This window comes from Proteus sp. STS61-E, from assembly GCF_040932335.1.
GTDB lineage: Bacteria > Pseudomonadota > Gammaproteobacteria > Enterobacterales > Enterobacteriaceae > Proteus > Proteus mirabilis_B.
In genome coordinates, this window is record NZ_JBFQGE010000001.1 from 749,730 (window position 1) to 1,188,714 (window position 438,985).

The 438,985-nt window shown below is 36.6% G+C and carries 422 protein-coding genes, 3 tRNA genes, 4 pseudogenes and 1 other annotated feature (1 of these 430 running past the window's edge); of the genes and pseudogenes, 218 read left to right on the top strand and 211 right to left on the bottom strand.

Translation table 11 applies throughout. The features are described 5' to 3' along the window. From AB4J89_RS03545 to AB4J89_RS03605, 13 genes are all read left to right on the top strand, one after another. Positions 1 to 235 carry the end of a baseplate J/gp47 family protein gene (locus AB4J89_RS03545; protein ID WP_368468094.1) on the top strand. 674 nt of this gene lie to the left of the window's left edge, so 235 of the gene's 909 nt are visible here — the last part of the coding sequence; the start codon falls outside the window, past its left edge; it ends in the stop codon at positions 233 to 235. After that, complete coding sequence (locus AB4J89_RS03550; protein ID WP_368468096.1) at positions 228 to 839, top strand: phage tail protein I; 612 nt, start codon at positions 228 to 230, stop codon at positions 837 to 839. Before AB4J89_RS03545 ends, AB4J89_RS03550 begins: the two co-directional genes overlap by 8 nt. Then, positions 829 to 2,481, top strand: a complete 1,653-nt coding sequence (locus AB4J89_RS03555; RefSeq protein WP_368468098.1) for a phage tail protein — start codon at positions 829 to 831, stop codon at positions 2,479 to 2,481. Before AB4J89_RS03550 ends, AB4J89_RS03555 begins: the two co-directional genes overlap by 11 nt. 95 nt (positions 2,482 to 2,576) lie before the next feature. Continuing rightward, positions 2,577 to 3,749: a phage tail sheath protein gene (locus AB4J89_RS03560; RefSeq protein WP_368468099.1), complete on the top strand. Its 1,173-nt coding sequence runs from the start codon at positions 2,577 to 2,579 to the stop codon at positions 3,747 to 3,749. Between the two features lie 3 nt (positions 3,750 to 3,752). Beyond that, positions 3,753 to 4,268, top strand: coding sequence for a phage major tail tube protein (locus AB4J89_RS03565; protein WP_150024439.1), 516 nt, complete (start codon positions 3,753 to 3,755; stop codon positions 4,266 to 4,268). A gap of 19 nt (positions 4,269 to 4,287) precedes the next feature. Beyond that, positions 4,288 to 4,635 carry a phage tail assembly protein gene (locus AB4J89_RS03570; protein WP_368468102.1) on the top strand — a complete coding sequence of 116 codons (348 nt, stop codon included), beginning with the start codon at positions 4,288 to 4,290 and terminating at the stop codon, positions 4,633 to 4,635. A 65-nt stretch (positions 4,636 to 4,700) separates the two neighbouring features. Next, on the top strand, positions 4,701 to 4,769 hold the full coding sequence (locus AB4J89_RS03575) for a GpE family phage tail protein (RefSeq protein WP_244212977.1): 69 nt from the start codon (positions 4,701 to 4,703) through the stop codon (positions 4,767 to 4,769). Next, complete coding sequence (locus AB4J89_RS03580; RefSeq protein WP_368468104.1) at positions 4,762 to 7,623, top strand: phage tail tape measure protein; 2,862 nt, start codon at positions 4,762 to 4,764, stop codon at positions 7,621 to 7,623. Before AB4J89_RS03575 ends, AB4J89_RS03580 begins: the two co-directional genes overlap by 8 nt. Beyond that, positions 7,623 to 8,087, top strand: a complete 465-nt coding sequence (locus AB4J89_RS03585; RefSeq protein ID WP_368468106.1) for a phage tail protein — start codon at positions 7,623 to 7,625, stop codon at positions 8,085 to 8,087. Before AB4J89_RS03580 ends, AB4J89_RS03585 begins: the two co-directional genes overlap by 1 nt. Continuing rightward, the gene (locus AB4J89_RS03590; RefSeq protein WP_368468108.1) at positions 8,087 to 9,184 is read left to right on the top strand and encodes a phage late control D family protein; all 1,098 of its coding nucleotides are present in this window, start codon (positions 8,087 to 8,089) and stop codon (positions 9,182 to 9,184) included. Before AB4J89_RS03585 ends, AB4J89_RS03590 begins: the two co-directional genes overlap by 1 nt. A gap of 52 nt (positions 9,185 to 9,236) precedes the next feature. Continuing rightward, on the top strand, positions 9,237 to 9,455 hold the full coding sequence (locus AB4J89_RS03595) for an ogr/Delta-like zinc finger family protein (protein ID WP_109849531.1): 219 nt from the start codon (positions 9,237 to 9,239) through the stop codon (positions 9,453 to 9,455). Between the two features lie 155 nt (positions 9,456 to 9,610). Beyond that, complete coding sequence (locus AB4J89_RS03600) at positions 9,611 to 10,087, top strand: hypothetical protein (protein WP_368468110.1); 477 nt, start codon at positions 9,611 to 9,613, stop codon at positions 10,085 to 10,087. Between the two features lie 333 nt (positions 10,088 to 10,420). Beyond that, the gene (locus tag AB4J89_RS03605; protein ID WP_088495513.1) at positions 10,421 to 11,413 is read left to right on the top strand and encodes a S9 family peptidase; all 993 of its coding nucleotides are present in this window, start codon (positions 10,421 to 10,423) and stop codon (positions 11,411 to 11,413) included. Between the two features lie 91 nt (positions 11,414 to 11,504). On the opposite strand, the gene catA is transcribed toward AB4J89_RS03605, so the two are convergent. Next, entirely contained in the window at positions 11,505 to 12,146 is a 642-nt protein-coding gene (catA, locus tag AB4J89_RS03610; protein WP_088495514.1) for a type A chloramphenicol O-acetyltransferase, read from the bottom strand. A 276-nt stretch (positions 12,147 to 12,422) separates the two neighbouring features. On the opposite strand from catA, the gene AB4J89_RS03615 reads away from it, so the two are divergent. Next, positions 12,423 to 12,914, top strand: coding sequence for a hypothetical protein (locus AB4J89_RS03615; protein WP_102949504.1), 492 nt, complete (start codon positions 12,423 to 12,425; stop codon positions 12,912 to 12,914). Positions 12,915 to 12,989: 75 nt separating this feature from the next. Here the strand turns inward: AB4J89_RS03615 and AB4J89_RS03620 are convergent, their stop codons facing one another. From AB4J89_RS03620 to AB4J89_RS03630, 3 genes are read right to left on the bottom strand one after another with little or no spacing between them, the layout of a single operon-like run. Continuing rightward, positions 12,990 to 15,503: a PEP/pyruvate-binding domain-containing protein gene (locus AB4J89_RS03620; RefSeq protein ID WP_088495516.1), complete on the bottom strand. Its 2,514-nt coding sequence runs from the start codon at positions 15,501 to 15,503 to the stop codon at positions 12,990 to 12,992. Next, positions 15,487 to 16,368 carry a phosphatase PAP2 family protein gene (locus tag AB4J89_RS03625; protein ID WP_102949505.1) on the bottom strand — a complete coding sequence of 294 codons (882 nt, stop codon included), beginning with the start codon at positions 16,366 to 16,368 and terminating at the stop codon, positions 15,487 to 15,489. Before AB4J89_RS03625 ends, AB4J89_RS03620 begins: the two co-directional genes overlap by 17 nt. After that, positions 16,362 to 17,471: a 1-acyl-sn-glycerol-3-phosphate acyltransferase gene (locus AB4J89_RS03630; RefSeq protein WP_368468114.1), complete on the bottom strand. Its 1,110-nt coding sequence runs from the start codon at positions 17,469 to 17,471 to the stop codon at positions 16,362 to 16,364. Before AB4J89_RS03630 ends, AB4J89_RS03625 begins: the two co-directional genes overlap by 7 nt. 143 nt (positions 17,472 to 17,614) lie before the next feature. Between AB4J89_RS03630 and AB4J89_RS03635 the strand changes: the two genes are divergently transcribed. The 4 genes from AB4J89_RS03635 to AB4J89_RS03650 all read left to right on the top strand — a co-directional run bounded on the left by AB4J89_RS03635 (position 17,615) and on the right by AB4J89_RS03650 (position 22,140). Then, positions 17,615 to 18,100 (top strand): GNAT family N-acetyltransferase, encoded by a 486-nt coding sequence (locus tag AB4J89_RS03635; protein ID WP_088496034.1) that lies wholly within the window; start codon positions 17,615 to 17,617, stop codon positions 18,098 to 18,100. Positions 18,101 to 18,291: 191 nt separating this feature from the next. After that, the gene (locus tag AB4J89_RS03640; RefSeq protein WP_368468116.1) at positions 18,292 to 19,200 is read left to right on the top strand and encodes an AEC family transporter; all 909 of its coding nucleotides are present in this window, start codon (positions 18,292 to 18,294) and stop codon (positions 19,198 to 19,200) included. Between the two features lie 114 nt (positions 19,201 to 19,314). Next, a complete protein-coding gene (locus AB4J89_RS03645) occupies positions 19,315 to 20,622 on the top strand; it encodes a hypothetical protein (protein WP_368468118.1) in 1,308 nt (435 codons plus the stop codon). 66 nt (positions 20,623 to 20,688) lie between these two features. Beyond that, a complete protein-coding gene (locus tag AB4J89_RS03650; RefSeq protein ID WP_088495520.1) occupies positions 20,689 to 22,140 on the top strand; it encodes an AMP nucleosidase in 1,452 nt (483 codons plus the stop codon). Positions 22,141 to 22,234: 94 nt separating this feature from the next. Here AB4J89_RS03650 and AB4J89_RS03655 read toward each other — a convergent pair whose 3' ends face one another. From AB4J89_RS03655 to AB4J89_RS03665, 3 genes are all read right to left on the bottom strand, one after another. Next, a complete protein-coding gene (locus AB4J89_RS03655; protein WP_311754852.1) occupies positions 22,235 to 22,813 on the bottom strand; it encodes a DJ-1/PfpI family protein in 579 nt (192 codons plus the stop codon). 59 nt (positions 22,814 to 22,872) lie between these two features. Next, complete coding sequence (locus AB4J89_RS03660) at positions 22,873 to 23,865, bottom strand: tyrosine-type recombinase/integrase (RefSeq protein ID WP_368468120.1); 993 nt, start codon at positions 23,863 to 23,865, stop codon at positions 22,873 to 22,875. Positions 23,866 to 24,206: 341 nt separating this feature from the next. Continuing rightward, positions 24,207 to 25,241 (bottom strand): isoaspartyl peptidase/L-asparaginase family protein, encoded by a 1,035-nt coding sequence (locus tag AB4J89_RS03665; protein ID WP_088495523.1) that lies wholly within the window; start codon positions 25,239 to 25,241, stop codon positions 24,207 to 24,209. Positions 25,242 to 26,100: 859 nt separating this feature from the next. Here AB4J89_RS03665 and AB4J89_RS03670 point away from each other — a divergent pair. From AB4J89_RS03670 to AB4J89_RS03690, 5 genes are all read left to right on the top strand, one after another. Continuing rightward, complete coding sequence (locus tag AB4J89_RS03670; RefSeq protein ID WP_088495524.1) at positions 26,101 to 27,174, top strand: HlyD family secretion protein; 1,074 nt, start codon at positions 26,101 to 26,103, stop codon at positions 27,172 to 27,174. Between the two features lie 8 nt (positions 27,175 to 27,182). After that, positions 27,183 to 29,939, top strand: a complete 2,757-nt coding sequence (rbbA, locus tag AB4J89_RS03675; RefSeq protein WP_368468428.1) for a ribosome-associated ATPase/putative transporter RbbA — start codon at positions 27,183 to 27,185, stop codon at positions 29,937 to 29,939. Further along, a complete protein-coding gene (locus AB4J89_RS03680) occupies positions 29,940 to 31,067 on the top strand; it encodes an ABC transporter permease (RefSeq protein WP_088495525.1) in 1,128 nt (375 codons plus the stop codon). Positions 31,068 to 31,337: 270 nt separating this feature from the next. Beyond that, positions 31,338 to 31,727 carry a hypothetical protein gene (locus tag AB4J89_RS03685; RefSeq protein ID WP_088495526.1) on the top strand — a complete coding sequence of 130 codons (390 nt, stop codon included), beginning with the start codon at positions 31,338 to 31,340 and terminating at the stop codon, positions 31,725 to 31,727. Further along, the gene (locus tag AB4J89_RS03690) at positions 31,714 to 34,461 is read left to right on the top strand and encodes a phage tail protein (protein WP_368468123.1); all 2,748 of its coding nucleotides are present in this window, start codon (positions 31,714 to 31,716) and stop codon (positions 34,459 to 34,461) included. The genes AB4J89_RS03685 and AB4J89_RS03690 overlap by 14 nt, the downstream gene beginning before the upstream one ends. 43 nt (positions 34,462 to 34,504) lie before the next feature. On the opposite strand, the gene kdpE is transcribed toward AB4J89_RS03690, so the two are convergent. The 6 genes from kdpE to AB4J89_RS03720 are packed head-to-tail and all read right to left on the bottom strand — an operon-like array spanning position 34,505 to position 42,372. Continuing rightward, on the bottom strand, positions 34,505 to 35,188 hold the full coding sequence (gene kdpE, locus AB4J89_RS03695; protein WP_368468125.1) for a two-component system response regulator KdpE: 684 nt from the start codon (positions 35,186 to 35,188) through the stop codon (positions 34,505 to 34,507). Continuing rightward, on the bottom strand, positions 35,185 to 37,905 hold the full coding sequence (kdpD, locus tag AB4J89_RS03700) for a two-component system sensor histidine kinase KdpD (RefSeq protein ID WP_368468127.1): 2,721 nt from the start codon (positions 37,903 to 37,905) through the stop codon (positions 35,185 to 35,187). The genes kdpE and kdpD overlap by 4 nt, the downstream gene beginning before the upstream one ends. A gap of 1 nt (position 37,906) precedes the next feature. Further along, positions 37,907 to 38,503, bottom strand: a complete 597-nt coding sequence (gene kdpC, locus AB4J89_RS03705; protein WP_349474205.1) for a potassium-transporting ATPase subunit KdpC — start codon at positions 38,501 to 38,503, stop codon at positions 37,907 to 37,909. A 10-nt stretch (positions 38,504 to 38,513) separates the two neighbouring features. Beyond that, entirely contained in the window at positions 38,514 to 40,571 is a 2,058-nt protein-coding gene (kdpB, locus tag AB4J89_RS03710; protein ID WP_088495531.1) for a potassium-transporting ATPase subunit KdpB, read from the bottom strand. Between the two features lie 11 nt (positions 40,572 to 40,582). After that, on the bottom strand, positions 40,583 to 42,286 hold the full coding sequence (gene kdpA / locus AB4J89_RS03715) for a potassium-transporting ATPase subunit KdpA (protein WP_088495532.1): 1,704 nt from the start codon (positions 42,284 to 42,286) through the stop codon (positions 40,583 to 40,585). Positions 42,287 to 42,288: 2 nt separating this feature from the next. Next, positions 42,289 to 42,372, bottom strand: a complete 84-nt coding sequence (locus AB4J89_RS03720; protein WP_100158289.1) for a potassium-transporting ATPase subunit F — start codon at positions 42,370 to 42,372, stop codon at positions 42,289 to 42,291. 227 nt (positions 42,373 to 42,599) lie between these two features. On the opposite strand from AB4J89_RS03720, the gene AB4J89_RS03725 reads away from it, so the two are divergent. Then, positions 42,600 to 43,286: an ankyrin repeat domain-containing protein gene (locus AB4J89_RS03725; protein ID WP_088495533.1), complete on the top strand. Its 687-nt coding sequence runs from the start codon at positions 42,600 to 42,602 to the stop codon at positions 43,284 to 43,286. Further along, entirely contained in the window at positions 43,286 to 43,747 is a 462-nt protein-coding gene (locus AB4J89_RS03730) for a nucleoside deaminase (protein ID WP_088495534.1), read from the top strand. The genes AB4J89_RS03725 and AB4J89_RS03730 overlap by 1 nt, the downstream gene beginning before the upstream one ends. Before the next feature lie 104 nt (positions 43,748 to 43,851). Here AB4J89_RS03730 and dmsD read toward each other — a convergent pair whose 3' ends face one another. From dmsD to dmsA, 4 genes are all read right to left on the bottom strand, one after another. Continuing rightward, positions 43,852 to 44,463 carry a Tat proofreading chaperone DmsD gene (gene dmsD / locus AB4J89_RS03735; RefSeq protein WP_088495535.1) on the bottom strand — a complete coding sequence of 204 codons (612 nt, stop codon included), beginning with the start codon at positions 44,461 to 44,463 and terminating at the stop codon, positions 43,852 to 43,854. A gap of 175 nt (positions 44,464 to 44,638) precedes the next feature. Continuing rightward, positions 44,639 to 45,496, bottom strand: coding sequence for a DmsC/YnfH family molybdoenzyme membrane anchor subunit (locus AB4J89_RS03740; RefSeq protein ID WP_368468131.1), 858 nt, complete (start codon positions 45,494 to 45,496; stop codon positions 44,639 to 44,641). 1 nt (position 45,497) lies between these two features. Continuing rightward, on the bottom strand, positions 45,498 to 46,115 hold the full coding sequence (locus AB4J89_RS03745; RefSeq protein ID WP_023582154.1) for a DMSO/selenate family reductase complex B subunit: 618 nt from the start codon (positions 46,113 to 46,115) through the stop codon (positions 45,498 to 45,500). Between the two features lie 11 nt (positions 46,116 to 46,126). Then, positions 46,127 to 48,565 carry a dimethylsulfoxide reductase subunit A gene (dmsA, locus tag AB4J89_RS03750; RefSeq protein WP_270753242.1) on the bottom strand — a complete coding sequence of 813 codons (2,439 nt, stop codon included), beginning with the start codon at positions 48,563 to 48,565 and terminating at the stop codon, positions 46,127 to 46,129. A 680-nt stretch (positions 48,566 to 49,245) separates the two neighbouring features. On the opposite strand from dmsA, the gene AB4J89_RS03755 reads away from it, so the two are divergent. The 13 genes from AB4J89_RS03755 (at position 49,246) to AB4J89_RS03815 (ending at position 62,348) form a co-directional block, all read left to right on the top strand. Further along, positions 49,246 to 50,616 carry a sucrose-specific PTS transporter subunit IIBC gene (locus tag AB4J89_RS03755; RefSeq protein WP_088495538.1) on the top strand — a complete coding sequence of 457 codons (1,371 nt, stop codon included), beginning with the start codon at positions 49,246 to 49,248 and terminating at the stop codon, positions 50,614 to 50,616. Continuing rightward, positions 50,617 to 52,023 (top strand): sucrose-6-phosphate hydrolase, encoded by a 1,407-nt coding sequence (locus AB4J89_RS03760; RefSeq protein WP_368468134.1) that lies wholly within the window; start codon positions 50,617 to 50,619, stop codon positions 52,021 to 52,023. Positions 52,024 to 52,086: 63 nt separating this feature from the next. Then, positions 52,087 to 53,097, top strand: coding sequence for a LacI family DNA-binding transcriptional regulator (locus AB4J89_RS03765; RefSeq protein WP_368468136.1), 1,011 nt, complete (start codon positions 52,087 to 52,089; stop codon positions 53,095 to 53,097). 82 nt (positions 53,098 to 53,179) lie between these two features. Continuing rightward, the gene (locus tag AB4J89_RS03770; RefSeq protein ID WP_088495541.1) at positions 53,180 to 54,034 is read left to right on the top strand and encodes an AraC family transcriptional regulator; all 855 of its coding nucleotides are present in this window, start codon (positions 53,180 to 53,182) and stop codon (positions 54,032 to 54,034) included. A 130-nt stretch (positions 54,035 to 54,164) separates the two neighbouring features. Continuing rightward, positions 54,165 to 54,878, top strand: a complete 714-nt coding sequence (locus AB4J89_RS03775; RefSeq protein ID WP_228766764.1) for an AzlC family ABC transporter permease — start codon at positions 54,165 to 54,167, stop codon at positions 54,876 to 54,878. Continuing rightward, entirely contained in the window at positions 54,875 to 55,189 is a 315-nt protein-coding gene (locus AB4J89_RS03780) for an AzlD domain-containing protein (protein WP_075673103.1), read from the top strand. Before AB4J89_RS03775 ends, AB4J89_RS03780 begins: the two co-directional genes overlap by 4 nt. A 313-nt stretch (positions 55,190 to 55,502) precedes the next feature. Then, positions 55,503 to 56,747, top strand: a complete 1,245-nt coding sequence (locus tag AB4J89_RS03785) for a PfkB family carbohydrate kinase (protein ID WP_088495542.1) — start codon at positions 55,503 to 55,505, stop codon at positions 56,745 to 56,747. After that, complete coding sequence (locus AB4J89_RS03790) at positions 56,747 to 57,691, top strand: tripartite tricarboxylate transporter substrate binding protein (protein ID WP_368468139.1); 945 nt, start codon at positions 56,747 to 56,749, stop codon at positions 57,689 to 57,691. Before AB4J89_RS03785 ends, AB4J89_RS03790 begins: the two co-directional genes overlap by 1 nt. 31 nt (positions 57,692 to 57,722) lie before the next feature. Beyond that, positions 57,723 to 58,160 (top strand): tripartite tricarboxylate transporter TctB family protein, encoded by a 438-nt coding sequence (locus AB4J89_RS03795; RefSeq protein WP_165123626.1) that lies wholly within the window; start codon positions 57,723 to 57,725, stop codon positions 58,158 to 58,160. 15 nt (positions 58,161 to 58,175) lie between these two features. Beyond that, a complete protein-coding gene (locus AB4J89_RS03800) occupies positions 58,176 to 59,666 on the top strand; it encodes a tripartite tricarboxylate transporter permease (RefSeq protein WP_088495545.1) in 1,491 nt (496 codons plus the stop codon). Between the two features lie 148 nt (positions 59,667 to 59,814). Beyond that, a complete protein-coding gene (locus tag AB4J89_RS03805; protein WP_368468142.1) occupies positions 59,815 to 60,810 on the top strand; it encodes a dihydroxyacetone kinase subunit DhaK in 996 nt (331 codons plus the stop codon). A gap of 2 nt (positions 60,811 to 60,812) precedes the next feature. After that, positions 60,813 to 61,418, top strand: coding sequence for a dihydroxyacetone kinase subunit L (locus tag AB4J89_RS03810; RefSeq protein ID WP_368468144.1), 606 nt, complete (start codon positions 60,813 to 60,815; stop codon positions 61,416 to 61,418). Positions 61,419 to 61,436: 18 nt separating this feature from the next. Continuing rightward, complete coding sequence (locus tag AB4J89_RS03815; protein WP_311754841.1) at positions 61,437 to 62,348, top strand: dihydrodipicolinate synthase family protein; 912 nt, start codon at positions 61,437 to 61,439, stop codon at positions 62,346 to 62,348. A gap of 122 nt (positions 62,349 to 62,470) precedes the next feature. Here AB4J89_RS03815 and AB4J89_RS03820 read toward each other — a convergent pair whose 3' ends face one another. The 4 genes from AB4J89_RS03820 to AB4J89_RS03835 form a co-directional block, all read right to left on the bottom strand. Beyond that, entirely contained in the window at positions 62,471 to 63,439 is a 969-nt protein-coding gene (locus tag AB4J89_RS03820; protein WP_368468146.1) for a threo-3-hydroxy-L-aspartate ammonia-lyase, read from the bottom strand. After that, entirely contained in the window at positions 63,432 to 63,833 is a 402-nt protein-coding gene (locus AB4J89_RS03825; protein ID WP_088495549.1) for a RidA family protein, read from the bottom strand. The genes AB4J89_RS03820 and AB4J89_RS03825 overlap by 8 nt, the downstream gene beginning before the upstream one ends. 76 nt (positions 63,834 to 63,909) lie before the next feature. Then, positions 63,910 to 64,677, bottom strand: coding sequence for a hypothetical protein (locus AB4J89_RS03830; protein ID WP_368468148.1), 768 nt, complete (start codon positions 64,675 to 64,677; stop codon positions 63,910 to 63,912). Positions 64,678 to 64,816: 139 nt separating this feature from the next. After that, the gene (locus AB4J89_RS03835) at positions 64,817 to 66,232 is read right to left on the bottom strand and encodes an MFS transporter (protein ID WP_368468150.1); all 1,416 of its coding nucleotides are present in this window, start codon (positions 66,230 to 66,232) and stop codon (positions 64,817 to 64,819) included. Between the two features lie 93 nt (positions 66,233 to 66,325). Between AB4J89_RS03835 and AB4J89_RS03840 the strand changes: the two genes are divergently transcribed. Further along, positions 66,326 to 66,976, top strand: a complete 651-nt coding sequence (locus AB4J89_RS03840) for a metalloregulator ArsR/SmtB family transcription factor (protein ID WP_088495552.1) — start codon at positions 66,326 to 66,328, stop codon at positions 66,974 to 66,976. Positions 66,977 to 67,060: 84 nt separating this feature from the next. Here the strand turns inward: AB4J89_RS03840 and glgP are convergent, their stop codons facing one another. The 6 genes from glgP to AB4J89_RS03870 all read right to left on the bottom strand — a co-directional run bounded on the left by glgP (position 67,061) and on the right by AB4J89_RS03870 (position 77,859). Continuing rightward, positions 67,061 to 69,511 (bottom strand): glycogen/starch/alpha-glucan family phosphorylase, encoded by a 2,451-nt coding sequence (gene glgP, locus AB4J89_RS03845; RefSeq protein WP_088495553.1) that lies wholly within the window; start codon positions 69,509 to 69,511, stop codon positions 67,061 to 67,063. A 45-nt stretch (positions 69,512 to 69,556) separates the two neighbouring features. Next, on the bottom strand, positions 69,557 to 70,990 hold the full coding sequence (gene glgA / locus AB4J89_RS03850; protein WP_088495554.1) for a glycogen synthase GlgA: 1,434 nt from the start codon (positions 70,988 to 70,990) through the stop codon (positions 69,557 to 69,559). Beyond that, on the bottom strand, positions 70,987 to 72,336 hold the full coding sequence (glgC, locus tag AB4J89_RS03855; protein ID WP_088495555.1) for a glucose-1-phosphate adenylyltransferase: 1,350 nt from the start codon (positions 72,334 to 72,336) through the stop codon (positions 70,987 to 70,989). The genes glgA and glgC overlap by 4 nt, the downstream gene beginning before the upstream one ends. A gap of 21 nt (positions 72,337 to 72,357) precedes the next feature. Further along, positions 72,358 to 74,427, bottom strand: coding sequence for a glycogen debranching protein GlgX (gene glgX / locus AB4J89_RS03860; protein WP_102949507.1), 2,070 nt, complete (start codon positions 74,425 to 74,427; stop codon positions 72,358 to 72,360). Position 74,428: 1 nt separating this feature from the next. Beyond that, on the bottom strand, positions 74,429 to 76,612 hold the full coding sequence (glgB, locus tag AB4J89_RS03865) for a 1,4-alpha-glucan branching protein GlgB (RefSeq protein ID WP_088495557.1): 2,184 nt from the start codon (positions 76,610 to 76,612) through the stop codon (positions 74,429 to 74,431). 365 nt (positions 76,613 to 76,977) lie between these two features. Further along, positions 76,978 to 77,859: a LysR substrate-binding domain-containing protein gene (locus tag AB4J89_RS03870; RefSeq protein ID WP_088495558.1), complete on the bottom strand. Its 882-nt coding sequence runs from the start codon at positions 77,857 to 77,859 to the stop codon at positions 76,978 to 76,980. Between the two features lie 144 nt (positions 77,860 to 78,003). On the opposite strand from AB4J89_RS03870, the gene AB4J89_RS03875 reads away from it, so the two are divergent. Then, positions 78,004 to 78,729: a sulfite exporter TauE/SafE family protein gene (locus tag AB4J89_RS03875; protein WP_193775161.1), complete on the top strand. Its 726-nt coding sequence runs from the start codon at positions 78,004 to 78,006 to the stop codon at positions 78,727 to 78,729. Between the two features lie 29 nt (positions 78,730 to 78,758). On the opposite strand, the gene AB4J89_RS03880 is transcribed toward AB4J89_RS03875, so the two are convergent. After that, the gene (locus tag AB4J89_RS03880) at positions 78,759 to 79,376 is read right to left on the bottom strand and encodes a TetR/AcrR family transcriptional regulator (protein ID WP_088495560.1); all 618 of its coding nucleotides are present in this window, start codon (positions 79,374 to 79,376) and stop codon (positions 78,759 to 78,761) included. 85 nt (positions 79,377 to 79,461) lie between these two features. Between AB4J89_RS03880 and AB4J89_RS03885 the strand changes: the two genes are divergently transcribed. Both AB4J89_RS03885 and AB4J89_RS03890 read left to right on the top strand, forming a co-directional pair. After that, positions 79,462 to 80,220 carry a DJ-1/PfpI family protein gene (locus tag AB4J89_RS03885; protein WP_368468155.1) on the top strand — a complete coding sequence of 253 codons (759 nt, stop codon included), beginning with the start codon at positions 79,462 to 79,464 and terminating at the stop codon, positions 80,218 to 80,220. Between the two features lie 81 nt (positions 80,221 to 80,301). After that, entirely contained in the window at positions 80,302 to 80,901 is a 600-nt protein-coding gene (locus AB4J89_RS03890) for a sugar O-acetyltransferase (protein ID WP_368468157.1), read from the top strand. A gap of 52 nt (positions 80,902 to 80,953) precedes the next feature. Here AB4J89_RS03890 and AB4J89_RS03895 read toward each other — a convergent pair whose 3' ends face one another. Then, positions 80,954 to 81,721 carry a GNAT family N-acetyltransferase gene (locus tag AB4J89_RS03895; protein WP_311754832.1) on the bottom strand — a complete coding sequence of 256 codons (768 nt, stop codon included), beginning with the start codon at positions 81,719 to 81,721 and terminating at the stop codon, positions 80,954 to 80,956. A gap of 9 nt (positions 81,722 to 81,730) precedes the next feature. Further along, entirely contained in the window at positions 81,731 to 82,843 is a 1,113-nt protein-coding gene (locus AB4J89_RS03900) for an FAD-dependent oxidoreductase (RefSeq protein ID WP_349474228.1), read from the bottom strand. Positions 82,844 to 83,391: 548 nt separating this feature from the next. On the opposite strand from AB4J89_RS03900, the gene leuE (AB4J89_RS03905) reads away from it, so the two are divergent. After that, a complete protein-coding gene (gene leuE / locus AB4J89_RS03905; RefSeq protein ID WP_088495565.1) occupies positions 83,392 to 84,039 on the top strand; it encodes a leucine efflux protein LeuE in 648 nt (215 codons plus the stop codon). Between the two features lie 101 nt (positions 84,040 to 84,140). Here the strand turns inward: leuE (AB4J89_RS03905) and AB4J89_RS03910 are convergent, their stop codons facing one another. Continuing rightward, positions 84,141 to 85,163, bottom strand: a complete 1,023-nt coding sequence (locus tag AB4J89_RS03910) for a methyltransferase (RefSeq protein ID WP_368468160.1) — start codon at positions 85,161 to 85,163, stop codon at positions 84,141 to 84,143. Positions 85,164 to 85,474: 311 nt separating this feature from the next. Between AB4J89_RS03910 and AB4J89_RS03915 the strand changes: the two genes are divergently transcribed. The 3 genes from AB4J89_RS03915 to yqfB all read left to right on the top strand — a co-directional run bounded on the left by AB4J89_RS03915 (position 85,475) and on the right by yqfB (position 87,391). Beyond that, positions 85,475 to 86,083, top strand: a complete 609-nt coding sequence (locus tag AB4J89_RS03915; RefSeq protein ID WP_088495566.1) for a DNA-3-methyladenine glycosylase — start codon at positions 85,475 to 85,477, stop codon at positions 86,081 to 86,083. Positions 86,084 to 86,160: 77 nt separating this feature from the next. After that, on the top strand, positions 86,161 to 87,009 hold the full coding sequence (gene ada / locus AB4J89_RS03920) for a bifunctional DNA-binding transcriptional regulator/O6-methylguanine-DNA methyltransferase Ada (protein WP_088495567.1): 849 nt from the start codon (positions 86,161 to 86,163) through the stop codon (positions 87,007 to 87,009). A gap of 61 nt (positions 87,010 to 87,070) precedes the next feature. Further along, positions 87,071 to 87,391, top strand: a complete 321-nt coding sequence (yqfB, locus tag AB4J89_RS03925; RefSeq protein ID WP_088495568.1) for a N(4)-acetylcytidine aminohydrolase — start codon at positions 87,071 to 87,073, stop codon at positions 87,389 to 87,391. A 57-nt stretch (positions 87,392 to 87,448) separates the two neighbouring features. Here yqfB and AB4J89_RS03930 read toward each other — a convergent pair whose 3' ends face one another. From AB4J89_RS03930 to AB4J89_RS03940, 3 genes are all read right to left on the bottom strand, one after another. Beyond that, positions 87,449 to 89,197: an ABC-F family ATP-binding cassette domain-containing protein gene (locus tag AB4J89_RS03930; protein ID WP_368468163.1), complete on the bottom strand. Its 1,749-nt coding sequence runs from the start codon at positions 89,195 to 89,197 to the stop codon at positions 87,449 to 87,451. A gap of 372 nt (positions 89,198 to 89,569) precedes the next feature. Beyond that, positions 89,570 to 90,745 carry an MFS transporter gene (locus tag AB4J89_RS03935; protein ID WP_088495570.1) on the bottom strand — a complete coding sequence of 392 codons (1,176 nt, stop codon included), beginning with the start codon at positions 90,743 to 90,745 and terminating at the stop codon, positions 89,570 to 89,572. Between the two features lie 137 nt (positions 90,746 to 90,882). Further along, positions 90,883 to 91,308: a helix-turn-helix domain-containing protein gene (locus AB4J89_RS03940; protein WP_088495571.1), complete on the bottom strand. Its 426-nt coding sequence runs from the start codon at positions 91,306 to 91,308 to the stop codon at positions 90,883 to 90,885. A 202-nt stretch (positions 91,309 to 91,510) separates the two neighbouring features. Here AB4J89_RS03940 and ddlA point away from each other — a divergent pair, with 202 nt between their 5' ends. Further along, positions 91,511 to 92,611 carry a D-alanine--D-alanine ligase gene (gene ddlA / locus AB4J89_RS03945; RefSeq protein WP_088495572.1) on the top strand — a complete coding sequence of 367 codons (1,101 nt, stop codon included), beginning with the start codon at positions 91,511 to 91,513 and terminating at the stop codon, positions 92,609 to 92,611. Between the two features lie 66 nt (positions 92,612 to 92,677). On the opposite strand, the gene AB4J89_RS03950 is transcribed toward ddlA, so the two are convergent. Continuing rightward, positions 92,678 to 93,553 carry a DMT family transporter gene (locus tag AB4J89_RS03950; protein ID WP_201161578.1) on the bottom strand — a complete coding sequence of 292 codons (876 nt, stop codon included), beginning with the start codon at positions 93,551 to 93,553 and terminating at the stop codon, positions 92,678 to 92,680. Positions 93,554 to 93,719: 166 nt separating this feature from the next. Here AB4J89_RS03950 and AB4J89_RS03955 point away from each other — a divergent pair, with 166 nt between their 5' ends. Beyond that, positions 93,720 to 95,069, top strand: coding sequence for a PLP-dependent aminotransferase family protein (locus AB4J89_RS03955; protein WP_368468166.1), 1,350 nt, complete (start codon positions 93,720 to 93,722; stop codon positions 95,067 to 95,069). 67 nt (positions 95,070 to 95,136) lie between these two features. Here AB4J89_RS03955 and AB4J89_RS03960 read toward each other — a convergent pair whose 3' ends face one another. Beyond that, complete coding sequence (locus AB4J89_RS03960) at positions 95,137 to 96,225, bottom strand: S9 family peptidase (protein WP_088495575.1); 1,089 nt, start codon at positions 96,223 to 96,225, stop codon at positions 95,137 to 95,139. A gap of 550 nt (positions 96,226 to 96,775) precedes the next feature. Here AB4J89_RS03960 and AB4J89_RS03965 point away from each other — a divergent pair. The 4 genes from AB4J89_RS03965 (at position 96,776) to AB4J89_RS03980 (ending at position 100,473) form a co-directional block, all read left to right on the top strand. Next, a complete protein-coding gene (locus AB4J89_RS03965; protein WP_227719009.1) occupies positions 96,776 to 97,153 on the top strand; it encodes a lysozyme inhibitor LprI family protein in 378 nt (125 codons plus the stop codon). A gap of 206 nt (positions 97,154 to 97,359) precedes the next feature. Further along, a complete protein-coding gene (locus AB4J89_RS03970; RefSeq protein WP_088495577.1) occupies positions 97,360 to 97,893 on the top strand; it encodes a hypothetical protein in 534 nt (177 codons plus the stop codon). A gap of 217 nt (positions 97,894 to 98,110) precedes the next feature. Further along, positions 98,111 to 98,911, top strand: a complete 801-nt coding sequence (locus tag AB4J89_RS03975) for a MetQ/NlpA family lipoprotein (RefSeq protein WP_088495578.1) — start codon at positions 98,111 to 98,113, stop codon at positions 98,909 to 98,911. Positions 98,912 to 99,189: 278 nt separating this feature from the next. Then, positions 99,190 to 100,473 (top strand): cystathionine gamma-synthase family protein, encoded by a 1,284-nt coding sequence (locus tag AB4J89_RS03980; protein WP_088495579.1) that lies wholly within the window; start codon positions 99,190 to 99,192, stop codon positions 100,471 to 100,473. 66 nt (positions 100,474 to 100,539) lie between these two features. On the opposite strand, the gene AB4J89_RS03985 is transcribed toward AB4J89_RS03980, so the two are convergent. Further along, a complete protein-coding gene (locus tag AB4J89_RS03985) occupies positions 100,540 to 101,097 on the bottom strand; it encodes a GNAT family N-acetyltransferase (protein ID WP_368468170.1) in 558 nt (185 codons plus the stop codon). A gap of 285 nt (positions 101,098 to 101,382) precedes the next feature. Here AB4J89_RS03985 and AB4J89_RS03990 point away from each other — a divergent pair, with 285 nt between their 5' ends. Both AB4J89_RS03990 and AB4J89_RS03995 read left to right on the top strand, forming a co-directional pair. Next, positions 101,383 to 102,162, top strand: coding sequence for a helix-turn-helix domain-containing protein (locus tag AB4J89_RS03990; RefSeq protein WP_368468173.1), 780 nt, complete (start codon positions 101,383 to 101,385; stop codon positions 102,160 to 102,162). Between the two features lie 132 nt (positions 102,163 to 102,294). Continuing rightward, complete coding sequence (locus AB4J89_RS03995) at positions 102,295 to 102,831, top strand: metallophosphoesterase (RefSeq protein ID WP_088495582.1); 537 nt, start codon at positions 102,295 to 102,297, stop codon at positions 102,829 to 102,831. Positions 102,832 to 102,938: 107 nt separating this feature from the next. On the opposite strand, the gene ydeE is transcribed toward AB4J89_RS03995, so the two are convergent. Further along, positions 102,939 to 104,132, bottom strand: a complete 1,194-nt coding sequence (ydeE, locus tag AB4J89_RS04000) for an efflux MFS transporter YdeE (RefSeq protein WP_368468176.1) — start codon at positions 104,130 to 104,132, stop codon at positions 102,939 to 102,941. Positions 104,133 to 104,434: 302 nt separating this feature from the next. Here ydeE and accA point away from each other — a divergent pair, with 302 nt between their 5' ends. Both accA and AB4J89_RS04010 read left to right on the top strand, forming a co-directional pair. Beyond that, positions 104,435 to 105,397, top strand: coding sequence for an acetyl-CoA carboxylase carboxyl transferase subunit alpha (gene accA / locus AB4J89_RS04005; RefSeq protein WP_088495584.1), 963 nt, complete (start codon positions 104,435 to 104,437; stop codon positions 105,395 to 105,397). Positions 105,398 to 105,475: 78 nt separating this feature from the next. Further along, positions 105,476 to 106,363 (top strand): LysR family transcriptional regulator, encoded by an 888-nt coding sequence (locus tag AB4J89_RS04010; protein ID WP_311755078.1) that lies wholly within the window; start codon positions 105,476 to 105,478, stop codon positions 106,361 to 106,363. A gap of 3 nt (positions 106,364 to 106,366) precedes the next feature. On the opposite strand, the gene AB4J89_RS04015 is transcribed toward AB4J89_RS04010, so the two are convergent. After that, positions 106,367 to 107,869, bottom strand: a complete 1,503-nt coding sequence (locus AB4J89_RS04015; RefSeq protein ID WP_368468178.1) for an MFS transporter — start codon at positions 107,867 to 107,869, stop codon at positions 106,367 to 106,369. 152 nt (positions 107,870 to 108,021) lie between these two features. Between AB4J89_RS04015 and AB4J89_RS04020 the strand changes: the two genes are divergently transcribed. After that, positions 108,022 to 108,618 carry a TetR/AcrR family transcriptional regulator gene (locus AB4J89_RS04020; protein WP_102949508.1) on the top strand — a complete coding sequence of 199 codons (597 nt, stop codon included), beginning with the start codon at positions 108,022 to 108,024 and terminating at the stop codon, positions 108,616 to 108,618. Positions 108,619 to 108,713: 95 nt separating this feature from the next. On the opposite strand, the gene AB4J89_RS04025 is transcribed toward AB4J89_RS04020, so the two are convergent. Further along, entirely contained in the window at positions 108,714 to 109,907 is a 1,194-nt protein-coding gene (locus tag AB4J89_RS04025) for an MFS transporter (protein ID WP_368468181.1), read from the bottom strand. Between the two features lie 120 nt (positions 109,908 to 110,027). Here AB4J89_RS04025 and AB4J89_RS04030 point away from each other — a divergent pair, with 120 nt between their 5' ends. Beyond that, positions 110,028 to 110,939, top strand: coding sequence for a LysR family transcriptional regulator (locus AB4J89_RS04030; RefSeq protein ID WP_368468431.1), 912 nt, complete (start codon positions 110,028 to 110,030; stop codon positions 110,937 to 110,939). A gap of 83 nt (positions 110,940 to 111,022) precedes the next feature. Here AB4J89_RS04030 and AB4J89_RS04035 read toward each other — a convergent pair whose 3' ends face one another. Further along, entirely contained in the window at positions 111,023 to 111,343 is a 321-nt protein-coding gene (locus tag AB4J89_RS04035; RefSeq protein ID WP_368468183.1) for a hypothetical protein, read from the bottom strand. Between AB4J89_RS04035 and AB4J89_RS04040 the strand changes: the two genes are divergently transcribed. Continuing rightward, positions 111,240 to 111,698, top strand: coding sequence for an MFS transporter (locus tag AB4J89_RS04040; RefSeq protein ID WP_311754821.1), 459 nt, complete (start codon positions 111,240 to 111,242; stop codon positions 111,696 to 111,698). The two genes, AB4J89_RS04035 and AB4J89_RS04040, sit on opposite strands and share 104 nt — an antisense overlap. Before the next feature lie 64 nt (positions 111,699 to 111,762). Here AB4J89_RS04040 and fhuB read toward each other — a convergent pair whose 3' ends face one another. The 7 genes from fhuB to AB4J89_RS04075 all read right to left on the bottom strand — a co-directional run bounded on the left by fhuB (position 111,763) and on the right by AB4J89_RS04075 (position 122,200). Continuing rightward, positions 111,763 to 113,730 (bottom strand): Fe(3+)-hydroxamate ABC transporter permease FhuB, encoded by a 1,968-nt coding sequence (fhuB, locus tag AB4J89_RS04045; RefSeq protein WP_368468185.1) that lies wholly within the window; start codon positions 113,728 to 113,730, stop codon positions 111,763 to 111,765. After that, positions 113,720 to 114,628 carry an iron-siderophore ABC transporter substrate-binding protein gene (locus AB4J89_RS04050; protein WP_088495587.1) on the bottom strand — a complete coding sequence of 303 codons (909 nt, stop codon included), beginning with the start codon at positions 114,626 to 114,628 and terminating at the stop codon, positions 113,720 to 113,722. The genes fhuB and AB4J89_RS04050 overlap by 11 nt, the downstream gene beginning before the upstream one ends. After that, positions 114,619 to 115,401 carry an ABC transporter ATP-binding protein gene (locus tag AB4J89_RS04055; RefSeq protein WP_368468188.1) on the bottom strand — a complete coding sequence of 261 codons (783 nt, stop codon included), beginning with the start codon at positions 115,399 to 115,401 and terminating at the stop codon, positions 114,619 to 114,621. Before AB4J89_RS04055 ends, AB4J89_RS04050 begins: the two co-directional genes overlap by 10 nt. A gap of 74 nt (positions 115,402 to 115,475) precedes the next feature. After that, entirely contained in the window at positions 115,476 to 117,560 is a 2,085-nt protein-coding gene (locus AB4J89_RS04060; RefSeq protein ID WP_088495589.1) for a TonB-dependent siderophore receptor, read from the bottom strand. Between the two features lie 111 nt (positions 117,561 to 117,671). Next, a complete protein-coding gene (locus AB4J89_RS04065) occupies positions 117,672 to 118,793 on the bottom strand; it encodes a hypothetical protein (RefSeq protein ID WP_368468192.1) in 1,122 nt (373 codons plus the stop codon). A gap of 2 nt (positions 118,794 to 118,795) precedes the next feature. Next, entirely contained in the window at positions 118,796 to 119,950 is a 1,155-nt protein-coding gene (locus tag AB4J89_RS04070) for an ABC transporter substrate-binding protein (protein ID WP_311754818.1), read from the bottom strand. A gap of 9 nt (positions 119,951 to 119,959) precedes the next feature. Then, on the bottom strand, positions 119,960 to 122,200 hold the full coding sequence (locus tag AB4J89_RS04075) for a TonB-dependent siderophore receptor (protein WP_368468194.1): 2,241 nt from the start codon (positions 122,198 to 122,200) through the stop codon (positions 119,960 to 119,962). Positions 122,201 to 122,363: 163 nt separating this feature from the next. On the opposite strand from AB4J89_RS04075, the gene AB4J89_RS04080 reads away from it, so the two are divergent. Then, on the top strand, positions 122,364 to 123,566 hold the full coding sequence (locus AB4J89_RS04080) for a hypothetical protein (RefSeq protein WP_368468196.1): 1,203 nt from the start codon (positions 122,364 to 122,366) through the stop codon (positions 123,564 to 123,566). Continuing rightward, the gene (locus tag AB4J89_RS04085) at positions 123,556 to 124,704 is read left to right on the top strand and encodes a hypothetical protein (RefSeq protein WP_368468198.1); all 1,149 of its coding nucleotides are present in this window, start codon (positions 123,556 to 123,558) and stop codon (positions 124,702 to 124,704) included. The genes AB4J89_RS04080 and AB4J89_RS04085 overlap by 11 nt, the downstream gene beginning before the upstream one ends. A 137-nt stretch (positions 124,705 to 124,841) precedes the next feature. Here the strand turns inward: AB4J89_RS04085 and AB4J89_RS04090 are convergent, their stop codons facing one another. The 7 genes from AB4J89_RS04090 to AB4J89_RS04120 form a co-directional block, all read right to left on the bottom strand. Beyond that, positions 124,842 to 126,440, bottom strand: a complete 1,599-nt coding sequence (locus AB4J89_RS04090) for an ABC-F family ATPase (RefSeq protein WP_088495593.1) — start codon at positions 126,438 to 126,440, stop codon at positions 124,842 to 124,844. 261 nt (positions 126,441 to 126,701) lie between these two features. Beyond that, positions 126,702 to 127,328 (bottom strand): NAD(P)H-binding protein, encoded by a 627-nt coding sequence (locus AB4J89_RS04095; RefSeq protein WP_088495594.1) that lies wholly within the window; start codon positions 127,326 to 127,328, stop codon positions 126,702 to 126,704. Positions 127,329 to 127,334: 6 nt separating this feature from the next. After that, on the bottom strand, positions 127,335 to 127,826 hold the full coding sequence (gene hutX / locus AB4J89_RS04100; RefSeq protein ID WP_088495595.1) for a heme utilization cystosolic carrier protein HutX: 492 nt from the start codon (positions 127,824 to 127,826) through the stop codon (positions 127,335 to 127,337). Between the two features lie 39 nt (positions 127,827 to 127,865). Then, positions 127,866 to 129,212, bottom strand: coding sequence for a heme anaerobic degradation radical SAM methyltransferase ChuW/HutW (hutW, locus tag AB4J89_RS04105; RefSeq protein WP_088495596.1), 1,347 nt, complete (start codon positions 129,210 to 129,212; stop codon positions 127,866 to 127,868). Between the two features lie 17 nt (positions 129,213 to 129,229). Continuing rightward, a complete protein-coding gene (locus tag AB4J89_RS04110; RefSeq protein ID WP_227719012.1) occupies positions 129,230 to 130,105 on the bottom strand; it encodes an ABC transporter substrate-binding protein in 876 nt (291 codons plus the stop codon). 2 nt (positions 130,106 to 130,107) lie between these two features. Further along, the gene (locus AB4J89_RS04115; RefSeq protein WP_088495598.1) at positions 130,108 to 132,246 is read right to left on the bottom strand and encodes a TonB-dependent siderophore receptor; all 2,139 of its coding nucleotides are present in this window, start codon (positions 132,244 to 132,246) and stop codon (positions 130,108 to 130,110) included. A gap of 283 nt (positions 132,247 to 132,529) precedes the next feature. Continuing rightward, a complete protein-coding gene (locus tag AB4J89_RS04120; RefSeq protein ID WP_088495599.1) occupies positions 132,530 to 133,012 on the bottom strand; it encodes a MarR family winged helix-turn-helix transcriptional regulator in 483 nt (160 codons plus the stop codon). A gap of 99 nt (positions 133,013 to 133,111) precedes the next feature. On the opposite strand from AB4J89_RS04120, the gene AB4J89_RS04125 reads away from it, so the two are divergent. Next, positions 133,112 to 133,987: an EamA family transporter gene (locus tag AB4J89_RS04125; protein ID WP_088495600.1), complete on the top strand. Its 876-nt coding sequence runs from the start codon at positions 133,112 to 133,114 to the stop codon at positions 133,985 to 133,987. 83 nt (positions 133,988 to 134,070) lie between these two features. Further along, complete coding sequence (locus AB4J89_RS04130) at positions 134,071 to 134,526, top strand: YaiI/YqxD family protein (RefSeq protein ID WP_088495601.1); 456 nt, start codon at positions 134,071 to 134,073, stop codon at positions 134,524 to 134,526. Positions 134,527 to 134,627: 101 nt separating this feature from the next. Here AB4J89_RS04130 and AB4J89_RS04135 read toward each other — a convergent pair whose 3' ends face one another. Next, on the bottom strand, positions 134,628 to 135,866 hold the full coding sequence (locus AB4J89_RS04135; protein ID WP_088495602.1) for a TerD family protein: 1,239 nt from the start codon (positions 135,864 to 135,866) through the stop codon (positions 134,628 to 134,630). A 172-nt stretch (positions 135,867 to 136,038) separates the two neighbouring features. Between AB4J89_RS04135 and AB4J89_RS04140 the strand changes: the two genes are divergently transcribed. Then, entirely contained in the window at positions 136,039 to 137,439 is a 1,401-nt protein-coding gene (locus AB4J89_RS04140; protein WP_088495603.1) for an amidohydrolase, read from the top strand. Between the two features lie 354 nt (positions 137,440 to 137,793). Further along, a complete protein-coding gene (locus AB4J89_RS04145; protein ID WP_193775164.1) occupies positions 137,794 to 139,452 on the top strand; it encodes a DUF4139 domain-containing protein in 1,659 nt (552 codons plus the stop codon). Between the two features lie 102 nt (positions 139,453 to 139,554). Here the strand turns inward: AB4J89_RS04145 and AB4J89_RS04150 are convergent, their stop codons facing one another. The 4 genes and pseudogenes from AB4J89_RS04150 to AB4J89_RS04165 all read right to left on the bottom strand — a co-directional run bounded on the left by AB4J89_RS04150 (position 139,555) and on the right by AB4J89_RS04165 (position 143,177). Next, positions 139,555 to 140,589, bottom strand: a complete 1,035-nt coding sequence (locus tag AB4J89_RS04150) for a serine hydrolase domain-containing protein (protein WP_368468203.1) — start codon at positions 140,587 to 140,589, stop codon at positions 139,555 to 139,557. Then, positions 140,589 to 141,029: a GNAT family N-acetyltransferase gene (locus AB4J89_RS04155; RefSeq protein ID WP_368468205.1), complete on the bottom strand. Its 441-nt coding sequence runs from the start codon at positions 141,027 to 141,029 to the stop codon at positions 140,589 to 140,591. Before AB4J89_RS04155 ends, AB4J89_RS04150 begins: the two co-directional genes overlap by 1 nt. Before the next feature lie 167 nt (positions 141,030 to 141,196). After that, positions 141,197 to 141,652, bottom strand: a pseudogene (locus tag AB4J89_RS04160) (MFS transporter); the annotation flags it as partial. A 148-nt stretch (positions 141,653 to 141,800) separates the two neighbouring features. Continuing rightward, on the bottom strand, positions 141,801 to 143,177 hold the full coding sequence (locus AB4J89_RS04165) for a hypothetical protein (RefSeq protein ID WP_368468207.1): 1,377 nt from the start codon (positions 143,175 to 143,177) through the stop codon (positions 141,801 to 141,803). A 169-nt stretch (positions 143,178 to 143,346) separates the two neighbouring features. On the opposite strand from AB4J89_RS04165, the gene AB4J89_RS04170 reads away from it, so the two are divergent. Both AB4J89_RS04170 and AB4J89_RS04175 read left to right on the top strand, forming a co-directional pair. Then, entirely contained in the window at positions 143,347 to 144,906 is a 1,560-nt protein-coding gene (locus AB4J89_RS04170; protein ID WP_088495607.1) for a bifunctional UDP-sugar hydrolase/5'-nucleotidase, read from the top strand. 189 nt (positions 144,907 to 145,095) lie between these two features. Continuing rightward, positions 145,096 to 145,848, top strand: coding sequence for a DUF4184 family protein (locus AB4J89_RS04175; RefSeq protein ID WP_088495608.1), 753 nt, complete (start codon positions 145,096 to 145,098; stop codon positions 145,846 to 145,848). Between the two features lie 85 nt (positions 145,849 to 145,933). Here AB4J89_RS04175 and mnmH read toward each other — a convergent pair whose 3' ends face one another. The 4 genes from mnmH to AB4J89_RS04195 form a co-directional block, all read right to left on the bottom strand. Then, positions 145,934 to 147,019, bottom strand: a complete 1,086-nt coding sequence (gene mnmH, locus AB4J89_RS04180) for a tRNA 2-selenouridine(34) synthase MnmH (protein ID WP_088495609.1) — start codon at positions 147,017 to 147,019, stop codon at positions 145,934 to 145,936. Between the two features lie 197 nt (positions 147,020 to 147,216). Continuing rightward, positions 147,217 to 150,300 (bottom strand): efflux RND transporter permease subunit, encoded by a 3,084-nt coding sequence (locus AB4J89_RS04185; RefSeq protein ID WP_368468210.1) that lies wholly within the window; start codon positions 150,298 to 150,300, stop codon positions 147,217 to 147,219. After that, positions 150,297 to 151,403 (bottom strand): efflux RND transporter periplasmic adaptor subunit, encoded by a 1,107-nt coding sequence (locus AB4J89_RS04190; RefSeq protein ID WP_088495611.1) that lies wholly within the window; start codon positions 151,401 to 151,403, stop codon positions 150,297 to 150,299. The genes AB4J89_RS04185 and AB4J89_RS04190 overlap by 4 nt, the downstream gene beginning before the upstream one ends. A gap of 138 nt (positions 151,404 to 151,541) precedes the next feature. Beyond that, positions 151,542 to 152,225 carry a DUF6304 family protein gene (locus AB4J89_RS04195; protein ID WP_088495612.1) on the bottom strand — a complete coding sequence of 228 codons (684 nt, stop codon included), beginning with the start codon at positions 152,223 to 152,225 and terminating at the stop codon, positions 151,542 to 151,544. A 144-nt stretch (positions 152,226 to 152,369) separates the two neighbouring features. Here AB4J89_RS04195 and AB4J89_RS04200 point away from each other — a divergent pair. From AB4J89_RS04200 to AB4J89_RS04210, 3 genes are all read left to right on the top strand, one after another. Continuing rightward, positions 152,370 to 152,441, top strand: a tRNA-Arg gene (locus AB4J89_RS04200). Positions 152,442 to 152,528: 87 nt separating this feature from the next. Next, on the top strand, positions 152,529 to 154,841 hold the full coding sequence (locus AB4J89_RS04205; protein WP_368468213.1) for a hypothetical protein: 2,313 nt from the start codon (positions 152,529 to 152,531) through the stop codon (positions 154,839 to 154,841). 68 nt (positions 154,842 to 154,909) lie between these two features. Then, positions 154,910 to 155,323: a DUF6122 family protein gene (locus AB4J89_RS04210; protein WP_311754804.1), complete on the top strand. Its 414-nt coding sequence runs from the start codon at positions 154,910 to 154,912 to the stop codon at positions 155,321 to 155,323. Between the two features lie 28 nt (positions 155,324 to 155,351). Here AB4J89_RS04210 and AB4J89_RS04215 read toward each other — a convergent pair whose 3' ends face one another. Continuing rightward, positions 155,352 to 155,783 carry a DMT family transporter gene (locus AB4J89_RS04215; RefSeq protein ID WP_088495615.1) on the bottom strand — a complete coding sequence of 144 codons (432 nt, stop codon included), beginning with the start codon at positions 155,781 to 155,783 and terminating at the stop codon, positions 155,352 to 155,354. A gap of 3 nt (positions 155,784 to 155,786) precedes the next feature. Continuing rightward, the gene (locus AB4J89_RS04220) at positions 155,787 to 156,242 is read right to left on the bottom strand and encodes a DMT family transporter (RefSeq protein ID WP_311754803.1); all 456 of its coding nucleotides are present in this window, start codon (positions 156,240 to 156,242) and stop codon (positions 155,787 to 155,789) included. Between the two features lie 98 nt (positions 156,243 to 156,340). On the opposite strand from AB4J89_RS04220, the gene AB4J89_RS04225 reads away from it, so the two are divergent. Next, on the top strand, positions 156,341 to 157,264 hold the full coding sequence (locus AB4J89_RS04225; RefSeq protein ID WP_349474546.1) for a LysR family transcriptional regulator: 924 nt from the start codon (positions 156,341 to 156,343) through the stop codon (positions 157,262 to 157,264). Here the strand turns inward: AB4J89_RS04225 and AB4J89_RS04230 are convergent, their stop codons facing one another. Further along, positions 157,265 to 157,741 (bottom strand): hypothetical protein, encoded by a 477-nt coding sequence (locus tag AB4J89_RS04230; protein ID WP_368468216.1) that lies wholly within the window; start codon positions 157,739 to 157,741, stop codon positions 157,265 to 157,267. It abuts the gene before it with no gap. A gap of 236 nt (positions 157,742 to 157,977) precedes the next feature. Here AB4J89_RS04230 and yegD point away from each other — a divergent pair, with 236 nt between their 5' ends. From yegD to AB4J89_RS04245, 3 genes are all read left to right on the top strand, one after another. After that, positions 157,978 to 159,330: a molecular chaperone gene (gene yegD / locus AB4J89_RS04235; protein ID WP_368468218.1), complete on the top strand. Its 1,353-nt coding sequence runs from the start codon at positions 157,978 to 157,980 to the stop codon at positions 159,328 to 159,330. Positions 159,331 to 159,470: 140 nt separating this feature from the next. After that, positions 159,471 to 160,496 carry a low specificity L-threonine aldolase gene (locus tag AB4J89_RS04240; protein ID WP_368468220.1) on the top strand — a complete coding sequence of 342 codons (1,026 nt, stop codon included), beginning with the start codon at positions 159,471 to 159,473 and terminating at the stop codon, positions 160,494 to 160,496. Between the two features lie 172 nt (positions 160,497 to 160,668). After that, complete coding sequence (locus AB4J89_RS04245) at positions 160,669 to 160,932, top strand: DUF3811 domain-containing protein (RefSeq protein WP_088495620.1); 264 nt, start codon at positions 160,669 to 160,671, stop codon at positions 160,930 to 160,932. A gap of 44 nt (positions 160,933 to 160,976) precedes the next feature. Here AB4J89_RS04245 and AB4J89_RS04250 read toward each other — a convergent pair whose 3' ends face one another. The 5 genes from AB4J89_RS04250 to AB4J89_RS04270 all read right to left on the bottom strand — a co-directional run bounded on the left by AB4J89_RS04250 (position 160,977) and on the right by AB4J89_RS04270 (position 167,376). Further along, the gene (locus tag AB4J89_RS04250) at positions 160,977 to 161,735 is read right to left on the bottom strand and encodes a hypothetical protein (RefSeq protein ID WP_311754800.1); all 759 of its coding nucleotides are present in this window, start codon (positions 161,733 to 161,735) and stop codon (positions 160,977 to 160,979) included. Between the two features lie 134 nt (positions 161,736 to 161,869). Continuing rightward, positions 161,870 to 163,324, bottom strand: coding sequence for a xylulokinase (gene xylB, locus AB4J89_RS04255; protein WP_368468222.1), 1,455 nt, complete (start codon positions 163,322 to 163,324; stop codon positions 161,870 to 161,872). 73 nt (positions 163,325 to 163,397) lie between these two features. After that, positions 163,398 to 164,714, bottom strand: a complete 1,317-nt coding sequence (xylA, locus tag AB4J89_RS04260) for a xylose isomerase (RefSeq protein WP_311754798.1) — start codon at positions 164,712 to 164,714, stop codon at positions 163,398 to 163,400. A 10-nt stretch (positions 164,715 to 164,724) separates the two neighbouring features. Continuing rightward, positions 164,725 to 166,200: a Na+/H+ antiporter NhaC gene (nhaC, locus tag AB4J89_RS04265; protein ID WP_088495624.1), complete on the bottom strand. Its 1,476-nt coding sequence runs from the start codon at positions 166,198 to 166,200 to the stop codon at positions 164,725 to 164,727. A gap of 6 nt (positions 166,201 to 166,206) precedes the next feature. After that, complete coding sequence (locus AB4J89_RS04270; protein WP_368468225.1) at positions 166,207 to 167,376, bottom strand: MalY/PatB family protein; 1,170 nt, start codon at positions 167,374 to 167,376, stop codon at positions 166,207 to 166,209. Between the two features lie 188 nt (positions 167,377 to 167,564). Here AB4J89_RS04270 and AB4J89_RS04275 point away from each other — a divergent pair, with 188 nt between their 5' ends. Beyond that, the gene (locus tag AB4J89_RS04275; RefSeq protein ID WP_088495626.1) at positions 167,565 to 168,731 is read left to right on the top strand and encodes a XylR family transcriptional regulator; all 1,167 of its coding nucleotides are present in this window, start codon (positions 167,565 to 167,567) and stop codon (positions 168,729 to 168,731) included. Between the two features lie 41 nt (positions 168,732 to 168,772). Here AB4J89_RS04275 and AB4J89_RS04280 read toward each other — a convergent pair whose 3' ends face one another. The 5 genes from AB4J89_RS04280 to AB4J89_RS04300 form a co-directional block, all read right to left on the bottom strand. Further along, positions 168,773 to 169,063 carry a VF530 family DNA-binding protein gene (locus tag AB4J89_RS04280; RefSeq protein WP_088495627.1) on the bottom strand — a complete coding sequence of 97 codons (291 nt, stop codon included), beginning with the start codon at positions 169,061 to 169,063 and terminating at the stop codon, positions 168,773 to 168,775. A 102-nt stretch (positions 169,064 to 169,165) separates the two neighbouring features. Next, positions 169,166 to 169,381: a hypothetical protein gene (locus tag AB4J89_RS04285; RefSeq protein ID WP_368468228.1), complete on the bottom strand. Its 216-nt coding sequence runs from the start codon at positions 169,379 to 169,381 to the stop codon at positions 169,166 to 169,168. Between the two features lie 305 nt (positions 169,382 to 169,686). After that, on the bottom strand, positions 169,687 to 171,285 hold the full coding sequence (locus AB4J89_RS04290) for an MFS transporter (protein ID WP_368468230.1): 1,599 nt from the start codon (positions 171,283 to 171,285) through the stop codon (positions 169,687 to 169,689). Positions 171,286 to 171,348: 63 nt separating this feature from the next. Next, positions 171,349 to 173,217 (bottom strand): amidohydrolase, encoded by a 1,869-nt coding sequence (locus tag AB4J89_RS04295; RefSeq protein ID WP_368468232.1) that lies wholly within the window; start codon positions 173,215 to 173,217, stop codon positions 171,349 to 171,351. Positions 173,218 to 173,491: 274 nt separating this feature from the next. Then, on the bottom strand, positions 173,492 to 174,172 hold the full coding sequence (locus AB4J89_RS04300) for a Crp/Fnr family transcriptional regulator (RefSeq protein ID WP_088495632.1): 681 nt from the start codon (positions 174,170 to 174,172) through the stop codon (positions 173,492 to 173,494). Between the two features lie 136 nt (positions 174,173 to 174,308). On the opposite strand from AB4J89_RS04300, the gene add (AB4J89_RS04305) reads away from it, so the two are divergent. The 13 genes from add (AB4J89_RS04305) to AB4J89_RS04365 all read left to right on the top strand — a co-directional run bounded on the left by add (AB4J89_RS04305) (position 174,309) and on the right by AB4J89_RS04365 (position 191,021). Then, the gene (gene add, locus AB4J89_RS04305; RefSeq protein ID WP_368468234.1) at positions 174,309 to 175,304 is read left to right on the top strand and encodes an adenosine deaminase; all 996 of its coding nucleotides are present in this window, start codon (positions 174,309 to 174,311) and stop codon (positions 175,302 to 175,304) included. 242 nt (positions 175,305 to 175,546) lie between these two features. After that, on the top strand, positions 175,547 to 176,587 hold the full coding sequence (locus AB4J89_RS04310; RefSeq protein ID WP_368468236.1) for a hypothetical protein: 1,041 nt from the start codon (positions 175,547 to 175,549) through the stop codon (positions 176,585 to 176,587). Further along, the gene (locus AB4J89_RS04315; RefSeq protein ID WP_368468238.1) at positions 176,584 to 177,663 is read left to right on the top strand and encodes an acyl-CoA reductase; all 1,080 of its coding nucleotides are present in this window, start codon (positions 176,584 to 176,586) and stop codon (positions 177,661 to 177,663) included. The genes AB4J89_RS04310 and AB4J89_RS04315 overlap by 4 nt, the downstream gene beginning before the upstream one ends. Before the next feature lie 5 nt (positions 177,664 to 177,668). Further along, complete coding sequence (locus AB4J89_RS04320; protein WP_368468240.1) at positions 177,669 to 178,691, top strand: NAD-dependent epimerase/dehydratase family protein; 1,023 nt, start codon at positions 177,669 to 177,671, stop codon at positions 178,689 to 178,691. After that, a complete protein-coding gene (locus AB4J89_RS04325; protein WP_088495637.1) occupies positions 178,688 to 180,937 on the top strand; it encodes a penicillin acylase family protein in 2,250 nt (749 codons plus the stop codon). Before AB4J89_RS04320 ends, AB4J89_RS04325 begins: the two co-directional genes overlap by 4 nt. Positions 180,938 to 180,940: 3 nt before the next feature. Next, on the top strand, positions 180,941 to 182,359 hold the full coding sequence (gene amrS / locus AB4J89_RS04330; protein ID WP_368468242.1) for an AmmeMemoRadiSam system radical SAM enzyme: 1,419 nt from the start codon (positions 180,941 to 180,943) through the stop codon (positions 182,357 to 182,359). Positions 182,360 to 182,363: 4 nt separating this feature from the next. Then, on the top strand, positions 182,364 to 183,602 hold the full coding sequence (locus tag AB4J89_RS04335; RefSeq protein ID WP_368468244.1) for a hypothetical protein: 1,239 nt from the start codon (positions 182,364 to 182,366) through the stop codon (positions 183,600 to 183,602). A gap of 101 nt (positions 183,603 to 183,703) precedes the next feature. Continuing rightward, positions 183,704 to 184,822: an AAA family ATPase gene (locus AB4J89_RS04340; protein WP_368468246.1), complete on the top strand. Its 1,119-nt coding sequence runs from the start codon at positions 183,704 to 183,706 to the stop codon at positions 184,820 to 184,822. Beyond that, the gene (locus AB4J89_RS04345; RefSeq protein ID WP_088495641.1) at positions 184,819 to 185,247 is read left to right on the top strand and encodes a hypothetical protein; all 429 of its coding nucleotides are present in this window, start codon (positions 184,819 to 184,821) and stop codon (positions 185,245 to 185,247) included. Before AB4J89_RS04340 ends, AB4J89_RS04345 begins: the two co-directional genes overlap by 4 nt. Before the next feature lie 33 nt (positions 185,248 to 185,280). Beyond that, positions 185,281 to 187,194 carry a hypothetical protein gene (locus tag AB4J89_RS04350; RefSeq protein ID WP_368468248.1) on the top strand — a complete coding sequence of 638 codons (1,914 nt, stop codon included), beginning with the start codon at positions 185,281 to 185,283 and terminating at the stop codon, positions 187,192 to 187,194. Beyond that, a complete protein-coding gene (locus AB4J89_RS04355) occupies positions 187,187 to 189,838 on the top strand; it encodes a bpX6 domain-containing protein (protein WP_368468250.1) in 2,652 nt (883 codons plus the stop codon). Before AB4J89_RS04350 ends, AB4J89_RS04355 begins: the two co-directional genes overlap by 8 nt. An 86-nt stretch (positions 189,839 to 189,924) precedes the next feature. After that, complete coding sequence (locus AB4J89_RS04360) at positions 189,925 to 190,239, top strand: antibiotic biosynthesis monooxygenase (protein WP_368468252.1); 315 nt, start codon at positions 189,925 to 189,927, stop codon at positions 190,237 to 190,239. 77 nt (positions 190,240 to 190,316) lie between these two features. After that, a complete protein-coding gene (locus AB4J89_RS04365; protein WP_368468254.1) occupies positions 190,317 to 191,021 on the top strand; it encodes an ArsR/SmtB family transcription factor in 705 nt (234 codons plus the stop codon). A gap of 67 nt (positions 191,022 to 191,088) precedes the next feature. Here the strand turns inward: AB4J89_RS04365 and AB4J89_RS04370 are convergent, their stop codons facing one another. From AB4J89_RS04370 to AB4J89_RS04380, 3 genes are all read right to left on the bottom strand, one after another. Further along, positions 191,089 to 191,634 carry a hypothetical protein gene (locus AB4J89_RS04370; RefSeq protein WP_193775165.1) on the bottom strand — a complete coding sequence of 182 codons (546 nt, stop codon included), beginning with the start codon at positions 191,632 to 191,634 and terminating at the stop codon, positions 191,089 to 191,091. Between the two features lie 455 nt (positions 191,635 to 192,089). Continuing rightward, positions 192,090 to 192,491, bottom strand: coding sequence for a hypothetical protein (locus AB4J89_RS04375; protein ID WP_311754775.1), 402 nt, complete (start codon positions 192,489 to 192,491; stop codon positions 192,090 to 192,092). An 86-nt stretch (positions 192,492 to 192,577) separates the two neighbouring features. Further along, positions 192,578 to 193,063, bottom strand: coding sequence for a hypothetical protein (locus tag AB4J89_RS04380; protein WP_311754774.1), 486 nt, complete (start codon positions 193,061 to 193,063; stop codon positions 192,578 to 192,580). Positions 193,064 to 193,462: 399 nt separating this feature from the next. On the opposite strand from AB4J89_RS04380, the gene AB4J89_RS04385 reads away from it, so the two are divergent. The 4 genes from AB4J89_RS04385 (at position 193,463) to AB4J89_RS04400 (ending at position 197,250) form a co-directional block, all read left to right on the top strand. Beyond that, positions 193,463 to 194,584, top strand: coding sequence for a cupin domain-containing protein (locus AB4J89_RS04385; protein ID WP_088495649.1), 1,122 nt, complete (start codon positions 193,463 to 193,465; stop codon positions 194,582 to 194,584). A gap of 353 nt (positions 194,585 to 194,937) precedes the next feature. Then, on the top strand, positions 194,938 to 196,101 hold the full coding sequence (gene dhaT, locus AB4J89_RS04390; protein WP_088495650.1) for a 1,3-propanediol dehydrogenase: 1,164 nt from the start codon (positions 194,938 to 194,940) through the stop codon (positions 196,099 to 196,101). A gap of 175 nt (positions 196,102 to 196,276) precedes the next feature. Further along, positions 196,277 to 196,699, top strand: coding sequence for a hypothetical protein (locus AB4J89_RS04395; protein WP_227719015.1), 423 nt, complete (start codon positions 196,277 to 196,279; stop codon positions 196,697 to 196,699). A gap of 113 nt (positions 196,700 to 196,812) precedes the next feature. Beyond that, positions 196,813 to 197,250: a MarR family winged helix-turn-helix transcriptional regulator gene (locus tag AB4J89_RS04400; protein WP_088495651.1), complete on the top strand. Its 438-nt coding sequence runs from the start codon at positions 196,813 to 196,815 to the stop codon at positions 197,248 to 197,250. A gap of 99 nt (positions 197,251 to 197,349) precedes the next feature. Here AB4J89_RS04400 and AB4J89_RS04405 read toward each other — a convergent pair whose 3' ends face one another. Both AB4J89_RS04405 and AB4J89_RS04410 read right to left on the bottom strand, forming a co-directional pair. Continuing rightward, complete coding sequence (locus tag AB4J89_RS04405; protein ID WP_368468258.1) at positions 197,350 to 197,604, bottom strand: hypothetical protein; 255 nt, start codon at positions 197,602 to 197,604, stop codon at positions 197,350 to 197,352. 97 nt (positions 197,605 to 197,701) lie between these two features. Next, complete coding sequence (locus AB4J89_RS04410; RefSeq protein ID WP_368468260.1) at positions 197,702 to 198,004, bottom strand: hypothetical protein; 303 nt, start codon at positions 198,002 to 198,004, stop codon at positions 197,702 to 197,704. Positions 198,005 to 198,080: 76 nt separating this feature from the next. On the opposite strand from AB4J89_RS04410, the gene AB4J89_RS04415 reads away from it, so the two are divergent. Then, a complete protein-coding gene (locus tag AB4J89_RS04415) occupies positions 198,081 to 198,569 on the top strand; it encodes an AAA family ATPase (RefSeq protein ID WP_368468262.1) in 489 nt (162 codons plus the stop codon). 152 nt (positions 198,570 to 198,721) lie between these two features. Continuing rightward, positions 198,722 to 199,015: a hypothetical protein gene (locus tag AB4J89_RS04420; protein ID WP_088495655.1), complete on the top strand. Its 294-nt coding sequence runs from the start codon at positions 198,722 to 198,724 to the stop codon at positions 199,013 to 199,015. Positions 199,016 to 199,118: 103 nt separating this feature from the next. Here AB4J89_RS04420 and tehA read toward each other — a convergent pair whose 3' ends face one another. Beyond that, positions 199,119 to 200,105: a dicarboxylate transporter/tellurite-resistance protein TehA gene (gene tehA, locus AB4J89_RS04425; RefSeq protein WP_088495656.1), complete on the bottom strand. Its 987-nt coding sequence runs from the start codon at positions 200,103 to 200,105 to the stop codon at positions 199,119 to 199,121. 229 nt (positions 200,106 to 200,334) lie between these two features. Between tehA and osmB the strand changes: the two genes are divergently transcribed. The 5 genes from osmB (at position 200,335) to AB4J89_RS04450 (ending at position 202,583) form a co-directional block, all read left to right on the top strand. Then, entirely contained in the window at positions 200,335 to 200,556 is a 222-nt protein-coding gene (gene osmB / locus AB4J89_RS04430) for an osmotically-inducible lipoprotein OsmB (RefSeq protein WP_088495657.1), read from the top strand. 98 nt (positions 200,557 to 200,654) lie between these two features. Further along, on the top strand, positions 200,655 to 200,855 hold the full coding sequence (locus tag AB4J89_RS04435) for a hypothetical protein (RefSeq protein WP_088495658.1): 201 nt from the start codon (positions 200,655 to 200,657) through the stop codon (positions 200,853 to 200,855). Positions 200,856 to 201,086: 231 nt separating this feature from the next. After that, entirely contained in the window at positions 201,087 to 201,836 is a 750-nt protein-coding gene (gene ydfG / locus AB4J89_RS04440; protein ID WP_088495659.1) for a bifunctional NADP-dependent 3-hydroxy acid dehydrogenase/3-hydroxypropionate dehydrogenase YdfG, read from the top strand. 100 nt (positions 201,837 to 201,936) lie between these two features. After that, a complete protein-coding gene (locus AB4J89_RS04445; protein ID WP_088495660.1) occupies positions 201,937 to 202,293 on the top strand; it encodes a DUF1283 family protein in 357 nt (118 codons plus the stop codon). Positions 202,294 to 202,346: 53 nt separating this feature from the next. After that, the gene (locus AB4J89_RS04450) at positions 202,347 to 202,583 is read left to right on the top strand and encodes a DUF1161 domain-containing protein (protein ID WP_088495661.1); all 237 of its coding nucleotides are present in this window, start codon (positions 202,347 to 202,349) and stop codon (positions 202,581 to 202,583) included. A gap of 291 nt (positions 202,584 to 202,874) precedes the next feature. Here the strand turns inward: AB4J89_RS04450 and bioD are convergent, their stop codons facing one another. The 3 genes from bioD to AB4J89_RS04465 all read right to left on the bottom strand — a co-directional run bounded on the left by bioD (position 202,875) and on the right by AB4J89_RS04465 (position 205,996). Then, positions 202,875 to 203,546, bottom strand: coding sequence for a dethiobiotin synthase (gene bioD / locus AB4J89_RS04455; protein WP_088495662.1), 672 nt, complete (start codon positions 203,544 to 203,546; stop codon positions 202,875 to 202,877). A gap of 195 nt (positions 203,547 to 203,741) precedes the next feature. After that, the gene (locus AB4J89_RS04460) at positions 203,742 to 204,962 is read right to left on the bottom strand and encodes an ROK family protein (RefSeq protein ID WP_368468266.1); all 1,221 of its coding nucleotides are present in this window, start codon (positions 204,960 to 204,962) and stop codon (positions 203,742 to 203,744) included. Positions 204,963 to 205,081: 119 nt separating this feature from the next. After that, positions 205,082 to 205,996 (bottom strand): LysR family transcriptional regulator, encoded by a 915-nt coding sequence (locus AB4J89_RS04465; protein WP_088495664.1) that lies wholly within the window; start codon positions 205,994 to 205,996, stop codon positions 205,082 to 205,084. Positions 205,997 to 206,121: 125 nt separating this feature from the next. Here AB4J89_RS04465 and AB4J89_RS04470 point away from each other — a divergent pair, with 125 nt between their 5' ends. The 3 genes from AB4J89_RS04470 to tus all read left to right on the top strand — a co-directional run bounded on the left by AB4J89_RS04470 (position 206,122) and on the right by tus (position 208,792). Further along, positions 206,122 to 207,405 carry an MFS transporter gene (locus tag AB4J89_RS04470; protein ID WP_311754768.1) on the top strand — a complete coding sequence of 428 codons (1,284 nt, stop codon included), beginning with the start codon at positions 206,122 to 206,124 and terminating at the stop codon, positions 207,403 to 207,405. Between the two features lie 110 nt (positions 207,406 to 207,515). Beyond that, positions 207,516 to 207,686: a hypothetical protein gene (locus AB4J89_RS04475; RefSeq protein ID WP_311754767.1), complete on the top strand. Its 171-nt coding sequence runs from the start codon at positions 207,516 to 207,518 to the stop codon at positions 207,684 to 207,686. Between the two features lie 176 nt (positions 207,687 to 207,862). Beyond that, on the top strand, positions 207,863 to 208,792 hold the full coding sequence (gene tus, locus AB4J89_RS04480; RefSeq protein WP_368468268.1) for a DNA replication terminus site-binding protein: 930 nt from the start codon (positions 207,863 to 207,865) through the stop codon (positions 208,790 to 208,792). An 8-nt stretch (positions 208,793 to 208,800) separates the two neighbouring features. Here the strand turns inward: tus and AB4J89_RS04485 are convergent, their stop codons facing one another. Both AB4J89_RS04485 and fumC read right to left on the bottom strand, forming a co-directional pair. Next, on the bottom strand, positions 208,801 to 209,160 hold the full coding sequence (locus AB4J89_RS04485) for a hypothetical protein (protein ID WP_088495668.1): 360 nt from the start codon (positions 209,158 to 209,160) through the stop codon (positions 208,801 to 208,803). Positions 209,161 to 209,235: 75 nt separating this feature from the next. After that, positions 209,236 to 210,633 carry a class II fumarate hydratase gene (gene fumC / locus AB4J89_RS04490; RefSeq protein WP_075673810.1) on the bottom strand — a complete coding sequence of 466 codons (1,398 nt, stop codon included), beginning with the start codon at positions 210,631 to 210,633 and terminating at the stop codon, positions 209,236 to 209,238. A 582-nt stretch (positions 210,634 to 211,215) separates the two neighbouring features. Between fumC and AB4J89_RS04495 the strand changes: the two genes are divergently transcribed. Beyond that, positions 211,216 to 212,904 carry a YdgA family protein gene (locus AB4J89_RS04495; protein ID WP_368468271.1) on the top strand — a complete coding sequence of 563 codons (1,689 nt, stop codon included), beginning with the start codon at positions 211,216 to 211,218 and terminating at the stop codon, positions 212,902 to 212,904. An 85-nt stretch (positions 212,905 to 212,989) separates the two neighbouring features. On the opposite strand, the gene AB4J89_RS04500 is transcribed toward AB4J89_RS04495, so the two are convergent. Then, complete coding sequence (locus AB4J89_RS04500; RefSeq protein ID WP_311754764.1) at positions 212,990 to 213,958, bottom strand: VWA domain-containing protein; 969 nt, start codon at positions 213,956 to 213,958, stop codon at positions 212,990 to 212,992. 674 nt (positions 213,959 to 214,632) lie between these two features. Here AB4J89_RS04500 and add (AB4J89_RS04505) point away from each other — a divergent pair. Together add (AB4J89_RS04505) and AB4J89_RS04510 are read left to right on the top strand one after the other, a co-directional pair. After that, positions 214,633 to 215,634: an adenosine deaminase gene (gene add / locus AB4J89_RS04505; protein WP_088495671.1), complete on the top strand. Its 1,002-nt coding sequence runs from the start codon at positions 214,633 to 214,635 to the stop codon at positions 215,632 to 215,634. A 135-nt stretch (positions 215,635 to 215,769) separates the two neighbouring features. Continuing rightward, positions 215,770 to 216,222, top strand: coding sequence for a hypothetical protein (locus AB4J89_RS04510; protein ID WP_193775168.1), 453 nt, complete (start codon positions 215,770 to 215,772; stop codon positions 216,220 to 216,222). Between the two features lie 97 nt (positions 216,223 to 216,319). On the opposite strand, the gene AB4J89_RS04515 is transcribed toward AB4J89_RS04510, so the two are convergent. Both AB4J89_RS04515 and AB4J89_RS04520 read right to left on the bottom strand, forming a co-directional pair. Next, entirely contained in the window at positions 216,320 to 217,300 is a 981-nt protein-coding gene (locus tag AB4J89_RS04515) for a bile acid:sodium symporter family protein (RefSeq protein WP_088495672.1), read from the bottom strand. Between the two features lie 22 nt (positions 217,301 to 217,322). Beyond that, a complete protein-coding gene (locus AB4J89_RS04520) occupies positions 217,323 to 218,366 on the bottom strand; it encodes an oxidoreductase (protein ID WP_088495673.1) in 1,044 nt (347 codons plus the stop codon). A 131-nt stretch (positions 218,367 to 218,497) separates the two neighbouring features. On the opposite strand from AB4J89_RS04520, the gene AB4J89_RS04525 reads away from it, so the two are divergent. From AB4J89_RS04525 to AB4J89_RS04570, 10 genes are all read left to right on the top strand, one after another. Then, a complete protein-coding gene (locus AB4J89_RS04525) occupies positions 218,498 to 218,965 on the top strand; it encodes a DUF2569 domain-containing protein (RefSeq protein ID WP_088495674.1) in 468 nt (155 codons plus the stop codon). 94 nt (positions 218,966 to 219,059) lie between these two features. Then, positions 219,060 to 219,641 carry an electron transport complex subunit RsxA gene (gene rsxA, locus AB4J89_RS04530; protein ID WP_088495675.1) on the top strand — a complete coding sequence of 194 codons (582 nt, stop codon included), beginning with the start codon at positions 219,060 to 219,062 and terminating at the stop codon, positions 219,639 to 219,641. Beyond that, positions 219,641 to 220,267: an electron transport complex subunit RsxB gene (rsxB, locus tag AB4J89_RS04535; RefSeq protein ID WP_006536931.1), complete on the top strand. Its 627-nt coding sequence runs from the start codon at positions 219,641 to 219,643 to the stop codon at positions 220,265 to 220,267. Before rsxA ends, rsxB begins: the two co-directional genes overlap by 1 nt. Beyond that, positions 220,260 to 222,551, top strand: a complete 2,292-nt coding sequence (gene rsxC / locus AB4J89_RS04540; protein WP_368468276.1) for an electron transport complex subunit RsxC — start codon at positions 220,260 to 220,262, stop codon at positions 222,549 to 222,551. Before rsxB ends, rsxC begins: the two co-directional genes overlap by 8 nt. 6 nt (positions 222,552 to 222,557) lie before the next feature. After that, positions 222,558 to 223,634, top strand: coding sequence for an electron transport complex subunit RsxD (gene rsxD / locus AB4J89_RS04545; RefSeq protein ID WP_165124009.1), 1,077 nt, complete (start codon positions 222,558 to 222,560; stop codon positions 223,632 to 223,634). Positions 223,635 to 223,650: 16 nt separating this feature from the next. After that, complete coding sequence (gene rsxG / locus AB4J89_RS04550; RefSeq protein ID WP_368468279.1) at positions 223,651 to 224,277, top strand: electron transport complex subunit RsxG; 627 nt, start codon at positions 223,651 to 223,653, stop codon at positions 224,275 to 224,277. Position 224,278: 1 nt separating this feature from the next. Beyond that, positions 224,279 to 224,983: an electron transport complex subunit E gene (locus AB4J89_RS04555; protein ID WP_368468280.1), complete on the top strand. Its 705-nt coding sequence runs from the start codon at positions 224,279 to 224,281 to the stop codon at positions 224,981 to 224,983. Positions 224,984 to 224,995: 12 nt separating this feature from the next. Continuing rightward, a complete protein-coding gene (nth, locus tag AB4J89_RS04560; protein WP_088495679.1) occupies positions 224,996 to 225,634 on the top strand; it encodes an endonuclease III in 639 nt (212 codons plus the stop codon). 114 nt (positions 225,635 to 225,748) lie between these two features. Next, positions 225,749 to 227,695, top strand: coding sequence for an exoribonuclease II (locus AB4J89_RS04565; protein WP_194952412.1), 1,947 nt, complete (start codon positions 225,749 to 225,751; stop codon positions 227,693 to 227,695). 185 nt (positions 227,696 to 227,880) lie between these two features. Beyond that, positions 227,881 to 228,429 (top strand): RNA 2'-phosphotransferase, encoded by a 549-nt coding sequence (locus AB4J89_RS04570; protein WP_088495681.1) that lies wholly within the window; start codon positions 227,881 to 227,883, stop codon positions 228,427 to 228,429. 79 nt (positions 228,430 to 228,508) lie between these two features. On the opposite strand, the gene AB4J89_RS04575 is transcribed toward AB4J89_RS04570, so the two are convergent. The 6 genes from AB4J89_RS04575 to pgpB form a co-directional block, all read right to left on the bottom strand. Beyond that, entirely contained in the window at positions 228,509 to 228,931 is a 423-nt protein-coding gene (locus tag AB4J89_RS04575) for a hypothetical protein (RefSeq protein ID WP_088495682.1), read from the bottom strand. 121 nt (positions 228,932 to 229,052) lie between these two features. Beyond that, positions 229,053 to 229,376 carry a stress response translation initiation inhibitor YciH gene (yciH, locus tag AB4J89_RS04580; RefSeq protein ID WP_088495683.1) on the bottom strand — a complete coding sequence of 108 codons (324 nt, stop codon included), beginning with the start codon at positions 229,374 to 229,376 and terminating at the stop codon, positions 229,053 to 229,055. Between the two features lie 6 nt (positions 229,377 to 229,382). Beyond that, on the bottom strand, positions 229,383 to 230,117 hold the full coding sequence (pyrF, locus tag AB4J89_RS04585) for an orotidine-5'-phosphate decarboxylase (protein WP_088495684.1): 735 nt from the start codon (positions 230,115 to 230,117) through the stop codon (positions 229,383 to 229,385). 45 nt (positions 230,118 to 230,162) lie between these two features. Then, positions 230,163 to 231,332, bottom strand: a complete 1,170-nt coding sequence (gene lapB / locus AB4J89_RS04590) for a lipopolysaccharide assembly protein LapB (RefSeq protein ID WP_088495685.1) — start codon at positions 231,330 to 231,332, stop codon at positions 230,163 to 230,165. Between the two features lie 12 nt (positions 231,333 to 231,344). Then, a complete protein-coding gene (locus tag AB4J89_RS04595; protein ID WP_088495686.1) occupies positions 231,345 to 231,662 on the bottom strand; it encodes a LapA family protein in 318 nt (105 codons plus the stop codon). Between the two features lie 159 nt (positions 231,663 to 231,821). Next, positions 231,822 to 232,541 (bottom strand): phosphatidylglycerophosphatase B, encoded by a 720-nt coding sequence (gene pgpB, locus AB4J89_RS04600; protein ID WP_368468285.1) that lies wholly within the window; start codon positions 232,539 to 232,541, stop codon positions 231,822 to 231,824. Between the two features lie 266 nt (positions 232,542 to 232,807). On the opposite strand from pgpB, the gene ribA reads away from it, so the two are divergent. The 3 genes from ribA to AB4J89_RS04615 all read left to right on the top strand — a co-directional run bounded on the left by ribA (position 232,808) and on the right by AB4J89_RS04615 (position 235,453). Then, the gene (gene ribA / locus AB4J89_RS04605) at positions 232,808 to 233,407 is read left to right on the top strand and encodes a GTP cyclohydrolase II (protein ID WP_088495688.1); all 600 of its coding nucleotides are present in this window, start codon (positions 232,808 to 232,810) and stop codon (positions 233,405 to 233,407) included. A 249-nt stretch (positions 233,408 to 233,656) separates the two neighbouring features. Next, positions 233,657 to 234,472 (top strand): MetQ/NlpA family lipoprotein, encoded by an 816-nt coding sequence (locus AB4J89_RS04610; protein ID WP_088495689.1) that lies wholly within the window; start codon positions 233,657 to 233,659, stop codon positions 234,470 to 234,472. A gap of 177 nt (positions 234,473 to 234,649) precedes the next feature. Next, positions 234,650 to 235,453, top strand: coding sequence for a sce7726 family protein (locus tag AB4J89_RS04615; RefSeq protein WP_311754759.1), 804 nt, complete (start codon positions 234,650 to 234,652; stop codon positions 235,451 to 235,453). Between the two features lie 11 nt (positions 235,454 to 235,464). On the opposite strand, the gene AB4J89_RS04620 is transcribed toward AB4J89_RS04615, so the two are convergent. The 3 genes from AB4J89_RS04620 to acnA all read right to left on the bottom strand — a co-directional run bounded on the left by AB4J89_RS04620 (position 235,465) and on the right by acnA (position 239,797). Beyond that, positions 235,465 to 236,532 (bottom strand): beta family protein, encoded by a 1,068-nt coding sequence (locus tag AB4J89_RS04620; protein ID WP_311754758.1) that lies wholly within the window; start codon positions 236,530 to 236,532, stop codon positions 235,465 to 235,467. A gap of 21 nt (positions 236,533 to 236,553) precedes the next feature. Then, the gene (locus tag AB4J89_RS04625) at positions 236,554 to 236,889 is read right to left on the bottom strand and encodes a hypothetical protein (protein WP_127913597.1); all 336 of its coding nucleotides are present in this window, start codon (positions 236,887 to 236,889) and stop codon (positions 236,554 to 236,556) included. 235 nt (positions 236,890 to 237,124) lie between these two features. After that, a complete protein-coding gene (gene acnA, locus AB4J89_RS04630; RefSeq protein WP_311754757.1) occupies positions 237,125 to 239,797 on the bottom strand; it encodes an aconitate hydratase AcnA in 2,673 nt (890 codons plus the stop codon). A gap of 219 nt (positions 239,798 to 240,016) precedes the next feature. Between acnA and AB4J89_RS04635 the strand changes: the two genes are divergently transcribed. Further along, positions 240,017 to 240,847, top strand: a complete 831-nt coding sequence (locus AB4J89_RS04635; protein WP_088495694.1) for a hypothetical protein — start codon at positions 240,017 to 240,019, stop codon at positions 240,845 to 240,847. A gap of 61 nt (positions 240,848 to 240,908) precedes the next feature. Here AB4J89_RS04635 and cysB read toward each other — a convergent pair whose 3' ends face one another. The 3 genes from cysB to topA all read right to left on the bottom strand — a co-directional run bounded on the left by cysB (position 240,909) and on the right by topA (position 245,398). Continuing rightward, the gene (cysB, locus tag AB4J89_RS04640; RefSeq protein WP_075672088.1) at positions 240,909 to 241,883 is read right to left on the bottom strand and encodes an HTH-type transcriptional regulator CysB; all 975 of its coding nucleotides are present in this window, start codon (positions 241,881 to 241,883) and stop codon (positions 240,909 to 240,911) included. Between the two features lie 237 nt (positions 241,884 to 242,120). Continuing rightward, positions 242,121 to 242,645 carry a superoxide dismutase family protein gene (sodC, locus tag AB4J89_RS04645; RefSeq protein WP_088495695.1) on the bottom strand — a complete coding sequence of 175 codons (525 nt, stop codon included), beginning with the start codon at positions 242,643 to 242,645 and terminating at the stop codon, positions 242,121 to 242,123. 155 nt (positions 242,646 to 242,800) lie between these two features. After that, complete coding sequence (gene topA, locus AB4J89_RS04650; RefSeq protein WP_368468289.1) at positions 242,801 to 245,398, bottom strand: type I DNA topoisomerase; 2,598 nt, start codon at positions 245,396 to 245,398, stop codon at positions 242,801 to 242,803. Positions 245,399 to 245,705: 307 nt separating this feature from the next. Here topA and AB4J89_RS04655 point away from each other — a divergent pair, with 307 nt between their 5' ends. Further along, positions 245,706 to 245,954 (top strand): YciN family protein, encoded by a 249-nt coding sequence (locus AB4J89_RS04655; protein WP_088495697.1) that lies wholly within the window; start codon positions 245,706 to 245,708, stop codon positions 245,952 to 245,954. Between the two features lie 491 nt (positions 245,955 to 246,445). Here AB4J89_RS04655 and sohB read toward each other — a convergent pair whose 3' ends face one another. Continuing rightward, positions 246,446 to 247,492: a protease SohB gene (gene sohB, locus AB4J89_RS04660; RefSeq protein WP_368468291.1), complete on the bottom strand. Its 1,047-nt coding sequence runs from the start codon at positions 247,490 to 247,492 to the stop codon at positions 246,446 to 246,448. Positions 247,493 to 247,705: 213 nt separating this feature from the next. On the opposite strand from sohB, the gene AB4J89_RS04665 reads away from it, so the two are divergent. Continuing rightward, positions 247,706 to 248,467 carry a YciK family oxidoreductase gene (locus AB4J89_RS04665; RefSeq protein ID WP_171455364.1) on the top strand — a complete coding sequence of 254 codons (762 nt, stop codon included), beginning with the start codon at positions 247,706 to 247,708 and terminating at the stop codon, positions 248,465 to 248,467. Positions 248,468 to 248,492: 25 nt separating this feature from the next. After that, positions 248,493 to 249,083: a cob(I)yrinic acid a,c-diamide adenosyltransferase gene (gene cobO / locus AB4J89_RS04670; protein ID WP_098943002.1), complete on the top strand. Its 591-nt coding sequence runs from the start codon at positions 248,493 to 248,495 to the stop codon at positions 249,081 to 249,083. Between the two features lie 44 nt (positions 249,084 to 249,127). On the opposite strand, the gene AB4J89_RS04675 is transcribed toward cobO, so the two are convergent. The 4 genes from AB4J89_RS04675 to AB4J89_RS04690 all read right to left on the bottom strand — a co-directional run bounded on the left by AB4J89_RS04675 (position 249,128) and on the right by AB4J89_RS04690 (position 253,125). Further along, a complete protein-coding gene (locus tag AB4J89_RS04675) occupies positions 249,128 to 250,075 on the bottom strand; it encodes a hypothetical protein (RefSeq protein ID WP_349473395.1) in 948 nt (315 codons plus the stop codon). Positions 250,076 to 250,275: 200 nt separating this feature from the next. Then, positions 250,276 to 251,199 carry a 23S rRNA pseudouridine(2605) synthase RluB gene (gene rluB, locus AB4J89_RS04680; protein WP_088495702.1) on the bottom strand — a complete coding sequence of 308 codons (924 nt, stop codon included), beginning with the start codon at positions 251,197 to 251,199 and terminating at the stop codon, positions 250,276 to 250,278. A 420-nt stretch (positions 251,200 to 251,619) separates the two neighbouring features. After that, a complete protein-coding gene (locus AB4J89_RS04685; RefSeq protein ID WP_023582284.1) occupies positions 251,620 to 252,240 on the bottom strand; it encodes an L-threonylcarbamoyladenylate synthase in 621 nt (206 codons plus the stop codon). 24 nt (positions 252,241 to 252,264) lie between these two features. Then, positions 252,265 to 253,125 (bottom strand): PHP domain-containing protein, encoded by an 861-nt coding sequence (locus AB4J89_RS04690; protein ID WP_311754755.1) that lies wholly within the window; start codon positions 253,123 to 253,125, stop codon positions 252,265 to 252,267. 306 nt (positions 253,126 to 253,431) lie between these two features. On the opposite strand from AB4J89_RS04690, the gene AB4J89_RS04695 reads away from it, so the two are divergent. The 7 genes from AB4J89_RS04695 to AB4J89_RS04725 all read left to right on the top strand — a co-directional run bounded on the left by AB4J89_RS04695 (position 253,432) and on the right by AB4J89_RS04725 (position 260,589). Continuing rightward, positions 253,432 to 255,009, top strand: a complete 1,578-nt coding sequence (locus tag AB4J89_RS04695; protein ID WP_368468295.1) for an anthranilate synthase component 1 — start codon at positions 253,432 to 253,434, stop codon at positions 255,007 to 255,009. After that, complete coding sequence (locus AB4J89_RS04700; RefSeq protein ID WP_109402903.1) at positions 255,009 to 255,602, top strand: aminodeoxychorismate/anthranilate synthase component II; 594 nt, start codon at positions 255,009 to 255,011, stop codon at positions 255,600 to 255,602. The genes AB4J89_RS04695 and AB4J89_RS04700 overlap by 1 nt, the downstream gene beginning before the upstream one ends. A gap of 1 nt (position 255,603) precedes the next feature. Then, a complete protein-coding gene (gene trpD, locus AB4J89_RS04705) occupies positions 255,604 to 256,602 on the top strand; it encodes an anthranilate phosphoribosyltransferase (protein WP_088495706.1) in 999 nt (332 codons plus the stop codon). 4 nt (positions 256,603 to 256,606) lie between these two features. Then, the gene (gene trpCF / locus AB4J89_RS04710) at positions 256,607 to 257,962 is read left to right on the top strand and encodes a bifunctional indole-3-glycerol-phosphate synthase TrpC/phosphoribosylanthranilate isomerase TrpF (RefSeq protein WP_368468298.1); all 1,356 of its coding nucleotides are present in this window, start codon (positions 256,607 to 256,609) and stop codon (positions 257,960 to 257,962) included. A 39-nt stretch (positions 257,963 to 258,001) separates the two neighbouring features. Next, positions 258,002 to 259,192, top strand: a complete 1,191-nt coding sequence (gene trpB, locus AB4J89_RS04715) for a tryptophan synthase subunit beta (protein WP_036937130.1) — start codon at positions 258,002 to 258,004, stop codon at positions 259,190 to 259,192. Further along, positions 259,192 to 259,998, top strand: coding sequence for a tryptophan synthase subunit alpha (trpA, locus tag AB4J89_RS04720; RefSeq protein WP_088495708.1), 807 nt, complete (start codon positions 259,192 to 259,194; stop codon positions 259,996 to 259,998). Before trpB ends, trpA begins: the two co-directional genes overlap by 1 nt. Before the next feature lie 276 nt (positions 259,999 to 260,274). Next, a complete protein-coding gene (locus tag AB4J89_RS04725) occupies positions 260,275 to 260,589 on the top strand; it encodes a BON domain-containing protein (protein WP_088495709.1) in 315 nt (104 codons plus the stop codon). Positions 260,590 to 261,265: 676 nt separating this feature from the next. Here AB4J89_RS04725 and ompW read toward each other — a convergent pair. Next, positions 261,266 to 261,913, bottom strand: a complete 648-nt coding sequence (ompW, locus tag AB4J89_RS04730) for an outer membrane protein OmpW (RefSeq protein ID WP_088495710.1) — start codon at positions 261,911 to 261,913, stop codon at positions 261,266 to 261,268. A gap of 433 nt (positions 261,914 to 262,346) precedes the next feature. Between ompW and AB4J89_RS04735 the strand changes: the two genes are divergently transcribed. Beyond that, complete coding sequence (locus tag AB4J89_RS04735) at positions 262,347 to 263,120, top strand: YciC family protein (RefSeq protein ID WP_088495711.1); 774 nt, start codon at positions 262,347 to 262,349, stop codon at positions 263,118 to 263,120. 121 nt (positions 263,121 to 263,241) lie between these two features. Here the strand turns inward: AB4J89_RS04735 and AB4J89_RS04740 are convergent, their stop codons facing one another. Then, positions 263,242 to 265,062, bottom strand: coding sequence for a SulP family inorganic anion transporter (locus AB4J89_RS04740; RefSeq protein ID WP_088495712.1), 1,821 nt, complete (start codon positions 265,060 to 265,062; stop codon positions 263,242 to 263,244). Between the two features lie 309 nt (positions 265,063 to 265,371). Between AB4J89_RS04740 and AB4J89_RS04745 the strand changes: the two genes are divergently transcribed. Then, positions 265,372 to 266,025, top strand: coding sequence for a septation protein A (locus AB4J89_RS04745; protein ID WP_088495713.1), 654 nt, complete (start codon positions 265,372 to 265,374; stop codon positions 266,023 to 266,025). Between the two features lie 552 nt (positions 266,026 to 266,577). Next, positions 266,578 to 267,009 carry an acyl-CoA thioester hydrolase YciA gene (gene yciA / locus AB4J89_RS04750; protein WP_006536988.1) on the top strand — a complete coding sequence of 144 codons (432 nt, stop codon included), beginning with the start codon at positions 266,578 to 266,580 and terminating at the stop codon, positions 267,007 to 267,009. Between the two features lie 143 nt (positions 267,010 to 267,152). Here the strand turns inward: yciA and tonB are convergent, their stop codons facing one another. Continuing rightward, entirely contained in the window at positions 267,153 to 267,866 is a 714-nt protein-coding gene (gene tonB / locus AB4J89_RS04755) for a TonB system transport protein TonB (protein WP_088495714.1), read from the bottom strand. Positions 267,867 to 267,978: 112 nt separating this feature from the next. Then, the gene (locus tag AB4J89_RS04760; RefSeq protein WP_036913581.1) at positions 267,979 to 268,161 is read right to left on the bottom strand and encodes a YciY family protein; all 183 of its coding nucleotides are present in this window, start codon (positions 268,159 to 268,161) and stop codon (positions 267,979 to 267,981) included. Positions 268,162 to 268,466: 305 nt separating this feature from the next. On the opposite strand from AB4J89_RS04760, the gene cls reads away from it, so the two are divergent. From cls to AB4J89_RS04775, 3 genes are all read left to right on the top strand, one after another. Then, positions 268,467 to 269,927, top strand: coding sequence for a cardiolipin synthase (gene cls / locus AB4J89_RS04765; protein WP_088495715.1), 1,461 nt, complete (start codon positions 268,467 to 268,469; stop codon positions 269,925 to 269,927). Positions 269,928 to 270,042: 115 nt separating this feature from the next. Next, on the top strand, positions 270,043 to 270,366 hold the full coding sequence (locus tag AB4J89_RS04770) for an HI1450 family dsDNA-mimic protein (protein ID WP_088495716.1): 324 nt from the start codon (positions 270,043 to 270,045) through the stop codon (positions 270,364 to 270,366). A gap of 62 nt (positions 270,367 to 270,428) precedes the next feature. Continuing rightward, a complete protein-coding gene (locus AB4J89_RS04775; protein WP_088495717.1) occupies positions 270,429 to 270,626 on the top strand; it encodes a hypothetical protein in 198 nt (65 codons plus the stop codon). Between the two features lie 89 nt (positions 270,627 to 270,715). Here AB4J89_RS04775 and AB4J89_RS04780 read toward each other — a convergent pair whose 3' ends face one another. The 7 genes from AB4J89_RS04780 to AB4J89_RS04810 all read right to left on the bottom strand — a co-directional run bounded on the left by AB4J89_RS04780 (position 270,716) and on the right by AB4J89_RS04810 (position 274,798). Next, a complete protein-coding gene (locus AB4J89_RS04780) occupies positions 270,716 to 271,147 on the bottom strand; it encodes a carboxymuconolactone decarboxylase family protein (RefSeq protein WP_311754750.1) in 432 nt (143 codons plus the stop codon). Positions 271,148 to 271,344: 197 nt separating this feature from the next. Continuing rightward, the gene (locus tag AB4J89_RS04785) at positions 271,345 to 271,638 is read right to left on the bottom strand and encodes a hypothetical protein (protein WP_088495719.1); all 294 of its coding nucleotides are present in this window, start codon (positions 271,636 to 271,638) and stop codon (positions 271,345 to 271,347) included. A 171-nt stretch (positions 271,639 to 271,809) separates the two neighbouring features. Continuing rightward, positions 271,810 to 272,265: a GNAT family N-acetyltransferase gene (locus AB4J89_RS04790; RefSeq protein WP_088495720.1), complete on the bottom strand. Its 456-nt coding sequence runs from the start codon at positions 272,263 to 272,265 to the stop codon at positions 271,810 to 271,812. A gap of 201 nt (positions 272,266 to 272,466) precedes the next feature. Then, positions 272,467 to 273,003: an Ail/Lom family outer membrane beta-barrel protein gene (locus AB4J89_RS04795; protein ID WP_311754749.1), complete on the bottom strand. Its 537-nt coding sequence runs from the start codon at positions 273,001 to 273,003 to the stop codon at positions 272,467 to 272,469. A gap of 442 nt (positions 273,004 to 273,445) precedes the next feature. Continuing rightward, the gene (locus AB4J89_RS04800) at positions 273,446 to 274,045 is read right to left on the bottom strand and encodes a pentapeptide repeat-containing protein (protein WP_311754748.1); all 600 of its coding nucleotides are present in this window, start codon (positions 274,043 to 274,045) and stop codon (positions 273,446 to 273,448) included. Positions 274,046 to 274,114: 69 nt separating this feature from the next. Then, entirely contained in the window at positions 274,115 to 274,432 is a 318-nt protein-coding gene (locus tag AB4J89_RS04805; RefSeq protein ID WP_368468306.1) for a hypothetical protein, read from the bottom strand. A gap of 63 nt (positions 274,433 to 274,495) precedes the next feature. Next, positions 274,496 to 274,798: a putative quinol monooxygenase gene (locus AB4J89_RS04810; protein ID WP_088495723.1), complete on the bottom strand. Its 303-nt coding sequence runs from the start codon at positions 274,796 to 274,798 to the stop codon at positions 274,496 to 274,498. Positions 274,799 to 275,160: 362 nt separating this feature from the next. Between AB4J89_RS04810 and leuE (AB4J89_RS04815) the strand changes: the two genes are divergently transcribed. From leuE (AB4J89_RS04815) to ttcA, 3 genes are all read left to right on the top strand, one after another. Beyond that, the gene (gene leuE / locus AB4J89_RS04815; RefSeq protein WP_083629078.1) at positions 275,161 to 275,802 is read left to right on the top strand and encodes a leucine efflux protein LeuE; all 642 of its coding nucleotides are present in this window, start codon (positions 275,161 to 275,163) and stop codon (positions 275,800 to 275,802) included. A gap of 271 nt (positions 275,803 to 276,073) precedes the next feature. Further along, complete coding sequence (locus AB4J89_RS04820; protein WP_368468309.1) at positions 276,074 to 276,622, top strand: 4Fe-4S dicluster domain-containing protein; 549 nt, start codon at positions 276,074 to 276,076, stop codon at positions 276,620 to 276,622. Between the two features lie 324 nt (positions 276,623 to 276,946). Beyond that, the gene (ttcA, locus tag AB4J89_RS04825; protein ID WP_368468311.1) at positions 276,947 to 277,870 is read left to right on the top strand and encodes a tRNA 2-thiocytidine(32) synthetase TtcA; all 924 of its coding nucleotides are present in this window, start codon (positions 276,947 to 276,949) and stop codon (positions 277,868 to 277,870) included. A gap of 307 nt (positions 277,871 to 278,177) precedes the next feature. On the opposite strand, the gene zntB is transcribed toward ttcA, so the two are convergent. Beyond that, complete coding sequence (zntB, locus tag AB4J89_RS04830) at positions 278,178 to 279,161, bottom strand: zinc transporter ZntB (protein WP_088495726.1); 984 nt, start codon at positions 279,159 to 279,161, stop codon at positions 278,178 to 278,180. A gap of 378 nt (positions 279,162 to 279,539) precedes the next feature. On the opposite strand from zntB, the gene AB4J89_RS04835 reads away from it, so the two are divergent. Continuing rightward, positions 279,540 to 279,881: a DUF4377 domain-containing protein gene (locus AB4J89_RS04835; RefSeq protein WP_088495727.1), complete on the top strand. Its 342-nt coding sequence runs from the start codon at positions 279,540 to 279,542 to the stop codon at positions 279,879 to 279,881. Between the two features lie 300 nt (positions 279,882 to 280,181). After that, on the top strand, positions 280,182 to 280,742 hold the full coding sequence (locus tag AB4J89_RS04840) for an Ail/Lom family outer membrane beta-barrel protein (RefSeq protein ID WP_368468313.1): 561 nt from the start codon (positions 280,182 to 280,184) through the stop codon (positions 280,740 to 280,742). A gap of 594 nt (positions 280,743 to 281,336) precedes the next feature. On the opposite strand, the gene AB4J89_RS04845 is transcribed toward AB4J89_RS04840, so the two are convergent. After that, positions 281,337 to 282,956: an ABC transporter substrate-binding protein gene (locus AB4J89_RS04845; protein WP_088495729.1), complete on the bottom strand. Its 1,620-nt coding sequence runs from the start codon at positions 282,954 to 282,956 to the stop codon at positions 281,337 to 281,339. Positions 282,957 to 283,179: 223 nt separating this feature from the next. On the opposite strand from AB4J89_RS04845, the gene tpx reads away from it, so the two are divergent. Next, positions 283,180 to 283,683 carry a thiol peroxidase gene (gene tpx, locus AB4J89_RS04850; RefSeq protein ID WP_311754745.1) on the top strand — a complete coding sequence of 168 codons (504 nt, stop codon included), beginning with the start codon at positions 283,180 to 283,182 and terminating at the stop codon, positions 283,681 to 283,683. A gap of 92 nt (positions 283,684 to 283,775) precedes the next feature. Here the strand turns inward: tpx and tyrR are convergent, their stop codons facing one another. The 8 genes from tyrR to pspA form a co-directional block, all read right to left on the bottom strand. Continuing rightward, on the bottom strand, positions 283,776 to 285,341 hold the full coding sequence (gene tyrR, locus AB4J89_RS04855; protein WP_088495731.1) for a transcriptional regulator TyrR: 1,566 nt from the start codon (positions 285,339 to 285,341) through the stop codon (positions 283,776 to 283,778). Positions 285,342 to 285,494: 153 nt separating this feature from the next. Further along, positions 285,495 to 285,914, bottom strand: coding sequence for a hypothetical protein (locus AB4J89_RS04860; protein ID WP_227719016.1), 420 nt, complete (start codon positions 285,912 to 285,914; stop codon positions 285,495 to 285,497). Between the two features lie 536 nt (positions 285,915 to 286,450). Then, entirely contained in the window at positions 286,451 to 287,494 is a 1,044-nt protein-coding gene (locus AB4J89_RS04865; protein WP_311754744.1) for a YcjF family protein, read from the bottom strand. Next, a complete protein-coding gene (locus AB4J89_RS04870; RefSeq protein WP_088495733.1) occupies positions 287,491 to 288,885 on the bottom strand; it encodes a YcjX family protein in 1,395 nt (464 codons plus the stop codon). The genes AB4J89_RS04865 and AB4J89_RS04870 overlap by 4 nt, the downstream gene beginning before the upstream one ends. Beyond that, positions 288,866 to 289,120 (bottom strand): peptide permease, encoded by a 255-nt coding sequence (locus tag AB4J89_RS04875; RefSeq protein ID WP_227719017.1) that lies wholly within the window; start codon positions 289,118 to 289,120, stop codon positions 288,866 to 288,868. The genes AB4J89_RS04870 and AB4J89_RS04875 overlap by 20 nt, the downstream gene beginning before the upstream one ends. Positions 289,121 to 289,238: 118 nt before the next feature. Further along, positions 289,239 to 289,595, bottom strand: coding sequence for an envelope stress response membrane protein PspC (pspC, locus tag AB4J89_RS04880; protein ID WP_088495734.1), 357 nt, complete (start codon positions 289,593 to 289,595; stop codon positions 289,239 to 289,241). Then, positions 289,595 to 289,825: an envelope stress response membrane protein PspB gene (gene pspB, locus AB4J89_RS04885; protein WP_069369279.1), complete on the bottom strand. Its 231-nt coding sequence runs from the start codon at positions 289,823 to 289,825 to the stop codon at positions 289,595 to 289,597. Before pspB ends, pspC begins: the two co-directional genes overlap by 1 nt. 36 nt (positions 289,826 to 289,861) lie before the next feature. Further along, positions 289,862 to 290,530, bottom strand: coding sequence for a phage shock protein PspA (gene pspA, locus AB4J89_RS04890; protein ID WP_072062534.1), 669 nt, complete (start codon positions 290,528 to 290,530; stop codon positions 289,862 to 289,864). 214 nt (positions 290,531 to 290,744) lie between these two features. Here pspA and pspF point away from each other — a divergent pair, with 214 nt between their 5' ends. From pspF to AB4J89_RS04940, 10 genes are all read left to right on the top strand, one after another. Next, positions 290,745 to 291,740 (top strand): phage shock protein operon transcriptional activator, encoded by a 996-nt coding sequence (pspF, locus tag AB4J89_RS04895; RefSeq protein WP_088495735.1) that lies wholly within the window; start codon positions 290,745 to 290,747, stop codon positions 291,738 to 291,740. A gap of 292 nt (positions 291,741 to 292,032) precedes the next feature. Beyond that, on the top strand, positions 292,033 to 293,718 hold the full coding sequence (sapA, locus tag AB4J89_RS04900) for an ABC transporter substrate-binding protein SapA (protein WP_368468319.1): 1,686 nt from the start codon (positions 292,033 to 292,035) through the stop codon (positions 293,716 to 293,718). 3 nt (positions 293,719 to 293,721) lie between these two features. After that, the gene (gene sapB / locus AB4J89_RS04905; RefSeq protein WP_088496042.1) at positions 293,722 to 294,687 is read left to right on the top strand and encodes a putrescine export ABC transporter permease SapB; all 966 of its coding nucleotides are present in this window, start codon (positions 293,722 to 293,724) and stop codon (positions 294,685 to 294,687) included. Then, positions 294,674 to 295,567 (top strand): putrescine export ABC transporter permease SapC, encoded by an 894-nt coding sequence (sapC, locus tag AB4J89_RS04910; protein ID WP_088495737.1) that lies wholly within the window; start codon positions 294,674 to 294,676, stop codon positions 295,565 to 295,567. Before sapB ends, sapC begins: the two co-directional genes overlap by 14 nt. Continuing rightward, on the top strand, positions 295,567 to 296,568 hold the full coding sequence (gene sapD, locus AB4J89_RS04915; protein WP_088495738.1) for a putrescine export ABC transporter ATP-binding protein SapD: 1,002 nt from the start codon (positions 295,567 to 295,569) through the stop codon (positions 296,566 to 296,568). Before sapC ends, sapD begins: the two co-directional genes overlap by 1 nt. After that, on the top strand, positions 296,558 to 297,367 hold the full coding sequence (gene sapF, locus AB4J89_RS04920) for a putrescine export ABC transporter ATP-binding protein SapF (protein WP_023582326.1): 810 nt from the start codon (positions 296,558 to 296,560) through the stop codon (positions 297,365 to 297,367). Before sapD ends, sapF begins: the two co-directional genes overlap by 11 nt. Positions 297,368 to 297,574: 207 nt before the next feature. Further along, positions 297,575 to 298,363 carry an enoyl-ACP reductase FabI gene (gene fabI / locus AB4J89_RS04925; protein WP_088495739.1) on the top strand — a complete coding sequence of 263 codons (789 nt, stop codon included), beginning with the start codon at positions 297,575 to 297,577 and terminating at the stop codon, positions 298,361 to 298,363. Between the two features lie 244 nt (positions 298,364 to 298,607). Further along, complete coding sequence (locus tag AB4J89_RS04930; protein ID WP_311754742.1) at positions 298,608 to 299,312, top strand: DUF3592 domain-containing protein; 705 nt, start codon at positions 298,608 to 298,610, stop codon at positions 299,310 to 299,312. A gap of 212 nt (positions 299,313 to 299,524) precedes the next feature. Continuing rightward, entirely contained in the window at positions 299,525 to 300,136 is a 612-nt protein-coding gene (gene gstA / locus AB4J89_RS04935; RefSeq protein WP_368468323.1) for a glutathione transferase GstA, read from the top strand. Between the two features lie 165 nt (positions 300,137 to 300,301). Then, positions 300,302 to 300,763: a hypothetical protein gene (locus AB4J89_RS04940; RefSeq protein WP_368468325.1), complete on the top strand. Its 462-nt coding sequence runs from the start codon at positions 300,302 to 300,304 to the stop codon at positions 300,761 to 300,763. Between the two features lie 39 nt (positions 300,764 to 300,802). On the opposite strand, the gene pdxY is transcribed toward AB4J89_RS04940, so the two are convergent. From pdxY to anmK, 4 genes are all read right to left on the bottom strand, one after another. Then, a complete protein-coding gene (gene pdxY, locus AB4J89_RS04945) occupies positions 300,803 to 301,672 on the bottom strand; it encodes a pyridoxal kinase PdxY (protein ID WP_088495743.1) in 870 nt (289 codons plus the stop codon). A gap of 122 nt (positions 301,673 to 301,794) precedes the next feature. Then, positions 301,795 to 303,069: a tyrosine--tRNA ligase gene (gene tyrS / locus AB4J89_RS04950; protein WP_036913193.1), complete on the bottom strand. Its 1,275-nt coding sequence runs from the start codon at positions 303,067 to 303,069 to the stop codon at positions 301,795 to 301,797. A 132-nt stretch (positions 303,070 to 303,201) separates the two neighbouring features. Next, positions 303,202 to 303,855 carry a pyridoxamine 5'-phosphate oxidase gene (pdxH, locus tag AB4J89_RS04955; protein ID WP_069369294.1) on the bottom strand — a complete coding sequence of 218 codons (654 nt, stop codon included), beginning with the start codon at positions 303,853 to 303,855 and terminating at the stop codon, positions 303,202 to 303,204. Positions 303,856 to 303,898: 43 nt separating this feature from the next. Further along, positions 303,899 to 305,011, bottom strand: coding sequence for an anhydro-N-acetylmuramic acid kinase (gene anmK, locus AB4J89_RS04960; protein ID WP_088495744.1), 1,113 nt, complete (start codon positions 305,009 to 305,011; stop codon positions 303,899 to 303,901). A 221-nt stretch (positions 305,012 to 305,232) separates the two neighbouring features. On the opposite strand from anmK, the gene AB4J89_RS04965 reads away from it, so the two are divergent. Next, on the top strand, positions 305,233 to 305,700 hold the full coding sequence (locus tag AB4J89_RS04965; protein ID WP_075672187.1) for a glycine zipper 2TM domain-containing protein: 468 nt from the start codon (positions 305,233 to 305,235) through the stop codon (positions 305,698 to 305,700). Between the two features lie 318 nt (positions 305,701 to 306,018). On the opposite strand, the gene slyA is transcribed toward AB4J89_RS04965, so the two are convergent. Together slyA and AB4J89_RS04975 are read right to left on the bottom strand one after the other, a co-directional pair. After that, positions 306,019 to 306,447: a transcriptional regulator SlyA gene (gene slyA, locus AB4J89_RS04970; protein WP_075674400.1), complete on the bottom strand. Its 429-nt coding sequence runs from the start codon at positions 306,445 to 306,447 to the stop codon at positions 306,019 to 306,021. 451 nt (positions 306,448 to 306,898) lie between these two features. Then, a complete protein-coding gene (locus AB4J89_RS04975; protein ID WP_102949513.1) occupies positions 306,899 to 307,138 on the bottom strand; it encodes a DUF1289 domain-containing protein in 240 nt (79 codons plus the stop codon). Between the two features lie 185 nt (positions 307,139 to 307,323). On the opposite strand from AB4J89_RS04975, the gene gloA reads away from it, so the two are divergent. Beyond that, positions 307,324 to 307,731: a lactoylglutathione lyase gene (gene gloA, locus AB4J89_RS04980; protein ID WP_036937247.1), complete on the top strand. Its 408-nt coding sequence runs from the start codon at positions 307,324 to 307,326 to the stop codon at positions 307,729 to 307,731. A gap of 95 nt (positions 307,732 to 307,826) precedes the next feature. Further along, positions 307,827 to 308,465 (top strand): ribonuclease T, encoded by a 639-nt coding sequence (gene rnt / locus AB4J89_RS04985; RefSeq protein WP_075673239.1) that lies wholly within the window; start codon positions 307,827 to 307,829, stop codon positions 308,463 to 308,465. 123 nt (positions 308,466 to 308,588) lie between these two features. On the opposite strand, the gene AB4J89_RS04990 is transcribed toward rnt, so the two are convergent. Together AB4J89_RS04990 and AB4J89_RS04995 are read right to left on the bottom strand one after the other, a co-directional pair. After that, positions 308,589 to 308,930 (bottom strand): Grx4 family monothiol glutaredoxin, encoded by a 342-nt coding sequence (locus AB4J89_RS04990; RefSeq protein ID WP_006537039.1) that lies wholly within the window; start codon positions 308,928 to 308,930, stop codon positions 308,589 to 308,591. 355 nt (positions 308,931 to 309,285) lie between these two features. After that, positions 309,286 to 309,750, bottom strand: coding sequence for a hypothetical protein (locus AB4J89_RS04995; RefSeq protein ID WP_088495746.1), 465 nt, complete (start codon positions 309,748 to 309,750; stop codon positions 309,286 to 309,288). Between the two features lie 547 nt (positions 309,751 to 310,297). Here AB4J89_RS04995 and AB4J89_RS05000 point away from each other — a divergent pair. After that, complete coding sequence (locus AB4J89_RS05000; RefSeq protein WP_311754739.1) at positions 310,298 to 311,113, top strand: sulfite exporter TauE/SafE family protein; 816 nt, start codon at positions 310,298 to 310,300, stop codon at positions 311,111 to 311,113. A 183-nt stretch (positions 311,114 to 311,296) separates the two neighbouring features. Here AB4J89_RS05000 and AB4J89_RS05005 read toward each other — a convergent pair whose 3' ends face one another. The 3 genes from AB4J89_RS05005 to AB4J89_RS05015 all read right to left on the bottom strand — a co-directional run bounded on the left by AB4J89_RS05005 (position 311,297) and on the right by AB4J89_RS05015 (position 312,794). Next, positions 311,297 to 311,767, bottom strand: coding sequence for a hypothetical protein (locus AB4J89_RS05005; RefSeq protein WP_368468331.1), 471 nt, complete (start codon positions 311,765 to 311,767; stop codon positions 311,297 to 311,299). A 113-nt stretch (positions 311,768 to 311,880) separates the two neighbouring features. Next, positions 311,881 to 312,240, bottom strand: coding sequence for a hypothetical protein (locus AB4J89_RS05010; RefSeq protein ID WP_368468333.1), 360 nt, complete (start codon positions 312,238 to 312,240; stop codon positions 311,881 to 311,883). 29 nt (positions 312,241 to 312,269) lie between these two features. Then, a complete protein-coding gene (locus tag AB4J89_RS05015; protein ID WP_088495750.1) occupies positions 312,270 to 312,794 on the bottom strand; it encodes a hypothetical protein in 525 nt (174 codons plus the stop codon). Positions 312,795 to 313,179: 385 nt separating this feature from the next. On the opposite strand from AB4J89_RS05015, the gene sodB reads away from it, so the two are divergent. After that, positions 313,180 to 313,758, top strand: a complete 579-nt coding sequence (sodB, locus tag AB4J89_RS05020; protein ID WP_072062546.1) for a superoxide dismutase [Fe] — start codon at positions 313,180 to 313,182, stop codon at positions 313,756 to 313,758. 137 nt (positions 313,759 to 313,895) lie between these two features. Here sodB and AB4J89_RS05025 read toward each other — a convergent pair whose 3' ends face one another. After that, positions 313,896 to 313,979: a YnhF family membrane protein gene (locus AB4J89_RS05025; protein ID WP_102949514.1), complete on the bottom strand. Its 84-nt coding sequence runs from the start codon at positions 313,977 to 313,979 to the stop codon at positions 313,896 to 313,898. Between the two features lie 268 nt (positions 313,980 to 314,247). On the opposite strand from AB4J89_RS05025, the gene purR reads away from it, so the two are divergent. Beyond that, positions 314,248 to 315,273, top strand: a complete 1,026-nt coding sequence (gene purR, locus AB4J89_RS05030) for an HTH-type transcriptional repressor PurR (RefSeq protein ID WP_023582340.1) — start codon at positions 314,248 to 314,250, stop codon at positions 315,271 to 315,273. Positions 315,274 to 315,299: 26 nt separating this feature from the next. Here purR and punR read toward each other — a convergent pair whose 3' ends face one another. Further along, positions 315,300 to 316,202, bottom strand: a complete 903-nt coding sequence (gene punR / locus AB4J89_RS05035) for a DNA-binding transcriptional activator PunR (protein WP_088495752.1) — start codon at positions 316,200 to 316,202, stop codon at positions 315,300 to 315,302. Positions 316,203 to 316,320: 118 nt separating this feature from the next. Here punR and punC point away from each other — a divergent pair, with 118 nt between their 5' ends. Further along, positions 316,321 to 317,538 (top strand): purine nucleoside transporter PunC, encoded by a 1,218-nt coding sequence (gene punC / locus AB4J89_RS05040; protein WP_088495753.1) that lies wholly within the window; start codon positions 316,321 to 316,323, stop codon positions 317,536 to 317,538. 305 nt (positions 317,539 to 317,843) lie between these two features. Next, positions 317,844 to 318,998: a cyclopropane fatty acyl phospholipid synthase gene (cfa, locus tag AB4J89_RS05045; protein ID WP_088495754.1), complete on the top strand. Its 1,155-nt coding sequence runs from the start codon at positions 317,844 to 317,846 to the stop codon at positions 318,996 to 318,998. An 88-nt stretch (positions 318,999 to 319,086) separates the two neighbouring features. Here the strand turns inward: cfa and AB4J89_RS05050 are convergent, their stop codons facing one another. Next, the gene (locus AB4J89_RS05050; protein WP_194952370.1) at positions 319,087 to 319,758 is read right to left on the bottom strand and encodes a riboflavin synthase subunit alpha; all 672 of its coding nucleotides are present in this window, start codon (positions 319,756 to 319,758) and stop codon (positions 319,087 to 319,089) included. A gap of 313 nt (positions 319,759 to 320,071) precedes the next feature. Here AB4J89_RS05050 and AB4J89_RS05055 point away from each other — a divergent pair, with 313 nt between their 5' ends. The 5 genes from AB4J89_RS05055 to AB4J89_RS05075 all read left to right on the top strand — a co-directional run bounded on the left by AB4J89_RS05055 (position 320,072) and on the right by AB4J89_RS05075 (position 324,342). Continuing rightward, positions 320,072 to 321,445: an MATE family efflux transporter gene (locus AB4J89_RS05055; RefSeq protein ID WP_102949515.1), complete on the top strand. Its 1,374-nt coding sequence runs from the start codon at positions 320,072 to 320,074 to the stop codon at positions 321,443 to 321,445. 148 nt (positions 321,446 to 321,593) lie between these two features. Then, a tRNA-Val gene (locus tag AB4J89_RS05060) sits at positions 321,594 to 321,670 on the top strand. A gap of 29 nt (positions 321,671 to 321,699) precedes the next feature. Continuing rightward, positions 321,700 to 321,776, top strand: a tRNA-Val gene (locus tag AB4J89_RS05065). A 467-nt stretch (positions 321,777 to 322,243) separates the two neighbouring features. Further along, the gene (pykF, locus tag AB4J89_RS05070; protein WP_194952369.1) at positions 322,244 to 323,656 is read left to right on the top strand and encodes a pyruvate kinase PykF; all 1,413 of its coding nucleotides are present in this window, start codon (positions 322,244 to 322,246) and stop codon (positions 323,654 to 323,656) included. Between the two features lie 446 nt (positions 323,657 to 324,102). Continuing rightward, on the top strand, positions 324,103 to 324,342 hold the full coding sequence (locus AB4J89_RS05075; RefSeq protein WP_036913221.1) for an Lpp/OprI family alanine-zipper lipoprotein: 240 nt from the start codon (positions 324,103 to 324,105) through the stop codon (positions 324,340 to 324,342). Between the two features lie 103 nt (positions 324,343 to 324,445). Here the strand turns inward: AB4J89_RS05075 and AB4J89_RS05080 are convergent, their stop codons facing one another. The 10 genes from AB4J89_RS05080 to AB4J89_RS05125 form a co-directional block, all read right to left on the bottom strand. Then, positions 324,446 to 325,363 (bottom strand): L,D-transpeptidase family protein, encoded by a 918-nt coding sequence (locus AB4J89_RS05080; protein ID WP_088495757.1) that lies wholly within the window; start codon positions 325,361 to 325,363, stop codon positions 324,446 to 324,448. A 116-nt stretch (positions 325,364 to 325,479) separates the two neighbouring features. After that, the gene (gene sufE, locus AB4J89_RS05085; protein ID WP_088495758.1) at positions 325,480 to 325,908 is read right to left on the bottom strand and encodes a cysteine desulfuration protein SufE; all 429 of its coding nucleotides are present in this window, start codon (positions 325,906 to 325,908) and stop codon (positions 325,480 to 325,482) included. A gap of 23 nt (positions 325,909 to 325,931) precedes the next feature. Beyond that, positions 325,932 to 327,170, bottom strand: coding sequence for a cysteine desulfurase SufS (gene sufS, locus AB4J89_RS05090; RefSeq protein ID WP_193775169.1), 1,239 nt, complete (start codon positions 327,168 to 327,170; stop codon positions 325,932 to 325,934). A gap of 11 nt (positions 327,171 to 327,181) precedes the next feature. Continuing rightward, on the bottom strand, positions 327,182 to 328,489 hold the full coding sequence (gene sufD, locus AB4J89_RS05095; RefSeq protein ID WP_088495760.1) for a Fe-S cluster assembly protein SufD: 1,308 nt from the start codon (positions 328,487 to 328,489) through the stop codon (positions 327,182 to 327,184). Beyond that, positions 328,464 to 329,210, bottom strand: a complete 747-nt coding sequence (gene sufC, locus AB4J89_RS05100) for a Fe-S cluster assembly ATPase SufC (RefSeq protein ID WP_368468339.1) — start codon at positions 329,208 to 329,210, stop codon at positions 328,464 to 328,466. The genes sufD and sufC overlap by 26 nt, the downstream gene beginning before the upstream one ends. A 44-nt stretch (positions 329,211 to 329,254) precedes the next feature. After that, positions 329,255 to 330,757 (bottom strand): Fe-S cluster assembly protein SufB, encoded by a 1,503-nt coding sequence (gene sufB, locus AB4J89_RS05105; RefSeq protein WP_075673222.1) that lies wholly within the window; start codon positions 330,755 to 330,757, stop codon positions 329,255 to 329,257. Between the two features lie 17 nt (positions 330,758 to 330,774). Further along, positions 330,775 to 331,143, bottom strand: coding sequence for a Fe-S cluster assembly scaffold SufA (sufA, locus tag AB4J89_RS05110; protein ID WP_036913225.1), 369 nt, complete (start codon positions 331,141 to 331,143; stop codon positions 330,775 to 330,777). Between the two features lie 417 nt (positions 331,144 to 331,560). Further along, complete coding sequence (locus tag AB4J89_RS05115) at positions 331,561 to 332,181, bottom strand: hypothetical protein (RefSeq protein ID WP_088495762.1); 621 nt, start codon at positions 332,179 to 332,181, stop codon at positions 331,561 to 331,563. A 172-nt stretch (positions 332,182 to 332,353) separates the two neighbouring features. Then, positions 332,354 to 332,767 (bottom strand): 1,4-dihydroxy-2-naphthoyl-CoA hydrolase, encoded by a 414-nt coding sequence (gene menI, locus AB4J89_RS05120; protein WP_088495763.1) that lies wholly within the window; start codon positions 332,765 to 332,767, stop codon positions 332,354 to 332,356. After that, positions 332,764 to 335,820 (bottom strand): FAD-binding and (Fe-S)-binding domain-containing protein, encoded by a 3,057-nt coding sequence (locus AB4J89_RS05125; protein ID WP_368468342.1) that lies wholly within the window; start codon positions 335,818 to 335,820, stop codon positions 332,764 to 332,766. Before AB4J89_RS05125 ends, menI begins: the two co-directional genes overlap by 4 nt. Before the next feature lie 216 nt (positions 335,821 to 336,036). Between AB4J89_RS05125 and ydiK the strand changes: the two genes are divergently transcribed. After that, a complete protein-coding gene (gene ydiK / locus AB4J89_RS05130) occupies positions 336,037 to 337,149 on the top strand; it encodes an AI-2E family transporter YdiK (RefSeq protein WP_088495765.1) in 1,113 nt (370 codons plus the stop codon). A gap of 454 nt (positions 337,150 to 337,603) precedes the next feature. On the opposite strand, the gene ppsA is transcribed toward ydiK, so the two are convergent. After that, complete coding sequence (gene ppsA / locus AB4J89_RS05135) at positions 337,604 to 339,976, bottom strand: phosphoenolpyruvate synthase (RefSeq protein ID WP_088495766.1); 2,373 nt, start codon at positions 339,974 to 339,976, stop codon at positions 337,604 to 337,606. Between the two features lie 218 nt (positions 339,977 to 340,194). Here ppsA and AB4J89_RS05140 point away from each other — a divergent pair, with 218 nt between their 5' ends. The 10 genes from AB4J89_RS05140 (at position 340,195) to AB4J89_RS05185 (ending at position 351,639) form a co-directional block, all read left to right on the top strand. Next, positions 340,195 to 341,061 carry a pyruvate, water dikinase regulatory protein gene (locus AB4J89_RS05140; protein ID WP_088495767.1) on the top strand — a complete coding sequence of 289 codons (867 nt, stop codon included), beginning with the start codon at positions 340,195 to 340,197 and terminating at the stop codon, positions 341,059 to 341,061. A gap of 121 nt (positions 341,062 to 341,182) precedes the next feature. Then, positions 341,183 to 342,232, top strand: coding sequence for a 3-deoxy-7-phosphoheptulonate synthase (locus tag AB4J89_RS05145; protein WP_368468345.1), 1,050 nt, complete (start codon positions 341,183 to 341,185; stop codon positions 342,230 to 342,232). Between the two features lie 255 nt (positions 342,233 to 342,487). Continuing rightward, positions 342,488 to 342,670: a hemin uptake protein HemP gene (hemP, locus tag AB4J89_RS05150; RefSeq protein ID WP_088495769.1), complete on the top strand. Its 183-nt coding sequence runs from the start codon at positions 342,488 to 342,490 to the stop codon at positions 342,668 to 342,670. Positions 342,671 to 342,751: 81 nt separating this feature from the next. Next, on the top strand, positions 342,752 to 344,938 hold the full coding sequence (locus AB4J89_RS05155; RefSeq protein ID WP_368468347.1) for a TonB-dependent receptor: 2,187 nt from the start codon (positions 342,752 to 342,754) through the stop codon (positions 344,936 to 344,938). Between the two features lie 68 nt (positions 344,939 to 345,006). Beyond that, positions 345,007 to 347,034, top strand: a complete 2,028-nt coding sequence (locus tag AB4J89_RS05160; RefSeq protein WP_088495771.1) for a TonB-dependent hemoglobin/transferrin/lactoferrin family receptor — start codon at positions 345,007 to 345,009, stop codon at positions 347,032 to 347,034. A gap of 35 nt (positions 347,035 to 347,069) precedes the next feature. Continuing rightward, the gene (locus AB4J89_RS05165; protein ID WP_311754735.1) at positions 347,070 to 348,119 is read left to right on the top strand and encodes a ChuX/HutX family heme-like substrate-binding protein; all 1,050 of its coding nucleotides are present in this window, start codon (positions 347,070 to 347,072) and stop codon (positions 348,117 to 348,119) included. A 15-nt stretch (positions 348,120 to 348,134) separates the two neighbouring features. After that, on the top strand, positions 348,135 to 348,950 hold the full coding sequence (locus AB4J89_RS05170; protein WP_088495773.1) for a hemin ABC transporter substrate-binding protein: 816 nt from the start codon (positions 348,135 to 348,137) through the stop codon (positions 348,948 to 348,950). Beyond that, positions 348,950 to 349,954: an iron ABC transporter permease gene (locus AB4J89_RS05175; RefSeq protein WP_088495774.1), complete on the top strand. Its 1,005-nt coding sequence runs from the start codon at positions 348,950 to 348,952 to the stop codon at positions 349,952 to 349,954. The genes AB4J89_RS05170 and AB4J89_RS05175 overlap by 1 nt, the downstream gene beginning before the upstream one ends. Continuing rightward, positions 349,951 to 350,745 (top strand): heme ABC transporter ATP-binding protein, encoded by a 795-nt coding sequence (locus AB4J89_RS05180; protein WP_088495775.1) that lies wholly within the window; start codon positions 349,951 to 349,953, stop codon positions 350,743 to 350,745. Before AB4J89_RS05175 ends, AB4J89_RS05180 begins: the two co-directional genes overlap by 4 nt. A gap of 525 nt (positions 350,746 to 351,270) precedes the next feature. Beyond that, positions 351,271 to 351,639 (top strand): helix-turn-helix domain-containing protein, encoded by a 369-nt coding sequence (locus tag AB4J89_RS05185; protein WP_069369334.1) that lies wholly within the window; start codon positions 351,271 to 351,273, stop codon positions 351,637 to 351,639. Positions 351,640 to 351,727: 88 nt separating this feature from the next. On the opposite strand, the gene AB4J89_RS05190 is transcribed toward AB4J89_RS05185, so the two are convergent. The 20 genes from AB4J89_RS05190 to AB4J89_RS05285 form a co-directional block, all read right to left on the bottom strand. Further along, positions 351,728 to 352,747 carry a lipoate--protein ligase A gene (locus AB4J89_RS05190; RefSeq protein ID WP_088495776.1) on the bottom strand — a complete coding sequence of 340 codons (1,020 nt, stop codon included), beginning with the start codon at positions 352,745 to 352,747 and terminating at the stop codon, positions 351,728 to 351,730. Between the two features lie 77 nt (positions 352,748 to 352,824). Then, complete coding sequence (locus AB4J89_RS05195) at positions 352,825 to 353,316, bottom strand: C40 family peptidase (protein WP_036937364.1); 492 nt, start codon at positions 353,314 to 353,316, stop codon at positions 352,825 to 352,827. Positions 353,317 to 353,465: 149 nt separating this feature from the next. Next, on the bottom strand, positions 353,466 to 353,864 hold the full coding sequence (gene arnF / locus AB4J89_RS05200) for a 4-amino-4-deoxy-L-arabinose-phosphoundecaprenol flippase subunit ArnF (protein WP_270753044.1): 399 nt from the start codon (positions 353,862 to 353,864) through the stop codon (positions 353,466 to 353,468). After that, on the bottom strand, positions 353,861 to 354,202 hold the full coding sequence (gene arnE, locus AB4J89_RS05205) for a 4-amino-4-deoxy-L-arabinose-phosphoundecaprenol flippase subunit ArnE (protein ID WP_088495778.1): 342 nt from the start codon (positions 354,200 to 354,202) through the stop codon (positions 353,861 to 353,863). The genes arnF and arnE overlap by 4 nt, the downstream gene beginning before the upstream one ends. Then, a complete protein-coding gene (gene arnT, locus AB4J89_RS05210; protein WP_088495779.1) occupies positions 354,202 to 355,866 on the bottom strand; it encodes a lipid IV(A) 4-amino-4-deoxy-L-arabinosyltransferase in 1,665 nt (554 codons plus the stop codon). Before arnT ends, arnE begins: the two co-directional genes overlap by 1 nt. 7 nt (positions 355,867 to 355,873) lie before the next feature. Further along, complete coding sequence (arnD, locus tag AB4J89_RS05215) at positions 355,874 to 356,767, bottom strand: 4-deoxy-4-formamido-L-arabinose-phosphoundecaprenol deformylase (protein WP_088495780.1); 894 nt, start codon at positions 356,765 to 356,767, stop codon at positions 355,874 to 355,876. Positions 356,768 to 356,776: 9 nt separating this feature from the next. Further along, complete coding sequence (arnA, locus tag AB4J89_RS05220; RefSeq protein WP_088495781.1) at positions 356,777 to 358,759, bottom strand: bifunctional UDP-4-amino-4-deoxy-L-arabinose formyltransferase/UDP-glucuronic acid oxidase ArnA; 1,983 nt, start codon at positions 358,757 to 358,759, stop codon at positions 356,777 to 356,779. Further along, on the bottom strand, positions 358,759 to 359,739 hold the full coding sequence (gene arnC / locus AB4J89_RS05225) for an undecaprenyl-phosphate 4-deoxy-4-formamido-L-arabinose transferase (RefSeq protein ID WP_088495782.1): 981 nt from the start codon (positions 359,737 to 359,739) through the stop codon (positions 358,759 to 358,761). Before arnC ends, arnA begins: the two co-directional genes overlap by 1 nt. Beyond that, positions 359,740 to 360,885 carry a UDP-4-amino-4-deoxy-L-arabinose aminotransferase gene (arnB, locus tag AB4J89_RS05230; RefSeq protein ID WP_088495783.1) on the bottom strand — a complete coding sequence of 382 codons (1,146 nt, stop codon included), beginning with the start codon at positions 360,883 to 360,885 and terminating at the stop codon, positions 359,740 to 359,742. A gap of 133 nt (positions 360,886 to 361,018) precedes the next feature. Further along, positions 361,019 to 361,768, bottom strand: a complete 750-nt coding sequence (locus AB4J89_RS05235; RefSeq protein WP_088495784.1) for an ATP-binding cassette domain-containing protein — start codon at positions 361,766 to 361,768, stop codon at positions 361,019 to 361,021. A 1-nt stretch (position 361,769) separates the two neighbouring features. Continuing rightward, complete coding sequence (gene btuC, locus AB4J89_RS05240) at positions 361,770 to 362,780, bottom strand: vitamin B12 ABC transporter permease BtuC (protein WP_088495785.1); 1,011 nt, start codon at positions 362,778 to 362,780, stop codon at positions 361,770 to 361,772. Between the two features lie 381 nt (positions 362,781 to 363,161). After that, complete coding sequence (gene ihfA, locus AB4J89_RS05245; protein WP_023582381.1) at positions 363,162 to 363,458, bottom strand: integration host factor subunit alpha; 297 nt, start codon at positions 363,456 to 363,458, stop codon at positions 363,162 to 363,164. A 4-nt stretch (positions 363,459 to 363,462) separates the two neighbouring features. Then, the gene (gene pheT / locus AB4J89_RS05250) at positions 363,463 to 365,850 is read right to left on the bottom strand and encodes a phenylalanine--tRNA ligase subunit beta (protein ID WP_088495786.1); all 2,388 of its coding nucleotides are present in this window, start codon (positions 365,848 to 365,850) and stop codon (positions 363,463 to 363,465) included. Between the two features lie 14 nt (positions 365,851 to 365,864). Further along, entirely contained in the window at positions 365,865 to 366,848 is a 984-nt protein-coding gene (pheS, locus tag AB4J89_RS05255) for a phenylalanine--tRNA ligase subunit alpha (protein ID WP_023582383.1), read from the bottom strand. Between the two features lie 100 nt (positions 366,849 to 366,948). Continuing rightward, positions 366,949 to 367,072, bottom strand: a sequence feature (Phe leader region). Next, positions 367,024 to 367,071, bottom strand: coding sequence for a pheST operon leader peptide PheM (gene pheM / locus AB4J89_RS05260; RefSeq protein WP_120655563.1), 48 nt, complete (start codon positions 367,069 to 367,071; stop codon positions 367,024 to 367,026). It overlaps the preceding feature by 48 nt. A 107-nt stretch (positions 367,073 to 367,179) precedes the next feature. Continuing rightward, positions 367,180 to 367,536: a 50S ribosomal protein L20 gene (rplT, locus tag AB4J89_RS05265; protein WP_006537111.1), complete on the bottom strand. Its 357-nt coding sequence runs from the start codon at positions 367,534 to 367,536 to the stop codon at positions 367,180 to 367,182. A gap of 42 nt (positions 367,537 to 367,578) precedes the next feature. Next, positions 367,579 to 367,776, bottom strand: a complete 198-nt coding sequence (gene rpmI, locus AB4J89_RS05270; RefSeq protein ID WP_006118955.1) for a 50S ribosomal protein L35 — start codon at positions 367,774 to 367,776, stop codon at positions 367,579 to 367,581. Between the two features lie 94 nt (positions 367,777 to 367,870). Further along, entirely contained in the window at positions 367,871 to 368,410 is a 540-nt protein-coding gene (gene infC, locus AB4J89_RS05275) for a translation initiation factor IF-3 (RefSeq protein ID WP_036937410.1), read from the bottom strand. 3 nt (positions 368,411 to 368,413) lie between these two features. Then, complete coding sequence (gene thrS / locus AB4J89_RS05280; RefSeq protein ID WP_023582384.1) at positions 368,414 to 370,342, bottom strand: threonine--tRNA ligase; 1,929 nt, start codon at positions 370,340 to 370,342, stop codon at positions 368,414 to 368,416. A gap of 268 nt (positions 370,343 to 370,610) precedes the next feature. Next, a complete protein-coding gene (locus AB4J89_RS05285) occupies positions 370,611 to 371,951 on the bottom strand; it encodes a hypothetical protein (RefSeq protein ID WP_088495787.1) in 1,341 nt (446 codons plus the stop codon). A 319-nt stretch (positions 371,952 to 372,270) separates the two neighbouring features. On the opposite strand from AB4J89_RS05285, the gene AB4J89_RS05290 reads away from it, so the two are divergent. Continuing rightward, on the top strand, positions 372,271 to 372,711 hold the full coding sequence (locus AB4J89_RS05290) for a PACE efflux transporter (RefSeq protein ID WP_088495788.1): 441 nt from the start codon (positions 372,271 to 372,273) through the stop codon (positions 372,709 to 372,711). A 4-nt stretch (positions 372,712 to 372,715) separates the two neighbouring features. On the opposite strand, the gene AB4J89_RS05295 is transcribed toward AB4J89_RS05290, so the two are convergent. After that, positions 372,716 to 373,405: an AraC family transcriptional regulator gene (locus tag AB4J89_RS05295; protein ID WP_088495789.1), complete on the bottom strand. Its 690-nt coding sequence runs from the start codon at positions 373,403 to 373,405 to the stop codon at positions 372,716 to 372,718. A 96-nt stretch (positions 373,406 to 373,501) separates the two neighbouring features. Further along, on the bottom strand, positions 373,502 to 373,840 hold the full coding sequence (locus AB4J89_RS05300) for a tRNA-binding protein (protein ID WP_088495790.1): 339 nt from the start codon (positions 373,838 to 373,840) through the stop codon (positions 373,502 to 373,504). A gap of 264 nt (positions 373,841 to 374,104) precedes the next feature. Here AB4J89_RS05300 and AB4J89_RS05305 point away from each other — a divergent pair, with 264 nt between their 5' ends. After that, positions 374,105 to 374,698 carry a GNAT family N-acetyltransferase gene (locus AB4J89_RS05305; RefSeq protein ID WP_088495791.1) on the top strand — a complete coding sequence of 198 codons (594 nt, stop codon included), beginning with the start codon at positions 374,105 to 374,107 and terminating at the stop codon, positions 374,696 to 374,698. Between the two features lie 99 nt (positions 374,699 to 374,797). Beyond that, on the top strand, positions 374,798 to 375,511 hold the full coding sequence (locus AB4J89_RS05310; RefSeq protein WP_088495792.1) for a MarC family NAAT transporter: 714 nt from the start codon (positions 374,798 to 374,800) through the stop codon (positions 375,509 to 375,511). Here the strand turns inward: AB4J89_RS05310 and AB4J89_RS05315 are convergent. Continuing rightward, positions 375,508 to 376,179 (bottom strand): transglycosylase SLT domain-containing protein, encoded by a 672-nt coding sequence (locus AB4J89_RS05315; RefSeq protein WP_088495793.1) that lies wholly within the window; start codon positions 376,177 to 376,179, stop codon positions 375,508 to 375,510. The two genes, AB4J89_RS05310 and AB4J89_RS05315, sit on opposite strands and share 4 nt — an antisense overlap. 615 nt (positions 376,180 to 376,794) lie before the next feature. Here AB4J89_RS05315 and AB4J89_RS05320 point away from each other — a divergent pair. From AB4J89_RS05320 to AB4J89_RS05340, 5 genes are all read left to right on the top strand, one after another. Next, positions 376,795 to 377,652 carry a metal ABC transporter substrate-binding protein gene (locus AB4J89_RS05320; RefSeq protein ID WP_223672508.1) on the top strand — a complete coding sequence of 286 codons (858 nt, stop codon included), beginning with the start codon at positions 376,795 to 376,797 and terminating at the stop codon, positions 377,650 to 377,652. Beyond that, positions 377,649 to 378,536, top strand: a complete 888-nt coding sequence (locus AB4J89_RS05325; RefSeq protein ID WP_088495795.1) for a manganese/iron ABC transporter ATP-binding protein — start codon at positions 377,649 to 377,651, stop codon at positions 378,534 to 378,536. The genes AB4J89_RS05320 and AB4J89_RS05325 overlap by 4 nt, the downstream gene beginning before the upstream one ends. A 2-nt stretch (positions 378,537 to 378,538) precedes the next feature. Then, a complete protein-coding gene (locus AB4J89_RS05330; protein WP_088495796.1) occupies positions 378,539 to 379,450 on the top strand; it encodes a metal ABC transporter permease in 912 nt (303 codons plus the stop codon). Then, on the top strand, positions 379,447 to 380,304 hold the full coding sequence (locus tag AB4J89_RS05335; RefSeq protein WP_088495797.1) for a metal ABC transporter permease: 858 nt from the start codon (positions 379,447 to 379,449) through the stop codon (positions 380,302 to 380,304). Before AB4J89_RS05330 ends, AB4J89_RS05335 begins: the two co-directional genes overlap by 4 nt. Before the next feature lie 154 nt (positions 380,305 to 380,458). After that, positions 380,459 to 381,331: a fructosamine kinase family protein gene (locus AB4J89_RS05340; protein WP_088495798.1), complete on the top strand. Its 873-nt coding sequence runs from the start codon at positions 380,459 to 380,461 to the stop codon at positions 381,329 to 381,331. 134 nt (positions 381,332 to 381,465) lie between these two features. Here AB4J89_RS05340 and AB4J89_RS05345 read toward each other — a convergent pair whose 3' ends face one another. Beyond that, complete coding sequence (locus AB4J89_RS05345; RefSeq protein WP_088495799.1) at positions 381,466 to 382,005, bottom strand: YniB family protein; 540 nt, start codon at positions 382,003 to 382,005, stop codon at positions 381,466 to 381,468. 199 nt (positions 382,006 to 382,204) lie between these two features. On the opposite strand from AB4J89_RS05345, the gene hxpB reads away from it, so the two are divergent. The 4 genes from hxpB (at position 382,205) to AB4J89_RS05365 (ending at position 386,386) form a co-directional block, all read left to right on the top strand. Continuing rightward, a complete protein-coding gene (gene hxpB, locus AB4J89_RS05350; RefSeq protein WP_349473349.1) occupies positions 382,205 to 382,873 on the top strand; it encodes a hexitol phosphatase HxpB in 669 nt (222 codons plus the stop codon). Positions 382,874 to 383,182: 309 nt separating this feature from the next. Further along, positions 383,183 to 383,749, top strand: a complete 567-nt coding sequence (locus tag AB4J89_RS05355; RefSeq protein ID WP_088495801.1) for a metal-dependent hydrolase — start codon at positions 383,183 to 383,185, stop codon at positions 383,747 to 383,749. 243 nt (positions 383,750 to 383,992) lie between these two features. Then, positions 383,993 to 385,384, top strand: a complete 1,392-nt coding sequence (locus AB4J89_RS05360; RefSeq protein ID WP_023582401.1) for an L-cystine transporter — start codon at positions 383,993 to 383,995, stop codon at positions 385,382 to 385,384. 138 nt (positions 385,385 to 385,522) lie between these two features. Further along, positions 385,523 to 386,386: a hypothetical protein gene (locus tag AB4J89_RS05365; RefSeq protein ID WP_368468364.1), complete on the top strand. Its 864-nt coding sequence runs from the start codon at positions 385,523 to 385,525 to the stop codon at positions 386,384 to 386,386. 85 nt (positions 386,387 to 386,471) lie between these two features. Here AB4J89_RS05365 and htpX read toward each other — a convergent pair whose 3' ends face one another. The 5 genes from htpX to AB4J89_RS05390 form a co-directional block, all read right to left on the bottom strand. Beyond that, positions 386,472 to 387,350: a protease HtpX gene (gene htpX, locus AB4J89_RS05370; RefSeq protein WP_088495802.1), complete on the bottom strand. Its 879-nt coding sequence runs from the start codon at positions 387,348 to 387,350 to the stop codon at positions 386,472 to 386,474. A 415-nt stretch (positions 387,351 to 387,765) separates the two neighbouring features. After that, on the bottom strand, positions 387,766 to 389,118 hold the full coding sequence (locus AB4J89_RS05375) for an OprD family outer membrane porin (protein WP_088495803.1): 1,353 nt from the start codon (positions 389,116 to 389,118) through the stop codon (positions 387,766 to 387,768). Positions 389,119 to 390,028: 910 nt separating this feature from the next. Further along, a complete protein-coding gene (gene prc / locus AB4J89_RS05380; protein WP_088495804.1) occupies positions 390,029 to 392,089 on the bottom strand; it encodes a carboxy terminal-processing peptidase in 2,061 nt (686 codons plus the stop codon). A gap of 19 nt (positions 392,090 to 392,108) precedes the next feature. Further along, a complete protein-coding gene (gene proQ, locus AB4J89_RS05385; protein ID WP_088495805.1) occupies positions 392,109 to 392,804 on the bottom strand; it encodes an RNA chaperone ProQ in 696 nt (231 codons plus the stop codon). Positions 392,805 to 392,899: 95 nt separating this feature from the next. Next, complete coding sequence (locus tag AB4J89_RS05390) at positions 392,900 to 393,397, bottom strand: GAF domain-containing protein (RefSeq protein ID WP_088495806.1); 498 nt, start codon at positions 393,395 to 393,397, stop codon at positions 392,900 to 392,902. A gap of 278 nt (positions 393,398 to 393,675) precedes the next feature. Between AB4J89_RS05390 and yebS the strand changes: the two genes are divergently transcribed. From yebS to AB4J89_RS05405, 3 genes are all read left to right on the top strand, one after another. Then, positions 393,676 to 394,932, top strand: coding sequence for a membrane integrity lipid transport subunit YebS (gene yebS, locus AB4J89_RS05395; protein ID WP_088495807.1), 1,257 nt, complete (start codon positions 393,676 to 393,678; stop codon positions 394,930 to 394,932). Continuing rightward, positions 394,874 to 397,192 (top strand): MlaD family protein, encoded by a 2,319-nt coding sequence (locus tag AB4J89_RS05400; protein ID WP_368468368.1) that lies wholly within the window; start codon positions 394,874 to 394,876, stop codon positions 397,190 to 397,192. Before yebS ends, AB4J89_RS05400 begins: the two co-directional genes overlap by 59 nt. Before the next feature lie 211 nt (positions 397,193 to 397,403). Continuing rightward, positions 397,404 to 397,646 carry a DUF1480 family protein gene (locus tag AB4J89_RS05405; RefSeq protein WP_023582410.1) on the top strand — a complete coding sequence of 81 codons (243 nt, stop codon included), beginning with the start codon at positions 397,404 to 397,406 and terminating at the stop codon, positions 397,644 to 397,646. A 303-nt stretch (positions 397,647 to 397,949) separates the two neighbouring features. Here the strand turns inward: AB4J89_RS05405 and AB4J89_RS05410 are convergent, their stop codons facing one another. The 4 genes from AB4J89_RS05410 to ftnA form a co-directional block, all read right to left on the bottom strand. Then, positions 397,950 to 398,294, bottom strand: coding sequence for a YebY family protein (locus AB4J89_RS05410; protein WP_088495809.1), 345 nt, complete (start codon positions 398,292 to 398,294; stop codon positions 397,950 to 397,952). Positions 398,295 to 398,341: 47 nt separating this feature from the next. Then, entirely contained in the window at positions 398,342 to 399,238 is an 897-nt protein-coding gene (gene copD, locus AB4J89_RS05415) for a copper homeostasis membrane protein CopD (protein ID WP_088495810.1), read from the bottom strand. Further along, the gene (gene copC / locus AB4J89_RS05420; RefSeq protein WP_088495811.1) at positions 399,238 to 399,630 is read right to left on the bottom strand and encodes a copper homeostasis periplasmic binding protein CopC; all 393 of its coding nucleotides are present in this window, start codon (positions 399,628 to 399,630) and stop codon (positions 399,238 to 399,240) included. Before copC ends, copD begins: the two co-directional genes overlap by 1 nt. A 435-nt stretch (positions 399,631 to 400,065) precedes the next feature. Further along, the gene (ftnA, locus tag AB4J89_RS05425; RefSeq protein ID WP_075673382.1) at positions 400,066 to 400,569 is read right to left on the bottom strand and encodes a non-heme ferritin; all 504 of its coding nucleotides are present in this window, start codon (positions 400,567 to 400,569) and stop codon (positions 400,066 to 400,068) included. A 701-nt stretch (positions 400,570 to 401,270) separates the two neighbouring features. Between ftnA and AB4J89_RS05430 the strand changes: the two genes are divergently transcribed. From AB4J89_RS05430 to AB4J89_RS05450, 5 genes are all read left to right on the top strand, one after another. Next, a complete protein-coding gene (locus AB4J89_RS05430; RefSeq protein ID WP_072062602.1) occupies positions 401,271 to 401,705 on the top strand; it encodes a universal stress protein in 435 nt (144 codons plus the stop codon). 309 nt (positions 401,706 to 402,014) lie between these two features. Continuing rightward, the gene (locus AB4J89_RS05435) at positions 402,015 to 402,395 is read left to right on the top strand and encodes a DUF2628 domain-containing protein (RefSeq protein WP_194952330.1); all 381 of its coding nucleotides are present in this window, start codon (positions 402,015 to 402,017) and stop codon (positions 402,393 to 402,395) included. A gap of 241 nt (positions 402,396 to 402,636) precedes the next feature. After that, the gene (locus tag AB4J89_RS05440; RefSeq protein ID WP_311754726.1) at positions 402,637 to 403,188 is read left to right on the top strand and encodes a class IV adenylate cyclase; all 552 of its coding nucleotides are present in this window, start codon (positions 402,637 to 402,639) and stop codon (positions 403,186 to 403,188) included. A 337-nt stretch (positions 403,189 to 403,525) separates the two neighbouring features. Next, positions 403,526 to 404,125 carry an NADH:ubiquinone reductase (Na(+)-transporting) subunit E gene (gene nqrE / locus AB4J89_RS05445; protein ID WP_100158071.1) on the top strand — a complete coding sequence of 200 codons (600 nt, stop codon included), beginning with the start codon at positions 403,526 to 403,528 and terminating at the stop codon, positions 404,123 to 404,125. A gap of 700 nt (positions 404,126 to 404,825) precedes the next feature. Next, positions 404,826 to 406,424 (top strand): methyl-accepting chemotaxis protein, encoded by a 1,599-nt coding sequence (locus AB4J89_RS05450; protein ID WP_368468373.1) that lies wholly within the window; start codon positions 404,826 to 404,828, stop codon positions 406,422 to 406,424. A gap of 73 nt (positions 406,425 to 406,497) precedes the next feature. On the opposite strand, the gene AB4J89_RS05455 is transcribed toward AB4J89_RS05450, so the two are convergent. Then, a complete protein-coding gene (locus tag AB4J89_RS05455) occupies positions 406,498 to 407,235 on the bottom strand; it encodes a phosphatase (protein WP_088495815.1) in 738 nt (245 codons plus the stop codon). Positions 407,236 to 407,478: 243 nt separating this feature from the next. On the opposite strand from AB4J89_RS05455, the gene AB4J89_RS05460 reads away from it, so the two are divergent. After that, positions 407,479 to 407,919, top strand: coding sequence for a hypothetical protein (locus AB4J89_RS05460; protein ID WP_194952326.1), 441 nt, complete (start codon positions 407,479 to 407,481; stop codon positions 407,917 to 407,919). A gap of 73 nt (positions 407,920 to 407,992) precedes the next feature. Here AB4J89_RS05460 and AB4J89_RS05465 read toward each other — a convergent pair whose 3' ends face one another. The 4 genes from AB4J89_RS05465 to AB4J89_RS05480 all read right to left on the bottom strand — a co-directional run bounded on the left by AB4J89_RS05465 (position 407,993) and on the right by AB4J89_RS05480 (position 410,698). Continuing rightward, a complete protein-coding gene (locus AB4J89_RS05465; RefSeq protein ID WP_088495817.1) occupies positions 407,993 to 408,856 on the bottom strand; it encodes a triacylglycerol lipase in 864 nt (287 codons plus the stop codon). Between the two features lie 221 nt (positions 408,857 to 409,077). Continuing rightward, a complete protein-coding gene (locus tag AB4J89_RS05470; RefSeq protein WP_088495818.1) occupies positions 409,078 to 409,422 on the bottom strand; it encodes an antiterminator Q family protein in 345 nt (114 codons plus the stop codon). A 289-nt stretch (positions 409,423 to 409,711) separates the two neighbouring features. Continuing rightward, positions 409,712 to 410,488, bottom strand: a complete 777-nt coding sequence (gene map, locus AB4J89_RS05475; protein WP_311754725.1) for a type I methionyl aminopeptidase — start codon at positions 410,486 to 410,488, stop codon at positions 409,712 to 409,714. Positions 410,489 to 410,500: 12 nt separating this feature from the next. After that, positions 410,501 to 410,698 carry a ParD-like family protein gene (locus tag AB4J89_RS05480; protein WP_088495820.1) on the bottom strand — a complete coding sequence of 66 codons (198 nt, stop codon included), beginning with the start codon at positions 410,696 to 410,698 and terminating at the stop codon, positions 410,501 to 410,503. 354 nt (positions 410,699 to 411,052) lie between these two features. Here AB4J89_RS05480 and AB4J89_RS05485 point away from each other — a divergent pair, with 354 nt between their 5' ends. After that, entirely contained in the window at positions 411,053 to 411,808 is a 756-nt protein-coding gene (locus tag AB4J89_RS05485) for a hypothetical protein (protein WP_194952322.1), read from the top strand. A gap of 239 nt (positions 411,809 to 412,047) precedes the next feature. Continuing rightward, positions 412,048 to 412,587, top strand: a complete 540-nt coding sequence (locus AB4J89_RS05490) for an AAA family ATPase (protein ID WP_311754724.1) — start codon at positions 412,048 to 412,050, stop codon at positions 412,585 to 412,587. Positions 412,588 to 412,639: 52 nt separating this feature from the next. On the opposite strand, the gene AB4J89_RS05495 is transcribed toward AB4J89_RS05490, so the two are convergent. After that, complete coding sequence (locus tag AB4J89_RS05495) at positions 412,640 to 412,885, bottom strand: hypothetical protein (protein ID WP_088495823.1); 246 nt, start codon at positions 412,883 to 412,885, stop codon at positions 412,640 to 412,642. Between the two features lie 43 nt (positions 412,886 to 412,928). Next, the gene (locus AB4J89_RS05500; protein ID WP_368468378.1) at positions 412,929 to 413,345 is read right to left on the bottom strand and encodes a hypothetical protein; all 417 of its coding nucleotides are present in this window, start codon (positions 413,343 to 413,345) and stop codon (positions 412,929 to 412,931) included. 30 nt (positions 413,346 to 413,375) lie between these two features. Here AB4J89_RS05500 and AB4J89_RS05505 point away from each other — a divergent pair, with 30 nt between their 5' ends. Beyond that, a complete protein-coding gene (locus AB4J89_RS05505) occupies positions 413,376 to 413,561 on the top strand; it encodes a hypothetical protein (RefSeq protein ID WP_088495825.1) in 186 nt (61 codons plus the stop codon). Between the two features lie 119 nt (positions 413,562 to 413,680). Here AB4J89_RS05505 and AB4J89_RS05510 read toward each other — a convergent pair whose 3' ends face one another. Together AB4J89_RS05510 and AB4J89_RS05515 are read right to left on the bottom strand one after the other, a co-directional pair. Beyond that, positions 413,681 to 414,214 carry a dihydrofolate reductase family protein gene (locus AB4J89_RS05510; RefSeq protein ID WP_311754722.1) on the bottom strand — a complete coding sequence of 178 codons (534 nt, stop codon included), beginning with the start codon at positions 414,212 to 414,214 and terminating at the stop codon, positions 413,681 to 413,683. A 222-nt stretch (positions 414,215 to 414,436) separates the two neighbouring features. Then, positions 414,437 to 414,718 carry a DUF5339 domain-containing protein gene (locus AB4J89_RS05515; RefSeq protein ID WP_023582428.1) on the bottom strand — a complete coding sequence of 94 codons (282 nt, stop codon included), beginning with the start codon at positions 414,716 to 414,718 and terminating at the stop codon, positions 414,437 to 414,439. 335 nt (positions 414,719 to 415,053) lie between these two features. Between AB4J89_RS05515 and AB4J89_RS05520 the strand changes: the two genes are divergently transcribed. From AB4J89_RS05520 to AB4J89_RS05530, 3 genes are all read left to right on the top strand, one after another. Continuing rightward, positions 415,054 to 415,485: a hypothetical protein gene (locus AB4J89_RS05520; protein ID WP_088495827.1), complete on the top strand. Its 432-nt coding sequence runs from the start codon at positions 415,054 to 415,056 to the stop codon at positions 415,483 to 415,485. A gap of 239 nt (positions 415,486 to 415,724) precedes the next feature. Beyond that, entirely contained in the window at positions 415,725 to 416,810 is a 1,086-nt protein-coding gene (gene yedE, locus AB4J89_RS05525) for a YedE family putative selenium transporter (protein ID WP_368468381.1), read from the top strand. Beyond that, positions 416,785 to 417,051: a putative Se/S carrier-like protein gene (locus tag AB4J89_RS05530; protein ID WP_088495829.1), complete on the top strand. Its 267-nt coding sequence runs from the start codon at positions 416,785 to 416,787 to the stop codon at positions 417,049 to 417,051. Before yedE ends, AB4J89_RS05530 begins: the two co-directional genes overlap by 26 nt. A 209-nt stretch (positions 417,052 to 417,260) precedes the next feature. On the opposite strand, the gene AB4J89_RS05535 is transcribed toward AB4J89_RS05530, so the two are convergent. The 4 genes from AB4J89_RS05535 to AB4J89_RS05550 form a co-directional block, all read right to left on the bottom strand. After that, positions 417,261 to 417,482: a DUF465 domain-containing protein gene (locus AB4J89_RS05535; protein WP_075672624.1), complete on the bottom strand. Its 222-nt coding sequence runs from the start codon at positions 417,480 to 417,482 to the stop codon at positions 417,261 to 417,263. Between the two features lie 247 nt (positions 417,483 to 417,729). Further along, positions 417,730 to 418,077 (bottom strand): hypothetical protein, encoded by a 348-nt coding sequence (locus AB4J89_RS05540; RefSeq protein ID WP_088495830.1) that lies wholly within the window; start codon positions 418,075 to 418,077, stop codon positions 417,730 to 417,732. Between the two features lie 547 nt (positions 418,078 to 418,624). After that, positions 418,625 to 418,966 (bottom strand): hypothetical protein, encoded by a 342-nt coding sequence (locus AB4J89_RS05545; RefSeq protein WP_368468384.1) that lies wholly within the window; start codon positions 418,964 to 418,966, stop codon positions 418,625 to 418,627. 122 nt (positions 418,967 to 419,088) lie between these two features. Further along, a complete protein-coding gene (locus AB4J89_RS05550) occupies positions 419,089 to 419,244 on the bottom strand; it encodes a hypothetical protein (protein WP_193775172.1) in 156 nt (51 codons plus the stop codon). A 201-nt stretch (positions 419,245 to 419,445) separates the two neighbouring features. Here AB4J89_RS05550 and AB4J89_RS05555 point away from each other — a divergent pair, with 201 nt between their 5' ends. Beyond that, on the top strand, positions 419,446 to 420,093 hold the full coding sequence (locus AB4J89_RS05555) for a hypothetical protein (protein WP_368468386.1): 648 nt from the start codon (positions 419,446 to 419,448) through the stop codon (positions 420,091 to 420,093). A 269-nt stretch (positions 420,094 to 420,362) separates the two neighbouring features. Beyond that, positions 420,363 to 422,492 carry an autotransporter outer membrane beta-barrel domain-containing protein gene (locus tag AB4J89_RS05560; RefSeq protein WP_368468388.1) on the top strand — a complete coding sequence of 710 codons (2,130 nt, stop codon included), beginning with the start codon at positions 420,363 to 420,365 and terminating at the stop codon, positions 422,490 to 422,492. 76 nt (positions 422,493 to 422,568) lie between these two features. On the opposite strand, the gene AB4J89_RS05565 is transcribed toward AB4J89_RS05560, so the two are convergent. Next, positions 422,569 to 423,072, bottom strand: a complete 504-nt coding sequence (locus AB4J89_RS05565; RefSeq protein WP_368468390.1) for a hypothetical protein — start codon at positions 423,070 to 423,072, stop codon at positions 422,569 to 422,571. A 254-nt stretch (positions 423,073 to 423,326) separates the two neighbouring features. Between AB4J89_RS05565 and AB4J89_RS05570 the strand changes: the two genes are divergently transcribed. Together AB4J89_RS05570 and AB4J89_RS05575 are read left to right on the top strand one after the other, a co-directional pair. Continuing rightward, complete coding sequence (locus AB4J89_RS05570) at positions 423,327 to 423,779, top strand: hypothetical protein (protein WP_368468392.1); 453 nt, start codon at positions 423,327 to 423,329, stop codon at positions 423,777 to 423,779. Continuing rightward, the gene (locus AB4J89_RS05575) at positions 423,763 to 424,335 is read left to right on the top strand and encodes a hypothetical protein (protein WP_227719019.1); all 573 of its coding nucleotides are present in this window, start codon (positions 423,763 to 423,765) and stop codon (positions 424,333 to 424,335) included. The genes AB4J89_RS05570 and AB4J89_RS05575 overlap by 17 nt, the downstream gene beginning before the upstream one ends. Before the next feature lie 214 nt (positions 424,336 to 424,549). Here AB4J89_RS05575 and AB4J89_RS05580 read toward each other — a convergent pair whose 3' ends face one another. Both AB4J89_RS05580 and AB4J89_RS05585 read right to left on the bottom strand, forming a co-directional pair. Then, positions 424,550 to 424,924, bottom strand: coding sequence for a hypothetical protein (locus AB4J89_RS05580; protein ID WP_368468436.1), 375 nt, complete (start codon positions 424,922 to 424,924; stop codon positions 424,550 to 424,552). 197 nt (positions 424,925 to 425,121) lie between these two features. After that, positions 425,122 to 425,361: a hypothetical protein gene (locus AB4J89_RS05585; RefSeq protein ID WP_368468394.1), complete on the bottom strand. Its 240-nt coding sequence runs from the start codon at positions 425,359 to 425,361 to the stop codon at positions 425,122 to 425,124. Between the two features lie 129 nt (positions 425,362 to 425,490). On the opposite strand from AB4J89_RS05585, the gene AB4J89_RS05590 reads away from it, so the two are divergent. Then, positions 425,491 to 425,682, top strand: a complete 192-nt coding sequence (locus tag AB4J89_RS05590; RefSeq protein WP_004242485.1) for a YqaE/Pmp3 family membrane protein — start codon at positions 425,491 to 425,493, stop codon at positions 425,680 to 425,682. Between the two features lie 109 nt (positions 425,683 to 425,791). Here AB4J89_RS05590 and AB4J89_RS05595 read toward each other — a convergent pair whose 3' ends face one another. Then, positions 425,792 to 426,073, bottom strand: a complete 282-nt coding sequence (locus AB4J89_RS05595; RefSeq protein WP_227719020.1) for a hypothetical protein — start codon at positions 426,071 to 426,073, stop codon at positions 425,792 to 425,794. A 497-nt stretch (positions 426,074 to 426,570) separates the two neighbouring features. Continuing rightward, a complete protein-coding gene (locus tag AB4J89_RS05600) occupies positions 426,571 to 427,512 on the bottom strand; it encodes a LysR family transcriptional regulator (protein WP_088495838.1) in 942 nt (313 codons plus the stop codon). Between the two features lie 101 nt (positions 427,513 to 427,613). Between AB4J89_RS05600 and AB4J89_RS05605 the strand changes: the two genes are divergently transcribed. From AB4J89_RS05605 to AB4J89_RS05615, 3 genes are read left to right on the top strand one after another with little or no spacing between them, the layout of a single operon-like run. Beyond that, positions 427,614 to 428,360 (top strand): SDR family NAD(P)-dependent oxidoreductase, encoded by a 747-nt coding sequence (locus AB4J89_RS05605; RefSeq protein WP_368468398.1) that lies wholly within the window; start codon positions 427,614 to 427,616, stop codon positions 428,358 to 428,360. A gap of 25 nt (positions 428,361 to 428,385) precedes the next feature. Then, complete coding sequence (locus tag AB4J89_RS05610) at positions 428,386 to 428,946, top strand: NAD(P)H-dependent oxidoreductase (protein WP_088495840.1); 561 nt, start codon at positions 428,386 to 428,388, stop codon at positions 428,944 to 428,946. 44 nt (positions 428,947 to 428,990) lie between these two features. Then, positions 428,991 to 429,287 carry a YciI family protein gene (locus AB4J89_RS05615; RefSeq protein WP_088495841.1) on the top strand — a complete coding sequence of 99 codons (297 nt, stop codon included), beginning with the start codon at positions 428,991 to 428,993 and terminating at the stop codon, positions 429,285 to 429,287. A gap of 408 nt (positions 429,288 to 429,695) precedes the next feature. Here AB4J89_RS05615 and AB4J89_RS05620 read toward each other — a convergent pair whose 3' ends face one another. The 5 genes and pseudogenes from AB4J89_RS05620 to AB4J89_RS05640 form a co-directional block, all read right to left on the bottom strand. Continuing rightward, a complete protein-coding gene (locus AB4J89_RS05620) occupies positions 429,696 to 430,154 on the bottom strand; it encodes an Hsp20 family protein (protein ID WP_109397218.1) in 459 nt (152 codons plus the stop codon). 201 nt (positions 430,155 to 430,355) lie between these two features. Further along, positions 430,356 to 430,478, bottom strand: a pseudogene (locus AB4J89_RS05625) (cold-shock protein); the annotation flags it as partial. Positions 430,479 to 430,485: 7 nt separating this feature from the next. Next, the gene (gene cspA, locus AB4J89_RS05630; RefSeq protein ID WP_004244726.1) at positions 430,486 to 430,698 is read right to left on the bottom strand and encodes an RNA chaperone/antiterminator CspA; all 213 of its coding nucleotides are present in this window, start codon (positions 430,696 to 430,698) and stop codon (positions 430,486 to 430,488) included. 340 nt (positions 430,699 to 431,038) lie between these two features. Next, on the bottom strand, positions 431,039 to 431,437 hold the full coding sequence (locus AB4J89_RS05635) for an antiterminator Q family protein (RefSeq protein ID WP_049219743.1): 399 nt from the start codon (positions 431,435 to 431,437) through the stop codon (positions 431,039 to 431,041). Between the two features lie 27 nt (positions 431,438 to 431,464). Next, entirely contained in the window at positions 431,465 to 431,827 is a 363-nt protein-coding gene (locus AB4J89_RS05640) for a DUF968 domain-containing protein (RefSeq protein ID WP_368468438.1), read from the bottom strand. Between the two features lie 197 nt (positions 431,828 to 432,024). Between AB4J89_RS05640 and AB4J89_RS05645 the strand changes: the two are divergent. Beyond that, a pseudogene (locus tag AB4J89_RS05645) lies at positions 432,025 to 432,258 on the top strand (tyrosine-type recombinase/integrase); the annotation flags it as partial. 109 nt (positions 432,259 to 432,367) lie between these two features. Here the strand turns inward: AB4J89_RS05645 and AB4J89_RS05650 are convergent. Next, positions 432,368 to 432,535, bottom strand: a pseudogene (locus tag AB4J89_RS05650) (NADP-dependent isocitrate dehydrogenase); the annotation flags it as partial. Positions 432,536 to 432,696: 161 nt separating this feature from the next. On the opposite strand from AB4J89_RS05650, the gene AB4J89_RS05655 reads away from it, so the two are divergent. From AB4J89_RS05655 to AB4J89_RS05685, 7 genes are all read left to right on the top strand, one after another. After that, the gene (locus AB4J89_RS05655) at positions 432,697 to 432,912 is read left to right on the top strand and encodes a hypothetical protein (RefSeq protein ID WP_368468402.1); all 216 of its coding nucleotides are present in this window, start codon (positions 432,697 to 432,699) and stop codon (positions 432,910 to 432,912) included. 710 nt (positions 432,913 to 433,622) lie between these two features. Beyond that, positions 433,623 to 434,066 carry a TIR domain-containing protein gene (locus AB4J89_RS05660; RefSeq protein ID WP_368468404.1) on the top strand — a complete coding sequence of 148 codons (444 nt, stop codon included), beginning with the start codon at positions 433,623 to 433,625 and terminating at the stop codon, positions 434,064 to 434,066. A 376-nt stretch (positions 434,067 to 434,442) separates the two neighbouring features. Beyond that, positions 434,443 to 434,658, top strand: coding sequence for a hypothetical protein (locus tag AB4J89_RS05665; protein ID WP_368468406.1), 216 nt, complete (start codon positions 434,443 to 434,445; stop codon positions 434,656 to 434,658). Next, positions 434,639 to 434,908, top strand: coding sequence for a hypothetical protein (locus AB4J89_RS05670; RefSeq protein ID WP_368468408.1), 270 nt, complete (start codon positions 434,639 to 434,641; stop codon positions 434,906 to 434,908). Before AB4J89_RS05665 ends, AB4J89_RS05670 begins: the two co-directional genes overlap by 20 nt. A gap of 248 nt (positions 434,909 to 435,156) precedes the next feature. Next, positions 435,157 to 435,972: an aminoglycoside phosphotransferase family protein gene (locus AB4J89_RS05675; protein ID WP_368468410.1), complete on the top strand. Its 816-nt coding sequence runs from the start codon at positions 435,157 to 435,159 to the stop codon at positions 435,970 to 435,972. A gap of 392 nt (positions 435,973 to 436,364) precedes the next feature. Continuing rightward, positions 436,365 to 437,012, top strand: a complete 648-nt coding sequence (locus tag AB4J89_RS05680; protein WP_368468412.1) for an SLATT domain-containing protein — start codon at positions 436,365 to 436,367, stop codon at positions 437,010 to 437,012. A 4-nt stretch (positions 437,013 to 437,016) separates the two neighbouring features. Beyond that, positions 437,017 to 438,348, top strand: coding sequence for a reverse transcriptase domain-containing protein (locus AB4J89_RS05685; RefSeq protein WP_088495923.1), 1,332 nt, complete (start codon positions 437,017 to 437,019; stop codon positions 438,346 to 438,348). Positions 438,349 to 438,985 lie beyond the last annotated feature (637 nt).

The following is a 438,985-nucleotide window of genomic DNA, read 5'->3' on the forward strand; positions in this document are numbered from 1 at the left end:
GGGGCCAGAGTCGGAGCCGATACGCAAAGAAGCCAATCAACGTCTTAAGCAATACATCACAGAGCAACACCGCTTAGGGCGTGATATTCGCCTGTCAGCAATTTATGCCGCGTTGCATGTAGAAGGTGTGCAACGTGTGGAATTAAAACAGCCCACCAAAGATGTGGTGCTGGATAAAACGCAAGCCTCGTATTGCACAAAGAGCACCTTAACTATTGGTGGCTCGGATGAATAGCTTATTACCGTCAGGCAGTAGCCAATTAGAAAAGGCGGCCGCCATTGCTTGCCAATCCTTGCAAACCTTGTCCGTGCCATTGCGCCAATTATGGAACGCCAGCACATGCCCCATTGATTTACTGCCGTATCTTGCATGGGCCTGGTCGGTTGATCGATGGGATGAAAACTGGTCGGAGCCTGTTAAGCGTCAAGTAGTACGGGATTCGATGTTTATTCACCGACACAAGGGCACCATTGGCGCACTTAAGCGTGTGGTTGAGCCATTAGGTTACATCATCAAAGTCACCGAATGGTGGCAAACTGACGACCCACCGGGCACATTTCGCCTTGATGTGGGTGTGCAGGAAAACGGTATTACCCAAGAAATTTATGACGAATTAGAACGTTTGATTGCCGATGCGCGCCCTGTTAGTCGGCATCTCTTAGGGTTATCTATCAACCTTGATTCACAAGGTGAGTTTTATCTCTCTGCTGCAACGTTTAGCGGTGATGAGTTGACCGTTTACCCGTATTTTGCAGAAGAAATTACCGTGTCTGGTGCGCCATTAACGGCGGTCGGAGTACACATTATTGATAAAGTTGAGGTCGCACATGAGCGCTAAATTTTTCGCCTTATTAACGGTGATTGGTGCCAATAAATTGGCAAAAGCCACGGCATTAGGCACCACCTTAAAAATTACTCAAATGGCCGTGGGTGACGGTGGCGGAACGTTACCAACACCTGATACACAACAAACTAAACTCGTGGGTGAGAAACGCTGGGCGGGATTAAACACCTTATTTGTTGATCCAAAAAACGACAGCCAGATTATTGCTGAACAAGTGATCCCTGAAAATGAGGGCGGTTACTGGATACGTGAGATTGGTTTATTTGATGATGAAGGCAGTTTAATTGCTGTAGGTAATTGCCCCGAAACCTATAAACCCCAATTGCAAGAGGGAAGCGGGCGAACACAGACTATTCGCATGATATTAACCGTTAGTCATACCGAGTCAGTCGAGTTAAAGGTTGACCCCTCGGTGATATTGGCGACCCGTGAATTTGTCAATGATGCCATTGAAAGTGCCTCAAAACAGACATTGGAGGAAGTGGCTAAGCTTTATGCCACCAAAGCCGAATTAAGTACGGGTTTAAATAAAGTACAAAAATCAGCGGATGACGCTAACACGAACGCCAATAGTCGCGTACCTAACACTCGCAAAGTAAACAATAAACCATTGAGTACCGATATTACCTTAACGGCAGGTGATGTGGGCGCAGCAACACCGGCGCAAGTGAACGAAGCCAAGACCGCCGCATCCAATGCACAGGCCACAGCAAACAGCGGTGTGAGCAAAGCGGATGCCGCACAGAAAACCGCTAACGATGCTGTAAACAAAGCCAACGCAGCACAAACAGCCGCAAATAATGCTAACACTAATGCCAATGGGCGAGTACCTAATACCCGTAAGGTGAACAACAAACCATTAAGTGCTGATATTACGTTAACGGCGGGTGATGTGGGTGCAGCAACGCCGGCACAAGTCAACGAAGCCAAAACCGCCGCATCCAATGCACAAGCCACAGCAAACAGTGGTGTGAGCAAAGCGGATGCCGCACAGAAAACCGCTAACGATGCAGTAAGCAAAGCCAATGCAGCACAAACCACCGCAAATAATGCCAACACTAACGCTAATGGGCGAGTGCCTAACACTCGCAAAGTGAACAATAAGCCACTGAGTGCAGACATTACATTAACGGCGGGTGATGTGGGTGCCGCGACACCGGCACAGGTGAATGAGGCAAAGACTGCTGCATCTAATGCACAAACTGCTGCTAATAATGCTAACAATAATGCCAATGGACGGGTGCCTAATACACGTAAAGTAAATGGTAAGCCATTGAGCGGAGATATTAATTTAACTGCGAGTGATGTGGGGGCTTTAACACAAGCACAGGGTGATGCACGATATCAAAAGAAAGGAACGGGGCAGAATTTTAGAAAAATTTGGTCTGGGAATAGCTGGTCAAAAGGCGGCACAATTACTGTTTCAGAAGATGTTAGAGGAAAAACGATTTATATTAAAGGTAATCAAAATAGTTATCTTGGGGGCGGAATACAAGTTCCAAATCAAATTAATGTTGGTATTGTCATTAATTGGTATAAAGAGTTTCATCTTTTTGTCGTGACATCTTCAGATGGAAAAACTTTACGTTGTGACGATACATCATGGGGAATAATTGAAGTCTGGGTTCAAGATTAACTTTATTTGTACCAACCCTCAAACAATCCCGCTTTCGTGCAATTTTCTCACTAATTTTTCATGCTACACGGACACAGTTATAGGAGTCCGTGAGCATGGCACAAGATTATCATCACGGTGTGCGCGTTATTGAAATTAACGAAGGCACCCGCCCCATTCGCACTATCAGCACCGCTATTGTTGGCGTGGTTTGCACCGCTGATGATGCGGACGAAAAAACCTTTCCTTTAAACAAACCCGTCTTGCTGACCGATGTATCACAAGCTATCGGTAAAGCAGGGAAAACTGGCACCTTAGCCAGTACCTTAAAAGCCATTTCCGATCAGGCTAAACCCATCACCGTTGTGGTGCGTGTAGAACAAGGCGAAAGCGAAGCGGAAACCACCACCAATATTATCGGTGGCACCACCGAAGAAGGGCTAAAAACAGGATTACAAGCGCTGTTAGCCTCTCAATCTCAACACGGTATTAAGCCTCGCATTATTGGCGCGCCAGGTCACGACACATTAGCCGTTGCCAATGAGATTGCGGTCATTTGTCAAAAACTCCGCGCCTTTGGTTATGTTTCGGCTTACGACTGTAAAAATATCAGCGAAGCAATCAAGTACCGTGACAACTTTGGTCAGCGTGAATTAATGGTTATTTTCCCTGATTTCACCTCATGGGATAGCACCACCAATAGCGAATCAACCGCTTATGCCACGGCGCGTGCGTTAGGTCTGCGTGCCAAGTTAGACAATGATATTGGCTGGCATAAAACACTATCCAATATCACCGTTAATGGCGTGACCGGTATTTCTAAAGATATCTATTGGGATTTGCAAGACCCCGCCACTGATGCCGGTTTACTGAATGAAAAAGGCGTCACTACACTTATCCGCCGTGATGGTTTTCGTTTTTGGGGGTCGCGTACCTGTTCGGATGATCCGCTGTTTGCCTTTGAGTCTTACACCCGTAGCGCGCAAGTCCTCGCTGACACCATGGCAGAAGGGCAAATGTGGGCGATTGATAAACCGTTAATGCCATCTTTAGTGCGAGATATTGTTGAAACCATCAATGCAAAATTACGTTCACTGGTCAGTCAGGGCTATTTGTTAGGCGGTGAATGTTGGTATGACCCGACATCAAATAGCAAAGAAGAACTCAAAGACGGCAAGCTCACACTGGATTATGACTATACGCCAGTGCCACCAATGGAAAATCTGATGTTACGTCAGCGTATTACCGATAAATACCTGATGGATTTCGGTAACAAAATCAAGGGGTAAATCATGGCGTTACCACGCAAGCTAAAGAATTTTAATTTATTTATGAATGGCACCAATTATGTGGGCGTTGCAGAAGAACTCACATTACCCAAAATCACCCGCAAGTTAGAAGCCTATCGCGGGGGCGGTATGAATGGTTCGGTGCAAATTGATATGGGCCTTGATGATGGTGCGCTTGATAGTGAGTTTACCCTCGGCGGTGCTGATATTGACGTTTACCGCCAATGGGGCGCATCCACTATTGATGCGGTGCAATTGCGTTTTTGTGGTGCTTATCAACGTGATGATACAGGGGAAACATTAGCCGTTGAAGTAGTTCTCCGTGGTCGTTATAGCGAAATCGATCCGGGTAACTGGAAGTCGGGCGATAACACACAAACCAAAGTCACTGTAAAACCCACTTACTACAAGTTAGTGATGGACGGTCAAGAAATCATTGAGATTGATATCGTCAATATGGTGGAAAAAGTGGACGGTAAAGACCTATTACAAGCACAGCGTGACGCGCTGGGACTTTAATTAAATGCGGAAAGAGAACATGAAAGAGCCAATCGAAGAACAAAACCAAGAGCAAATTGAATGGGTTGTTGTCAATGGTGACCAAGCCACGGTGACCTTAGAACAACCGATTATGCGTGGTGAAACCAAAATCGACAAAGTGACCGTGCTTAAACCCAATTCAGGGGCATTGCGCGGTGTGCGTTTACAGCCTTTAATGGATATGGATGTTGATAGCATGATGCAAGTCTTACCGCGCATTACTATGCCAACGCTAACCAAAAACGATGTGCTGTCTTTAGCCGCGGGCGACTTGGTAAACCTGAGTGTGCAGGTGGTCAATTTTTTATTACCGAAGTCGGTTATGCCCGATTCCCAAGCGAATTAACCACCGATGAACTGGCGGCAGATATTGCCGTCATTTTTCATTGGTCACCGGCAGACACCGGCAAAATGAGCCTTTCAGAATTATTGTCATGGCGCTATCAAGCGGCTAAACGTAGCGGACAACAGGATGAGTAATAACTTAAAATTACAAGTTGTACTGAGTGCGGTTGATAAATTAACCGCACCGTTTCGCAGTGCGCAAGAAAGCAATAAACGACTGGCGTCCGCTGTACGCCAGTCGCGTGACTCGTTAAAAACACTTAATCAGCAAGCCTCACAAATTGACGGCTTTCGCAAGATTAAACAGCAGTTAACCTCCACACAGCAAGCGTACCAATCCGCCACACAACGTGTTGCCACTCTCGCCAAAGAAATTGCCAATAGTGAAAATCCGACAAAAAAACAGTTAGAGGCGTTTAAAAAAGCGCAACGGGAAGCGGGGCAACTCAAAACCAAGTATGAGCAGTTACAGCAGTCGGCACAGCGACAGCGCTCGGCATTACAAGCCAATGGCATTTCGACTAATCAACTCGGTCAAGCACAACGGCGACTGAATGGTGATATTGAACGAACTACGCAACAGCTCCGTCGGCAAGAAAACCAATTAAGGCGCAGTGCCGAACAAGAACGGCGCATGGCGGCGGCTAAATCGCAGTATCAAAAGACGCTTGATGTGCGAAATAAAATGGCGGGTGCCGGTGCCACCATGACGGCAACCGGTGCCGGTATGTTGTATTCCGCGAAACAAACCTTAATGCCGGGGTACGAGTTTAATGTTGGTATGTCAAAGGTGCAGGCATTAACGCGCTTAGATAAAAACTCCGATGAATTTAAGATGTTGCGTGAACAAGCGCGAGAGCTAGGCGCAACCACGGCATTTACCGCCAACCAAGTGGCACAAGGTCAGGCATTCTATGCAATGGCAGGCTTTAAGCCTGAGCAAATTAAAAATGCCATGCCCGGAACGCTGGCCATGTCATTGGCAGGTGATATTGATTTAGGTACTACGGCAGATATCGGCTCCAATATTTTAACCGGTTTTAAACTCGACTCTGACCAAATGGGGCGAGTGAGTGATGTGTTAGTCGGCGCTTTTACCCGTTCAAACACCAGTTTGACCATGCTTGGCGACACCATGAAATATGTCGCACCGGTGGCGTCAGGGTTAGGGGTTGATTTAGAAACCGCAGCAGCTGCAACGGGTAAATTGGGTGATGCAGGTATTCAAGGCTCAATGGCGGGTACTTCATTACGTGCGATTTTAGGGCGTCTTGCTGAACCGCCGAAAATGGCCGCTAAAGCACTAGAAGAACTTGGCATTAAAACCCGTGATGCAAAAGGAAACTTGCGCGACTTTCCTGAGTTATTAGCAGAGCTGGATAAAAAAACCGCCAATATGGGTAACGCGCAACGGGCAGGGTTCTTTAAACACATTGCCGGTGAAGAAGCTTTCTCTGCGTTATCGGTACTCGCAGAACAAGCAGGCAAAGGGGAGTTGCAAAACCTTGTTGCCGACTTAAAGAAAGCCAAAGGTGAAGCGCAAAAAGTCGCGGGTACCATGACGGACAACTTAAGCGGGGATATGAAAAACCTGCAATCTGCATGGGAAGATTTAGGCATTCAGATTTTTGACGGCATTGATAGCCCATTGCGCCAGATATCACAAAGCATCACCAGTGTGATTTCTAATGTGGGTGTTTGGATGAAAGAAAACCCTGAGCTGGCTAAAACACTAACGATGGTAGGTTTAGCCATTGCGGGCATTATTACCACCCTCGGTGTTCTCTCGTTATCCATTGCTGCAATGTTAGGGCCATTGGCTGCTGCGAAATTAAGCCTGTCAATTTTAGGCATTAAAGGCAGTGGCGCGTTAACACTGTTATTAAAACCAATTAAATTATTAGGAAGTGCATTTTTATGGTTGGGTAAAGCCATGTTAGCTAACCCTATTTTATTAGCTATTGCCGCGATTGCCGGTGCATTTTATCTGATTTATAAAAACTGGGATAAGATTGAGCCGTATGTCACCAAAGTGTGGGAGTCTGTTAAACAGCGCACCGCTATCGCATGGCAAGCATTGAAAGGCACCATTTTAATGGCATGGGAAGCCATTAAATATATCTTCTTTAACTGGACGATACCGGGCTTAATTGCAAAACATTGGGATAGTATTGTTGGTTATACCAAAACCGCATGGGCGTCTGTTAAATCTGTAATTTCAGGTATCTGGGAAGGCATTAAAACCTTTTTCATGACACAAACGTTACCGGGGATTATTTATAGCAATTGGGATCAAATCGTTAAATACACACAAGAAAAATGGGAATTCCTTAAAACAACAATATCGACTAAATGGGATGAGATTGTTGAAGATACCAAAGCGTTACCGGCTAAATTTTTGCAGTTCGGTAGCGACCTGATTGATTCCATTATTCAAGGAATAAAAAATAAATGGACAGATTTTAAAAATAGCATTGGGGAACTGGCAACCGCCGCTAAAGAAGCGCTCACACCGGAGTTTGCTAAAACTTCCGATCCGAAAGTGCAGTCTGCGTTAGATTCTTACAATAGCAACTTTGCTGGTATGTATGATACAGGCGGTTATATCCCGCGTGGTCAATTTGGTATTGCTGGCGAAAATGGCCCTGAAATTGTCGAAGGCCCTGCAAATATCACCAGTCGTAAACATACTGCGATGTTAGCGACAGCTGCATTATCGCTAGGCAGTGCCTTTTCATTACAGGCACAAAATGCCCCATTGCACCCGCACAGTTTGCCGGTTGAAAACTATCGCCCGGCACCGGCTAATGTGAGTATTCAGCAACAGCGTTATCAAGGTGCGCCGGCACATTATGAAATTAATATTCATCCTCAACCAAACCAATCCGCGCAAGATATTGCACAACTTGTTATCGCGGAAATAGAACGCCGTGAGCGTGACAAGCAAGCACGATTAAATAGCCGTTATCAAGATAATGAGGTGTGGTAATGATGGCAGCACTTGGGGTATTTGTGTTTGAGTTACGCACCATACCTTATCAATCGCTACAAAAACAACAAACATGGCGACATGGTTTTACTCAACGTGTCGCACGCCGACCGGCACAACAATTTATTGGCCCTGATACCGATGTGATCACCTTATCGGGTGCGCTTTATCCCTCATTAACGGGCGGTAAAGTGTCATTGTTAGCATTGGAGTTAATGGCGGATAGCGGTAAAGCGTGGTCGTTTATTGATGGTACGGGCACCATTCACGGCATGTTTGTGATCACCGATTTACAACGTACCCACACCGAATTTTTCCAAGACGGTGCCGCCAGAAAAATTGATTTCTCGCTGACATTAAAACGAGTGGATGACTCTATCAGTCAGATGTTGGGGGATTTAAGCGACCAATTAGGCATGATGGCGAACGGTACCGGTGAAGCGATGAAAGGAGTTTTATCATAATGTTGCCAGAAATGATCACCGGTAAAAGTAGCACACCGGCTTTTGTGTTAATCGCAGGTGATGAAGATATCAGCGCCAAAATTCAAGGACGATTAATATCGCTTTCATTAACGGACAATCGGGGCTTTGAAGCTGACCGGCTTGATATTGAGTTAGATGATTCTGACGGTGCATTAATGATGCCAAAACGGGGTGAAGCGCTGACATTACATCTCGGTTGGCAGGGTGAAAGCCTTATTCATAAAGGCTCTTTTACGGTTGATGAGATAGAGCATTCAGGTGTACCGGATAAAATGACATTACGTGCTCGTAGTGCGGATTTTAGGGCAACGCTGAATGTGCGCCGTGAAATGTCTTACCATCAAAAAACATTAGGGGATATCGTCAGAACCATTGCAGGACGTAATAATGTCACGGCGGTGGTTGATCCTGGTCTTGATACGGTAAAGATTGAACATATCGACCAAACCAATGAGTCAGACGGCAGTTTTTTAACGCGCTTAGGGCAATTAAACGGCGCTACCGCCTGTGTTAAAAACGGCAATTTGCTGTTTATGGTGCAAGGGAGCAACACCACTGCCAGTGGTCAAGCCTTACCTTTAGTGCAAATTACCCGGAGTGTGGGAGATGGACACCGTTTTTCATTGGTGGATAGAGGCGCTTATACCGGCGTGACTGCAAATTATTTAAATACCCGTAAACCGCAAGAGAAAACACAATCCCAAATTCGTCGTAGAAAACCCACTACTGATAAACCGAAAAAAGAAGAAGAGAAACAAGGGGAGTACCTTGTTGGTGAAGAAGGTAACGTGATGGTGTTGTCTCACACTTATGCAAGTAAAACCAATGCCGAACGTGCCGCGAAAGCCGCGTGGGAAAAAATACAACGAGGCGTTGCTTCATTTAGTATTACCCTTGCGAAAGGGCGTGCGGATCTCTTTCCTGAATTACCAGTACAAGTGAGCGGTTTTAAACCTGAGATTGATGAAGCCTATTGGACGCTGGTTACGGTGAGTCATTCCCTGAACAATAGCGGGTTTACCACCTCGTTAGAATTAGAAGTGAAAAGCAGTGAGATAGATATGGATAAGGAATAGTGCCTGTGTATAATTACAGGTAATTCCCACATCATAAAGAGGTAACCCGTTTATGATGATTTGTCCTGTTTGTGGTCATGCCGCGCATACTCGTAGTAGTCAGCAAATATCTTCCGATACCAAAGAACGTTATAACCAGTGCCAGAATATCAATTGTGGCGCGACGTTCGTCAGCCATGAAACCGTAACGCGGTTTATTTCAAAGCCTCAATTGATTGAACGGGTAGAGCCTCATATTGATAAGTATTGCCAACAGGCATTAGCGATTTGATGATGATGTATGAAAGATACTAAGTATGACGGTATTTTTTCTTCTCATATTAATTATTGTAATTTTTTCATATTCATCTAATTTTGAGGTATCTATTGAAAAGATTCTTTTAATAAGAACATATTCTATATTTATCTCGGTTTATGGAGTGTTTTATGTACAAAAAACATATTTTAGCGTTATCTGGCTCTAGCAACACAGGAAAGACAACAACGATAAAAGTAATACACAAAAAATTACTTAAATATTTTGAAGGTCATTGCGAAGAAACAGATTTCTTAAGTAAAAGAGCAACAACTGAAATCTTGCGTATCATTCAAATAGATGAATTTAAGATTGGTATAGTAAGTAAGGGTGACCCTATGAATATATTAGATCCTGCATGCCTTAAAAATAGCTTAGCCTTGCTTATGGAAAAAGGATGCCACCTAATTATTTGTGCATGCAGAACTAGCGGAAAAACGGCAGGTTACATTACGGATTGTAAACCAGAATATACACCTATCTTCTATGAAAAAGAAAAAGAACCTACCGAGTTGATGAAAGATAAATGGGAAAAAGTTGCTACTGAATTATTTGATAAAACGATTTCTTTTTATAAAGAATTTGTTGAAGAGAATAATAAGAATTAATTTAATAAATAGTTTTTTACAAAAAGCCTCTCTTTCAAGAGGCTTTCCGAAATGTGGTCAACATGTGGACATTGACGCTGATTAAATCCTTTTATATCAGTCTGTTAAGTTAGTATAAAAAGCCTCATTAAGCGCCTTTGATTACTTGATTCGCACAAGTGCAAAATAAGTAAACCAAAATTAAAAATTTGCTATTAACATTGCATGGAAAGCATCTCAATTGAGATGCTTTTTTCTGCTTCATATTTTTACTTGTCGAAAAATCTCCACTCATAAACCCCAAACAACCTATGCTATTATCACGCCAAATTAATAATCTATAGGGAAGTTGATATGAATATAAATAAAGAGTGCCTTAGACAAGTAGTTCCTGCGCTACTTCTCTCCTTGTTATGCGTTAGCTCATTCTCTGCTCATGCAGATATTGAAGTTCGTGATGAAACTTTATATGAAGCGCATCAACGCTTTAAAACCGAAATTATAACCGATAGTTTTGATAATATTGACCCGCCTTGGGAAGCGCCATCAGAAATATTTAATGTGATTAAATATCCGGCAAAGCCGGGAGATATGTATGCCTATTTAACTCCGCCTCCAGCAAATAAAAAAGCTAAGTTACCTGCTGTGATCTGGTTAAATGGAGGTTACGGCGGAATTGGTGGCGATGATTATTTTTGGCAAAAGAAACCGATTGATAATGACCAAACAGGGGCAACTTTCCGTGACCCTAATATGGTACTGATGATCCCATCTTTTCGTGGTGAAAATACTAATCCAGGTCGCTATGAAATGTTTTATGGTGAATTAGAAGACTTAGAATCAGCGAGAGAATATTTAGCATCATTGCCTTATATTGACTCTAAACGTATCTATGTCGTCGGGCATAGTACGGGGGGAACTCGAGCATTATTAGCAAGTGAATATAGTGATAAATTTAGAGCTGTTTTCTCCTTGGGTGGAATACCTGATCTTAAATTAAGAGCTGAAGGAGATATGATAGTTGAATTGCCTTTTGATAGAAATAAAGAAGAAGAATTCAACGTTCGCTCTGTATATCGTTATATTAAATCGATAAAAACACCGACTTTTTATTTTGAGGGACGTGGTTATTTTTGGGACGAATTTAATGAATTGCGAAGTGTTGCAATGGTGCATGATATCCCATTAAAAATATACAACATCAAAAATGGTGATCATTTCAATATCATTGTACCTGTCAGTAAATTAATAAAAGATAAAATCTTGTTAGATACTGATACAACTAAAGAAAGTAATATTAGATTCACTAATGAAGAAATAAAATGGATCAATAAACAAGTTAGATGATTATTGGTTTTCAAGTGAGTTGCTTTAATAATAATCCGCTCTTTTATTAATAGATAAAAGAGCGGTATTTTTTATTTAAAAATCAATATAGTTAGCCCGAAAAACCATCACATAACTCTTGAAGTTTATTGATCATTCTAGCTATATGAAAACCATCACATGTAGCATGATGCACTTGAATGGATATCGGTAATAAAAAATTGTCACTTTGTTGAGTATATTTTCCCATAGTAAAAATAGGAGGAAAATAATCCTTTACATTAGCTACATTTAAATTAAACCCGTCAAAACTTATCCATGGGATCATCGAAATACAAAAATGATTTTCGGGAAAATTACTTTTTGCGGATAGACTTAGATTATCTTTATATTTTTGATAATCTTGATTATATCCTTCTAGAAAAGAATGCCAATCCTCAACGTATTCGCTCCATAACTCTGAAAAAGTCTCAGTCTCTGGATGAAAAATCGTGTATACAGGGTTGATATAATCCCAAATAACTAATTCATCATCTTTGATTGCCATTCTAGACTCAGAGTAGCTATTAACTGTTTTCGCAATTAAATAGATCATTGCAGGATAAAGCTTAAGATTATTTTTAGCTAATACTGTCTTCAAGACAGTAATATCTATTTTAGTTGTTAAGCTAAAACCACACTGTAGGTTATGTCGATAATGTAAGAAATGTTCTTTTCTATTCCATTGTTCTAAGTTGATTTTTTCATAATTCATTTTTAAAGCCCTTCTTGTTAAGTAATAAAATTGTTTTTAACGAAGAAGGGCAAAACGGGTTGTCTGAATAGGTAGCATAGTAGCTCCTTATATATTTAATATTTTAGTTAGATCAAAAAACGCAAAATAATAATAGCAAATTTTTACACTAAATATCAAAATTTGAAGGTATTTTCGTGCTTTTATCAGATTATCACATCATTATTTTGGAGATAAATATTAAGTGTATTATGATAAAAAAGATAGAGATATACTTTAAAAATGAAGGGATTTATTATGCAAGCTAAACTTGCTTATCAATGGAAACAACAAAGACGTGGAAGACTCTCTTTTTTAGGTCTAGAAATTGCTTGGACAATTTTCTTTTCTATTGCAGAGAACTTAGCAGATAGATGGTTTATATCACTTTATCCCGAAAAAATAGAGTTGGTTACTGAAAATTATTTTTACTACCAATTCTCTTTTACATCATATGGTCTAATAGAATTAGCGTTTTTAATAGTACAAGTTTACATATTTACACTTATATTATCTCAACGAATAAGAGATATAGGTATAGGTTATCCTGTTGTTATTTCAGTTATTTTAACGGTTAGCCCTATCTTATTAACACCATATTTACTATTTAATGCACCATCTATGTTAGCAGTATTATATGCTATTTTATTAATAACTGGGCTTGTCGCTTTACTTGCACCACCTGCTCGTAAAATTGATATTAACAAAACCTCAAAAGAGAAAGAAAACAGCAGTAAAATGGATAGTTAAAAAATCATTAAAATAAAAAAAGAAAAGCATCGTTTAGATGCTTTTCCTGATCTGGCTGTAATACTTTTCAAGTCATTAGGACAAAATCTCAATTATGCCTTTTTGTCCGTCAACTTTTACTTTTTGCCCATTTTTTAAAATATTTAAGATATTGCGAACCCCCATTACTGCAGGTAGTCCCAATTCTCTAGCAGTAACTGCACCATGAGATAATGGTCCACCACTTTCTGTAATAATGCCAGATGCGCGATAAAAGAGAGCGGTCCATGCAGGGTTAGTTGTTCTTGCAACTAAAATGGCATTCTGTGGAAATTCGGCAAAATTTTCTGGACCATAAACAAGATAAACTTCGCCTTCAATAATACCCGCACTACCAGCTAGCCCCTTTAATTGATGCTCATTGGTATTTAATTCATTACAACTATCTTCACCATAGATCCATTGTGGTGTGACTGATTTTGCTTTTAGATATCCCGCTTTATTTTGGTATATATGATGACGTAACTGATTCCACTCAGTAGGATTATCTGCAAGAATTGCATTGGCTAAAGGTTGTTCATTGGCAAAATAAATGTCCATTGGGCAATCTAAAACACTACGAATAACCAACCGTTCTCCTAATGCTTTTAATCCGCGACGCATAGGTAAGGCTAAACGAGTTGTTTGATAATGCTCTAAGTCATCAAGTGCAGTATAAACACGAGCTAATCGAATAATTTCTTGTAAGAAAAATCGTAACTCTTCAGGGGCATCAGAGATAATTGAAAATTCTGTTTCTGACTGCAGGATCTTTTTGCCTAATGGATCATCTGTTTGTTTATCATCTGTTAAATCTGCCATTGCTTTAATTTGAGTTAATACAATATGAGGAGCATCTAACCAAGTAGGATGATATGCATCAAAATCTAGTTCTCTATGACCATGATTAGTTAAGAATAAGGTAAATTGCTGGTGGAAATGAGGATCACATTCCTCAATTTCTCGCATAATACTTTCAGGAACAATGGATGTTATAAGTTTGAGAAGTTGAGGGTGCTGGCGAACATAACGAGAAAGCGCCCAAAGTTCCGCATTCACTTGTCCTGTTTTAGTTTCAGACATAGCAATTAAATTATCGAATGCGGTGTGTGCATATTTTTCTTCTTTAAAGAAGAGTTTTAGCAATGCCATCAATGCAGAATAGAGTGAGCGTTGAGTCAAGGATATGGCAATGTTAGGTAAAAAGTAATCAGCACCTAACTTATTAATTCTTTGCACATAATCCCATAATTGAGGCAAACTTTTATCCTGCAATGGTTCATTCATCAATGCACCAATAGAGATTAAATATTTATCTAAATCACGCATCCAAGTGATAGGTAATTCCTGTACCCAACTGAATTTTTGTGCAATTTCAGGCAAAGATTTTAATAGGGTAGGTAAATCATTCATCATCGATGTAGGGAGACGATTACTATATAAGGAAACCGCATTTTGGTTGCCGTAAATATAATAATCCTGCATCCCGAACCATTTACCATTAAATGAAGGAAGCCCCATAAGATTAAGGCTAAAGTTTAATGATGAGTGAAAACCTGCTTCGCACATATCCCATGTTAATGGCGTGATAGGATTAGGGAATCTTTCTGCTGATTCTTCTCTTGTCCAAATTGGGGCAATTTGTGTCACATTACGTGATTGTAAAAGCCATAATTTTCCATCATGAAATGCCCACTCTATATCTTGTGGGAAATCAAAATATTTTTCTGCTGAGATAGCAAGTTCAGCTACTTGTTTACACTGGTCTGCTGTCAGCGAGGACATGGATTGTTGAGCAGATTTAAGAGGTAAGATTTTAGTACCATTATCAACCATAACAATGGCATTTATTTTTTGAGCAATCGTTTCTTGTTTTAATGTGAAACTCTCTCTATCAATAAGAAATTCATCGACAGGATCTTCACCAGCAACAACAGTTTCACCTAATCCAAATGCGGCATTAATTAATACAGTAGAAAGAGAGCCTTGAACTGGATCAACAGAAAAAGCCACACCCGCAGCTTCATTCTCTTGGACGTTAATCATTCTTTGTAGCACAACCGCCATTGATGCTTGAGTATGGGGTAAATTTAAATGTTGGCGATAGAGCATAACGTGTGTGTGCCATAAAGATGCATAACATTGACGAATTGCGTCCAGTAAATTAGGCAAAGTTTTAACACCTAATACTGTATCGTGTTGTCCTGCAAAGGCGGCTCCAGGCATATCTTCTAATGTACCGGAAGATCTTACGGCTAAAGCGGTATTATTTAATTGGAGTTCATTTAATCTTGAACTTAAAGAATGAATTAAACTCTCTGGCATGGAGGCTTGTAAAATTAAATGGCGAATATTTTTACTAACGGCTTCAATTTCTTGCTTTTTTTCCGATAATAAGCGATTAATTTCAGGTAGCAAGGGCGTGATAAATAACTGATAAGCTTGACAAGAGAGGATCAAACCATCAGGAACAGGCAGTGACTGAATTGTTTTTGCTAAACTCGCGCCTTTACCCCCACTAATAGATACTTCAGAAGCAATAGACTCGTTAATTTTATAAATGAGTTCCATATTCGACCTTATTATTTTTACAAGTGATGTAAAGCACCAATGATGCAAGCAAAGCACCGACAATGACATCAACGCCGTAGTGATAATGTAAATAGACAGTTGCTAAAACAAGTCCTATTAAGATAGGAGTTAAGCAATACGCTGTTTTTCGATAACCCGAAAAATAGAGAAAGCCAACAATATAAAGAGTGATCCCTGTATGCAATGAAGGAAAAACATCCATGCCTGTAATTCCTTTATCAACAAGATCAGTCAGAAATAATGTCATGGCACCAGAGTAAACTGGATAGTTAAAATCAGAAGGAAAAGCAGAATAGGGGCCGGCTGCGGGGAGAGAGAAGTAACCAATAAAGCCGAAAAAATACATTAGCATTAAGCCGAAAAAATAGTTTTTAGTCAGTAAATTATTTCGGCTAAAAAAGAAGAAAAGGGCACTGCCAATAATCAAGAAGTAGAAACTAAAATAGCAAAAAGAAAGAAATTCACTTAGCCAACCAGACTGTAATGAGATAGTCCATTCTGGCAAGCTTTTTCCAACCCATAGGAATTTATCTAAGTTATATAAAATATCATCAAAACTCCATTGGTATAAACCATAGCGAATCGATTTAAACAAAGGAAAAATAGTCCAACAAGCAATCAGTTGTAATAAACCAAACCAATAGAATCGAGAGTAAGAGGTTGCTTGTTGTGTCTTGTATCCAACAAAAACGAGTAATACCCATGAAAAGAAGCCTAAAAATATGGGGAACAACATTTCTGTCGCATTCGTTAACCAACTTCCATAAGTTCCTAATGCCCAAATAATAAACAATTGTAGAGAAAATAAGTGGTTAAAAAGCATCCTGGCTTTCATGGTTAACATATTTGAGCGCCTTTCTTCCTTATTAAGATAAAACCGAATAGTGCACTGGCTAAACTTATACCAATAAATACAGGGAAAAAGAATAGGAGCATGACTAAGATGGGGAGCCAAATTGCAGTCGCTATTGCACCTCCTAATATTTTAAAAAAGCTAATGGTATTACGGGCGTCAGCAAAATGAGACGCAATAAATGACGATAAAAATATTGGAAATAAGATATACATAAATAAATATGAAATATAACGCCAGATTAATATAGAAAATTGAGAATTTTTTTCTATATTTTGATTGTCATTATTTGATTCATATAGATTGTTTTGATAGTCAATAAAGGATTCAGCATAAGAATTACCGTCCTTATTTTTATTAAAAGCATAGGCTGATGCTTTCTCAAAAATATCAATATTTGGACAATTAACGGAGATTTTATTTAGTGATTCAGAAACTTCCGTATGAATATTTTGTTCCCATTCTCTGATTGATAAATTATCTTTTTGTGAATTTATAAGAATATTTTCACCAATATAAACTTCAACTTTTGAACTGAATTTATCAGGGGCTATATAAAACAAGCCCATAGGAATAATATCAAAAACTACTCCCTCACTGATCAATGTTCTAATAATTCTTGCCGCCCCTCGTTGATAAGGCAATGGCTGGAAACCCCACTCGCTACTGCCTTCCGGGAATAAGAGTAAATTACCGCCTGCTTTTATATGTGCAATTGCAGCATCTGAAGGACTTGAAAATAGATTTGCATTTACACCCAAACGTTGTCTATCCTTTTTCCTAACTACGGGAATGCCCGTAAAAAAAGCTCTCATTAAAGGACTATTTAATAATTGAATTGAAGCTAAAGCTTGAGTGTTAGAAAATGCTTTTAATGCAATGTAACCATCAAAAGCACTGTTCCGATGACTACATAGAATTAACTTTGGATGTGTATTTTCAGTTTGATATCTATTATGGTAAATAAGTGAAATTTTGGAAAAGTAGATTTCTCTAATTGCACTTGAGATGCATTGATAATAAAAAGGTAGCGGAGAACCCGCAACAAAAGAGGAGGTTTTTTTTATTGGCGAAGGCAATATTGGATTAGGCATAAGATTTCCTTACATTATTCCTTCTGCAAAAACATACCACGCTCTTAAAAAAAGTAACACTAAAAAATTAAAATTTAAAAGGCAATATTAGAATAAATTATTTCACTGATTTGAGGCTCTTAATTCTAATGAATAAGATGGAAATGAGTATGATTCAACTTAGACTCGCTGAACCACAGGAAGCAAAAAGGCTGTGGTATTTACGAAATCAAGCATTGCGATTTGGTTGTGAAAATGTTTATCCATCAGAGATTTTAGCCGCTTGGACTCCTGATGAGATGCCTGAAGGATATCGGCAGGCTATTATTGATAATCCATTTTATGTGATTGATTATCAAGAATACAATATTCCTGTTGCTTCAGGCTTTTTAGATGTTAAAACTGGTTTTGCTGAAGCCATTTTTACATTGCCTGAATACATGGGAAAAGGATTTGCAGGACTCATTTTAAAGCAACTGAAACATGAAGCAATTAAGAGAGGGCAATCCAAGTTGTTTTTAGATGCAACGCCTAATGCAGTATTATTTTATTTAAAACAGGGTTTTAGAGCATTAGAAGAGCGTGATTATTATTCTGATTTAGCGAAAGCAAATTTACATTGTTACCGCATGTACATTGATTTAGATTAGTTGATTGTATTTTAATCATCTTTAAAAGATGGTTTTTATAATGGACTAATAATAAAAAAGCTATTCTTAAAATGCGGTATATATTTATTTTTATCATTTTTTGAATTAGCTTTTATATTAATAACATAAAATAGCAATCCTCATGATGTTGCGATATTGTAAAGTATCACAGTATATCTAGGATAAATATTATGCAAAATGTGTTATTAACGTTATGGCCGTTATTTGCGTTAATTGCGCTAGGTGCGATTTTAAGAAGAAATAAAACGTTTGAACCAGCATTTTGGGTAGGGGCTGAAAAACTTAACTATTTTTTACTTTTTCCTACCTTATTGATAAATAGCTTGGCAAATGCACCTTTATCTGATCCTCAATTACCCCACCTTGCTGGGGCTATTTTTTCTGTTGTCATAATTGTCACTATGTTGTGCGTTATTTTGAAAAAAATAACAGGCTGGTCTGCTGGTCGCTTTGGTGCGATTGTTCAAGGCAATATTCGATTTAACACTTATTTAGGCTTAGCAATTGTTGCTGATTTATTTGGAGTTGAAGGCTTGGGAATAGCCGCCTTGATATTAGCAACATTGGTTCCTCTATCAAATGTGACTTCCGTGCTTTGCTTAACAGCAGGGCAAGATGTGACTTTTCGTCAACTAATATTACCTATCATAAAAAACCCTTTAATTATCTCTTGTGTTATTGGCATCATTATAAATTTGTCAGGGATTGGGCTTCCTTTCGGTAGCGATCAATTCCTGAAGTTGTTAGCAGCAACCAGTTTACCTTTGGGGCTTATTTGTATTGGTGCAGCATTGCATCTATCAACTCTAAAAGCAGAAAGCAAAATGATTGGTATTAACACAGTTACTCGTTTGCTTATTGTGCCGATAATTGCATATAGCGTTGCTTATTTTCTAGGTCTATCTTCATTAGTTATGATGCTTTTAGTTATTTTCTTTTCTATTCCAACAGCGCCAACTTCTTACATTTTAACTCGTCAATTAGGCGGTGACTCTGAACTCATGGCAGGAATTATTACTTCTCAGACAATGTTTGCTGTAATTACACTTCCGATTATTTTAAGTTTATTAGCAATTTAAAAAAATCGGGTTAAAAACGTCATAACTATTGAAAGTTAATGGCGTTTTTTTATATAAATATCATCCTTTATATTTTACCTTTATTTATCATTTATTATATTTAGAGTGTAAATTATGGATTCAATTAAATTCTTAAATACAAATATCGATCGAGAAAAGATAGTAAAACTAGGTGATACTCAAAAACCTTCTAGTGTAGTGAGCTTATGGGAGAGACTAAAAAGCTTATTTGGTTTAAGTAATGAAGAAAAGGTGCTCACTTTAATTAATACTATCTATTTTGATCAAAATGCGTCTGTTTCAGAAAAAAACAGTGCTTTTTTTAAGTTAAAAAAGATTGCCGGTGCGGAATATAAAAATAATTTAGACTACGTCTTAAATAATGATAAAATCAGTTATATTATTAGATTTAAAGAAAGTCGTTTTATATCTGTAAATGATATAAATCCATTCTTTGAAACTATAAAAAATGAATTATCTATTGACTTAAATTGTTTTTCTTCAAGTGATGTAAAAGCATTTATTAATAATTACTCTAAATTATCTGCAATAGAAAATGATGAAAATGATAAAAATTATGAAGAAAAAATTACTGCTTTTAGAGCTATTTTAACTGAATGGCTAGATAACAAAAAATTTAATTGTCAATCTGATCCGTTTGAAATAAGTGATTTTGATAAAATTAAATCTTTCAAGGATAAAAGGAAATATATTGAAGATCATACTAATAGCTATACATCTTATATTTCACCTGATAAATTGATAGATGAAATATATCAAGCTATGGAGGATGATAGCTATGAAAAATTAAGGTTACAAGTAGAAAAAGATATACCAAGATGGGGATTGAAATACAATAATACAGAAATATTGAACATTTCGTCTTTAGATGAGAAATTAAAAGAATTAAATGAGCAAGATATCATAATTATTTTTGAATTGCTAAATCAAGGACTTTTTCCACTAATAAAAAACTCTTTTGCAAAACAAGATGCTATTACATCAAAATATTCATTTTTTACAGGAAGAACTACTATTAATATAGATGAAAATAAAGGTAGCTACTTTATAAATATTAATAATAAGAAAGAGGTTGCTGAATCAGATGTTAATAATTTAAATGTGATATCAAATAATATTCTAACAAACTTTGATCATGATTCTATGAATCTCTATATTAAATATTTTCTAGATAATAATATATCAATTGATGATTTACCTAATAAATTAGCTCAATACCAGCATTATGTAGATAAAAGAGACTTCGATTCTATTGGTGATAAATTTAACTATGAGCAAAAAAGACTTCTCTTATTAGAGGAAAATATAAATGTCAAATTTGAATTTAACCCTCATTCATTAAAAAAATTAACAATTGTTCCAGAAGAAAGTAAAATAGAGTATCGTTTATTTAACTCTTGATCTTGGGCTAATCAAAGCTTCTTGCTATTATAAATATAAATTAATAATAAGTAAGAGGCTCTTTTTATGTTGCAACCCCATCACCTTGAAATTCAAACAGTTATTACTAAACTAAAGCAACAGTATCAAAATGCTGTTGATGCGTTACGTAATGCAATTATTGATTACGCACAAGATGGAAAATTACCCGATGTAAAAGAAAGAGCTGAAGGGTTATTTGCTTACCCTCAATTAACAGTATATTGGACTGGTGAAACAAAAACAGAAGATAAAACGAGAGCTTACGGGCGTTTATCTCGCTCAGGAACTTATTCTACCACTATTACTAATCCCGCTTTATTTGAAAACTATCTATCAGAACAATTGCAGCTTATTGCTGATGCCTACTATACAACTTTTGAAGTCAGTGCCTCAAAGCAAGAGATCCCTTATCCTTTTGTTATTGATGGAACAGGCGTTGGTTTTGATAGAAAAATGAGTGCTTCTTTAGCTAAATATTTTCCGACAACCGATTTGTCGAAAATTGGTGATGAAATTACTGATGGGTTAATTTGTGATAGGGAAGTTTTACCACTTTCTCATTTTGATGCTTTGCGTACAGACTTTTCATTGGCACGTTTAAAACATTACACAGGTACATTACCTGAAGATGTTCAACCTTATATTTTATTCACTAACTATAACCGCTATGTTGATGAATTCGTGCGTTGGGCTTGTGAACAAGTCGCAGATAAAAATAGTCCATATTGCGCACTTTCTTGTGCTGGCTTTCAACAAATTACGGCTGAAACTGTTGATCCTGAAAAGTTAATATCCGATTTAACTTGGAAAAAATATCAAATGCCAGCCTATCATTTAATTGCAAAAGAAGGCCCCGGAATAACATTAGTTAATATTGGTGTAGGGCCTTCAAATGCGAAAACAATTTGTGATCATTTAGCGGTTTTACGTCCTCATGTTTGGTTAATGATTGGTCATTGTGGTGGTTTACGTGAAAGCCAACAACTTGGTGATTATGTATTAGCGCATGCATATTTACGAGATGATCATATTTTAGATGATGTCTTACCACCAGATATTCCAATTCCTAATATTGCAGAAGTACAGCGTGCGCTTTATGACGCAACAAAAATAATCAGTGGCAAACCGGGTCATGAAATAAAACAAAGATTAAGAACAGGAACTGTTGTGACCACAGACGATCGTAACTGGGAATTACGTTTTTCTGTTTCAGCTAGACGATTTAACTTAAGTCGCGCTGTTGCTGTTGATATGGAAAGTGCAACAATCGCTGCGCAAGGTTATCGTTTTCGAGTTCCTTACGGCACATTATTATGTGTATCTGATAAACCGTTGCATGGCGAAATTAAATTACCCGGTCAGGCTAACCATTTTTATGAAGGTGCAGTATCAGAGCATTTACAGATTGGTATTGAATCTATTGAGTTGCTTAAACAAGCAGAGAGCAGCTTACATTCTCGTAAATTGAGAACTTTTAATGAACCACCGTTCAGATAAACTTTAGTAATAAGCCCCCAATTTTAAACAACTCATAATTTGAAGTTAGTTTATAGTTGGGGGGATCTATTGGATGTTAAGAAAAAATAGAGAATTATTGTATCCAGAACGGATCGTTATTTTTATCTTGATGCCACTGATATTCAATTTGCCATGCTAGTTTTTTAGCAACTTCATGACTATACCTATCGGCAATAAATCCTAGAGCCATATCTGTGCCAGCAGAAACGCCCGATGAAGTGTAATATTTACCATCGATGCACCAACGAGCTTCTTTTTTCCATAATACTTTGTCAGATTGAGAAATAACCCAATCCCATGCTCTTTTATTAGATGTTGCTATTTTATTATCTAATAATCTTGTTTTAGCTAAGAGGGCAGATCCAGTACATACTGTTAAACACCATTGTGAATTTTCAGCTAATGATTTTATTGTGTTTATCATAAGATCATTATTAACTAGGTTGCGAGTTCCCTGACCACCCGGAATAAGAATAACATCAGAATATGCGATAGGTTGAGTTGAAATTTCAATACCTTGACTACTTTTAATTAAACCACCGTTTAATGAAATACATTGCATTTCAATATCATCGATACGCCCAAATATTTCGATAGGACCAAAAGCATCTAACGTTTCAAAATTATCAAAAAGTAAGATATTTATTTTCATTATTTTTCCTTGTTGTGTTTGTAGGATATTAATCTTAACAAGTTATCTGAAAACAAAACTTAAAAACGTAAATGTCTAGCTGCTTTTCTTAAACGATCATCTCCACGTCTATCATAACGCTGAGTCGTCATAATACTGGCATGTCCCATTGCATCTTTTACAGTGACAATATCTTCACCGTTATCAAGCATTGCAGAGGCAAATGTTCTTCGTAGATCATGAGGAGCAAACTTATCAATACCACTTTCTTGTTGTCGAGTTTCTAAAATATAGTAAATGGCTTGATCGGTGATCCGCTCATCGGTGACATCATCAAATCGGCGAATACGAGTGAAAAGAGGGCCATCTTGTGTGCCTCTTATTTCATCAATCCATAATTGAACGCGATCCCAAGTATCATCAGGCATATAAGACATGCGTTCTTTATTACCTTTACCTCTAACAAGAAAAGCTTGATCACGAAATTGAATGTGCTCGTAATTAATAGAGACTATTTCTGAGCGACGTAATCCGCAACCTAATAACACACTTAATATTGCGGCATCTCTTAAACCTTTCGATGAACTGTCTTTTTCACAACTTCTGAATAAAGCACGAATTTCACTGCTAGTTAAAGCTCGGCCTTTGGGTAATCGACTTCCTCTTACCGATTTAACTTGGCGGATATGCTGATAACTTTCAGTATCCATTTGTTTCATTGCCCAAGCTTCTAACGCGACGCCTTTTAATGCAGCAAGATAAGTATTGATAGTAGCGGGAGCTTTATTGGCATCAGATAACATATCAATAATGGCTTGAATATGATGTCGACGAAGTGCTCCCCATTGGCAATTTTTAAGAGAAGAAAAACCAATCATCTTAGCAACAATAGTTAAAAACGATCCCATTGTTTGACGACTACGTTTTGACCCCAAACTCATTAAATATGCCATTGCAGGATTGGTATGAGCGGGCGAGGTGAATGTTGCATTCAGATCCAATAATGCTTGTTTTTCAGACAAGACTAGTGATGTTTCAGGTGTTAACTCCTGATCGTCGTGGTGAAATTCCACTGTGATTTCCTTATTAAATCAACATAACCATGATGAATATTCTAACAGATCCAAAAAAGAAAAAAGCTACTTTTTCAAAGGATCATTTTAATAAGTAGAAACGATCTTGTTTGTTTTGCCACCAATTTGATTGTTTGATGAGCTTTTTTAGGGCGAATAGTCTTCAAGTTGAGTTAAGGGAAAAAACGGTAATAAATAACGTTAGGAAAAAGAGTAGAGAATAATAAGAGAAAAAGGGTGATTACGCTGTTTTCGCACCCAAAACTTTCACTTTTTATCGACGTGAAAATAATGAAGATTGCAGTAAAAATTGGGTGCGAAAGAATCAATGGCTATTTAAATTACTCTTTGTAAATTGCGACAACGGGTTTTCCATCATTACCAATTGTGCCACGATACATACCTTCAGAGTTAAAACTCATTGTGTAGTTACCTGTTTTATCTAATACGATAACACCACCACTACCATTAATAGCTTTAACTTCATCAAGTGCATTTTGAGCAGCTTCTTCTAAAGGTAAATTTTTATATTTAACTTGGGCTGCGATATTGAAGGCAGTTAATGTTCTGATAAACATTTCACCAGATCCTGTTGCGGATACAGCAACGGTTTCATTATCAGCATAGTTTCCTGCACCAATAATTGGGGAATCACCAACTCGACCATAACGCTTGTTTGTCATTCCTCCCGTAGAAGTTCCCGCCGCTAAGTTGCCATGTTGATCAAGAGCGACTGCACCTACGGTGCCATATTTATAATCGTACATCATAGGATCAACAAAAAGGGCGGCTGTTTTACCATCATGGTCTAAAACAACTTGTTCTTTTTCTATCGCTTTTTGAAGTTGTTGCCAACGATGTTCAGTTCTAAAATAGGAAGGATCTACAATAGTAAGTCCTTGTTCTTTGGCAAAAAGATCAGCACCATTTGATACCATCATAACGTGCGGGCTTTTTTCCATCACGGCAATAGCGGCGTTGATTGGATTTTTAACTGTAGTAACACCAGCAACAGCGCCAGCTTTACGGGTTTGACCATCCATAATAGAGGCGTCAAGTTCATTACGACCATCGTGGGTAAAAACGGCACCTTTTCCGGCATTAAATAATGGTGAATCTTCCATAACATTAATGGATTTTTGAACGGCTTCTATACTAGTGCCTCCACTATTTAAAACAGCATATCCAGCATTTAATGCTTCGGTTAGTTTTTCTTTGTATTCTTTTTCTTGTTCTGGCGTGATGGTGTCTTTAGTGATTGTTCCTGCTCCACCATGAATAACAAGGCGGATCGGCGTGTCGGTATTTGCAAAAACAGAGGTTGCAAACAGAGTGCAAAGTGTCATTGTAGCGAGTTTATACTTAATATTATTCATATAACCCTTCTTTTTTTTAATTAAAATTGATTTGATATCATCATATGGATTTTACGATCTTGATCTTAAATTCTAATTAATTGCATCAACGTACTTTGATAACTAACTGCAATAATCACTATATAAAAAGTTTAAGACATAAGTGGTCTGAACACCCAACTTTCTTTTTAATTTATCGATCTTCATCATGTAATAGTTTGTTTTTATTGTTTTATTATTTTTAAATAAAAAAAATCAATATGTTGTGTGTTTTTAATGTTTTTTGCTTAATGAAGGAAATAAATATAAATCGTAGCTAATAATATTTTTTTAAAAACAAAAATAATAATGTCATTTTTACTTTTTGTTTTTATTTTATATGATGAAATTTAAAATATAAAATTTACTAAATTATATAATAAATACAATTTTTGATAGTTTTAAATTAAATAGCAACTCAATTTAAAATTGAATTTTTATGAAAAAATTAAGTGACATTTTAATATTAATGAGCACTTGATAACGTTTTGTTACTATTTCATTTGTATTTGAATGTAACGAAAATGGATTTTCTATATACAATTTGTGTGTTTCCTCGAATAATCAAAAATAGATGGTGGATTATGTGATAAAAGTACTACATTAATTTGAGTTAAGGCTCTATTATAATGACATAACATTTATAATTCATAAGGTTAGCATTTAAAATTTTATTTTTTTATAGTGAGTGCGTTCGCTTTATCAATACAAATGAACTATTTTTAAATAGATATAAAATAAAAAATTTAATACGTCTCATTATTTAACTATTTTCTTACATACAGCAGATAAACATATTTTTGGTATTCTTTTATGGCTAAAGGAAGGTTAAATAATTTATATGAAAAATCAAAAAAAGAGTCGTTTTTTTGTTTATAGCATCATTCTCGTCGCAGTTGTTGCTGCGGGAGTTTTTTGGTGGAAATCTCAAGCACCAACACTTCCTTCAGGATTTGCTCAAAGTAATGGGAGAATAGAAGCAACAGAAATTGATATTTCAACGAAAAGTCCGGGAAGAATAGACTCTATTTTAGTTCAAGAAGGTGATTTTGTTAAAGCGGGTGAAGTGTTAGCAAACATGGATACTCGAACACTTAAAGAACAACTTCATGAAGTTCAAGCTCAATTAAACCAAGCCAAAAGCAGTGTTGTCACTGCGCAATCTGCATTATCACAACGTAAAAGTGAACAACTTGCAGCCCAAGCCGTCGTTCGCCAACGTATTGCAGAGCTTGATGCTGCACAAAAAAGACTTAACCGCTCTCGTGCATTAGTAAAAACGAATGCCATTTCTATTCAACAATTGGATGATGATATTGCAAGAACAGAAGGTGCAAGAGCGGCGGTTGAAGCCGCTAAAGCTCAAGAAACCGCAACTATTGCTGCAATAGAATCGGCTAAAGCGGGGATCATTCAAGCCAATACAAAAGTGGATGCAGCTACGGCAACCGAAAGACGTATTTTGGCGGAATTGGATGACAGCATTTTAAAAGCACCGCGTAATGGTCGTGTTCAGTATCGCGTCGCAGAGCCTGGTGAAGTTTTAGGTGCTGGCGGTCGTGTATTAAATATGGTCGATCTAAGTGATGTTTATATGACTTTCTTTTTACCAACAGAAGCCGCGGGTAAAGCTGCATTAGGAAGTGAAGTTCACATTATTTTAGATGCCGCACCACATATCGTTATTCCTGCTAAAACAACCTATGTTGCTAGTGTCGCTCAATTTACACCCAAAACCGTTGAAACGGATAATGAGCGATTAAAATTAATGTTCCGTGTAAGAGCTCGCATTGCACCTGAATTACTTGAAAAACATCTTGAATATGTGAAAACAGGTTTACCGGGTCGTGCTTATATTCGCTTAGATAACAACCAATCTTGGCCAACTGATTTAGAGGTGAAATTACCACAATGAGTCAAACAATGAGAACGCAAAGTCATTCTCATATCATTGAATTGACTCATGTATCCCAACATTATGGCGATACCAAAGCGCTTGATGATGTGACATTGGCTATTCCTGCTGGAAAAATGGTCGGATTAATTGGCCCTGATGGTGTAGGGAAATCGAGTTTGATCTCTCTTATTTCTGGTGCGAGAGAAATTCAAACAGGACAAGTAATTGTTTTAAAAGGTGATATGAATGATGTTGAACACCGAAGAGCCGTTTGTCCTCGCATTGCTTATATGCCTCAAGGATTAGGTAAAAACCTTTATCACACACTTTCTGTTTTTGAAAACGTTGATTTCTTTGGCCGTTTATTTGGTCAATCAAAACAAGAGCGGGCTGAACGTATTAATGACTTACTTGAAAGTACCGGTTTAGCGCCGTTCCGCGATAGACCTGCGGGTAAACTTTCTGGGGGAATGAAACAAAAACTAGGCTTATGTTGTGCGCTTATTCATGATCCAGAATTACTGATCCTTGATGAACCTACTACTGGGGTTGACCCTTTATCACGAGCACAATTTTGGGAATTAATTAATCGTATACGTAAGCGTCAAAAAAATATGAGTGTATTAGTTGCGACCGCTTATATGGAAGAAGCTGAACGTTTTGATTGGCTGGTTGCTATGGATGCAGGAAAAATATTAGCAACAGGTCACGCTGATGAATTAAAAGCCCAAACTCATACTGATGAACTAGAAGCTGCTTTTATCGAATTACTACCAGAAGAGAAAAAGAAAGATCACCAAAAAGTTATTATCCCGCCAAGAGATAAAAGTGACGATGATACTATCGCCATTGAAGCACAAGATTTAACCATGCGTTTTGGTCAATTTGTTGCCGTAGACCATGTCAGCTTTCGTATCCCTAAAGGAGAAATTTTTGGTTTCTTAGGATCGAATGGTTGTGGTAAATCAACCACCATGAAAATGCTAACTGGTTTACTTGAAGCAAGTGAAGGGCGAGCATGGTTATTTGGTCAAGAAGTTGATCCTAAAGATATTGAAACTCGCCGTCGTGTTGGTTATATGTCACAAGCATTTTCACTTTATAGTGAATTAACTGTGCGACAAAATCTTGAGTTACATGCCAAGCTTTTTCATATTCCAGAAGAGGAAATACCTCAGCGTGTTAAGGAAATGAGTGAGCGTTTTAATTTAACTGACGTCGAAGAAATAATGCCCGATGGTTTGCCATTAGGTATTCGTCAGCGTTTGTCACTTGCTGTCGCTGTTATCCATAAACCTGAAATGTTGATCCTTGATGAACCCACTTCAGGGGTTGACCCCATTGCGCGAGATATGTTTTGGAACTTGATGGTTGATTTATCTAGACGTGACGGTGTCACTATTTTTATTTCAACTCACTTTATGAATGAAGCGGCGCGTTGTGACCGAATGTCATTGATGCATGCTGGTAAAGTATTAGTGACAGATACACCTGCGAATTTAGTTAAAAATAGCCAATTTGATACCCTTGAGGAAGTCTTTATTGATTACCTTAAAAAAGCATCTGGTGAGCAAGAAGCACCTGAACTTGATGAAAAAAGCCTACAACTTCCTGTATCTAGTCATGAAAGTGCTGAAAAAGCATTAAAACAGCGATTTAGTTTACGACGTTTATTTAGTTACAGTATTCGTGAAGGTATGGAGTTACGCCGAGATCCGGTGCGTCTTACTTTAGCGTTATTAGGTACGGTGATCCTGATGTTTATTATGGGTTACGGTATTAGTTTGGACGTTGAAAACTTGCGTTTTGGTATTATGGATAGAGATAAAACAGGGCTAAGTCAGGCATATAGCCAAAACCTTTCAGGCTCTCGTTATTTTATTGAAAAAGCACCAATCACAGATTATGACCAACTGGAAAAGCGATTGCGTAGTGGTGATATTACTGTTGCGATTGAAATTCCACCTAACTTTGCACGCGATGTTGCTAAAGGTCATACCGTAAAAATAGGTGTTTGGATTGATGGTGCAATGCCTAATCGGGCTGAAACTGTTCGTGGTTATATTCAGGCAATGCATTCAACATGGATGCTTGATATGGCTATGCGTCAACCCACTAATGTAGTTGATAAGTTGGCACCTATTAATATAGAAACTCGCTATCGCTATAATCCTGATGTAAAAAGTTTACCCGCAATTGTACCCGCAGTTATCCCACTTTTATTAATGATGATCCCTGCAATGTTAAGTGCGTTAAGCGTCGTTCGTGAAAAAGAGCTTGGTTCTATTATTAATCTTTATGTTACCCCCATCACCAAAGCAGAGTTTTTATTAGGTAAACAATTTCCTTATATCTTATTGGGTATGTTTAACTTTTTTATGCTCTGTGCGCTTTCGGTCTTTGTATTTGGGGTGAGTTTTAAAGGGAGTATGTTAACGCTTTCTTTAGGGGCATTACTGTATATCACTATTGCCACAGGAATGGGATTACTTATTTCATGTTTTATGAAAAGCCAGATTGCTGCTATTTTTGGTACTTCCATTATTACATTAATTCCAGCAACACAATTTTCGGGAATGATTGATCCTGTTTCGTCACTGGAAGGTATCGGTAAATGGATAGGGCATATTTATCCTACATCTCACTTTTTAACTATCTCAAGAGGGACATTCTCTAAAGGATTAAACCTTTTTGATTTACCTTGGTCTTTTATTCCTTTGCTTATCACTATCCCAATTGTTATTGGGTTGAGTGTCTTTTTCTTGAAAAAGCAGGAGGCTTAAATGTGGCGCACAATCCAAAATGTGTTTAATTTAGGCGTAAAAGAGCTACGCAGTCTCTCTCGTGATAAAGCGATGCTGGCATTAATTGTGTTTGCTTTCACTGTATCAATTTATTCATCAGCGACTGTTACTCCTGGCTCATTACATCACGCTCCAATTGCCGTTGCTGATCAAGATAAATCACAGTTATCTGCACGTATTGTAAATAGCTTTTATATGCCTTATTTCTTACCTCCAGCTGATATTACTCCTGAGCAAATTGATGGTTTGTTAGATAGAGGGGCTTATACCTTTGCGCTCGATATTCCGCCTAATTTTCAGCGTGATCTTTTAGCCGGTCGTAAACCTGAAATACAAGTTAATATTGATGCAACGAGAATGAGCCAAGCTTTCTTAGGTAATAGCTATATTCAAAACATTGTCATGGGTGAAGCAAAAACATTTTTAGCGAAAAATAGAACCAACGATCCACTACCTGTTGATTTGGAAGTTAGAATGAGTTTTAACCCAAACCTAACACAATCTTGGTTTGGCTCTGTTATGGCAATTATCAATAATATCACGATGTTATCGATAGTATTAACGGGGGCTGCATTAATAAGAGAGCGAGAACACGGCACCATTGAGCACTTGCTGGTTATGCCTGTAACTCCTTTTGAAATTATGCTTTCTAAGATATGGTCAATGGGATTGGTTGTATTATTGGCATCAGTGATGTCACTGGTATTAGTCGTGAAATCGCTACTTCATGTTCCTATTGAAGGTTCTGTTTTATTGTTTATGTGTGGTGTTGCTTTAAGCTTATTTGCGACAACCTCAATAGGCATTTTTTTAGGAACAATGGCACGCTCAATGCCTCAATTTGGTTTATTAATGATTATGGTATTGTTGCCATTAAACATGTTATCAGGAGGGATGACATCACGAGAAAGTATGCCTCAGTTTGTACAGGATGTAATGCAAACAATGCCAACCACACACTTTGTTAGCTTAGCTCAGGCTATTTTATATCGTGGTGCTGACTTCTCTATTGTATGGCCACAATTTATTATCTTAATTGTTATTGGTTCGGTGTTTTTCTCATTAGCATTATTACGTTTTAGAAAAACCATTTCGGCGATGGCCTAATAAATTTAAATATTAATCGATAAATTAACCTATTTTCTTCTATTATTAAATATAGAAGGAAATGGGTTTTTTATTAATCTAATTATTTCAATTTGGTGTTTTTACTTAATAATGAACTTTCAATAAATAATATTCACTAAGGTAAATAATACATTTAAGATAAGATATTAAGTAAAATCCATTAATAAACAACCTTATCCATCGTTAGAGTAATGAGATTAATATATTTTTATTGATTACTTTAAATGTATTTTAAATAAGGCTAATTTTATGAAAATAATAAGAATATTAAAAACAGTAATAAGAGAAAGAAAAGTTAATAAAGAAGAACAAATTGGTATAGATATAATGGATATTAAACCAATTAGAGATAAATTATATTTACCTTATTCTATAAATGCTTGGTATACCACAACGCTTAATGAACCGATAACGTTTATTCAACTTCCTACAGCTATATCTGGCTCTCAGATTTTACTTCATATGACGCAAGGTTCAGGCGCAAATCAAGTCGTTTTTATTGATGAAGTATTATGGCCTTTAGGTCGTAAACCTCTCTTATCATGGAATAAAGATGCTATTGATATGATTCAATTTATTGCCCTTAACGGAACGTGGTTAGGGCGATTTATTGGTGGAGGTATGCATGTATCAGAATGATAATTTAATGTCTGTCTATAATTTGTTATTTGGGCATCAACGTTTTCTAGATAATAATACCGGTTTAACAACAGATAGAAGTAAACAGCATTTTGTTTTTAATCCTGATGGTGTTTTATCAAATAATAGACATACAATCGGATATACACGTTTAGAGTCACAACCTAATGGAGATGCAACAACTGAAGGTCAATCTTTACAAATATTAGGTTATCTCTATGTATATAAAGCAACAAAAGATAAGTATTGGCTAGATAGGGCAATCTGGTGTTTTGATGCCTATATAAAATATTTCTATCAAGAGCAAGAAATACCCGATCCACCCCATGATAGATGGTTAAGCCAATGGATTATTAATGGCAAAGAGCCTACTTTATCTAATTGGCCAATTAACTTTAATGAACCTACTAATTCAGGATTTATTGATACTGGAATCATGTTTGTTGATGGAATATGTCAAATACCACACGGCGCTCCTTATTGGGGAGAATATCTTGATATCGTGACACAAGCTTATCGTGGCGTATTATCTTATCCCAATATAAATGCCCGAGTTGTCGAACTGAATAATGATGGAAGTATTAATTGGAGCCAAAAGGGTGAGTCTGTTGAATTAGCATGGTTGATTGATTTATATGGACGAAAAATTGATAACCAAGGTCATATTTTAGAAGAAAGAGCTATTGAACCTAAAGGCTATGTAAAAATGGCATCGCCAATTAATGGATTATGGAAATTGTGTCATGCCAATATTCAACCTGTTGAACAAGGCGGCTTTCTGATAACACGAAATATGGCATGGCATAATCGACCACTCAATATTCCTATTATCGATAAACGAAATTATGGTAATGCCGCTGATGCTGAAGAATGGTTTTTAGAGGCAAGTTATACATTATGGAAAATAACGAAAGAACGCCGTTATTGGTTAGCTTGGCGAAACAGTGCATTAATGTGTATGCGATATGCGAATATTGATTCTAACGATAAGTTTTTCAGACAATCTACCACTGAATTAAGTCCATTCACTGATGGGATTTCCTACGAGTATCACTACCCCAAGAGCCGTCATATCTCTCTTGATAGAAATAAACAAGGTTTTATTCGAATAGAGACAGATGGAAATGCAGTAGTGACTTTAGAACAACAAAGTATTTCAAAGAAAATTGATCAGAACTCTAAAATAACTATTAATGTAGGGGGAATCGATAAAAATAAAGTACCATTAAAAGTCAGAATTAATATGGATACTATTTCACAAAGAAATAGTGATGTTGTGAAAAATTGGTTTTTACACCTTCCTCATACCGCCATTAATAATGACGTTATAAAGTATGAATTCAATGTAAGTTCATTTATTCAAAAAAATGAAGATATTGAATATCTTACAGTTAGTGATGTGGGGTATATTAAACTCGACGAAGATATCGAAACTTCATTTGAGTTCGAAGATAATATTATTGATGGTCGTTCAGCCGTTGTACAACATGTGCGACTCAAAGAGAACAGTAAATTTATGGTGGGCTTTTGGTTAACAACTGAAGGAAAGGCGATACCAACATCATTTACGTATAAATTGGATAGAGATAAATGGAAAATTATTATTTACGATTCTGATCGTTGGCGTTGGTATTGGATATTACCGATGACAGAAGGCCAGTGGTCTACTCTTCAATTAACGCCTGAAACACTTATATTAATGGATTATCAGCCTTATTATTCAAGCAATGAAATTAAACCCACACATCCGAATTTAGAAGCAGTCTCTAGTATCACTCTTGCTATTTATGAACTTGAAGAAGACGATAGTTCAGAAATCACTTGGTATTGCTTTAACGATATACCAACTCATTTTAATGATCTTGATGGTTGGACACATAAGTTTTCAATCACTCTATCTGGTAATGATAGTTTTGAAGGGCTGATTGGTGATTGTGACATTAGCTATAATGACCTCAATAAGCTCGCATATACACCCGGCGTTATTCCTTTCTCCAATAATTCTACAAAAGATTCATCTCAATTTGATTCATGGCGTGGATTACCTTATCCCGGTTATCAACATCCATTTATTTATATTTATGAAGAAAATGCGCAGATACATTTAGAAAATATGTGTCAGTTTCTGTTTGATGCTCAGAAAGCTTATGAAGATAAATTTAAGATAAAAGGACCCGTCGCGATGGCATATGTGTGGAACCGATGGGATAACATTGAGTATGGTGAGGCAGATACCTTTATTTTTAATCATTGGGGTAGTGATGCATGGGCAGGCTATCAACCTCGTGCATTCGCTTCTGCTGCCAGAGCGTGGTATGAATTAGTTTTATGTCAGAAAAGCATTCCTGAAAATCTTATTCAATTTACAAATAATTGGGTTGATTATCTTATTCATTTCTTTGAAAAAGTCGGCGGGTTTCCTTGTGAATTTCCTGCTGACTCACCACCGCCAGAAAATCGAAATTTTGTTGGCCATATGACAGGATTATGGCTGTGTGGCCTCTGTTTTGCTTCTTTGTCTGGATGCAAAAATAACAAGCTAGATTGGATCATTGAAAAGTCTGTTACTGAACTTATTGAACACTATCACGTGGTGTCTCCGACAAGCCCAATGAATGGGAGTTGGTCTCCTGCGGTAAGAAAAGGAAGTGATAATGGGATGTTTTATGGTTTCTGGTCAGGTGAGATCTTACGGGGATTAGGTATGTATATATTGTATAAACAAGAAAGCTGATTAATGAATAAATTAACCTTGCTTATTTTCCTATTACCCTCAGTTACGGCATAAATCGATAGCCGATCCCTGTTTCTGTAATTAAATGCACAGGACATGTGGGATCGGTTTCTAGTTTTTGGCGTAAATGACCCATATAAATGCGCAAATAGTGGCTATGTTCAACGAAATTAGGCCCCCAAACATGTTGCATTAAATGCCGTTGAGTAAGCACTTTTCCGCTGTTATTAACCAATTCACTTAGTAAACGAAATTCAGTCGGCGTTAAATGAACGGGTTCACTTTGACGAGTGACAATACGATTAACCCAATCAATCGTAATATCACCAAAAGTAAATTGTGTATTCTCGCTTTCCTGTTTAACAAAACGGCGTAGTGACGCTCTGACTCTGGCTAATAACTCACTAATACCAAAGGGTTTAGTTAGATAGTCGTCCGCTCCTGCATCAAGCGCTTTTACTTTGTCTTGTTCCGAATCCCGAGCTGAAAGGACGATAACGGGTGTACTACTCCATTGGCGAAAGTCTTGAATAAAACAGAGCCCATCTTTATCAGGCAAGCCAAGATCAAGAATAACTAAATCAGGCTTTCTTGATGCGGCTTCAATTAACCCTCGTTGGCATTCACTGGCTTCATAAACACGAAATCCTTCGTTCTCTAAAGCAAGTCGAACAAAGCGTAAGATCTCTTTTTCATCTTCAATAATTAAAATGTTATATGGAGTCACTGTTTTATTTCTATCTCATCAATATCAGGGAGTGATTTTAAAGGTAAAACAAAGTGGAAACTTGCTCCAGCTTTTTTATGGTTTTCAGATAAATTATGGTTTTCAGCCCAGATTTCACCTTCATGTAAGCGAATAATCGCGCTACATATTGCTAAACCTAACCCAACACCAGGAATTGCGGATTCTTTTACTGCACGTGAAAATTTATTAAAAATAAGTTGCAGTTGGTCAGTTGGGAGCCCATGACCTTCATCCCACACTTCAACATGAATTTTAGACGTTTCAATATAGGCTCTTACGCCTATTTTTGTGTTTGATGTCGTATATTTCACTGCATTTTCAAGTAAGTTTGTGATAACTCGCTCAATTAAATTACCATCACAATACAACAATAAATCAGCAGGAATATCAATTTCTAATGGATGTTTATCAAGTAAATAAGAGAGAGAACGAATAGCGCTTCCTGTAATTTCTTGCAGCGAATTCCATTGTAAATTTACTTGAATACCACCAGATTGAATACGTGCCATATCAAGTAAATTATTGACTAAACGCGAGGTTGTAAGGATTTGCTGTCGAATTTGATTAACTTGTTCTGTATGCGATGAACCTTCAGCACTTAAATCGAGAAGCAAAATCTCTGATTGCCCAAAAAGCACTGTAAGCGGTGTTTTTAAATCATGAGAAAGTGCCGCTAATAATGCATTTCTTAATTGTTCTCGTTCGATATTAATTCGAGATTGTTCTGCAATTTCAGCTTGTTGCAATCGTTCGAGTGCATTAGCAATTAAACCATTAAACGTTTGCAATAGCTGCTGTTGTTCCGGAATAAGCAATTGGCGAAGATTATTCGGCTCAATGGCTAAAATGGCTAAAACTTGTTGAGAAGCCGTGATCGGATGTAATTGGTAGGGAACACTGGGTAACGTATCTGTACCTGCACCTGCAATTTGGTCTTTATCACAACACCAGCGTGCAATGGCATTATCAATAGGTAAATTCCCCATACCTTCAGCATGAAAAGGCGTTAATTCACCTTGTTTGTTGGGGAGCAATAAGCAAACTTTGGCATCAAATGCACTAGATAAAAAATGGTAACTAGTACGAACAACGTCTTGTAACGTTACGGCTCGCCCCAGCTCTCTTGTCATTTCAAATAAATGACGAGTGCGTTGTTCTCTATAACGAGCAACACGTGTTTGATAACGCATACCCGCAGTTAAATTACCGACCACCAATCCTACAATAAGCATGACTGTAAAAGTGATCAAATATTGCATATCGAGTACAGCAAGCGAAAAGTGAGGCTGTACAAAGAACAAGTCAAAACTAATAACGTTGATTAATGCTGCAAAAATAGAAGGGCGACGGCCAAAAAAGAGTGCGATTAATACAACACCCAATAAATAGAGTGTCACTAAATTGGCTTTATCAAGTGCTAATAGAAATGTGCGAGAGAATAAGGTGATCGCTAAACATATTCCTATCGCTGTAAGATAACCTTTTATCTCTTGTCGCCATTTCTCATTTTGTAGTGGTGCTGTTTTGGTTTTATAACGGATCTCCTCGTCGTTAAGAGCAACACTGATAACATGGAGGTCGGGTGCATAGCGTGCTAGTTTTTCTGCAAACCGCATCCGTATCCAGCGTTTTAACCATTGCCATTTTTGATAAGCACGTTGGCCAATAATTACTTTTCCAAGATTATGTTCTCTGGCGTAACGGATCACGGCTTTTTCAGCTTGGTTATCAGAAAGGATCGCGGTTCTTGCACCTAGATGTTGTGCCAGTTTTAAAGAGTGCAAAATTGCCCGGCGTTTATGCTCACCAATTTGATGAAGTTTAGGGGTTTCAACATAAATAGCATGCCATTGGCAACCAAAGGCGGCAGCATAACGGGCTGCCGTGCGAACTAATTTGTCGTTACCGCCATGAGCACCGAGACATACCATCAAACTATCTGTGGTGTGCCAAACAGGGGATGCTCCTTGGCTATCTCGAAACTCTTTAACTTGTGTATCAACTCTATCTGCCATACGACGTAAAGCTAATTCTCGTAGTGCGATTAAATTACCTTTACGGAAAAAATGTTCGATGGCACGTTCTGCTTGTCCGGCTAAATAGACTTTGCCTTCATGTAAACGTTGTTGCAGATCATCTGGCGGTAAATCCACCATAACAACTTCATCGGCACTATCAAAAATATAGTCAGGGATCGTCTCTTGAACACGAATTCCTGTAATGCTTCCCACAATATCATTAAGACTTTCAATATGTTGCACGTTTATTGTGGCAAGTACATCAATACCCGCATCCAACAATTCTTCCACATCTTGCCAGCGTTTAGGATGTCGGCATTTATGTGGATTACTAAATGCCAGTTCATCCATTAAAATCACCGCTGGATGTCTGGCTAATGCGGCATCTAAATCAAACGCTACAAGCTTTCTACCATGATGATGAATACGTTGTGGTGGTAATAAAGGTAATCCATGAAGTAACGCAGCCGTTTCTTGTCGTTGGTGCGTTTCAACAACACCAGCAAGCACATCAATACCTTGCTGGTAGAGGCGTTGGGCTTCTTGTAGCATGGCGTAAGTTTTTCCTACACCAGCACAAGCGCCAAAAAATATTTTTAGCCGCCCACGAGTTGTTGTTCGCGTTGAAGCGAGTAAATCATCGGGTGAGGGGCGTTGCCACTGCTTTTCGAGTTCCATTTTATTGAGTACTCACTTTCTGCTGTTTTTCTGCACTTAATTTATCTAGTGACTGATTTAGCATAAATACATTCACAACGGGTTCACCCATAAACGACATTAGTGGTGATGTTGTATTGTCTTTTATTAATTGCTCAATTTCATTTTTAGTGAGTTGGCGAGAATATGCAATATTCTCAATTTGATAATAGGCTGCTTGTAATGAAATATGAGGATCAAGCCCACTTCCTGATGCTGTGACTAAATCAACAGGGACAGCATGTTGATTATGCGTTGTTTTTTTCCATGTTTGGATGCGTTTGGTTATCTCATTAAGAAGTAATGGATTTGATGTTGCTAGTTGGCTAGCACCTGATGCCATGCTGTTATAGGGCATTTCTGACGTCATTGATGGGCGACTTTTAAAATAATCATCCCGCGTAAATTGCTGCCCAATCAATTCAGAGCCAATAAGTTTATTATCTTGATAAACGAGTGAGCCGTTTGCTTGCCACGGAAAAATAAGGTTGGCTAATCCGGTAACAAGTAAAGGATAGGCTAACCCAGTTATTAGTGTGAGTAATAATAACATCACCAAAGATGAACGAAATAGATGCATATAGAACTCCTTAAAACCCAATAAACGCTAAGATCATATCGATGATTTTAATGCCAATAAAAGGGACTAATAACCCGCTGATCCCGTATAAAGAGAGGTTACGACGCAATAATGAGTGCGCAGAAACAGGGCGGTAATGAACACCTTTAAGGGCAAGAGGGATCAAAAAGACAATAATTAAGGCATTGAAAATAACGGCAGATAGCATTGCAGATGCGGGTGAATGTAGATTCATGACATTAAGCATATTGAGCTGAGGATAAGTGACTGCAAAAGCCGCAGGAATAATGGCAAAGTATTTGGCAATATCGTTAGAAATACTAAATGTGGTTAAGGCTCCTCGTGTCATTAGCATTTGTTTACCAATATGCACCACTTCGATTAATTTTGTTGGATTAGAATCTAAATCAACCATATTTCCCGCTTCTTTGGCGGCTTGAGTACCTGAGTTCATCGCAACAGCGACATCCGCTTGTGCCAATGCGGGAGCATCATTAGTGCCATCACCGGTCATTGCGACTAATCGACCTTCTGATTGATACTGACGAATTAATGCTAATTTTGCCTCAGGTGTTGCTTCAGCCAGAAAATCATCAACCCCTGATTCTGCTGCGATAGCCGCCGCCGTAAGATGATTATCGCCAGTGATCATGACCGTTTTTATACCCATTTGGCGAAGTTGAGCAAAACGCTCTTTAATTCCACCTTTCACAATATCTTTAAGTTCAACAACACCTAAGATTTTCTGATTTTCAACCACCACCAGCGGTGTTCCACCGGTTCTTGCTACTTGCTCGACTATTGTGGTGACTTCATCAGGAAAATGACCGTGACTGACTTCAATATGGCGACGAATAGCATCAACAGAACCTTTACGGATCAAGCGTTCACCTAAATTGACGCCACTCATTCTTGTCATTGCAGAGAAGGGAATAAAAGAAGCGCCAATTGACGCTAAATCGCGTTCGCGCAAATTAAAACGCTGTTTAGCGAGGATCACAATGCTTCTGCCTTCAGGCGTTTCATCTGCAAGCGAACTTAGCTGCGCTGCATCCGCAAGCTGTTTTTCGCTAATACCTGAAAGAGGAATAAAACGAGATGCTTGGCGATTACCCAGTGTAATGGTGCCTGTTTTATCAAGAAGTAAGACATCAACATCACCTGCGGCTTCCACAGCGCGCCCACTGGTTGCAATTACATTGGCATCAAGCATTCGGCTCATACCTGCTACACCAATTGATGAAAGTAAGCCACCGATCGTGGTAGGAATAAGACACACTAATAAAGCAATCAAGGTTACTACTGAAATAACAGCGCCATGCCCTTGAAATTCGACAGCAAAAACACTGAAAGGGTAAAGAGTGATACATGCCAATAAGAAAATCAGTGTGAGAGCGGTTAGCAAGATAGTTAAAGCCACCTCATTTGGCGTTTTTCTACGTTTAGCGCCTTCCACCATTCCAATCATGCGATCGAGAAATGAATTTCCAGCTTCAGCAGTGCAACGAATGATCAGCCAATCTGACAATACTCGAGTTCCGCCGGTTACAGAAGAAAAGTCACCACCTGATTCACGGATCACTGGTGCTGATTCCCCTGTAATCGCGCTCTCATCAACAGAAGCGCCACCTTCAATCACTTCACCATCACAAGGAATAACTTCACCAGCATTGACTAAAACGATATCACCTTTATGCAGTGAGAAAGAGTCCACGGTTTCTTTCGAGGCATTAATGTCTGCGTGATGTAAACGTATCGCTTTGGATTGTTGTTTTGCGCCACGTAAGCTCGCTGCTTGCGCTTTGCTCCGACTTTCTGCTAATGACTCAGCGAAGTTGGCAAATAGCAATGTCACCCATAACCAAATCATCACTTGTGATGTAAAGTGATTATCATTAGGGAGATAACCTAACAGCGAAGCAATCCAAATTCCGGTAGTTAAAAGCGCGCCAACATAAACAATAAACATAACGGGGTTACGCCATTGTGCTTGAGGTGTGCATTTTTTTATTGCATCAAAGAAAGCCGACATCACGGTTTTTCTATCAAAAAGTTGCGTTGTTTTCATGATACGTTTCCTTATTTAGCCCAAAACAGCTGTAAGTGTTCTGCAATAGGGCCAAGTGCTAATGCCGGAACAAAGGTCAGAGCGCCGATCATTAATACAGTGAGGATCAATAACAAAATAAATAGCGGTGAAGTGGTAGAGAGTGTTGCTAAGCTTTCTGGCTGACGTTTTTTTACGGCTAAACTACCTGCGATAGCCAAAACAGGTAACATGACACCAAAGCGACCAATCAACATGGCAAGACCTAATAATAGGTTGTAAAAAGGTGAGCTGGCGTTAAGCCCAGCAAAGGCACTGCCGTTATTATTCGCAGCAGAAGTAAAGGCATATAACACTTCACTAAAGCCATGAGGGCCTGGATTTAAAATGGCTTCGCGACCAACATCAGTAAATAAAGCGAGGGTTGTACCTAATAAAACAACAGCAGGAGAGATTAAAATAGCAACAGCTACCCATTTCATTTCAGCAACACCAATCTTTTTACCAAGGTATTCAGGTGCTCGTCCAACCATTAATCCAGCGATAAATACAGCTAATAATACATAGAGGATCATGCCATAAAATCCTGATCCCACACCGCCAAAGACCACTTCTCCGGTTTGCATTAACCACATTGGTACCATGCCACCTAAAGCCGTTAATGAATCATGCATGGCATTGACTGCACCACAAGATGCCGCTGTTGTGACAGCAACAAAAATCGCGCTACCAATTATGCCAAAGCGTGTTTCTTTGCCTTCCATATTCAGCGAGCTATCTGTACCCGCAAAGATAAACTCTGGATTTCCTTGCCATTCAGCCCAAGTGATCACAGCAACAGCAACAATAAAAATTAACGTCATAGCCCAAAGCAAGGTATAGCCTTGGCGTTGTATCCCACTTAAACGACCAAAAGCAAAACACAAGGCGGTAGGAATAAGAAATATGGCAAGTATCTGCAAGAAGTTACTTAATGACGTTGGGTTTTCGTAAGGATGGGCTGAGTTTGCCGCAAAATAGCCACCACCATTTGTACCCAATAGTTTAATTGCTTCTTGAGATGCGACTGGACCCATTGGTAACCATTGTTGGTGTCCATCAAGACCTTGGCTTAATACCGCAGGATGAAAGTTTTGTATAACGCCTTGGCTGACAAATAACAGCGACCAAATAACGGCTAAAGGCAATAAAACATATAACGTAATACGTCCAATATCGATCCAAGCATTCCCTAATGAAGTACAAGAAGATTGTGTTAATGCTCTAATTAAAACGAAGGCAACAGCAATACCGGTTGTTGCAGATAAAAAGTTTTGTACTGCAAGCCCCGTCATTTGGCTTAAATAACTGACAGCCGTTTCACCACTGTAAGCTTGCCAATTAGTATTTGTGATAAAGCTAATTGTGGTATTCAACGCTAAATCCCAATTCATATTAGGGGCAAATTGAGGATTTAAAGGTAAATAGCCTTGGTTAAGTAATATGACAAATAATAGAATTGCGCCCATTAAATTAAAAATAAGTAGGGCAAACATATAGTGATACCAGCTCATCGGCTGGATTGTTTTTCCTGCGGGTTTAAAACCACAACAACGCCAAATAACATGTTCGGTTTGAGTTACCCAATGAGGTAAGTCACCTTCAATAAGGCGAGCTAAATAATGTCCAAGCATTTTCCCCATCACCAATAAGGTGATCAGAAAAACAGCAAGATATATCCACATCGTTGTTGCCATTTTTAAAATGCCTCTGCGTTAAATAACACATAGATAAGATAAGCAGTGAGCAAAACAACTAATGTCACAGCACCGAATATCAGCATCAGAACAATCCTTTTACTATTTAGATTGAGTGAGCGTACTTAATGGACTGTAAAGATGTTGATAAAAGAGATAGGTGAAGTGTAAAAAAAGTATAAAAATGGCTGATAGGTGATCCATTGACTCCTTGATTGGTTGAAATAATGTCATGCCTTTGTTAGATCTAAGCTAGGTTCAAATAATATGCTAATTAAGTGAATAGAAATTAGCACTCTCTAGGGGATATTGAATGAATACTCTCTATCTAAAGGCCAAATGGTTTTTATACTTCTTAAGCTTATTAATAATTTCATCTATCTTCATAGTTAAAGCGATGGCAAATTCTGATAAAGCATACCTAGTTACACTGGCACAAGAGGGAAATTTATCTGAATTAAAACGTCAGATAGAACAAGGTGCAGATATTGAACAACGTGATCTAAAGTTACGCACACCGCTAATGGCGGCCACACATACCAACCAAATTGAGGTTGCAAAATATCTGATTGAGCATGGCGCAGATGTTAATGCTCGTGATGCTATTCATGATTCACCATATCTTTATTCAGGCGCTAGAGGTTTACAGGAGATCTTAGAATTAACGTTATCGCATGGTGCCTCGCTTAAAAGTGTTAATCGTTATGGTGGAACAGCATTAATTCCTGCTTCAGAGCGAGGTCATGTAAAAACAGTAAAAACATTGATTGATGCTGGTGTGGATGTTGATCATATTAATCGTTTAGGTTGGACGGCTTTAATCGAAGCTATTATTTTAGGTGATGGTAGCCAAAAATATGAAGAGATTGTGACTTTACTTATTGAAGGCGGAGCTAACGTTAACCTCGCTGATGGCTCTGGCCAAACACCATTAACCTTAGCTAAAGATAAAGGCTATACAAACATCGTTAATATACTTGAAAAAGCGGGAGCAAAATAATGTCAGATAATCAATTTATACAACAAGCTATATCGCTTGCAATGGATAATGTGAAAGTGGGGGGAAGGCCATTTGGTGCGGTCATTGTGAATAATGATCAAGTGATTGCAAGTGCTGTTAATCAAATAGTAACGACAAATGATCCCACTGCCCATGCAGAATTATTAGCATTACGAGAAGCAGGTAAAGTATTAGGGCGAACAAAATTAGATGACTGTATTGTTTATGCCAGTGGACAACCTTGCCCAATGTGTCTTGCCGCAATGCGTATGGCGGGGATCTCTAAAATTTTTTATGCTTATTCTAATGAGGATGCAGAGCCTTACGGACTATCGACAGCCCGTATTGCTAAAGCATTAAGAAAGGTACCAGAGCAACAAGAAGGCCTTCAATTTGTACAGATAAAAGCTGAGAATGAAATGCAACCTGAGCTTTATCAGTATTGGTCACAGCAATCTTAAAGATGCTAATTTTTCTATAAATAAAAGTCCTAAAAGCGAGAATTGAAGTAACAGCATAAGATCAGATACTTTTAGGACTTTTTATTTTTACTATTGATGACTAATCAACAAAATAGTTGTTTTTCAGCAGGGGTGACATTTAACTGCGATTGCCAACTTTTGAGCGTTAATGTTGCCAACATGGCTAAACCTTCGTAATAAGGGAATGCGCCTTGCAGAGATAATTTCTCTAAATAACGATAAGCCCACGGCAGAAGATGTTCAGCTAATAGCTCATTTAATTTTTCAGGGCGAGTTTCTGCAATCCATGCCACCATCATCACCATTAAACCAAAGTGATCTTCTGGCTCATTTTGAGTTAACGCAATATCAATGCCGTTTTCTAGCATCCATTCGCGCAAATCTAATGTTGAGTTACCGAATAATACATTTTCATGATCAAGGTAAACAGAGCCCCAAGGTGGCGCAGGTAGTGCGTAAGGACCGACAAATAAACGTTGATATGCCTGCGCTAAAGTTTCTTCCGCTAATGTGGTTTGTGAAAGAAGGTTAGCAATGCGTTGCTTTTCTTCATCACTGCCATAAGGCCATTCTTCAACCCACTTTTGACTAGACAGCAGCTCGACAATGTCACTTTTCTCTGTAGGTGCGTAATAAAACGCAGCGCCTAAAATACGGGCAGTGAGAGAAATATCAGTAATAAGTTGTTGTTCCATAATATTTTTATAATCCGCTTAGATTTATTGTCTTTACTATATGCGATTTTCTATCTAAACATAATGACGAAGATTAAAAAAGAGCGATACCGTAATATAAAAGGAAAACCGCCATAACAGATAAAAAGAGTGTGCTTTTTAACTATTACAGCGGTTTAAAGGGGTGAGGAATTAATTAACCAACCACCGCCATACCGACAGTCATATGTAAACCATAGAACACACCGCGTCCTATAAACTCACCGGCAAACACTAAAATAAAGCCCAATGCTAACAAAGCAACAGATGGGTTATTTTTACGTAACAGTGGAGCAATCCAGCAACTTAAGCCTAAGACTAAAGCCACTAATTTAATTCCCATTAAAGCACCATAGTTAGGGACTAAATCTACCGCTTTTTGTACAGAGGTTTGAATAGAACCTAATTCAAAACCTTGTGATGTTGCCACAATGGCACTCACAACAATTGCGATAACACTTAATAATGGCAATGCACTGACGCAGTTTAGATTAAAGCCTGCAATCCGCATTAAAAGTGCCGCTAAAATAGGGCCACCGATAAAGGCTGTCAGCACAAAATTAAATGTGGAGTAGCTGTTATACCACGTTGGAACGGTATCAATTTGGTATACACGAGAGATAGCCGTAATAAATAATGCGGCTAATACCATAACCAGCACGACCCATAATTTACCTAATGCAGCCGGCATTTTATTAAGTACAGCCAGTAACCAATAAATACCACCCAGTGCAAAGAAAATTGAACCGCTGGCAATTTCATTACTTAATGATGAGTGACCAAGACGAAGCAATGAGTTAAATGCACGTAATGGTGTTCCCATATGCATCATGGAGAGCAAGAAACCAATACCCATTAATGCCCAAAGACCAAACATGCTGTAATGCACTTTTCGGTTCATTTCTGCTGAAAGCTTACCCGAAAGAATAGCGCATCCCATAATAATAAAAGCGCCAGCAACACTTTGACCGATAACGGTAAAAAACATTAGTGGCCATTCATGCAATCCCACCATCTTACACCTCCTCTGGGTTTGCCAGATGACCAGTGGTATCACCCACAGGACGGCTATTGGCATTTAATTTAAGGACAATATTTGGCTTGGTGTATTTTGCTGAAGGAAGCGGGGCGATTTCAGCTAAATCACCATATTTAGCGCGTAACTCTTCAATCGGTGCCATATCTAATGCACGTAGTGGGCAAGATTCGACACAAATTGGTTTTTTGCCTTCCGCCACACGTTCATAGCAACCATCACATTTAGTCATATGACCTTTGACTTCATCAAATTGTGGTGCGCCGTAAGGGCAAGCCATATGACAATAGCGACAACCGATACAAATATCTTCATTAACGACAACAAAGCCATCTTCACGTTTATGCATCGCACCACTTGGGCAAACTTTGGCACAAGCGGGATCGTCACAGTGGTTACACGAAATAGATAAGTAATAAGCAAAAACGTTTTGTGTATAAACACCATCTTGCTCTGTCCAATCACCACCTGCATATTCATAGATACGGCGGAAATTAACTTCTGGAGATAAATTTTTAAAATCCTTGCACGCCAGTTCACAGGTTTTGCAGCCAGTGCAACGACTTGAATCAATATAAAAACCATATTGCGTTGACATAACCAGACTCCTTACGCCTTGACGACTTCAACAAGATTACTGTGAGAAGGATTACCCTTAGCGAGAGGTGAAGGGCGTTGTGTCGTTAACACGTTAATGCTACCTGCGTGGTCGATACGGTTACTATCTGGGTTATACCAAGCCCCCTCACTTAAACCGACAACGCCCGGTAAAATACGAGGTGTGACTTTTGCATTGATTCGAACTTCACCACGATCGTTATAAATACGCACTAAATCACCGTGTTTGATACCGCGTTTAGAGGCATCAACAGGGTTGATCCACATTTCTTGAGGGCAAGCTGCTTTTAAGACATCAACGTTGCCATAAGTTGAGTGAGTGCGTGATTTATAGTGGAATCCGGTCATTTGTAATGGATATTTTTCCATTGCCGGATCGCCATAACTTTCAAAGCCAGCGGAATAGACAGGCAGTGGATCAATCACATCGTCAGACGCCAGTTCCCATGTCGCTTTAATGTTGGCAAGTTGAGAAGAATAAATCTCAATTTTGCCTGATGGTGTGGTTAATGGGTTATTTTCAGGATCTTCACGGAATTTGCGATAGGCAACGTGATGACCTTCAGGATCGCGTTTTTTGAAGATACCTTGAGCACGGAATTCTTCAAAAGTCGGCAGTTCAGGTAAGTTTTGACGAGATTGCTCGTAAAGATGACGTAACCACTCTTCTTGAGTACGATTTTCAGTGAATTTTTCACCCACCCCCATACGTTTTGCAATTTCGCTTGTCATTTCATAGATATTACGGCTTTCAAAGCGAGGTTTGATTGCCTGATCAGCGAAAATAACATAAGCCATATTACCCGCTGAAGCATCCATACAGAAATCCATCTGTTCTGATGCGGTGCAATCAGGAAGTAGAATGTCGGCATATTTAGCAGATGCTGTCATGTGGTTATCGATCACCACAATCATTTCGCATTTTTTATCGTCTTGCAAAATATCATGAGTACGATTGATTTCAGAATGTTGGTTAACTAAGCAGTTACCCGCGTAGTTCCATACCATTTTGATAGGCACATCAAGTTTATCTTTACCACGAACACCATCACGGGTCGCAGTCATTTCAGGGCCACGTAAAATAGCATCCGTCCACATAAACATGGAAATGCTGGTGGTGACAGGGTTAGTTAAAGTCGGCATACGAACAAAAGGAATACTGTAAGAGCCTTCACGAGCACCAGTATTACCGCCGTTAATTCCCACATTACCCGTTAAAATAGAGAGCATCGCAATAGCGCGAGAAGCAAGCTCACCGTTAGAACGGCGTTGAGGTCCCCAGCCTTGTGTAATATAAGCTGGTTTCGCTGTTGCGATTTCACGTGCTAATTTAACAATTCGTGAAGCAGGAATACCGGTGATCTGCGCTGCCCATTCTGGGGTTTTTGGCTGACCATCTGCACCGTCACCTAAAATATAGGCCTTATAGTGACCATTTTTTGGCGCACCTTCTGGCATAGTGGTTTCATCGTAACCAACACAATATTTATCTAAGAAAGGCTTATCAACTAAGTCTTCTTTGATCATGACATAAGCTAGAGCATTGACTAATGCAGCATCTGTTCCCGGACGAATAGGTATCCATTCATCTTCACGGCCTGCACCTGTATCGGTATAGCGTGGATCGATGATAATCATTCGAGCATCAGATTTTTCACGTGCTTGCTCAACGTAATAGGTAACACCGCCACCACTCATACGTGTTTCACCCGGATTATTACCGAACATCACGACAAGTTTGGTGTTTTCAATATCTGAAGGGCTATTACCATCTGCCCAACCACCATAGGTATAGTTTAAGCCAGCCGCGATTTGCGCCGTACTATAGTCACCATAGTGATTAAGATAACCACCGCAACAATTCATTAAACGTGCAATTAATGTTGCACCTGGTGGCCAAGACTTCGTCATGGTGCCACCTAAAGTACCCGTGCCGTAGTTTAGATAAATAGATTCATTACCATAATCTTTAATTAAACGTTTCATGGTATTTGAAATAGTATCAAACGCTTCATCCCATGAAATACGTTCAAACTTACCTTCACCGCGTTTACCTACACGTTTCATCGGGTAACGTAAACGGTCTGGATTATAAACGCGACGACGCATAGAACGGCCACGTAAACAGGCACGAACTTGGTGTAATTCTTCGTAGACATCATTGCCAGTGTTGTCAGTTTCGACGTACTTAATTTCACCATCAACCACATGCATACGTAATGGACAACGGCTACCGCAGTTTACAGTACAGGCGCTCCACACGACTTTTTCGCTGTTGGTTGCTGGTTTTGTTTCTGAGGCAACGGCTTGATTAAAGGGGAGTGATAATCCACCTGCGGTTATTGCTAAACCACCCGCTGCACCCGTTTTGACAAAACGACGGCGAGATAAAGGAGTGGAAAGTAACGCCATCTCTTTGATGTTTTTCATACATTACTCACTTGATTATTTACATTTTAAGAAAAAATAGAAGCTAACAAGCTTATAAAGAAATAATTATTGTTATTGTTGTTAAGAAATAAGCACTTTAACGTAGGCAATAAAACCCAACTGTTAATGTGGATACTACGTATTTTCTAAAAGTTGTAGTTGCTTTACATCAAAGAAAAGTGATTTATTACAAGTGTTACCAGTTTTTAAGGTCATCTTAAGCTTTTGTATTAGTTATATTTAATCATTTGATTAATAGCTTTATATAAATAAATATATAACGATTAATTAAGTGTTTTGATGTTATCAGTAACATTTGTTGAGTGTATTTTCTTGTTTCTATCTATATGATTTTCTTAGCCCAATAGTCATTTTTATTAATCCTTAGCTATCATTTTTAGAAGCTATAATTATCTAACAACCAATTAACCTATTTAGCTAAACAAAAATTAAAATTTGTTTAGCTTGCCGATATTGTTAATTACTTTTAGAAGTCTTAATTTGATTAATAAACACGCTTTTTTGTAGTTTAGATCACAATTAAATACCCTTTATCTGAGTTTTTATTGCTATCTTGAATTGATTTTTATTTAATCTAGCTGTTAGCTAAACCGATTTAGTTTTTTTTGTGATTAAACTAATACTCGCTACATAAATAAAAAAGAATGACAGAGGCTATGATGAATATTGAAAAAGTTGCTCACCAGCTTGTGCCTTTATTAGGTGGTGCTGAAAACATCGCAAGTGCAGCACATTGCGCTACGCGCTTAAGGCTTGTTCTTGTTGATGACTCAAAAGCAGATAAAGAAGCAATAAATAAATTAGAGGGTGTGAAAGGGTGTTTTAGTAATGCAGGACAAATTCAGGTTATCTTTGGCACAGGTCTCGTTAATAAAGTACATGCTGCATTTATTGCGGCTGCGGGTATTGGTGAATCAAGTAAATCCGAAGCTGCCAATATTGCGGCTAAAAAACTCAATCCATTTCAACGAATAGCAAGACTGCTTTCTAATATATTTGTACCCATTATTCCCGCCATTGTAGCGTCAGGTTTATTAATGGGATTATTGGGATTAATGAAAACTAACCAATGGGTAAGTCCTGATAATGCACTCTATATCATGCTTGATATGTGTAGCTCTGCGGCATTTATTATTTTACCTATTTTAATTGGTTTCACAGCCGCAAAAGAGTTTGGCGGAAACCCTTATCTTGGTGCGACACTCGGCGGAATTTTAACGCATCCCGCATTAACTAATGCGTGGGGTGTTGCTGCGGGTTTTAACACCATGAATTTCTTTGGATTAGAAGTCGCCATGATTGGTTATCAAGGCACTGTTTTCCCAGTATTACTTGCCGTTTGGTTTATGAGTGTATTGGAAAAACAATTACGTAAAGTTGTTCCTAACGCCCTAGACTTAATTATCACTCCATTTTTAACCGTTATTATTTCGGGGTTTGTCGCGTTATTAGTCATTGGTCCAGTCGGTCGTCTTTTAGGCGATGGTATTTCATTAATTTTAAGTACCTTGATTACACAAGCCGGCTGGATTGCGGGGCTGATTTTTGGTGGACTCTACTCTGTGATTGTTATCACAGGTATCCATCATAGTTTTCATGCGGTTGAAGCTGGTTTACTAGGCAATCCTAATATTGGGGTTAATTTCTTATTACCTATTTGGGCAATGGCGAATATTGCTCAAGGTGGTGCTTGTATTGCCGTTTGGTTTAAAACCAATGATGCAAAAATTAAAGCAATCACAATCCCATCAGGTTTTTCCGCTATGTTAGGTATCACTGAAGCGGCAATTTTTGGGATTAATTTACGTTATGGAAAACCTTTTATTGCTGCGTTAATTGGCGGTGCTGCTGGAGGCGCTTGGGTTGTAGGTTCTCATGTTTATATGACCGCGGTTGGTCTTACTGCTATTCCGGGTATCGCGATTGTACAAGCAGGTTCAATTATGAATTATGTTATTGGTTTAGTGATTGCATTCTTAACAGCCTTTGTTCTTTCTCTTTTACTGAAATATAAAGTGGAGTCTGCATAAATGATAAAAAGCGAAGGGTTATCTGCGATTTTACAAGCGGTTATGCGTAATAGTACTAAAGCTGTAAAAGATAAATACTATCCTCATTGGCATTTAGCACCAGTAACGGGATTATTAAATGATCCCAATGGATTTTGCTTTGATGGTGAATACTATCATCTGTTTTATCAGTGGAACCCTTTGTCTTGTGAGCATAAAAATAAATGTTGGGGGCACTGGCGTTCAAAGGATCTTATTACTTGGCAACATCAACCCATTGCGTTATTGCCTGATGAATTTTATGACAAAGATGGCTGTTATTCTGGTAGTGCGGTGATCCATCAAGGGCAATTAACTCTTTGTTATACCGGTAATGTAAAATTTGAAGATGGCTCACGCACAGCTTGGCAATGTTTAGCCGTAGAAAATAAACAAGGAGGTTTTGATAAGTTAGGGCCAGTCTTAGGGCTACCAGAAGGTTATAGTGGCCATGTTCGTGATCCTAAAATTTGGCGATATAACAATGTATGGTACATGGTATTAGGCGCACAAACGTTAGATAAACAAGGTAAAGTTTTACTTTATCGTGCATCTCACTTATATCAATGGCAATTAGTCGGCGAGTTAGCCGGAAGTCATTTAGGTGGTTTAAATGACGTGGGTTATATGTGGGAATGCCCAGATCTCTTTGAGCTTGATGGACACTTTATTTTATTAGCTTGTCCTCAGGGAATAAAAAAAGAGCAACATCGATTTTTAAATTCTCACCCTAGCGCCTATTTAATAGGAGATTTTGATTATTCAACCCTGCAATTCCAATATGGTGATTTAATTGAGCTAGATGCTGGTTTTGAATTTTATGCACCTCAAACAACACTAGCTAATGGTAGACGTCTATTATTTGGTTGGATGGGGGTTCCTGATGGAGAAGAAATGTATCAACCGACTATTGCTAATGGTTGGATACATCAAATGACATGCCCGCGTGAATTATATATAAAAGAAAATAAGCTTTATCAACAACCCGTAAAAGAGTTACAGCAACTCAGACAAAAGCCAGCATATTGGCAAGGTTTGGCTGATAATGCGCCAGACATTAATGGATTTTCGTTTGAACTTGAAGTAGAACTATTCGGCTCTCTCGCTATTCATTTTTCTGATACTCTTGTTTTAACTATTAAAAACAACCAAGCCGTGTTAAAACGCCGTAGTGTCAAAAACGGAGAGTGGCAATCACGTTTCTGGTCTGGTGATATAAAACATCTTCAAATATTATGTGATAATTCTAGTGTGGAAATTTTCTTTAATGGTGGAGCTGGCGTGATGAGTAGCCGTTTTTTTCCTTCAGAAAAACAGACTATCTGTTTCTTGGGGAAAGACACAATAAACCTCACAACTTGGCAACTAAAGAATGCATTATTTAGTTAAATACGACTATATAAACGATAAAACAGTTTAAGTTCAGCGGACGTGACATTAAGTAGAATAACAGTGAAAAAACAAAAACGTATCACGATCACCGATATTGCAAAATTAGCGGGTGTTTCAAAAACAACGGCAAGTTTAGTGTTAAATGGCCGAGGTAAAGAGATGCGTGTTTCTGATGATACCATTGCGCGTATTACGACCATTGCGGAACAATATCAGTATCAACCTAATATTCACGCTCGCTCTTTACGTGATAATCGTAGTTATGCGTTGGGATTAGTTATTCCTGATATTACTAACTATGGTTTTGCTTCCGTGGCTTATGAGCTAGAAATATTATGTAGAGAAGCGGGTATTCAATTACTTATTTCTTGTACTGATGAAAATGCGGCTCAAGAAACGCTGGCAATAGAACATCTATTATCACGACAAATCGATGGTTTGATTGTGGCTTCTTGTTTACAAAGTGATATTGAATATCAACGTTTAAGTAAACAAATACCTGTTGTGTTATTTGACCGTTATTTTGAAGGAACAACACTGCCTTTTGTTGTCACCGATTCAATTACGGCAACACAACAACTTATTGCAGAAATTGCTTCGACAAAAGGCATTGATGAGTTTTACTTTTTAGGTGGACAATCAACGCTTTCACCGACTAAAGATCGTCTTTTAGGTTTTACGCAAGGGCTTTCACAAGCAAATATTAATCTGAAATCAGAGTGGATCATTCATGGGCATTATCACCCAAGTTCAGGTTATGAAATGTTTGGCTCTTTGTGTGCATCGCTAGGGCGATCGCCTAAGTTTGTTTTTACTTCTGCTTGTGGCTTATTAGATGGCGTGTTGCGCTATCTAAGTCAAAATAAAATTATGCAAAATGAAGTCTATTTAGCAGGTTTTGATGATCACTATTTGTATGATTCATTATCAATACCAATAGATACTGTTGCACAAAATAATCCTGAATTAGCGTCACACTGTTTCCGACTGGTTATGGGATTAATTAACCAGACAAATTTAGAAGTTCATCAAATTTTTGTTCCAGCAAAAATTCATCAACGGCATGAGTAAGATTGAGCAATTTTATGCAATCATCAGTATAGTGTTTATGATACAAGCTGATGATTTTTACTGTTGATGGAGTCAATATTCAATGCGACAAGAGCAGGCTAAACTTATTCACCTTCCTGAGCTTAATAGCCTTGCTTATCTGCAAGCTGAATATCTACATCAAACTTTCTCGCGCCATACTCATGAAGGCTTTTGTATCGGAGTTATTGACGATGGCGCACAACAGTTTTATCGAACAGGAAGCGAACATATCGCACCTAAAGGCGATATCATTATTGTCAATGCAGATGAAATCCACACAGGCTCATCTGCGGTTGAATCTGGCTGGGCGTATCAAGCTATTTATCCCACACCAGAATATCTGCAAACATTAACTCAAGACTTACAACAAGAGCGTGGCACAATCCCATGGTTTCCAGATGCCGTTATTCACGATCCGGGTTTAAGCCAGCAGCTTTTATTGCTTTTTTCATTATTAGAACAACCTAATAATTTTCTACTTAAAGAGTCGCTGTTACTTTCAACAATGGCAATGTTGATATTGCGTTATAGCAAAACACGAATTCAAGAAAAGCCGTTGAGTGCAATAGGGCAACGGTTGCAATGGGTAAGTGAATTAATGAATGACGCACCCGAAAATGAATTTTCACTTAATACCTTAGCGGAGATGGTAAATTTAAGCCCTTGGCATTTTCTACGTCAATTTAAAAAAGAGATTGGTATGACGCCTCACGCTTGGCTTATTCAAGCGCGAATTCGCAAAGCAAGACAGTTACTTTCTTTAGGTCATACGCTTTCTGATGTCACACAACTTTGTGGCTTTTCGGATCAAAGCCATTTCCATCGCCATTTTAAAAATGCCATTGGTGTCACGCCGGGTAATTATTTAAAAGGGCTTCGATTGTCATCCTCTTTAAAATCCCCTTTATTATCGTAAAAATAAATGACAGTAAAAAAGTACAGCGTAATAAAAAAAACAAAATAGCAATTTTATACAATCCCATTTATCTTTACTGACTGATAATCATTCTCCATAGAATTAATGTATTAGAAGTGAAGACAGGTAAATGGAAAAAATCAAAAATAATAATGAAGATGGGCAAGTAATGCGTGCTTTCGGCCTTGGTGCTTTGCATGTTTTGCCTTTATGCCTTGCAGTTATTCCTTGGGGAATATTAGCGGGATCAATGGCGGTTGATGCAGGGTTAACCTTTGCACAAAGTGTCGGAATGTCTGCAATTATATTTGCAGGAGCAGCACAACTAGTCACACTAGGATTAGTGGTTTCTGGTGCGGGAATGCTGACTATTATTGTTTCTGTTTTTTTTATTACAGCACAACATCTTTTATACGGGTTGACCTTACGTCCACATGTTGCCCATTTAAAATGGTACCAACGTATTACGATAGGCTTTTTATTAACGGATGAGCTTTTTGCAGTTTCAGCACAACCTAAAGTAAAACTAACACCTGCTTATATGATAGGGGCGGGATTATGTTTTTATTTAGCGTGGGTAGCTGTCAGTATTGTCGGCATTATTATGGCAAGCCAAGTTTCTGACTTATCTCGTTATCACCTTGATTTTTCTATTGTTGCTACTTTATTGGCGATTGTTATTCCGTTAATAAAAACATTTAGTACATTAGTTGGCGTTATTGTCTCTTTTTGTCTCTCGATTATTTTCAGTTGGTTGAATATAGAAGGTGGCGTAGTTATTGGTGGATTAACAGGCATGTTTATTGCCGTTTGTGTAGCTAGAGCAAGAGGAGAACAAAAATGACATGGTCGTTATTATTAATTTTGGCACTGGTCATTTTCATGTTGCGTTATTTCTTTCTTGAACCGGCGATCCCCGTCAAATTACCGTCAGTGATCAGACAAGCATTAGGATATTCTGCGCCTTGTTTATTAACCGCAATTTGTGCGCCAATCGTGCTGTTAGAGAAGGGCGAATTTAAAGGTATCTTAGATAATCCTTATCTTTGGGGAACCTTATTATGTGTAGGATTAGCACTTAAAATACGTAATACCTTAGTGGTGGTGTTACTCACATTAGTGGGTTTTTATCTGCTTAATGCCTTGTTAAACTAAATATCAAGGTGATTTTATTTAACATGATATTCACATTTTAAAATTATCATTTCTGTAATAATATAAGTTGTTATTTTATCAGCCGTCTTTGAACGGCTGATTCTACCTCTCTTTTCTTAATCACCATTCTTTATTCGACTCGTTTCACCTCTCACTTTTAACGTATACCAATTGATGTTGTGTTAAAAAAATGTGATCTAAATTGCTTCGATTTGGTTTTGCTTTTGCTTTTGGTTTTTTGTTTTGAATACCATCGCAGAATCACTGACCTGATCTCCTTATTCTCGTTATCAATGATACGGAGGCACTTTATATGTTTTCAGAAGAGCGGCGACAGGAAATTTACACCATCATCAGGGAACAAAAGAAAGTTAAAGTGGCTCAGCTTGCGGAGAAATTCAGTGTCACATTGGAAACTATTCGCAGTGATTTGAAATACCTTGAAGGAGAAGGGTTGATCAAACGTTGTCATGGTGGCGCCATACTAGGGAAACAAGAAATTAAAAAAATAAGTAAATTTAGTGATAGTTTTGATATTTCATGTTTATTGCACGATTTATTAATCGTGAGAGAACGTAAAGATAGAAAGCCTGAAGGCAAAGTCTGTGTACTGGGATCGTTTGTGGTAGATATTATTGCCAATGTCGATTCTTTTCCAAAAGTTGGTGAGTTAATTAACTCTAAAAGTAACTCGATAGGTCCCGGAGGCAAAGGAACAAATCAGGCAATGGCTGCCAGTTTTTCTGATGCGAAAGTACACTTAATAACGAAAGTGGGTGAAGATCATTTTAGTAAATACGCTTATAAATATTTACAAGAAAGCGGAATTGATTCTTTTACTATTTTTCAAACAGAAATAGAACCAACGGGTAGTTCAATTAGTTATTTGGCAGATAAAACACAAAACAATATTACAGCAACTTATTTAGGGGCGAACAATACATTCTCAGATCAAGAGATTGATATTTCTTTACCTTATGTAAGTGAAGCGGATGTGTTATTGCTCCAAGGTGAAATTAATATAGAAGCCAATATTAAAGCCGCACTGTTTGCAAAATCTGTTAATAAAACAGTCGTACTTAATGTTGCGCCTTATAACGATAATCTAAAGCAACTTTATTCAAATCTTGATTTTATTACCTTAAATGCAAACCAAGCATCACATTGGGCTGACATTGAAATAAACGACATTAATGATGCTAAACAGGCTATTGGCGTTATCTCAGGTGATGAAAACAAGAAAGTCATTATCTATATGGATGAGCTTGGCGTGGTCTATTTTGATGGACGATCCACATTTCATATACCCCCTATGCCATCGTTGCGAGTGGATACGATGGCAGCCACGGATGCTTTTAACGGCGCATTTGCTTCAAAAATAGCGGCAGGAGGCACAATGCATGAGAGTGTATTATTTGCCAGTGCTTTCCTCTCTGCATTTATAGAACAAAAAGGCGTAACAGCAATGCCTGTGCTTTCTCAAGTTCAGGCTCGCCTTAAATCAAGGCTCGAAGATATTCGACCACAAATAATCTGCAATGAGAAAAGGTGCATATAATGAAAAAAACACTTCTGGCATTTACCCTATGCAGTTCCATTTTTACACTTCCGGCTTTTGCTCAATACCCTGAAAAGCCGATTACTATTGTTGTTCCTTGGGCTGCTGGAGGCAATACTGATACCGTTGCACGCTTAGCAGCTAAAGGGCTACAAGAAGAATTGGGTGTGACCGTTAACGTGGTAAATAAAACCGGCGGTAGTGGTGTTGTAGGTCACGATGCGATTAAAAATGCAAAACCTGATGGCTACACGCTGGGGATTGCAACGGTTGAAATTACCATGATGCATCATCAGGGAATGACGAATTTAACTTATCAAGATTACACACCGATCACACGTCTTGCTGTTATTTATGGTGGATTACAAGTTGGAAAATCTTCGCCATTTAAAAATGCACAGGAAATTATTGATTATGCGAAAGCAAACCCAGGCAAATTAAAAGCATCGGGTAGTGGCTTAAATTCAATCTGGCATCTCAATACGATTGGTATGTTACGTGCCGCAGGATTGCCTGATAACGCCATTCGCTTTATTCCATCTCAAGGTGCAAGTGCTGCATTACAAGAGCTTGCTTCCGGTGGTGTTGATATTGTGACGTCTTCATTAGGTGAAGCGGACAGTATGGTAAAAGCAGGATTAGTGAAACATATGGCAATTATGTCAAATCAGAAGTCTGCTTTTTATCCTGATGTACCGTTATTCAAAGAAGCCACTCCTTATAACTGGGATCTGCAAGCGTGGAATATGCTAGTTGCACCAAAAGGGCTAGATAAAGAAGTACAAGATAAACTCACTGCTGCAATGAAAAAAGTGTATGCCTCTGGTGAACTAGCCGAGTTTGCAAATAAACAAGGTTTTGAAGTTATTGAATTATATGGCGATGATGCCACTCAATTTATGGCCAATGAAGATAAAAAGTTTGGCGAAATTATAAAGAAATAACTGAGGAAACGGCTGAATAACAGCCGTTTTTATGCCTATGCTAAATCGTCATATTCTATCACTAATATTCTGTTGCTTTGGTTTATTTCTTATTGTTTATAGTGCGTATTCATTAGGTGATTTTAGTGAATATGGTGCCGCATTTATGCCCTCTATTATTGGCGGTGGCATGATTATATTTTCATTAATTGATATATTTTCACGTGATCAAGAAAGTGATATTCCATTAGTTTCATGGCATGAAATAAAATTTGTCTTATTAATTATTGGCATTATTCTTTTTTATGTTTTTGCATCAGATTATCTAGGTTTTATTTTAACGGGTCTAATTATTACAGCACCGTTAATGATGAAATATGCAACAACAAAACCTATATATAGTTTTATTATTTCAGCCAGTGTGGTGTTAGGTGTGTATTACTTATTTACCGCTGTACTGTTAGTACCGCTACCTCAGCTATTTTCATAAATAGAGAACAACAGTATGGATATATTAATTAGCGCACTTGCTTATATTGATTACACAACAATACTTGTCGTTATTGGTGCTTGTTTATTTGGCTTATTTGTTGGTGCAATTCCCGGATTGACATCAACAATGGCAATCGCATTAATGGTACCATTTACTTTTTTTCTTGATCCCATTCCTGCATTAGCCTTAATGATTTCTGTCGGAGCCTCTTCTATATTCGCGGGTGATATTCCTGGTGCCTTATTAAATATTCCGGGTACACCTGCATCGGCGGCTTATACCAATGATGCACACTCCTTAGTTAAAGAAGGTAAAACAAACCGTGTATTAGGTATGTCGTTAACAAGCTCTGTCATTGGTGGCGTTATCGGTACGATTATATTAGCGTCCACAGCCCCAATTTTAGCTGAGTTTGCTTTAAAATTTAGCTCTTATGAATATATGTGGCTCTCTTTAATAGGGCTTAGTTGTGCAACTATTGTTTCAGGCTCACATATTCGAAAAAGCTTATTAGCACTGTTTTTTGGTATTGCATTAGCGACTATTGGTTACGATGAATTTACCGGGCAAGCACGCTTTACTTTTGGTGAAGTCTCTTTAATGCAAGGAGTAAGCTTTATTCCAGCAATGATAGGATTATTTGCCATTTCAGGTGCAATTAAATATTACGTTGAACGCTGGAAAGAAAAGCAAATCACACTAAGTGAAGTGAATGCTGAAAATAACTCTTACAATATTTTTAAAGGGATTGGTGGCGTTGTTCGCCAGCGTAAAGGCGGTATTTTCCGTAGCGGAATAATAGGAACATTAATTGGTGCTTTACCCGGTGCTGGTGCCGATATTGCAGCATGGATCTCTTATGCAGTTTCAAAAAAGCTTTCCAAAAAACCAGAGAAATATGGCCATGGCTCTGAGGAAGGTATTGTTGATGCTTCTGCGAGTAATAATGCAAGCTTAGCAGGGAGTTGGATACCATCTTTAGTCTTTGGTATTCCGGGCGATTCTGCGGCTGCAATTATTATCGGTGTATTGTATATGAAAGATATGCAACCGGGGCCAACACTGTTTTTATTCAACCCTGATAAGTTGTATGCCGTTTTTATTATCTTCTTTATCGCTAACCTTATTTTATTACCAATTGCTTTTATTGTTGTCAATTTATTGAAAAAGATTGTTGCTATTGATAATGCGATTATTTATCCAGCAATTATCTTATTTAGTCTTGTCGGCTCTTACGCAATCACAAATACAATGTCTTCTATTGTTGTCATGTTGGTAATGGGTGTTATCGGTTATTTCCTTCAAGAACGAAAATTTCCAATATCACCGATTATTTTGGGCATGATCTTAGGGCCAATGTTAGAAAAGAATTTACTCTCATCGTTAATGAAATCTGATGGTGACTTAATTAATTTCGTTAACAGACCTATTTCGATGGTATTAGCAAGTGTATTTCTACTCATTGTCGTGATGCAAATTAGAGGTGCATTTAAAGCCAAATAAATAACCTATTTAATACTCAATATTTATTACTAAACGTTTAATTATAGAGAGATACTTTTTTAAGTATCAGGGAAAACTCATCTTAAATAAAATCAGTTTATTTAAGATGTCAGAAATCAGCAGATAAATAAAAATATCGGGTGATCACATGAAAAAAATATTAAATAAGCCAGAAAATTATGTCGATGAAACATTAGCGGGTTTATGCCTAGCTCATAGTGATATTTATCACCAACCACAGCCAAGATTGATTACTCGTTCTAAAAAAACAGATAAGCCCAAAGTGGGTATTGTAACTGGTGGAGGTTCAGGTCACTTACCTGTATTTACAGGATATGTCGGTGATGGCTTATTAGATGCCGCCGCCGTAGGTGATGTTTTTGCTTCGCCTTCTGCCGATTTAATGGCAGATGCTATTCGTGAGGCGAACAACGGATTAGGCGTATTGCTACTTTATGGTAATTACGGTGGCGATATCATGAATTTTGATATGGCAACAGAAACGGTTGATTTTGAAGATGATATTCGTTGTACAACCGTTCTAGCCGCTGACGATGTAGCTTCAGCAAAACCAGAAGAAGCACACAAACGCCGTGGTGTTGCTGGGATGATCTATGGTTTTAAAATGGCAGGTGCCAAAGCAGAAGAAGGTGCAACGCTTGATGAAGTCACGCGTATTGCTCAAAAAACCATGGAAAATACCCGAACTATTGGCTGTGCGTTGACATCTTGCACCTTACCCGCAGTAGGACATCCTACTTTTGAAATTGGTGAAGATGAGATGGAAATGGGGATGGGCATTCACGGAGAGCCGGGAATTTGGCGTGATAAATTACGCAGTGCGGATGATATTGCACAAGAAATGTTTGAGCGTCTACAAGCAGAATTATCATTAAAAACAGGGGATAAAGTCTCTGTATTAGTGAACTCTTTAGGCGCAACGCCATTAGAAGAACTTTATATTCTGTACAACAAAATTGCACAACTGATTAATAAAACAGGTGCGACTATTGTGCATCCATTGGTCGGTCGTTATGCCACATCTATGGAAATGACAGGGGCAAGCTTAACATTGTGTAAGTTAGATGATGAGCTAGAAGCCTTGATGAGTGCGCCAGCTCATTGTGCATTCTGGAGAGTATAACGATGAATATTACACTTGAAATGCTCAAACAAGCGGTTTTGCGTATCGCTATCGCCTGTGAGCAATCTCAACCAATGCTGTGTGAAGCAGATAGCCGCCTAGGTGATGGGGATCTAGGGATCACCATGCAAAAAGGCTGGCGACAAATTGCCGATGATTCACAAGATTGGCCAGATGATCTCAGCAAAGCACTTTTTCAATGCAGTAAATCATTACAAAAAGCCTGTGCTTCTTCTTTTGGTACATTGCAAGCAACGGCTTTTATGGCAATGGCAAAATATTGCAAGGAAAACCAGCTTCAAGAAATATCATCTTCCGACATTTCGCCATTATTAACGGTCGCATATCAAAGCATGATGGCGAGAGGAAAAGGGGAATTAGGGCAAAAATCTGTACTCGATATTCTTTACCATTTATCTGAAGCGCTAAACCCCATTTTAGCTATCGATAATCTAAAAGCAGCGGCATTACAAAGTGTTGAGAGTACGCTTAATGAATTTCGCCAAAAACCTAATTTATTAGGTCGAGCTCGTATGTTCCCAGAAAAATCGATTGGTTTAGATGATCCGGGCATGTTGGCAATTAAAGTTATTGTTGAAGCAATCTGATTTAATAAAGGTCTTTATATGAAAAAATTATTTGGCGTTACAGTGGCAATGGTTACTCCGTTTGATTTGAACGATCAAGTGGATATTAAAGCGTTATCTGCATTGACTGAAATGTTAGTAACCAAGGGTGTCGATTGTCTTTATCCTTGTGGTACAACGGGCGAGATGTTGCGTTTATCCGCATTAGAACGTAAAAATGTTGCAAAAACCGTTGTCGAAACAGCGAATAAACGTTTACCTGTTTTTATTCATGTTGGTGCAATGACATTAAATGAAACCATTGAGTTAGCCAAACACGCAGTTGAAATTGGTGCTGATGGTATTGGTGTGGTAACGCCACAATTTTTTGGTGCGACAGACAGAGAATTAGAAAACTATTTTGTGACAGTGGCAAACAGCGTACCGGATAATTTCCCTATTTACCTGTATAACATTCCACAATGTGCCGCAAATAATATAAAGCCTGAATTAGCGGCAAGAGTACAACAACAGTGTAAAAATGTAATTGGTATTAAATACAGTTTTGCTGATAACAATACAACATTAAGTTACCTTGCTGTTGCAGAGGGTTTTTCAGTTCTTCACGGTTACGACAAATTATTCTTAGGATTATTAGATGCAGGTTGTGATGGTACAGTTTCAGGTTGTGCTTGCGTATTCCCTGAGCCATTTGTGAATATGTATAAAGCCTATATCGCAGGTCATTATCAAGAAGCGAAACACTGGCAACAATTTTGTGTGAAATTTAGTGATGCACTTAAGTCTGGTGCGAATATGGCAATATTTAAATCAGCATTAACTATGCGTGGTTTAGATGGTGGTCATATGCGTTTGCCACAACTTGATTTATTGTCTGAAGAAAATCAACAATTAAAAGAAAATCTAACTCAATTATGTAAACAAGCAGGTATCACTTTCTCACTTAATTAAAATAGTGGTCAAATAAACGTCCCCGTTATTTTAGCTAATTGGTTGTATGTTGATCCTTTTAAGCAGTATAGGCTTTTCTATACTGCTTTTTTAATATCAAGATATACATAATGTGCTATGGTTTATTGTGCTAAAAAGTGACCATATTGCGCGATATCGACATTACCGCCGCTGATAATAATACCAATTTTCTTACCTTTTAATTTATCACCGAATTGACGAGCTGCCGCTAAACTTAAACAACCCGTTGGCTCTACAATCATTTTCATTCGCTGAGCGTAAAACTGCATAGCCGAAATTAACTCTTCATCTGTTGCAGTTAAAATATCATCCACATTGTTACGAATGATCTCAAAAGTATAATTGCCTAGATGCTGAGTTTGTGCGCCGTCTGCAATTGTTTTCGGAGTATCAATATGAATGATTTCGCCTTTGCGTAATGATTGTTGTCCGTCATTTCCGGCTAAAGGTTCAACGCCAAATATTTTACAATCTGGTGAGAGGGCTTTGGTTGATAATAAAGAGCCAGAAAGTAATCCACCGCCACCTAATGGAACAAATAGCATATCTAATTCACCAACTTCATCAAACAGCTCTTTGGTAGCAGTACCTTGTCCCGCAATAATATGAGGGTGATCGTAAGGTGGAATTAATGTTAGACCTTCTTTTTGTGCTAATTGTTGCCCAATTTTTTCACGATCTTCAGTATAACGATTATAAGTGATCACACGACCACCATAGCCTTTTGTTGCGTCCATTTTTGCCTTTGGTGCATCTTCAGGCATGATAATTGTTGCAGGAATACCTAATAACTTCGCCGATAAGGCAATTGCCTGAGCATGATTACCTGATGAGAAAGTCACAACACCATTTTTACGTTGTTGATCATTAAATCGAGATAATGCATTCATCGCACCACGAAATTTAAACGCACCCATTCGTTGAAAGTTTTCACATTTAAAATAAAATTGCGCCCCTGTTAGCTCATTTATAGTACGAGAGGTCAAAACAGGTGTTTTATTAAGATAAGGCAGAATACGTTGATGAGCTTGTGCAACATCTTTATAGGTAGGAGTAGGCAACTTATTCATGAGATTGCTCCTTGATCACCACGGCTTCAATTTCAATTTTGCTTCCAAAGTGCAGTTCTTTTACACCTGCGACTAATCTTGCTGGTCTGTGTTCACCAATCCATTTTGCATATAGCTCATTAACAATAGGCCACTCGTTAATATCTGTCACATAGACTTTAACTTGAGCAATATCGGTTTTCTTTGCATTAATTCCGAGAAGACAAGCATTTAAGTTTTCAAGCACTTGTGTGATTTGGACTTCAACGGGCTTGTCTGCCAATGGATTACCTTGTTTATCTAAGGGCAATAACCCAGAAACAAACGACATATTATTTGCAGTAACAACATGAGAGTAATGCCCACCAGGAGATGAGAGAGCATCAATATTTTGTAGTGTAAGATGTGAGGTCATTGCGGTTTCCTATTTCACTTAAGTTAGATAAAATGTATACTTATTTATACACAATGTCTAACTTTAGATCAATAGTTTACTTTTCACAAAATGCCAGAGTATATCCCGAATAAAACAGAGGATGAGTTAATCCATTTTTAGATGTAGCAAATTTTCTTTGTGCTATTTCTTTAATCGCTTCTTTTATTTTAGAAAAATCAACTTTGTTTTCATTACCGGATAAAAAATTGTAGATATTTCCAGCCAATAAACAATAAATCTCGTATTTTAAATATGAATTATCAGAAATTCCCAAATCATCTATTGCTTTTACGACTTCAGGGATATTTTGTAAATGCTGGATCATTGTACTTTGAGCTGCATTTTTATCTAAGTCCAACTTAAATTGGTTAGAGATTAAAAAAAATAAAATTTGTTTCGCCTCCTTATTCACAATAATTTTGTTATCGTGATATAAATTGTCAATTGCCCGATGAATTATTGAAGAAGGGAGAATTTTCTTTTCATTTCTCCACCAACCTAAAATATCGCTATCTACCTTCTTATAAGCTTTATTTAGTAATTCCATTGATTTTACTTGATTTTTTATATCAACCCTATAAGAAGATATTTCTTCTGGTGTATAAAAATCTCGTATTTTTGATATTAACTCTTTACTGATTTTTGCAATATCGACGGTAATCTCTTTCCTTTTATCACAATTAGCTATGGAGATGTCTAAATAGGTATTTTTAATATTTTTGATATTATTTAAAAAATTTCCATAAGTATTTAATGGTTCTTTATCATTAACTTTATTCTGTTTTTTATTTACAATTACAAATTTCGCTGAAATATTTTTCATAAAAATTCCTTTTGTCATTAAAAGGAATTTTGACAGAATAAAAAATAAGTTCTTTCATAAATAAAACCGATGAATTTAATAAAAAAGAGGTGAAAATGTATCACCTCTTTTGTTTCTTATATGACATCAAAAATAAGGTTTAATAAGAACAACGCGTTATTTTCCACGCTGTATAAATGGCTATTAAGGGCGCTAGTGCTAAAAATAAGAATAGAGCAGATGCAGAAGAAGAGAGTCCTTCAGGAGTACCACTATTAAAGCCATTTAAATTGACTATCATACCTGCAAATGCAGAGCCTAGAGCGGTTGCAAACAGTTGTACGGTTGTAATAGAGGCACCAGCAATATCTTTATCTTGTGTGGAAGCTGCTTGTAATATACGTGTTAATAGGTGAGGCCAACCAAAACCAATGCCATAGCCCACTAAGAACAAAGCAAATAAAATAATAAAAAGACTAACCGCGTTTTCTGATCTCAGTAGTGGGTTTGGAATAACAAAAGCCAACACAAGTAAACCGATAAAAACAATAATAGGACCGCTCAAAATACTAAAACGCATTTTAGCGCCTTGCCAACTTGCACTAATTACTTCAGCAACTGTCCAGCCTAATGCCATTAATGCACTCATATAACCTGAAGCTAAAGGCGTTTGCATATGTAAACTTTGTAGGTAATAAGGGACAAAGATCTCACAAGTCATGCCAATCGCTAATAATGAAATAGTTAAATACAAAAGTGCATGTAAAGAGAGACCTTTAAACGTATTAGTGGGTAGCAACCGAACGCTAAGGCGTTTCTCACAAAAAATAAGCACACCAATTAAACCAAACACCACCACGATACTCAGCAAATTAATGGTAAGTGAGGAAGAAAGGCTACCAGATGAAATAAGCAGAACTGCGGCTGTTAAAATGATTAGCTGAAGATAAGGCAAGCTTTGTGATGTTGATTTTGGAGCGTCATTATCATTCTTGGGCAAGATAAACCACAGATAAATACCATAAAAAAGCATGATAGGTAACATAATACCAAAGGCATAACGCCAAGCATCTAATTGAGCAAAAATACCACCAATAGCAGGACCAATTAGTGTAGCAACACCCCACATACCTGAAATTAATGCCATAGCTCTTGGCCATAATGCTTGATCGTAAACGATATTCACCATGGCGTAAGAAAGGGCAAATAAAAGCCCACCGCCAAGGCCTTGAACAAATCGACCAATAAGCATGACTTCCATTTTAGGAGCAATCGCACATAACAAACTACCAATAAAAAATAATACCGTACCGGCTAAATATGCACCTTTAGCACCTAATAAATTGAGTAAGCGAGCAGACAATACTGAGCCAATAATTGAAGCAGCTACAAATAGCGTAGTATTCCATGCATATAATCCCATTCCACCAATATCTGTTACAACAGAAGGCAAAATAGTGGTTGCCATTAGAATATTAATCGCGTGGATCACGACACCAAAAGAGAGGGCAAAGGAGATTGCACCATTCCGCCCTGAAAAGAGATCACGCCATTGGCTATTATTATTTGGGTGCATTAGAAAAAATATCCTTCTTTTATTGCTATTACGACATAGCTTCGTTAAATTACCAAGATAAAACTTGGATAAATAAATACTGAGACGCTTAATATGTCAAGAAAAAACTTGGAATATAATTATCCTGCGCAACGTACTGTTGGCGATAAAATTTTATTTTTAATTAAAAAACATGGACCTATGCAAGCAAATGAAATTGGGCAACGTCTTGGTACAAGTAGTGAAGCAGCAAGACAACAATTTGTAAAACTTGCTAATGCAGGATTTGTTGAAGCGATTACCGAGCCAAAAGGTGTTGGAAGACCTATTCAATATTGGCATTTAACCGAATTAGGGCAGAAACAATTTCCTGATACCCATGCTGAATTAACCGCTCAGATTTTACTAACTATTCGTGAAGAATTGGGTGAAAGTGCTATCGAAAAAATTATTTTAGCACGAAAGAAACAGAGTTATCAGCGCTACACACAAGCAATAAAAGATGCGGATGAACTCACAGAACGTTTAGATATATTAGCCACACTGCGTAGCCAAGAGGGTTATATGGCACATTGGGAGCAAGTAAAGGATAACGAATATCTTTTTATTGAAGATCATTGCCCAATTTGTGCAGCAGCTAAAGTATGCCAAGGTTTTTGTAATACGGAAAAAGAGCTATTTTCTGAAACACTAGGGGTAGAACTACAACGTGTTGAATATATTTTAGAAGGCGCAAGACGTTGTGCCTACCGTATTAAAATCTAATTTTATTAAGACTTAAACAATAAAAGCAAAAACCGCGCAATAAAGCGCGGTTACTGTTCTGTCCTTAGAAATTTAGCTTAGTTTTTACAATGTAATCGCAGAAGCTTTCCAAATTCTTTGCATATATTCTGTTACTGCACGATCCGCAGAGAAATAGCCCATTTGGCAAATATTTAACGCGGATTTTTTCAACCAAGCCTCTTCATCTTGATAAAGCACATCAACACTATCTTGCGTATCAACATAGCTACGATAATCGGCTAATACCTGATAATGATCGCCAAACTCAATTAAGCTATCGAAAATTGATTTGTATTTATCAGGATAAGTTGGATTAAAGAAGCCATTAGCGATTTGGTTAAGCGCAGTGTGTAATTCGATATCTTCATCATAATAACGACGAGGGGAATAACGCTGTCTTAACTCTGCCACTTCTTGCGCATTGTGACCAAAGATAAACATATTATCAAAACCAACATGCTCACCAATTTCAATATTAGCACCGTCAAGTGTACCGATAGTTAATGCGCCATTTAGGGCAAATTTCATATTCCCTGTACCAGAAGCTTCTGTTCCTGCTAATGATATTTGCTCAGATAAATCTGCTGCGGGGATAATGTGTTGCGCTAAACTTACGCCGTAGTTAGGAATAAAGATCACTTTTAGTTTATCTTTAATACGCTCGTCATTATTAATCTTACAGGCAATATCATTAATAAGATTGATAATTTTTTTCGCATTATAATAAGCTGATGCAGCTTTACCTCCAAAAATAAATACGCGAGGCACCCAGTTTTTCTCTGGATTTTCTAAAATGCGATTATAACGAGTGATAATGCCTAACACATTGAGAAGTTGGCGTTTATATTCATGAATACGCTTGATTTGCACATCAAACAGCGCATCAGGATTAATATCAATATTTAAATCTTCCTTAATGATCTGCGCAAGATTTTGTTTATTGATACGTTTTGAATCTTTTAATTGGTGCAAGAAATTTTTATCTTTCACCAATGGCATTAATTCACCTAATTGCTCTAAATTGGTTCGCCAATTTGTACCAATATGGCTATCAATTGCATTAGAGAGAGAAGGGTTTGCTAATGCCAACCAACGGCGTGGTGTGATCCCATTGGTGATATTGCAGAATTTCTTAGGATAGATCATCGCAAAATCAGCAAATAAAGATTGCACCATTAATTGGCTATGAAGTTCAGAAACACCATTAACTTGATGACTAATAATAACCGCTAACCATGCCATACGAACATTACGGCCATTCTCTTCATCAATAATAGAAACACGACGTAATAAGTCGTTATCATTAGGGAACTGGGCTCTAACTTGTTTCAAGAATTTATCATTGATTTGGAAAATGATTTGTAAATGGCGAGGAAGTGAACGACCAAGCATATCAACAGGCCAAGTCTCTAATGCTTCACCCATTAATGTATGGTTGGTGTATGAGAATATATGAATGGTTTGTTCCCATGCTTCATCCCAGCTAAATCCATGATTATCAATTAGCTGACGCATTAACTCAGGAATGGCAAGAACAGGGTGAGTATCATTAAGATGAATTGCAATAAAATCTTTTAGATTATCAAAGCGTTGATGCAGATGATAATGACGTTGCAAAATATCTTGAACAGAAGCACTTACTAAGAAATATTCTTGTTGTAAACGCAACATTTTACCTGATGTTGTTGAATCATCAGGGTAGAGAATACGAGAGATATTTTCAGAGCGATCTTTTGCTTCTGTTGCCTCTAGGTATTCACCTTTATTAAATTTACCTAAGTTAAACGCCACATTTGATTTAGCTGACCATAAACGAATGGTATCTGTCGCTTGTGTGTTATAACCCGGAACAATAGAATCATAAGGTTGTGCCATCACATTGAAGGTATCAACCCAATAATTTTTCTCGCCTTCTTGTTGTAAACGCCCGCCAAAATCTACTTCAAATTGCAAATCATGACGAGGGAATTCCCAAGGATTACCTTTTTCAAGCCAGTTATCCGCAACTTCATGTTGTTCGCCATTTTGAATTTGTTGGCGGAACATTCCATATTCATAACGGATACCATAACCTGTAACGGGATAACCTAATGTAGCACAAGAATCAAGGAAGCAAGCAGCCAAACGGCCTAAACCACCATTACCTAAACCAGGATCTGGCTCAAGTTCGATTTGTTTTTCAAGATCAAGACCTAACTCTTTTAATGCCTCTTTAACTTCGTGATAAACACCTAAAGAGAGCATGGCATTGGTTAAAAAACGCCCCATGAGAAATTCCATCGAAATGTAATAAACCTGTTTTACTTTCGGTGAAAGCTCCGCTTTGGTTGATTTTAACCAGCGTTCAACTAAACGGTCTCTAATGGCGTAAGAGGTTGCATTTAACCAATCTGTTGGTGTTGCATATTTTGGCGACGTACCAACGATAAACATTAGTTTATAAACAATAGAACGCTTTAATGATTCAATATCCTTATCAGGTGATAAATAATCAAATTCACATAAGTTTTTCATTATAAATCTCTTTTTGTTATTCACTGGCTCAAATAGACCTCATGTCTATAAATGTTGATACAGTGTCGCATACGTTTTTGCAGCGGTTTCCCAACTAAAAATAGTTTGATTCATGCCATCAGTTTGAGCTTGTTGCCACTGTTTAGGCATACTCCATAAGGTAAAGGCACGATTAATAGCCTGACGCAAAGAGTCTGGTGTCGCTTCATAGAAAACAAAACCCGTAGCTTGGTGATGTGCTAAATTTTCTAATGAACAATCATTAACCGTATCGGCTAATCCGCCTGTGTGTCTCACTAAAGGTAGAGCGCCATATTTCAAGCCATATAACTGAGTTAATCCACAAGGTTCAAAACGACTAGGCACCATAATCACATCAGCACCTGCGACAACTTGGTGTGAAAAACTTTCGTCATAACCAATATGAACGGCTACATTTTGCGGATATTGTTGTTGTGCGTGTAAAAATGCCGCTTCAAGGTGACTATCGCCAGTACCTAATAAAACAAACTGGCCACCTTGTTCAACGATATCAGGAAGCGTTTCAATGACTAAATCGAGCCCTTTTTGCGAAGTTAAACGACTGACAGCTGCAAAAAGAGGAGCAGTATTGTTGACAGGTAAACCACATTTTTTCTGTAATGCGGTTTTATTTTCTAAACGTTTATTCAGGTTTTTAACATCATAACGACGTGTAATTAAGCTATCTGTTGCAGGGTCCCAAACTGCCTCATCAACGCCATTTAAAATGCCACTTAATCGCTGTTCATAAGCACGTTGACGTAATAATCCCTCTAAACCGTAACCAAACTCTTGAGTGGTTATCTCTTTGGCATAAGTTGGGCTGACTGTCGTAATGTGGTTAGCATAAAAAAGACCTGCTTTTAGGAATGAAATTTGTCCGTAATATTCCAGTCCATTAATTGAAAAACTGTAATCAGGTAATTCAAGTTGATGCAGATGATAAGGTGAGAACTCACCTTTATAAGCCAGATTATGAACAGTAAAAACAGATTTTGCTGAATAATGTTTAACTGCTAAATAAGCACAAGCAAGTCCAGCATGCCAGTCATGGGCGTGAACAACATCAGCTCGCCATAAAGGATCTAACCCCGCTGATAATTCGCTTGCTACCCAACCTAATAAGGCAAAACGAAAAACATTATCACCATAAGGATGCTGATGTTGATCGTGATAAGGGCTACCAGTACGTTGATAAAGATGAGGTGCATCAATAAGATAAATATCAACACCTTGGTATTGTCCATAAAGCAGAGAAACATTACCGGCAAAGGTGTCGATATTAGTCACTAATTTGAGATCAGGAATATTATCTTTGATAGCAGGAAACGCGGGTATAACAACCCGCGCATCTAAACCTATCTTTTTCTGAGCTAAAGGCAAAGAGCCCATAACATCAGCTAATCCCCCTGTTTTTAGCAGAGGGAATAATTCAGAACAACAGTGAAGGACATTCACGAAAAAGCCTCCTCATTTTGAGGTTTTTGTTCTGCATTTGTTTCAGTCGGATTTTCTTTTTCATTACGTGCGAGTTGCTCAAGCATTTCTCTTGTTACAAGCACGATACCTTCTTCAGTACGGTGGAAACGTGCAGCATCTTCTTCTGCATTCATCCCAATAACAGTACCTTCTGGGATAGTACAACTGCGCTCAATAATGCAGCGTTTTAAGTAGCAATGATGGCTCACTGTCACATCAGGTAAAATCACGGAATCTTCGATATGACAGAAAGATTCAACGCGAACTAATGGGAATAAAATAGATGAATAGAGCGTTGATCCATTGATAATACAACCGTCAGCAATTAACGAGTTCATCATCTGCCCATGTTCACCATGATTATCTTGGACAAATTTAGCTGGCGGTAACGGTGTCATAAAGGTGCGTATTGGCCAATCTTTTGCATACATATCAAGCTCTGGTGTTACAGAGGCTAAGTCGAGGTTAGCAGACCAATATGCTTCAATGGTTCCTACATCACGCCAGTATGGTGGTACTGAAGGATCTGAACTGACACAAGAGAGTTCAAATGGGTGAGCAAGAACATCACCACGCTCAGTGATTTTAGGAATGATATCTTGACCAAAGTCGTGGTGTGAATTTGGGTCACGGCTATCTTCTTCTAATAAATCAAAGAGATAATCTCTATCAACCACATAAATACCCATGCTTGCTAATGAATGATCAGGATCATCAGGAATACAAGGTGGGTTTGATGGTTTTTCTAAGAAATTGAGCACTCGACGATTTTCATCGATATCCATAATACCGAATTGGAATGCATCTTCTTTAGGAACACGAATACAAGCTACGGTGAATTTTGATTTGTTTTCAACGTGATCAAGTAATAAACGGGCATAGTTCATTTTATAAATATGGTCGCCAGCTAAAATAACGACATATTTTGCTTTGTAGCTACGAAGAATATCGAGGTTTTGATAGATAGCGTCAGCTGTACCCATATACCAATGTTCGGTATTACGACGTTGCTGAGCAGGTAATAAATCAACAAACTCATTCATATCTTCGTTGAAGAATGACCAACCACGCTGAATATGTTGAACTAAAGAGTGCGATTGATATTGGGTAATTACACCAATACGACGTATCCCTGAGTTAAGACAGTTTGATAGCGTAAAGTCGATAATTCGAAATTTCCCACCAAAGAAAACCGCCGGTTTTGCACGTTTTGAAGTCAATGCTTTTAAGCGTGTACCACGACCTCCCGCTAAAACGAGTGCAATTGCCTCTTTAGGAAGTTGTTGTGCCAACATTAATTTTTGGCCTTGTTCTGTTGTCATCATAGTTATAGCACTCCAATCAAATTACTTAACTTGGGAGGAAATAATGGGTAATTTTTCAGTAGAAGACTGAGTATAAAAAACGCTATTTCGCCAAAGGGTGATACTGTTAGGTTGTATTTCACAATGCTCAGATTGTGTTGGGTGACAATCAGGCCAGCTAGCCGTATCAAGCAAGCAAGACCAAGACCCTTCAGGTAAAGAAAAAACAGCGCTGTTTCTTAATGGGTTAAACATTAAGATCCATTGTTGCGCTAAAAGAAGTTGTAATGGTGAAGGTGGAAGTTGTTGCCAATCTTCATTACTCATAGGTTGAGCATTCTGATTTAACCAAATGACATTTTGGCTATCTTCTTCCCACCATTTAAGCGAACTTAAAGGTGTAATTTGGTGACGTAATTCAATAAGGTGGCGAATGTAATCAGTTAAGTTGTAAGGCTGTTGAAACCATTTGATCCAACTGACTTTATTATCCTGACAATAAGCGTTGTTATTACCATATTGCGTATTACCCACTTCATCACCGGCGAGTAAATGAGGTGTTCCTCTAGAAAGCAGTAGCGTTGCCAGCATGTTCCTTGTTGCAAGCAATCTGTATTGACTTATTTTTTCGTTAACTATCAAACCTTCTTCACCAAAATTCACACTGTAATTGGTGTTATGTCCATCTAGGTTTGATTCTCCATTCTCCTCGTTATGTTTATTCTGATAACTCACTAAATCCCGCAGTGTAAAGCCGTCGTGGCTAGTTATCATATTGACGCTAGAATAGGGAGGTCTGCCATTTTTGTGGTATAGCTTTGCAGAGCCTGTAATATTGTCTGCAAATGTCGCGATTGAGACATCTCGCCATAACCAAAAACGACGAATAACATCGCGATAACCATCATTCCACTCTGTAAATGGAACAGGAAAATTACCGACTTGATAACCATCAGAGCCTAAGTCCCAAGGCTCTGCGATAAGTTTAATGCGTGACAATAGCGGATCTTGTCGAATAGCCGTCAATAGAGGCGATTGAGTATCAAAATAGGGAACTCGACCAAGGCTTGTCGCCAAATCAAAACGAAAACCATCAATATGAAATTCAGTCACCCAATAACGCAGGCAATCCATAACCCACTGCACCGTTTCAGGGCGACTTAAATTGAGTGTATTACCACAACCCGTCCAATTTTGAGCTTTATTTTCGTCGTTTAGCCAATAATAGCTTTGGTTATCAATACCACGTTGCGAAACAATATAACCTTCGAATTGATCACTTAGTTCCGCAGTATGGTTAAACACCACATCTAAAATCACTTCAATATTGGCTTTATGTAGGCTTCTTACGGCTTCTCGAAATTCATCAATAATATTGCGACCTGAATTAGAATAATATTGAGTCGATAAAGCGAAAGGCGCTAATACGTTATAACCCCAATAGTTTTTTAAACCGATTTTATGAAGATGTGGCTCTGTTAAATGATATTGAACAGGCAATAACTCTAATGCCGTAATGCCTAATTTTTTTAGATGTGAAATAAAAGCAGGGTGCCCTAATGCTGCATAAGTGCCCCGCAATTTTTCGGGTATTTCAAGATGCAGTTTTGTCAGTCCTTTTACATGTCCTTCGTAAATAATGGTTTCTGACCACGGTGTATTTAAACGCTGATAAGTGCCTTTTTCTTTATAAGAATGGCAAAAACATCCGCTATCATCGGTGATAACTGCTTTAGGTGTAATCGCACTATCATCATGCTCTAATGCATTAAAAACAGGGGAGGTGTAAGGTAATGTATTATCAACAATACCCGTCACCTGTTTTGCATAAGGATCTAATAATAGTTGCTGAGGTTGATAGAACAATCCTTGCTCTGGAACCCATTCACCTTCTACACGATAACCATAATGTAAACCGGGCCCTGCACCGGGCAAGTACCCATGCCAAATGGAGCCGGTTTTACCCGGTAATGGGTAGCGGATCTCTTTGCCTGCTTTATCAAACAGGCAAAGAATGACTTTAGTGGCATTTTCACTAAAGAGTGTAAAATTTACTCCATAGCCATCATAATGACTGCCCATAGGAAAAGGGCGACCATAGTCTAAAGACATATTAATCCTTCAATCTTAAATACAGCGTTGCAAGTGGGGGTAATGACAATGACAAGGAATGAGGCTTGCCATTAAATGCACTTGCGGTTGTCTCTATTTCACCTAAATTTCCTACATTACTGCCGTTATAAAATTCAGAATCACTGTTGAGAATTTCTTGATAAGCACCAGCTTTATTTACACCGACAACGTAATTGTGATGAACAACAGGCGTGAAATTACTGATAACAATAATTTCATTGCCGTGTGCATCTTTACGGCAAAAAGCAAAGACGGAGTTATCGTGATCATCAACGGTAAGCCACTCAAAGCCTTCGCGTTCAAAATCACATTCATAAAGCGGAGCATTAGCTCGATAGGAAAGATTCAAATCTCGTACAAAGTGTTGAACACCTTGGTGTGGACTATTAGGCTCTTCAAGAAGGTGCCAATCTAAGCTACTGTCATGGTTCCATTCACGCCACTGTGCAAATTCACATCCCATAAATAGCAGTTTTTTGCCGGGATAAGCCCACATAAAGCCAAGATATGCACGTAAATTGGCAAATTTTTGCCAATCATCACCTACCATGCGACCGATCAACGAACCTTTACCATGCACAAATTCATCATGAGAAAGAGGCAAAACAAAGTTTTCGTTATAGGCATAGAGCATGCCAAAGGTCATTTGATTATGATGATATTTACGATAAATAGGATCACGCTGCATATAAGCTAACGTGTCATGCATCCAACCCATATTCCATTTGTAATTAAAACCTAAACCACCATCATCAGGCGGTAAGGTAACTCCCGGAAAATCGGTAGATTCTTCTGCAATTGTGATTGTACCAGGGCAAGTTGTACCTAGTAATTTGTTGGTGTGACGAATAAAATCAATGGCTTCTAGATTTTCACGTCCACCATGTTTATTTGGGACCCATTCGCCTTCTTTTCGGCTGTAATCACGATAAAGCATTGAGGCAACAGCATCGAAACGGAAACCATCAAGCGCAAAATGTTCATGCCAATACAATAAATTACCGGAAAGGTAATTCAGCACTTCATTACGCCCATAGTTATAAATCAAGGTATTCCAATCAGGATGAAAGCCTTCACGTCTATCTGCATATTCATAGAGTGATGTGCCATCAAAATTACGTAAACCGTAATCATCTTCGGGGAAATGACCGGGAACCCAATCTAAAATGACTTTAATTTCAGCTTGATGTGCCGCTTCAATAAAGTCACGGAAGTCCATAGGAGAGCCAAAGCGACGAGTTGGTGAATATAACCCTAACGGTTGATATCCCCATGAACCATCAAAAGGATGTTCATTAATAGGGAGCAACTCAATATGAGTAAAACCCATCTCTTTAACGTATGGAATTAACTGTTCAGCTAATTCGCGATAACTTAACCAGCTTTGATCATCAGTATGTCTACGCCATGAACCTAGATGAACTTCATAAATAGATATAGGTGCATTGCGTTGATTCGCTTGCTGACGCGATAGTGGCATCGGTTTGATTGGTGGTAATGTATTGATAATTGATGCAGTTTCAGGGCGTATCTGTGTTTCAAAAGCATAAGGATCAGCTTTTAATCGACGTTCACCATTCGCATCAAGAATAGAATATTTATAGCAATCACCAAGATGAGCCTGTGGAAGGAAAAGCTCCCATATTCCACTTTCACGACGTAATCGCATTGGAAAACGTCTTTCATCCCAGAATGAGAAATCGCCTACAACACTTACGCTTTTTGCGTTGGGTGCCCATACAGCAAAAGTAATACCATCAATATCACCCAGTTTTGCAGGGTGTGCGCCTAAACATTGGTAAGGGCGCGAGTGATGACCTTGAGCTAAAAACCAAATATCCATTTCTTGCAATAAAATGCCAAATTGATAGGGATCATCAACGATACCTTGTGCATTTTCCCACGTTACATCTAAACAGTAACTAAAACGACGTTTACGTCGAGGGATAACGCCACAGAAAAAACCACTAGGATGCTTACGCTCTAGTGTTGCTACATTTCGACCGTTTTTTCTATCGATGACACTGACTGCAACTGCATCTGGTAAAAAAGCACGAACCTCTAAACCTGCCGATGTTTCATGCATACCAAGAAGTGCAAAAGGATCAGACTCATACCCATTAATTAGTTTTTCTATTGCTTTTTTTGTCACAGCTACAGACATCTTATCGTCCTTCGTTGCCAGCAAATAAATTAATAAATTTTATATATAAATATCAGCATAGAACGTTAATTTAAGTTAAACAATAAGTGTTTATAACAGATTATTTAAAATCAAAATAATTTACATAGGTTAATGTACTTATTTATTAATTTTAATGGATTGAATTTAAATAAATTAAATAGATTGAATAGAGGAAGATCGCGAATTATAAAAACAGCACGATTAGCGTTTTTACCTATTCATAAAAAGAAGACTATCATTAGATATTTTTAATTAAACAGCTAGCAACTAGTTTTAAAAAGTGTAATTAATAAGATTGGAATCGCTATTTTTATGAAAAATAATCGCTTATTTCATTAGTAAAATTAACTTTTTTGCTGGGTAAGCCATTGTTCAAAATCAAGATGTGTTTTGGTTTTTTGTACACCTAATGGCGTTAAAGCGTAATAACTTATCGGTGCAATTTGGATATTTGGAAATAACACTTTTAAAGTACCGTTATTTATTTCATTCGATAAAATCGAAACAGGACCAATGCCAAGACCTAATCCTTCAATAATAGCTTGCAGCGAAATATGAAAATGATCAAAGCGATAGTGACGCGAGAATGACAACTGCGTATTGAGATGAGTCGCGTTTAACCATTGTTGCCAATGCCCGGGACGAGTAAGCGTATCGATAACAGGGCAGTCAAAAACATCTTCAAATTTAGTGACACTGTAACGTTTTAAGAATTTTTCAGAAGCAATTAAACAATGTTTATCCTCTAAAAAAACAACAGATGAATACTCTTGTTGCTGAGGTTGAGGACGAATAATCAGATCATCATGGCTAATCAAATGAAATCGCTCGCTATTTGCAGACGCAATTTGGATATTTGCATTAGGATATTGAAGATAAAAATCCTCCATTCGCGGAATAAGCCATTTTAAACAAAGTGTTGTAGGAACACTGATGTTTAAAATATCGTTTCTTCCACCATTACCATAGCGAAAACCAATATCATTTAATTTATCAAAAACTTCACTTAATTCTTGCGCCAAAGTCAATGCGTAGGGGGTGGGAACTCGACGTAAACCTTGTTTATTAAATAAAGTGACGCCAAACCATTTTTCTATAACTTGGATATGACGACTAATTGCACCATGAGTGACACATAATGTTTGTGCGGCTTCGGTATAACTTTGACTATGACAAGCGACTAAGAAAGCACGTAATGAAGGCAATGGAGGAAGATTTCTCATCATAATTTTCTCGCTATAGTTTACGCATCATAAATAAAACGGGCTTTCTGATTAAAACTCACAATACCGTGACATTTTATCACAGGTAAAAATAAAGAAGGCGGGTATGATACAGCGTCTTTAACTTATTGAACTTAAAGGATGATAATGAGTTTTATCGCGGTTATTTTATTGGCAGTATTTTCTGGTGTGATCAGTGGCGTTGTAGGAACGGGCTCTTCTATCTTATTAATCCCAGCGCTGACCTATGTTTTTGGCGCAAAGGAAGCTGTACCTATTATGGCGTTAGCTTCAGTGATGGGGAATTTATCGCGTATTTATTTATGGCGTCACAGTATTCGCTTTAAACCACTATTTTATTATCTGTTACCCGGTATTCCTGCCGTTGTTCTTGGCGCCAATACATTATGGATAATGCCAGAAAAATGGCTAAATATTGGTATGGGAATGTTCTTCATATTGATGATCCCCGTGATCCACTTATTACGCAAACATCAAATTAAAATGAAAACTTACCAAGTTATTATTGCTGGTGCAGTTATCGGTTATTTAACGGGGATTGTATTTTCCACAGGACCATTAACTATTCCTATATTTTCTGCATATGGTCTGACATTAGGCCCATTACTTGCGACGGAAGCTGCTGCTTCATTTGTTATTTATCTCACTAAAGCCTTAACTTTTAGCCAACTAGGTGCGGTTAATAGCTTTATCTTAATTAGCGGGGCATTAGTGGGTTGTGGTTTAACAGCAGGAAATTACCTTGGTAAAAAACTGGTATTAAAACTGACACCAAAACTTTTTCAATGGTTGTTAGATGCTATGCTGATTTTTGCTGGTGGCTCACTGCTTTTTAATGGCATTTATTCTTAATGAAAATGGCTGTATTAACAGCCTTTAATCTAATTATTGTCTGATAAGTAAGGTATTAATAAAGTTTGTGAAATATCAGCAAATGGCAGTAACTCATTAACGGAGGCTCCCGCTCTTGCTCTCAAAGAAATTGAATGTAAAAGAGCAACTACACCCAATGCAATGGTGTGTACATCCGTTCCTTTTTTTAATTCACCTGTCTCTAATGCTGCTTGTAAGGCATCTTCAACTTGCTGAGTTTGTGCGTTAATGACTTGATTTAACATCATTCTTATCGCTGGATCTTCAACTTCAGTCACCGCCGTTGAAAGCACCATACAGCCGGTTAATCCTTCGCTATCAGTATAAAAATGGATAGCTGAAATCAGATAACGCTTTACTCTTTCGGTCACTTTATCTTGATCAGATTGTTTCTCAAGTTCATGACGATAACGCGTGGAAGCAATATGATTAAAGCGCTCGATCGCTTTTTCATACAATGCCGCTTTATTACCAAATGCAGCATACAGGCTAGGCTTATTCATTTGCGTTTCAATGACTAAGTCATCCATAGATGTTGCTGTAAATCCTTTACGCCAAAATAATGCCATTATTTTTTCAAGTGCAGCATCACTATCATAGCGGCGAGGACGACCTTTCTTTTGCATTTTGTACCATTTAGTAAGAAATATATTTACTCAGTATAAAACAAATGTCATTATTTTACTAACCAGTACAAAATAGGAAAATAAAATGAATCATAATGAAATGCTGTATGGAAAGAATATGCCTTCAATCATTAAGCTTGTTGAAGAAGGGCGTAAGCAACAAGCCAAACCTCTCAAAGTCGGTATCTTTGTTTGCCCCGGTTTTATGCCTATGGATATTAATGGTGCTCAATCGGTATTTACTATTGCAAGCGCAGAAATCTATTTTATTTGGAAAAAGAAAGAGTTAGTCGAAGGCTATATTGGCTGGCCAACAATGCCAACTATGACTTTTGATGAGTGTCCGAATGATCTTGATGTATTAGTGGTTGGGATGGTGCCACCAGAGATTGTCGAGGATGAAGAGACATTGGCATTCTTCACCAAAATGGGGAATAAAACCCGTTATGTTATTGGTACATGTTATGGCTCTTTAGTTTTGGGTGCGGCTGGATTATTAAAAGGTAAAAGAGCAACCAGTAATTCTAATGTCGTTCCGATGTTACCTGATATGGGTGCCATAGCGGTAGAAGGAAGTGATGTTGTTATTGATGGCAATATTTATACCTCAGGGCCAGCAACTGGCTCATTCGACGCTTCATTATTAGTATTAGAACAATTGTTAGGCACACCTTTTGCTCAATTAGTTGAATTAGCAATTGAGTATGATCCTTGTCCTCCTTTCGGTACAGGTTCACCTACTTTAGCAGGACCTGAAATGACCGCTATTTCACAAAGCTTAACCGCTAATTTAAATGCTCAATTTCATCAAGCCGCACTTAATGGACTTAAAAAACACCGCTAATTTAAGTTAATTAACGTTAGAATAAGGAAATAAATATTGATATTTACCTAAACTGTTTTATTTCAATTTCGGAGTATTACAATGACAGAATACGAAAAAATGGTATCAGGCAATCTTTATCATGCAAGTAAAGATGATAGTTTAGAACCACTTAGAGTAAAAGCGCGTGAAATTATTTATGATTTTAATATGACGCGTCCTTCTGACGTTGAAAAGAGAAAGGCATATTTAAAACAGCTGTTAGGAAAAACAGGCAATAATTTCACTATTGAGCCACCATTTCATTGTGACTATGGCCAGTTAATTGAAATTGGCGAAGCGTTTTACGCTAATTTTAATTTAACGATATTAGATTGTGCATCTGTAAAAATTGGACACAATGTGATGTGTGCGCCTAATGTCAGCATTTTAACTGCAACTCATCCGATTGATCCTGAAATACGCAACAGTGAACTTGAATATGCATTACCTATTACTATCGGCAATTCGGTATGGTTAGGTGCCGGATGTATTATTTTACCTGGTGTAACTATTGGTGATAATTGCGTTATCGGTGCGGGAAGTGTAGTAACAAAATCTATTCCGGCTAATTGCGTTGCTGTTGGCAATCCTTGTCGTGTGTTAAGACAAATTAGCGATAAAGATAAACAAGATGCTGAGAAAAGGCTTAGCCTTTATTAATATAAAAAAATAGGCTCAACAAACATGATTGAGCCTATTCATATAGCTGCTTTTATTCTTTAATAAAGCTGAGATAGTTAAAGAGCGATTTAAAACCAAATTTACGGTATAGCGCTAAACCATCAGCTGATGCATCTAAGAAGCAACGTTCAACGCCTTGTTCACGGCAAAACTCCAAAACGTGCTTAATTAAATGTGTCGCATAACCATTACCTTGATAGGCAATATCTGTCCCAATATCATCAAAACGCGCTAATTTATCGTGTAATGTTAACGTTAATGAAGAAACCGGCTGACCATCAACTAATAACGCGTAATGGAAGATAGCAGCGCCATTATCTAACGCTTTCTGGTGATAACGAATATACTCATTAACAATCGTATCATCACTATCATCTCCCACTGGGAATGCCGTTTTTAATGGATGAGCCCACTGTTCAAGGTTGTGATTGGTTAAAATAATATCGCAAGGATTATTTTTATAAGAAGGGAATACCGCTTCTGATAATGTTAAATACATTGCGGTTGTCATACCATCACCAGTATAACCTGCATTTTTTATTATCACTTCAAATTCAGGTAGTAATGATTCTGGTAATACCAAAATATGATCTTTTTTCTGCGATGTAAAAAGGGTACTGGCTTGCTGGAATGAGCTTTCTGTTGCGCCTTGGCGTAAATAAATAAAGTTAAAAATGGCAGCATCCATTGGTGTCATAAAGCAGTGAGTATGATCACCAATACGAATATTATTTTCACAAATTTCTGACCAAAAGGCTTTTTCTACTATTTTAAATTCTTTATACAGTTGTGCATCCATAATGGTTCTCTAGCTGAATCGTGATACGCGGTAAGGCGTTAATAGAGGTTCCGCTTTTTTGTAAATAAGTTCTTGTGCAACTAATTCACATAATAAAGGTGACAACGTCACGGCAGCGTGCATAGTAACAAGATATAATCCCTGATAAGGAGATATTTCTCCAATAATTGGCATTTCATCTTTAGGCATAGGTCTTTCACCAACAGCGACCTGTTTTATTGTTAGTTTACCTGTTTGTGTAAAATTATCATAAAAAGTCGCTTGTGCATGGCATGCAATACGCTCAGGGTGATGTTCATCACTATTATCAATGTAATCTTCAGCTGCAATAATCTCATTTTGAGCAAAGTGGCGTAACTCCATCTCTGGTGTGGAGATAATGCAAGGTAAAAAAGGGCGTTCTGCATCCGTCATTAATTTGAGTAAAATACTTGGCGATGAATATAACGGTAAATCAATACCTTTTTCAGATAACAACGCTAAAGCACCAACACCCGCTGTTAAAATAACATGGTCAGCATGCATTTTAGCTTTCGTTGTTTCTACGCCGATAATGCGATCTCCATCTTCTAATAAGTGAATAACTTCGGTATTAGCGTAGTATTTCACACCCATCTCTTGAGCTTGTTGTAATAACACTTTAATGACGAGAAGAGGATCAACAGCACCTTCATCACTCGCAAATGCAGCTAATTCAGGTGCTTGAGATAATTGAGGTACTTTATGAAGTAATTGTTCTTTATTTAATGCTTGAACATTAAAACCCGCTTGATGATGTGATTGAATAAATTGAGCAGTTTCTTTATCAGATGACATCCAACTTATAGCACCAGACCAATCAATATTCAGTTGTCCTTGTGTCTTTTTATCCAACTCTCGCCAACAATGAATAGCCTTAGCCCGTAATTGCTGATAAGCATCAGGACGACCGTAAGAGACATTTAGCCAAGCAAACGAGGCACTTGTTGCTCCTAGCCCAGCATTCGCTTTATCTAATAAGATAATCTGCATGTTACTCATTTTCGCAAGATACCAAGCTTGCATGACACCAACAATACCAGCACCAACAATAATAATTTTCTGTTGCGATTTTTGAGGTAACGATGAGGTATTTAAATCCATTTTATTCTCTTAAACTGTAATCAGGAGTAAGGGTGCTTCTTATGCTAAAAATAAAAAACAATATAGAATAATGGTTTTAGTAAATATAATCTTTTTTATCCTCTCGCTTTTCGTGCTAATTAACTTACTAAATATGAATAAAAAGACTTATTTTTCATGAAATTAATAAATGAGACTGTTTTAATTTTAAAAGTAACATATCGCTCAAGATCACAAAAAGAATAATGAGCCATAACACAAAACAAACAATAGGCTATTACATCTGAATTTAAACTATAATGCAGTTTATAATTCTATAAACAATGGCTTTAAGTAGACGTTAAGTCTGTGTAATTTTTAATTTCAGCATCATACTATAACGCACGTTTAAACTGGTTTTTTAATCCAAAATACAACACAAAAAAAGACTTACAAACTGCTTTTATCACCCAAAAGCAGAATAATTAACTTATCTTTTGCTAGTATAAAGATTATTGTTTTACAAAAAAATTATTGTGGATATGATAGCTCACATATTCAGCATGTTATTTTTTTAAAAAAGGCGTCGTATGTTAGAAAGTATCGGTATTTCAAATATTTGGACATACCTTTTAGGCGTTATTTTTATTACTTTAGTACCAGGTCCAAACTCGATTTTCGTCCTTACTTCCAGTGCGAAGCATGGCGTAAAAGGGGGGTATAAAGCCGCTCTTGGTGTTTTTACGGGTGATGCATTATTAATCTTTTTGGCATTTTTGGGGGTTGCTTCATTAGTCAAGACTTCACCCGTCTTCTTTATTGTCATTAAATATGCTGGTGCTCTTTATTTAACCTATTTAGGGCTGAAAACGTTATATACAACGTTCCAAAAGAAAAAAGAGACTCCAGAGCAAGTATCTGAAGTAACAATAAAAGCAAAAGATGGTCTTTATGTTAAGGCGTTATTTTTGAGTATGCTTAACCCAAAAATGATCATTTTTTATGTTTCTTTCTTCATTCAGTTTATCGATCCTAAATATGAAAATGCAGGTGTTCCATTCTTTGTATTAGGTGCGATTTTAGAAACATGCAGTATGCTTTATTTATCAGTTCTTATTTTTGGCGGTGTTGCTATTACCAATAAAGTAAAACATAACAAACGATTAGCTTCATTATCAAATAGTTGTATTGGTGCAGTGTTCTTACTTTTTGGTGCTAAACTGGCATTAACTGCATAATTTTTATCTAAACTAAAAAGCCACTTTTGTGAACCGGGGTCAGTTCATTGAAAGTGGCTTTTTTTTTGCGACAAATAAATGGCTATCTCTATCCCAATAGATTATTTAATAACAATTTCTAATATTGAGTTGTAGGTTTCTGTTTTAATCACTTTATTAATTTTTAAATCCGCTTGATCTAATAATTTAATAAACTCTTCTTCAGTACGCTCCCCTGATTCAGGGAATGCACACATACAGAGGAGATCCATATATTTAGCCATATCAGGTACATTCTTTTTAAAAATAACCGGCTCAATAACAAGTATTTTTGAATTAGGTTTCATTGCGTTGCGGAAGTTTTTAAAAATTTTAATAACACTTTCATCATCCCAATCATGGATAATATATTTAATCAAATAAATATCAGATTCGGGATACTCTCCAAATAAATCTCCTGATACTAAATTCCAGCGACTGTTATCATTTAATTCAGTCAACAACGTTCTTTCCAACACATGAGGCCTATCGAATAATTGTCCCTTTAAAGTCGGATTTTCTTTTAATACATTTAATAATAATCCACCTAATCCACCGGCAATATCTGTAATAGTTACATTTTCAGGGAATTCATAATGTTTAATAATAAAATAATTTTCTATCCTTGAAAGTGAGCTCATACCTGATTGAAAATCATGATCTTTTCTTACATTATCTTGCCAGTATTGATAAAAACTTATGCCATAAAGATTTTCAAAGGCAGGATTTCCTCGCACAGATTCAGTGATATCACCGACAGGTCCCCACAGTGTCTCATTTGTCAGCATTAAAATGGCATCACGTAAGCTATATTCGTGATCACTTAATAAAAAAGCGCCCATAGGAGTAAGTGAATAACTTTGATTTTCTAATTCATAAAATATTTTCTCAGAGGCTAACATTCTTAATATTCTATTTAATGCAGATGGTGACGAATTTGTTTTTTCTGCTAATTCATCAATACTTTTAGAGCCATTTTTTAATAAATCCGCGATATTTAATTTGACTGTAACTCTTAATGCGGCTGGAATAGTAAAGCTCATTGCTTTCTTCATTACTGCCAGCGCGTCAGCTTTATTTTGTAAATTAAGTGTATAATTTTTCATATTAAATCCTGTAATTACAGAATAACTAAGAATTGACCTAAGTAAAAAATCAAATAAAGTATAGGTGGTAATTTCAATTTAGTATTTTTATATTTCGATAACATTTATTATTAAATATAAAATTATAATTTTTAAATGTGATGATGTTTTTAATTGACTAATTTTTGCTAAAAAAATTAATTAATCTTTTTTGCTAAATATTACCTATGATAAAAAATAGAAAGTTCAGAAAAAAGCAAGAAATGGAGTGCATAGTACGCTTATTTTCACGTTATACTGACATAAATATTCTATTTAAATTAAGTTAACTTATGCACTTTCAGTATGGCGAAACAGAGATAAACACATTAAAGAAACGCGATAAGCGCTTAGCTGAACTTATTGAAAGAATGGGAGAAATCAAACGCCCATTAACACCCGATCTATTTACAGCATTAGTTAAAAACATTATTGAGCAACAAATTTCGGTTTCTGCTGCCATAACCGTTAATCAACGGTTGCTCAAATTATGTGAAGGTATTTACACACCAGAACGCATTGCAAAACTATCAGAGCAAGAGATACAGCAGTGTGGTATGACAATGCGTAAAGCCGGTTATATTATCGGTATTGCTGAAGCCGTCATTTCAGGAAAATTAAATTTAAATAAAATCCCTGATATGACAGATAAAGAGGTTATTGATACTTTAATTCAATTAAAAGGTATTGGGGTTTGGACTGCCGAAATGTTATTAATTTCTTCGCTTAATCGCCCAGATATTTTAAGTTGGGGAGATTTGGCTATTCAACGCGGGATTATGCGTCTTTATCGTCATAAAACATTAGATAAAGCACGCTTTGATCGTTACCGCAAACGCTATTCACCCTATGGTTCTACGGCATCGCTTTATTTATGGGCATTATCTAAAGAGCCAGAATAATTGAGCAATAAACGGAGTTCTTTGTTCATTATGTCTGCCGATAATAGCCATAATCCCGCATTTAAAGGACTACCATAATGGAAAATAAACATAATCAACTTATTGAGCAAGCCTGCCGTTTTATTGAAAAAAATAACGGTGACGTGTCGCTTACCTGCATTGCAGAGCATGTTATGGCAAGTCCATATCATTTCCATCGTTTATTTAAATCAACGATGGGGATCACGCCAAAAGATTACGCTAATGCTTATCGCCAAAAATTAATAAAAAAAGCATTGGTTCAAGATGGCAGTATTACAGATGCGATTTATCAATCAGGCTTCAATGCTAATAGCCGTTTCTATGAAAATGCAACAGCAATATTAGGAATGACACCAACAAATTGGCGTACAGGTGGTAAGAATATTGCTATCTTTTTTGCTATTGCTCAGTGCTCCTTGGGAAGTATTCTTGTGGCGCAAAGTGAAAAGGGGATTTGCGCCATTATGTTAGGGGATGATGCTGAGCTGTTATTAGAAGATTTGCAAAAACAATTTCCTCTGGCTGAATTAATTGGCGCAAATGAAGAATTTGAGCAAGTCATAGCACAAGTCATCGGCTTTATTGAATTACCCAAACAACCCTTATCTTTACCTCTTGATATCCAAGGTACCGTATTTCAACAAAAAGTTTGGCAGGCATTATTAGATATTCCTTTTGGAAGTACAATGACTTACCAAGAGATTGCCGATAAAATTGGAGCCCCCAAGGCATATCGGGCCGTTGCTAATGCCTGTGCAGCTAATAAGCTTGCAGTTGCTATTCCATGCCATCGTGTTATTAGACAAAATGGTGAATTATCAGGTTATCGTTGGGGGATTGAACGTAAGGCTAGATTGCTTCAGACTGAGGCATTAAATAACTCACCAACGGACAAAAAAGAATAAAATATAGTTATTGCATGATAAGATAATCAGCAAGTTATCAATAAATTTATGAGTCAATATTATGTCAGCAATACCAACAGAAATTACTTTTTTTGAACGTTTAATTCCTTCTATTCTTGAAGAAAAAAAAGTGATTACTATCCGTGATGAAAGTGAAAGTGATTACAAACCGGGAAGCATTGTTGAATTATTTGCTAATGAACATCGTACTCATTATGGAAAATTGAAAATTATAGCAGTATCGCCTTTACGTTATGACGATATCAATGAGTATCATGCACAGCAAGAAGGTATGACACTCCCCGTTCTGAAAGCACTAATCAGAGAGATTTACCCGACAACGCAATCTTTATATCTGATTGAATATCAGTTGGTAAAATAAGAACAAATAAAAAGGATCACATTGTGATCCTTTTACTTAAACAAAATCTTATCTATCTTAAATTAACTTAAGTGATTGCTTTAGCTGGTTAATCTCTAATTTCCATTGAGCCTGTAAAGCAGGTTTTTGATGATGAGTTTTACGCGCCAAATCAGCTTCTAATTTCTCTTCTAGTTCAATTAGCTTAAAGAGTTTTTCATCATCATCATGATGTAAAATCAATGGAGCTGATGGGATATCATGCAACTGATTAAGTTTATCCATTAGCAAAGCTTCTGGCATTTCTTCTTCTGAAATAAGCTGGTAAATGGCTTCAATATCATGATGTTCTGTTAAAACACCGTTATGAATATACCAAAAACGATTACAGCTATTTTCAATCAACTCCCTATCATGGCTAACTAATAAAACACCACCAGGAAATTGGCTAATCTGCTCAGCTAATGCCTTTTTACCTTCCATATCAATATGGTTTGTAGGTTCATCCAACATTAATAAAGAATAGTTTGCTAAACTCAAACCAACGAATAATAAACGCGCCCGTTCACCACCGCTTAAAGTACTCACTTTCTGTCCATGACGTGTATAAACAAAGCCAGCACTAATAAGTGCCATTTTTCTCTGTTCATCCGTTAATGGTGCAAACGGTTTTAATGCATCAGAAAGGGTATCATTATCAATTAATTGTGCAATTTTTTGATCGTAATAACCCAATTCAACTCGAGGGTGTAGCTTTATTGCATTTTGTTCACTTATTTCAGCTAAACTTAGTGACCAAATCATCTTTAATAATGATGATTTGCCTGTTCCATTAGCACCAATTATTGCTACTCGATCACCACTTTTTATACGCTGATTTTCAACGGTGTATAAAACAGGTGCATTTTCAGCAGGAATAACAGCGAGTTGATTTAATTCGCAGAGTCTATCAGCTCGTAATGTTGTGCCAGAAAACTGCAATACCCATTGATTTCCAGCCGTCACTTCAGTTTGTTCATCTTTTAAACGAACGATATGTTTTTCCATTTGTTTGGCTTTACGAGATAAATTCTCGTTATCATAAACATGCCCCCATATTGCGAGTTGTTTCGCACTTTGGGCTATTCTATCTATCTCTTTTTGTTGCGCATCATGACGATGTTGTGCACTGATATCTTGCTCTTCTTGTGCGACTCGAGCTTGAGAGCAGGGTAACCGAAAGATAGATAGCGATTTATCACGAATGATCCATGTACAATTCGTCACGTTGTCTAATAACGTATTATCATGTGAAACCAGAATGAAGCTACCTCGCCACTGTTTTAAAAATGTTTCCAACCATAAAATAGTAGGCAAATCGAGGTGGTTACTTGGTTCATCAAGTAATAATAAATCAGGTTCAATAATTAACGCTCTCGCTAATAATAAACGAGTGTGTTGACCACCGCTTAATTGCGAAACAAGTAGATCTTTTTCGTGAAGTTTAAATCCCATTTCACTTAGCAATAACTCGGCTCGCCAACCTTCAGATAATCTGTATTCTTCAGGTAATTTATGAAGTACAGCATCCATTAAAGTCATTGACTGTAATTCAGTAGGTAAGTGCTGTTCTATATATGCCATAACCGTTTGATTAGCGACAGAAATAGCACCTGAACTTGGTGATAACTGATGTGACAGTAATTTTAATAATGTACTTTTTCCACAACCGTTATAACCAATTAAACCAATCTTCTCACCTTTAATCAGTGCTAAAGAAATATCGTTTAATAATAAACCGTGATTATTATGGAAAGATAGATTTTGTGTAGATAATAATGTGCTCATAGCTTACTCATTTTTAGGCATAACAACGCCTTGGGTAATATCAAGCGATAACCCTGTAAGCTGAGGAGAGGTAATAGTTAACGTCGCTCAGGCAGGTTAACGCAGTAAAATACTGTGAGAGCCTGAGCTGTGGCGATTACCAAAGAAGTGTGAGTATTCAATAAGATCACACAAAAACATAATTAGCCTCCTTCATCTAAGTTTAAAAGTTAATCGGTAATGTAATTCTATCAAGATAGATTTCCGATATGCAATCCTGTAAGAAAAACAAAAGGTGTCATTTTGTGTGAAAGCCCGCTATTTAAGTGGGCTTAAGATAATTATGACCAAATAAAGAACACATTTCATTTGTCATCAATCTATAAGATTGCTCTATTGTGCCGAAACAGGTAAATGCTTCCGGAGTTTAATTGCTGTCAACAACACCCCCGTTGCAACAGCAATGCCAACAATATTAGTGCTTTGCCAACCGATTAAATAGAAAGCAATACCACCTGTAATACTTCCTAATGCCCCTAAGAAGAAAATCAAAAAGTCATTCGTACCTTGTACTTTTGCTCGCTCATGAGATAAATATGTTTTAGATAGCAAATGTGTAGAGCTAATTAAATTCAAATTCCATGAAATACCAATTAAAACAAAGCTAATAAGATAATGATAAAAGCTGTTACCTTGTAAATTAATACTTAATGCAATGATTAATAAGAGTATTGCTGTGAAAAAGAAGATTTTAATTCCAAAACGATGAATAAGTTGCCCAGTAATAAAAGAGGGTACGAACATACCCAAAATATGACATTGGAATACAAAAGCAATTGTGGCAAATTCAAAACCATTTTGCTTCATAGAAAGTGGAATGGCACCAACCATATACACAACAACTCCATAGCCTAATGCGCTAACAATAGTCACTAAAAACAATAATGGTTGGCTATATAATTGATGATAACTTCTTGGTTTTTCATCAAGTTCAGTTTTTGCTTTTACACTCTTTTTCAGTGGGATTTTTAACAGTAATCCAAACGCTAAAATATAAATAACACTCAGTGCTGTAAATGGCCCAATAAACGGATAATCTGTAAAAAATTGGCGGGTTGCAACGGCTAGAGTTGGTCCGATAATAGCCGCGACAATACCACCACTCATAACTAAGCCAATAGCTTTTGCATGCATATTAACAGGGGTTTCTTCAAGCGCAGCAAAACGATATTGTTGTGCTGTACCAATAGCAATTCCCGTAAAATAAGTACCAAAAGAAAACAGCACTAAATTATGATAATAGATACCTGCAATAGATAATAATGCTCCAATTAACCCACCGATATTACCAATAATAAAACCAGCTTTACGTGAGTATTTCATCATAAAGTGAGCCATTGGAATGGTTGCTGAAATTATTCCAATATATTGGCTTAATAAGGGAACTGTTGAATAAATAGGATCTTTGGCTAATTGTTCACCGACAAGAACAGCAACAGAAAGTACTAATGCATTTCCTGTTGTGAAAAGAGCCAAAGAAAATGCCAGCCACCATACTGATTTAGGCATAGAGATCTCCACTGATGCGATAACTAGATTAAAGAGATACGCATCTTACAACTTGAAGTTAACTTCAAGTCAAGAGAGAAATAAAGGTAATGCAACTGATTAATATTTAATAAGTTATTATAGAAGAGGAATGATTATTATTTTTTATTTGTTCTTTTTTTCAAGCTTAAGGCTAAGATCTTTTGGAAGCGACTGCATTGAAAGTGATTCTCTTCGGGGCATACTTGAATATGTTCTAACCCCTTTTTAAGACGTTTAAGTTCATTGATTTTATTATCAATTTCTTCAATTTTCAGATGAACAATATTTCTATCTATTGTTGGTATCCTTTGGTTGGCGCTAAGTTGGGCTATTTCATCTAAAGAAAAGTGGGCTTGTTGTGCTAAAGAAATTAATGCCAAACGACTCAGAACATCGCGATGATATACACGCTTAATTCCTTTACGTCCTATCGAATTAATAAGTCCTTTTTTCTCATAATAACGGATTGCAGAAGAGGCAATACCTGTTGCTTTTACGACCTCAGTAATATCCATTTCAATCGGTTGTTTTACATCAGTCATGGTGTCTACCTTATACCAATAGAATTGTTGTCGTAATTGAGTCGTTATATCTTGAAATAGTGACGTTTTAACACTCTAAATCATAGAATTTCATCATTTTATCGTAATTTTTCGCAGATAAGAACTATCTACCTACATTGGGGGTTTTTATCATGATATATTGCTACCTATTCGCTATAGCTGTCCTATAAAAGGTTAGAAAATGAGTAAATTAAGAGTCGCTATTATTTTTGGTGGTAAATCCACAGAACATCAAGTTTCATTACAGTCAGCAAAAAACATTATTAATGAATTAGATCGAACGAAATTCGACCTTTGCTTAATCGGTATTAATGAACAGGGTCAGTGGCATGAATATTCAGAAACTGACTATTTACTAAATAGCGATAATCCTAAAACTATTTCATTAAGCAAACCTTTAAGAGCGGTTGCTATTATTCCTGGTAGTGTAAAAGGCCAATTTATTTCACTTGAAGATGGCCAAGCATTACCTCAAATCGATGTTGTATTCCCAATTGTTCATGGTGCGTACGGTGAAGATGGTACACTCCAAGGCTTATTACACATGATTGATATGCCTTATGTAGGGCCAAATATCATGAGTTCAGCAGCTTGTATGGACAAAGATATTACTAAACGTCTACTTGATGGTGCAGGGTTAGCTATTGCGCCATTTATTACTATTATGGCGCATCAAATTAACGACATTCCTTATAACGAAATGGTTCGTCAATTAGGACTTCCTTTATTTATTAAGCCAGCAAACTTAGGTTCTTCTGTAGGAATTAGCAAAGTTAATAATGAAGAAGAATTTAACGCGGCATTAGAAATGGCATTTGAATACGATCTTAAAGTGATTGTTGAAAGTGCGATTGTAGGTCGTGAAATAGAGTGCGCTGTTTTAGGTAATGAGGCTCCAGAAGTTAGCCCTTGTGGTGAAATCGTATTAAACGATGCTTTCTATGCCTATAACACAAAATATATTGATGAAGATGGTGCCAAAGTCATTGTTCCAGCAGTAATGGATGAAAACACGAGTCTACATATTCGCCAAGTTGCTTTAAAAGCATACCGTGTTCTTAATTGCTTAGGTATGGCTCGCGTAGATGTGTTCTTAACACAAGACAATCGTGTTGTGATTAATGAAATAAACACACTACCTGGTTTTACCAATATCAGTATGTATCCAAAATTATGGCAAAGTGCAGGTTTAGGCTATCAATCATTAATTACTAAATTAATTGAGTTAGCGCTAGATCACCATAGAAAAACAGCAGTTTTAAAAACGAAGTGTGAGCTTTAATTAAAATAAAAACACGCTAAATATGGTTATTTAGCGTGTTTTTTAGTTTTAACTGTTTGATTTTAATTAGGCATATTTTCGTGAACCAGCAACACAAAAAATAACGCCAATGGTTACTAACAACATCAATAAATTGACTGATTCATGAAGTAATACAGCAGCCAAACCTAATCCAAAGAAGGGTTGTAATAATTGGAGTTGTCCCACTGCTGCGATCCCACCTTGTGATAATCCTTTGTACCAAAATATAAAGCCAATCAACATACTAAAAATCGAAACATAACCTAGGCCCACCCATGCTGATACACTAATTGTCGTAAGCTCTTCAGGCATAAGAATAAAGCTAAGAATAAGCATTGGAGGTAAAGATACAATTAATGCCCAACAAATAACCTGCCAGCCGCCTAATGCTTTTGTTAATGTCGCACCTTCGGCATAACCTAAGCCACAAACAATCACTGACGCTATCATTAATAAATCTGCGCTGATTGATGATGCTCCACCTTGAGAAATGGCATAACCCATCACCAATAAACTACCAATAATAGAAAAAAGCCAGAAAATAAGGCGAGGCTTTTCACCACCACGTATTACTGCAAAAATTGCCGTAGATAACGGTAATAAAGCTAAAAAAACAAGGGAGTGTGCTGAAGTTATTTCTTGTAGTGCAATAGCTGTTAATAATGGAAAGCCAACGACAACACCTAATGAGACAACGGTTAATGAAACCCACTGTCTAAATGTAGGTAGTTTTTCTTTATATAGCAGTAACATTGCTAAAGATAATAATCCTGCAATCGTTGCTCTCGCCGCAGTTAAAAATAAAGGATCAAAACCTAATACAGCTGCTTTTGTTGCGGGTAAAGATCCACTAAAAATCAACATACCTATAAATCCATTTACCCAGCCATTTGTTCGCTCTTTTTGATTAATTTGCTGCATACGATTTTCCATTTTTATTATGATAAATTTTAATAAAAAACAATTAATTACAGTTTTCGCAATAGCAACAGATATATAAAAACCTATTTATATAAAACTTGTATCTACGATGTAACTTGCCGAGCTCCATCTTATGGAACACAATTATGACAATCAAATAATTGTCATGGATACAATCTCAATGGTTCAACCTCGTTATAAATCTTTAGTTGATAAATTGGCGAACGAGATCCGTATAGGAAAATTACTACCGGGTACACGTTTACCAACACATCGACATTTAGCCACAGAGCATAAAATGTCTCTCGCAACGGCAAGTCGTGTATACGCTGAGTTAGAAAGTATGGGTTTGATCATTGGTGAAACGGGAAGAGGGACTTTTGTTCGTGAGTTGTCGCTTCCGATAAATCATGGAATAGAAAATCCTACGGCAGCAGATATGTTGGATCTTAATTTCAATTATCCCTCATTGCCTATTCAAGCTGAATTATTGCGTACCGAGCTAAAAAGATTAGCAACATCAGGTGAAATTGAATCATTACTTCGCTATCAGCCACACAGTGGCAAATTACACGATAAAATAGTGATTTCTCAATATCTTAAAAATAAAGAAATCACGGTTGAACCTGAAAATATTATTATTACTAACGGCGCACAACAAGGTATTGCGATTACATTATTAAGTACTTTTAAACCGGGGGATGTTGTTGCAGTAGATGCATTAAGTTATCCCGGATTTAAATTAGCAGCACTCGCTCATCATTTGGAAATATTACCTATTCCCATAACACCGTCGGGAACAGATTTAGATAAACTGGAAGATCTATGTAAAAAAAGGGCAATACGCGCACTTTATTGCATTCCTACACTTCATAATCCAATGGGATGGGTATTAACACTAAAACAGCGACAACAATTAATTGCTTTGGCGAGAAAATACCATTTTATGATAATTGAAGACGCGACCTATGCTTTTTTAGTTAAAAAAGCACCACCTGCAATTGTTGCCTTAGCACCAGATATTACATTTTACATTTCAGGATTTTCTAAAAATATAGCATCCGGGTTAAGAGTCGGTTTTATTGTTGCTCCAACAAATACTATTTCATCTTTAGAGAGATCAATGAGAGTGACGACATGGAATACACCTGCATTGATGACTTCAATTGTCTGCCAATGGGTGAAAGAGGGAGTTGTTGATAAGCTAGAATGTTTATTACGTAAAGATGCACAGCAACGACAAAAAATAGTGAGTGAAATATTTGAAGGGCTTTCTTATATTCATCATCCAACTTCCTATTTTTTATGGATCTCTTTACCTGAAGATGTTAGAGCGGATAAAATCGTAGCTTCATTACATCAATTACAAATATCTGTTGCGACCGCTGAGCCTTATGCCACAACAACCAATATTCCTCATGCAATTCGTATTGCATTAGCTTCAATTGATATTAACTTATTGCGTGATGCATTAAAGAAAATTCGAGAGATTATTGAATATCAAATTGATTTATAATGCAATTTTCAAATTTCTCACACTTTAACGCCTAAAGAGTTGTTCTCATTTAGGCATTATCTACATTTCATTTTAAATTTGTATCGATACTTTCACATTTAAAATCAACATAATGAGAAGATATTATCCCATCTTCAGTGATCCACGATGTTAAGTAATTTAAAGCATCTGAGGAATAGCTATCTCGCCCTTGATAAATAAAAAGCATCTGTTTCCACCAAGGCCATTGATTCTCTAATTGATAGTTAAAAAAAGGTGCTTTTAATAAGCCATGAGAGGCATTAGGGAATAGGGTGACTGTTTTATCTACATGATTTCCTAATAAGGTTTTATATAAACATGCATTTTTTGGTGCATCTACATTAAGATCTAACTCACCAAACATAGCCAGTACTCGTCCATTCATATCAGGTAAATCTTTAGATGAATCACTTAAATAGTTTTGAATAACAAAATAGAAGCGATCATCAGACATATCTTCCTGCGTTGAAATATCATGACTACCATTAACACCAAATACACGATCATCTTGTTGTAGTTGCTCTGATACTCTTCGAGTAATTTCCTTATCACCAATATTGTCGGCTTTTAAACGTACTTGGTGATAATAAGCACCTTGAGCTCGCCAATTTACAGCGCCACCGATAATAACGGAAAAATCAGGTTTAGAATGCGTAGCTGCAATAGGGATAACCCATCCAGCCTGTGAAAATCCTAAATAACCAATTTTAATATCTGTATTTATAAATTTGTCTTGAATAACCTGTAAGGCTATTTGTGCTTCATCTGCTCTATCTTGCATAGATTGAAGCAACCAATTTCCTTGGCTTTCGCCCACACCAGCTTTATCCCATGTATACACACCAATACCAGCATCCAACAAGCTATTAATTAATGGCAAATATCCACTGTTAGAAAAGCGATCTTGAGCGCCATCGCCATGAACAAAAATAGCGACAGCTTTTATGTTGTTCTGATCCGGTAAAATTAAGGTTCCAGATAAAGTATCTGTTTTAGAAACAAAATTAATCGGTGTTATCACTGATGCATGATCATCCAATTCAAAATCAGAATACTGACCACAACTAATGATAATCACAAAAATAAGTGTAATAAGCCCTGAATAAAACCAAATTGATTTGAAACCTTTTTTCATAGCTTGAAAAATCCACGATGGGTACAGACCCGTGAGTATTATAAATAAACCATTTATGACCACATTTATATAATATGTACTAATTAGACTATTTAGTCTAATTAATTTAAGTGATTTTATTAAAATTCACTTAAATAGAAACTGGTAAGATGAGTTGCTTATTAAAGTAAAATTAATTAGATATTTTTAATAATACTGTTTCAGTACGAAAAAAATAAACAAGAGAATTTGACTATTATTTTGCTTAATTTTTTTGTAAATGGCATTTATTGTTAAAGAAAAAAGATATTGAGTTATCATTTTTTTAAATTTGTATTAAATAAATATTTTCTTTAAATGAAATATCAGTACAATTACTCAAGGTTAAATGTTGTTATCTAAATTTAATTATCTAAAATAGAATGCTTTTGTGTTGTTTTCACGTAATTGTCATATAAGAAATATTGCTAAACTGATAAAGAAATTACTTTGTTTTTATCTTTTAAATTAAGTGGTAAAGGAATGAAGTAAATATCTTTAGCGATATTTTTAATCAAAAATGGACGGTGTGATGAAAAAACTTATCTTATTCGGTGCGATATCTGGCGGTATACTATTTTGGTCTATACATTTACAAGCAGATAATTTTGATTGTCGAAATGCGGCGACTCAAACTGAAATTAATCAATGTGTATATCAAGATTTTCAGCAAAAAGATGAAGAACTTAACCGTATTTATCAGCAATATTATGCCAAATTAGATGGTGGTCGAAAAGATCAACTTAAGCAAGCACAGTTGGTTTGGATTAATTTTAGAGATCTCTCTTGCCAATATGAAGCAGACTATTATCAAGGTGGTAGTTTGGCACCAATGGTATATAGCAGTTGCTTAAAAGATAAAACAAAAGAAAGAATTAGCGATCTTAAAAATTATATTGCTCTATATTAAAGCTAAATATTAAATCTAAAAAATATAAATATTAAAAATATATTCTTTTTATAATAATCAAATAAGTATAGTTATTAGCATGAAAATAATTTATAGATGATACAATTGTAAATTTTGTATTATTTTGAAACATAAAATGCCTTGACTAATCAATGCTACAAAGTAGTCTGATGCACAAGTAATAAGCAAAAAAAGAAATGAATACAATGAATAAGATATTAAAAATTGGGCTAGGATTACTTTTTTTATCGCTACCATTTGCTTCAGCATCAGCAGATATTAAACTCGAATATGGAGTAAATCTTATCGATTTTAATGGTGATGGTGTTCCTGATGTCGTTGTTAAGTCTATACGACCATTAAACGATTCAACATCTGTTGATATGACAACTGTTTATATCAAAGGAAGTGATCAAAAGGTTTATATTGTTCCGTCCATATATGCTAACGCTTTGAGTCTTTATAACAATAAGATTAAAGGTACAGATATCACCATCTCTGATTTCAAATTCATTGAGAGAAAAGACCACGTTGTTTTGTTAAGTGCAGAAAAAGTAGGAAACAACTTACAAAAACTCACACCAATTCGTTTCTCCAGTTATTCTATTTTAGAAAATAAGAGAGGTGATGAAATTCAGTTTAAATGGCAATTTAATAACTATTGTGTAACTGAATCATCCTACCTTAGCGTTGAAGATGCGTATTCTGATAATTGCATAAACACAATTGTTAATGAATAAATCTACAATTAAATAACAAACACATCATAATATGATGTGTCATTTTTTTGTTTTATAAAACAATGTATTGTAAAAATATAAACAATATTCTTTTCTTTATATGCATTGGGTACTTGTATCATTTCTTGTTCCTTGTTATTAATCTACTGTTAGGATATTTCTTAATCAAAATGATTTTTATGGCGCTGTTTTATCGAAGTCTGTTTAAGAGGGAGATATGAAGGAAATTATTACAGGTTTACTTCTAGCCTCAATATCACTATTTACTGTATCTTGCTCACAAGAAGATACACATAGAGTAAAAGTGGCAATTAATACAGGGCCTGATCAAGTGATTTGGGATGAAGTTATTCGTTTAGCGAAATTAACTGAAGGGTTAGATGTTGAGATTGTTGCTTTCAATGATTATGTTCAGCCTAATAAGGCATTGAACGATAAAGAAGTTGATGCGAATGCGTTTCAATCCATTCCTTATCTTCAATCTCAAATGAAAGAGCATGGCTACCAATTTCATATTGCCAGTAAAACGTATATCTTTCCTTTAGCCGCATACTCTAAAAAAATTAGCGATATAAATGAATTAAAGCCTGGTGATGTCGTTGCAATTTCAAATGAAGTTAGTATGAAAGGGCGTGCACTTTTATTACTAGCAGAAAATCATCTTATTACTCTTAGCGATAATGTTGGTTTCACACCAACAGTAGACGATATTATCTATAATCCAAAAGAAATTACTTTTGTTGAAGTCGATACACCTAAGCTCACTGAAGCATTAAATGATCCAAGTGTCACAATGGCTATAATCAACAATAACTTTTCATCTCAAGTGGGACTAATTGCGACTCGTGACGGGTTGATCTTAGAAAATAAAAACTCACCTTATGCTAATGTTATCGTTACGCGTGAAGATAACAAAAATGATGAAAATATAAAAAAGCTGATTTCAGTTCTGCATTCAAGACAAATAGAGTTAAAATTCAAAGAAATGTATAAAGGTGATGCAGTCAGAGCTTGGTAATATTCCTTAACTTAAAGGTAAAAAGAGACATTTATTCTTTTTATCTTTAAGTTCATCCTGTTTTTTCCTTTTTTAACTAGAATAATCAACTTTTATTTAGTCAAATTACCTTGATTAAATACTGCTCAATTAATAGAACTTTTTATTTAAAGTTATTTTTATACTTGAATTCATTATGTTTATATAACTACTGGTTTTTATTCTATATAAAACATTCTAACAACATGAATTTTTTTCAGTATGATAAAGATCCTTCATTAAACATAAGAAATAAAAAAATGACTGACTCTCAACTGAAAAAACAATATATCGGCGAGCATAAACTATCCCCAGAAACACTAATGATGAGTTATGGCTATGATCCATTACTCTCTGAAGGTTCAGTTAAACCACCTGTATTTTTAACATCTACCTTTATTTTTAAAAGCGCTGAAGAGGGTAAAGCCTTTTTTGATACCGTAAGTGGTAGAAAACCTTTGCCTGAAGGCGAAAAAGCAGGTTTGGTTTATTCTCGCTTTAATCAGCCTAATAGTGAAATTGTTGAAGACAGACTAGCTGTTTATGAAAATACACAATCTTGCGTATTATTTTCGTCAGGAATGTCCGCAATCACAACAACATTAATGGCATTAACACAGCCTGGTGATGTTATTTTGCACTCACAGCCACTTTATGGCGGAACCGAGACTTTAATAGCCAAAACACTGGCTAAATTTGGTATTCAAGCAACACCATTTACTGATGGACTTAACCTTTCACTTATTCAAGAACAAGCAGATAACGCCCGTCAAAAAGGGCGTGTGTCCGTTATTTTTGCAGAAACTCCTGCAAACCCAACTAATTCCTTAGTAGATATTGAAGCATTAAAAAACGTTGCTGATCAATTAGAAAAAACACAAGGCTATCGTCCTATTATCGTTTGTGATAACACATTGCTTGGTCCTGTATATCAGCATCCAATAGAACAAGGCGCTGATATTTCAGTTTACTCTTTAACTAAATATGTGGGTGGACATTCAGATTTAGTTGCAGGTGCTGCAATGGGCTCTCGTGAACTTATTAATCAAATCAGATTATTAAGAGGAGCAATAGGGACACAACTTGATCCACATTCTTGCTGGATGCTAGGTCGCTCTTTAGAAACGTTACAAATTAGAATGGAAAAAGCCAATCAGAATGCGTTATTAGTTGCAGAATTTCTGCGTGACCATGAAAAAGTAAAAGCAATTCACTATTTACCTTTTGCGGATAAAAATTCTGTTGAAGCTCAGGTTTTTGCCAAACAATGCACAGGTGCAGGCTCCACTTTTTCTTTTGATATTGTGGGCGGAGAAAGTGAAGCTTTCCGTTTTCTTAATGCAATGAAAATTTTTAAACTTGCAGTAAGTCTGGGGGGAACAGAATCTCTAGCTTGCCATCCGGGTTCAACAACGCATTCAGGTGTACCAATGACATTACGACATAGCATTGGTATTCAAGACACGACAATTCGTTTATCTATTGGTATCGAAAATCCACAAGATTTAATTGCTGATTTATCCCAAGCATTAGCAAGTGCTTAATTAAATAGTCGTATTAATATTAAAAAACACCAGATAATGTGAATTTCACAGTCTGGTGTTTTTGTTTTAATAGGTCTGTTTTTGGATCTCAACCCATTCATCTTTAGTTAAGCGGCAAATATTTTCAACTTTCACTTCATCTAAAAATTCTGCGTATTGCTCTTCAATAACGTGATGAAATTTAAATCCACATTTTTCTTGTGCTTTTTGAGATTTCTCATTATCAGCGAAGTAACCACACCATAAATTATCTAATTCCAGTGTTTCAAAACTATGCCGACTAATTTCTTTTACAGCTTCAGGTATTAAACCTTTACCCCAAAATGGAACACCAATCCAATAAGAGACTTCAGCATCATTATCTCCAATTGGGAAATTACTCTCATTTGCGAAAGATAATCCAACCAAACCAATAGCTTGATCATCATTAATTAGCGTAACGGCGTAAACTTCGTCGCGCATAAATATAGTACGAATAATTTCGGCACTTTCTTCAACACTTTTATGTACAGGCCAACCTGCAATTGGACCAACACGTTCATCTTTTGCATATTGATACAAACTTGACGCATCAGAACGTTTCCAAGGGCGCAATACAAGTCTTTCTGTTTTTAATGTTTTCATTTCAATAACTTCTCTTAATTTTTAAATATTCTGCAATTTATCTTATGTCTTTAAGATGTGTGTATTTTAAAGAAAAGAAATAAAGAACCGAATGTCATAAAAGAGGTAAAATCGGTACTTTTGACAACTAAACAAAAGGAAATGGTTGTTATTAAGTTCAATATCGTCAAATATAAAAACAGAAAAATACTAGAGAATAATTAAAAGGGGTATTTGATTATGTTGAGTCAAGTGTTGTCACAACTTAATGCGTCATCACAACATGCCATGATAGGTGAAAGTAATATGACGAATGAAACCGGTTACCCTCTACCACTCTCCTATATTGTGGTTATGATTTGTTTAGAAGGCAGAGCAATAATTAATATAGGTTTTCAAAAGCAAGCGTTAAAAGCGAATGATATTCTTATATTAGGCGATGATATGATGACAGTTTTGAGTCAGAAATCGGCAAACTTTCGCTTATTTTATTGTTTTCTCGATAAATCTTTTGCCTCAGAAATTGCTTATTCTCTTTCTAATACTTTATTTGCTTTTCTCCATGAAAATCCTGTTTGCCACCCAGAAAAAGAGCAATATGAAGCCTTAAATAGATGGACTCAACAACTAAAATATATAGATAACAGTTATTCTGAACACAGAAAATTGATGTTAAAAAATCACTTACAAAATCTCTTTTTTGCTATTACTGAATCAATACCCACACATTTTTCTATCGCAAAAAAAGAATTCAGCCGTAAAGAAAAGCTTTGTTGGCAATTTTGGGAATTGATTGGAAAACATTGTTTAGAGCATAGAGAGGTGGCTTTTTATGCAAATAAGCTTAATATCACACCGTTTTATTTATCACAAATAACAAAGCAATTTTTTAATGATGCACCTAAGACCTTGATTAATCGTCAAGTTACCCTTGAAATAAAAGCATTATTAATGCACACTTCGCTTTCGGTAAATGAGTTATCAATAAAACTTCATTTTGATGATCCCTCTTATTTATGCCGATACTTTAAAAGAGAAACAGGTAATTCTTTATCTGGTTACCGCAAACAACATCAACGACAATAAAACAGATGATATTGTGCTTATTGTTTAATATTTAACTAAAGGAGGAAATTATTTTGAAAAAATATCACTATACAGACCGAGGGAAAATATTTTCTTAAGGTTAAGGTTTTTATTACTTATTAAGAATTTACTATGATTTATTTTACTTCTGATACACATTTTTGCCATTCAAACATCCTCAATCTTTGTGATCGTCCATTCAATAGTGTTAGCCATATGAATGATACTTTAATTCATAATTGGAATGCTTACGTCTCTGATAATGACGAAATCTACATTTTAGGTGATTTTCTTTATCGAGGAACAGGGCGAGATGCTAATCAAATCTTGCGCCGATTAAGGGGTAAAAAGTACCTTATCCGCGGAAATCACGACAAATTTCTAGACGATCCTGAATTTGATGCATCTGTTTTTGAATGGGTAAAAGATTATTTTGAGTTGGATTATAAAAAAAGAAAAATTGTGATGTTTCATTACCCTATATTGGAATGGGCAGGTTTTTTCCGTGATTCTATTCATTTATATGGCCATGTTCATAATTCACAAAAAGATCCCTCTCAACGTAAACGTTTAGATGTTTTAGGAAAAAACGCAATTAATGTCGGTGTCGATGTGAATGACTTTTTCCCCATTAGCATTGAAACCATACTAAAAAGAACATCTAAATAACCTTATTAATTAGCAGTAGCGAACTACTCGCAAAAGAATTCCATATAAAAAAGACATCCATTGGATGTCTTTTTTGTTTATGTTAATTAGTCACCAAAATTACAGTGCTATATTACAGTGCTACGGCTCTTTTTTTGACTTACATTCATTCCTTGGATCATACAAAACCAAGCAAGACCGCAAATTACCATTAAAATCGCAAATAAAGAAATAGGAGGGAATGAAGTCAGAATAAAACCACTGGCTAATGGGTTAAGTGCTGCACCTAACCAACCTAATGACTGAGCCGAAAAATAACTTGCTTTCATCCCTAACGGTGCAATGTTATCAATCATCATATACTCACCAGGTGCATAAATTAATTCACCCAAGGTAAATACAGCGATAGCTAATGCCCAAAAGATTAAATTGTTGCCTGCAAACATAAAACCAAGTAAGCCCATCATAAAAAATAGCGTACCAAGCGTCATTAATTTACGTAGTCTTTCGGCTGTAACATGTTTACCGACAATATATTGTAGAGAGACGACAATGGCAGCGTTTACAGGTAATACAACCGCAATAACCGACTCTGCTAATTTTGCATCGTAAACCACTAAAATATATTGCGAAATACATGACGCAAAAGAGCCAAATGTTAATGTACCGAAAAAAGTCGAGAGCACAAACCAACTTAATGCTCTGTCTTTTAGCATTATTTTCGGTTCCCATTTCACACTATTTTCTTCACCAACATTTATTGCTTTAGAACGCTGAACAAATAACTGGATCATAAAAAGTGGGATACTGGCAGAAATAGCAGCAAGCCAGAAGGGTAATTGAGTTCCGTACATTAATAATAAGGTGCCAATAGGCGGACCAACCGTCCACCCCATATTAATAAAGGTATAGTTTAGAGAGAATATTTTAGGTTTCGCTGAAACCGATAAAGTTTCAGAAAAATAGGCCTTTAACACAGTTGAAAATACTAAATAAGAGCAGTTAATCACCGAGAAAAAGATAACCACTAAAACAGTGCTATGAACCATTGGTATTGCGGCAAAACCAAAGATAAACGTTATAATAGATAGTAGCATATAACGTTTTTTCTCAAATTTATCAGCAAGCATCCCAAAGCCCAGGCTGAAAAAAATACCCGTCGTTAATGCAATAGACATAGCAATGCCAATATCATCAACCGGTAATTGATACTCCCGCGATAAATAGATCGCCATAAACGGTAATGTTGCACCTCTTCCTATCGTAAGAAGAAGTGATGAAAATAGCAGTGCAGTTGTTGATCGTGTTTTTTTTGAGAACATATTATTTTTTTCTAATTATTTGTATTTTATGGAGTGTTTTATTATTCGCGCGATTTTTACGGGTGAAAAAAGAACAAATTCGCACTGTATATTAATACATGACTTAGTAATTTCTGTATAGCTTAAAGTCAGAGAAAAAGCTCTTTTTGAGCTTGTATTTTTTCTTACTGATCTCGTTGTAATGTTTAATTATCCCATTTTTGATAATAGTATTTATCAAATTTATCTCTATCACCACCTTCTTATTTTTTCTAGACTGAATCAATAACTGTTTTATTTACTGCACTAAATCTGAGGTCGTTATGTCTTTTATTCATCTTGAATTTGAAAAACCTATTGTTGAATTAGACGAAAAAATAGATGCATTGCTTACCTTTAAGCAATCTCAAGATGAACCAACAGGTATTAATTTAGATGAAGAGATTGCACGTTTAAGGCAGAAAAGCCTTTCGCTGACAAAATCTATTTTTACTGATTTAGGTGCTTGGGAAATTGTGCAACTCGCTCGTCATCCTATGCGCCCATATACCCTTGACTATCTTAAAGCGATTTTTACTGATTTTCAGGAATTGGCGGGTGATAGAGCTTATGCTGATGATAAAGCGATTGTTGCAGGTTTAGCGCGTTTAGACAAAATGCCAGTCATGGTGATCGGGCAACAAAAAGGTCGTGATACAAAAGAGAAAATTCTTCGCAATTTTGGTATGCCATCACCAGAAGGTTACAGAAAAGCATTACGTTTAATGAAAATGGCAGAGCGCTTTCATCTACCTGTCATTATTTTTATTGATTCTGCGGGCGCTTATCCTGGTGTCGGTGCTGAAGAGCGCGGACAAGCAGAAGCTATTGCTCGTAACATTCTTGAAATGTCGCGATTAAAAACACCGATTATTTGCACTATTACGGGTGAAGGATTCTCTGGCGGTGCGTTAGCAATTGGTGTTGGTGATAAAGTTAATATGTTGCAATACAGTACTTATGCGGCAATTTCACCAGAAGGGTGTGCTTCTATTTTATGGAAAAGTTCTGATAAAGCGCCAATTGCGGCAGAAACTATGGGAATGACCGCACCTAAATTACAAGCATTAGGTATTATCGATGCCATTATTCCCGAACCATTAGGTGGAGCCCATCGTGATCACCAACAAGCTGCAGAATTTCTTAAGCAACAGTTATTAACTGATTTAGCATTATTAAAAAGCTACTCAACCGAAGAACTTTTAGATAAACGTTATCAAAAACTCATGTCTCATGGTTACTGTTAATTATTAACGAGAGAAAAGAGAATGAATGATACACTGCCTATCTTGAATAATAGAAATGCAGTAGGCAGTGAATTATTTATGCAAATTGATCTTAATTTATTACGTATTTTTTCTGCTGTAGCAGAGCAAGGGCAATTTGCAGCCGCGGCTCGGCTATTATCTATGCCTACCTCAAATATCAGTCGAGCAATTAAACAGCTTGAACAGCAGCTCAACTGTAAACTTATTGACAGAACAACTCGAAAGATGCGCCTTACTGAACAAGGCAAAACACTCTATCAGCAAGGAAATAAAACCTTAATCGAGTTGGATAATGTTGTAAGCAATATCACCAGTAATGGGCCATTAACGGGCACTTTTCGTTTAACTATTCCGAGTGAATATGGTAGTGAACTACTTGGTGATATTTTGGCTGATTTTGCTGTACTTCATCCTAATTTACTTATTCAATGTGATACCCAATTAATGCCAAGAAATATCATCGATGATGATATTGATTTGCTATTAACTTTTCATCGTGGAAATTTAGCGGACAGTAGTTATCACTCTCGCTTAATTAAATCATGGCGCAGTATTGTCGTGGCATCTAATGAATTATTAGAAAAAACAGGAATACCCACACATATTGAACAATTAAGTAAATTGCCTTGTATTTCTAGTTTAAGCGCACTAGAAGGGCAACCTTGGATATTTATGGATGAAAATAAAAAACCAATCAGAATAACCATTAATAGCAATTACCGAGTAAACAGCGCCATATTGGCAAAATCTGCGGTATTAAAAGGATTGGGATTTGCTATTTTAGCTGAACATTGCTGTCTTGATATGATTGAAGCGGGAAAATTACGGGCTATTGAATTTCCTCAACAACCCGCAACAATTAATTTAGTGGCAATATATGCAACTCGTAGCTCGCTTTCACGCAATATTGAGTCTTTTCTTGAGTTTCTAGCTCAGCGTTTATAAATATTAATCTGTGATCTGTTGAGTAAGTGCATTATGTTTTGCTTTAACAGGAAAGAGCACAATAAATAGTGTCACAAAACATGAGATCCCCGCGGTTGCAATCGCATAAGCAAATCCCGAATTAAATGCCTCAGGTAACAAAGTGACAAATCCTTTGTCTAAATTATTTGTCGTATTTTCAGTCACTAAACTGACAATATCGATATAGTTTACAGATATTCCCAATACCTGACTTTGAATAACCATATAATGGATTGCTTGTTGCACCATCAATGTACCTAATAAAGCAATTCCCATTGTCATGCCAGTTTGTCTTAATGCATTCATCGTGGCTGACGCCATACCAGAGCGAGATGATGGTACGCTTTTCATCACTAAAGCACCTATTGCTGGCGTTGATAACCCCATTCCGGCACCTAATACAAAGAGGTAGCTTCCAGTTATTCCATAGTGGCTATTGGTTGCTAATGTCGCTAATAAACAAGAAGAAATCGCGATAAATAAGAAACCACAGATCATCAATTTTCTAACTGAGAAATAAGAAGAGAGTCGTCCAAAAGACATGGAAAATAGTGCCATTGCAATAAATTCTGGTGCCATTCTCCAACCTGTTTCTAATGCACTCCATCCTTGTGCTTTTTGCAGAAAGAAAGCGATAAAAAAGACATTACTATATGTGGCAAAACCCAAGGTAAAAGAAGAGAGATTATATTGAAAGAACGTGCGATCTTTAAATAAAGCCAGTGGTAATAATGGACGTTCAACACGTTTTTCTATCATTAAGAAAAGGGTAAGAAATATAACACCCGCAATCAGTGTTGATACTGTTCTATAATGTGTCCACCCCACAGAGCCAGCTTCAATTAAGCCATAAGTCAGCAATCCTAATCCCAACATACTGGTTAATTGACCGAAGGGATCTAAAGCAACATTTTCAGGATCGGCACTTTCACTTAATCCATACCAACCTAATAAAACAGTAATAATCCCAATAGGAATATTAATAAGAAATATACTCGCCCAACCACTCGCATGAACTAAAACCCCGCCTAAAATAGGACCAATAATGAGTGATAATGCACTAACGGAAGACCAAATTCCGATGATACGAACTCGTTCAATATCAATAGGAAAAGCATGAGTAATTAAAGACAATGCACCCGGAATAAGTGCAGCAGCGGCAATACCCTGAATAATACGTCCAAGAATTAATATTTCATGTTGCTGTGCAATCGCACAAATTACTGAACCTAACGTAAAAATAATCACGCCCCATAGCCACACTTTTTTTCGTCCAAAGCGATCACTTAAAGGCCCTGATGACAAAATACAGGCTGATAGACAAAGAGCATAAGCATCAACAATCCACTGCAATGTTGCCATATCAGCATGAATATCATTTTGAATGGTTGGTAGAGCCACATTGACGATACTAATATCAAGAGTTGCCATAAAAGTGCCTAAACAAATGGCACAGATAAGTGACAGTCGTTTTAAATAAGTCATAAGCTTTATTGCCTTAATGATGAATAATACTGGCATAATAATACTCGACCGACCGTCGGTCAATTGTTATTGATAATGAGTTTCATTTATCATCATTGTGAGTCGCTTTAATATAGAGTACTCTTTACACGCGACTTTGAGGGAGATAAGCAATGTCATTAGAAGAACAAACAACAGATAAGCCGAGAACAAAACCCGCAGAGGTTCGTTTAGAAGAGTTAATGAATGCAGCAGAAACGTTATTTCTCGATAAAGGTTTTGATGCCACAACCGTTAGCGATATTGTAAAAAAAGCAGGGGTAGCGAAAGGGACGTATTATCACTATTTTTCTGCCAAAACAGATGTTCTTGATGCGCTTAGAACACGTTATATGGATTGGTATTTAAATAAAATAGATAACGCAATGAATGCCTGCTCACAACAAGATCATCGTGAAAAATTAAAACAATGGTGTGAAATCAGCGTTATTGCTTATGTTGAAAAACAAGAGTTACACGATATGCTTTTTCATCAAGTTTTTCATCAAAGCAGTAATATTCATGAAAATAGAGCATTACAGCAAATTCAATCACTGTTAATTTCAGGTACGGAAAATAAAACCTGGCACGTTACACAACCAGAATTAACCAGTACATTGATTTATCATGGTATGCATGCCGCTGTTGATAATTTAGGTCATAGCGATGAATATACTGCAAAAACATTAGGTAATATGCTATATCAGCAATTTACTCAGTTACTAAAATAGACTAAAGCTTATCGTGACAGTGTCACATTGTTGTGTATCTAAAAGAGAAAAGGGTAATAATTATTACCCTTTTATTTATGGCAAACTTGAGTTTGTTATTTAGCTGAACACTTCGCATATCTTGATGAAAAAACACACAATAAAGCGGATGCAATAAACAATACAGCAATAAGTAATACTGAGTTTAATCCATAATTATCAACGCTTAAGCCGCCTAAATAAGCACCTAACGCAATGGCTAAATTAAAAATTGCAATATAAGCAGAACTTCCTAGTTCAATTCCTTTAGGAGCTGCTGTCATGATCCATGTCATTAGTGCGACTGAAACGCCGCCATACATTAATCCCCAAATTAACATAACCGTAATCGCCATTATTGGAGATGATACCCAAAATAAAAAACCTAAAAAGACGCTTAATATGCCAATGATAATAACTGAAACTGCAATGTTGAGTCTTTTTGCTGATTGAATACCAAAGATAAAATTACCGATGATCCCGCTAATGCCATATGCAAATAAAAGTAATGCCAATGTGTTGTTTGACAGCGTAGTTGTGGTTTGGAGTAATGGGCGAACATAAGTAAACACCATAAAATGAGCACACACGAGAAAGAGTGTGACTAATAATCCTAAAACTAGCTGTGTATTTTTAAACTGTGCAAAGAAGGCTTTAGAGAGAGAAGATGTTGAACCGGGTAATGAAGGTAAACAAATAAACATTAATACTAATACTGTGAATGAAAATAACCCCATAACAATAAAAGCACCACGCCAACCTAGATATTCACCAATAAAAACGCCCATAGGAATACCTAATACCGATGCCGCAGCTACACCACCAAAAATAAGCGAAGTCGCCAAAGCAACGGATTTTTCTGGTACTAATCTTAATGCTAAACCACCGGCAAAAGCCCAAATTCCCCCAATACAAAAACCAACAATAGCTCTGGCAATTAATAACTGAACGATGGTCGTTGAATAAGCTGAAATAATATTGGCGATAACTAAAAGCAGAGCTAAAAATAAAAGTATCTTTTTACGATCTCGTTTACCGGCACCAATAACAACAATGGGTGAAAAAAAGGCGGCAATAATGGCGGGAATAACAATCATAAAACCAGATATTCCCGTAGATATACTAAAACTATCCCTAATGGGATTTAATAAACCCACTGGCAACATTTCTGTGGTAACTACAGAGAAAGTGGCAAGACTTAATGCAATAACAGCCCACCAATGACGATGACTGCTATTTGTTTTCTGTGATACTGACGCGATATTATCCATTGAGGCTCCATTTACTCACTTTTTATTTATCGCGTTTTAGTCTATCTGTCGCTATATTGGAGATAAACACCGTTAAAGTCACAACATTGGGGAATAAAAGTGGCAAATAATAAACTCACAATGCCTTTTGATAATATTTCTGATCTTACTATTTTTATTCGAGTGGCAGATTTATTGAGTTTTACCCTTGCAGCAGAAAATTTAGAGATGTCTCGCTCAGCGGTAGGAAAATGCATTGCGCGTTTAGAAGAGCGACTCAGTTTGCGTTTGTTCCATCGAACTACACGCAGTATTAGTCTAACAGCTGAAGGTGAATTATTTTATCAACATGCACAACTTATCTTAAATGAAATTGAAGAAGCGGGTGCTGCTCTTGATAAACTTAATGAAAATCCGAGAGGGTGTTTACGCATTGATTTACCTATCGCCTTTGGGCGGCGCTATATTTTACCGTTATTACAAACTTATTTAACGCAATGGCGAGAGTTAGATGCTGAAATTACTTTTTCGGATGAATACACTGATTTAGTTAAAAACGGCATTGATTTAGCTATTCGCATTGGTGGTAATGATGACAGTCGACTTATGCGTAAAGTATTAGCACCTCATCGTTTAGTAACCTGCGCATCTCCTAATTATTTTGAACGAAATGATACACCTCAATCTCCTAATGCATTATTACAACATCAATTAATTACTTTTTCTCACCAAGGAACAACAGTGCCTTGGAAATATCAAACTCATCAAAAAGAATTTACGCTTCCCGTTAAAGGAAAATTACGCTTAGATAATACAGAAGCCATTTTAGATATGGCATTATCGGGTTATGGAATATGTCAACTTGGTGAGTTTTTAGTGGGTGAATCTATTAAATCCGGCAAATTAGTGCCTATTTTATTAGAGCATACAATTAGTCTTGCGCCGATTTGTGCCGTTTATCCGTCTAAGCGCCATTTATCCCCTAAAGTACGCTATTTTCTTGATTTTATTGAAAAACAATGGCAAGGAAAAGCGATATGGCAAATAACATAATCTCTGATTTGAATAAAATTTAATAAGTAAAAAATGAAATAGGTACAAGCGAGGACTTCTTAATGATCCTCGCTATATTTTATTTATTTTACCGAAATACGTAGGCTATTTAATAAAGTATCTAATGTTGATTTAGCTTGTTCTAGTTGAGCCTTACCATCAAGACTATTTGCTATCCATAAAGCAGTGGCTTCTAAACTGCCATATATAAATAGGGCCAACATTTTTGGGTCCGTCTCTACAAGTATTTTATTCTCGATAAGTTCATCAATCATATTACTCATAGATATTACACAATGAGTGGGTAATTCCGTCAGCTTATCACTTAATACAGCGCGTGAATCTCGCATAATAATACGTTGGATCTCAGGCTCTAAAGCCATTTCTATATACCTAGGTGGCATCGCAACATTCCTCACTATTTTACCTCTTGTTTTTGTAAGCTCTATTTATAGCTTAAGTTTAGTCGTATTAATTTCAGGGATCTTCTTTGCGCCTATGATAATCGTGACAATGTCACTTATTGAAAAGAGTGTACCCGAAAATCAGCTTACAGAGGGAATGACATGGTTACTTGCAGGATTAAATGTAGGTACAGCAATTGGTGCAACATTAACAGGACAACTTGTTGATTATTCTGGTGTTCAATCTGGCGTATGGATTGCGATTGGAGCGAGTGCTTTAGTGATGTTAATTGCATTTTTAGGTTTTCAACGTATTAATCATAAAAGCAATAAAAACAGTAAAAACTATGCGTAATTAATAACGTTCAAAGCCTAAGAATATCAGCAAAAATTAGTGCCGATATCTTAGGCTTTTCAAATCAGCGACTGCGATTTAACAGCATTAAGCAAAGGAAATAGCTACCGCCTAAAATCGCCACTAAAGTTCCTGCCGCAATTTGTGCAGGATAAATAAATATTTGTCCAAGCCAATCAGCCCAAACCATTAAGGTTCCACCAATTAACCCTGAAACAATTAATTGCGATTTGATTTTTTGAGCGCCAAGTAATACCGCCATATGAGGAGCGACTAAGCCAATAAAGGCAATAGGGCCGACGGTTGAAGTTACTAAGGCACATAACAACGATACAATGATTAATAAAATAATACTGGCACGCTCTGTATGTAATCCACGAGCTGAAGCAAAACCTCGACCAATTGATATTAAAGCAAGCCAGCGCGTTAATAAAAAAACACTTCCCACAATCAATGTGACCGCGAATGCAAAATAGAGAGCCTGTTCACTGTTAACCCGATAAGTCGAACCAGATAACCACAACAGTATTTTATAGCTACTTAAAGAGCCTTTAGCTAAGAAAAATTGAATAAAGGCTTCTAAACTCGCGGTTAATGCAATACCCGTTAATATTAAGCTAGCGGGTGCATATTGGTGCTTTCTACCTAAGATTAATAAAGTAATCATAACAACGCAGCTGCCTAATAGAGCAACTCCCCACTGTGATGTTTGTAATACACTCCCTAAAATTAAGCTTGAAAAAACCAATGCGAAAGTAGCACCTGATGAAACACCTAAAATATCTGGGCTAGCTAATGGGTTATAAATTAAACGTTGTAAAATAACACCAGCAATCGCTAGCGCGACACCTGCAAATAATGCAGCCAATAAACGTGGCGATCGTAATGCCCATTGATAAACAGAAGGCATTTCCCAGAACCATTGTTGTTCATTAATATGAATGAACAGAGTAAGGGCTAATCCGAGTATTAATAATACAAATATTCCTATCACGGTATATTTTGATACTGTTTTAGCCTGAGAATTAATTGAAATCGAAAGTTGATCTTGAGCTAACATTTTCTTGCGACTAAACCAAATTAATGCAGGTGCGCCAATTGCAGCCGCGGTAACACCACTTGGAATAACGGTATTAAGCCACTGACCAATCCATATCGCCAAGCTATCCGTAAGAAGCAATAAACATATTCCCATTAGGCCACTTGCAATAAGTTCTTGGCGAGCAGTTCTTGCGCCTAAGGTTCTAACAATATTAGGTGCAAGTAATCCGATAAAACTAATAACCCCAACAACGGTAATAGAGACAGAAACTAACCAAGTACTTAATATGATAAAAAAGGCAAATGCAGGTAAAACAGACAGCCCTCGAGCCGTTGCGCCTTCATGACCTAAACGTAATAGTGTGAGAATACGAGGTGCAAAAATAAAAATGAGTAAAATAGGTGCAATTCGAGGTAATAACCAAAAAAAAGTATCCCAACCATCTTGAGCTAAATCTCCGGCTCCCCACATAAATATATTTTGAGCGAATTGAGAATTTAACGTCACTAATGCGGTTGCAATAGCACCTAATAATATATTCACCACCATACCGGAAACAACAAGAGGTAATCCGGTCATATTGCGAATACCAGCAATAATAATCACAAGACCAAACGCAAATAAAGCGCCCATTGTCGCAGCTAATGCACTGTGATCCGCAACCCAATCGGTGAACCAGATATTAACAATAACTAAAGCTAACCAAGCGCCTGATGAAGTTCCTAATGTTAAGGGCGATGTCAGGTTATTTTGCGTTAATTGCTGCATTAAACTACCAACAACCCCGAAGATCCCCCCAATAAGCAGAGTCATTGCTAAACGTGGTAATTGTGCATGAATAAAAAAAACATCAGCAAATGGAGCGTGTATTTCTGAATTTCCCAATAAATACCATTGGCGAGATAATGAAAGAGAATTATCAATTTGTAAGCTGATAATGCTTAATAAGATGATCGCCAAAAAATAGAAAGTATATTGCTTAATTTTCATTATTCGGTGCCATATCTAATAAACTTTCGGTAATTGCTTCTGCCATTAACGTTAACGATGTTACTCCTCCATAATTCCATACAGGTTTCACTGAATGAAAGTGCCCATTCTGAACAAACGGCATTGCTTGCCATAACACAGATTTTTGCAGTTTACTTTCATCCGGGAATGGCAACATATAAAGAACATAGCCTTGTTTAATCTGCTGTAATACATTCATTCTTCGCTGATCAATTCCCCAAGGTTGAGGAGGTAATGATATTGTCGATTTCAATCCCAGCTTATTAACGACATATTCAGTTGTTGAGTTTTCTGTGTATAAAAAGACGGACGTTAATGTAGAAAAACGGATCACTTCTACTTCTGGCAACGTAATAAATGCCTGTTGTAGTTTTTCTTTTAATTGTGCAAAAGTACTTTCCATCTCAGCTAATTTTTGTTGGGCAAGCGTTTCTTTTCCCAAAAGGGAGGCTAGGGTATTAAAATGCGCTAAAGCAACGGGAGCTGCATTATCTTGGCGAGAAAAATTAGGTAAATATACAACAGGAGCAATGGTTTGTAATACAGGCAATAAATCTTGTTGTGAGCTAGACGCTAAAATAAGATCTGGCTTTAACGATGCCATTTTCTCTAAATTAGGCTCTGCCCGCATACCCACTTCTTCAATAGAATTTGAGGCTATAGGATGAGCTACCCATTGGTTATACCCAGCAATTTCAGTCGCACCTACGGGAATAACATCCAGCGTTAATATTTGTTCCAATAAATCCCAATCTAAAACAATAATCCGTTGCGGTATTTTGTTGTTATTTGGCGCAGCATTAACAATGGGAGTAATAAATAAAATAGTCAGACAAAAAAATAGTGATTTAACTACTTTTTGTAATATTACACGCATACCACCGCTACCTTATGTTGTTGTGAACCTTGATTATCAGGGTGCTCAATCAGCTTTATTGGTGTTTCATAAAGTGCAGAAAGTCGCTCATCATCAAAAAGTAATGATGCTTCACCTTCAAATGCAATTTCACCTTTTTTAAGCGCGATAATATGAGTGGCATAACGCAAGGCGAGGTTAATATCATGCAAAATAACGATAATACCAACATGCTGAGTTTGGTTTAACTCACTCAACAATTCCATTAGTTGATATTGATGATGTATATCTAGTGCTGATGTTGGTTCATCTAAAATTAAAATAGGTGATTGCTGAGCGAGTAACATTGCAACCCAAGCTCGTTGGCGTTCGCCACCCGATAAATCATCAGCAAGTGTGTCTGCAAAGGGCAAAACTCCTGCTTTTTCCATCGCTATGGTGATAATTTCGTCATCTTTTTTATTCCAACGGCCTAATGTTCCACGCCAAGGAAAGCGTCCTAAACGCACTAATTCTCTGACAGTTAATCCCGCAGAAGCAGGAAGTTTTTGGGGGAGAAAGGCTATCTGTTTAGCCAGATCACGGGGCTTATAATGTGAGATATTGCTGTTATTTAGTGTAATAGATCCACTATCTGGCGCTTGCTGACCGGATAACAAATTGACTAAAGTCGATTTACCTGAGCCATTATGACCAAGCACAATGGTTAATCCTAGATCTGAAATACGCAGTGAGGGAATTGATAGAATAGTACGTCCACCGCGATCCATTTGAATATTTGAGAGTTCAAACATGGTCACTCATTTATAAAATGATATTCCGCCTTTTATTGTATGGTTAACAACAAAAGGCGGAATAATAAAGAAAATTACCAACGATATTTAGCATTCAATAAAACAGAACGAGATTGCCCGTAATAACAGTAATAATCACAACCAGAGAGATATTCTTTATCAAGAATATTGTTGATATTTAACTGTAATTGCCACTGTTTATTGAAATTATAGATTGCAGCCATATCCCATAATGTTGCACTAGGTACGGTTAAATCACTGCTCTTAGGATTATCTTTAGATTTACCTAAATAACGCACACCTGTTCCTAACGTTAAATCTTGGGTTCCCGTAATTGGAATAGTGTAACTACCCCAAGCTGATGCCGTATGTTTAGGAATTAAACCCGCTTGTTGTTTACCTTTATTACCGGTGTCATCAGTTTGCATATCGGTATAGGTGTAATTGGCTTTTAACGCTAAACGTTCCGTTAATTGCATTTCACTTGTTACTTCAACACCCTTTGATGTCACTTTACCAGTTTGTGTTGAAACAAAAGTCGTTGGGTTTGCAACAAGCGCATTCTTCTGTGTGATATCAAACCAAGCAATATTAAAGTAACCATCCATAAAATCAGGTGTATATTTTATTCCTGCTTCAATTTGGTCACCTTTTAATGGTTTATATAGATCTTTAGTTGCAGGATCGATAGTACTCATCACCTCAAAGGACTCGGAATAGCTCACATAAGGAGATAGACCGTTATCTGCTAGGTACATTAATCCTGCATTAAGGCTAAATTCACTATCAGTGCGTGATTTATCCTCATTTTTTACTTGTGCCTTATTTTCTGTTTTCACCCAATCTTGACGTACACCCGCCATTGCGACCCAGCGGCTATCAAATTTGGTTTGATACTGTGAGTAAAGGCTATATTGAGTTTTATCAATGGTACGATTGATGTTATCAGCAGGATTAAGCGGGGTATACTTGCCATAAATAGGGTTCCACGGATTAATCGTACCAAAGCTGTAATTATCTTGCTCATCACCTTTGGTTTGGTGATATTGCAATTCAGCACCCGCTAATAAGGTATGTTCGAAATTATCCGTATCCCATTCACCGACAACGTTATTATCAAAAGAGATACTTTGGTTTTTACCATCACGGAAAACAATACCACGACTAATTTCTGTTGCCGTAATATCTGAATTAGGGAATGCATAGACACTACGCAATAACAGATCGTTATAGCCATAGTTTAAACGTTGAGAAAAACGCCAAACATCGTTGATGTTACTTTCTAATAAATAACCCGCTGAAATTTGAGTACGTTTATATTTATCGTATCCTGGTTCACCTAAGTTAGTTGACGGTTTAATTTTACCAAAAGGAGATGAAATTAACGTACCGGCAGCAGGGAAGAAAGGATTAGTCGGTGTACCGTCATCATGCAGGTAGGTCGCCATAAAGGTCAGTGATGTATCGTCAGTTAGATTAATCGCTACACTTGGTGCAAGATAAATCCGCTCACTATCCGTGTGAGATAATTCCCCATCTGATTTTTTCATTAAGCCAACAAGACGATAACGCACTCGTTTATCATCAGTTGTACTTGAAACATCAAAGCCTAAACCACGCTGATCATTATTTCCGACCTCAAGAAATACTTCATTTTGAGGTTTAAAGCTGGGTTTCTTTTGTACGACGTTAACCGCACCACCGGGTGTAGATTCACCAAATAATACAGCTGATGCACCTTTTACCACTTCAATCTGTTCAAAACCATAAGGCTCAAGTAGCCATGTGTAATAACCATCACGGAAAAGGCGACTGTTATCTAAATAAGTTGCCGCTTCAAAACCTCGCACACGAAGCCAATCAGTATCGTTATCGGCACCAAAGGGCTGAGAAACAACACCAGAGGTATAACGTAAAGCTTCATCAAGTTTTTGAGGAGCATGTGTTTCGAGATCTTTTTGGGAAATGACAGAAACGGATTTAGGCGTTTCTTGCAAACTGGTATTTACTTTTAGCGCTTGAGCACTAACGACAAGCTTCTCGACTTGTTCCGTTTTTGCTTTTTCTTCTGCAAAAGCCTGTGTAGTCAAAATAAAAGGAAGGGTGGCAGAACAGAGTAATGCCACCGGTTTCAATTTAAATGCATAAAAATTAATCACAATGAGTCACCGAATAATAATGATTACTATTAACGCTATTATTCACATAATGTATACTAAGGTAAATTAATTTATGCAAAAATGTCTATAAATGATAACTTTTTGGGTTAATTAACTGCTTATGTCAATCCAAGATAGGCGTCCACCGACAGAAGTGCTGCGATGTAGTGCATTATGACTTAAACATAAAGTCCGCATTCCTGCTACTTGTTGTGAATACCAAGCTCCACCTCGCATTAAAGAGCGTTGACCATAATTTCGTAAATAAACCTGATCGTGATCTCGCTGGTTTATTGCTGGATATAATCCTAATGCTTTAAATAACGTAGGTACTTCAAGATTATCAACCGTCGTTATTGCGTTAAAATCACCATCCATTAATCCTGCGGGATAACTATTATCTGCTGGCGCACCGTTATAGTGTTTTATTGACGTAGATAAAATAGGCGTGCCTGCATTTCCCTCACAATAATCAGAGGGTGCATCGTATTTTGCGCTATTAATATGATTGATAGGCAATAACTTACCTGTTAATAATGCTATTGAATGCCATTGTTCAGTTATTATTGGATCACCACAAAATACAGCGTCATTATCTTTAATTATCTGTATTTCTCCGGCATTTAATTGCATTCCACTTTGCCATTCCCAGAGATTTCCACATAAATCACTAATACCAAATAAGCTATTATCATGATACCAATTCGGCCACTGTGGTGATGTTATTGTAGTTGGATCACCAGTAATAAAATCGGTGTCGCCAGCATCTTTGCCATCCACTCGATTAGCACATTGCTCTGGATGTAGAAAACTACGTCCATAGTCTGTATTCCCATCTTCAACCATATTGTGATGACGACACCACAACATCAGCGCTGCCCATTCAGCATGAGTACTTAAATGAAATCCTTTTCCTGTCTGTTGAGCACACTGTTGAAAGCTTAACAAATCTAACTGACTGGCTGGTTTTTGATTGGGTAAACTTAATAATTCACTTTGATGTAATGAAGCGGGATAACACGCATAGAAAAAAGCATCCTTAATTTTTCCATTTACAATAAAAGCAGGGTGAATAGTATTATCAAGATAATCCAATACCTCGTTTAATCGAAAACGGGGCATTACATACATATAATTCGGCTGACCTTTTGCAGAATACAAAATAGTTCTTTTTCCTGCCGATTGTGTCTCAACTTTTATCCGTAAAGGGTCGGGTGAATAGATATCAAACATGATTATTCCTTATCTTCATCAAGTAATGTCACCCAATAACCGGTTTCCCATTTTACTGGCAAAAATTGGGTATGGTATTCATGGAAAATAGCGTCTGCATCAAGGTGAGAAAAACGTTCGGGATGTAGCCATTTCGCCATTTGCAAAATAGCAATAAAACCAAAAGGGCTGTCATAAAAAGAGTGCCAAATGGCGTACACTTGTTTGTTTTTAACCGCATCAAGTGTTTTATAAGCAAGGCGTTGCATTAAATTTGCAAGTTGCTGTTTTGCTAACTCTAAATTTGCACCAGGTCCTAAATTAATCCAATCACCAGAAGGGTTATAACCACTCCAATCCGCGCCTGTTAAAAAGATTTTATCGGGTTTAGAGTAAATCACCGTTTCTTGATTCAGAAGGCCATAAGTACTTTTTATATATTCCGATCCTAAATTTTCACCCCCCGCATTTTGTAGCATTTGTCCCATACTGCCATTGCCATATGAAAGACAACACTCTGGTGTAAAGCCTGCGGCTCGTTCAAATAACACTGTGGGGCGTTTAAATGTTTTTTTTCCTAATTGCTGAGAAATATAACTGAGTTGTTTTTCACGAAATTGGTTCATTGCTTGGCTCTGTTGGATATTACCAAGCATATTTCCCATAATAGATGTACTAATTGGAGTGTTATTAAGTGGATCGATGCTTAAATCAAACACGACGACAGAAATATTTGCTTTCGTTAATAAATCCAGCACACCATTAACACTGATCGCGCGATAAGTACCAACCGCAACAATAATGACATCAGGTTTCAACGCGATAAGCTTTTCACTATTAAAGTGTCCACTCGACATAGCGGTAAATTCAGGTAATGCCAATAATTGAGGAAATGCTCGAGTGTATTGATGATATAAACTTAAATCTGCGGTACGAAAAGCAGAAGGCATAGCGATAAGACGCTCATAAAGAGCGCCTTCATTTAATGAAGCATAAAGTAAAAATAACCCACTATCTGCCACATAAATACGTGTTAATTCTTGGGGTAATACAATTTCTCTTCCCAAAATATCAACGATTTCTCTCTGTCTGGATCTTGCATAAACAGGAAAATGGCTCGCTAGTAATAAAGAGAATGCACTGGCACCTTTTAGTAATGAACGTCGATAATTATCCATGTTCATTTCCTAAAAATAGTAATTTAATACACCAAGAACCACGCGATCTGTACCAATACTACAATAAGTTGAGCTGGTACAACTCGCAACATAGGATTTATTTGTGATATTACTGACAGTTAATCCTAACTCTAATCCCTGTAATTCACGGTTAATTGACGATAATTGGTAGCGGAAGCTCATATCACCTAACCATACTGCGGGTACTTTAAACGTATTTGTATTATCACCGTAAGTTGAACCTAAATAGCGAACACCAGCACCTAATAATGCGCCTTCTAAATAAGGCTGCTGAAAACGGTAATCTATCCATGCAGAACCCGTATGAGTAGGTACTTGAACAGGGTGTTTATTTAACGTTGTCGGATCACTAGTCGATGTCACAATATTATGCAGATAAGCATAATTGAGCATCATATTCACTTGTGGTGTTAACGCTAATTTACTTTCGAACTCGAGCCCACGAGAACGAATTTCCCCAGATTGTTGATAATAATCGGGATTTCTCGGATTATGTGTTGTGACATTTTCTTGAGTTAATTGATAAACAGCAACACTAACGAGTTGTGTTAATTCAGGATTTTGATACTTGATGCCGGCTTCATACTGTTTTGATTTCATTGGAATAAACGCTTTTCCATCTGCATCTGTACCCAATACAGGATCAAAGCTATCTGATGTACTTATCCAAGGTGAGAATCCATTATTAAATTGGTAACTTAAACCAACACGATGACTCCATGCCGTGTTATGGCTTGAATTTGTCACACCTGAAATTTGATTATGTGTATCTAAATCAGCTGAATCATAACGTCCACTCAGCAGTAAATTCCATTGCTGCCAGCGCAAGTGATCTTGCAAATAGTATCCATAGCGATCAAATTGTTGTTTTGTTGAAGTGCGTGAAACTGGATAAGGCTCAAAATCAGGTTTATGATGCGATGCCCAAGGATCAAAGCTGACTGTTTGAGAGCCCCACCAATCTTTTGTCATATAGCCATGTTGATAATCAAAACCTGTCATAACCGTATGATTGATATCCCATGTTGCTATTTTCCCTATCAATTGAGTATCTGTTACCCACGTTTCTGATTTACTCGGTGCTTCTTGATAAACCGCCGTTAATAGACGATCACCGGGTAAAAATCCGCGGGTATAATCACGACTAATTTCAGTATCAACCTTCATAAAGCGGGTATTTTGTTTAAATTGCCACTGAGGTGTCAGTTCATATTCAAATAATGAAGTTAACGACTGTTGTTTGCGATGTGAGTTATCGTGGCTTTGATTATTATAATTTCGATTAGGATCAACTTTACCATTAGGATTCGGTAACAAACCTAAAGCTTGAGCAGGTAACGTATTGTAATAACCCAGACGAGGCTCTTTTTGATATTGACCCAATAGTGTCCAACTCAGTGCATCATTCGGTTTCCATGTAATAGCTGGTGAGATAAGAAAACGTGTTTGACGAGAAGAGGGGATTTGAGACTCTTGTTCAAGCGCTAACCCTGAAACACGATATAACCATGTTTCATCCTCATTGATTGCTGATGTAGTATCAAATTTAATACCATGGTTTTTATTATTGCCAGCTTGCAGTTGCACTTGATGTTGCGTTTGGGCTGAAGGGCGACGTGATGTCATATTAATCACACCACCTGCGCCACCTTGTCCATATAAAGCAGACGCAGGACCATGTACAGCCTCTAAATTTTCTAAACTCCAACTATCAACTTGTGGTGCCCAAATACCACTATTACCGAGCATTCTCAAACCATCTAAATAGTAATCTGCATCAAATCCTCGCATTTTCGAATAATCAATCCCACTACCAAAAGCACCAAACTTTTCACTCACAACACCTGAGCTATAACGCAATGCCTGACTAATAGATTCAGAGGGTAAGTTATCTAATTGAGCACGATTAACAACAGAAACCATTTGTGGTGTTTCTAATAAAGTGGCATCACTTTTAGTGGCTATTGTCTGTTTTTTCGCAATATAGCCATAAGGTTGTGCATCAGACTGAGAGTTTTGCGCTGAAGTGACAATTATTTTTTCAATATTTTCTGAAGCAAAAGAGGGCGATATCACACTTAATGAAATTAATGTAGGTAAAACAAAAGAGTAGCCACATTTCCAATAATTTTTTAATTGCTTATTTGGATAATGTGTCGATTGAGGTAGTAGCAACATAATGATCCCAAAAATGAAAATAAACCATGATTGACTCGTGGTCAGTAACATACACCAATGACCGACTGTCAGTCAATATAAATGATAATCATTTTTATTTAGAGTATATAAATTTTATATTAATTCTGAGGGAAAATAATGTGTGTATTTTTATATAAGTTTTCATGGCATGAGAATAATTTATGCATAATATACACTGCTATAAGAGATAAAAATGATAAATATACCGATAGCTGGAGCCAATATAAGCGATAAAAGAATGAATAAACTTTCTAGTGATAAAAGCCCACAGGATATAATGTCATTAAAAAATAAAATTACAGATTTTTTTAGAAAGGGTGAAATAAATAATGCATTAATATTAATACATAATGTTTTTTATAAAGAAGACAGCATTATTTTAAATAGGCTTACTGCTTTTAGCAAATTAATTGAAATGACAGGGGAGAATTACAAATTTTATTTTAATGTCAATTTTGAAAATGATAGTATCTTGTTCTCTATTGAGAACGAAGTTAAGTTGAAATTTAACTTAGGAGATCTTATTTTTGAGATTATTAATAACATAGATAATAAAGAAATAACAGATAAAAATATACCTTTAGAAAAAAATAATGCGTTGATTAATAGCGTTATAGAAAATATAAATAAAAATAACATTTTAAATAATAACGAAGACATCATGTCTATTATTGAAAAAATAAAGCAAGAGTGTCTATTTACCATTTTTGGAGATTTAAATAAGAATAAGCCTACAACTATAAATGATTCTGAATCACTCAATTTTTTATTTAAAGAAAATAGTGATGTTAATATTAAAAAATTAATAAATAATATTTTTTCAGAAGACAAGAAAAACCGAAAATCTATTGCAGAAAAAATACAGGACTTCTACTTATTTAAAAAAATAATAAAAGAAAGTTATAATCAATATATTTCATTGGAAATTAAAGATGACACAGTAGAATTGAAATTAGCCAACATTATAAAAAAATATAGTTTAATTAACCTTATAAAAGAGCAATTACCACCAGTAATTTTTAATGAAAATAAAGAACTATTAGATCAAACTGAACGATATGAAAAGTCAAAGGAAATTAAAAACCATTTAATTGAAAAATTAAAACATCAAAAAAATATTAGTATTTTAGATTTAATAAAAAATGAAACCAGAGAGACATTATTAAGTTCTGGTATAAAAGAGGATTTTTCAAATCTGGATTTTAAACCAAAAAATATCAATGAATTAATTAAGTTGATCGATAACCTTACATATATAATACCTTCTGAAATAGGTATAACCTTCAATAATAACTCAATAAAATTATTTACTGAAAATAAATATGGAAAAAAAATAAAAATAACCGAATTAAAAACAAGCACAAATCCAACGTTTTTAAATAAAATTGCCCAATGATAATTATTATAAGTTAATTATTTTTTCTGAAATAGAGAAAGAATCAAGCCGAGAAAAATTACCTATACATTCAGACTTAATAAAAAAATATTTATATCACAACATTAATTATAAAGACACTAATAATATTGATAACATCAATGCTAATATATATATAAAATACTATGATGAGTTAATTAAAAACTTTAATTTTATATATAATAATATACGTGATAATTGCAGTGAAAATCGGCGAGATCAATATATATTAAAAATGCTTCTTAATAAGAAGGCTGTCGATAGTAAAGATAAAATGGATTTAAGATATCTATATTCCATTGTGAATGATAAAAACAATAAACATTATAATGAACTAATTAATTTAAATGAAGCACTTACATTCTTGAAAAAAAACATGCCTGGAAGAAAAGTGGATGAACATTTTTTTGATTTGTTTTTAAATAAGGAAAATACACTTTTAAAGAAAATGTCAATATTTAGAGAATTTAAACATTGCTTAAAAATTGATGCTAAAAACCCTAATAACCCATTGGATTTTTCAGTAAAAAATAATGAAATAGAATTCTATTTAATCGATAAATCAGGTAAGAAAAAAATATCAACAAAACATAATCTCAATAATGATATCTATCATAAGATATCTGAATTGGATAAAGAAACACAAACTTGGCTATTAGAAATATCGTTAATGAATAAGGTTAATATTGATTTGGTTATTGATACTTTTAAAAATATTAAACTAACATTACTTGGTAATAAATTTAGTCACGATATAGATTATAATAGCTATATGTTTAATTTAATATTAAAAGACTTAGATAAATTAAAATCAAATGATTACTATGTAGGTGAAATAAGAAAATTTATTAATGAACAATTGCTGGCTATTAATTTAACGGCTCAAAATAGGATGCCAAGTTTAATAGATAATTTATCTACTTTCAATCCAGATAAAAAAGAAGCGTTAATATCCTCTATAACTAAAATTGCAACGAGTAAGAATGCTAACAATAGAGTTTTATTGTGTGAAAAAATAGAAAAAAGCTATAAAAATGATGGTATCTCTTTATTTTCGGATCAAAATAAAACATTCATTATCTTTAAACATAAAGTTATCTATGAATATATGAATATATGAATATATGAATATATGAATAATAAAAAATCAGAATTAGCTCAGTAGATGGGTAGATATCTAGAAAATGCAATAAAAAAGGCTTGATAAATAATATCGAGCCTTTAACTATTTATTACTCTAATTTTGTTATAACGAAATTAAAGTGTGACACCTTTCTTCGCAAGGAACTCATCATAAGTTCCTTGGAAATTAGTCACTTTTTCAGGTGTTATTTCAATAATACGGTTTGCTAATGAACTAACGAATTCACGGTCATGAGAAACAAAAATCAAAGTACCTTGATAAAGTTCTAATGCCATATTCAGTGATTCGATAGATTCCATATCTAAGTGGTTAGTTGGTTCATCCATAATCAGAATGTTTGGTTTTTGCATCATTAGCTTACCAAATAACATTCTACCTTTTTCACCACCCGATAAAACTTGAACTGATTTTTTCAAATCATCTTGAGAGAACAGTAAACGACCTAATACGCTACGTACAGATTGCTCGTCGTCTTCTGGTTTCATCCATAAGCTCATCCAATCAAACACCGTCATATTGACTTCAAAATCAGTTGCATGATCTTGTGCATAATAGCCAATGTTTGAGTTTTCAGACCATTTTAAACGACCAGTATCAGGTGTTAATTCACCGACTAATGTTTTGATCATTGTCGATTTACCCACGCCGTTGTTACCTAAAATGGCAACTTTTTCGCCCACTTCAAGCATCATATTGACATCTTTAAACAGCGGGGCATTATCATCATAGCCTTTAGAGATATTTTCCACTTCAAGCGCATTACGGAATAATTTTTTCTCTTGTTCAAAGCGAATGAATGGGTTTTGGCGACTAGATGCTTTAACTTCAGCTAATTGAATTTTCTCAATTTGCTTAGCACGAGAGGTTGCTTGGCGTGATTTAGAGGCATTAGCACTAAAGCGACTTACGAAAGATTGTAATTCACTAATCTGTGCTTTTTTCTTCGCATTATCCGCTAATAAACGTTCACGCGCTTGAGTTGCAGCAAACATATATTCATCATAGTTACCGGGATGAACCGCAAGCGCACCATAGTCTAAGTCAGCCATGTGCGTACATACCATATTTAGGAAGTGACGGTCATGGGAAATAATGATCATGGTACTGTTACGTTCATTTAGCGTTTGCTCAAGCCAACGAATGGTATCAATATCCAAGTTGTTCGTCGGTTCATCCAGTAACAGAATATCTGGATCAGCGAACAGGGCTTGTGCAAGTAACACACGTAATTTCCAACCCGGAGCCACTTCACTCATAGGGCCATTATGTTGTTCTAATGGAATACCTACGTTTAGCAATAATTCGCCAGCACGGGATTCAACGGTGTAACCGTCCATTTCACCAAATTTCACTTCAAGATCGGCAACACGTAAACCATCTTCTTCGCTCATTTCAGGTAAGCTATAGATGCGTTCACGCTCTTGCTTCACTTCCCAAAGTTCAGTGTGACCCATAATCACGGTATCAAGCACAGTAAACTCTTCATAAGCGAACTGGTCTTGTTTTAGTTTACCAAGACGTTCATTAGGATCGAGGAATACGTTGCCGCTACTTGGCACTAAATCGCCACCTAAAATTTTCATAAAGGTTGATTTACCGCTACCGTTGGCACCGATTAAACCATAGCGATTTCCGCCACCGAATTTGACAGAAATGTTTTCAAACAGTGGCTTTGAGCCAAACTGCATAGTGATATTATTGCTGATTAACAAGACGAATACTCATTATTAGTGAATGACAAAAGGTAATGGGGCGGCATTATGCCACAAGTTACCCCTATTAAGACAGTAAAGTGACGAATGACTGTTAAGGAATTTTAGCTGTAAGATAAAAACTCATCATATTGTGAGTTTTTGCCCATAACTAAAGTAAGAAAAAAGAGATAACGTCAATTCGCTATCTCTTAGTTGTAAGCTTAACTTGAAACGTAATATATTCACTGCGCACGCAACGACTTGGTAACCACTTAGTAATTACTTGGAAGGTACTAAACCTGGTTCAACCACAGCATAAACTTGGTCATCTAGAAGATCAGCCTCAAGAAGCTGAGTCACTAAACGTGCAACATCTCGACGATTAACTAAACCATGCGTCTCTTCATATTGATAAAGCTGAGCCTTGCCCGTTTCTTCACCATTAAGTAATCCACCCGGTCTTACTATTGCATAATCAAAACGGCTAGTTTGCAACCACACTTCGGCCAATGATTTTTCTCTTACGGCTTGACCAAATGCCGCTTTTGCCCTGTCTGATAAAGCAACCCAACTATCACCACATCCTAAAGAAGAGACCATTAACATACGTTGAAAACCCATTTTCTCCGCAGTATCAATGACAGTTCGATGAGCGAGATAATCATTTTCACCCCCCATTGTGGAAACAATATCGGCTTCTTTTCCTGCTAATGTTAAAACAGCTTCAACAGCTTTAGCATCAATCGCATCACCAATAACAGTTTTGATCCCTTTTTCTTCTAAACGGCTAGCCGCTTCTTCGGAACGAACTAAAGCCACAATAGGGCGTTGTTGTGTAACACCAATATCTGCAATATGTGCGCCAACACCTTTACCGCCAGCGCCAAAAATAACCCATGTTTTCACGAGCAATTATTCCTTATTTAATTGTTGTGCTAATTGACGGAAGGCTGATAATTGCTCTGGCAATAATTGACGATGCTCATCTCTGCCAAGGAAAATCTTAAACATTGCAACACCTTCTTGATTGAAAAATAAGATAGAGGCGGTATCCATACCCATAAATTTACGCTCGATCATCGCAATATATTGGCAATTTTCGGCTTTAATATGGCCTGTCATTCCTTTTTTACCACGTAAGTTAAAATAGCCATGGCGATGAAAACCACTCGGTAATTCGCCGCTAAATTCTAAGATAACATCTTGAGTATGCACAAGTGTGGTGACATTACCCCATTTCATCACGTTATCCCACACTGTATCGAATTGCTCACCACTCATTAATGAGCGTGATGGCAAATGTCTCACAACTTCTAACAAGGTTGTATCAAATTGCGTAGCGATAGTTTCTAGCGTTCCATCAGGCTCGGTCATTAAAAATTGTTGTAGCTCTATATTCATGATGTTATTTCCATCTTTTAATTAATATTTAGGGTAATAAAATTAGCGAGGTGTATTTAATTGCAAAATTAATTGTTGTAAGGATGTCAGCAAATTACTTGCCCAAAACCGACCTTCATTGGTGAGTTTCATACAAAGAAAATCATCTTCAACAAGGCCTGCTTGATACCATTGATTTAATAAAGGGGAGAGCAGAGTCGCTTGCGGACTTAATTTAGCTAAATCAACACGCCCGCACTCAATGCCAGCTTGTAATTCATGACGCCAACGAAAACCACTGTCAGTTGTACGACTCATCATCATTAAAGGTTTTTGGTTATCTGTGATTTTTTGATAATAGCTATCCAGTGAACGCTCAATCATCCATGAATAACCATTAACCGAACCACCAGCACCAGAGCCAAAGGCAAGGCAATCCGCACCTTGTTTAATTAATAAATTATAGAGATTACGTTCGCGGGTTGTTCTAGCCCAATGGCTATTGCTGATCTGACGCCAACCTACATTCTCCATAAAATCACAGCCTTGAAGATATAGCGCACGCCGTTCTATCGGCGTTGGCACAGTGATCCGCTGATTTTCAACCGCTTTACCTAATGGTGTATTAGGAAGTAAATTCAATGCATACAGATCGACACCATCTAAACCAATATCGTGGGCAATAGTGAGATCTTCTTGCCAATTCATCGCATTTTGTCCCGGCAATCCGAATAACAGATCACACACCACAGCAGCTCTATCACGTAAGCAGAGTCCTTTCATAAAATTAGCGGCTTCTTCACCCGTTGATGTTCTTGCCATTCGTTTACGAATTTTGCTATTAAAGGTTTGAATACCAATAGAAAAACGGTTTGCACCTGCATCTAAACAAGCATCAATTCGATTATCATCAAAATTTAAAACGCGACCTTCAATCGTAATTTCACAATCGGGTGCTAAAGGAAGTGATTGGCGTAAATGTGTGATCACACGATAGAGATCTTTTGCTGATAATGCAGAAGGGGTTCCACCACCAAAATAAACGGCATGAATTGGTGCAGACTGATAAAGTAAGCTATCTGATTCAGCCGATATCTCACGCAATAATGCGTCGGTATAGCGTGTACAGGCTTCTTCGTGGTAGTTATTTTGATAAAAACCACAAAATGTACAATGAGTTGCACAAAAAGGAATGTGGATATACAACAAACGTTTACATGCAGGTGTTTTACTTTCTAATAAAGCTTGCCATGTTGATTGTTGCTCTTCTTTTGCAATAGGTACAGAGCCTCTCCACGGCATGGTGGCATGTCTATCGCGAAAAGGGCTATCACCCTCAAGTGCAAAATGGGGAGTAAGATCGATTTCAGTTGAAGATTGCGTGCTATGTGTTGCGACTGATTCTTTCATTATTAAATCATTCCTACTTATTTATCATTAACAGGATCAGCGGGATAAAACTGCTGATGCAATAACTCCACGGCATCCACAATACGAGGTCCCATTCCCAAAATAAGGGATTGATCAATTTCAATAATACGTTGGGTTTTCCATGCTTGAGTCATTGAAACACCGGGCACAGAAGCAAGCCCTTCAGAGGCTCTTAATCCACCGGTTTGGTTTTTCTGACTCTGCGTTGTAATAACAATTAATTCTGGATTGGCAGCAATAATCGCCTCTGCACTATAAATACGATAGTTCTCATGCGTAGCAATATTCTCGCCGCCGGCTAAATGAAGAATGGCATCCGCAACACTGGTTTTTCCCGCAACTTGAGGAATTCCACCACCAGGTGAAAGAAAGAACATCACTTTCACTTTTTGCTTAATTTGACTATTTTTAGCGTTGATCACGGCTAAACGAGATTGAAGAGAACCAATTAATGCTTCTGCTTCCTTTTGTTTATCTAATGAAATCGCTAAGGTACGAATATTTTTAAGCATTAATTCAAATGTGGCGGGTGTTCTTGGTAAGGAAATCACCTTTACATTATGCTGTGCCAGCTGGCGCAGTACCATTTTAGGTTCAGCATCATCCCAAGTTACAAAAGTAGAAGGGCGTAAAGACAAAATGCCTTCTGTACTTAGCTGCTTCCAGTATCCGATATGAGGTAATGTTTGCGTTTGTTCAGGATAAGACGTCGTTTCATCAACACCAACAACCTTATTACCAGCACCTATGGCATAAACTAATTCTGTAATAGAGCCACCGGCAATAACCCAACGCTCACTATCTTCGTTATCTTTTGCCATTAAGTTAAAAGGTAACAATAACAAGCTGAGTACGATCGCTATTTTTTTCATAATTAAAATGCCCATGTCAGACCAACTGCAGCATTAATACCCGTAGCAGGGATAGATTCATGGGCCGTTTGATAACGCTTATTCAAAATATTATTTAAATCAAAGTTGATACGATATTGATCGTTATTGCCAAATTCTGTACTCAGTGAAAGGTTAACCGTTGTCCAACCAGCATAGTGCTGTTTATTTTCTGGGTTGCTATGATCTTTCGCTTTTGTTGCTGCTCTTAAATACAAATCTGACATTAAATTCATATTATTGAGCAATAATAAATGTTTAGCACCAAAACGAGTCGTTAATGTAGGTTCGCCGGTATCCCATGTTTTCAATGTTGAACCAATAAATTGGCGGCGCATCACATTGGCAGAAACATAAGGCGTAATTGACCAGCCTTGGTATTGAGCCATCACTTCCATACCATAGGTTTTAGCGCGATCGATATTGTCATAATAGAAATAATCTGCTCGTCCTGTTTTGCTATTTCCTTCGCAAATCGATTCGCCAGCACAGGCAATAGATGTGATGTAATCTTTGGCTTCAGAATAATAAATCGCGCTGTCGATATACCAGTTATTTCCTTTATAACGCGCACCAAATTCCACATTATTAGAGTGTTCAGCTTCAAGATCTCGATTACCGTAAGTCACCGCACCGCCAGCAGTCGTGTTCATAAATTGCTGAACCAGCGTTGGGAAAACATAACCTTGTGCAAACGCGAGACGTAATTCTGTATCTTTAAATCCAGAATAACGCACATTAGATGACACAATAAAAGCGTTATCTCTTACAGGATCAGAGCCTAATGTCTTATAACTTGTTCCTGTCTTATTATGATGAACAGTTTCATCACCATCTTGTAATTCTGATTTCAACCAATATTGTCTGGCACCCATTGTCCATGACCAATCCTCTGCTATTTTCCAATCATTTTGGGCAAAAACAGACACATTAGTTTGCTGACTACGATTATGTAACAGAGATTGTTTTTCGTAATTTACGGCAGGAGGGAAGCCTGTTGTACTATTTGAAGATGTTTGACCAACAGAGGTTTGTTTTACTTTATCTTGTTGATATTGCGCACCTAAAATTAACTCATTATTTGCAGGTAACGTAAAGTTTGCCTGCATAGTCATACCATAAGTATTCTGCGTATCTTCTGATTGGGTTCTGTTTTTAACCGTCAAATTACCAATCATTGGACTGCCTGTTGGTGTAACAACACCCACGCGGTTTTCAAATTTTCGCTCTATACGCTGTGTGTAAGCATCAATATGAAGTTTTTTGAAATAATCTGCATCAATCTCATAGTCATAAAATAAACCGACTTTTTCACGCTCAAGTTTAGGCACTTTAACGCTAAACTCTTGATACTTTCCTTCATCCGCGTAATAAGATTGCGTCGATAAATTATAGCGATCAAGTGAAAGGCCAAATTTATGTTTATCCACTTTATAGCCTAACCATGCACCTTGACCGTTATTTCTAAAATGCGTATTAGGTAAACGCCCATCAGGCGTATATCTGTCGCCATGATCGGCATAACTTCCATTAAGGCGATATTCAAAATCACCGACAGTACCTGAAATTAACGCAGACTCTCGCCAGCCCATCGTGGCTGAGTCATAAACGACTTTGACATTTCCCCCAAAAGGCTTATCGCCACCTTTTTGAGTAATTAAATTCACTACACCGCCAATAGCTTGTGAGCCATAAAGTACAGAATAGGGGCCTTTAACCACTTCAATGCGCTCTAATGCAGATTCATCTATTAAAATACCAGCACCAAAGTTTTGACCACCTCGTTGATAGGTTACTTCTTGTCCATCAACTAACAAAAGTACGCGTGATGATGCTTCTCCACGAATGCGGATCTGTTTACGGCCAGCAAGGCTATTATCCGTGACTTCAACACCGGGGATATCACGTAATTGGTCTGCAATAGAAGAAGATGTTGACTGAGTTAATGTTTCTTTATCGATAACTTGAATGGTAGCAGGGCTATTCCATAACGAAGATGCGCTACGTGTTGTAGTAACAACCAGTGTTTCTTCTTTAGGCGAAACATTATCAGCAATAGCATATTGAGAGAGTGAGAGTGTTAAAGCAGATAATACGAAGCAAGACTTAAATTGAATACACATAATGCGAATCCTAATGAGATCAATAATTATTATCATTCGCTTTATAATTTAAGTTTTGGCATTCATCAACCACAAAATGGTAAATAGAATGCATCTTTGATTTAAATCAAAGTAAAAGTGTGATTTCATGCATATTAGCTGCTTAAGTAAACAGAAATAACACAAATAGAAGGGTTTTTAAGCAAGTAGTGAAAAAAGGTAAGTAAAGACACTCGGTTTATATTCTTACCTTCATTATCGAGAGAGTTAGGTTAAATGGAAGAAAATAAAAGCGGATAAAATACTATTCTAATGTGTTAAGAAAAACTTTAAGCAATTGGTTTAATGCTTGTTGTTCTTGTTGTGATAAACCTGAGACTAAACGTTTTTGATTTTCAACGTGTGCTTCTATTACTTGGTTGATTAATTCCAGACCTTCAGGTGTTAGCGAGACTAAAAAACCACGCCCATCTTCTGGATTAACTTTACGAATAACCCAACCTGCTTTTTCTAATTGATCAATACGATTTGTCATCGTGCCTGATGTAACCATCAGTGTTGATAACATCTCACCAGGAGAGAGGGTATAAGGATCTCCTGCACGTCGTAGTGTAGCAAGAACATCAAAACTTGACGTATTTAAGCCAAATTGAGAGAAAACTTTCTCCATTTCGCGCGAAAGATGCAAAGTTATATTCCCCAATCGACCGATTAATCCCATCGGACTAATATCAAGATCAGGGCGCTCACGCTGCCATTGTTTAGTAATTTTATCTATTCTGTCCATGCATTCATAATGTCAATTATTTATCTTGACGTCAAGGTATTATCAATTTATCTTGACCTCAAGATAAATTAGTATGGTAACAACTAAACGAGTGATTTTATGAATCGATACACAACATTACTACTAACGGCATTAGCTCCTATTGTATGGGGGAGCACTTATATTGTGACAACGGAAATGTTGCCCGCTAATGTTCCCATGACGTTAGCTGCATTACGAGCATTACCCGCAGGAATTTTATTACTAATTATCATGAGACAACTGCCACAAGGTATATGGTGGTTGCGTGTCATTATTTTGGGGATTTTAAATTTCTCTCTGTTCTGGTGGCTATTATTTATTTCAGCCTATCGTTTACCTGGTGGTGTCGCTGCAACAGTGGGTGCCGTTCAGCCTTTAATTGTCTTATTTTTATCTCGATGGTTATTACAAACTCGGTTGTCATGGTTGTCTATTTCAGCCGCATTAGGCGGTATTTTTGGTGTGGCAATACTGATATTGACACCGAATGCAGCGCTTGATCCTATAGGAATAATTGCAGGATTAGGCGGTGCATTTTCTATGGCGACAGGTACTGTATTAAGTCGTCGTTGGCAACCGCCTGTTACACCTTTAACGTTTACAGCTTGGCAATTAACCGCTGGTGGCGCTGTATTATTACCTTTTGCGTTATTTTTTGAACCCGCATTACCTTCATTTACAGGAATTAATCTTTTAGGCTTGGCTTATTTAACCTTAATCGGTGGAGCATTAACCTATATTTTCTGGTTTAGAGGATTAGCATTATTGGGACCAAGCTCTGTGGCTTCATTAGGCTTTTTAAGCCCACTAAGCGCGGTTATTTTAGGTTGGGCATTGTTAGGACAACAATTAACGAGTTTACAAATTCTAGGCATGATCGTGATATTAATTAGTATCTGGGCTAATCAACAGTCAGAAAAACGAGAAAGAGCAAAGCTTCAGTCACTTAGTTAGGATTAATGTGTTATTTTAAACGCCACAAATACAGACCATTTAATACCGACTGTTTAATACCGAATAATCAAGAGAGTGTTGTTATGCCTATATGGGTTGATGCTGATGCATGTCCAAAAGTAATCAAAGAAGTGTTATATCGTGCAGCAGATAGAGAAAAAGTGATTATTACTTTTGTTGCTAATCAACGATTAATCGTGCCCGCATCGCCTTTTTTACGTACATTACAAGTTTCTGCTGGGTTTGACGTTGCTGATAACGAAATTGTTCGCCGTACTAATAAAGATGACTTGGTTATTACCGCTGATATTCCATTAGCAGCCGAAGTCATAGAAAAGGGTGCAGTCGCTCTAAATCCAAGAGGCGAACGTTATACTGAAGCAACTATTCGGGAACGTCTAAATATACGTGATTTTATGGATACAATGAGAGCAAGCGGTATTCAAACTGGAGGTCCTGCAAGTTTAAGCCAACGCGACCGTCAACTTTTTGCCAATGAATTAGATAAGTGGTTTTTACAACAAAAAAAGCGCGCTTAATTTAATCAGCAATAAATGCTTTTAATAAATAAACGGGCATAGATATTATTGCCCGTTTTTCTTTAAGATAAACTTTAGATTATTTCTTTTTTATAATGAGATCAGACATAACGTTTAGTGCCTAAAATACTGGGTTTCTTCCCTTTAAAAACATGGGGGCCATCCATTGTTAATTTAAGCTCATTACCATTACGTGTTAACCAAGGTGTCGCTTCACTACCTGCTCTTGATGTTACACCTGATGGTTTTAATGTAATGCTATCTTGATCAATTTCAATAATACCAATCACATAGGTATAAATCATATTATTGAAAAAGCCTTTCTTATACTCGCAAGAACATTCAACTACTTGATTGCCATATTCCATACGCATTGTTGGTTTTAATGAGGCAACAGAAACACAACCGTTACTAATCGCAGAGTAAACACTACAAACTAACGCGACTTTACCGCCCATTAATTGGGAAATAGCGGGATTAATCTCAATGGTTTCGCAACCGGGTTGTTCTTGACTCACACTCACCACATCACCGGTATGGAAAACAAAAGGATCAGAATTAAAAGCACCGCTTTTATCTGGCGCTTGAATAATCGACATTTGACCATTCGGGCGTAAAATTCCCACACGAAGATCTAAATCATCATTATCTTTTCCATCTCCATTATCTATCCATGTTGCACTGACTAAAATACGCTTAGGCGCATCATTACCTTTTAGCAATGAAACACGATGACTACTATCTGGTTTAGTCAGTTTCACTACGCTTTTTTGTATATTTACGGGAGCAGGTGGTGGTGTAACAACAGGAGCAGGCTCTTCAACTTCAACACCGTAAAGGTTACATAAGCCCGCAAGTCCAGAAGCAAAACCTTGCCACACAGAACGGACTTTATTCTGACCATTTCGAACATAAAGCTCTAAAACGATGATACCTGTTTCTTGTGAAAACTGGCTAGGCGCTAACTCAATAACTTCATGATTTATCAGCACTTGTGCTTTTAATTGATTAACAACAGCGAAACCGCCAGCACTGCCATCTTGCGTTAATGTAATTGCTATTTTGGTAATATTTGCGGGCAAACGAGAAAAATCAAAGTCAATACTATGAATAACTGTTGAGCCTTGAGTTATCGGTGAAATAAACGAAGCTGCACCAGAAGCATGATGAGGAGCATTAAAGAAAACCATATCATCATCATTAACGACTTTTCCTGAATCTGTTACTAAAAACGCAGTCAGATTAATATCAAGATTATCGCCTACTGCATGAGAGACTTTAACTTGTCCTTTATTTTCGTTGAGTGATGTATTTTCACCCGGTTGTAACGTTTTACTCATTAAACCGCTCCTTGATTGATAAGACTAACTGCAAGAAATTTAGACCGCGAATGCGATAATAACTTCGATTAATTATTTATTCGGTGATCTCATTCACTTTTGGTTGATATCAAAAGCCGATGAATTTACTTATAATCTTAGGGAAATTTTCCCATCAAGACGAGAGGTAATGATGTCATTTTCTAAATCTATGCTTGCTTTGGCTGTTATGGCGGTCTCCTTTTCTAGTTACGCGGCAAAACAGGCTGATTTGATGATAGTTGACGGTACTGTTCTAACTATGGATCAGCAAAATAAAATCATTGAACAGGGTACTGTTGTCGTAAAAGAAAATAAAATTATTGCCGTTGGTGGTCCTGAGCTTTCAAAAGAATATCAAGCCAACAAAGTGTTAGATGTTGAGGGTGATATTGTGATGCCGGGTTTAATTAATACCCATACGCATGGTTCGATGACGGTATTTCGTTCATTAGCCGATGATGTACCAGACAGACTTCATCGCTATATTTTCCCACTCGAAAGCAAAATGGTTTCTCGCGAAATGGTCAGAGTAGGTGCCGAACTTGCAAATATCGAAATGGTAAAGGGTGGCGTAACAACTTACGTTGATATGTATTACTTCGAAGATGAAGTCGCTAAAACTGTCGATAAAATGGGTAATCGCGCAGTATTAGGAGAATCTGTTATTAATTTCCCAGTTGCAGATGCGAAAACACCAGAAGAAGGTATCCAATACGCAGTAAACTTTATTAAAGAATATAAAGATCACCCTCGTATTATCCCAGCATTTGCACCACATGCTCCTTACACAAATACCACAGAAAACCTTCAGAAGATTGCTAAATTATCAATAGAACTTGATGTTCCTGTTATGATCCATTTGGCTGAAACTGACCGTGAACAAGAAGAAATCGCTAAACGTACTGGTGGTAAAAGTCCAGTTCAATATATGGCAGATATCGGAGCGCTAAATAATAAAGTTATCGCAGCTCACGCAATTATGGTTGATGATAAAGATATTGATTTACTGAAAAAATATGATGTTGGTGTTGCTCATAATATCAGTGCAAATACTAAATCAGCAAAAGGTGTAGCGCCTGTCGTCGCGATGTTAGAAAAGGGTGTTCGTGTGGGCTTAGGGACTGATGGTCCAATGTCGAGTAATACGCTAACGACCATGAATGAGCTAAATCTTGTAGGTAAAATCCATAAATTAGAGAACAAAGATCGTGCTGCTATGCCACCATTAACCGTTGTAGAACTGGCAACAATGGGTTCGGCTAAAGTATTACATATGGAAGATAAACTGGGATCTTTAGAATCAGGCAAACTTGCTGATATTATCGTTGTTGATACTAAATCGCCTAATATGGTGCCAATGTATAGCCCTTATGCAGCATTAGTGTATGGCGCAAATGGCAGTAATGTTCGCCACACCATTGTTGATGGAAAGATCTTAATGGAAGATCGCCAACTATTAACCGTTGATGAAAAAGCCATTATTAAAGAAGCACAAGATTTCTCAGATAAAGTACGTAAAACCGTTATCGACAGCGGTGAAATTGTTAAATAAGATTCGATAAAAATATCTTTATCCTAGGCAGTTTATTTTTAAACTGCCTTTTTTATTGCTAGAGTATATTAATCTTTTCTGCTTATTTTTATCTAAACAAGACGATATAAAGCTAATAAAAGCTAAATATTGCACCATCATTAAGATAATCCTTATTATTTAAATATTCATTTAATTAAAAATGCTAACACACTGTTTTATCTGTTTTTTCCACTTCGTAACTATCAGATTTTAAGTTTATTCTGTTATCAAATTTATTAGAGATGCAATACTATCTAAATATACTTGTGCAACAGTGCATCTCTATTTTGCAGTTCTCACCAATACTGCTCATCAACTACGGATAGAATAAAAATGATGATTAAACCCAATAAATTAACGCTATCGCTTATTACATTATCTATTATTAGTGCAACTAGTGTTTTTGCTAATGAAATCAATTCAGTAGAACCTACTAAACCGCTTAATTATGATATAAAACTCAACCAAGCAACGATTTTTTTACGGGGTGCTGAACTTGAAAATAACGTCACTCTCAACTTACCTGCGGGGCAGAGTGAAATTGTTTTATCTAATGTTGCAAACAATATTGATCCTAGAAGCCTATCAATTAGCATTGATAATGAAGATGTGATTATTAATACTATTAACGTTAAAAAAATTCCTATTGCTCCTAGTTACCCTTCTAACATTGCAGTATTGATGGAAAAACAGAAAGACATTAATAAGCGAATTGAAGTATTAAACATCAATATTAATGTGGGTGATGAACAAATTACTTTATTAAAAGACCAATCATTTTTTGGTTATGGTGAAACTCAGTCATTAGAACACTCATCACAAAAATTTGATTTTATTAGCCAAAAAATGACATCTATTCTAAATCAGCAAAAAATGGCGCGTGAAGAAATTGCTGAATTAACAGAACAATTAGAAGAGTTAAACCGACAATTAGAAATTGATATGCCAATTATTGCGCAAGAGAAAACACAAATTGTTTTATCTTTAGGCACGTCAAAAAATCTAACCAGCAAAATGCGTATTTCTTATATAACGCCAGATGCTGGATGGTCACCTGCTTATGATATCCGAAGCCAAGGAATGGATAAGCCAATATTACTCACCTATAAAGCGGATGTTATTCAAAATACAGGCTTAAATTGGGATAAAGTAAAACTGGTTTTAACATCTACTAATCCATCACTTAATATCACTGCACCAACATTATCACCTTGGTATTTATCTCTTTATAATAACACTTCGAAATTTAAACAATCCAATATGGACATGAGGATGGCTATGCCAGCTCCAGTGTTAGAAGAAATGAGTGAAAGGGAAAGCATGGCACCAAGAGAGCGACTAAGTAAAGGCGTGACTCGTTACGTAACAACCAATAATAATGGTATCAATTTAAGCCATGCTATCGCGTTACCTTACACCTTAAAAAATAGCACAGAGCCTAATACATTAGTGATTAATCAAAAAGAAGTTGTTGCGGATTATCGCTATTTAACAACGCCTAAATTAGTTGAAGAAGTTTATTTACAAGCTGAAGTTAAAGATTGGGAAAACTTAAATTTACTTAATGGTCGTGCGAATATCTACTATATGAATAGCTTTGTTGGTAATAGTTATATTAATACCAACGAATTAACAGAGTTACTTAGCATTCCATTTGGAATAGATAAAAATATTCAAATTAGCCGTATTAACAATGAGAAAATAAGAAAAGAGCCTATTTTTATTGGTACAACGATTGAACAAAAAGAGAGTTATACCATTAAAGTAAGAAATACTTATAACTCTCCTGTAAAAGTCACTATTTACGATCAACTACCACTTAGCCAAGAAAACAATATCAATGTAGCTGATGCCGTTTATAAAGATGGTGTACTTGATAAAGATACTGGCGAAATTAAATGGGATATCACATTAGGTGCCAAAGAGGAAAAATCATTACCATTAAATTATACTCTTTCTTATCCTAAGAATAGACAAATTATGGGATTATAATTTCTCTTATCTACATTTAAAAAACAAAATAGAAGAGGGTGCAATTGCACCTTTTTCTATTTTAAATAAGAGCTATTTTTTCATTTTCTCTATTTTTACCAACTAATTAAGCAAAATTTTTGCGGCTTTAGCTGCAAGTAAATCAATATCATAGTTTTCACGATTAGATAGAACGGTGATAGTGAGTTTAGATTGCGGGAAACGCATAAAATAGGTTGAAGTTCCCATCCAGCCCCCCGAATGTTCAAAACTTATTTCACCCAGAGTATGATTAATAAAAAGGCCAAATCCATAAGCTTCATAATCAATTATCGGCTTACCTTCACACGTAGAATTAGGAAAAGGTTGTGTCATTTTCGCAATAAGCTCAGCACCGCCCACTTTTGCAGTACTAAAGTTTTCACCCCATTTCATTAAATCGTTCACACTTGAATGTACTGCACCATCTCCAGTATGTGTCCAAGGACTTTCTGATAACTCATAGTTTCCTTGCTCATTTTCCGCATATCCAGACACAATAGGATTTATTGTAGGATATTCTTCAACAATAAACGTATCGTTCATTTGTAATGGCGCAAAGATACGCTCTTGAGCAAAAACTGAAAATGGTTGTTGAGTTACTCGCTCAATGATCTGAGAAAGTAAAAAATATCCAGTATTGTTATATTCAAATTTACTGCCAATAGGGTAGTAAGTCTCTGTTTGCTTTACAATATCAGCAAAACTTTCTTCTGGCGTAAGTTGCGTTGTGTAAGAAACACCTCGCTCAAACGCTAATTCCATATAATCAATTAATCCACTGGTATGGGAAACTAAATCGTTAATTGTGATCGCTTTGGCATAGTCACCTAACTCCGGCAAATAAATAAGAATTGAATCATCAAGTGATAACTTTCCATCTTTAGCCAGAAGTAATATAGAAAAAGCGGTAAACTGCTTTGAAACAGAAGCCAAATTAAAGACACTATTTTCATCAATTAATTGATTTTTAGATATATTCGCAAGACCTTTTTGAGCTTGATATATAACACCATCATCAAAACGAGCCTGTATAATAATGCCCGGCGTATTCTCTGAAATAGGGCTCAATAACTGTTCTATCTGTTCTTGCTTGCTATTATTTTTTATATTTTTCATTATGTTACTCTTATTACTGCTAACATATCATCCCCATTTTTATCCATACCTATCTCTTCAAAACCAAAAGAGGCATAGAATGTTTTAGCCACTGGATTTAATGGGTTATAACAGATCTCAATTTCATTGATTTCTTTATCTTGTTTAATTTCATTTAAAGCAAGCTGAAGGGCATTTCTGCCTAATCCTTTATTTTGGTGTGCTTTATCTATCATAAAACGCCAGATAGCAATTTTATGCGAGTTTTCTTTTACCCACATAAAAAAGCCAACTGGTTTATCTGATAAATAAATACCTCTGACGACATAGTTTTCGTTATAAGCCGCCTCAACTAAAGACCACATATTAGAAGCAATATAGTCTTCTTGATATTCTTCCACTTCAAGCAAGCTAATTTCTTCATAATTATCTGAAGTGATACGTTTTAAACTGATATCCATCATATTCTCTTTTTAAATCACTAAATCGCATTTTAATAAAAACTCATTGTTTATTATCTGCGATAAAATTAAAGAAAGATTAAGAGAAGATTTAGATAGCACAATAAGACACATTATTTATAAAAGGGAAAATATAAAAATATTTTATTTACGTTAGAAATAGGGTGGTATACGATAGCGATATAAAAAACAGGCGCTAATACTGGAATAATACAAGTAATGCCATTTATCATAGAAAGAACTTTAGCGCGTTGTTTTTCAGCTAATGTATCTCGTAATATCGCAAAAGTAACAACATAACAAAATCCAGCCCCAATACCTTGGAAGAAGCGTGCGATCAAAAAGTTATTTTCCGTTACCGAAACTCCAGCACCAAATGATGCCAATAAGAAAATAACGGTTCCAAGCAATACAACAGGTTTACGCCCTAAATTATCACTACACCATCCTGCAATTAACATGGATGAAACCATGCCCATTAAATAAATTGAGAAAGCTTGATGTAATGTCACTTCTGACGCGTTTAAATCATTTGCAATTGCTGTTAAACCCGTTAAATGTAAGTCCACACCAAGAGGATAAATCAACACTAAACAAAAGCTAAAAAGGATATATTTTGTCATCCAGCCACCTCAATTATTCTGATGAAGAGGCATTCTAGTCGTCAAAGAAACTGAAACCTAATGACAAAAAAGCAATCTTTAATTTCCATTTTGGAAATATCCGATTATACTTTTCGAGATCAAACGGTAATGATAAGGTATTTTTATTTTAATTAAACAGTGATTTTATCGTTATCTTTTCTTTTATTAGTTCCATTCTTTGTGCTGGCGTTCCACTTTCATTGGTAAGGCAATAATTATAGTAAAAACTATAAATAGATAATAATAACTTTACTGTACTAGGCGATAAGGTTTTCAAAAATACATCAGGAAATTTTTCTTTAAATGATTGAATAAATAGATGGCTGTAATCAAGAGAAGGGGATATTTTAGTATAAAAACTAACATCATCTGTTTTATTTAACCCTAAATTACATAGATAGAATAACTCTTGATTATCTTGAGATACAAACTCATACCATTTGTTATTCCACCAGCCCAGTGTATAACTTCCTTTATAATTAAAATCTGATGTTAGGCGTGATCCTTTTGAAACCACATAATAAAGGTTAGACATTTTTTGTTTTATTTCTTTACCGTAGGCAACCATACACCCACCACGGATAAAGCTATCATGATAAATAAAATGATGTTTAATACTTATTGGTAAAATAAACTTTAGTTTAAGAAAGTGAAAATGAGATAAAACTACAGGCTCAATAATATGTTCAGAACAAATCTTTTCCGTGTATTGAATTTGACCAAAACTTTTTCTACTGTTTATTTGCTCATATCGCATGATAATATTATCGAGTAATACACCTTGAGTATTATCTAATGTCTCTTTTTTAGTATTATTATGATATTGACTGTCAGGGCTAACTAATATTTCACTCCAATTAACACTTGGAAGAAAAATATAGCCTGTTTTAGAACAACAGGTTACCATTCCAAAAAGTTCATTTGAAAAGCCTTTTTTTGTGTTGTTACGACAACTCAACGTAAATACGTTTGTTTGCAAATCATAAGTTTTATTTTTATCTAATAACTTTTCATATTGCCTTGCTTTTATTTCCATTATCTTTTCGATAGCAGATAGTTTTCTATAAAATAGTGCAGGGGTAATGTTTAAATTCTTAATAATATAAGTAGGCGTTTGCGATTGTAAAATAAGAAGTTCTATTATTTGATTATTAAGAGACTTTAAATCTATGTTGTTTTTAAGAGAAAAAACCGTATTACACTGTTTACATTGATAGCGTACCGTTCCTTTCCCCGTTTTTCCATAAAGTATTTTTGCTGATGAATCACAATTTGGGCATTGCTCATTAATATTTAAATTAAAAAAATCAATATAAGGATTTAATAATGCCTTTATATCTTCATTATTAATTAATACGCTACTACCGCCACAACAATTGCAATAAACGGCAGGAAAACCTAATTTAAAAGACGGGATCACATAGGCATTTTCTACAACTTCAGAGAAATGCTCACAACCCTCTGTTTTACATACATTAACATTAATTTCTTTTACTGTTTTCATCAGTTCTTATCACAAAAAACCAACACAAAATGATAATAACATAATTCAACTACGTGTAATGCTAACGCAATGTGATAATCATCATACTTTTAACAAGTCAGGTGATATTAACTAAATACCGAATATCAACCAGGTTATTTCAGTATTTTTATTATTACAGGATATTATTATGAATAAGCCCGTTCTTATATTACCTCTGTTAATTGGCGCTTTATTAGGAAGCTCTTCCGTATTCGCTCAAGAAATTACTATTTATCATACTAACGATTTACACGCGAATGCTGTTCCTTTTAAAGCACCTTATGTTAGTAAGGATAGATTAGTTGGTGGGTTTGCAAATATTGCAACCATTGTTAAAGATGCTAAAAAAAATAACCCGGGTGTTTTATTTCTTGATGCCGGAGATTATTTTACAGGACCTTATTTAAGTACTTTGACCCAAGGTGAGGCCATCATCGATATCATGAACGAGATGTCTTTTGATGCAGCTTCCGTAGGTAATCATGAATTCGACCACGGTGTAGAAAACATGGTGACTCAACTAAAAAAAGCAACATTCCCTGTACTTTTAGGCAATGTTTTCTATGAAGATAACGGCAAAGCTGTCTGGGATAAACCGTATATTATAGTAGAAAAAGAAGGCGTAAAGTTTGGTGTAATTGGACTGCATGGTAAATTTGCTTTCTATGACACGGTTAATAAAGATAAACGAGAGGGTGTTGAAGCAAGAGATGAAGTTGAATACCTTAATAAATATCTTAATGAACTGAAAGGGAAAGTTGATATAACCGTATTACTCGTTCATGAAGGCGTTCCAGCAAGACAATCCAGTTTCGGCTCGGCAGATGTCGCTCGTATGCTACAAAAAGATATTGAATTAGCACAACAAGTAAAAGGGCTAGATATTTTAATTACTGGCCATGCTCATGTGGGTACTCCAGAACCTATTAAAGTAAACGACACGTTGATTGTTTCTACGGATGCTTATGGCATTAACGTTGGAAAATTGGTGTTAGATATAAACGACAAAACTAAAAAAATTGATAACTATAAAGGCGAGTTAGTTAATATCTTTGCTGATGAGCACAAGCCTGATCCGGATACACAGAAAAAAATAGAAACATGGACTAAAAAATTAGATGAAATTGCACAACAAAAAATTGGCAATACTCAGAATGAACTAACGCGTTCTTATGGTGAGTCTTCTGAAATTGGTAATTTAATTACTGATGCTTTTTTAGTTACAGATAATCGGGCACAAGTTGCTTTTGTTAATAGTGGTGGTATTCGTAACGAGATCCATAAAGGAGATATTACGATTGGGGATATTATTAGTATGTTCCCATTCCCAGATGATTTAACTTACATGGAATTGAGCGGTAAAGACTTACGGGATTTAATGAACCACTCTGCAAATTTAACTAATGGTGTATTGCAGGCATCTAGTGGTTTTGAAATGAAATATGACAGTACTAAACCTGTAAACGAACGTGTTGTCTCAGTTTCTATCAATGGAAAACGTGTTGAAGATAATACTTACTATCCAATTATTGCTAATTCATTCTTAGCGAGAGGCGGAGATGGTTTTGCAGCCTTCACTCAGGGTAGAAATGCTAAAGATATTCCTAATACCAGCGCAGCTACGGCAGTAATTGAATATATTAAGCAAAAAGTTACTATCAACATGCCGAAAGAAGAACGAATTGTTGATATCTCTGCAAAAAAATAGTGTGTAAAAATCAATAACCCCCATCATCTAACGCCATTAATGTTCTCACCATTAGTGGCATTTTTGTATTAATGACAATGAGCTAATTTAATCTTAATAATCGTTGTGATATCAGATAAAGCCTAGCTAATCTACTGATATACTCATACTAATTTTTGTTATTCATCTTCATATTATAGAGATATTCCTATGCCGTGGACTTTTTCACATCCTTCTATTGTTTTCCCCATAAAGCAGTCCCGAATAGGAAAAAGCCTTAGTTTACCTGCATTAATTGTAGGAAGTACTTCACCTGATTTACTCTATTCTTTTGGCCTATATCAATCAGCGACAACGGCACATGATTTATTGGGCTGGTTTTATACTGCATTTCCTTTTTGCCTACTGGTTTTTATTCTAAATTATTTACTACGGGAGCCATTAAAGTGCGTATCGCCGATCCCCTTATATGAACCAATAAAACCCAATATTCGAGCATTAAGCTTATTTGTTTTATCCTTGTATATTGGCGCGGTAACTCATATTGTATGGGATTCTTTTACTCACGAAACAGGAACCGCCGTCAGATTTTTTTCTGTACTACAAGCACAATTACTACAAGGAATGACCGATAGCCAAGAGATTGCTATCTATAAATTATTACAACATTTAGGCTCTGTATTAGGGTTGCTTTATTTATGTTGGAAATATATTCAATACCAGCGCAAACAAGACGCGCCAACACAAAAAGAGAACCGTATTAAGTTATATCGCTTAATTGGGATTGGCTTTCTGTCTGGATTATGTGCTTTACCTTTAGCTTTACAATTCTCAAATAAAGGGCAGGGAATTAACATTAATCGGTTTATTTTCCTTGAACTCTCTTTAGCGGTGCCTTTTTTCTTTGGTTTAATGATAATCTTAGGAGTCTGGTTATATCGAACTAAAATTTGGGTCCAGTAAACAAAGAAAAGCCCCGTAATATATAAACTTACGGGGCTTTTCTTTGTTATACGTTGTATTTAATACAGAAAATCTGAGCTATTTATTAGTTTTTAAACCACTGCATGACTTCTTCATAATTTCCTTGGTAAATAATCTTATCTTCCTTTTTGCTTAATTGATAACGATACATAGGATCGTAATATTCTTTAAGTAAAGGGGTTAACCAAGAAAAATGTGCTTCTGTGTTAGACTCTTTTTTCTGAATTTCTAGGGCATTATCTAGCAACTGGGTTAATTCCATTGCTCTTTGAGAGCCCAATCGACGGCGGATAGCAAATAAACCATGATGCAAGTAATCACTGTAAGCTTGCCAACCTTTTTCTTCGCCATACGCTTCCAGATAATCGTGCGTCATACGATCAAAATACTCTGCTTTCAAACGTTCTATGCGTCGCTCTAAGGGATCATCCACAACAACTATTGAAGCATCAACCATTTTTGCTCGCAAACATTCAGGTAATCCATTCGCTCCAATAGCACGACCTTCATCCTCAAGCACCCATCGCGTATATTTCGATGATTTTTTCAACATTTCAACACCAAGATGGTTTTCAAATGTCGCTTGAGGAAATTGAGCTTCTACTGTACGACCAAAAGATGAACCTCGATGGTGCGCAATACCTTCAAGATCAATACCCTCTGGTAATGAACGCACTAAAGTCGTTTTTCCATTACCGGTACATCCACCAATTAAGATAATAGGGCGTTGAACTAATTCATTGGTCATTTCAATAACAGTCTGTCTTAGCGCCTTATATCCACCTTCAATTAATGGATAATCTATACCGATCTCTTTAAGCCATTGCTGAACGATATGAGAACGCATTCCTCCACGAGCACAGCAAATATAACCATTTGGAAATTGCTCACAAGCTTCTCGCCAAGCTGCGATACGGTTATCACGAATTTCACCACTAACCAATTGATGCCCTAAATCAACCGCTTTTTGTGAGCCTTGTTGTTTATAACAAGTTCCCACAGCAGCACGCTCTTCATCATTCATTAAAGGTAAATTAATCGCATTAGGGATTGAGCCTTGATTAAATTCAATAGGCGCACGCACATCAATAATAGGTGTGTTATTAGCAAGAATATGTCGAATATTTTGAGCAGAAAACGCTGATTCCATAATAAAAATTGTTATATCTAGTCTAGCTGAAAGATTGACTACTATACTCTTAAGAACATATTATGACACGCTCTGATCGTATATTTTTATTAAATTATAGTGTGTTATTTCTAACAGAATGATTTTTTCTAGAACAAAAAAATATACCACAGCGAGTATTTTCTGTGGCGTATTTTTAATTTGTCACAATGGCATGGTTACCACTGCTTAATATTTCTATCTTCCTGTGTCACCGACGTTAATTTGGCTAATACCGGTAATAATTTGTGCTTAAAATCATCCATAAAGGTGTAGATAACAGGTACAAATAATAGGCTTAATAATGTTGAACTGATTAATCCGCCAATAACCGCGATCGCCATAGGTCCTCTGAAACCCGCATCTGCACCTGTCGTTAGAACAAGAGGGATCATTCCTGCAATCATTGCAAACGTGGTCATAATAATCGGTCTAACACGCTCTTGACCTGCCTCTAAAATTGCTTTTTCACGACTTAGCCCAGCTCGCTCTTTTTCAAGAATAAATTCAACTAATAATATCGAATTTTTAGTGACAATCCCCATAAGCATAAGAATACCAATAATCACAGGTAGATCAATCATCGTACCATATAAGACTAAAGCAATAATAGCGCCACCAATAGAAAAGGGTAATGCGACCAAAATAGTTACTGGTTGCATAAAATCTTTAAACAATACAATTAATATCGCGAGAACAAGCAGTATGCTAAAAACCATTGTTGAACCAAAACGCATCAGCATATCGTGCATATATTCTGTGTCACCGTATTCAACTTGTGACACGGTATGTGGTAATTGTTGATATTCAGGTAGCGCCATTACTGTTTCGATTGCTTCACCCAAACTAATGCCATCAAGATTACCTTCAATCGCTATTTTTCTTTGACGGTTAATTCGCTCAATTTGCGAAGGACCATCTCCTGAGTCTATTTTAGCCATTGTTTTAATCGGAACGGGTTGTTGTCCAGCACTATTTACATAGAGATTATTGAGTAGCTCAATATTATCTTGTTGATATTCAGGCAAAATAACTTGAACAGCTAACTGTCTATCGGGTAGGTTAAATTTAGCACTACGAGAATTTGCCTCTCCCATTGTGGCAATCCGTAATGTATTCGCAATCTCTTCGACATTTATTCCAGTACGACCTAAATTATCTAGCTTCGGTGTAACAATAAGCTCTTTACGCAGTAATGGCTTAACAACTTGGATATTATTAAATCCTGGAAGTTTTGCTATTTTATCGGTTAATTTTTGTATTTCTCTATCCAGTTCTTCAGCATCATTTCCACTAAAAACGAGTGAAAACTCTTTATTACCACTGCTGTTACTAAATGAAAACTTAATATCTGCGCGCTGATTAAAGAGCGTTGTCACTTCTTGCTCAAACTCTTTTTGTGATAAAACACGCTCATTAGGCTCAGATAAAGTAAGAATTATTTCGCCTTTATGTTGAGCGATACCATCAGAGTCATCAGCAATACCGGCAATAGTATAAACAGACTTAATCTCCGTTCTTTCTTTTAATAAACGAGTTAACTGATTAATCTCTTTTTGTGTCTGCTCCACTGGAGAACCAGGTGGTAATTCAACACTAATTTGGCTAATACTAATATCACCTTCAGGCATAAAACCGACGGGTAATAAACGAATGGCTGCCATTGATCCAATTAAAAAACTGAGTGCAATGGATAAAGCGAGTTTTCGGTGTTTTAAGGTTAGTGATAGAAAATAAGTATATTTACCAATCCAACGAGGTATTTTGTGTTCTTTGCTTTTTGTCTTAGGCAGCAGAATATAAGCAGCCATTAGCGGAGTTACTAGGCGAGCAACCAGCAAAGAAGACAACACTGCCGCAGATACCGTGATACCAAAAGGAATAAAATATTTACCGACAAATCCTCCCATAAAACTAACAGGAAGAAATACAGCCACAATTGTTAAGGTAATAGCCACTATCGCAAACCCAATAGCATCAGATGCTTTTAATGCAGAAATATAGGGCCTTTCACCACGTTCAATATACTTTTGAATATTTTCAATTTCGACAATAGCATCATCCACTAAAATACCTATAACAAGTGTTAATGCTAATAACGTAATACTGTTTAAACTATAGTCAAAAAACAGCAAAACAAGGAATGTGGGTAATATGGACAAAGGGAGTGCAATTGCGGCAATTAATGTTGCTCTCCAGCTTTTTAAGAAAAATAAAACGATAATAACAGTTAAGAAAGCCCCTTCAATTAACGTTTTAATCGTTAAATGATAGCTCGATTCGGTGTATTTTACTGTTGATGAAATGAGCTCAATATTAATATCTGGGTTAGTTGCTCTTAGTTGTGCCAATACTTTTTCGACATTGTCAGCAACGACCGTATCACTAGAACCTTTTGTTCTATATATCGCAAATCCGACACCGTCATTGCCGTTAAGTTGAGAAATAGATTTAGTTGATTTTTGCCCATCATAAATATTGGCGACTTCACCTAATTTGATCCATTGCCCATTATCAGTAGGCAATAGAATATTTTTAATTTCCTCAACACTCTGTTTTTCACCTAAAACACGGATGGTATGTTGCAGTGTATTATATTTGGTACTTCCTCCCGCTGAATTCTGGTGAACACCTCGTAAAAGTTCATTAATAGTTGTAATAGGGAGCTGTAATGCTGCTAATTTTTGTGCATCAGGTTCAACACGAATAACGCGCTCAACATCACCTAAGCGCCTTATTTTTTGTACTCCCGAAACCATTACGAGTTGTTTACTAATTGTATCATCGACATACCATGATAAATCAGTCAGCGACATCGTTGAGGAAGAAACCATATAACGTAAAATGGCACCACCTTCAATATCTACACGACTAATTAAAGGCTCATCAATAGTTTGAGGTAGCTCACCTCTAATTTGCACAATTTGTTCACGGACATCGTTCGTTGCTATATAAGCATCAATATTTAAGTCAAACTCAATAACCGTTGAAGAAGTACCTTCACTAATTGAAGAAGTAATATGACGAATACCCGGAATACCAGAAACAGCTCGTTCAACACGCTTTGTTACTGCATTTTCCAATTCAGTGGGCGATGAGCCATCCTGTGTAATTGTGACGGTCACAATAGGGAATGTAATAACCGGATTTGCCGTAACAGGTAATTGAACAAATGAAAAAATACCCGCAATAGTCAGTACCAAAAAGATAACAATGGTTGGAATTGGTTTGGTTATCGCCCATGAAGATAATTGTAATTTCATTGAATATCCTTCATTGGAACTACAAGATCACCTTGAGATAAAAAAGCTTGAGCATAAGCCACAACCTTAATATCAGTAGATAATGGGCTTAATATTTCTACTCGCCCATTATAAACGCCACCAATATCAACAGATTGAATTTCAATTCTTCTATCATGATTAACAATAAAGATATTCCGAATGCCATTAGCTTCGGTTCTGATTGCACTATACGGAAGTGTCATTCTTTGTTGTGGCTGTTGGGTATAAACCATGACACCCATTTCACCAATACGATGATTATGTTTATCTGTTAATGAAACTCTAATTTTTCCTAGCTGAGAATAGGTGTCTATTTTTGAAGAAATAAAGCGGATCACACCAGATAGTTCTTTATTTGTGTAATCTTTGACTTTTACATCTGATGAATGATTAATTTGTGATAGCTCAGATAAATGCGCATTAGCTTCAAACTCTATTTCATTATTTTCAATAATTTTAAATAACAAAGCATTGTCAGAAAGTGTGCCATTCATTGCATGACGTTCGCTAATAACACCGGCGACTGGGGCAATAATTTTAGATTTATCTTCTTGGCTTTGTTCCCTTGCTAGTTGCGCATTTAATTGGCGTAATTCTGCACGAATGGCTTCTAATTCTGCTTTTTTAGCCAATGTTTCTGATTTAGCTTTTTCAAAATCATTGGCAGAAATAACCCCTTTATTAGCCAAAGCGCTTAAACGAGTTAATTCTTTTTGTGCCTGTTCCGCTAACACTTTTTGCTGTTGTATATAAGCCGTGGCTTTTTCGGTTTCTGCTTTTAACTGCATCACTGCGGCTGTTTGAAGAGGTGATTCTAATGTTGCTAGTAGCTGATTTTTTTCTACCCATTGTCCTTCTTCAACAAAGACCGCTGTCACCATCTGTTGTTGTAATGGTGAACCAATAGAAATTTCATTTTTAGCAACAAAAATACCCGGTATATTAAGAACCTCTACATAACGATCAATTTTAGGCTCTGTTACACTTAGTTTAATGATATTTTCATTTTCTTCGGCATGAATAACCGATGTCAGAAAACAACTGAAGAAAACAAATGTTATCTTCAATAGAAGTTTTTTCATAAATCTTTATTTCCCTAAAAATAATAGGGAACAATGTAATGCTGAGGTAATATCCATTCCTTAAATTCAGGTTAAGATAGGATATTTATTTTAATAAGACTTTAATCTAGCGAAGAACACAACAATATTTATATAAGATTAATAGCACTTATATAACCAATCTTCTTCACTACAATGAATGAATTCAGAACAAATAAACGTTTCTTGTACCTGAGAAAGTTGATTTTCTTGATATATATTATCCCATACATCTAATAATGAGCATTTATCCTTAACGAATGAAAGCGCATTTTTGGCATATTTAAAACATGTTAAATCACCAAAATCATTATTACCTACGGGGTGGTAGCTTGAATATTTGCAAGATAAACAACAATTAATTTGGCAACGATTAGGTAATCGCTGTCGTAAATCAATAAGTGCATTTTCAACAAAAGAAAACAACCCCTCAGATTTATAGCTAACACCATGATAATTAAATAAATAAGAGATATCATTTTTATCGTTTGTATAATCAAATTGCAAAATAATAGGTGCAATTTTCTCTAATCCTGCTTCCACGATCGTTATTGGATATTCGAGACTAAAAACACCTTGTACAGAGTCAAATTCATCTATATCAAATAATCCCATCACTTTTTCTTTCTTAATTTCAGGAAATAAAAGTAAGTTAAATGAAGTCCCACTAAATAGAACATCCCTTAAGATAAACTTTAATAAATGTCCATCTGTCATTAATGTTCCAGCTTCAGAACCTTTACAATCAGAAAAATAAAATGGCAACGAAAGCCATGATAAATTTGATTGTGCGAGTGGTTTCATTTTTAATCCTTTATAAAACCGTTATATATTCAACAGATACTATCATCATATTGTTTTATTTAGGTGCGTATTTTTCACTTTTTTAATCATTGTGAAGACAATTTAGATGATATTTTTTGTTTATCACTTATAATCACAACGTATTCCAGAATAGCTCAGTGGTAGAGCATTTGGCTTCGGACCGAAAGGGCGCAGGTTCAACTCCTGCTTCTGGATCCCTCATTAATCATAATTTCTATTGCTTGTCTTCTTTCAAAGCAATCAAAAACCATCTCGAATACCTCTCTTTATTTGGTGAATATCATGGCTGATAAACAAAACCTATTACCTGTTGGACTTTCTTACGCACAATCGCAATTGGCTAAAACGCTAAGCCAACCCGAGATAAATAACAACAAAGTTCAACAATGGGAAGCCGTCTTACACCAAATACTGCAAGGACAAGCCAATTATGGCAGCCGAACACCATTCGAAAATACACCAGCATGGATCACGCTTGAAGTTATAAAAGGTGGATTCGCGACAGGTAATTGGTTAGCGGGTGGAGAAATAACACCTGAAGAGCAGCACCTATTAGATAAACTGCAAATAAAAACCTCGCCTGAAAATCAGCGATTAGCGTTAAATAGCTACTATTTAACTGATGAAGGAATGAATGTTCTTAATAAATGTTTAGATAATGAAAACTATCTTATTACCGTTCCTGAAGAGAGCGTTTTGCTCACTGTTGCATGGTTGATCAGAAATAAAGCTCAAGTTTATGCAAGAGACTTGCTTGATATTATTTCACCTTGGTTTTCAGTATTAAGATTTTACCCTCATATTGTCGAACAGCCTGTAATTTCTAGCAGTACAGTAAGAGTGCAAGAGCTTGCTATGACAATTTACGATCTTAAAAGAATAAAACCCAATAAACGAGTATTAGCTCAAAAAGAAGCCGTGACTATTTGGCATCCTTTTAAAGTGAAAATGGTAGCGTTACTTTCAGAGATTGTTGATAAGTCATCAAGTTATATAATTACACCTTTATGGAGACAATCGGCAAAAGATCTTCTTGCTGAGTATTTCCAACTACGTAAACAATATTTCCTTTGCAATAAACCTATAAAAAATAAAGGCGACTTTGCAAAATTGCGTATTGCTATTGAGCAATTATCGCTTGAGAAAAATGAATTAGACCTTCATCAAGCACAGGGTATTCGTGTTTTATTACAACGTCATATCGAGAAATATGGCGAGCCAAATTCAGAAAAAAGCGATAAAAAACAAAAAATAAAACAAGATGATGTTCAGGCACCATTACATTACACATTAAGTCGAGTCGTTTTAAACCGACTTGATAGCTTAGATATTAATAATGGTTTTGATGATAAAGAAATTGCCACAGAAGCTATTTCTGAAAGTGAAGCAAAACAATTTAGCTTAACGGAAGATTATCCCATACCAAGTATAATTACGTATAAAACAATGCGTAGTTTTAATACCACAGCCAGCCAACTTATTGAGCAAAAGTTAATCACATCTTCAGAAGCTCTAAGCAATATTATTCCTCAAATTACAGCGGGTTTACGTGCTAATAGTCTGTTAGATATTCCATTACGCCATCTTTACGAAAAAAACTATCGAGCATTTAAACAACGCCGCTCTTTATTACTATTAGATTTACAACATCAAGTACAATTAGAAGAGCTCCCGTGGGTTGCCATTATTGATAAGTTTCGTACAAAACAGATTTCCAACAAAACTATCTTTACGGAAGTATTAAATGAGTTTCTGTTATTAAATTTTCGTTATTTTCCACATACGCAGCTACCTAATCCTTTATTACAAGAATTAAACTCACTGACTTCTCAAATAGATCCAAGTATTAAATGGAGTGAAGAACTTGCTGCAGACATTTTTATGGGAATGTTTAGTAAGAAAATCGCTAATATATTGGTAAAAAATGCTGATTCCGTTTTACCTTACAGTCTGTATTCACAATATTATAGAATTGATTATTTACTATTAAAACACGAGTTGCTCACGGCTTTATCGTCTGCAAATACACAAGGGGGAGACCCTTATGCAACATCCCGAGTGATCTTAAAATGGTGCGAAGATAGAACAAATGAGAAATTTGGCTCTTATTCTCCTGCAATAAATGGGGGAATACTTGAACAGTCCTACATATTAACAACCCATAATCTTAGTACTATTTTTAATAGTATTGGTCTTGCTGACAAATTAAAGCCATTCTTGCTTGATATGTGTAAACAATGCCTACAAGTTATCAATCGCTATTTACAGGCTCCTTATCGTGGTTATCACGCATCACTAATCACAATAAAAAATGCGGCTTACGCATGGCGACAATGTATTTTTTACCTTTCTTATTTATCACAAGAAGAATTGCAACAATTTATCTTATGGGCAGAAAATTATATTGATACCCAATCTCAATATTTTAAAACACTATTTATGCCAATTTGGAATGGGCTAATGACCGTAATAAATACACCAAATGACTATAATTATGATGATAAAGCATCACATCTTATTTTTTATGGATGGTCTGAAAAACATTGGATGATGAAGCTTATTCTAAAAGCCAATGGCGAAGAAATTCGTGAATAAAACTCAAAAAAGCAGGATACTATTTTTAAAAATATAACATTAAAAGTAGCTATTATTGAGAGGCTTAAGTGATATTCGAGATTTTTAGAACGCTTTTACATTACAGTTTACACTTTTTAGCACCTATTTTATTAGGCTATCTTTTCTGGGGTAAGAATTGGAAGATAGCCTCACTTCTTATGATAGGAACAATGGCCATTGATATTGACCATTTGTTAGCAACACCTATTTTTGATCCCAACCGTTGTAGCGTAGGTTTTCATCCATTACATACTGTTTGGGCTGCTTTGGTTTACTTAGGTATATGGTTTTTACCCTCTTGGAAATTAAAAGCCATTGCAGTAGGGTGTTTATTTCATTTATTTACCGATTCAGTTGACTGCTATTTAGGCGGATTAAAACCCGATCTAACAATAACGATGAGTTGTGATAAAAATTACTTTATGTCTGCTCTCAATAATGAATTTATTGCCAAAAAATAGAAGGGGGTTTTAAATCTCCCTTTATTTTTTATTTAGATTGCTTAGTGAATTTTATTAACACACCACCAATAATCAGCAAAACACCTATTATTTGAAATAGTAGGTTATTACTTTCAATACCACCGAGTATATCAATAACTAGACTTGAGATCATTTGTCCGCAAATAGCTAAAACAGACGTTAACATAACGCCCAATAGCGGTAAAACATAACTATTAATGACAACGAATAATGCGCCAATAATACCACCAGCAAAGGCAATTAAAGGGATCGTTGATAGTTCAATAGAGTGGTAATCTTTTATCCATAAAACAAAGATAGTTAAAAATATGAAACCGACTAAGTGATTGATTAAAGAGCTATAAAAAGCATTACTATTTTGTGCTAACTTACCATTTAAAGTACGGCTTGTTACAATACAAACCCCATTAAATAATGCAATTAAAATAAAAATACTCATTAGTTATCTACCTATAATTAATAATGCGCTACCAGAAATAAGTAAAAAGCACATAAATAAATCGCGTAGGGTGATTTTTCTTTTTTCAATCCCAAACCATCCCATAGCATCAACAATAACGCTAAAAAGAATTTGCCCTGTTATCATTAAAATAATACTACCAGAGAGCGATAATGGACTATTTACTGTAATTGCAGCTAATAACACTGTAAATGCCCCGGGGATGCCCCCCAAATACCATAGGATTTTTATTTTGTTATTGTTTTTCTTAGTAAGTTGATTCTTTCTTAAATATAAAATGTATATAATTAAAGAGAAAAAAGTCCCTATACCGTGTGTTATCCATGATGCGGTTAATGGCGTTGTAAAACTGGCTAAGTAACTATTACTCATAATCATTAATGAAAGTAAAATGCCAGAAAAAACCGCAACAAGAGAGAGAATATACTTGTTATTCATAATATTAAGTCTATATAAATCATTTTTTGTGTGGACTTAAAATATTCCTTTTCAACAATACAGGCAAGAAAACACACTGTTTACTTTAGGTTGACAATATGAATGATATGAACGTTTTTCCCATTCTAATTGCAGTGGCTGAGTATTTGAGTATTACCAAAGCTGCCAAAACATTGAATATAACAAAATCAGCAGTCAGCAAAGCTATTCAAGGTGTTGAAGAGAAGCTAGGTATACGCCTATTTCATAGAACAACAAGAAGTGTCAGTTTAACTGAAGAAGGCATTGTTTATATTAACTATATTCGAGAGTCTTATAAGTTAGCGGTAATGGCAGAAGAGGCGGTTTCACAATTTAGCGATAAAGCCAAAGGTAGGATTAAAATTTCAGCGCCCATGTCATTTGGTACGTTACATCTTGCTAAAGTAATGCCTTTATTTATGCAGAAGTATCCAGAGCTTGATGTACAACTTTTATTTGATGACAAAGTCACAGATTTAGTAGCAGAAGGGTACGATCTTGCAATTAGAATTGGTGAATTACCCGATTCCTCATTAATAGCGCGTCAAATATCACCTTGTTATAGCCAGCTTTACGCTTCTTCAGAATATCTTGATAAATATGGTGAACCCATGCAAGTTTCTGAGCTAAAAGATCACAATTGCTTATCGTATTCATTATATCAAGCTGGTATGGAGTGGATTTTTTATCAAAGAGGTAAAAAATATAGCCATATTCCTAAAGGTAGTTATCGTGCCAATAATAGTGAAGCATTATTACAAGCGGTTTTACAGGGAATAGGTATTGCTTTACTCCCTCATTTTATTACTCAAACAGCCTTATCAAATACAGATAAAAAACTTATCCCTATATTGACGCACTTCGATTTGCCTGAGCACTTTATTTATGCAGTTTATCCTGACAAAAAAAATCTTCCGCGCAAAATAACGCTATTTGTTGATTTCTTAAAAGAGCAATTCGGTGCCAATAGTGACTATCAACGCAATATCGAAAGAAAATAATTACAATAAACGCTTATCATCGCCGAAAAAGTCATCTGCTAGCCACTGCGTTACGGTTTTAGCATTAATTTGATTGGCTTGTAGCTTCTCAATTGCAAAATATTCAGGGAATGAGGCATCAGATTCATCATACTCTTTTTCGAGTTGTTCTAATTTAACGAGCGCATTTTCATAGTTATCAAAAATCGCTTCAATATCACGATAGATCTGACCAAACCTCTCACTAAAACGTGAAACTAGGTAATAAAAATCTGAAAGGGGAATATCACAGCTAAAACTGTCTAATTTCACATCTTCGACTTCTATCCATCGATCTTGTTCAGCGAGTACTTTAACTTGGTTGTCATCGCTTTGATTCTCTCTAATAAATGTCGTTTTTGCTTTTTCAGCAATATCTTCATTGTCAAAAGCACCTAAAATAAAATCTGGCCCTTCATAACCTGAAATTCCTACTATGCATAAGTGAATTGTGTTCATTTATTTCTCCATAAAAAATATCTAATAAATTGGCTTAGTTATCTTACCTATTTTCCCTTTGCATATTGAATTTAATAGGGAACAAATGTGCTAAAAAACAGCGATTAATCCAACAATTTTTATTACGGCTTTAAGGGATTGTTCTCTCTTTTAAACCTCATAATCTGGTGGTAATTGCAAAAAGCTTGATGTAGAGTGCTCAGTCTTTTTTTAATGAAGTCTATTGGGGAGGCTGAATGTTTATTGGCTTTGACTATGGAACATCGAACTGTTCTGTTGCAATTATGAAAGAGGGGAAACCCACTCTTTTGCCTTTAGAAGGTAATGATGTGTATATTCCATCAACCCTTTGTGCGCCAACCCGTGAATCTGTTTCTGAGCATTTATTTCGCCATTTAAATATTAAACCATCCAGTGAAGTTGGCGAACAATTACTAAGAAAGTCGATTGCGTTTAATCGAGAAGAAGATATTGAATTAGTTCCTGAAGATATTCTTTTCGGACAATCTGCACTAAGTTTATATCTACGTGATCCTCGCGATGTCTATTACGTTAAATCACCTAAATCCTTTTTAGGTGCTTCTGGTCTACATGATATACAAATTAGCTTCTTTGAAGATTTAGTTTGCGCCATGATGGCAAATATTAAGCACCAGGCAGAAAAAAGTACACGAGAAGCGATTACTGATACCGTTATTGGCAAACCGATTAACTTTAATGGGTTAGGTGGCGATGCTTCAAATAGACAAGCTGAAAGTATTCTTATTCGTGCCGCTAAAAGAGCGGGCTTTAAGAATATTATGTTTGAATTTGAACCTGTTGCTGCGGGGCTTGAATATGAGTCAACGTTAACTAAAGACCAAACCGTATTAGTCGTTGATATTGGTGGTGGTACTACTGACTGCTCATTAATTCAAATGGGTCCAAGTTATAAAGGCAAAACTGATCGTTCAAATACATTACTTGCCCATAGTGGACAACGTGTTGGTGGTAACGATCTTGATATTTACCTTGCTTTTAAACAGCTTATGCCCTTATTTGGCATGACCGGATTAACGTCTTCAGGTATTAAATTACCTCTGAAACAGTTCTGGGACCCTATTGCGATTAATAATGTTGAAGCACAAAAAGATTTTTATTCTCGTCAAAACCTTGCTGTATTAAATCAGCTAAGACGGGATGCAAAAGAGCCTGAAAAAATAACGCGTCTTATTGAAGTCTACAATGAAACATTAGGCTATAGCATTGTTAGGCGTGCTGAAGAAGCTAAAATCGCTTTATCAGACTCTCCTGAATATATTGCTAATATCGCTTTATTAAGTGAAACCTTAGAATTAACTATCGAACGCGATCAGATGGTTGAATCTATTGAATCACCAAAAAGCAAAATGATTGAATTAGTTAATGATGTGGTTCAGCAAGGGGGAATAAAACCCGATGCGGTCTTTATGACAGGTGGCTCTGCGCGTTCACCTATCCTATGCCAAGCCATTGAACAACAATTGCCTAATATTCCAATTGTTAAAGGTAATGACTTTGGATCGGTTACTGCTGGTTTGGCGCGTTGGGGCGAGGTCTGCTTTAAATAATGAGCATTAAATAATCGGTTTTAAATAGCTGATTTTTTCAATATATTAAAGCGCTTTACATCCAATCTTTGTATTGATTAGATGTAGAGCGTTTTGCTTTATAAAACACGATAAAAACACAACTTTCGACAGGAGAACACATGTACCGCTTCCAAAATGATTATAATGAAATTGCACATCCTGCGGTCATGAAGGCAATCACTGATACAGTGGGGCAACGCTATGATGGATATGGCATGGATAAGCTTTGTCATCAAGCTGCTCAATCAATAAAACAGCGAATTCAACAACCAGATGCGGATATTCACTTTTTTAATGGTGGTACTATCACTAATTTAACCGCTATTTCTCATTTTTTACGTCCACACCAAGCTGTTATTTCTGTCAGTACTGGACATATTGCTACACATGAAACAGGCGCAATTGAAGCAACAGGGCATAAAGTCATCACAACATTTTCCGCTGATGGAAAATTAACACCCGAGTTATTAAAACCTATTCTTGCTGAGCATAATGATGAACATTGGGTTCAACCTAAACTTGTTTATATAACGAATGCCACAGAAATTGGTACAGTTTATCGCAAATCAGAATTGCAAGCGCTACGTCACTTCTGTAACGAACATAATTTATGGTTATACCTTGATGGTGCTCGTTTAGCGGCAGGATTAATGTCTGCACAAAGTGATCTGACTATTGAAGATATCGCCAGCTTAACTGATGCATTTTATATTGGTGGCACTAAAATCGGTGCAATGTCAGCTGAAACGCTAGTGATTTGTCATCCCGCACTAAAATCTGATTTTCGTTTTAGCTTAAAACAAAAGGGTGGATTACAAGCGAAAGGTTGGTTATTAGGTGCGCAGTTTGAAGCTTTATTTAAAGATGATCTCTATTTTAAATTAGGCAAACATCTTAATGAAATGGCATCACAATTAACCGAATTCTTTACTGCGCAAGGTTTTGAATTTTTAGCGCCACCTGAATCTAACCAAGTTTTTGTTATTTTACCAAACACGATTGCGGAAAAATTAACACAACAGTTTGTTTTTCATCGTGTATTACTTGAAGATCCTAACTTGAGTTGCTTACGTCTTTGTACTTCTTGGGCAACAACACAACAAGATATCGATGGGTTTAAAACAGCATTTCTTCAATTAGTTTAAATTTTCTGTTTAAACTTATCTCTTAATTTTATGCATTACACGCTTATTACGTGTGTAATGCATTTTCAATATAATCAGAATTTAATTACCTTAAATCTAAATATAATGCTGGAGAGGCGCATTAATAATGTTATATTGATTACTCCTCTCTCAACATAGGTAGGGTAAAAGAATGAAGAAATTGACACTCCAAGAGATGACAGATGCCCAACAAATGCGAGTAAAAACCAGGATAGGTCAAGAGAGAAAGAAATTAGGGCGTGAATTAACCAATGCCGAAATGAATAAAGTCAAAGACTCCATTATTACCGAAATCTCCCTCGAAGTTGAAAAAGCCGCCAAAAAAGCACAAGCCCTCAAGAAAAAACAAAAACTAGCTCCTAGTGATGAAACCTATAGTTGGTCAGCTAAAAACCATCGTAGCGGATATCGTTAATTTTTTAATTAGCCCTGATATATTTATTTATCCGGGCTAAGCAATTAATTCCCTGCACTCTGAACAACAACACCCAATAAAGCGCCTAATGGAGCCAATAATACATCACCAATAATAAATACCGGTGTACCTATTGTATTACCTACTAAATTTCCGACATTCGTTTTTGGTGTGCCTTTTAAATCATAAAGAGCAATATTAATCGGTTTCGGTAACACTTTTTCTACGATAACCACATATCTCGTTTGGTTACGTTCGAAAACATTGGCATTGATCCAAAAATCAATACACCACTGCAAGCTACCATCTTGTGCTTTGCACTCTTTTTTAAAATGAGCCTGTTCGAGCTCTTTTATTTCACTTTCCAGTAGCTTTACTTCAGGATTGATTAAAAATAAGAAAACACCTTGAATATCAGAAGCTAAAACACTGTCGCCTTTATTAACGTGTCTATTTTGAATTTCAAAAGGAACGGCACCTTGAGATGCTATTTTGGCGCTAAATTTCATTTTTGGCATATATTTATAGATAACTTTTAATGGGTAATCACCATAAGAGATATTATAAATTCGGGTTTTACTCGCTAGTGACATCCCTCTAAGTGAAATAGCGCTACCATCTCGTATAACTAATGGCTCTTTATCTTCTTTTAATTCCAATTTAACGACTTCAGTAATTACATCTTTATATTCTTCTTCATAATGATAAGTAAAATCTGAAACAGGGTTATTGTTCCATAGAGATTTAGTCATACAACCCGTTAGCAATGATACTCCGATGATAACTAAACCTAATTTTTTCATTTTGCCTTCTTATCTATTATGTTTTCAATATAGAGAGATCACATAGTGCATCTTATCTTACAACCGTAAGTAAAAAATAAAACCACCCTTAATTGAGTGGTTTTAAATAATACCCTGATATTGACGCAATATAGTTATATTTCCATCGTATCAATTAATGAATATAACTTTTTAAAGGCATGATATTTTTTTTCGTATGTTTTATGTTTTTCTAAATTTGGTGTATGGCGTTTTTCAAGCTTAGGCTGAGAAAGAACAACTCGTGATGAATGAGCAGGGTTTACTGCTAATTGTGCCAGCCTTGCTGCGCCAAGTGCAGGGCCAACATCACCACCTTGGCGATAATCGAGAGTCTTTCCTGTAATATCTGCAAGCAGTTGTCGCCAATATTCACTTCTTGCACCACCACCAATTAACGTAATGTTATTAGCTAATTGACCTGCATTTTCAGCAACTTCAATCCCTTGTCGTAACGCAAAACTCACGCCTTCAAGAACAGCTAGGCATAAATCAGCACGTTGATGTTCATGGGTTAACCCCCAAAAGACACCTTTCGCATTAGGGTTGTTATAAGGCGTCCGTTCGCCTGATAGATAAGGTAAAAATAGGAGGGGGCTATCAGCAAAAGTGGCGTGCTCAATCTCTTCAAACATCGCACTCACACTCTCAATTCCTGTCAATTGACACACCCAATCAAGGCACGATGCTGCACTGAGCATCACAGACATTAAATGCCAAGTATTAGGTAATGCATGACAAAAACTGTGGACTGCATTGTCACTATTTTGGAGAAATTTTTCGCTAACAACAAAATAAACACCTGAAGTACCTAAAGAGAGCATCGCTTGACCCGGCTGATAAACGCCGACACCAATTGCACCCGCTGCATTATCGCCACCACCCGCAATAATAGGCACTTGTTTCATCTGCCATTTTTTAGCGATATCTGCCAATAGATAGCCCGTTATTTGATTGCCTTCAAACAACGTAGGCATTTGACGACGCGTTAACCCTGTGGCATTTAAAAGCTCATCACTCCAATCTCGCTTTTGCATATCTAACCAAAGCGTACCCGCTGAATCTGACATATCACTGGCGAAATTACCGCTCATCTTCCAACGTAAAAAATCTTTAGGTAATAAAACATGCGCAATACGTTGAAAAATTTCAGGCTCATTTTCAGCAACCCATTGTAGTTTTGGCGCAGTAAAGCCGGGCATTACTAAGTTACCCGTAATTTTTTTAAACTGGGGATATTGCGCCTCAAGTGCCTGACACTGCTTAAAACTACGGCCATCGTTCCATAAGATTGCAGGGCGTAGCACAGCTTGGTGAGCATCAAGCAAAACGGCACCATGCATTTGTCCGCTTAACCCAATCGCCTCAATTTGATCCATTGGATAACTGCATCCAAGTTGAAGAATGGCTTCTTCCGTTGCTTGCCACCATTGCAGGGGATCTTGTTCTGACCATTGAGGGTGAGGGCGTGATATTGCTAAAGAAACAGAATGACTGGCGATAACGTCGCCTTGCTCATTCATGATGATCGCTTTAACGCTTGAAGTGCCTAAATCTAGCCCTAAATACATAAAGTTACCCCATGACCTGTATCTAATTAATAAACACAGCGGAAAACCCGCTGTGTTTATTACGTTTATGCAATTAGCCAAAAATATAGCGATTCACTAAACTTTCTAGCATTTCTTGGCGTCCACTTTGTAATTGTGGCGCTAAGGTATTGCTTTGGGCATATTTTGCCACCTCTTCAAGGCTTAATTTACCTTGTAAGATATTTTGACCTAACTCTGCACTCCAGCCTGAATAACGTTGCGCCGTAAATTTATCAAGACCACCATCTTGGATCATTCTCGCTGCAATGCGTAATGCCATTGCCATTGTATCCATTCCTGAAATATGCCCGTAGAAAAGGTCATATTTATCATTGCTTTGACGACGAACTTTAGCATCAAAGTTTAAACCGCCTGTTGTAAATCCACCTGATTTAAGAATTTCATACATTACTAGCGCATTTTCTTCTACGCTATTTGGGAATTGGTCTGTATCCCAACCTAATTGTGGATCGCCACGGTTAGCATCAACAGAGCCTAAAATGCCTAACGCAATGGCTGTCGCAATTTCATGATGGAAACTATGTCCCGCTAATGTTGCGTGGTTGGCTTCAATGTTTACTTTGACTTCTTTTTCAAGACCAAACTGTTTTAAGAAACCATAAACAGTCGCAGTATCGTAATCGTATTGATGTTTTGTCGGCTCTTGTGGTTTTGGTTCAATCAGTAATGTGCCTTGGAAACCAATTTTATGTTTGTGCTCAACAACCATCTGCATAAAGCGACCAATTTGCTCTCTTTCTTGGCGTAAGTCTGTATTTAGCAGGGTTTCATAGCCTTCGCGCCCACCCCATAATACATAGTTTTCGCCACCCAGCGCTTTTGTCGCTTTCATCGCTTCACAAACTTGTGTCGCTGCCCATGCAAAAACATCAGGATCAGGGTTAGTTGCTGCACCTGCACCATAACGAGGATTGGTAAAACAGTTTGCGGTTCCCCATAATAGCTTAACGTTGGTTTCTTCTTGTTTTTTCGCTAATACATCGGTGATCGCCGCCATATTAGAGATATATTCATTAATGTTATTGCCTTCAGAAATAACATCGACATCATGAAAACAGTAGAAAGGAACATTGAGCTTATGAAAGAATTCAAAGGCAACATCTGCTTTGCGTTTTGCTTGCTCTAATGCTTCGCCTGGTGTTTGCCACGGTCTATCAAAAGTACCGATACCGAACATATCAGAACCATTCCAGCAAAAGTTATGCCAATAGCAAGCGGCAAATCTTAGGTGATCTTCCATCCGTTTACCTAAAATAATCTCATCTGGATTATAGTAACGAAACGCTAATGGGTTATCGCTCGTTGTGCCTTCATATTGAATTTGTTGAATTTTATCAAAGTAAGACATGGAACCGTCCTTATTTAGTATCAAGTTGTAATTCTGAATGTGATTCAAGCTCAGCAGTCATCTCTTCCTGCTCTTCTGGTGTTAATTTGGCAATGCCAAAGCCCGTGAAACCCCACAGCATGGCAAAGAAGATGCCACTCCAGCACAATACAGCCCAAGGTAAGTAACTTAAGGTTGCAACACCTAACGTACCTGCCATATAAGCGCCTGCGGCTGTCCACGGTAAAATGGGTTCAAAGATAGTGGCGGAGTCTTCTACGGTACGGGCTAGATTTTTAGGGTGTAAGCCTCGTTCGATATAGGCACCGCGTAACATTTCGATAGGAATAAGGATTGAGATTTGTCCATTACAGGTCACGCCAATCATAGTTAGCCCGCAAGCAATTGTGGCTAAGATCATTGAACCGGTTGAGTGAACCATTTTTAACAATGCATGGACAATCACTTCTAATGCGCCACTTAACGATAAAGTACCCGCAAAAGAAAGGGCGCAGAAACAGATAAGCAGGGTGCTCATCATTGAGTTCATACCACCACGATTTAATAAGTTACCTAATAACTCAGGAACTTCTTTTCCTTGGATCATTGAGACATTAAAGCCATCAACAGCACTTTTTACGATGTCATGTAATCCAAAACCTTGAATAAGATAAGCATTAAACATCGCAATGGCGGCAGAGGCTAACATCACTGGGATAGTCGGTTTTTTCGTGACTGAACCATATAAAATCACTAATACAGGAATGAGAAGGATTAGATTAAAGTTATAAACACTCTCAAGACCATTGGTAATTAATGTCACTTTTTCTGGCACACCTTGTCCTGCTAAATCACCGTTCATGCCATAAACCGTCATCACAATCGCGGTTAAAATCAGCGAAGGCAGTGTGGTGTAAAGTAAGTGCCAAATATGTTGATAGAGGTCTATCCTTGCAGCCATTGCGGCAAGGTTAGTATCACCTGATAGCGGTGAAAGTTTGTCACCAAAATAGGCACCTGCAACTACGGCACCGGCTGTTGCAGCAAGGTTTGCATCCATACCAACCGCAACACCCATAAAGGCAACACCGATAGTTCCTGCCGAACCCCATGAAGTTCCTGTACAGACCGACACTAATGATGTAACCAATAATGCCGTAACATAAAGCATTTCTGGGCTGATCATTTTTAAGCCGTAATAGATCATCAATGGAATAGTGCCACCAATCATCCATGTGCCGATTAACAAGCCTACACTGATTAAAATCAGCAATGCTGGCATGGTTTTAGCAATTTTTTGTGAGATTGCCGTTAAGATCTCGTCATAGCGATAACCTAATCGCTTTACTAATAGCGCAGCTACAACCGTAGACAGCACCATCAAAGGCTCTGGTGGTAAATCAAAAGCGGCGTAGCCTCCTCCTAATAGCACCACCATGGTGAATATTGGAAAGAGTGATTCGAGTAATGTCGGTGTTCTCGGGCTGTTTATCGTTTGCGTTTTCATTGTAATTTATTCCAAACTGGCGTGAGGTAAGGTACGAATAAGCCGAGTGAAAACGGTTTCTAATATTGAACGAGGTGTCGCGATATTAATGCGGAAAAAACCATCCCCAACCGCACCAAAACCACGCCCCCAACTCATTTCCACTTCAGCTAATGAAACAAACCAATGTTTTAGTTGTTCTTCAGATAACTGCATTTTTTGGTAGTTAATCCATAGCATGTAGGTGCCATGACTTTGAGTGATAACCCAATCAGGAAAGTAACGTTCACATTGTTCTTTTACCCAACGTCGGTTATCAGCAAGGTACGTTTTTAATTCACCAACCCATTGTTGGCCTTGTAAGGTGTAAGCTTGCAAAAAAGCGGGAACTGAGAAATAACCAGGATTATGAATACCCGCAGCAATTAAGCATTGTTTGAATTTTTCACGATATTCAGGATTGGCAATAACGATATTAGCGACTTCGAGTCCGGCTAAATTGAATGTTTTAGCTGGAGAAGTACAAATAAAAGAGTGTTGTTTTACATAACTATTTACTGATGAAATAGGGTGATACGTTGCTCCATCAAAAACAAAATCTGCATGTACATCATCAGAAATAATAAAAACCTGATATTTCTGTGCAAGTTCCGCTATTTTTAATAGATCACTTTTTTGCCATACCGTACCTGTTGGGTTATGTGGCGATAGTAAAATAAAGCAGACAGACTGTTTAAACTTACTTTCTAAGTCATCAAAATCAATTTCATAATAGCCGTCACGATAAATCAGCGGGCTTTCTAATAGTTCACGTTGATTGACACAAACTGCATTACTAATAGGATGATAAGCCGGTGATAAGGTTGTGACTTTATCACCAACACGTGTGAAGTTTTGAATATAAAGCGAGACTGCTTGAATAATACGAGGGCAAAAAACAATAGATTCAGGCTCAACAACCCACTGATATTGCGTTTTAAACCAATTTACAGCAACGTTATTCCAATCATGGCTAAGGTCGGTATAGCCATAAATTCCTTTGAGATTAAATTGAGTCAATGCATTAATAATAAAATCAGGCGCAGGAATATCCATATCTGCAACAGATAACGGGATAACATTGGCGTTACTATTACACCATTTTGCGCTATAGGTATTTTGCCTAGAAATTAATTTATTAAAGTTATTCTGATACATGAAAAATCTCCTCGGCAACCGTGTTTAAAAACAAAATACTCGTTGTTATTAACATTGGTTATTCCTATTTTTTACTTTGCTATTACGAAATTTGGCTTGTGTGATAGTAATCACATAGCGATGAAAGCAAGTTCTAGCAAAATTAAAGCTGTGGTTTAATGCCTAGCTGGGTAATTAGGTAGAGTAAAATGAAAAAAGATAAATACTTTCGTATTGTGCTGTTATTCAACGCTAATAAAGTCTATGACCGACAAGTGGTTGAGGGTGTTGGAGAATATCTTCAGGCATCACAGTGCCATTGGGATGTATTTATTGAAGAAGATTTCCGTACTCGGCTTGATAATATAAACCATTGGGTTTGTGATGGTATCATTGCTGATTTTGATGATCCGATTATTGCTAAGCATTTAAGCCAATCACCATTAACCGTTATTGGTGTCGGCGGCTCTTATCATCGAGAAGAAAATTATCCCCCCGTTCCTTATATCGCCACTGATAATTATGAGTTAGTTCAACAAGCCTTTTTGCATTTAAAACAAAAAGGGCTTAAACACTTTGCTTTTTATGGCTTACCAGCAAAAGATCATCCTCATTGGTCTAATGAACGAGAGTATGCATTCCGACAATTAGTTACCAGCGAAAAGTATCCGGGTATTGTCTATAACGGTATGGATATTACGCAAGAGAATTGGCAGCACGCACAAAATCGTTTATCTGATTGGATACAAACTTTACCACCTCAAACTGGGATTATTGCGGTCACCGATGCAAGGGCACGGCATTTACTGCAAGTTTGCGATAATTTAAATATTAATGTGCCTGAAGAAATAAGCATTATTGGTATTGATGATGAAGATATGACACGTTATTTATCTCGTATTGCATTATCTTCTGTTGTGCAAGGTTCACGACAAATGGGATATTTAGCCGCAAAGTTATTACATCAAACCCTAGAAGGGCATGTAACAGATAAACAGCAAAGAATATTAGTTCCCCCTGTTAAAATAGTCGAACGTCGCTCAACGGATTTTCACTCATTTAACGATCCTACCGTTGTGCAGGCTATGCATTATATTTATTACAATGCCTGTAAAGGGATAAAAACAGAGCAAGTTTTAGATGCGGTTAATATGTCGCGTTCTAATTTAGAGCAACGGTTTAAAAAGGAGATCGGTAAGACAATTCATACCGTTATTTATGAAGAGAAACTCAAGCGCGCTCAAAATTTATTAGCCACGACAACCCTTGCAATCCAAGAAATATCAGTGATGTGTGGCTATCCGTCATTGCAATATTTTTACTCTATCTTTAAAAAAGAATTTGGTATGACGCCAAAAGAGTTTAGGGATGAGTGAATACCAATATATTCCACATCATATTTATAATTAATTGAATTTTACTTTCTACGGCTATTCGCCCAAGGATCACAATCTGGGTGGTCGATAACTTCAATCACATCATCAATATCAGCTTCAAGAGAATCAAGATAGAGCGCTTCCACTTCAGCGCGTGCCCAAGGGGTTCTGCGCAAAAATTTTAAACTTGATTTCACGCTAGGATCGCTTCTAAAGCAGTTAATCTTGATAAGTTGACCTAATTTAGCCCAGCCATATTTAGCCACCAGCGCATTTATTTGCATTTCGAGAGTAACGCCATGCAAAGGATCTTTAGAAACGTGTCCGGTCATTACTATTTTTACCTACAATGAAATAGAAGAAGCGATGCAGAGTACAAGAAAGCCGTAAGAGTGGCAATAAAATGGGCTGAATAAAATAGAGATGATGCGTTGTTATCCCGCATGGCTCGTAATATAAAAGATTTCCCATTTGTCATCGTCAGTATGCCTTAGCGTGATCCGAAGATCAGTAGGGCCTTTAAATTCGATGTTCACATCCTGCATTTCCACTTCCGTGCCATTAAACCAGCGACGTAGACGATTCCCATTTGTTTGTTTTGGAAAACTATAAGCAAATTGATATCCAGAAGCAGGGATTTCTCTCATCACTTTAGCTTTAAACTCTTCTAATGTTTTCCCTGTATAAAAGGTGTCGGTGTTGAAACACAGTACAGCGTTAATGGCAGTAATTGGACGACATTAGAATTAAATAAACGTAATACTGTTGTTAGTGCTACAAAAAATGAGGGTGAAGTGACTTTGAATTTTAGAGGTTATTATAAGCAAATGGAGAAGGACGTTTTCCCCGGAATAGCAAATGCCACATTAGATCTTGAAATTGTTTATCAATAAAACGTTTATGAAGCCAAGCCATTAAATTAAGTTAATAAGTTTAATGGCTTGGTTAATATTAATTACTTCTTACGCGAAAAAGCGGAAAAAGAGTGTATCACTTTTTTATTGATAATTATTTTATCTAATTGTTGTTGCAACTGTTTATCATCCATTGTCGCACGATTATGTTGACGAAGATGCTCAGCCCACGAAGCCACCATAAACGTTTCCATATAAGTTTGAACGTTGTTTTCCGTAATGGCATCAGATGAAACAAAAAGCCCCCATGAATAACCTCCATCTCTTAAACGAACAGTTTTAAACTGTTCCATCAAACGCAGAAATTGCTCACGATAGATTGCCTCAATTTGATAATTTACGGTAATTAACACAGGGCCTTTATCCGCTGTGATTTCAATAAACCCATCATCAAGAATAAAGTGCTCTGAATGCTGTAAGTTGATGTTGTCATGTTCCAATTTGACACGCAAAACACATAACCAAACTAAAATAATCCCAACCGTTGCGCACAGCAAAGCTATCGTCACTGAAGTATGTGAAGCAATTTGTCCCCAAACAAGAGAGCCTAACGCCATTGAACCAGAAAATACGGTTAAATAGAGTGCCAAACCTCTCGCACGAACCCAATTAGGCAATGCTGTTTGTGCTGAAACCATTAATGTGGAAAGAGTGATTATCCAGCTAAATCCAGCGAGCATGCTGGCGAAAATAGCTAAATATTTTGAAGTCGCACTCGCGAAAATAAATAGCACCAATGCAGTACCTATCGTGCCAATAGCGATCAGCGTACTGGTACTCAATTTTTCACGTAATGTTGATAAACTAAATGCACCAACCACTGCACCAATACCAATACTAGTCGTTAATAAACCATATAATGTCGCATCACCGTGCAGTGAGACACGAGCGACTAGCGGTAACATAGCCCAATAAGCACTCGCAAAAATAAAAAAGCTGGCTGCTCTTATAATCGTTTTTATTAATGCCGGACTATAACGTGCATAGCGTAAACCTGAGATCATCGCGGCTACAACCGATTCGGCAGGTAGTTTTTCCTCTTCTTTTTTCTCGCCTTCCCACCACCAGACAGCAAGAATAATGGCGATAAAGCTCAAAGCATTAAGTAAAAACGGTAAATAAAGACCGACTTGAGAAATCAAAATACCTGCTAGTGCGGGGCCTATCGCTCGGCTGATATTAATTCCCATACTGTTTAAGGCAATGCCTGATTTTAATTCATGAGGCTCGACAATACTTGGCACAATAGCCTGCCATGCAGGGCCTAAAAACGCTGCGCCAGAGCCTAAAACAAAGGTAATTAATAATAACCAGCCAATGCTAATAACATCAAAATAAACCAAAACAGCTAATAATGAGGCAGCACAGAGCATTAAAATATTGACGAAAATAAGCAGTTTTCGTTTATCGAAAATATCAGCAATTGCTCCTGCTGGGAGTGCTAATAAGAAAACAGGTAATGTGGTCATGGCTTGAATAGCTGCAATCATAACAGGATCAGGGCTTAGGTTAGTCATCAACCAACCAGCACCCACATCATTCATCCAAGTACCAATATTAGAAAATAGCGTTGCCATCCATAATACGAAAAAAATACGATTACGTAAGGGCGACCACGCAGAAGCATGTTGCGTTGCCATAGTCTTATCTCTCTTTGTTTGAGATGGTCGGTAAATAATTACCGACCATCGTTATCATAAAAATTAGAATGCAAAGCAAGAACAGCCTAAAGCGCCCCAAAATGCATTATCATCTGAAATAGGAATGGATGATTGGCGAGCAATATCATGTTGATGCCCATGAACATGGCAAGCACCACAGCATTGATGTAGCTGATTTAATACCGCTGTTTTTGTCTCTTGTTGCAAGTAGGAGTAATGACCCGGTACTTTAATGACAGGCGACCAATCGGGTAATACAGGAATAGAAGGCGGTGTTAACGATGAAAAATCACCATTTGCATACACTATCTTGCCATCCACAACGGTTAAACGTGATTCAATCGTTTTGATCTCATTTTCAGGTACTCGAAAATAATCAGCAGAAAGGGCGACAAAATCGGCAAGTTGACCTGCTTTAATTTGACCTTTTTTGCCTTGTTCATTGGAGAACCATGAACTTCCCATCGTCCACAGCATAAGCGCTGTATCTCTGTCTAAACAATTATCGCCGTCATACATTTGCAGACCACCCACAGTACGCCCCGAAACTAACCAATAAAGTGCAGTCCACGGATTGTAACTAGCAACACGAGTTGCATCTGTACCTAATCCAACAGGTACTTGTGCACTTAGCATTTTGGCGACGGGCGGTGTTTGTTTCAGTGCCTTTGTACCATAACGTTGTGCAAAATATTCACCTTGAAACGCCATACGATGTTGAATAGCTAATCCACCACCAAGCGCTTTTACGCGTTCAATATTTTTCTCACTAATGGTTTCAGCATGATCAAAAAACCAATGTAATCCATTGAAAGGAATATCTTTATTTACTTTTTCAAAGACATCTAACATACGGCTAATAGATTCGTTATAAGTGGCATGTAAACGAAATGGCCAGCGATGTTCGACTAAATGGCGGATCACTTTTTCTAATTCAGCTTCCATATTTTCGGGAAGATCAGGCCTTGGCTGTAAGAAGTCCTCAAAATCAGCCGCAGAAAAAACCAACATTTCACCTGCACCGTTATGACGATAAAAATCACTGCCATCACCGGGTGATACCATTGATGTCCATTGTTGGAAATCTTCAAACTCTTGTTTAGGTCTTTGGGTAAACAAATTATATGCAATGCGTATGGTTAATTGGTTATTCTTGGCGAGCTCATCAACGACTTGATAATCTTCAGGATAATTTTGAAAACCGCCTCCCGCATCAATAGCACTCGTTACACCAAGACGATTCAACTCTTTCATAAATTGACGGGTTGAATTCACTTGATACTCAAGGGGTAATTTAGGACCTTTTGCTAATGCAGAATAGAGCAACATGGCGTTGGGTTTTGCTATCAATAATCCAGTAGGATTGCCATGTTCATCACGTTGAATTTTACCACCCGGTGGATTTGGAGTCTCTTTGGTATAACCAATCGCACGCAGAGCTGCTTTGTTTAGCAATGCGCTGTCATAAAGGTGTAATACAAAAACGGGAGTATCTGGTGAGACCGCATTAATCTCGTCTAGCGTTGGCATACGGCGCTCGGCAAATTGAAACTCGCTCCAACCACCAACAACACGCACCCATTGCGGTGATGGCGTTACTTGGGCTTGTGCCTTTAACATATCAAGGGCAATAGAAAGAGAGGGTACGCCTTCCCAACGTAATTCAAGGTTATAATTTAATCCACCACGGATCAGATGAAGATGTGAGTCATTAAGACCAGGAATAATAATGTGATTTTTTAGATCAATGATTTTTGTTTCTGCATTTTGGAACTGCATCGCTTCATCATTGGAGCCAATAAAAAGAAATTTACCTTGATAGACAGCTATCGCTTGGGCGATAGGATTTTCTTTATCAAGAGTATGGATCTCACCATTGATAAATATTTCAGTCGCGAAAGTTTTATTCATGATTTTTGATTTCCTATTTGAAAGGAATTACCCCTTTATTAAATAAAAGGCGTGAGCGTACCGCGCTTTATTAGCAATACAGATAACTATTTCTTTTTAAAAAAATTAAAAATAAGAAGGTAAGTTTTTATATTTATTTCAGCAGGTTTTTTAAATTGTAGCTTAAGTTTATTTCATTACTATTTAAAACATTTGCTTTAAGGGAACAAAAAAAATGAACAAGATAAGGGTGATGTAATTTATTGATTTAATTTAAATATCACTCATCTACAATTTATTCGATAGAGTTATCAATACGAGACAAACATTCACAGTCCAACACCGTTATCGATTTACTCTTTAGTTTAATCGCCTTAATACTGACTAAATGCGCTAAAGCGCGGTTTAATTGTCTGGTTGAGATCCCAAGCATTGCCGCTAATGAGTCTCTTTTTTCTAATTGAAAAGAGAGTCCTTCTTGTTGTGCTTTAAAAAATAAATATCGACGTAATTTAAATTCTGAAGAATAGGGTGATTGAGCGTGTTTTAATGACGTTTGATAAAGTTTTTGGCTTAATTGCTGGCAAATAAAGGTGAGAAAATTAGTATCTTGCAATGCTTTTTGTCTGACAATGGAAAGAGGTAACGCTAATAAATAGGAAGGAACTAAGGCTTGTACGGTGCTAAACACCATTTCATCTTTAGCTGAAAACAGTTCTAAATCACCAATAACACAGAAAGCTTGTTCAAAAGAAAAAACCACATGCTCACCGTTTATTTCATAGCGTTCAATCTGTAATTTTCCTTCCACTAGACAGTATAAATGTGTTGCTTGGCTATTTTGCGTTATTAAATATTCTCCCGTTTTCACTTCCATTAATCGCATAGAAGACAACAATACATCAGATAAATAAGTATCAAGTTGATGCATTAAAATAAAAGCGTTACGTTTTTTTTCGTCATTAACTATTTTCACTTTTATTTTCCTTTCGCAATTAAGCTTCAATTTATTATCGAAAATAGCATACTTTTCAAAAAAGGACATATGTCCTTTTTTAGGCTGGTGGAGGTGATTACTATCATGATATTCCTAATATTTAGAGACTATATTAATGACATTCAATCCCAGCTTATTACCTAAAGTCGAGCTTCATGTGCATTTAGATACCTGCTTAAGCTATTTTTATATTAAACAGCTAGATCCAACAATAAGCTTTGATAAGTTTAATCAGCAATTTGTTGCTCATAAACCCTGTTTTGATTTGGGCGATTTTTTAAGTAAAGTCACGCCACAAATTGATATTTTGCAGACTAAATCCGCAATTACACTGGCCGTTGACGATCTATTTTATCAGTTGAAAGCAGACAATGTTATTTATGCTGAAATCCGATTTGCCCCGTTATTACACACAAAACAGGGCTTAACAGATAAAGACGTTGTTGAAGTTGTTATTTCAGCTATGAATGAAGCATCTCAAAAATATGATATTAAAGCAGGATTGATCTTATGCACATTGCGTCATTTTAGTGCGTTAGAGAGTCTACAAACCGCCAAATTAGTTGTCGAATATCTGAATAAAGGTGTTGTTGCACTTGATTTAGCGGCTGATGAAGCGCGTTTTTCTTTAGATAATCATATTGCTGCTTTTGATTATGTTAAAAAATCAGGAGGGAATTTAATTGCTCATGCAGGGGAAGCAAAAGGCGCTGAAAGCGTTACTGAAACATTGGATAAACTGCATGTTACTCGAATTGGTCATGGTGTTAGAAGTATTGAAGATAATAAAGTCGTTAACAGGCTTAAATCTCAAAATATATTATTAGAGGTTTGCCCAAGTTGTAATATTATCTGCAATATCTATGAGCAAATAGACCAACACCCCGTTAATCAGCTAAAAAAGCAGGGCGTTAAATTAAATATTAATACTGATGCACGAACAGTTGCCAATACTTCGTTAAATAAAGAGTATCAGTTATTACATGATACTTTTGGTTGGAGCGAAAAAGATTTTCAGCAATGCAATATCGATGCTCTTAATGCCAGTTTTATTGCAAATGACGTTCGTAAAAAGCTAATGGATAAGCTCTGCTACGTTCACGCAAAATAGTGAACTACACATAATAACCATCAAAGAGAACACCTTTATTTTTAAGGTGTTTTCTTTATTTTTAAGCAGAAACACTTATTTGTCAGATTGCGATTATTCAATCTAGATAAAACAATGTGATATAAAACATAAGAATGGTGAAATCTAATCACATCCTTCCTGTTTTAAGAATAATTACATTCAATAAGTAAGAATAATTGATGACTATGTTGATATAGCCCTTATCAATGTAAGGATACAACATGTCTGAAGAACAGCGTTATGAGATGGATAATTTAGTTAATCTTGCCCAACCTTATGCTGTTGATAGTTTTGATGATGCACTTTTTACTGCATCTATGAATGAAGCTGATAACTGGCATCGCCAAAATAATGCTAACTATCAATCATTATGGCAAAAAATGCCTCAACCAGTTATTCCTGTTAATTTATTTAAAACTATGGATTTAGCCACACCCACACATCGTAACGGTATTTGGCTAAACAGTTCAGGAACAGGACAACAAGGAAAGACACAAGTTTTCTTTGATGATGTCAGCCTAAAGCGCATTGAAACTGCAATGACGCAGATTTTCTATCACAACGGTTTAATATCAACCACTCCCGCTCGTTTTCTAATGTTGTCTCCTGATCCTCAATCTGGCGATCATGCTGGTTTTGCGACAGCTTTCTTAAAATTCACCCAATGTGCTCCCATTAAAGAGCTGGTTTTTACTGTGTCAGAACACGGTCAGTTTGATACAAAATTAGCATGGTCTACATTGCAACGTTGGGCGAATGATCCTGCGCCTATCTACATTCTTGGGCTAACCCTTTTCTTTGAACATTTATGCTTAAGTCGTCCTGATGCATTCACTCTGTTATCACCGATTAAAGGGTTAACAGGTGGTGGATGGAAAGGGATGACAAAACAACTTGAACGCCCAGATATTATTCAAGGATTAAAAGAAACCTTACATGCTCCCAATGTCGATATTCGTGATATTTATGGCATGACAGAGCATCCTTTACACTACATTAGTTGCAGTGAAGGTCATTTCCACATTCCTGCTTACTCTCGTTTTGCCATTTTTGATGAAACAGGTGATCGAGCACCAGAAAGGAAAGTAGGCTTTATCCAACTTGAAAATCCTTTTTTTGATTCATTAGCTTCTCAGCGCCTATTAACCCAAGACTTAGGTTTATGGGGCACACAATGCGCTTGTGGTCATCCATTACCCTATATTCACTATATCGGCAGAGCGACTTCACCAGAGGGCACTTGTGCGGCGCAGGTAAAATGACAGAAGCAATACACGTTCGTTTAGCAAACATTAAACAGTGTTTAATACACTGCCTTAATGAGAATTGGCTATTCTCTGATGATCCCTTGACGCAAGCATTCTGCCTTAGCCGTTTAACACAGTGGGCTTATAGCGACATATTAGAGCAAAAAGTGGCTAATGAATTGGGGGGCAAATGCTGGCGAGCACCGAATAAACTATTAATTGTGGTATCAGAAAAAGATCCCCTAGGTACATTAGAAGCACTACTTGCGGGCTATTTAATTGGTAGTCCTATCCGAATAAAAGCGCGATTATCCACTCAATGGCTTTATCTTTTACGTGCTTATTTAGGTTTAAATGAAAATGAGTGTGAAATTCTTGATTGGTCGAGTGAAAATCAAAATGATGAGCTTGTTCTTAACGGAGTTGAAGCTATTTTATTGGCGGGGAGTGATGCGCTTATTCAGCATTATCGCAAGGTAGTGCCAGCACAAATTAAATTAATTGAGTTAGGGCCAAAAATAAGTGCAATGGCTATTTTAGGTCATTCATTGCCTGATATTTCCCTTATTTTAAAAGATGTTTGTTTATTTAGACAGCAAGTTTGTAGCTCACCCCGTTTTATCTTATTAGAGAATGAAAACTGCGCCCAACAGCTTTATCAGCAACTTTCTATTGCATTACCTTCATTATCTCCATTGCCAGAAACAGTAAAGCTTCAACAAATGGCACAAGTACACGAATATTCATTGTCTCGTGACTTACTCAATAATGAAAAACCCACACTTTATGATGCAAATTCAGGCTGGGGGATCACTTACCACACTCAATTTGCACCTCAATATTGGCTTAATATTGGTTTTCAATTGATCGTCGGTTCCGTAGCGCATCATTTGCAGTTAGCTCAAAAGCAGTGGTTTGCACGCTTACAAACATTGGGCTATCACGGCTCACTTTCGTCAATTTCACCACAACAATATAACTTCACTCGCTATTGTCCAATTGGCTCGATGCATTCTCGCCCAATGACTGCAACGCATGATGGCTTTTTTATGTTAGCCACACTGGTGTTTTTTATTAATCAGGAAGGGTAATCACATTGAATAAACGGAAAATATTTATCACTGGTGCGAATGGATTTATAGGCTCTTATTTATTACCTAAGCTTGCAGAGCTTGGCGATGAATTAACGGTATTGTGTCGTGATCCCCATAAAATTTATCCTAATCGCCCTGTATTGCCAGCGGATGTAAAAGTGATAAAAGGGGATTTACTCCAACCTGATACATATCGTGAAGCACTTATTGGGCAAGATATTATTATTCATTTAGCTGCTGATTATCGAGTGGGAGTTGCACCTAGTCGTTCTGAACATCAAAAGATGTATCAAACCAATGTCACTGGCACATTGAATTTGCTAAATGAAGCCAAAAGAGCGCAAATTCCTCAGATTTTATATACCAGTACCACCGCTGCATTAGGCGAAACGCAAGGGGTATTGCTTGATGAAACTCATCGCCATAATGGCTATTTTCGCAGTTATTATGAAGAAACAAAGCAAGTTGCCCACGTATTAGTCGAACGCCACCAGCAACAAGGAATGCCGATTAAAATTGCAATTTGTGGTGGTGTATTTGGTCAAGGTGACAATAGCGTTTTGGCACAAACGTTATCTGCTTTTTTCAATAAAAAAATTCCGTTTCAAGTCAGTACAAACAGTACTTTTCAACTCTGCCATGTAGAGAAATTATGTGATGGCTTATTACGCTTACTTGCCTTAGATAAATCTCAAGAAACAGTGCTGTTTACTGGTGATGTTTTCTCTATGCCTGAAATTTTCACACTACTCAGCGAAATACAAAAAACTGCGCCATTACCGATAAAAAATCGCAGTAGTTTAAGACCTTTAGCATGGTTGATGGATAAGCTCGCCTTGCTCGGTTTCTCCATGCCACTTTCTTGTGAAGCACTACGTATTATGGATGGAAGCACTTATACCTATTCATCTTCTAAAGCAGAACAGCTATTAGGATGGACAGCAGGTGAACCATTAAATGACTTTAAGGATTATGCCCAAAGTATTGCTAACCAATACACATTGATGAATAAGGAGCCCAAATGAAGCCAAGGACGCTCACTTCGCAATGGGGAAACGTGACATTGTCACTAGAAACAGAGCAACTGCTAAGTATCAAAGGTGATACAGATAATGCGGTTTTTTATGGGCAAGGTTATGGCGCAGCCTATTTACGTTTGTGGCAACTTGATTTATCACGTCGAGTCGCGAGCGGTCGCTTAAGTGAAGTGATGGGAAACGGTGCGCTTAGAACAGATATTTTCCAACGTCGGCTAGGCTTGGTTGAACTCGCAAAAATGGCAGAGCTTGACGATAAAAATGCATCGCCAGATAGCTGGCAAGCGACTCAATTTCAACATATTACCGCGTATATTGCAGGTATTAACCAAGCTATAAAAGATCTAAAAATTCGCCCAATAGAGTGTTTATTACTACGTTACAAGCCTGAATTATTTACCACAACAGACAGCTATCTGTTAGGGCAACTGAAATATTTTATTAATTCAGCATGGCAATATGAATTATTTCACACTCGTTTAGCTAATCGACTGACACCATCTCAACATCAGCAACTTTTATCTACCTTTAGCCTTGAGGGAGAGCAAATCCCACCATTTCCTTTAGATGAACAGGGTGAATATTATCCAGAGGTCATTGCAGCGTTTAAAGAGGGATTAAAAGGCTTACAACACTTAGGTTTAGCATCGCCAGATACCGGCTCTAACGTAATTGCTGTCAATGGTTCGCTTACTGCATCTGGCAAACCGATGTTAGCTGCCGATCCCCATATGGGGCATGTTAACCCAAGTTTTAATCTGTTATGCCGTTTAGAGAGTAAAGAAGGCTTAAGTGTGATGGGGTCACATTTTCCCGGTTCACCGGGCATTATTGTGGGACGCAATACTCATGCAGCTTGGGGAATGGTCGGCATTATGGCGGATAACCAAGATTTATATTGGGGACGCATTGATTTAGAAAACGAAAAGGTCGAAACCACACAAGGATGGGAGCCATTAACAAAAAGGACTCACACCATTGGCTTAACCTCAAAACGTCAACATACTTTTGTGACTTATGATTATTCACAAGGTCGATTAATGTCTGAAAAAGCCGGCTATGGTTTATTTTTACGCTGGCCGGCATTAGATAATCCAAGTGGCGATATTACTTTTTATCAGCTCGCAAAATGCCATAACTGGACATCATTTAGAGAAGCCTTAAGACATGTGAAAAATTCCCCAATGATGGTGGGATATGCAGATATTCACGGCGATATTGGCTTACAAAGTATGGGATATATTCCTAAGCGCCATAGCGAATTAGGCAGCTTAGTGCTCAGTTTGACGGAGCCATTACATCAGTGGCAAGGTTATGTTCCTTTCGATGATTTACCCGCCGAATATAATCCTGAGCGCGGGTATGTCCTTTACGCTAATCAATACAGTACCTCGCTCTTTGATGGGAAACCGGCGTTATCTAATCGTTGGCATCCACCAACAAGGGCTTTACGTATTGAGCAACTTATTCAGCAAACTCAAAAGCATACTTTTGAAACTTTTCGTCAGATGCAAGATGATAAAAAAGATCTGTTTGCTCAAAAAGCGCTCGCTTTTTTATTACCTTATATACCTGAAGATAAAATGCTTTCTCAATGGGATTGTGATACTCAACAACTCAATGCATCACGGCTTTTTGATGTATGGATACAGCATCTTACAGATAGAGTCTTAGGAAAGGTGCTAAAAAGAGGATCACGCGCACTGTATACGGATTTCTGGCCAAGTTGTCGCTGGAGCATTCTCAATATTCTGCAACACCATCTTCAAGATTGGCAGTTTGAACAAGATGCGATTTCTACATTAATTCGTGAAACCTATGCCAGCGCATTAATTGCCAGTCAGAAAATGGAACGTCCTTACGTTGAATTTCAGCATAGTATCAAAAAACCATTGTGGCTTAATCGTCTATTAACTGGTCGTTATCCTTATCAAGGCGGTAATCGAGAAACCATTCATGCCACAAGGCAGAATGCTGATTTCTTAACGCAATCCCAGATAGGTAATAGCGACACCATTAAAACTAAGCCTTATACCTTTGGTCCCGGTTTTAAATTGATCGCCCATTTAACCCCGCAAGGCGAATGCCACTATTTAATCAACACCCCAGCAAAGGGAAATCCTTTTTACTGGAAACTGCGTCATGTATTGGAATATTGGCAAACAGGAACCCGACAAAAAACCGTTTTGCCTCTTTGTGAAAATAACCATCATTGTAATGATAAAAAGGAATGACACATGGCAAGAATGAAGCTATGGCAACAAACAGGGCATCCTGCACGCCTATGGCATCCTATTTCAAACGATCGCATTCAGTGTGAGCTTTGCCCGCGAGCATGTAAAATTAACTTAGGTCGTACAGGTACTTGTAAGTTAAGACGCAATGAAAATGGCAGTTTAGTGACGCTAAACTACGGTAAATCGGTGCCTATGACACAAGAATCGATAGAAACCGAAGCGGTTTACCATTATGCACCCGGTGAACGTATTTTATCGTTAGGTAATATTGGCTGTATGTTACGTTGTGATTTTTGCCAAAATTGGAGTACAAGCCAAGCTCGTTATGTGCAAGATAGTAACGTCGCTTATTACAGTCCTGAAGATGTGGTCAATTATGCGTTAAAACATAATATCCGTGTTTTATCGTGGACTTATAACGATCCGATTGTTTGGCATGAATTTGTTATGGATACGGCGAAACTCGCCCGTGAACATGGCTTAAAAAATCTCTATAAAAGTGCGTTTTATATCAGCGAAAAAGGGATTGATGAATTACTAGGTGTAATGGATATCTTTAGTATTTCATTAAAATCAATGCAAGATAGTTTTTATCGTAAACATACAGGAGGGCGATTACAGCCTGTTCTTGATGGTATTAAACAAGTTTATGATGCGCGTAAATCGACAAATAGCCCGCACCTTGAAGTCTCTAACTTATGTGTGACAGGACGTAATGACTCACTGGAAGAAGCGAAGAAAGTCACGGATTGGATGCTTAAGTATCTCGATGCAGATATTCCGTTGCACTATGTTCGTTTCCATCCTGATTACCAATATCGCCACGTTGAACGTACATCGATTCCTTTTCTTGAACAAGCTCGTCAGCAAGCCTTAAATGAAGGTATGCGCTATGTTTATGTGGGGAATGTGTTTGATACAGACAGCGCAAACTCTTATTGCCCAGAGTGTCACACCTTGTTAGTGAAACGCAGTGGGTTAATTGCACAATCTCACTTAGAAAATGGGCAGTGTCCTCGCTGTCATTTTCAGCCTTCCATTATTTTACCTTGGGCTGGATCTAACACCGACAAATTATCAGAACATATCCCTGATGATTTTATCTGTATTACACATCCTTTCCGTGGTCCTGTTCAGGCATGTCATATTGAACAAAAAAATGACTCGCCAATTTATTATCAATTTATCACTCGACAGGGAGAGCCTGTTGGTCCAATAAGCACCAATAGTTGTCATCGCTTTATGTTGTCGAAAAGTAGCCCTAAAGCAGAGGGTATTCGTCTTTATCATCACCAAAATGAACCTTGCCAGCTGTTTGAGGTTTACGATCGCGCTCATTTTCCTGTTACTGAAGCCGAAAAAACGCATCTTGGTAGCGAAAATGTGCCGATCACGCTTATTCCATTAAAAGGACGCTAAAAATATGCCACTTAATAGAGGATGGTCATTAATACGTGCTCAGCTTATTGCGGCTCAAATTCGTAAAGCGAAACTAGATGATAAAATACCGAATCTTCCTATTATTTATTTACCAGGAATTTTAGGAACTAAGCTTTTTGATAGACAAAAACAGGCCTTTATTTGGGGTGATCATCGTAGTGTTTTTACAAAAAGTGATTATGAATATGAACATCCCAACGCTCAGCATTCACCTCGCGTATTAGCCACCGAGCAATTGCACGCATTTTCGATTGTTCCTTATTTAGTGAGCACACTTGTCACTCAAGAGCTTAAAGATGTGCTTGAAACAGCATTAGGTTATCGCGAAGGGCAAGATCTGTTTTTCCTTGCCCATGACTGGCGAGCTGATCATCGATTGCTGGTGGATGCTATTGATAGAGAAGTTAATCGGCTGAAAACTATTTTTGGTGAGAACCAGCCTTTTATTTTTATTGCACAATCTGCATCTAATCTCGCAATACGCTATTGGTTACGCCATACCACGCCAGAAAATAGAGCATTAGTGGCTAAATGGTACGCTTTTGGTCCACCTTGGCACGGTACATTTCAAGCATTATCCATGATGGAAACGGGTTATTACGCAGGAAGCCGCTATCTTTATGGGTTTTCCTCTGATGATGTTTGTGGCTGTCCTTTTGTATACCAATTATTGCCACCTGATCCTGTGGTAATAGATAGCTACGGCAGAGCGTTAAGTGATTTTGATATCTATGATGAAGCATGTTGGGAGCACTATCGCTTAGGCCCTTATAAAACCTCAATCAGTTCAGCACAGAATCTGCGAGTAAGGGAGGCATTAGCACAGAACCTACAATGCGCTAAACGCTTTACTGATGCGGTTTCAGGAATTAACGCAGATGAACAAACTGTGCCACAAGTATGGTATTTGAGTGATAACAATATCACGTTAAAAGCCGCCATTTATGGTAGAGATCGCTGGTATTTACAAGCCAAAGATATTAAACGTGAGTTTCCGCAATTAGCGGCTCAAACATTAACAGTCGGTGACGACCACCTTCCTTTAGAGGGGTTATTACAATATTGGCGTGCGCCTATTGTACGTGATCGCTATCAACATCCTTGGGGCGAAAGCTTTGCCTTTATTAGCCAAGCATCAACACATCGCGCATTAATAAATCATTCACCTAATTTAAGAAGTTTGGCATTTGATATTGCAACAGAAAGAAGAAAAGAGCGTTAATAAAATTAATACTTTCCATTAATTGAGGAGTTGAGTCAGAAAATAAAAACTTACATAATGCAGGTATCTCGCCGTTAAACTCTTAATTTGTGCGTAAACATATGACATCAAATATAAATGGAATTATCGATAATATTCGCAAAGCAATACAACACTCAACACAAGGTATGATTGGACGCGAGCAGCTTGCTGAACTGGTTGTTTTAGCCGCAGTTGCTCATGAACATTTGCTTGTTATCGGCCCTCCAGGTACAGCGAAAAGTGCCGTTGTCCGCAGAATTTCTCAAACATTGGGCGGGCGTTATTTTGAATACCTTTTGGGGCGTTTTACCGAACCTTCAGAGTTATTTGGTGCCGTTGATCTCAAAAAACTAAAAGAAGGTAAAGTCGAAACCGATATCACAGGAATGTTACCTGAAGCGGATATTGTTTTTCTTGATGAGGTTTTTCTGGGTTCGACTGCAATTTTAAATACCTTATTGGGTATTTTAAATGAGCGTCGATTTAAACGTGGTCATACCGATATTATTAGCCCATTAAAAGTGTGTATTGGTGCTGCTAATAGCTTGCCTGATGATCCTAACCTTGCTGCATTCTCTGATCGCTTTCTTATTCATCTTTTTATTGATCCTGTACCCGATCACCAATTAGAAGCTATGCTCGAAGGCGGATGGGCTTCAAGCCTGACTCAACTTTCAGCTCAGCTCGATATTGCTCAATTGGATGAATTACACCTTGCGGTTAAAAATGTCGATTTAACACAAGTTAGACCGTTACTTGCTAATGCCGTGCGCTCATTAAGAAATGCAGGGATCACGCTTTCAGATAGACGTATTGTTCGTGTTCAGCGTCTTATTGCTGCTGCGACTGTTCTTAATAATCGAGAGATTGCGACAGAGCAAGATCTCTGGCCTTTACTGTATGTACTGCCTACTGAAGATACTCAGCAACAAGGACGCGAAATCTTACGACAAGAACTCTCACTTTCAATGAATTCTCGACTATTCAGTTCCGTAGAAGAGGCGACATTACAACCTCAATCTCGTATGAATCGCTTAATTGAAAGAGCAACAGATGTTCTAAATGCAGAGCCTGTATCTAAAGCGGATATTGAACTGACGTTACGAGAAATAGATGCTAACTTCTCGACAGAGATGTTAAGTGAAGAGCTTGCTATATTACGCACACAGTTAGCGATACAGTTTAGTCACTTATTATGAGCCTAACATTCCCACTGACTTGGCAACCTAATGCAACGCCCCCTAAACCACAAGGGGTATTTGCAACAGGTATAACGGCTAAACAGCTTATTGAGCGCATTATTCATTTGCCTGATGTTCAGCAACAACGGTTAAAGGTGATCACTAGTCAACATCGGCTTATTGTGTTAGGGAAAAAGGCTGATTTACCTTGGGCTGAAAATATAACGCTGATTGCACCATCTACTCAAACAGCAAAATTATGGCTCCCTATACATCAACAGCTTTTATTACCTAATGGGCTGGTGGAGCAAGCCTTAGTGCAGCATTTTAAGCGCCAACCACTATTACTTTTACCATCACCTCAAACGGTGATCCCTTTAGATAATCAGTGGACGTTAACACCAAGGCTACGGGATACACTCACCCAATTGTGTTTTGAGTGAAATATAATGTGATACAAGGATCGGTTTATCATCATGTCATTACCCACAACACAATCCACCTCGTTACCCGAAGCGCTACAACCTTGGCAAACTTGGCTTAGCTGGTTAGATCCCGAATTAATTCCTGCCTTTTCTGATCTATTACAACGTCTGAGTCGTGTATTAGGTCCTGTACAGGGAAAACAACTCGGTGGTTTACCTGAACAAGATGGTATAGGGCAAATACAGCGTAAAGGAAATTATCAAAACCTGTTACTTAGTGAATGGTTAATGGCTGATGAAGTACCTGATGAATTTATGAGGCGTGCCATTAATGCAGAACATCTCTTTTTGGCACCAAACTATAAATCTCAACAATCTTTAAATCAGATCACTGTGCTTTTTGATACCGGTATTTCGCAACTGGGTGAATGTCGCTTAGTGCATATTGCAATGCTTATTATATTGGCGCAACGGGCAGAAAAAGCGGGTTGCACATTAATGTGGGGAACGTTGCAATCAATCATTCCATTAATGCCGTTAAACACCATAAATGATCTACGCGAATTATTGACACGACGAACTTATTCGCCTGTTTTAAAAGAAAATATCGCGCATTGGCAAAACGTTATTGCAGAAGATCTTGATGTGCAAAACGGTGAGATTTGGTTAGTTACAGGCGCTCATCAACAACCTATATTGAAACAACTTATATTGAAACAGATTGCATCAAGCCATCATATCGAATTAACGGCAGATGATTGTTTCAATAAAACGATTGATGTCAAAATTCGCACGCCTCATTTTCAACGCCATATCGTCTTGCCAACACCGCCTAGAGCACTAAGTTCACAAATATTAAAAGGGCAATTAAGACCGTCGTCAGCGCAAAATACGCATCAACATGAACACAAAATATCACTGATGTTTTCACCCGTTATCTCATTTCATGGTAGCGCGGTGGGGGTCACTTTATTAGGTAAACCTGGGTTAGTGGTTATTAAAATTCCACCGCTCAATAGATCGAATCAAGACAGCCTGCTTAAAAAGCCGTTTGTATACCAAATATATCCTGATGGTTATGCTATTTTAGCGTTACAGTGTCACGGAAAAAAGGTAGGCGCATTACTTTCCAATAACAATGGCCTCTACTTTTGGCAATTACCCAAACTCTCTTATATACCTCGACCTTCTGATGAAGAGTTTTCAGCAGGTATTGGACGGGGTAATACTCTTGCCAGTGCTTATTTATCGAATAAGGAATATTCCAGCTTATTTGTTCATGATAGAGCAAGACGGCTAGTCGCTTTCTCATCCAATGTTTATGCTGAAGAAAAAAACGGCTTTAAAATCGTTGAAGAGAAAGTCCTTGGCATAGAGAAAATAGCAGACAACTTACTTGTGTATATTTATCTCAATGACAGTAGTGAATTGGTCCAAATGGTCACGGGTGCAAACTTTTCTCAAAAGAAATACCAACATCGACTCTATTTTACTCAATTTATTTCCTATCAAAGAGCTGTATTATTTGCCTATCACCATAAATATACCAATGGCTCTAAATCAATCTCTTGTGCCATTTCATTAGGCGCAAATAGACAAAATTGGCATGTTTATAATATGGAAATTGATGAGGTTTATGGCTATCAAATAGATTTACCTCAAGGATGGCAAGGAATAGGGCTTTTTTATCCAACACTCGATGGCTCTATAGAAAAAGATTTAACCACCTTAAATATTTTGATGATCAGCCCTAACAAACGAAACATTGCCAGTTATTCAAAAGGCGAGATAGAAATCTTATATCGTGCAGATAATCCGTTTACGCGTTACTCATTTAGCCCATCTAAAGGCCTATTTGCTGCATTAACGGATCACGCTCAAGTCGTTGTTTATGATGTATACCAAAAACAATTACGCCTAAATCTGTATACCATTGAACAAGAAGGTGACACCCAAAATGCATAACGATTATATTCGTCATCCAATGTTATTGGGATATCGTCAAATTGAAGGTTTATGGCTACCGAATGACTGGTTTAACGAGACTCAACGGCTGACTTATTTAATAAAATATTGGCAAGCTAATTGTCGTATTTATCGATTCGAACAAGGGGATGTTCTCTGTTTTACTGAAAATAAAACGGTGAATTGCTCATCTATTGAGGGATGGCCTTTAATTCGTTACGGTCGCCTTTATAGCACAGCACCTCTAGATAATGATGAGATAAAAAAACTGCCTTATGCAGATTTTGCTTTAGTTCGTAGTGGTGTTGTAACAACGCTTCTATTTTCACAAGCTGAACCTCTATCACTTGCTGATTATCTTGATATTAAAGAAATTCATTTTGAAGAAACTGATAACTACGCCAGTCTATATGAGATAAAACCTCAAGCATTGTCAGAAGAGAAAAATATTAGAACAATTATTGGTGACAATATTCCACCGGCGGCAGATCAACAAAAGCAATTTATAAAAACTGTATTTGAAAACGCTTCGTCGTCATCTCAAACACAAGCACCTCATGCAAAAGCGTCATTATCACTGACTCAGAAAATCATTAATAAATTTCTGACGCCCCAAAATCGTGAAACTATACACTCTTCATCTAAAACGATATCTCAATTATCACCGTGGCAGCATTGGCTAAATAAGCTTTCAATTAAAAGCGGATTAGCCTCTATGATGAGTAAGCAACAAGCGGATTATATTAATAAAATGATGAAAATGTTTGAAGATGGTAATGTCGATCAAGCGTTGCGTCATGGTATTCCGCTTAGTCAATATCAAGAAAACCAAGAAACAACGCCTTCACCTTATTTAGGGAGATTAAAAGGGCGAAATAAACTGGAAATATCAGCCGATCAACAAGGGCATAAAAGTCTTTATCTTGGGGATGAACTGCAAAATTATTTAAAACAACTTTATCGCCAACAATTTATAAAGCTAGATAAAGCTGGTTGTAATGAAGAAGCACTGTTTGTTCTCGCTGAATTGTTACAAGAAAAAGAAGAAGCACTGAGTTATTTAGAAAGCTTTCAACGCTATCAACACGCAGCAGAACTGGCACGTATGTGGGGAATGCGACCTGATCGTATTATTCGTTTATATTGCTTAGCGGGCGATATTGATTCTGCTGTTATTTATGCTCGCCTACACAATGCTTTTTCCTACGTCGTATTACAGTTACAAGAAAAACATCCTGATATTGCAGATAAAATGCGTGAAGAGTGGGCTGAATATCTGGTTGACTGTGAAGATTATTTACAAGCTATCGATATTATCTGGCAATTAAACAATGAAATAAGTCGTAATAAAGCCAAACATTGGTTAGAAATTGCCTATCAAGCTGGTGGAGAATTAAGCCTACGTAGTCTTGTAAAATCAATATTTTTATTACCTGACACTTTTCATTTATATCAAGATGATATTAAAAAAGTATGTAACGATCCACTTGCAACTATTCAACGCGCCATTTTAGTAAGAGAGCTATTAGCACTACCTAAGCAGACTAAATTCACAGAACAACTAATTAATCAACTTATTCGACCCATTATTGTTGATCAATATAGTGCGAATTCTGTGCTAGAAAAAAAAGAAATTAGCCAACTTATTCATAAAAGTACCAATAAACTATTAAAAACAGATATGCCTTATAGTGATATTCCAGAGGCTAAGCGTTATGCCTTAGATGCACAAAATCACTTTATTTCGGCAGCTATTCCAGAACAAGGGCTTTACGCTATTTATGATGTGGTTGCCTTAAATGATCACCGATATCTTATCGCGCTGGGTGAATCTGGGGTGTTATTAACCGATAAAGCCGGGAAAAAACTTTGGCATAATTTAACGCCAACTTATCATATTGTTATCGCAGAAAATCACCAAAGCGCTTTATTATTAGCACCAAGAGGCGATTATTTCCAAATTAATTCATTAGCAATTACAACGCAGTCCATTCAAGAACTTGGTACATTGAAATGCACTGTTTTTACTCGTATTTTTGATGGTATTTTTTGGACTATTGCCATTAATAATACGGTACAGGTTGTTGATACTAAAAGTGACTTTAAAATTGTTTGGAATGTAGATGCCTTGAATGGCGATGTTATCGAGATCCTTCGCCACAATGACGATGAACATTGGCTAATTAATAGTGAACCGAAAGAGCGCTGGTCATATGTTTTACCTGAACGTCGGTTAACTCAACGAGAAAGCCTACCTCATCATTTAAATGAGGAATTAAAATATGATCTTATGTCTAACTCATACTATGGCGTAAAGCATGATAAGTGCGTGTTAACCTCCGCTAACGCTCACTATACGCAACGCTTACAACTACCTAATACTCAATCTATTGAAGAACAACATTCACTTCATTTAATAAAAAGAACAGCCACGTTAATTTATTGGCAAGAAGATGAGCTAACGGTGTTTCGTTTATATAACAATCAAAATCACTGCACCTTTGAACTTAAATGGCCAACAAACTTAGCGCCTCAATACCGAAGTGAATTTAATCAATGGTATTTTTTCGATAAAACAGGGCGTTTAGTGCATTTTGATTGGAATAATGGGCGAATAAATACACTAAGTTTGCTTTTAAAATAGATAATTGCGCTCATTTCAATGATTATCGAAGTGTTTTACCTTTTTTATTAATACACTCACTATCACCCAATTAAAGGAGAGCACTAATGATTGCCGTGATATTTGAAGTCAAAATTAAATCAGGAAAACAGGATCGTTATTTATCTTTAGCAGCTGATTTAAAGCCATTACTAACAGATGTTGAGGGATTTATTTCAATAGAGCGGTTTCAAAGTTTATCAACCGAAGGAAAATTATTATCACTTTCTTGGTGGGAAAATGAAGAAGCTGTTTTGCAATGGAAGAAAAATATTTTACATAAAAGTGCGCAACAAGAAGGTCGAGAGTCTATTTTCGATTTTTACAAAATTAGCATTGCTTCTTTGGCGCGTGAATATTCATTTGATGCAGAAAGTCTGTAATTAAATAAGCTCGATAACTTGCTACAATAACGTTATTTCCCCATTAATGACATGCTATCAAAGGGCTTAATTTTTAAATGGCTAAATCAGAGATGAAATCGGAATATCAACATACTGTAGAGTCAGCAATAGCTGCTGTGGGTGCAGCAATATCTGATATTTCCAGAGTCAAAATACTCTGTGCATTAATGGATGGAAGGGCGTGGACAGCCACTGAGCTGGGTATTGTGGCTGATATTTCTGCCTCTACCGCAAGTAGCCATTTATCAAAGCTACTCAGTAGTCGCCTTATTTCTGTCATATCCCAAGGTAAATACCGTTATTTCCGATTAGCTAACGATGAAATTGCCAACGTGATTGAAAATTTAATGAGCTTTTCAACCGACCATATTTCGCAAGCTAAAATCACAACACCCAAAAACTTAAGGAAGGCACGAACTTGTTATAATCATTTAGCAGGTGAGGTTGCTGTTGATATTTACCATTCACTTTGTCAGCAAAAATGGATAACTGAGGACGGTCGTGCGATTACAGCGCTAGGTCTTGAGCGATTTAAAAATATGGGAATTGAATTTCAAGCAAAGCATCCTCGTAATATTTGCTGCCCATGTTTAGATTGGAGTGAACGTCGTTTTCATTTAGGCGGACAAATTGGTGCTGTTTTTCTTAATTACGCAGAAACGCAAGCGTGGTTAACACGACATCAAGGATATAGAGAAGTGACTATCAGCGAGAAAGGTTATAAAGCGTTGGCTCAATACTTTAATATAGAAAAGAGATAAAACGTATTTGAAAAATAAAATAAAAACCGGCTTTCATAAATAACAAAAGCCGGTAATTCACATCAGGTTATTTTAAGATTTTAACCTTACCATCTAACACTTGACCTTTATTAATAACTTTTCCGTTTTCATCATATTGAGTTATGACACCAATAAGTGCGCCATTCTCTATATGTCCCTGCAAATTAACATTATTTTTAGGTGTATTATGATAATATCTGAAGGCACCATACGGTAAGCCATTACGCATAGCTATTTCACTGTATATATTACCATTAGTCTGATAACTTTTCACCACACCGTTAACTTCACAATTCTTCAGTGGTATGATCATTTGTAGCTTACCATTTTCATAATAAGCATTAACGTAACGATCATAACAGCCTTTAGTTACCCATGACTTATATTTAATTTGTCCCCCAGGATAATAACGTAAATATTCACCATCTTTTGTTCCTGGTGGTATAGCTGGCACTCGCAGTTTTGTTGTATTTTCCATCAATTTAATATTACTCAGTGTCATTTCTGGATTGCTGCCTAGGCTAAAAAGGAAGGCAGAACAACCAGAGAGCAAGAGTACTGAACTCAATATTAAAGAAAGTACAATTCTCATATTCATCCTCGCATAGTATAAATAAAAATACTTAATTTCCGTTTACAAATATTTATTTTCACATTAAATATAATGTTAGCGTAAAGCAGGGTAATTAGAGCGAATATAGGAAAGAACTGACACTGGCGTGATTTTTGCAGTTTTTAGAGCATTTATAATAGAATTAAACGAATCCGACTAGTAAGGTGATAACACGATCACACTTAAATAAATATTCTTTATTTCGGCATTTATAATACATACTTGAAACTTATTCTTTTAATGATAGCTCATTATCGAGAGTTAATGAGTATTAATAGGGCTGCTACATACTAGGAAAAGGCTCCGTATTATCAAGTTGTTGGTTATATACTTCATTTAACATAATATACATTATGCGAACCTTGGTATCTAAATACGGATAGGCACTGAAATCTCTGTTTTAGGCTGGTTGATTATGTTGATACATTCTTAACTTAAGGCTTATTCGCCAATGCTTTTTCTAGGTCTTGAATATAGGTTTTTTGTCTTTTCTTCAGATACCACTTTACTAAAGGTTTTAAGAATATCTTTTTGGATATCACGACTTCTGTAAAGTCGATTTCAGTAATTCCATTATCAGAAGTAAAAACACCCATCCAATGGCCTTTGATGTTTTCATTTTCCATATCAAACTCCCATCGTTGATATGGTACTTTAGCTGTTACCGTAAAGATGGTCGAATAACCATCTTTGGTGTGTTCAATAAATTTATGATCATTTATCACTTCAATACTGCGTAAATCACTTCGCCATTGATAATTTTCTGTCGATGTAATCACTCGCCATAATGTTTCAATATCACACTGAAAAGTCGCTTTTATATTTAGCGTTGCCATAAATTACCTCCGAGCCACCTTTTCTTCTTGTCTGGTATCCGTACTTACTCTTTATGTTCAGAAATTAAAAATACTTTACTTTAATATTAACAACCAAAAAACTCAGAGTTTGATGCGAATTTTTCAAATAATTTCGCTACTTGATCTGGATATTTATCTTCTAGTTGTTGCCAAAGTAATTTCGGTAATGGCATAAAAACAAGTGTATCGCTACCGTTAGATTCAACACAAAAACGGATCTCATAATCAGGCTGTAAAATCTCATTTAGCGCTAATAATGTGGTATCACGATCAGCACCATCGCCTTGATAAGGTACAATCAGCGATTTATCTTTATAATAAATCGTTAAAGTAAATCCTTGTTTATTATCACAATCATCTAATTCTACAGATAAGCTTTTTGTATTTATTATTTGCTCACAATAGCTAATGATGTCTTCATCCATCTCTCTCCAATCAACGACCATAATAATGTCGTAACGATCCGAAAATGTGTCATAGAAGTTATTATCGGATGGATCTTTAATGTAACTTTCGATTAGTTCTATTTTTTCTTCTAAGTATAAAGACATATTATGGCTAGCGCTCCGTAGAAATATCGATTAAATATGGCAAGAGTTAATAAGAAATAAACTAGACTCTATTAACTTTATAATAAATAAGAAAAAGAAGAAAATCACAAAATTAAAAATAACGAGCCTTGTTTTAATACTTTTAAATCAATTGGTTATATCTTCTTATTTTTATAAGCGTTTTCTCTAAGTATTGAAGCTAGATAAGCATTAAAATCTCTGTGAGAGAAGTAAAATCCCCTCCCCAATCTCCCTTTATATTGCCATTTTCCATATCAAACTCCCATCGTAGATATTATTCCTATCCATGTTATTGACTGGCATTTGACGCCAAACAAAAATATTGCCGTGTATTACTTCTATAATTACCCACTTATTTATTTACACAGATGTGGTCACATGGTTAACAAATTGAATCTTAACTGGCCTGAATTTTTAGAAAAATACTGGCAAAAAAAACCTGTTGTATTGAAAAATGCATTTCCTAATTTTGTCGATCCTATCACACCAGATGAACTGGCTGGTTTGGCGATGGAGCCGGAAATCGACAGCCGTCTTGTCAGCTTAACTGACAACAAATGGCAGGCAAGTCATGGTCCGTTTGAAGACTATAGCGGATTAGGCGAAGAAGGATGGTCACTACTGGTACAGGCTGTCAACCATTGGCATATGCCGTCAGCTGAGTTAGTGAAACCGTTCCGTGTATTACCTGAATGGCGCCTTGATGATCTGATGATCTCCTATTCAGTACCCGGAGGCGGTGTTGGGCCACATATTGATAACTATGATGTTTTTATCATTCAAGGAATGGGACGTCGTCGCTGGCGTGTCGGTGATGCCCTGCCAATGCGCCAGTTCTGCCCGCACCCAGCATTACTGCATGTTGATCCATTTGAGCCAATTATTGATGTGGAAATGGCGCCGGGAGATATTCTGTATATTCCGCCGGGATTCCCACACGATGGCTTCACCTTCGAAGATACCATGAACTATTCTGTCGGCTTTCGCGGACCTAATGGCCGTGATTTGCTGAGTAGTTTTGCAGACTACGCACTGGAGCAAGATCTGGGCGGGATAAATTATAGCGATCCTAACCTGACTGTACGCGACAATGCAGGAAGAATGGAAGCTCATGAAGTTGAACGCCTGCGTGCCATGATGATTGAAATGATCAACAAGCCCGATGATTTTGAACAATGGTTAGGTCGTTTTGCAACTACGCCACGTCATGAGTTGGATATCGCTCCCGCTGAACCGCCATATCAGCCAGAAGAAGTATTGAATGCACTGAATGATGGTGAAAAATTGATCCGATTGAGCGGACTGCGAGTCCTACGCATTGAAGATAATTTCTTTGTGAATACAGAGGCTTGGACTACCAAAGAAACGAAGGGAGCAAATGCACTGTGCCAATTTACGGAAGTTGGAGCAGATGAACTTGGTGAAGCTCTGATGAACTCAGCCTTTGTTGCAGAATTAACAGAATTTATCAATCAAGGATATTGGTACTTCGACGAATAAATCGTAGCTACCTGACATTACATGGTAAAACACCTGCTTGCGGGTGTTTTATTTTATCGTTTCCCCCTCCTTTTACTTTCTACCTCGAATCACTTTGTAATAGCTTAAAATTCCCAATATTGCGTCCTATATTCCTTTTTTTGCTAATATATCGAAGATCTCCAATAAAGATTGGCTCAACCTTTCGCCCTTTAAAGAAAGCATATCCCATTGACTTATATCAAATGAACCAAAGTTAAATGAATCGATTCACCTTATTGATTGGTTACTACCTTGACTTAATAACCAATGGGGTGAGAATGCTCTAATACTTTAATTTATCTGAATAATAATCTGATATTGGAAGGTTTATCATGAGCTATCGTATGTTTGATTACTTGGTACCGAATGTTAACTTTTTTGGTCCAGGTGCTATCTCTGTTGTTGGCGAACGTTGCAAATTATTGGGTGGTAAAAAAGCCCTGCTGGTAACGGATAAAGGTCTACGAGCAATAAAAGATGGCGCTGTAGATAAAACTATTGGTTATCTAAAAGAAGCGGGTATTGATGTTGTCGTATTTGACGGTACTGAACCTAATCCAAAAGACACGAATGTGCTTGAAGGTCTTGCAATGTTCCGCAAAGAACAGTGCGACATGATAATTACAGTAGGTGGCGGTAGCCCACATGACTGTGGTAAAGGTATCGGTATTGCAGCAACTCATGAAGGCGATCTTTATAATTATGCAGGTATTGAAACACTAACAAATCCACTTCCACCAATTATTGCAGTGAATACAACTGCGGGTACAGCCAGTGAAGTCACTCGCCACTGTGTTCTGACCAATACCAAAACTAAAGTTAAATTTGTTATTGTAAGCTGGCGTAACCTCCCTTCTGTTTCTATTAACGACCCACTGTTAATGATTGGCAAACCAGCAGGACTGACTGCTGCAACCGGTATGGATGCATTAACTCACGCAGTTGAAGCTTATATTTCTAAAGATGCTAACCCCGTCACTGATGCTTCAGCTATTCAAGCAATCCGTTTAATTTCTCGTAACTTGCGTCAAGCCGTAGCTTTGGGGACAAATCTGAAAGCCCGTGAAAATATGGCTTATGCTTCACTTTTAGCAGGAATGGCATTTAATAACGCTAACCTTGGTTACGTTCATGCAATGGCTCACCAATTAGGTGGTTTATATGATATGCCTCATGGCGTAGCTAATGCGGTGCTATTACCACATGTACTGCGTTATAACCTGATTGCTAATCCAGAAAAATTTGCAGATATTGCTGAATTTATGGGTGAAAATATCACAGGATTATCAGTGATGGATGCAGCAGAGCGCGCTATTGCTGCTATCGCTCGCCTATCTGCGGATATTGGTATTCCGCAACATTTGGGTGAATTAGGTGTGAAAGAGTCTGATTTCCCATATATGGCAGAAATGGCGCTTAAAGACGGTAATGCATTCTCTAATCCTCGTAAAGGTAATGAAAAAGAGATCATTGAAATTTTCCGTCAAGCATTCTAATTTTCTGAAAAATACCCGTCAGCTATGTTTTCTGTTGGCGGGTTTTTTAATGATGTTTTATCTGTTTCTACTAGCCTATATATTTAACTCATTAATATATAAAAATATATGTACATTATGTTTATAATAAGAGATAAATTAACGACTGTTTTATTTTCTTTTACAGGGAAATTCAATGAGTAGAAGTGGTAAAAATTATACCAAAGAAAAAATAACACGCCATAACATATTGATAAAAAGAAAAAATCACCCTATTCGTCTTTTTGTTAAAAGTTGGGATTTTTTAGGAAAGCTACTACTTAGCCTCTTTATTTTTATCCCTTTAATTTATGTATTAAGTGATCATGGAGATAAATTTATTTTAATTATTGTTTACGCTTGCCTTTGTGCTCCGTTATTTCCATTTGCTAAAAGATGCAGTGATAATATATTGCTCCACTATTTTTCAAAATATACCTTTAATGAATATATTAATAGTCCAGGAGCTAGAGGTGGGATAATATTTTACATTATCCTAATTATTCCATTTATTATTCCACTGGCAATAGGCTATTTTATTTATCAGATCAAAAAATATAATTCAAAACATCACATCTAATTATAGCAACTCATACATTTACTAAAATTATGACAACCATAACCATGGAAAAATAACGCCATCCTTTTATAATTGCAATTGCAAATAATTCCCTTAATTGGAAAAACAATAAGATGAACAACAAACAACCTGATCTCTGGTTTTCTTTTGTTAAAGCTCATAAGCTTATTATTAGAAAGATTGAGGCAAAATTAGCTGAAGCCAAATTACCTGTTTATGCATGGTATGACATTCTTTGGGGTTTAGAAAGCGGCGTCAATGGAACTCGACGTATGCATGAGCTTGCAGATGTTGTCGTTATTGAGCGTTATAATTTAACGCGAATGATCGATAGATTGGAAAAGGAACAACTCGTGATACGCACTCGTTCTGATGATGATCGCCGTGCAGCATTTGCAACCATCACAGAAAAAGGTAAAGCATTAAGAAAAGAGATGTGGATCATCTATCAAGGCGTCATTAAAGACTACTTTATTAGCCAATTTAGCGAAGATGAAATCACACGTTTCACGCAAGCTCTCAATGCGGCTTCCGATAAAGTTAGAGAATAAAAAAATGACTCAGCCTTATCAAAATTAAGAATATTTAATGCATTTTCGAGGATAGAAGCGGGAATTTTTTGAAAATCTACCAGTAATTTTTTTCAGTTTTCAGGGATATATTTTCCAATCTAAGGAACAAAAACCTTCGACAAAATCGAGTAAGTCTAAAATAGTGTCTTCATCCTCAATAGCTCGTAATTGGTTTAAACAATCTCGCATTATATCTTGAGTCATTCCATTGTATTTATAGGATAAAAGTAATTCCCTTAATACTGGTAAACCTCGCTTTAAAGCAATGCCCTTTTGTATGTCATCAACGAAAGCTTGCTGTTGCTGGTGGTATTGCTGTTTTATTTTATCCATATTTAACCAAAACTTATTTTTTCACCCTTTTATTTTTTAAGCCATTAATAATAAACAATAAATTAGATTTATTCTGACTCTGCTGGCTTTTTAAATTTCAAAATGCTTTCCATTGATCTTGGTATTCTAATGGCACGAATTCTTTGTTAAAAACTCTCTCGTGATAAATAACACGTCCATCAACTCGTAGTTGAGGTACTGTTGCAACACCAGTATCAAAAGTGGCATGGCTCCAATCTTCTTTGATTAAACCACGCCGCCATAAGCGGTAATATCGATTTGCTTGTGACTCTAATTCATTTTCTTTTAAAAGAACCGATAGTGGTGCAAATAGTTGTTGTGAAAGATGATATTTTTCCATCAGCCAACGTTTATTTCTTTTAATTAACTTTCTTTTCATCGTTATTAGCTCTATTTCCTTTTATACTATTCTTATCTTAAAGCAACTTATTGAAAAAGAAATGAAGATTTGTATTATGGGCCCTTCTGGAGCAGGAAAAACGACATTATCTAAGCAACTTGCAACTACGTTGTCTTTACCTGTATATCCGTTTGATGCCATTTATTGGGATATGACTGGGGATGAATTCCATAAAAATAGTGAGGATTTTATAACATCTCAGGTTAATGCTATTAAAGAAACAGATAAATGGATCGTTGAAGGTGCTTATGACAAACGTTTATTACCCTTTCTTAATGACTGTACGGTTATTTTTAGGATAGATATTCCTTATTGGAAACGTGTTAATTACTTAATAAAACGCCTATTTATAAATAGAATTAAACGTCAATTACCTAAAGAAACATTAGTGAATACGTGGGAACTTCTTCGCTTTTCAAAGCAATATGATAAACGTTTAGATGCTTTTTTTAATAACCATCGTGAATTATCTTCAAAAGTGATTGTTATTAACGATATTTCTTTATGTGTGGATATATGTAATAAGAAATTTAAAAATAAATAGATAATTAATAATATCGCATTCTTTAAATATTAATGTCGTCATTTACCTATATGTGTATTTATCTATTTTAATTTATCGCTATAATTTAAAAGCTTATCTTTATAAAAAAACCATAACTCATTGTGTGCTTAATTTGACAAGGAAAACAAATAATGAAAAATAATATGATGTCTTTTACTTCGGCGTTATGTTGGCTAAGTTTTTGGTTTGGTGCAGTTCTTGTTGGTGGATCATGGTTATATGCAAAATTACAAGAAAAGGTATTTTTAACCGGATTAGATAAAGGTTTTTTAGAATTAACATCACCAGATCCCACTGTGGCATTGATGTTATCTATTGGTGTTATGATGATTGCACTTGGTTTGATTTATGTTCCTTTATATTACTCAGCCATGTTTATTGGTAATACGGTGGCTATTTTAAGCAGAAAGCCAATTAGAATTTAATTCTCACCTATTGCAGTATTTTGATATTTTATTAAATTATCTTTCGACTTAAAGTAAAGAGAGCCTAAATAATTTTGTTTAGGCTCTCTTTTTTCTATGTTCATTAGAGTGCTTTAGATGGGCAACATAATTGTTTTAGTCCTTTAAAAACCCATAATAATGAATGCCAAATCAGTAATAAGATAATTAAATTAGCGAAGATAAATAGTGCTGTTGAGAGTAACTGCATAAAATGACTATTAGATGTCATACTCATATTTAATGAGGCTTTTGCTAACGCAGATACACCAAAAGAGAAACTCCAAAAAGGTAATGAAAACGGCTGTTTAACAAACCAAGGAATTAATCTCACCATAAATAGAAGTTGTAAAAGCCCATAGCCTAATAACATTTTAGCGAAGAAATCGATGTGATTGTCATTGATTGCCAAATAAGCACTACAAGCAACTAAAGCGGGTGCTAATTGAATACCAAATGATAGCCGTGATTTCTCATCCATTAATCCCTCACTACGTATTCTTTTTAAAATAGCGGGTTCTAGACTTAACCAAGAAAATACGCCAGCGCCAAAAAATAAAACCCCCAGATCATTAAAACCCAATGCACCACATGCCATGGTACAAATAAAGTTGTTCGCAACTGTGGGTAAATATAAGACCGGTGTCGTCGCCATTTTTGGATATTCGCCCTTCCATTGATAACCAATCAACCAACTGGAATACCCAAGTTGAGCAATTGCTCCAATACTAAACAGTATCAGAGAAAATAACGGTAAATATGGGCTTAGCCCTATCGAGACTAAGACTGTCGTTGCCGGAAATAAACTAGTAAATCCACTGGCAACCGGATGTTTAATTTCATCAAGAATGGCTTGTCGATGAAATAGCCATTTACTCAGTAAAAATAGCGTAAGTGTTAACCAAACCAAGCAACCTACACCAATAAATATTTCACCGATATAAGGCGGATAGTTATGCTCTTTTGCTGCATAGCGCCATGCCATTCCCGTACCAATCATCCCTAATACAACACCAAAATAACCCGATGCAAATTGTGAAGAGAGTGTTTTTAGTTTATTTATCAATATCATATTGTTACGTTAACTCATATAAATGACATAATACATTGATGCTTTTCTTCTGAGCATCAAATAATAATATAGATAATAAAATTTATTTTGATTAAATGCATTTAAAATGTATGTTATGAGCAATCACTCATTTTAAGAGTTTTCTCCCCGTTGTTCCCGAATATTCCGATCCTAGTATAAATTCGATAGGTTTATTTTTACATTGTCCTTTATATTGGAGTTTATAAAAATGAATATCACGTTAAAAAAGATTGGAACAATGTGTGTCGCTTCTGTTCTGCTTTTTTCACTTGCCGGCTGTTCTAGCATGACAAAACGCGACCGTAATACAGCAATTGGAGCCGGTGCAGGTGCTATCGGTGGCGCTATTTTAACTGATGGTAGCGCATTAGGCACCATTGGTGGCGGTGTCTTAGGTGGCGTTATTGGTCATCAAGTTGGTAAAAAATAACCGCTCTTTTCTTATTCTGCTAGACTGAGTTTATATTTTTTTTGACTCAGTCTAGCAACGAGTCGCAATAAGATAATCTGCATTTATTTTGGTGTGACATGAACAAATCGTTTCTCTCTCAATTAAAAAAAACCATCGTGGTTTTATATAAGTCATTTAGCGATTTAATTCATATCGTTGTGACCTTTATTTTGTGTTACTTCTGTTTTCTTTTATCACCCACACTGGCGATTGCTGTAATTGGTAGCATCATTGTTATTATCACTATGTTCTTACTGAGTTTATTTGTTTTACCGTGATACTAAGCTTGATTTTTACCTTCCTTGTTTTTAATAGAAAACAACGAAATAACTACCTCTTGTTCTATCAGTTAAAAACAAAAATACAGGTTACGATTAAAGATAAAAATCTTTCATATAGGAAAAGCATCTGTTTTTTAGCCTGATTTATCACAAAGCCAATTTTTAAACTTGACTCTTTTTAGTGATAGCCTTTTACTTTCAATTATTATAACTATCGAGGGTAATTAAATGATTATTTTTATCACGGGTGCTTCCGCTGGCTTTGGTGAAGCCATTGCTCGTCATTTTATCAGCCATGGACACAAAGTTATTGGTACAGCTCGTCGTTTGGATAAACTTAATAACTTACATAAAGAGCTGGGTGAACAATTTTATCCGTTACAGTTAGATGTTACAGATAAAAAAGCAGTCAGTGAGATTTACACTCAACTACCTGAAAAATGGCGTGAAATTGATGTGTTAGTCAATAATGCAGGCTTAGCCTTAGGTTTAAATACCGCCGATAAAGCTAACCTTGATGACTGGGATACGATGATCGAGACAAATAATAAAGGTCTGGTTCATGTTACCCGCGCTATTCTTCCTTTTATGGTTGAAAGAAATAAAGGTCATGTTATTAATATCAGTTCAACAGCCGCCTCTTGGCCTTATATGGGCGGTAATGTTTATGGTGCCACTAAAGCGTTTGTTAAACAATTTAGTTTAGGATTACGTGCTGATCTCCAAGGTAAAAAAGTCCGTGTAACCGATATTGAACCGGGTCTTGTTGGGGGTACAGAGTTCTCATTAGTTCGTTTTAAAGGTGATAGTGATAAAGTTGAACAAACCTATGCCAATGCAAATGCATTAACGCCTGAAGATGTAGCAGAAGCGGTATATTGGACAGCAACCTTACCTGCTCATGTGAATATCAATACATTAGAAATGATGCCGGTGAGTCAGTCATTTGCAGGATTAAGTGTTCATCGTCAAAACTAAACACACTGAAAACGCATTTTTTATTAAGGTATCAGCTATAATTATTAAGATATAATAGTCATTGAGAGCAATAGCTACATAACTTTAGAGGATAGCAACCATGATAAACACACTAACTAAGAAACAAGTCATCAGAACCATGGTGTTCTCCTTATTTCTTGGTTTATCAGTGTCTTCTTTTTCTTCTGTTGCCGCTTCAACTAATGTAACCATTAATGGCGATGGCTATGACAATGTCTTAGATAAAGAACAAGCTCGACAAATGAAAGAAGACTGGGATCAAAAGCGCGAGCTTCGTACCCAAGTTAATCAGCGAGAAAAAATTGAATTTAATAAAGTAGATAAAGCCATTGATGAGCGAGATGCTTGTCTGAAAAGTGCGAATGTCTACGCATATTGGGAGCCTGAAACGCGTCGTTGTTTAGACAGTAATACTGGCCGCCCTGTTAATCCGTAAGAAAGTCGTGTAAAACAGTGATGTTTTACTCCATAAAACAAGGAGAGAATGATATGAAAAAATATGTATTTGCAGTAATGGCCACTCTGGTTGCGTTTGCACCTTTAGCCGCGAATGCGGGATGTGATGAAGTCGTTGAATCTATTCAACAAAAAATCGTTAATAATGGTGTGCCAGCCGCTAACTTTACTTTAACTGTGGTTGAAAACGACCAAGTTGCACAAGCAGATGGTAAAGTTGTCGGAACTTGCGAAAATGACAGTAAGAAAATCATCTATACTCGTCATTAATCTGTAGTTGATAAAATCTAGTGATTAAAAAAGGGCGCAATATTAGCGCCCTTTTTCTTTGCCACTGTTTATCAATGACTATTCTTCTGATTTATCTGCATTTTATCTGGTTTGTTCTATCTTATTTAGCTTCAATTTTGTGTGTTATTTTTATCATTAGTTATACTTGACGCGAAATCAGAAAAAACAGAAACACCCAATGAGTTTACTCATCAGGCGTTTAAAAGTAACAAGTTTGGTATCGTTTAAAAACAGATAGCAATCCACTTCGTTACTTATTTATATTCTCTCTTAAGCAGGTACAGCGATTTCCAACTGACTTAAATCGAGGTAACAAGAGAGATCACGTTCTTCAGGACGTAATAAATACGGGATTTCACCAATCAGCGGTGCAGGAATATGCTGAGACAGCCTTTCCACAATTTTCGCGTAATAAGGTAATCCTGGATTTATTCTGTTCGCAACCCAACCTACTAGTTTTACACCATCGTTGATAATAGATTGTGCTGTTAATATTGAGTGATTAACACAGCCTGGTTGAATACCGACAACCAAAACAACTGGAATTTGTTCTTTTACCACCCAATCAGAATAAAAGGTATTATCATCGAGCAGATAACGCCAACCGCCATTACCCTCAATAACAACACACTCTGCTTTTTTACTTAAATTATCTAGCTCATTTGAAATCTTATTAAAATCAATTTCATTTTCGCTAACATAACAATTATCAAGCAAAATAGGATTAATTTCGTCGTAGCGAACTTCAACTGGCGATGAATTATGAATAATCATAGCGTCACGATTACGCTCACCATCAGCCGTTTCATGTAATTCTGTTGCAATAGGCTTATAACCCACTGCCGTTGACCCGCCACGATTTAATGACTGAAGAAGTGCTCGGGTTACAACAGTTTTACCCACGTTGGTATCTGTCCCCGTAACAAAAAAGCGTGTTAACATATAATTTACTTCCGTTATGACAGATAAATCAGGTTCATAAAAAATGACAGAGATTAGAGTTTAGGGTAACACTGTTTCTGGTGGCTTGAGATAGCTCAATTTTTTAGTTAATTGGTCGAAAATAGAGAATTCGTTAATGATCAATTGACAGATTTACGCTTGAAAAACACTTTTGTTACGATTTTTTCACTTAATCTAGCCTTGCATCAACTCAATTAACAAAGAGCCATTGTAGAGAGCTTCTTTTACAAGCGAAGCCGCAGGCAATGTTCCTTTGTTTCTTAACTCTGTTTCTTCAATAATTAAAGACTGCGCATAACGTGGCATAACGTGATGTTGAACTTGGTTCAAGATCAAAGGAAAAAGAATAGATTTGGCTCGACAAAGCGGTGAGCCAATTAATATTTTTTGTGGATTAAAGATATTAATCATGACAGCCAAAATAAAACCTAATCGCTGAGCAACTAAATTAACAATTTCAAGCGCTGCTTTATCACCAACTAATATTGCATCACACAATGTTTCAACAGTAATAGGATATTTGTTCAGCAACGAAGTGGGATCTTCTTGAGCTAATAATTGGGCTTTCTTAATTAATTGAGGAATAGCAATTTCTGTTTCTAAACACCCTTTCGCCCCGCAATAACAACTATTTTGAGAGTCGATAACTTTAGTATGTCCAATTTCAACAGCGCTATGACTGTTAGAGTGTAATGTTTTTCCATTACTTATCACGCCAGCACCAACAATATCATCGATAACAATTTGCAGAACGTCTGAATTGCTTTTTGCTGCACCATATAAAGATTCTGCCATTGTCCATGCTGTTACGCTATGTTGTAGAAATACAGAAACACCTGCTTTTTCATGGATTTTATCGGCAAGTGGAATGTCTTTAATATCATAATAAGGTGAGCTGTAAATAACGCCACTAATGGGATCAACAATGGCATTCATTGTAATGCTAATTGCCGTTAATCTTTCAACATGAGATTGATAACGCTCGAAAAATTTATCAATTGCAACTAAAAAGTGATTAAGAAAATCATCACTGTATTCTTTGGGGAAATCGAACGTATCTTCAGTAACCAGTTTGCTATCTAATTCTCTTAAACTAAAAAGCAAGCTACCTTTATTGACGCGGATACAGAGAAATTGCCAGCCTTGGCTTTCTAATTTTAATCCGACCGCAGGTCTGCCACGAAATCCCACATCTGGGAACTCTGTTTCATGAATAAGGTGTGCTTCAACTAATTCTCGGGTGATCTTAGTAATACTTGCTGGCGCAAGCTCTGCCTTTTTTGACAGTGAAATACGAGAAATGGGACCATGTTCATCAATCAAGCGAAAGACTGTGCCAAGATTAAATTGTTTTACGTGATCGATGTGGCTAGGTTGGTTCCCCATTGAATGCATCCTTAATTAAGGAGCCATAATTAATTCGAGGCTCCAAATAATTCATTACCGATTATGTCGTCAATTTGTGATAATTGTACAATACTTACATAAAAAGCGTGATCAAAAACACAGATAAATCAAGATTTTTGGTGATCTAAGATATTTTTTAATAGTAATTGCGTTAATCGATTCGCTGCCGCTGGAATAGCTCGCTTATTATGAGAAACTAACCAAACTTCAGAGAACGCCTGAGAATTTGCAAAATGCAGATAATGCACCCCATCGACTTTCATTCGCGTAAATGATTTTGTCACAATGGAAATACCAAGCCCTGCTGCAACTAGCCCTAAAATCGTCATAGCTTCGCCCGCTTCTTGTGCAATAGTTGGCGTAATTCCTGACAAACTAAGCAGTTGAATAATCTCATCATAAAGTGCCGTACCGACATCTCTTTCAAAGAAAACAAAAGGATATTGTCCAATATCTTGAATATTGACGCCCGTTTCTTTGTAAGCAAGTAAAGGATGCCCTTCATAAACCGCTAAGATAAATGGCTCACGAAACAATAGCTGGTGGTGCAAATTTTCGGGTAGCGTCGTGTTTCGCATGATCCCCAGATCAATACGTCCTGTCAGTAACGGTGATATCTGTTGTTTTGTATTCATTTGATGCATATGAATACCGACTTCAGGGTAATTTTCTCTAAACTGTCGCAAACTCAAGGTGACTAAATGCATAAAAGGTGTCGTTGAGGTAAAACCAATTGAAATTTCACCTAATTCACCTTTTTCCATTCTAGCGGCACGCGTTGCGGCTGCGTTGACCTGCGCCATAATTTGGTAGGACTCTTTTAAAAACATTTGTCCTGCGGGTGTTAACGAAACTGAACGGTTAGTTCGTTCTAATAGCCTAGCGCCTATTTCACCTTCAAGCGCTTGTATTTGTTGGCTTAAAGGAGGCTGAGAAATATTTAATCTTTCTGCTGCTTTACCAAAGTGAAGCTCTTCTGCTACAGCAATAAAGTAACGTAAATGCCTAAGTTCAATATTCATATTTCTCTCATATCGTCATTGATACTTTAAAAGTCTTATTTCTAATGATTAATATATTAGACAAAAAAATCAAATATTTCTAACATTGACATAAATCAAATTTAAGTAATGGAAGTTTAATCAATATGGATACTCACGAAATAGACAGTAAAAGTATGAGCTTAGGCACTGATATTTCAGACAATACATCAAGTATAGAAAAGCCTGCTCATCACCAATCTAACCCTAAGCACTATATTCAGCGTGATGATGCACTGTATATAAAAGTGACAGTGTCATTTTTCATGGTCGGTTTAGCGACATTTGCCTTACTCTATTTTGTGCAACCCATATTACCCGTGTTATCTAACGAGTTTTCTGTCAGCCCTGCAACCAGTAGTCTAGCGCTCTCGCTTTCAACTGCTTTAATGGCGTGTGGATTATTAATTACAGGCCCGCTGTCAGACGCTTTTGGTCGTAAAAATGTCATGGTTATTGCGCTGTTTTGTGCTGCATTTTTTACATTATTAAGTGCAACTATGAATAGCTGGACAGGTATTCTAATTACACGGGCTTTAGTTGGACTTTCATTAAGTGGCGTAGCCGCAGTGGCAATGACGTATTTAAGTGAAGAGATTCATCCTGCTTACCTTGCGTTATCAATGGGTTTATATATTAGTGGTAACTCTATTGGAGGAATGAGCGGGCGCGTTATTACTGGGGTATTAAGTGATTATTATTCTTGGCGTTTATCCGTTGTTATTCTCGGTATTTTTGCCCTTTTTGCTGCGATTACTTTCTGGAAGATATTACCTGCTTCACAGCACTTTAGACCAACAGCATTAAAACCGCGTAATCTTCTTATTACCACTAAATTGCATTTTAGAGATAAAGGACTGCCTTTGTTATTTATTGAAGGTGGTTTATTGATGGGCGGGTTTGTCACTTTGTTTAACTATATTGGCTATCGTTTATTAGATGCACCCTATTCATTAAGTCAAACTACTGTGGGACTGATTTCTATCGTCTATTTAAGTGGTACTTATAGCGCATCCAAAGCGGGCTTATTAACGACTAAATATGGATTAGGTAAAGTCTTTATTGCTGGAATTTCAATGATGTTAATCGGTATATTGATTACTTTGATTGAATCTTTGCCCGTTATATTTATTGGGATGCTTATATTAACGACAGGTTTCTTTGCTGCACATGCTGTTGCAAGTAGCTGGGTTGGTCGTCGCGCTAAACGAGGACGTGCTCAAGCCTCTTCACTTTATCTCTTTACTTACTATGCTGGCTCTAGCCTTGCAGGTACAGTGGGTGGTCTGTTCTGGGTGAGTTTTGGCTGGCTTGGTGTAGGACTATTTATTGCCCTTTTAATGTTAGCAGCCTTATTGATAGCCCTGCATTTAAACAAAGTTGCCCAGTAAATTTATTGATAATTGATAAAGTGCAAAAGCGGATTAACACGGTTTAATATTGTCGATTTTGCACTCCTTTCTTAAGGTATAGGCTTATTCTTTAAGAAGGAACAACGATTATGCCTATCATAAAATTATCTATTACCCTGCTGTTTCTCTTTTTTACCTCTCTCTCAAGTGCATTCACAGAATCCTGCCCACCAACAAAACCAGATTGTGATGTTATTCATAAACCGTTAATACAATCGAGTGAAAAACAGGCTGCTATTGATTTAAAAGCCATCAAATAACTCTCTTTTAGGAAAAACATCATCAAAATATGCCCTTTTTACGGTATACTGTATAAATAAACAGTATACCGTGTTTTTGGCATTTTTCTCTGTTAAGCGATGTACTTTCCACTGAAGCTAATGTATTGTTTTAAACAAAGGCTAGTTGTATGTTGTAACTAAATAAGGATATTAAGATGAGTCGATATGATTTAATTGAGCAATTCAATCTCTGCTTCCAACAATTAGAAAACGAAATTAAAACGCTAACTGATGTGTTGAGAAATCTAGTGTTATTGCCATCAGCAGTATTTGAATTGCCTGAAGTTAGCAAAGAAGAAGAACATGATGAGGTTGTTCACGTTACAGTGTCACCCTATTATGATGAGGAAGCCAGAGATCTCGCTTTAAAGCTAATGGCGAATCTCTTTATTTATGACAATGCCCCACACATCAGTAGTAAACGCGCTATTCGTTTACCCGGTGTACTCTGCTTTAGTACAGATAATCAAACTTTTAAGTCTGTAAAAGAACATGTTGAGAAAATTAATTTATTAAAAAAACAGCTTTCCAATATTGTCACTAAAGAGTCTGGCATATCGAAGGAAGAGCGTTTTGATTTTGTCCATAATCAGCTAAAAGGTTTAATTACGCTGAATGCTTATCGTACCCTCACCCTTTTGTCTGATCCGGATACTGTGCGTTTTGGTTGGGCGAATAAGAATATTATTAAGAATTTAACGCGTAACGATGTTTTGGCTCAATTAGAAAAAAGTCGCGAAGCCAATCGCGCAGTGCCACCTTATACTAGTGAACAATGGGCAGAGCGTATTGATAAAGAGATCATTACCCTTTCACAATTACCTGAAAATGCAAAACTAAAAATAAAGCGTCCTGTCAAAGTGCAACCTATTGCTCGTGTTTGGTATTCAGAACTTCAAAAACAAGTGCAATATGCGTGTCCCTTGCCTTTATTAGCTTTCTATATTGATAAAGAGAGCGACTTTAAACCTATTATTGGCGAACTTCCTAATTATGATGCCGATAATATTCAAATTCGTCATCGCCCTAAAGCTAAAAAGCTGCAATTAATTATTCCAAGAATGCATTTGTATATTGAAAAATAGATAATGTCTTATTTTTCAATAAGTTTAATTGAGCTTCCTTGAAGGATTTGTAGAAGATAATCATTGAGCTGAACAAAGTGATTGTCTTCAATATCTAAATGGATTGTTATTACCACATTGTTTTTTAATGCAAGAACAATATTTTTTCGATCAAGCGTGATTTTTTCGAGCGTATTAATGGCTTCAACATCAGATAAATGAGTCATTAAACCAATCGAATTATCGATATCTTCATCTTCTTCATCAAATCTTGAAAGAATAATGAAATGATCAGGAGAAACGGCATCATCCCCTATTCCAATAATGGTGACATCATCTTCCACATAGCAATTAACTTCTGTCGCGGTAAAGGTAATTTCTTCAGTCATTATTTTTCCTATATGATCTAAAAATCCCGCTATAATAGCGGGATTTAATATCGGTTAAATAAGTGTATTTAACACTTATTTTTTCATGCTACCAACCATATCTTCTGGACGCACCCAGCTATCGAACTCTTCCGATGTTAGGTAGTTCAGTTTCAATGCGGATTCTTTTAGCGTTAAACCTTCTTTATGCGCTTTTTTCGCGATTTCAGCGGCTTTATCGTAACCGATATGAGTATTTAACGCAGTAACTAGCATTAATGATTCATGCAGTAGTTTATTGATACGCTCACGGTTTGGCTCAATACCAATTGCACAATGCTCATTGAAACTACGCATACCATCAGCCAGTAAACGGACTGATTGTAAGAAGTTATCGATGATCATTGGACGATAAACGTTCAGTTCAAAGTTACCTGATGCGCCACCAATATTAATAGCAACATCATTACCCATTACTTGAGCACATAACATCGTTAATGCTTCACATTGTGTTGGGTTAACTTTACCTGGCATGATTGAACTACCTGGTTCGTTTTCTGGGATAGCGATTTCGCCAATACCACAACGAGGGCCAGAAGCTAACCAACGCACATCGTTAGCAATCTTCATTAATGAAGCAGCTAAACCTTTTAATGCACCATGTGAATGAACTAATGCATCACAAGTTGCTAATGCTTCAAATTTATTAGGAGCCGTTACAAAAGGCTGACCTGATAATTCAGCAATACGTTTAGCAACACGAACAGCATATTCTGGATGGGTATTTAACCCCGTACCCACGGCTGTACCACCTAGCGCTAATTCACAAACATGAGGAACTGAATCATCGATATGTTTGATGCTGTGCTCAAGCATAGCAGCCCAACCGGAGATTTCTTGACCTAATGTCAGTGGTGTCGCATCTTGCAGGTGAGTACGACCAATTTTAACGATGTCATGGAAAGCTTCTGCTTTCTCTTTGAATACTTTCAGCAGTGATTTTAATTCTGGCAGTAAATCCTGACGTAATGCAATAACAGCAGCGACATGCATGGCAGTTGGGAACACATCATTTGAACTCTGACTTTTGTTAACATCATCATTCGGATGGATTTTGCGTTCCATGCCACGGATACCACCAAGTATCTCACTACCACGGTTAGCTAACACTTCATTCATATTCATGTTTGATTGAGTGCCAGAACCGGTCTGCCAGATTGCTAATGGGAATTCAGTTGGGTGTTTACCTGCAAGCACTTCATCTGCAGCTGCGATAATTGCATCAGCACGCTCTTTTGGTAATAAACCTAAATCCATGTTAACACCAGCGGCTGCTTTCTTCGTGATAGCAAGCGCATGGATAAGTGCAACAGGCATTTTTTCAACTGAAATACGGAAGTGTTCAAGAGAACGCTGCGTTTGAGCTCCCCATAACTGGTCAGCAGGTACTTCGATTTGCCCCATTGAGTCTTTTTCAATGCGAGTGGCTGCCATTTCAATCTCCTTAAGTACACAGAATAATTGATTAATTCCGAATCACTTTCTAGTAAATAACTCGGATACCAGTATCATGCCATAAACAGAATAATAAATATGAGAGCTAAAGCGAGCTTATGAAATTTATAACAGAATGAAATCTGTTGATTTTTTTGGGAAAGTACGGTTAGCAATCTTATTTTATTGCCAATCTTATTATTTAAGCTTTCATATTTATATCCACACTTATTATGAGCCTTTATTATTCATCATAAATAGAATCACATCACAATTAAATATTGTCTAAATCTAAAAATGAGTAAGAAAAAAGACGTTTTTGGTGCTTATTTAATTTATCTTATAAATCATATTCATTTTGCTTTAAACTCATTATGTTAGCGAGTAAATAAGTAAGTTCTGATTGCGATTTTATTCCACTAAATCTATATTTACAGTTAATATAGGTGGCGATGTATATATGTGGATTATCTATATTTAAATTTAGTAAAATTTATCACCAATTTATCGGGTTGTTTAAGGGTTACAAAACAGCCTTTATAACGTACATCGCCAGATGTACACAGAGGATGGACTAGAATTATGAAGAAATCGCTTGTCGCTGTTGGTGTTATCGTCGCATTGGGTGTTGTTTGGACTGGTGCGTCGTGGTACATGGGCAGCAAAATTGAAAGTCGCTTACAGGAAGAAACGAAACTAGCTAATGTCCAGTTAGCGCAACTTGCTAAAAATGCACAATTTGGCGCTGATATTAAACTTGAAATTCGTGACTATAAAAAAGGGGTATTCACCTCTAATGCAGACTTTGCTGTCGTGATTTCAAAAGATGCTAGTGAAGTCGTTGAAGACCAGGATAAAAAAGTAGAAGAAATTATCTTTACTACTGATATCGATCACGGTCCATTCCCTCTTTCTGATCTGGCTAAATTTAATTTAGCACCAAAATTAGCAGCGATGAATAATACATTGGTCAACAATGATACAACTAAAGAATTATTCAAGCTGACTAAAGATAAATCTCTTTTTGATATGCATACATCTTTGGCTTTTGATGGTGCAGTATCAGGTGAAGCTAAACTAAATCCTATCGATTTCGCTGAAAACGGTGGCACAGTTAAAACAACACCATTAACAATTGAATTCTCATCAGATAAAACTGCAACCAACTTCACTACCGCCGTAAAAGGTGATCAAGTTGTTGTGACTAAAGATGGTGAAGAAACTTTCACAATTAAAAATATTGCAGGTTCTGTCGCTGGAACTAAAGTTAATAACGATCAATATTTATTTAATGAGCAGTTATTAAGCTTTGCTGAAATTGCACATACTAGCAAAGACAAAGCATCTGATTTCTCACTGAAAGATTTTTCTTTAACAACAAAAAGTGATATCAAAGATAAACTCTTTAATATCTCTCAAACTTATTACTTTAAGTCACTGAATGTTGCGGGACTAGAATTTGGTGCAGGCAAATTTGGCTATTCAATAGATAAAGCTGATCCAGATGCCATGTTGTTATTAACCAAAGTTTATAACAACTCATTATTACCATGGAATAAAAATCATTTCGATAATTCAGAAATGGTTGAACAAGCCGTTCGTGATGTTCTGGAGAAAGGCTTAGTTTTCCGTATTGATGAAGCGTCTTTAACAAATAAAAGTGGTGCAAGTAAGTTAACCTTTAACTTAGACCTAAATGCTTTTAACGTTAAAGTATTAGAAAACCAAGAGAAATCACCAGCAGAGTTATTTAACTATCTGTTTAAAAACATTGATTTCAATGTTGATTTATCTCTTCCTATGTTAGCTGAATTCCGTAACACCACTCAATATCTTGATGCAGCTCGTTACCAAGAAACCGCATTAACAGATACAGAGAAAAAAGAGATCGAAGTAGCAACGGCTGCTGACGTTGAGCAGTTAAAAACTGAGTTACAACAAAATATCAACCAAATTTCTCAAGATGAGAAAGATGCATTACCACTGATGTTACTTGCTCAAGATGGTAAAGCATTAAGCATGAAACTGAACTATGCTGCTGATAAATTTACTATGAATGGTAAAACCTATACTTTTGATGAGTTTATGGATGTGACTCAAGCTCCTCAAATGTTAGGTTTAGCAGCTATGTTATTCGGTATGGGCGCATCATCTTACGATTACGATGATTCTGATTATTCAGAAGAAGGTTATCAAGAAGAGATGACTGAAGATCCAGCGATTATCGAAGAGCAAGAAATCTTAATTCCTGAGCAGCAACCAGCAGAATAAGCTCATTAATTAAATTTCTATTAGAAACGTAAATAGAACACCCCATTGTGAATAGCTCTGGGGTGTTTTTTTATTCTATCTTTAATTAACAATCACAATCTTTAGCGGGAGTATGGTGATTTTTCCATTCATCTTTACAGCAAGAATCAATGGTTTTGTTAATTATTCCAGCAAGTGTATTTACAGTTGAAATAATCGAGGTTAATTGCTCACAGACGTGGCTACAATTGGTATCTTTCTCATGAGGTTTAGGAATATTAGGCGGTGTTAAGCTATCACAGAGGATCTCTTGCAATACTAATGAAAACTTAGCAATACCTGTTGTGTAGATATAAGAACGCCCTCCTGTTTTCTTCGCTAAGCGTACATACTCTTTTGTGATATTGTCTCTATCAGCAACACTTGGGAAGCGATCTAAATTAGTCATTTTATCGTCAGGCGTGCCTTGGTAGGTATACACTTTCACTTTTTCGTGCTGAGCAACGGCAATCGCTTCATCATTTTTTATCTTTGCTGCGTTGGTCAATACACCGCCGCCACCTTCCATACCTTCATCGCCCAATACAAAAATGGCACGACGCGCACCATCACGCCAATCAAAGTACTTACTTAAATCAATCACCGCACGGCATAAATCCTCTTTATTACCCGCATGATCACGACCGTCAGCCTCTTTAAAGGGTTTTCTTGCCTGTAAACGATTTTCAGGAACACCCAATGCTTTTAAATAATCACTGGCTGATTGATCAAATTTAGTGTCATCCCATGTACCTTCTATACCTAAAAATGTTACCCGAAGTTTTGATGGGCATTTTTCTGATGCCTCTTGTATTGCAGCATCAACTTCTTTGCTTAAATCAGAGGATTCATCAGACATTGAACCACTTGTATCAATAACAACAACTAAATCCAACGCAATTGTCCCATCGCCAGTGACAACTTGTGAACCATAAGTAAGATTATTTTCTGATGAAGGGGGACGTAAGCTTGAAGCCAGCAAATTTTTAATTTTATTATTTCTTTTTTCAAAATTTAAATCAGAATTCTCATTCATAATTATTAGCCTTAATTTTAAACAATAGGTTTGTATTAAAAAATCATAATTAAATGACTTCATTCAATTAAATAGTTTCATTTAACGAGAAAGTATTATGGCTTTAATTCCATTTTCTTTATCACTTATTTAATAACATGGATGTTTTATTGTTTATTTTAATTTTATTTAATTAAAGCTAAATGAATTTAAATATAACTAAATTTTAATATTATGTTTTATGAGAAAACATTTTAAATGTTTCAGCTAATAAAAAATATAAAATAGGTAATCTATTGAATAATGAAGTAAAAAAAATCGATATCTTGACTGTTTTTTCTGTTCATCTATCTTTTATAGATCTATCAAAACAATTGATAGGATATTTCAATTATAATGACACTTCTATTTTTAGATTAAAATCAATGTATCAGTTAGTTTGATAATACACGTCAATTACATTGAATATTGTAGTTAATAAATAGACAGCCCTATTTTTTATTTTTTACTTTTTAACTTAAAACTGAGAAAAATAGTCGTTTTTAGCTTCAGAAATAACCAATTTATGTTTATTTGTTAGTGAATAAAATAAAAATCAGTCATAATAACCCGCAACTATTTTATAACTTACCGATTATAAGAAAATCACTATAAACGATAGATTTTCATTATTTCTATTAAAAGGAAAATAACACGTGATTGACACACAGTTGCCTTTAACCGATTTACATCGCCATTTAGATGGTAATATCCGTCCTCAAACCATTTTAGAGTTAGCAAAACAGCATAATATTGCACTGCCGGCTTATGAATTAGAAGCTTTGCGCCCTCATGTGCAAATCACAAAGAATGAGCCAAGTCTTGTTAGCTTTTTACAAAAATTGGATTGGGGTGTGGCGGTTTTAGCAGACTTAGATGCATGTCGTCGTGTTGCTTATGAAAACGTGGTAGATGTGGTTAATGCGGGTATTGATTACGCTGAACTGCGCTTTTCTCCTTATTATATGGCAATGAAACATCAACTCCCTGTCGAAGGTGTCGTGGAAGCTATTGTTGATGGCGTACAGAGTGCATTGCAATCTCACGATGTAGACATTCGTTTAATCGGTATTTTAAGCCGTACCTTTGGTGAAAATGCCTGCCAACAAGAACTTAATGGCTTGCTAAAACATCAAGATAAAATTACTGCGCTTGATTTAGCGGGTGATGAATTAGGTTTCCCTGGCCATTTATTCCAGCCCCATTTTAATCGTGCTCGTGATACTGGCTGGAATATTACTGTTCACGCAGGTGAAGCTGCGGGTGCAGAAAGCATTTGGCATGCGATTAAAGAATTAGGTGCAAGCCGTATTGGTCATGGTGTTAAAGCTATTGAAGATCCTCGTTTAATGGACTATCTCGCCGAGCATCAAATTGGTATTGAATCTTGCTTAACATCGAATATTCAAACCAGTACTATCAATTCGTTAGCAGAGCATCCTTTAAAAACATTTTTAGAGCATGGCATTATTGCCTCTCTTAATACCGACGATCCTGCGGTTGAAGGCATTGAACTAAAACACGAATATAATGTTGCAGCACCAGCGGCTGGATTAACACCAGAGCAAATTCGCCAGACACAGATTAATGGCTTAAAAATGGCATTTATTAGCCAAGCTGAACGTGATGCATTAATTAAGAAAGTCAGTTCACGTTAATATTTAATAGCTTTATGATTAAAACCATCTGTTAATCAGATGGTTTTTTTATATTTATTGAAAATAGATGGAATTATTAATGACTCTTAGACTAAAATTAATTTTCGAGGGGTTACTTATTATTAAGGAAAAGCTATGTGGAATATTCACCCGACAAGAGGTCAATATAGATTATTAGCACAATATCTATCTCCACTTGAAGCCTCTATTGAGGCTGGCTTTCTTCAGTCAGAAGGCATTGATGCTATTCTTTTAGATGAAAATATTGTTTGGAATAACCAAGTGTATGCTCAAGCTACTGGCGGCGTAAAACTACTGGTTAACTATAAAGAATTTGAACAAGCGCAAGCAATGCTTAATGAGCTTTACCAAGGCAAGTATAATATTAACGATCAGCTAGAACCCATCGATTGTGAATTAAAAATTGATGTAAAAAATAATAAATCCGACTATTTAAATATGGGTTTTGTTTTCTTAATTTATCTTGTATTCGGCTTACCACTTCCCTTTAAATCTCAACAACCTTCGTTAACAGATAAAAAAGAAAATAGTGACCATAACGAGAATAATGACCTTTATAACAAATAAAAAAAGCACCGATAAAAAATTAAATCGATGCTTTTTCTTATTTATCTAATTATCAATATCTGATTAATATTATTAATTATCCACCAGCTTAAATACGTTATTTCTTTTTAGCTTGATTAGCATAGCGCTGTGCTAACACAGCACAAACCATTAATTGGATCTGATGGAATATCATTAATGGTAGTAACATTACTCCAACCGTCGCCGCAGGAAATAACACATTCGCCATAGGTACACCATTTGCTAAGCTCTTTTTAGAACCACAAAAAACAATGGTTATCTCATCTTCTTTATTAAAACCAAGCAGTCTAGCACTGTATACGTTCACAAAAATGACAATTGCTAACAAAATACAGCTCACTACTGCAATCGTTAATAGCGACCAACCGTCAATTTTATGCCAGATCCCTTCAACAACTGCTTCACTAAATGCCACATAAACCACCAGCAAAATAGAGGAACGATCCGTTCTATTAACTAATTTTTTATGTTTATCAACCCAACGACCAATTAAAGGTCGAGATAAATGGCCAATAATAAAAGGTACCATCAGTTGCAGTAAGATTGATTGAATAGCCCCTGCCGTGTCGAAATCTTCCGCAGAACCTTGCGTTTGCATTAAAAAACCGACTAATACCGGTGAAAGGAAAACACCAAGAATACTGGATGCAGATGCACTACAAATAGCAGCCGCTACATTTCCCCCAGCCACAGAAGTAAAGGCAATGGCAGATTGAACCGTCGCAGGTAATGCACAAAGATATAAAAAACCCATATAGACAGTTGGTGACATCCATTCAGGCACAATAACTTGTAACCCTAGCCCCAAAATAGGGAAAAGAATAAAGGTACTGGCAAATACAGTAAGATGTAAACGCCAATGCCCAAGTCCGGCAAGTATCGCCTCTCTAGAAAGTTTCGCTCCATGCAAGAAGAACAGCAGTGCTATTGCACCGGTCGTAAGATATTGGAACAGGACTTTAATATCGCCTTGTGCGGGTAGCAGCGTTGCCAGCGTCACCACACAAATCATAATCATGAGAAAAGGATCAAGTTTTAGTTTTTGCCACCAAGACATTAGATTTAGCGCTCCCTTTTACTTATAGCGTAATGGTTTGTTTTAAACGATTAGAAATTTCGCCAGCTTCAATCAAACGCATAATGGCTGTTGCTTGTATTGGCGTGACGGGGTTTTCTTCACCCAATGTAATTGCACGATAAATTTGTTGATAATAAGCAGGATAATCACCAGAAAGTGTAGTGAGTGTGGTTGTTTCTAATTCACCAGACTCTGACAGTGTTGTTAATTCACCATCTTGACTATCCATTCCCCAATTATAAGTTTGATTAGGGAGATAACCGGCTTTTAAGGCGTCTTCTTGGGTATCTAAACCATATTTAACATAGCTACCTTTTGTCCCATGAATAGCAAAAATAGGTGTTGGAGACGCAACTAACATAGAAGCATGAAGAACGACTCTAAGATTGTCATATTCTAGTAATGCATGAAAGTAATCGGCATTTTTTGCATTAGGACGTAATTGAGCAATATCCGCAGTAATTGCTTTAGGCTCACCAAATAGGCAAACCGCTTGATCAAGAACATGAGGCGCGAGATCGTACCAAAGCCCACCGCCAATTCCTGCATCTTCTCGCCAACGTTGGCGAACTGTTGGACGGAAACGATCAAAATGCGCTTCATAGGCACTGATATCACCGAGTGTTTTATCAGCTAAAAGTTTTTTAACGGTTAAGAAACCAGAATCCCAACGACGATTATGAAAAACAGAGAGGAGTTTACCGGCATCTGTTGCTTGCTGAGTTAATTTTTCAGCTTCTTCCAGTGTCAATGTAAACGGTTTATCAACAATAACATGTTTACCTTTTTCTAGAGCCTGTGAAGCCAGTGAATAGTGAGTATTATTCGGCGTTGGAATAATGATTAAGTCTATTGAGGGATCATTAATAAGTGCTTGGGGGTCTGCATAAACGGTAATGTGAGGAAAATCTTGTTTAACCTTATTTTCATCAGAGCTTGAAATTGCACTAAGATTTAAACCTTCGGTTGTTGTTATTAGCGGAGCATGAAAGGTTTTACTTGCATAGCCATATCCGATAATCCCAACATTGAGTTTAATTGCCATAACCCTATCCTATTTTTATATGCTTTTTTATTAACAAAAATCACTTTCACTTTTGTAGCTAAATAAATAATAACAAAGTTTGTGATAATATCCCGTTTAGTTCTATACATACGAGTAGGAATAATTAATTAATGAAATTTGATCTCAAAGCAAACACGCAGAATAACCTTTCAGGAAAAGCGCCTATTACAGGGTGGTTGCTTGCGCCATTGGCTTATATGATCTTGTCAGTGATTGGTTCTGGGTTGATGTCTGTTCTGTATATTATTAAATATTTTTCAGACTTTTCGATCCTCCACCAGCTTCCATTTCATTTGATATCAAGTTGGTATCTCTCTGCGTTAACAACGTGGGTAATGTTTAGCTTTACGCTTTATCTACTAAGACAATTTTTTTATCGCGCTAAAAACTTTCCACGTCTGTTCATTTTTTGGTTGCTAATCAACTTACTATTAGCAATTAAGAGTTTTGGTTTTGCACCTGTTGACGACCAAACGGCATTACAATCCCTTCTATGGTCTGTATTCTCGACTGTCTGCTTTGTGCCTTATATCAAGTACTCTAAACGTGTTCGTGAAACTTTCACACAAGTTCGATAACTTCACGCCTTTACCCTTGATATTATATACGCTTGTTTAGCCTCTTTATTTCAGGAGGCTTTTTGTTTCTCTGTTTAACAATTTTGGCATAACAATGACTGATTACTTGCTTCTATTCGTCGGCACCGTATTGGTGAATAACTTTGTACTCGTCAAATTCCTTGGTTTATGCCCATTTATGGGTGTATCAAAAAAATTAGAAACCGCGATTGGTATGGGATTTGCGACAACCTTTGTTATGACTCTCGCCTCGATTAGTTCTTGGCTGATGGATAATTTTATTTTAGTTCCTTTGGACTTACTTTATTTACGCACACTGAGCTTTATTTTAGTTATTGCAGTAGTTGTACAATTCACTGAAATGGTCGTAAGAAAAACAAGCCCGACACTCTATCGTTTATTAGGGATCTTCTTACCTTTAATTACCACAAACTGCGCTGTATTAGGTGTGGCATTATTAAATATCAATCAAGCCCACACATTTATGCAATCTGCCGTTTATGGTTTTGGTGCAGCCATTGGTTTTTCTCTTGTAATGGTATTATTTGCCGCTATTAGAGAACGCTTAGCCGTCGCCAATGTACCCGCACCATTTAAAGGTGCTTCAATTGGTTTAATTACCGCAGGTTTAATGTCTCTCGCCTTTATGGGTTTTAGTGGTTTGGTGAAACTGTAATGAATTCTTTATGGATAGCAATTGGCGTACTTGGTGCGCTAGGTCTTATCTTTGGGCTAATTTTGGGATATTCCGCGCGCCGTTTTAAAGTGGAAGAAGATCCTATTGTCGAAAAAATTGACGCAATATTACCGCAAAGCCAATGCGGACAATGTGGTCATCCTGGGTGTCGTCCTTATGCGGATGCAGTCGCAAACAATGGTGAGATGATTAACCGTTGTGCGCCGGGTGGCGAACAAGTGATGTTAAAAATAGCTGAATTGATGGGCGTTGATCCTCAACCGCTTGATGGTGACGAAGAAGCATTAAATCCAATTAGAAAAGTCGCCTTAATTGATGAAGATAATTGCATAGGATGTACTAAGTGTATTCAAGCGTGCCCTGTTGATGCCATTGTGGGTGCCACACGTGCTATGCACACCGTTATTGAAGACTTATGTACTGGATGTGACTTATGTGTGCCTCCTTGCCCTACTGATTGTATAACCTTGGTTCCTGTCAAAGTCACAACCTCAAATTGGAAATGGGATTTAAATACAATCCCAGTAAAAAATATTCCAGCAGAGCCAGAAGAAACACCTGAAGATGAACCGTCATTAAAGACGGAGGATAACGCTCATGTTTAATCTCTTTTCGTTATTTAAAAAAGATAAAATCTGGGATTTTAAAGGCGGTATTCATCCTCCTGAAATGAAATTACAGTCAAGTCGTACACCAATGCGTATCGCGCAATTACCTGATGAAGTGATTATTCCTATTCATCAGCACTTAGGTGTACCGGGTCAACTTTGTGTCAGCGTAGGTGAGCATGTATTAAAAGGTCAACCATTAACAAAAGGGGTTGGCAGAACATTACCTGTACATGCTTCTATCTCTGGTACAGTTACGGCAATAGAACCATTTCCAAGTGCTCATCCTTCTGGATTACCTGAAATTGCGGTAAGAATTCAATCTGATGGTAAAGACGAATGGCGAGAGAAATCCCCTATCATCAATTACCAATCAGAAAGTAGAGATACGTTACTTAACCGTATCCATGAAGCAGGTATTGCAGGATTAGGGGGCGCGGGATTCCCAACTGCGTCAAAATTAAAAGGTGGTGGCGACCTCGTTAAAACACTCATCATCAATGCAGCAGAGTGTGAACCTTATATCACAGCAGACGATCGCTTAATGCAAGAACATGCTGATGAAGTGATTGCTGGGTGTCAGGTCTTAATTCACCTTCTGTCTCCAGATGAAGTGTTAATTGGTATTGAGGATAATAAGCCTGAAGCCATTGAGTCATTAAAAAATGCCTTAAATGCTGTACCTGATGAGAAACGTATTTTTATTCGTGTTATCCCAACCAAATATCCATCAGGTGGTGCTAAACAACTGACCAAGATCTTAACTGGTAAAGAAGTTCCATCAGGAGGACGTTCATCTGATATTGGCGTCTTGATGCAAAACGTAGGTACGGTTGTCGCCATCAAACGTGCCATTATTGATGATGAGCCATTAATTGAACGTGTTGTCACGGTTACAGGTAATGGCGCTAAAACACCGGGTAACTTTTGGGCTCGTTTAGGTACACCTATTTACTCATTGCTAAAACAAGCTGGTTTTGTTGCAGGCTCTGAACAAATGGTGATTATGGGTGGACCATTAATGGGCTTTACCCTACCAGACTTAAATGCCCCTGTTGTTAAGATAACCAACTGCCTACTTATCCCTTCAGTCGAAGAGATGGATACAGATAATCTTGAAGAAGCCTGTATCCGTTGTGGTCATTGTGTTGATGCTTGCCCTAGTGGTTTATTACCTCAACAACTTTACTGGTTTAGTAAAGGTAAAGAGCATGAGAAAGCACAACAGCATAATTTATTTGATTGTATTGAATGCGGTGCATGTGCATTTGTTTGCCCTAGTAATATTCCGCTAGTTCAATACTATCGCCAAGAAAAAGCAGAAATACGTGAAATAGATGCGGAAGCAAAACGTGCGGCTGAGGCAAAAGCACGTTTTGAAGCGAAAAAAATACGTATGGAACGCGAAAAACTTGAGCGTGAAGCTAGACATCAACGTGCCGCAGTTAAACTTGATGATGAAGATCACGGTGAAGTTCAATCTGCACTTTCTCGCGTAAAAGCGAAACAAAGTATTGGCAAAATTATTTCTGTTAAAGCGGGTGAAGAGCCAGATAACGCAGCCGCGATTGCCGCACGTAAAAAACGTAAAGAGGAAGTCAGAGCAAAACAAGCGGCTAAATTAGCACAGCAAAAAGCACTAGAAACCTCAAGTGAGAATATAGCGAGTGAGAGCGAAGATGCTGATCCACGCAAAGCTGCCGTTGCCGCTGCATTGGCACGTGTTAAAGCTAAAAAAGCACAGCAAGCTTCTGAAACATCTTCAACTGTAGAAACGCAGGCTAAAAACGCTGAAGCAGAAGAAGTCGATCCACGCAAAGCTGCCGTTGCCGCCGCATTGGCTCGTGTTAAAGCTAAGAAAGCACAGCAAGCTTCTGAAGCATCATCAACTGTAGAAACGCCTGCTCAAAACGCTGAAGCGGAAGAAGTCGATCCGCGTAAAGCTGCTGTCGCTGCTGCCATTGCCAGAGTAAAAGCAAAGAAAGAGGCTCAACAAGCTCCAGCGGAAACAACAATCGATGAAGCCCCTACTCAAAATGATGAAGTGGAAGAAGTCGATCCGCGCAAAGCTGCAGTTGCTGCCGCTATTGCCAGAGTAAAAGCGAAAAAAGAAGCTCAACAAGCTCAAGTAGAAACAACAACTGATGAAGCCCCTGCTCAAAACGCTGAAGTGGAAGAAGTCGATCCGCGCAAAGCTGCTGTCGCTGCTGCCATTGCTAGAGTAAAAGCGAAAAAAGAAGCCGAACAACGTCGAGCTAAAGAAGAAGTTACCTTGGATTAATCACAGATGAAATTCAGACCAATACAAAATAACAATAGTAAATTAAAAATTGCGAGTTCACCTTTTACGCATAATCAACAGTCCACCAGCCAAGTTATGCTATGGGTAACATTAGCAGCACTGCCGGGGATCTTAAGCCAGATCTATTTTTTTGGCCTAGGAACTATTTACCAAATTGTGTTAGCTATTATCGTAGCACTTGTCACTGAAACACTCTGTGTAAAGCTCAAAAAAGAAGATCCTTTACTGTATCTGAAAGACAACTCTGCACTGCTGACTGGCGTATTACTCGCCATTAGTATTCCACCTCTAGCGCCGTGGTGGATCATTGTGTTAGGTACTTTTGTAGCCATTGTTATCGCAAAACATATTTATGGCGGCTTAGGACAAAATCCATTTAATCCAGCAATGGTAGGTTATGTGGTTTTACTGATCTCATTCCCAGTACAAATGACATCATGGATGCCCCCTGTTGAATTACAAGCTGTCTCTTACAATGTAATGGATAGTTTAAGTATCTTCTTTACGGGACATACATCATCTGGCTTAACGCTTGAAGATTTAAGACGCTCTGTTGATGGCATTACACAAGCAACACCTCTTGATAGTTTTAAAACGGGCTTACTCACTCACTCTATTGATGAAGTGTTAGCGACACCTATTTTACAAGGTGAATTTGCAGGTATTGGCTGGCAATGGGTGAATGTAGCTTATTTAGTGGGTGGATTAATTTTGCTTTATAAACGCATTATTAGTTGGCATATTCCTGTTGCGATGATTTCTGTATTAGCACTATGCTCGGTTATTAGCTGGGGCATTGATCCTACACGTTACTCACAACCGCTATTACAAATTTTCTCTGGAGCGACCATGTTAGGGGCATTTTTTATTGCCACTGATCCAGTTAGCGCCTCAACAACGCCTAAAGGTCGTTTAATTTATGCAGGGATGATTGGTTTATTAGTTTGGGTTATCCGTGTTTATGGCGGATATCCAGATGCCGTTGCTTTCTCTGTATTACTTGCCAATATCGCTGTACCTCTTATTGATAGCTATACACGCCCTCGTGTTTACGGGCATTAATGCAAAGGAGAAAATGATGATCGAAATCTTAAAACGCCATGGACTCACATTAGCTATCTTTGCTGCTTGTACTACGGGTTTAACCGCCGTGGTCTATCACCTCACAGCAGATACCATTGCAGAGCAAGTTGCCTTAGAGAAACAAAAATTATTGGATCAAGTGATCCCTAAAGCAATGTATAACAATTCGCTTTCTAAAGATTGCTATCTTCTTACAGCACCAGAGTTAGGTAATACCAAGCCCCATAAACTTTATGTTGCCCGTTTAGACGGTAAACCCGTCGCTGCTGCATTGGAATCTACGGCACCCGATGGATATTCAGGTGCCATTGAGCTTCTTGTCGGTGCCGACTTTAAAGGAAATGTCCTTGGTGTGCGTGTTACTGCTCATAATGAAACACCGGGGCTGGGTGATAAAATTGAAACACGTATTTCGGATTGGATCACGACACTGAGTAATAGATTCATTTCCAGTGAAAACGATCAGCACTGGGCAGTAAAAAAAGATGGCGGAGATTTTGATCAATTTACGGGTGCGACGATCACCCCTCGTGCTGTCGTCAACTCATCAAAGCGTACTGCATGGTTAATACAATCTTTACCAGAGAAACTGGATACACTCTCTGTCTGCGAGGCAAATTAATATGAACTCAATTAAAGAGCTCTTTTCTCAAGGGTTATGGAAAAACAACTCAGCTTTAGTGCAATTACTTGGGTTGTGCCCTTTACTTGCGGTTTCCTCAACCGCAACAAATGCCTTGGGTCTCGGTATTGCGACCACATTAGTCCTATTTTGCACAAATGTTGCCGTTTCTAGCTTACGTCATTGGGTTCCCTCTGAAATTCGTATCCCAATTTATGTTATGATAATTGCGTCAGTCGTCAGTGCTGTGCAATTACTGATCAACGCATACGCCTATGGCTTATACCAATCTTTAGGGATCTTCATTCCATTGATCGTCACTAACTGTATTGTTATTGGTCGTGCTGAAGCTTTTGCGGCTAAGAATGAAGTTTTTCCTTCTGCTATTGATGGTCTAGCGATGGGATTAGGTGCAACTGCGGCGCTCTTTGTTTTAGGTGCTATACGTGAAGTATTAGGTAACGGTACATTATTTGACGGGGCTGATTTACTATTAGGTGAATGGGCACAAGTATTAAGAGTTGAGATAGTACATTTAGACTCACCCTTCTTACTTGCTATTTTGCCACCGGGTGCTTTTATCGGCTTAGGCTTTATGTTAGCAGCAAAATACCTAATTGATGAAAGACAGAAAAAGCGCAGCGCTTCGACAACTAAAACTTACGAAAAAGAACAAGGCTGTGGTAGTCATATCGTTAAAAATTAATTTGTGAGCATAATGAATCAAGCAAAACGTATTGAAATTCTAACTCGGTTGCGCGATGACAATCCGCAACCAACGACAGAGCTAAAATTTGACTCTCCGTTTGAACTATTGATCTCCGTATTACTCTCTGCACAAGCCACCGATGTGAGTGTTAATAAGGCAACAGCTAAGCTTTACCCTGTTGCCAATACACCACAGGCGATACTAACTTTAGGTATCGATGGTCTTAAGAAATACATTAAAACCATTGGTCTATATAATACTAAAGCTGAAAATGTGATTAAGACGTGTCAAATCTTAGTCGATAAACATAACAGCGAAGTTCCTGAAAACAGAGAAGCCCTAGAAGCCTTACCTGGCGTCGGTCGCAAAACAGCAAATGTCGTTTTAAACACCGCATTTGGCTGGCCAACAATCGCTGTCGATACGCATATCTTTAGAGTGAGTAATCGCACAGGTTTCGCCCCAGGTAAAAATGTCAATGAAGTTGAACAGAAACTATTAAAGGTTGTTCCGGCAGAATTTAAAGTTGATTGTCACCATTGGCTTATTCTTCATGGTCGTTATACCTGTATTGCACGAAAACCACGGTGTGGCTCTTGTATTATTGAAGATCTTTGTGAATTTAAAGAAAAAACAGATCCTGAATAATTTTTTACCGATTTGTCTGTTTTTATGATGCAATATTGCTTGCGTCACTACACACAATCGAATAAAACTATTGCCCACTTTTTATTATTAAAACTGCCGACTTTCCGGAAAAATATGTTTCAAGACAATCCGCTGCTTGCACAGCTAAAACAGCAACTCCATGCCCAGACACCGCGCGTGGAAGGCCTTGTAAAGGGAACAGATAAAGGCTTTGGCTTCCTTGAAGTTGATGGTCAGAAAAGCTATTTTATCCCCCCTCCGCAAATGAAAAAAGTGATGCACGGCGACCGAGTTATTGCTGCCGTTCATACAAACGGCGATAAAGAGTCGGTTGAACCCGAAGAATTAGTCGAACCTTTCTTAACGCGTTTTGTCGGTCGTATTCAGAAAAAAGAAGGTGATAACCGTCTGTGGATAATTCCAGACCATCCTCTTTTAAAAGACGCTATTCCTTGCCGTCCTGCTCAAGGCTTAACACATAGCTTTGTTGATCAAGATTGGGCTGTTGCTGTAATGCGTCGTCACCCACTTAATAAAGGTGATAAAGGTTTTCAGGCAGAAATAACAGATTATATTACTGATAAAGATGATCACTTTGCGCCTTGGTGGGTGACCTTAATGCGTCATCAGCTTGAGCGTGATGCGCCTGAAATGGGTAACGAAGCGCTGACATTACATGATACTTTGCCTCGTGAAGATCTGACTTCTCTCTCCTTTGTCACTATTGATAGTGCATCAACAGAAGATATGGATGACGCGCTCTTTATTCGTAAAGAAGAGAACGGTCAATTGACGCTGTTTATCGCAATCGCCGATCCAACGGCTTATATTCTGCCAAATAGTGAATTAGATAAAATTGCGGCACAACGCGCGCTGACTAATTATCTACCGGGCTTCAATATCCCAATGTTGCCTCGTGAGCTGTCAGATAACATCTGCTCATTACGTCCTAATGAAAAACGCCCTGCATTAGTTTGCCAAGTCAGCATCACTGAAGATGGCGCTCTGCTTGAAGATATTCACTTCTACTCTGCATGGGTAGAATCAAAAGCTAAGCTGGTTTATGACAACATTTCAGATTGGTTAGAAGGTGAAAACTCACAATGGCAACCTGAAAATGAAATGGTTCATGAGCAAGTAATGTTATTAAAAGAGATGAGTGAAAAACGTCATGAATGGCGTGAAAAACATGCTCTGGTCTTTAAAGAACGCCCTGATTATCGTTTTATTCTTGATGAAGGCGGTAATGTTTTAGATATCGTGGCAGAAAAACGCCGTATCGCAAACCGCATTGTTGAAGAGGCGATGATCACCGCCAATATCTGTGCAGCAAAAGTACTGGCGAAAAACTTAGGTTTTGGCGTTTACAATGTTCATACAGGCTTTGATCCACTTTATATCGATCAAGTTGTACAAACCTTAAAAGATAACGGTATTGAAACCACATCTGAAAGTTTGTTAACCCTTGAAGGTTTCTGTCAATTACGTCGTGAACTTGATAATCAGCCAAATCAATTCCTCGATAGCCGTATTCGTCGCTTCCAGAACTTTGCTGAAATCAAAGCAGAGCCAGGCCCTCACTTTGGCTTAGGGTTAGAAGCTTACGCGACATGGACTTCACCAATTCGTAAATACAGTGATATTTTAAATCACCGTTTGCTAAAAGCGATTATTAGCAAAGAAAGCGCTGAAAAACCGCAAGAAGAAGATGGCATTCGTATTGCAGAGCGTCGCCGTGCTAACCGTATGGCTGAACGTGACGTGGGTGATTGGTTATATGCACGTTTCTTAAAACCTTTTGCTGGTACTGAAACACCATTTAATGCAGAAATTATCGATATTACCCGTGGTGGTGTTCGTGTTCGTCTAGTTGAAAATGGTGCTGTTGCCTTTATTCCTGCACCATTCTTACATGCTGTACGTGACGAAATCCAATGTAGCCAAGAGACAGGCACTGTTATTGTGAAAGGCGAAACCGCGTATAAACTCAATGATGTTATTCCTGTTCGTATTGAAGATGTAAAACTGGAAACTCGTAATATCGTCGCTCGTCCTATCTAATAGGACTTAAATCGGTATACAATAAGGCTGATAGTTCATTTTGAGCTATCAGCTTTTTTTATGTCTTTAATTTCTAGTCAAACTAGTGATAAAAATGAACATTAAAAAGAAAGGAAATGTTTTTATGTTGCATAGGTATTTTCTCTTGCATCATAAATTTAATAATTAATAAATGGATTAAATCAATGAAAGACAAAGTACAAGTTAGTCGTTTTTTAAGTTATATCTTACGTCACGCCCCTGAAAGTATCGGTTTAACGTTAGATGACCAAGGATGGGGAGAAATATCAAAATTGATCCCATTAGCACAGAAAAATGGAACAGCGCTAACTCTTGAGTTAATTAAAGACGTTGTAGAAACCAATGATAAAAAGCGTTTTGCTATCTCAGAAGACGGACTTTTTATTCGTGCAGTTCAAGGTCACTCGCTTAAAACCACAATTGATTACCAAGCAATTACTCCCCCAAAAATACTTTTTCACGGTACAGCAACTCGCTTTATCGACAGTATTTTTAAGCAAGGTTTAATTCCTAATGGTCGTCAATATGTTCACCTTTCACAAGATCATAAAACAGCCGTGAATGTCGGTGATCGTCATGGAAAAGCCATTGTTTTAACGGTGGATAGTGAAAAAATGTTTAGTGAAGGCTTTGAGTTTTATCAGGCTGATAATGGTGTTTGGTTAACACTTTCAGTACCAGTGAAATATCTAAAAATAGATGAGAAAGAATAGAATGAAATGCAAAAAAATAGGTGACATTGTCACCTATCATCTTACTTATGAACTTCGCTGTTTTCTGTTTTACTAACAATTAATCGGGATGTCCCGTGATCGTGATTTTAGTGCCTTTCTTATCTTCTTCTAATAAAAATTCCGTAAAGCCACCTGAAAACTGTTGTTCTATCATCAATTTCTTTGGACTTTCCCATTTATAATCAACAGAAACATCATCTTTCGTATACTCTTTTTGGATGTTATTATTCACCTTAATGGTTTTTACAAGATAATCTTCATCATGCTCACTGACATATTTTTTATAGGCATCTGCAATTGAAAGACCTGAATAAACACAATAGGTTAGTGCCCCACTTTCAAAGACCTCATCCATTGTTTGCTCTGGCGAAGAGCAGTATTTATCATGAACAACCATGTTCTCAGTCTTATTTTCTGCCTTAGTTTCTGCAAAAAGCGCAGAAGAATATAACAGTGCAACAACCATCAAATACGCTTTCATAAAATACCTTTAAAAAGACATCTCTTATGTGAAAATAAAAAATGTGACAATAAAAAATGCGCTAATCTCAATGGAAAATCAGCGCACTATGATTAGTTTTGTTGCTATCTAACTAAATAAATCAGCCACCAGCGAGTTTAACTTTCATTCCTTTGGCTTCTAACAGCGATTTAATTAAATCACGTTTATCACCTTGGATCTCAATTAAGCCGTCTTTTACACTACCACCACAACCACATTTTTTCTTCAGCTCAGCCGCCAGTTTGGCTAACTCTGCATCATCCAGATCGATACCTGAAACAACGCAAACACCTTTGCCTTTGCGTCCACTAGTTTGGCGCTGAATACGCACAATACCATCACCGGCAGGACGCACAGGCTTTTGTTCTTCTTCTTTAATGCGACCCGCATCTGTGGAATAAACCAAACGAGAGTTATTATCCATGTTAAATTACATACCTTGTATAGAACGATTAATTTGTTGCAGTGTTTCTAGAGGATTATCACTACGTGTGATAGGACGACCAATCACCATATAATCAACACCTGCGGTAATGGCTTGCTCTGGTGTCATTACGCGACGCTGATCGCCAACATCACTTCCTGCCGGGCGAATACCCGGAGTGACTAATAGGAAATCATCACCACAAACTTGTTTAAAACGCGTTGCTTCATGTGCAGAGCAGACAACACCATCAAGACCACAAGATTTTGTTAGTAACGCTAAACGTTCAGCTTGTTCTGCAGGTGTCAATGTTATTCCCAATTCAATTAAATCGGATTGATCCATACTGGTAAGTACAGTTACTGCCGTTAAAAGTGGCGCATCTTTACCAAAGGCTGTAAGGCTCTCTTTGGCAGCACGCATCATGCGACTTCCGCCACTTGCATGTACATTAACCATCCATACACCTAAATCAGCGGCAGCGGCAACAGCTCTTGCAACGGTATTGGGAATATCATGGAATTTCAAATCTAAGAAAATATCAAACCCTTCTTTTTGTAACTGAGTGACAAATTGAGGTCCAAAACGGGTAAACATCTCTTTACCAATTTTTAAACGACAAGATGAGGGATCGATACGCTGTGCAAAATCTAATGCACTTTTTTGGTCTTCATAGTCTAGTGCCACAATAACGGGCGCGCAGGTAAGCTCGGGCGATTTTTTATCACAATGAAATGACATTTTAGGGCCTTTATTTATAAAGAGACTATTAAAAAAGTGACATCGTCACTGACCATCTAAACCGCGAATAGGTTTAACGGTATCCCATGAACGACAGGATGGACAATGCCAATATAATGCATGAGAGGTAAAACCACATTTATGGCAACGATAATCTGGTTTTGTGCGAATTTGCTCACCAACCATATAGCGCAATAAGATAAGGCTCTCTTTGGCACGTCCTTCTTCCGCTTCTGCTAAATGGTAACGCATTAAACGATAGAACAAACGCATGGTTGGATGACGCTCTAATTGACGATTAATGTATAACTGCGCCGCTTCAATACCTTCTTTCGTTTCAATAATATCAGCAAGGTAAAGCTCAGCAATCGCACCACAATTACTATCCACACATTGACGTAAATAAGTTTCCCAACGAGAAGTATCACCTTGAGATTGGAAACACTCAAAAAGCATAGGTAAGGTTTCACTGACCATCTCTTTATCTTGCTCAATCACTTTCATTAAAACATCAATGGCTTTTTGTTTATCATCACGAGCAATATAGATACGACCATACATAATTGAAACACGCGCACAGAGAGGGTCCATTTGCCCTGCTTTTTGTAACAAATTCAGCGCACTATCAAGGTTATCACTGCTCATTTCTTGGAGAGCTAATTCACAATAAAAATGTGAAATTTGTTCTTTTAATTCATGCTGACCTAATTTCACCAATTTTTCAGCCGTTTCTATGGCTTTTCCCCAATCACTGGTTAATTGGTAAATAGCAAGCAAAGATTGTAGCGCACTTTGGCGAAATTCTTGTTCATCAATAAGTTGCTGAAACATATTTTCAGCACGATCGTAAACACCTGCCGCCACATAGTCACGACCTAGCTGTTGAACAGCAAGTAGACGCTGATCAAAAGAAAGTGCAGCACTCTCCATTAACGATTGGTGGATACGAATAGCTCGTTCGACTTCGCCACGAGAGCGGAAAAGATTACCTAAAGTAAGATGGGCTTCAAAAGCAGAGCTATCTTCTTTAAGCATTTCGAGGAAAAGATCAACAGCTTTATCTTGTTGATCAGAAAGTAAGAAGTTAACACCCGCCACATACTCACGTGACAGGCGATCGGCGTTCTGCTGTTTATCCTGTTGAGCGCCACGACGCCCCATATACCAGCCGTAAGCCGCAGCGACAGGTAATAACAGAAACAGCAATTCTAGCATCAGCTATCGTCCTTATTTCGTAGCAGAAGCAACCGTTGGGCGACTTTCTTGGTTTTCTTGTTTTGTTTGGGCGCTTTCAAGACGTTTAATCTTACGTTTTGCTCGGCCTAGTGATAAGCGTGCACGTAAATAAAAAACACCACTTACAATCCAGCCAAGTACAAAGCCCACACCAAACAGAGCTGCTAACAAGGTAGAAATACGATATTCACCTTGAGCAATAAGGTAATTAAATGTGACTACCTGATCGTTATTTGTGCCTAAAGTCATGGCTATCACCACGATGGCAAGAACAAGAATAACCAAAATAAAAAGTAGGACTTTTTTCACATTATTTCCTTTTTTATTCTCTTTTCTTTAGTAGACAGATAAAGGTAGCATTTTCACTGCGCACAAAGAAAGTCATTTCTTAGAATCATCTGATTTTCGTATATTTTTTCACATAAATATCGAAAAAGACATTCTGTATCTCAAAAATAAGGGCTATCGTCAGGATTTGAGCAATAAACGTCGCTCAATCACCTTAAATGCACACCAAACCAGCATTGTGCTGATAAGAATACCGACAATCACATCAGATGCCCAGTGCATTCCTAATACAATACGCCCTACCGTGACATCAATTCCCCATAATAACCCGAATGACGCTAAAAAATAATGACGACGCAACATAAAAAGGACAAAAACAAATAATGCGAGTGTGGCAGAGAATAAGCTATGACCCGATGGGAAAGCATAACCCGTTTCTGCTTTCCAATGTTTAAGTTGCCATTCAGGGATCACTGGTGAGTTGGCTAATCCATTTTGAAGTAATTGTTCTCGCTCTGGTCTTGAAACTTGATAAAAAGCTTCAGAGCTAATGTGCAGATTTTTACTAACCCAAACAACATAAGGACGAGGCTCTTTTACTGTGTTTTTAACCGCGACCTTAATTAATTGCCCAATAGATAATGTAGCAATAATTATCACTGCTAATTGAATAAAATGGTTACGCTTCAATTTTAAAACCATAAAGAGCAATGCTAACAAAACAATAATCGTCACAGCGCCCCAAGGTTTTGCTGCACTATCTGCTATCCATAATGTACTTATACCGCCTAAAGGGTGGTCGGTAGGTTGCCATTTCCAACCCAATATCAACACAACACTCGGTATGATTAAGAGCAACACACAGCCCAATAGAATCAACTTTGTTATTTGCTTATTCAATATATTGCCTCTTCTTTAATACGAATGTTGTCTTTCGTTCATGCTTAAAGGTAATTAGTATAATCGATGATAGTTTAGCAATAAATCATTATGCAATAAGGCTTAAAATCTGATAATTTGTATAGGTGTGAATTTATAAGTGTGTGTTACCCAATTTCCTTGCCTATCAGACATGGAAATATTTCAGTGTTTTATTTCTCTTTGTTCTCATTATGAAGTATATAATATTGAACGAGAGTTTCACCTGAAATTATGAGTCAAAAATAATGAAATTAAGACGTATCGCAGAAGCAAAACTACCAACTCCTTTTGGTGAGTTTTTAATGGTCGGTTTTGAAGAAATCGCAACAGGAAAAGATCATGTCGCCCTTGTCTATGGCGATATTTCAGGCTCAGAGCCCGTATTATCTCGTATTCATTCAGAATGCTTAACGGGTGATGCTTTATTTAGTTTGCGTTGTGATTGTGGTTTCCAACTTGAAGCTGCGCTTTCACAAATCAGCAAAGCCGGTCGTGGCGTATTACTTTATCATCGCCAAGAAGGCCGCAATATTGGATTACTAAATAAAATACGCGCTTATGCATTACAAGATAAAGGATTAGATACCGTTGAAGCGAACCTCGAGTTAGGTTTTAAAGCAGACGAACGTGATTTTACCCTTTGTGCTGATATGTATAACCTATTAGGTGTTCATGAAGTTCGATTATTAACCAATAATCCGAAGAAAATTGAAATCATGAAAGCCGCAGGCATTAATGTTCTCGAGCGAGTGCCATTGATCGTCGGACGTAATCCAAGCAATGCGCATTATCTTGATACTAAAGCCGATAAAATGGGTCATCTTTTATTTAAGAAAGCGCAATAATAAGTAACAGCACAGCATTAATTATTTTCAAATCCGAGCCTAAGTTGCTCGGATTTTTTATTTATGGTTTTTATTCTATTACCTTGTAAATTCATTCTTTATCTATTTTCTTTGTTTATATCTTGTTCTTTTTTATCGCTCTTTCATCATTCAATTATATCATGTGAAAATTTGTCATATGCGATTTCATTGACTATCCATCTGATTCTAAGTTATTTATTAATAAATAAATTTTGATAGGAATGCATTATGCCATTACATTTTTCTGGTAGGATTTTCAGCGCGCTATTATTAGCAGGAACGTTATTAACTGGCTGTGATAATAGCGATAAAAACAGCTATTCAATCAAGGTTGGTGTGATTAATGGTGCTGAACAAGATGTGGCTGAAGTTGCCAAAAAAGTCGCCAAAGAAAAATATGGCTTAGAGGTTGAATTGGTAAGTTTCAGTGGTTCTTTGTTACCTAACGATCCCACAGCAAATAAAGAACTTGATGCCAATGTTTTTCAACATCGCCCTTTTCTTGCCCAAGATAATCAATCTCGTGGTTACAATTTAGTGGCTGTTGGTAATACCTTTGTTTTTCCTATGGCGGGCTATTCAACAAAAATTAAGCATCCTTCGGAGTTAAAATTAGGCGATACCATCGCAGTTCCTAACGATCCCACCAATTTAGGTCGAGCATTACTGTTATTAGATAAAGAAAAGCTGATTACGTTAAAACCAAACAGTGGTTTATTGCCTACAGCTATCGACATTATTGATAATCCACTTAAGCTTAAAATTATGGAGCTAGAAGGCGCACAATTACCACGGGTTTTAAACGATCCTAAAGTGACTGTCGCTATTATCAGTACAACTTACATCCAGCAAATTAATTTATCTCCTACTAAGGACAGTATTTTTATTGAAGATAAAAACTCTCCTTACACCAATATTATTGTGACAAGAGAAGATAACAAAAACGCTGATAATGTGCGGGATTTTATTAAGGCTTACCAATCACCTGAAGTTGCAACAGCCGCCGAAACCATTTTTAATGGTGGTGCAATTCAGGGCTGGTGATAGAAGTTCTAATTTTTTAAAGAGAGGTGTTTTTAATAACCTCTCTTTTTTAATACTTAGCTTACTATTATTAATTCAAAAATAATTTTTTGTAGAAAATACATTTATAAAATAATAAGTTACACCTTTATCTTAAATTGTTATAATACTTAAAATTCACGTTTTTATGAGTTTCAAATGTCTATTCCATTGAGAGAACAAGAAGTTAAGATAGCCCTCATTAATTGGTTATATATAAATGGGCACCTAAACGATGCAACCATTATCAATGAGATGGTTGTTGCTAACTGGACAAGACGCGCTGATTTAGCCGTCGCCAATGGAAATTTACATGCCTTTGAAATAAAGAGTGACTTTGACTCATTAAAAAGACTTGAAGGACAGTTATCAACTTTTTCTTCCCGCTTTGAAAAAGTCACGGTGGTATGTTCACCTCGTTTCACAATAGAAATCCAAGAAATGGAAAACTCTGATATTGAAATCATAGAGTTTATATCTACTGAACAACATATTGATTTTAAAATTATTCAAAAAGGTAACCAACGAATAATTCAAGATAAATTAGTCTATTGTGATTTCTTATTAAAAGAAGAAATAAAAAATTTATTAAAAGAACACGATATTGCTATTCCACCAGCATGTTCTCGTCAGCAATTAGAAATTATTATTGAAACACTTCCGCTTAATATTATTAGAAGTCATGCTATCAACTCCGTAAAAAAACGTTATTTATCAACATCAAATAAATATTTAGCTTTACTCAATAAAGACAAAAAAATAACAACAAAACATTTAGATTTATTAAGTAGAAAAAAACAAAATCAACCTAAAAAAAACAAACTCGCTTTAAAGCAAGTTGATACAGAACCAACCACTGATTTTCATTTTATAGATACAAAAAAAATATCAGAAAAATTTGGCTGTTCGAAAAAAGATATTCCACCTAAGGTAATAAAAAGATATGTTATAAAGGAGGACTAGTCCTCCTTTATTTAAATTATATCAAGATCATAAGCATCATAATTATCCATTTCACAACGCTCTATCTGTTTAGATAAATGTAGATTTACTCTTACCGCAATCCATTTAGCAGGACTTCCCATTCCAGTTACATTACCACTTGCAGCATTTCGTATCATTTCAGCACCCCAAGATGGATCACTTTCATACGAAGGGTACTCTTTTAATATAGATTTTGCAGCATCTATATAGCCATTCGCATCTTTAGCATCAGGTCTTCTTTCAAAATACCAAGCATCATCTAAAGCGATATCTATACGAGGAATATAGCGCCCCATTACATCATCATAAACAACAGAATGAATAGAGCCATGATCACCATAAATAGCAACAGACTGTCCTCCAATAGATTGATGAAAGTCGCGTTCCATTACATCTATAAAACCGCTTTGCTTATTTTCATGACAAAAACGTATAACTGAACTTGGAAAACTAGTTGTCAAAATACTAATAATCGCCTCAGGTATTTCAGTTCTAATTTGATTAATCGCATTGATAGTCGCTATAACAGCCGCAGGAAAACTTTCTCTGATATAGCCTAAATCAATAAATATTATTGCATTTTGAGGCTTATCTAATGCGACAAGCGAACTAATCACACGGTTAACATCCGTATGTATATTCTTGATCCTAAAAGCGATATAACCATATTGTGATTCTAGGATCTTTGCTTGCATTACAATATCACGAAGTTTGGCTAACTCGGTTATTTGAACTGTTGGAATGATTTTTTCATATTGAGAACAAAAATCTATCCATTTCTTAAAATTTTGCTGATGAGATAATAATTCTAGACTTGATTCACAATGATGTTTTACTTCTTGTGTTACATCAACAATAAATTGATTACCATTAACTGATTCTATTGTTTTATTCATTGATGTTTTAATATCATCAGAACGAGGCCATTTTCCTAATGTTATTATTGGTAATATTTTCTTCTTATTTTCATCACTTAATTTTTCCAAACCTAATATTTCGGCTCCTCTTGTTCTTAATGTAGGGTAATAATTGTAGTTTTCGAATTGTATTTTAGACAAGATTGACTCCTAAATTTATTATTAATTATCTCGAGGTATTGCTGTGGTTCGCATAGGATTATTTTGTGATGCTAAATATGTAGCAATACTTTCTATATTTTTCCTTTGATACTCAACATTAGTTAATTCATTTGATATTATATTATTTTTTTCAATAAGATTAGTGAGTTGTAAACTTAACCTTTTAAAAAAAATATAATTAAAATACCCAACAAATAATGCAGCCAACCATCCAGAACAAACAAAGATCCATTGAGCAAGCTCTTTGTCTTGCATAAAGCTTGTTATTAATGCAACTAAAGTACCACAAATACCGACAATTCCATATATATGATTAAACATAGTTAAATATTCCATTTCTAATTATTCTATATTTAAAGTTAAGTTCAAAACAAATAATAACAATAAAATAAAAGCAAAGTCATTTTATTTAAAATTTATTTTCAATTAGCTATAAATTAAATAATAGGAATATTAAATTATTTTCACATTGAATTATAAAAATAAATTCATTCAACCTGATAAATAATATTCCATAAAAACAAAAACACCCCATTTTTATAATGAGGCGTTTGATTACAGCTAAACCTAATTAAAGCATATTACGAATAACATAATGCAATATGCCACCGTGTTGGAAATAGGCTAATTCAGTTTGAGTATCAATACGACAACGCGCCATAATAGTTTCAGTGTGATTATCTGCGAAAGTAATATTAACTGCGACATCTTGGCTCGGTGTTAATGCATTAAGCCCTGTGATCTCAATTTTCTCATCACCTTTTAAACCTAATGTTTGACGAGTTACTCCTTTAGGAAATTCTAAAGGTAAAACCCCCATACCAATCAAGTTAGAACGGTGAATACGCTCAAAAGAGCCTGCAATAACGACTCGCACACCTAATAAACGTGTTCCTTTTGCCGCCCAATCTCGGCTAGAGCCTGAACCATATTCACTACCAGCAATAATCGCCAATGGCGTATTTTCTTGTTGGTAACGCATTGAGGCATCGTAAATAGCCAGTGTTTCTCCCGTTGGAATATGCTTGGTAAAACCACCTTCTACTCCCGGCACCATTTCGTTACGAATACGAATATTGGCAAATGTACCTCGCATCATAACTTCATGATTACCGCGTCTTGAGCCATAAGAGTTAAAATCTTTCGGCTCAACACCGTGCTCACGCAAATAACGCCCCGCTGGACTATCCGCCTTAATATTACCCGCAGGCGAGATATGATCAGTTGTCACTGAATCACCCAAAATAGCCAAAATGCTGGCTTGATGAATATCTTTAATTGGAGCAGGCGTTTTTGACATTCCTTCAAAGAAAGGCGGATGTCGAATATAGGTAGAATCTGGTTGCCAATCATAGACAGGTGTATCTTGTGTTTTCAGTGATTTCCATGTCGCATCACCTTCAAACACAGCGGAGTACTCTTTATGGAACATTTCTGTTTTAACTTTCTCAACAGCATCAGCAATCGCTTTACTATCAGGCCAAATATCTTTTAAATAGACGGGATTGCCCTGTTTATCTTTACCTAATGGCTCTTTAGTGAGATCGATATTCATATTGCCTGATAAAGCATAAGCAACCACTAAAGGCGGTGATGCTAACCAGTTGGTTTTCACTAAGGGGTGTATTCGACCTTCAAAGTTACGGTTACCGGATAACACAGCCGCAATAGTTAAGTCATTATCCTTAATTGCACTTTCAATCGGTGCTAATAAAGGCCCAGAGTTACCAATACATGTTGTGCAACCATATCCCACAAGATTAAACCCTAACTCATCAAGATAAGGGGTTAATCCTGCTAGATTAAGATAATCTGTGACCACTTTAGAGCCCGGAGCCAAAGAAGACTTAACCCAAGGTTTACGCTGTAATCCTTTTTCTACCGCATTTTTAGCCAATAATCCGGCTGCCATTAAAACATTAGGGTTTGATGTGTTGGTACATGATGTGATCGCCGCAATAACGACAGCACCATCAGTTAATTCAAACGCAGGATAATCATCAATTTTTACTTGAGGGAAGTGTGACAGTGGTTTCTTATTAGTTTCAAGCTCTACTGCTGCTTTAAATGCTTTTGGTACACTCGGTAGATTAACTCTATCTTGAGGACGTTTAGGCCCAGCGAGGCTTGCTTCAACGGTTCCCATATCTAACGATAAAGTTGACGTAAAGATAGGCTCATCACCTGTATGTCGCCATAAACCTTGCTCTTTGCTGTAAGCTTCAACTAGTGCTATTTCCTGTTCTTCACGTCCTGTTAAACGCAAATAATCAAGAGTGATATCATCTATCGGGAAGAATCCACAGGTCGCACCATACTCTGGTGACATATTAGCTATTGTTGCACGATCAGCTAAAGGTAATGACGCTAGACCATCTCCGTAGAATTCTACAAATTTACCCACCACACCATGAGCGCGTAACATCTGTGTGACGGTTAAAACCAGATCAGTTGCGGTGATCCCTTCGCGTAATTTTCCTGTTAGTTTAAAGCCAACAACATCAGGAATTAACATGGAGATAGGTTGACCTAACATTGCGGCTTCTGCTTCAATGCCTCCTACACCCCAACCTAGAACACCAAGACCGTTAATCATTGTGGTATGAGAATCTGTGCCAACTAAGGTGTCAGGATAAGCCACATGACGCCCATTTTGCACTTCAGACCAAATAGCTTTGCCTAAGTACTCAAGGTTTACCTGATGGCAAATTCCGGTACCCGGTGGCACGACACGAAAGCGTTCAAAGGATTGCTGCCCCCAACGTAAGAAAAGGTAACGTTCATAGTTACGCTCCATTTCAATTTCCACGTTTTCAGCAAACGCATTTTTACTGGCATATTCATCAACCATAACAGAGTGGTCAATAACTAAATCAACAGGTGATAGTGGATTGACTTTATCCACCTTCCCACCCAAAGATTTCACTGCTTCACGCATAGCGGCTAAATCAACGACCGCAGGCACACCGGTAAAATCTTGCATAAGCACCCTTGCAGGTCGATAAGCAATTTCACGTGATGCATGTGCTGTTTTTTGCCACTCAACTAACGCCTTAATATCCTCTTCAACAACAGTTTCATTGTCGAGATAACGCACTAAGTTTTCTAGTAACACCTTCAGAGACTTAGGAAGACGGGTAATATCGCCTAATTGGCGGGCAATTTCTGAAAGACGGTAGTACTCATATTCTTGAGATCCGACTAAGAGCGTGGAATGGCTCTCTTTTTTCAAACGTAACGACATAGCTTCTCCTTCTTATTTTTATACTGACAGCATGTTTAAACTATCAAAATAGGTAAGGTTATTTATTAAACATATCATATAACGTTGAATTTCGCTTAAAGACCACACAATTTGTTAACACAATGTTATGGCTGTCATGATGTTAATAAATTTTAGTCTCTGAATTTTCACTTAATTAGACTTTAATGGGAGAGGTATAACTGTGTAAGGATAATATTTATGAATAACAAACAATCTGATTTACTAAAAAATATTATGAATGCCGATCGCTATTTTGCGGAGCCTGTTACACCGCCTTTTCCGCAAACCTTATCGATGAATGCATTACATTCTCAAAATATAAAAGATGCCGAAGGTTTAGTACAATTTATCATCGCATCACCAAAACCTTTTGAGCCTTCCGAAATAGAAAGAATGTCACAACTTAAAAATATTCAAATTGGACTCATTTCTATTATGGCAAACCATCTTGCTGCATTAAAAAAAGAGGATAATGAAGCCTATTATCGCCCCGAACATTGGTTAGATACCCTCAACCATTTGCCCCTTCTAGGGCACAATAAAATCGAAACAAAAAAACTTCATAAGCAAACCTTTGATTTTTCCGTTGCTCAAGCATTTATTCAGTTATTACTAGGCGCTGCAATCAATGCCACATCACCCGCACTTGGAGAATTTATTGATTTTTTACGTACCCAAGGACAAAAAATAGAAGTCGGTTTACGAAAATCATTAGATAGCTATCAAACGATAACTATTGCGGGGATCACGGAGATACTCAATCATAATAATCATCTTATTTTTGTACCAAAGCTGAAAATTTTGAGTCTACGTTTTTCTTATCAATCAGCGAAAATGCTACTCGCTAGTTGTATAGGTCGTAAATTTACCCTCTCTTTAGAGTATACCACTATTACCTCTGTATTTGATGCTAGCGCACTTGATGATCCGCTAATTAATCAGCAATTTTATGATTTTTTAAATAAGTATCGTCAGTTAAGTATTGCCAAATCAGATGCTTTTTTTAGTGGGGACTTTTATTTGAAATGAGTAATAGCAGAAATTAGGTTTATGAACACGCTTGAAGGCGGGGATCACCCGCCTTTCAGTATTACACTAAAGGTAATTCGATATCTTTAAATAACTCTTCAATTTCTTCGTTAGTTCGCAATGCAACCGCTTGTTCAATCAAATTACGTGTAAGATGAGGAGCAAAACGCCACATAAAATCATACATATAACCACGTAAGAAACCACTACGACGGAATGCAATTTTAGTGGTGCTATAACTAAATTTATCACGCATATCAATCGCGACTAAATCGCTATCAAGTACAGGATCAAATGCCATACTGGCAATCACACCAATACCTAAATGCAGCCTCACATAAGTTTTAATGACATCCGCATCGGTTGCAGTGAAAACGATTTTAGGTTTTAACCCTACTTTACCGAAAGCATCATCAAGATCAGAACGCCCAGTAAAACCTTGGGTATAGGTGACGATATCGTAGCCCGCAAGCTCTTTTAACGTTACTTCTCGTTTTTGTGCCAGTGGATGATCTTTTGAAACCACTACAATACGGTTCCAACGATAGCAAGGTAACATCACTAAATCGTTATAGAGATGCAGTGATTCTGTCGCGATAGCAAAATCACTTTTACCTCTGCATACATCTTCAGCAATTTGTGTTGGCGATCCTTGGTTCATATGCAGTGAAACATCAGGATAGCGCTCAATAAAACCTTTTATTACTGGGGGTAATACATAACGAGCTTGCGTATGAGTTGTTGCAATTGATAATGAGCCTCTATCTGGATAAGTGTGTTCACCGGCAGCAGATCGAATAGCTTCTGTTTTTGATAAGATTTCTCTAGACAGCCTTACAATTTCTTCACCCGCAGGTGTCACATGCGTTAGATGCTTACCACTGCGAGAAAATATTTGTATACCTAGTTCATCTTCTAACATGCGAATTTGTTTACTTATTCCCGGTTGAGATGTATACAAACGCTCTGCCGTGGTTGAAACATTTAAATCGTTATTCACCACTTCAACGATATAACGCAACTGTTGTAATTTCATGGAGAGGCTATCCCTTCAACAAAAGACTTATTATTCCGTTATTCTATTTATATTCATATAACTAAAAAGAATAATAAAGATGTAATATATAACCACTATATCACTTATTTCATTTCGGTCTAACGTAATTAATAGCGTTATTTAGATTTTGTTATATCGAATAGTTATAAGCTATAAACAAGCATAAAAAAAGCCGACGTTATTTGTCAGCTTTTATTTCATAATATTGGCACTAAATTATTTAATCACACCACACGCCATTCTTGCACCACCACCGCCAAGAGCAGCAGGATCATCAGAATAGTTATCGCCACCCACATGTACCATAATTGCTTTGTCTTTCACTTGCTCAAGCTTAGTGAGTTTTGGCGCTAATACTGCGTAATCAGCAACACCTTTATCATTGACAACTAATCCTGGTAAATCACCTAAATGCCCATCTTTATTATAAGGCCCCAAGTGAACACCGACTTTTTCAGGATCTAAATGACCACCTGCTTTTAAAGCAGGTACAGGTTTGCCATCTTTCATATCCGGCTCACAAGAACCATTAGCATGAATATGAAAACCATGAATACCCGGAGTTAATCCAGTGAGTTTTGGCGTAAATAACAGCCCATAATCAGTTTCAGTGATAGTGACAACACCAATATCGTTGCCATCACCTGTCGGTAAGGCTTCTTTTAATGTCACATCTAACGTTGCAGCACTTGCCACAGAAGTAAAGAGTAAGCCAGATAGTAACAAAGGCATCAGTTTCATAGTATCTCCGTCTTATTATTAGCAAGGTAAAATATCAGACAAATAGAAATTAACCATTAATACTGTTTCAGTGTATTTAATTAGCATACCTTCTTAATACAAAAAAGCGACTAACTCTCATTAGTCGCTTTTTTATGTATCACGCAATGCCAATGTTATTTGGTTTTTTCAACCCATTTTCCATCGACATAAAACGCAGACCAACCTGTTGCCTTACCGTCTTTCTCTGAAGAAACATATTGCTGTTTTGTTTTACGACTAAAACGCACAATCGTTGGGTTTCCTTCAGGATCAGTCACCGGAGCTTCTGCTAAATAGCGCATCTTCTCTGCTAAACGGTCTTTAAAGCGAACCAGCTCTTCTACTTTTGGCGCCCGCGTTTCTCTTGATTTAGGGAACGTGTTTGCAGCCAAGAAGACACCCGCAGCCCCGTCTCGTAAGACAAAGTAAGCGTCTGATTTTTCGCATAGCAATTCAGGAAGTGGAACGGGATCTTCCTTCGGTGGTGCAATTTCACCGCTTTTTAAGATCTTACGGGTGTTTTTACAATCATCATTTGTACAACCCATGTATTTACCAAAACGCCCCATTTTCAGGTGCATTTCAGATCCACATTTATCGCACTCAATAACTGGACCTTCATAACCTTTTAAGCGGAATTCACCTTCTTCAACTTCATAACCATCACATGCAGGGTTATTACCACAAACATGTAATTTGCGATGAGTATCAATCAGGTAACTGTCCATTGCAGTACCACATTTCGGGCAACGACGACGAGCACGTAATGCGTTAGTTTCTGCATCTTCCCCTTCAAGAATATTTAATAATTCATCTTCAGGGATAAGGTTAATGGTTTGCTTACAACGCTCTTTAGGCGGTAATGCATAGCCTGAACATCCTAAGAATACGCCTGTTGTCGCCGTTCTAATTCCCATATGTCGAGAACAAGTTGGACACTCAATTGACGTAATAACCATTGGATTTGGTCGCATTCCGCCCTCTTCAGGATCTTTTTCAGCGACATCTAATTGCTGACTAAAATCGGTGAAGAATGCATCTAATACCGCTTTCCAATTTTCTTCATTATTAGCAACATGGTCGAGGTGATCTTCCATTTGCGCAGTAAAATCGTAATTCATTAAATCGCTAAAATTCTCTTCTAAGCGATCGGTTACAATTTCACCCATTTTTTCTGCATAAAAACGACGGTTTTCAACTTTCACATAACCACGATCTTGAATAGTGGAGATGATAGATGCATATGTTGAAGGACGACCGATACCGCGTTTTTCTAATTCTTTAACTAAAGTCGCTTCGCTAAAACGTGCTGGTGGCTTAGTAAAGTGTTGAGTGGGTTCTAACTCAGCTAAAGCCAGTTTTGCCCCTACATCAACGGCTGGTAAGGTTTTATCTTCATCTTTATTACGCATCGCTGGCATGACTTTCGTCCAACCTGCAAAACGTAAAGTACGACCTTTAGCACGTAGTTTATAATCACCTGATTCGACTGTTAATGTGGTCGAATCGTATTTTGCTGGTGTCATTTGACAAGCAACAAATTGATTCCAAATCAGTTGATATAAACGTTTGGCATCGTTATCCATATCTTTTAAAGATTCTGCGATAACGTTGATGTCAGAAGGACGGATAGCTTCGTGCGCTTCTTGAGAGTTTTCTTTGCTCGAATAAACGTTTGGCTCTTTCGGCAAATACTTGGCACCAAAATTCTCATTGATATAATCACGCGCCATTTGAATTGCATCCTGACTTAAGTTAGTCGAGTCAGTACGCATATAGGTTATATAACCTGCTTCATAAAGGCGCTGAGCTAGCATCATTGTCTTTTTCACACCAAAGCTTAAACGCGTACTTGCCGCTTGCTGTAAGGTTGATGTGATAAGCGGTGCGCTTGGCTTGCTGGATGTTGGTCTATCTTCACGATCTTTTACCGTGAAGGTCGTATTCTGTAATGCTTTAACCGCAACCTGAGTCTCATCAGATGAAACAGGGTTGAAGGCTTTGTCATTATAATGCGTGACTTCCATACGCAATGGCTGTTCATCAGGCGTTAACAGCGATGCATGTAATTGCCAATATTCTTCAGGAACAAAGGCTTTAATTTCACGCTCACGTTCAACTAAAAGACGCACAGCAACTGATTGCACTCGACCCGCAGATAATCCGCGAGCAACTTTTTTCCAAAGTAAAGGCGAAACCATATAGCCCACAACACGATCCATAAAGCGACGTGCTTGTTGCGCGTTAACGCGATCTATATTTAACTCACCCGGAGTTTGGAAAGCTTGTGTAATGGCATTTTTAGTGATTTCGTTAAAAACCACTCGACTAAACCGTTCATCATCACCGCCGATAACTTCGCGTAAATGCCACGCGATAGCTTCTCCTTCGCGGTCAAGGTCCGTTGCGAGATAGACATGATCAGCTTTCTCAGCCAATGCTTTTAGTTCAGCCACAACTTTTTCTTTGCCGGGTAGAATTTGATAATTCGCATTCCATCCATTATAGGGATCAACTCCCATACGGCTGACTAAGGCTGATTTCTCATCCTTTTTAACTTTTTTCACGCCTTTCGTGGCGGATGAGTTTTCGCTCTTCTGGCTGCCAGAACCACTCTTTGGCAAATCACGAATGTGACCCACGCTAGATTTAACTACGTAGTCATTGCCAAGATATTTATTGATCGTTTTGGCTTTAGCCGGGGACTCCACGATAACAAGAGCTTTACCCATAATTACCTTTACCTAATTAAACTTTGTTATGACGGTATCGTTTAATACCCTCAACTAAAAAAATGTTTAAAATCTCTTTTTTATATTGCGTTAGTTTTGCAATATATCAACCTGTTTTTATTCAAAGCTTTTGTTCGAGCTCAAAACTCGTGACTTTTTTTGAGGTATTTTAATCACCTCATCGCTTTGATCGGGTACAGGCAAATCATTGTTTGCTACATATAGAGTAGCTAAGCTTTTAAAAATGCCACACTCTACCTGATAAAAAGTGAGGCGCAACAAATTATTTTTCTAAGGAGCACATATTATGTCAACACAAACTACACCGATTACAACAGAGATGCTACTTGAAAAAGCGAATAAAATCATATGTGAACATGAAGATTATATACACGGCATGCGTGCTGATTCGGTTGAACAGAAAGGTAATGTCCTCGTATTTAAAGGCGAATTTTTTTTAGATGAGCAAGGTTTACCTACTGCAAAAAGCACAGCGGCATTCAATATGTTTAAGCATTTAGCTCATGTGTTATCTGATAAATACCATTTAGAATAAATAACCTTCGTGATTATTTTTGTTTAATCACTAAAGTAAATTGATTTACTCTTTATCAATAACAAAAAAGAGACTTTGCTTGCCAGTTATTGCATTCATTCAGATATCAATAACTGGCATAATTAAACAAAAATAAAGAATAAAAATTCAACTCGAACGTAATGCGGATTTTCTGTCACATCTCAACTCACGATTACACTTACCTATCAATACAATCAGTAATATCAATTATTTTTATTTTCTATTTGCGGCTATATTGAAGCCTCCTAGAAAGAGGAAATATTTACCCTGTTGTTGTTATAAGCAATATCAATTATTTCTTTGATTGCCAGTGAATTTTTCACTGGCTTTTTTTTGTCTTATCGAAATAAAAGCTTTTAAAATAAAAGATTAGAATATTTATTGGAAAGAGTTGGGATTAGTGATAGGTCAGGAAAGATGATATCAGCAATAACCCTATTGCTGATATCATTTATGGCGTACTTATTGGGTTATAGCAGCGGTTTTTTACTTCTCTGTACCCAACGCATCATTAGTTTATCAATGCTTTCCATTGCACCGCCTGTAACACGTTCGACCATTTTCTTCTTGGTAACATATTGAACCGAGAGGACTTCAAAATCATTAATATGATTGATCAACCAATCATCACTCACACCAACTTCATCAATTAAGCCTCTGTTTAGTGCTTCTGAACCATACCAATACTCACCAGTTGCAACACTATCAATATCAAGTTGAGGGCGATATTTATGCACAAATGATTTAAATAACAGATGTGTTTCATTTAAATCTTGCTTAAATTTCTCACGTCCTTCTTCGGTATTTTCGCCTAATAAGGTCAATGTGCGTTTATATTCGCCAGCAGTATGTAACTCAACATCAATATCATTTTTCTTGAGTAAACGGTGAATATTAGGGATTTGGGCTACAACACCAATCGAGCCAATAATCGCAAATGGTGCAGCAACAATTTTATCTGCTACACATGCCATCATATATCCTCCGCTGGCAGCCACTTTATCGACAACCGCAGTCAGTTTAATGCCCTTTTCTTTTAAACGTGTTAACTGAGCTGCTGCTAATCCATAACCATGAACCATGCCACCCGGACTTTCTAAACGCAGTAATACTTTATCACCCGATTGTGCAACAGAAAGAATGGCACTGATTTCTTCACGTAATGCACCCACTTCATGGGCATCCATACTACCGTTAAAATCAAGCACATATAAACAAGGTTTCACAACGCCTTTTTTACCTTCTTTTGCATTGTTTTTACTCTGTTTATTCTCTTTTTTCTGCTGTTTTTTAAACGCTTTATACCAAACTTTTAATTCAGCATCGTCCATTTTCGCTTGTTGCATAACGCGCTGTTTTTCTTCATAGGCTTCAGCAAGATCAGTAACTTTTAATGTTCCTTTACGATTTTGCTTTTTATTTCCAATCACGACGAAAAACAACACGATAGCGATAATCGCCACAACAACAGTGACAATTTCTGCTAAAAACAGCCCATATTGCAAAATATACTCCACAAAGACCTCTTTTTAAGGTTAATAACACTGACTCAAACCAATACGCCTAGTTTAACGAAATTCTGCTTTAGCGCCAGCAACAAAGGCATGATTATGTTTAATACCATAAAGAAAACAGCCATAAATTGTAAACAAAAAATCAGACTAAACTGGTCGCTAGACAAATAAGACGTTACACTTTATTTACTTTTTACTAGACAGGATATCAATATGTTGCAATATCAACCCGATCATAGCGTGCTAAAAGATAAAATTATTCTAGTAACGGGTGCCGGTGATGGCATAGGAAAAGAAGCCGCACTAACTTATGCGCAATACGGCGCAACACTTATCTTATTAGGCCGTACTCTATCAAAACTTGAGGATGTTCAAGAAGAGATCATCACTTCAGGTGGTCAACAACCTATGTTATATCCACTTGATCTACTTACAGCGACAGAGAACGATTTTCAGCAATTTGCGGATACTCTCGTTAAACGCTTCCCTCATCTTGATGGCGTATTACAAAATGCCGGTTTATTAGGTGTTGTTGAGCCTATCATTAATCAACCAAGCAACCTTTGGCATGACGTTATGCAAGTCAACGTTAATGCGACATTTATGCTCACAAAAGCTCTGTTGCCATTGATGCTTAAAGCGCCTCATGCGAGTCTTATCCTCACGACATCCAGTGTGGGTCGCCAAGGTCGTTATGGTTGGGGAGCTTACTCTGTATCTAAATTCGCAACAGAAGGCTTTATGCAGGTACTGAATGAAGAATATAACGAAAGTACTTTACGTATTAACTGCATCAATCCTGGTGGTACTCGTACAGCAATGAGAGCGAGTGCATTCCCTGATGAAAATTCACAAAAACTAAAAACACCTAAAGATTTGATGCCGTTATATCTCTATTTGATGAGTGATGACAGTATTGATGTAAAAGGACAATCTTTAGATGCACAACCTGGTCGCAAAGCAGGTCCTGCTGAATAACATAATCTAAGTTTGAGGTAGTCCAATGAATGATGCACAACACCAAAAACGTCAACAACGTTTAAAAGAAAAAGTAGATACCCGAATTGAGCAAGCTCAACGAGAACAGGGTATTGTGATGATTTTTACTGGTAATGGTAAAGGAAAAACAACCGCAGCTATGGGTACAGCGACCCGTGCAGTAGGTCATCAAAAAAAGGTCGGTGTTGTGCAATTTATTAAAGGAACTTGGGAAAACGGTGAACGTAACCTACTGGAACAATTTGGCGTACCTTTCTATGTGATGGAAACGGGATTCACTTGGGAAACGCAAGATAAAAGTGCAGATACAGCCGCTTGTTTAAATACTTGGCAATATGCACTCAAACTGCTTAATAATCCAGAATATGACCTTGTTATTCTCGATGAAATTACCTATATGATTAGCTTTAACTATTTGCCATTAGATGAGGTTATTTCAGCTATTAGCTCTCGTCCTTCTCATCAAAATGTCATTATCACTGGAAGAGGCTGCCATAGAAAATTAATCGAGTTAGCAGATACTGTGACAGAAATGCGTCCTATTAAACATGCTTTTGATAGCGGAATAAAAGCACAAAAAGGCATAGATTGGTAATAATCCCTTATCACCTTTTCAATTATATAAAAATGAATAATTATTTATATTAAAGCGGGCTCACTTAATATACCAGCACCAAATATACGCCCTGTTTCATTTATCAGTTTAAAGTAAGCGTCTTTATCATCGAATATATCATTCTGTATTTGCTGGCTATAAACTACAGCCATTGCCATTATATGGAAATGATATTCATTATAGTAATTTTGCTTTTCATTCGGATCACGTGAAGCTAAATAGGAATTGGTTACTTTATAAATACTTTTAGCTTCTTTCAGCATTTCACCATTATTAAACTCAATATGACTCAATGTCGGAATAAAATCATCTGTTCGCGTATTTTCATCATTTATCCAATTGTATTTATCTTTTTCTTTATGAGCTTCTAATAAATTACGTCCTGAATAAACATGAATACCATATGGCTTTCTTGATATAAAATCTTGAAATTCAGATTGGGAAAAACACTTAGTTAATACATTTACCACGCCCTTATTACTCCAATCAGGTAAATAAGTTGGGATAGGTTCATTTAATGGGATTTCACAGCGGAAAACATTATTATCAATAAACATAGCATCAGAGCTATTAATAGCACCATGTACAAGCTGGCCATCAATCCAAACGGAACGCATTGTTAAGTACAAATGCTCACTGTCTTCTTTAGGAGAAAAAATAGAAGTAAAACTATAGTAGATTTCCCTAGATGGATTAATTATCCCGCCATGATTACCAGGATAAATCATAAAGGTTTTCTTCTCTCCATCAGCATCAACTAATACATGCTTCCCATTTTCTAATTTTATTTCTTTCACTTCACCGGTATTAAGCCAAAAAGAGTTATTATCAATTTGAAAGACTAACGGTGTTGTTTTATTGTTACTAATATAAAACACGCCAGACTGTGAGTTTGAATTAATCGTTGGCTCACAACCCGTAGTAAGAGTAGTCGCACATAACATTGTTGTTAAATAAAAAGAACGATGCATATATCGCGTATACCTTATCGTAAAATATACAAATAAAATATTATTTTAATAAAAATGACTTCTCATCTCATTAATCCGTGCATCATAGTTTCATTTATAGAAAAAAGAAAGCTATCAAAAAAAAGAAGCACCCTATTCAATGGGTGCTTCTTTATGAAAAATGATATTTTAATTTAAAATAATAAATAATTATTCGCTAATTACTTTTTGTTTCCTGCCGACTGGCGACGGCTTGACGCTCTTTTAGCAGGTGATGTTGAAGTACGTGCTGAAACCTTAGTATGACGCTTAACAGCACGACGGATCTGATTCGCCTTGATGCGACGCTGATCTTTTTCTACTGCAACTTTTGTTACTGTTTCGTCGTTTAATTCAACTAACTGACGTAAATAGTTGATTTGATCTAATCCAAGTTCAACCCAACCACCACGTGGTAAGCCTTTCGGTAAATCAATATCACCATAACGAACACGAATAAGGCGGCTAACTTGTACACCAACCGCTTCCCACATACGACGAACTTCACGGTTACGTCCTTCGGTAAGAGAAACGTTATACCATTGGTTAATCCCTTCACCACCACGATAAGAAACAGAGCGGAATGAAGCAGGACCATCTTCTAATTGTACACCACGTGTTAACTGACGAATTTTGGCATCATCAATTTCACCAAAAACACGTACTGCGTATTCACGCTCAACTTCACGGCTAGGGTGCATTAAACGGTTAGCTAATTCACCATCTGTTGTAAATAACAGTAATCCACTGGTATTTACATCAAGACGACCCACTGCAATCCAGCGAGCACTGTTAAGGCGAGGAAGGCGTTGGAAAACAGTCGGGCGACCTTGTGGATCACTGCGAGTACACAGTTCACCTTCAGGCTTGTAATAAGCAAGCACACGACAAACATCTTTTTGTGCTTCACGAATATTTAGAATGCGGCCATCTAAGCGGATTTTTGCTGTAGTGGTGACATCAATACGATCACCTAATTTCGCTTTTGTGCCATCAATGCTGATACGTCCTTCTTGAAGATAACCTTCAATTTCACGGCGAGAACCGTGACCAGAACGAGCAAGGATTTTTTGTAATTTTTCAGTGCGTTGCGATTTATCGCTCATGAAACAACCTCATGTGTCGCCTTCACAGGCGTCATAAAAATAGAATTATTTTTTAAAAATCAATTAAATAAAAATAACCCATGTTTATTAAAATAAGAAATAAACACAGGCTTATTGATTCAATAGTGAACAATGTTGATGATTTTTCACATCAACATTGTGATAAATAGTGCCGATAAAACGATGTTGGCAAAACTATAATGACAGCTTAACCATTTGTCTGCTTATCAAGTTACTGTGCTTAGCGCTTAAAATGCGCGTTGGTATAACCGATTTCAAAAACAGACACCATGATTTTTATCGCAATGTATAAATTTAACACAAGCGATAGATCCCTTCACCTTTTATCTCTTTATCTCGTGATAAATTTCTTCACTATCGAGTCATTTACTCCCAATTTAGTTTAATCAACCAAATCACTTACTGAAATGGCGTAATATCACCCGTACCTTCACGCACGATAACTGGGGTATCTTCCGTTAAATCAATGACCGTTGTCGGTTTTTGCCCTAAGTAACCACCGTGTATCACCAAATCAACTTGTTTGCTTAATAAATCTTCGATTTCTTCCGGATCAGATTCTGCAAAATCATTGCCTGGTAAAATTAGGCTTGTTGACATTAATGGCTCACCAATATTTTCTAACAATGCCAGAGCAATTGGGTTAGAAGGAACACGCAAACCTATAGTTTTACGTTTATCATTCATCAAGCGCTTTGGTACATCTTTAGTTGCTTTTAAGATAAAGGTGTAATTACCTGGGGTATTATTTTTTATTAAGCGAAATACCACATTATCAACATAAGCGTAGTTAGCGATTTCGGACAAATCACGGCACATCAGTGTGAAATTGTGGTTTTTATCTAATTGGCGAATACGACAAATTCGCGTCATTGCATCTTTATTTTCTAAACAACAGCCAATAGCATAGCCAGAGTCTGTTGGATAAATCACCACACCGCCTTTGCGTAAAATATCAGCACTTTGTTCAATTAAACGAGCCTGCGGATTATCAGGGTGAATATAAAAAAGTTGGCTCATACATCCCTCAACGAATTTCTAATGTTACTCTTGCCATAGCGACCAAACGGGTTCGACGCCACTGGGTAACCATAAATTACGCCCCAATTCTATCCACGAGCAAGGGCGATGAAAATCAGAACCTAACGAAGCTTTTAACCCATAAAGTTGCGCTAATGCCGCGTGTTGTTCCCGTTCTTGTGGTGGTTGTTGGCATTGTGCCACTTCGATTGCGTCACCACCGAGTTGTTTAAAATAAAGCGTTAATCGTTTTAACCATTTAGAGGATAGACCATATCGTCCCGGATGCGCTAATACTGCGACCCCACCAGCTTTATGAATTGCCGTGACAGCGTCACCTATTGAACACCACTGTGGTGGTACATAGCCAGTTTTACCTTTCGCTAAATAACGTTTAAACACTTTATTAACCGAGGCTACATGCCCTTCATTCACGAGAAAACGGGCAAAATGACCTCGTGTAACTTGTCCACCATGCGCTAAGGCTTTTGCCCCTTCAAATGCATTTGCAATACCTGCTTTTTCTAATCGCTCACCTATCATTATCGCACGTGTTTCACGACATTGGCTTTGTGACGAAAGGAGCGCCTTCATTGCGTTATGGTTGATATCAATATTCAATCCAACAATATGGATTTCTATATTCTCCCACAAAGTCGATATTTCGACACCTGATATCAGGGTAAGAGGCAGATTTTTTTCTGCAATATAATCATTAGCAGGAGTAATCGCCGCCGTTGTATCGTGATCGGTAATCGCTAAGACATTAATCTGACGCTCTATCGCTCTATCAACCAATTCTTCTGGTGAAAGCTCGCCATCTGACGCGGTAGTGTGGCTGTGCAAATCATAAATCACTCTTAAATCAGATAGCACTTCGGTCATCGCTTCTCCCTTTTCATCTTAGCAAGATAATAATTTTTAAAGAGTATGCCATAAAGTACTTGACGAACCTAACGCAATCCAGTTTACTAGTACACAACACGAGCTAGTCTATTAACTTATTATCTGTCGTTAGCTGTAAGGAGATCTTATGAATACCAATCAACATCTTATCGCTCTTTGGTGGCGCAATACTCTTTTATGGGCGGTTTGATCTCCGGCTTTACGTCAGTGATATCTAAAACCCGCCTACGCGGGTTTTTTTATGCATTAAAAACGGTTAGTAAAAAATAATATAGAGCGATAATAATGAATACATCACTTGCATTCTCATTTAACACCAAGGCAACGCCACTGCCTTACCACAGCGAACCCGCTTTACTTTTCAATACATTATGTGAAAACAAGCATCACACATTATTGTTAGAATCTGCACAAGTTGACACCAAAGCAAACTTAAAAAGTTTGTTAATTGTTGATAGCGCATTGCGTATCAGTGCAGTAAAAAATCAAGTCACTATTGATGCATTAAGCGTTAATGGACAAGCTTTATTACCTGCATTAAAAATCGCACTAAAAGAAAAAGCTTTCTTAACACAAGAGAGCGATAAACAGTGTGTTTTTACTTTTTCATCACCTGTACAAGATATTGATGAAGAAAGTAAATTAAAATCAGCCAGCGTATTTGATGCGTTACGTTTCTTTCTTGCTAATAAAGACACTAAAGATGCTAATGCTATTTTTGTTGGCGGTTTATTTGCTTACGATTTAGTCAGTGGATTTGAACCTATTCCTGAGTTAGACACTGTTTTTTCATGTCCTGACTACTGCTTTTATTTGGCAGAACAATTAATCGTGATCGACCACCAAAATAAAGATAGTCAGTTAATTTCCATTGCGTTTACTGACGATAAAGCTGAGTGCCACCGCCTCACTGCGCGACAAACCGAATTAATTTCGCTGGCAAAACAACCATTAAAACACCCTATTCGCCGCGCTTTAACAGCAGCAGAGTCAACAATACAAGGCAATATGGATGATAAAGGTTATGGCGATATTGTTGAGGCAATGAAAACCTATATTCGTCGTGGTGATATTTTCCAAGTTGTTCCATCACGTCGCTTTCAAGTTGCTTGCCCTTCACCACTTGCCGCTTATCAAGTGTTGAAAGAGAAAAACCCAAGCCCTTATTTGTTCTATATGCAAGATGCCTTATTCACAGTATTTGGTGCATCACCAGAAAGCGCATTGAAATATCAAACAAGCGATCGACAAATTGAAATCTACCCAATTGCAGGAACTCGCCCAAGAGGACGTAATGCAGATGGTTCGATTAATGCAGATTTAGACAGTCGAATTGAACTTGAAATGCGCACTGATACGAAAGAGCTTTCTGAACATTTAATGTTAGTCGATCTGGCGCGTAATGATTTGGCACGTATTTGCCAAGCAGGCAGCCGTTATGTCGCAGAATTAACAAAAGTTGACCGTTACGCTTTTGTAATGCACTTAGTTTCAAGAGTCGTAGGCAAACTACGTGATGACTTAGATATTTTCCATGCTTATCAAGCCTGTATGAATATGGGAACGTTATCGGGCGCACCTAAAGTCAGTGCAATGCAACTAATTGCTCGTTATGAAAAAACAAAACGAGGTAGTTACGGTGGTGCCATCGGCTATTTTACTGGTGCAGGTGATTTTGATACTTGCATAGTTATTCGCTCTGCTTATGTTGAAAATAATATTGCCACTATTCAAGTCGGTGCTGGGATTGTGCTTGATTCAGATCCTCAAATGGAAGCTGAAGAAACACGCAATAAATCACAAGCAGTAATCAACGCTATTTTACAAGCTCATACAGATACACAACTGCAGGAGGCTTGCTAATGGCGACTATCTTACTGCTCGATAATATCGACTCATTTACTTATAACCTTGTTGATCAACTGCGTAGCCTTGGCAATAACGTTGTGATTTATCGCAATAGCGTCACTGCCGATTTTATTGAACAAAAACTACGTGAACTCGATAACCCGATTTTACTGTTATCTCCGGGACCAGGGGCACCTTCACAAGCAGGTTGTATGCCTGAATTGCTAAAACGTGTATTAGGCACATTACCTGTGATTGGTATTTGCTTAGGTCATCAAGCCATTATTGAGGCCTACGGCGGCAAAGTTTCTTCATGTGGAGAGATCTTACACGGCAAAGCGACATTAGCTGAGCACGATAATAGCGAAATGTTTGTGAATTTGCCTAACCCTTTACCCGTTGCTCGTTATCATTCGCTTTCAGGAGAACAAGTTCCAGAACAACTCATTATTAATGCTTGGTGCGATAACACTGTTATGGCGGTGCGTCACCGTCAACATAAAACTTGTGGTTTTCAGTTTCACCCAGAATCAATTTTAACCACAAAAGGCGCACAACTTTTAGAACAAACAATCGCATGGGCATTAACTCCTAAAGGAGACGCATAAAATGGAAACTATCTTCAATAAATTATTTAGCGCACAACAGTTAACATTAGAAGAAAGCCAAACACTGTTTAGCGCCATTATTCGCGGCGAGTTAACGGAATCACAATTAGCGGCAGTTTTGATCAGCATGAAAATGCGTGGTGAACATCCTCAAGAAATCGCTGGCGCAGCGCGTGCATTACTTGAAAATGCACAACCTTTTCCTCGCCCTGATTACACCTTTTGCGATATTGTCGGCACTGGGGGAGATGGTGCCAACAGCATTAATATTTCAACAGCAAGCGCATTTGTTGCGGCTGAAGTTGGTATCAAAGTGGCGAAACACGGTAATCGTAGCGTATCTAGTCGCTCGGGATCTTCCGACTTATTAGCGGCATTTGGTATCCCTTTAGACAGAAGTGCTGATGATGCACGCCAATTACTGGATGAAGTGGGTTTATGCTTTTTATTTGCACCTCAATATCATAGCGGTTTTCGTTTTGCCGCCCCTGTTCGCCAACAACTAAAAACACGCACATTATTTAATGTGTTAGGTCCTCTGATTAACCCTGCTCGCCCACCATTAGCGTTAATTGGTGTATATAGCCCAGAGTTATTGATGCCTATCGCAGATACATTAAAAGTTTTAGGTTATGAGCGTGCTGCTGTTGTTCACAGTGGCGGAATGGATGAAGTTTCACTACATGCGCCTACCCAAGTCGCTGAATTACGTAATGGCGAAATTACACGTTATGAACTCACACCAAGTGATTTTGGTCTTCGCCCTTGTGCCATTACTGATCTAGAAGGTGGTACACCTGAAGTAAATCGTCAATTATTGGCAGACTTACTACAAGGAGAAGGAAAAAGAGCACATACCGAATCTGTCGCCGCTAATGTCGCTTTATTAATGCGTTTACATGGGCAAGAGGATTTAAAAATGAATACTGAAGTTGCTATGCACGCCATTTATAGCGGTAAAGCAATAAATCGTGTAACTGCATTAGCAGCAAGAGGATAAGAGCATGACTGTATTAAACGCCATTGTAAAAGATAAAGCTGAATATCTGATTGCACGTAAAACAAACCAACCATTATCAGAATTTGTGCAACAAATAGTGCCATCAACACGTTCGTTTTATCAGGCATTAACTCAGCCTAATACTGTTTTTATTTTAGAGTGTAAAAAAGCATCACCCTCAAAAGGTTTAATTCGTGCTGATTTTGATCCTGCGACGATTGCAAAAATTTATCAGCCTTATGCAGCTGCTATTTCTGTATTAACTGATGAAAAATATTTCCAAGGGAGCTTTGATTATTTACGTCAAGTCAGCCAAGCGGTTCATCAACCCGTTTTGTGTAAAGACTTTATTATTGATGAATACCAAATCTATTTAGCGCGTTTTTATCAAGCAGATGCCATTTTATTAATGCTTTCTGTCTTAGATGATGAGCAATATCGTGCGCTATCAGCCGTTGCTCATCAATTAAATATGGGTGTATTAACCGAAGTAAGCACAGAAGAAGAGCGTCAGCGTGCCATCAATCTTAATGCCAAAGTCATCGGTATTAACAATCGTGATTTGCGTGATCTCTCTATCGATTTAGCTCGTACCCAGCAGTTAAGCCAAGGATTGCCCAAAGATGCAATCGTGATCAGTGAGTCAGGTATTCATACCCACCAGCAAGTTCAAGAGCTAAGCCAATATGCTAATGGTTTTCTGGTAGGCAGTGCTTTAATGTCACAAGACAATATCGACCAAGCAGTGAGAGCACTAGTTTTGGGAAAGCATAAAGTGTGCGGGTTAACTCGTACACAAGATGTAAAAGCGGTTTATCAAGCAGGTGCTTATTATGCAGGGTTGATTTTCGCAGAAAAATCTCCGCGTAAGGTGACATTGTCACAAGCAAAAGAGTTAATAGCACAAGCTCCCTTAGCGTTTGTGGGCGTGTTTCAAAATCAACCTATTGAGCTTATTTGCGACTATGCCGAAAAACTTAATTTATCTGCCATTCAATTACATGGACAAGAAGATGCGCAATTTATTGAGCAACTTCACCAGAAAATCCAACCTAATTGTGAAATTTGGCAAGCGATAAATATGGCAAACCATGCTGATATTCACCCCGTTGCACTCGTTAATAAATATGTACTTGATAACGGAACAGGTGGCACAGGAACAACGTTTAATTGGCAAAAAATTCCTAATACATTACGTGAAAAAGCATTACTTGCAGGTGGTCTTAACAGTGAAAACTGTTTAGATGCGGTTAAAACAGGCTGTATCGGGCTTGATTTTAACTCTGGAGTAGAATCGGCTCCTGGCATAAAAGATACGCAACGTCTGAACCAAGTATTTGCACAATTACAGCTAAACTAAATTTCACAAAGATAAAATTTTAAACAGGATGACATCACAATGAGAAAACTTAACCCCTACTTTGGCGAATTTGGTGGCCAATATGTACCTGAAATCTTAATTCCTGCATTGGATCAACTCGAACAAGCTTTTATTGATGCACAAAACGATCCGTCATTTCAGCAAGAATTCCAAGATTTATTAAAAAATTATGCGGGCAGACCAACGGCATTAACACTTTGCCGTAATTTAACAGAAGGCACTCGAACTCGTTTATATCTAAAACGTGAAGATTTACTACATGGTGGCGCTCATAAAACTAACCAAGTACTAGGTCAGGCCTTGCTAGCAAAACGTATGGGTAAAACAGAAATTATTGCAGAAACAGGTGCTGGTCAACACGGAGTTGCAACCGCTTTAGCCTGCGCACTGCTTAATATGAAATGTCGTATCTATATGGGTGCAAAAGACGTCGAACGTCAATCACCTAACGTATTTCGTATGCGCTTAATGGGTGCAGAGGTTATTCCTGTTCATAGTGGTTCATCTACCTTAAAAGATGCCTGTAATGAGGCATTACGTGACTGGTCTGGTTGTTACGACCGCGCTCACTACTTGTTAGGAACAGCAGCGGGTCCTCACCCTTATCCAACAATTGTTCGTGAATTTCAACGCATGATTGGTGATGAAGCCAAAGCACAAATTCTAGAGCGTGAAGGCCGTCTACCTGATGCCGCTATCGCTTGTATTGGCGGTGGCTCTAATGCTATCGGTTTATTTGCTTCCTTTATTCCAGAAACTTCAGTGCAATTGATTGGTGTTGAACCTGCGGGTAAAGGTATTGAAACCGGTGAACATGGTGCCCCACTGAAACATGGTAAATTAGGGATCTATTTTGGCATGAAATCCCCAATTATGCAGACAGATGAAGGACAAATTGAAGAGTCATATTCAATTTCAGCAGGTCTTGATTTCCCATCTGTCGGACCTCAGCACGCACATTTAAATAGTATTGGTCGTGCGGATTATGTTTCTGTTACCGATGATGAAGCCATTGAAGCATTTAAAGCACTTTCTCGCCGTGAAGGGATTATTCCAGCTTTAGAATCTTCTCATGCATTGGCTTATGCACTGAAATTAATTGCACAAAATCCTGACAAAGAACAGTTATTAATCGTGAACTTATCCGGTCGTGGCGATAAAGATATTTTTACTGTAAACGATATTTTAGCAGCAAGAGGAGAAATCTAATGAGCCGTTATCAAGTATGCTTTGAAGCATTAGCACAAAAACAGCAAGGCGCATTCGTTCCTTTTGTCACATTAGGTGATCCTTCTCCTGAGCTGTCATTACAAATAATTGATGCATTAATTGAAGGTGGCGCAGATGCATTAGAGATTGGTATTCCATTTTCCGATCCACTTGCTGATGGCCCTACCATTCAAGGTGCTAATTTACGAGCACTGAATGTAGGTGTAACTCCTACTGATTGCTTTGCACTTTTAGCAAGCGTACGTAAAAAACATCCTAATATTCCTATTGGTCTATTGGTTTATGCCAACCTTGTTTTTAGTAATGGTATTGATAATTTTTATGGTAAATGCGAACAAGCCGGTGTGGATTCCGTCTTAATTGGTGATGTACCTCTGCGTGAATCAAAAGAGTTCCGTGAAGCAGCGCAACGCACCAATATCAGCCCTATTTTTATTTGCCCACCTAATGCTGACGATGAACTTTTACAAGAATTAGCGGCATCAGGTAAAGGTTATACCTATTTGTTATCAAGAGCTGGTGTAACAGGAACGGATAAACGTGCAGAACAATCACTGACACATCTTACTGACAAACTAAAAACCTATAATGCTCCTCCGGCATTACAAGGATTTGGAATTTCAGAGCCTAAACAAGTGAAAGAAGCGATTGCAAATGGCGCGGCTGGCGCAATTTCAGGCTCAGCGGTTGTTCAAATTATTGAGAAAAACCTACACCAGCCAGATATCATGCTTAAAGCGCTCACTCAATTTGTTAAAGAAATGAAAGCGGCAACCATTGCCTAACCTTCCTATTTGATCCGCTTTAGAAGGATAGCTTGCTATTTTTCTAAGCGGATTACTCTGAAATCCACACTAATTAACTCACGCTTTTTATTACCTATTTTGCTGCTTAACCCGCATAAAATGGTGCAATGTTCCCTATTCACTTATTTCAAGAGACTTGAACTGTACTGATAAAAATTTGGCAAAATTTTGTTTTTTTGCACATACTTTATAAAGCGCTTTATATTTTTCTTTCAGAAATTCTCAATCAATAATGTGATTAAAAGGAGTTTGATGATGAAACTATGGGCAAAAATATCCGCTGTTATGGCAGCGTTACTTATGGCGTTTACCTTATCTGCATGTTCACCTACTGCAACATCAGAAGGTACAGGGGGTTATTTTGATGACTCCGTGATCACCACCAAAGTTAAGACCGCACTAATAGGTGAAAAAAATCTTAATTCAACACAAATTAGCGTCGAGACATTTAAGGGTAAAGTTCAACTAAGTGGTTTTGTCTCTTCTCAAGCGGATGCTAATCGAGCCATTGAAGCAACACGCAAAGTTACTGGTGTAAAAGGCGTTATCAACTCAATGGTTATTCGCTGATCCCCTCTTTATTCTAGTCTTCCTTTAGCCTTACTTTTTAGACCACCATTTCGGTGGTCTTTTTTTGCCAAGTATTTCACTCTTGGCATTCACTTTTATCATAAAGCAGATCAATTTTTATAAAAAACGCCAATAGATTAAAAAAAGGTTATTTTTTCCTAGCCTTAATAACCGTTCATAAAAAGAGCAATACAAAAGAATAACTAATCATTTACTGATTGAAATTTAATCTTCATGTTTTTATAAATATGCCCTATCTTAAACCCTTTTTATTCTTCTTTTATTTCTTTCTATCTCTTGATAGATAAAGCACTTTTACTAAAATCAAATTAAAGATGCATTTTAAATACATCTATTTAATACTCTCCTTTCTTTATTAAAAGCTCGTTAGTCTTTAATAAAGAAAAATACTCTTTCTTATCTTATTAAGATGGTGTAAATAAAAGATATATATAAAATACATCTTTCTTATTATTTTAATATTAAATGTTTTATTTAAAATACATCTTTTTCTATTTATCTCTATTTTTAATTACCCATAAATAGTGTATTCAACAATAAACTAGAGACTTTATATAATCTAAAAGTGAAAGGCTTTATTCGAATTTAAAAAACAAAAAAAAGCGAAGATAATCTTCGCTTTTCATTATGAGATATTCTTTTAAAGAAAGAATAATTAGAAACGGTAACCCACACCAAACATAAATACAAATGGGTCTAAACGTGTTTTTACGTCAAAGTCTTTATTAGCAACTTCACTGTTGAATCTTGCTTTTGTTTCGATGTTCATCCACCAAACAGAAGCATTCAGCATCCAGTTTTTATCGAGGTTATAATCTAAACCTGCTTGTGCTGCAAAGCCCCATGAATCCTTAAGATCAAGTCCATTTAAACCTAAACCATCAACAGCTGGGTTATTATTGAATTTCTCATCAAAGAACGTGGTAAAGTTAAGACCTGCACCTAAATAAGGACGTAATTTATCTTCTGCATTACCGAAGTAGTATTGCGCCATTAATGTTGGTGGTAAATGTTTAACTTTTGCAATTTCGCCAACACCAGTTAATGCGATTTTATGCTCAAATGGTGTAGCTGCTAATAATTCAACGCCGATATTATCGGTGATCATATACCCAAAGGTTAAACCTAATTGAGTATTATTATTTACTTCAAAATGGTCGCCACCTAATATTGCATCAGAGCCTGCATTTGGACGAACAGTTGCAGTACCCGCACGGAATAAAAAATCACCCGCTTGGTGAGCGAAAGAAATAGAAGGCGCAAGAGTTGCAGCCGCTAAAATAAGCGCAGAAAGTTTTTTCATTATTTAACCCATTCCTGTAATAAGTAAAATCTCCGCTAAAAATATAACCATTTATCAATAATTATGATCTAATACCGATCACAACTTTGGAATTATTTTTGCAGAAAGTGTTATTTCTCTTTTTATTATTTATCAATGCGATTATTTATAATTGATCCACATCAAATTACTCATTAATACAATTTTTTCTTATAATTAAATTTATTCTTAGTAATATTTTTTGAATAAAAAACATCCTAAAAAGATATATTTAAAAATAAAGTTATTTTTATGTTAAAGTGATGTTTGTTTTATTTTAAATACTGAGGGATATTTTGATTATTGCCATCAAGAAAAAACTAAATAAGAGAAGTAAGAGAAAATATCCCTTTTTGCTGTTGTAGAAGGTACAATAGCGCGCATTGACACAGTCTATTTTTATAGGAGCAGTTTCATGCCTACCACGGCACGCACAATCTACCGAGACAGTCTGAATTTTTATAAGAATGAACGACGTAGCATTGTTACTCTTTCCGCTATCCTTGCTGTTGTTTTAGCGATAGTTCATGTCTTAATTGGCCCTAATCCTCAAGAATACCAATTGATGATTGAATTTGTGGCTAATTTTAAAAATACACAGCTTTCTTCTACTTCTCCTGCTGAATTAGAAGCAATGTCAAACAGTGTCGTGGGTATCGCCAAAAAAGTGTTATCACTATATGCATTTGAAACACTACAGCAAAGCATCTTAGTTCTAACCTTATTGATGTTCACTATGGCGATCTCTACAGGTCACAATGTCACCCTAGGTCAAACATTTAACGCCTGTTTACCTCGCTTACCAAAAATGTTTTTACTGATTGTTCTGTGCTCTATTTTAATTAGCGCAGGTTTTATGGTGATGATTATTCCTGGCATCATTTTGCTAATTGGTTTTGCATTAGCGCCCGTTGTCTTAGTGCGCCAACAAAATATGGGAAGTGCAATACGTTTAGGTTGGAAGATTGGGTTTAGTGAGTCTGGCTCCCTTATTCCTGCTTTAGGTATTTGGATCTTATTGCAGTTTGGTATTGGCTTTGTGAGCAATCTTACAATTCAACTACCTGATCTTGTCCATAACTTCTTATTCTATTTTCTGAAAAATATGGCTTCAGCTTGGCTGATTATCTACCTATTTCGTTTGTTTATGTTGGTTGAAAACAAATACACAACACAACAAACACGCTAGTTTATTCAACACATAGCGACCTACAAAATTGACCAATAAAAAAATCCCGTGTATAAGCTAACAACTTATCACGGGATTTTGCTTTTTATTCATCACTACTCGTAAAACTTAACCAAAATACTTAAGGTGTTGATGTATGGCTCTCTATCGGTACGTCTAATATCGCGTCTTCGTTATTCTCGGTTTCTTGGCTTTCAGCTTCTTGCTTTAGTGCCTCTTTTCGTGCTTCTTTCTGTTTTTCTTTGATTTGCTGTCGGCTTTGATACAGTCGGATCACAAAATAGAGATCAGGGGCGATAATTAAGTCATCTTCATTTAGTGAAATTCTGTTACGTTCAATCCAGCGATTTAATTCTGTTCTGCGCCCTGCTAAAACCAATTTCACGCCTTTTATTCGCAGTTCCCGTATTAGTTCATCAATAGCAGCAAACACGCTGACATCGTCATAGGTAAAGCTTACAGCTGCATCCACGGCTAACCATGCTGGTCGTTGAGGCGCGCTATCAACAAGTTGAAGTACCCGCTTTTTAAAATAACCCACATTAAAATAAGTTAGCGGTGAATTAAAACGATACATCATTAAACCATCGATAGGCTCAATACCATTATCCTTATTCATTGAATGAACCATACCCTGTTCATCAACACCCAATAGTTGATCACTTGGTCGAAAAACAATGCGCAAGAATTGTAATAAACCTAATAAAACTGCAAAACCAATACCGTTAATCAGCCCTGCTAATAACACGGCTAATAAGGTGAATGATGCCAATGTAAATGCTTGTTTATTACGTTTACGATAAGACCAAATATGACGAATGCTCAGCAATGACCATGAAGATACGATCAACACAATTCCTAGTGAAGATAATGGAATATAGGCAAGAAAATCGGTCATAAATAACAGAACGAGTAAAATAACCAGAGCTGCAATAATAGAAACTAATTGTGTTTTACCACCAACAGAATCATTGACTGCGGTACGACTACTTGCTGCACTTACAGCAAATCCTTGAGAAAGCGCTGCCGCAATATTAGCAATACCTAATGCTTTTAATTCTTGGTCTGCATCGACATCATAACCATTTTTGCTGGCAAAACTGCGGGCGGTCATCATAAAACTCACGAAGCTAATAACTGCCAAGTTTATAGATGGAACTAACAATTCTCTCAAGACACCCGGATGAAATCCTGTCATGGATACAACAGGTAAAAACAAATCAACATTTCCTGCATCTTTATCTACGATAGCAATACCAAAGCTTGCTAAATCAAATTGCCAGCTAAGATAAGTCATCACAACCATGGCGATTAATGGTGCTGGCCATCGGCTACGAAAATAACGAATACCCAATAATAAGGCGAGTGTTATCCCTGACATCAATACTGTAGGTAGATGTGCATCCATTAAGCGAAACGGGACTTCAATTAATTTTTCAATTAAATGATCTGGAGAAGTGTCAAAACCAAATACTTTACTAATTTGTCCCACCATAATGGTGATCGCAACACCATTTAATAGTCCTTGAAGGATCGGGCGAGACAGAAAATCAGTAAAAGCCCCCAATCGAAAGTGGCTGGCTAAAATACACCAAAAACCCGTCATTGCCGTCATGATAATTGCAAGTTGCCATCGTGTATTTTCATCACCCGCAGATAATGGAATAACAACCGCTGCAATAACGGCGCACGTTGCAGCATCAGGCCCCGTAATTAATTGGCGAGAAGTACCAAATAATGCATAAATGATCATGGGGAAAATACAGGCATATAATCCAACAATCGGATTAATCCCTAATAATTCGGTATAAGCAATTGCGACTGGCAATGCAACGGCAGCAACAGAAAGCCCTGCTTTTAAGTCATAGCCAAAATAATCACGCTTATAATTAAACAGTAAGCCTAATCCTGGCATCCATTTTATTATTCTTTTTCCGTTCATTGATTTCCTCTTATCAGAAATACTTTTTTATTTATGCATTCATCAAAAAGTGGCGGGAGATAATGATGAGTTAATGAATCATATACTAGTGCAATATTTAAATCCTCTTTCATAACTCAAGCTTGCGTTTTAATTTTACATAAATGCAATTACGTTGATTTTTCATTGAGTTATTTCAGATAAAAATAACGTTTTTTGTATAAATTAACACTATGTCGTTAAAGATATGCAATTGTTTACCCATTTTCTGTCGCTTTGCATTAGAATAGCCAAGTTTATGAATTTAATTACCATAGGTTCCTATCTGTTATGAAAAATGGCTGGCTTAAGCAATTACTTGATTTTGCTCCACTATTAGTATTTTTTATCTTCTATAAATGGCAAGATATTTTCTATGCTTCAGGTGCATTAATTATCGCGACGTGGATCTCAGTCGGCTTGACATGGCTTATTTTCCATAAAGTTGAGAAAGCGCCGCTCATTACCGCCATTGTGGTCACTATTTTTGGCTCATTAACTATATTCTTCCATTCTGCCGATTTTATTAAATGGAAAGTGACGGCTATTTATGCCATTTTTGCCATCGTTTTAATTGGAATGCAGTTATTTACGCCAAAAACGCTAATGGAAAGAATGTTAGGTAAAGAGCTTGCAATGCCACCTGCAAATTGGAAGAAACTCAATATTGCATGGGTGATTTTCTTTTTTGCTTGTGCTCTTGGTAATATTTATGTGGCATTTTCTTTGGCGGAAGAGACTTGGGTTAATTTTAAAGTCTTTGGCTTAACTATTTTGACCTTTGCCTTTACTATCGCCAGTGTGGTTTATATCTGGAATAACCGTTTACCAGAAGAACAAACTGAAGACGAAGCCACAAAAAATAGTGAACACGAATTATCAGATGATATGGCAAAACAAGCATCTAAACCGACATCACACGATGCTCATTCAAAATCTGAATAATCATTTTTATTTTATTGGGAGATGTGTGCTCTAAATACCTCAAGTGCAACTATTAGAGTATAACCAGTAGATACTCTTATTTGAGTATGGCCAGTAGATATTCTTATTTGAGTATAGCCAGTAGATACTCTTACTTGAGTATAGCCAGTAGATACTCTTGTTTGAGTATGGCTAGTAGATACTCTTATTTGAGTATAGCCAGTAGATACTCTTGTTTGAGTATGGCTAGTAGATACTCTTATTTGAGTATGGCTAGTAGATACTCTTATTTGAGTATAACCAGTAGATACTCTTATTTGAGTATGGCTAGTAGATATTCTTATTTGAGTATAGCCAGTAGATACTCTTACTTGAGTATAGCCAGTAGATACTCTTGTTTGAGTATGGCTAGTAGGTACTCTAAATAATTTAAGTTGTAGTTAGGCGGCAAGCGAATGAGTCGCTAGGAGCATACATAAGTATGTGACTAGTGCGAATGAGTGCAGTCAACAACGCTACAGCTTAAAGTATGACGAGTAAGTTTCAACATTATTTACAGATACTTTATATCCCATGACTGAACAACAATCTTTGCCTAATGGTGAGCTCGTTTTACGTACCCTTGCCATGCCTGCTGATACTAACGCCAATGGTGATATTTTCGGTGGCTGGTTAATGTCTCAAATGGACATCGGTGGTGCAATTTTAGCGAAAGAAATTGCTTTAGGTCGTGTCGTTACTGTAAGCGTAACGGGCATTACCTTTCTTAAACCTGTCGCTGTTGGCGATGTCGTTTGTTGCTATGCGCGTTGCTTAAAAACAGGTAACTCTTCAATTACTGTTAATATTGAAGTCTGGGTTAAGAAAGTCGCCACAGAGCCTGTTGGTCAACGTTATCGTGCAACAGAGGCAGTATTTACCTACGTTGCCGTTGATGAGAACAATTCTGCTCGTCGCTTACCTGAAGGTAAAGCACATTTCACGCTAACAAGTACAATGGAATAAAACACCATTACGACAATTCGATTACAACGAATAGCGTGAAAGCATTAAAAATTGAAACTAAAAAAGGCACTTATTAAAGTGCCTTTTATTTATCTGGTATCAAATAGTGATATTGCTTTATTTAACTGCCTAATTGATAAAAATCAGCTTGCTGAGATCCCTGTCATTTTGAATTCAATCAGAACCACTTTTCCTTTATAAGGAATTTTTTCATAACGCCATTGGCGCATTGCTCTTTTTACTTCGCGCTCAAACACGTTTTTGGGATCAGCAGAAATAATTTCTACATTATCAACTCTTCCATCAGCATCAACATCAAAACGAACTTTAATTGAACCTTCCATCCCCACAGCTCGTGCTCGTGATGGATATTCAGGTAAACCTTGGCGTACTACATTCGGCACTTTACCTTCACCACTACTTGCCACTGCAACCGGTTTTTCATCGCCTTTATCACTTGGCTTTGCTGTCGGGTTAAGATTTTTGAGATCATTACCTTTATTAACAACTAAAGGTTGTGGTCGCTCAACAGGCGGTTTCGGTTTGTCCACAGGTTTTGGCTTAGGTTTCGGCTTTGGTTCTGGTTTTTTCTCTATTGGTTTTTCAATAATAGGTTTTACATCAGGAATAGGTTCTGGCTCAGGCTCAGGTTCAACAACCGGCTCAGGTTCTGGAGGAGTAACTTCTTCAACCACAGGTTCTGGTTCGCCAGCAGGCTCATCTGCTGCAAATGCTAACATCTGTATAGAGATAGGCTCAGGTGTAACTGGCTTATCTTCTACAACATATAACATCGCAGCCGCAACAAGTGAGGCATGTAGACAAAGTGATATGAGTACCCAAAGCTTCCAACGCATAACTGATCTTATTTCACCTAAAGAAAAAATATGCCCCTAGTTTAAATGCAAATAGCAATCATATTCAATAACGTTTAGTAAAATGATTGATATTAGCCGCTAAAAAGTGAAATTATGAGTTCCATTCTATGTGTTGTACAAATAAAAGTGCTCTATGTTTTCTAGAAGTATCAAGTTTACGCAGTTTATAAATTCGGAAATTACGACGAGATTGTCCTTCTAACCATCGACGTCGTTTACGTATAGCTTGTCTCATCATACGCCAACGAGCTACTTCAGTCCTACTGTGTCTCATGCTATCAGCACCTATTTTTTCGAATAAGTGGACTATTATAAGACGTTCATTTTGTGATCCAAGAGGTGATTTATGATTTGCTTGAATTTCATCCATTATTTGAGCATTTCTCACAAAGAAAAAATGAATAAAGAGTTGTATCTTATTGCTTATTTAATGCTTATCTTTTAAGAAAGAGATTTGACAGAGATAATAATCCTGATTTAATAACAACATTCGGCAAATAACAAAAATAATGAACTATTTTTAGTAAATTGCCTTTAGCTTATCCATGCAATTCATTTTCAACGGAAAATAGCTCTACTATGACAACATTTTATACTGTATTAAGTTGGCTAACCTTTTTCTTCTATTGGCTATTAATTGCGGGGGTCACATTTCGTGTCTTAATGCACCGACGACCTGTTACATCAACAATGACATGGCTATTGATCATCTACATCCTACCATTAGTCGGGGTTATTGCGTATTTTGCTTTTGGTGAATTACACCTAGGAAAGCGACGTGTTGAACATGCTAAGCAGATGTGGCCTTCTGTTGTTGCGTGGCTTGAAGACTTGAGAAAATGTAAGCATATCTTTGCGACAAGCACGAGCGATGTTGCTACGCCTCTTTTCCAATTAACGGCTAAACGCCAAGGTATTAAAGGTGTTAAAGGTAACAAGATTGAACTTTTAACCACCTGTGAAGATTCGCTTAATTCAATTACACGCGATATTAATAATGCCCGTGATAATATTGAAATGGTTTTCTATATTTGGCAATCAGGTGGTTTAGTCGATGAAGTAACCGACGCCTTAATTAGAGCCGCTAAACGAGGTGTAAAATGCCGAGTCATGGTTGACTCTGCGGGTAGTTGGAATTTTTTCCGTACTAACGGCCCAGATGTAATGAGAGCCGCCGGTATTGAATTTGTTGAATCACTGCATGTTAATTTATTCCGTTTCTTCTTACGTCGCATGGATTTGCGCCAACATCGAAAAATCGTATTAATTGATAATTATATTTCCTACACAGGAAGTATGAATATGGTTGATCCTCGTTATTTCAAGCAAGATTCCGGTGTAGGTCAATGGATTGATATTATGGTCAGAATGGAAGGCCCTGTCTCGACCACATTAGGTATGATTTATGCCTTTGACTGGGAAATGGAAACCGGTGAACGCCATTTACCACCTCCTCCTGATGATAATATTATGCCTTGTGAACAAGAAAGCGGCCATACAACACAAGTCATCGCCTCAGGACCAGGTTTTCCTGATGAGCTAATTCAACAATCACTTATTACAGCCATTTACTCTGCAAGAAAAGAATTAGTACTGACAACACCTTATTTTGTACCTAGCGATGATCTTGCCCATGCAATCTCAACCGCTGCAATGCGAGGTGTTAATGTGAGTATTATCGTTCCTCGTAGCAATGATTCATTCCTTGTACGTTGGGCAAGCCGAGCATTTTTTACAGAAATGCTTGAAGCAGGTGTAAAAGTCTTTCAGTTTGAAGATGGTTTATTACATACCAAAAGCGTGATGGTTGATGGGCAGCTCAGCATGGTAGGTTCAGTTAACCTTGATATGCGTAGCTTATGGTTAAACTTTGAAATTACTGTTGTCATTGATGATGAAGGCTTTGGTAGTGATTTAAGCATTGTCCAATACGATTATATTGCCCGATCGACAGAATTAACCATGGATGAATGGGAAAAACGACCATTCTTAAATCGTGTATTAGAGCGTATCTGTTATTTCTTTAGTCCTCTGCTATAACAGAAATGTTATAATCAAAAGACTACTAAAAACTAGCAACAGATAACCGTGCTAAATTAGTAAAAATGCGATACAAATAACGCGATAATTATTGGAACAATAGACAGGCATTACCATGAATGAACCAACCTTAATCAGTGAAGACGATGCTTTAGAACAAGCTTATGATCTATTTTTAGCCCAAGCAGCGGACAATTTGGATGTTGCAGACCAATTATTGTTTAACCTGCAATTTGAAGAAAGAGGCGCAGCTGAAGTGGTTCCATTAGGTAATGATTGGCAATTTATTGTTGGTCTGCCTGTCACATCTGCCCGTTTTAGCGAAGTAATTATTGGCCTCGCTCCAGACGATGAATCCGATATAGATGATATTTTTGGTCGAGTCCTAATTAGTCGAGATCCGTTACAACCTATGTTCCATATTATTTGGAAATCATAATCACTTTTATCTTCACCTGCTTATATTTTAGCGGGTGATTTTTTATTTCAGCGCGAAATAAAATGAGTGAAAGTAACTTTATCATTGATGCTATCTTTACCTTAGCTTTCTTTGGTGCATTTTACTGGTATATCTGCGTAGCTATTATTATCGTAATGCTTTACGCCACAATAAAAACACAAAAAACGTTATTTCGTATCTTATTTATACTTATTGCTTTAATTTTTTCTTATTTACCCTTTATGCAATATCTTTGGTAAAAATTCAGCCTAAAAAATTAAAAGCGCTCCATCAGCGCTTTTCTCTTTATCATTATTTAATGATATATAATTTGTGTAGATAATACTCATTACTGACGCAAACTCACAGCAATACGATTAAAGGCATTCATTAACCCAATTGCCAATGTCAGATCACTCATTTCTGTATCTGTAAAATACGTTTTAACCTGCTGATAAATATTATCATCAGTGCTTTTTGCTGAAATATTACTGACTGCCTCTGCCCATAATAATGCAGCTTGCTCTTTATCAGTAAAACGTTCACTCACTTGCCAACCATTTAGTGCATCTAACTTATTTTGAGCAACACCATGATTACGCAATGAGTTATTATGCATCTCCAAACAAAAAGCGCAGCCATTAATTTGAGACACTCTTAAATAGACAAGCTCAATCAACGTTATATCCAATGAACTACCTTCTAGCGCGGTTTTACATTGAATTAAACCAGCATAAGCTTTAGGACTGAGTTTTGGGTAAGATAAGCGAAGCTTTGACATAATTTCCTCACAATTCACAATAAAGATAAACCCACAACCAACTGTATATAAAAACAGTAATAATATATTCAATTTATAGAGATAGGTTTATCAATTTTGTGGTATTTGCTTTTTGAGGCAATGATCTTCAGTATAAGTAACTTAATTTACTATTTATTCTTTATTAAATTATAGTCACTTATTACGCGTAATAACTGCTACTCAAAGCATTTAGATGAATGAGCAATAGTTAAAAACATTGTGCCTTCTCTTGTGAGTGTACTGTCTTGCTTTATGGGTGGTGATTTGACCATTCTATCTATTTCAGTTGAAGAAAATTTACCACTCGCTTCATTATAAAAACATAAACATTGATCTTTGCTCACATTACTGTAGACATTTAATGTATTCATACAATATTCAATAACTTTATTTTCTTGTGATTCAGAACAAGCAGGCAGTAAAGATAACGATAAAAATAAAGATAAAATAACAATTAAGTTTTTTTTCATAACCATGCCACTATTGTGTTAAATTTATTTAATTATGAAAAAATTATTTCATTAAAGCAGGGAAATTATTACGATATAAATCAAATTTAAGTGGATAATTATTATTTACATAAGATAAATAGAGAGTTTTTTTACTTTTCTCCCTATTTTTCATCTTTAATATTTCTTCATTTAGTATTTATACTTATTTTTATTTAATTTTAAATGTAGCAACGGGAAAGGATTGCCTTGTCCATCTAATTCAGAACGCCCTATTTGCTCAAATCCAATATAAAAATAAAAGCCAATTGCTTGAGGATTTTGTTCATTTACATCTAATTCATCAACATGCAGGGTATTTATCGCGAAAGTTGTAAGCAATTTACCACACCCATGCCCTCTAGAATTTGCGTCGACAAAAAGCATTTCTAACTTATTTTCTGCTGTACCTAAGATCCCGTGAATAACATTATTATCATCTATCGCAATATAGGTATTAAGCATAGGGAAATACTGTTCTACAATATCTTTTTTAAGCGACAAGATGATATCTTCAGATAGAAATGTATGTGTAGCTCTAACTGATGATCCCCAAACTGCAATCATTTCATCATAGTGCAAAGGCTCTGCTTTTATTATAGTTAGCATTCGTTCCTCTCCATAAAATATGGCATCTTAAAGATCTTTTATTGACAGTCAAGCCACTCGAATAAAAAATACACATATTGTGTATATTAAATAAGTTTTGATAAGTCAAAATCCAAAATATAGCGATTAGAGTTTATATTCCTCTAAAGAAAAAAGGTCACATAACGTGACCTCTTAAAAAAATTATTTATTAGCTTAATATTAGAAACGGTAACCAACACCTAATACCCAAGTGCCAAATTTTGCATTATCAAATTTTGAATATTCATAAGATGTATCAATTGCCACGTTTGGGATTGGATTAATTTGTAAACCTAACCCATAAGCCATGGATGTTTTACTATATTCATTATTAACATAATAATATTTATCTTCTTGACTAACGTGTCCAAAACCAATTAAACCATACGCGCTAAAATAGTCATTAAAACGATAGCTAGGCCCTGCGGTTAATGAAGCATAATCAATTTCAGTTGAACCAACTTTTCCCCAACGACTATAATAATTATAAGTTAATTTTGTGTACGTCAATGATCCAATAACACCCCAATCATTATCAAACTCATGGTTATACTTAAAGTTAATCCCTTTAGGGTTATCGTCTATTTTATTATCACCCACTTTAATTGAGCTTTGAGCATAACCTACTGATAAAGTATTATCTAATGCTGCTTGTGCATTAAAAGAAAGCGTAGAAATAGCTAATAGTGAAGCTGAAATAAATAAATTACGATTCATCTTTATTCTCTATATAAAAGCAAAAGGATAGACAAATGGAACTAAATTAGAATTTAGCTCTCTTATTAAATTGAGTTTGATACTCAATAAAATTTATCTATAAATAATACGTTACTAACTAATTTTTATAAAGAAATTCTTATGATTAAATTGATAATTAAAAGAGCATCTGCCTCAACAACAAACTTACCTTATTTTTCGCTATTATTAAGGAAATATTAAGGCTATAACGTTATGAAAAAAGACTGATTTTAATTTCCATTGGATTTTTTGTTTTCTATCCATTATTGATATTTTTTATTTATTAAACGTAAAAAATTTAATTACCAACCAAGGTAAATATATTTTATTATTAATACAATATAATTTTTATTTTAAATAATTCAAATAATTACGCTGCACAATAACCTAAAGCTAAATATTGCTTAATTCTCCATGACGATTAATCACTCAATTTAATATCAAGATATTTGAGTAAATCAAGTGCTTCTATTTTAGAAAAAATTGCTTTCGTCATTTTATTTTGCCGAATATCAATATCAAAAGAATGCGAATGAGTAAAATCAACCCCTTCTAAATTTGTTTGCATAAACAAACTATTAGAAAAGTCAGAACCAATCATAAGTGATCTTTGAAGCTCCGCATTTCTAAAATCCACATCATGTAATCTACACTCTTCAAAAATAGATTCACTCAGTTTTAATCCAAAAAAGTTACATCCGCTTAAGATGCTATTCTTAAAACTGAGTTGGGAATAAAGATCGAATTTTGGCCAATGCGCTTTTGTCCAGTCAATACCAACAAGTTTGCATCCGACAAATTCAGTATTAGAAAATCGAGTATTAGGAAAATTAGCTAAACTTAAATTACACTGTTCAAATAAGCAATGTACAAACTTGCAATGTAATAGCTCAGCAGATAAAAAATTACACTGATGAAATTCACATTCCTCAAAAATAACATTGCTAAGTGCTAATTCATTAATATCAAGTTTAGTGAAAGTTTTATCTAAATATTCTTGATTGCTCTTTAAATTTTCCATATATAGACTCAATAGAAATGTATATTAATCTAGAGATAAAACAGACCTAGAGTAAAATTTATTTTATGTTTATATATTATTAGCAAGTTGCATTTTTAACCAAAAATCTTGCTGACATAAATTAAAAAATTCTTTTCTACAAGGAGAGATAGGTTTGTTATTTGATTCGACAATTTCCCAAGTGATCCAATGTTCAGGACATTGAGCGTCATTATCATAGTGTTCTGTTTCTATCTCTTCTGTACATTTCAAAATGACACCATCAGAAAATAACCAAGTATGAGTTGCTCTGGTTATTTCTGTTAAGTTATCTAAAAAATTCTGGGTACTTAAAACTTGATAGCTATCTTCTTGGTTTACAATTTGAGATATATACTTCGCTAACATCACCTTCTCTCTTGTTTTACTTCTTATTATCTAATGTACTCACTATAAATGAGCTAACTTTTATTACTTTTGTTTTTCATCAAAAGCATCTGCCATAAGTAAAAATTTAGGCTCTGCTCTTGTATATGCATTAATCATAGGGACTAATCGCTGAAAATGTTCACTAGCACAATGCACATCAAGTGCAGCATGATCAGGCCACTGTTCAATAAAAACAAAGTGACCAGGATCTTTTTCATCAACATATAGATTGTAACTAATACAAAGAGGCTCTTTCTTAGTCGCTTCAACAAGTTCACGATAAAGAGGTAAAACAATTTCTATCGCTTCTGTTTTAATAAAATCTTCAGCAATCACTTTTAACATCGCATTTCCCTTACCCTAATTGATCGACAAAATACTGTATAAAAACACAGATAAATATAGTCTAGTTAATTTAAGAGATCTACCGTCTTTACATAAAAAAAGCCATAATTTGCCTTTGTAATATTTTATCTTTCTATTTGAAACCCTATCATTTTTTTAATCGTGAACCAATTTTGAAAACAAAGGCAAAACAGTGCAGTAATCTATTGAAGTGGTAAAGAAGTACTGTTTTGGTCAGAAAGCAGTAAGCATCAAACATTTATCTTCTATATGAGTAAAAATATGCGTTTAAATAATGTGGATTCTCTTTATATAATAGCAATTCATTAAGTAATACAGAGAAAGTAGGATTGGGGGTTAACGTGTGGCTTGAACAATTTGGTGTACTCAATATCTGGACATACCTTGCAGGCATGTTTTTTATTATTCTTGTTCCTGGCCCCAATACACTCTATGTGCTAAAAACAAGCGCATCAGGCGGTGTTCGCGATGGATATCGTGCTGCATTTGGTGTTTTCTTAGGTGATGCTATTTTAATTTTTCTCGCCTTTATTGGTGTTGCATCGGTAATAAAAGCCTCTCCTTTACTTTTTACTATTGTTCGCTTTTTAGGCGCTTTTTATCTTCTCTATTTGGGAATAAAAATTATCCATGCCACTTTTTTCTCCAAAAAAGTGCATTCAGAACAAACAACAACCGTACAGAAACACGTTTTTAGAAAAGCGCTTACATTAAGTATGACCAATCCTAAAGCGATTTTATTTTATATCTCATTTTTTGTGCAGTTTATCGATTTTAATTATGCACATACGGGATTATCTTATTTAATCCTCGCTTCCATGCTTGAAGCCTTTAGTTTTATCTATCTTTCTTTTCTGATATTTGGTGGTGTAGCCCTTGCTCGCTTCTTCGGCTCGCGTAAAAATATCGCTAAACTAGGTAATGGTGTTATCGGGCTTTTCTTTATGGGATTTGCGACTAAATTAGCGACATTAACATCATAAGTTTTAATAACAGATACCAATTAAAGAAATGGCAATCTAAATAAGATTGCCGTTTTTTCAGCTACGTTTATTTACGTATATTTATAAGATTTTATTCTTATCATCTTATTAAATACTATTCATTCTCATTTGATTTCAGCTTAAAAAACTATTTTTTATTTTATTGTTATTATTTAACCTTATTTATTCGATATAAATTTGATTAATATTACTAAAACAAGTTATTCATCGATATATTATAAAGTATATAGCCCTATAAGTAGGTATTGAGATGAATAGCCAAATTGTTATTGACTCTAAAAAATGTATTGGCTGTAAGACATGTGAGGTTGTTTGTTCGGTCGGTCATACATCAGAAAAAGATGGAAATGATTTTCTCAATAAAAAGAATTTTCATCCTAGGATCCACATTATTAAATTAATGCATCAATTTACAGCTTCTGTTTGCCATCAATGTGAAGATGCGCCTTGTGCCCAAGCTTGCCAGACAAAAGCATTAGTGCGTGGTGAAAACTTTGTCGAAACGCACCCTGAAAATTGTATTGGGTGTAGAGCTTGTCTTTTAGCTTGCCCATTTGGAGCCATTGAGCTTGAGAAAAAAGCGCATTCAGCACCGACTTCTTGTTTAGATCTTGGCCAGCAATTTCAAATTGATATCGTTAAATGTGATTTATGCAATCATAGAGAGCAAGGCCCTGCTTGTGTTGAATTTTGTCCTCAAGATGCCTTAATTTTTGTCTCCGACAATGAATTGTCACAATTAACTGCTGAACGTAGAAAAAACTCTATTCTACGTGAACTACCAACGATGCCTTATTAAGACATATACCTATTAATAATCGCTACGTGACACAAAAAATTTAATAGCCTTATTCAGTTTATATAAGGCTATTACTTCTTACTTTTTACCACCTTGAAAGCGCTTAACTGTAGTTATCTATATCGAAACCACCCTACCATCTGGTATCATTGTCGACTTATCAATTTTCTTGCCATAAATAACTTTGTTTTTCACACAACTTATCATTTGAGCCTATAAGATATTTTATTGATTTATCATGTTGTTAAGGTATCAAAACAGCGAAGAACAAAGCCTTGGTTAGCAAGTTACAGAATAATCAGCAACGATATAGAACCGTAAAAAATGAGCATCCCAAAAGAGCAGTATAATTTCAACAAACTACAAAAACGCTTACGCCGTGATGTTGGGCAAGCTATCGCTGACTTTAATATGATTGAAGATGGCGACAAAATCATGGTCTGCCTTTCTGGTGGTAAAGATAGCTACACGCTACTTTCTATCTTAATGAATCTGCAAAAAAGTGCGCCAATTAACTTTTCACTTATTGCAGTCAATTTAGACCAAAAACAACCCGGATTCCCTGAGCACATTTTACCTGAGTATTTAAATGAACTTGGTGTGGAATATAAAATTGTTGAAGAGAATACCTATGGGATCGTTAAAGATATTATTCCTGAAGGTAAAACAACCTGCTCTTTATGCTCACGTTTACGTCGTGGTATTTTATATCGCACAGCAACAGAAGTTGGTGCAACTAAAATTGCTTTAGGCCACCATCGTGATGATATTTTAGAAACATTATTTTTAAATATGTTCTATGGTGGCAAACTTAAAGGTATGCCACCTAAATTAATGAGTGACGATGGCAAACAAATTGTTATTCGTCCTCTTGCTTATGCTCGTGAAAAAGATATTGAGCGTTTCGCACAAGCTAAACAATTCCCAATTATTCCATGCAATCTTTGTGGCTCACAACCTAACCTTCAGCGCCAAGTGATTAAAGAGATGCTAAGAGATTGGGATAAACGTTATCCTGGTCGTATTGAAACTATGTTTAGAGCAACACAAAATATTGTCCGATCACATTTATGTGATACTCAATTATTTGATTTTGTGAATATCAAACATGGTGATGAAGTCATTAATGGTGGCGATTTAGCTTTTGATAAAGACGATATTCCAGCCGTTCCAGTGATGTTCCAAGAAGAAGATGATGAACGTCCTGACTTTAGCCAAAATAAACTCGATATTGTTGAAGTGAAATAGTGCACTATCTCCTAAGCCTTGCATTCGGGGCTTAGGATTTTTATGACTAAATAATAGCCAATAATAAATTTAAGCAAAAAAAAACCGATGTTAAGAAACATCGGTGTAATAATGGTCAATTATTCTGTATTAAGAACTCAATATGAGAAAAACTACAATTATGGAGCACAACGTTCATCGCTCAACGTTGTATTCACCTGCGAGAGTTATAATGCCAGATGTTCTATTTTAAAAAATTGATATATCTCAAACAGGGTTAGAGAATTCTTTTTTAAATCCATTTAGTTACGATTAATTTGCTGAAAATTTACAACCATCTACTACGCTTTAACCACCAAGTAACAATCACAATCAAAATAAAGAGAGATAAACAGAAGATGGTAAAACCATAAGGAAATTCATTTCCGGGTATTCCACCTAAATTGACACCAAATAGCCCTGTTAAAAATGTTGTTGGTAAAAATAACATCGCCATTAGTGACATAGTATAAGTACGTCTATTCATCGCATCAGCCATCATTGATGTTATTTCATCAGCAATCACTGCCGTACGAGAAATACTACTGTCCAAATCCTCTAAACGTCGAGAAAGTCTTTCTGAGATTTCCAACATCGTGACTCTATCACTATCACTCATCCACGGTAGTTTTTCGATAGAAAGTCTCGAAAATACATCTCGTTGCGGAGCCATATAGCGACGTAAAACAATCAATTGTTTTCTTAATAATGCGAGTTCACCTCTTGCGGGTATTTGTTGTTCGAGGATCATATCTTCAAGTTCAATTAATTGGTCATGCAAAGTCTCAACAAATTCGCCTATTTCATCGGTCACAGCATCAGCCATAGTAATTAGCCAATCGCCACTATTTTCAGGTCCATTACCCAGTTCTAAAGTATGAATAACAGAATCCACCGAATTAACTTGGCGGTGACGGCTTGAAACGATTGTTTGACTGTTAATATAAATTCTAAAAGCAACAAGCTCATCAGGTCTATCATTAGGATTATTATTAATTGTTTGCAAATTGATAATGATACCTTCACCGATACGCTGTGCTTTTGGTCTGACGTTCTCTGCAAGCAATATATCTTTAGCAATAGGTGGAAGTAATTCTGTCTCTTGTATCCATTGAGCACTTTGTGGTTTGCGATAATCTAAATGCACCCAATATGGATTTTCATTTGTTGCAACAGTCTCCGTTGTGATTTCTGTTGCTCCTCCATGCCCATCAAGTTGTGCTGTATAAATAGCATCTGCATCTTGTATAACAGAGTCATTAACTGTTTTCACTTAGCTTCCTCCATAACTTTTGCTTTAAAGGCAATACTTGAATTCAATGCTCAACTGTCAAATATGATTAATCTACCTTCATTTTATAACGCTATGTTTTGAACTGTTATTCTATACTTTTTTCTAGTTAGCTGTATATCAACGCTACTTTTGTTTAATTCATCCCAAACTTCTATTTATCTTTATCACTTTAGGATTATTACACTAAATTGGATACTAATAGTTACGTTAGGATATTAACACCTAGAATAACAACAGGTAACTTATTTTATTTATAGAAAAAAAAGTTACCTGTTGTAATTTATAATAATTATCTGTCTGGTGTATACTAAATATTCTTTAATACATTTATTGCACCCTAAAAATAAGGTCATCAATATGAAAAAATTTATCGCTATTCCTTTATTTTTACTTTTGGCTGGATGCAATGACGCAACTTCAACTGAAAGTGCAAATACAACGCCGTCTACAGGGACAACAAAAACGCTTCTAGTGGATTCACAACTATATGATTGTGTAGGTGTCGCACCAATGAAGTGTATGAAGGTAAAAGAGTTACCTTCAGGCGAATGGTCTCTGTTCTATCAAAACATTGATGGTTTTGAATATAAAGCAGGCACTGAATACACATTGAAAGTTAATGTTACAGATATTCCTAATCCTCCAGCAGATGCACCAAGTGTGAAATATACACTGATTGAAGTTGTAGATAAGAAATAGAAAGTCACGCCAAAATCTAGCTCACAATAGGTATTAAAACTTATTGTGAGTATTTTCACCTATTACGCTCAATTTCCACTCCCTTTTATTTAAATAATGACATCTCATTACACCATCATCTAAAATAATTAATAAAATTTATATTAATTAATTATTAGCTATTTATAATAGTTTTATTTTTATTGAGTTTAAGAATAAGCACGCGAACTTTTTTTAAGAGTAATTTCAATCAATTAATATTGAAATCAACATTTATTTTACTAAAAATAACGTTCTACACATCAACATAGAAACTCTACAATGAATAAATTAGCCCTTATTTTAATTACCTTAGCTTTATCTTATTCTTCTACATTACATGCCTATGATAAAACACACACCCTCTCTGCTGGTTATATTTACGGCAAAATAAAAGGCGACACCGCAAAAGGAGAGATAATCAGTTATCGATATGAAACAGAAAATACTTGGGGAATATTAATTTCCCTACTGCATTTAAACACAGATCGTAAAGAATATTTTATTGATCCTCGTTTTACCACACCGTCAACAATAAAATACCGAACAAAAACTACAGGTCTATTAATCGGTCCAACTTATAGAATAACACCTGAAATTTCTGTTTATGCTCAAATGGGTCCTAATAAATTAAAATATCAGGAAGATAAATATCATCCCCAAATAAATACAACAGATTCCCACATTGTAAATTCAACAAGTGTAATTGGTCAAATTGGCATCGATTATAATCCTGTTAGAGATATCTCATTTAGCTTGGGCTATCTTTACTCTGATACCACAGCAAACAAGCGGCATCTTGAATTAAGTGTTGTACAATTATCTCTAGGATTTCATTTTTAAACGGTTTTCTAATAACTACTGATAATCAATAACTTTATTTAATAATAAAGAAAAGCGAATAGATAGTTCTACGTTTAAAGTACTCAAATACCATGATAAATATATTAGTTTTTATTATAATTAAGTATTTATATCTATAAATAAAATAAGACATAATATTTAACATCAAGCACATTGCACAATTGGTCAAAACAATACCATAAAAATGTATTAACATATCACTTGCAATGTTTATTCCTTTTGAGTCTCCTTCTGTTTTTATAACAGAGGGATTTTTTTTGTTATAAATATTTTATTAATCACTGTAACAGTTAGATACAATAAAAAGCGTGCAAAGAAAGCCTTAAAAATATAATTTATATCCGGACGATAAGTCATCCTGCTTTATTTTGCTACGCCCCTTTTTTTAAAGGGGTTCTTTTTTATTTATACTCTCTTCTATTTTTTAGACCTCTTTAGTTTTCTTCTTATTGATACATATCAACGTATAAATCATAATTTCTTTACATTTTCTATTTGTAACTAAAATAAAAATGCCCCAAAGTAGATTTTGACTTTGAGGCATCATTTTAAGGTTTTAATTTAGCTTCTACCTTAATGCTTCAGAATATAAAGCGTATGGCTATATGCAACATCTTCTGGATTTTTAATTGGATAACCTTTTAGCCAAGGCTTTATTAATCGTCCATTTGTATATTGATAAATAGGTGCTATTGGTGCATCTTCAGCAATTATTTGCTCAGCACGGTTATACAAACTATTCCTCTCATTTGCATCAATAGCCATACCAGACAAGGTTAACACTTCATCATATTGCTTATTCTGATATTTAGGGATATTACCAGTGTGTTTAGAACCTAATAAGCTTAAAAAAGTAGAAGGCTCATTATAGTCACCAATCCATGATGCCCTTATAACATCAAAATCCCCCGAATTTCGGCTATCAATATATGTTTTCCATTCCTGATTACGTAATTCGACTTTTACTCCTAACTTTTTCTTCCACATAGAAGCAACTGCAATAGCAATTTTCTGATGATTCTCTGAATTATTGTATAGCAATGAGAGTGTTAATGGATTATGAGGACCATATCCAGCAGCCGCTAACAAGATCTTAGCCTGACTATCTAATTCATCTTGATTGTATTCATCATAAATTGTAGGTTCTGGGGTAAAGCCTGCCGTTACATCAGGTGTAAAACGGTTTGCTGATTTCTCCCCTGTTCCTAATACTTTATCAGTGATAATTTTTCTATCTATCGCCATCGCTAACGCTTTACGTACACGAATATCTTTTGTTGGCCCTGATTGAGTATTAAAAGCATAATAATAAGTCCCCAACTGGTCAGGAATATAAACCTCATTAGGAATATCTTTCATTAATTTATGATATAAATTTTTCGGGAATGACTCTGTAATATCAATATCACCGGCTAAATAACGTTTAGTCGCATGTGATTCATGATTAATAGGCACAAAAGTAACTTTAGTCAATACTGTATTTTTATGATCCCAATAATAAGGATTTGGCGTTAATACAATCTTCTCGTTAACCACTCTGTCTTTTAAAACAAAAGCCCCATTTCCCACTAAATTACCAACTTTAACCCACTCAGCACCATATTTTTCAATACTATGATGAGGTACAGGATATAACGAAAAATTAGTCGTCAAATTTGGAAAATAAGAAACTGGGCGTTCTAACGTGACTTTTAGTGTTTTTTCATCAATCGCTTCTACACCTAATGATGTTGGTTTTAATTTTCCATCAATAATCTTTTGTGCATTTTCAATCGATGCAAGTGATGCATACCATGCAAAAGGTGAAAGGTTTTTAGGATCAACTAGCCTTTGCCAACTATAGACAAAATCTGTTGCTGTTACCTTTTCACCATTGGACCATTTCGCATTATCACGTAAAGTGAAGATCCACACGCGATTATCTTCTGTGCGCCAACTTTGAGCAACTCCCGGAATCGGGCGTCCATACTCATCTTCTATCGTCAACCCTTCAAACAAATCACGTTGCACTTGAGCTTCTGTTAACCCTACTGCATTAATAGGATCGAGTGATGCAGGTTCATCTTTTAAATGTCGAACCACTTCTTGTTTTTTATCGAGTATCGTTCCTGCGGGGACTACTGCCGCATTTACCTGCGATGTGAGTAATCCTTGAACGACAAGTGCACATGAGATGACGAATATTTTGCGCATGTCTGTTTCGTCCTGTAATCTGTATGAGAATGAACTGCACAATTATAAGAGCCTGATAAAAAGGCACAATCACTGATTACAAATATTTTATAAATTTTTATGTTTTTAGTGGTGAGTATGCCAATAGTGGCAAATTTTAATAATGGTTAAGCATTAACGAGAATTATCGTTAATAATGAGTATTAATAACAGTTAGTCTAACAACTAATAAAGGAGAACAACAATGGCACATCAAGTTACTTTACAAGGAAATGCAGTGGCACTTGCGGGTAATTTCCCAGCAGTAGGTCAAAAAGCTGCAGATTTCTCTCTTGTTGGTAAAGATCTTAATGATGTTTCTTTAGCGAATTTTGCAGGTAAACGTAAAGTTCTAAACATTTTCCCAAGTGTAGATACTGGTGTTTGTGCTGCAAGTGTTCGCCAATTTAATAAAGTTGCAAATGAATTAAATAACACCGTTGTTTTATGTATTTCAGCTGATTTGCCTTTTGCTCAAGCACGTTTTTGTGGTGCGGAAGGCTTAGATAACGTTGTGACATTATCTACAATGCGTGGTGCTGAATTCAAAGAAAACTATGGTGTTTCAATTGCATCAGGCCCATTAGCTGGATTAACGAGCCGTGCAGTGATTGTTTTAGATGAAAATAACACTGTTATCTACACCCAGTTGGTTGATGAAATCACAACTGAACCAAATTATGATGATGCATTAAAAGCATTGAAATAATACAGATAAAAAAATAGACGGGCATTATGCTCGTCTATTTTTATTATGCACAAAATCTTACTACTCATCTTACTACTCATCTTACTACTCAATTAATCTTCAGACTTCTCACTCTTTTTATTCGTAAGATTATATTCTCTTAGCTTATTCGCAATAGCAGTATGAGAAATACCTAAGCGTTTTGCTAATTTACGTGTACTAGGGTAATCACGGTATAAACGCGTCAAAATCGAAGCTTCAAAGCGTTTTGTCATTTCATCTAACGAGCCTTCTAATAGGTTCTCATCAAATAATGTTTCATCCGTGTGCTCAGGTACCGTAATATCTTGAACGCGCAATGTATTTCCGGTTAATTGAGCCATTGCTTGGTAAACAGTATTCCGTAATTGGCGAATATTACCCGGCCAAGAATATTGCATTAAATAATTTGAAAAGTCGGTAGAAATGGACGGTACACCCATATTTTGTTCTTGGCAGTACTGATTAATAAAATGAGTTGCCAACGGAATTATATCGTCCCTTCTTTCTCTTAATGGCGGTAATGTTAGTGTTAATACGTTCAAGCGGTAATAGAGATCTTCTCTAAATAATCCCTTTTGCACTAATTCCCACAAGTTTTTCTGAGTAGCACAAATAATTCTCACATCGACATTAACTTCTTCTTCTTCACCCACTCTGCGGAACGTTCCGTCATTTAAAAAACGTAGAAGTTTAATCTGCATTTGCGGTGACATTTCACCGATTTCATCAAGTAAAACAGTGCCACCATTAGCTTGCTCAAAAAAGCCCTTTTTTCCTTCAATCGCATTAGGATAAGCGCCCGCTGCATAGCCAAATAACTCGCTTTCAACAACATCATCAGGCATTGACGCGCAATTTAAGCCAAGAAATGGATACCTTAAACGGTTACTTAGTAAATGGCAGGCTTTTGCTAATAAATCCTTTCCTGTGCCTGTTTCGCCCACTAACAACAATGGATCATTCATTATTGCCATTTTCTTTGCACGAGCAATAAGCTGCTTCATTTTAGGTGTTACGGCAATAATTTGGTCAAATCCACTTTGATCATTAGCCACTACTTTAGAGCGATCATAAATAACTTCATGATGTTTCAGTAAAACAAAAGCCCCAACACAATGATTATATTGGTTATCGTCTGTCAGTTTAATTGGGACTATTTCCATTTCAAAATTCTGTTTTTTCACAGTAATAGGCACCATTTGAATAAAGTGCTCTTTTTGTTCTAAAAAACGATGAATATTAAAATTAGGAATAAATTGATTAAATGTTTTCTCAGAGTGATCATCTGAAGATAAACCAAAAAGCTGTCTCGTCGCAGGGTTAAGTAACTTAACTTTGCCTTTGGTATCAATAGAAAAAACAGGAACAGGGACAGATTCTAATAATGTCCAAATTGCACGATGTTCTTGCTCTGATGGCATAAATGCAACTGTACGTACATCAATAACACCATTTATTCGACGTATTTCCGCCATCAACGGTTGAAAAATATCAAAATCAATCTGTGAAAAATTCAGGTAAATAAGACCTATTGGGAATATTTCGATTCCACGTAAATCAATATTTTTTAATACCAGCAGATCTAATAATTCACGGGTTAACCCGATGCGATCTTCACAAGTGACCTCTAAACGCATTATAAACCTTCTTAATACTGAGTGACCCTGAACTAATTCTAGATATTATACATAAATATCAACGAAATAAAGAGGCTTGTCAGCAAAGGTTGACACCACTAGCATTTATTTTTACACAACTAAATTAATCTCCTGATTTTTAACCAAGATTATTTATGCTTTAAAAAAGCCGAATAACGAAAATGAAGAGGGTTTTATTATTTTTTTTAGTTCAAAATCGATAAGATATTCGACATCCTTTACTAAAGGGCTTAATTCTCGACGGATCACCTTTTTGATAGTTTTACATCCATTATCAAAACAAAAAAGCAGATACTCTAATGCGTTTATTGCCTTTTCTTTCTTATCCGCCTCAGTCAGATATTCAAAAAATTGAGATGTTTCTTTTATTTGAAATGACTTAGGTTGCTTTTGGTATTGTCTCTTTTTAATCTCGCTAATCGTCTCACTAAGAATAGGGATTAAAATACTGAGTTGGTTATCGATATTTGAGACATTAAATGCCGAACTCAAATAGAGCTGACGTCTTTGTTTAGAGAGTTTCTTTATTACTGACATTTGTATTTCTTTCATATTTTAACCTAGTTAGAAGGATTATTTATTAACCACTTTTCTATTTTTTATAAATAAAAAACCTCTCTATTTATTAAATAGCAAATCGCTTACAAATTAGACATTTGAAAATATATTGAGAAAATAGCTCTGTGGTACGTTTTCGCGGTGATATTTAACGCTATTTATCATACTAAACTCAAGACTATTTTCTTTCAAAAAAGGAATATTATGATTAAAATTACAAATATTTCACTATATGAGTAGGCATTCACCTTAAAATACAATTAGTTACAAAACTCTTTTTCATCATAAGAACTTACTCTTTTTAAAATTTTTTATCACGATAGTTTCTTATTGAAACAATAAGCACATTACCAATAAAATAATAAACACACTTTATATTATTTAATGCCTTATTTTAAAATAATATCTTATTACTTCCTTCATTATGGTTATTTTATATAAATAATACTTTTGCCAGTTTTTATACAAAAAAGCCGCAGAATGTCTTCTGCGGCTTTTATTTAAAATGACTTAAAGGTAAAAATAATAATTTATTCCTTTCTCTTGCCACCAATTGTATTTTTTAATTTTCCTATTAGCTCTTTTCTAAAATCGCCTAACTTAGGTTTATTATCATCAATCCACGGTAAAGGACGGCATAATTCCATTGCTTTTATTCCTAAACGTGCCGTTAATAAACCAGCTCCAATACCTTGTGCTGCTCTTGTTGATAATCGTGCGGCAAGATCTTGTGAAAGCCAGTCCATTCCAACTTCTCTAACGAGTTCTGTCGCACCCGCAAATGCAATATTAACCAGAACAAGGCGAAAGAGTTTTAAACGACTATAGTAGCCTAATTCGATACCATAAATTTCCGCTATGCGATTAATTAAACGAATATTACGCCAACCAATAAAAGCCATATCAACCATCGCCAGCGGACTAACTGCGATCATTAAAGTTGATTCAGCAGCAGAACGGCTAATTTCAGCTCTTGCTTGTTTATCTAAAATAGGTTGAACAAGTTGGCTATAAAGTTCTAATACCTCTTTATCATTATGAGTGTCATGTAATGCACTTTGCCAACGAATTAATGCCGGATGTTGAGAGCCAATACCCGCTTGTTTAGCGAGTTTTTCGCAAAATGGTCGACCGTTCCCCATTGCATGGCTATAAAGTAATTCTTTTGCTTTATCTCTTTCATCTGCGCGTTGACGTAAACGATAAATACGACGCCACTCTGTTATAACTGAGCCTATTCCAGCAACAACAATTAACCCTCCTGCACTGGCTGCACCCAACGCAATCCAGTCAGAATTTATCCATGAATCATAAATCCATTGCCCAGTTTGAGCAATAACACTAATCCCTAAAATAGTACTCGCAATCGTTAATAACCGTTTCCAGACACTTTTTTTCGGTTTTAAAATTGATTGAACATCACCTTCTAATTGCCCTTCATTCTCTTCATCTAACTGTGGATCAATAGGCAAAAATTGCTCATTTTCATTAAAGCCAACACCTTTTTTCAAGATGACTTCGTCTTGAAGTATGGGCTCTTTAAAATCAATTCGTGATTTTAATGGCTCATTCATTTTAATTTATCCCCTAACAAGAATTCCATTGCACTATCCATACGAATATGAGGAACCGCACTATCTCTTGATATTTGCTGTGGTCTAAAAGATTCGAAACTAAACCCTTGTTTTTCCCAAAATGCTTTTTCAGGTAATCGCTTAGGAACTTCACCGGGGAAATACACCAACGGTTTGTTATCGCTTAAACGGAAACCTTTTAATGCTGGAATTTTTTCACCATGATGATCAACAATCCCACTTTCAGTCGCTGCAATAGAAGCAAGCCCCATGCAATCAATGCTGATCCCTTCAAAAATGGCATTTTGTTTGGCATCTTGGATAAGCTGTTGGAGCAATGACACTAAATTTTCATGTTGATCAACAGTAATATGGTCAGCTTTTGTGGCTGCAAATAGAAGTTTATCGATACAAGGTGAAAATAAACGTCTAAGTAAGGTTCTTTTTCCATAATGAAAACTGCGCATTAATTGTGTTAATGCTTGGCGCATATCATTAAAAACATCCGCACCTTGATTTAAAGGTTGTAGGCAATCAACCAAAACAATTTGCCTATCAAATCCTTGGAAATGATCACGATAAAAGCCTTTCACAACATGCTGTCCATAATATTCATAACGCTGTTTTAGCATACCAATATTAGTACGCTTATCAGCATTCTTTAATTTAGCGATATCGTATTTTTGTAAATCAGCCCAAGGGAAAAACTGCAAAACAGGTGCTCCCGCTAATTCACCCGGCAATACAAAACGTCCTGGTTGAATAAAATGAAGCCCTTCTTTTTTACATGCTAATAAATAGTCAGTGTAAGCAGAGGCAATATCGGCTAATAACGTTTCATCAGCTGGTGCAAAGGGATCACACTTTTTAAGAAGTAATTGCCAATTTTGTTCTGGTGATGTTCTTTGGCGATTAACCTTATTTATTTGCTCTGACCATTCAAAATAGTCTTGTTCGAGCATAGGTAAATCTAATAACCACTCACCGGGATAATCAACAATTTCTAAATAAAGTGAAGATGTCTCTTTTATAAAACGTGTTAAAGATTCATTAGAACGATAACGAAGCTGTAAACGAATTTCGCTAACCCCTTTTGTAGGAACAGGCCAACTTGGAGGCGTATGATAAAGAGATTCCATTCCCTCATCATAGGTAAAACGAGGAATGTTTAAATTGTGTTGAGGAATACGTTTTACACCTAGTAGTTGCTTATTTCGTGCAGCCGAAAACAGTGGTAAACGCGCACCTGTGTGCACGTTAATAAGTTGATTAACTAACGAGGTAATAAATGCTGTTTTGCCACTTCGGCTTAATCCTGTTACGGCTAAACGAAGATGTCTATCAACACCACGATTAATAAAAGCTGTAAGTTCATTTTGTAGGCGTTTCATGTTTCTCCCAAGACACTTGACGCGATAGCTTATTAAAGCCTGCTTTGATAATAGGTTCAGCTATCAATAGAACCAGCCAACGTAACGGTTTGCTACTTACTCGTTTTAATATACCGCCTGTGATTGCTGCTGGCCCAAATAAAGTGAATAACATTAACCCAAATGTTAACCCTTTTTTGGCTAATTGGGCGAGTTTATTTGTTTTTAAGGAAATAAATACTTGATTGGAATTCACAATATGCTCCTCAATCAGAAATTTTACTCTTTCACAATACAAGCGTTGAAAAGATAAACAGATTGAAAGAAAGACGCTCCTAAAATGGAGCGTCTTATCAGATTAAATGGCAAAAATATTACAAATCTCGAAAGCGTTTATTTAACTGATAAGTAGAAGAGGTAATATAACGTTCCATTTGTTGTAAACGTTTTTCACCTTGCATCAATTGATTATCTACTCCGCTTAGAATTTCTTTTAAGCTCTCTTGCTGATCTTCACCTTGCAGGTAATTAGCAGGAGCAGGCTCCATAAAGAAACTTAAGACAAGATAAGCAATAATAGTTAAACCAAAAAAGCCAGCAAACAGCGCAATCACCGCAATAACCCTGACAAGTAAAACAGGAATATTAAAATAATGGGCTAGGCCTGCGCATACGCCACGGATCACGCCCTCTTGTGGCAAGCGATACAATTGTTTGCTCTGCATCGTCATTATGATTGCCTCCAGTTAGGATGTTCTGCATCAAGTATTTGTTCTAATGTCTTAATGCGCTCCTGCATTTGCTGAGCCTTATCCACCAGCGCGCTCAGTCGCTGCATTTCTTGTTGGGTTAGCTGAACATTGCCTCCACCTTTCTGACTGTTGTAATGCAACCACAGCCAAATAGGGAGAATAAACAAAATAAAAATGGTCAGTGGTATTCCCAGAAATATATAGCCCATTACATATCCTTTATAAGATGGTTATTACGCTTGCTGTTACTCTTTATTGATATTGATTTTAGCTTTTAATGCCGCTAATTGCGCGCTAATTTCGTCATCAGCTTTTAATTCAGCAAACTGTTGGTCTAATGATTTCTCTTTACCTAACCCGTAACTTTGAGCTTCACCTTCCATATGATCAATACGGCGTTCAAACTGCTCAAAACGCGCCATTGCTGCATCCATTTTGCCACTGTCTAATTGACGGCGAACTTGGCGAGATGAGTTTGCTGCTTGATGACGCACAACTAAAGACTGCTGTTTTGCGCGTGTTTCAGTCAGTTTGTTTTCTAACTCGCTAATTTCACCTTTTAAACGAGTTAGCGTTTCATCAATAATAATTAGTTCGTGTTTCAATGTGTCATTAACTGATGCTACACGCTGTTTTTCGATTAATGCCGCACGAGCTAAATCTTCTTTTTCCTTAATAAGAGCCAGCTCTGCTTTATCCTGCCAATCTTTCATCTGTTTTTCAGCTTGTTCGATACGGCGTTCTAATCCTTTCTTTTCAGCTAAAGTACGTGCTGAAGTTGTACGGATCTCAACTAACATATCTTCCATTTCTTGGATCATTAAGCGGATCATTTTTTCAGGATCTTCCGCTTTATCTAATAAAGAAGCGATATTGGCATTAATAATGTCAGCAAAACGTGAAAATATACCCATGATGTTATCCTTAATAGCTATGCTAATTAGTGACGTAAAGTTATTTCAATAATGGCGTACTGTCGTAACGCCGGCATACTTTAGTTAATACAATTTGCGTGCCAACTTTTAGAATTCACTTAACCTATTAATAATTGGTGATTTATATTGTTCGCCTATTTTTCGAACACCTGATAAACTGGCAAAAAATACCTCAATATGGTGAGTTTAACCAATGAATGAGAATTTAGAGACAATAATCGGCATTGATAGTCAATTTATTGATGTATTAGAACAAACCTCAGCGCTTGCTCAATTAAAAAAGCCTGTATTAATTATTGGTGAAAGAGGTACAGGTAAAGAGTTGATCGCTCATCGATTACACTACCTTGCTCCTTGGTGGCAAGGGCCTTTTATTTCAATCAACTGCTCTGCACTTAATGATAATTTACTTGATTCTGAACTGTTTGGTCATGAAGCAGGTGCTTTTACGGGCGCTAAAAATCGTCATCAAGGGCGCTTTGAACGTGCCGATGGAGGTTCTCTTTTTCTTGATGAACTGGCGACCGCACCCATGCTTGTACAAGAAAAGCTCTTGCGCGTTATTGAGTATGGTCATTTAGAGCGTGTTGGAGGCAGTCAATCTCTACATGTTGATGTGAGGCTTATTTGCGCGACAAATGCCGATTTACCCGCAATGGCGGAAGAAGGTAAATTTCGTGCAGATTTACTTGATAGGTTAGCGTTTGATGTGATTAGGCTTCCACCATTAAGAGAACGACGTGCCGATATTATGTTGCTTGCTGAAAATTTCGCTATCTCAATGTGCCAAGAGTTAGGTTTACCCTTCTTTCCTGGTTTTAGTGATAGTGCGCGCCAAGTGCTTTTAGATTATTCGTGGCCCGGTAATATTCGTGAGCTAAAAAATGTTGTTGAGCGCTCAGTTTATCGTCATGGAACCAGTGATAGTGTACTTAATAATATTATTATTGATCCCTTTGCTGGCCTTCAAACACCCAAAACGCCCATATTAAAAAAATCATCTAAAGAAAATTTTTCAATGCCTACATTACCGTTGGATTTACGCCAATGGCAAAATGATGTAGAAAAAAAATTAGTTAATGATGCATTAAAAGAGAGTTTATATAACCAGAAAGAGGCGGCTGAAAAATTATCACTAAGCTACGATCAATTTAGAGGGCTAATTAAAAAACATCAAATAATAACTTAATATATTGATAAATTTAGTTTTTTAATCGCTAGAGAATTTTGTAAACAATAGACAAAAAAAAAGCCAGCACCCGAGCTGGCTAGTAAAAAAATACTGGAAGCAATGTGAGCAATGTCGTGCCCTCTGCGGAAAACCTCTTACCGCCGAAGGACAATACGGATGATAATCTTTATCATTAGCATTTGTAAAGCATTTTATTGAGAATTTTTCTCACTTTGTTTTTTTGACTATTTGGGGATAGAAAGTTTTTTAAGTTACAATAGCAAAATCGTTTCTCTAAAAGACATTATTTATGCGCCCTATTTTATTTATTGGTACTTTGCTACTTACCTTTACAAGTGCAACTTGTATCGCGGATGTAGCACCCAAAACACAAGCGCCATCTGTAACGCTTGAGCCAACTCCAATTAATCAAAATGGCTTTGTTTATTGTGTTGATGGCAGTGTAAATACCTTTAATCCACAATTATCAAGTAGTGGATTAATTATTGATCCTCTGGCTGCACAGCTTTATGACCGTCTTTTAGATGTTGACCCTTACACTTATCGCTTGATCCCTGAAATCGCAGCTCGATGGGAAACATTAGATAATGGCGCAACCTACCGCTTTTATTTACGTAAAAATGTCTCTTTTCAACAAACATCTTGGTTTACACCCACACGAAAACTTACCGCGGATGATGTTATTTTCAGTTTTGAAAGGATGATTAATCCACAAAATCCTTTCAATCAAGTTAATGGCGGTAAATATCCCTATTTTGACAGCTTAAGTTTTGCCAATAATATCCAATCGATAAAAAGACTAGGCCAATACACAGTCGAATTTAGCTTAAAAGAGCCTGACGCCTCTTTTCTATGGCATTTAGCAACACATTACGCCCCTATTCTTTCTGCTGAATACGCACAGAATTTAGAAAAATCAGGCGATCAAACACTACTTGATTGGAAACCAGTAGGAACAGGCCCTTTCTTTCTAGATGAATATCAACCGGGGCAATTCGTTCGTTTATTTAGAAATAAAGATTACTGGAAAGGCCAACCAAAGATGCAACAGGTTGTTATTGATATGGGTGCAGGTGGTACGGGTCGTATATCTAAATTACTCACTGGTGAATGCGATGTTCTAGCCTATCCGGCAGCAAGCCAATTAAAAGTCTTACGTGACGATCCGCGACTAAGATTAACCTTACGTTCTGGTATGAATATCGCTTATTTAGCCTTTAACACCAGTAAACCACCACTCAATGATCTTAAAGTTCGTCAAGCTATTGCTTATGCCATTAATAATGAACGTTTAATGGAATCTATTTATTATGGTACAGCTGAAACAGCGGCATCCGTGCTTCCTCGCGCATCTTGGGCTTATGATAATCGAGCAAAAATTACAGAGTATAATCCTGAGAAATCAAAACAAATTCTTAAAGAGCTAGGGCTTGATGGACTGAAATTAAATCTCTGGGTACCTAGCGCTTCACAATCTTATAACCCAAGTCCATTAAAGATGGCTGAACTTATTCAAGCAGACTTAGCGCAAGTCGGCATTCAAATGAATATTCGGCCTATTGAAGGTCGATATCAAGAAACGAGTATGATGGATCGCACCCATGATATGACCCTATCTGGTTGGTCAACTGACAGTAACGATCCCGATAGTTTTTTCCGTCCTCTTTTTAGCTGTGCGGCAATTGGCTCACAAACTAACTTGAGTCATTGGTGTTTACCTAGTTTTGATGATATTTTAAAAAAAGCGCTTTATAGTCAGCAACTTGCTTCAAGAATGGATTATTATCATGAAGTTCAGGATGTTCTTGCTCAAGAGTTACCTGTGTTACCTTTAGCTAACTCTTTACGTATGCAAGCATATCGTTATGATATTAAAGGGTTGGTATTAAGTACCTTTGGTAATGCGTCTTTTGCTGGTGTTTATCGAGAGGCAGAAGTAGACGAACAAAATCACAAGAAAGAGGCTATAAAATAATCCATGATTATTTATTCAATACGTCGATTACTTTTATTACTTGTGACACTGTTCTTTTTGTCGCTAGTGAGCTTTAGCCTAAGCTATTACACGCCCAATGCCCCGTTAAGTGGTGCATCACTCACTGACGCCTACTTTTTTTATGCCCATAATATGATCCACTTTGATTTTGGTATTTCCTCTATCAATGGTGAGCCCATCAAAGCACAATTAGTGGAAGCACTTCCAGCGACCATGGAGCTTTGTACATTAGCCTTTCTTTTTGCCCTTATTGTAGGTATTCCTGCTGGTATTATTGCGGGGGTTTGGCGTAATAAATCCGCTGATATTATTATCAGTAACTTCGCACTCTTAGGTTTTTCTGTCCCTGTATTTGGACTTGCATTGCTGTTAACTCTTTTCTTCTCATTAAAATTAGGTTGGCTGCCTGTTTCAGGTCGTATTGATTTGCTTTATAACTTGCAACCTATTACTGGTATTGCATTAGTGGATGCATGGTTATCTGATTCACCTTATCGCCAACAAATGATCATTAACGTATTACAACATCTAATTTTACCCGTAATAACTCTGGCTATTGCACCAACCACTGAAGTTATTCGATTAATGCGAAACAGTACGGAAGAAATTATGTCAGAGAACTACGTGAAGGCAGCCGCAACTCGAGGTCTCTCACGTTTTACAATTATTCGTCGTCATATTCTTCATAATGCTTTACCCCCTATCATCCCTAAATTAGGCTTACAGTTTTCCACCATGCTTACACTCACTATGGTGACAGAAATTGTATTTAACTGGCCAGGACTAGGTCGTTGGTTAGTCACAGCTATCCGCCAACAGGATTACTCTGCTATTTCAGCTGGCGTAATGTTGGTGGGTTCAATGGTCATTATCGTCAACGTCTTATCCGATATTGTGGGCGCAATGAGCAACCCAATGAAACACAAGGTGGGATATGCCTTTAGATAGCCAATTTTATAAAGAGAAAAAAACACCCACACCTGCAGCGGTGATTTGGCAATGTTTTTCTAAAGACGTTATCTCAATGGTAGGGTTTTATGGCGTTCTTTTTCTCTTAGCGCTCAGTATTATAGGCCCTTATATTGCGCCTTATGCGCTCGACCAACAGTTTTTTGGTCATCAACTAACGCCACCGTCTTGGTATCAAAACGGCAATGTCTCCTATTTCTTTGGCACAGATGATTTAGGACGCGATGTATTTAGCCGAATTTTAATTGGTACAAGCATGACCTTTGGTGGTGCATTTATTGTCACTTTTGCAGCAACACTGATGGGGTTAATTATCGGCTGTTTTGCAGGCATGACCCACGGCTTAAAATCCGCCGTTCTTAATCATATATTAGACACTTTGTTATCAATTCCATCCCTACTGCTTGCTATTATTGTTGTGGCTTTTGTAGGAACAAGTCTTGGTCATGCCATGATAGCGATTTGGTTGGCGCTGTTACCTCGTTTAGTCAGAATGATTTACTCTGCTGTTAATGATGAATTAAACAAAGAGTATGTTATTGCTTCTCGACTTGATGGTGCATCAAACATTTCCATTTTATGGTACACCGTACTGCCTAATATCACGCCTGTATTGGTTTCTGAATTAACACGCGCATTCTCAATTGCTATTCTTGATATTACAGCATTAGGTTTTCTCAATTTAGGTGCTCAACTTCCTTCACCCGAATGGGGAGCGATGTTAGGTGATTCATTAGAGTTAATTTATGTAGCTCCTTGGACAGTTTTAATTCCGGGCGCCACGATTATGATAAGCGTTTTACTGGTGAACCTTTTAGGTGATGGTTTACAGCGTGCAATAAATGAGGGAGTTGAATAATGCCTTTATTAGATATACGCAATTTAACCATTGAATTTATGACACCCGATGGCCCAGTAAAAGCGGTAGATCGTGTTTCGATTACCTTAAATGAAGGTGAAGTGAGAGGCCTTGTTGGCGAATCAGGATCAGGTAAAAGTCTAATTGCAAAAGCGATTTGTGGCGTTACGAAAGATAATATCAGCGTAACAGCCGACCGCTTCCGTTTTGATGATATCGACTTACTTAAATTATCACCAAGAGCGCGACGTCGTGTCATTGGTCATAATGTCTCAATGATTTTCCAAGAGCCACAATCTTGTCTTGATCCTGCCACAAAAATTGAGCAACAACTTATACAGGCAATTCCCGGTTGGACTTTTAAAGGGCATTGGTGGCAACGCTTTCATTGGCGAAAACGCCGCGCAATTGAACTATTGCACCGTGTGGGTATTAAAGATCATAAAGACATTATGCGCAGTTACCCTTATGAATTAACGGAAGGTGAATGCCAAAAAGTGATGATTGCCATTGCTATTGCAAATCAACCCCGATTGCTGATTGCGGATGAACCCACTAATGCAATGGAGCCGGCAACACAAACCCAAATCTTTCGTTTACTGACTCGACTCAATCAAAATAACAATATGACCATCTTGTTGATTAGCCATGATTTGCAATGGATGAGCAAATTGGCGAATAAAATTACGGTTATGTATTGTGGGCAAACTGTCGAAACAGCATCCCCTGACGAGTTGTTAGTCACACCTTATCATCCTTATACTCAAGCGTTGATCCGTTCTATTCCTGACTTTACTAACTCATTGGCACATAAGAGTCGTTTAAATACATTACCCGGTGCAATTCCCTCACTTGAGCATTTACCCGTGGGTTGCCGTTTAGGGCCTCGTTGCCCTTATGCACAGCGACAATGTATTGAAGCACCTCGGTTACGTTTATTTAAAAACCATGCCGTGGCTTGTCATTTTCCATTAAATGTGGAGCCAACTGATGTTCGATAAACTACTTGAGGTGAAAAACCTATCAAAAACATTTCGCTATCGTACTGGATTATTTCGGCGTCAACAGTTGGAAGCCGTAAAACCTGTCAGTTTTACGCTAGAACCCAAACAAACTTTAGCCATTATTGGCGCTAATGGTTCAGGAAAATCTACACTCGCGAGAATGTTGTCAGGTGTGACTGAGCCTACGGGTGGTGATATTTTTATTAATGGACATCAACTCACTTTTGGTGATTACCCTTATCGTAGTCAGCGAATTAGAATGATATTTCAAGATCCCACTAACTCATTAAATCCGCGCCAACGTATCGGTCAAACATTAGAGATCCCTTTACGCCTAAATACAGACTTAAGTGCGATTGAGCGTGAGAAACGAATTTATCAAACATTACGCCAAGTCGGCCTCTTACCTGAACATGCTAACTATTATCCTCATATGTTTGCATCAGGTCAGCGCCAACGAATTGCGCTTGCACGAGCATTGATATTACAACCTCAAGTTATTATTGCCGATGAGGCAATAGCTTCACTGGATATGTCTTTACGCTCTCAAATTATAAACTTGATGTTAGAACTGCAAGAGACTCATGATATTGCCTATATTTATGTGACACAAAACTTAGGCATGACAAAACATATTAGCGATAAAATTATTGTGATGGATAATGGTGAAGTCGTTGAACGTGGCAATACAGCAGAAGTTCTTGCATCGCCATTACATGAAGTCACTCGAAGATTAGTCGCAAGTCACTTTGGTGAAGCCTTAACAGCAGAAGCTTGGCGTCAAGATTTAACTTAAGTGTAAACAATATAGGCATAATGTTGATTGCACATTATTTCACCCTTTTCCCTTAACTCCTCGGAGGTGCTAGGGAAATTAAACAAATTTACAAATGTCGTGGTAGAATCAGCCACGTTTATTAACAATAAGCGTGATAACCTAACAGATAAATAAAACTGTGAATGATGTTATTATCGCGATTTACGAAAAAACAAGGATACAGCTATGGGCTTTATGACCGGCAAACGCATTCTTATTACTGGTGTTGCTAGTAAATTATCAATTGCTTATGGTATTGCCAAAGCTATGCGTGACCAAGGTGCAGAACTTGCATTTACTTACCAAAATGAAAAACTGAAACCACGCGTTGAAGAATTTGCAGCATCATTAGACTCAAATATCGTATTAGAGTGTGATGTGTCAAAAGACGAAAGCATCGATACTATGTATGCAGAACTTGCAAAAGTTTGGCCAAAATATGATGGTTTTGTTCACTCTATCGGTTTTGCTCCTGCTGACCAATTAGATGGCGACTACGTTAATGCAGTAACTCGTGAAGGCTTTAAAATTGCTCACGACATCAGTGCATACAGCTTTGTTGCTATGGCGAAAGCAAGCCGTGCAATGCTAAATCCAAATTCAGCGCTGTTAACTCTAACTTATTTAGGTGCTGAACGTGCAATCCCTAACTATAACGTTATGGGTCTGGCTAAAGCTTCTTTAGAAGCTAACGTTCGTTATATGGCAAATGCTATGGGTCCTGAAGGTATTCGTGTTAACGGTATCTCTGCTGGGCCAATCCGTACATTAGCGGCATCTGGTATCAAAGATTTCCGTAAAATGTTAAGCCATTGCGAGTCAGTCACTCCTCTGCGTCGCACTGTAACAACCGAAGATGTAGGTAATACAGCAGCATTCTTATGTTCTGACTTATCTGGTGGTATTACAGGTGAAATCGTTCACGTAGATGGTGGTTTCAGCATCGCTGCAATGAATGAATTAGAACTGAAATAATTCAATTCTATAAATAATAGAAACCAGCCTCATTGTTAAGGCTGGTTTTTTTATGTTATTTCTACTTTTTTTTACTCTTAACTTCATTAAATATCGAGTTTTTATCTAATATCTCCCTTCTCCCTATCATTTTTAATAATGCTACGCTTTAGATAAATTTCACTTTTGTTTTTTAGTTTATTCCTATAATCTTTTCTTTATATTCTCGATAAAATAATCACATATTAATAAAAGGATTTAATGTATGAAGAAATTTAAATTTCTGTTTTATATTTTTGCTCTTATTGGTGCGATTATTTTTATTGTAGCTTTATTTGTTATTAAATCTGAAATAAATGTAGTAAGGAATGGAATAGAAACAACAGGCGTTGTTATTGACCAAAGTGTGAGTAAATCTTCTGATGGTGACTATTTTTATCACCCTATTATTCAGTTTAATACTGAAGATAATAGAGAAATAACGTTTCGTTCACCAGAAGGTGGTAGTCAGTCCCGCTTTTATCTTGGTGAAAAGATTAATGTTATTTATCTTCCAAATGATCCACAAAGAGCAACTATTAACAACTTTTTGGGCTTATATGGCGCGGGTACTATATTAAGTATTTTTGGATTAGTATTTGCATCAACTGGGCTTATCCCTTTGTATTTTATCAAAAGAAGAGCCACAAGGGATCAACGATTAAAACGTGATGGAATGCCTATTAATGTAAAGATATCTGAAATTATTATTAACAGTAATATCAGTTTTAATCATCGATCTCCCTATCAAATTATCGCTGATTATCACGATACACTAAACAATCGATTAATTCGTTATAAGAGCAGTTATATCTTCTTTGATCCCACACCTTATATTAATAGAGAGCTGGTTACAGTCTACGTTGATAAAAAGAACCCCAAAATTTATTACCTTGATATTTCATTCTTACCTTCATTTGAAGAGTTATAATTAAATGCTCCTTATATGTTATAAATATAAGGAGTATTTATTTCGTATATTTTCATCAATTAACAGCCTTGTTCACAGATTTACAAAAGCCTTTTTTATTCGCATCATTTGAGTTTGCTAATTTCTTAGAACCTTTTATCATCTTATATTAGTGAAGATATTCTGATATCTGTAAGTTAATTCACCACCTTATTGATAGGGAGCTATTCAACATGAAATTGTACTACACGCCAGGTAGTTGCTCGCTTTCCCCTCATATCGTTTTACGTGAAACAGGTTTAGATTTTTCAATAGAGCGCATCGATTTGCGCGCTAAAAAAACAGAATCGGGGAAAGATTTTCTAACCATCAATCCAAAAGGCCAAGTCCCTGTCCTTCAATTAGATAATGGTGATATTTTGACTGAAGGTGTTGCAATTGTTCAATACCTTGCAGACTTAAAACCGGATAGAAATTTAATTGCACCACCAAAATCACTAGAACGTTACCATCAAATTGAGTGGTTAAACTTTCTCGCGAGTGAAGTGCATAAAGGCTATGGCCCACTATTTTCACCAGATACACCTGAAAGCTATGTACCTGTCGTTAAAACTAAATTAAAAAGTAAATTTGCTTATATTAATGATGTATTGAGCAAACAAAAATGTGCATGTGGTGAGCATTTTACGGTTATTGATGCCTATTTATTTACATTAAGCCAAAGGGCACCGCATGTTGGTTTAGATTTAACTGATTTAACACATCTACAAGATTACTTAAAACGTATTGCACAACGTCCTAATGTGCATAGCGCACTGGTCACTGAAGGATTAATTAAAGAGTAATCTTTGATCCTTTTAAATTTAAATAGCTCAAGTAAAATCAATTTACTTGGGCTATTCTTTTTTAAACACACAGGCAATAAATGTGGTTATCTAAAGTAATGCCCTTTCATATCTATACTTAAAAGTACTCAGGGAAATTACGTTACTAGAATAATAGGATATAACATGATCCAAATTTCAACTTATTTAAAAATAGAAGATAATTTTATTAATATCGATAATTATAATAGTTTATTAAAAAATACTTTCTATATTGAAGGTGCCATAGAATTATCTATTTATAATATCAAAATAATCGATATAGGCATGTGGGACTGTGTTGACCAATTATGGAGCTATCTAGTTGAAGGTTTAGTTAAAATAAATGAAAACCAAGAATTTAAAACAAATTTTCCTGACCAACCTATTGAAATAAAATTTCAGCCTATCAATGACAATGTGCTTATTACTATCACTGCTAACGAACCCCAAAAAGCTTTTATTAAAAAAGATCTGCTAATAAAAACAATGGCACAGCATGCACAAGAATTCTTTAATAAGTTGGTAACGTTTAAAGGCATTGTGCTTAATGATTATGCTATTGATTTCAAAAATATAGAAAACATACTAAAAAACGGAAACTATTAAGTCTCCGTTCTTATTTGAATTAAATGTGTTTTATTGCAATTAATCTATCTGTGTTGCACAGAATCTATGCGTTGGATGCACCATTTGATCTTGAGCAGCAACGAGTTGCAATTCGTACTCATTCATCTCTTTCGTTTTTAGCATCACTTCATAAACTGCCGCAGCGACGTGTTCTAATGCGGTTTGTAATTCAACACCTTTGAGTAAATCCACCAGCATTAAACCACTTGTTAAATCACCGACACCCACAGGCTGACGCTCACCAAAATCGACTAATGGACGACTAACATGCCAGCTATGTTCTGCGGTTACTAACAGCATTTCAAAGCGGTCATGACGATATCCAGCACGTGACAAGTGTTTTACTAATACAACCTTAGGACCTTGTTTACACAATTCACGGGCAGCATTTACACACTCATCAACATTATGAAGAGCTTTGCCACCACTTAATGTTTCAAGTTCTAATAAATTAGGCGCAATGATATCACTGATAGGTAATGCTTCTTCACATAGCACACCTGAAACAGCAGGAGGAACAATACACCCTTTTTCAGGATGTCCCATTACAGGATCACAAAAATACCATGCATTAGGATTTGCTTGTTTTACTTTTTTAACGATATCAACAATACGCAAACCTTGTTCAGCCGATCCTAAATAACCACTTAGTACTGCATCACATTGTGAGAGTTTACCGATTGCGGCAATACCATCAACAATCTCAGTAATATGCTCTGCTGACATCACACAGCCTGTCCATTTTTCTGGATATTGCGTGTGGTTTGAAAATTGCACTGTATTTAGAGGCCAAACATTCACCCCCATACGACGCATTGGAAACTCAGAGGCACTGTTACCTGCATGACCGAAAACAACATGTGACTGAATAGAGAGTATATTTTTCATGACATAAACCGATTATTGTGAATACACACAACACCCAAGCTTTATCATCATAGGCGAGGTATATACGTTTATTTATTGTTATTAAGAAAAAGGGCAACTCACCGGCTGCCCTTTACTGTCAATTATTTCCAGATAACGAGGCAGTAATGTTTTTTACCGCGACGTAAAATGGAGTAATGACCAAATAAGAAATCTTTTTCTTCAAAGACGTATTCAGGATTATCTTGTTTTTCGCCATTAATTGAAACTGCGTTAGAGCCAATCATTGTACGAGCCTGACCACGAGAAGGAACTAATTCTGCGTTAACCAGTGCTTGTTGCAAATCACTGCCTTTTTCTAACTCAATTGTTGGCATACCGTCTTGTGCTAATTGTTCAAGGTCAGCTTGTGTTAAGTCTGCAATTGCACCAGAGAATAAGCTTTCTGTAATACGTTTAGCGGCGATTAAACCCTCTTCACCATGAACTAAACCCGTAACGAGTTCTGCTAATACACGTTGAGCACGAGGCGCTTGACCGCTGTTTTTATCTTCTTCTTCAAGTGCATTAATTTCTTCAATGCTCATAAATGTGAAGAATTTCAAGAAGCGATAAACGTCAGCATCTGCCGTATTGATCCAGAACTGGTAGAATTTGTATGGGCTGGTTTTCTTAGGATCTAACCAAACCGCACCGCCTTCTGTCTTACCGAATTTAGTTCCATCAGATTTAGTAATTAATGGTACGGTCATACCAAATACTTGTTTCTGATTGAAACGACGGGTTAAATCGATACCTGAAGTGATATTACCCCACTGATCAGAGCCACCGATTTGTAATTCAACACCTAAATGTGTATTTAATGACGCAAAGTCATAAGCTTGTAATAGGTTATAGGCGAATTCAGTAAAAGAGATCCCCACATCATCACGGTTTAAACGTTGTTTAACCGCTTCTTTGTTGATCATTTGGTTCACAGAGAAGTGTTTACCGATATCACGCAGGAATGTCAGCACATCCATTTGACCAAACCAGTCATAGTTGTTTGCTAATTCCGCACTGTTTTCACCACTGTTGAAATCTAAGAAAGGTGACACTTGTTTACGAATTTTTTCTACCCATTCGTGAACAGTATCTTGGGTATTCAGTTTGCGCTCGGTGGCTTTAAAACTAGGATCACCAATTAGACCCGTTGCACCACCCACCAACGCCACAGGCTTATGCCCGGCTAGTTGGAATCGTTTTAAACACAGCAAAGGAACCAAATGCCCCAAGTGCAGGCTATCAGCGGTAGGATCGAAGCCACAATAGAGAGCGATAGGACCTTGCTCCAAACGCTCTACTAAAGCTGCCTCATCCGTGACCTGAGCGATTAGCCCACGCTCCTGCAATTGTGTGATTAGGTTCTTGCTAGACATCAATGACTCCATCGGTTTATTGTTTTTTGTCTATTTAAAATATAAGTGAAACATAAGTGGTATAGCATAAAGCGCCACTACATTAAGTACCAGTAGAAAAAGACTTTTTGAGGCAAATTTATTAACACACTATTAAGGTGCTAATCGCTCAATGTCCCATCCTTGTGGTGATTTTTGGTAGATAAAGCGATCGTGCAGACGATTTTCTCGTCCTTGCCAAAATTCAACAGAATCAAATGTCACACGATATCCACCCCAGAAACTCGGTAATGGCACTTCTCCATTTTGGAATTTCTGTTTTAATTCCAAAAACTTACTTTCTAACACGCCTCTTGCGGAAATGCGAGAAGACTGTTGAGAAGCCCAAGCCGCAATTTGACTATCTTTAGGGCGGCTATGGAAATATTTAATCACTTCAATAGGAGAAAGTTTTTCTGCTTTCCCTAAAAAGCAAACTTGTCTTTCTAAGGGATACCAAGGAAATAATAAACTGACTCGTTGATTGTGCTCTAAATGACTCGCCTTGCGACTGCCCAAGTTGGTGTAAAAGACTAAACCATGTTCATCGAAGTGTTTTAATAACACGATACGTTGGTAAGGTTGCCCATTTTCATCAACTGTTGCGACACACATTGCAGTAGGATCACTCAAACGCGCTTCACAAGCCTGTTTTAGCCACTTTTCAAACAAAACTAATGGCTGTTCAGTTAATTCATGACGTCGTAGTCCACCGTTCATATATTCACGGCGCAAATCAGCAACATCAATAAAATCAAGTTCTGTCATTTTTCACTCTCTCTTTTGAGAAACTGCGTTCAGCATATCACGCTTAACGAGGATTTGTAGGGTAAATCGCCCCTAAAACGGTTTCTCTTGATGCCCCTGTTACAGAAGGCAAATTCCCTGATTCATTTGCAATAGTACGCGCAGCTAACCAAGCAAATGCCAACGCTTCCATATCATCGCCACTTAAACCATATTTATCCGTTGTCGTGACTTCTGTGCCCGGTAATAGTGAAGCTAAACGATGCATAATTTGCCCATTTCGTGCCCCACCACCACAAACGAGTAAACGTTCACATCCACCGTTTAGTTGGATCTGTTGCACAATACTTATCGCGGTTAATTCAACTAGAGTTGCTTGTACATCTTCAGGAAAAACATTAGGTACTCTTGCTAAATGGTAATTTAACCATTGTGTATTGAAATATTCTCGCCCTGTACTTTTAGGTGCTGAACGTGAAAAATAAGTATCCGAAAGCATATCTTTCAATAGAGTTGGATTTACAGTGCCAGTAGCAGCCCATTTACCATTATCATCATAAGGTGTTTGGTTATGGACCCAATTCCAACTATCTAATAGCATATTTCCAGGGCCTGTATCGTAGCCTTTAACTGCAACACCAGGTAATAACAATGAAATATTGGCGATACCCCCAATATTTAAAATAATACGTTTTTCAACAGAATGCCCTAATACAGCAAGATGAAAAGCAGGTACTAAAGGTGCACCTTGTCCGCCGTAAGCAATATCTCTGCGACGAAAATCACCAACCGTCGTAATTCCTGTTAAGGCAGCAACACGGTTATTGTCACCAATTTGCATAGTAAATGGCATATCACTTTCTGGCTCATGCCAAACGGTTTGTCCATGACACCCTATCGCCGTAATATCACTCGCACTAAGTTTTACTTTTGCGAGTAACTCTATAATTGCTTGTGCATAAAGTTCACCCAATTGCGCATCTAATAGGCCGATTTCATGCAAGGTAGTAGATTGCCCTTGGCAAATAGCTAAAATTCGTTGGCGTAGATTTTGTGGATAAGGCAGAAAGTGATTTTCTTGTTGTGCAACGAACTTATTATTGATTGCAGCTAATACAACATCAACACCATCTAAGCTTGTGCCAGACATCACGCCAATGTACCGCCCTGCTATCATGTTCTTTTCCTTATAATCAAGATGATGCAAATTTTTAACATATAATGTTATATTCTCTTTTTTCAGAAATCTCTTCTGTTTTTACTATCGGCCTTTACTATATAGTAAGCTATATATTATTAAAATCAGTGTCGACATATGCAAAAAACGAGCTATAACTGATACTAGATAACATTGGTATAATCTGGGCAATTCACCTCAGGTTTTCTTTAGGAGTAACTATGTTTAAGCATTTACTTATTGGTCTTTTTACAATGACTGTACTTACTGGTTGTGTGAATACAAATTCACTATCCGGTGACACTTACACCGCAAGCCAAGCAAAACAAGCTCAAAATATTACTTATGGTACAGTGGTTTCTGTGCGCGCAGTGAATATTCAAGCAGGTAGCGATGAGAATATTTTAGGTGCGATTGGTGGTGCCGTTCTCGGCGGTATGTTAGGTAACACAGTAGGTGGTGGTACAGGCCGTAACCTTGCAACAGCTGCTGGTGCAATTGCTGGTGGTATGGCAGGACAACAAGCACAAGGCGCATTAAACACCACTAAGGGTGTTCAAATTGAAGTTCGTTTAGATAGTGGTAGAACTGTCGCTATCGTTCAAAAAGCAGATAATACTGTTTATAGTCAAGGTCAACGTGTTGCCGTTATCGGTAACGGAAATAACTTAACTGTTTCTCCTCGCTAATAATTAGCAATTAGCAACAAAAAACAGGCAACACTAAAGTTGCCTGTTTTATTTTATGGCTCAATAATAAGTAACTTTAAGAGAGAGCAAATATATAATCTAGCTATTACAATTCAAACTATATAATGATTACTTTATATACGCGTCATATTTCAAGTTTCAGTGTTGTTGACATAGCTTACTCACACCAGTTATATGTTTTATATTTTCCAGTGACTCATTCACTTGTTATCTAGCTGAGTACTGAATTATTTAGAGTATAGTTATCACCATATAATTTATATCATTTAAATAGAATATATATTAAATTTGAAATTATTAGTCATTTAGCCTATTTATATTTTTTTCTAATTTTTTGATTGTACCTATTAACCTTTCGATTTCTTCTAGTTGGATACCACCTAATATTTCTCGTCTCGTTTTTTCTATAACGGTATAAACCTCATTAATAAAAGGCTCAGATTCTTTTGTTAATTTTATACGTTTTGCTCTGCGATCATTTGCACATGTATGCCGACAAATCAGTTTTTTTTCTTCCAGTTGATCTAAGGTTCTCACTAAAGACGGTTGCTCGATTCCTATTGCTTTTGCCAATTGGATTTGTGACTGCTCTGGAGGTAATTGGCTGATATTATACAAAGTAACCCAATGGGTTTGGGTTAATTTTAATGGTTTGAGACGATGATCAATTAAAGCACGCCATAATCGAACTAAACGCGCTAAATCAGCTCCTAATGTTGATTCCACTTATCTCTCCTTAATTAGCATTTTCAGTCAACTTATTACAAAGTTTAGATATTCATTTTTAATACAATATTTACCTATTCTTTTTAATTAAAACATTACCTTTAATAACTAATATAGTTATAATCCTATTTATTAGATAAGTAATTATTTTCCAGATATAATTAAACCATTTCTTTCTAGCAACGAAAGTCCATAAAGAATAACCTTGTTATAAAAACTAATCTATATTTTTTTACATAATAATTATTATTATTTTAAACCCAACACTAAAAAACAAAAAAATAGCAATATTATCAATCAGTTAAAAAACAAATAACCAGAATAATACTTTAAAGTTATAACTTTATATTAATAAAGAAAAAATAATAAACCACATAACTACAATAAATAACAATAATGAATTAAAAAGATAGTTAATTATTATTTTAATATTAAAAAATAAGTGGAATATTTAAAATAAATTGAGTTGATCATTCTCTTTTTCAATTGCGGAACCCATTTTTTTTAATGATCTTAAATAACGTTGCTGACAAAGTCGTAATATATTCCTTTTCTCATGTTGATTCATTGTTGACCAATTAAACCGCTCTTGACGGCTGCGATAGCACCCCACGCAATATCCTTGCGCATTCATTTCGCAACGTCCAATACAAGGACTAGGAATATCAAAAAATTCTAATTGTTCTTGCATTTGATTTTCCCTCCCTATTGTTTGTTACAATAGAGTATAGTTAATAGAGATATTATCTGCACAACATGATTTATTGAACTGTTAAAGGCGTAGTAAAATTGAACTTTAGGGCTTTAACGCGTTATAGTACTCCGCCATCAGTTTATCTGTAGGGTTTAATCATTAAAAAAACACAAGAGGTTTATATGCGAGTACTTCATACCATGATCCGAGTGGGCGATTTACAACGTTCTATCGACTTTTATACCAAGGTTTTAGGTATGCAACTTCTACGCACTAGCGAGAATGAGGAATATAAATACTCGTTAGCTTTTGTTGGTTATGGTGATGAAAGCACAGGTGCGGTTATTGAGTTAACCTATAACTGGGGTGTAAATAGCTACGAAATGGGAACTGCTTTTGGGCATGTAGCATTAGGTGTTGATGATGTTGCTGCAACCTGTGAAGCCATTCGTCAAGCTGGCGGTAATGTTACCCGTGATGCTGGTCCAGTAAAAGGTGGCTCAACAATTATTGCTTTTGTTGAAGATCCTGATGGATACAAAATCGAGCTCATCGAAAACAAAAGTGCAAGTCACGCTCTAGGTAACTAATTTTTATTAAAACCAGAAAGATAACATGTTTATCTTTCTGGCCTTACTGATTATCAATTTCCGATATTCTATTTTTGTCGGATAAGTACAACTTAATGCCTGATATAAATAATCCCAATAAGCTTTGTAACCGTTTTCGGGGTTACTACCCTGTTGTCATTGATGTTGAAACAGGTGGATTTAATGCGAAAACAGACGGTTTACTTGAAATCGCCGCTATTACATTAAAAATGGATGAACAAGGTTGGCTAAAACCGGACAACACATTACATTTTCATGTCGAACCCTTTGAAGGGGCTAATCTAGAGCCGGCAGCCTTAGAATTTACAGGTATTGATCCAACCAATCCTTTACGTGGTGCAGTCAGTGAATATGAAGCCTTTCATGCCATTTTTAAAATGGTACGTAAAGGAATGAAAGATGCAGACTGTAATCGCGCCATTATTGTGGCGCATAATGCAAATTTTGATCACAGCTTTGTAATGGCTGCGGCTGAGCGTGCCGGATTAAAACGTAACCCTTTTCACCCTTTTGCCACCTTTGATACAGCGGCTTTAAGTGGATTAGTATTAGGGCAGACAATTTTGGCTAAAGCCTGTATCACTGCTGGCATTCCCTTTGATAGCAAATTAGCGCATGGCGCGTTATACGATACAAATCGTACATCATTACTTTTTTGTGAATTAGTTAACCGCTGGAAAAAGCTTGGTGGATGGCCATTACCTACACCTTAAAGTCATGGTGTCTCAGGCACATTTATGAATAACAGAAAAAAGCCAGTTCAATGATTGAACTGGCTTTTTTATTGAAGATCTCACTATTTTTATACGTTTCAATACCGAAACGATAAAATTTAATTACTGTGCTTCTTCTTCACCACGATACTTATCAGCAGTCTCTTTTAATAACTTCTGTAACTCACCGCGCTGATACATTTCTAAAATGATGTCACATCCACCGACTAATTCACCATCTACCCATAATTGTGGGAAAGTTGGCCAGTGTGCATATTTTGGTAATTCTGCACGAATATCTGGGTTTTGCAGGATATCAACATACGCAAAACGCTCACCACAAGCAGAGATAGCTTGAACTGCCTGAGCAGAAAAACCACAACTTGGTAATTTTGGAGAACCTTTCATGTATAAAATAATTGGGTTTTCATTGATCTGGCGTTCAATTTTTTCAATAGTCGTCATTTGTAAGTCCTTACAGCCTTTTATATTCGATATGCTTTATAGGGGAAAACATGAAAGAAGAATACCACTTTATATTAGAAACCTCTATATAAGTTTAGTTATCGATATAAAACAATAGGTTGGTACTAAACCACAGTATTATTGATGAGAAAATATACAATAAAACATAAAAAATAAATCAATACGTTACAGATGTTTATGAGTATGTTTTATCTTATTATTTTATCTCTTACTACCGAAACAATCACTGACTAAAACGTTAAGAAAAATAAAAAGCCTCAATTAAGAGGCTGAGAGCATTTCAATTAAGAAAATCGTCAATGCTCGAATTGATTGGTTCAATTTAAGTAACTTATTACTGTATGGTTCCGTTTTCTAAAAGGATCAAACAACCCAATGCATCAGTAATATCGCTTATCTCACCTTTTATTTTTGCAGTTTGTCCTTTCTTAATTTTAAGAACATTATCTTCTTCACTTGGTTTTAAAGTATATGAAGCACTGGCTTTATTATTAAATGAAATAGCAACAACTTTCGGTGGTGTTGGTTTATAGAGGTCGTATCTGACTACTTCTTCTAAACTTGCGATAGTGGTCACTCTTCCCTCTAAAATAACCCACTTCCCTCTCCATTTTTTCTTTGCAGCAATCTCATTATCACTAAAGTCCTTACATATTCCTGCATAAGTCGCTTCAGTGACTGGAGATTCCATCGATGGAACTATTTGGTTTACAGCACTATTAACAGAACGAATTGCCTCGTTTATTTTACACCCTGATAATAATGTGATTATAGATAGTAATAACACCGTCTTCTTCATACAAATTCCTTTATAAAGTCAAAAAAAGATAGATAAAATATAAATCCAATAAGATAAGAATCTATTTTAATTAAATAAAACAACGCCCTCGCCAACATTATGGATAAATGTATGACTCTTTCTAAATAGCTTAATATTTTGATCTAAAAGTATAGAACATGAAAAAATAGTACTATAACTTTTCGTTATCTTATTTTAAATAAGAAAAATCTTGCCACCCTAGGCTTCCATAAATAAATAAAAATAAGCTAGTCATATTCCGATTTATTATCCCTATAAAATTAATATAATTATTTTTAGCTTATAGTTTAAAAATATAATTTATTATAAAATCCAAGATTAAATATTTAATTTATTTCTTTATTTGAATTATATTTAGCTATATATTCCTTCATATTAAAAAAGTAGCAAGAAAAGAAATAACAATTTTCATATCAAAATCAACACATTAAATTTCATAATCTATACATTAAGATAAAACGCTACCTTCTTAAAAGGATATAATGTATATAAATGAGTTTGTTATAAACCCTGATGAGAATTAACTATGGACATGATTTTGCTGTTTCTTTTAGTAGGATGTATCACTGGCTTTTTTGCTGGTCTACTTGGCATAGGAGGCGGTGCAATCATTGTTCCGGTGGTGATGTATGTAGTCAGTCAACAAGCTATTCCAACAGATATGGTGATGAAAATTGCCTTATCTACCTCATTCTCTGTCATTATATTTTCCACAGCATCTTCAGCGTATTCCCATAACAAACATAAAGCCATTTTATGGCAGCAATTTCCTTTATTATCTATTGGTACCATCATTGGCATGCTTGTGGGGACATTTCTGGTACAAAAAATGTCAAATACGATATTGCAAATCGTGTTCTGTATTTTCATGGTATATACCATCTATGGATTATTAACTAAAAAGAAAGAAGCAGAACGCATTGAAAATGTGAAAGATCCTATTGTTTCAAAAACAGCGTTAACAAGTGGCGGCTCTTTAATTGGTTTTATATCCAGCTTTATCGGTATTGCTGGCGGTACTATCACTATTCCTCTTTTAAGCCATTGGGGATTTAATACACGTAAATGTATTGCAACCTCTTCAATGATTGGTGTCATCATTGCTTCCATAGGCACAATCATGGGGATTATCTATGGTTGGAATCAAACGAATATTGATGACTATTACTTCGGCTTTATCTATTTACCTGCCTTTATTGGAATAAGCATTACTAGCGTACTCTTCGCACCTGTCGGTGTAAAAGTTGCTTATCGCCTACCGATCCCTAGAGTTCGCCAAATATTTGCATTATTCCTATTCTTAGTCGTAGTGAAAATGATGTATACGCTTATTACAGGGTAAGCAAGTGATCTGAAAATCATATTCCGTTAAATTATTCTATACAAACAATACTAAAATCTAATATTTATATATAGTATTAGATTTTAGTAAGTTAGAGTATTTATAGATAAGATAAAATGGACGAGTCTTATTAGGTAATCTTCACCTAATTAAAATAAATATATTTAAGTATCACGGATAACTTTATTCTTTTCTCACTTTAACTTGTAAAGCGAAAACAGGGTCCGTTGTACCACACATAGTACGCCCTACTGTGGCTTTTATTTTTATCCGTACATTGCCACTTTTAGGTGCTGTTCTCTGTAAACGAGCAAAAATGATAGGACGCTCTTCTTGGCGTATGACATGCTTTTGCCAATCTTCATGTGTAATAAGAGAAAGCCACTCCCCATCTTTATTTTTCACCATTAATGTCACAGTAACCCATTCTGGGTTTTCCACAATATAATATGGTGCTAAACCAGAAAATACGCCAATTTCAACCTGTTGATCATAATTTTGATTAACAATAGCTTCCGGCATATAGATTTTTTCTTGCGATTCTGACGGTGTCAATAAAATACTGGTACTACATGCAATGCCATAGAACATGCCACAGCCATTTAGCACACTACAAAAAATAAGTAGAAATAGACTCTGGACTAATCGTTTCATAGAAAAATACTTGAAAATAATACTTCCGTGCATGCTTTTATCACTCCATTGAAAAAACTTAAACTATTGTCGACAAATTTAAGTTAACCCTTATACCATCTCAAATACTATTTTTATTGTTTAGCATTAAATACCGTTCCTTGCTGCCAATCAAGGACTGAAATTCCCATTTTATTTGCTAATTCAATAACAACAGGAAGAGATTCATCTACTTTAGAGTAAACAAAACCAATAACTGGGATTTTGGTCATAAAGTTATTAATTAAAGGCCCATCACACCACACACTATCATCTATTTCATCATCGGGTAATTCGCAAAGGCACGGATATAGATGAGAAATTTCTTGATAAAAATGCAACATTGATGGGCTTAATTCCTGAATATCTTCATCTTCATATTTTTCAAAGTATTCACACGCTTTTTCAAAATCATTCGGAATAGGAAAATCAAATAGTGCAATATTATAACTCATTTTAACTCCTACACTCTATTTGCGTAAATTCAATCTAAAATATCGCTACTACGATAAATATATAAATAATAAGGCTTATGTGAATACATTATTTCTATGTTCCCTTCTTTAGCCTCAATATTCTCTATTTCAGAAAATACAAATGTTTTATTCTCACTTAATGACTCATATTCGATTATCTCTAATTCCTTGCAGTTATTTACCGAAGCTAACAATGCTTTTTTATCCTTAACTAAAGGATAAATATTTTTCATTTTCTGAGCTAAAATATCACAAACAGAGTCGATGTCATTGCCACCAAAATAGGATAGATTTACGCCGATTAACTTACCCTTATAAAATTTTAATGCATTTCTATCAGAGTCTTTCTCAAACGGAGGCTCATTATTAAAAAAACAAGTGATAATATCTTCTTTTGTTTCACACACGCCATTTTTTATAAAAGGAATATCATCAATTGATCTTCCAAAATCTAATCTCAAAGGTTCATTACTTTTAAATCCAAACCCAGATAAAAATATTATCATGCTAATAGCTATAAATATTTTTTTCATATTTGTGCATTCCTTTGAGAATAAATTTGTTACGATGTATCAATTGTAGTCTCTTACCCCAATCCATCCAAATTAGGTGACGCTATTAAATCATATTAATAGAATAAAATTTACTCTCTCCTTTTTTGCTTCTCTCATTATAAATGCGCTTTTGCTACTTTACGTACAGGCAAGAGGGATATACTCTTATGAGTATAATTAATCTATATGGCTTATAACTATAGATAAAAGATATTTAGCTGTTATTTCAGCGGATTTTTGTTAAAATAATTAGCAAAATAGTAACAACTTAGTGATTCATTTGCCTCATTCTATCAATTCAAATGATTTTGATTGAATGATTTCAGGCACAAAACCCGAAATAGATAGTTTAAAGGAGTACGCAATGTCTTTCGAATTACCAAAATTACCTTATGCGTTAGATGCTCTTGAGCCACACATCTCTAAAGAAACTTTAGAATATCACTACGGCAAACACCACCAAACCTATGTAACCAATTTAAATAATCTGGTTAAAGGCACTGATTTAGAAAGCAAATCTTTAGAAGAAATCATCAAATCTACTGATGGCGGTATCTTTAATAATGCTGCTCAAGTATGGAACCACACTTTCTACTGGAACTGCTTAGCACCAAATGCAGGTGGCGCACCAACAGGTAAAATTGCTGATGCTATCAACAAAGCATTTGGCTCTTTTGAAGAGTTCAAAAAGCAATTTAATGATGCAGCAGCTAAAAACTTCGGTTCAGGTTGGACTTGGTTAGTGAAAAAAGCTGACGGTTCAGTTGCAATTGTTAACACCTCTAATGCTGCAACTCCAGTTTCAGGTGCAGACAAACCACTGTTAACAGTAGACGTATGGGAACATGCTTACTACATCGACTACCGTAATGCGCGCGTTAAATATTTAGAAGAGTTCTGGGCACTGGTTAACTGGTCATTTGTTGAAGCTAACCTTGCTTAATTGAGCTTGATAATCAAAGGTGAGTGATTGAGATTCATTTTTGGTGACAAAATAACAAAGGGCCTTGAGCCCTTTGTTATATTCAGATATTCGATAATCTATTATTTAAATTGATCGGATATTCTATAAAGCAGTGATTAGAACATCATAGTAGAAAATAAAACGATCATAACAAGCGCTGCTACTGCTGTACTCAAACCAAATTTCAGATCCGTATCCATCTATTTCTCCCTCAAAATGATTATAATACACATTTTTAACCATAACCTTGTCATGGTTAATTATTATCACATATCAAAATTTGCTAAAATAGCGACCAGTGCACAATTTATAACATTGATTAATACTTTCACTTTTGAGCTAGATCATACAAAATTCACAGCTAATCGCTAAATTATTGCCAGTGTTTGCCCTATGTATGACTATACTGGCAGTTAAACCATAAAATTAGATAAAAGAGACCAATGAAGGTCAGGAGTTTTCCACACCATGGCAACAATAAAAGACGTGGCAAAACGCGCAGGCGTATCAACCACGACTGTTTCTCATGTGATCAACAAAACACGTTTTGTTGCTGAGAACACACGGGCAGCAGTTTGGGCCGCTATAAAAGAATTAAATTATTCGCCTAGTGCCGTTGCGCGTAGTTTAAAAGTCAATCACACCAAATCTATTGGCCTGTTAGCCACGTCCAGTGAAGCTCCTTACTTTGCTGAAGTGATTGAAGCTGTTGAAAATAGTTGTTACAGCAAAGGCTACACACTGATTTTATGTAATTCACATAATAACCTCGATAAACAAAAAGCCTATTTAGCGATGCTGGCACAAAAACGTGTTGATGGATTATTAGTCATGTGTTCTGAATATCCCGATCACCTTCTTACTCTTTTAGAGGGCTATCGTAATATTCCAATGGTTGTCATGGATTGGGGTAAGGCACGTGGCGACTTTACAGATACCATTATCGATAACGCATTCCATGGTGGTTATATTGCAGGTCGTTACCTTATTGAACGCGGTCATCGTGATATTGGTATTATCCCTGGTCCATTAGAACGTAATACAGGTGGTGGTCGCTTACAAGGTTTCTTAAAAGCCATGGAAGAAGCAAAAATCACAGTCAAAGACGAATGGATTGTACAAGGCGACTTCGAGCCAGAATCTGGTTATAAAGCTATGTACCAAATGCTAAACCAAAAACATCGCCCTACTGCTGTTTTTTGTGGAGGTGATGTTATGGCGATGGGCGCAATTTGTGCCGCAGATGAACTTGGTCTGCGTGTTCCTTTTGATATTTCTATTGTTGGCTATGACAATATTCGTAATGCACGTTATTTTACGCCTGCACTAACAACCGTCCACCAGCCAAAAGAACGTCTAGGTCAAATGGCATTATCGATGCTCCTTGATCGTATCGTCAATAAACGCGAAGACGCCCAAACAATCGAAGTTCATCCACGATTAGTTGAGCGCCGTTCAGTTGCTGACGGTCCTTTTATCGACTACCGTCGCTAATTCATATTTATTTAGCTATCTGATTTCTAGCGAAGCCATTCCTCATTTAAGGTTTGGCTATCTCCAAGATAATCTAACAACCATGTCAAAGCGGGCGATTCACTTTTATCGACCCACGTCAGGCAGCATGGGCTGTCTGGCAATGGTTGTGCCAGTTGTAAAGTCACCAGCTTACCTTGTTCAATTAAAGGTTCAGCACGGTGCCAAGGCACCATTCCAACGCATAATCCCGCTAACAAACATTCAAGCCCCATATCCCATGTCGGTACAACCATTCTGCGCTGATTATTTAGCGCCCAAGTGTCACGCTTTGGTAAACTGCGTGAGGTATCCTCTAAACATAAACTTGGATAAGGCCGCATTTCATCATCCGTTAATGGATGTTGTGCTTTCGCTAAAGGGTGATCAACATGGCAAACACAGCGCCAAGGCATAAATCCCATATCTCTAAAGCTATAACGTTCACCGATTGGCGAGGCCCTTGTTGCACCAATGGCTAAATCAACACGACCATTAACTAAGGAGTCCCATACGCCATTAAACACTTCAGGGTAGACATACAGTTCTATATCCGGAAAATGGCGGTAGAAATCGAGAATAAGTTGTTGTGTTCTTTCAGGTTTAACAATGCCATCAACTGCTATACTAAATTGACCGCGCCATCCATTAGAAACTTGTTGACAAAGATGTCGAGTGTCATTCATTTTTTTGATAACAGATCGTGCTTCTTTGATGAAAATTTTACCTGCGTCGGTTAATTCTACATCACGATGACGACGCTCAAACAAAGGAACGGCAAGCCATTCCTCTAATTGCCGAACTGTGTAACTAACGGCGGATGGCACTCTGTGCAATTCTTGAGCAGCCGAGCTAAAACTTCCTGTTCTTGCGACTGCATCAACAACTTCTAAAGAGTATTCTGACCACATAGAGTTTATTCCTTTGAAAATTTTTCACAGCATTAACCAAATATTCCCGTTTCACAAGTAAAATAGGTCTTAGTTACAATACATAAAATGTTCTACATCACATAGCATAGAAAATAAAATGAATTCTAAAACATCCACACAATCAAAAACACCTATGAGCTTTATGGTGTACCTAGCTGGTTTGAGTATGCTAGGTTATTTAGCTATTGATATGTACTTACCTGCATTTGGTATGATGCAGCGTGAACTCTCTATCAGCGAAGGTGCTATTAGTAATAGCTTAAGTATCTTTTTATTTGGTTTTGCTGTTGCTCAGTTACTTTGGGGACCGCTTTCTGACAAAGTAGGTCGTAAACCTATTCTTCTTATTGGTTTAAGCCTTTTCTCTTTAGGCTGCCTTGGTATGCTGTGGGTTGAAAGTGCAACTGGCTTGCTTGCTATGCGCTTCCTACAAGCTTTCGGCGTCTGCTCTGCTGCTGTTATTTGGCAAGCTCTTGTCATCGACCGTTTTGATGAATCTCGCGCTCAGCACGTTTTTGCTTTAATTATGCCACTAGTTGCATTATCACCAGCACTTGCGCCTTTAATCGGCGCATCGCTATTAGATCACGGTGGCTGGCGTATGATTTTTATGCTGTTAATGGCAGTAACATTAGTTCTAATGTTACCGACATTAATGCTAAAAAACATTAAACAAAAATCAGTTACAGATGCAAACCAATCTTCAGCATCATTTATGACTTTACTAAAATCCCCTCTCTACACAGGTAACGTATTAGTTTACGCTTCTTGTAGTGCAGGTTTCTTTGCTTGGCTAGCTGGCTCACCAATTATTCTTGAAAAGATGGGCTACTCTCCTCAGGATATCGGTTTAAGTTATATTCCACAAACTATTGCATTTATGGTGGGTGGTTATGGTTGTCGTATTTTACTGTCAAAAATGACAGGTAAAACACTGCTGCCACTGTTATTAATTGGTTATGCTGTCAGTATGACTGCGTTATACCTTGTTGCTAAATTTACTGAACCAACATTAACAACTATTTTAATTCCGTTCTGTATTATGGCTGCAATGAATGGTGCTTCTTATCCAATCGCAGTATCTAATGCTTTATCCGCTTATCCTGAAATCAGTGGTAAAGCTGCTGCGTTACAAAATGCGCTTCAACTAGGTCTTTGCAGCTTAGCAAGTTTTATTGTCTCTGCATTTATCAGCCAACAACCTTTGATTAACACCACGGCAATTATGGCGTTAACAGCAATCCCAATGGCAGTTGGTTACTTTATTCAGCGTAATAAATCTGTTACCAAACACACAGTTCAAACCGCAGAATAATCGAGCCCCTTCTTTTAAGAATCATCTTAAAAAGGCCGTTTTATAAAAAATGGCCTTTTTCTTTTCTAGAGAAAAACATTCTACATCTCTATACTTACCTATACGCTGTAATAGCGTTTTATTTATTTTTCTTTCGGATTTTGAGACATTAAACAGATTATTCGCTGATTATGTCAGATTAGTTGTCTTATTAATTCTATTCGTTCAATTCAGACTGAACACAATACCATTTTAATACTGTCAATCTGCACACATCCTTTCTTAGCTTTATGTCTCAAAACCCGCTTAGTTTACGCGGAGAGTATATGAGTACATCTTGTGTAGAAGAAGGCCGAAAGACCTCCAACGATCCTTATAAAAAGATCGCAATAGAACTGTTAGCTCATGCTGATATTCGAGTTAATGGCTCAGAACCTTATGATATTCAGGTTCATAATCAAAATTTTTATAAAAGAGTATTACAGCAAGGCTCATTAGGTCTCGGCGAAAGTTATATGGATGGTTGGTGGGATTGTGAACGATTAGATATATTCTTTCATAAAGTTTTACGTGCTGGTCTTGAAAATAAGCTCCCACAAAACCTACGCGATATTTTCAAGATTGCGACAGCCCGCCTTTTTAATCTGCAAACACAAAAACGTGCATGGATGGTAGGTAAAGAGCATTACGACCTTGGTAATGATCTATTTACTGCCATGCTTGATCCTAATATGCAATATTCCTGTGGTTACTGGAAAAATGCAGATAATTTAACTCAAGCTCAAGAACATAAATTAGATTTAATTTGCCGAAAATTAGATTTAAAACCGGGGATGACCTTATTAGACATCGGCTGCGGTTGGGGTGGACTTGCAGGCTATGCAGCCAAACATTTTGGCGTTTCTGTAACGGGAGTCACTATTTCTGTTGAACAGCAAAAACTTGCACAAGCCCGATGCCAAGGACTTGATGTTAATATTATTTTAGAAGACTATCGTGATTTACATGAAAAGTTTGATCGCATAGTTTCAGTGGGTATGTTTGAGCATGTAGGACCTAAAAATTATGCCACTTATTTTGATGTGGTTCGTCGTAATTTAAAGGAAGATGGTCTGTTTTTATTGCACACCATAGGTTCTAACCGCGACAAAGTAAATGTAGATAGCTGGATAAGCAAATATATCTTTCCTAATGGATGTTTACCGTCTATTCAAAAAATTGCTCATGCAATGGACAGTAAATTTGTAATGGAAGATTGGCATAACTTTGGGGCTGATTACGATAAAACACTAATGGCATGGTATCAGCGTTTTTTAGCCTATTGGCCAGATATTGAATCTAATTACACGCCACGCTTTAAACGTATGTTTAGTTATTATCTTAATGCCTGTGCGGGTGCATTTCGTGCCAGAGATATTCAGTTATGGCAAATTGTCCTAAGCCCTAAAGGTCATATTGGCGGTTTACAAATCCCTCGCTAATTATTCTTTTTATAAAAAGAGAAAAGCCAGTTTGATTGATAAACTGGCTTTTTCTTTGATTATCTTTTAAGAGCAACAACATTAATTATTAATTATGTGAAGCTTGTTCTTCATTTTCATTTTGTTGTGCTGCTAATAAAGCTTGTTGCTGTGCTTGTTGCGCCATAACGCGCTCTACTGTATCAACAATCGCTTGAGTTTGAGGATCAAGTTCAATATTGACTTTATCACCAAGGCGTTTGCGACCTAATGTCGTTCTATCGCGCGTTTCAGGAATTAAATGGACACAAAAACGGTTATTAACCACATCGCCCACAGTTAGGCTTATTCCATCAATACCAATAAAACCTTTGTGTAAAATATACTTCATTAATGCTTTATCAAAGATACGAAACCAAATTTGTAAATTATTTTCTGATGTTATAATTTTGGCAACTTCGGCAGTTGTGACAATATGACCAGACATCACATGCCCGCCTATTTCATCACCGTATTTAGCCGCACGTTCAATATTCACTTCAGAACCGACTTTTAATTCACCAAGGTTAGTTAAACGTAATGTCTCTTTCACTAGATCAAAGCTAATATGTGTACCTTCAATTTTAGTGACCGTTAAACAGCAACCATTATTTGCAACAGAAGCACCTGTTTCTAAATTGCCGACTAACTCTTTGGGTAATTCAATGATATGGGTACGAAAATCGCCTTTATCTTCGATAGCAATAACCCGCCCTTTTCCCTGAACAATACCTGTAAACATCTTACATCTCCTTGGATCGATAAACTGGTAAACTCAATTTAGGCTTATGCTATTAAGGATAACATAGCTCGTATTAATACAAAGGAACAATTATCGTATTTATTCCTTGTCGATGATTGCCGTTAAATATAGCGTAAAAACACCTAATAAATTATCAAAATCCTGTGCTTGAAAAGCTAAACTTCTTTCGTTGCTAATTAAACTTTTATCATTAGAATAAGCGGTCTTGAGGATCTCTTTACGTCATTTTAACAATACGACGTTTGTTCTCTTCCTTTCCTTTCGTTTTCTTATAATAAATAAAGGTGTATGCGTGCAGAAGTACATAAGAGAAGCGCGTAGCTTACTTGCTCTCGGTATCCCCGTTATCATCGCGCAATTTTCCCAGACAGCAATGGGTGTCGTTGATACTGTCATGGCGGGTGCTGTAAATGCCACAGAAATGTCGGCGGTGGCAGTAGGTACGTCTATTTGGTTACCAACGATTTTATTAGGCCAAGGTATATTAATGGCATTAACCCCAATCGTTGCTCAATTAAATGGTTCAGGACAACGAAAACACATTGCTAATCGTACGCAGCAAGGTTTTTGGCTCGCCACTTTCTTATCAATCATGGTAATTGCTATTCTTTATAACAGCCGTTTTATTATTGAAGCGCAACATGATATAGAACCCGAATTAGCCGAAAAGGCCATTGGATTTATTCATGCCATTATGTGGGGTGCACCTGGTTGCCTTTACTATCAGGTACTGAGAAGTCAATGTGAGGGATTATCTAAAACAAAACCTGGCATGATAATTGGTTTTGTTGGCCTATTAATTAATATCCCTGTCAACTACGCCTTTATTTACGGTAAATTTGGCGCACCACAATTAGGGGGTATTGGTTGTGGTGTTGCAACGGCTTCTGTTTTCTGGGCGATGTTCTTAATGATGCGTTATTACGTGCGTCGAGCACCGACACAACGTGATGTTATGCCAAAGAAACGTTTAGTCAGTCCTGATTTCCACACGATAAAACGTATTACATTTTTAGGATTACCTGTTGGCTTAGCCTTATTCTTTGAGGTAACACTATTTGCCGTTGTTGCATTATTAGTTTCACCTTTAGGTGTTACTGCGGTTGCCAGTCATCAGATAGCACTTAACTTTAGCTCACTAATGTTTATGTTCCCTCTTTCATTGGGAATAGCAGCAACAATCCGTGTCGGTCATAACTTAGGGCAACGCTCTACAGAGCAAGCGCGTATTTCAGCCATTACAGCACTTGCTGTTGGGCTAATGTTAGCAAGTTGTACCGCGATTTTCTCTATTATCTTCAGAGAAAAAATCGCGTTAATGTATAACGATAATATTGAAGTGGTGACGTTAGCTTCCCATCTTATGTTATTCGCTGCGCTTTATCAGTTATCAGATTCTGTGCAAGTTATTGGCTCAGGTGTATTACGAGGTTATAAAGATACTCGTTCTATCTTCTTTATTACCTTTATTGCCTACTGGGTAATTGGGCTACCTTCTGGTTATATATTAGGGCGTACTAATTACTTTGTTGAAGCGATGGGACCTGCTGGTTTCTGGATTGGCTTTATTTTAGGTTTAACTGCCTCAGCAATTATGATGGGTTCCCGCATTTGGTGGATACAACGCCAATCTGATGAAGTGGTACTATTACGCTCAGAGCGTTAAACAGAAACGGTTATTTAGGCAAAGGAATGACACAAATATCAACAAATAGCTTTAAATACGAGCAGTTGAATATAAATTTGTGTTTTTCCTCTTGCCAGAATCGAATCATCTCGTTAATATTCGTCCCCGTTGTCACCTAATAGATAATGCGTCCATAGCTCAGTTGGTTAGAGCACCACCTTGACATGGTGGGGGTCGGTGGTTCGAGTCCACTTGGACGCACCATTTATTTTTCGATAACATCTCAATACAGTGCGTCCATAGCTCAGTTGGTTAGAGCACCACCTTGACATGGTGGGGGTCGGTGGTTCGAGTCCACTTGGACGCACCATTTCTCTTTCTCTATTTTCTTATTTTTATTCTTCTTACCTACCCTACAAAATAATTAATCTAGCTTGCAATATTTTATTGCGCAACAAAGTGTTTAAAAAACAAGCAGTCAGCTCCGTATTTTGATCACATCACTTAAATTTACCTTTTTTCGATTTTCTTCATAGAAATTAACCTCTATAATACGAAACATAATTTTGTTGAAAGGTTTCAGCGTATTGATTTACGGGCATCTTTAGAAAACAGAACAAATGAATCGTGATAGACTATAATGTAAGATGTCTGCCAACCTTTGATACAAAATAGTGACAAGATTTTTATGATGTTGCTGAACCATTAACATGTTGCGCAACTTATCTATGAGAGATGAGTTTGTACACCCTGTTTTGCACCGTTGATACTGTTAATAGAAAACGGCGACATTAATCCTTATTCATCCATTACAATACAACCATTAAATAGACTGCCATGAAAAAGACAAAAATTGTTTGCACCATCGGACCAAAAACCGAATCTGAAGAAAAACTGAATCAATTACTGGACGCAGGCATGAACGTTATGCGTCTAAACTTCTCTCACGGTGACTATGAAGAGCATGGCAACCGTATCAAAAATCTGCGTAATGTTTGCGCTAAAACAGGCAAAAAAGCCGCTATCTTATTAGATACTAAAGGCCCAGAAATCCGTACCATCAAATTAGAAGGTGGTAATGATGTCGCTTTAGTTGCTGGTCAAACATTCACTTTCACTACAGACAAAACTGTTGTGGGTAACAAAGACCGCGTTGCTGTAACTTACGAAGGTTTCGCTAAAGACTTAACTGTTGGTAACACCGTTTTAGTTGATGATGGTCTTATCGGCATGAAAGTCACTGCTGTAACTGATAAAGAAGTTGTTTGTGAAGTTTTAAACAACGGTGACTTAGGTGAAAACAAAGGTGTTAACTTACCTGGCGTTTCTATCGGTTTACCTGCATTAGCTGAAAAAGATAAACAAGATCTTATCTTTGGTTGCGAGCAAGGCGTTGATTTCGTTGCTGCATCATTTATTCGTAAACGTTCTGACGTTGAGGAAATGCGTGCTCACTTAAATGCGCACGGCGGCGAAAACATCATGATCATCTCAAAAATTGAAAACCAAGAAGGTTTAAACAATTTTGATGAGATCTTAGAAGCATCTGACGGTATCATGGTTGCTCGTGGCGACTTAGGTGTTGAGATCCCAGTTGAAGAAGTTATCTTCGCACAAAAAATGATGATCGAAAAATGTAACGCTGCGCGTAAAGTGGTTATCACTGCAACGCAAATGTTAGATTCAATGATCAAAAACCCACGCCCTACTCGTGCTGAAGCGGGTGACGTTGCGAATGCTATCTTAGATGGTACTGATGCTGTTATGTTGTCAGGCGAAAGTGCGAAAGGTAAATACCCAGTAGAAGCTGTGACTATCATGGCAACTATCTGTGATCGTACAGATCGTATCATGCAATCTCGTCTTGATTACAAACAAACAGCTGCAAAATTACGCGTAACTGAAGCAGTTTGTCGCGGTGCGGTTGAAATGGCTGAAAACTTAGATGCACCTCTGATTGTTGTTGCAACTTTCGGTGGTAAATCAGCTCGTTCTATCCGTAAATATTTCCCAACAGCACCAATCTTAGCATTAACAAACAACGAAGAAACAGCTCGTCAGTTACTGCTAGTTAAAGGTGTAACCACTCAATTAGTTAAAGAAATCTCTTCTACTGACGACTTCTACCGTATCGGTAAAGAAGCTGCATTAGCAAGTGGTTTAGCGCATGCTGGTGAGCGTGTTGTTATGGTTACCGGTGCACTGGTTGATAGCGGTACTACAAATACTTCATCTGTTCACGTTCTGTAATTTTATACAACGCGAATACGTCAAACGCCACTCATTGAGTGGCGTTTTCTTTATGTGTTTCCAAAAAATTTTCTCTTTCCCATTTTCCACTATTCCTTTTTAGATTACTTTCCATTCCTGTTTCTATCTCTTTTTTTATCTATTTATGTCTATTAATCAATCAGGTTACGAGTAAATCACCAATGTCAAATTGTGTGATTTTTAGTCATTAAATCACTTTTTAATGATTAGGATTTTTACTAATAATGAACTTTTGTGAGAAAACACGCATTTATTGTGCTGAAAATTTACAATATAAGTGTTATTTTTCCTATTGTTATAGGAAACGCAAGATACACTTATTACGAATAAATCCAGCATTTTCCTATATGTGTGCCATACTTATTAATGGTTTCATATAAATGCTACTTGTTCCTTTACACAAACTAATAATAGAGGTTGTAACTATGAAAGCGAAACTTGTACTAGGTGCGGTAATTCTGGCTTCAGGCTTATTAGCAGGTTGTTCTTCTAGTAATAATGCACAATTAGATCAAATCTCTTCTGATGTAAGCCGCCTGAATACTCAAGTTCAGCAACTAAGTGGTGATGTACAATCTGCTCGCGCTGAAGCTAAATCAGCTTACGACGAAGCAGCTCGTGCAAATCAGCGTTTAGATAACCAAGTCACTACTTATAAAAAGTAATTTGACTCACCGATAAGCTGAAAACAGCTTTAGGTAAGCATTAATCACAAAGCCCTAACATTGTTAGGGCTTTGTTTTTTTAGCTCATTATATTTTATAAAGATTAATATGCTGTCACATCAACAGGTATACCCGAACGTCGAATCAGCTCTGCATCTGCTTTATCTTTATTAACCTTGCCACTTTCATACCAAGCATTAAATTGCTTTGTAAATGTAAGAGGCATGGTTTGCGGATCGTCATCTTCATTACGTGATAGTGGTTGATGAACTTCAATAAACTGTCTGCCGTCTGCAGTTTCAGTAAATTTAATCGGTTTATTGATAACCTGGACTCGGCTACCTTTAGGCACCACGTTGAATAAGGTCTCAATATCATTTGGGCGTAAACGAATACAACCTGAACTCACTCTTAAGCCAATACCAAAATCAGCATTAGTACCATGAATAAGGTATTCACCTCGACTATGTGCCAATCTTAAGGCATATGCCCCCATTGGGTTTTCAGGACCAGCAGGAACGACAGCTGGTAGCGTGATCCCTTTAGCCGCATAATTTTTGCGAATATTCGCCGTTGGTGTCCAAGTGGGATCTTTAATTAATTGAGAAATCGATGTCACCATCTCCGGTGTTTCTCGCCCTAATTGACCAATACCAATCGGGTAAACATCAACAGTTCCTCCCTCTTTTGGATAATAATAAAGGCGTAATTCAGCAAGGTTGATAACAATACCTTTATGTAGAGTATCAGGCAAAATCATCTGCAATGGGATTGTTAAAGTTTTACCTGCATCAGGCAAAAGAGGATCAATACCAGGATTCGCTTCCATCATATTGAGCAATCCCACTTGGTATTCGGACGCAATAGCCTCTAATGAGCGTTTATCATCGGGAACTATATATGAAAAATTTTCACCAATAATACGCTGGCCATCAGCAGGTAGTAGATATTCTGTCGCGTAAGATAAGTGACTACTCATCCCTAACAGCGATACCCCTAAGAGAGTTAACCATTTTTTCATCGTTTATCCCGTGTGTTAGAAATAAAATAAACTGACTATTATGATGATAACATTATCATTGTTATGCTTTCATATAATAAGTCAGTTTAGAACATTAATGCGGGATCAGGTAACATTTATGCTACAGCGTATTCTGAAAAACGCTTAATAAGTGTCGTAACCATCGCATGCAAACCTTGCGTACGAGAAGGTGTTAAGTGGCTTTCTAGTGCTAATGATGAAAAGTAATGTTTGATATCTGTCTCTAATGCTTGTTCGATAGTTTTACCTTGAAATAAGATAATCACTAAGGCAACGAGGCCTTTTACAATACCTGCATCACTATCGCCAGCCAACACTAACTGTTTACTCTCATTAAGAGAAACAGCGATCCAAACTTGGCTTTGGCAACCTTCAATAAAGTTAGCTGAAATACGTTGTTCATCTGTTAAAACAGGAAGACGCTCACCTAACTCCATCATATAAAGGTAACGTTGCTCCCAATCCTGACAACGAGAAAAATTGCGTAATAATTTTGCTTCATCTGGCAAATTAGCAACTGCCATGAATAACCTCTTTATTTTAATCTTTAACCTAATAGCATTTCGACACGCAATAGCGCATTAACCAGTGCATCTATATCGTTTTTATTGGTATACAACCCAAGAGATGCGCGACACATCGCAGGAACTTGATAATAATCCATAATTGGCATCGCACAATGATGCCCTGTACGAATAGCAATACCATAATTATCAAGAAATGCCCCAACATCATAAGCATGGTGTTTGCCTAAATTAAACGCTATCACTCCTTGGCGAGAATCATTGCCATACAGCGTTAATGATTTTACTTTTTGTAGCTGCTCTTGTGCGTACTTCATTATACTATTTTCATATTCCGCAATATTATTCATGCCTAAATTTGAAAGATAATCTAATGCTGCACCTAAGCCAATCATCCCCATAATATTGGGTGTCCCTGCTTCAAAACGCCAAGGCGCATCAGCGTAAGTAATATCACCATTTATATGAACATGCTTTATCATTGCACCACCGCCTTCCCACGGCGGTAATTCATCCAGTATTGCTTTCTTGCCATACAATACGCCAATACCAGTAGGTCCATAAAGCTTATGTCCACTACAAACAAAAAAATCGCAATCAAGTTGTGAAACATTAATTGTTTGATGCATTGCACTTTGAGCACCATCAACCAATATATGTAATTCACCACCTTGTTCAATAGCATATTGACGAGCATCACCAATAATTTGAGCGACTGGATTCACTGTGCCCAATACATTTGATTGATGTGTGAGACTGAGTAATTTAGTTCGTTCATCGATTAAATGGGGTAATTGAGACAAATCGAGTGTACCGTCTTGTAATAGCGGTAACACACGAACATTAAAGCCATACTGTTTTGCCAACATATACCATGGAACAATATTTGCGTGATGTTCCATTTCAGTGATGATGATATTGTCACCATCATTTAAAAATCGTTGGCTATAAACGTTCGCTATAAGGTTGATCCCTTCGGTTGTTCCTTTAACAAAAATTATCTCTTCTTCGCTATTGGCACCTAAAAAATCACAGGCTTTTTTACGGACATTTTCAACTAACGTTGTCGCATTTGCACTTAATGTATGAATGCCGCGATGAACCGCGGCATATTGTGTTAAGGCAAATTGTTTTTCATGTTCAATGACGCAAGCCGGTTTCTGAGCACTTGCGGCACTGTCGAGATAAACCAGTGGTTTTCCTTTCACTTGCTGTGAAAGAATTGGAAAATCATCTCGCGCTTTTTCAATGGAATGCGTCATAATGCCTTATTTTATACCTCTAATAAGCGCTGATTAATTCTTTCTAATACCTGCGCTTTGATCACACTATTTTCTAGCGATTCAGTTAATTCAGCCGCAAATGCATGGATGATCATTTTACGTGCGTCACTTAAGGAAATACCTCGTGAACGCAGATAAAACAGCTGCTCATCATCAATTCGTCCCACAGTAGCACCATGACTACATTTCACATCATCGGCATAGATTTCAAGTTGTGGTTTGGTATCGATTTGCGCTTTTTCACCCAACAACAGATTGTTATTAGTCATTTGACCATCTGTTTTTAATGCTTGAGGTGTCACCGTGATCATACCGTTAAATACGGCTTTCCCTGCATCCATCGCAATACTTTTATGCAGTTGACGACTCTGGCAATTTTTCTCGCCATGAACTAGCCATGTACGAGTATCCGCAATCTCTCCAGCTTTAGGTAATACAACGCTATTCATTGAAAGCTCTGTATTTTCACCCTTTAGTGCAGAACTCGTGTGATGACGACTAAGTTTAGCGCCTAATAAGAAAGCGTAACTGTTGACACGAGCATCGCGGCCTATCGTCAGATCGTTATGGGCAAAATGCTGACTTACTCCATTTTCAAAACTTAATTTGATATGGTTAAAAGAGGCATTATCGCCAATCGTTGCGGTTAATCTTGCACCTGTAAAATGACGGTTTTCACTATCACTGCTGATATAGTGTTCTACCACTTGCATCTGAGTATTCGCACCGACATCAAGGTGAAAACGATAATTTGCACTATTTACCTCTGTGCTTTGATCACCTTGAGTAATATTGAGGATATAGAGTGGCTTATCCGCAATAACACCGTTTTTCAGGGTAATAAGCAATGGATGTGGCGCTAAACTTTCAACTAAATGCAGGAAGATTTCACCATTTACCGCTTTAGGTAATTCACTTTGATTATCAAGTAAAGTAACTTGATAAGGACCAAAATCTTTACTACTTTCTATCGGTGAAAATGTGCCATTCACCATAACAATACGGTAGCAATCAAAAGATAATGCATGTTTAGCCATTAAACTTTGTACATCAAAAGGTGGCAACTGTTGATAGCACTGGCTTAGTGTTTCTTCTAATGGCGTATAATGCCAATCTTCATGGCGGTAAGTAGGGAAACCTACTTTCTCAACTTGCAACCAATGATTGCGAGCGTTGAGATTATCGTCACCTTTACGTTGATGATATAACGCTGAAAACATTTTTAATGCTTGTTGATTACGCAGTTCAACTTGGCGCTGTTTTTCACGCTTTTCATTGAGGGTCAATAAGCCAGCCATAACCTTGTTCCTCCAATTTTTGCGCCAATGAAAAATCACCTGATTTAATGATTTTCCCCTGATAAAGCACATGCACAAAATCAGGTTTAATATAATCAAGAATACGTTGGTAGTGTGTTACAACGATGAAGGCACGTTTACCATCACGTAAACTATTAACACCATTAGAAACGATTTTTAATGCGTCGATATCAAGACCCGAGTCTGTTTCATCTAAAATACATAATTCAGGCTCTAACGCAGCCATTTGCAAAATATCGTTACGTTTTTTCTCACCACCAGAAAATCCCACGTTGACAGAGCGTGTTAACAAATCTTGTGGCATATCCAGTAATTTGATTTTATCTTCAATAAAATCTTCAAAATCAAAGCGATCTAACGGCTCTTGACCACGATATTCTCTCACTGCATTTACAGAAGATTGTAAGAAAAACTGATTGCTGACACCGGGTATTTCAACAGGATATTGAAATGCCATAAAGATGCCTTCACCTGCGCGATCTTCCGGTTCTAATTCCAATAAATCTTTATTTTTAAAGGTAATCGAACCTTCATCAACTTCATATTCATCACGACCAGCAAGCGTTGCAGATAGCGTACTTTTACCTGAGCCATTTGGTCCCATAATTGCGTGAACTTCACCTGCACGAACCTGCAAATCTAATCCTTTGAGGATCTCGTTGCCTTCAACACTGACATGTAAATTTCTAATATCTAACATAATATATGCCTTCGGTATCTTTATACTCAGAATTTGGTTAATAGTTAACCGACGCTATGCTCTAAGCTGATTGCTAATAATTTTTGTGCTTCCACAGCAAATTCCAGCGGTAATTCTGAGAACACATCTTTACAAAATCCGTTTACAATCATTGAGATTGCATCATCTTCACTTAATCCACGCTGGCGACAATAGAACAACTGATCTTCACCAATACGTGACGTTGTCGCTTCGTGCTCAAGCTGTGCTGAGTTGTTCATTACCTCAACATAAGGGAAAGTATGCGCACCGCACTGTGTACCAATTAACATGGAGTCACACTGGGTAAAGTTACGAGCATTTTGTGCTCCAGGAAGTACTTTTACGAGCCCACGGTAACTGTTTTGACTTTTACCCGCAGAAATACCTTTAGAGATAATGGTTGATTTGGTATTTTTGCCGATATGGATCATCTTAGTCCCCGTATCTGCTTGTTGGTTGCCATTCGTTAAAGCAACCGAGAAAAATTCAGCGGTAGAATTATCCCCTTTTAAAATCACACTTGGGTATTTCCATGTGATTGCAGATCCTGTCTCTGATTGCGTCCATGACATTTTTGCGTTTTCGCCTTCACAAATAGCGCGCTTAGTCACAAAGTTAAGGATACCGCCTTCACTGTCGCCACCAGAGAACCAGTTTTGCACAGTAGAATATTTTACTTCAGCATCTTTATGGATAATGACTTCAACCACAGCAGCATGAAGCTGATAGCTATCACGAACAGGTGCTGAACAACCTTCGATATAACTAACATAACTGCCTTCATCAGCAACCAGAATTGTTCGTTCGAATTGACCAGTTTGAGCCGCATTAATACGGAAATAAGTCGATAACTCCATTGGGCAACGAACCCCTTTGGGAATATAGACAAAGGTACCATCAGATGCGACCGCAGCATTCAGCGCAGCAAAGTAATTATCATGGCTTGAGACAACGGTGCCTAAATATTGGCGCACTAAATCAGGGTATTCTTGAATAGCCTCGCTAAATGAACAAAAAATAATGCCATGTTCAGCAAGCTCTTCACGATATGTTGTTGAAACAGAAACAGAGTCAAAAATAGCATCAACAGCAACGGCTTGCCCTTCTCTTACAGGCACTCCAAGTTGGTTAAAGGCATCTTCAACTTCTTTGGTTAAATAATCCTGCGCAGCTTGTTTATCGCTCGTAACAGCTTCATTTGTGCCACCAGCACAACTACCGTTAGCACAACATGAACTACAAGATGGTGCTGAGTAATAGCTATAATCTTGATAATTAAGCGATGGATAATCTGCTTTTAGCCAATGTGGCTCTTCCATTTCTAACCAATGGCGATAAGCATCTAAACGAAATTCCAGCATCCACTCTGGTTCGTTTCTTTTTGCCGATATTGCACGTACAACCGCTTCATTTAATCCTTTTTCTAAGGTGTCGGTTGAGATATCGGTATAAAAACCTTCTTTATAGTGGTGATCGCTTAGCCATCCCTGAACTTCATCACCAATTTCAACATTGCTCTGAGACATAATCTGACTTCACTATGTTATACCCCGAAGCTCTCACCACATCCGCAGACGTTTTGAGCTTTAGGATTATTAAATTTAAACATTTGATTAAGTCCTTCACGAACATAATCAACAACCAACCCATCGATAAATGGCATTGCTTTTAATGAAACAAAGAGTTTTGCACCATTATGTTCATAAACAAGATCATCATCATTTGGGGCAGTAGCGAGTTCAATAACATAACCATACCCTGTACAACCGGAGGGTTTGATACTTAAGGAAAGCCCTTGTTTTTCAGGGTTTTTCTCAACCAAATGGCAGATATGCTTCGCCGCATTATCTGTTAATACAATGCCTTGCCAAGCTGTGTCATTAAGAGAAAAAGTTTCAACGTTGTTTGTCATTTCTGACCTCATTTCGAAAGGAGATTGATATCTTTCCTGACACTAATGGTAATGATAACCCTTATCACTTCAACCATGTCTTTTGAAAGGATATTCCGTAAATGTGTATTTTTTGTTCTTTTTTTGCACTCATTTTGTTAACAATACATGTTAACGCAATGTAATATAACACTTTTATATTTTTTCATTCTAAAAAATAAAACTTTTAATTTTTCTTATATTTCGCACAATACGCACATAAGTTGCAAAATAAATACACTTTATATGTTATCACTGAAATTTAGAGAAAAAAGCATAAAAATGTGCTTTTACATCTCACTTATTGAGCCTATTCACATTCATTTTTATGCTTTTGATGAGGAATAAGATAGCACCACTTATATGATGGCCTCTTATTGGTTTGTGTGCTCTTTGATGTTATTTATTAATAGTGATGGTTTGAATATATTTGTTTGTACATTCAAGAATTTGGCTGTTTTTTTGTTTGTCCGATTGGCTATTGAAGTTGCTGATCAATTGCAATTGCCATACTCGATTCGTTTTAAGATCAGCCGCTAAAATACCTTCATAACTCACGTTCTCTTTTGCATATTTCCCTTCAAAAAAGACATGTCGACTTTCCACATTTGGAATAGTTAATGGTTTTATCGATGTAGATATTTCATTCATGCCATCTATGATGGCGATATTATCTACAATACCTTGCGCCCCTGCATCTACATCGTAACTCATTGCATCGATCATTTTAAAATAAACCAGACGAACTTCTGTTAAATCACAAATAGGTTCTGATTTATAAACCATCATTTCCGTTGTGACATCCTGAATATTATCTGGTAATGATTTAAAATAATTTTCAGTATCTTCTCTGCTCATGGAAAACGAAGTGGGATAAGCCATATTAAAACCAGAAACAGTTTGTACCGGAATATGACTTATATCATTACTCGTTTCAGTGGTAGAATTATTATCGCACCCACTGATTAATAAACCTGCAATTAATAATACTGTGGTGTTAAATTTAGAAATAGTAAACATTATTGATCGTCTTATCTTTTATTATGAAGATAATGATTATCATTAAAAATAAAATCTAAATAAAGAAGTAATTCTATTTTCTCTCTCTATTTTTATTTTTTTGACATTATCTATAAACACAAAAAACGCACAAAGCGAGTATTTCACTCTGTGCGTTTGTCTTTTTTATTCTTTAAGAAATAACAGATGTCGTTAATCTAGAAATACACACTTGACGATCTTCATCATCAAAGATTTCTATTGACCAGACTTGGTGTGAACGTCCTAAATGAATCGGTTTGCATACACCTCTTACCTTGCCTTCTCTCGCTGAACGAATATGATTCGCATTGATTTCTAGCCCGACAATTTTTTGTTCACCTTCAGTACAAAGATAACCCGCAACAGAGCCCAATGTTTCAGCTAAAACAACAGAAGCACCACCATGTAAAAGCCCTAAAGGTTGCTTAGTTCGGTGATCAACAGGCATTGTTCCTTCAAGATAATCATCACCAATACATGTTAACTCAATGCCCAAATGGCTCATCATATTGTTTTGTCCAATATGATTAAGATACTCAATTGTCGTTTCACGTTTCCATATCATGGCATAATCTCCAAAAGTGCCTGTAGTGGGTGTTTTAGCTCAATATTATCAATACGTTTCACTTGACTACGACAAGAGTAACCGGTGCTTAAACAACGCATTGTTGGTAATGTTTTTAATGCATTACCCCATGAGAGTTGATAAATACCCAACGAGTTTTCATAATTATTTAGCTCATGTCCATAAGTACCTGCCATTCCACAACATCCAGTGCTCACAAATTCGAGTTGCTGCCCATAACGTTGGAAAATAGACTGCCACTGTTTCATACTTTGTGGTAGCGCCGTCACTTCTGTACAGTGCCCAAAAAGATACCATTTTTCAGCATCATCGCGAACTGCTATTGGCTCAGATACTAATTTACTTAGCCATTCATGAACAAGTTGAACATTAAAATCCCCACGCTTATCACCCAGTATTTCACGATATTCATCGCGATAACAAAGCACTAATGCAGGATCAACTCCCACCATTGGAATATCTAATTTTGCAACACGATTAAGCATGGTTGACGTTTTTTGTGCCGTTTTACTAAATTGCTGTAAAAAACCTTTAATATGCTGCGCTTTCCCATTAGGCGAAAATGGCAGCAAAACAGGTTTAAATCCAATTTTTTCAATTAGTTTGATAAAATCGGCAACCACTTTTGCATCGTAATAGCTGGTAAACGGATCTTGCACCACCAGTACATGATGACTTCGTTGCTTTTCAGATAAACGCTCTAAGTCTTCTAGCGTCATATCTAACGCTTTGTGCCCAGCCAATTGCTGTTTTAATGTAGGTGATGACAATAAAGGTAAATCAACCATTCCTATCGTGTGTTTACTTAATGATTGCACCAACGGTTGCTTCATAAAAAAGTTAAAGAACCCGGGGGCTTTCGCCATAATCGGCGTTGTTAATTCAACATTCGCGACAATATGATCTTTTAACGGGCGCAAATAACGCTGGTGATAAAGTTCAGTAAACTTAGAACGAAACGATGGCACATCAATTTTAATCGGGCATTGCGTTGAACAGGCTTTACAAGCCAAGCAACCATTCATAGCCGCTTTCACTTCATGAGAAAAGTCATATTCGCCACGTTTGGCTTTCCATGTATTACGTGTTTTCTCAATTAAACCTCTTAAACTAGGTTTATTATTTTCAAGGCTAGATTCAAGTTGTTTTGGGCTAACGCCTTGCTCTGTTAATAAGCGTAACCACTCTCTTACAAGTGCGGCTCGTCCTTTAGGTGAATGAATGCGTTGTCCGCTGATTTTCATTGAAGGACACATTGGACTTTTGGCATCAAAGTTAAAGCAAAGCCCATTACCATTACAATCCAGTGCACCTTTGAAATCTTGACGCACAGACAAAGGGATTGTGCGATCAAAAGTGCCTCGCTTGATGGTGTCAACTTGCTTCATGGGTTCATCGACCTCTAATGGAGGACATATCTTCCCAGGATTCAGTCTATTTCGAGGATCGAACACCGTTTTGATTTGACGCAGTTCATGATAAAGCGTTTCACCGAAAAATTCGGGGCTGTATTGCGCTCTAAAGCCTTTTCCATGTTCACCCCAGAGTAACCCACCATATTTGGCTGTTAACGTGACAATGTCGTCTGAGATAGATTTCATCAATAATTCTTGTTGTGGATCACACATATCAAGAGCAGGTCTTACGTGCAACACACCGGCATCAACATGTCCAAACATGCCATAATTGAGCTGATGACTATCAAGTAATGCTCTAAATTCGGTAATATAATCAGCAAGATGTTCTGGTGGCACACAGGTATCTTCTACAAAAGGAATTGGCTTTGCTTGTCCTTTGGCGTTACCTAATAAACCAACCGCTTTTTTACGCATGGCATAAATACGGTTAATGTCCGCCAAATCTTCACAGACTTGATAACCGATAACACCGCCCTGACCTTCTTTCATTAATGAATCTAAGCGCTGGCATAATGATGCAACTTGTGAAGCAATAAGATTTTCATCATCACCCGCAAATTCAACAATATTAAGTCCTTGCATATCTTTATCGGGTATATCTGTGATCAGCTCTTTCACGGAGTGCCACACGATATCTTCACGGGCGAGATTTAATACTTTTGAATCAACCGTTTCAACAGAAAGTGCATTCGCTTTAACTAAAAAAGGCGCATTGCGTAATGCTGAGTCAAACGAATCGTATTTTACATTGACTAAACTGCGCTGTTTGGGAATTGGCGTGATATCCAGTGTCGCTTCAGTAATAAAAGCGAGTGTTCCTTCAGAGCCAGTTAAAATTCTCGTTAAATCAAATCGTTTCATATCATCACTAAAGACATGACGCAAATCATACCCTGTTAAAAAGCGATTTAACTTAGGGAATTTTTCAAGAATAAGCTTTCGTTGTTCTTTGCAACGAGATAAAACGGTACGATAAACTTTACCCATTGCTGAACTTTCTTGGGCAATATTTTCGGCTAGTGCCGTATCCATAGCTCGTGTTTCAAGTAGTTCACCACCTAGCAAAACTGCTCTAACACCAAGAACGTGATCAGAGGTTTTACCATAAACCATTGAACCTTGCCCTGAGGCATCAGTGTTAATCATTCCACCTAATGTAGCGCGATTACTGGTAGATAGCTCTGGTGCGAAAAAAAAGCCATAAGGTTTTAAAAAGAGGTTTAACTCATCTTTTATTACCCCTGCTTCCACTTTTACCCAACGCTCCTGCGGATTTATCTCGATAATACGCTTCATATAGCGAGATAAATCAACCACAATACCATCCGTTAATGCTTGGCCATTGGTGCCTGTACCGCCCCCTCTAGGAGTCAGAGAGAGTGAATGAAATCGAGGTTCATCAACTAAGCGAGCAATAATAGTTACATCAGCTGTTGAGCGAGGAAAAACAACAGCCTGTGGCAATAACTGGTAAATACTATTATCTGTTGCCATAGTGAGTCTGTCAGCGTAACTGCTGGAGATATCACCGGTGAAACCGTTTTTTAGAAGAGTATCAAGAAATTCTGTTGTGAGTTCACTGACTTGCGGTGCTTGCGATATACGTGGGATCATTTGTTATAGCTCTTTAATCTAATAGTCCACATTGCTTAATTTTAGATGTTGAAATGTATGCTAAGAGGTACTTTGCCTCATTTTGTACTTTCAGACCGATACCTGTTCACCTTATCATACAATTCTGGCAAATTGCGTAGTGATATAAACAACGTGATATTTGCAATGTTTATTCATCTGCTTCTAGCATTTTTATTCGTGTAGGGATTTAAAACCATGGAAAAACCGCAGATCCATACAGATATACCCAAAGTTTTATTCACAGTTCTTTTTATTTCTTTTTTTATTATCGCCAGTTTTTGGATACTAAATCCCTTTATTGTGGGTTTCATTTGGGCTGGAATGATTGTTGTTGCAACGTGGCCTTTACTTCTTATTATTGAAAAACGGGTAAAATATCGTTGGCTATCAACTATGATAATGATGATTTTGATATTACTGATCTTCGTTATCCCTATTATCTTATTAATTAGTAGTGTTATTGATAATAGTGCGCCTTTAATAGAATTAGCAAAATCACCTTCGAGTATTCAGCCACCTCAACTATTATGGCTTAACGATATCCCAATGATAGGGAGCAAGCTTTATGATACATGGCATTCTATCCTTGTCTCTGGCGGTAACGCGTTAATCTCAAAAATCCAACCTTATGTCGGACAAGCTGCAAACTGGTTTTTTGCTCAAGCATTAAATATTGGTCGATTTGCCTTACATTTGGGTGTGATGTTGTTATTTTCTGGCTTACTGTTTTTACAAGGCGAAAATGTCGTATCTTGGTTACGCCATTTTGCCATTCGTTTAGCTGGTCAGCGTGGTGATGCTGCAATCTTACTTGCATCCATGTCTATTCGCGCTGTCGCATTAGGCGTGGTTTTAACCGCCTTAATTCAAGCGATTGTTGGTGGTATCGGTCTCGCAGTGTCTGGCGTACCTTATGCTACTGTATTAACCGTTATTATGTTTATTTGCTGCCTTGCTCAAATAGGTCCTTTATTAGTATTGATCCCTTCCATTTTATGGCTATTTTGGACAGGTGATACCACTTGGGGCATTGTTATGGTGATTTGGGGTGGCGCGGTTGCGACAATGGATGGTGTATTACGACCTTATTTAATCAAGATGGGCGCTGATTTGCCTATGGTATTAATTCTTACTGGTGTTATTGGTGGGATTTTAACATTAGGTATGATTGGGTTATTTATTGGTCCTGTTGTTCTTGCTGTTGCACATAGCTTATTAAATGCATGGATTAATGAAGTACCAAAACCTAATCCTGATTTAACTGAAACAGTAGAATTTATGAATAAAAACTTTATCGAAAAAGAATAAATAATAATGGAGCATGTAAGTGTAGCTACTTACATGCTCTAAAAATAACAGAGCAAAGTTTAATAAAGATTATCAATTTAGGAATAAACCATTATATTTTTATATTAAAACTTACAATTTGAAACAAATTACATTTTTTTAAACCTGTTTGTTACCAGCAAGTTATATTCACTTTCAAATAAGCCTATATTCTTTTTATTGAGATAATTCTTAGAGCATAATTAACGCATTTCTCTTAATATAAATATCAACGAAACAAATGTTTCATCGAATTAATAATTTCGCCTTTCATATTAATAGATTAATTGGCGAGATTAAAGAATATAAAATATTGCTGTGTGTAGTCTTTGCCTGTCAGCCCATGATAGGCTTTTTTTTTGCCTATTATTTAATAATTGTATAAAAAAAGCTCACATTATATTGTGAGCTTTTATTTATAGCGATGATATTAATTCTATTGTGCTAATTTTACCCAAGTTTTAATTACAGTATCTGGGTTTAAAGATAAACTATCAATTCCCTCTTCCATTAGCCATTGTGCGAAATCTTCATGATCAGAAGGTCCCTGACCACAAATACCCACATATTTTCCATTACGTTTAGCGGCTTGGATAGCCATTGATAACAATGCTTTCACTGCATCATTGCGTTCATCAAACAGTGCAGAAACCACACCTGAATCTCGGTCAAGACCTAATGTTAATTGGGTCATATCGTTAGAGCCGATAGAGAAACCATCAAAGTGTTCTAAGAATTTATCAGCTAATAAGGCATTTGATGGAATTTCACACATCATAATGACTTTTAAGCCATTCTCACCACGTTTCAAACCATTTGCCGCTAATTCGTCAATAACTTCTTCAGCTTGGCGTACAGTACGAACAAATGGGATCATAACTTCAACGTTTTCTAAACCCATATCATTACGAACACGTTTTACCGCCTCACACTCAAGCGAGAAACAGCGACGGAAATCGTCAGAAACATAACGACCCGCACCACGGAATCCTAACATTGGGTTTTCTTCATCTGGCTCATAACGATCGCCACCCACTAAGTTGGCGTATTCATTAGATTTAAAGTCAGATAAGCGGACAATAACGCGTTTAGGCCAGAATGCCGCTGCTAATGTTGCAATCCCTTCCGTTAACTTACTAATGTAATACTCAACTGGAGATTCATAGCCTGCCATCATTTCATTGATTTCAGCTTTCAGTGCTTCAGTTTGGTCGTCATACTCTAGTAATGCTCGAGGATGCACACCAATCATGCGGTTAATAATAAATTCCAAACGTGCAAGACCGACACCATCATTTGGTAAGCCTGCAAAATCGAATGCACGATCAGGATTGCCGACGTTCATCATGATTTTGAGCCCTAATTCAGGCATATTATCGATTGCGGAGCTCTGAATAGAGAAATCCAGTTTTCCATCGTAAACAAATCCTGTATCACCTTCAGCACAAGAAACAGTTACAACTTGTCCTTCAGCAATACATTCTGTTGCATCACCACAACCTACAACAGCTGGAATACCTAATTCACGAGCAATAATAGCTGCGTGACAAGTTCTACCACCACGATTAGTTACAATCGCAGAAGCTTTCTTCATGATAGGTTCCCAATCTGGGTCTGTCATGTCAGTAACCAGCACATCACCCGCTTCAATTCTATCCATTTCACTTAAGTTATGGATAACTTTGACGGCACCCGTACCAATACGATGACCAATAGCACGGCCTTCAATAATAACAGAGCCACTTTCATTTAATTGATAGCGCTCCATAACTTGTTGGTTAGAACGAACTGTTTCTGGGCGAGCCTGAACGATGTATAAACGACCATTATGTCCATCTTTAGCCCATTCGATATCCATTGGACGACCATAGTGGCGTTCAATCAATACAGCTTGTTTAGCCAGCTCTTGAACTTCATGATCAGTCAAAGAGAAACGATTGCGCAGTGACTCTGGCGTATCTTCGATACGGACTTGTTTACCATGTTCAACACTGTCTGCGTAAACCATTTGGATCTTTTTAGATCCAAGATTACGACGCACAATAGAAGGTAGACCTTTTGCTAAAGTTGGCTTGTGTACATAAAACTCATCTGGGTTAACAGCACCCTGTACAACCATTTCACCTAAACCATAAGCTGATGTAATAAAGACAACTTGATCAAAGCCAGATTCAGTATCGATGGTAAACATCACACCTGAAGAAGCAAGATCAGAACGTACCATACGTTGAACACCCGCAGATAATGCAACACCACGGTGATCATAACCTTGGTGAACACGATAAGAGATTGCGCGATCGTTAAATAACGAGGCAAATACGTGTTTGATTGCAACGAGTATGGCATCAATACCTTGAACGTTTAAAAACGTCTCTTGTTGACCGGCAAAAGAAGCATCAGGCATATCTTCTGCAGTCGCAGATGAACGAACGGCAAATGAAGCTTCAGATTCACCTTCACTTAATGTGAGATAAGCATCGCGAATATCTTTTTCAAACTGAGGCGTAAAAGGTGTATCAATTACCCACTGGCGAATTTGATTACCTGCTTGAGCCAGTTGATTAACATCATCAACATCAACGCTATCAAGTAATTCATAAATACGCTGATTGATACCGCTCTGTTCCAGAAAATCATTAAACGCTTGCGCTGTGGTAGCAAACCCATTAGGAACAGAAACACCCAGTTCCGCTAGGTTTGTGATCATTTCACCGAGGGAAGCATTTTTCCCACCAACACGATCAACGTCATTCATACCTAATTGGTTATACCAAAGCACATTGCACGGGGTGAGGCTATTGCTGGACATTGAGAACAATCCTTTTTTAAACAATTATGAGAGAGAGAAAAAAAGAAAAACCCGCTGTCAAAACGACAACGTAAATAAGCGTATCACAATGTGATGCTGAATATAGAAAGGTGAATCGATCAACCAGAAAACTTTATTTTTTTATCCTTTATAATCACTAAAAATGCTTTAGATAATATTGTTTGATTTGCTAATTCAGCTAAAAAAAGGTGAGCGTTATGATATTAAGCTTGAATTCTATTAATTGTGATAATAATGAACCCATTGATAGAACAGTCTTTTTTATCTCTGATGGTACAGCGATTACAGCAGAAGTATTAGGCCATGCGGTACTTTCTCAATTTCCATTAAAAATGAAAAGTTATACATTACCTTTTGTTTCTACTGTGGAAAGAGCTGAAGAAATAAAACAGAAAATCTCCGAAATTTATAAAAAGAGTGGTGCTAAGCCTCTTGTCTTTTATTCTATTATCAGCCCTGAAGTTAAACAGATAATAAATAGCAGTGAAGGTTTTTGTCAGGATATTGTGCAATCCCTCGTAATACCACTTGAAAAAGAAGTGGGCATTCAAGCATCGCCAAAATTAAACAAAACTCATGGATTAACCGAAAAAAACCTTAGTAAATACGATGCTCGTATTGCTGCAATCGAATACACCCTTTCCCATGATGATGGCATATCATTACGAAATCTCGACCAAGCTCAAGTGATCTTAATTGGTGTTTCTCGTTGTGGAAAAACGCCCACCAGCCTCTATTTGGCAATGCAATTTGGTATTCAAGCCGCCAACTATCCTTTTACTGCGGATGATATGGATTTCTTAAAACTTCCCGCTGAATTAAAAGAGTATCAACATAAATTATTTGGCTTAACCATTGCGCCAGAACGTCTTGCTGCTATTCGAGGTGAACGTCGCGAAAATAGCCGTTATGCCTCGATTCGCCAATGCAGAATTGAATTAGCTGAAGTGGAAGCCCTTTTTAGAAAAAACAATATTCCTTATCTCAACACCACGAATTATTCTGTTGAAGAAATTTCAACCAAGGTAATTGATTCTATGGGTTTAGCGAGAAGAATGTTTTAACTCTTTCTGGTGACTTTTTTATTCGTTTTTCTCTGTGAACGCTGTTGAAATTAGCTGAATTTCGTTTATTGTGATCTTAATCACTGGGTAGATTTACCCTGTATATTTATTGAGATGAATTATGTTAAAGACAGACGAACTACGGACTAAGGTGCTAGACAGTCTGGTAACACCAGAAACCTTAGCAAAAGAGTTCCCCATTTCTGATGAGATAATCCAAAATATCACATCAGCACGTAAACGAATTGAAGCGATCCTTACTGGCGAAGACAAACGACTATTAGTGATTGTAGGGCCTTGCTCTATTCATGATCCTAAAGCCGCCAAAGAGTACGCGACTAAGCTTAATCAGCTAAAAGAACGTTATCATGAGCGCTTAGAAATTGTCATGAGAACCTACTTTGAAAAGCCACGTACAGTCATTGGCTGGAAAGGCTTAATCTCTGATCCTTTCCTTGATAACTCATGCAATGTCAACGAAGGTATTCGCCTTGCGAGAAAGCTACTAATTGAAATAAATGCGTTAGGTTTGCCCACTGCAACTGAATTTCTCGATATGGTCACAGGCCAATATATTGCTGATTTAATTAGTTGGGGGGCTATTGGTGCAAGAACAACTGAAAGCCAAGTTCATCGTGAAATGGCTTCAGCACTCTCTTGCCCTGTGGGTTTTAAAAATGGCACTGATGGTAATACTCGTATTGCCATTGATGCTATTCGCGCTTCTCGTGTAGGTCATACTTTCTTATCACCTGATAAAAATGGCCGTATGACGATTTACCAAACCAGTGGTAATCCTTATGGTCATATTATTATGCGTGGAGGTAAAAAGCCGAATTATCACGCAAGCGATATCGCTGATGCGGTTGATGCACTAAAGCAAGTGGATTTACCAGAGTATCTTATTATCGATTTTAGTCATGGCAACTGTGAAAAAATTCATCGTCGCCAATTAGAAGTAGCCAGAAATGTTGGTCAGCAAATTAAAGATGGCTCACAAGCGATTGTAGGTGTGATGGCTGAGAGCTTTTTACAAGAAGGCTCACAAAAAGTCGTACAAAATAAACCGCTTAATTATGGACAATCGATCACTGATCCTTGTTTAAGTTGGAATGATACAGAACAACTTCTTGAATTATTAGCACAAGCCATTGAGAGTCGATTTCAATAAGCTTATTTATTAAGGGGTAATTTTTACCCCTTTTATTCTTTCTTCTACTTTCATCTAAACTCCCCCCTATTGGCGTTATATTTTGAGAAAAATATAAGTCTCTTTTATTCCATTGTTTTAATTTTCATCGTATAGCGTTTAGTTATTCACAATATGACTTAAATTTATCTGTTTACGTTAAAAAAAGCTTGTCTAAACACTTTTGTTAACGATAATGATTATCATAATGATAACGCTTATTACTCTTAGTGTATTATGAATAAAAAAGCTAATAATTTGGATAGTTCTTTAACTAAACAGAATTCTCATTCTTCAATAATTCAATCAATCAATAGCATTGAGTTATTGGGTAAAGATGGCGTGGTTTACATTCAACATAACGGAGAGTTGTATCAACTGCGCCAAACAAAGGCGGGAAAATTAATCCTGACTAAATAATCATTTTTGACAATAACTTGCAAGCCACCTACCTCCTCAGCTAGGCAGCCAGCTAAATAACTCCATATACAAGGATTTTTTATGGACATTTATGGTATGTGTATGCTGAAAAAACATTTCAAATATTCAGGTATAGCAACAGCTCTTTGTTTGCTGTACACCCCTATTGCCTCTGCACAATCAGACAATACAGAGATGGACTCTCTTACAGTTGTCGGTCATTCCATTGATAAAACAAATCACGATTTTCATTCCATTCTTGATAGTTCGACACCTCAAGCACAAACCGCATCAACTACTGGTGAAATGCTAAATAAAGTGGCTGGTGCAACCCTATCAGGAACAGGTGTTACGAATGGCGCAAACATCCTTATGCGTGGCTACGACCAAAAAGGCGTTAAGATCTTAGTCGATGGTATCGAGCAACCTTTAGAAAATACTATCAACAACTTAGGTGGTATTTTTCTTGATCCTTCATTAGTGAAACGCATTGATATAAAACATGGTTCATCCCCTGTATTACACGGTAATGGGGCAATGGGCGGTGTTGTTTCGTTTCAAACGCTTGATCCTCGCAGCTTATTGAAAATAGATGAAAAACTCAGTGCTAAATTATTTACCTCGCTTTCATCCGCAGATAAGCACTTCACTTATGGGGGGATTATTGCAGGGCGACACGATATTGCCGAAGGTTTATTTGCTTACAGTCAGCGCCAACGCGGCCCTATTCGCTTAGCGAATGGTGATAAACTCGAAAACCACGAACATATTAACAACTTTTTTGCTAAAGCTTATCTTTACCCAACTGAAAACCAAACTTTCATTTTTTCAGCACGACATTATGAGAATAAAGGCACTCAGCGAGAAGTTTTACATCGCATGGGCGGATTTGGTAAGAATGAAAGTAACCAAGTTGAACGCAAATCTGAACAGAAAAATTATTCTGTCACTTATCATTACGAGCCTGAAACACAAAGTTGGGTTAATTTAACCAGTCACTTGTATTATTCACAATTCAATATTAATCAAATATTCTTAACCGATACTTCCCTTTCTGATTATCAACGTAGAAAAAACCAACAAGGGAAAATAGGTAGAAATGAAGATCGGACACAATTAACTTATGGGCTAAAATTTGAGAATAGCTCTCAATTTTCCTATTCAGATAAATTAAATCAAAAAATCATTTTAGGTTCAGAAGCTTATCAACAAAAAATGGTTTCTAATCAAGCGGCAAAAAACTTTCCTCTCGCAAAAATGGTTTATGTTGCTGGTTGGATAGAAAGCCAGCTATCAACACCACATTTACCTTTAGCATTAACAACAGGTTTACGTTATCACTATTATAAAAATAAACCTCAAAGTGAGCTAAATTCGCTTTTAGAGGATTTTAAACAGCATAAACCCGATTTTCATCAAACAAGTGAAAGCGATATTAGTAAAAATATTGCACTAACCTTTACACCAACACAATGGTTACAGCTCTATACCTCATATTCAACCAATATGAGAGTACCAACGCTAAATGAAATGTTTAACGACTCTCTTCATTTTGAAATACCCGCTATTTTTGGTCGTACTGCAAAAGGATTTTGGATACCTAATCCTAATCTTAGCCCTGAAAAAAATCGTACTTGGGAATATGGTGGAAAACTGACTTTTTCACATCTATTAGCATCTGATGATGAATTTTCTCTGAATGCAGCTTATTTTGATACGAAAGCGATAGACTATATTACGTATGATATTTGGGATGCTCGTGTATTAACGAAAAAACTTCATCTGCAAGCCATTAATATTCCTCAAGCACTTATCGAGGGTGTTGATCTCGGCTTACGCTATTCACATCCATTAATTTCTATTGGGTTCGGTTATAACCGCACTCAAACCCTTGAATTAACTACGAATGAAACTATTTCGCCTGTTCGCCCTGAAGTATTCACAACCTTCATTCAACTTCCTATTGCTAAAACTCCTCTCTCCTTAGGATGGTCAGGAAAATTTGCCAGTGCAACAGAAAATAAAGGCACGCATAAAGGAAGAGCACCTCACGTAAAAGGTAAAACAACAAATCGAATGCAAGAGCTTATTGCTCAATATCCGGGCTATAGCATTCACGATTTCTCAATCAGTTATCAATCTCAAAAAAATAAAGATATTCAAGCTGCATTGGTACTCACTAATGCCTTTAATCGAGAATATTTCTCGGCATTAGGTGTGCCACAAGAAGGTAGAAATATCAAAATGTCCGTCAGTTATCGCTGGTAGATGAGGAGCAATGATTTACATAACAAAGGGCTGTTTAACAGCCCATTAAATAACGGAGATCCATCTGCATGTCTCAGTCATCTTTATTGATTAAATTTAGTTTGCTAGCGGTTGCTGTCTCTTCTGCTTGTGTGTCTGCACAAGAGAAAACACAAACTAATGAGGGAAGAAAATCAGAGGTACTTACTGTTTATGCGACAGGTAATGAACGCGATAGCTTTACATTACCCATGATGTCAACGGTTATAAAAAATAACAATGCGTTGTCAGAAACCGCAGGAAGTGCTTCTGAATTACTTCGTCATGTACCCGGAATTTCTATTTCGGGTGCAGGTCGTACTAATGGTGAAACCATCAGTATGCGTGGATACAGTAAAAATGGAATACTGACACTTGTAGATGGCGTGCGCCAAGGAACAGATACCGGTCATATCGACAGTATTTTTGTCGATCCTTTACTTATAAAACAAGTTGAAGTTATCCGTGGGCCTTCAGCTCTTTTATATGGTAGTGGAGCTCTTGGCGGTGTTATCGCTTACGATACTGTTGATGCGAGCGATCTACTTTCAAAAAACGAACAAGGTGGCGTACGTGTTACTGGCCTTGGTAATACCGCTCAACATAGCCAAGGTTTAGGTGTTACTGCTTTTGGTAGACACGATAACCTTGATGGACTTGTTGCATTATCAGCTCGCGACAAAGGCGATACCCGCTATGGTGGCGGATATCGTGCTCAAAATGACGAAACCATTATTAATCTTCTTTCTAAAGGCCGCTGGTTAATTGATGATAGCAACACGTTAAGTGGACAATTCCGCTATTATCATAACAATACAAATCAACCCAAAAATCCCCAAGTTCCCTCAAATCCTACACTTGCAAATGTAGAAACGGATCGCACCACAACACAAAAAGATGTTCAGTTAACCTATCAATTTGATCCTTCAGATTCACAATGGATTAATTTGAAAACACAGGCTTATTACAGTGAAGTTGATATCAATGCCAAAACGATACAAAAAGGATTTGAAGGTCGAGAACAAAAAACCTATGGCGTAAAACTCGAAAACCGCTCACAAGTAGGAACATACAGCTTTGCATCACATGGGTTAACTTATGGTGGCGAGGTTTATAAACAAAAACAGTCACCAAGCCAAAATGCTGAAAGCTTCCCACAAGCTGATATCCGCTTTATGTCAGGTTGGGTACAAGATGAAGTCACTTTACGTGATTTACCTGTCTCCTTAATTTTAGGAACGCGTTTTGACAAATATAAAAGCCAAAACGATCGTTATGATGATATTACTGCGGATAAATGGTCATCAAAAGGAGCAATCAGTATCACACCAACTGATTGGTCAATGCTTTATACCTCTTACTCACAAGCGTTTAGAGCACCAACTTTAGGTGAGATGTATAACGATGCAAAACATTTTGATGCACCTTTCCCCGGCGCGCCAACAAACTATTGGCGCCCAAATCCTAATTTAAAGCCCGAAACCAATTCAACAACTGAATACGGATTCGGTTTTCAATTCGACGACTTATTATCTAATAATGATAATCTGAAAATTAAAGCTGCCCATTTCAATACTCGCGCAAAAGATTATATTGATGCAGATGTCGCTATTTTTCAGGGATATACACAATCAACAAATATTTCAAGAGCAACTATTTGGGGATGGGATGTATCTATGAGTTACCAATCAAAATTCTTTAATTGGGATTTAGCCTACAACCATACCAAAGGAAAAGATAATGCGACTAATGCCTCAATTACCTCAATTGAGCCAGATACATTAACCAGCCGCTTTGATGTTCCTGTACCAAGTACTGATTTTTCTGTGGGTTGGGTTGGTCAATTCACCAAAAAAACGGACTTCACCAACCATGACCGTTTTAATCGCCCAACTAATCGCCAACAAGCGGGTTATGGCGTTAACGATTTTTACCTTCGTTATGAAGGTGATGCCTCACTTAAGGGGCTAACAACCTCATTTGTACTGAGTAACGCATTTGATAAAACTTATTATTCTTCTGCAGGTATTCCTCAAGAAGGCCGAAATGCAAAAGTACTTGTGAGCTATCAATGGTAATTAACAATAAAATCAACGATATAATAGGAGTTTCTGTGAATAAACCTCTTTATGAGAGCTACCTGCAAGCTAAAGCGGACAAAAAAGCGCCATATGCGCGTGATCTCGCTTCTTACTTAAATGTCAGTGAAGCTGAACTCACTCATGCTCGTGTAGGACATGATGCAAAACGCCTACGCAATGATGTACAAGAATTATTAAAAGCATTAAGTAAAGTAGGTGAAGTCAAAGCAATTACTCGTAATGATATTGCTGTTCATGAACATCTTGGTGAATACACAAATGCCCGTTTTAGCGATCACGCTGGTTTAATTTTAAATCCACGAGCAATGGATTTACGTTTTTTCTTTGCTTATTGGTCAAGCATTTTTGCACTTACCGAAGAAACATCAAAAGGGACGCGTTATAGCATTCAATTCTTTGATATGCATGGTGATGCATTACATAAAGTCTATGCAACAGATAACACGAATATGGATGAATGGGATGCACTTATTCAATCATTCTTATTGGAAGAAAACCCAATTCTCGATATCACACCTGTTGAACCCTACTCAAGCACGCCTGTTAGTAATGAATTAGCGGAACAACTTGAACAACAATGGCGTTCAATGACTGATGTTCACCAATTCTTCAAATTACTAAAAGAAAATAACTTAAGTCGTCAACAAGCATTCAAAGCGGTTCCTGACGATCTTGCTTATCAAGTCGATAATAACGCACTGAAAACCTTGTTAGAACTCGCAAAAGAAGCACAAAACGAGATCATGATATTTGTCGGTAGCCGTGGCTGTGTACAAATTTTCACAGGCCAAATTGACCGCCTAGTTCCTCATCAATTTGAAAATAGCGAGCAAGTTTGGATCAACGTTTTCAATCCTGCTTTTACACTTCATTTAATTGAAAGTGAAATTGCAGAAAGTTGGGTAACACGCAAACCAACTCAAGATGGGTTTGTTACTAGCCTTGAGATCTTTGATAGCAAGGGGCAGCAAATTGCTCAACTCTATGGACAACGTACTGAAGGTACTGCCGAGCAACTACAATGGCGTGAACAAGTGAATACTCTCACTAAAATCGCCTAATCGGAGAATGATTTAATGAAAAAATGGCTTCTTTTGATCCTGTGTAGCGTAATGTCTTTCATCACTTCAGCCAATGAACGCATCGTTACTATTGGTGGTGATATTACAGAAATTGTTTTCGCATTAGGTGCAGGCGAGCAGATTATTGCAAGAGACAGTACCAGCTTAGTTCCTGAACAAGTGAAAACACTTCCTGATGTAGGTTATATGCGCATGCTAAATCCTGAAGGGATCTTATCTGTCAAACCAACATTGATCATTACCAGCGAATTAGCTCGCCCTTCTTTGGCATTACGCCGTATTAAAGAAGCCGGAGTCGCTGTGAAAACAATTACAGGTACACATTCATTAGAAGCCATTAATGAAAAAATAGACACCATTGCGACTGTGTTAAATAAAGAACAAGAAGGCAATCAACTAAAAGAGAAACTCGCTCTCTCTATCAAGCAAATTTCAACCTCTCCTATCGATAAGAAAGTCATTTATATCATGAGTCATGGTGGTGTTATTCCAATGGCAGCTGGTCAAGATACTGCCGCAGATACCATTATTTCACTGGTTGGTGGTAAAAATGCCATGCAAGGATTTACAAGCTATCGCCCACTTTCTCAAGAAGGTGTTATTGCAAGCCAACCTGATATTTTGCTTGTAACCAAAGAAGGTATTAAAGGCATTGGTGGAATTGAAAAGCTATGGGAATTACCCGGTATAAAATACACACCTGCGGGTAAAAATAAGCATTATGTTGTTGTTGATGATATGGGTTTATTAGGCTTTACCCTTTCAACACCAGAAGTCATGCATCAAATTCGTCAAGCGTTGGAGCAATAATGTCTCGTTTTCGTTCACCGTGGGTGAGTATTCTAGTCTTACTCTTTTTGCTCACTACTGTTACATTAATTTCTGTGAATAGCGGTGCATTGGCCCTTTCGTTTCATACATTATGGAATAGCTCTTTTGATGATATGGAATGGCAAATTTGGCTAGATATCCGTTTACCTCGCGTATTATTAGCCATTCTTGTTGGAGGCGCTTTAGCAATATCCGGCGCAATAATGCAGGGGTTATTTAGAAATTCATTAGCTGATCCCGGTTTACTGGGTATTAGTAGCGGTGCAGCACTAATGGTTGCTATCGTTATTATTCTACCGTTCTCTTTTTCGCCAGCCTTTGCATTCTACAGCCACATTGTCGCCGCCTTTGTTGGTGGTTTAATTGTGGCTATGATTATTTTCTCATTACATCAATTGAGTGATGGCAATTTAGCGCGGTTATTGCTTGCTGGTATCGCTATCAATGCACTTTGTATGTCCTTTATTGGTGTATTAAGTTACATCAGCACTGACCAACAATTACGTCAATTTTCTCTTTGGATGATGGGTTCATTAAGCCAGATTGACTGGAAAACCTTATCTATTGCTACCCTTGTGATCATTCCCGTCAGTATTTTGGCATGTTGGCAAAGCCATAAATTAAATCTATTACAACTTGGTGATGAAGAAGCGCATTACTTAGGACTAAATGTAAGAAGAACTAAGTTTATTTTGTTACTTCTTAGCGCCATCTTAATTGGTTGTGCTGTTGCACTGAGTGGTGTTATTGGATTTATTGGGCTTGTCGTTCCACACCTTATTCGTATGCGTATTGGTAGTAATCATGTATGGCTATTACCTGCCACCATTTTAGGTGGTGCAACACTGTTACTCGCTGCTGACACATTATCACGAACGCTGGTATCTCCAGCTGAAATCCCTGTGGGGCTCATTACTGGATTAATTGGTGGCCCTTATTTCCTTTGGCTGATCTTACGACAACCCGCAGGAAGAATGTCATGATTGAAAAACAAAATACGCCATTGCTCTATGGAAATAATTTAACATACCAAATTGGCAACAAAACCATTATTGATGATGTGTCACTTTCACTTAATGCAGGGGAATTGGTTACCATTATTGGTCCTAATGGTGCAGGAAAATCATCACTATTGCGCTTATTAACAGGCTATACAACACCAACGCAAGGTCAGTGTTATTTTAAACAAAAATCCTATTCACAATGGAATAGCCAACAATTAGCACAAAACCGCGCCGTTATGCGACAAAACAGTCAGCTTTCATTTTCATTTTCAGTAGAAGAAGTGGTTGCTATGGGAAGAACTCCCCATGGACAGCAACATAAGAAAATTGCGATTGAGACTGCACTGCTTCAAACGGACTGTTTAAAATTTAAGGATAGAGACTATCGCCAATTATCGGGCGGTGAGCAACAGCGAGTACAGCTTGCTAGAGTTCTAGCGCAATTATGGCACCCTATGCCACAAGAAGCTGTCTTATTCCTTGATGAGCCAACCTCCGCACTTGATCTTTACCACCAGCAACATAGCTTACGTTTATTAAAGCAATTAGCAAAAACACAAAATCTTATGGTGTGTTGTGTTTTGCATGATCTTAATTTGGCGTCTCTTTATGCTGATAGAATTTTATTACTGCATCAAGGAAAGTTAGTTTGTGAAGGTACGCCACACAATGTACTAACAACGGAGAATATTCAAAAATGGTATGGCGCGGATGTGAGTGTTAATTCTCATCCAGAACATTTATATCCTCAAGTCTTTCTACGTCCTTAAAAAATGTGAACCACGGTTATTTTTACTAAATCACCTCTTAGCTTTATTTTTAAGGGGTGAATTAGTAAATTTATTCTCAATAAACTGATCAATTGAAAATAAAATAATGAAGATAACCCCACACCAATTGATTAATAAATCTTATTTTATTTTTTCAACACTTAGTTAAATAAATTGACTTTAAAATGCATCTTAATCAATGATTAGCTTCTATTTCGCACAAAAAAACATAACAAAGCTAAAAATAAAAGGTATAACAGAGCTATTAAGTTGAAAAAATAAATCAATAAATTCAACAAAGTAAAAGTCATACAAAATAACATTTTTAATCATAAAGATTCAATAAACTGAAGCTTACTTGAGCTATATAAGCTTTACCTATCGTTGTGATAATGATTATCAATCACGAAAAGCACTTTTTGCCTACCTGTTATTCTCCCCATGCTTAAAATAGATTATAAATAACATACGTTACTATTCTATTTACTTGGGCACTGTGTCCCCACCATTTTTGTGGGAGGTTTTATGGCTGAAAATGTCGTTAATGATATTCTGAAATGGTTAGAAACCCAGTTACAACGTAACGAAGGTATAAAAATCGATACGATTGCAAACAAAAGCGGCTACTCGAAGTGGCACTTGCAACGCATTTTTAAAGATTTTAAAGGTTGCACATTAGGCGAATATGTTCGTAAACGTCGCTTATTAGAAGCGGCTAAATCATTACAAGAAAAAGATATGTCTATTTTAGATATCGCTTTAATGTATGGCTTTAGCTCTCAAGCAACATTTACACGTATCTTTAAAAAGCATTTCAATACTACACCCGCTAAATTTAGAGAAAATGGCAAAATGCCAGATACTCATTGCTTTATGTCATGTGAAAATCACTAATCAATTTCACATCACATTATTCTTCATGAAAAAAACCAGCTCTTTTAGCTGGTTTTTGTTTTTTATTATTCTCTAGTATTGATAAAAATTACGCTATCGCTGCAACAAGCCATTCTTGAAGCTCATTAAGCTCTATTTTATTATTAGGATAAAGCATAATAAGTTGCTCAATAAGCCCTTTTAGAGACTCAGGTGTATAACGCTGCCCTACCAACATCTCGGATAATGCTTCTAATGGTGCGGGATCTAAACTATCTGTATATATTTGGCTTCTAATAACATTGCCACGCTCAATATCAAAATGCAGCTCAACACCACCCCATTTAAAACGGTTATCTAAAAGATGTGAAAATGCAGGAGCTTGCCCAAAATTCCATTCCCAACTACTTTGCTTAGCGAATGTTTCCTCAAAACCAGGTAAATCAGGTAGTTTTTGTGGTGATATAATCTCTGCTTCTACTCGCTCACCATAGTATTCAAAAAAGCTTTCAGTGATAGTTTCACAGAGTTTTTCATGGGTAATATCCGGTTTGAGTTCGACTAAATTAGCTACTCGGGAGCGTACAGAAGTGATCCCTTTAGCTTGGAGTTTTTTCGGATCTGGATTTAGATAATTAGCTAATCTAGATAAGTTAGCATTTATTAATAATGTACCATGATGGAAACCACGATCTTTAGTCTCTTTATAGGCTGAACCTGAAACCTTTCTTTCACCATCATCTTGGGGAACCACTAAATCGTTACGCCCTGACGCCGTAGCGTTAATGCCTGCCTTTAATAATCCATCAAGAATAATTTGTGTTGATATCGTTTTATTATACTCTGGCTTTCCCGCCATAAAGGTAAAACAGGTATTACCAAGATCATGAAAAACTGCACCACCACCACTTGAGCGACGGGCTAATTTCACACCATCTTCATCCATTTTACGAGTATTACACTCTTTCCACGGATTTTGTGCCCGACCAATAACCACCGTATTATCGTTACGCCAAAGGAAAAGCACACGTTGATCAGCGGGCATTTGTCTAAAAATACACTCTTCAACAGCAAGGTTAAACCAAGGATCATAAGACTCGGAAATTAACAGACGCAATTTGCCTGACATAAGGAATACCTATATGAAGAAAATAAGGTATAAGATAGCATAACTCTCAATATATTAGGCTGTTAAATGGCACGAAACTACAATCGGCGAGCTTGCCAAAATGTTTTTTTCCAATAGACATTATCAAGGGATGAACGAGTTACCCCTTTGCTAGTTGATGCGTGGATAAATGTATTATCAGTATCATAAATACCGACATGAAGCCCATTCTCACCACCGCCAGTTTTGAAGAAAACCAAATCACCCGGCATTAAATCACTTTTACTGATTTGTGTACCATATTTGGTTTGATCAATGGTCATTCGTGGAAGTTTTATATCAAAACGATCACTGTAGGTTTTATACACAAAACCTGAGCAATCAATGCCAGAAGGTGTCATTCCACCATAGCTATATGGCGTACCATACCATTGCTCAAGTTGCGACTTCAATTGCACTATCACCATGATAGGATCGGAAAGTTGTGTCTTTAAGGGGGGTGCTGGTGGAATACGCTTCGACGGGCTAGATGAACACCCAGCCAGTAGAATAATACAGAGTAAGAAAGGATAGAAAACAGACTTTCTCATTATATCCACCATTATTGTTACCATAGATTTTAAAATCTATCTGCTTTTTTAAGCAAAAACAAGTTATTGAAGATGAATGAGTGATGATTAGTAGAATAAATCGCACAATTAACAACAAGGATCAGAAAATAAATTTTATAATCATTAAGTTAGTGTGATTGTGTCTCTTTCGTTTTTTGGCTTATTAACCAAACACCGACCATGATAAACGCCACACCTGCTGTTTTTGTCCATGATGGTGTTTCTTGAAACCAAGGTAACATCACCGCAAGAATATAAACAAACACATAGCTCAAACTGATCAGGGGATAGGCTTTATTTAAAGGAATGGTGCGCAAAGTGAATAGCCAGCAAACCATAGAAAGGACATAGCCTACAAGACCAGCAAACACGATAGCAAGTGGCGTTATATTTGCCCATAACCATGTGAAATCAAACCATTGTTTTTCTAGCTGTAGCTCCGGTAGTTCAGACATGCCAAACTTTAACAACAATTGAGCGACTGTCACTAATAGCGCGCTTCCAATTGCCCATAAATAGCCTTTCATGCTTGCATACTCATTAATACAATGCCAACCATAATTGACGCGATACCAATCCAATGTTTCACATTAACAGGCTCTTTATAAACAAACTGACCAATTAATGTCACCACAATAAAATTGATGCTTAACATAGGATAAGCAATACTTAGCGGAAGAATTTGTAATAACCGTAACCAAAAAAGCATCCCCAAACCAAGCATTGCAATGGCAACAAAAAGCCAGAAAATTGTTTTTCTGGCTTTTGTTAATGAGTCACTCTGCCAACTAACCACCGCTTGTTTTTGACACACCTGTCCTATGCAGGTCAAAAAACTCACGATTAGCAATAAAACAAATGACATTAATTACGCTTCTCATAAGTTAAAATAGCAACTCGATGGTTTGTCACCAACTCTTCAGGCCTTGGCAATTGTGCTAATTTCTTAGGATCTTTAAACGTAATAACAACTGAAACACGACCTTCCTTTCTTGCTTCTTCTAACCACTGAGCAAAATTGTCAGGTTTAATTAATTTATGCTGAGAATCTGGATACTCTTCAACACCATAAGTTAATTCGCCAGTTCTTTCATAAAGATAGATATCGCTACGTTGTAATTCCCACGCTAATCCCGCGCCAATACCTACACTATTACTCACAATGTATTTGCTTGTGTTTAACGTCTCTATATTTTGGCGAATAAACTCTTGAGGTAATTTGCTATCTACGCTGCTATTCGGTATTGCTTGGCCGATACATAAGCTTACGCCTAATGAACAAGACGCCGCCCATAACCAGTGTTTTCCATTAAGTGTAGAGCAAAGATAACCAATAATGCCCCATAATGAGAATGCCACTATAGCTAATACCCATTTAGACCATTCATATGGCATATAAATAGGTTTTGAAGAAGCGAGTTGGATAACTAAAATAGCGATAACAACAGCAACACCAATAAAGATATTAATATAACCGTTAATACGTAGCGCTTTCATTCTAAATTTGCGGGCACAATCTACGCCATATTTCGCCATTAACATTGCTAGTGGTGCCATAAATGGCAACATATAAGTCGGTAACTTACCTTTCGCAATACTAAAAAATAAGAACGGAACAACAAACCAGCATAATAAGAAGAATAATTCCGGACGTTTACGTCTTTTCTTCCAAGCTCCCATTAATGCGCCTGGGAGTAGTCCAAGCCAAGGGATCACACCTAATAAAACAACGGGGATATAGTACCAAAATGGAGAACTATGCTGAGCATCTTCACCCGAAAAACGCTGAATATGTTCAACCCAGAAGAAGTAATGCCAATAATCAGGTTCTGCTTTTGCCACAGCTAATGCCCACGGCAAACTGATTAATGCTGCACTAAATACGGCAAGTAAGCCATAGAGCAACATTTGCGTAAATTGTTTTTGATACAGTGTGATAGGTATCATGACAATGACCGGAATAGCTAATGCTAAAAATCCTTTGGTCATAAATGCCATACCACAGGCAAGCCCTAATGTTATCCACGCCAATATTCGTGTTTTGACTGTGGTGGCTTTAAGTGCCCAAAAACAGCAAACCATACTGGCGGTAACCCAAAGTGCCAACATAGGATCTAATACACTGTAAGTGCCTACGCTAAACACTAAGAACATGGACAAATAGATTAAACTAGAAACAAAAGCGACTTGGCGGTTACGCCACATCATTCTTGCCAATAAATAGACAAGTAATGTGCTTAAGAGAATAGAAATAACAGAGCCAAAACGCACAGCAAAGTTGGTATGACCAAAAATTAATTGGCTAACATTATTGATCCAATAACCTGCTACGGGTTTCTCAAAATAGCGAATATCGAGCATATGAGGAACAATCCAGTTCCCGCTCACCACCATTTCACGGCTAATTTCCGCATAACGGGTTTCATCTGGTTGCCATAATAACCGGCTGTTCAATGGAAATAAGTAGGTAAGAACAAAAAAAAGAGCCAAGAGGATGGCCCCGATTTTACTCGCCCGGTTATTCAACATAGTTTCGTTAGACCTCTTGTTGGCACCCTAACCAGCCTTCTCGACCTGGAAAGTCAGATCGAACAACTTTACCCATCGGAAGCGTTTCTTTATCTTGTGGTAATAAATCGCTTAACGGACAGAATTCGATGCCTTCATTTGCAATCATTGCCAGTAACTGCTCAAATTGAGCGGCTTTTGACATTCCTTCAACTTCGGTGTGGATAGTATAAACAGGTATTCCACTGTCTTTTTTGATTTCATCAATAATAAATTGATTAAAATCTTCATCCTTTACCTTTGTACCAACCACTTCATCATAAGTTGGTAATGTTACTGGAATTTGCACCGTACCGATAGAACCATTTTCTAAAATAGGTCTAAAAGGATGCGTTCCTCGACAATCGCTATTGTAATCGAATTGAAAAGTTTCTTTAACTGTTAATACGCGTTCATCTGCTCGCCATCCAGCAACTGCCGAACATTTTACAGGGTTTTCAAGTGCTTTTTCCAGTGCTTCAACACCTAAACGAACTTGTTGCATTAATTCTTCTGTTGACCAACGCCCGACTTTTGCCTGCCAACCTTGATGATCCCATGAATGCAAGCCAACTTCATGTCCCGCATCTTGGGCTTCTTTCATCAAATAACCTAAATTTTTAGCAATTTTTTTGCCCGGCCATGCTGTTCCTGCTAATAAAATATCTAAGCCATAAAGTGATGCCGCATTCGATCTCAGCATTTTCCATAAAAATTTTGGCTTTAAAAGGCGCCATAAATGACGCCCCATATTATCTGGACCAACACTAAAGAAGAAGCTGGCGTGAATGTTATGTCTGGCAAATACATCCAGCAGTTGTGGAATACCTTGTTTCGTTCCTTGATAAGTATCCACATCAACTCTCAAACCAACTTTCTTCATTATTTATTCCTATTTAGTGCCTAATTCTTCAACTGCACCACGTAAGAAGAAATCTAATGTTTCTTCTACTGTTTGGCGAGTTTCAATACTTGGTTTCCAATCCAATAAACGCTCTGCATTTTTAATGCTTGGCTTACGGTGTTCAACATCTTGGTAGCCTTTACCATAGTAACTGCTACTTTCAATTTTCTTGAAGCCTGCAAATGGAGGGAAATGACCACGTAACTCATGTTTTTCGAAGCAATCTAACAGCATTTCTGCTAATTCGCGAATACTTGCTTCGTTAGTTGGGTTACCGATATTAATAATTTGACCATCACATTTGTTATCACGGTTTTCAATAATACGGAATAAAGCTTCAATACCGTCATTGATGTCAGTGAAACAACGTTTTTGCTCACCACCATCAACCAATTTAATTGGTGAACCTTCAACTAAGTTCAGAATTAATTGTGTGATTGCACGAGAGCTACCGATACGCGCTGAATTTAAGTTATCTAAACGAGGACCCATCCAGTTAAATGGACGGAACAACGTAAATTTCAGACCTTCTTTGGCACCATAAGCCCAAATAACTCGGTCTAATAACTGTTTAGATACAGAGTAAATCCAACGTTGTTTATTGATTGGACCAACAATCAGACGTGAATTATCTTCGTCAAATTCTTTATCATCACACATACCATAAACTTCTGATGTGGATGGGAAAATAATACGTTTATTATATTTAACACAATAACGTACAATTTTTAAGTTTTCTTCAAAGTCTAATTCAAATACACGTAATGGATTACGGGTATATTCAATAGGTGTTGCAATAGCAACTAATGGCAGAATAACGTCACATTTTTTAATATGGTATTCAATCCATTCTGTATGAATACTCACGTCACCTTCAATAAAGTGGAAACGTGGATTTCCAATAAAGCGTTCAATTGCAGAAGAACCGATATCCATACCATAGATATCATAGTTATCATCTTTTAATAGACGTTCTGTTAGATGGTTACCAATAAAGCCATTCACACCTAAAATCAGAACACGTTTGCGACGTTTAACTTGTGCAGTTGCTTTTGGTCCAACGAGAACATCAGTCACAATACCCATTTCAGCCGCTAAACGACTTCCTTGAACATAAAGACCATTTTCACTTTGACCAGTAACAACTTCAATTGCACCTTTCGCACACGCAATCACTAAAGGCTCTGTTGAAATAACAGTACCCGGACGTTTTCCTTGATTATCAGCAACAGCGCGTGAACGCCAGATAATCATTTTACGTTCACCCAAGAAAGTAAATGCACCTGGGTATGGTTCTGTAACAGCACGCACTAAGTTGTGAACTGTTTTTGCATCTGCATTCCAATCGATTAAACCATCATCAGCGCAACGACGGCCAAAATACGTTGCTTGGCTTTCATCTTGTGCAGTTGTTGAATAATCACCTGATGCAATATGTGGTAATGCGCTAGAAAGTAACTTATCAGCAGCTTCTCTTACTTTTTCATGTAAAATCAGAGAGGTATCATTATCTGCGATAATAACTTTTTCTTGAGCTACGATATCACCCGCATCAGCTTTCGCTGTCATTTTATGCAGAGTAACACCCGTTTCTGTTTCACCATTCACAATCGCCCAGTTAATTGGTGCGCGACCACGGTATTTTGGTAATAAAGAGCCGTGTAAATTAAATGCGCCTTTAGGTGCCAAATTCAGGATCTCATCACTTAACATGTGACGATAATAGAAAGAAAAAATGACATCAGGTTTCATTTCACGAATACGTTCAATCCACAATGGGTGATTGACATTTTCAGGTGCAAATACTGTCAATCCCATTTCTGCACTCACGCGAGCAACAGATGAGAAGAAATGATTTTCATTAGGATCGTCAGTGTGGGTAAATACAGCCTGAATATCATAACCTGCTTTTTCAAGTGCTTTTAAACCAACACAGCCAATATCGTGATAGGCAAATACTATTGCTTTCATTAGTCTTTTTCCTGATCTTCGTTGGGTTTATTAACGCCAACCACTTTTTGGATAAAATACCGAGGACGCGCTCTTACATCATTATAAATCCGGCCTATATATTCACCTAATAAGCCCATTGCAACGAACTGCGCACCGATAAACATAAATAAGATTGCGAAAAGCGTGAATACACCTTCAGCGGCCCACATTGCACCGAAAATAATACGCAAAACAATAAGAAGTAATGCTAAAACAAAGCCAGAAACAGCGATAACACTGCCGACAATGCTTAATAAACGTAATGGCGCTGTGGTAAGACAAGTTAATAGGTCGTACATTAAATTAATAAGCTTTAAAAAGCTGTATTTTGAATCGCCATATTCACGCTCTGCGTGAGCAACATCGATTTCAATAGTACGACGAGCGAATGTGTTCGCAAGAATGGGAATAAACGTACTTCTTTCGTGACACTGTAACATCGCTTCAACAATGTGGCGACGATAAGCACGTAACATGCAACCGTAGTCTCCCATAGAGCGACCCGTTGCTTTAGTGATCATTGAGTTGATCATTTTTGAAGCAGTTTTGCGAAACCATGAATCTTGACGATTACGCCGGCGAGTCCCGACAACGTCATACCCTTCTTCAGCCGTCGAGACAAGTCTTGGGATCTCTTCAGGTGGGTTTTGTAAATCAGCATCCAATGTGATCACTAAATCACCATCAGCCTGATTAAAACCCGCCATAATTGCGGAGTGTTGACCGTAATTACGGTTTAAAATAATTGCAATAACGTGATTTTCTTCAATTGCAGCCGCTTCTTCCAACATCTTAGCTGAATTGTCACTACTACCATCATCAACAAGGATCAGTTCATATTCTTGTTTTAATTGTTTACAGCTCTTAATTGTACGTTCTAAAAGCTGAGGAAGGCTCTCTTCCTCGTTATAAACGGGGATTACAACCGATACTTTCTTGATTTCATCAAATGTTGACACTTAAATATGCTCCGAAAGAATTTCATTGATCGCATCTACAACGCGAATAACATCTTCATTACTCATATCAGGAAACAGCGGCAGCGAGCATAACGTTGCAGAGTTCCATTCTGATTGAGGAAGGGATAAAGCAGGATAGCGCTCACGATAATATTTTTGTGTGTGCGCAGCACGGAAATGAAGCCCTGTACCAATGTCTTTTTGCTTCAATTTCTCCATAAAGGCATCACGATCGATGCCACAGGCATTTTTATCGACTCTCACCATAAATAGGTGATTTGCATGCAAATGTGAATATTCAGGGACACTCAGCATTTCTAATGGAGAGTCTTTGAGCTTTTCACGATACAGTGCAACTAATTCAGTACGTTTAGCATTCATTTCATCTAAACGCCCTAATTGCACCACAGCAATCGCTGCGTGAATATCAGATAAGTTGTATTTGTAGCCAGGTTCAACAACTTCTGCTTGAGGCTTACGACCTTGAATTTGTCTATCAAAGGCATCAACCCCTAAACCATGGAATTTTAAGCAACGTACTCTATTAGCTAATTCGTCATTATCAGTAACAACCAATCCGCCCTCTGCACAAGTTACGTTCTTAATTGCGTGGAAAGAGAAAATAGAGGTTCCTTTTTCACCAATCCATTCATTTTTATAGCGAGTACCAATAGCATGTGCAGCATCTTCAATCAGAGGAATTCCCGCCTCTTCTGCAACCTTTCTTAAGGCATCAAGATCGCAAGGTGCACCGGCATAATGAACCGGAATAATTGCTTTTGTTCTAGGTGTAATCGCTTTTTTGACATCTTCTGCACTCACCATCAAAGTATCACGGTCAACATCAATCATTACAGGCTTTGCACCAAGTAACGTAATGATATTCATCGTTGAAACCCAAGTTTGTGATGGTGTGATAACTTCATCACCAGCGCCAATTCCCATCGCCATTAAAACAACATGCATACCCGCAGTGGCAGAGCAAATTGCGATAGCGTGTTTGCTACCAAATTTTTCACAAAAATCTTGCTCTAATTGATGATTTTGAGGGCCTGTTGTAATCCAACCTGAACGCAGTACATCCTCAACGGCTTTGATTTCTTCATCGCCAATCGCAGGGCGAGAGAAAGGAAGGAAGTGACTCATAAAAATGTAGCCTAATTAATGAATGAATAAAAAACAATTATATACAAACTATTGTTCACCGGCATCCGTCTTATTAAGAAAACATTAAAAAAACCTTAATAATTACTTGGGGATAAGCTTAACAACAGTCATATTATTGCAAAACCTGCCAATCAATATGATCAACATCATTGATGCACTTGATATTTGTATTAAATGTAGTTGATAATAATTTTTCGTCCAATAAGAGTGCAGATGCGCCAGAATTAACCAAATATCCATTTTTTATGAGCCAAACTCTGTCTGCTTTTTGATGGGAATGATTCAAATTATGCGTACTCATAATAACAGCGCCACCTTGTTGGCAAAACTTATCAACCCACTTGTCCAAAATCGCCAACTGTACGACATCTAAATTATTAGTTGGTTCATCAAGTAACATTAATTTCCCTTTTAAATCATAACTTGACCATAATTGGATAAATGCGCCAACAATTCTGATCCTCTGCCATTCGCCTCCCGATAAATGATGAATATTTTTTGACAATAACTTGTCAATTTTAAAATCATTTAACAGCATATTTAACTGCTGAATATCCATTTTCGACAATTTGTGATATAGCGAGAGATAATGAAAAACAGACATAAATGACAAAGCTTCCAATTGTTGTATAACAATGCTCTGCATTCTAGAAAGATCATCATATTTATAATGTCTTATTGAAGTTTCGTTTAGAATGATTTCTCCACTAAACGAAAACTCTCCTGCTATCGCCATTAAAAGCGTACTTTTTCCTGCGCCATTAGCACCAATTAAGTGGATACGTTCGCCATAACTTACTTGCTCTGTAAATGCGTTAAGTCGATCATCAACACTTAAATTATTAAGTTTAAGTAACGCCATATTACAAACGCCCCATCTCTTTGGTTGCCAATAACCAAATAAATAAAGGTGCACCAAGTGTTGCTGTAATCACACCTATCGGAACTTCTGCACCATTTAAAATCAAGCGAGATAGCAGATCAGCAAGCAATAACAATACGCCACCAGCAAGCGCACACGCGGGTAGTAACGTTTTATAATGGGTTAGCCCAGATAATCTTAATAAATGCGGTACAACAAGCCCTACAAAACTGATAGCCCCCGCTAAAGCAACGCTCAGCCCTATCAATAACCCAACGGCTAAAATAAACCAATTTCGCCATTGATTAACGGATATGCCTAATTGTTTTGCTCTAAATGAACCTAAAGATAAATAATTAAGAACATCAGCTTGTAGAATAAGGATCAAGAGAATAGGCATAAGAGCCCAAAATAAGATTTGATGACGCCAATCAATACCGCTAAAACTCCCCATCAGCCAATACATTAATTGCCTTAAATCCAAAGCCGAACTGAAATAAACCAACCAAGTCATTATTGCACTCGCCATAACGCCTAATGCCACACCAATTAATAATAACTGAGCATTAGACAGCTTTTTAATTCGAGTAAAAAACATTAATAAAATAGTAATTCCTAATGCACCAAATATCGCCGCACTGCTTATTAACCAATAGCTTAAACCTATTTGTAAAACAATAAGTAATACAACACACACTCCCGCACCACTGCTTACTCCTAATAACCCGGGCTCTGCAAGTGGATTTTGGAACAGAGCCTGCATAATAGCGCCCGCAATTGCCAAACTTGCACCAACAGTCACGACAGCAAGTATTCTCGGTAAACGGATCTGCCAAACAAATAAATAGGCATCATCTGTTAACCATTGATGTGGGAATAACGAAATCTCACCGACAGAGAGGGAAAAAATAAATAAGAAACATAATACTAATGCCATTAGAAACAGTTTTTTTCTGTCGTCAATGCGTTGTCTCTTGGTAAATTTAATCAGAGGATTAACTTCTTTATTCATTTCGTTCCCTATCCATGCAACAACGGTTCTTACTATTTTTATTTATAAAGTCATTTTTTAGCAACATAACATGTTCGCATTCAATGATGAAAAACTAAATTGAGAACATGCAAGCCCATCTCTAATAATGAAGAAAAAAACTAGGATTAACTATCACAGTATTGATGTAAATAAGAGATAAAAAGGAAGAGTCAAAATAAGAAATGAGAATAAAGAGGAAAGGTAATTAGACAATAAAAACATTCCATCTAAATAGAAATATCCATTCAGTCTATATTGATAAATATAAACACCCCAATACGGCTATCATCAAAATCAGATACAGATAAAAGTGATAAAAAAACGGCTTTCAAAGAAAGCCGTTTTGGATGTTTTTAAATCTTATTCTTTTGGTGTTGCGCTTTCAACCCGGCTTTTTAACTTTTGTCCTGGGCGGAAAGTAACAACACGGCGAGCTGTAATAGGAATGTCTTCCCCAGTTTTCGGATTACGACCTGGGCGCTGATTTTTATCACGTAGGTCAAAGTTTCCGAATCCAGACAGCTTCACCTGTTCCCCATTTTCAAGAGAACGACGCACTTCCTCAAAAAAGGATTCTACAAGGTCTTTTGCATCGCGTTTGCTAACACCAAGTTTTTCAAACAGATTTTCTGCCATTTCAGCTTTTGTAAGCGCCATAGGTCTAGTCCCTCAAGGATGCTTGGAATCGCTGTTTCAATGCTGCTACACAGTGACTTACTGTTGCAGCAATCTCATCTTCTTCCAGTGTATGCTCGATATCCTGCAAGATTATGCTAATAGCGAGGCTTTTATAGCCCTCTGCTACTCCCTTACCACAATACACGTCAAATAAGTTTATGCCAACTATTTGATTTCCGCCAACTTTCTTACATTCGGCTAAAATATCTTCTGCAGCAACATCATTCGGAACAACTACAGCGATATCTCTACGATTCGAAGGGTAACGAGAAATTGCTTTTGCTTGTGGTAAACTGCGATTTGCAATTGCATTCCAACGTATTTCGAATACTACCGTACGACCGTTTAAGTCAAGTTTACGTTCAAGCTCTGGATGAACAACGCCAATACAGCCAATATATTCATTTCTCAGATAAATCCCAGCACTTTGTCCCGGATGAAGTGCTGAATGACTAGCTGGTTTAAATGTAATTTCATCTAGCTGGCCTGTCAATTCCAGAATTGATTCAATATTACCTTTCAAATCAAAGAAATCAACAGTTTGCTTATCTAAATTCCAATGTTCTTCATAACGGTTGCCCGCGATCACACCAGCTAACATAAGTTCCTGACGTATTCCATATTCTGCTTGATTATCAGGAACAAAACGCAGACCTGCTTCAAATAACCTAACTCTAGATTGTTGACGGTTCTGATTATATACAGTTGTAGTCAATAATCCGGTTAATAGAGACAGTCTCATTGCTGACATATCCGCTGAAATTGGATTAGGCAGAATTAATGCTTCTTCATTTGGATGTAATAAAGATTGGATCTTAGGATCAACAAAACTATAAGTAATTGCTTCTTGGAAGCCATTATCTACTAGCATTGTTTTAACGCGTTTTAATGATAAGTTTGCTTCGCGATGATTGGTCATCACTAAATCAGCGCGTAATGGCACATCTGGAATATTGTTGTAGCCATAAATACGAGCAACTTCTTCAATTAGATCTTCTTCGATTTGAACATCGAAACGCCATGAAGGAACTGTTGCTAACCAGCCGTCATTTTCAACAGAAACTTTGAAACCTAAGCGAGTTAATGAGTCCAGAACTTGTGCATCATCAATCACGTGACCTAATAAACGGTCTAATTTTTTACGTGTTAGTTTGACTGGTGCAATATTTGGTAAATGTGCTTTATTGGTTACATCAATCACTTCACCAACTTCACCACCACAAATTTCTAGCAGTAATTTAGTTGCACGCTCAATTGCGTTGTATTGCAGCTCAGAATCAACGCCACGCTCAAAACGATGAGAAGCATCAGTATGTAAGCCATAACGACGTGCGCGGCCTGTGATGGATAATGGAGAGAAGAATGCACACTCTAAGAAGACATTTTTCGTATCTTCATTAACACCTGATGATTCACCACCGAAAATACCTGCCATACCCAATGCTTGTTTTTCGTCAGCAATAACTAATACATCATCTTTTAATGTGATTTCATTGCCATCAAGTAAAGTCAGTTTCTCACCATCTTTACCCATACGAACAACAACAGCACCTTCAACGCGATCAAGATCGAATGCGTGTAGCGGTTGACCCATTTCAAGTAGAATTAAGTTGGTAATATCAACAATTGGGTCAATAGAACGAATGCCACCACGGCGTAACTTTTCTTGCATCCATAAAGGTGTTTTTGCTTTCACATTCATATTGGTGAAAACACGACCTAAATAACGTGGACATGCTTCTGGTGCTTCAACACGGACAGGGAATGTTGCTGATGAAGTTGCCGCAACAGGCGACATATCAGGTACTTGGCATTCCATTTTGTTGATAACAGCGATATCACGAGCAACACCTAAAATACCTAAGCAATCTGCACGGTTTGGTGTAATGCTAATTTCAATCGCATTATCATTTAATTTTAAGTATTCACGAATATCCATGCCAATAGGTGCATCAGCAGGTAATTCAATAATACCTTCATGATTTTCTGAAATAGCTAATTCAGAAAATGAGCACAGCATACCTTCAGAAGGTTCGCCACGCAGTTTTGCTGCTTTAATTTTGAAATCGCCTGGTAATACAGCACCAACTGTTGCGACCGCAACTTTTAGACCTTGACGGCAGTTAGGTGCACCACAAACGATATCGAGTAATCTATCACCGCCTACGTTAACTTTCGTTACACGTAATTTATCGGCATTAGGGTGTTGTCCACACTCAACAACTTCACCTACAAACACACCGTGAAAATCGCCGGCAACAGCTTCAACACCGTCAACTTCAAGGCCAGCCATTGTCAGTTGTTCAGAAAGCGCTTCGCTACTAATCGCTGGGTTTACCCACTCACGTAACCAAAGTTCACTGAATTTCATGAGATAATCCCACCTTATTTAAACTGTTTGAGGAAACGAAGATCGTTTTCGAAGAATGAACGCAAGTCAGTGACACCGTAACGTAACATAGTCAGACGTTCCATACCCATACCGAACGCAAAACCTGAATAAACTTCAGGATCGATACCTACATTACGTAATACATTTGGGTGAACCATACCGCAACCCAACACTTCTAACCATTTGCCATTCTTACCCATTACATCGACTTCTGCTGAAGGCTCTGTGAATGGGAAATAAGAAGGACGGAAACGAATTTCCATATCTTCTTCAAAAAAGTTTTTCAGGAAATCGTGTAGTGTTCCTTTTAAATTGGTAAAGCTAATGTCTTTATCAACAATTAAGCCTTCAATTTGGTGGAACATTGGTGTGTGAGTCTGATCGTAGTCATTACGATATACGCGACCTGGTGCGATGATGCGAATAGGTGGCTGCTTATCTTGCATGGTACGAATTTGCACACCTGATGTTTGTGTACGCAGTAAACGTTTTGCATCAAACCAGAAAGTATCGTGGTCAGCTCTTGCTGGGTGATGTGCAGGAATATTCAACGCATCAAAGTTGTGATAATCATCTTCAATTTCAGGGCCAGATTCTACAGAAAACCCTAATTCGCCAAAGAAAGTTTCAATACGTTCAATTGTACGAGTTACTGGGTGTAGACCACCGTTTTCAATACGGCGACCAGGCAAAGATACATCGATTTTCTCAGCAGATAAACGTTCGTTTAATAATGCTGATTCAAGATAATCTTTACGAGTATTCAGCGCTTGCTGAACCTCTTGTTTAGCCTGATTAATGACAGCCCCTGCAGCTGGACGATCTTCCGCGGGTAAGTCGCGCAGCGTGGACATCTGAAGCGTTAAATGACCTTTTTTCCCCAAGTATTCAACACGAACCGAATCCAGCGCAGCAACATCCTGTGCCTCTTCGATAGCTGCTTTAGCTTGAGCAACGAGTTCAGCGAGATGTGGCATCGTTTCCTCTTCCTTTGACCTGATGAGGTCTATTAGTTGTTATCAATGATGACGAATAAAATTGCCCTTTTTGGTTTCTAACCCAGTATTGGGATCTGAAAACAAAAAAGCCTCCATATTGGAGGCTCAGGCGCTACTTTTCGTTTCTTTTCTTACGCGCAAAAGCCCCCTTGAATTAGGCGCTAAAGTAAAAAAAGAAACGGAAAAAAGCGATATTTAACATTGATAATGTCTCTTAAAATATTAACTTATTGAATTTATATCATTAAGCCACAAATTTAGACAAAATAAAAGAGGGAGAAAACTCCCTCTTCCATTGCTTAATAAATAATTAAGCCAGAGCACCTTTCGCTTTTTCAACTAAAGCAGCGAATGCTACTTTGTCGAATACAGCGATGTCAGCCAGAATCTTACGGTCGATTTCAATGGATGCTTTTTTCAGACCATTGATGAAACGGCTATAAGACATACCGTTCTGACGAGCTGCTGCGTTGATACGCGCGATCCACAGCTGACGGAACTGACGTTTTTTCTGACGACGGTCACGGTACGCATATTGACCAGCTTTGATTACAGCCTGGAAAGCTACACGATATACACGTGAACGTGCACCGTAATAACCTTTAGCTTGCTTTAAAATTTTCTTGTGACGAGCACGGGCGATAACACCACGTTTAGCACGAGCCATATTAAACTCCTAAATGTCTATATTCTGTTAAAAAAGTGATACTTATGCGTATGGTAAGCAAGCTACGACCAGACCTAAATCTCCTTTAGAGACCATGCCTTTTGGACGTAAATGACGTTTACGCTTAGTTGATTTTTTAGTCAGAATGTGACGGAGGTTAGCATGCTTGCGCTTGAAGCCACCACTAGCAGTTTTTTTAAAGCGCTTAGCTGCGCCGCGTACTGTTTTAATCTTTGGCATTTCTATAATCCACTTCGCATTGTTAATAACATAAAATAATAAGGCGAATAGCAATCAGCCTCTAAAGGCTGACGCTATTACTTGAATTGCCCGACTATTTCTTCTTCGGCGCTAACACCATGATCATCTGACGCCCTTCAATCTTATTAGGGAAAGATTCAACAGCAGCCAGTTCATCCAAATCTTCACGGATACGGTTAAGCATTTCCATACCGATTTGTTGGTGTGCCATTTCACGACCACGGAAACGCAGTGTGACTTTGGCTTTATCGCCATCTTCAAGAAAACGAATCAGGTTGCGTAGTTTGACCTGATAGTCGCCTTCATCTGTACCAGGACGGAATTTAACTTCCTTAACCTGAATAACTTTTTGTTTCTTTTTCTGTTCTTTGAGAGTCTTACTTTTCTCATAGAGGAATTTGCCGTAGTCCATAATACGACAAACCGGCGGCTCGGCATTAGGACTAATTTCTACTAAATCAGCACCTGCTTCCTCGGCTTTCTCAAGAGCCTCTTTCAGACTAACAACTCCAATCTGTTCGCCATCTAAACCTGTTAAACGAACTTCATGAGCGCGAATCTCACCATTGATGCGATTCTGACGCGTTGATTGAATTCTTTTTCCGCCTTTAATACCTTATTCCTCCAACTGATGAAGACTTCTGCTTCTAATTTCTTGCAGAAGCTTTTCTTTAAATTCGTTAACGTCGATACTGCCAAGGTCTTTTCCTCGACGAGTACGAACCGCCACTTTGCCTGATTCAACTTCTTTATCGCCACAGACAAGCATGTACGGAACACGACGTAAAGTATGTTCACGAATTTTAAAGCCAATCTTCTCATTTCTCAAGTCTGCTTTTGCACGAATTCCGGCATCTTGCAATTCTTTGACGAGTTTTTGTACATAATCAGCCTGTCCATCCGTGATATTCATCACGACAACCTGCTGTGGTGCTAACCAAGTTGGGAAGAATCCTGCGTATTCTTCTGTCAGAATACCAATAAAACGTTCTAAGGATCCTAGCACTGCTCGGTGTAACATAACAGGTACTTTACGCTCGTTGTTTTCGGCAACATAAGATGCGCCTAAACGACCTGGTAGTGAGAAGTCTAATTGTACTGTACCACACTGCCATGCACGATCTAAACAATCGTAAAGTGTAAATTCAATTTTAGGGCCATAAAACGCCCCTTCGCCTGGCTGATATTCAAATTCAATATTGTTATCAGTTAAGGCTTTTGCTAAGTCTGCTTCAGCAACATCCCATAATGCATCTTCACCGATACGTTTTTCTGGGCGAGTAGACAGCTTAACAACGATTTTTTCAAATCCGAAAGTAGAATATACATCATAAATCAATTTGATGCAGTCATTTACTTCACTTAAAATTTGTTCTTCAGTACAGAAGATATGCGCATCGTCTTGTGTAAAGCCACGAACACGCATTAAACCATGTAATGCACCTGATGGTTCATTACGATGGCAACTACCGAATTCAGCCATACGTAATGGCAAATCACGGTAAGAACGTAAACCTTGTTTGAAGATTTGTACGTGACCTGGACAGTTCATTGGTTTAATACAATATTCACGGTTCTCTGAAGATGTTGTGAACATGTTTTCTTTGTAGTTTTCCCAGTGACCTGTTTTTTCCCAAAGAACACGATCCATCATAAATGGACCTTTTACTTCTTGGTAATCATATTCTTTTAATTTACAACGTACAAATGTTTCTAACTCACGGAAAATAGTCCAGCCATCATTATGCCAGAAAGCCATACCCGGCGCTTCTTCTTGCATATGATATAAATCAAGCTGTTTACCAATTTTACGGTGGTCACGTTTAGCTGCTTCTTCTAAGCGATCTAAGTAAGCTTTTAACTGTTTCTTATCAGCCCAAGCTGTACCATAAATGCGTTGTAGCATTTTATTATCGCTGTTACCGCGCCAATATGCACCTGCGATTTTCTGTAATTTAAAGTTATGACAGAAACGCATGTTTGGAACGTGTGGCCCACGGCACATATCAACATATTCTTGGTGATGATAAAGACCTGGTTGAGAGTCTTGGCTAATGTTTTCGTCAAGAATAGCAACTTTATAGTCTTCACCACGAGAAACAAATGTTTCACGAGCTTCAGCCCAGCTTACGCGTTTTTTAATAACGTCATAATCTGTTTTCGCCAACTCTAGCATGCGTTTTTCTAGAGTGTCTAAATCTTCCTGTGTTAGAGAATGGTCTAAATCCACATCGTAGTAGAATCCATTTTCAATAACAGGACCAATCGCCATTTTGGTGTGTGGCCATAATTGTTTAATTGCATGTCCCAGTAAGTGGGCACAAGAGTGACGAATAATCTCAAGACCTTCATCATCTTTTGCGGTGATAATCGCCAGATTCGCATCATGTTCGATTAATTCGCAAGCATCCACCAGCTCACCATTAACACGGCCTGCAATACATGCTTTCGCAAGTCCAGGACCGATATCTGCAGCGACATCCATGACAGAAACTGCATTTTCAAATTGACGTTGGCTTCCGTCAGGAAGAGTAATAATTGGCATTTAAAATCCTTATTTACAGTGGTGACCCATACGCAAGATCACTTGTAAGCTTTTTATTTCATCTATATTCAGTACGTTACGACAAGTTCTCACTTTACCTCGCGAGGTTTGCACACAGTCATGTACGCATATTCATTTTATAAATATCCATAGCATCACTGAGCCTTATCGCAACTCAGGGGGGATATTATCACAGACAGTAAAGATTTATACATTTATCTGCCTATATTTCCCCAAGAAAACACGAAATGGAAACGACAAAAAAACCTCACTCATCACATTGTATTAATTGACTCGATACTCTTTTCTCTATCTCTTTTTTATCATCTATATTTTTGATGGCATAATTATATTCAAGATGTCGAAGTAAATAGCTAAAGCAGGTTTTTTCTTTGCTACGTTCATCAGCCAAATAATTATACCCATTGCATTGATAATTACTTGTATTTACTAGATTATTATCCAACATCGCTAAAATTAAGTTCTTACTTCCATTACTAAAAATAAAGGTGTTTATATCAAAAGGCATAACCCCTTTATCACAACCAGATGCGGATAATGCTGATGTATCCATAAGAATTTGAGTAAAGAGTTCAGGTTTTTTCTTTCCTTCATCAACAATATATTTAATGTCATCTTCAATGATTGCAAAACCTAATTTAATAAAAGGATCATTCTTATCGAGATATTTTTTAAGGTATTGAGCATATTGTAATCGGTGATTTCTTAATGCGTATATAAACTCTTTTCGATCAAAAATAATATAGTTTTTAAATTCAGGGCGTTGTTGAAGAATATAATCAATCTTTTTCGTATAATCATCAAAGGTGCCTATATACATTAATCCTTCTTGAAAAGTTTGTATTATGGTATTACCAAGTTCCTTTTTCTCTTCTTCTGTAAGAGTGCTATAAAATTTTTTATCGATAAATAAATCGACAACATTTTCATTCCATTCTGCTATTGAAAACTCTCTATCAAACAGCGGATAGTTAGTCGGTCTATAATATAAATAAAGAGATTCTGTCTTCTTATTTTGTTTTACACACTCAGTTAAAAACCAGAGTGATTTTTTATCAAATGTTTTTATTAAATCTGTGTTATAAAAAAATTCCACTTCAATGCTATAAGGATCAGGACAACTTCCTTTCCAAACTTTATCCAATGCTTCTAAATCACCTTTTTGTAACAGCTGAATAACTCTCTCTTTTTTATCTCCCATCATTTTTTGTGGAAAATAATATGAGTTATAAGCTAAGAATGACAATGTGAAGGCTATCCAATAGCCCACTATTTTAGGGTCTCTTTTTCTGACGATATGAAGATAAATAAATGGGAGACAGAAAAATAATAGACCTAGAAAAATAAATTGAGGATCATTGCTCTTAATAAGAGCAAGCTCTCCCTTTGAAACTAAAGTGGCATTAAAATAGAAAAATATATTAATTAATATTAAAATCAAAGAGAACAAGATGGATTTTTTTAGTGGAGGCTGGATATATTTTAATGCTGATATAACAACAAAAAAATAATAAACGGGAGCTAAATACAAAATGGCCATTGCAATAAAAAAGACAGCCATTATGAAAACAGCAATTTCACCACTCATAAGCATCCTTATTTTATATTAAGTAAATACACCTACACAATATATTCACTATTTTCCTATCTGCCCTTCATTTGTATAATCACATTATAGTGTGAGTTTTTCATTATTCTATGTTCTTCTTCATATTTTCTATCATAGATAATATTCATTATTTTAGCCGTAATCGTAGATGTGCCAAGTATCAAAAATATACTTATCACTTTGCAATTCATAACTAATTTCATTACCATCAGTCCCAATCAAGCGGAAACCGTGGCTTTAAAAATAACATTCTCTGGGGCGGGCCAGAACTTTCATTGTTAACATAAAGGTGTATAACGTGTTTTATCTAAAGCCCCGCCCTCGTAAATTGGTTTATGCTATTACCTTTGAAACTCTCGCCATTTTATTAAGCACTGTTTTACTGGCAATATTAAGCCAAAGCCAATCACATAATTCACTTCCCGTTGCAATCGCTGTTTCTGTTATTGCTCTGATTTGGAATTATATTTTTAATTCTTTCTTTGAATTAATTGAGTCAAAATTAGGGATCAAAAAACGCACAGTCATGGTACGACTTACCCATGCAATAAGTTTTGAATTAGGTCTATTCTTCTTTACCATTCCACTTTATATGTGGTGGTATAATGTAGGTTTTATCAAAGCGATAAGTATGGAAGTCACTATATTAGTGTTCTTCTTTATCTATACCTATTTATTTACGCTCGTTTTCGATAAATTATGTCCTCGTGTTTATTCGACAGAAAATAAAGTGGTGTAATGGCTTAATCCTGTCGATACTCAGTAGGACTTTTATTAAAGTATTGGCGAAATGCCTGACTAAATGCAGAGTGCGAGTCATACCCAACTGCTAGGGCTATATTTTCAATATTTACTGATGTGTATTTTAATAATTCAGCGGCTTTGCTAAGTCGCTGTTGCGTGACATATTGCATCACAGACACTCCCACCTCTGCTTTCATTTTTCGCTGTAATGTACTCGCTGATGTATTAAAAGCTAAAGCAATATCATGTGTTGTTAATGGTGTATGTAATTTATTCACTAGCCAAGCATCCAAACTATCGCGCCAACCTTTTTGTATTTCCATTTGAGCGAGTAATAAGCGCGTGATCGTGGAGTATTGATCTGGGGGTTGAGGATATTGATGTAGCCATTCCAATAACCCAATCGCTGCCGGTGACAATGCAAATTGCCCACCTTTCTCACTTAATTGCCATTGCGAGGTTGCAGGAAGTTCTAGAATAAGATTTTTATTATCTATATTGCCTGAAAAAGCATGATGAATGGTTGGAGGGATAATCAAGCAGTTTTGATTAGAAATCAGAAAGTCTTCTCGATTGAAATTGACTTCCATCGAACCCGAAAGCCCAAAAATAATCTGCCATAAATTATCATGCTGATGAGATACCGTCTCTTGTGTATAACATCGCAAATGCAATTGAGGTAATAACAAAAGACACTCCTTTATATCTATCCTGCTATTGAATAATTACTATATCAAAACTCAGCAGAACATCACTATTTAAGAGTGTCTTATCAAGATACTTATTTAGGCCAGACGAGAACCATTTGGTAAAGGTAAGTTAAACTCAGCCAATACAATTGCTCCCGTTTCATCAGGTGCCCCTGTAATTAAAACTTCAGATTTTATACCTGCAATGCGTTTAACTGGGAAATTACATACACATAAAATACGACGACCGACAAGTTCTTCGGGTGTATAGTTTACCGTAATTTGAGCACTTGAACGCTTTATACCTAATTCGCCCAAATCGACTTCCATAACATAAGCAGGTTTATTAGCTTTCTTATTTATTTCTGCACTAATAATCGTCCCTACTCTCATTTCTACACGTAAAAAATCATCCCATTCAATTAAATCTGTCATCTTTTTACCAATCTATTGTGTTTTCTGTTATATCACTATTACTGGATTATAGATTAACACGCATTATGCTTGCTCACCTGTGGTAAGGCAGTCATTCTCTGTTGAGAAACAATCACTCACATTCTTTTCTCTATTTTCATCATTCTGAATTTTACCTACTTTTTAATAACCGTTTAAATAACCATATCAATTCATAAATTTGTTATGTATAAAAAGTATTCTTAAGAAACGCATTGTTATTAACAACCCCAGAGAATATTTATTATGAAAAAGATAACAGAGTGGACAACACTGGAAGGAAAACTTGTACGTTTAGTACCTCTTAGCATGGAACATTATTCCGAACTTTATGAGCTAATTGAAAAAGATAGACCCGATGAACTTTGGTATACCACCGTTCCTTCAGTAACAGAATTACAACGCGATATTGAGCATAAGCTTCAGTTACAACAAAAAGGGCTAATGTTGCCTTTTTCCATTATTTCTAAAGCTGATAACCGTGTGGTCGGCATAACAACCTTTATGAATATTGATAATCAAACACCAAGATTAGAAATTGGTTCAACATGGTATGCCAAAGAAGTACAACGAACAGGAATAAACACAGAAGCTAAATATCTTTTACTTAAATATGCCTTAGAAGACTTGCAATGTATTGCTGTTGAATTTCGTACTCATATATTAAATCAGACTAGCCGTAGAGCGATTGAGCGACTTGGTGCAAAGCTGGATGGTATTTTGCGTAATCATAGATTAACAACAGATGGTCAAAAAAGAGATACTTGCGTTTATAGCATTACTGATTATGACTGGGGAGCGGTAAAAGTGCACTTAGAATGGCTTATGAAAAAATACTAATACACATTAAGAATATTACGAAGAAAATAACTTTTATCTCGTTTAATTTGTTATCATAATTACTCCTTAATTACCTGTTATTGGGAGCTTTTATATTCCATGCACTCTGTTTACCAGTTTTTTCAGGCTATCGGTCTTGGTCTTATTTTGCTTTTGCCTTTAACTAATCCATTAACGACTGTTGCTCTTTGGCTTGGCCTTTCAGGCAATATGACAAAGGAACAACGTAATCAGCAATCGTTAATGGCGTGTGTATATATTTTCCTCATTATGACCATCGCGTTCTATGCGGGACGGATCATAATGACAACCTTTGGTATTTCTATCCCCGGTCTTCGTATTGCAGGCGGAATGATAGTTGCCTTTATTGGCTTTAGTATGTTGTTTCCAAACACACCTAATGTCGACGATCCTATTTCAGACGATAACAATCCACATCGTAATCCCAAAGAGCCTAATATTGCCTTTGTTCCTTTAGCAATGCCAAGTACAGCAGGTCCCGGAACAATTGCAATGATAATCAGTACAGCAGCGTCAATCCCATCACGTACTGATATTGCACAATGGGTATTATATATCGCCCCTGTGACAACCTTCTTTTTAATTAGCGTTATCGTTTGGGTATCACTTCGTGGCTCCACCAGCATTATGAAGTATTTAGGCCACAGTGGTATTGACGCTATTTCTCGTGTAATGGGATTTTTATTAATCTGTATGGGCGTTCAGTTTATGATCAACGGTGTTCTTGAAATTATTGCTGATTTGCCTGCTTTATTAAAACAGGCTCAAGCAGCCGCTAATTTGCCAGATTAATTATCGCCCGCATGGTAAGCCGCTCTCACTTTTGCTAAATAGCGCGGCGCTTGAGAAGCCGGATGATTTTTTTCGACATAACGATAAAAATCATCCGCACTCATTGAATTAATTTTAGCGATAGCATTATTTCTATCTTTATCAAATGTTCTTAATAAAGCACCAGCGCCATTCACATAAGCAAGGATAGTGGCGTAATAAAGTGTTTCAGGATCGGCAATGCCAACAAGGTGGCGTTCTCTTAATAATTGAATATAGGCTGTACCTAAATCGATATTAATAGCGGGATCTTTTAATTGAGCTGTTGTTGGTTGCCCTGCCTTACCCCTATTTTGGTAAACATCTCTTCCCGCAGTCGATGCTTTAATTTGCATTAATCCAACTGCATTTGATTTGCTAATAACTTCAGGTCTAAAGTTTGACTCAACTTGGATAATCGCCTTAATTAATGTTTCATCGACATCGTAACGGTTTGATGCTTGTTGTATATGATTATCAAAAGGTGTTGATTTCCATTGTGCCGTTGAGATTGAAGCATTATTAACGCGGTTATTCACTGGTTTTTGGCTTAAAAAGCGTGATGTTTCTTTTTGAATAGGTTGACGAGCATGATCAGCACAACCAGCAAGAAGCAAAATTGCCAAAGAAAAGATGATTTTTACTTTCACGTTTTATCCTTTTGCATAAAGGGTTGTACAAGACATATTTATATATCAATGGGTTGTAGATATATTATTCTATTTTCACATAAAAATGCATGCTAAAATATGGCAAAGCGCGAGAAATAAATCAATCTATTACTACTTCTAGTGTGTGCGTTTTATCTCAAATCTACCCTATCCCTCAAAAATCCCTCAATTAGAATCGGAATATCTGCAGTAAATTTGGTGATATCTTCTCAAACGATGAATACGCATAATAACAATGTAAGAGTGACGTTTATCAATAACGATAAAAAACACAGAAGCATAATAAATACCAAGTTAATGAGAAAAATGAGCTTTTATTAATAATAAAAATAATCTCTCACACAAATAGTTACGAACTATTGTTAATTTTTGTGACAAAAACCGACAATCTACTTAACATTTCTTGGAATACATGTTGTTATCTTATTTCTAGTCGTTATCAAATGAAGCTTTTTACACAGAGATAACTTGACTTTTTTGAAATGATATTGATAATCATTATCAATTGAGAAAATAACTCTGCAACTATAAGGCAATAATAATATGGATATATTTCGCTCTGTACACAAACTTTCACTTACGGCTTTATGCCTTATGGCATCCGTATTTTTAACAGCACCTACACAAGCAAAAGATAAACTAAAAGTTGTCACCACATTTACTATTATTCAAGATATCGCTCAAAATGTGGCTGGAGATGCTGCGATTGTTGAATCAATCACAAAACCCGGCGCTGAAATTCACGATTACCAACCCACTCCTAAAGATATTGTAAAAGCTCAAAAAGCAGATCTTATCTTATGGAATGGTTTAAACCTTGAACGTTGGTTTGAACGCTTTTTTAATGAATTACGTAACGTACCTGCTGTTGTTGTCACTGAAGGCATCACACCAATGGCAATCAGTGAAGGCGCTTACAAAAACAATCCTAATCCACACGCATGGATGTCACCGAATAATGCATTAATCTATATTGAAAATATTCGCAAAGCGCTTGTTGAACATGATCCCGATAATGCAGCTATTTATAATCAAAATGCGGCAAATTACGCAGAAAAAATTAAACAACTTGATGCACCATTAAGAGAAAGATTATCTCGTATCCCACAAGAAGAGCGTTGGTTAGTAACCAGTGAAGGTGCATTCAGCTATTTAACCAATGACTATGGCTTTAAAGAAGTTTATTTATGGCCAATTAATGCCGAAGAACAAGGCACACCACAACAGGTTAAATATGTGATTGATACAGTTAGAGAACACAAGATCCCTGTTGTCTTTAGCGAAAGTACAATTTCAGATAAACCCGCAAAACAAGTCAGCAAAGAAACTGGCGCAAAATACGGTGGTGTTCTTTATGTTGACTCACTTTCCGCTGAAGGTGGTGAGGTTCCTACTTATATTGATTTAATTACTATTACAGTAGATACAATTGCGAAAGGATTTGGGCAATGAGCAATGTAAAAGCTAATCCTACATTAACTGTTGATAATGCCACGGTTACTTACAATAACGGCCATACGGCTATTTTTGATGCAAGCTTTTCTATCACTGGCGGCACTATTTGTGCCCTAGTGGGCATCAATGGCAGTGGTAAATCCACACTATTTAAAACCATTATGGGGCTGGTAAAGCCCTCTAAAGGTAAAGTGACATTAAACGATAACCCTATCCAACAGGCATTAAAACAAAATATGATCGCCTATGTTCCGCAAACAGAAGAAGTTGACTGGAATTTTCCCGTCCTCGTTTCTGATGTTGTGATGATGGGACGTTATGGAAAAATGGGCTTTTTTCGTATTCCTTCAAAACGCGATCATGAAGTTGTTGCAGCATCATTAGAACGCGTTGGCTTGTCAGGTTTAGGACATCGCCAAATTGGTGAGCTTTCAGGTGGTCAGAAAAAACGTGTTTTCTTAGCACGAGCAATGGCTCAAGAAGGTACTGTATTATTACTTGATGAACCGTTTACTGGTGTCGATGTTAAAACAGAAAATGCCATCATCGAGCTTTTACGCAATTTACGCGAAGAAGGCCACTTAGTTTTAGTCTCAACGCATAACTTGGGTAGTGTTCCTGAGTTTTGTGACCACGTTATTTTGATCAATAGAACCGTGTTAGACAGTGGTCCAACTGAAACAACATTTACACAGAAAAACTTAGAACACGCATTCGGTGGTGTATTACGCCACATCAGCCTATCGGGTTCTGATCTTCATGATGATGACGATCCACGCTCACTCACTGTCATTACTGATGATGAACGTGCTGCCGTCTTCTATGGTCATCAAGAAGAACACACTCCAGCGCACCAAAGCCAGCGCAAACAGGGAGATTAGCCATGCTAGATTTACTCCTACAACCTTTTGAATATAACTATATGGTGAAAGCGATTTGGGTAAGTGCCTTAGTGGGTGCTGTCTGCGCTTTTCTTTCATCCTATCTAATTTTGAAAGGTTGGTCGTTAATGGGAGATGCCCTTTCCCACTCAGTTGTTCCCGGTGTTGCAGGGGCTTATATATTAGGTTTGCCTTATGCAGTCGGTGCCTTTTTTACGGGTTTGCTCGCTGCATTATCAATGACATTTATTCGTCATATCACACGCCTTCGTGAAGATGCCGTTATCGGCTTTATTTTCTCCACTTTTTTTGCCTTTGGTCTGTTGCTGGTTTCGCTTAAACCGACAGCCGTCAACGTTCAGACCATCATTCTTGGAAATATTTTAGGTATTGCTGATGAAGATGTATGGCAAGTTGTGATTATTACAGGTGTCTCTTTCTTAGTTTTATTTTGTATCTGGAAAGACTTGCTGGTGGTTTTCTTTGATGAAGTTCATGCAAAATCAATCGGCTTATCGCCACTAAAATTAAAAATTATCTTTTTTACTCTTTTGAGCGCATGTACTGTTGCAGCTCTTCAAACTGTTGGTGCCATTCTTGTTATTGCTATGGTAGTAACACCCGGAGCAACAGCTTATTTACTCACAGACCAATTTAAACGACTTGCAATTATTGCTATCTGTATTGGCACAATAACAAGTGCAGTAGGTGCTTATCTTAGCTATTTCTTTAATGGTGCAACAGGTGGCGTGATTGTCACAATGCAAACATCTCTCTTTTTGTTGGCTTTCTTATTTGCGCCTAAACACGGCATGTTAGCTGCTCGCCGTCGTGCTCGTCAGAGTTCACAACAGTTGATCACACAATCTCATCAACATAAAGGATCAACAAAACAAGAAGAGGTGGAACTATGAATGAGTTGATGGAGTTTTTCATTGAACCTTTTCAATATCCGTTTATGCAACGCGCTATTGTTGCAGCCATTATTATAGGTATCGCCTGCGCTATTTTATCTTGTTATATGGTATTAAAAGGTTGGTCTTTAATGGGGGATGCTATCTCTCACGCCGTTTTACCTGGAGTCGTTCTTGCTTACGTCACCGCAATTCCATTAACTGTAGGCGCATTTCTTTCTGGACTATTTTGTTCTTTCGCCACAGGTTATTTAAAAGATCACAGCCGTATTAAAGAAGACACCGTGATGGGAATTGTATTCTCTGGCATGTTTGCAGTAGGTTTGGTCATTTTTGCCAGTGTCGATACCGACCAACATTTAATGCATATTTTATTTGGTAATATTTTAGGCATTACACCGGATGTATTAACTCAAATTAGTATTATCTGTGCAATCACCATCACTATTATGCTGGTTAAGCAAAAAGATTTTATGCTTTATTGCTTCGATCCAAACCAAGCAAGAATTGTTGGTTTACCCGTCACATTATTACACTATGGATTACTGTCTATTTTGGCATTAACCATCGTTGCCTCAATGCAAGCCGTTGGGATTATTTTGGTTGTCGCCATGCTTATTTCACCGGGGATCACCGCGTATTTATTAACACGCAGTTTTTCACGCATGATTATGTTAGCAATTGTATTTTCTGTTGCCTCTAGCGTTATAGGAACATTTATTAGTTTCCATATTGATGGAGCAACAGGCCCATGTATTGTGCTAACGCAAGCTGTGTTCTTTATTATTGCGCTACTCTGTAATCAGATTAAATTAGCAAAAATAAAGCGACAAACAAAACCCGCTAACGCCTGATAATATTCTTTATCTTAGCAAAAACGGGATAATCATCCCGTTTTTTAGCTTTATACTTTATTGATTTAATTAAAGTGTTATTGTCATAGTATAAACATCGCTCGTTATTATTTTATTTGGGTCTACTAAGTAAACAACTTTGCGAGGTGTAAGTATGTGGCAGAATATAGGTCGTTTACTGGAATCAAACTTAGGATTTTCAGCAAAGATAAACGAAAAAATTCACCTTTCTAGTGGCGATATTCATCACACATGGAAAATTTATTATGGTGATACGCCTGTTTTTGTGAAATCCAACTTGCGTGAATTTCTGCCTAATTTTAAAAATGAGGCAGAACAACTCGAAATGTTGGCAAAAAGCCAAACAATTCGAACTCCTCGGGTTCTTGGTATCGGTAATAGTAAAGATGCCAGCTTCCTGCTTCTTGAGTTTTTGCCTGTTCAACCATTTACACCTCATAGCGCCTACTGTTTTGGACAACAACTAGCAAGACTACATCAGTGGGAAGACCAACCTAGCTATGGCTTTGATTTCGATACCCAAATCGATACAACACCTCAACTCAATAGCTGGGAAAAACGCTGGAATCACTTTTATTCAGAAAAACGTATTGGCTTTCAGTTACAACTGGCTTCTGAGAAAGGCATGATTTTTGGGGATATTGATGAGATCACTCAAATCATCAATCATCGCCTTGCTGATCATAATCCACAACCCTCTTTGCTTCACGGCAACTTATGGCCTAAAAACTGCGCTGCAATTGGTCAATCAGAAGGTACGGTGTTCGATCCTGCTTGTTATTGGGGAGATCGAGAGTGTGATATCGCGATGTTACCGCTTTGCACAGCAGTACCTGCAAATATTTTCGATGGCTATCAAAGTGTTTGGCCACTATCAGATAAGTTTTTATCACGTCAGCCTATTTACCAACTCTATTTCTTCCTTAACCGTTGCAATCTATTTGGAGGAGAGGAAAATTATTTAGAAGTCAGAAAAATAATTGATGACCTATTAGCAACACCTTAATAGGAAACGAGTGAAGTCGTGCTGAGATAAAATACATAAACTAAAAATATAACCTCGCCAGATTCAGTTGTGCGAGGTTTATTTTTCCCTTTAGTTAATATAAATGAACCGTCCTCGTTCACTTTAAAGCAGTGTTACCATCCTAAGAATTTCATCAAAAAATAGCCGATTGCAATGACAATTAGAGGTGATAGATAAAGCACCATAATTTGCGTAAAGATAGTATGTCGAGGCAATTTGATATTTTGTTGCAATTCCTCAGCCGTCACACCACTTTTCATTGCACGCTCTATAATCAGCTGATCTTGTATATTTTCCTTCAAATATTTCACTTGGCGATAAATTCGTAATCCTGATGCACTAAATGCTAAGCCAATAAACATAAAAAGAAAGATAACAAAAAAAGTGATATTTTCTTGGCTAAATCCCATTTGTGTATTGGGGATAGGTGAATTTCGCCAGAAAAAATCTAAGAAAGGTGTATTAAATTGCACCATTTCCGCTAATACACGAAAAAAGTCATTAATTACGGCATTTACACCATCACCACTTGGGCGTTGTATTGCAGCCAATCCTGTCAATGATACGGCTGTCGAAATAAAGGCAGGAATAAAAATAAGCCAACCAAGTACACGCTTTAAAATGGCATACAATCCTGCATATTGATAACTCATCACATCCTCACTAGTAGAATTCGTCAATATTTATCTGTTTATCGTAGTCTAATTAACGGCTAATACGACAATAAATTAATAGTAGCTATTCTCTCTATTTATTTTACACAATAAATAAGAAACTGATTAAAAAGATTTTCTTTGTAACTCTTGCTACAATCGCCACTCGACAACATAGACCTTATTTATGGAGAGTAACATGTCTTTTAAATTCCCTATTGAAGCTGCAATATTTGATATGGATGGTTTATTAATCGACTCTGAACCATTTTGGCAGCAAGCAGAACATGAGGTCTTTGCTGAATTAGGCGTCGATTTATCCCTCGCATCGGCAATGCCCGATATGGTTGGGTTAAGAATAAACGAAGTCATTGATTTATGGTATAGAGCATCACCTTGGCAAGGCCTGTCAAAACAAGAAGCAAAACAAAAAATGGTTTCTCGTGTTGTCAAATTGGTCGAAGAAACAAAGCCACTATTACCGGGTGTCGAGCATGCTTTAGAGCTTTGCAAATCATCAGGGTTAAAAATTGCACTGGCATCCGCATCTCCTGACTTTATGCTTGAGCGTGTACTTGAGTTATTTAATATTCGTCATTACTTCTCTGCCGTCGTATCTGCTGATGAATTGCCACACAGCAAACCTCACCCAGAAGTTTATCTAAACGCAGCTAAAGCTCTTAATCTTGATCCTATCCACTGTGTTTCATTAGAAGATTCTCGCAATGGTATGATTGCTTGTAAAGGTGCAAGAATGCGCTCTATCGTTGTGCCAGCAACAGAACAATTTAATGATAAACAATGGGGCTTAGCTGATGTAAAAATTGCGTCACTCAACGAACTAACGCAACTGCATTTATTGGGCTAATTTCCATAAATAAAAAGGATATTCTGCTTTGTAAGATATCCTTTTTATTCTATTTTTAATGTTCACAGCTCTCCTCACTCTTTTTATCTTTAAGGCATCCACTTGTGCATTTCGTTTAATGCCCACTTGCCTTTATCTAACTTTTCAGTTTTTTATCCTAAATTCGATCATTTTTAAATCAATCAAATAAAATATTCCTGTTATTCCTTAATATTTAAGGCAATTTTTATCTTTTTTGTCTGTTAGTTATCGTCAAAACCTTTTATACTTCATTACTGTATAAATGAACAGCAAACGAACAGACATGGAATGACAGCAGAAGGACATCTACTTTTTTCTGTAGCAACACTTGTGTTAGCGCAGAAACTTGAAATAACGCCAGCTCTTGCTCATGGTGATTGGTTTCACATGATCCCTGCTGTCTTATTAGGCTCACTCCTACCTGACTTAGATCACCCTGGTTCTATTCTTGGGCGATTATTCCGTATTATCTCTCTACCTCTATCAAAACTCTGTGGTCATAGAGGCTTTACACATAGCTTGCTTGCATTTTGTGGTTTAGCTATTTTGTGGGAAACCCAAGTTTCATCACGTTGGGATATTTCTGCTGATATCTTCCATGCCCTTTTATTGGGCTATCTTAGCCATCTCATTGCCGATATGTTAACTCCCGCTGGCGTTCCTTTCTTGTGGCCTTTAAAAATGCGTTTTGCATTACCTATTTTAGGCAAAAAGAATAATAAAAAAGGCGAGAGATTTATCTCTGTTTTGATCCTTGTTGGTGCGCTTTTTTTACCTCCTCACCTTACTGTTACCCTACCTTCGCAAGTCAACAACTGGTTACAGATGTACCACGATAAGCGTACTAATTTTTAACACCCCCTGACAAAACCCTACGTTTCTCTATCTATTTATAAATTCTTACATCTTTTTGTGCCTACTTTCCTTGTCTTTATAACCAAACGATTATATAAAATAATAATTAATTATAAAAAGTTATTAACAATCCTGTTACCATATAACGAATTGGTGCTGTTATATCCTTTCTTATTACCTAAGAACTCATATCGCATACAATCGTCGAAATTATATAAATAAAGATCTCGTTGGAGAGTTAAGATGAATTTTCCGTTAATCATTAACGTACTCGTCTTTGTTGTGCTATTACTCATCTTGGCTAAATTAAGTCAACGTCAGTGGAGCCTTTCAAAGAAAGTTCTTGTTGGTTTAGTTTTTGGTGTTGCTTTTGGACTAGCACTGCACGCATTCTATGACTCACACGATCCTATTATTAAAGAATCTATTCTTTGGTTTAATATCGTGGGTAATGGCTATGTACAACTGTTACAAATGATCATTATGCCATTAGTCTTTGCCTCTATTCTTAGTGCCGTAGCTCGTTTGCATCAAGCATCATCACTAGGAAAAATTAGTGGTCTCACTATTGGCACACTATTATTCACCACAGCTATTTCTGCCTTAATCGGTATTGTTATTGCTAATTTATTTGGCTTAACAGCAGAAGGCTTAGTGCAAGGTGAACAAGAAGCACAGCGCCTGATTGCGCTTGAACAAAATTATATGGGCAAAGTTTCTGACTTAACGATGCCACAACTTATTTTGTCATTTATTCCTAAAAATCCATTTGCTGATTTAACTGGTGCAAGCTCAACATCGATTATTAGTGTTGTTATCTTTGCGACTTTCTTAGGTATGGCAGCACTGAAATTACTCAAAGAAGATCAGCCTCGTGGTGAGAAAGTTTTAGTCGCGATTGATTGCTTACAATCATGGATCATGAAGCTAGTTCGTATTGTTATGATGTTAACACCTTACGGTGTAATGGCTCTGATGACCAAAGTTGTTGCAAGCTCAAATATGCACGACATCATTCAATTAGGAAGCTTTGTTGTCGCCTCTTATGTTGCTATTGGCTTAATGTTTGTTGTTCATGGTTTACTGGTCAGCTTTACAGGTTTAAACCCGATTAAATTCTTCAAAAAAGCGGGACCTTTATTAGCATTTGCATTTACAAGCCGTTCAAGTGCTGCAAGTATTCCGCTAAATATTGAAACACAAATTAAGCGTGTTGGTGTGCCAGAATCTATTGCAAGTTTCTCATCATCTTTTGGTACAACTATTGGTCAAAATGGTTGTGCGGGTATTTACCCTGCGATGTTAGCCGTTATGGTTGCACCTACTGTGGGCATTAACCCATTAGATCCAATGTGGATCGCAACTTTAGTTGCTATCGTGACTGTTAGCTCTGCCGGTGTTGCTGGTGTGGGTGGTGGTGCAACATTTGCAGCTCTTATCGTTTTACCTGCAATGGGCTTACCGGTGACATTAGTTGCTCTGTTAATCTCTGTAGAGCCGTTAATCGATATGGGACGTACAGCATTAAACGTTAGTGGCTCAATGACAGCAGGTACAATCACCAGCCAGATCATGGGACAAACCGATAAAGCTGTCTTCAACCAAGATGAAGAAACTGAACTTACAGTAAAATAAACTTTATCTACCTCTATTGATAAAGCCAGTTCATTTTGAACTGGCTTTTTTTTGTATCTATATTAAGTTACATATCTTCTATTAATATCATTCACCAATATCAATAAAAAAATCTACAAACATAACAAGGTAAAGATCGTGCAAAAAATTATGCGCGTTTTGCGTAAACTCTATAAATATGAAAACAGTCAATATGATCCTGAACGCCAAGTCTCACTGTATCAGCTTGATATTCTTTCAGACAAAGAACGAAACTTGTTATCTGAGGCCAATTGGCAACCTAATATTATAGAAAGATTTGCTGATCACGCTGATGTTATTACAAAACTAAATAGCTTAAAGGATAATCCATTACTCACCCAAGAACGTTGCTTGAATGCTTTTATTGCGGGTGTCGGTGGCAGTTATCTCAGAGGTCGTTCTGTTTTAGGGGCTTTTCATAAATTACAAAATTTGCCATTACACGATTATGAAGAGAAGCCTCAATATGCCTGCTATTGGGTTTGTAGTGATGGTGATCAGCAAAAACATATTAATGACAGCTATTTTCAATATTGCCTCTATTACGGTAATTCTTATACAGGCAATCCCTCTTATGCTTACTTGAATTTAAAACATCTACTCACCGTCACGCCTGTTAGCCCAACACAAGCAGATAAAGAGATCTTCAAGCAATTACTCCAATTATTGCGCAATGCACCTGAAGATGAGACACCGGGTAAATTTGAAAAGCGGTTAAATGAGGCTAAATTAATTTCTGGTGATAGATATACCAAACGAGGCGTTTTGCACTCACTTGCCTTAATTGGTGTTATTCCTAATGCCTATATTCCATTATCTTTGGATCATTGGGCTAATTTCGGCGATATTACCATTGCAGAAAATCAACTTAATAACACAAAAGGCCGCTCTGATATGGAAATGCCGTGGGCGGGCTGGAAAGGCAATCTAAAAATTGATGAAGAAAAAGTGGCGATATACTTTGGCGAATATTTAGATTAAACATCCTGTTCTTTATAAATAGAAAGCGCCCAATACTTTCATATCGAGCGCTTTAATTTGAGAGTTCGCGATTAGACTTTCAACCTTATTTCAGATACTCACCGTTACGTAGTGCTTCAATACGCTTATCTAATGGTGGGTGAGATAAAAATAGCTCGCTGAATGACTTATTACGGCCATTAATACAGAAAGCCATCATGCTACTTTCTTCTTGTGGCTCGTAACTTGTTTTCAAACGTTGCAATGCAGCTATCATTTTCTCACGACCGACAAGCTTTGCAGAGCCTGCATCTGCATGGAACTCACGATAACGTGAGAACCACATTGTAATAATGCTGGCAAGAATACCGAATACAATTTCCAGAACCATTGAAACACCCATATATACCCACGGGTTTCCATTGCTATTTTCGCTCTCTTCATCATTAGAGATAAAGTTGGCAACGAATTGGGCAATGATACGAGAAATAAAGATAACGAAAGTATTCACAACACCTTGTAGCAAGGTCATGGTTATCATATCACCATTAGCAACGTGGCTAATTTCGTGAGCAATAACCGCTTCCGCTTCATCACGGCTCATACTGGCTAACAAACCGGTACTCACAGCCACCAGCGATGCATCACGACGAGCACCTGTTGCAAATGCATTAATATCAGGCGCATCATAAATTGCCACTTGTGGCATTTTAATACCGACTTGTTCAGATTGGCGTCTTACTGTATCTAATAACCAGCGCTCTACTTCTGAAGTTGGGTTTTCAATAACTTGACCACCTACTGAACGTAATGCCATCCATTTTGACATTAATAGTGAAATAAATGCACCACCAAAGCCAAATAAGCCCGCCATGATCATCAAGCCTTGAACACTACGACCTTGTATACCTGTTAAAGATAAGATGATCCCAAAAACAAACATAACGGCTAAGTTTGTTAACAGGAATAAAGCAATTCTCATCATATTGATACTGTTCCTATTTTATCTAATTATCACATTGCAAAAACTGTCTTATAAATAAGGCTTTTTTAGATTTTATCAAGCCTTTTAACTTATTTAATATTAAAAACGATATAACTTTACATTTTGATAAAAAAAATAGCCAGTGAACACCTAATATTAGGCATCATTTAAAACTTAAGTATAAAGTGGGATTAATAATAGATGATGTGATTTTTCTGTTTTGTAAAACTGAAGGGATTACTCAGGAATGGTTTGTATCGTTTAATATAGTGGCAATGGGTTTATCATAAAAAATCATAACTCACGCGACGCGAACAACGGTAGAGTAACTGTCTCTGTATTTTTATGCACGACTTACAACGTGTATGCAAGTCGTGCATCTGATATAAGCAATAAGCTCAGTTAACGCTATAAATTACATTTTGAAACGATATGTAGTTGTCATAGAGCCTGATAATGAGTGAGCTCGTTGTGAGTGACCATCATAAAGTTTTGGTGTGGTGTAGTCGTTTTCTTGCTGGTGGTGCCAGCCGATACCACCGCTTAAGGAAACAGAAAGATTTTTGGTTGGCTTCCAATAACTAAATAAACCAAACTGCCCTTGTTTTAATCTTTCACCAGAATAGCTGAATTCACTATAGTTAGTACGCGCACCAACAGACAATTCCTCGTTAACTTTATATGCTGCTTCTAACGCACCCATAACCTCACCATCACGTACATAGTCAATATCTGCGTAAGCTGGTGAGTTAAAGCGTCCACGAGTATTACCAATTGGGTTACGAGCGAATTGACCAACACCATTAGCTTTTTCAGCATCGGTATATGTCACACCTGTACGAATTGTCCATGGTGACTCTGGAATGCGCCATTCCATGGTACCTGCAAAGTGCCATGCGTCATTATCAAAGTTACGTTTGCCTTTATTGGCATCACTTAATGTACGTTTACCATCACTACCGTAATCATGATAATAAACAACACCACCAATAGTCACATCTGAGGTTAATTTATATTTTGCTTCTAAACCGTGTTGACGGAATACATCATCCGCTTGACCATAGAAATAAAATACTTTTAACGGTTTAGAGTTGTAGTTAATACCACCAGTAAGGACATGGTCGATATTATGTCTAACGCCATTACCATCACTGAAATACATTCTGTCGATATTTGGGCTATCACGACGCATTACTTTACCGTCAAGGAACAGTAAATCTAAGTTCCAGTCACCCAGTGCTGTATTGGTTGCATAACCATTGTAGCTGTTTAATGACAGACGTTGCGAGTTAGAGAAGATACCTGTATTTTTCAGAGTAAACCAACCTGCTTTACCATTAATCATTACAGGATCTAAATCGAATTTAACTTTTGCAAAACGCTGACCAATTTTGTTATAGCCTTTTGCTTCGCCATCATCATTAAATAAAATTGCACGAGAGGCGAAGTCTTTACTTGCGCCTAATTTGATACCACCATAATAAGAGACATCAAATCCTAGAATGCCACCTAAATAACCTGATTTGAAATCAGCTTGGAAGTTTTGACCCCAAGCATTAGCAACTTGTTTTCTGTAACGCTGCTCATTTTTATCAAAGCGGTTTTCAGTTTTTAAGTATTTCCACATATTAATTGTAGAAAGCTCAAGTTCTGAATCTGAAATAAATGCGCTTTCTTTAATTGAATTTTCCCAATTCGCAGCATTAGCAGCGCCTACCGCTAAAAAACAAGGAGACAGCATAAACAATACTAATTTTTTTACTTTCATCTTAATGCAACCTGGTTAATAAATATTTGAATTAAGTTATACTGATTTATATTCAGCAAGTTTAATAAAGCACCATTTCTTTATTTAGCTAAAAAATAACCTTTGATTAAATTTATAGTTGCACCAATTTCAAGCAATAGAGTCATTTTTTGGCATAAAAAATCCAATATGGATATCTCACCATATTTATATTTACTTATTTTTTCGTAATAAAATCCTATAAGCAAATTGTAGATTATTTGCCTCTAGTCATGATCCCTTACGTAGAGAACCTTACTCTGAAAATATAATATTTCAGTTATGACATGTTGCTCTAAAAATACATTTTGAACTCATAGAATAAAGATAACTCATCATTTAGGTAAGATTTTAGCTAACGCGCCAATAATCAAAAATGACGCAAATATTTCATAATCTGTATACTATAGTAATCTTATGTCAATTTAAGAGATCATTGTCACAACATGTTACATTTATTGCAATAGACATGCCATCAAATGAGATCTTAATCACAATAAATAACTACTTTATCTTTTTATTCCACTTATATGAAAAGAAGTTTATTTCTTATCTAAAAATCAACCTAGTATTCTCTCTTATAGCTTACAAAGTTATTCAAGATATATTTCGAATTAAAAATTAAGTTACATAAAGTAAAATTTAAATATCCATTTATTAATAATTATTTATATTACTGGTAACTTAATATACTAAATAACTAAAAATATGAATGATCCCCCAAAAAAGATATTATTGGCTCTTTTAAAAGTTTTTTGATGGAATGCCTGATAAACATTGATTAGCAATGACAATTTTATATCTCGATTAATATAAATATAAAAACCCCCCAGCAATTGGTTATCCAACTATTGGGGGGTTGCTTTAAGCATCTGTAGTTATAACTGATAACTTAATTTAATAATTTCTTAGGCTTAAGCACTTTTGAGAGATCTACTGCAATTTTAGCAGTTTCATCTAAATAAGGATCTGGACCTTCATAATCCTTAGGCAAATCATCGAGTGATTTCAACGCAGGCTTACCCTCTAATTTAAAACGCTCATTTATGCGGTTTAATTTAATGGCTTCTAGCTCTTTGTTTTCTTTCTCTCTTTCAGCGAAGTTTAGGATAACAAATTTATCTTCACCTTTTGCTTTAGCATCGTTATAACGCTGAATATCAGCAAAGATGTATGAAAACTCTCGGTCATTTGCAATGCGCTTAGCATGCTGTTCAGTTAATGGTGCGAACGCCGCTTTCAGTTTGTCTGAATACTCAGATAGCTGATAGCTTGCAGGGGAAATACTATCCCAAGGCAATGCGTTATCTTCAAAACTTTCACCCATTTCAGCACTATCAAAGCTTGGTAACAATAAATCAGGTGTTACCCCTTTAAGCTGAGTACTACCACCATTAATTCGATAGAATTTTTGAATGGTGTATTGCACTGAACCTAAACCAGGCCAATCTGGGCTTAGCATTTGATCATAAACACGGGTTAATGGGCGATATTGTTGAACCGTTCCTTTACCGAAGGTTTGCTCACCTACAATTAATGCTCGTCCGTAGTCTTGCATTGCAGCAGCAAAAATTTCAGAGGCAGAAGCGCTAAAGCGATTTACGATAACAACTAGCGGTCCTTTATAATAAACGACATCATCTTTATCGAAATCTTGTCGTACACGACCATTGTTATCTCTGACTTGCACAACAGGACCACTTGGAATAAATAATCCTGAAAGTGAAATCGCCTCTGTTAATGCTCCACCGCCGTTACCACGTAAATCAATAACTAAAGATGAAACATTATCTTTCGCCACTTTTTGTAACTGTGTTTTCACATCATTGGTTAAACCAACATAAAAGCTTGGAATATCCAAAATTGCAACTTTATCACCATTAATGACTTTTTCAGTCAGCTTAACAGCTCTGTCTTCTAAACGGATTTGCTCTCTGACTAAAGTGATTGTTCTTGGTTTAGCACCTTTCTCATCAGAAATAACCTCTAATTTTACTTGGCTACCTTTTGGCCCTTTAATCAACGCAACAATATCATCAAGTCGCCAGCCGACAACATCAACCATTGGCTTATTTTGTTGCCCTACTGCAATAATTTTATCACCAACTTTCAACTCTTTGCTTTTTGCAGCCGGACCACCGGTTACCATAGAGTTGATCATTGGGTAATCATCATCCATCTGTAATACAGCGCCAATACCTTCTAAAGAAAGACTCATTTCAGAGTCAAAGGCTTCTGTATTTCTTGGTGATAGATAACTTGTATGAGGGTCAATTTCGCGGGCAAATGCCGACATAATGACTTGAAAAACATCTTCGCTTTGGCTTTGCGTTTGACGACGTAACGCAGCTTTATAACGCTTAGTTAGTGTCTCTTTAACTTCACTATCTGTTTTTTCAGATAGCTTCAGCGTTAACCAATCATATTTTACTTTTTCATCCCAAAGTTTATCTAGCTCAGCTTGAGTTTGAGGCCATGGCGCTTTTGTTCTGTCTAACTCAAACTTATCTTGGCCAGTTAAATCCATGGGTTTATCTAGGCGGTTTAGAGCATATTGAAAACGTTCAAAACGTCTTTTTTGCGCTAAATTAAAGAGATCATAAAGGGGCTGAAGTTCACCTTTTTTCAGATACTCACCTACTTTGGTTTTTTCTTTATCAAACTGGGCAATATCTGATGCTAGCAACACATTGTGGCTATAATCTAATAAATTAAGATAGCGATTAAAAATCTTTTCAGAAAAGCTCGCATCTAGCGAGAACTGACGATAATGAGAGCGTTCAAAACGAGAGGTTACTCGCTCGCTCACAGTAGAATGTTGTGGCTCTTGCTTTAATTCGGGTAACTGATCAATGGTTACCATTGCTGGAGTGGCTGGTTTTTCAGCCATCACAACAGAAGTGCCTGTTAACGTTAATCCGATTGCAAAAGCCACATTTAAAAGTTTGTTCATGCTCTGGTTGGCCTCCGTATCAGAACTTTAAATGTTCCGTGCGTACATTCATTGCCAAACCGTTAGGCAATTGTACACGTACACCCTCTTTCGCTATCTCTAGCACTGTCGCGTCCATCACGCTGCTACCAACGTTAACTTTCAGCGATTGACCAACAGTAAGAACTGAGGTGTCTTTCACTGGAATTAACTTTTCGGTATTTTGGCGTGGTGGTGCTTTACGAGGTGCTTGAGTCGCTTTTTGAGGACGAGGCTGCCGTTTTTCACCATCTTTAGGTGGCTGACGACGCGTATTATTTGGCTTTTTCGCTGCCGGACGTTTGCTGGTCTCCTTATCACCTTCAGCTTCGCGCTTCTTAGCACGTTGTTCTGCTCTCTGAGCTTGAACGCGCGCCTTAGCTTCTGCTAATTGTGTACGAGCATGTTCAATATGCTCAGCTTCCAGTTCGCCGCAGTCATTACCATTCAAATCGACACGTTTTGCCCCTTCTTTAACTCCATAAAGGTAGCGCCAACTTGAGGTATACAAGCGTAATGCCGAACGTAACTGTGTTTTGCTCAGTTGAGTTTCATCTTTTAGATCTTCAACAAGATCTTGAAAAATGCCAACTTTCAAAGGGCGAGCTTCACCCTCAGCGATAAAACACTTAGGGAAACGTTCAGCTAAAAAAGCGATGATTTCTTTACTACTATTCAACTTAGGTTGATTTTCCATGAAATTTCCTGATTACAACGGTTTTGCCAACCAGCGCAGGCATGAACAAGCGACATTATAATAGTGTTGCCAACAATTTCTATGGCAAACGCCTGTTAACTTACACAAAATTCACAATATTTTGCTGTATGACAAGTTTTTAAATGCTCGCAGAGCACGTCACACAACGCTTTAAGCCCATTTTCATCTTTTTTATCAAAACGATCAAAAATAGGACTATCAATATCGAGAACGCCGATAATTTGTCCATTTACTTCTAAAGGTAGAACAATTTCAGACTGACTTGCACTGTCACAAGCAATATGGCCACTAAATTGGTGAACGTCACTTACTCTTAAAATTCTGTTTTCAGAGTATGCAGTTCCGCAAACTCCTTTCCCAAAACCTATTCTGACACAAGCAATTTTGCCTTGAAATGGGCCAAGGACTAATGAATCACCATCATTAAGATAAAACCCAACCCAATTTATCGTATCTAACTTCTCGTAAAGAAGAGCGCTGGTATTAGCAAGTGATGCGATAAGATCATTTTCACCAGACAACAAGGCTGACAAATTATCAGTGAGTTCCTGATAAAAAAGCGATTTTGGCATCATTAAACCCTATTTGCGTAACTAAAATAGATAACATACTCGTAATTTAGCCTATTTTATCTTGAGGTTGAATACTCCATTTTCAAGAATTGGGTAAAAAAACGATAATATTCCCTTAACACCCACAAAAAAAATCAGACACTTAGTATTGTAAAATGAAAGGCATAAATATAATAAAAATGATAACTTGTGAACCATTGAGTATAGGTACTTTTTTTTAGCTTAATCAAACGATAACTCTTAAGAAAACCAACTTAGGCGAATTAACGAGCAACATAGTGAACAATATCGCAACAAAGGAAAAAAAATCAATACGCTGTCAGGAGTGTGATCACCTCGTGACACTCCCTCTCGCATTAAAACGTGGAGAGGATGCTTATTGCCCTCGTTGCCAAGCAAAACTTGCCTCTTATCGATATTGGTCATTAACTCGTCTACTTATTCTCTCTATTACAATGCTTATTTTGGCATCGATAGCATTTACTCAACCACTAATTAAAATTCATCTATTAGGCACAATGATAACGGCGAATGTACTTGACGGGATTCGCATGATGTCGGAGCAAGGCTCTCCTCTTACAGCAACGATGGTAGCCTTTTGTGCTATTGCAGCACCGCTTAGCCTCCCCATCGCTATTTTATATCTCCATTTAGGATCTCGCTTGCGCCTTAATCTTCGCCCGGTCTTATTGATGTTAGGGAAATTAAAAGAATGGGTAATGCTAGATGTCTATTTGATTGGACTTGGTGTTGCAACAATAAAATTAGGCGATTATGCAACTGTCTATATTGGCAATGGCTTAATTGCTTTTATTTCTTTAATGATACTCAGCTTATTAATGCTAATTAACATTAATATGGACCAACTTTGGCAACGCTTTTACCCACAAAAAGAGATAGAAAAAAGCCCTGCAACTTGCCATGCTTGTCATTATCATTTTAAAAAAACACCATCAACACACTGTCCACGTTGTAAATCTTGTTATACCCCAAGACAACCAATGAGTTTACAAAAAACATGGGCGGCATTAATTTCAGCAATAATTTTACTAATACCTGCAAATTTATTGCCTATTTCTATCTTCTATTTAAATGGTCAACGCAGTGAAGACACTATTTTTTCAGGCGTACTTTCCTTAGTGAATTCAGGCAATACACCAATTGCGATTATCGTTTTTATTGCCAGTGTTTTTGTGCCTTTTTTCAAAATTATTATTATGTTGGGCTTATTATTAAGCATTCATTTTAATTCTCGTATTGACCCTCTACTACGAATGAAACTATACCGTTTTGTCTCTTGGATAGGACGATGGTCAATGCTTGATCTCTTTGTGATTGGGCTGATGATGTCATTGATTAATCGAGATCAACTGATGACTTTTACAATGGGACCAGCGGCTTTTTATTTTGGTACTGCGGTTATTCTTACTATCCTTGCCGTTGAATGGTTGGATAGTCGTTTACTATGGGATACTTATGCAACAAGAAGAAAACGACGTTCAGGACACACAAGCCCAAATACGCCGCAAGCGTAAAATTTCGACATTTTGGCTACTCCCTGTTATCGCCATTTTTATTGCTAGTTGGTTGCTTTTCCAACATTGGCAAGATAAAGGCGTACAAATCACGATTGATTTTCAATCCGCATCAGGAATTGTCTCTGGCAGAACACCTATTCGCTATCAAGGCGTTGATGTGGGTCTTGTTAAAGATGTCACTTTAAGCGATGACTTACGTCGAGTTATTGTTACGGCTGATATCCGCAAAGATCTCGCGACCGCATTGCGCAAAAACACACAATTTTGGCTAGTTACACCTAAAGCCAGCCTTTCTGGTGTATCAGGGCTAGATGCTTTAGTGGGTGGTAACTATATCAGCATGTTACCGGGTGACGGCGAAAAGCAGTTTAAATTTGTTGCTCAAGAAGTTCGCCCTCAAGCTAATATCGATAAAAATCAGCAATTAATCACTTTGACGGCAGATAAACTGGGATCGCTCAATGTTGATTCTCAGGTTTATTATCGCCAAGTTCCTGTTGGTAAAGTGTATAGCTATGCGATTCGCCCTGATAATCAGGGTATTTTTATTGAACTTAGTATCGATAAACAGTATGCCCACTTAATACGTCAAGATAGCCATTTCTGGAACGTATCTGGCTTTCAAGGTAATTTCAATTTAAAAAGTGGCGTATCTGTAAAAATGGAAAGCGTTTCTGCTTTAATCAATGGCGCAATTGCTTTTGATTCACCAGAAAATAGCCCTCCAGCACAAGAAAACCAGCAATTTGTTTTGCAATCAGCCACCTCTGTCGATGCGGGCAAAGCAATATATGGTGAAGATGGATTAATTATTTCTCTAACCAGTGAAGAAAGCTGGGGAGTCGATGCGGGGCAACCTATTCTTTTCAGAGGAATTACTATTGGGCAAATCATTCAGCGTAATATGAGTGATGATGGCGTTATCTTTGATGCAATTATTGCCCCTGAATATAAGCATTATATTTATGAAAATAGTAAGTTTGTTGCCAATAGCCGAATCAACGTCAATATGGGTCTAAATGGTATTGAAGTTCAAGGTGCGACACCTCAAGAGTGGCTTGAAGGAGGTATTCACCTTATTCAAGGTACTAAAGGGGCACCTAAAGAACAGTATCGCCTTTACCGTAATGACTTTTTTGCGAAAGCCAGTATTAATGGTAATGAATTACCTGTGACACTGACTTTAAAAGCCTCAAGCCTTCCGGGTATCCAAAAAGGTTCAGTGGTTCTTTATCATCAATTTCAAGTCGGCGAAATTACTGATGTTCGGCCTTTAATGAATGATTTTGATATTGATGTTTATATTTCTAAACAATATCGTCATCTACTCACAGAAAAGAGTGTCTTCTGGACTGAAGGTGCCGCTAAAGTCTCCGTTAATGGCTCAGGATTAACTGTTGAAGCGACGCCATTAAATCGCGCATTAAAAGGCGCAATCAGTTTTGATAACTTCGAAAATATCAATAATAACGTTTCACGTTACAAACTCTATCCATCAGAAACTAGTGCCCGAGCTATAGGTGCACAAATTACGCTAAAAACATACGATGCAAGTAAACTCTCTGAAGGAATGCCTATTCGCTATTTAGGAATTGATATTGGGCAAGTCGAATCATTAATCCTTTCGCCAGATAGAAAAGCGGTAACTGTATCAGCCGTTCTCTACCCTGATTATGTCAAAACCTTTGCAAGATCTGGCAGCCGCTTTGCAGTTGTTACTCCTGAATTAACAGCATCAGGATTAGATAACTTGGATTCACTTATTCAACCTTATATTAAAGCAGAACCCGGCAATGGTGGCGTATATCGCCAATTTGAATTGCAAACATCCAACATTACAGACTCACGCTATCTCGATGGATTAAATCTTGTGTTAAATGCCACGGAGGCAGGTTCAGTACAAATTGGTACGCCAATTTACTATCGTGGTCTTGAGGTCGGTGCAGTGACTGGTCTTGAACTAGGAAACATGTCTGACAGAGTATTAATTCACATCCGTATTAGTAAAAAATACCAATACCTTGTTCGAAATAATACAGAGTTTTGGCTTTCATCAGGATATAACTTCTCGTTTGGTTTAACTGGCGGAGTTATTCGTAGTGGTACATTCAAGCAATTTATACGTGGTGGGATCACTTTTGCAACACCACCTTCCACACCATTACAAGCGAAAGCCAAACAGGAACAGAATTTCATTTTAAATGACAAGGAACCCAAAGATTGGGATGAATGGGGAACAGCAATACCTAAGCCTTAAAAATTAGATAATTCTGCCCTATTTCAGATAATTTATTTAAAGCGGATCACAAAAAATGATCCGTTTTTTTTATTTCAAAAAAATATTTTGGAAATAGGTTCCATTTATACTATGCTTAATTTTGTTTGGTCAAAAAGCATTCTTTAAAATAAATGCCACCAACAAAACACAACGGAACACAACACGACATCGCTTAAACCGGAGCTTTATTATGAAAAAGACAACGTTAAAAATTGCTTGCTATGAAATTGAAGATATTACTTTAAAACACTCTTCCGATAATCAATTAACTTATATTCATATTCCATGTGATTATGACAAAGAGTTTTGCATGCAATTAGATGGATGGGATGAAAACACAAGTATTCCAGCTCAACTGAAAGATAAAAATATTCTGCTTTATCGTCATGCTTATGATAAAGATAACCACCACTGGATCTTAAAAGTGGCGTAACGAGATGCTAAAGCGAAATAAAAAAAGCCAGATAAATCATTTATCTGGCTTAGGGAAATGGCTCATTGCGAGCCGTGCGCTAAAAAGTAATTGCTGATTACTGCATAAACAAAAATCGAGGATTAACTCAGACTTTTCTATCTCACAACCTACTGTTAAATATTAGCTAACAATATGTAAAGATCCAGTAAACAACCTAGTAGCACACCATTTTCTATTCAAAAAACCTTCGCTTATAATTTTTACTATTTAAATCAATGCGATAAAAATAAAAAATTATTAGTTATATTATTAATCACTTGATTAATTGCTCTCACAGAGCGACTTAATCGCATTCTGTATCACTTCTACTGATTTTTTCTTTTCAGGTGTATTCGGATCTGGCAGCAAAATAACATCAATTAACTGTGCTTTTACTTTTCCACTTTCCATCTGTTTCATTGCAATCTCATTAAGTGGATACTGCATCAGTGTTGCTGGATTAATCACAAACCAAGCGCCATCAGCACGACAATTAAGCATCACCTCTTCTCGTGTAAATGGCCAATCGTCACCAAATTGAAGCTTGCTGACCGTTGAAATAGGTGCTGCCGAGAATGCTTGAAAAGAAAACAACATTAACATTCCCGCTAATAAAAAACGTTTCATGTGGATATCTCACTTAAGAAATTAGGTTTTTTCGATTATATAACAATCTATACAGGTGAGTTAATCGCAAAGATGGCGACAGTAAAAATAACCATTGTCCCAAGTAATAGTTCAAGCCAACTATTCACTAGCAACCATTGAAAATTATTTTTCTTACGGATATGAGGTACTAAAACATAACGATTGATTACGGCTAAACCAAGCATTAACACCACTAAGCTAATCTTAAGCCATAACATACTTTGATATTCAGATGATAATTGTACTGCTGGCCATCCCGGGATTAACATAACGGCACTGATAATACCGGTAATAGTAACCAATAAAACAGCAATATGACCAAAAAGCGAAAATCGCTTCATTGTACCAATGATAGGTTTGATCATCCCATCTGCAAGCTCGTCTTTATTACGTAAAAACTGCAAACAAGCGACAAATGGCCATAAACCACCAAACCAATATGCGGCACTAATAAGATGAATACTTTGGTTAACTTTATAAAATATCGCTTCTGATCCTGTAAACATTGCACCATGACCAATAAATGCATGTAAGATCAACATAATTGAAGCAACAATTAATAGAGAGAAGTTACGAATATAACGTTGGTGTATAAATAAAACAGCTAACGCAATGGTTGCCAAAACTAATTGCCATTGCCAAACTTGACCAAACGAAGTACCTAATACCGCTTTCCATATTTCAAATGACCAAGCATCCTCCCATCCATCCCCCATAATACCGGATTGTACAACCATCCATAGATAAGTCGTAATAAAGACAGTGACAGTACTAATGGCTAATGCAGGACGCAAACGAACTTGAATAAGAGGAATGAATTTATCTTTTGCAAGAATGGCAGCCGAGAAGCTCAGTCCGAACATAAACATGACTGCCACGAAATGGAAAAAACGGCATAAAATATAAACGTCTTCAGGTGTCATTATTTTACACTAAATTGATAAGAACCTTTTGTCTTGTGCCCATCAACAGAAACAACGTTCCAATTAACCAAATAGTTGCCTTCTGCTAAATCACTTTCTAAAGGCAATAATAATTTAGTATTGTTAACAGGGTCTAAACTCAATTTTCCTACGGTAATTTCTTTACCATCACTATTAGTGACTTTGATTTTGCTAAAGGCTAATTCAATACCTTCAGAGAAGTCTAGCGTAATAACCTTAGGCGCTTGAGATTGTTCAATAGCAGCACCTTCAGCAGGTAACTGTGATTTTAAGTGTGCGTGTGCTAATGCTTGTTGGTATGACATACCAAGGAATAAAACAGCGATAGCCGATAATTTACCCCAAGATGTCTTAAGTGTATTTAATGACATAATAACCTCTTAAATTACAGGTGATTTTTTTATTTATGGAAATATTTTATAGCAAATTTACGTCAAGATCTTCGCTTCTTGATATTAGAAATAAAAGGTTGTGAACTAGCACTCAAAATATATGTTATTTAGACCAGTTTCTGTTTCAAATATCACCCATTTTTACACTTCGAAAAAATATAATACCCATATTGACAGTCTAAACAGTTCAATACATAACCGAATACAACTAAAAGTAAAATAAACACCCTGTATAAATAACAATCAAAAAGAATTTTTAGGATAAAAAACGAGCAAATAAAAGTGAGGAAGAGATAAAAAATAGGAATAAGAATGGAGGTAATACAGAAGAATAAAAAAACGCCCTGCTATTCATTCACAGCAGAGCGCAATAATTCATTTATTAACTTAAGCAATCTAACGCTTTATTAATAATTAAACATGTGCAGATGTTGATAATGTGTTCAGATCTTTATCTAACAAGAATAAAGCCTTACCACTGTCACCAACCATTGCTAATTTATCTAGGATTGATTTAAATAATTTCTCTTCTTCATGCTGTTCTGCAACATACCATTGTAAGAAATTAAACGTTGAATAATCCTGAGTTGTCATTGCAACATGTGCTAATTTATTAATCTCAGATGTAATATGTTTTTCATGCTCGTAAGTTTTATCGAATAACTCAGATAATGATGAGAACTCAGCTGGTGGAGCTTCAATCGCACCAAGTAAAGGCATAGCACCTGTATCGCTTAAGTAATCAAATAAACGGTGCATATGTTCCATTTCTTCACGTGAGTGAGCTTTTAAAAACTTAGCTGCACCATCGAATCCTTTATCGTCGCACCAAGCACTCATTTGCAAATAAAGATTTGCTGAATAAAACTCTAAATTTAACTGTTCATTCAATTTATTGATCATATCTTGATGTAACATATTTTACGTCCTTTGCGATGAAAATTAACATTATGGATATTATGCACACTTAAAAATAAAAATATAGTTATTTAAATATAGTTTTTGTTTATTTTTTTCAATCAATTAACTGTAATAAAAATAAAAACCAATCTCATTTGTAATATGCCTTTTCTCTATTTTAATGTTAAATAGTACTTATTATCATTAAGAATGAGAATATATTTAATCATTATAATAAAAACAACATAACATATTGAAAAATAACAATATAATATTTAAAGCTTAAATTTTGATTTTAGTTTTTATAATTATTAATTTTTTCTTTAGGGTCCGGAACTTCAGATTAACATTGAATAAAAATTATATTTAATCCATTAAAGAATATTCAAAAACAAGCTTTACCATATATCAATAAATATATAAAAAGTGATATCTATGATGATCATTATTATAAAAAAGTATCCTTTCTATTACTTCTTATCACTTCTCATTTTTTATAACTTCTATTTGATATTGCTACACATTTATTGATTCAGACAGCAGTTTTTTTCACTTTTTTTCATATAAAAAAATACATAACTCTCAAAAAATAAAAATAATTTCAATTTTTGTGCAGTTTTTCATTTTGACTGATAAGATTAGTAGGTAACTCATATTTGTATGCACAAAAAATTAATATTAAAGCCCTAATCATAATAAAAGGTTAATTAGGAGCCACTATGACAAAAACAGTGTTAGTACCCGTTGATTTTACAGAGCTTGGTTTATTGGACAAGGTTGTGTCTCATCTAAAAGCATTGTCTGTCGCTGACAAATTGAATATTCATTTTTTATCAGTCATTCCAAGTTATGAGTCTTTTGTCGGATTTGCATTCGCAGGCCAAGATAGACTAGCAAGTGACAAACAACGTATTGAAATTGCATTATCCACGCTAAAAGAAAATTTATCGCACATTGATATTCCCAATAGTACAACTCAATTTTATGTGTCTATAGGTAATCCTCGCGATAAAATTTTAGAAACCGCAAAAAAAATTCAAGCAGAACTGATTGTCATTGGTTCTCGTAATCCTGGTATGAAAACTTATCTTCTAGGTTCTACTGCATCTTCCGTGGTCAGTTACGCAGAATCATCTGTATTAGTCGTGCGTTAATCACCTGCCTCCATAAGAAATCTGGTATTCGTCATAAACCAGATTTCTTATTCTTTTCACCATAAAATTCATTCAAAATAATATTTTATTTTATCGCCCTTATTTTTAAGAGTAGTAATTAAAAATATATTCTGAAGCAATAAGATAATTATTAAAAAATGATTAAAACCATATTTACTTTAATGCTTTTTATATAATCTTCTATATTAACCCTCCCTTAATAAATTTATATTGTTCATAATGTTAAATTATGTAAAGATGCTTTTCCTATTAAGACTAAATTTAATCAACAAGGTAAAAGGAATTAAAATGAATAAAGAAATTTCCGAAAAATGGCAAGAGCGTTTTTCATTTTTTGATCAATATGGCTCACCTAAAACACCAGAATATAAAGCTGCTTATAAAGCACTTTCCTTTGGTAAGCGTATTCTTATCGGAATGAATATCTGGGCATTTTTCTTTGGTTTTATTTACTTTCTTATTTTAGGGTTATGGCGCAAGGCATTAACATTATTTGCTATTAACATTGCTATTTTTACTATTATTGGCTTTTTACCTGTAAATAACGGTGTTATCAATGCTGTTGGTATCGCAATTAACGTTTTATGGGCTATAACAGCCAATTATGCGTATTACTTGAAAGAAACCAAAAATGATCAAAGCTGGAACCCGTTTGAAGGTGTTCTGTAAAAATAAAAGGGGCAATGCCCCTTTTATTTTCTCTTATTCCTTCTTTTATTAATAACACTATATCCCCCTCTCCTTATTTCATAGTCATTCTATCCATTACTCTATTTAAATATTTCTATCTAATCCTTCATCATCATTTTTTAAAATAGAAAATAATGAAATAACACTAAACGTTCGTTTTTACCTCAGAAGGATACTTTGCTAATGCTATAATGCATTAACGCTAAATTAGGGAAAACGTATGTCTGATCACTTTCAAGGTAAATTTGAAGCCGAACTGAAATATCACCTTCAAAATCCACAAGAATTTATTAACGAACTAAAAAAATCAGGTGCCACATTATTTACGCCAGAGAATCAAGAAACAGATTGGTACATGGAGCATAATAATACTAAATTTTCAGCTCCTACTATCAGTTTATGTGTAAGAAGAATGCTCCCCGCAGGAATAAACCTTCTTATCGTTAAAGGCCCTGATTTATCACAATGTGAAGCTGTTCGTATTGAAGATGCAGAAAAAACAGTCTCTATGTTTACCACACTTGGCTACCACTGTATTCTCAATTACACAAAATCAAGAGAAATCTATTTTCTAGATGAGTTTCATATCACTATCGATAAATTAGATAAACTAGGCTCATTTGCTGAATTTGCTATCATGACGGACGACCAAAGCAAACTCTCGCTCTACGCTGACCAATTAAAGTACTTAGCCGCAAAATTTGGCTTTACAGAAAAAGATCTTGAGAAAAATAATTATAAAACACTAATGTTAAATAACCTCAAGTCATAAACAATTTTACCCAGTAGATATCTTCATAGAAATTATCAAAATTATCTAATCGGAGCACCAATATTCTATCAATAGATATTGGTGCTTTGTTATTTCTAGCATTGTTTTACCTTATCCACTAAAAAGTAAAAAAATAACGAGTTGCATAGAAAATTTATTTGAATGCCATATTTATTATATTTATCTGAGAATTTTATTTTCCTTATCTCAAATGAAGCACTTTCTTAGTCAAAAAATGTCATTTAGATCTAATTTTAAAGATATTTTTGTAATACCACTTATATTAATGCACTGTTTTTACTAGAATTAGTAAAAAAACATATTAATAGGAGGGGTTATGCTTGAAAATTACCTTAATATCTTTATTAAGGCAACTTTTGTTGAGAATATGGCATTAAGTTTCTTTTTAGGAATGTGTACTTTTCTTGCTGTCTCTAAAGAAGTAAAAACCTCATTAAAACTAGGTCTTACTGTTACTGCCTTACTTATTATTGCTACGCCTATCAATAATTTAATCTATCATTTCATTCTAAAGAAAGACGCGATAGTCGAAGGTATTGATCTTAGCTTTCTTAGATATATCACTTTTATTGGCGTTTTAGCCGCATTAGTTCAAATTTTAGAAATGTTTTTAGATAAATTTATCCCTTCACTTTATCATTCATTAGGGATCTTTTTGCCTTTATTGACTATTCATTGCGCTATCTTTGGTGCCACCATTTTTATGGTTGAACGTGACTACACATTTACTGAATCAGTGATATATGGTGCTGGGTGTGGCATAGGTTGGCTACTTGCGATTATCGCGCTCTCTGGTTTACGTGAAAAAATGAAATATTCAGATATCCCCAAAGGATTGAGAGGGCTAGGGATCACATTCATCACGGTAGGATTAATGTCTCTTGGTTTTATGTCATTCTCAGGAATTTCGCTTTAAAAGCTTATTTTTATTCTTAACCTTATGTGAGATTTTCACACATCATTAGGATCATCATTGATGTAAGCTTTATTTATAAACGGGAGGGTAATATACCTTCCGTTTATAGTGATTTCGTCTGTTTTCTTACTTTTTCTCTTCTGTGATCTTTTTATTCCCCTCCCTTTTTAACGTTAGATTCTCTTATTTATTCTTTTAAACTAACAAAAAATAATTTAATTTATTGCTGTTTTAATCATTATTACCTTTTTATTTTATAAATAGAAACACTTACACTATTTAAATCTAATTGTTTAAAAATAAGCTAATCAGTCACATAAAACTAATAATAAATCAACAAGTTAAAACTTATTTATTGAGATGATATCTTTTATCTCATTTTTATTATTTATCGTTAACTTTTAATATTTAAGATAAATTAATTGAAAATCAAAGCGTTACAAGACCAAGAAATACATTTAATAAATTTATTAATTAGAGTAATAAATAAGCATAAAGAATATTTATAAAATGCCGATACTATTTTTTAGTATTTGAAAAAATCAAAAGGATATATGGCATTAAATCAAAGAGTGACCTAAAAAAATATTTTTATTTTTTTCTTAATTCTTTGTCTATACCAATTACAGGAAGTAAAAATAAAACTTAAAAATCAATAAATTACACAGTTATGTTTTTATGAAAAAGGAAATAACATTACATGTTTAAGAACTTCAAACAACGTTATTTGCCAAACGTCTCTTTGACTATGTCGAGTTTAAAAACAACCACTTTAGTTTGGCTTATTACAGGCTCTTTAATCTTACTTCTTGGTCTAGCTTGTGTTTTATTCCTCTCTTCAGTCAATGATTACAAGAGAAACTTAAACACACTAAACAATATCTATCATGAACAATCGCTATTAAATAATACTTGGGAAAATCTCTTACAAACACGTAATACTCTAAATAGAGCCAGTTCTCGCCACTTATTAATTATTAATAAAATGGCTACCGCAAATACAGATATCTCTTCATTATTACAACAAGCTAAAGAAAAACTTCAACTCGTTGAAAACGGGTGGAAAAGTTTCAATAGTTTTCCCCATAATGTTGAAAATCAAACCTATATACAACAATTAGAGCAGAAATATACTGAGCTTAATGCAGCATTAATTGAATTCTTAGCCTTTCTAGAACAAGGCAAAACATACGAATACTTAAATCAACCAACACAAACCTATCAAGACAATTTTGAGCAAGCCTATACCAACTATCATCAACAGCTAGAAAATTACTACACGGCTTCATTGGGCGAAGGTGAGTTACTGTACGATAAAATTATTTATAGCTTAATCGTCATTTCAATTTTGATTGTTATTTTCTCCTTCTTAGTTCAAGTCGTACTGCGAAAAAACTTTATTTCACCGTTAAATGCGATAATGAAAAATATCGAGGATATTAGTAATGGAGAATTGGCGACCGATGTCACCACAAAAGGCCTATTTGAAATAAATATTCTCACTGCAAATATTCAAAAGATGCGAGACCAGATAAAACGGATCGTCAATAACATCAATCACAGTTCCGGTCTTATTAATTCCGAACTAAGTGATATTGCTGTTATGAACAATAATCTTGCCATTCGTGTTGAACAACAATCAGCAGCTGTACTCGAAACTTCAGCAGGAATACGACAATTAAGTGTGACATCAAAACAACATGCAGAAAATACACAAACATCATGTGAGCTAGTAACAAAAACAGATACGATGATCCATCAAAGTAATGAAATGCTCGCTAACGTTGTTGAAAATATGCATGAAGTTGTCACGTTCTCTGAACAAATTAACGATATTACCTCTACGATTGACAATATCGCTTTCCAAACAAACCTGTTGGCTTTAAATGCTGCCGTAGAAGCGGCAAGAGTGGGTGAACACGGAAAAGGCTTTGCTGTTGTTGCTAAAGAAGTAAGAGAATTATCCATTAGCTGTAACTTAGCATCAAAAGAGATAAAAATACTTGTCGCTAATTCAAGTAAAAAAATAAATCAGTGTTTTCAGCTTGCTGCTGACGCAAACGATAATATGGTAGATATTTCTAAACATACTGAAAATATTAATGAAATGATCCACGATATTTCTATTTCTACAAATGAACAAAGTAATGGTATTGCCCAAATTGAAGATGCAATAAATCAATTAGATCAAACAACACAAGCTAACTCAACAATGACACGGGAATTAGTCAGTTCATTGGATTCTTTGCAAACACAATCTGACAGATTAAAACAAGAATTAACTGTTTTTCATCAGTAAGTATTAAGTTTACCCACAGCATAAAAGCTATCTTATTTTAGGATAGCTTTCTTATTGCTGATTTAGACCAATATTAAAAATGGCTAAATTCAGGGATCTCTTTTTTACCGTGTGATTTTAAAAAATCTAACACCCTTCTTGGGGTTACATTCAGTATACGCTCATGCGGAAAGTCTATTTGGGCTAATACTTCTAATACTCGATCAAAATTTCCTAGTGAAGAAGCTATGTGTGAGTCAGAACCCAATGCAATTAACCCTCCTGCATCACGCACTGCTTTCGCTATTTCTATGCAGTTTTTCTCACTTCCAACTCGAGAATGAATAAATGATGAGTTATTCATTTCTAAAGCAACATTGTAAGTGGCGGCTGCTTTTGCAACCTCAGCAATATCAATGGGATATTTAGGATTACCTGGATGTGTGATCATTTGAATACAGCCACTTGCTATTGTTGCAATTAACGCTTTTGTATTATCAACAAGGCCTAATGAACTCATTACAGGATCATGAAAACCAGCAAGCACAATATCTAATTTCTTGCTCATTTTCTCACTGCAATCTGTTTCACCTTTAATATTTTTAATATTCGCTTCTATACCATAAAGAATACCAACACCATCAATAATACGAGGGATCACCGGTAAATTAGAAAAATGCCATTCATGAGGTGCATCATCCATATCTGGGCCATGGTCAGTAATTGCAAATAATTGAATTCCCTGCTTTTTAGCTTGTTGGAAATATTCACTAACTGTACTGTAAGCATGTGTACTAGCAATAGTATGAGCATGTAAATCAACGGGATACATAAACAACTCCTTTCTAAAAATACCTAACAACTAACAAGCGATATACTATCTACTTCACTTTTTCTCACATTAGCAAGAAATGAAGATAATTTTTGATAAATATGCTTTAATCTTTAACATACTATTTAATATCAAATAGATAAATAAAGTTTCACTTTAGTACTATACACAAGAATTTTGAAAACACATTATATTGTGTAATTTCATTTTAAATATGGTTTTCAACTTTATAAAAGGTTATTTATGTTCAGCTATCCAGCAGTCGCTCATTTTGATGAAGAAAGTGAAACTTACGAAATCACCTACCGTGATTTTGATAATATACACGCTGTTGCTTATACAGAAGACGATATTGAACTAGAAGCCTCTGATATTTTGCATGTAGGTCTTGAGGAGTTTGTTGCGAGTAAATTGCCTATTCCGACGCCATCCAAAGCACAAGTTGGTGATTTTATTGTCTACTTACCTCTTATTAGCTGTTTAAAAATTGCGTTACATAATGCGATGTTAGAAACAAAGACAAAAAAATCCGATCTTGCAAGAAAGATGAATTTAACAAGTTCACAAATAGAGCGCTTACTCGAAATTAATCAAACTTCAAAAGTGGATAGTCTAGAGCAAGCTCTCTATTTATTAGGCTATTCTATTTCTATCAGTGTTAATAAAGATATTAACCAGCAATAATTAAAACAAAAATGGCTCTAAATTAATTAGAGCCATTCATTCTAGATTATTTCACAACAAGTATGCAGACTAATTACAGCTTTTTACTTGCTAAGAAATTCGCATGGTTGGTATAAATAGCTACAATATCTTCACCACGCCCTACTAGACCTGCAACCTGGTTTACCATGTCCAGATGATCTTCAGCATAATCATCTTTAATTAGTTTACCTAATCGCATACTTGTACGACCCACCAAACCGTCATTTTCACGTTCAGTAAAGAATGCACTTAATACACGCATTGCAGCATGAGTAGGGTCCAATAAATTACCTTTTTCGCCGGCAATCAGACCTTGGATATAACTACCAAATGAATAGTAATGAACACCATTTACGACTTCTTTACCTTCACCACCACGAATGGCTGGCAGCCCTTGTGGATACTTTTTATTAAATTCCATCACATTTTCAGTTGTTAATGCTTCTAATGCAGCAATAGCATCTTGTGGATTACCACGATTACCTGAAAATGTAGAAATAATAGTACCAATAGCTTTCATAACTGCATCAGCAATATATTCAGGCACACTATCTTTGCGCATAATACGTCGCACTAGATCCGCAATCTCTGATCCGTGGTTTACACCATTAACAGAGGTAACAGAAGCGATGTTTTTAGCATGTTTTGCAGCAACATAACGACAAGCTAATGGACCTTGGCTATGACCGATTAAATTTACTTTTTTTGCTTTGGTTTCTTTGAGAACTTTTTGCACAAATTCCCAAAGTTGTTCTCCACGAACTTCGTTAGAGTTAAATGCAGAAAGAGATGCGGTGAAAACTTTATGACCATCTTTTTCTAATGCGTCAGCGATACCATAAAAATAAGGATAACCGACGATATCATCAAAACCAGATAAACCATGAACTAAAACAATTGGATATGTAGTTGACATATTTTCCACTCCTTGGATTTAAATTAATTTACTAAACATCCTATTAGCAATACTTAAAGCAATAGATGGAATACAATATTTAAAATACAATCTTTGAAGTGCAAAAATTATAGTAAACATCGCATTTTGACACCTTATTTGTTCTAAGTATTATTAGCATAATCTCTATTTTACGATCGTAAAGCATTATTTTAATCCGTTTTAATTTTTTATTGATAGCCTTAATTAAGCACAGAGAAAACCAGCATACCTTCAATCATACCTTCTGCTTTTTTCAGTTTTTTTCCAATATACGTATCCGAACATTGATCATATTTTGCAAGCTGAATAAATGTTTTACCAAAAACATAATAATTAATAAGTAACTGATAATCTTCTTTATTGTGCATCATCAATCTTTTCATTAAATCATTGATAATATTTGCATTATGATGAGTGCATTTTCTTCTCAGTTTTATACGCTCTGGAATAACTTCTTTTTTATTGTGATTCAATAAATTAATAGCATCTTGATCATTGGCAATCCATGATCCCCACGCTTCTAAAGTTCTTGAAATATTTTCCATATTAACATCCTTATTTTTTTATAGGGTAATAATCGCATCCTGCAATCATTTAATGATGACTCGTTAAATACTTAATGAATATCAATATTAATATAGTGTTTAAAGTATAATTTACAACTCAGATTTATAAAACTATTGAGCTTAGGACTTAATTTATTGATATAAATAAAAATAAAAATAAAAATAAAAATAAAGGATATTAAGTAGCCACTTTAATTAAAAATTCAATTTTTTTAGATTATAAAAAACATTTTTTCTTAAAATGGCTATAAATATAAGACAGTAGCAATTATGGTAATATTTCTTCCGGACGTAAAGTGAGTACTTCATACCCTGTTGCTGTGACTAAAATAGTATGCTCTGATTGAGCAGATAACTTTTTATCTCTTGTCACAACAGTCCAACCATCTTTTTTGGTTTTTATTTTAGCGCCACCTTGATTTATCATTGGTTCAATCGTAAAAGTCATACCTTCTTTTAATTCAACGCCTTGCCCTCTAATACCATAATGTAGTACTTGTGGCGCCTCATGCATTTCTCTTCCTATTCCATGCCCACAGTATTCTCTCACTACGCTATATCCATGACTTTGTGCAAAGCTTTGAATAGCATGACCAATATCACCTAATGTCGCGCCTGGTTTTACTTCTTTAATACCTTCCCACATTGCTTGATACGTTGTTTTTGCTAATTTTCGTGCAATAGGAGACGCCTCTGGCATAATATACATTTTACTAGAGTCAGCAATAAATCCATTTTTTTCTAGTGTAATATCAACATTAATAATATCTTTACTTTTTAAGCGCTCATCTGATTTTGGTACACCATGGCAAACAACTTCATTAATAGATGTATTTAACACATATTCATAGCCATATTGGCCTTTACTTGCTGGCCTAGATTGAAGTTCATTGACAATAAAATCATCAACCTTATCGTTAATTTCCAGTGTAGAAACACCGGGTACAATAAAATCATCAAGCATTGTAAAAACTTTTGCTAATAAACGCCCTGATTCACGCATTAATTCAATTTCATCAGCTGTCTTAATCGTTATTTTATCCATTCTTCTTTCCTCTTATTCTACTTCTTGCTTGATGGCTTCTTTTTCCAGCATTTCATTAATAATCATTGGAAACGTTTTTTCTGGGTTTAATTCTGCTTGAATGCCAATTTTTATCCAAAATTCTGCTTGAGCATTGACAGAGCGTGACATCACATTGCTTGCTTTTCGCAAGTACTCATGTAATTCATCAGAAATTTTTACAATACCCACGACAATCCTTATATACAAATCATAATAAAACATATACGTTCTATAATAGAATCAAATTCTTCTTCTTTCAATTGCTATTCAATACTGCCATTGGCATAAAATGCTTAAATAAGGAAATAAGAGGAAAAATAGTACTCAAAATAAAGAGATCCTATTTTTGCTTTTCATACACTTCATTTCGCTCATCTATAAATTCATAATATTTGACTTCAAACTATCCTAAATTTTGACTATTTACCTTTAAATATTACTACCCTAAGAATTAGCTGAGAGACAAATTAAAACGTAAACACTAATTTAATATTAATAAAATTTAGAAACGAATTTCGTATAAATACTAAGGAAAGCAAAAATATGAATTTATTCAAAACCATCGCATCATTTTCATTACTGAGTAGTATTTTAATACTAACCTCAGGCTGTACAACAATTGAGAGAAACTATCCCACTAGCCTAAGTGTTGCTAATGAGCAAACTGAAAATAGAGCTCTTTCAACAAAATGGGGAGAAAGTTTACCTTCTGTTACTGAAAGTGTTGAAGCATATCGATTATCAGAAACGCCTTCACAGGTAACATCTATATTTTATCAAAGTGGTGTTCCATCCAACTCTTACTCAAAAATTACACGGGTTAGCAAAAGTCCATTACAGATATCAGTTTTAACTGAAAACAGAAATATAATGCCATTATACTTTACGCAAAATGATCAATATTTATTGTATGGAAAGCAGAATGAGCGATATATTATTTTCTTACATAACACTAGCCATAAAATAATATACGAAGCTGTTATTACTGTTGATGGCTTAGATGTTATCAGTGGAACTGCTGGCTCTTATCAAAATAGAGGTTATTTATTAAGACCTGGAGATACTTTATTTGTTGAAGGTTTTAGAAAAAATCAGCAACAAGTTGCCGCTTTTCGCTTTGGCGCACCTGAAGAAGGATATGTAAATTATAATGCTCAAGGTGACAAAAGAAATACAGGTGTAATTGGTGTTGCACTTTTTGAATCAAAAGAAGGCGCACAAGAAACAATCAAAAAATGTAGTTATTTACCTAAAGCTTTCCCAAGCAGTACCTATGCACCAGAACCTTGTATCCCGTAATATTTAGCCATTAAGTTTCCTCTTCTAAAAATAGCGTAATTTATTACGCTATTTTCTTGATCTTTCATAAAATAAAAGCAGTTAAGATTTATATTAACATTTAATGCTAATGCACTTTTTCAAGTTCTATTTTTTAGGTATATTTAATCTCTAATAATTCTCGTGTTAACTCTCCCCTACCTACATATCATCTTTATTCTCTTTTTCTTCATTAATTATATAAAATCATAGGAATAATCATGCCTGAAAAAGCACATCGTATTATATTAACTGGGGGCCCCGGCTCTGGGAAAACCACACTAATAAACGAACTTAAAAATAGAGGCTATCCCTGCTCTTTAGAAGCAGGAAGAGCCATTATTCAAGACCAGAGTATTATTGAAGGAAATGCATTACCGTGGGTAGATCCTAGCGCTTTCGCACAAGCAATGCTAATTTGGGAATTACGCTCATGGCATGAAGCAAGCAATAATAAAATGCCCTATTTCTATGATAGAGGTATCCCTGATATTGCTGGATATTTACTCCTATGTGGTTTAGCTATTCCCAAACACCTCGATAAAGCAATTACTTTATTTCATTATTCAACGAACGTGTTTATTGCGCCACCTTGGGCTGAAATCTATGCTCAAGATCAAGAAAGAAAACAAACAGAAAAAGAAGCTAAAGAAACCTATTTAGCTATGATGGCTGTTTATAAAAAATATAATTATAATTTAATAGAGTTGCCTAAAATAGAAATAACTAATAGAGCTAATTTTATTATTAATAAAATCTAAAAAATTATTATCAGCCAGTAGTCATTACTGGCATAGATAATAGTATTAATTTTTAATAAGAAGCCATAATCTGTAAATCAGGTTTTTCCCCTCGCATAATAGCTCGCTGTTGTTCATGAACAGCTTCATTAATTGCTTTTTGCTCTCCTGGTGTTCGAGTATTCTTACCACAAACTAATGTTGAACACACTGGACTGCCTATTCTATGACTTCCTGAATTACCCGTACTAAAAGTAACGTTATCAGTACTACAACCAAGTAATAGAAAAGATAATAATAAAGTGCTTGCTATGCGCATAATTTTTCCATAAAAAATTAAATTTTAAATTGCTATTGAAGTATTAGTAGGCATCAAAAGTATAATGTGGTTTTTGTTTCCATTTGAATTCAACTGTTTGCTTTTTTTCATTCCAGATAGTCTCAGGAACTGGCATGGTAAAGCTTATTTTTTGAATAGGTTTTAATGTTGAATTATTATTGTTTAAATATTGATTGTTTAAATACTGATTGTTTATTGATGGTTTCTTTTCATTTAAACCAACTTTAAAAACTTGTCCAAGCCTTTGTTTTTCTTCTTGCACTTCCATTTCAAAGCGAGATTGCTTTCCCAACATAAAAACTAAGTTATTATTTACCTCGTGACTATCGGGAATGAGATTATCAGCATGTGTCTCAATTAATTTAACTTGAGTTGTTTTATTAGTGGTACACCCAGAAGTTATAAATACAGAAAGTAATAAAAATAAAAAGTAATACATAAATTAAATATCAATAAGAAATAGGAGGAAATGATTATTCCACAAAATCGATTCATCAACAAAATAATTTTAACCATTAATATAAAAATAGAAAAATCAGCTCATAAAATGATGATATTGAATGATTTTAGCTATAATTTAGTTAAAAACATAGAGAAAACAAAAGACTTAACCAAAATAAAAGGAATTAGAAAAAACACTCATATTCACGAATAATATAAATAAACGAAAATAATACCTAATGTAAATACATAGTAACCAACCATATTAAATTATTTTCATATAGAAATAAAAAAAGCACCAATAAGATGCCCGTCGAATAAAATAAATAAGTTTTAATTAATTTTTTTATAATGTGATTTAACAAAAGAATCTAAATATATTTCTGTTTTATGATGAGTAAACTCTATTCTTTTATCATTTGGTATAAATAACGGTATGCCCTCACCTAATAGAATAGGTATTCTAGTTATTATGAGTTCATCAATAAAACCTTCATTAATAAATCCTTGTACTGTTTTTCCACCATCAATATATACTCTATTATAGCCATTGATTTTAAGTTTTTTTATTATCTCAGTGACATTTCCTGATAAAATACTTACATTATCCGGCAATGAAACTGGTAATTCTTTAATCGTATTACTTAGTATAAAAACTGGTTGCTCATAAGGCCATTCAATATCAAACCCCATTATTGTTTCAAAGGTTGTCCTTCCCATAACAATCGCATCAATACCACTAAGAAAGTCTGCAAAACCAAAGTCTAAATTTTCAGGATTTTCAATACTGGTAAGCCAATCAATATTACCTTGTTTATCAGCAATATAACCATCTAAACTTGTTGCGATATAGACTACAATATTCATTATTAATACTCTTTCTTAGAAAAAGAATTTTAAATTAACATCAAACAAATAAAAATTAAAGTAAGAAAAATAAATAAAAGTAGAAAGAAAATAAAAATTAACCAAGTCTTAATTTTGAATTAGAAAATAATATAATATAGGAAACATTTTTATTTTTCACTCAAGAAAAAAGCCTTAAAACCATTAAAGTTATAAGGCTTTTTTATAGCAACAGAATAAAGTTTATTGACCTGCTGACATTTTTTTCATTTGCTCTAAAGAATCTAAAGCTTGTTTACAAGTACTTTCTTGAACATCTTTAGGCAATGCTGCAAATTGTTCTTTAGCTTGAGCATATTGCGCTTTCATCGCTTCTGCTTGAGCTTTAGTTGCATCGTTTTTTGCCATTAACTCAACATAAGAGTCAGTTTCTTTAAAATAATCTTCACATGCTTTAGATAAATCAGCAGAAACAGCGATAGAAGAAATTGATAATAGACCCAATGCTAGAATAAGCTTTTTCATAAATATCCTTTAAGTATTTTTAACAGTTAGAAAGTAACTTCCATTATTTTTCTTAAGTCAGCATTATCTCAAATAAAAACAAAAGAGGGATAAGTATTATCTTAATTAAAAAATAAAATATCATCTAATAATGATTAAAATAAAGATAAAATCAAAATATGATAATTGAAATTAGCCTGCTATTTTCAGAATTATTTAACATATTGATTTATTATTCTTAAATTAATATATTATTCTTACCTACTAGTATTTGATTTTTATAGCAACAATACTATTTATATATCGATAATATACGCTATAATCAAATATCCTTTATTGATTAATATAGGTAGAAAATGGCAATTGATAGAATCGACTGGCACGCTTATGGTGATTTTCCTGATGACCTACCACCTGAAAATGGGGGTATACATATAGGATTCTATTTGACTTGGATTATTGAAAACAATTTAGAAAGTGAAGATCTACAAGAAGATGCAATTGATGAGTTAGAAATGATACGTAAAAGAGAAATGGATGGTCTTGCATTTCTTATCCAAGTTTGCGACGAAAAATTTATTAGCGATGACTTGGGCGATGAAGGATACGCTTTCACACAACATTATTACGAATCAGAAAATAATAACTATTTCGAAGATTTCGAGCGTGTTTTGGCTCAGGGGCTCTCATCTTCATATTACGTTGAAAACTCATGGGATAATTATGACAAAATTGCACCAGTAATTACAAATGCATATAAAAAATGGAAAAAAGAGATAAATAATTAAATTAACCGACTTATAAAAGTCAACTTCCATCCTTCATTATTAGCAATAAGTTATTTAAATAATAATTAACTTATTGCCAATTAAATTAACACTCTTAAATTGTAAAAATTAATATTATTTATTTTATTAATTTTGACGTGATCTATATAAAAGAATCATACGTTATTCTTATATATAGTTGCCCCGTACTTAATAGGTTCTATTAGTCAGGGGGACTCCCCCATCAACGGAGGCATTTAATGTCTATAAAATGGGTTTTAATTCTATCTGGATTTGTTATTGGTGCTATCGCGTTACTTCTCGGCATTAACGGAAACCCACCTAATATGGGTGTGTGTGTAGCTTGTTTTATTCGCGATAGCGCAGGAGGTATGGGCTTACATCACACCGAAACAGTTCAATATCTTCGCCCTGAAATATTCGGTTTTATTCTTGGCTCTTTTGTTGCAGCTCTTATCTTCAAAGAATTTCAATCAAAAGCAGGCTCTGCACCTATTATTCGTTTTACACTAGGTTTTCTAATGATGGCTGGCTGTTTAGTGTTTTTAGGGTGTCCATTAAGAATGGTGCTTCGTATCGGTGCCGGTGATTTAAATGCTGTAATAGGATTAGTTGGATTAATAATAGGGATCGGCATAGGTAGCTTATTTGTTAAAAAAGGATTTTCTCTCCCAAGAAATTATCGCCAATCCCCTATAGAAGGTTTTATTCTACCTATTATATGTATATTCCTATTTGCTTTATTCTTATGGAACAGTGATATATTCAACGCCAGTGTAAAAGGTCCTGGAGCAAGTCATGCGCCAGTGTGGATGTCTATTATCGCAGGACTTATTATTGGTTTTATTATTCAGCGCACAAGATTCTGCTTTATTGGAATGGCAAAGCATGTATTTTTATCGCGTAACTATAATATGGCGTTTGGTGTAATCGCATTAACACTTGTTGTTTTTTTAGGTAATCTTTATTTAGGCAAGTTTAACCTTGGTTTTGTAAATCAACCTATAGCCCACAGCGATGGACTATGGAATTTTCTCTCTATGGTACTTGTAGGCTTATGTGGTGTTCTCATTACGGGTTGCCCATTACGACAACTAGCTAATGCTGGCCAAGGTAACTCAGACGCTGCTGTAAGCGTCATGGGTATGTTAGTAGGAGCCGCTTTTGCTCATAACTTCTCTTATGCCTCAAGTCCTGCTGGTGTTACGGATAATGGTAAACTAGTTGTTGTTATTGGTTTATTGTTTGCTGTCATTGTTGCTGCTATTTATACCTATGCTGTAAATAAAGCAAAAGATAATGGAATTAGCAAAAATGATGCATAACTACTTATTTCTTTTTCATGAACAATATGCTGTAAAAAAACTTCAGCAACAACTCCAACAAGATAATTTGTCCTCAAAAATTATTGATGCACCACGAAAAATATCATCAGAATGTGAGTTAGCTGTGTCTACTTATTTTTCTGACGAAAATATTTATAAACATTATATTAATGATAATGTTAGAGCTGTTTATAAAATAAACTCACATCATTTTGATGTGCTTTGGAAAGACGAGTTTTGACATAATACATAACTAAATTATCATTATTATTTTTAGAACCTAGACAGTTAAAAGGCTACAATGTAGCCTTTTTTATAAATAAAACCATTTGGTTTATATAATTTTTTATTCAAAAAATAAACTGTTTTTCTAAAAACGAAAAACCATCCCTTTTTAGTTGGATGGTTTCTGCATCTTTATGTATTTATAGAGTAATTATTTTTTATTACTCACTCTTCTTCCGGTGGATTTTTGAGGATTTGATGAATTTCCTCTTTCAGTTTTAATTTTTGTTTTTTTAGCTCAACAACTTCTTCACCATATCCTCTTCTATCTTTATGCTCTAATCTAACAATTTTATGGTCAAGTTCGTTATGTTGTTCAAAAAGAGCACGAAAATGAGGATCAGTTTGGCGAAGTTTTGAAATTAAATCACGATATTCTGGAAACATAAATAGCTACCTTCCTTATTAATTGTGAGTTAAATGCTCTTATGATATTTACCCAAACCGACCTGCCTGTCATTGTCTTTATGTTAAAAACAAGACCAATATCAATTAATATTTTTAATTTTTAAAATAACTTAACATTTTTATATTAGTGTACTCTTAACATAGTTATAAATTTCAATGCATAAGAATATATATAAAATGTAAATCTACTTAATCTAAAAATTATAAAATAATGATAAATACTTATTTAATTTGTCTCTTCAAACCAAACATCTTCATATCCTTCTCTATCAATAATAAAATTATACCCTTCTGGTAAATAAAGGTAATTTATTACTTCAGGTAGCAGTTCTTCCAAATGTTCTGTATGTAATGGTTGATAAAAATCATTTCTTGCACAATATTTCTCACAATAAAAAAACCAACTTATAGTATCGCCTTCTGATTGTTTTATACGAGTTCCATAAATAGGATTACCACTTAAGTTATCTAGAGCAATCGCGACCATTTCTTCAGGTTCTTGAGGTGAAACATCATATTTTTCACACATTATTTTTTGTTGTTCTGTAATAAATAATTTATTGTTTTTATTCATGTTACATCTTCAATTTTACAAGGAATACTCGATAAAAGAGTTTATTAATTCTTGATTATAATCAGCTTATCGTTATCTACCAAGTATTGATAAAGAGAACATCGCCCATCTATTCACATAGCAAAAAGTAAAAAAACAAGTGGATCTACAAAAGCCTGATTGACAAAAGAGAATGAAAAAACGTCAATTTGTCTTAAAACTGGACGACATAAGGTACAAAAGCACTTTTTACTAAAAAAAAAGCATTTATTGTTAATTTATAAAATGAAAATTCACTACATTTATAGCGATCTCTAATAGTTTTTTTATACCCATCTATTCGAGTCACTAAGCCCAATGCCGCCACATTGGGCTTTTTTATTAACAATAGTTATTGATATCATTTTTCATTACAATAGATTCAAGCCTATTTAACTGTTTTTTAAGACTAAAATTATTTAATCCCATGTCACTTAATCAGTTTCAACGAGTACATACATCAGACTGTTATTAATCAATAGCTGTTTTTTTGTTCACATCTATCTCAACTTGTTTCATTAAGCTAATATCATTTAAATAATAATGGTGAAGCAAGTAGCCCTACAACTATAGAAACTAAGCCATGCAATATTAAGGCTATTTTAACTCTCATTATATTAACGTATTCATTTTTACGATTATCTAACCATTCATTTAATGCAATAAGAAAACAGATAAAACAATAGAACCCAGCACCCAAAATAATAAAAGCCGCTGTTATGGCTCTAGATAAGCTTGACCAACCACCTGAATTAGAATGTGAGCCTAGTTCATTGTAGATAAGTAATCCGGCAACAACCAATCCTCCCACCCAAAATGCCATTAATATTCTCTTTCCCACCACTTTATTTTCAGTTTTATTAGTATCCATACTTACTACCTTAAAATTTAACATGCATAAACTATAATCTATTATTACTGTTACTATTCTATTTTATAGTATAAACAATAAAATAATGATGCCGACTAAATTCCTTTTGTCGGCATTAGTAACTATTTATTAGATGAATTACCTTGCTCTTGTAATTTTGAAAGTGCTAATTCTTTCATCCAATCTGCAAGTAATGGTGCTGTTTTTATTGAATCCAATAATGCACGTTCTTTTTTCGTTAAACGAATAACAATAACTTCTGTTTTCATTGTAGACATAATAATTCCCCATTTGTAAAAGAGAAAATATTGGCATAAAACAGTAACAGAACGGTCTGACTTACATGGTTTTACAAAATCATCATTTAAAGATGAGTAGCTGCACGCTATTGATAGGATATTTGCGATATAGTTCGTTGTTTATTTCTAGGAAAAACATTAACATATTCATGATGACTAAAAAATAGATAGGTATCATTCATGTTTCTAAACCCTAAAAGAACCGTAAAAGCCGATGTAAGAAAAAGAAACTCAATTTTTCCTGGTTTAGGAACTACATACAGAATTAGTCTTTCTGATGATGGCCCATCACCACAAGAAATTCAAAAAATAGAGTTTAATAAATTTGTAGATAAAGCTGTTGATGAAGTTTCTACAATGATTGGTTGTTTTGAAAGATCAGAGAAAAAAAGTAAAAACCCTAACTCTGACAAACCATTGCATTTTGAAAAATTAAACGGTGAATTTCTTAGGCTTACCGTATCATTTTTTCAAATTATTCAAGAAATTAAATATTCTGGTGACACCAGTCAACATGCAAAGAATAGAATTACCACCTCATTATTTGGTATAACTCGCTGGTTAGATAATAAATATCCATCATGGAATAGTGAAAGAGCTGAAGTAGAAAGAAATGGTAAAGAAATTGAAAAAAGAGTTAAAAAAGAATTCAAAGCAAAAAGGTTTTATAAAACAAAATTTGCCATTTTAGCCGTTGCCACTTTGTGGGTCCCTTTTATTTTTTGCTGGTTTTCTCTACAAAAAAAATATCCTAAATGGTTTAAAGTCATCAGTTTCTTATGGGCTATATTTACTGCTATCTTAGTATACAAAGCACCTAAAATATAATAGCTAGCTATTATATTACTCTCTTATCTTTATCTTATGGTGTTTCTTTTAAAATAAAAAACACCATAAGTCAAATAACCCACCTAAGATATATTATTATATATATTAAATAATTATATTTTTCTTTAATAGAGTTCACCTTAAGAAAGATTATATTCTAAATATATTTTTTTAAGGTTATTTAAATTGATAAATAAAGCAAACAATATGATCATTAAGAATAATTTAATAGTTATTACACAATAAAAAAATAAAAAAGGTCATTTTTTATGCTACTGAATAAAAATTTTAGTAAAAATATTATTACTATAAGTATATTATCTTTCTTAACTGGTTCGGTTTATGCCAAAGATAATAGTATAAATGGCGTTCGTCTCTCTAATGATGAAATTACATCTAATTCAACTTATAGTAATAAAACAAATCTTTATATAGATACAAACCACAAAATTCAAAATATTACTCTTGAAAATGAAGCAATATTACAAATGTATGGTGATAGTCTAGCAATAGGTACAATTGTTAAAGATGATGCCAATATTAGTATGTATGCTAATGGTATAATAGATGTGGGTATTCCCACGATTAAAGATACTATAGTAACAGGTACGAGTAATATTGATATGAACGCAAGTTCATCATCTATAGGCAAATTATTTATAGATAAAAATGCCGAATTATATATTGATAACATTGATACTGAAACTACTGATGTATCCAAAAATGATCCTGTTCCTTCAGCTAAAATATTTATAGAAAATTTAACACTAGCAGGTAAAACGTATATTGTACCTTCATGGGACGAAAATTATGGTGATGATGGTGATGCCCCGAGGCCAGAAAAACCAGGCCCAGAATTAATCACTCATATTAACAATTTAAAGATGCAAGCTGGTAGCCAACTCGAAATGGAACATTATGCTTCTGGCATGCAATTTAATCGACTTGAATTAAAAACACTCACAGGTGAAGGTACTTTTATTTTAAGTAGCCACTTAGCCGATGGTTTAAGCGATAATATTTATATTTCAGATCATGCAACTGGACATTTTGGATTAAAAATAAATGATAGTGGAGAAGAGATCTCTGATCCTAAAAATGTTCAATTAGTTTATGTAAATAGTGGTGATGCTGATTTTAATTTATTAAATAAAGGCGGTAATGTCGAAGTTGGTGTTTGGAAATATAAGCTAAATAGTAAAACTAATGATGGTCATACAGAGTGGTATCTTGTAGGTGGAAAAGATGGTGAATCGGATATCTCTAAACAACCTGATACTCCTAAACAGCCTGATACTCCTAAACAGCCTGATACTCCTAAACAGCCTGATACTCCTAAACAGCCTGATACTTCTAAACAGCCTGATACCTCTAAACAGCCTGATACTTCTAAACAGCCTGATACTTCTAAACAGCCTGATACTTCTAAACAGCCTGATACTTCTAAACAGCCTGATACTTCTAAACAGCCAAGTGTGAGTCAGCCTATATTAAGTAATAGTGCTCAAGCCGTTATTAATATGGCTTCAGCACCACAGCATATATTGAGTATTGAGACGAGTACTTTACGTCAAAGAATGGGTTTCTTACGTGAGAATAATAACGATCTCGGTGTATGGGTTCGCTACTTAAATGATAATTCTCATTTGAACGATAAAGGCTATAGTCAATTCCATTCTAATTTAAATGGAATGCAAATTGGTATAGATAAGAAAATAGCCATAAATAATGATCAATTGCTATTTGGTTTAATGACTTCTTATACTAAGAGTAAGATCAAATCCGAAAATATTAATAATGGTGATATTAATAGCTATGGCGGTGGTATCTATTTAACTTGGCTTAATTACTCAGGTTTTTATGTGGATTCTTTATTTAAGATGAATCACCTTAATAATGAAATCAACACTAATATGAATGAAGGAAATAGAGTTAAAGGAAGTTACAATCAAAATACGGTTACAGCATCGACAGAAATAGGCTACCCTATTGAAATTTCAAATGAATTGCTACTTACACCATATAACCAGATCCTTTATTCTCATATTGGTAAGTCACATTATGTATTAGATAATGGTATGAAAGTAAATATCCACGATGCTGATAGCTTAAAAGGTGAATTTGGAGCCACATTAGAGAGTAATTTACTGATTGTAAACCACAATGTTAAGCCTTACATAAAAGCAGCAATATCTCGTGAATTTATTAAAAATAATACAGTAGAGATTAATAACATATCATTTGATAGTCATTATGCTGGGAATGTGGGTAAGTACGGCGTTGGTTTGACAACAAATATAGGTAATGATGCTCTTTTTTATACTGAAATAAACTATCAAAACGGTAATAAAATAGAAACTCCAATATATGCAACAGTAGGATTTAGAATGAACTTTTAATAATTTTATTTTCTATTTTATAAAATCAACAAATAGAAACCTCATTATTTAATGAGGTTTCTATTGTGGTTTCATATTAGTATGTTTTTGCTGATATTAACTCAAAACCTAAAGCATTTGTTTTCTTCAAAATTATGGCATTTCCAGTTTCATAAATATTACCGTGAACAATTTTAGCACAAACCTTTATTTCACCTTCATTTTCATCATTCACTTTTATACCAGAACATGACCTGCTTCCTTCTACGTATAAGTAACTGGATTTATAACTGCTTATCTCTCCACCAGTAAAATAAACGATACTAGAAAGTATGAAATATTCACTAATAAATATAATAATAAATAATGCTAAAGGAAACATTAATAAATTTTTTACTGTCTTATTAAAAGTTGCTTTCTTATATATGAAAAAAAAACAGACTAGCGAGCCAATAGCAGAGATCCCCAATGCTATTTTAATCGATATATTTGAAATTATAACGTACTCTTTAACCTCAAATTTCCAATAGAAGAATGCAGTTATAATAAATAAAATTGCAAATGTGTAACTGAATAACTGAGAATAAGAATATTTTTTCATGCCAGTCCCAATCTATTTATTTTGAAGAAAACAACAATTATATTATATAATAGCCATGCCACCCTAAAATATTCAATTTAAAAACCATCAACCAACACTATTAATAACACCAAAAGTTAATTTTACACGATTTTATTCCACTGAGTTAGTGGTAACACTATATAACATAGCTTTATTAGTATCATTTTTTAATTATACTGCTACTATTACAATAACTTTTTACTTGGAGATACAAAATCAATAAGGATCTTACTATGTATAATCCCCCTTCTCCACGTTATGAAACTGCTGTTGCAATCGAACAACTCGCCACAGATTTGAATTTACCCAATGAACGTTGGATGCAAGATTGGGCTTATATTGTCTCGAACCCTCAGGATATAGATAAATATATTTCACATTATAAGAAACTATCTGATGATGACCAAAAATTTGTATTAATGATGCTCATATTACAGGCACTAGAAGAACAAGATACCCATATTGATAAATATAAGTCAGAAGTTATCGCATTATTACAGCAAGAATACCCTCTACATGCGTATACTATTTTTCATTGGTGTAGCTTTGATAATGAAGATCTAAGTGATTGCTGGGAAATTACACCAATGATGCGAGAAATATTTTTATCAAATAATGTACTTAAAGAGTCAGGTGAGGATCAATTATCAATAGAGTACAGAGATAATTATGAAAATAACTGCTGAATTTGTTGAAAGAGATAAACATACTCGTTTTCCTTTTTTAGATACTGTTGAAATCGATCAGCTATCTAATAGTGTTTATTTAAGTTGTAGTGTGCTAGTTTCTTTGGATAATAAGCCATCACTTATCCTTAACATATATTCGGTATGTGACGATGATGGATGCATTCTTGAGCAGTGCTTCAAAGAAATTAAAACAAATAAGAATGTAGTGGCTATCCTCCATGGTCAACATATCCATCTCTATGATGTGAATACAGATCGTGTATCAAGTATTGCTTTGAATGACTATGTTGGCCACTTATATTCAATACCAAATATCCATTCAGATAAGCTTACTTCTGATTTTATCGTAACCACCTTTGCGTACACTTTTTTAGTAAACATTTACCAAGGAATTAAGTGGCGCTCAGAGCGATGTGCAATTGATGGTGTTATTATTGATAGCATAGAAAATGGTATTATCAATGGCATTGGTGAATGGGATCCTCCGGGAGGATGGGAGCCTTTCCAATTAGACTTTGATACAGGTAAATTTTTATATCCATCAAATAATTAATAAAATCATTTTGTAATAATGTCTTTGCCTGTATGTTCGTAACAATCTATTAAAACTCACGAGTCATCATCATAGGATTTTTATTTTATTCCTTTGAGTCATTATTATATAATTGCATCTACATCTTTTATTGAGGCAAAAAAAAGCCAGAAATTATCAAACTTCTGACTTGTATTTATATTTAACATAAAAGAGTGCAAAAACAGGTAATAATTTATAGCTCTTTTATTGGATATGTTTTTTCTGTTTTAGAACCATCACTATAAATTTCAGAAATCGTAATATCCCCGCCATTTACAGAATATTTCACAATACTATCTAAAGGATCGTCTCTCCATCGCCCCGTACTATCAGCATTGTTTGATGCCCAAATGACCTTTTCACCGTTTAGTTTACATTTAATAGCCCAGCGACTGTTATCGACTGAACGAATGTAATGAACATAAGCAATGCCGTTTTCAATAGTATCTAATTGCATAATCTTATGATCTCGACCAAACATGGTTGCCGCAGACGCTTTACAGACTTGCCCTACATCGACATTTTGTGCAAACACAGAAGAACTAAACAGTAGTGATAATAGTAATATTTTTTTTCACAAGCCCAATCTCTAATTTAAGATAAGTAATTATGTATATCGTCAATTAATCGAAAAACTTTATCTTAAATTTTTATTCATAATAATATATTATTCAATCTTATCTTTATTTACGACTCATCAAGTATAAACTCATCTTTTATGCAAGAAAAATATAAACTGATATCTTTTGTTATAACATAAAGTATTTAAATAGCCTTCTTACTTGTTCGCTTATAAAAATTATTTTGTCTTAAAATTAATCCTGCCATTTCCAATTGAGTTAATAAAAACTCGCAACCTTCATAACTGAGTTTAGATTCACTTACGATTTCTATTATATTCTTATCTGTACTCTGTGACATCATTTCTAATTTATCACATGCTTGATTTGTGAAATTTGCCGTATTCAGCGTCAAATCAATATTTAATTTACCTAATGCTCCCACCGTAAATTCAATCCTTAGTATTAACACTACAAAAGCAAACTTTCACCTTGAATAAATGCAATATTCCTTGTTATTTGCTATTGGTTTAATTATTGATAAACTGACATTTCTAATAATAGAGGGGGTTTTATGAGACTTATTCTGGCGTTATTACTACCTTGGTTACAATTTTTCACGATTGGTCGCCCATTTGCTGGCATCTTCTGCCTTATCCTACAAATCACCTTAATTGGGTGGATCCCTGCGGCTATCTGGTCAGTTTATGCCCTTTCTCAATACAATACGGATAAAAAAATTGAGAAAATGTCTCGCGGTGGTTAACGATTAAGCCCCACTCACGTGGGGCTATCGATTAGCTAATACACTATCAGTGACATTACCCCACACCCTTCTTCCGTAATTTTCTTCTTTCACATCGGCATAAAATCCATCAATTCAGGCGGAGACGTTTTCGGATTTCTTGTGTGTTTTTGCGCCAATAAGACTCAACCGCCACCAGCAATGGGTCGCCTGCATCATTAATCTTTTGTGTACCGATTCGATATTGCTTTTTCCCTTCAGGAGATGTCGTGCAAATTAGTTGTGTGAGTTGTTGAGTTTCTCCATCAGCCGTATGGATATTCGCCGTTAAAATAGCTGAAGTATTCATTTCGCTGTCTGTTTCTGAAGCATAATGAAGACTAAACTGTAATTCGTTTATCTCTTTTGACATACCATTTACCGATTTATTTTAGTTAATAAGGTGCCGACTCACAGCTCTTGTGTGAACGGTATAAGTGGGTGTGGATTCTGTGGTCGGCGTAGATGAAAAGGTTACAAAGTAACCTTATTGAATTTAGGGTTGAATATATTAATGAGAATGATTATCATTACATGTGTATCGAATTGACAGGTTTAATACGAATTAGTACGACATGACTTACATTGCTTCTTGCGTTTATTTTATATGCCGATATGACTCCTAGCGTATCGGCATTTTTTTATTTTGTTTTGGGTAGTTCTTTTATATTTATAATTTAGAGATATATGATCAGATTCGATCTAATATTACTATGATTTAAGGCTAAATCTAATCAGATAGTCCGCACAGTGCCAATAGCTGACCTGTCCTTACTATAAACAGAGAAACCGTTCTTCTGCATATACTTTTCCAGAAAGTTTTATTTTTCTATCAAATATTTTGGAGCAAATTGATATTGAATGTCACAGTTACTCGGCCAACGAGATTTGATCGCTGGCCGATAATACCTGCTCGTTTTTTTTTGCATAGTCAAAGAAGCTGATAACTGCCTGTACTCGCTTCGCTCGTTGTGTGTTCTGCGTATAGTAAATATAAACAGCCGGATACAGTGGCCAGTATTCATGCAGTATGGGTTTAAAATCTTGAGAGTCCACCATACCAGCATGCAGGGGTTCAAATATACGACCTATACCTATTCCAGCTCTGACTGCATCGCATACGGCATCAATATCATTACATATCATCACTGGTGTGATCTCAGGTGTTATGGACAGACCTTCTTCAATGAGTGTTAAAGGTGAAAGACGATTTGAGGTGGTAAACCTATAGGTAATTAGCCGATGGGCAGAGAGATCGCTTGGATGTTTAGGTAGACCATATTGTCTGATATAGGTTTCTGAAGCATAAAGGCCCATTTTGAATGAGGGATGAATCTTTTTTACGACCATTCCTTCGCTGACTGTATCCCCAAAACGAATACCCACATCGAAGCCCTCTTCAACAAGACTGACTGCTCCATCGTTAATGGATAATTCCAGTTGTATGTCCGGATAAGCTAGATTGAACTCAGCAAGTCGGGGCTTTACGATGAGCTGATATGCGAAGCGAGAAAGTGTGATCCGAACTGGTCCCGAAGGAATTTCACCCAAGCTTTGTATATCTTCCATCGCCAAGTCTAATGTGGCGATCGCCTCTTCTGTTTTCAGTAACAGGTTTCTTCCTGCTTCAGTAAGACTAATTCTCCGTGTAGTGCGCGTAAATAGAGGAACTCCGGTTTTAGTTTCAAGAAGCCTCAGTGATTTACTGACTGAAGGGGTCGTCACGCTCAGTTTTCGTGCTGCAGCAGAGATGCTCCCTTCGCGGGCGATGATGTGGAAGATAATCAGTTGACCGTAAGTTGCGTTATCCATTATTAACTTCTGGTTAATAGTTTTGGTGATTAATACAGTCTACTCGCCCGTACTCGAATTATCTATATTAGGCTATCTATCCTAAAACAGAGAGTTATTGTATGAGTCGTTTCAATGGAAAAACAGCGTTGGTTACTGGTGGCGGGGCTGGAATTGGTCTGAGCATCGCCTTAACTCTAGCCAAGGAAGGTGCAAATGTCATCATCACTGGCCGATCTGAGTCAAGCCTTGTTGATGCCACCTCCGCACATAATAAAATCACCACGATTGTGGCTGATGTTGGCAAATCTTCAGATGTGTCTCGTGTTATGGAGTTCATCAAAAAGAACTTCGGCCGCCTTGATATTCTCATCAATAATGCAGGCATGGCTCCTATAACAATACTCTCTGAGCAGACCCTGACTGAATTTGATGATGTATTCAATATAAATGTACGGGCAGTAGTAGATCTTAGCTCTCGTGCATTACCACTTCTGAAAGAAAGTAAAGGCTGCATAATCAACATATCTTCTGCCGTTGCAAACCGCCCGCTTCCGGGTATGTCTGTTTATTGCGCCAGTAAAGCGGCTCTCAAAACCCTGACGTTTGTCTGGGCAAAAGAGCTAGCACAAGAAGGAATACGGGTTAACTCAGTTGCAGTGGGGCCGATTGAAACACAAATATATGAGAAAACCGAACTTTCAGACGATGCTGCACAAGCTCATAAGGATCGAGTCACACAACTAGTACCACTCGGGCACTTTGGACTGCCACGGGATATTGCTTCTGTAGTGGCCTATCTGGCATCAGATGACGCTTGCTTCATCACCGGTTCTGACATCGCCGTAGACGGTGGTTTCAGTATTTAATCAGAGAATTACAGGTAAAAATCAAATGAAAAATATTCTTATTGTTTCGGGTCATCCGAATCTCAATGACTCTTTGGCAAATGCCACGATCCTTGATGAGGTTGCAAGAGTATTGCCGGAAGTAAATATTCGTTGTCTCGATAAACTTTATCCTACTTACCAGTTTGATATTCTCGCCGAACAGCAGGCATTATTAGACGCCGACCTGATTATCTGGCAGTTCCCTTTTTCATGGTATTCACTACCTGGCATTATGAAATTATGGGTAGATGAAGTATTTGTTCATGGGTTTGCACACGGATCAATGGCAAAACTTGGTGGTAAAAAACTTCTGCTTTCTTTTACAACTGGAGCATCGGAAGCGGCCTACACCACATCTGGTTTCTTTGGCCACTCGATTGAAGAATATCTGATCCAGTTTAAGACCACTGCAGCCCTATGTAATCTGGAGTATGTGGAAGCTATTTATACTAATGGAGTAAGTTACGCTGGTCGGGATGAGGAGGAAAAAATATCTGCACAAAAATATTCTGCTCGTGAACATGCTGCTCGCTTGATTGATTCTATCAGAAGTAACATTGCCTGATTCAGTTCGTTCAATTTTGCCCTGATAACTTATAAGGAAAATTAATGTTTATAATTAATATCACAGTCAATTCTGATGTAACTGAACAAACTCAGAATGAAATGTTTCCAGTTCACATAAGATGGCTGGAGAAATATTTTAATAATGGCAAATTTCTGATGTTTGGGCCATATATTGACACTGACGCTCACGCAGGTGTTATTTTTGCTCAGACAAGAAGTAAGGACGAATTACAGTCTATCCTGGAGGAAGACTGCTATTATCCTGAATTTGCCCGATATGACGTACGTGAATTCAATCCGAAGCTCATTACAGAAAACTTTAATACAATAGTTAAGTAAAACGCTCGTGATACTGAATTAGTCGTTTTGTACATCTTGAATCAGCTAGGGTAGAAGTCACTGCGTATTTTAGCCCAATATGAACGGCGTTTTTCAAGATATATATCGTTTGTTTTAGTTATTCAGCGATATTTATTCTCGGAGTTAAGGGGCTCTGTATTTAGCGGTACCAAGTTGCATGTTTTCCTAACCAATATACGAGATGCTGGTGGCGTCATAGCAGTCCTCACAAACCATCTGGATAACGTCTATTTTTCTCTCAAATTAGACCGCCTACTCTAATTGAGCTCGGCTTACAAACTTTCTTTGCATGCCGAAATTTGAATTAATCCAATTTAAAGCTCTGACAAAAAAATTAAGGCTACACATTATGCGTAGCCTTAATCTTATTCACGTTATCTAACCCAATTAGCTTTTATCTTTATTTTCTATCGCTATTGTTTGCCGTTTTTCTTCTTCAGGCAATTCATACTCAATAGCAATAGTCAGAAGTCCACTGGATAAATCAGCTTTTTCTATTTTAACATTTTTACCGAGGTCAAATTGCAATGTAAATTGCCCTTGAGATATGCCTCGGTGGATCCATTTATCATTGTCTTCTTCTGATTTTTCTTCTTTTTTCCCTTCAATCAATAAACGACTACCTTTCAATGAAACCGATAAGTCATTTTCTTGATATCCAGGCACACTCACTGTCAGTTCATAGTGGTTATCATCAATCTGTTTCAGGTTATAAGTCTGTACAGGTGATGCTATTGGCTTACTGCCTGTTAACTGACTAAACAGGCGATCTATTTGATCAAAACGGTTTGAAACTAAGTTGTCAGATAATGTTGGGAATAATGAAAAAGGTTTAATGTTAGGCATATAACTCCTCCTTCAGTATTTAGTGAATTATGGGCGGTATCTTATTTACCCAAAATATAAATATGAACGAGCAAGTATTTTTCAAGCCCTAAAATCTAAATTTTTTATCTTTAACTAATATGAGATTGTAGATAGCAAAAAACCCCGCCGAAGCGAGGTTTTGTATATTCAACTATTTAATGCTTAACTCATTTGAGCTGTCATCACACTTTTGCAAAAGATACATTTTGCGCCGTGTGGATTGTTCACTGTGACATCGAATTGTGATGTTCTATATTGTGAACCGCTGCACCTTGGGCATTTAAAATAGAGGCGAATAGTAATAGCGCCTTTAGAGAGCCACCACGTTGCCTGCTGCTGGGCCTTTCATACCATTTTCCATGGTGAATGAAACTTGTTGCCCTTCAGCTAATGTTTTGAAGCTATCACTTTGGATTGCAGAGAAATGTACGAATACATCTTTGCTGCCATCAGCTGGAGTAATAAAACCAAAACCTTTACCTTCATCGAACCATTTTACTGTACCAGTCATTGTATTAGACATAGAATTTCCTTTAATTTATTTAATTTGCCATAAGGCATAGGCGGTTTGTTTTGTATTTTTACTTATGGGAATTAATTAGAAGGAATTCACAATGAAGAGGTATCGAGGATAACGCTAAACGGGAACAACTTTAAACTTACTAACATAAATAGGTCTGTACTTCCAAACCAGTGACGCTATTAAGCCATAGAAAAATGCAGATAGCAAACTTTATTTTTTAGCAGTAAATCAGCTTAAGTAGACCTATAAAAAATACAACCCCGCTATACTCACGAGGTTTTTAATTGATAAGAGGTATAACATCAAAACTATTATTAACACAGTATATTGTGTTTTGTAATTACGCAAGACTATAAATATGGTGTTTTCTAATTATTTTATCCATATCTAATTTTACGTTATCAACCGATAAACACCCCTCAATAAATCCTTCTGCTGTCTGCAATCGCTTAGCCACTTCGTTATGAGAAATGCCAAGTTTTGAAGCCATTGAACGCAAAGGATAATTCTTCACATAGTACATAATAACCAACTGAAACAAGTAACTATTATTTACCTTTAAATGTAATACCGCTTTATTGATTTTTAAGCCATCATCATCTGAACATTGCTCTCGGCTTCGTCTTGAACTTGGAATTAATCCTTTAAAACCTGCGGCGATTGATGAGTAATCGATACTATTTCCCTCATTAGCTGACCACGCTCCCCAACGTGATAAAACTTCCTGCATATCTCTCATACTTAGACTCCCCGTGCCGTATACACGTTAAACCAATGCTCCCATTCCTAAAGAACGGTTTAAAAAAGAAAATAACAATTCGATTTGGTTACCATAATTGGCTTCCCACAACTTGGGATCACGATGTAACTCATCATGATGTTGACGACATAATGGAATAGTGAATAAGTCATGAGCTTTCGTTCCCATGCCTCCCATACCATGGCCGATGATATGATGTGGATCATCAGCTTGTTGTCCGCAAACACAACAAGGCTGTGTTTTTACCCATTGAAGCCATTGGGTATTCTCCCAACGGCGCATTTTAGGTTTAAGAAGAAATGAGGCTGGAGGTTCAGGATCGACAGTCATATTAATAACGGGTTTTATAGCACCTAAACGCGCATTCATTGCTGATAGTGCTGTCACTTCATTTGGAACAATATCAGCTTCAGGAAAACCGCCATGCACCCTGCGCTCTTTAGGTTTATCAGGCCAATTTAGAATACGACGCAATATGGCATCAGGTAATTCATTAACCACCCTTCTTTTTCTAACTGCTTTATTGCTGTGCGCACCGTGCTTTCACCCGCACCAATTTGACGAGCGAACAAGTCACGCCAAATACGTTAACCACAACATTTAAAAAAGCGCGAGATAAATGTGGGTTAACTTGGGAAAAAGGTACGGCACCTACTTTCCATGAACAGCGATCTTTATCTGAGCGACTTTATAGAGAACAAGGAATTAATACGCAAAAATTATTGGGGCATAAAACACAAAATATGACTGATAAATACCACGATGATAGAGGCAAAGAATGGCAAATTATTGCTGTTTAATTGAACAGTTTTGGGGAAGAGTTTTGGGGATATTTTGGGGAAGATTTTTATAGTACAAAAAATAAACGGGAACTAATAAGCTCCCGTTAACTATTTATCAAATCAACAATTACATATGTTTGATAATCGCGTCACCAAACTCGCTACATTTCAGCAATTTAGCGCCTTCTAACTGACGTTCGAAATCATAAGTTACGGTCTTAGCGGCAATCGCGCCTTCCATACCTTTAATGATTAAGTCAGCTGCTTCTGTCCAACCTATGTGGCGTAACAATAACACCTAAATTATCACTTACCTTATTAATTTGTAGGGTATATTTCATTCATTATTTTCTTATTTTTAGTTTTGTAGGGTTAATTAAACAATTTATATTAATCACACTTGTAATTTAACTTTGCTACCTTAAGTACAAAATTATTTTGTAAAGGCTGAGTACAATGAATAAAAAATATATTGAGGTCGCTAAGTTATTACACACTATTTTTCAACAATATCATGAGCGGATGGATTTGCCATTTTTCTGTACCTATCCATTAAATTGTTGCCAAGGTGCTTCAATTCTATTAGGGCAACTTATCCTAGATTTACACCCCAATGCTAAAGTCACTATTGTTAAAGGTAGCTCTCGCAAAGATGATAATCATCATTACTAGCTTGAAGTTGATAAAAAGATTTTTGATTTAACTGTTGAGCAGTTTGTATCTTGGATGGATAAAAAATATCACTGCCCTTCTTCGCCAATATATGGTGATAAAAAACACTCTTTAGCCAATTATTTTTTCTATAAGCAACGATTTTCGTTGGATGAGGCATATCAGATATTTATTATAGTAAAAAACAGATGATTTAGATTGATTTTAAGTTATAATTAGAAAAATTTTTATAATTTTTAGTTGATAACAATGAAATTAAATCAAAAAAGAAAAAAATTCTATTTAATGATATAAAAGAATTACATGCAGCAACACTAGAAATCAGTAAATTTTCATTTGAAATGAAAAAATTATGCATTACTACATTAGGTGTTTTTAATGGTGTTTTTTTATCCCGCTTAGACTTGTATTATCCATTTTTTGATATATCTAACTCGATAAAAAATAATAATATTATATCCATATCCTTAATCTTTAGTATCATGATCACAATATTATTTCATCTTGTAGATGCTAACACTTATTTTTATCAAAAGAAAAATCGGAAGATACAATCTGAAATAAAATCAGAAATATTGGCCTCTGATGAATCAGATCCTATCTACATTGAGGGCACCGATTATATTAAATCAATATTTAATGCAAGTATGATATTATATTTTATACTTTATGGAATAATTTTCCTCATAACATTTTTTGTGATACTTAAAATGACATTTATTAATGTATGCCTTATCTTCATATTTTTTATGATAGTGATTTTATTAATAAGGAAACAAAAGAAACAAAAAAAACAAAAAAATATATTTATTAGTTATTCAACTAGAGATGGAATAGTAACAAAGGATTTTTTAGAAAAGATACACGAGAAAATTAAAGAAAAAGTTAGTTTTAATATATACATAGATCTATTACATAATAGAAAAATTGATAAACAATCTCATGTCATTAAAAAATTATTATCATCAGACTATTTGGTATTATTAAAAACGGAATATACAGATAATTCAGAATGGGTTCAGTTTGAATTATCATTATTTAACTCCATGGAAAAAGAAATTATTGAATTAAATATTGAAGATATTAATGAAAACAACACGTTGGCATCAGAAAATATGGATAAATTTTTAGAAAAATTAAAACTTCTGGAGTAATTATTAATACAGTAAATAAAACTTTTACACTTATAAAGACCATAAAGAATAGACATAAAAGCTGTAAATCAGGATAATCCTTGATCAAATATATTCTTTATGGTTACCTATTTATTAAAAAATCAATACATTACTCTTAAGTTAAATAAATATTTAATATAAAATATCTTTATATTAGTCATATCTCTTGATAATACACTCCACTAGTAGTACCTAAACTATCATCTATTTTATTAGTGTGTAGGGTATACTTCATTTGCTATTTTCTTATTTTTAGTTTTGTATGGTTAATTAAACAATTTATATTAATCACACTTGTAACTTAACTTTGCTACCCTAAATACAAGGTTAATTTGTTTTGTAAAGATTGAGTACAATGAATAAAAAATATATTGAGGTCGCTAAGTTATTACACGCTATTTTTCAACAATATCATGAGCGGATGGATTTGCCATTTTTCTGTACCTATCCATTAAATTGTTGCCAAAGTGCTTCAATTCTATTAGGGCAACTTATCCTAGATTTACACCCCAATGCTAAAGTCACTATTGTTAAAGGTAGCTCTCGCAAAGATGATAATCATCATTACTAGCTTGAAGTTGATAAAAAGATTTTTTGATTTAACTGTTGAGCAGTTTGTATCTTGGATGGATAAAAAATATCACTGCCCTTCTTCGCCAATATATGGTGATAAAAAACACCCTCTAGCAGGCTATTTTTTCTATAAGAAACGATTTTCGTTGGATGAGGAATATCAGATATTTATTACTAAACATGCAAATGAAGAAGATGTTGTGGAAGCTTATGGTGTGGTGTTATTGAAGTATTTTGAATTGGTGTAATAATATTCAGTATTCTAAATATTGTTTCTGTAATATAAACGTTTTATACATAAATCTAATATTAATTGAATGTTGGATTTATGTACGACTATTATTTTTTTACATTTTTTGAATAGGCTGTTTTGTGCCAAGAGTGGACGTTGTCTTGCTAGAAAACAACATGCAGGAAAACGTTTCACCCATGGGTTAAAATGCCAGAATGCATACCTGTTTCTCACTTTGATTGTAAGGATGTTAAAGGAAGCTTTATGGATACGTTCAAGTTAAAACTCTGGCTAAGTCGCTGGAACCTCATTCCTGATGGCATTCCATTTATAACTCATACATCACAGTTGTACCTGGTCAAAACAGCAACACATGGTATTAAAGCCATGTTAAAAGTTACGGATGACCTTGATGAACAAGCCGGTAATACACTAATGGCATGGTGGGAAGGGAATGGTGCAGCACAGGTGATTGCACATGAAAATGAAGCAATTCTTCTCTCAAGAGCCACAGGTTCCTCGTCTTTATCAGCAATATCCCGTGGAGATAAGGATGACGCAGCTTGTCGTATATTGTGTATGACTGCGAACCAACTTCATTCATTCGCAAAAAGACCGTTTTCCCAGCTTACGCCTTTACATGAATGGTTTAATCCTCTAAAACCAGCGGTCTTGAAGTATGGCGGTATCCTGACACGTTGCGCAGAAATCTCAGAAGAATTACTTTCTTCTCCGCAGGATGTGGTTGTATTGCATGGCGACTTACATCACGGAAATGTGCTTGATTTTGAAACGTCTGGCTGGCTTGCCATTGACCCCAAAGGGCTAATAGGTGAACGTGGATTCGACTTTGCTAATATTTTTACTAATCCGGATCTTGGTAATCCAGTACCTCCTGTTGCGACTGTACCGGAGTCATTTAAACAGCGCCTAAGTATCGTCACCAGAATGGCTGAGCTGGACAGAGAACGCCTGCTCAAATGGATAATTGCATGGTGTGGTCTTTCAACTGCCTGGTGTTGGAAGACAATAATGTTTGAAACTTTTTTGCCTTCGCAGTCCGTTCTTTCGTGTCAATAGAAGGTATGTATGACAATAAAGATCAATACTTAGATTCAATCAACGTGCCTATCCAAAGAAAAATTGTGACAACAAAGATTGAAACTCACTTTTGGACAGAAGTGAGCCAGTGATTTTGCTAAATTATTGATTCTTTAATTACCTAAAGTATGGAAACTAGCTTAACGGTGACAAAAAATTATTGAGCTTCGAACTCCGAAAATGTAACATACACACTGTGTTTCATAGTGGTGACAGGTCTTAGTAGCTGTCCACTCTTAGCAGTAAGAGTGAAACTAATTTCGAAGGGTTCGCCCTTAGTGTATCTCGTATATGCTTACTCCAGTAGGAGTGTTAACTTATTGTAAACTAAACTACCTCTATGAAGCACCCCCCAACATTAGGAGAAGAAGGTGGCTTTAGCAGACAATATTTGGTGGACAAGAAAAGCTCGAATCCAAACAGAGAAACGACTTTTATCTAACGCTTTTCACTCACAAGTAATACTACTCTGGTATTCATTCTTCTCTGTCGCCGTATCCGTTTATTATCTAAATAACCCACAAAATGGAATCGAAGCAATCTCTTGGGTTGTATATTCTGTCCTCATACTTTGCATTTCAGGTTTCATCAATGGGCTTTCATTTAAGGAAAGAGCAAACCTAATCAAAGAATGTTATGAAAGTTTGAATAGCATTATGCATCAAGCCTCCAAGCCAAATCCTGATTTGGACACTTTATCAACAGCCTACGAATCTAAGCTAAATGCTTGTGAAAACCACACTGACAAAGATTTTGCCATCGCACTATGCCAAGAGTATTGGGCAAGTACTAGCAGCGTAAGACAAGTAAGCAAAGATTTCCATTCAGACACCTCGGAAAACAAACAACAACCCAAACAAGCTCTTACTAGAATACCAACATCACATCACTGGTTTTTAACGGTATCTTATTTTGTTGTTAGATTGTTAACTCTTGTGTTTTTCTATGTCTTGCCAGTACTGATATTGCTTGCATTAAACTCGTCTTTATTCTTATCCACTCCAACTTGTACTGGTTGATAAAATGCGTGTACAAGACCAATTTAATAAAGAGTTTAGGCACGAGAATCTAAAAGAAATCTTTTCCAATTATGTTGTATATTCTGGTGCGACTGGCATAGACAATATGAATCAGTATTCTTTTAGAAAACAGTTAGACCCACAAATTGAAATCATTTCTCGTAAAATGATTGAAGGTTCGTATACGTTTTCCAAGTACAAGCTAAAGTTGCTGACTAAAGGGAGAAATAAAGCCCCTCGTGAAATCTCTATCCCGACAGTGAGAGATAGAATTGCATTACGTGCAATGTGTAACTTTCTACAAGACAGATTTGCAGAATCAGTGAAGTTCACGCTTCCTCAAGATGTCATTAAAGATGTCAAGGCTCACACTTTATCTGGTGACTTTGATAGCTATATTAAGTTAGATGTTTCGAATTTTTATCCATCGATAAGACATAAAAACCTACGCTCTCAATTGAGAAAGCGCATTAGGCAAGATCACATACTAGACATGATCTTTTCGGCTGTCACTGCCCCTTCAGTTCTAGTTTCGAGAAAGGATGATAAGCCAAGTGAAGTAGGCGTACCTCAAGGGTTGGCTGTTTCCAACATCCTTGCTGCCATCTACCTCCAAAACATTGACAAATTTTTATCTGAATTGCCTAACGTAAAATGCTACCGCTACGTTGATGATGTATTAGTTCTTTGTTCTGCTGATCAAGCACGTGATCTAGCACAAATCATTATCAAGAAGTTTCGCAATATTGGTTTAAAAATACACAGCCCTGAGAACGCGCCAGAGAAGTCAAAAATTGACTCACTTGCTAACGGTTTTGATTATCTTGGGTATCAATTTACCAATGAGCATATCTCTGCAAGAAACGGTTCGATTGAAAAGTTAAAGGCTTCTCTTGCAGGAATTTTTACAAGCTATAAGCACTCTAAAAATAAAAGCTTAAAAATTTTAGAATGGCGATTGAACCTACGAATCACTGGCTGTGTGTTTGAGAAGAAATGTAAGGGTTGGCAATTTTTCTTCGCTGAGATCAATGATGAAAAACTACTCCACAGACTAGATCATTATGTCCTGCGCTTATGTAAGCGTTTTGGGGTAGAAATCAAACCTAAAAAGTTTGTTCGTACTTTCAAAGAAATTAGCCACAACAAATATAACACCAGTTATGTACCAAACTTCGACCAGTATGACGTACCTGAGATGAAAGAGGTGTTAGTTCAATATTTTAGTTTTGATTTGACCAATATACCTGATGAAGAAATTCGTTACCACTTCCATAAAAAAATAGGTTCTCAAGTCAGAGAGCTAGAAGTTGATGTGAAAGACTTTGGTTACTAGGTTACGTGTCCGGTTATGTTTCCTCGATCCTATAGACGCCAGACAGGCATTACTGGCATTAGGAAAAATAGACCAAATAATGATTCAAAGACGTGAGGCTTAAACTGTAACTAACTTGCTTTGGGGCAAAAGCTTGTTAGAACAAAAGGCAGACTGCGACAAATAGCATCGAAAAGTTTCGGACTTTATTGTCATGGTTTCAGTATTCATTGTCGAGTTTCAAGCTTTAATGTCCTCTGACACCTGGACCCTCTCAAGTAACGATACTGCCTCAACAACAATAAAAGTTGCCGAGTTGACGATGGCTGAATTGGAACAGTGAGTGGGATATCGACAATAAGGGTAGTGGTTTACTGTACGTCCGTTCTTCGCTCAAAACAGCCATTTGAATTTTACATGTGGGCAGGTTCGTTGGCCGCACTCAGCCAGGTCACATACTGATGTATGTTCCCTGTCTATCTTTCCTTGCCGCCTTCCTGCATCTTGAATTACGTTGGATATAAAAAGCAGGGCATTCCGGCATAAACTCTGAATGCAGGCTTAATACGGTTTCATCCCGAGCTGTTAGCTGCAACTTGAAAGCTATAGGGTATATGGTATCGTACGCGTCAGAAATACCTTTAAGAGAACCTTTCAC

Bases quoted from the DNA above. Each gene is read 5' to 3' on its own strand.
- trpD (WP_088495706.1), top strand. From the start codon at position 255,604: ATGGAAACTATCTTCAATAAATTATTTAGCGCACAACAGTTAACATTA.
- AB4J89_RS04965 (WP_075672187.1), top strand. From the start codon at position 305,233: ATGTTTAAGCATTTACTTATTGGTCTTTTTACAATGACTGTACTTACT.
- AB4J89_RS03950 (WP_201161578.1), bottom strand. From the start codon at position 93,553: ATGCAGCAAATTAATCAAAAAGAGCGAACAAATGGCTGGGTAAATGGA.
- htpX (WP_088495802.1), bottom strand. From the start codon at position 387,350: ATGATGAGAATTGCTTTATTCCTGTTAACAAACTTAGCCGTTATGTTT.
- AB4J89_RS05285 (WP_088495787.1), bottom strand. From the start codon at position 371,951: ATGAGTGGTGAAATTGCTGTTTTCATAATGGCTGTCTTTTTTATTGCA.
- AB4J89_RS03840 (WP_088495552.1), top strand. From the start codon at position 66,326: ATGTCAAGAAAAAACTTGGAATATAATTATCCTGCGCAACGTACTGTT.
- nqrE (WP_100158071.1), top strand. From the start codon at position 403,526: ATGCTTGAAAATTACCTTAATATCTTTATTAAGGCAACTTTTGTTGAG.
- AB4J89_RS05330 (WP_088495796.1), top strand. From the start codon at position 378,539: ATGCTAGATTTACTCCTACAACCTTTTGAATATAACTATATGGTGAAA.
- AB4J89_RS03730 (WP_088495534.1), top strand. From the start codon at position 43,286: ATGTCAGATAATCAATTTATACAACAAGCTATATCGCTTGCAATGGAT.
- AB4J89_RS04120 (WP_088495599.1), bottom strand. From the start codon at position 133,012: ATGGACAGAATAGATAAAATTACTAAACAATGGCAGCGTGAGCGCCCT.
- AB4J89_RS05545 (WP_368468384.1), bottom strand. From the start codon at position 418,966: ATGGATACTAATAAAACTGAAAATAAAGTGGTGGGAAAGAGAATATTA.
- AB4J89_RS04020 (WP_102949508.1), top strand. From the start codon at position 108,022: ATGTCATTAGAAGAACAAACAACAGATAAGCCGAGAACAAAACCCGCA.
- AB4J89_RS04800 (WP_311754748.1), bottom strand. From the start codon at position 274,045: ATGGAAAATTTAAAGAGCAATCAAGAATATTTAGATAAAACTTTCACT.
- AB4J89_RS03760 (WP_368468134.1), top strand. From the start codon at position 50,617: ATGATAAAAAGCGAAGGGTTATCTGCGATTTTACAAGCGGTTATGCGT.
- trpCF (WP_368468298.1), top strand. From the start codon at position 256,607: ATGACTGTATTAAACGCCATTGTAAAAGATAAAGCTGAATATCTGATT.
- AB4J89_RS03630 (WP_368468114.1), bottom strand. From the start codon at position 17,471: ATGCCTAATCCAATATTGCCTTCGCCAATAAAAAAAACCTCCTCTTTT.
- copD (WP_088495810.1), bottom strand. From the start codon at position 399,238: ATGACACCTGAAGACGTTTATATTTTATGCCGTTTTTTCCATTTCGTG.
- AB4J89_RS05320 (WP_223672508.1), top strand. From the start codon at position 376,795: ATGGCATCCGTATTTTTAACAGCACCTACACAAGCAAAAGATAAACTA.
- copC (WP_088495811.1), bottom strand. From the start codon at position 399,630: ATGTCATTAAATACACTTAAGACATCTTGGGGTAAATTATCGGCTATC.
- AB4J89_RS03795 (WP_165123626.1), top strand. From the start codon at position 57,723: ATGCCTATGCTAAATCGTCATATTCTATCACTAATATTCTGTTGCTTT.
- accA (WP_088495584.1), top strand. From the start codon at position 104,435: ATGTCTTTTATTCATCTTGAATTTGAAAAACCTATTGTTGAATTAGAC.
- AB4J89_RS04520 (WP_088495673.1), bottom strand. From the start codon at position 218,366: ATGGCAATTAAACTCAATGTTGGGATTATCGGATATGGCTATGCAAGT.
- leuE (WP_088495565.1), top strand. From the start codon at position 83,392: ATGTTAGAAAGTATCGGTATTTCAAATATTTGGACATACCTTTTAGGC.
- pdxY (WP_088495743.1), bottom strand. From the start codon at position 301,672: ATGAAAAATATACTCTCTATTCAGTCACATGTTGTTTTCGGTCATGCA.
- AB4J89_RS05615 (WP_088495841.1), top strand. From the start codon at position 428,991: ATGTTTATAATTAATATCACAGTCAATTCTGATGTAACTGAACAAACT.
- AB4J89_RS03960 (WP_088495575.1), bottom strand. From the start codon at position 96,225: ATGAAAAAAGGTTTCAAATCAATTTGGTTTTATTCAGGGCTTATTACA.
- AB4J89_RS04940 (WP_368468325.1), top strand. From the start codon at position 300,302: ATGATCCAAATTTCAACTTATTTAAAAATAGAAGATAATTTTATTAAT.
- AB4J89_RS03665 (WP_088495523.1), bottom strand. From the start codon at position 25,241: ATGAATAATATTAAGTATAAACTCGCTACAATGACACTTTGCACTCTG.
- AB4J89_RS04050 (WP_088495587.1), bottom strand. From the start codon at position 114,628: ATGCGTGTAATATTACAAAAAGTAGTTAAATCACTATTTTTTTGTCTG.
- AB4J89_RS04420 (WP_088495655.1), top strand. From the start codon at position 198,722: ATGAAAAATAATATGATGTCTTTTACTTCGGCGTTATGTTGGCTAAGT.
- AB4J89_RS04435 (WP_088495658.1), top strand. From the start codon at position 200,655: ATGAACAAATCGTTTCTCTCTCAATTAAAAAAAACCATCGTGGTTTTA.
- AB4J89_RS05455 (WP_088495815.1), bottom strand. From the start codon at position 407,235: ATGTATCCCGTTGATTTACATGCTCATACTATTGCTAGTACACATGCT.
- AB4J89_RS03640 (WP_368468116.1), top strand. From the start codon at position 18,292: ATGCAAAATGTGTTATTAACGTTATGGCCGTTATTTGCGTTAATTGCG.
- AB4J89_RS03690 (WP_368468123.1), top strand. From the start codon at position 31,714: ATGTATCAGAATGATAATTTAATGTCTGTCTATAATTTGTTATTTGGG.
- hxpB (WP_349473349.1), top strand. From the start codon at position 382,205: ATGTCTTTTAAATTCCCTATTGAAGCTGCAATATTTGATATGGATGGT.
- AB4J89_RS03805 (WP_368468142.1), top strand. From the start codon at position 59,815: ATGAAAAAAATATTAAATAAGCCAGAAAATTATGTCGATGAAACATTA.
- AB4J89_RS03720 (WP_100158289.1), bottom strand. From the start codon at position 42,372: ATGCTGATATTCGGTGCTGTGACATTAGTTGTTTTGCTCACTGCTTAT.
- AB4J89_RS04695 (WP_368468295.1), top strand. From the start codon at position 253,432: ATGAATACATCACTTGCATTCTCATTTAACACCAAGGCAACGCCACTG.
- AB4J89_RS03810 (WP_368468144.1), top strand. From the start codon at position 60,813: ATGAATATTACACTTGAAATGCTCAAACAAGCGGTTTTGCGTATCGCT.
- AB4J89_RS04795 (WP_311754749.1), bottom strand. From the start codon at position 273,003: ATGAATCGTAATTTATTTATTTCAGCTTCACTATTAGCTATTTCTACG.
- ftnA (WP_075673382.1), bottom strand. From the start codon at position 400,569: ATGTTACATCAAGATATGATCAATAAATTGAATGAACAGTTAAATTTA.
- AB4J89_RS04515 (WP_088495672.1), bottom strand. From the start codon at position 217,300: ATGTCTTGGTGGCAAAAACTAAAACTTGATCCTTTTCTCATGATTATG.
- AB4J89_RS03565 (WP_150024439.1), top strand. From the start codon at position 3,753: ATGGCGTTACCACGCAAGCTAAAGAATTTTAATTTATTTATGAATGGC.
- AB4J89_RS04215 (WP_088495615.1), bottom strand. From the start codon at position 155,783: ATGAGTATTTTTATTTTAATTGCATTATTTAATGGGGTTTGTATTGTA.
- AB4J89_RS05435 (WP_194952330.1), top strand. From the start codon at position 402,015: ATGAATAAAGAAATTTCCGAAAAATGGCAAGAGCGTTTTTCATTTTTT.
- catA (WP_088495514.1), bottom strand. From the start codon at position 12,146: ATGAATTATGAAAAAATCAACTTAGAACAATGGAATAGAAAAGAACAT.
- AB4J89_RS05595 (WP_227719020.1), bottom strand. From the start codon at position 426,073: ATGTCAAAAGAGATAAACGAATTACAGTTTAGTCTTCATTATGCTTCA.
- AB4J89_RS05335 (WP_088495797.1), top strand. From the start codon at position 379,447: ATGAATGAGTTGATGGAGTTTTTCATTGAACCTTTTCAATATCCGTTT.
- fhuB (WP_368468185.1), bottom strand. From the start codon at position 113,730: ATGAAAATTAAGCAATATACTTTCTATTTTTTGGCGATCATCTTATTA.
- AB4J89_RS04570 (WP_088495681.1), top strand. From the start codon at position 227,881: ATGAAAGACAAAGTACAAGTTAGTCGTTTTTTAAGTTATATCTTACGT.
- AB4J89_RS04555 (WP_368468280.1), top strand. From the start codon at position 224,279: ATGAACTCAATTAAAGAGCTCTTTTCTCAAGGGTTATGGAAAAACAAC.
- AB4J89_RS03745 (WP_023582154.1), bottom strand. From the start codon at position 46,115: ATGTCAACGCAATATGGTTTTTATATTGATTCAAGTCGTTGCACTGGC.
- AB4J89_RS03600 (WP_368468110.1), top strand. From the start codon at position 9,611: ATGTACAAAAAACATATTTTAGCGTTATCTGGCTCTAGCAACACAGGA.
- AB4J89_RS03680 (WP_088495525.1), top strand. From the start codon at position 29,940: ATGTGGCGCACAATCCAAAATGTGTTTAATTTAGGCGTAAAAGAGCTA.
- AB4J89_RS04065 (WP_368468192.1), bottom strand. From the start codon at position 118,793: ATGTTTGATATCTATTCACCCGACCCTTTACGGATAAAAGTTGAGACA.
- AB4J89_RS05185 (WP_069369334.1), top strand. From the start codon at position 351,271: ATGGCTGAAAATGTCGTTAATGATATTCTGAAATGGTTAGAAACCCAG.
- AB4J89_RS04775 (WP_088495717.1), top strand. From the start codon at position 270,429: ATGAGTGAAAGTAACTTTATCATTGATGCTATCTTTACCTTAGCTTTC.
- AB4J89_RS04375 (WP_311754775.1), bottom strand. From the start codon at position 192,491: ATGGCAACGCTAAATATAAAAGCGACTTTTCAGTGTGATATTGAAACA.
- AB4J89_RS04340 (WP_368468246.1), top strand. From the start codon at position 183,704: ATGACATCAAATATAAATGGAATTATCGATAATATTCGCAAAGCAATA.
- AB4J89_RS03900 (WP_349474228.1), bottom strand. From the start codon at position 82,843: ATGGATTTAAATACCTCATCGTTACCTCAAAAATCGCAACAGAAAATT.
- ttcA (WP_368468311.1), top strand. From the start codon at position 276,947: ATGAGCATCCCAAAAGAGCAGTATAATTTCAACAAACTACAAAAACGC.
- AB4J89_RS05515 (WP_023582428.1), bottom strand. From the start codon at position 414,718: ATGAAAAAGCTTATTCTAGCATTGGGTCTATTATCAATTTCTTCTATC.
- AB4J89_RS04190 (WP_088495611.1), bottom strand. From the start codon at position 151,403: ATGAAAAAACTTCTATTGAAGATAACATTTGTTTTCTTCAGTTGTTTT.
- sodC (WP_088495695.1), bottom strand. From the start codon at position 242,645: ATGAAACTGATGCCTTTGTTACTATCTGGCTTACTCTTTACTTCTGTG.
- AB4J89_RS04220 (WP_311754803.1), bottom strand. From the start codon at position 156,242: ATGAATAACAAGTATATTCTCTCTCTTGTTGCGGTTTTTTCTGGCATT.
- AB4J89_RS04280 (WP_088495627.1), bottom strand. From the start codon at position 169,063: ATGACCGGACACGTTTCTAAAGATCCTTTGCATGGCGTTACTCTCGAA.
- arnF (WP_270753044.1), bottom strand. From the start codon at position 353,864: ATGAAAGGCTATTTATGGGCAATTGGAAGCGCGCTATTAGTGACAGTC.
- AB4J89_RS05495 (WP_088495823.1), bottom strand. From the start codon at position 412,885: ATGCGCATAGCAAGCACTTTATTATTATCTTTTCTATTACTTGGTTGT.
- AB4J89_RS04575 (WP_088495682.1), bottom strand. From the start codon at position 228,931: ATGAAAGCGTATTTGATGGTTGTTGCACTGTTATATTCTTCTGCGCTT.
- sapB (WP_088496042.1), top strand. From the start codon at position 293,722: ATGATTATTTATTCAATACGTCGATTACTTTTATTACTTGTGACACTG.
- AB4J89_RS05360 (WP_023582401.1), top strand. From the start codon at position 383,993: ATGAATTTTCCGTTAATCATTAACGTACTCGTCTTTGTTGTGCTATTA.
- AB4J89_RS03755 (WP_088495538.1), top strand. From the start codon at position 49,246: ATGAATATTGAAAAAGTTGCTCACCAGCTTGTGCCTTTATTAGGTGGT.
- AB4J89_RS05175 (WP_088495774.1), top strand. From the start codon at position 348,950: ATGTCTCGTTTTCGTTCACCGTGGGTGAGTATTCTAGTCTTACTCTTT.
- hemP (WP_088495769.1), top strand. From the start codon at position 342,488: ATGAATAAAAAAGCTAATAATTTGGATAGTTCTTTAACTAAACAGAAT.
- AB4J89_RS04380 (WP_311754774.1), bottom strand. From the start codon at position 193,063: ATGTCTTTATACTTAGAAGAAAAAATAGAACTAATCGAAAGTTACATT.
- AB4J89_RS03685 (WP_088495526.1), top strand. From the start codon at position 31,338: ATGAAAATAATAAGAATATTAAAAACAGTAATAAGAGAAAGAAAAGTT.
- AB4J89_RS04870 (WP_088495733.1), bottom strand. From the start codon at position 288,885: ATGAAACGCCTACAAAATGAACTTACAGCTTTTATTAATCGTGGTGTT.
- AB4J89_RS03940 (WP_088495571.1), bottom strand. From the start codon at position 91,308: ATGACTGATGTAAAACAACCGATTGAAATGGATATTACTGAGGTCGTA.
- AB4J89_RS04405 (WP_368468258.1), bottom strand. From the start codon at position 197,604: ATGGATAAAATAAAACAGCAATACCACCAGCAACAGCAAGCTTTCGTT.
- AB4J89_RS05390 (WP_088495806.1), bottom strand. From the start codon at position 393,397: ATGCCAAAATCGCTTTTTTATCAGGAACTCACTGATAATTTGTCAGCC.
- AB4J89_RS04075 (WP_368468194.1), bottom strand. From the start codon at position 122,200: ATGTTACTGACCACGAGTCAATCATGGTTTATTTTCATTTTTGGGATC.
- rluB (WP_088495702.1), bottom strand. From the start codon at position 251,199: ATGAGCGATAAATCGCAACGCACTGAAAAATTACAAAAAATCCTTGCT.
- glgC (WP_088495555.1), bottom strand. From the start codon at position 72,336: ATGATGACAACAGAACAAGGCCAAAAATTAATGTTGGCACAACAACTT.
- AB4J89_RS05190 (WP_088495776.1), bottom strand. From the start codon at position 352,747: ATGTCAGGCAAATTGCGTCTGTTAATTTCCGAGTCTTATGATCCTTGG.
- arnT (WP_088495779.1), bottom strand. From the start codon at position 355,866: ATGTTGAATAACCGGGCGAGTAAAATCGGGGCCATCCTCTTGGCTCTT.
- AB4J89_RS05140 (WP_088495767.1), top strand. From the start codon at position 340,195: ATGATATTAAGCTTGAATTCTATTAATTGTGATAATAATGAACCCATT.
- lapB (WP_088495685.1), bottom strand. From the start codon at position 231,332: ATGCTAGAATTGCTGTTTCTGTTATTACCTGTCGCTGCGGCTTACGGC.
- sufE (WP_088495758.1), bottom strand. From the start codon at position 325,908: ATGGCAGTTGCTAATTTGCCAGATGAAGCAAAATTATTACGCAATTTT.
- AB4J89_RS04735 (WP_088495711.1), top strand. From the start codon at position 262,347: ATGCCTACCACGGCACGCACAATCTACCGAGACAGTCTGAATTTTTAT.
- AB4J89_RS05570 (WP_368468392.1), top strand. From the start codon at position 423,327: ATGTATAATCCCCCTTCTCCACGTTATGAAACTGCTGTTGCAATCGAA.
- AB4J89_RS04840 (WP_368468313.1), top strand. From the start codon at position 280,182: ATGAATAAATTAGCCCTTATTTTAATTACCTTAGCTTTATCTTATTCT.
- AB4J89_RS03775 (WP_228766764.1), top strand. From the start codon at position 54,165: ATGGAAAAAATCAAAAATAATAATGAAGATGGGCAAGTAATGCGTGCT.
- fumC (WP_075673810.1), bottom strand. From the start codon at position 210,633: ATGGCAGCCACTCGCATTGAAAAAGACTCAATGGGGCAAATCGAAGTA.
- AB4J89_RS05640 (WP_368468438.1), bottom strand. From the start codon at position 431,827: ATGAATGCGCGTTTAGGTGCTATAAAACCCGTTATTAATATGACTGTC.
- AB4J89_RS05540 (WP_088495830.1), bottom strand. From the start codon at position 418,077: ATGAATAAAAACAATAAATTATTTATTACAGAACAACAAAAAATAATG.
- AB4J89_RS05575 (WP_227719019.1), top strand. From the start codon at position 423,763: ATGAAAATAACTGCTGAATTTGTTGAAAGAGATAAACATACTCGTTTT.
- kdpD (WP_368468127.1), bottom strand. From the start codon at position 37,905: ATGGAACTCGAAAAGCAGTGGCAACGCCCCTCACCCGATGATTTACTC.
- AB4J89_RS03930 (WP_368468163.1), bottom strand. From the start codon at position 89,197: ATGAGCACATTATTATCTACACAAAATCTATCTTTCCATAATAATCAC.
- sapF (WP_023582326.1), top strand. From the start codon at position 296,558: ATGTTCGATAAACTACTTGAGGTGAAAAACCTATCAAAAACATTTCGC.
- AB4J89_RS05340 (WP_088495798.1), top strand. From the start codon at position 380,459: ATGTGGCAGAATATAGGTCGTTTACTGGAATCAAACTTAGGATTTTCA.
- AB4J89_RS03590 (WP_368468108.1), top strand. From the start codon at position 8,087: ATGTTGCCAGAAATGATCACCGGTAAAAGTAGCACACCGGCTTTTGTG.
- AB4J89_RS04990 (WP_006537039.1), bottom strand. From the start codon at position 308,930: ATGACGACTATTGAAAAAATTGAACGCCAGATCAATGAAAACCCAATT.
- pheS (WP_023582383.1), bottom strand. From the start codon at position 366,848: ATGCCACATCTCGCTGAACTCGTTGCTCAAGCTAAAGCAGCTATCGAA.
- trpA (WP_088495708.1), top strand. From the start codon at position 259,192: ATGAGCCGTTATCAAGTATGCTTTGAAGCATTAGCACAAAAACAGCAA.
- sufA (WP_036913225.1), bottom strand. From the start codon at position 331,143: ATGACAAACAACGTTGAAACTTTTTCTCTTAATGACACAGCTTGGCAA.
- AB4J89_RS05235 (WP_088495784.1), bottom strand. From the start codon at position 361,768: ATGGCGTTACTTAAACTTAATAATTTAAGTGTTGATGATCGACTTAAC.
- AB4J89_RS05505 (WP_088495825.1), top strand. From the start codon at position 413,376: ATGATTATTCCACAAAATCGATTCATCAACAAAATAATTTTAACCATT.
- AB4J89_RS04760 (WP_036913581.1), bottom strand. From the start codon at position 268,161: ATGAGACACAGTAGGACTGAAGTAGCTCGTTGGCGTATGATGAGACAA.
- AB4J89_RS03550 (WP_368468096.1), top strand. From the start codon at position 228: ATGAATAGCTTATTACCGTCAGGCAGTAGCCAATTAGAAAAGGCGGCC.
- ydiK (WP_088495765.1), top strand. From the start codon at position 336,037: ATGGAAAAACCGCAGATCCATACAGATATACCCAAAGTTTTATTCACA.
- AB4J89_RS03580 (WP_368468104.1), top strand. From the start codon at position 4,762: ATGAGTAATAACTTAAAATTACAAGTTGTACTGAGTGCGGTTGATAAA.
- AB4J89_RS05440 (WP_311754726.1), top strand. From the start codon at position 402,637: ATGTCTGATCACTTTCAAGGTAAATTTGAAGCCGAACTGAAATATCAC.
- AB4J89_RS05490 (WP_311754724.1), top strand. From the start codon at position 412,048: ATGCCTGAAAAAGCACATCGTATTATATTAACTGGGGGCCCCGGCTCT.
- AB4J89_RS04115 (WP_088495598.1), bottom strand. From the start codon at position 132,246: ATGTGTATTCAATTTAAGTCTTGCTTCGTATTATCTGCTTTAACACTC.
- tyrS (WP_036913193.1), bottom strand. From the start codon at position 303,069: ATGTCTAGCAAGAACCTAATCACACAATTGCAGGAGCGTGGGCTAATC.
- AB4J89_RS04010 (WP_311755078.1), top strand. From the start codon at position 105,476: ATGCAAATTGATCTTAATTTATTACGTATTTTTTCTGCTGTAGCAGAG.
- ompW (WP_088495710.1), bottom strand. From the start codon at position 261,913: ATGAAAAAACTTTCTGCGCTTATTTTAGCGGCTGCAACTCTTGCGCCT.
- AB4J89_RS03915 (WP_088495566.1), top strand. From the start codon at position 85,475: ATGCACTTTCAGTATGGCGAAACAGAGATAAACACATTAAAGAAACGC.
- AB4J89_RS04780 (WP_311754750.1), bottom strand. From the start codon at position 271,147: ATGTCAAAGCTTCGCTTATCTTACCCAAAACTCAGTCCTAAAGCTTAT.
- acnA (WP_311754757.1), bottom strand. From the start codon at position 239,797: ATGTCGTTACGTTTGAAAAAAGAGAGCCATTCCACGCTCTTAGTCGGA.
- AB4J89_RS05535 (WP_075672624.1), bottom strand. From the start codon at position 417,482: ATGTTTCCAGAATATCGTGATTTAATTTCAAAACTTCGCCAAACTGAT.
- AB4J89_RS05160 (WP_088495771.1), top strand. From the start codon at position 345,007: ATGTCTCAGTCATCTTTATTGATTAAATTTAGTTTGCTAGCGGTTGCT.
- arnB (WP_088495783.1), bottom strand. From the start codon at position 360,885: ATGAGTCACTTCCTTCCTTTCTCTCGCCCTGCGATTGGCGATGAAGAA.
- AB4J89_RS03780 (WP_075673103.1), top strand. From the start codon at position 54,875: ATGACATGGTCGTTATTATTAATTTTGGCACTGGTCATTTTCATGTTG.
- AB4J89_RS05635 (WP_049219743.1), bottom strand. From the start codon at position 431,437: ATGAGAGATATGCAGGAAGTTTTATCACGTTGGGGAGCGTGGTCAGCT.
- AB4J89_RS04070 (WP_311754818.1), bottom strand. From the start codon at position 119,950: ATGGATAATTATCGACGTTCATTACTAAAAGGTGCCAGTGCATTCTCT.
- AB4J89_RS04205 (WP_368468213.1), top strand. From the start codon at position 152,529: ATGGCTGATAAACAAAACCTATTACCTGTTGGACTTTCTTACGCACAA.
- thrS (WP_023582384.1), bottom strand. From the start codon at position 370,342: ATGCCAATTATTACTCTTCCTGACGGAAGCCAACGTCAATTTGAAAAT.
- AB4J89_RS04360 (WP_368468252.1), top strand. From the start codon at position 189,925: ATGATTGCCGTGATATTTGAAGTCAAAATTAAATCAGGAAAACAGGAT.
- AB4J89_RS04295 (WP_368468232.1), bottom strand. From the start codon at position 173,217: ATGAATAAAACTTTCGCGACTGAAATATTTATCAATGGTGAGATCCAT.
- AB4J89_RS04635 (WP_088495694.1), top strand. From the start codon at position 240,017: ATGAATAACAAACAATCTGATTTACTAAAAAATATTATGAATGCCGAT.
- arnD (WP_088495780.1), bottom strand. From the start codon at position 356,767: ATGAAGAAAGTTGGTTTGAGAGTTGATGTGGATACTTATCAAGGAACG.
- AB4J89_RS05010 (WP_368468333.1), bottom strand. From the start codon at position 312,240: ATGAGTTATAATATTGCACTATTTGATTTTCCTATTCCGAATGATTTT.
- AB4J89_RS05600 (WP_088495838.1), bottom strand. From the start codon at position 427,512: ATGGATAACGCAACTTACGGTCAACTGATTATCTTCCACATCATCGCC.
- AB4J89_RS04725 (WP_088495709.1), top strand. From the start codon at position 260,275: ATGAAACTATGGGCAAAAATATCCGCTGTTATGGCAGCGTTACTTATG.
- AB4J89_RS05075 (WP_036913221.1), top strand. From the start codon at position 324,103: ATGAAAGCGAAACTTGTACTAGGTGCGGTAATTCTGGCTTCAGGCTTA.
- AB4J89_RS05310 (WP_088495792.1), top strand. From the start codon at position 374,798: ATGCACTCTGTTTACCAGTTTTTTCAGGCTATCGGTCTTGGTCTTATT.
- cysB (WP_075672088.1), bottom strand. From the start codon at position 241,883: ATGAAATTACAACAGTTGCGTTATATCGTTGAAGTGGTGAATAACGAT.
- AB4J89_RS05400 (WP_368468368.1), top strand. From the start codon at position 394,874: ATGCAACAAGAAGAAAACGACGTTCAGGACACACAAGCCCAAATACGC.
- AB4J89_RS04245 (WP_088495620.1), top strand. From the start codon at position 160,669: ATGAAGAAATTGACACTCCAAGAGATGACAGATGCCCAACAAATGCGA.
- kdpC (WP_349474205.1), bottom strand. From the start codon at position 38,503: ATGCATCTATTTCGTTCATCTTTGGTGATGTTATTATTACTCACACTA.
- AB4J89_RS04495 (WP_368468271.1), top strand. From the start codon at position 211,216: ATGAAGAAATCGCTTGTCGCTGTTGGTGTTATCGTCGCATTGGGTGTT.
- AB4J89_RS04810 (WP_088495723.1), bottom strand. From the start codon at position 274,798: ATGTTAAAAGTGATTGCTGAAGATTTTATTAAAACAGAAGCGATAGAA.
- AB4J89_RS03985 (WP_368468170.1), bottom strand. From the start codon at position 101,097: ATGAAAACATTAAAAACAGAAAGACTTGTATTGCGCCCTTGGAAACGT.
- AB4J89_RS03835 (WP_368468150.1), bottom strand. From the start codon at position 66,232: ATGCACCCAAATAATAATAGCCAATGGCGTGATCTCTTTTCAGGGCGG.
- AB4J89_RS04675 (WP_349473395.1), bottom strand. From the start codon at position 250,075: ATGCATCGTTCTTTTTATTTAACAACAATGTTATGTGCGACTACTCTT.
- AB4J89_RS04820 (WP_368468309.1), top strand. From the start codon at position 276,074: ATGAATAGCCAAATTGTTATTGACTCTAAAAAATGTATTGGCTGTAAG.
- AB4J89_RS04370 (WP_193775165.1), bottom strand. From the start codon at position 191,634: ATGAGAATTGTACTTTCTTTAATATTGAGTTCAGTACTCTTGCTCTCT.
- AB4J89_RS04450 (WP_088495661.1), top strand. From the start codon at position 202,347: ATGAAAAAATATGTATTTGCAGTAATGGCCACTCTGGTTGCGTTTGCA.
- AB4J89_RS04740 (WP_088495712.1), bottom strand. From the start codon at position 265,062: ATGAACGGAAAAAGAATAATAAAATGGATGCCAGGATTAGGCTTACTG.
- sapD (WP_088495738.1), top strand. From the start codon at position 295,567: ATGCCTTTATTAGATATACGCAATTTAACCATTGAATTTATGACACCC.
- dmsD (WP_088495535.1), bottom strand. From the start codon at position 44,463: ATGGAACAACAACTTATTACTGATATTTCTCTCACTGCCCGTATTTTA.
- AB4J89_RS05325 (WP_088495795.1), top strand. From the start codon at position 377,649: ATGAGCAATGTAAAAGCTAATCCTACATTAACTGTTGATAATGCCACG.
- ppsA (WP_088495766.1), bottom strand. From the start codon at position 339,976: ATGTCCAGCAATAGCCTCACCCCGTGCAATGTGCTTTGGTATAACCAA.
- AB4J89_RS04230 (WP_368468216.1), bottom strand. From the start codon at position 157,741: ATGAACACAATTCACTTATGCATAGTAGGAATTTCAGGTTATGAAGGG.
- purR (WP_023582340.1), top strand. From the start codon at position 314,248: ATGGCAACAATAAAAGACGTGGCAAAACGCGCAGGCGTATCAACCACG.
- AB4J89_RS05460 (WP_194952326.1), top strand. From the start codon at position 407,479: ATGTTCAGCTATCCAGCAGTCGCTCATTTTGATGAAGAAAGTGAAACT.
- mnmH (WP_088495609.1), bottom strand. From the start codon at position 147,019: ATGGAATCAGCGTTTTCTGCTCAAAATATTCGACATATTCTTGCTAAT.
- AB4J89_RS04615 (WP_311754759.1), top strand. From the start codon at position 234,650: ATGTCTATTCCATTGAGAGAACAAGAAGTTAAGATAGCCCTCATTAAT.
- pspF (WP_088495735.1), top strand. From the start codon at position 290,745: ATGAATGAGAATTTAGAGACAATAATCGGCATTGATAGTCAATTTATT.
- AB4J89_RS04685 (WP_023582284.1), bottom strand. From the start codon at position 252,240: ATGAGCCAACTTTTTTATATTCACCCTGATAATCCGCAGGCTCGTTTA.
- AB4J89_RS04690 (WP_311754755.1), bottom strand. From the start codon at position 253,125: ATGACCGAAGTGCTATCTGATTTAAGAGTGATTTATGATTTGCACAGC.
- AB4J89_RS05155 (WP_368468347.1), top strand. From the start codon at position 342,752: ATGGACATTTATGGTATGTGTATGCTGAAAAAACATTTCAAATATTCA.
- ydeE (WP_368468176.1), bottom strand. From the start codon at position 104,132: ATGTTCTCAAAAAAAACACGATCAACAACTGCACTGCTATTTTCATCA.
- AB4J89_RS05565 (WP_368468390.1), bottom strand. From the start codon at position 423,072: ATGAAAAAATATTCTTATTCTCAGTTATTCAGTTACACATTTGCAATT.
- ribA (WP_088495688.1), top strand. From the start codon at position 232,808: ATGAAATTAAGACGTATCGCAGAAGCAAAACTACCAACTCCTTTTGGT.
- rnt (WP_075673239.1), top strand. From the start codon at position 307,827: ATGCCTGATATAAATAATCCCAATAAGCTTTGTAACCGTTTTCGGGGT.
- AB4J89_RS03655 (WP_311754852.1), bottom strand. From the start codon at position 22,813: ATGAAAATAAATATCTTACTTTTTGATAATTTTGAAACGTTAGATGCT.
- AB4J89_RS03605 (WP_088495513.1), top strand. From the start codon at position 10,421: ATGAATATAAATAAAGAGTGCCTTAGACAAGTAGTTCCTGCGCTACTT.
- AB4J89_RS05005 (WP_368468331.1), bottom strand. From the start codon at position 311,767: ATGAAACGATTAGTCCAGAGTCTATTTCTACTTATTTTTTGTAGTGTG.
- AB4J89_RS05550 (WP_193775172.1), bottom strand. From the start codon at position 419,244: ATGTCTACAATGAAAACAGAAGTTATTGTTATTCGTTTAACGAAAAAA.
- AB4J89_RS05520 (WP_088495827.1), top strand. From the start codon at position 415,054: ATGGCAATTGATAGAATCGACTGGCACGCTTATGGTGATTTTCCTGAT.
- AB4J89_RS03815 (WP_311754841.1), top strand. From the start codon at position 61,437: ATGAAAAAATTATTTGGCGTTACAGTGGCAATGGTTACTCCGTTTGAT.
- AB4J89_RS03585 (WP_368468106.1), top strand. From the start codon at position 7,623: ATGATGGCAGCACTTGGGGTATTTGTGTTTGAGTTACGCACCATACCT.
- AB4J89_RS03975 (WP_088495578.1), top strand. From the start codon at position 98,111: ATGAAGGAAATTATTACAGGTTTACTTCTAGCCTCAATATCACTATTT.
- AB4J89_RS04185 (WP_368468210.1), bottom strand. From the start codon at position 150,300: ATGAAATTACAATTATCTTCATGGGCGATAACCAAACCAATTCCAACC.
- ada (WP_088495567.1), top strand. From the start codon at position 86,161: ATGGAAAATAAACATAATCAACTTATTGAGCAAGCCTGCCGTTTTATT.
- AB4J89_RS03645 (WP_368468118.1), top strand. From the start codon at position 19,315: ATGGATTCAATTAAATTCTTAAATACAAATATCGATCGAGAAAAGATA.
- AB4J89_RS03875 (WP_193775161.1), top strand. From the start codon at position 78,004: ATGAGTTTTATCGCGGTTATTTTATTGGCAGTATTTTCTGGTGTGATC.
- AB4J89_RS03620 (WP_088495516.1), bottom strand. From the start codon at position 15,503: ATGGAACTCATTTATAAAATTAACGAGTCTATTGCTTCTGAAGTATCT.
- AB4J89_RS05000 (WP_311754739.1), top strand. From the start codon at position 310,298: ATGGACATGATTTTGCTGTTTCTTTTAGTAGGATGTATCACTGGCTTT.
- hutW (WP_088495596.1), bottom strand. From the start codon at position 129,212: ATGAAAGAATCAGTCGCAACACATAGCACGCAATCTTCAACTGAAATC.
- rpmI (WP_006118955.1), bottom strand. From the start codon at position 367,776: ATGCCAAAGATTAAAACAGTACGCGGCGCAGCTAAGCGCTTTAAAAAA.
- AB4J89_RS05305 (WP_088495791.1), top strand. From the start codon at position 374,105: ATGAAAAAGATAACAGAGTGGACAACACTGGAAGGAAAACTTGTACGT.
- AB4J89_RS03670 (WP_088495524.1), top strand. From the start codon at position 26,101: ATGAAAAATCAAAAAAAGAGTCGTTTTTTTGTTTATAGCATCATTCTC.
- sufC (WP_368468339.1), bottom strand. From the start codon at position 329,210: ATGTTAGATATTAGAAATTTACATGTCAGTGTTGAAGGCAACGAGATC.
- AB4J89_RS04625 (WP_127913597.1), bottom strand. From the start codon at position 236,889: ATGGAATATTTAACTATGTTTAATCATATATATGGAATTGTCGGTATT.
- AB4J89_RS05485 (WP_194952322.1), top strand. From the start codon at position 411,053: ATGAATTTATTCAAAACCATCGCATCATTTTCATTACTGAGTAGTATT.
- AB4J89_RS05170 (WP_088495773.1), top strand. From the start codon at position 348,135: ATGAAAAAATGGCTTCTTTTGATCCTGTGTAGCGTAATGTCTTTCATC.
- AB4J89_RS04385 (WP_088495649.1), top strand. From the start codon at position 193,463: ATGGTTAACAAATTGAATCTTAACTGGCCTGAATTTTTAGAAAAATAC.
- AB4J89_RS05405 (WP_023582410.1), top strand. From the start codon at position 397,404: ATGAAAAAGACAACGTTAAAAATTGCTTGCTATGAAATTGAAGATATT.
- pspA (WP_072062534.1), bottom strand. From the start codon at position 290,530: ATGGGTATATTTTCACGTTTTGCTGACATTATTAATGCCAATATCGCT.
- AB4J89_RS05430 (WP_072062602.1), top strand. From the start codon at position 401,271: ATGACAAAAACAGTGTTAGTACCCGTTGATTTTACAGAGCTTGGTTTA.
- AB4J89_RS03770 (WP_088495541.1), top strand. From the start codon at position 53,180: ATGCGACAAGAGCAGGCTAAACTTATTCACCTTCCTGAGCTTAATAGC.
- anmK (WP_088495744.1), bottom strand. From the start codon at position 305,011: ATGATAGCAGGGCGGTACATTGGCGTGATGTCTGGCACAAGCTTAGAT.
- AB4J89_RS05660 (WP_368468404.1), top strand. From the start codon at position 433,623: ATGACATTTATTAATGTATGCCTTATCTTCATATTTTTTATGATAGTG.
- AB4J89_RS04335 (WP_368468244.1), top strand. From the start codon at position 182,364: ATGCCACTTAATAGAGGATGGTCATTAATACGTGCTCAGCTTATTGCG.
- yciA (WP_006536988.1), top strand. From the start codon at position 266,578: ATGACTGAACAACAATCTTTGCCTAATGGTGAGCTCGTTTTACGTACC.
- sodB (WP_072062546.1), top strand. From the start codon at position 313,180: ATGTCTTTCGAATTACCAAAATTACCTTATGCGTTAGATGCTCTTGAG.
- AB4J89_RS04470 (WP_311754768.1), top strand. From the start codon at position 206,122: ATGGATACTCACGAAATAGACAGTAAAAGTATGAGCTTAGGCACTGAT.
- AB4J89_RS04035 (WP_368468183.1), bottom strand. From the start codon at position 111,343: ATGCCACCTAGGTATATAGAAATGGCTTTAGAGCCTGAGATCCAACGT.
- AB4J89_RS04365 (WP_368468254.1), top strand. From the start codon at position 190,317: ATGGCTAAATCAGAGATGAAATCGGAATATCAACATACTGTAGAGTCA.
- AB4J89_RS04565 (WP_194952412.1), top strand. From the start codon at position 225,749: ATGTTTCAAGACAATCCGCTGCTTGCACAGCTAAAACAGCAACTCCAT.
- AB4J89_RS04975 (WP_102949513.1), bottom strand. From the start codon at position 307,138: ATGCAAGAACAATTAGAATTTTTTGATATTCCTAGTCCTTGTATTGGA.
- AB4J89_RS05345 (WP_088495799.1), bottom strand. From the start codon at position 382,005: ATGAGTTATCAATATGCAGGATTGTATGCCATTTTAAAGCGTGTACTT.
- sapA (WP_368468319.1), top strand. From the start codon at position 292,033: ATGCGCCCTATTTTATTTATTGGTACTTTGCTACTTACCTTTACAAGT.
- AB4J89_RS05620 (WP_109397218.1), bottom strand. From the start codon at position 430,154: ATGCCTAACATTAAACCTTTTTCATTATTCCCAACATTATCTGACAAC.
- AB4J89_RS05050 (WP_194952370.1), bottom strand. From the start codon at position 319,758: ATGTTTACAGGTATTGTTCAGGGAAAAGGGCGGGTTATTGCTATCGAA.
- AB4J89_RS04110 (WP_227719012.1), bottom strand. From the start codon at position 130,105: ATGAAAAAAATAGCGATCGTACTCAGCTTGTTATTGTTACCTTTTAAC.
- sufB (WP_075673222.1), bottom strand. From the start codon at position 330,757: ATGTCTCAGAGCAATGTTGAAATTGGTGATGAAGTTCAGGGATGGCTA.
- add (WP_368468234.1), top strand. From the start codon at position 174,309: ATGACATTCAATCCCAGCTTATTACCTAAAGTCGAGCTTCATGTGCAT.
- gloA (WP_036937247.1), top strand. From the start codon at position 307,324: ATGCGAGTACTTCATACCATGATCCGAGTGGGCGATTTACAACGTTCT.
- AB4J89_RS03910 (WP_368468160.1), bottom strand. From the start codon at position 85,163: ATGAAAAATTATACACTTAATTTACAAAATAAAGCTGACGCGCTGGCA.
- ddlA (WP_088495572.1), top strand. From the start codon at position 91,511: ATGAGTAAATTAAGAGTCGCTATTATTTTTGGTGGTAAATCCACAGAA.
- AB4J89_RS04510 (WP_193775168.1), top strand. From the start codon at position 215,770: ATGTGGAATATTCACCCGACAAGAGGTCAATATAGATTATTAGCACAA.
- xylB (WP_368468222.1), bottom strand. From the start codon at position 163,324: ATGTATTTAGGGCTAGATTTAGGCACTTCAAGCGTTAAAGCGATCATC.
- AB4J89_RS03615 (WP_102949504.1), top strand. From the start codon at position 12,423: ATGCAAGCTAAACTTGCTTATCAATGGAAACAACAAAGACGTGGAAGA.
- AB4J89_RS04025 (WP_368468181.1), bottom strand. From the start codon at position 109,907: ATGGATAATATCGCGTCAGTATCACAGAAAACAAATAGCAGTCATCGT.
- AB4J89_RS05355 (WP_088495801.1), top strand. From the start codon at position 383,183: ATGACAGCAGAAGGACATCTACTTTTTTCTGTAGCAACACTTGTGTTA.
- AB4J89_RS04805 (WP_368468306.1), bottom strand. From the start codon at position 274,432: ATGTTAGCGAAGTATATATCTCAAATTGTAAACCAAGAAGATAGCTAT.
- AB4J89_RS05465 (WP_088495817.1), bottom strand. From the start codon at position 408,856: ATGTCAACTACATATCCAATTGTTTTAGTTCATGGTTTATCTGGTTTT.
- AB4J89_RS05655 (WP_368468402.1), top strand. From the start codon at position 432,697: ATGAATAAAAAATATATTGAGGTCGCTAAGTTATTACACACTATTTTT.
- rsxC (WP_368468276.1), top strand. From the start codon at position 220,260: ATGTTTAATCTCTTTTCGTTATTTAAAAAAGATAAAATCTGGGATTTT.
- AB4J89_RS04080 (WP_368468196.1), top strand. From the start codon at position 122,364: ATGATAAATATACCGATAGCTGGAGCCAATATAAGCGATAAAAGAATG.
- AB4J89_RS03595 (WP_109849531.1), top strand. From the start codon at position 9,237: ATGATGATTTGTCCTGTTTGTGGTCATGCCGCGCATACTCGTAGTAGT.
- AB4J89_RS04610 (WP_088495689.1), top strand. From the start codon at position 233,657: ATGCCATTACATTTTTCTGGTAGGATTTTCAGCGCGCTATTATTAGCA.
- AB4J89_RS04400 (WP_088495651.1), top strand. From the start codon at position 196,813: ATGAACAACAAACAACCTGATCTCTGGTTTTCTTTTGTTAAAGCTCAT.
- AB4J89_RS05555 (WP_368468386.1), top strand. From the start codon at position 419,446: ATGTTTCTAAACCCTAAAAGAACCGTAAAAGCCGATGTAAGAAAAAGA.
- AB4J89_RS04130 (WP_088495601.1), top strand. From the start codon at position 134,071: ATGCCTATATGGGTTGATGCTGATGCATGTCCAAAAGTAATCAAAGAA.
- AB4J89_RS05115 (WP_088495762.1), bottom strand. From the start codon at position 332,181: ATGTTTACTATTTCTAAATTTAACACCACAGTATTATTAATTGCAGGT.
- AB4J89_RS04175 (WP_088495608.1), top strand. From the start codon at position 145,096: ATGCCGTGGACTTTTTCACATCCTTCTATTGTTTTCCCCATAAAGCAG.
- AB4J89_RS04465 (WP_088495664.1), bottom strand. From the start codon at position 205,996: ATGAATATTGAACTTAGGCATTTACGTTACTTTATTGCTGTAGCAGAA.
- AB4J89_RS03955 (WP_368468166.1), top strand. From the start codon at position 93,720: ATGGATACAATCTCAATGGTTCAACCTCGTTATAAATCTTTAGTTGAT.
- AB4J89_RS03895 (WP_311754832.1), bottom strand. From the start codon at position 81,721: ATGGATGCACAACTGTATAAAGAATTTAAAATAGTAGAAAAAGCCTTT.
- AB4J89_RS04865 (WP_311754744.1), bottom strand. From the start codon at position 287,494: ATGAATGAGCCATTAAAATCACGAATTGATTTTAAAGAGCCCATACTT.
- arnE (WP_088495778.1), bottom strand. From the start codon at position 354,202: ATGTCATTTGTTTTATTGCTAATCGTGAGTTTTTTGACCTGCATAGGA.
- AB4J89_RS04355 (WP_368468250.1), top strand. From the start codon at position 187,187: ATGCATAACGATTATATTCGTCATCCAATGTTATTGGGATATCGTCAA.
- AB4J89_RS03890 (WP_368468157.1), top strand. From the start codon at position 80,302: ATGACAGAATACGAAAAAATGGTATCAGGCAATCTTTATCATGCAAGT.
- bioD (WP_088495662.1), bottom strand. From the start codon at position 203,546: ATGTTAACACGCTTTTTTGTTACGGGGACAGATACCAACGTGGGTAAA.
- topA (WP_368468289.1), bottom strand. From the start codon at position 245,398: ATGGGTAAAGCTCTTGTTATCGTGGAGTCCCCGGCTAAAGCCAAAACG.
- AB4J89_RS04485 (WP_088495668.1), bottom strand. From the start codon at position 209,160: ATGACTGAAGAAATTACCTTTACCGCGACAGAAGTTAATTGCTATGTG.
- AB4J89_RS04525 (WP_088495674.1), top strand. From the start codon at position 218,498: ATGAAATTTGATCTCAAAGCAAACACGCAGAATAACCTTTCAGGAAAA.
- tus (WP_368468268.1), top strand. From the start codon at position 207,863: ATGAGTCGATATGATTTAATTGAGCAATTCAATCTCTGCTTCCAACAA.
- AB4J89_RS04460 (WP_368468266.1), bottom strand. From the start codon at position 204,962: ATGCATTCAATGGGGAACCAACCTAGCCACATCGATCACGTAAAACAA.
- nth (WP_088495679.1), top strand. From the start codon at position 224,996: ATGAATCAAGCAAAACGTATTGAAATTCTAACTCGGTTGCGCGATGAC.
- yegD (WP_368468218.1), top strand. From the start codon at position 157,978: ATGTTTATTGGCTTTGACTATGGAACATCGAACTGTTCTGTTGCAATT.
- osmB (WP_088495657.1), top strand. From the start codon at position 200,335: ATGAATATCACGTTAAAAAAGATTGGAACAATGTGTGTCGCTTCTGTT.
- dmsA (WP_270753242.1), bottom strand. From the start codon at position 48,565: ATGAAAAACATCAAAGAGATGGCGTTACTTTCCACTCCTTTATCTCGC.
- AB4J89_RS03650 (WP_088495520.1), top strand. From the start codon at position 20,689: ATGTTGCAACCCCATCACCTTGAAATTCAAACAGTTATTACTAAACTA.
- AB4J89_RS05675 (WP_368468410.1), top strand. From the start codon at position 435,157: ATGGATACGTTCAAGTTAAAACTCTGGCTAAGTCGCTGGAACCTCATT.
- AB4J89_RS03790 (WP_368468139.1), top strand. From the start codon at position 56,747: ATGAAAAAAACACTTCTGGCATTTACCCTATGCAGTTCCATTTTTACA.
- AB4J89_RS05610 (WP_088495840.1), top strand. From the start codon at position 428,386: ATGAAAAATATTCTTATTGTTTCGGGTCATCCGAATCTCAATGACTCT.
- pyrF (WP_088495684.1), bottom strand. From the start codon at position 230,117: ATGTCATTTCATTGTGATAAAAAATCGCCCGAGCTTACCTGCGCGCCC.
- AB4J89_RS04240 (WP_368468220.1), top strand. From the start codon at position 159,471: ATGTACCGCTTCCAAAATGATTATAATGAAATTGCACATCCTGCGGTC.
- xylA (WP_311754798.1), bottom strand. From the start codon at position 164,714: ATGTCTTACTTTGATAAAATTCAACAAATTCAATATGAAGGCACAACG.
- glgP (WP_088495553.1), bottom strand. From the start codon at position 69,511: ATGAAAAACTTATGTGAATTTGATTATTTATCACCTGATAAGGATATT.
- AB4J89_RS04275 (WP_088495626.1), top strand. From the start codon at position 167,565: ATGAAAAAAGATAAATACTTTCGTATTGTGCTGTTATTCAACGCTAAT.
- AB4J89_RS05500 (WP_368468378.1), bottom strand. From the start codon at position 413,345: ATGTATTACTTTTTATTTTTATTACTTTCTGTATTTATAACTTCTGGG.
- AB4J89_RS04700 (WP_109402903.1), top strand. From the start codon at position 255,009: ATGGCGACTATCTTACTGCTCGATAATATCGACTCATTTACTTATAAC.
- AB4J89_RS05470 (WP_088495818.1), bottom strand. From the start codon at position 409,422: ATGGAAAATATTTCAAGAACTTTAGAAGCGTGGGGATCATGGATTGCC.
- AB4J89_RS03995 (WP_088495582.1), top strand. From the start codon at position 102,295: ATGATTTATTTTACTTCTGATACACATTTTTGCCATTCAAACATCCTC.
- AB4J89_RS04145 (WP_193775164.1), top strand. From the start codon at position 137,794: ATGATGATTAAACCCAATAAATTAACGCTATCGCTTATTACATTATCT.
- AB4J89_RS05590 (WP_004242485.1), top strand. From the start codon at position 425,491: ATGAGACTTATTCTGGCGTTATTACTACCTTGGTTACAATTTTTCACG.
- AB4J89_RS03830 (WP_368468148.1), bottom strand. From the start codon at position 64,677: ATGAAAAATATTTCAGCGAAATTTGTAATTGTAAATAAAAAACAGAAT.
- AB4J89_RS04995 (WP_088495746.1), bottom strand. From the start codon at position 309,750: ATGAAGAAGACGGTGTTATTACTATCTATAATCACATTATTATCAGGG.
- AB4J89_RS03785 (WP_088495542.1), top strand. From the start codon at position 55,503: ATGTTTTCAGAAGAGCGGCGACAGGAAATTTACACCATCATCAGGGAA.
- tyrR (WP_088495731.1), bottom strand. From the start codon at position 285,341: ATGCGTTTAGAGGTCACTTGTGAAGATCGCATCGGGTTAACCCGTGAA.
- kdpB (WP_088495531.1), bottom strand. From the start codon at position 40,571: ATGAAAACAACGCAACTTTTTGATAGAAAAACCGTGATGTCGGCTTTC.
- menI (WP_088495763.1), bottom strand. From the start codon at position 332,767: ATGATATGGAAACGTGAAACGACAATTGAGTATCTTAATCATATTGGA.
- kdpA (WP_088495532.1), bottom strand. From the start codon at position 42,286: ATGGCAACAACGATGTGGATATATCTTGCTGTTTTTCTGATCACCTTA.
- amrS (WP_368468242.1), top strand. From the start codon at position 180,941: ATGGCAAGAATGAAGCTATGGCAACAAACAGGGCATCCTGCACGCCTA.
- AB4J89_RS04015 (WP_368468178.1), bottom strand. From the start codon at position 107,869: ATGACTTATTTAAAACGACTGTCACTTATCTGTGCCATTTGTTTAGGC.
- AB4J89_RS04785 (WP_088495719.1), bottom strand. From the start codon at position 271,638: ATGAAAAAAAACTTAATTGTTATTTTATCTTTATTTTTATCGTTATCT.
- AB4J89_RS04290 (WP_368468230.1), bottom strand. From the start codon at position 171,285: ATGGCAACGCAACATGCTTCTGCGTGGTCGCCCTTACGTAATCGTATT.
- AB4J89_RS04475 (WP_311754767.1), top strand. From the start codon at position 207,516: ATGCCTATCATAAAATTATCTATTACCCTGCTGTTTCTCTTTTTTACC.
- ydfG (WP_088495659.1), top strand. From the start codon at position 201,087: ATGATTATTTTTATCACGGGTGCTTCCGCTGGCTTTGGTGAAGCCATT.
- AB4J89_RS04930 (WP_311754742.1), top strand. From the start codon at position 298,608: ATGAAGAAATTTAAATTTCTGTTTTATATTTTTGCTCTTATTGGTGCG.
- AB4J89_RS05195 (WP_036937364.1), bottom strand. From the start codon at position 353,316: ATGAGAAAGTCTGTTTTCTATCCTTTCTTACTCTGTATTATTCTACTG.
- cspA (WP_004244726.1), bottom strand. From the start codon at position 430,698: ATGTCTAATACAATGACTGGTACAGTAAAATGGTTCGATGAAGGTAAA.
- prc (WP_088495804.1), bottom strand. From the start codon at position 392,089: ATGAACAAACTTTTAAATGTGGCTTTTGCAATCGGATTAACGTTAACA.
- AB4J89_RS05300 (WP_088495790.1), bottom strand. From the start codon at position 373,840: ATGACAGATTTAATTGAATGGGATGATTTTTTACGTGTAGAAATGAGA.
- AB4J89_RS03635 (WP_088496034.1), top strand. From the start codon at position 17,615: ATGAGTATGATTCAACTTAGACTCGCTGAACCACAGGAAGCAAAAAGG.
- pspC (WP_088495734.1), bottom strand. From the start codon at position 289,595: ATGACGATGCAGAGCAAACAATTGTATCGCTTGCCACAAGAGGGCGTG.
- AB4J89_RS04845 (WP_088495729.1), bottom strand. From the start codon at position 282,956: ATGCGCAAAATATTCGTCATCTCATGTGCACTTGTCGTTCAAGGATTA.
- rsxG (WP_368468279.1), top strand. From the start codon at position 223,651: ATGATCGAAATCTTAAAACGCCATGGACTCACATTAGCTATCTTTGCT.
- AB4J89_RS05025 (WP_102949514.1), bottom strand. From the start codon at position 313,979: ATGGATACGGATCTGAAATTTGGTTTGAGTACAGCAGTAGCAGCGCTT.
- AB4J89_RS04860 (WP_227719016.1), bottom strand. From the start codon at position 285,914: ATGAAAGAAATACAAATGTCAGTAATAAAGAAACTCTCTAAACAAAGA.
- punC (WP_088495753.1), top strand. From the start codon at position 316,321: ATGAATTCTAAAACATCCACACAATCAAAAACACCTATGAGCTTTATG.
- AB4J89_RS03820 (WP_368468146.1), bottom strand. From the start codon at position 63,439: ATGAATAAGTTGCCTACTCCTACCTATAAAGATGTTGCACAAGCTCAT.
- rbbA (WP_368468428.1), top strand. From the start codon at position 27,183: ATGAGAACGCAAAGTCATTCTCATATCATTGAATTGACTCATGTATCC.
- AB4J89_RS03965 (WP_227719009.1), top strand. From the start codon at position 96,776: ATGAAAAAACTTATCTTATTCGGTGCGATATCTGGCGGTATACTATTT.
- sufD (WP_088495760.1), bottom strand. From the start codon at position 328,489: ATGGCTGGCTTATTGACCCTCAATGAAAAGCGTGAAAAACAGCGCCAA.
- AB4J89_RS04165 (WP_368468207.1), bottom strand. From the start codon at position 143,177: ATGAAAACAGTAAAAGAAATTAATGTTAATGTATGTAAAACAGAGGGT.
- AB4J89_RS04410 (WP_368468260.1), bottom strand. From the start codon at position 198,004: ATGAAAAGAAAGTTAATTAAAAGAAATAAACGTTGGCTGATGGAAAAA.
- AB4J89_RS04500 (WP_311754764.1), bottom strand. From the start codon at position 213,958: ATGAATGAGAATTCTGATTTAAATTTTGAAAAAAGAAATAATAAAATT.
- dhaT (WP_088495650.1), top strand. From the start codon at position 194,938: ATGAGCTATCGTATGTTTGATTACTTGGTACCGAATGTTAACTTTTTT.
- AB4J89_RS05410 (WP_088495809.1), bottom strand. From the start codon at position 398,294: ATGAAACGTTTTTTATTAGCGGGAATGTTAATGTTGTTTTCTTTTCAA.
- AB4J89_RS03570 (WP_368468102.1), top strand. From the start codon at position 4,288: ATGAAAGAGCCAATCGAAGAACAAAACCAAGAGCAAATTGAATGGGTT.
- sapC (WP_088495737.1), top strand. From the start codon at position 294,674: ATGCCTTTAGATAGCCAATTTTATAAAGAGAAAAAAACACCCACACCT.
- AB4J89_RS03740 (WP_368468131.1), bottom strand. From the start codon at position 45,496: ATGGTGGGATTGCATGAATGGCCACTAATGTTTTTTACCGTTATCGGT.
- tonB (WP_088495714.1), bottom strand. From the start codon at position 267,866: ATGCGTTGGAAGCTTTGGGTACTCATATCACTTTGTCTACATGCCTCA.
- AB4J89_RS05685 (WP_088495923.1), top strand. From the start codon at position 437,017: ATGCGTGTACAAGACCAATTTAATAAAGAGTTTAGGCACGAGAATCTA.
- AB4J89_RS03880 (WP_088495560.1), bottom strand. From the start codon at position 79,376: ATGCAAAAGAAAGGTCGTCCTCGCCGCTATGATAGTGATGCTGCACTT.
- AB4J89_RS04125 (WP_088495600.1), top strand. From the start codon at position 133,112: ATGAATCGATACACAACATTACTACTAACGGCATTAGCTCCTATTGTA.
- AB4J89_RS04770 (WP_088495716.1), top strand. From the start codon at position 270,043: ATGAATGAACCAACCTTAATCAGTGAAGACGATGCTTTAGAACAAGCT.
- pdxH (WP_069369294.1), bottom strand. From the start codon at position 303,855: ATGACAGAACTTGATTTTATTGATGTTGCTGATTTGCGCCGTGAATAT.
- trpB (WP_036937130.1), top strand. From the start codon at position 258,002: ATGAGAAAACTTAACCCCTACTTTGGCGAATTTGGTGGCCAATATGTA.
- AB4J89_RS04140 (WP_088495603.1), top strand. From the start codon at position 136,039: ATGTCATTTTCTAAATCTATGCTTGCTTTGGCTGTTATGGCGGTCTCC.
- sufS (WP_193775169.1), bottom strand. From the start codon at position 327,170: ATGACGCATTCCATTGAAAAAGCGCGAGATGATTTTCCAATTCTTTCA.
- AB4J89_RS04150 (WP_368468203.1), bottom strand. From the start codon at position 140,589: ATGAAAAATATAAAAAATAATAGCAAGCAAGAACAGATAGAACAGTTA.
- AB4J89_RS05510 (WP_311754722.1), bottom strand. From the start codon at position 414,214: ATGAATATTGTAGTCTATATCGCAACAAGTTTAGATGGTTATATTGCT.
- AB4J89_RS04270 (WP_368468225.1), bottom strand. From the start codon at position 167,376: ATGTATCAGAATAACTTTAATAAATTAATTTCTAGGCAAAATACCTAT.
- AB4J89_RS04350 (WP_368468248.1), top strand. From the start codon at position 185,281: ATGTCATTACCCACAACACAATCCACCTCGTTACCCGAAGCGCTACAA.
- AB4J89_RS05145 (WP_368468345.1), top strand. From the start codon at position 341,183: ATGTTAAAGACAGACGAACTACGGACTAAGGTGCTAGACAGTCTGGTA.
- nhaC (WP_088495624.1), bottom strand. From the start codon at position 166,200: ATGAAAACGCAAACGATAAACAGCCCGAGAACACCGACATTACTCGAA.
- AB4J89_RS04155 (WP_368468205.1), bottom strand. From the start codon at position 141,029: ATGGATATCAGTTTAAAACGTATCACTTCAGATAATTATGAAGAAATT.
- AB4J89_RS03885 (WP_368468155.1), top strand. From the start codon at position 79,462: ATGAATCATAATGAAATGCTGTATGGAAAGAATATGCCTTCAATCATT.
- AB4J89_RS03935 (WP_088495570.1), bottom strand. From the start codon at position 90,745: ATGCCTAAATCAGTATGGTGGCTGGCATTTTCTTTGGCTCTTTTCACA.
- AB4J89_RS04395 (WP_227719015.1), top strand. From the start codon at position 196,277: ATGAGTAGAAGTGGTAAAAATTATACCAAAGAAAAAATAACACGCCAT.
- AB4J89_RS04135 (WP_088495602.1), bottom strand. From the start codon at position 135,866: ATGAGTAAAACGTTACAACCGGGTGAAAATACATCACTCAACGAAAAT.
- AB4J89_RS03625 (WP_102949505.1), bottom strand. From the start codon at position 16,368: ATGTTAACCATGAAAGCCAGGATGCTTTTTAACCACTTATTTTCTCTA.
- AB4J89_RS05080 (WP_088495757.1), bottom strand. From the start codon at position 325,363: ATGAAAAAATGGTTAACTCTCTTAGGGGTATCGCTGTTAGGGATGAGT.
- pheT (WP_088495786.1), bottom strand. From the start codon at position 365,850: ATGAAATTCAGTGAACTTTGGTTACGTGAGTGGGTAAACCCAGCGATT.
- fabI (WP_088495739.1), top strand. From the start codon at position 297,575: ATGGGCTTTATGACCGGCAAACGCATTCTTATTACTGGTGTTGCTAGT.
- AB4J89_RS04325 (WP_088495637.1), top strand. From the start codon at position 178,688: ATGAAGCCAAGGACGCTCACTTCGCAATGGGGAAACGTGACATTGTCA.
- AB4J89_RS04195 (WP_088495612.1), bottom strand. From the start codon at position 152,225: ATGAAACCACTCGCACAATCAAATTTATCATGGCTTTCGTTGCCATTT.
- AB4J89_RS03970 (WP_088495577.1), top strand. From the start codon at position 97,360: ATGAATAAGATATTAAAAATTGGGCTAGGATTACTTTTTTTATCGCTA.
- AB4J89_RS05015 (WP_088495750.1), bottom strand. From the start codon at position 312,794: ATGAAAAAAATATTTATAGCTATTAGCATGATAATATTTTTATCTGGG.
- cls (WP_088495715.1), top strand. From the start codon at position 268,467: ATGACAACATTTTATACTGTATTAAGTTGGCTAACCTTTTTCTTCTAT.
- proQ (WP_088495805.1), bottom strand. From the start codon at position 392,804: ATGGAAAATCAACCTAAGTTGAATAGTAGTAAAGAAATCATCGCTTTT.
- btuC (WP_088495785.1), bottom strand. From the start codon at position 362,780: ATGAATAAAGAAGTTAATCCTCTGATTAAATTTACCAAGAGACAACGC.
- AB4J89_RS04055 (WP_368468188.1), bottom strand. From the start codon at position 115,401: ATGTTTGAACTCTCAAATATTCAAATGGATCGCGGTGGACGTACTATT.
- AB4J89_RS05560 (WP_368468388.1), top strand. From the start codon at position 420,363: ATGCTACTGAATAAAAATTTTAGTAAAAATATTATTACTATAAGTATA.
- pykF (WP_194952369.1), top strand. From the start codon at position 322,244: ATGAAAAAGACAAAAATTGTTTGCACCATCGGACCAAAAACCGAATCT.
- map (WP_311754725.1), bottom strand. From the start codon at position 410,488: ATGGATAAAATAACGATTAAGACAGCTGATGAAATTGAATTAATGCGT.
- AB4J89_RS05450 (WP_368468373.1), top strand. From the start codon at position 404,826: ATGTTTAAGAACTTCAAACAACGTTATTTGCCAAACGTCTCTTTGACT.
- glgX (WP_102949507.1), bottom strand. From the start codon at position 74,427: ATGTCTTTAGACTATGGTCGCCCTTTTCCTATGGGCAGTCATTATGAT.
- AB4J89_RS03870 (WP_088495558.1), bottom strand. From the start codon at position 77,859: ATGATGAGAAATCTTCCTCCATTGCCTTCATTACGTGCTTTCTTAGTC.
- AB4J89_RS05670 (WP_368468408.1), top strand. From the start codon at position 434,639: ATGATAATCATCATTACTAGCTTGAAGTTGATAAAAAGATTTTTTGAT.
- AB4J89_RS05605 (WP_368468398.1), top strand. From the start codon at position 427,614: ATGAGTCGTTTCAATGGAAAAACAGCGTTGGTTACTGGTGGCGGGGCT.
- AB4J89_RS04835 (WP_088495727.1), top strand. From the start codon at position 279,540: ATGAAAAAATTTATCGCTATTCCTTTATTTTTACTTTTGGCTGGATGC.
- rsxB (WP_006536931.1), top strand. From the start codon at position 219,641: ATGAATTCTTTATGGATAGCAATTGGCGTACTTGGTGCGCTAGGTCTT.
- AB4J89_RS03560 (WP_368468099.1), top strand. From the start codon at position 2,577: ATGGCACAAGATTATCATCACGGTGTGCGCGTTATTGAAATTAACGAA.
- pspB (WP_069369279.1), bottom strand. From the start codon at position 289,825: ATGGGCTATATATTTCTGGGAATACCACTGACCATTTTTATTTTGTTT.
- rplT (WP_006537111.1), bottom strand. From the start codon at position 367,536: ATGGCTCGTGCTAAACGTGGTGTTATCGCCCGTGCTCGTCACAAGAAA.
- punR (WP_088495752.1), bottom strand. From the start codon at position 316,202: ATGTGGTCAGAATACTCTTTAGAAGTTGTTGATGCAGTCGCAAGAACA.
- AB4J89_RS04225 (WP_349474546.1), top strand. From the start codon at position 156,341: ATGAATGATATGAACGTTTTTCCCATTCTAATTGCAGTGGCTGAGTAT.
- rsxA (WP_088495675.1), top strand. From the start codon at position 219,060: ATGACTGATTACTTGCTTCTATTCGTCGGCACCGTATTGGTGAATAAC.
- AB4J89_RS05375 (WP_088495803.1), bottom strand. From the start codon at position 389,118: ATGAAAGTAAAAAAATTAGTATTGTTTATGCTGTCTCCTTGTTTTTTA.
- cfa (WP_088495754.1), top strand. From the start codon at position 317,844: ATGAGTACATCTTGTGTAGAAGAAGGCCGAAAGACCTCCAACGATCCT.
- AB4J89_RS04415 (WP_368468262.1), top strand. From the start codon at position 198,081: ATGGGCCCTTCTGGAGCAGGAAAAACGACATTATCTAAGCAACTTGCA.
- AB4J89_RS03555 (WP_368468098.1), top strand. From the start codon at position 829: ATGAGCGCTAAATTTTTCGCCTTATTAACGGTGATTGGTGCCAATAAA.
- ihfA (WP_023582381.1), bottom strand. From the start codon at position 363,458: ATGGCGCTTACAAAAGCTGAAATGGCAGAAAATCTGTTTGAAAAACTT.
- glgB (WP_088495557.1), bottom strand. From the start codon at position 76,612: ATGTCTGTAGCTGTGACAAAAAAAGCAATAGAAAAACTAATTAATGGG.
- yciH (WP_088495683.1), bottom strand. From the start codon at position 229,376: ATGGATAATAACTCTCGTTTGGTTTATTCCACAGATGCGGGTCGCATT.
- AB4J89_RS04030 (WP_368468431.1), top strand. From the start codon at position 110,028: ATGCCTTTTGATAATATTTCTGATCTTACTATTTTTATTCGAGTGGCA.
- AB4J89_RS03825 (WP_088495549.1), bottom strand. From the start codon at position 63,833: ATGACCTCACATCTTACACTACAAAATATTGATGCTCTCTCATCTCCT.
- AB4J89_RS04315 (WP_368468238.1), top strand. From the start codon at position 176,584: ATGACAGAAGCAATACACGTTCGTTTAGCAAACATTAAACAGTGTTTA.
- cobO (WP_098943002.1), top strand. From the start codon at position 248,493: ATGAATGATGCACAACACCAAAAACGTCAACAACGTTTAAAAGAAAAA.
- arnA (WP_088495781.1), bottom strand. From the start codon at position 358,759: ATGAAAGCAATAGTATTTGCCTATCACGATATTGGCTGTGTTGGTTTA.
- tehA (WP_088495656.1), bottom strand. From the start codon at position 200,105: ATGATATTGATAAATAAACTAAAAACACTCTCTTCACAATTTGCATCG.
- gstA (WP_368468323.1), top strand. From the start codon at position 299,525: ATGAAATTGTACTACACGCCAGGTAGTTGCTCGCTTTCCCCTCATATC.
- yedE (WP_368468381.1), top strand. From the start codon at position 415,725: ATGTCTATAAAATGGGTTTTAATTCTATCTGGATTTGTTATTGGTGCT.
- rsxD (WP_165124009.1), top strand. From the start codon at position 222,558: ATGAAATTCAGACCAATACAAAATAACAATAGTAAATTAAAAATTGCG.
- AB4J89_RS03980 (WP_088495579.1), top strand. From the start codon at position 99,190: ATGACTGACTCTCAACTGAAAAAACAATATATCGGCGAGCATAAACTA.
- AB4J89_RS04790 (WP_088495720.1), bottom strand. From the start codon at position 272,265: ATGCTAACTATAATAAAAGCAGAGCCTTTGCACTATGATGAAATGATT.
- AB4J89_RS04745 (WP_088495713.1), top strand. From the start codon at position 265,372: ATGAAAAATGGCTGGCTTAAGCAATTACTTGATTTTGCTCCACTATTA.
- AB4J89_RS04655 (WP_088495697.1), top strand. From the start codon at position 245,706: ATGTCAACACAAACTACACCGATTACAACAGAGATGCTACTTGAAAAA.
- AB4J89_RS05530 (WP_088495829.1), top strand. From the start codon at position 416,785: ATGGAATTAGCAAAAATGATGCATAACTACTTATTTCTTTTTCATGAA.
- tpx (WP_311754745.1), top strand. From the start codon at position 283,180: ATGGCACATCAAGTTACTTTACAAGGAAATGCAGTGGCACTTGCGGGT.
- AB4J89_RS05125 (WP_368468342.1), bottom strand. From the start codon at position 335,820: ATGATCCCACGTATATCGCAAGCACCGCAAGTCAGTGAACTCACAACA.
- AB4J89_RS04250 (WP_311754800.1), bottom strand. From the start codon at position 161,735: ATGAAAAAATTAGGTTTAGTTATCATCGGAGTATCATTGCTAACGGGT.
- AB4J89_RS03990 (WP_368468173.1), top strand. From the start codon at position 101,383: ATGACGAATGAAACCGGTTACCCTCTACCACTCTCCTATATTGTGGTT.
- AB4J89_RS05180 (WP_088495775.1), top strand. From the start codon at position 349,951: ATGATTGAAAAACAAAATACGCCATTGCTCTATGGAAATAATTTAACA.
- AB4J89_RS04170 (WP_088495607.1), top strand. From the start codon at position 143,347: ATGAATAAGCCCGTTCTTATATTACCTCTGTTAATTGGCGCTTTATTA.
- AB4J89_RS04345 (WP_088495641.1), top strand. From the start codon at position 184,819: ATGAGCCTAACATTCCCACTGACTTGGCAACCTAATGCAACGCCCCCT.
- AB4J89_RS04310 (WP_368468236.1), top strand. From the start codon at position 175,547: ATGTCTGAAGAACAGCGTTATGAGATGGATAATTTAGTTAATCTTGCC.
- yqfB (WP_088495568.1), top strand. From the start codon at position 87,071: ATGTCAGCAATACCAACAGAAATTACTTTTTTTGAACGTTTAATTCCT.
- AB4J89_RS04445 (WP_088495660.1), top strand. From the start codon at position 201,937: ATGATAAACACACTAACTAAGAAACAAGTCATCAGAACCATGGTGTTC.
- AB4J89_RS05665 (WP_368468406.1), top strand. From the start codon at position 434,443: ATGAATAAAAAATATATTGAGGTCGCTAAGTTATTACACGCTATTTTT.
- AB4J89_RS03800 (WP_088495545.1), top strand. From the start codon at position 58,176: ATGGATATATTAATTAGCGCACTTGCTTATATTGATTACACAACAATA.
- AB4J89_RS03725 (WP_088495533.1), top strand. From the start codon at position 42,600: ATGAATACTCTCTATCTAAAGGCCAAATGGTTTTTATACTTCTTAAGC.